We start from the raw sequence: 461,373 nt of genomic DNA, 5'->3' as shown, positions 1-461,373 counted from the left end.
ATTGTGTAAAGAATTATCAGTGATGCACCGTAAATTGCCGAACTGACAACTGCCAATGCATTTCCGTATATAACCGAAAATACAAGCAAAACAACTGTACCTGCTATGGACAAACAAGCTCCCACACCATGGCTGACAGAAGAAAAAATTTCTTCCCCTAATGTGTATTTCCTTTTGATTTTTCCCATTAATTAATCATCTCTATTCTTTATTTTTGTAGCCAAGATGTTTTACTGTGTTGCTATATTATTCTTTCGCTAAATTGTATTTTTCTAAGTTGTGTTATTATATTTGTTTCTTATAAGCTATATTACTATGTTATTTAGCTAAGTTATAATATTCTGTTTCCTAAATATTATTATCCATTATCTTCTCAGTTTTATCAATATGTATCCCTATGCAATTTATCCCTTTTAGCTATATTGTTATGCATATTTAGCATTATAAACTCTTTATCTTTATCTATGTAACTAAACCGATAATATGTTTTTATATTTTATGGTAAAGGGTTATAAATAATAATACAATTTAGTTTTTCAATTTCAATTGTGGGTTATAATAATTTATCTCTGCGAATTAGGGCTTTCAATTTTGTTTCTGTATTACGATAAATTAGTTTTGCAAATTTGGGTTTGTCTTTTAATTTTTATTGAGTGTAAAGTAAAATTTCTTTTAAATTCAATCGGCTATAAAGAAAAATTTATAGTAAGAATATGCACCTAAAATAATATAAAAACTATGTCTCACAGTTGTAGGGGACATCATTGATGTCCCGTTACAAACTAGCCTCTATATTGGCATTTTGTCCTTTGTAAATAATTGTAATTTTAAATTTCATCATAGGACAAAAATCCCATAGGTATCACACTTTTTTAACGGGCGAACGATGTTCGCCCCTACGACTGTGAGCCATAATATGATATAAAAATTGATACTGCTTATACTACAAAATATCGTTATAATATAAATTGTGTAACCACATAATTTACAGTTCATACAATGACATAGTTTACATTTTTTACAATACTACATCCCCACAAACCCTAATTTATCATTCTCAACTTTACCAACAGACAAAATTGAAAAACCCAAATTTATAAAACCGGTTTTTATTTACAAGAATTAAAAAAACTAATTCAATAGGGTATACAGGCACAATATTCTTTTACAAATAAAACAACATCATAAAAATGAAAGAATTTTCCGTAATTTTTGTATGTGATGTAAAAAAGAAGTGACCTAATTCTTTAAATTTTGCTAAATTACCACTTTACAAGTTTAGCGAAATAAAGTAAAATAGGTAGGTAAGTTTGAAATGAATTTGTAAAGGAAGTATTATTATGAAAAAGTTATTTGCATTTTTAGTTTTAGGCTTAGGTACTTTGTTGGCAATTAATAATAGAAGATATAAGAAAATGGTTTCCAACAATAAAAAATAAAAAAGTAAAAGAGGGTACAACAATGAAAAAAGTATTAGCATTAGTATTATGTGCAGTTATGGCTGTGCTTGTTACTGCTTGTGGCAGTTCAAGCTCTGACTATGAATACATCAAGGATAAGGGTGAATTGGTTGTAGGTATTACAGACTATGCTCCAATGAACTATAAAGACGATAAGGGCAACTGGACAGGTTTTGATACAGAATTTGCTCAGGCTGTCGGTAAGAAAATGGGCGTTAAGGTTAAGTTTATTGAAATCGACTGGGATAACAAGTTTATGGAACTTAACACAAAGTCAATTGACTGTGCTTGGAACGGTATGACAATCACAAATGAAGTTAAGAAGAACACAAGTGTTACTGATGCTTATGCTAAGAATGAACAGGTTGTTGTTATGAAGAAGGATGAACTTAACAAGTACAAGGATGTTAAGTCACTTTCAAAGCTAAAGTTTGCAGTTGAATCAGGTTCTGCAGGTGAAGCTGCTGCTAAGGATAACAACCTAAAGTATACTCCTGTATCAGCACAGAGTGATACACTTCTAGAAGTTAAGTCAGGTTCTGTTGATGCTTGTATTATTGACAGCACAATGGCTGACGCTATGACAGGTAAGGGTACAAGCTATGAAACACTTGGTCACAGCCTATCTCTAACTAAGGAAGAATACGGTGTTGGTTTCCGTAAGAAATCTGATATGACAGAAAAGTTCAATCAGTACATTAAGGACTTAACTAAGGATGGCACACTTGAAAAGCTATCTAAGAAATATAATGTTGCACTTTGTAAGTAATACATAAGGAATGATAAATAAATGAGCGATTTTCTATCTATCACTCTTGACCTATTAAACGGATTTTTGTCTACACTTCAGCTATTTGGATTGACACTTTTATTTTCACTACCACTTGGCTTAATAATCTGTTTTGGCTCAATGAGTAAGTTCAAACCACTAAGGTGGTTGGTTCGTACCTTCGTTTGGATTATCAGAGGTACACCACTACTACTTCAATTAATAATTGTATATTACGGTCCCGGTCTTATCCTAAATACAGGACTGCTACCAAGATTTTCAGCAGCACTACTTGCATTTGTAATTAACTATTCTTGCTACTTCTCAGAAATTTACAGAGGTGGTATTGAGTCAATTTCAAAGGGTCAGTATGAGGCAGGTCAAGTTCTTGGTATGACAAAAACACAAATTTTCTTTAAGATTGTGTTACTACAGGTTATCAAGAGAATTGTGCCACCAATGAGTAACGAAATCATTACTCTTGTAAAGGATACTTCTCTTGCAAGAATTATTGCAGTATATGAAATTATTTGGACTGCACAGGTATATATCAAAACTGATGGTCTAATTTGGCCACTATTCTATACAGGTGCTTTCTACTTGATTTTCTCAGGACTACTTACAATTCTCTTTAACTTTATTGAGAAAAAACTAAGTTACTTCAGGAGTTAACTATGGCTATATTAGAAGTAAAAAATTTAAGAAAAAGTTTTGGTAAAACAGAGGTTCTAAAAGGTATTGACTTTTCACTTGAAAAGGGTGAAGTACTTTCTATTATCGGTTCATCAGGTAGTGGTAAGACAACTTTACTAAGATGCCTTAACTTCCTAGAAACTGCTGAGAATGGTACTATTTCTGTAAATGGTAAAGAAATTTTTGACGGTTCAAAGAACAAAAAATATAAGGAAGATGAAATCAGAAAGAACAGACTGCACTTTGGTCTTGTATTCCAAAACTTTAACCTATTTCCACAGTACAATGTTCTAAAGAATGTTACTCTTGCACCATCACTAATGAAGATTGACACTCCGGAAAACATTGAAAAGCATGGTAGAGAATTAATTGAAACAGTTGGACTAACAGATAGAATAGAGCATTATCCTTGTCAGCTTTCCGGTGGACAACAACAGAGAGTTGCAATTGCCAGAGCATTGGCAATGAATCCTGATATTCTTTGTTTTGATGAACCAACATCAGCACTTGACCCTGAACTTACCGGTGAAGTGCTAAAGGTTATTCAAGGTCTTAAAAGTACAGACAACACAATGATTGTTGTTACTCACGAAATGAGCTTTGCAAAGAATATTTCCGATAAGGTTATCTTTATGGCTGACGGTGTTATTGAAGAATTCGGTACACCTGAAGAAGTATTTGATAATCCTAAGTCAGAGAAAACTAAAGCATTCCTTAATAAATCCCTTGAGGGCATTTAAATCTTAGTTTTTTAATGAAACATAAAATTACACCCACCGTTTTGGTGGGTGTTTTTGCGTTTGTTTTTTTAATTCTTATTGTGCGTAAAGGTTAGTTAAATAAATTTAGTTTTTTCAATTTTGATTATGCTAATCTAAAAACAATTCAACAAATTTGGGTTTGTGGGGATGATTATGTAATATAGGTTAATTACATAGTAATCGAATAATTCATCTAATTTATAGTTTTTTCCCTCCTTCAGTCGATTTATAAAAGGTAAATTGCCGTACCGTCAATTTACAATCGACAGCTTCCTCGTCTGAGGAAGCCAAACATAATATGTACAAATTTAAAAAATGTACATACCTTGTAGCCTCCCTCGCTGAGGGAGGTGGCTTTGCGTATGCAAAGACGGAAGGAGTGATTGATATTTTAAACTTGTTTAAAATATCATCATAGCTGAAACTTTCCTCTATTTCTAACTATAAAATATAAGAAAAATTATGAGTTACAGGTGTAGGGGACATCATTGATGTCCCGTTACAAACTAACCTTTATATAGGTACTTTGCCCTATATGGTAAGTTATAATTTTTAGTTTCTACATAGGACTAAGTTACATAAAACATTTTACTATTAAACGGGCGAACACTGTTCGCCCCTACAACTGTGAGCCATAATATGATATAAAAATCGGTACTGTTTATGCTACAAAATATTGTTATATTATTAATTGTGCAATCACATAATTTACAGTTTATACAAGCACATAGTTTACATTTTTTATAATACAACATCTCCACAAACCCTAATTTACAGATTAGCACAATTTTATTTGAAAATAGAAAATCAAAAATCTCAAACTGCTTTTTTACGATTAATATTCCAGATTGATAGGGCAGAGAATAGGACTAATGACACAACAAGAACAAGGACACTTACTAAGGTTGTACATTCTGTATCACCGAATTTAAAGATAACACCTAGGATGTTTTTCACTTCCTTTAGGGCAACTGCCTTTGCCTCGGTAGGCATTTTTGATACACCTTTATTAAGTGCATCTTCCATTAAAACTTGACGGAATAAAACTGCACCGTGTGAAGTAGGGAAACACTTAACAATGTACTGTACATATTCAGGTAACTGACCTACAGGCAGATAAATACCGGTTATAAAACCGATTAATGCTGAGGTAATACCGGAAACTGCACTAAAAGTTTTTTCTGTACTTATTAGTGAAACAATGAAAAGTGCCATTGCAGTATTTGAACAAGTGTTAAGTAGGAAAACTCCTATTAACTTTAAAATCATTGTAAATGAAATAACTATAATGTTGTTAACTGCAAGATAAATAATAGCAATAACAAATACAAGTAATGTCATCAGTAAACCGATTATTACTGAGCTGATTATGTAACCAAGAGATAAAGCACTTCTGCTGATTGGTGCACAGTAAAAATCTTTGAAAATCTTTTTCTCTTTGTCTTGTATCATTGTAGAGAATGCACCCATTGTTGTGGTTAGTGATGTAATAGCAAGTAACCCAGCCATTATCCAGCCACTCATTATGTTTTCAGCTTTGTAAAATTCTTTTAGACCATCTGTAAATGTATCTCCTAAGAAAAGAATGTACAATCCTATAACAATCAGTACACCAAGTAAAGAGAAAAATACTGCACCTTTGTCTTTGAAATATAACTTTAAATTTCTAATTACTAAACCTTTCATTTTCTAATCTCCTTACCTGTAATTCCAATAAAGGCATCATCCATTGTACCTTTGATAACTTCAAAACTTTCTATGTTATCCCTAACCAAATCAATAATAGGCAAAGCATCTTCTGTTTTATCTATATCAACAGTATATACATCAGCAATTACCGTAAAGTCAATGTTGTTGTATTTTAAAGTTTTAACTATTTTTTCTTTGTCTTTAGGTGTAATGTGCAAGTAGTTCTTTGCATATTTTTCTTTTAATGTAGCCGGTGTGCCTTTTGCTACAATTTCACCACTGTCAATTACTATAACATAGTCTGCATCAGTAACTTCTTCCATATAGTGGGTAGTTAAGAAAACTGTCATATTGTTTTCTTTCTGTAACTTGGTAATCATCTGCCAAACATTTTGCCTAGATTGTGGGTCAAGACCTGTTGTAGGTTCATCAAGAAATAGAATTTTTGGAGTGTTAACCAATGCCCTTGCAATGTCAGCTCTTCTTCTTTGACCACCTGAAAGTTTACCGTAAGGTCGTTTCATTAAGTCGGTAATACCAACAGTTTCACAAACTTTCTTTACTGCATTTTTCAGTTCATTTCCCTTTAGTCCGTAAAAACTGCCTCTGATTGAAATGTTCTCACCAACTGTTAGTATAGGGTCAAGGAAATTATCTTGAAACACAATGCCGATTTCTTTACGAATAGCATTGTCACCTTTGCCGACTTCTTTACCGTCAACAGTAATACTGCCACTGTCAGGTTTTAGTGCAGTACAAATCATATCAATAGTTGTGCTTTTACCTGCACCGTTAGGTCCAAGTAATGCAAAGAGTTTTCCTTCTTCAACATAAAAGTCAATGCCTTTAACTGCCTTAACATCTTTGTAGGATTTCTTCAGATTTTTAATTTCAATAATATTACTCATTGTTTTTCTCCTGCATTTTCTTTAGCTTTTCATTGATTTTGTTACTGTCTTCAACATTTTTGTGAAACATTGTGAAAAACACAATTGTGTATACAATTACAATTACTATGAAAGTATATAGTGACCAAATCGAAAAAATCGGAAACCAGTCAAATACTCCACCACCAAGTCCATATACACAAGAAAGTACAATTGCCATTGATATTAGATGACCTATATATCCATTTTCGTTTATATGCTTTTCCAAAATCATAAACAGAAATGCCATAACAGTTGTAACTGTAAAGTAGCTGAATACCATTGTTCCAAAAGTTTTGAAAAGTCCCTCTACTGTAATTGTTTTTACTGTACTGTCCCAAGTTGCAAAATAATAAACAATGGACAAAACTACAGTCATAATAGTGAAAATTACACAGTCAAGTGTAAAATAATGTTTGATTCTATTTAACATAAGTAACCTCCTAAATATTAAACTTTTTCTTAAAAGCAGAAACATAGTGACGGTTGATTATTATTTTTTCATCACTAAGCATAGTAGCCTCAAACTTACCGTTAATAAAGGGTCTGACACTTTTTAGCTTTGTTATATTGAGAATACAACTTTTACTTACCCTTACAATGGAAGTGTTTTTGAAAGTTTCTTCTATTGTGTATAGCTTTTCTTTACATTCATACACATTGTCTTTTGTATATACATATGACCTTTCGTCAACACTTTCAAAGTAATAAATATCATTTAGCTTTATATTAAAATTACTGTTGTTTTTGAAACATTGAATTGTATTATTAAGTGAATTCAGTGTTTCAATCAGTTTGTTTACTTCTTCGGTTTCTTCGGAATAATTCAGTATAACTTCCGGTTCAGAAAATTTTGGATTTTTAAAAATACTTAACTTCATTTTTTATCTCCTTTCTGTGATTTTACTGTACCATTAATTCTTTTATAATTCAATAAAATCTAGGTAAATTGCATTTTAAGTAGGGTAAAATGCAAAAATGATAATAAAAAAGTAGTGCCATAAAAAATAGCACTACTTAAAATTAATAGTTATTAGCAATTTGTAAAATTCTCCAGTACTGATGTACCGTTAATTTTATAAGTATTGTTGTTGTACTGTAGTAACTTGTCAGAAACAAAAACTAAGTGTACATCAGTATCGTTGTTAGTCTCAATGTCAACTGCATAATTCCAACCACTTAAGTCTTCATTATCAACTTTAGTTAAAGAAATATTTTTCAAATCATTGTAGATTTTATTGATGTTACTTTCTTCAACTGTTGTTGTGTTACCATTAGTACCATTTGTTACTGTAACAGTATAAATCTCGCTTTTCTCAGGAAGTATAATATTCTTTGTGTTGTTAGCATAGTAGAATTCAGCACAAAATGCCACTACACAAAGCAGAATAAACAGACCTGAGGTTTTGATAATTCTTTTCTTCTCCATAAAATCACCTTTTATAAAATTTTCTCTTTCCGTAAATAATTATAAAATAATAATATAAAATGTCAAGTATTTACAATTAAGTAAAAGTTAAATGGAAGTTAAATGAAAATAAAAAAGGAACTGCAAAACAGTTCCCAAAAATACTACACTCTTATTTGATACAATTCCTCGTGACTGTGTTTTCCCGAAACAAAACGGAAACCACATTTCTCATAAAATTTTTCCTTCCCCTTTGAAGAAAAAACACATACCTTAGAATGTTTATCCTTTGAATTGTGTTCCTTAATATAATTCAAAATAAAGTTCATCAAAAAGTTACCGTAACCCTCATGTTGATATTCCGGCTTAATGATAAAATCCTTTAGATAACATACTGTATGAGTATTGCCAACAATCCTTGCCATACCAACAAGCCTGTTGCCCTCATATATAGTAAAGGTGTGGTTTGTGTTAGCAAGTTTTTGCTGAATTTGTGACTTGTAAAGTCCTGACCAATCTACCGATAAATACAGTTCATAAACATTATCTGCTGTTAACTTATCAACAACTACATTCTTCATTTTCCTACCCCATTGTACGAAATTATTTTCTTTTCTCATTTTTAGCAGAACACATTATATACCCCATTTTCTCAATTTTCAAGTGATACTGTATAATGCTATTTTTTAGTTGTAATTGTGTTAATTTTAATATTTTGTTTTTTGGTTTTTTATTATGGTTTTATTTTTTAAATTTTGTCTGTGGGTAAAGGTTGGTTAGATGAATTGGGGTTTGTGGTGATGTTTAAATACTAAAAAGTGTATACTATGTCCTTTCTCTCTTGTATACCAAATTATTGCACAATTCATAATACAACATTATTTTGTAGCATAAACTGTACCGATTTTTATATCATATTATGGCTTACAGATGTAGGGGCGAACAGTGTTCGCCCGTAAAAAAGTGTGATACCTATGGGATTATTGTCCTGTTTACAGACTAAATATTTATAATATCTACATAGGGCATAATACATTTATTTAGGAAAATTTGTTACGGGACATCAATGATGTCCCCTACACCTGTAACTCATAATTTTTCTTATATTTTATAGTTAGAAATAGAGGAAAGTTTCAGCTATGATGATATTTTAAACAAGTTTAAAATATCAATCACTCCTTCCGTCTTTGCATACGCAAAGCCACCTCCCTCAGCGAGGGAGGCTACAAGGTATGTACATTTTTTAAATTTGTACATATTATGTTTGGCTTCCTCAGACGAGGAAGCTGTCGATTGTAAATTGACGGTACGGCAATTTACCTTTTATAAATCGACTGAAGGAGGGAAAAACTATAAATTAGATGAATTATTCGATTACTATGTAATTAACCTATATTACATAATCATCCCCACAAACCCTAATTTATTATTCTAGCCTTTACCCACAATCAAAATTGAAAAACTAAAAATAAAAATTGAAAATTTTGCAACCTTTTGTTGAGTTGAAAAGTATTATATATAGAAGACCTAATAGAAGGTCAGCACAAAGCATAGAATAAGTAAGATAATTTTATTGAAATATTTATGTGAAATAATTAAATAAAAATACTTATAGATATGCAAATAAATTAGCGTACAAGAGATAATAATCGTTCTCATACCCTTTCTTGAAATCCTCTCCGTAATGGGGAGGATTTCTTATAACCATAGAGAAATAATCTTAAATTTTATAATTAATGGGATAAAATAAAGTATAATGCTTTTATTGACTAATGCAGAAATATGTTATATATTGTAAACAGAATTATGGAAGTAGGTTTAGGTATGGAAGAAAATAAAACTGAAAAGGACTTTTTCACATTTGATGAAGAAAATGTGGAAAAAGTTCCTAAGAAAAAGAAAACTAAAAAGCCTTTCTTTAAGAGACCGGCAGGTATTATTTTAATTGTTGTTTTGGTGCTGATTATTGGTGGTGGTGTTACTTGCTACGCGTTAAGAAACCAAATTCTAAAAGCAATTTTAGGTCCGGTAAATTATTATGTTTACAAAGAAGGTATGAATATTTCTGCTATTGCAAGTGAAGACTTTTCTGTAAAAGGCAACCTTGCTTTAGGTCAGGATTATAAATCTATTCTTTCTTTTACAGGTGCTGATTCTTCCGACATTGCAGTTGATGTTGAAAGGTCAGTTGAAAAGGATAAGCTAAAGGCAGAGTTTAATGTTTTCAACATTATGGATTATGAGTTGCTTATTGACGGTAACTACCTTTCTTCTTCAATTAATGAGGGTGAACCTTATGTTATAAATCTTAAGGAAAAAGCCCCTAAAAAGAAAAGTTCATCAAGTAACAAAAATAATAAAAAGAAAACTACTGCTACAACTACAACCACAATTGCTACTTCAACAACAGTACCTGCTACTGTAAATAAAGAGGATTATGAAGTAGGTAAAATCGAACTTGCAAAGTGGGCATATACATTCTCAAAGGAATGTATCTCAGGTAAAATCGAAGATGGTTTTATTAAGGAAAGTACAGAAGAATTTAAGGGTATGGAATGTGATGTAACTACCTTTACTTTTAACAACAAACTGTTTGCTAATATTCTTTCAAGTGTTGCAGATAAAATAAAAACCGATGAGGAAACTCAGAAGGTTACTAAGTATATTTACTACAATGTGCTAGGTGGTAAAAGTGATAAGTTTGACCCTAAAGCTATTGCTGAAACTTTAGAGAATAACGCAAAGAATCTTGCTAATAAAAAGGACAAGGACATTGTGTATAAGGTTTATTACTATGACAATGAAATTGTAAACAGAGTAAATGACAACACAAATATCGGTACATTTACAAAGGGTGACAAGAAATACCTTTCAATCGGTAACAAAAGCACTCTTTACGGTGAACTGCTCATTAGCGATACTCCTAATGTAAGTGACATTAAGGTGGATAAATCAAAGGCACAGTCAAATGGTGCAGAGTTTAAGGACTCTATAAACGGTATCTTCAAAACCTCAGTTTCATTTGTTCTTCGTTCAGTTTTAGGCGATGATGTAGGTAAGGCAGTTGCTGATTATATAATGTAAACAGTAAATATTTCAATTGAGCAGTTTCTACAAAAAAGGAACTGCTTTTTTGTGTTTTAGTGGGTAGGTTGCAATTTTGTTGTTGATGTGTTATAATGTTGTAAAACAATAGGGATTTTGCGGTGATTATATGGAAAATAAGCATTACAGAATTAAATATCACGCAATGAGTACAACAGGAAATGTTCGTAAAAATAATGAAGATAATTTGCTTTGTGACGGACATTCAAGAGATATAAATGATGAAGAAGATTTCTCTTATTATGGAGAAATCCTCAGTGACGATAGTAAAATCCTAGCTGTCTTTGACGGTATGGGTGGTGGAGAGCAAGGTGAGGTTGCTTCTTCAATGGCTACTGATGTTGCAAGGAATTATAACTTTGGGGACGAAAGCAAAAGCCTTTCAGACCATATCCTTGAATGTGCAAAGGAAATGAACAACAAGGTTCATACTTATGCTGAAGAAAATCAGCTTGAGCATATGGGTACAACATTTGCCGGAATTGTCTTTGGAAAGAATGAAATTTCTATAGGCAATGTTGGTGACTCAAGAATTTATAAAGTGCGAAACGGAAAGATAGAACAGTTGTCTGTTGACCATGTGTTGCCGGAAGAACTTAAGTCTTTCAAGAATATTATTACTCAGTATGTTGGTATGGGTGAAGAAGAAAAGGAATTTTCACCGGCACTTTCAACAGAGGAGTATTGTAACGGTGACAGATATATTATTTGTTCCGATGGCTTAACGGAAAAACTTAATGATGAAGAAGTAGGGGTTCTTTGTCATGTAGCACAGTCGGTAACTGATGCATCGGATATTTTGGTTTCCCAAGCATTAGGACAAGGAAGTAACGACAACATTACAGTTATTGTGTGTGAATTAGAGGAGTTAACAAGTTAGTACAACTTATGTATTTTCTTGTTAACTTTTTTATTATTACAAAATAGTCATAATCATTGATGAAATAAACTAGTTTTTGTATAATGAATTTATATGCAAAATATGTTTGATATTGTAGATATATAGAAAATAAGATTGTATTTTAGGGCAGAGGTATTTATGGAGAATTATAAGGATGTAAAAATGGGCATTAGAAAATTAAACATTGCCCTAGCTGTTACAGGTCGTGGCAGTGAAGGCAGAGATGAAGACAGCTATAGCTATTGCTTTAACGACAATGGTGGTTTTATCGGTGTATTTGATGGCTTTGGAGAAATGGACTCAACTACATATTCAAAGTTAGGCACAAGAACCGGTGGCTATATTGCCAGTAGATTGGCAGCAGAAAGCACAATAAAAATGTTCCAAAACGGTAACTTTACTTTTAGTGAGATGGATAGCATTAAGCTGACTTCCGACTTAAAGAAATATATTGATAAGGTAAAGAAGAACTTTGCCGATAATCAGGATACTGCTTTAGTACCAACAACTGCAAGTATTATTGCTTGTGATTATAGCAAGAAAGACAGCATTATGTTTGAGTATCTTTGGGCAGGTAACAGCAGAGGTTATTTCCTAGACAAAAACGGTCTTTGTCAGATTACAGAGGATGATGTTGTTGAACAGATTAGTCCTATTGATGAAACCAAGAAACCAAGAGTTATTAACCTTGTAAATGCTGAAACTGACTTTAAGATTAATATAAAAACAGTCAGAACAGATGCACCTACTATTTTAGTTACTGCAACAGACGGTGCTTATGGTAGCTTTGCAACACCAATGGAATTTGAGTATGCTTTGCTTTATACACTTAACAGAGCTAAGAATGTTGCTCAGTGGGAAAGTTTACTAAGAAGACTTGTTGGTGAATTTGCAAAAGACGACTTTGCTATTATGATTGTTGCATTTGGCTTTGATGATTTTAAGGACTTAAAGCACTACTTCTTTGAAAGAACAAAGAAGATGTTTAATGAATACATTGAGCCAATCTCTAAGGCAAAGGAAGAAAATTCCACTTCTAAAGTAGAAGAATTGTGGAATAATTATAAGGCAGATTATTATAGATAAGGAGAAGGTGATTTTCTTTGTGGATTTGTCCGAAATGTTCTCGTGAAAACGGCAATTCTTTTAATAGTTGTAAAGGTTGTGGCTATGTTATATCTGAAGATGAAAAGATTATAGCTATTAATAATACCAAAAAACAACTTGCAGACTATAGCAGTAAACATTCTGCTTACAAAAATACATATGGTCACTCTTCTTATACAGGACCTAAGCTGGAGTATGATGAAGATGATAGTTATCTTGAAAACTACTACAGTGACGATATGTTTGATGATGACGAATATCATGAAAATAAAAAGTGGAAAGTATTTAAGCCTGTTTTGATTATTATTTTAATAATCTGTATCTTAGGTGGTGGTGTAATGTTCCTTGATAAAGAGGGCATTATCCATGTATTTTCCGATACAAATTATAAATATTCAAGTGTTGATGGTGGTGTTGAAATCACCGGTACAAAGAGCAGTGATGCTACAATTGAAATTCCCGACACAATAAACGGTAAGTCCGTTGTAAGTATTGCAGATATGGCTTTTGCCGAAAGTGACATTAAGTCTGTTACTTTGCCAAGTACACTTAAACGAATAGGCGAAAGAGCTTTCTTTAATTGTAAGTCACTTCATTATATTAAGTTGCAAGACGGTATAACAGAAATCGGTGACAAGGCTTTTGCTTCTTGTAATAAACTTTCTGATATTTTTATTCCTGAAACAGTTACTGCTATCGGTGAAGATATAATGAAAGATAGCAACAATAGCTATATTCAAGGTGTACCCGGTTCTCAGTCAATGGTTTATGCTACAGAAAATGACATTAATTTTACACCGACTAACAAAAAAGGTGAAGCACTTAATGTTACACCTGTAAGAGTAAATGATGAAGAAACTTATACAACATCAAAGGCAGGTTACGGTGCAGGTTATTTATTTAGCTTTGTTCCTTATGAAAGTGCAAAATATACAATTACTGTTGAGGCATCAATTGACGGTTATCTAAAGATTAATGACTTTAGTACAATGGGAAATGCCCAGACAGATGAAAACAGTAGTGGTAAGAACCATACAACAACATTAACTGCTGACTTAAAGAAAGAAAAGAAATATTACTTTGGTATTGAGAATGAGGGTTCTGAACAAAACAAAAATATTGAATTCTATATCAGTATAGAGCTTTATAACGATGAGCGTTCTAAGGCTGAATCAGTAGCAAAGAAATTCTTAGATAAGAACTATACTTTCACAGCATATACAGATTTGTTCTATGACCAACACAGTCAGTCAGGTTCCAGTCATTATCTGGAATGGAACACTAATGTTCAGAAGGTTGTTGACTATTATGTTGAAGACAGTGGTGCAATTTGGTTAGCTATTAAAGTTCCGGAAGGTTACAACACAACATCTTATGATGAATACGGAAATGTAGTTGAACCGGCAACTAACTGGTGGCATAAGCTAGAGGAATAAGGAGGATTTTATGTTTTGTAAAAAATGTGGTAAGGATATTGATATAAACAGCAAGGTTTGCCCTAACTGTGGTGAAGAGACTAACTTCCTAAAGGGTATTGATGGCAGTGAAATGCCTGACCATCTAAAAACTTTTGAAAAAGAGATTAACGCAGCTTTTAACGGTTCACCTGTAGAGAAAGTTCATGAAGATGAATATGAAGATATTTCTTCTTATACAACTTCAAATACAGGTTTTATCCCTAAGGTTTCTACAAAAGAACCTCCTGTTGAAGATAAGAACATTACAAGTTCATTTGAAAAGCCAAAGAAAAAGTCAAAGCCTAAGAAAAAGAAAAAAGAAGATTATAGTGATACATATGTAGATGATAAACCAAGCAACACTTGGAAGTTTGTTGCCGGTGGTTGTGTGGTAGTAATTGTCATTTGCTTGATTATTATTTTTGTTGCATCATGTAATAGCAACTCAAAACCAAGTGGAAACACAACAACTACTTCAACTGTTCCTTCTACAGTAGCTACAACTACTGCACCAAGTACAAAAGAAACAACTACTGTTCCTACTACAACAGTTCCAACAACTGCACAAAGTGTTGATTCTTATATTCAGTCATCAACTGCTAACGATACTACAGCAGTACAGACAGCTCAGAACTTCTATGCTGATATTGAAGATGCTTGTGCTAAGGGTGATTTAGCTAAGTTCAAGACTTACTTCTCATCAGCTTATACAGATGCTGAAATTGAAGAAATTTATAATCAGTACAAAGATACTTGTGCAGGTTACGAATCATTTATTGTAGGTTACACACAGACAGTTTCTTGTGACCAATATATCTATGTTTATATTGCATCAACAACTAATGCAACTACAGGTGATTATGTAGAAAACACATTTGTACTTTCTAAGGAAGACGGTGCATTTAAGGTTGATGGCAAAACAGATGGTGCAAAGGCTTACTTACAACAAGCACCAACTAAAATGGCACAGTAATTTTACTGTTTAAGGAAAGTGATTTAGTGATAGTTTCAACTAAAGGAAGATATGCACTTAGAGTTATTATTGACCTTGCTATTAACGGCAATGATGAATATATTTCCCTAAAAGATATTTCAGAACGGTCATTGATTTCAATGAAATATTTGGAAAGCATCGTGTCAAATTTAAATAAGCATGGTTTGCTTGACTCTTTGCGTGGCAAAAAAGGTGGTTATAAACTTAACCGACCAACCGGTGAATATACAGTTGGTATGATTTTAAAAGCCAGTGAAGGTTCTCTTGCACCGGTAGCTTGTGTAAATTGTGGTGATGTTCAGTGTAACGAAGCTCACGACTGCATTACTCTTCCAATGTGGAAAAAACTTGATAGTGTAATTGATAGTTACCTTGAAAGTGTAACTATTGAAGATTTAATTAATGGTAAAGTAGAGTAAAGTAATGGTCGGCTTAGTCCGACCATTCTTTGTATAGAGGTGTAAAATGATAAATCAGTATTCCCGTACAGAACTTTTGATTGGTTCTGATGGATTAGAAAAGTTAAAGAATTCAAGAGTAGCAGTTTTTGGTGTTGGTGGTGTTGGTGGTTTTACCGTTGAAGCACTTGCAAGAAGTGGTGTGGGTACAATTGATATTATTGATAACGATACTGTATCTTTGACTAATATTAACAGACAGATTATTGCAACTCATTCAACAGTAGGTAAGCTGAAAGTTGATGTTATGGAAGAAAGAATTAAGGATATTTCCCCATCAACAGTTGTCAATAAGTATGATTGCTTTTTCTTGCCTGAAAATGCTGAGAATTTCGATTTCAGACGATTTGACTATGTAGTTGATGCAATAGACACAGTATCAGGAAAAATCGGTCTGGCAGAAAAATGCAAGGAGTATAATGTAAAATTAATTTCATCAATGGGTGCAGGTAACAAACTTGACCCAACTGCATTTGAAGTTACGGATATTTTCAAAACAAGTATGGACCCATTAGCAAGAGTAATGCGTGGTGCATTAAAGAAAAGAGGCATCAAAAAGCTAAAGGTTGTCTATTCTAAGGAACAACCACTAAAGCCTTTGGAAAGTGAAGAAGTTACAAATAAAAGAACTGTCCCGGGTTCAATAGCTTTCGTTCCAAGTGTGGTGGGACTTATTATTGCCGGTGAAGTTATTAAGGATATTACAGGTTTTAACGGATAAAAAACAACAAATGAATATTTTATAAAGAATATACGCATAATTCCTATTGACATGTTAGGAATTATGTGTTATTTTATTCCTATAAAGTTTATAGGAAATAGGAGAGTGAAACCAATGTTAGTTTATGCTGATAATGCAGCAACAACAAAGATTAGTGATACTGCCTTAAATGCTATGATGCCAATGTTTGCAGATGTTTACGGTAATCCAAGCTCACTTCACTCTATTGGCCAAAAGGCTAAAGAATATCTTGAAGATGCTAGAGCAAAGGTGGCTAAGTGTATTAATGCCGAACCATCAACAATTTACTTTACATCCGGTGGTAGTGAAGCAGATAACCAAGCATTACGCTCAGCTGCTTATATGGGTAAGCGTAAAGGTAAAAATCATATTATTTCCAGTAAGTTTGAACACCATGCAATTCTTCATACTTTAAAGGCTCTTGAAAAAGAAGGCTTTGAAGTAACTTTACTTGATGTTTATTCTGATGGTATTGTAAAACCTGAGGATGTTAAAAACGCAATTACAGACAAAACTTGTCTTGTTACTATAATGACTGCAAATAACGAAATCGGTACAATTCAGCCAATTAAAGAAATTGGTGCAATTTGTCACGAAAAAGGTGTGCTATTCCACACAGATGCAGTACAAGCCGTTGGACATATTCCGGTTGATGTAAAAGAAATGAATATTGATATGCTTTCTATGAGTGGTCATAAGTTCCATGGACCTAAGGGTGTTGGTGCTTTGTATGCTCGAAAGGGTATCTTGCTAACCAACATTATTGAGGGTGGTGCTCAGGAAAGAAAGAAGAGAGCCGGTACAGAAAATATGCCCGGTATTGTTGGTATGGCAGCAGCTTTAGTTGAAGCAACTGAAAATCTTGATAAGAATATGAAGTATGTAACTTCACTTCGTAACAAGTTAGTTGATGGACTAAAGGGTATTGAAAAGTCAAGATTCAATGGTAATATGGAACATCATCTTCCAGGTACACTTAATATGTGCTTTGAAGGTATCGAAGGTGAAGGTATCTTGCTATGGCTAGACCAAAAGGGTGTTGAGGCATCTTCAGGTTCAGCTTGTACAAGTGGTAGCCTTGACCCAAGCCATGTTCTACTTGCTATTGGTGTACCTGTAGAAATTGCTCATGGTAGCTTAAGACTTTCTATTAGTGAATTTAATACTGAAGAAGAGATTGACCATATTATTAAGGTTGTTCCTGAAGTAGTAACATATCTAAGAGGTATGTCACCTGTTTGGGAAAGAATGATGAAGGAGGAAAAATAATGGCTCTTTATAGCGAAAAGGTTATGGACCATTTTACTAACCCAAGAAATGTTGGTAAGATTGAAGACGCTGACGGTATCGGTGAAGTAGGTAACGCTCAGTGTGGCGATATTATGAAAATCTATATTAAAGTTAAGGATGATATTATTACAGATGTAAAGTTCAACACATTTGGTTGTGCATCTGCAATTGCATCATCTTCTATGGCAACAGAAATGATTAAGGGTCAGCCTATCAGCAAGGCTCTTGAACTTTCTAATAAAGCAGTTGTTGAAGCTCTTGATGGACTACCACCTGTAAAGGTTCACTGCTCAGTTCTAGCTGAAGAAGCAGTTAAAGCAGCAGTTAAGGATTACTATGACAAGAACGGTATCTTCTATGAACCTGAACTATTAGCACCAAAGGGTTGCGTAGATTGTCACGGTGAACATCACTAATATATAATTAGTATTATTAAGGAGAGCGTTATGCTCTCCTTTTTTATATTTAAAAATATTTTTTCATCTTTTTTATTTAATTTTAGGTTAAATACAGTGTTATATAAAGAAAAATCAAAAAAGAATGAAAAAAGAGAAGACTGAGAAACGGCATAGGAATGGGCTTTTTAAAGGATTGTAAAATAAAAATTAAAAATTTTTAAAAAAAGTTGAAAAAAAGTGTTGACAAAGAGGCGAAATAGCCGTATAATAAAACACGTTCCGCTGAGGGAACGGAAAAACTTAAGAGAAATCGAGAGTAAGAAGTTCAGTCAGAAGGAACAACGGACCTTGAAAATTAAACAACGAACAAGAAACCCGAAAATGACTTTGAGTTAAATGACTCAAGTTGAGGATAGTGAATGTGAACACTAAAAAAACACAAACACGCAAGTATTCAGAAATGAGCTTGACGATTTAATAAGATGTTAAACCGAAAGGTCTAATATACAAATTATTAGAGAGTTTGATCCTGGCTCAGGATGAACGCTGGCGGCGTGCCTAACACATGCAAGTCGAACGGAACTTCTTTGACAGAATTCTTCGGAAGGAAGTTGATTAAGTTTAGTGGCGGACGGGTGAGTAACGCGTGAGTAACCTGCCTTTGAGAGGGGAATAACTTCCCGAAAGGGATGCTAATACCGCATGATGCATAGAAGTCGCATGGCTTTTATGCCAAAGATTTATCGCTCAAAGATGGACTCGCGTCCGATTAGCCAGTTGGCGGGGTAACGGCCCACCAAAGCGACGATCGGTAGCCGGACTGAGAGGTTGAACGGCCACATTGGGACTGAGACACGGCCCAGACTCCTACGGGAGGCAGCAGTGGGGGATATTGCGCAATGGGGGCAACCCTGACGCAGCAACGCCGCGTGAAGGATGAAGGTTTTCGGATTGTAAACTTCTTTTATTTAGGACGAACAATGACGGTACTAAATGAATAAGCTCCGGCTAACTACGTGCCAGCAGCCGCGGTAATACGTAGGGAGCAAGCGTTATCGGATTTACTGGGTGTAAAGGGTGCGTAGGCGGCTTGGTAAGTCAGATGTGAAATGTATGGGCTCAACCCATGAACTGCATTTGAAACTATTGAGCTTGAGTGAAGTAGAGGTAGGCGGAATTCCTGTGTAGCGGTGAAATGCGTAGAGATAGGGAGGAACACCAGTGGCGAAGGCGGCCTACTGGGCTTTAACTGACGCTGAGGCACGAAAGCGTGGGTAGCAAACAGGATTAGATACCCTGGTAGTCCACGCTGTAAACGATGATTACTAGGTGTGGGGGGTCTGACCCCTTCCGTGCCGGAGTTAACACAATAAGTAATCCACCTGGGGAGTACGACCGCAAGGTTGAAACTCAAAGGAATTGACGGGGGCCCGCACAAGCAGTGGAGTATGTGGTTTAATTCGAAGCAACGCGAAGAACCTTACCAGGTCTTGACATCGAGTGACGAATCTAGAGAGGGACACGAAGACAGGTGGTGCATGGTTGTCGTCAGCTCGTGTCGTGAGATGTTGGGTTAAGTCCCGCAACGAGCGCAACCCTTGCTATTAGTTGCTACGCAAGAGCACTCTAATAGGACTGCCGTTGACAAAACGGAGGAAGGTGGGGACGACGTCAAATCATCATGCCCCTTATGACCTGGGCTACACACGTACTACAATGGATGTTAACAGAGGGAAGCAAAATAGCGATATGGAGCAAACCCTAAAAGCATTCCCAGTTCAGATTGCAGGCTGCAACTCGCCTGTATGAAGTTGGAATTGCTAGTAATCGCGGATCAGCATGCCGCGGTGAATACGTTCCCGGGCCTTGTACACACCGCCCGTCACACCATGGGAGCCGGTAATACCCGAAGCCAGTAGTTTAACCTTAGGAGAGCGCTGTCGAAGGTAGGATTGGCGACTGGGGTGAAGTCGTAACAAGGTAGCCGTATCGGAAGGTGCGGCTGGATCACCTCCTTTCTATGGAGAAATGAGTGAAAGTAAGTAACTCATATCCAAGGTCAGAATGGATTTCAAGTTTGTTGTTTAATTTTCAGGGTCCGACCCTAAAGAGATATGGGGGTATAGCTCAGCTGGGAGAGCACCTGCTTTGCAAGCAGGGGGTCAGCGGTTCGATCCCGCTTATCTCCACCAAAGGCTTGAGTAATAGAAGCACCAAGCCAGAGAATATGGGCTTATAGCTCAGCTGGTTAGAGCGTCCGCCTGATAAGCGGGAGGTCGGTGGTTCGAGTCCACTTAAGCCCACCAAAGAGGAAAAGCCGACTAAAAGTCAGTGATCCTCTAAAAATGCACCTTGAAAACTGAATAAAGAAAAGATAGCGAGATAGTTTATTACAAACAGGAAAATAAAACTCAAGTATTTATTTAAACTAACAGGTAATAAAACTACAATTAAGCTGAAAAAGGGTAAATAGGAAATAAAGCCTATTTATCTGCGAGTAGAGTAAATTAATTTACTTAAACGAAAGAACCAAAAAGATATCTCAATGGTCAAGCTATAAAGAGCACAAGGGGAATGCCTTGGCACTAGGAGCCGAAGAAGGACGTGACTAACTGCGATAAGCTACGGGGAGTTGTAAGTAAACATTGATCCGTAGATATCCGAATGGAGCAATCCGGCTGTGGTCATGCACAGTCATCATATACTGAATACATAGGTATATGAGGGGAACCGCCTGAACTGAAACATCTAAGTAGGGCGAGGAAGAGAAATCAACCGAGATTCCGCTAGTAGTGGCGAGCGAACGCGGAAGAGGCCAAACCAGAGGTAGAAATACCTTTGGGGTTCGGACAACATACGATATTGATAATTTCTAGCTGAATAGTGTGGGAAAGCTAACCGAAGAAGGTGAGAGTCCTGTAAGCGAAAGGAAGAGTCAGTCAGTTGAATCCAGAGTACCGCCGGACACGTGAAACCCGGTGGGAATACGGGGGGACCATCCTCCAAGCCTAAATACTACCTAGTGACCGATAGAGAAGAAGTACTGTGAAGGAAAGGTGAAAAGCACCCCGGGAGTGAAAGAGAACCTGAAACCTTGTGTTTACAAGCACCGAAAGTCCATCAAAGGACGATCGGGTACCTTTTGTAGAATGGTCCGGCGAGTGTATGTATCTAGCAAGGTTAAGCACTTAAGGTGTGAAGCCAAAGCGAAAGCAAGTCTGAACAGGGCGACAAGTTAGATGTATACGACCCGAAACCGGGTGACCTACCCATGGCCAGGCTGAAGTGAAGGTAAAACTTCATGGAGGGCCGAACCGACTCCCGTTGAAATGGTAGCGGATGAGTTGTGGGTAGCGGAGAAATTCCAATCGAACCCGGAGATAGCTGGTTCTCTCCGAAATAGCTTTAGGGCTAGCCTTGAAATAGATTACTGGAGGTAAAGCACTGAATTGGCTAGGGGCCGAAAGGTTACTGAACCTTATCAAACTCAGAATGCCAGATAATCGTTTTTCAGGAGTCAGACGGTGGGAGATAAGTTTCATCGTCAAAAGGGAAACAGCCCAGACCCACAGCTAAGGTCCCAAATTATAGTTAAGTGGAGAAGGATGTGGGATTGCATAGACAACCAGGATGTTGGCTTAGAAGCAGCCACTCATTAAAAGAGTGCGTAATAGCTCACTGGTCGAGTGATCCCGCGCCGAAAATTTAACGGGGCTAAACTATAAACCGAAGCTTGGGATACCGAAAGGTATGGTAGGAGAGCGTCATGTAAGGGGTGAAGTCATAGCGAAAGCGGTGGTGGACTTTACATGAGTGAGAATGCCGGAATGAGTAGCGAGAATTAAGTGAGAATCTTAATGGCCGAAAGTCTAAGGTTTTTGGAGGAAGGTTCGTCCGCTCCAAGTAAGTCGGGAGCTAAGGCGAGGCCGAAAGGCGTAGTCGATGCACATACGGTTGATATTCCGTAACCACTGACAACTTAAACAAAATGACACTTTAGAAGGGCTTGACCCGGGTGCTGGTAATCCCGGGCGTAAGGGACCGAAAAATAGTAGGGAAGCAAGCTTAGATAGAGGCGAGAAAAGTTTTGTGAATGTAATGTTGGTGCCCGTACCGCAAACCGACACAGGTGGACAGGAAGAGAATTCTAAGGCCAGCGGGAGAAGGGTAGTTAAGGAACTCGGCAAATTGACTCCGTAACTTCGGGAAAAGGAGTGCTCTCGAGAGAGAGCCGCAGTGAATAGGCCCAGGCGACTGTTTAGCAAAAACACAGGTCTCTGCCAAATCGAAAGATGAAGTATAGGGGCTGACACCTGCCCGGTGCTGGAAGGTTAAGAGGAGGAGTGAGAGCTCCGAATTGAAGCCCCAGTAAACGGCGGCCGTAACTATAACGGTCCTAAGGTAGCGAAATTCCTTGTCGGGTAAGTTCCGACCCGCACGAATGGTGTAACGATCTGGGCACTGTCTCAACTACCCGCCCGGCGAAATTGTAGTACCGGTGAAGATGCCGGTTACCTGCGACAAGACGGAAAGACCCCATGGAGCTTTACTGTAGCTTGATATTGGGTTTCGGTAATTTATGTACAGGATATGTGGGAGACTGGGAAGTTATGGCGCCAGCCATAATGGAGTCGATGTTGGGATACCACACTTAGATTGCTGGAATTCTAACCTGTGGCCATGAAACTGGTCAGGGGACATTGTCAGGTGGGCAGTTTGACTGGGGCGGTCGCCTCCGAAAGAGTAACGGAGGCGCTCAAAGGTTGGCTCAGCACGGACGGAAACCGTGCATAAGAGTGTAAACGCGTAAGCCAGCCTAACTGCGAGGGTGACGGCCCGAGCAGTAACGAAAGTTGAGTTAGTGATCCGGCGGTATGTGAATGGAAATGCCGTCGCTCAACGGATAAAAGCTACCCTGGGGATAACAGGCTGATCTCCCCCAAGAGTCCACATCGACGGGGAGGTTTGGCACCTCGATGTCGGCTCATCACATCCTGGGGCTGTATTCGGTCCCAAGGGTTCGGCTGTTCGCCGATTAAAGTGGTACGCGAGCTGGGTTCAGAACGTCGCGAGACAGTTCGGTCCCTATCTGTCGTGGGCGCAGGATATTTGAGGAGCTCTGTCCTTAGTACGAGAGGACGGGATGGACGTACCTCTGGTGCACCAGTTGTCACGCCAGTGGCACAGCTGGGCAGCTATGTACGGAACGGATAAACGCTGAAAGCATCTAAGCGTGAAGCCGACTCCAAGATTAGATATCCCATCAGTTTACTGAGTAAGACCCCTTGTAGACTACGAGGTTGATAGGCTGCGTGTGTAAGCATGGTGACATGTTCAGCTTGGCAGTACTAATAGGTCGAGGGCTTGACCACAAGAGTCTTTTTTGGTCAGCAAATTTAGCTAGAAATTCTTTATTCAGTTTTGAAGGTGCAGAGCACAATATGCGCCATTAGCTCAGTTGGTAGAGCACCTGACTCTTAATCAGGGTGTCCCGGGTTCGAACCCCTGATGGCGCACCAAAGAGAAGGTTGGAGCTGGGCAACCGCTCTAGCCGAAGAGAATTGGCCCGTTGGTCAAGCGGTTAAGACTCCGCCCTCTCACGGCGGCAACGCGAGTTCGATTCTCGCACGGGTCACCAAGACCCAAGCAATTAAATAGAGGTAAATAAATAGTTGGTGTCGATGACGCTGAGGGTCCACCTGTTCCCATCCCGAACACAGAAGTTAAGCTCAGTAGTGCCGAAGATAGTTGGCTGGAAGCGGCCTGTGAAAATAGGAAGACGCCAACATTTATATATTCCTCCATAGCTCAGTCGGTAGAGCGCATGACTGTTAATCATGATGTCACTGGTTCGAGCCCAGTTGGGGGAGCCAAAGAAAATGAGTAACCATTTGGTTGCTCGTTTTTTTCGTTTGTTTCCTTTATATATCAATGGGCTCGAAGGCGAGCGTTAAGAAAACAGTCCGGTGGACTGTTTTTAGCGAGGGGATTTCATCATATACTTTAATTCTGATGTGTAATTTTCAAGTGTGGTAGGTAACTTCCTCTAAGCTATAGTAAGTTGGGGGAGTTAATATTATTTAGTTTTATTAGTTTAATAGTCTTATGTATTAGAGTAGCAATAGCTACTCTGTTTTTGTTTATCCCATAGAATCCAACTGGGCGAGAAGGCGAGTTTTTTAATTTGCATAGTTTTGTTTCCTATCAATAATATATCTAATTTAATGTTATTCTTTCCTATTATTGGACTGTTTTTAGCCAGGGGATTTCATCAGATACTTTAATTTAGATGTGTAATTCTCAAGCGTGGTAGATAACTTCCTCTAAGTTAGAGTAAGTTGGGGAGTTAATATTGACTCATTTTTTTAATCATATTTATCTTTTTGTGGGTAGCCTTTTGGTTGCTCATTTTTTCGTTTGTATTTCTTATTTATTTTTAAATGTGAATAGGGCAATATGCCAATATAGAGGATGATTTGCTCGGTCCAACGATGTTGGACCCTACAACTGTGAGCCATAGTTTTATTGTAATTTATTTTGTTGCTCGTTTTTTGTTTCTTTATTTTTTACCTATGGGCTGGTCGGCTGAGTTTTTCAATTTGCATATTATTGTTTTCTATCAATAATTTATCTAATTTAATGTTATTCTTTCCTATTATTGAACCTTTTTTAGCGAGTGGATTTCATCAGTTACTTTAATTCTGATGTGCAACTTTCAAGCGTGGTAGGTAACTTCCTCTAAGCTAAAGTAAGTTGGGGGAGTTCTATATGTTAGTGGCTATATTAATCAGGCTTTTTAATCATATTTATCCTTGCTTTGAGTAACCATTTGGTTGCTCTTTTTTCGTTTGTTTTTCTTATTTATTTTTATAAGTGAACATCAAAGAAAACGAGCTATGGCGAAGTTTGATTTGATAATATGAACTTTGCAAAAGTTTCATATAATAAATTATGCTGAAAAAATCTACACCTTTGAACCTTAATTTTATAAAACTTAAATTATTTTTTACTAAAAATTTTGATTTTTTGAGGTAAGTCCCATTTTTGGCATTGCGTTATTTTTTTAGAATGATAAAATATAGGTAAGATAATATTTATTTACTTTTCATAAATGTTTACATAAGCTGATTTTACATTATTTTCAACAGTAATTAAGGTGTTAGTATGTACGGTGAAATATTTAGAAAAATTGATGATTTGATTTTTAGTACTGATTTAGGAAAATATATTGAACTTGGTGCTATAGAAGACAATGAAAATGGACAAATACTCATTGATAAAATGGCTACTATTTATTTTGATTGGAGAAAACATTTAAATGAACAAGAAAAAGCACTGGCTAAGGAAATAAAGAAATTACTAGGGAATATAGACTATAGAAAGTACTTAATGTATTTAGAGTCAACTAATGTTGATAAACTTGAATTTATGATTTCTCATGATATATTGATTGATATAGATGATTTACTTTAGATATGTTTTATTGCTACATTAGGTATTAATAGAAATTTTGAATACTGAATTTGAGGATCGATGATTATATGAAAGTAAAATATATTGGTGAAATTAGCCACCCATTAGAACTTATTAACGGCAAGGTGTATGAGTGCCTAGGTAATGAAGATGGTATGTACAGAGTAATTGACGAAACTGACGAAGATTACTTATATCCTGAAGAGGAGTTTATTGTTGTTGAAGATTAAGTATTTAGGAGAAACCAACTTTTTAATGCTTACTCACAATAAAATATATGATGTAATATCTATTGAAAAAGATTGGTATAGAATTATTGATGACAGTGGTGAAGCCACCTGAGTTATTTGAAATTGTGAATCATAAAGGGTGAATAGTAATATGACAGGAAAATTTGATAAATTTGATAAGTGGTCATATCTTGACCGTAATTGTAATCGAAGAATAGAGCCTAATGCACCGGAAGAAATAAAGATTGAGGCTAAGAAGGCTGATGAAGAGTATTATAAGTTAACAGGTAGGCATATGCTGAAGATTGATTATTAAATAATTGCGACTATTGATTACATATAATTTGCAATTATTAATGTTTTGAATGAGGTATTATTATGACAGGAAAATTTAATAAGTTTTTAAAATGGACATATCGTGACTACGAATCTTGTTTTTTAGCAATTCGTGATGATGCACCGGAAGAAATAAAGATTGAGGCTAAAAAAGCTGATGAAGAGTATTATAAGTTAACCGGTAGGCATATGCTGAAGATTGATTATTAACTTTTTAATAATATTGATTGGTTTGAAGAAACCTAACAATTATATTTTTAATTTTTGGAAAATGCAACCAAAGAAGAAAAGTAGCAGAATGTGGGTTGCTTATAAAAGACAAAAGTTGAATGAAGTTAAAGGTGTATATCTATGGATAACAAAAGAAAAATTATTGATGATTTTCAAGTGTTTGAATATAGGGTAATTAGAGTTGAGTCAATTCCTGATATTATTTTTAATAAGGTGAAGATTAAGGGACAAATATATGAACTAGTCCCAACTTACGATATAGAAAATTGTGTTGCATTTGAATATGATGGCGATGATACTTTCCAAAATTGTGAAGTAGAATTTATACGATAAAAGTAGGCAATTTTATGACAACAAATAAAGAACTTTTTTATTGGATGAAGAATCCTAATTGGTACACTTGTGATGAAGACGGAGAAAATGTAAAGCTAAAAGATAATGTACCGAAAAAAGTAAGAAAAAGCTATGAAATGTGGAAAACTACAGAAGAATATTACATAGCTATGGATGAATTTTGTGAGGCTAAAGAAAAATTTTATAAAGCCAGAGATGAATTTTATAAGACTACTGAAAAATCATATAAAGTTAGAGAAAAATTTTATAAAATAAAAAAAGATTTTTATAAAGCTAGGGAAAATTTTTATAAAGCAAGAGAAAAATCTAATAAAGCCACAGAAGAATATTATTCTGATGAAAGAAACCTAATGAATGATGAGTCTGATAAATAATGTACTTTTAGTGATGTTAACCATCTTAAAAAAACAAAATCCTCTACTAACTATTAACTTAGTTTGGTAGGGGAAATTTTTTTGAAAAAAATTCAAATTAATGCAACTTTTTTGCAACTTGAATCGTTTTATATATGTATAGAGAAACTTTGTACTGTATAGATTTTATTCAATATTTCAGTACAATTGATGGTGATAAATTTATAATATTCTATGTTTTATAACAATATTGTAAGATAAGGTTATTTTTCAACCAATTTTATTGACATATTTTGTTTTTTAAAATAAAATAAGTTAAGGTAACGAGAGGTTTATAAGTGGAATGTTGTAAATTTTATGGAGGAACATAATGAAAAATGTGTTAGAATTTTTTGAACATACAGTTGAAAAATTTCCTAATAAAGTGGGCTTTACTGATGAAAACAGATGTTCTACTTTTTCAGAAGCTATGGAAAAGTCAAAGAAAATCGGTACTTCACTTTTGCAGTATGGCAACAGAAAAGCAGTAGCTATTTTAATTGATAAAAACTGCAACTGTATCCACAGTATGCTGGGTACACTTTATGCCGGAGATTTTTATATTGTTGTGGATGTTCATTCACCAAAGGATAGAATTATAAACATTCTTTCTTCACTTGATGAACCTATTATTTTAACCGATAATTCTTCTTTACAGTTGGCTAAAGAGGTTAGCAGTAATGAAACAATAGTTGTCTATGAAGAGGCTATTGAAACTACTGTTGATATTGATGGTCTTGATAGTGTTAGAAGTGATATGATTGATATGGATATTGCTTATATCCTATTTACAAGTGGTTCAACAGGTATGCCTAAAGGCACTGTAATCAGCCACAGAGCCTTGATTAGCTATATCAATTGGGTAACTGAAGAATTTAAGTTTGATGAAAATACTTCATTTGGTAGCCAAACACCACTATATTTTAGTATGTCAGTTACCGACTTTTATTCTACAGTTAAGTGTGGTTGTACTTACAACATTATTCCAAAGAAATATTTTTCTTTCCCACTAAATCTTGTGAATTACTTAAATGAAAAGAAAGTCAATACAATTTATTGGGTACCTACTGCAATTTCAATTCTTTCTAACTGGAAGGTATTTGATGTTGCAAAGCCTGAATATCTTAAAACTGTACTTTTTGCCGGTGAGGTTATGCCAACAAAACAACTTAACTACTGGATAAAAAGTCTTGATGATGATATTACATATGCAAACCTATTTGGCCCAACAGAAACAACAGATATTTGTACTTTCTACAGAGTAAATAGGGAATTTGCAGATGATGAAAGTTTGCCAATCGGTATTCATTGTGATAACTGTCAGGTGTTTATTGTTAAAGAAGATGGCACAGAGGCCGGTGTTGATGAAGAAGGTGAGCTTTATGCTCGTACAACCTTTATGGCTGAGGGTTACTACGGTAATCCTGAAAAAACTGCTGAGGCTTTTGTACAAAATCCACTTAACAAGTATTACCCTGAAAGAGTATACAAAACCGGTGACATTGTTAAGATGAACGTTAAAGGTGAGATTATATACATTTCTCGTAAAGATTTTCAGATTAAGAGAAGTGGTTACAGAATCGAACTTGGAGAAATTGAAGCCGGTGCAAACAGTGTTGACGGTGTTAAGGGTTGTGCTTGTATTTTTAACAAAGAGGACAACTGCTTGGCACTTGTTTATGAAGGAAAATCAAAAGATAGTGACAAGGTTATGGATGCAGTAAGGAACAAAGTTCCATCATATATGTATCCTGACAAAATAATCAGAGTCAAGGAACTTCCTAAAAATGCTAACGGAAAAATTGACAGAAACTATCTTACTAAAAATTATAAAGAACTTTAAGGAGAATTATTATGGAAACAGTACTAGAAATTTTAGCAAAAGTAAAACCAAATGTAGATTTTAAGAATGCAACTGCTATTGTTGATGACGGACTGCTTGACTCAATGGATATTGTTATGCTTGTTGGTGAGCTTAACGATGAATTTGACATTGAAATTCAGGTAACAGACCTTGTACCTGAAAACTTCAATACAGTTGATGCTATTGTAAAAATGGTAGAAAGACTAGAGGATGAAGACTAATATATGGAAATTACATCACTTGTCTTTTTAGCATTTGTTGGTGTAACTTTTATTGTATATTACTTAATTCCTAAAAAGTATCAATGGGTAGTGTTGCTTAGTGCATCACTACTTTTCTTTGTTACTTCAAGTGCATTGCTAACCTTATATATGCTATTCACTACGGCAGTAATATTTTTTGGTGCAAAGGGAATACAAAAGTACAAAGATGAATTTGCTAAAAAGAAAAAAGAACTTCCAAAACCTGAACGAAAAGTACTGAAAGAACAACTAAAGAAAAAGCAGAAGAAAATTCTGATTCTTTGTGTTGCAGTTGTAATTGCAGTTTTGGTTTTGACAAAGTACTGCAACTTCCTTGGTGGTATTGTCAACGGAATTGCAAGTATCTTTACTTCAACAGATTTATTACCTAAGTTTAATATTCTGTTGCCACTTGGTATTTCTTACTACACACTAATGTCTGTCAGTTACATTACCGATGTATATAGAGGTACTATTAAGGCAGAAGTTAACCCACTAAGGGTGCTACTGTTTGTTTGTTATTTTCCACATATTGTAGAAGGTCCTTTCGACAGATACGGAGACCTTGACAGACAGTTTAGAACACCTCATAAGTTTGATTATGACAAGATAAGACATGGTGCTATTCTTGTAATGTACGGTTGTTTTAAGAAACTTGTAATTGCCGACAGAATAGGATTTTTCTTACCTAAAACATTTGCAAAGATAGATAACTATTCCGGTACAGCAGTATTTATCGGTATGGTACTATATACATTTCAGCTATATGCAGACTTTTCAGGTTGTATTGATATTATCAGTGGTGTATCTGAAATGTTTGGCATTAAGGTTGCAGAGAACTTTAAGCAACCATTCTTCTCAAAGTCTATTGATGAATTCTGGAGAAGATGGCATATTTCATTAGGTGCATGGCTAAAGGAATATGTGTTCTATCCTGTCAGCCTTTCAGGTCACTTTAAGAAGGTAAATACCTTTACAAAGAAACACATCAAAAGTCAGCATATTGTTGGATTTATCACAATAGCCTATACTTTATTCTTTGTATGGTTCTGTAACGGTTTGTGGCATGGTGCAAGTTGGTTATATATTGTTTATGGACTTTACTATTATGTACTGATGATGCTAGGTAAATTTACCGAACCTTATACAGATAAATTGGCTAAGAAGCTACATATTAATAAAGAAAGCAAAGGCTATTCGGTATTTCAGGTTGCAAGAACAGTTGTTATTGTAAATGTTGGTATGCTACTGTTTAGAAGTAGCACACTTGTTGAATTTGGCAAACTATTTGGCAAAATGTTTACTTCAATCAACTTTATGGATTTTTGTTCAATTATAAAATTCCAAGATGGTGTTGTACTAGCCGTTGGGTTTGTGGTTATGTTACTGGTTGGCATTATTAAGGAAAAGGGCATTGATATTCGTATGTGGCTGATTGAACATAACTTTGTTATTAGATGGCTTGTTTATTACTTCTTGTTGTTCTCAACTATTATCCTTGGTGCTTATGGTGTCGGATATGGTGGAGCTGCAGCAATTTATGCACAGTTTTAGGAGATAGGTTATGAAGAAAAATTGTTGTATAATTATTAGAAGTATTTGCTTTATGCTAATATTTGTTGGATTGCTTTATTATTTTTCTTATGTATTAACAGTAAGAAATGTAGAGAGGTATCCTGTTAGAAATGCATTTTGGCAGACTTATGATGCTGAAGAGGACAACTCTATTGACGCTTTGTTTGTTGGTGACTCATCAATCTTTCATTCAATAAATCCTATGCAGATTTGGAGAGATAAGAAGATTACTACATACAACCTAAGCTATGCAGTTATGAAACCACAAGAGGCTTATTTTGACCTAAAGAGAGCTTTCAAAACACAGTCACCTAAGACAGTATTTGTTGAAAGTCAGTTTATGGTTGAAACCGAAAGTGATGGCTTTGACTATTTTACAGATAATACAAAGGAAATTGCAGGTTTTATAAATGACCAAATCGGTGGTACTTTGGATAATCTTTTCCCAATTATGAAGTACAAAAAGTCTTGGAAAAATTTAACCTTTAGTGACTTTGTTACAAATCATCCAAACAAAATTCGCAGTATTTATAAAGGCTATAACCTTACTATGAAAACTGTTTCATACAACGGTACACATGGCAAGAAAAGCAAAGACAGAGCTTGTTTTGCTGATGAAGGTGAGATTTACTTTAAGAAAATTTATAACCTTTGTAAGAGAAATAATTGCAATGTTGTTCTTCTGAATATGCCTCAGGGTAATGCTTGGAACAAAAATATGCACAACCTTGTTGCTAAATTAGCAAAGGAATATAACATAAAGTATTATGACTTTGATATGAATTTAAATAAATGGTTGCCTAACTTTTCTTGGAAAACCGATACAAGAGATGCAGGTCATCATTTAAACTATAGTGGTGCTAAAAAAGTAACCGGTTTGATGGAAAAATATATGGTAGAAGATTTAGGCTTTAAACCATCAAAAGTTTCCGAAAGTGTCAGAAAACAATGGAATAGAGATGTAAATGACTTTTATCAGGTTGCAGATTTCTTGAAAGCAAGGGAAATGACTAAGGATAATCCCGAATTCCCCGAACCGTTGAAACCTGACTTTTTACCACCAAAGTTTTAATTTGTGCAAGTGGCAGTATGTACTGTCACTTGTTTTTTTATATTTAGGGGAGTATTATGTAGGTGTGATTTTTATATTGCATAACTTTTGGTGTAATATAGAAATTAGTCTGATTTATATTAAAATCATTATATGGTGATGTAGAGAATACTATTTCCCATAAAATGTAAAATAATTTACAGCAGTACTATTGTGATAGTTGAAATGGAGATGTTATTATGAAGAATGACTGGAATTCTAATCAATATATGAAGTTTGGGAAAGAGAGAACACAACCTTCCCTTGACCTTATAAGCAGAGTTAAAGACTTAGAGCCAAGTAATATTCTTGATATTGGTTGTGGTCCGGGAAACAGTACCTTTGCTTTGTATGAGAACTTTCCTAATGCAAAAATTGTGGGTGTGGATTCTTCCGAAAATATGCTGGAAAAAGCTAAGGAAAAGTATCCTAATTTAAGTTTCAAGAAGTGCAATGTACCTGACGGTTTAGGTGAAGAAAGCTATGACCTTATCTTTTCTAATGCTTGTTTTCAATGGATTCCCAATCATAAAAATTTGATTACAAAAGTATTTGAAAAGCTAAATAAGGGTGGTGTTCTGGCAGTACAAATTCCATTAACACAAGAAGCACCATTCTACAAAACCCTATATAAAATGGTGGAGGAAGAAAGGTGGAATAAACTTTCTTCAATTAAAAATTTCCACAACCTAATGCCTAATGAGTATTACGATTTGTTTACAACTCTTGATTGTGACTTTCAAATTTGGCAAACTACTTACTATCATATTGTAAATTCGCAGGAAGGTGTAATTGAATGGTACAAGGGTAGTGGACTGAGACCATACCTTGAAATGTTAGAAAATGATGAAAAAGCAGAATTTTTATCTGTGTTGCAGACAAAATTAGAAAAGCTATTCCCAACACAAAAAGACGGCAAAGTAATATTAAAGATGCCTAGACTGTTCTTTACTTTGCAAAAAAGATGATTGATTTTGAAAAGTCCGACTATATAGTTGGGCTTTTTTAGTAGGAAATGTGATATTATTGTCAATTTGACTAATATAATATTTAATTGTGTTTATATAAAATGACTAATTAACACCTTGATAAATAGTTAACATTGTTAATAAATTATTTCTAAGTGTAAAACTGTAGTGAAAATGACTAATGTTTTGTGCAATATGCTAAATGAAATACAACATTATAGTGAATAATGATGAAAACCTTTTGTGCAATATGCTTAATTATGAACAGAATATTAATATAATATTCATAAGTTATTAAAAAAAATTGTATAAAAAGTAATAATTGAAGGAAAAAAGCCTTGCATTATCTGTGCAATAATGATAGAATATAAACATCTTAAGAGAGCAAAAACTCTCATAAAACTTCAAAAAGCTTTTTCCAATCTTTTGTATTGTTTTGTTATATTTCATAATGTTCTTTTTTCTGGGAAGACCCTCTCATCTTATGAGAGGGCTTTTTCCTTTTGTCCAAAATCTGCAAAATCAAAATTTCCTATATTATCTGAAATTATTAATTAATATTAATAATTTTGTTACACTTTTGTTATTATATGTGGTATAATTGTATGTAAGAGTGAATTTTTATTTATAGGGAGGATTTTGATGAAAAAATTATTATGCGTTATTATGACAGTAGTTTTGTTTGCTACTACTATTGCTACAGTTTGTGGTGCAACACTAGGTCAGCAAAGTGATGAATTTGCCGAACCACTAAACTCTTGGCGTTACAAGAACGGTTTGCCACTTAGAGGTATTGAAAGTGTTGGTGCATCAAACAGTAGAAATGCTTGGAAGAGAACTTCCAAAGGCTTTGTAAATAACTACGGTCAGGTTATTCAGGGAGCTACTATGAAAGGTATTGATGTGTCACAATGGAACGGTAACATTAATTGGGCAAAGGTAGCTAAAAGTGATGTTGACTATGCTATTATTCGTGTTGGTTATGGTGATAATGTTAAAGATGAAAATGGTGTTTATTACCAAGACGATACATACTTTAAAAAGAATGTTCAGGGTTGTATTGACAACAAAATTCCTTTTGGTGTGTATATTTATTCCTATGCAGTAAATACAACAATGGCTAAATCTGAGGCTAACCATGTACTTCGTTTAATAAATGGTCTAAAGCTTGATTTTCCTGTTTATTTTGATATGGAAGACAATAGCCAGTTAAACGGTACTAACAGTGCTACAAGAGGTGCAATTGCCAAAACTTTCTGTAATGCAATTACTGCTAAGGGCTACAAGGTAGGTATCTATGCCAACCTTAACTGGTGGAATAACTACCTAACAGATAAAGCGTTTAATAATTCAAAGTGGTATAAGTGGGTTGCACAGTATAACTCACAATGTGACTACAAAGGTACTTATCAGATGTGGCAGTCAACAAGTAGTGGTGTTATTGACGGTGTAAGCAGTGCTTGTGGTACTTTTGACTTTAACTTTTGGTTTGGCAAAACTATCACTTCATCATACAGTCAGCCGGTAAAACTAAGCAACACTAACTATACATTTAAGTATTACGGTGAAGACCTTAGCAAAAAGCTAACTGCTACTGTATACACAACAGATAAAGAAAAAGGTGTTAACTGGAGTAGCAGTAATAAAGATGTAGCTACTGTTGATTCTAACGGTAAGGTAGTGGCAAAGGGTCAAGGTACTTGTTATATTACTGCCAGAGCAAAATTTGACACTACAAAACTTGCAAGATGTAAGGTAAAGGTTCAGCAGATGGTTACTGATGTTAAGTCAAGTAAAAATATTGTCAGCCTTGAAAAACCCGGTTCAAGTTATACTCTAAAGGCTACCTGTACACCTACTAATGCTGATGATAAAAGTGTTAAGTGGGAAAGCTCAAATACTTTGGTAGCAACAGTAAATGCAGTTGGTAAAATCTTAGCAAAGAAAAAGGGTTCTTGTACTGTTACTGCTACAACAAATGACGGTACTAAGCTAACAACTGCTTGTAAGGTAACTGTTAAGAAACAGACTGTTACTAAAGTTGCACTAAGCAAAAAGTCAGTTGCACTTAATAGAGGTAAAAAGCTAACTCTAAAGGCTACTTGTACACCAACAAATGCATATAATAAAAAGGTAACTTGGAGTACAAATAACAAGAATGTTGCAGTTGTAAACTCTAAGGGTAAAGTAACTGCTAAGAGAAAGGGTACTTGTTATATTACTGCTACTGCAAAGGATGGTAGCAAAAAATATGCAAGATGTAGAGTAGTTGTAAAATAAAAAGGTGGCAAAATTACTTTGACGGTATATTATGTACTAGGGATTATTCCCTATCAACACCATCAATAGTAATAAAAGAAAAGAAGATTACCAACTAAAACTACCATTTATTATACCTCCAAAATCAACGGCTCTTGCTTATTATTTTTTAATAGGCAAGAGCTTTTTCTACATTTATCTTGTTGCAAATATGTTAAAAATATGTTATTGTTTAGGTCAGAGGAGATGGCATTTATGAAGAAAAATAAAGTTATAGCAATTATCGGTGTATTCTTTTCAGCAGTAGCACTGGTTGCTTCTATAGTTGAACTTTGGTACTGTGTTGTACATAATATTAATTTTTTGATTATGCCAATTCTTCTGGTTGCAGTTATGGTAGTTGTACTGGTTGCTAATATTGTAAACTTAGTGAGAATTAATAAATACAACAAGAAGTTTTCTAAAAAATAATTAAAGTAAGGGATAGTATGGACTTTTATCTACAGTATGGTAATTATTTATCAAGCATCTTACAATCACTTATAAAGAACAAAAAACCTGCCCAACCTAATTTTCAGATTGATTGGAGCAAGTTTTTTCACTTTTGTATGCATCATAAGGTTGCCAATATGGTGTATCTATCAATTAAAGATTTTAATGTGCCAAAAGAAGTTTTAAGTAAATTTAAGGATGTTTACAGCAAACTTACCTTTATTGAGGCTAAGCAAGAAATTTATTCCGATATGGTTTATTCTGCTTTTGAGGATAATGAAGTTTCTTTCTTACCGGTTAAGGGAATTTTGATTAAAAAGCTATATCCTGTAGAAAATTACCGTAGTAGTGGGGACATTGATATTCTTATTAAAAACAGTGACTTTGAAAAGTCCTGTAAAGTCCTTGAAAGCCTAGGCTACAAAACTTTTGAAAAGCCTAATAAGGGCAATGACTATCATATAAGCTATGAGAAAAATTCAGTACATATTGAGCTACATTCTTCTTTAGCTCCTAAGGACTCTAATTTTTATGACTATTTTAACAAGTCATTTCATAGGGCATATTTAAAGGAAAATTCAAAGTTTCATTATCTTTTAAATAATGAAGATTTCTATATTTATACTCTTTACCATCTGTATAAACACTTTGTTAAGGGTGGGGTAGGTGTTAGATATTTTCTTGATATGTACCTTTTAAATAAGAAAATGACCTTTGATAATACCTACCTAAACAGTGAACTGAAAAAGTTAGGACTGTTTGACTTTAACAAAACGGTAAAAGAACTTTCTCAGGTGTTTTTTGAAGATAAAAGTCAAGATAATAGGCTTATGGAACTTTCAAGATTTGTGTATATCAGTGGTGCTCACGGTGAACAAACATTCTTTGCAATGTCAATGATTTCACCTAAAGACACCAAGAAAAAAGGTTTTTACTTTACCAACAAAATCAAGTTTTTTTGTGATGCATGGTTTATCGGTTATGATGCAATGAAAGAAAGATATAAGGTGCTTGTTAATCACAAATGGCTACTTCCGTTTTGCTACATTCACAAAGGCTTTTATACTTTAATCAAAAAGCCCAAGGCAATTGTTCGTGAAAAAAATCAGATTGCCAATATGAACAAAGATGTTAAGAACTACATTGACTCAATAAATAAGATGGCAGGAATTTAAGAAAATTTTCTGCCTAAAAGTAAACACATTTTTCTGCTTTCCTAATAATATATAATGTAAACGGAAAGGAGGAAACCCAAATGTGTAACTGTTTTGGCAATGGAAATTGTTGCTGGATTATTCTTTTAATCATCATCTGCTGTGGCTTCTGTGGTGGTAACGGCAATTGTGGCAACTCAAATGATTGTGGCTGTGGTTGTAACGGTGGCTGTGGTTGCTAAAACCATAAATCGTAACCCTGTAACAATATAGATTTTTTTAATTTTTAATTTTTAAATTTATAATTCGTAGATTTATAGCCCAAAGATAATTTATAAATTGTAATTCGTAGTTGATTTATAAATTTCAATTCGTAGATTTTTAATTTAAAGATAATCCCTGATTGTCTTCTAAAAAAGCCTCACCGTAATAATGGTGAGTCTTTTGCCTTTTATTCCTATGTGTTTTTTCACTTTTGCTTGTAAAATAATGTGAGTTAGGTGAATTTGGGTTTGTGGGGATGTTTATGTAGTGTGGGTTAATTAGATAGTAACAGATTAATTCATCTAATTAATAGCTTTTTCCCTCCTTCAGTCATTCTTTAAAAGGTGAATTGCTCTGCAATTCACGAATGACAGCTTCCTCGTCTGAGGAAGCCAAACACAATATGTACAAATTTGTAAGTTTGTACACAAAAAAAGAAATTATACAGACCTTGTTGCCTCTTAGATTGTCAAACCAAGTGCAACACTTTGATTAAAATAGTCAATAGGTGAAAGAAGGTCTAAACATTTTCTAGGTCTATTATTGATTTTATCAAGGACTGCATCAAGTTGTGCTCTTGTGACTTTTCTGAAATCAGTACCTCTTGGAAAGAAAAATCTTAATAGTCCATTGATATTTTCATTTGAACCTCGTTGCCAAGGAGCATGAACATCTGCAAAATATATTTCTAAATCTAAATCTTTTTCAATATCAGCATATCCGTTAAATTCAGAACCATTATCTAAAGTTAATGTAAGTGGCTTGATTTTTAAAGAAGCTTTTCAAAAGCTTCTCTAAAAGCTGAATTAATTGATGAAATAGATTTATCTTTACAGGTAGCAGCTACAAGAAATCTTGATTTTCTATCAATAGCAGTAACAAGATAGCCTTTTCCAACTGAACCGTAAATTGTATCTCCCTCATAATCACCAAATCTTCCTCTCTCATCAATTACAGAATCACGATTATGAATTGATTTTTCAGAATGTTTAGTGTAGGTCTTACGCTCAGTTCTGTAAGGTTTTCCTCTTCTTCTAAGATGTGATGCAGGTGAAATACCCGGGAATAATTTGGAACGAATTGCACGATAAATAGAAGAAAAAGAAATCTTTATATTATGATTTAAATTCCATTTATCGGCTATTATTTCGGTTACCAAAAGGAATGTAATTTATTAAATACATAATTATATATATCTGTGTATATGAGTAAATTATTTTTTCTATGACAATCCTTTCTTCTTACTAAATATTTTACATGTGCGCCCCAAGAATGATAGTGTTTGCGTTTTTTACTAAAATTCCGTTTTAATTCTCTGCTGATTGTAGAAGGACTTCGTTCAAGTATTTTTGCAATTTTTCTTATGCTATATCCTTTTTCGTAAAATTCTTGTAGACATTCTCTTTCAATTAGTGTAAGATGTGTATATGACAATATGATTACCTCCGTATTATGTTTGGTGTTGCAACTACATTTTACACGTTGGTTTTCATATTGTCTATTTTTTTAGTGTTGCACTTGTTATTATAATCTACCCCTCCCTCGCTGAGGGAGGTGGCTTTGCGTATGCAAAGACGGAAGGAGTGGTTGGAATTGTAAATTCATTTACAATTCCATATTATCTGAAACTTTCCTTTATTTCTAACTATTAAATATAACAAGAATTATGAGTTACACTGTAGGGGCGAACATTGTTCGCCCGTTACAAACTATCCTAAATAAAGGTATTATGCCCTATGCTGATATTATAAATTTATTGTCTGCAAACAGGACAAAAATCCCATAGGTATCACACTTTTTAACGGGCGAACGGTGTTCGCCCCTACGACCGTAAGCCAAAAGTTTGTTGTTATTTTGTCCTATGTAGTTACCTTGAATTTGTACATATTCGCCAGTCGCCCTTGTGTAAAGGGAGATGTTTTGCGTATGCAAAACAGAGGGATTGTCACGGTAGATTGTGTTCTCTATATAAAATTTGTACGATTAGATAAAAGTCATCTATCGAATAAAATTGATATAGCAAAAAGTATGTACCATAACAATCCCTCAGTCGCTCTTTAAAAGTAAATTGTCATTCTTCCAATTTACGAGCGACAGCTCCCTTTACACAAGGGAGCCTTATTTGCTAAAATTTAACACTTTATATCTAGCCCCACAAACCCAAATTTATAATACTAAGATAGCTACAATTTTTATTACAACTATACAAACCAAAGGATATACAACAAATAAAAATGGGAGTGCAACAATGCACTCCCATATGGATAGAAAAACTTTTAATACAAATTATTTAAAAATCTGAATATCGCCGATTAGAGGAAGACCTTTCATCTTACCCTGACAAGCATTAACAATACCCAAAATCATAAATACAAATGCAACGATTGAAACAGCAGAGTTAAGCACTGTACCAACATAAGGGATAAAAGAAAGGAAACCACCGATTACTGATGCGATAAATAGGATTAAACCTTGACCTAGGTGGAAACGAACAAACTTGTTCTTGTTTGCTGCAATTGCAGGAATAATAAGTAGAAAACCAAGGTAAGCAAGAACTGCCATAACCTTGCCGTCATTGATTTCCTGTTCACTAACACCATCAGCATTTACATTCTGCTGATTTGGGTTATAGTTGTTTTGGTTAGCATACTGTACATTCTGCTGATTTGGTGTGTAATTGTTCTGCTGAACATTCTGCTGATTTTCTACAGGTGCACCACATTCGCCACAGAAAGTAGCGTTGTCCTGAAGATTAGCACCACAGTTTTTACATTTCATAATGTGTCCTCCATATTCTTTTTTCTAAGAAAATAATTACTTGTAAATAATTACTGATTAAGTATATCACAGAATTCGACATATTACAAGGGAAATGTTAATAAATTCACAAATGCACAAAATATGTACTAATGTTTATTTTATAATTACCAAAAGTACTAACAAAAAAGAGAGCCGATAAAGACTCTCTAAATTGAAACTTGTTATGTTACATTAAGTTTGATAAACCACTAAACATACTTAAAATGCTTGATGCAGTAGTGATTGAGTACATAATAGCAGTTACTGCTTTATATACTAAGTAAGGGCATAGAATTGCAAGTGCATCAAACCAGAATGAATTTTGGTACTTGCTACCTTCAACAACCTTGTTGATTAGTTTTAGGAATAGTACAAAGAACATAATGTTTGAAGCAAGTTCAACATTGTAAGCAAGACCACTGTTAACAAATGTAACCAAACAGTTAGCTACAGTAGCCAGGATAACCGGTAGAAAAGCACCGGCAGTACCGTTAAGTGCATTTATGTAAGTAACCTTATCATTCTTTGCCATCTTAGCATAGATAAACAGTGCAGTAGCAAAAGCAAAGAACATTGCACCGATTGTTACGAAGCCACTTAGTGTATAAGCAAACTTGCCTGAATAATAATCAAGGGATGAGAATAGTCCCTTTAAAGCACCGAAAACAACTGCTACAACTGCAAACACTAACCACATATGGTTCTTTTCTGTTAGTAGTGTTGTTGGCTTTTCAATGTAACCTTTCTTGAAGAAATCTAGGAATACATCCTTAGCACTGTTAAACCAAGTTAGAATAGGTGATGGTTCAGCCATTACATTCTGTTGTGGCATTGGGTTGCCATAAGGAACATTCTGATTAGGCATACCGTTGAACTGAGGGTTACGGTTAGGTGCTTGATTGAACTGTGGGTTTTGGTTAAACTGTGGTTGCTGGTTTGGCATACCGTTATTAACCTGTGGATTTTGGTTAACCTGTGGGTTCTGATTTGGAACTTGGTTAGCCTGTTGAACATTTGGGTTAGGGTTCTGCTGTGGCTGTTCAATTTTGTTACCACAATTTGTGCAGAAAGTTGCGTTATCAGGAATATCCTGACCACATTTGTTACATTTCATAATCTTCCTCCATAATGTCTTGTGTCATAATTTGACGAATTATTAACAATTAATATTATACCATACAAAACTCTACAAAACAATTATTATATTGTACAAACTAAGAAAACTTTGCATATTATATATTATTGAAAAAGTTACTGATTTATAATATAATTTTTATGAGGTAATAATATGAAATATAACAGAATTTTTAAAGGAACTTTCCTTAAACGACCTAATAGGTTTATTGCATATGTAAACATAAATGGCAATGAAGAAGTTGTCCATGTTAAGAATACCGGCAGATGTAGGGAACTTTTAACTAATAATGCAACTGTACTTTGTGAGAAAAGCGACAACCCTAACCGTAAAACTCAGTATGACCTTGTGGCAGTTTATAAGGGTGACAGACTTATTAATATGGACAGTCAAGCCCCTAACAAGGTGTTTTATGAGTATTTGCAAAGTGGCAAATTTAGGGATAATCTAACTTACATAAAACCTGAATATAAATATGGTTCATCAAGGATTGACTTCTATTGTGAAAGTAATGAAGAAAAATTTTTAATAGAGGTTAAGGGTGTTACCCTTGAGAATGATGGTGTTGTATCTTTTCCCGATGCACCTACAGAAAGAGGAATTAAGCACATTGAAGAACTGATTAAAGCTAAAGAACAAGGCTATAATACAGTAATAGCATTTGTTATTCAGATGGATAATGTAAAGTACTTTACACCTAATAATGTGACACATAAGGCTTTTGGTGATGCACTTATTAAAGCCTATAACTGTGGTGTTGAGATTTTATGTTTAGATTGTAATGTAACAGAAGAGTCACTTAAAATAAAAGACAAAGTTGATTATAAATTATAAGGAGAAAATTATGCTAAATATAGGAGCACATTTATCAATATCAAAAGGAATTTTAGCTTGTGGCAAAGAGGCTACTTCAATCGGTGCAAATACATTTCAATTTTTCACCAGAAACCCAAGAGGTGGCAAGGCTAAAGAAATTGATTCTAAAGATACAAACGCTTTGCTTGAATATATGAAAGAAAATAACTTTTCAAAAATTTTAGCCCATGCACCATATACCCTTAATCCTTGTTCAAAAACCGAAAAGACTAGGGAATTCGCCCTTGAGACAATGAAAGATGATTTAAGAAGAATGGAGTATCTGCCAAACAACTTATATAACTTTCATCCCGGCAGTCATGTAGGACAAGGCATAGAAAAGGGAATAGAGCTTATTGTAAATCAACTGAATGAAGTTTTGTTTGAAGATATGACTACAACAGTGTTATTAGAAACTATGGCAGGTAAAGGTACAGAGGTAGGCTCAAAATTTCAGGAATTAAAAGAAATACTTGATGGTGTTACCCTTAATGAAAAGATGGGTGTTTGCTTAGACACTTGCCATGTATTTGACGGTGGCTATGATATTAAAGACAATTTGGAAGATGTGCTGGAAGAATTTGATAAGATTATCGGTATTCATAAGCTAAAGGCCATCCACCTAAACGACAGTAAAAATTTCTTAGGTTGCCACAAAGACCGTCACGAAAAAATCGGTGAAGGTGGTATCGGCTTAGATGCCCTAGTTGGTGTTATCAATCACCCTAAGCTAAAGGACTTGCCTTTCTTCCTAGAAACACCAAATGATTTAGACGGCTATAAATCAGAAATCACCTTGCTAAGAGAAAATTATAAATTTTAGTTTTTCATTTTCTATTTTGTCTGTGGGTAAAGGTTAGTTCGATAAATTAGGGTTTGTGGTGCTATTTGATAGTTTCAGTTAATATGGAATTGTAAATGAATTTACAATTCCAATCACTCCTTCCGTCACCATTCGGTGACACCTCCCTCAGCGAGGGAGGCAGACACAGTTTGTACAAATCTAAAAAACTAGTACACAAATTTTTTAAATAGTACAGACTAATAAATAATTAAAAATTATAGTAAAGACAAAGGCTCCCTCGCTGAGGGAGCTGTCGATTGTAAATTGACGGTACGGCAATTTACCTTTTATAAATCGACTGAAGGAGTGATTGATATTTTAAACTTGTTTAAAATATCATCATAGCTGAAACTTTCCTCTATTTCTAACTATAAAATATAAGAAAAATTATGAGTTACAGGTGTAGGGGACATCATTGATGTCCCGTTACAAACTAGCCTTTATATAGGTACTTTGCCCTATATGGTAAGTTATAATTTTTAGTTTCTGCATAGGACTAAGTTACATAAAACATTTTACTATTAAACGGGCGAACAATGTTCGCCCCTACGACTGTGAGCCATAATATGATATAAAAATCGGTACTGTTTATGCTACATAATATTGTTATATTATTAATTGTGCAATACCTTGGTATACAAGAGAGAAATGACATAGTATACACTTTTTAGTATTTAAACATCACCACAAACCCAAATTTGTAGAACTGATTAACCTTAGCCTACAATCAAAATAAAAAAACTAATTTATGAAACTTATCTTGACCTAAAATCAAAATTAAAAACCTTAAAGCAAAATAGCTTAGAATTTATCTAGGCTATTTTTTTATTTTATATAAAATGTCGAAAGGTGTAGAATTGTGAAATTTTATGGGGAAAGATTTAACATAACTTAACAAAAATAAATTTACATTTAACTTTTCCTAGATTTTTGATTTAACAAAGTAATAGTAAGATAAAGTTGTACTTGAGAGGTACAGAAAAAATAAAATCTAAATTAAAAAAAGAGGTAAAAGAAAAGATGAAAAAGTTAATATGTTCAGTTATGGTAATTGCTTTAGTTGCAATTTCACTAGTTGGTTGTGGTAGTTCAAACAACAGTAGCAGTGACAGTAGTAATGGTAACAAAGTAACAGGTGACATTACTGTTGTATCAAGAGAAGACGGTTCAGGTACTCGTGGTGCTTTCACAGAACTACTTGGTATTGTAGATGACAAGGAAAATGACGCAACAACAGAAAGTGCTGAAATCACAAACAGTACATCAGTTATGATGACAACAGTTCAGGGTAACGACAATGCAATCGGTTATGTTTCTCTAGGTTCACTTTCTGACTCAGTTAAGGAAGTAACAGTTGACGGTATTGAAGGTACTGCTGAAAATGTAAAGAGTGGTAAGTACAAGATCTCTCGTCCATTTAACCTATGTTATTATGACGGTAAACTTTCAAAACTTGCTGAAGACCTAATCAACTTCATTATGAGTGACGAAGGTCAGAAGACAGTTGATAAAGAAGGTTACATCTCAGTAGAAAGTGGTAAATCTTATAAGGCTAGTGGCCTAAAGGGTAAAATCACAGTTGCAGGTTCAACATCAGTTGCTCCTCTAATGAATGTAATTGCTGATGAATACAAGAAGCTAAACCCTGGTGTAACAATCGAAATTCAGGAATCAGGTTCAACAGCAGGTATCCAGTCAGCTACAGAAAAAGCAGTTGATATTGGTATGTCATCTCGTGAACTAAAGGATGATGAAGCAAAAACTCTAGCAACAAAGAAAATTGCTATGGACGGTATTGCAGTAATCGTAAACAAAAACAATTCAATTGATAATCTAACATCTGACCAAATTAAGTCAATTTATCTTGGCGAAACAACTTCTTGGGACCACATCAAGTAAAATCGAAAGAAACATTTAGGCAGAGTTAACCCTCTGCCTATAACTTTAGAACGGAGAATTAGTTTGAGTAATGTAAAAGAAGTCCTAATGAAAATTCTGTTTCTATTGTGTGCTTGTATTTCAATTTTAGCAGTTGCAGTAATTTGTATTTTTATCTTTGCAAACGGTGTTCCTGCAATAGGCAAAATTGGTTTTACGGACTTTATATTCGGTACACATTGGAGACCTAATTCAGGGGAGTTTGGCATCTTCCCAATGATTGTAGCAAGTATTTATGTTACTGCCGGTGCAATTGTAATCGGTGTTCCTATCGGTATTTTGACTGCAGTATTCTTAGCTTGTTATTGTCCAAAGAAAATTTATAAAGTGATAAAGCCACTTATTAACCTACTGGCAAGTATTCCGTCAGTTGTTTATGGTTTCTTCTGCTTGGTAGTTGTAGTTCCAATTATTCAGGAGCTAACTCATACAAGTGGTAAAGGTATCTTAACTGCATCAATTCTACTTGGTATTATGATTTTGCCAACAATTATTAACACAACAGAATCTTCCATCAGAGCAGTACCAAATATGTACTTTGAGGGTTCTTTGGCACTAGGTGCAACTAAAGAAAGAAGTATCTTTAAGACAGTTATTCCGGCAGCTAAAAGTGGTATTATGTCAGGTATTATCCTAAGTATCGGTAGAGCTATCGGTGAAACAATGGCAGTTGTAATGGTAGCAGGTAACCAGGCAATTATGCCAAATAGCATTACAAGTGGTGTCAGAACACTTACAAGTAACATCGTTATGGAAATGGCATATGCAACAGGCCTCCACAGAGAAGCACTTATTGCAACAGCAGTTGTACTGTTTGTGTTTATCTTAATAATCAACATATGTTTCTCAATAGTAATAAGAAAGAAGGATAAATAATGGATAAGCTAAAGACATATTTAAAACACCCTCTTTCATTTGTACTACTGATATTAATAGGTTTGGCAGCAGTAGTAACTGTAGCAAGTATTATATTTATTATTATTTACATACTTGTAAACGGTATTCCTAACTTAACATCTGATTTGTTTAGTCTACACTATAACTCCAAGAATCAGTCAATGTTACCATCAATCTTTAACACAGTGTTTATTACATTTTTAACACTGCTAATTGCAGTACCTATCGGTATTTTCTCAGCAGTTTATCTTGTTGAATATGCTAAGAAAGGCAGTAAGCTGGTTAAAGTTATTAGAGTTACAACAGAAACCCTAGCCGGTATTCCTTCAATTGTATTTGGTCTATTTGGTTTCCTAGCATTTGTTATTGCTTTAGGTTGGGGTTACTCAATGATAGCCGGTGTACTTACACTTGTAATGATGGTTCTTCCAACAATTATCAGAACAACGGAAGAGGCACTACTTGCAGTACCTAATTCATACAGAGAGGGTTCTTTCGGTTTAGGTGCAGGTAAAATCAGAACAATCTTTAAGATTATTGTACCAACTGCAATTCCGGGTATTCTTTCCGGTGTTATCCTGGCAATCGGTAGAATTGTTGGTGAAACAGCAGCACTTATCTATACATCAGGTACAGTAGCAGAAACTGCAACAAGCCTTACAGACTCAGCAAGAACACTTTCAGTTCACCTATATTGCTTGTTGTCAGAGGGTTTATTTACCAACCAAGCCTATGCAACTGCAGTTATACTTCTACTACTTGTTGTTGGTATCAACGCACTATCAAACTTTATTGCAAAGAAACTTGCAAAGAAATAAGGAGAAATAATGAACAAATTTGATATAAATGACCTTGTACTTCATTATGGAGATTTCAAGGCTATCAAGGGTATTAACCTTGGTATTGAACAAAACAAAATCACCTCTTTTATTGGACCATCCGGTTGTGGTAAATCAACTGTACTAAAGACACTTAACAGAATGAATGACCTTGTTGAGGGTTGTAAGATTGAGGGTCAGGTGCTTTTAGATGGTCAAGATATTTTCAAGGATATTGATGTTAACACTCTTAGAAAAAGAGTAGGTATGGTATTCCAGCATCCAAACCCATTTCCAATGAGTATTTACGATAACCTAACTTATGGTCCTATTACTCATGGTATCAGAAAGAAAAGTGAACTTAACGAAATTGTAGAAACAACTCTTCGTCAAGCTGCTTTGTGGGATGAAGTTAAGGATAAACTAAAGAAGTCAGCCTTAGCACTTTCAGGTGGTCAGCAACAAAGACTATGTATTGCCAGAGCCTTAACAGTTAATCCGGAAGTAATCCTGATGGATGAACCAACATCAGCCCTTGACCCAATCTCTACATCAAAGATTGAGGACTTAACACTTGAACTAAAGGACAAATACACAATTGTTATTGTTACTCACTCAATGCAACAGGCAGCCAGAATTTCTGACAAAACTGCATTTTTCCTACTTGGTGAGGTTATTGAATATGGTGACACACATCAGATTTTCTCAACACCAAAGAATAAGAAAACAGAAGATTATATTTCAGGAAGGTTCGGATAATTATGAGAGATAACTTTAACAGACAACTTGAAGACCTATATTCAAGCGTAAAGTATATGGGTAGCCTATGTGAAAAGGCAATCGAAAATGCATCTCAAACTGTTGTTGGAGATAATGCTGACAAAATCAAGGAATATGCAAAGAATGTAAATTTCTATGAAAAAGAAATTAACCATAGTGAAGACTATATCGAAAAGCTATGTATGGGACTTTTACTACATCAGCAACCTGTAGCAAGTGACTTAAGAACAGTTTCTTCTGCACTAAAGCTGATTTCCGATATGGAGAGAATCGGTGACCAGGCTTCTGATATTACTGAACTTTCAGGATATATCAATAACTGTGAATTTAACGGAAAAATTCACCTAAAGGATATGTTTAAGGCAACTATTGACCTTGTAAAGAAAGCAGTAACATCTTTCTCAGAAAAAAATCTTGAAATGGCACAAAGTGCTATTCTTGATGATGATATTATTGACAACTACTTTGATAAAGTTAAGATTGAGCTTATTCAGATGATTCAAAGTAATACAGATGCTGAACTTTGTGTTGACCTACTAATGGTTGCAAAGTATCTTGAAAGAATAGGTGACCACTCAGTAAATATTGCTGAATGGGTTGTTTATTCAATTACAGGTGTTCACAAGGATATGAATTAACTTTTTCATTAATTTTCCCTTACTCATTTAGAGAGGCAATCCATATTTTGGGTTGCCTTTTCTTTCTTTTTAAATAAAATTCAGAAATTCTAAAATAAATTTAACATTTAACATAGATTTAACATTCACCAAAACTTATATTTTACATTGTACTGTTAGAATGAAGATAATATGAAAATAGGAGAAATGAGTATGGGTATTCTAAACATATTAAATCTAGTTGGTGGACTGGCACTGTTTCTTTTTGGTATGCAGTTTATGGGAGATGCACTTGAGAAAAGAGCAGGTGGTAAGCTGGAATCTATCTTAGCAAGAATGACATCTAACAAGTGGAAAGGTCTTTTGCTAGGTCTTGCAGTTACAGCAGTAATCCAGTCCAGTTCAGCAACTACAGTTATGGTTGTTGGCTTTGTAAACTCAGGTATTATGGTACTAAGACAAGCCATCAGCGTTATTATGGGTGCTAACATCGGTACTACAGTAACTTCATGGATACTTAGTTTAACAGGTATTCAGAGTGACAATATCTTTGTCAGCCTATTAAAGCCAAGTTCATTTACACCAATCCTTGCCCTTATCGGTATTATCCTTTATATGTTCCTAAAGAGTAATAAGAGTAAAGATGTTGGTCAAATTCTTCTTGGCTTTGCAGTCCTAATGTTCGGTATGGAATCTATGAGTGATGCAGTTGCTCCACTTAAGGATGTACCGGAATTTCAGGACATTCTTTTAATGTTCACTAATCCTGTTCTTGGTGTATTAGCCGGTGCAATTCTTACAGCAGTTATTCAGAGTTCATCAGCATCAGTAGGTATTCTACAGGCACTAAGCTCAACAGGTCAAATTACATTCGGTTCTGCTATTCCAATTATTATGGGTCAGAACATCGGTACTTGTGTAACTGCTTTGATTTCTTCAATCGGTGCAAACAAAGGTGCTAAAAGAGCAGCAGTAGTTCACCTATGCTTTAACATTGGTGGTACAATTATTTGGCTAACTGTTTTTGAAGTTCTGAATATGTTTATTCACTTTGACTTCTTAGCCAACCAAATCGGTGTAATGGGTATTGCTATTGTTCACTCAGTATTTAATGTGCTATGTACTTTAACATTCATCCCACTAACTAAACAGTTAGAAAAGTTAGCTTGTATTATTGTCAGAGATAATCACAAGGAACAGAAAATTCAAACTCTTGATACAAGACTATATGCAACACCTGCAGTAGCTATTGAAAACTGTTCAAAGGTTGTTATTCAGATGGCAACTGAAGCATTTACATCTATCAAAAGTGCTTTTTCACTAATTCTAAAGTATGACCAAAACATTGCTGAAGAAATTAGAAATTCCGAAAAGAAAGTTGATAAGCTGGAAGATAATATCGGTAACTATCTACTTGGTTTATCTGCTCAAAGTTTAACTGATAAGGATAACTTAACAGTATCGAAGTATCTTCACCTAATCGGTGACTTAGAGAGAATTTCCGACCATGCAGTAGGTCTAATGAGTTCAGCTAAGGAAATTGATGAGAAAAGCTTGACTTTCTCAGATACTGCAAAGAAAGAAATTAAGCAAATGTACTGTGCAGTTGAAGAAATCCTTAACTACACTCTAAAGACTTTAACTGATGATGACTTAAGGTCAGCAGCAGAAATCGGACCTCTTGAAGAAGTTATTGATGAACTAAAGAATCAACTTCAAAAGAACCATATTAAGAGATTACAGAACAAAGGTTGTACTATTGAAATGGGCTTTGTCCTATCAGATATTACAACAATTCTTGAAAGAGTGTCTGACCATTGCAACAACATTGCCCTTTGCATTATTGAAGCAAATAGAGAAAGTATGGGTATTCATGAACAAAGTAAGTACCTAAAGAAGTCAAACCCTCTGTTCCAAGAAAAATATGAAAAGTATTACGATAAATATGCTATTGCTTAATCTTTAAATTTTAAATTCAAAATTCTAAATTATATATGCAATTTGATATTTATTAAAAACTCCCTTGTGCTAAAAGGGAATAGATATTTAGTTGGTTTTAAATTGATTGTCATTCTATATTGATGTCAGTTTAAATAGATTTAAAATTTATTCAGTTAATTAAGAAAATGATTAAGTCAATTAAAAAATGATTTAGTTAATTGAAGAATTGATTTGGTTAATTGAAGAATTGATTTAGATAATTGAAAATTGATTTAGATAATTGAAAATTGATTTAGATAATTGAAAAATTGATTTAGATAATTGAAAAATTGATTTAGATAATTGAAAAATTGATTTAGATAATTGAAAAATTGATTTAGTTAATCGGAAAATTGATTTAGATAATTGAAAAATTGATTTAGTTAATTGGAAAATTAATATAAATAATTAATAAGAGATTTGAAAAAGTCTATTTATACCACTCCCGTAACCACCCTAGTTCCTTTCTAGGGTGGTTATCTTTTGTTTTTTAATTTTGATTGTGGAGTAAGGTGGATTTGATAAATTAGGATTTTCAATTTTGTTTGTGCGTTGCGTAAAGATTAATTTGATAAATTAGGGTTTGTCTTTATAATTTTAGTTGTGGGTTAAGGTGAATTTGTTATAAATTTAGTTGAGTATAAAGGAAAATTTGCAAAATTATCATACCTTATATTATCACAAAAGTATGGCTAACAGGTGTAGGGTCTTTCAACAAAAGTTTTTTACAAAAACTTTTGCATAAGTTCACATTAGCAAATCAAACTTCGCCTATGCTCGTTTTCTTTGATGTTCACTTAATTGATGTCCCGTTACAAACTAGCCTTTATATAGGTACTTTGCCCTATATGGTAAGTTATAATTTTTAGTTTCTACATAGGACTAAGTTACATAAAACATTTTACTATTAAACGGGCGAACACTGTTCGCCCCTACACCTGAACTCATAATGCTTGTTACATTTAATAGTTAGAAATAAAGGAAAGTTTCAGATAATATGGAATTGTAAATGAATTTACAATTCCAACCACTCCTTCCGTCTTTGCATACGCAAAGCCACCTCCCTCAGCGAGGGAGGCAACAAGGTCTGTATAATTTCTTTTTTGTGTACAAACTTACAAATTTGTACATATTGTGTTTGGCTTCCTCAGACGAGGAAGCTGTCATTCGTGAATTGCAGAGCAATTCACCTTTTAAAGAATGACTGAAGGAGGGAAAAACTATAAATAAGATGTATTAATCGGTTACTATCTAATTAACCTACACTACATAAACATCCCCACAAACCCAAATTTACAGAACCGATTTTCCGTTACCCACAAACAAAATTAAAAAAACTCTGGCAAAAGAAAAACCACCGGCAAGGCCGGTGGTTAAAAATGCAAAATAAAAGCAAATATTAATTACTGAATATTGTCATTGTTTTTCTTCTTAAATTCGGTTAAAGGTCTAACCTTACCGTCAGGAGTTTCAACATCAATATTTTCAAGTCTTTGCTTAAAGCCTTCTCTGAATTTGTCAAGGTACTGTTGTCTAAGCTCAATCTGTTCTTCTGCTTCTTCCTTAGTTAAACCGGCAGATTTTTTCTTCTTAGCAAGTTCATTTATTCTCTTAATTAGTTCGTCCATAATTTACCTCCTAATTGTTTTTTAAGATTAATTGTGCTAATATTATACTATAGTTTAAAGGAGAATTCAAATGGCTGATATAAGTTTACTTTACCCAAAAGGTAAGGAAGTTTCTACAATGACTTTAACCGAGGAATCTATAAACGACCTTTCTGTTGATTACATTGTTGAAAGCCTTACCAAAGATATATACGAAAAAAACAGTATCAAAAAAATTTTAACAAACCTAACTTGTGATATTGATGTTATCAACTATAGAGCAGATGTTTTTGAGGATATTCTTAATTTCCCTGAACTGAGAGATGGTTTAGTGGAACTTTTGAAAAAGTTAGAGGATTTACGAGAACTTGAAAAGTTCAACAAAGACGGTGATGCATCATCCTTGTGGCAACTTATTAACAGACTTAGAGAAATTGACGGTTATGTGCTATGTATCACAATGCTAAAGAATATTCTAAACACTATTCCTATTAAGTCACAAGGTCTACTTGACCTTAAACAGACTATTGAGGATATTTACAACAACGGTGGTTTTGATATTCTGAAAAAGGATATTGATGAAACAATGGCAAAAGCTCAGAACCTCAAGTCGGTTACTATTGGTGTTAACCTTGACAGTGTGTTAAAGCCTAAGAATGCCGGTGTTATCTCTCTAAATAATTTTGAGATTACTAACAGTGGTATCCTAAAGAACTTTATGGGTTTTACCGGTTCAAAGGAAGAATTGAACAGTGATGAAAAAGTACTTTCAAGTCACAAACTTCATCCGGCAAATCCCAGCTTAACTAGGATGAAATTCGGTTCTGCTCAACAAGGTGCAAATACTAATGTACATATTGATACATCAGGTTCTGCTACAGGTGATGACCCATTATCTCAAAGTCTAAAGAAGGTTGTTACCGATATTCTTAAGAGAATGGTAAAAAGTATCAAGGCAACACTTCAAAAGTATGTTAATATTTCAGGTTACTCATTAGTGGGCTTAATGCCTGAGATTATCTTTTACATTCGTTTTGCCGAACTTGTTGACAAGATGAAAGAAAAGAATTTACCTGTGTGTAAACCACTTGCAGTTCCTGATGACAGAGTGGCTTACGGTGAAGATATTTATAATATAAAACTTGCAATTAAGCGAACTAAGGGTGAAGAATTTGACATTATCGGTAATGACATTACCTTTGATGATGAGCAAAGAATTTATGTTATGACAGGCCCAAACAGAGGTGGCAAAACTACATTTACCCAAGCAGTAGGTCATTGTTTCTTACTGGCACAAGCCGGTATTTATGTACCTGCAACAAAGTTCAACTACAGTCCTGTTGACAACATTTACACTCATTTTCCTGCTGATGAAAACGATACTGTTGACCTAGGCAGATTAGGAGAAGAAAGCAAAAGGCTTTCTGATATTTTTAAGGTTGCAACCGATAAGTCATTACTTCTGCTTAACGAAAGTTTGGCTACAACAAATGTTGCTGAGGGTGTGTTTATTGCTAAGGATGTTATTAAGGCAATGGCTTACCTAGGTGTTCGTTCAGTATTTAACACACATATGCATGAACTTGCCCATCACCTTGATGAATACAACAGTGATGATAGTTATAGGAGTAAAGTCCAAAGCCTTGTTACCGGTATGAAAGACGGTCACAGAAGTTTTAAGTGTGAGATTGCACCACCACAGGGTGTTTCTTATGCTAAAGATATTGCAGAGAAATACGGCGTAACCTACGACCAAATTAAAAAGAATATAGACAATAGATAAAAATAATGGATTGATAGTTTTAGTTCTATCAATCCATTTTCTTATGCTTTTATTCTGTTTTGGTTTTCAAGCAATGCAACAATTACAATAAACAGGGGAGTGGTGATAGGCTGGTCAATATTGACAATTGCTTGGATACTGTAAGAAATAACACTTGCCACAAGGACAACACAATATTTATTGCTTAAACTTCTCTTAATTCCTCGTATAAGGGCAGAAACCACAAAAGTAATGTAAGACAACACACCCATTATTCCAACTGTTACAAGGTAATTTAGGTAGATATTATGGGCAGCATTGGTTGTTTCATTCTTGAAAGCCATCAGCTCATCATTGTACCCCATATCAGTCATAATCTGACCAAAGGTATCACAACCTGTACCGAATAGCTTTTGAATAATATTTACATTTAGGAAAATGTAAATGCCTCTTATCCACATAAAGCCTCTGTGAGTACCCCAACTGTCGTTAAATCTAAAGTACTTCATAGCACCTCTTAAGGATGTTTTTGTGTCAATAAAGGTAAAGTAGCAAAATGCAAATACCCCTAAAGCAAACAGTAATATTGTTAGGAAAATAAGTGATAGGGTAATGACCTTTGGTGTCTTTGTAATGCCTTTTTCTTCACTAAAAATATTTAAGAAAATTCCTAAAACAAGGGTAATTCCTATTACAACATAGGTGTTGCCATAGACTAAAGTACTTTCTATTGCACTAAATCCCATACTGTAGTCATCCATAATATAAGAGAAATATCTGATAACTTTACACCCTATAAGCATTAGTGAAGTGATAATCAGTAGGTTTGAAAAGTCCTTTAAATTTCTAATAAAGAATATATAGCAAAATACAAACAGTCCCAATGTACCTAAGATACTGCCATCACTGTTGCAACAAACTATACCACCAAAGGTGATTACAGTAGATACACCGTAAATTATCTTTTGATAATATTTCTTTGAAAGAATAAATAGTACCATACAAAGTGGCATTACAATAGTTAAATAAGCTGAAAAAATATTTCTGTTGCCTATTGTAGAAATGAACTTTGTGTATTGACTTGAACTCATACCGTTGTATAAATTCAGTGGGTCCCAGTAGAACTGTTGCAAAATTCCTATAAATGCTACGACTGATGAAACAACTGCCATAACTATAGGAACAACTTTGTTTTCTCTGTATGTTCTGGAAATTATAAAATAAATAACAAAGTAAGCAAAGATAAGTATAAGCCCATTGTTCCTACCTAATGCACCGGTAAGACTGTCAAATTTATAGTCAGAAATAAGTGTGCTTATAATAGCAGAAATGAAAAATCCTATCATTCCGTAATCGGTAAAGGAAAATTTATTTTTCTTGTTTTCTATTTTATTTTCTTTTTCTCTTTTATTGTAATGAACAAGAAAAACATTACCCATTACAATAACAAGTAAACCGGCTAAAACATAAAAGGCATATAGCTTGTCATGTCTTATGAAATAATATCTATCTGACAAATATAAGGGGAAAATTGAAAACATCAATGTGACAAAGATTATAGCAACATTCCCCATAGAGTGAGATAGAGTTTTTTTATTCTCTTTATCCATATTTTATACCAAAAAAGAGGTTATCACTTAGGTGAGAACCTCTTTGCTTTTATCAGTCTTCTAATTTGTTTAGTACCTTTAGAATTGAACAAGCCTCATCATCTGTTAGACGATTACACTCATATCTTTCATCTCTAAGCATAATCAGCAGTTCTTGAATTAAGTAACGGAAGCCTGTACCTTCAAAGTTAAATGACCTTCTGTCAACCTTTTTGCAACCATTCTTAATAACCTTAAAGTAACCTGTGTTCCACCAGTCATCCTCAAGAACAATTCTGCCCTTAGTACCGATAACAGTTAGGTGGTTGTGTAAATCAATGTTCTTACCTATTTCAATTCTTGCAACTGCATCTTCATATCTAAAGAACATTGAACAGTATTCTTCACCATCTTCGTTACCCGGAATTAGATTCTTTGAAATGTACTTAGCCTCAGTACCAAGTAGCTTTGTTACAGCAGTAATAGCAAGTACAGACATATCTTCAAGAGTCTTTTCGTATTCAAAGAAATCGTTACTCATACCAATATCAATGCTTAACACCTTGCCAACTTCGTTACTGTCGGCAATCCATAGAAATTGAGAGAAAGCTCTTAGGTAAACCATAACAATGTTTTCCATAAGGATAACATTCTTTTCTCTTGCAAGTTTGTTTAGTTCCTGACACTTTTCATTATCAAGTGAGAAAGGAAATTCACAAATAACATGAACACCTTTTTCAATACATTGCTTAATGTAGTTGTATCGCTTTTCTAAGTCGCACTTAATATATACAATACTAAGGTCCTGACAGAACTTTTCAAAGCAGTTGCCATAAGAATTTAGTTCATACTTATTACAGAATTCCTCAGCTACATCAATATCTTCACTAAATACTCTTTCAATGTGAATACCGGAAACATACTTAGTTTCGCTAACAACACCTAGGTCATCAGCATTGTCGGTAATAACACCAAAGTTTCTGATTGCACTGCTTTTTTCTCTAATCTGAGTGGAAGAAATATTCTTTGTTCTTTCTAGGTAAACAACATTGCAGTACTGCTTTAGGTGGTCGAACTTGCCAATCCAGTCACTACCAACAACAAGTGTATCAATATCATACTGAATAATATCTCTAGTCTTTTGACCTAAATATTCTTCAACAATAATTTCATCAACTAAACCTGTTTTCTTAACATTTTCAATTCTTGTAAGAAGTGAATCGTGAACAGAAAGTTTACCTCTCTCAATATCATAACTTTCGGAGGTTACACCAACAATCAGATAATCTCCGTATGCCTTTGCTCTTTTAATAATATTATAATGACCTTGATGGAACAAATCGAATGTTCCGTAAGTAATAACCTTTTTCATATTTTCTCCTAATCTATTGACTTAATAAGCCAAAATCTCCTCCATAAGTTCTTTATCAATATATGGTTTTTGGTTGTACATTTCTTCACCAAAATAAGTCTTTGGATAAGCCTTTGACTTAATGTCAAGGTGTACTTCAATTAAGTTTGGCTTTGTTTTGTCAATAGTTTTTAGTGTATCTTCAAGTTCCTCAATACTGTTAACGCTATAGGAATTGATACCATAAGCCTCACCGATATTCTTGAATACAGGTGCATCATAGCCACCCTCAGCAGTAGAACCAAAGTGGTTTCCATCAAAGAAATCATCTTGTTGTTGCTGAATAAGACCAAGACTTTCATTGTTTAGCACAATAGAAGTAACAGGCAAGTTCTCTCTCTTAACCCATTGTAGTTCTTGAATATTCATCTGGAAAGCACCGTCACCACAAACTGCAACAGTAGGCTTTTTGTTTAGGTAATAAGCACCGATAGCAGCAGGAAGTGCAAATCCCATTGCACCATGGCCACCTGAGAACAGTAACCTTTGGTTATCTGTAATCTTAAAGGATTGTCCCATCCAAACCTGATGTTGTCCAACATCACAACAAACAACAGTATCATCTGTTGCATAGTTTGAAATAAGGTCAATAAACTTATTAGGTTCTCTTTCTTTACTGTGATTGTCAAAGTCAACAAGTGGTTCTTTAACTTTCTTACAGGTTTCTACCCAAGAAGTTTTGTCAACCTTCTTGTCCTTAAGAACCTTTAGCATAGCTTTTACTAATTTTTCACAGTCACAACAGTAGTGAGTTTCATCACTGTGAACTTTTCTTAGCAATTCGTTTCTGTCTATATCAACTCTGATAATTTTTGCATTCTTAGCAAAGTTCTCACTTTTGCCACCGGTCTGTCTTTTACAGAAAGAACAAGCTAAGGAAACAATAAGGTCTGACTTTTTATATGCAAGAATGTTTGCATATCTGTGACCGTAAGCAGCACCGATATAACCAAAGTTAAGTTCATCATCAACTTTAAGAAGGTGTCTGCCAAGTAGGGAAGTGATAACAGGAATGTTAAGTTCTTTAACTAATTTAAGAACATCCTTGTGGAAGTCACTTCCTTTTACAATACCGTTGCCAAGTAGTAGCATTGGCTTTTCAGCCTTGATAATTTCATCAATAATTTGAGTTGCCACCATTTCGTAATTAATAATTACTTTGTCCTTTGGTGGGGTAAATGACTTTGCCTTTTCTAAGTCCAAATCTTCTCTCTGTACATTCATAGGAATGTCCAGAACAACAGGACCTTTTCTGCCTTCGTTAGCAATGTAAAAAGCCTTTTCAAGTTCATACTTTAGGTCCTCAACCTTGCTAATATGAGTTGCATACTTTGTAATTGGCTTAACCATATTTACAACATCAGTTTCTTGGAAACCTTGTTGTCTTAGCTCTGAGATACCGGTATATTCATACTCATTTAGCTGACCGGTAAAGAACACCACCGGTGCACTGTCATAGTAAGCATCGGCAATACCGTTCATTAGGTTAATTGCTCCCGGTCCTGATGTTGAATAAGCTACAGCAGTTTTGCCACTAGCCTTTGCAAGTCCGACTGCTGCAAAAGCAGCACCTTGTTCGTTGTAACACATATGGTTTTCTATTCCATCAGCTTTACAAACAGAATCAACAAAGTGAGCAATCATTGTACCTTGATAACCGAATATATCTTTAATACCTTGTTCCTTTAAGTAAGAAACAATAAAATCACTTGCTTTCATAATTCACCTTTAAAATAAAATTATTTATAAGATTATTTAAACATATATAAATTTAGTATATCATCATTATATAATTAAGTCAATTGTTAACATATGTATAAATATAGATAAAATCTATATTAAACAAGAAAAAAGCGACTATTCATAAGAATAATCGCTTTTGTAATGGTTTTATTAGGTTTTAATTATGCCCAAGTACCTGAGAATAGGTTACCTGAACCCCAACCTGTAGCCTTGTAAGTTGTGCCACCACTAACCTTTAGGTTTTCTGACTGATTCCAACGGTTATCCCAGTTGTTTTCAGTTGTTGCACCGTTCATTCTGCAAATGATTAGGTTTTCGTAACCTGAAGGAACTGATAGAGTATTGTCTTTAATATCTACCCAAACACTACCTGTGTCGTTCCATAGGTAAGCAGCCCATCTTTCTGTGCCGGTAGCAATTGCAGACATATCAATCTTGATTGTGTTGCCACTTGGAGCAGTTGTTGCAGTTGTAGCTGTAGTTGGCTTTGTAGTTGTTGTTACTGTAGTTGGCTTTGTTGTAGCTGTTGTAGGAGCAGTAGGGTCACTGTAAGAGAATGTTTTACCTGCAGGGAATGTATCAAGCATCTTGATACCATACTTCTGAATAAGTGTTGCATCCTTAACATCAATATTGCCGTCACCGTTTACATCAGCAGCCTTCTTCTGAATGTCTGTGAATGTAACCTTGCTAACAATATATTTTGTTACTTCAACTGCATCCTTAACATTGATTTGCTTATCAAAGTTTAGGTCACCGTATAGGTAAGTTGCACTTGGAACAGTTGTTGCAGTTGTAGGATTTGTCTTTGAAGTAGTTGTAGTTGGTTTTGTTGTAGTAGTTGTCTGCTGATTATATTCTTCCCACTTGTGGTTAGCAGAGAACTTCATTGAAGAACCTGAAAGTTCAAGACCCGGTTCCATATCTGCCGGATAACGGTTTGTTGTAGCAGTTGAGTTTTCTGCAAAGATAACTGAACCGTTAGCAAATTCATCAGGAACTTCTACTACATAGTAGCCTGTGCTACTGTCCTTAGTCATCTGTTTACCAGGCCATTTTGCAACTGAATCTGTATCGTTGTAAATGTAAGCATATACACTTGACCAGTTGTATGATGAGTTATCGAAGTAAATCTTCTGAATCTGGTCTGGGTCTACTTTCTTAAATGTATAAGAAGCGTTAGATGTATCTGTACCGTCTGTAGCAGTTAGCTTAACTGTGATTGTTGAACCAAAATCAACACCCTTACCGATTGTGATTGTCTTTGTACCTGTATATGTTTCTACTGTACCGTTATCAATCTGATATGTACCGGAAGTAGCATCCTTTAGACCAAGTGTTAGGTCTAGTGTATTAGCCTTAAATGAACCACCGGCCTGAGAAATTGTATTTAGTGGGCCTGTTTTAGCATCATATACTACAGCAACACCTGATGAACCGATAGTACCTGAGATTTTACCGTTAGCAACCTGGAAATCGTTACCTGTAATAACATCTTTATATGTACCGTTTGCCATCTTGTGAGCAGTTACATTAACATTGTTACTACCACAGCTTACAAGAACAACACCCTTTGTGCCTCTTTCGTTGTAAGCAATGCCTTTTTCTGCTGATAGATATTCTGACTGACCAATCATATCATTTTTAAACTTGTTAATAGCCTTAACAGTTTCATCAGCCCAGTTAGTTACATCAGCCTGACCCATCATTGCAGAACCCCAGTTGTTAGGTCTTGCAAGATACATACCACAAGCCTGTTGTCTTGTACCAACTAAAGCCCATGTTTTGTCCATATTTGCATTACCAACATTGCTTGAAGTACCTGCCTGATATGTATCGTGAGATTCGTTCCAAAGAACAGACTTGTTACCTGCAGCCTTTGAACCGTCATCTAGGTTAAAGTCACTTCTGATAGCACCCTGAGCATTGTTGCTGTTAACTGCGTTTCTGATACTGTTAGAAACTGAAGATAGTGTAATGCTCATTAGAGATGTATAAGAATTAACGATTGACTGACCGTTACTTTGGTCATCGTTACCTGTTGTTTTATCAAGAACTTCACCATAATAGAAAGGTGTAACGCCTCTTGTTGACTTAGCATAGCTTGTAGTTGCATTTAGAACTGTTGGCCAGAAGTCACTGCCAAAGCCTGAGTCATCAGGTGTTTCAATGTGCTTAGCACCGTCAAAACGGAAACCGTCAGCACCGTTATCAACACATTCCTTTAGGAACTTTGTTGCATAGTCCTGAACTGTTTTGTTACCTGTGTTAAGGTCAGGAATACCGTCCATACAGTACTGTGTAATATCGTAACGAGAAGCATACCAGCTGTTCTTAGAAATATCATGCCATAGAGAACTGTTGTTTCTGATTTCGTCAGGAATACATGGTGAAAGGTCGTTCTTAGACTTGTTACCCATATGGTTAAGAACTGCATCAACTACAACCTTAACGCCGTACTTATGAGCTTCATCACACATTGCCTTGAACTGAGAAGTTGTACCTAAAGCACTTGTGCCGTGAGCATTAGTTTCAATTGCAAAGTCAACAGGCTGATAAAGTACCCACCAGCTACCCTTTGCAGTTTTACCTGCAGTAGATTCCTTTGCTACCTGAATAGGTGATGTCTGAACAGCAGTAAAGCCTTGTTCAGCAATTGTTTTCATATTTTTCTTGATGTTGTCAAATGACCAGTTAAAGCACTGAAGAATCTGACCATCCTGAATGTTGTCAGCAAGACCATAAGCATTAGCACTTGTTGACACAGTTGTTGTGCTAGCTTTTGATGCACTCTTGTCTACTGATACAGCTGATACAACAGGGATAGATGTTGCAGTTACTGCCATACATAGTGAAAGTACAAAGCTAACAAATTTCTTTTTGCATTTCATAAAGTGTCCTCCTTTAAAATAAAAAATCCCATATATATTCTATCAAAATTACAAAAATTTTACTACTGTAAAAAAGTACAATAAACAAGGTTATTTTTGTAAAAATTTTATAAGGAAATTAATAATATATGAATAAATTATGAACAAGGAAAATACTGATATATTTTATAAGAGTATAACCTTTAAATAGTAAATAGTTTATGCTATATTTTTACAGAAAAGTAAATAATATATATAATACTTGCAACAAATAAAACTCTATGATACAATAAAGAAAAGAATGGGGTTTAATTATGTCCAGAAAAATAGGTTATGCTTTCCTTTGTAAAAAGGGAAAAGTTAGAAAGAAAAATCAAGATAACTACTGGTGTATGGGTGACTTTTTACCTGAAGAAAATGAGGGACAACAGAGAACCATCACCGGACAAATTAATTTAAAAGATTTAACCGGTGCATTCTGTGTTTTTGACGGAATGGGTGGTGAGGCCTGTGGTGAGATTGCATCTTCAATTTCTGCTACAACCTTTAACAATATATATAAGTCAATTGTTGACCTTGATGTACAGAGTATTGTTGATATTTGTTACATAATGAACAGAAATGTTTGTCGCTTTGCAAAAAGACACAAGATTCAGTATATGGGTACAACTGCTGCTATGCTTTTCTTCGGCAAAAAGGAAGTATATGCTTGTAACCTTGGTGACAGTAGAATTTTTCTTTTGCGTGGCAACAAGTTGCAGAAAATTTCTGTTGACCATGTAGCTGAGGGTACTATCTTTAAGAAACCACCTTTAACTCAGCACATTGGTATTCCTACTGATGAATTTAGGATTGACCCTTATATTGTGTCCCTAAAGATTAGAAAAGGTGACAGATTCTTAATTTGTTCAGACGGTCTTACCGATATGTTGTCCTTTGAGGATATTGAGGCTTTCTTGGTGGAAACCCACAGCATCTCCGATTGCGTAAATGATATGATGAAAATGGTTTATGCAAAAGGTGCTATTGATAATACAACAATCGTGTTGTGTGAGGTTAGATGATTTTAATTTAGTTGTTTATTAATTTTAGTTGTTTATATTTATAAAGTAATAATGTAGGCAAATAAATTTTAGTAGATTATAAATAGAACAAGGTTCTCCTTGATACAGGTCAAAGTATTATAAGTTATAATAGTGTATTATAATTTGAATAGTGTATTATAAGTAAAGGCATAGTATGTTTTTTGCATACTATGCCTTTCTCAGTTTCAGTTATGATGTTAGATGAATTAGGTTTTTCAATTCTGTCTGTGGGTAAAGGAAAATTAGTACAATAAATTGGGGTTTGTGGTGCTATTTGATAGTTTCAGTTAATATGGAATTGTAAATGAATTTACAATTCCAATCACTCCTTCCGTCACCATTCGGTGACACCTCCCTCAGCGAGGGAGGCAGACACAGTTTGTACAAATCTAAAAAACTAGTACACAAATTTTTTAAATAGTACAGACTAATAAATAATTAAAAATTATAGTAAAGACAAAGGCTCCCTCGCTGAGGGAGCTGTCGATTGTAAATTGACGGTACGGCAATTTACCTTTTATAAATCGACTGAAGGAGTGATTGATATTTTAAACTTGTTTAAAATATCATCATAGCTGAAACTTTCCTCTATTTCTAACTATAAAATATAAGAAAAATTATGAGTTACAGGTGTAGGGGACATCATTGATGTCCCGTTACAAACTATCCTAAATAAAGGTATTATGCCATATGTAGATATTATAAATTTATAGCCTGTAAACAGGACAATAATCCCATAGGTATCACACTTTCTAACGGGCGAACACTGTTCGCCCCTACAACTGTGAGCCATAATATGATATAAAAATCGGTACTGTTTATGCTACAAAATATTGTTATATTATTAATTGTGCAATCACGTAATTTACAGTTTATACAAGCACATAGTTTACATTTTTTATAATACAACATCTCCACAAACCCTAATTTGTTATAGTGATTGAGGTTATCTTAGACAAAATTAAAAAGACAAAATTAAAAAAACAAAAATTAAAAAACTAAAATTCAAAAGAAAAAGTGGGCATTTAAATGCCCACTTATAAGTTATTTTATCTTATCTGTAATACAATACTATCTTGCCTATAATACAATACTATCTTGCCTGTAATACAATATTATCTTGTCTATAATACAATACCATCTTGCTTATAATACAATAATACAATAATACAATAATACAATAATACTATAATAAAATAAGACTATTACTTCATAACACCGTTTTCGTATTTAGTGTTGATAATTTCGGCAACTGCAACATCAAGGTCTTCTTCCTTAATTTTGCCGTTTTTAACTGCACTTGTAATTGTCTTTACTGCAGTTTCTAAGTCCTTTGGCATTAGGATAATCTGGTTGCCGTCATTAAAAGCAGTCAGAACATCTTTCTTAATGTTTTTGCTTTTTGCCAGACTGTCAGAAACCTGTAGCTGGTCTTTGTAAGTAAATGTTGTTTTTGAGCCATCCTTCATAATGAATAGAGGTGTTTTTGAGTAAGACTGAGTAGTGTCTATCATTTCGTTAAATGCCTTTTCACTTTCAACATTTTGAGGATAATAAACAATACCACCGACAGGGTATTTCTCTAGCTGAGATTTTGTTGTTTCACCTGCCATTGTAGCTACATCAACACCGGTTAACTGTTCAGGAGTTACAACAAATAACTGACAAACCTTTTCGTTTAGTGACATTTTCTCAGTATATTCTTCAGCTTTAATTACATTCTGACTAATAGGAGAAGTTGTTGTAGGCTCAGTAGTTGAAACAGTAGTAGTTGTGGTAGTTGTTGTACCGATAATAGTATCCTTAGCACTGTTAAATGCCTTTGACAGTTCACTTCTAAATACAAAACCACCAACTGCAAGAATTGCTACAATAAGGACAACTACAATTAAGATTACAAGTCCTTTGTGACCGTTATTTCCATGTTTTCCATTTGACATAAAATATCACCTCAAAAATATTTAATGCTTATCTGTGTAATAAGCAATCATTCCGTTTGTTATACCGTCAACCATTTTTTTCTGGAATTCTTTGTCTGACATTTTCTTGTCTTCTTCAGGATTTGTCATAAAACCAAGTTCAAGAAGAACACAAGGAACAGTAGTAAAGTTAAAACCTACTAAATCATTTCTTTCAACAGTACCTCTGTCGGCAAGTCCTGTAGACTTAATGTATTCCTTTTGAATAATTGACGCAATGTTCTTACTTTTTTCTGCTATTTTATTATTAATATGTTCTGCTGATGGATATAGGGTAGATGCACCGTTAACTGATTGGTCATCAAGTCCATCGGCGTGAATTCTAAACGCTAAGTCAACTTTGTGCTTGTTGCCGTATTCTGCCCTTTGTACAAGGCTCATTGGTGTAGTTTTCTTAGTTCTAATCATAAGCACATCAGCACCGAGATTTTGTAACTTTTTCTGCAACTTCAAAGCAATTTCAAGAGTTAAGTCACCCTCACGCTTTTTTGTTACAACACCGGTAGTACCTGTTGAACTGTTTTCGTAAGTTACCTCACTGTCACTTGCACCTTTATACTTTGGTTCAACATAATTGCCACTACATCCGTGACCTGCATCAAGTAGAACCTTAAAACCGGAAAGTTTACCTTTCTTTTCAGTTGGTTTGGTAGTTGAACTTTCGGTAGTTTTTTTCTCAGTAGTTTTTTCAGTATTATGGGTAGTGGCAGTAACTGATTGTGAAGTAGCTTTTGACTGTTCTGTACTTTCGGTTTTTTCAGAACTTTTTCCACATCCTGCAAAAGAAATGAGGAAAACTATCAGTAAAGAAAAGCTAATAATTCTTTTCATAAGATTACCTTACTTTGAGTCAAGAGAGATAATAGAGTTCATATAATACTCAGGAGTGATTTCTTCCAGTTTATCGGCAATTTCATCATTACCTTCAAATCTAAACAACATCATCTGAATATCAAAAAGCTCTTTGTTAACTGCAAAGCCTTTGCCTTGTTTAAAAGCAATAAGTGTTGCAATTCTGTTTGGTCTCATAATCTGTGACAGTCTGTAGTAGTCCTTGTTTTTCTCAAGGTTACGAATAACACCCATCTTTGGCATATAGTAAAAGTGTAGTCTGGCTCTTGTGCCGGTTCTTTTTGCTAAGCTCCAAATGTGTTTCTTCTGTCTGTCATATTTATTAGAAAATTTGTAAATAAACATATGTCGTGACTTCCTTCTAAAATATCTTTTCCATATATTTTTGTTTCGAGTTAGTGTTCTTGAAAACTGTTTGCAGGAAGTGTCTAGGAGAACAATGTTGTCCTTTTCTTCCTTTGGAATTTCATTTCGCCAATCATAGCTAAACAGTTTATCCAAGATAGAGTCCATCCTAGTAGAGATTGAAAAGCTTTTACCGTCAATCTCTACATTTTTTGTTTTTGCAAGTGGGTCATAAGAGAAAGTTTCCAGTGTTTCGTTAAAGCCCTTAATAGAACAACGGGAAGTGATTTTCCCTGAATAGGCTAATGAAAGTTTCTCAAAAATCTTTTTGGATGTTTTGTTTTTGCCGGTAAGTTTCATTATATTAATAATAGGTACAGGCAAAAGGTACTTAAAACTTTCAACATTTACAAAACTGCAAAAGTGCTTTTCCCATCCATGTTCAAAAAATCTCAACTTGAAATGTTGAAACTTGGTAGTTTCTTCATTTCTAATAGGCAAAATCTCAACATATATACCGGACATAAAGGTGTTTGACTTTTGGTCTAGGGAAATATTTGTTGTTTCACTGTTGCAGTATCTTGCTGAATAATCCATATATTCAGGATTGTTGTACATAGAATCAAAGGTTCTTGTGTAGAGTCTTTCCTTGCTCATCGCTTTACATAGCTTTGTAAAGTCATCATTATGCATTATTATTCTGGCACAATCATCTTCAATAGTGTGTTTTGTAATTGCACTTACTGCAGTTTTGCCGTATAGGGAATAGGAAATATTGTTTTTCTTGCAAATATCATCAAGTTCTTCAAGTAACTTTACTACATAAATACTTGCAGATTTATCATACATTACTATCACCGGGAGCAACTAGGTTGTGGTCTGTGTGCTGAGGTCCATCAACAGTATTTCTAAATCTTTTGCCTAAAACAATAGGAGTTGTCTTAACCTCAGGGTCAGCATATGCACCTACTTCTTCAATAATGTCAATCATTGTTGTAAGGTCAATTTCTTCACCAACAAACATTTTGTCTATTAGAGAAACCTTGCTGTAGATTTTGCTGATTGTCTTACTGTCTTTGTATGGAGCTTTCCACTGTTCAAACATATTCTTACGCATAATTGCCTTTCTTTCTTCAGAGGCTTCTTCTTCTTTTCTTGTTTCAATATTCAGTTTGCGTAAGAAGTTAACTTGTTCTAAGTAGCTATCCAGCTTTTCAAGGTCACTAAAGAATCTGTACTTTAAGATGCAAAGTGTCTTGTCATTATCTGTGTTTTCTGTTGCCTTAATGTAAGACTCAATAGCCTTTTTACTTTCACCTTTTTTGTAAAGAATATCACCAAGGATAAGGTCCTTAACACTTGAGTCCTGTAGCTTGTTAACCTTTTCTTCCAGCTTTAGAAGTTCATCATAATCTTCACAAAGCAGTGAGTTTAGGAATAGCTTGTTTTCCTTTTCAACTGCAATAAAGAAAGAAGTAACCTTGTTAACTGTGCTTTCGTATTTATCAGAGAGAAAACGGATTTTATCTTTAAGAAATGCAAACAGTGAATATACCTTGTCGTTTTTGCCTTCCTTAATTACCAGGTCAACATATTTGTTGATTAGCTCTGTGTTTTCAGGTAGAACAGAAAGTGCTTTTTCTGCATCAAAAATTGTATTAATATTAGGAAGGTTCTCTGTAACAATATCCTGAATATCAAGCTGAGTAAATCCATTTAGAGTGTTGTGGAATGCATCAATATATGAGTTTACCAGCTTTTCGGTTTTTCCACCACATTCAAGGTCAAGCTGATACTTTAGAAGATCACCGTCATCAGGATAAATCTTTAGACCTTGGTTAACAAGCTTGTTAATGTCGTGGAAATATTTGTTCATTCCAAGTTTCATTAGAATGTAAATTCTTAGCTTAATAACACCGATTGAGTAAGGATATTTCTTGTATAAATACTCACTTTGTTCTTCAGCGTCAACTAACTTGCCAATACTTGTGTTGTGTACAGTTTCTCTAAAGAAAAGAATATCTCTCTTTAGCTTTAGCATATATGGTGTTACTGCTTTCTTCTGTTCGGTAACTGTAATGTATCTCATTGCCTTTGAGATGTTGTTTCTGTTAAACAGAGTAAGTACAACCTTGTCGGCAATTTCATCCGGTAACTTTAGCAGTACAGGATGACGGTACTTATAAACATCATTGTAGTTGTCACGACCAAAGTAGTCCTTACGGAACTGTAGTGCAATATAGTCTGAGAAAATTTCTTCAAGAGTAGCAAAGTCGTTGTTTTCATATGCTCTGTTAATATCAGCCTTGCAATTGTTATATTCATCTCTAAAGCCCTTTGCCTTTGACTTTAGAGAAACTAAAATGTTAAAGTTCTTAACAACAAGCCATAGTGACATAAAAGGCATAACAAAAGCTTTCTTGCGAAGAAAAGTTTTCATCTGCTTTTCAGGGTCAACAAAATGCTTAATTTCGTTTCTGATAACTTTGTAGTCAGTATCAAGTGAGAAGATAGCGTTGTGACCTGCCTGTTCGGTAGCAGGAGGTACAAACATCCATTCATCCTCATAGTGTTCTACAAGGTAGTCGCTGATATAGTCAGGTGCTTGACCCATAGTATCTTCAAACAATACCCAGTTCTTACTGTCACCAAATATTTCTTTTCTAAATAATAGTGGTGTACCACCCCAACGAAGAACTACATAAGGACAATCCTCTTCTTTGTAGCTAAACATCTTTTTCTGTAGATTATCAAGAACCTTGTCTTTGCCCTGAAATCTCATTTTTAAACGGTAGAAACCGTATCTTAGGTGGTTGTAACCGAAACGATAGGAATAAACAATACAAGGGTTAATAAGGTCACTGTATAGTGTAATATCCTTTGTATACTGTTTCCATGATTTGTTGTTGTCAGGTAGATAGTCATAACAGATAATGTCAATCATATCACCTGCTACATCATCAAAAAGTACCTGTGTTGAGTGTACAGCAGATGATGTTCTGTCTGTATATCTTGCAATAACATTGTGGAAGTTGTGGTTAAGTTCCTGACACTCCAGAATTCTGTCATCAGGTAGTTCAGTCTTACAAACTTCAACAAACTTTTCCCAGTTGTTTCTTGTCATTGTAATATCCATATCGTCATCCCATGGGATAAAACCTCTGTGACGAATAGCACCGATTAGAGTACCACCGGCAAGCTGGTAGTCAATATTGTGCTTTCTACATAATTCATCTACTTCTTTATATAGAACATACAAATGTTTTTGTTTATCAGTCATCATAGCTTTTTATTTCCTTACATTAAATTTGAATTTGACTAGTTAAGTTATAGAGAGTTTCTGCAGTTTCTTTATTAAAGGTACTGCTTTCATCAATAGAAAGGTCTTTTACAAAGTCATTTCTTTGCTGAACAGTTATCAGTCCAACCTTAGTGATTATCTCTAAGAAATTCAGAACACTTGGGTAGATACCCTTGATTCTGTCTGTATAAAAATCATAAACAGTTTTTTCATCACTTTTTTCTTTTTCATTAATTTTTTTAGCACTGATTTTGCTATCAAAACTACTGTCATAAATATGTTCGGTTGAACTTGTAAGTTCTCTATAAATACAGTTTATTTCACCTAAAAAATCCTTTTTGATTACAATTGTTAAGTAAGGGTCTTTGTTCTCCTTAGCAACCTGAATCAGAATTTTGCTAGACTTTTGAAATTCTCCAATTTTTCTTAGCACATGGGATTTTAATATTAAACAGTATAGATAATTAATGTCACCAATATCTAGGTTCACCATATGACTGTCTATGTTGTCAAGTATCATAGACAGCTTGTTAAAGTCAGTACAGTTGATTATCTCTGCTGAAACACAGGTGATAAACTCATTGTTGCAAATTCCTTTAACAATGTTGTGATACCACTGTGATATTGTTGTTTCTGTTTTTGAAAAAATATTTTGAGCAAATTTTTCTTTGTATTTATATCTTAGGTTAACAAGATAATACACAAAGTCATATTGCTTTTTAGCTTTTCTTTCTCTGCCTTCTGTTTGTTCTATTTCATTATTCATTAGCTGAAACTTTTTGTTGTATAACCTAAAGTCATCGTTAAGAATAAGCAGAAGTCTGTCAAGAAAATCTATGTTATGGGTATCCTTAATAAGTGTATCAAGGTGCTTATCAAGGGTATACCTGATTTCTCTCTTTGTAATAATATTGTCTGTCTTAAAGTAAGCATCAATGTATCCCAGAATAGCTTTTTCTAGGTCATCATTTATCAAAAGCTCATTTTGATACTTTAGCAAATCACCGTCATTAGGGAACATCTCAAGTCCTAAGTTAATAAGACCTTTGATTTCTACTGTGTGGTCATCAGCAAAGAAACTTTTTAACAAACAATATATTTTCAGTTTAATAAAAGAAATATTCTTAGGATATTTCTTTAGCAGTTTATCAAGTAGGGTAATAGCTCTGTCAAATTTATTTTCATCAATGAGAACAAGGGCTTTTTTGTAGTGGAAAATATTTTCTTCAACTACCTTCATTACAATTGTTTTCTTGAAATGATATGAGTAAACTTGAATGAACCTTTTTGCTTTGTCAATTCTGCTGGTATGAAAAAGTGTAAGTACAACTGCCTCATAATATTCAGGGTCAATCTTAATCAGTAGTGGGTGATGGTAGCGATATATGTTGTCCAAATCCTTGCTACCGATTAATTTTTTACTGCTTTGATTTTTTATGTACTCAGAAAAAATCTCAGAAAGCTTGTTGTAGTTTTCTTCTTCAATAGATTTTTCTATTTCATCATTTTTGCTACGCAAAAAGTTGTGGTCCTCAAGGCTTTTGCCTATAAGTTCAATTTTACTTCTAAAGTCCTGAACCTTTAGTCCTTGCTTTTCTGTTAAAAAGTCAAAGTTCTTTTTGCTATTATACTTTTTATCAAGGTCATCTTTGTCAATAAAGTTATATAGCTCTGACTTAATATTTTCATAGGTAGTTTTCTTATTAAGTATAAGTGTATCATCTGTATTTTTAGGACTGTTCTGATACATCCATTCCTCACCATATATAATAGAAAGGTAAGAATAAGGATTTTCAAAAGTTCTGAACTTTCTACCTGCAATGGTTACTATAGAATTAAATGAACCTACAATTTTCTTTGGAATACATACAGGCAATGAAGGTTCTCTAACCATATAAAAGTTGCAGTTGTAATTATTAAATTTTTCCAGGTTAGATTCTAAAGACTGAAGAATAGACTCTTTAGAAACTACTTTGCCTTTTGCTTTATTAAATAGATAAGAAAATTTGTTGTCTTCATACGGTATACTGTAGTTTTTGCTATTGTTAAGAAAGTCACAGTAAAGCCTTAACTTTTTGTAATAATGCTCAGCATCATTTTTGTGATTTCTAACATTATCCAAGCAGTAAATGTCAACACCGATACCTGCTTTGTCACCGGTAATTAGGTTGTGCTTGTCAATTAAAGTTGTTTTTGTGTTTACATATCTGGCAAAAGAATTTGTGCAAAACTCATTGGTTTCTCTGCAATCTAAGAAACGATGGTTTGTCCTTTCACATTTTTTACTGCAAATTTCAATAAACTTGTAGTAGTCATTGCTTTTCATATAAACAGAGATAGTGTGGCTTTCCGGAAGCATAGAGTTAATGCTGATTGCTCCCAAAAGTGTGTCGCTACCAATACCGTAAGAAATATTGTGTTCTGTGCAAATATCAGCAATCTCAATAAGTAACTGATACAAAATTTCTTGATGTTGTGTTAGCATTTTTTATATACTCCAAATAAGTGAATTTTAAAGTATTAATTAGAAATATTCGTAACCACCACTAATTTCCAGTAATGTACCGTTGATAAAGTCATTGGTCATTGTGTCATATACAAGTTTTGCAACTTCATCAGGTTGTGCAAAACGGTGAAGGTTAATCTTTCTGTTGATTCTGTCGTAGCTTTCCTGTGAACGACCCTTCTGCCAAGGTGTTTCAACAAATGATGGTGCAATAGCGTTGATAGAAACATTCTGACCATCAAATTCCTTAAGTAAACACTTTGCTAGGTGATGAACACCTGCCTTTGAAACAGAATATACTAGGGAAGAGCTGTATGAAAGTTTACCACATAGTGAACCCATAAAGATAATCTTGCCACCATCATTAAAGTGTGGCTTAAACTTCTGTACCATAAATGTAGGAACAGAAAGGTTAGTTCTTAGAATTGTGTCCCATAGTTCATAGTCGTATTCTTCAAACTTCTTGTATGTGCCGATAGCTGTGTTACATACAAGCCAGTCGATTTTGTCAGATACCTTTAGTACATCATTAACGAAACCTTCCATACCTTCATATGTTGACATATCGGCATAAATGAAAGTAACCTTTTCTTTATCAGTATCGGAAAGTTCATTTGACATTTCTTCCATCTGATTTTTGTCGAAATAATTTATAATTAGCTTGTCGTTTTTATCTGTTGATTCTTTTAGTAATTTCTTTGCAATAGCCTTGCCAATGCCTGAAGTAGCACTGGTAACAATCATTGTTTTTGCCATAATTATACCTCAAATATAAATTTAGTTATTTTTATAAAAACTGTGTAATAATCAGCTGATTACTAGGCTAAAAATACACATACTCTAACTAATTCATTTTATCATTTGGTATATTATAAGTCAACAATATTTAGGGTTACAAATTACTTACAATCTGTGTTGTAAATAGATATGACCCGTTTTAGGGTAAAAATAAAATATGATTTAATATTTCGCTTGTTTTACTGACTTTTTGATTATGAATTATCAGTTAATGGATTTCAATTCTAACTTTTCACTCAATAACTGCATTGGACTTTTGTATTCAAGTGTTCTCATTGTCTTGTTATTACTCCATTCTAAATGTCCTTTTAACTTTGTATTTAATTCTTCAATATTTTTGAATGTTTCCCAATCATAGAAATATCTTTGGTCGTTTCTATGACTTCTTTCTACCTTCCCATTGTGCCAAGGTGTTCGTGGTGGTATTAATTTATGATTTATACCTAATTTGTTCAATTCTATTTCAAAAGGACTTTTCACTTCACTGCTTTGATATTTATATGTGAACTCTCTTCCGTTATCTGTTTGAACCGTTTTATTTTAAACGGAAATTCTTTTAATAACATTTTCAAGAATTTAGTTGAGTTTTCCGTGTATGTTCTTCAAACCCATATACAAATCTCATCCTTGTACATTCATCTATTGCAGTCCATTGATAAAAATGCTTTCCGTCCCTTAAAGCCTTACCTCTTAAGCAATTATATGGCACTTCTTTTACATCTATCTGCACCTTTTCTCCAGGTATTAACAGCTCCGGATATCTTCTATGATTACGGCTCTTTTTCTTGGTCTTTTTATATTTTACTAAGCCCATTCTTTTTGCAGCATATATCATTCCTGAATAGCTTCTTGTATATCCTTTTCTCTTTAAATCACTGTATACTCCATCCCATCCATATCTTTCATAGCACTTTTTAAAAGAATTTCTAATTTGTCTTTCTTCTCTTTTGTGTGTCTGTTGGGATGACTATGTGGTCTGCGTGATTTAGGCAATAGCGATTGCCAGGTACCGTCATATTGTTTACACCATCTCTTTACGCTTGAAAGACTTACACCGTACACTCTACTTGCTTCGCTTTTTCCTTTTCTTAGTGCGTATTTTACTATGGCTTGCTTTTTCTTTGCTTCTTGTGTTATTATATTCATGAGGAGTACTTCTTTCTTAGGTTAATGTTTTTGAGCGATTCCATTATACCATATTTTGAAGTTACTCCTCTTTTTTATTGGGTCATATCATTTTAGCACATACAATTTAGGGTTACAAATTACTTACAATATAAAAAAATAGCTGCCACTTTCGTGACAGCTATATTGAAGGAAAATACTACTAGTTATTTTATTAGTTATGTGTATCGGAATAAGCTAGGTGGTTAAGGTTGTTCTGAATTTTGTCAACAATTTCAAGGAACTTCTTGAAATCTTCTTCAGAAACATCTTCAGTAACCTTATCAGTTAGAACATCAAGTGTTTCCATTTCTTTCTGTACCAGAGGGATTGTTGAGTCAACAAGCTTTAGTCTTACCATTCTTCTGTCATTTTCATCAGAGATAGTCTGTAGGTAACCGTCTTTACGAAGCTTTTCAACTTCTCTTGAAACAAGGCCCTTAGAAACATAGATGTTGGTTGCAATGTTGCTGATTGTGTCATCACTAGGGTTTACATAAAGACTAGTAAGGATAGCCATACCTGTAGGTGAGATAACCTCATCATTAACTAGGCTTGTCTGTGCACAGTTACGGTAGTTGTATGTGATAGCCTTACATAGCTTGTTTAGGATGATTGTGTTGTTGTATAGTTCGTTACCCATAGTAAAAACTCCTTTTAATTTTAAATTTATATTTTTTATATCTTTGCATTTATTCATTTTAAAAATGGAATAATTTAATTTGCAAAATTATATTTTACATATATTTTCTGTAATGTCAACACTTTTTGCACATTTTTTATATTTTTTGAAGAAAAACATTGTGAAAACTTTGTCAATTCACTTGTTATTGATTGTTTTTGATTGAATTTATTAATAAATTATGAACTATGAATGAAAAATGCAAAAACAATTTGGTTTTTCCACTTTATTTATTCATATTTTGGTGGTATAATGTTAACAGTTTATTTACAGCAAGGAGTGTTTTATTGTGATTTTTGATTATAATAATATGGAAACAACAGTTATCAAAAATTTTAAAGGTGGCGAAAAAGAAATCTCTGCTCAGATGTTTGACGATGAGCATGGCAAGATTATGAAAGCTGTCCTAAAGCCGGGTGCATCTATCGGTTATCATAAGCATGAGGGTAACGGTGAAATTGTTTATGCTATCAGTGGCAATGCTAAAGTCCTTTATAATGACGGTGAAGAATCTTTTTCTGCCGGTCAGTGTCATTATTGCCCTATGGGCAATAGCCACAGTATCATCAATACAGGTGATGAGGACTTTGTTATGTTCTGTGTTGTTTTAGATTAATATAGTTATTTAGTTGTATAATTTTAGTTGTATAATTTTAGTTGTATAATTTTAGTTGTATAATTTTAGTTGTATAATTTTAGTTGTATAATTTAGTTTTTAATTCTTATTGTGCGTAAAGGTTAGTTAGATAAATTTGGTTTGTGGGGTTAGAACACACCTTGTTTTGTGGTAGATATTTAGAATTAGCTTAGACTAACTGTCCTCCCTTGTGTAAAGGGAGCCTTATTTGCTAAAATTTAACACTTTACATTTAGCACTACAAACCCTAATTTATAAAACTGAATTTTCAAATCACACAATAAAATTTAAAATAAACCTTACTCCAAAATACTTTCAGGTACTGTTTCTGCCATAACTTTATAGGCAATTTCTGATGGGTGTAGGTGGTCACCACTATCATAACCAATCTTAAAGGCAGAATGATTATTTTCGTCACGAAGTGCCTTATCAAAGTCAACAACACCGTCAAATTTATCTGTGGTTCTTATCCACTCGTTAACTTCATTTCTTAGCTTTTCTCTAAAGTCTGCATAGGTTCTCCAACCTTCAATTGGTAGAAGCGTGCCACCATAAACCTTTAAGCCAAGGTTTCTTGCAATTTTAATGTATTCTTCAATACCGGCAATCATTTCCTCAGCAGTAGGTAGGTCACTCCAAGGTCTGAACACATTGTTCTCAACACCGACAGGATGAATAATATCGTTAATGCCATGCTGAATAATAACAGTATCAGCACCTGAAACGGAAGAGATTTCCCTCTCAAAACGGTTACTGCCTTTTAGTCCGTAACTGTCGTATTGAATACACTCATATTGTCTTAAAATTCTTGTGCCACATACTGCTCTTCTAACAATTGCAGTATCTTTGTAATTTTCAAAGCATTTTTCTGCTAGGTAATCAGGCCATGATTGTGCAGTAATTGAGTCACCGTAGCAAATAACAGTTTTGTTCTTTTCTTCTGTTAAAACTTCAACATTGTTTAAGAAGTAGAACCAGTTTGTACTTTTCATTTTTTCAACCGGTAATACCTTTTCATTAACATTGTTTCCAAGTGCATAATAACCCTTAGATAATGGTCCTGTAACAAGTACTGCAGATCTTGTTTCTGTAAAGTCCTTTAAGTAGAAACTAACAGAAATATATTCATCACTGTTAATATTGAAAGGAATTTCATCACTTTTAATTTCAATACCCTTTTCAATAGTAACACTTTCTTTGCCGTCAAAAGTAATAGCAGTTGTGTCACTTAGTAAGTTACCTTTATCATCACTTTTTGCAACAGTAGCACAAGTGATTGTGATGCTTTCTGTACCACAAAAGTTAGAAAAACCAAATCTAAGTTTGCTACTCTTAAAAGCAGATTTAATAGGATAACGAAGTGTTATATCCTTTGTGTAGTTCTCTACCTGACGAGTGATAATAGAAGTGGCATTAGCCCAAGTTGATACCCATTTTGTATTTTCCATTTTTCTTTCTCCTCAAAAATTCTATATATTAGGATATAACAAAAAAGTAGATATGTCAAAATTAATTGCACTTTTTAGAATAATATTGTAAAATAAAGGTTAAAGAAATGGAGAGGTGACAAAATGTCTGTATTATCAGCTTATGATTTAAGTATGTCTTTTATAGAGAGGAAGCTGTTTGACAGTATTACTTTTACAGTAGAAGAAAAAGACAAAATAGGCTTTATCGGTGCAAACGGTAGTGGCAAGACCACATTGTTTAAAATTTTAACAGGACAACTTTCACCGGATACCGGCACAGTTACTGTTAGCAAAAATACAACTGTAGGTTATATGGAACAACACGCTTGTACCAGCTTAAACAGAACAGTTTATGAGGAGTTGCTTTCTGTCTTTCAACCATTAATAGATATGGAAAAGGAGCTTGAAGAACTTCCTAAACAAATAGAAAATGCAACTGATGATATACATTCTTTAATAGAAAAGCAGGATTTGTTACTTCAAAAGTTTCAGGATAAGGGTGGCTTAACTTATAAAAGCAGAACAAGAAGTTCACTTATCGGGTTAGGTTTTACTGAGGAAGATTTCGATATGGAAGTTTCTAAACTTTCAGGTGGACAAAAAAGTAAACTTAGCCTTGCAAAGCTATTGCTTTCAGGTGCTAATATTCTTCTCCTTGATGAACCTACCAACCACCTTGACATTAATGCAGTATCTTGGCTTGAAAACTTTTTGAAAGATTTTGACGGCAGTGTTATTATTATCAGCCATGACAGATATTTCCTTGATGCAGTTACAAACAGAACAATGGAACTTTATTGTAATCACTTAATTATGTATAAGGGTAACTACTCAGCCTTTATGGATAAGAAAGAAAAAGACCAAGAAAGTATCCGTAATAAATACGAAAACGATTTAAAAGAAATTAAGCGACTTGAGGGTATTATTCAACAACAGATTGAATGGTCACAAGAGCGTAACTATATTACTGCTGCCAGCAAGCAGAAAGAAATTGACAGAATAAAAGCACAACTAGTGCCACCGGAAGAAGAAAATCACGACTTAAGATTTAAGTTCCATGTAAATGAAGAAAGTGGCAATGATGTTGTAATGTGCAAAGACCTTGAAAAGTCTTTTGGCAATAATCATCTTTTCAGTAACCTTTCATTCCATATCAGAAAAGGTGAAAAGGTTGTTATTATGGGTGGCAACGGTATTGGCAAAACCACTTTATTTAAAATGTTATTGGGTAGGGAAATGCCTGATAGTGGTTATATTGACTATGGTACAGGTGTAAAGATTGGTTATTTTGACCAAATGCAAGGCAACTTAAACCTAGAGAATGATGCCTATACAGAAGTTTACGATACTTTCCCTAATATGACAGAAACTGAAGTTAGAACTGCTTTAGGCAGATTTCGCTTTAGAGGTGATGAAGTATTTAAAAAGTTAAAGCTAATGTCCGGTGGTGAAAGGGCAAGAGTTAACTTGCTAAAACTTATGTTAAGTGGAGATAACTTCCTGTTACTTGACGAACCTACCAACCACCTAGATACTTTTTCAAGAGAAAGTCTTGAAAAAACTTTAAATGAATATGAAGGCACTTTGCTTGTAATCAGCCACGATAGATACTTTGTAAATAAAATTGCCGATAGAATTTTGTATATGACAGACAAAGGCTTTGTTGAGTATCTTGGAAACTACGATTACTTTATAGAAAGAACAAAGGACAATCCTGTTGATACACCTGAACTAAAGGTTAGAAACGATAAACCAAAGGTTAATGATTATAAAAAGGAAAAAGAAGAAAGAGCTAAGATTCGTAAAAAGCAAAATGACATTAAGAAAATTCAAGCCTTAATTGAAAAGCTTGATGAAGAAATTGCCCAAACAGAAAGTATGTTAGCTGATGAAAGTATCACTTCGGATTATGAGAAACTTATGGAATATACGGAAAAGCTAAACGAACTTCAAACTTCCCAAGAAGAAGCATTTATGAAGTGGGAAGAACTTGAGAATAGCTAATCTTTTTATTTAATAGGGGGTGTGGAGATGAACTTACTCCACTTAAAATACGCAATAGAAATTGAGAAAACTCAGTCTATTAACAAGGCTGCCGAGAATTTATATATGGGTCAACCTAACCTTTCCAGAGCAATTAAAGAACTTGAAAGGTCAATGGGTGTAAAGATTTTCCAAAGAACTTCCAAGGGTATGATTCCTACTCCTGAGGGTATTGAATTCCTAGGTTATGCAAAGAAAATTCTTGCACAGGTTGATCAGGTGGAAAATCTTTTTTCTAAGAATAAGAGAAACACTCAAAAGTTTTCAATTTCTGTTCCAAGGTCAAGCTACATTTCATCAGCATTTGTAAATTTCTGTAGCAAAATTGATGAAGATAAAAGAGCAGAAATTTATTATCAAGAAACCAACAACCAACAAGCAATTCGCAATATATTGGAAAATGACTTTAAAATGGGTATTGTACGATATGATGTGAATTATGAAGAAACATTTAAAAAGTACCTTGAAGAAAAGAAACTAGAGGCTAAGGATATTTTTCAATTTAAGTACAATATTGTTGTGTCAAAGAATGACCCATTAGCTTTAAAAAATAGTGTCACAACAGAAGATTTAAGCAATTATATTATTATAAGCCATGCCGATCCATATGTACCCTCATTACCGGCACATGATTTACAGAAAGAAGATATGGGTTATAATAATGAAAGACATATCTTTGTTTATGAAAGAGCAAGTCAGCTTGAATTGTTAAGTAAAGTGAAAAACACTTGTATGTTTGTATCCCCAATGCCAAAGCATTTGCTTAATATTTATGGCTTAAAAGAAATAAAATGCAGTGACAAGGTGGGAATGTACAAGGATGTGCTGATTTATCGAAAAAAACAAAAGTTAGATTCTTTCGATGAATTATTTATAAATGAGCTTGAAAATTCTATTAAGGAACATTAAAACTAAATAATAACCAAGAAATTGCCTATATTTTTCACGAAATATAGGCAATTATTTAGTTATATCATTTTTGATATATTGTTATGCATATTTTAGATTTTACTTGTATGATTAAATGTGTTAAAATTTTAACAAACCGTAGGAAAGCTACGGATTTATTTAAGAATTTAAGGAGATTCAGTTATGGCTAAGAATAGCAAGAACAATGCTAAAGCAACAGAAGAAAAAGCTGTTGTAACAGAAGTAAAAGATAGCAATATTGTAGATTCAGTAGAAGCACTAGAAGCAAAACTAGCACAGGTTAGAGAAGCACAGAAGAAATTCTCAGCATACACACAGGAACAGGTTGACAAGATCTTCAAGGCAGCAGCAATTGCAGCAAACCAGGCAAGAATTCCTCTGGCTAAACTGGCAGTAGAAGAAACAGGTATGGGCGTAGTAGAAGATAAGGTAATCAAGAACAACTACGCAGCAGAATATATTTACAACGCATACAAGAACACAAAGACTTGTGACATTATCGAAAGAGACGAAAGTTTCGGTACAATCAAGGTTGCAGAACCAATCGGTGTTGTAGGTGCAGTTATCCCAACAACAAACCCAACATCAACAGCAATCTTTAAGACACTTATCTCTCTAAAGACAAGAAATGGTATCATCATTTCCCCTCACCCAAGAGCAAAGAAAAGCACAATCGCAGCAGCAAAGGTTGTTCTAGATGCAGCTGTTAAGGCAGGTGCTCCAGAAAACATCATCGGTTGGATTGATATTCCTTCTCTTGATATGACAAACCTACTAATGAAAGAATCAGACATTATCCTAGCAACAGGTGGTCCTGGTATGGTTAAGGCTGCTTATTCAAGTGGTAAGCCTGCTCTAGGTGTTGGTGCAGGTAATACTCCTGCTATCATTGATAGCTCAGCAGACATCCTACTAGCTGTATCTTCAATCATCCACTCAAAGACATTTGATAACGGTATGATTTGTGCATCAGAACAGTCAGTAATCGTTGTTAAGGATATTTATGAAAAGGTTAAGAAGGAATTCCAGTACAGAGGCTGTTACTTCCTAAACCCTGAAGAAACAGAAAAGGTAAGAAAGACAATCATCATCAACGGTGCTCTAAATGCTAAGATTGTTGGTCAGTCAGCTCACACAATCGCTGCTCTAGCAGGTGTTGATGTTCCTGTTGATACAAAGGTTATCATCGGTGAAGTTGAAAGCGTTGACATTGCAGAAGAATTCGCTCACGAAAAGCTTTCTCCTGTTCTAGCTTTCTATAAGGCAGAAGATTTTGAAGATGCTCTAAATAAGGCAGAACACCTAATCGCTGATGGTGGTTACGGTCATACATCTTCTCTATACTGTAACGCAGTAACAGAAAAGGATAAGATTGATACATTCGCAAACAGAATGAAGACATGTAGAATCCTTGTAAATACACCATCATCACACGGTGGTATCGGTGACCTATATAACTTCCAGCTAAAGCCTTCACTAACACTAGGTTGTGGCTCATGGGGTGGCAACTCAGTATCAGAAAATGTTGGCGTAAAGCACTTAATTAATATTAAGACAGTAGCAGAGAGAAGGGAAAATATGCTTTGGTTCAGAGCACCTGAAAAGGTATATATGAAGAAGGGCTGCCTACCAGTAGCACTACAGGAACTAAAAGATGTTATGGGTAAGAAGAGAGTATTTATCGTAACAGACCAGTTCCTATACAAGAATGGTTACACAAAGATTGTAACAGATAAGCTAGACGAAATGGGCATTGTTCATACAACATTCTTTGATGTTGCTCCAGACCCAACACTTGCTTGTGCTAAGGAAGGTGCAAAGCAGATGACAGCATTCGAACCTGATTGCATTATCGCAATCGGTGGTGGTTCAGCAATGGATGCCGGTAAGATTATGTGGGTAATGTATGAACATCCTGAAGTAGACTTTATGGATATGGCTATGAGATATATCGACATCCGTAAGAGAGTTTACACATTCCCTGAAATGGGTAAGAAGGCTTACTTCATTGCAGTTCCAACATCAGCAGGTACAGGTTCAGAAGTAACTCCATTCGCAGTTATCACAGACGAAAAGAGTGGTATTAAGTACCCTCTAGCTGACTATCAGCTACTACCAAAGATGGCTATTGTTGATACAGATATGCATATGACAGCTCCTAAGGGTCTAACAGCTGCATCAGGTGTTGACGCACTAACACATGCTCTAGAAGCTTATGCATCAATTATGGCAACAGATTATTCAGACGGTCTAGCTCTAAAGGCTGCAAAGACAATCTTTGAATACCTACCAACATGTTACGATAACGGTCCTAACGAACCGGTAGCAAGAGAAAAGATGGCTAACGCAGCTACAATGGCAGGTATGGCATTCGCAAATGCATTCCTAGGTGTATGTCACTCAATGGCTCATAAGCTAGGTGCTTACCATCACCTACCACACGGTATTGCAAATGCTCTACTAATCGACCTAGTAATCAGATTCAATGCTGCAGAATGCCCAAGAAAGATGGGTACATTCAGCCAGTATGCTTACCCACACACAATGAGAAGATATGCTGAATTCGGTGAATACCTAGGCGTAAAGGGTAAGACAGATGAAGAAAAGGTAGAAAACCTAATCAAGATGATTGACGAGCTAAAGGAAAGAGTTGGCATTAAGAAGACAATCAAGGATTACGGCATTGAAGAAGATAAGTTCCTAGAAACACTAGACAGTATGTGTGAAGATGCATTTGATGACCAGTGTACAGGTGCTAACCCAAGATACCCATTAATCTCAGAAATTAAGGAAATGTATCTAAAGGCTTACTATGGTGAATAATTAACAATAGTTAATTAACATAGTGAAATAAAATTAATGTGCAAACTAAAGTGAAACTGATAATAAGTTCTGTTTTGTGTGTCTTTAATAGAATAACATTGTTGTCAGTTCGCTTTAGTGTTGTACTTGAATATGATGCAAGTTTAAATGTATTTGTCCCTAGATTATATTAGTCCTAGAAAATATATTTTAAATTTTGCAAAATAAAAATATTGGTTTCCGTAAACCAATAAATAAAAGTCTAAAAGAAGAACAATCTCAGTAAAAAGTTTCTATTAGATTTGTAAATTTCAATTGATTATGAAATACAAAACCCCTCACAATCGTGAGGGGTTATTTTTGTGTGAACTATTCAGTAATAATTCAACAAATAAGGTTTTTTCAATTTTGTCTGTGGGTAAAGGTTAGTTTAATAAACTTATCTTTTCAATTTTGATTGTGGGTTAAGATAAATCAGCAATATAAATTAGGATTTGTGGGGATGTTTATGTAATATAGGTTAATTAGATATTAACCGATTAATTCAACTAATTTATAGTTTTTTCCCTCCTTCAGTCGATTTATAAAAGGTAAATTGCCGTACCGTCAATTTACAATCGACAGCTTCCTCGTCTGAGGAAGCCAAACATAATATGTACAAATTTAAAAAATGTACATACCTTGTAGCCTCCCTCGCTGAGGGAGGTGGCTTTGCGTATGCAAAGACGGAAGGAGTGATTGATATTTTAAACTTGTTTAAAATATCATCATAGCTGAAACTTTCCTCTATTTCTAACTATAAAATATAAGAAAAATTATGAGTTACAGGTGTAGGGGACATCATTGATGTCCCGTTACAAACTAGCCTTTATATAGGTACTTTGCCCTATATGGTAAGTTATAATTTTTAGTTTCTACATAGGACTAAGTTACATAAAACATTTTACTATTAAACGGGCGAACAATGTTCGCCCCTACGACTGTGAGCCAAAATTTTGTTATAATTCACACCCACAAACCCTAATTTATCATTCTCACCTTTACCAACAGACAAAATTGAATAAACCTAATTTGTTTGTGTAATAATTATATCTTGTTAGTTGCATTGCCGGTATATAAAAAAGTGAAAGTACATATGTACTTCCACTTCTTATGGTGCACCTAACAATGATACATCTTAAAAGGGTGCGTACCTCGCTTATTAAGCACAAATACGAAAGGAAAGAGGCATCTACGCCCTCCCTAAAAATAATCTACAGAATTATTTTCTTAACTCCAAGTACAACATGGTCGTTTATCGTTGTGCATAAATGCACTTCCTCAAACTCCCTGTTGTAGCTCTTCCTCGAACTCCTTTCATCTGCCACCGGCAGCAGTCGTTCTCGTCACCTTCAAGTCTTGTTAGTTGCATTGCTTGTATAATAAAAAAAGACAATACTAATGTATTGCCTTTTTTAATGGTGCACCTAACAAGACTTGAACTTGCACGAATTTTCATTCATATGGACCTGATGCTCGCGCCCCGTCGGTGAAACGCCGCAAGTCCCATTCCTATGCGGTTTGTTGTTGGCAGTATAACATAGGAGAAGCGATTAGTCAACTAATTTACAATCCTTTTCCGCAGTTTTTGTTACGATTGCTTTCAGAAACAGAGAGATTAGATTATAGATTGACTTATAGTGAAGCAGGACGATGAAAATCGTCCTGTTTCTATATAGACAAAGCTTGTATTATCTGGTATCATGATAACAGATTCGAATATCGGAGTAATAATGTTTGCTGTCGGATTTACGGTAATGATGACTCTGGATGTCTCCTTGGGATAAGATTAAATGCTTATTGTAATAATTGTATTTTATAGTTCTTCGCAAGAAAAATAATCATATATCAAATCTTTTAACGGAGGCGGGCGACCGTCTCCGTTTCTTTCGGCGTTGGTCGGGCTTTATCCGAAAACGAATCCGTATCCGATATAATATAATAAATCCCATACAGGCGATTTGTCGCGAAGTGTGGGCAAAATAAAACGCAGGCGTGGAATCTGTTTGAAAGGATTTCGCGCTTGCGCTTTTGTATGTGTTGCAGCAGAAGTTTTTGAAGATAGCTTATTAAAATCTGCTACGGTGAAAACAATGAATACGACCTGTGACTATTTAATAGTCGCGGGTCTTTTTTATTTATCTTTATACAATTGTCATTTTGAATAAAACTAAACAGTCTCAGTTGGTGAAAACGCCGAAAAATGATTACAGTTTCTGAGAATGACCCCTCAAATACCCTTTTTGAGTGCAGTAGGTGAAAGGGGTTATTTTTGAATAGCAATTTATACAAAGCCAGCACTTAGTTTTTGGAGGTTTTGCTGAAAAAAGTTACATTTTCTGAAAATGACTTCTCAACCCCCTTGTTTTATGGCGGTAGGTGAAGGGTGTTATTTTCGAATAGCAATTTACACAAAATCAGCATTTAGTTTTTGGATGTTTCGCTGAAATATAGTTACAGCTTCTAAAATTGACCCCTCAAACCCCTTGTTTTATGGCGGTAGGTGAAGGGAGTTATTTTCGAATAGCAATTTCTACAAAACCAGCATTTAGTTTTTGGACGATTTGCTGAAAAAGTTATGGTCCCCAAAAACAGGATCGGGTTTATACGTTTTGAGTGTAGTAAGTGAAACTCCCTTCAATGAACCTTGACAATTGAATACAGCAAACAGGAAACATTCTCTCTGCCAGCGAGCTACAGAAGCGGACGCTCAAATGAGCCTTCAAGACTTCGACCGCAGGAGGCAAACCTAAGGAAAGCCACGACCTGCAGAGAGGACAATGATACTTCCGTCCAGTCACAGTCCGAGCGTTAGAAGCGTCGCAGGCAATGAGGGCGGCTGCGGGAAATCCCCGCGGTGGTGAGATTCCAATGGAGCTTTTGCAAAAGCCTTTCTGTTTGAAATTAGAAAAGAATTTTTAAAAGGAGGAGTTTAAAATAGACGATATTGATTATGAATTATTATACTTTAAGCCGTATAAGGTAATAGACGGTAATCTCTGTATGGAGATTAACTCAAAGCAGGGCTATTACGACAAAAAGCTCTGTAACTTCACGCCACGCCTATTAAGCGAAATTACCGTCGTTGACGGCGTGGAAACAACTAAAAGATTACGCCTCGGTGGAAAGCTCGCGGGCGGCAGAGTACTACCCGAAATTGAGATTAACGGCTCGGAGCTCGGCTCGTTTAACTGGCTACTCGACAAATGGGGAGTTGAATGCGTTTTGGAGGTTGGCAAAAACGTTAAAGATAATGTCCGCCACGCTATTCAGCTTACAGCGCCTGCGGCGGATAAGAAATGTATTTATACCGTTACGGGCTGGAAGAAAATCGATAACCACTGGCATTATCTTCTGCCGAATGACAGCCGCTTTGATGTAGATCTTTCGGGTAAATTGAAGCACTACTCAACCGAGCAGAATTTTTCTGAGCAGGATATCGCAAACGTTTTTATGATGCACGAGATCCCACCTGTCAAAAAGGAGATTCTCTATTCACTTATTGCCTTTACGTTCCTTACTCCGCTTAATGAATTCCTCAAAAGAACGGGCTGTGAACCAAAATTTGTTCTGTTCTTAGTCGGTCATACAGGAACCAGGAAAAGCACATTAGCAGCGTTATTTCTTTCGTTCTTCGGTCAATTTACTGCGAGCGATTTGCCGTTGAGCTTCCGAGATACAGCGAATTCTATTCTTCATAACGCCTTTACGCTCAAGGATGTGCTGACCTGTATCGACGACTTTCATCCGAGCGGTCGTGATGAGGAAAAGAAGCTAACATCTACAGCACAGTCGGTCATGAGAGCCTATGGCGACCGAATGTATGTGCTAAAATGATATGACCCAATAAAAAAGAGGAGTAACTTCAAAATATGGTATAATGGAATCGCTAAAAAACATTAACCTAAGAAAGAAGTACTCCTCATGAATATGATAACACAAGAAGCAAAGAAAAAGCAAGCGGTAGTAAAATACGCAATAAGAAAAGGAAAAAGCAAAGCAAGTAGAATGTACGGTGTAAGTCTTTCAAGCGTAAAGAGATGGTGTAAACAATATGACGGTACCTGGCAATCGCTATTGCCTAAATCACACAGACCACATAGTCATCCTAACAGGCACACAAAAAGAGAAGAAAGACAAATTAGAAATTCTTTCAAAAAGTGCTATGAAAGATATGGATGGGATGGAGTATACAGTGATTTAAAGAGAAAAGGATATACAAGAAGCTACTCAGGAATGATATATGCAGCTAAAAGAATGGGCTTAGTAAAATATAAAAAGACCAAGAAAAAGAGCCGTAAGCATAGAAGATATCCGGAACTGTTAATACCTGGAGAAAAGGTGCAGATAGATGTAAAAGAAGTGCCATATAATTGCTTAAGAGGTAAGGCTTTAAGGGACGGAAAGCATTTTTATCAATGGACTGCAATAGATGAATGTACAAGGATGAGATTTGTATATGGGTTTGAAGAACATACACCTGAAAACTCAACCAAATTCTTGAAAATGTTATTGAAAGAATTTCCGTTTAAAATACAGACTATTCAAACAGATAACGGAATAGAGTTCACATATAAATATCAGAGCAGTGAAGTGAAAAGTCCTTTTGAAATAGAATTAAACAAACTAGGTATAAATCATAAATTAATACCACCACGAACACCTTGGCACAACGGAAAGGTAGAAAGAAGTCATAGAAACGACCAAAGATATTTCTATGAATGGGAAACATTCAGAAATATTGAAGAATTAAACACAAAATTAAAAGGACATTTGGAATGGAGTAATAACAAAACAATGAGAACACTTGATTACAAGAGTCCAATGCAGTTATTGAGTGAAAAGTTAGAATTGAAATCCATTCATTAATTAATATTCATAATCAAAAGTCAGTAAAACAAGCGAAATATTAAATCGTATTTTATTTTTACCCTAAAATGGGTCATATCTATTTACAACACAGAGTCATGAGAGCCTATGGCGACCGAACGGGTAGGGGAAGACTCCGCGCGGATTCTACGCTTATGGAAAATCGTCCGCCGCAGGGTAACGCTATCATCACAGCTGAGTTCGCTCCCGATGTCGGAGAAAGCGGTACGGCTCGTTATTTCTCGCTCGAATTAAAGGACGGCGACGTGGATCTTATCAATCTTTCCGCCTACCAGAGTGAAGCTGAGCGCGGCGGTTTCAGGCGTTGTATGTACGCCTATATCGAGTATCTGAAAGCCTTTCATCTCAGCACTCAGGCTGATGAAAAAGAGTTTATCTCCGATTTAAAAAGCAGGTTCACATCCGCGCGTGACGAGTTTATTAAGAAGTATCCAAACTGCCACGGACGTATTCCCGAGGCGGTCGCGTGCCTGAGAATCGGGTTTGATTTCTACATCGATTTTATGGAAGAAAATTTTATGCTTAACCCGATTTCATCGGATAAGCTAAGACAGGAATTTTTGGAGTATCTTTATTCCCAAGCCGCCGAACAATGTAACAGCATAACGAATGATAAGCCGACGCATATATTTATTAAAAAGCTCTACTCTTTGATTGAGAGCGGACAGGTTTATGTGATGAAGCGCGGAGAGCTGTACGAGCCCACAGGCGGAGCGTTTATAGGCTGGGAGGACGAGGATTATTACCTGCTCAACTGCGACTCAGCACTGAAAGCGGTCAAGCGCCTTTGCGACGAGGAAGGAACACGCTTCACAATTACGCTGCGCGGACTAATGCGCGCGCTCGCGGAGGAGGACTTGATTGATACATTTGGTAATCAAAATACTTTCCCAATTAGAATCGGCGACAAAAGCAAAAGGGTGATGTGGCTCAGAAAATCAAAGTCGGATAAGATATGTTATTAAAATTTCCCGTAACCACGGAGCCCGTGGAGCCTAAGCCGCCTTTGGAAAGGATTTGTATAAAGGAAAATTCATCAACGGCGGGGCTGAAAATGATAGGACGGTAATTATTTACAGATATGATATGTACTTGAAATTTTCCCGTAACTCCCGTAACCGTATACGCTGAACCCGCTCTGTAATTGACGTTCAGCCGTTACGCGAATAAAAAATATCGCGTAACTTTTCCGTAACACATTTCGGCTTTCCCGTAACTTTGATCACGGGTGTTACGTTAAAGTTACGGGAACATAATTCCTGTCAAGCTTAGAGTTTATGGGGAATTCTTAACGTCGTTACGTCAGTTACGCCAAATTTATACAAGGGTTTAGTTCAGATAATTACTCGTGTTTATTTGGGATAGTTTTAGCTATCTTGGTTATTGCGAGTTTCGCCTTTGTCTTACGACCGCCTTCTTCGGCGGCCGAGACTTCGGCAGTCGGGCTAAGCCCATACCCATATATTTCACAATGAAAGGAAATGATAGTTTTGAGTAAAGATTTGATTTTATCAACACGTGTTTCAGCAGAAGAAAAGGAAATAATTGAGCGAAAAGCGCTCGAAAGTTACCGTACGGTTAGCAATTATCTTCGTGACTGTGCTCTCGAAAAGAGAATAGTTTCCGTCAAGGGCTTGGACGAAATCGCCGCGGAGCTTCGGCGGATTGGTAACAACATTAATCAGCTCACGCGGGCGGTTAACGCGGGACAAGCCTATGAAATCGATCTGCGCAGAACACAGGGAAGGCTGGGTGATATATGGCAATCGTTAAATTCGTTAACGCGGGCAGTCCGATGAATAATATTTTTAATTACGTTACCCGGAGCGACGCGACAAACAGAAAATTGATTGACGGCGTGAACTGTTCTCCGGAATCCGCACTCGAAGAGTTCAGGTTTGTCAAGAAACAATTCGGAAAAGAGGACGGCAGAATGTACTATCATATCATCCAGTCCTTCGCACTTGACGACAGACTTTCTCCCAAGAAAGCTCATGAAATCGGGATGAAATTAGCCGAGTATTTTCCTGATTATCAGGTGTTAGTCGCGACACATACGAATACAAAATGTCTGCACAATCATTTGATTCTGAACTCCGTCAGCTTCAAAAACGGAAAGAAGTTTCACCAAAGCCGCGACGAAATGCTCCGCTTCAAAGAGTATTCCAACAGGCTTTGTCAGGCTGAAGGACTGAGTGTTACGGAGGTAAAAACAAGGAATCCCCGCCACTTAAAGTGGAAGGACGAGCTCAGACGTTACGCTTACTACGCGCTGTGTGAGACGGATACTAAGGAAGGTTTTATCGGGTGCATGGAGGATTACGGCTACAAAGTTCGTTGGGATGATAACCATAAATACATTACCTTTACAACTCCCGACGGTCATAAGTGCCGTGATATCAAACTCTTTGATGAGATGTTCTTGAAGAAAAATCTTGAAATATATTATGCTATGGGTGGATGCGAAAGCGGAATCGCGGAAATATATCAAAACTACGCAACGCCGATTCATAACGACAGCTTTAAGATGACGTACTCAAATGATTTGATATCGCAAATCGGCGACCTGCTTGCGTCAATTCCGAGCGATTTCCACCATTATTTTACACCCGACTACATCAACGAAATCAATCCCAATAAAAAGCGTGAACTCGAAAAACTCCTCGGCAGAAAAATCACTAATGAGGCATTTGTTTATTACTGTACGCAGGAGGATTACGAGCAGCAGATGGGATTGAGTTTATAAAATTGAAAAAGATTGAAAAAAGTCTGGATATTCAAAAAGCTTTGTGATATGTTGTGTTTGCAACAAAACGACGCGGTCAGAGCTGACGCGCGTATCAACTAAATGAAAGGAGAATAAAATGAAAAATACTGAGAAGAAAACAAAAATCAACAGCGTATGCTTTAAATACGTCGGGACAGATGAGCAGTTCGAAACCTTCGTTAAAAGTGTGGTTAAAGACTACATTACCGACAATAGTTTGCTCCCCGACAAGCCTCAGAAATTAATAATTCCTGATAAAAAATCCGCGTAACGAAAGGAGAAAAAGAGATGAAAGTTTGGTTATATTACCGCCTCTCACGTGATGAAGACGAGGAACTTAACTCGCTGTCAAACCAGAGAAGTATTCTTGTGGAGTACGCTGAGAAAAACGGATATGACATTGTTGGTGAGTCTTTTGACGACAATGTCAGCGGAATGCACTTCAACCGCGAGGGTATTAATAAAATATATGAGCAGGTAGAAAACGACGCCATCGAGGCGATTATCGTTAAGGATATGTCTCGACTCGGCAGACATAAAACACAGACCGCACTCTTCATTGACTATCTCAGGGAACACGAGGTGCGGGTGCTTTCGGTTACCGAAAATCTCGATACGAGTAACGAGGACGACGATTTGATTATTGGATTCAAAGGATTATTCAATGATATGTACGCCCGTGATATCTCTAAGAAGGTCCGCGCGGGAATGGTTCAAAAACAGAAAAAGGGCTTTGTTATGATACCGCCGCTCGGTTATTTTAAAGATAAGAATACGGGTGAGATCAAGGTAGTTGAAAAGCACGCGGAGATTGTCAGAAGAATATTTAATATGTATCTCGAGGGCTATGGCTTTAGTGCCATAGCCCGAATTCTTAACGAGGAAGGCGTAAAATCGCCCGCTTATTATCAGAAGAAACTGTTGGGGAAGAATCTCGGCTACAATAAACCGAAAATCGGATTTAAATACCTGTGGGATAATACAGGCGTGAAGCGAATTCTGGTAAATGACTTCTACATCGGTACACTGACCTGCCACAAAACATACAATAACAAAATCACCCATGTCCGAAAAGACCTGCCAAAAGAGGAACAGTTCGTTCACGAAAACTTTGTTACACCGATTATATCAAAGGAGAAATTCAATCAGGTTCAGAAGCTGATTGAACAGAAGCGTGAGGGCAAAGTCAGGGCGAGCTCAGGTAAGCCATGTCACCGATACTCAGGACTGCTTAAGTGCGGCGACTGCGGTTCAACCTTCGTCGCGATAAGGCGCAGGTGGCGTAATAAGCCGGAGCGAATAGAGTATAGCTGCAACGGTTATCACCGCTACGGCAAAGAAAACTGCACACCTCACAGGATAAACGAGAGCGAGCTTGATGAGCTGGTCTATAGTGAAATCCTCAGAATCAGCGAGCAGGCAAAGGATAATTACAATAAAGTTGATGAGGAAGTAAGTAAATGGCGCAAGCAGAAAAACAGCGTGACGAGCAAAATTAAGAGCTTAAAGGGTGAGCTTGCCCAAAGGAAAACTGACCAGAAAGAAATACTGCTTGAAAGAATCAGGGACAGGGAACACGCCGAAGTATATGACGAAATGCTCGAAAGCTGTGAGAGTGATATAAAGAAAATTAAAACCGAAATATATGAAATCGAAAACTACGATGACACTATCAAAAAACGAAAGGCTGAGCTGAAAAACACTCTGGAAATAATGGAGGAAATCGTTGCGGAGGGAGCAGTAAGCAATTCAAATCTGAGACAGCTGATTGATAAAATAGTGATTCACGAAACAGCTGACGGGCTGGATATAAGAATAGGAATCCAGGCGGACTTCACAACTCATATGAAAATATATGACGGTGAGGGAGAGCAGCAAGCGGACTTGGAAGTAATCGATCAAATAATCCCAGCCGCTATGAAACGCAGAATGAAGCCCGAATAGCTTGGCAGACGCGTAAGGTTTAGCAAATCTGATTTAGCGATTATCACTAAAAACAGATTGATGAATTTGTAGAGAATAGCCAACAAATTCACGAGCCTACCTTACGCGTCTGCCAAGGATTTTTTGTGTCATAAAATGCAAAAAAGTCAGATAAAATCTGACTTTTTGCTGGGTTTTCCGTACAGCTTTGATACAAAGATTTATCAATTTCAATATGCGGTCAACTTATATGGTGTCACATACGTTTTTAAAAGGCGAAATACGTTTTCAAAAGTCAATATACGTTTTTTGATGATGAAATATGTTTTTTACATATGCGGTCAACTAATAGTTTATAACCCCATTATTTCTCTCTTTTTGGCATCAAATTCGTCTTGTGTTAAAACACCTGCATCTAAAAGTGATTTTAATTTCTGGAGAGCTTCTATTTGCTCATCGAAAGACATTTGTGGTTTAGGCTGAGCATTCGCACCCGTGTTTTGTGCCATACCCTGTGCCATATTCATACCAAAGACCATACCACCCATATCGCCAAAGCCATGGGTTTGGACTCCCTCGGCCATCTTTTGTTGAGCAGCTATATTTGAGGCTTTTTGTGAAACGTCTTCGTATGCACTAAGATTCATCTTATTAGCTGAGTATTTGTTAACCAATTCTCTTGACTGTTCTGAGAACTCGATGTTTTCAATTCCAACTTTTACTAGTTTAAATCCAAAACGCTCGGGCCATGTTCCGGCATTAAATGAATCTTGAGCGATCTGTTCTGATATAGCATTTGCTTGTGAAGGTAACTGAGAAACTCTGTATGTGCTAGACAATGAGTTTAACGCGACTGAAAATGATTGCAAAAACTCGGATAATAACTGAGCACGCACTTTTGAATCGTCAAATGAATAATAGTTGACATTTGCTGGTACGAAATTTCTTACAAAAACAACAGGGTCAACAATCTGTACTGTAAATGAGCCATAAGAATAGATTTCGAGGTCAACCCCGTAGAAAAGGTCATTATACACTTGGGGACCGTGTGTTCCAAAGTAAATGTTTCTTATCTCACGTAGATTAACAAAAGCAATTTGTTTATAATCTGCTGAAATACCACCATATCCGATTCTATCTTTAGCTTGCTTAAAGATGGATTTTTTTACTCCATCACCATTAAATATACTTTCTTGACCGTTTTGATATTCATATCCGCCTGGCTCAGTAATAATATCTTCGATACCTGATTGACTGAAAATGAAAGCAGCTGTATTTTCAGGAATATAGATTTTTGATCCGTTGGATATAATACCATCTGAACCGCTAGTGTTTGTACCTCGTCCATTATTTGTGCTTTTTAATACACCAGGAGAAACTGCAGTATGTTCATCAAAGCTTCCTGCGGTAATTATATCTTTCCATTGGTCCGCAAATGTTCCGCCAATTGCACCGGTAAATGCTTTTATAATACCCATATTATAGCCTCCTAAATAGTCTGTTCAGTATCGCAATATTTGCATTTAACTATTTGTCCTTTTATTCCTGCCAATGGAGCCCTACAAGACATACACCTTGTGGTTGTTCTTTCGGGTTCCTTTTCGTTAATACCGAGTCCTTTTTTGAATGAACCAAAAGTGTTCTTTAGTGTATCTGCTACTGCGCCTACACCAGCTATATAACTTTTTTCATCATCAGTTAAATCTGCCTCATGACCTGTCAATGCCTTTGAAACGGCGTTAGCCCATTTTACTGAATCGCGTTTTCCAAAAGAACTAAAGCTAAAACTTTGCTGTCCGTTCATAAAATATATTTCTAAATTATTGTCATTGCTTACTCTTAATTGAGCTTTTCCATCTATTACTTTAACTTGATTTAATGGGAATTTCTGAACCTCTTGTTTATTACCAAAAAAACCTTTTTGGACAATAAAAAATAGGTTCATATTTGTGAGAACTAATTCACCAGAATTTCCAAAGGACTTACCTTCGTAACGTGAAACACTATCATTTTTAAGTATTACGGCTTCGTTTGGCATAAGGTTTAAATTGTTCATAGTTGTTACCTCCTCATTTAGATACTATTTAAATAAATTATAATATATAATTTTTAATAAATCAATAATATCGAAAGAAAATAACATCCTTTATCGAAAGAAAATAACATCCTTTATCGAAAGAAAATAACATCCTTTATTATGGCGGAGCGTACACCGCTTTGAAATATGCTGAGAAACAGAGTAAAACTGTGATTTGTATATAGTTGACCGCAAAAGCTAATTGGTTGACCGAATAAAGCAATAGGTTGACCGCATATGTCTATTAGTTGACCGCAGTTGAATTTTTACGGTTAAAAATGTATATCGTACAAAAACAAAAAGACCATCCTTAACGTAGTTTAACCCTAAAAAGGCTACGAAAAAGATGGTCATTTGTTTTGTTGTGTTAAAAAAACGTGATAAGAATGGGAAAAATGCACCGCTGACTTTGTATCAACGGTGCATATATTTGCTGGTACGAGTGTTCATAACGGACTTATGAGGAATTCAGGTTTTATCGGCAGTTACACACATTTCTCGCTCGCACATTTGTGATTTATTCAATTTCTTCCTATAATGTGAATGTAAATTTAAGTCAAGGAGGAAATGACTATGAGAAATCCCAAATACCACATTTACCTAACGCCCGATGAGCGGCGCACGGTTATCAACAGCCTGATTGATTTGAGAAATGATCTCATTTCACGAGGCAAGTACACCGATGTCATTGACGAGCTGTTAATCAAGCTCACGAAAGCCAAAGTCAAGAAAATAAAGGTCAAGGAGGTATGAATTATGGCGACAAAGATTACATACACACAGCAGGGAGATTATTTACTGCCTGATTTGAAGCTACCCGAACAGCCGAAGGTTGAAATCGGGATTTGGGGCAAACGGCATTTGAGATACCTTGAAAAACATCATCCTATAATTTATACTAACCTTCTGACGAGCTGTAAGCTCACCGCCTACCTCGCCGATATTGACGAACAGGCAGAGGATATGTTCTTTCGGTTAGTAAATCAACTTGCAAAACAAGAAGGTGTCAACGAAAAGCTCAAAGCAGATAACCAGATGCTGTGGGTAGCTCGAATGAATAACATTCGCAATCGTGCAGAAGAAATAGTTTATCAAGAGATGATTTACAAATTTTGAAATAACGGCTGATGCAGTCACGATGCTGCATCAGCCGTTACATAGTCTAAAGGAACTTTACAAATTAATAAATAAAATGGCATCATAGCTCGATAGCGACTTAGTCAACCTTTTCATTTGATACTATTTCCATAAAGTCATCGTAAGTAATACATTGAATACCTAACTCCTCACAAATATTAGGTAATTGAGCTGAATGTGGTTTGTGTTTCTCTTCGGTAACAACAATTCCGCTTAATGCCTTTGCTTTCGCTGCAATGTAAGGATCTGCGGAAGGTCGGTTATTTATAATGTTCTTTGTATGGATACTTTCCCTCATTTTGGGGTTCTGAAATAAAACTCGTATTATTTGGGATTCTTCATTTGTCGGTGCAAGAAACATTTTTTTATTGGCTTTCAGCCATTGCATATTATCATTTTTATCGTCATAACGAGCACTTAACTCGTTATAGCATTCATCAACTGATTGATATATTCCTTTTTGAATTCCGTTTTCAAATGCTTGCCACACTTGTTTAAAATAGACTCCTTTTTTCGGAAAATGATCAAGGAGTTTCCGGAAAATATTAGTGTCAAGTATGTATACCATCATTTATTCCCCCTAAAATATGCAGCTTCTAATTGGGGAAGATGATCCACCTTGCTGTTTAACATTTCGCTTGCACGGAAACTGTCTATTTTACCGGAATATAGCTGCTTGAATACATCACCGGTGTATGAAGATCCTAAATAAGCGAGTTTGGTAAAATAATAATTACCTCCAGATGAGTTCTCACCGTTTTTCTTTTTTTGATTTCTAATTGCATCACCGTAGAAGGTTTCTTTTAGTGATTCATATTCTTTAGGAGTGATGATTTTCAGTGTCCATAGTTTATACATTATCGCTTCTTTGCTAACAGAATAAAGAGTAGCTAATTCAGCTATTCTGTGATCATCAATTTCCTTTTTAGATAGTTCAAATTTGAAATCGTCGGTGGGAACTAAGAATTCATTAGCAAATGTATCGCAGTTTTTTTCTGTTATGGATTGAGATATATCCAGATACTTATAATAGTCATCTCGGATTATTTCAGCACCACTGGTGTTAGATACCAAATGATAGAACTCGTGGAACAACGTAAAAATCTGTCGTGCAAAAGACATAGAGTTGTTGATGAGGATCACAGGAAATAAATCATCATTGATACATAGCCCCGATACATTGTTATCTTTGAAAGAATCCTTAAAAACATAGATTCCTAATTCGTAGAGTTTTTCTCTATATATTTCAAAAACAACCTTAGTGTTTTTTCTTCCTTTTTGAGCATTGATCGGAAACCCCATAATATTGCGCAAGTAGTTGCACAACTGCTTAGTTTCAGTTGGGATTATTGTTCGATTCGTAAAAATACAATTTGATGTTTCATACAGTTCCAGCAGATTTAGCTGGTACGCTTTTGCTTTTTCAAGTTGTACCATCACATTTTTGCTGAATCCATCAACTACTGTATCCGGTAATGTGCGTAAATCGCCCTTGATAGGAGGAATGTCCGGAGGTTCAGAAAAGAAGAAAACAGCTGATGGTTTGCGAAATACGTCACTGATTTTTTTGAGCCTTGCGTATGTAGGAAATTCAGCTCCGGATTCCCAAGCGGAATACTTTTCACCACTAACTCCGATAGAACGGGCTGCTTCTTCCTCAGACATATTATAAAATTCTCTTGCCCAACGTATTATATTGCCGTTTACGCCGCTTAGTTGTTCAGCCAATTATCTCACCTCATTTCATATTGTTTTAAAGGACATTATTTAGTCGACTTTTATATGATATGTTTTTGCATAGTATATATTCTTTTTCTTTCGGTGAGCCTTTTATGGTGAATTCATAGTACTCTAATAAATCCGTAAAAAGTTTTTCTACATCATCCTCTGGCGCTTCCTGACAAAAAGATTCCAAAGATTTTCCTTTTGAGAGTCCGTACTTTTCGCACAAAGGAACTCCAACGCTTTCTTGTGTGAATCTGTTGAAGCCAGATGTATTGAAATCAAGTACATTTCCGCTTCTATTAAACAAGTGTAAAAAGCCTTCTTTTTGAATATGATTCATTGTTTGCCTCATTTCTGTGTTTCACACAACGGCAGGATTTCTTCGAGTTTTTGGACGATGCGTTTTTGCTCGGCGAGGGGTGGAAGTGGTAATAAGAAATTTGCAAGATTCTCCTGTGAAAAAGTTGGCGTTGCTGCACCAATAACAAATTCTTCATATTGCTTGTGAGCCATATCGCTAATAAGCACAGTATGAAGATAGTTCCTATCACAAAGAACATATTTAAGAATAGCTAACTGAGGATTAATAGTTGCCTTTTCGGGCAAAGACTTAACAATGGCGCATTTCCCATAAGATGAACCTGTTTTTACTAAAATCACATCATCTTTTTCCACCATTATTTCCGGTGATTCATTGTACTTATCCCAAGAAAGAAAAGTGCAGTTTTCATATGTAATTTTGCCGGATTTAGTGATGTTGGATGGAGATAAAGAAATAGCTCCTTGTCCTCGCTCAACAATGTCATTTTTTGTATAACCTCTAAAACCGATACGTCCAAATATTTCAACGACAGAGTTTAAACGTATCCATTTCCAAGAACTTGGAATCTCAAAAGGAAAGTTGACGTTCAGAAGAGGTAATACCTTTTTCTTTTTCCTACCCTTAAGCACACCGGAAGATTCTATCTCCATCTTTTTCTCCTCGATTTCTTTTAGGTCTTCTTCAGCGGTGCCGTCTTCGGGGAGGTGTTCGGTCAGTTTGCCTTGGATTGCGGCGTCGATCAGCTTGCTTTTCAGTACGGTAAGGTTATCGGCATATTGTGCTTGCAGTTCATCTATTGTGTCAAGAATAGAAAAAGCTTGTTCTATCTTTTCGACTATGCGTCTTTGTTCGGCAACAGGAGAAAGAGGTATCCAAATTGCATTCATATTTTCCTGATTCATTTTTGGTTGAGCCATACCTGTAACATAAGGTTGAAGAGAAATTGCATTGATGTAATAACAAATGTATTTTAAATCTACATCACAGCAAACATCAAGCACATGAGCATGGTTGTTTACCCAATACTTTCCCTTTGCTATAAATGCAATAGGGCGAGTTCGAGCCAAAAGGTTAGCCCCATCTTCTCCTATAAGCAGTAATTCTTTATCAAACAAATAATCATCTATGCTATCAATAACGCCAGAAGCCCCATAATAGTCATATATCTTTTCTTTCTTACGTCTGTCAGCTACAGAGACCGGTATCCTTTCAGAATCTCTATTAATCATCAATTCACCAAATCTAACAAATTTCCAATTATCTGGAATGTCAAAAGGATATGGTTCAAATACTGGACTTAATGAAAATGGCTTTTCTTTTTTGATTTTGCCCTCTTTGAACAGTTTTTGTTTTTCTTCCAGTATCTGCTGATATAGTTCTTCGGCGGTGCCGTCCTCGGGGAGTTGCTCTGTCAACTGTCCGCGCATAGCGAGGTCGAGGATTTTGCTCCTGATAGCCTGAGTATCAATCACAGCTCTATCCCTCCCAGCAACTCTTTGAGCTGAGCGACAGCGGTGGCGATGCCGTCGGATTCTTCCTGCATTTCGTCGAGGATTTCCGCAACAGTGCGTTCATCTTCCTCGGTGAAGTCGATCCACTTGAAGTTCAAATCTTCTCGCTTCGATACTTCTTCTGCTGTGAATCTGCGCCATCTTCCGTTGGGGTTGGTTTCCGCATCATAGGTTTCTTTGCGGTCATCCATATGACCGACGCAATAGCAATCCACAAAGTCCTGCAAGTGTTCTCTGGTCATTGGCTTTGTTGCCAATGTATGCTTTACGCCTGTGCGGTAATCATATACCCAAATATCCTTTGTCGGTTCGCCCTTGTCGAAAAACAGCACGTTTGTCTTGACGCCGTTCGCATAAAAGATACCTGTGGGCAGACGAAGGATCGTATGCAGGTTATAATCTTTGAGCAGTTTTTCACGGACTTTAGCCGTAGAGCCGCCATCGGTCAGAACGCTGTCGGGCATAACAACGCCGACGCGACCGCCTGTTTTGACGATAGACATAATATGCTGTAAAAAGTTGACCTGATTATCCGATGTTTTAATAAATTCCGGTCTGTTGGAGGATACGTCTACGCTGCCCTGCGGACGGGTGCCGAAAGGCGGGTTTGTCAGGACTACCTGATACATTTTGTCCGAGGTATCGATCAGCGAATCCTGATAGACGATCGGGCTTTTCTTAACGCCGATATCGTGCAGATACAAATTCATAGAAGCAAGGGTGACAACCAAATCGGTGTTGTCCGCTCCGTACAGCGCATTGTTTTTCAGAAATTTTTGCTTTTCAACATCCTTGCTCTGGGGCTTCATATGCTCATAAGCCGCAAGGAGAAAGCCTGCCGTTCCGCAGCAGGGATCGGCAACCGTTTCGGTGATCTTGGGATCGACAACATCCACAATAGCGGAAATCAATGCTCTCGGTGTAAAGTACTGACCTGCGCCGCTCTTTTTATCCTGTCCGTTCTTTTCAAGGATCTTTTCATAGATTGCGCCTTTAAGGTCGCCTTCCATCATATACCAGTTGTCCTCATCAACCATATCAATGACCTTTTTGAGCATAACGGGACGGTACAGCTTGTTGGTAGCCTTTGTAAAGATCGTACCGATCAAGCCGTCGCATTTGGAAAGCTCCTTTAAGATCTCCTCATATTTTTCAACAAGGTCGTCGCCGCTTAACGAGCTTAAATCCTTCCACTTGCAGCCTTCTGGAAGATAACTATTTAGTCCCATCGACTCCTTTTCGTCGTCCATTTTCAAGAACAGGATATAGGTCAGCTGCGTGATATAATCTGTGAAGCCAACGCCTGCCGCTGACAGTACATTCGCTATATTCCATACCTTTGATAGCAAGGCGGATTCGGTCTTTTGTGTGGTTGCCATTCTTTACACCTCTTATGCTGCTCTCAGTAAAAATCTTGACATCTTTTGTATCTCGTCGTTGAAAACAGGAGCAGTAAAACTTGTTATTCCTCTGCGCCAGAGGTCTGTGTCGATTTCATTTAGTTCCATTGCGGTGATTGCGCCGTCGTTGATCACGAACTCCGCAATTTGCCGCATAATTTCTATTTGGTCGTTTGATAAGGTACGCTGTGCCTGACCGCAGTACAGGTTGAAACGCTGCGTGTAGCCCTTGATCAATGCGGTGAGCTTTTGATTTTTATGATAAGCAAAACGCACGATCTGAATGAGATTTGTCAGCGCATTAAAGTTAGCCTTCATATCCAATTCATCTACATTACCAAATTCGTCGATCACCTTGTAATTGCGCCATATTTGATAGGGACTGTACTGACGGCTTTCCGAAAGTAAACTGTCACGCAATTCAACAAGCATACTGTGAGTGATCACAACATCCTCGGAATTGTAGATAATGCGCAAAGCCTCAATGCTGTCTTTGTTGTCATTAAGATACTGTTCAAAATTATCAATGAAGGACTGTGCGGTTTCCTTGGAAAATCCTGCGTAAATAAGCTTATCGGGATCATCTTCGGTTGTTACAAAATAACCGCGCTGCATTTCCAACAGCTTGCGCCGCGCAGGAATGTTGCCGATCAAATCAATAATCAAATCCATTCGCTCGGTATTGTCGTTTGACGGGCTTGTGTACTGAGGAAGGAGCTCCTTGTCATAAGCTTCCTGAATGCGAAACGCGATCGTTTTGGGAGAAAAACCGAAGGTGTTATTAAAATAGTCAAGATGCTTGCCGAAAAGGACGTTGTTCTCGTAGCGGCGATTGATCGTTGAGCAGTAGTCCCGCAGCAGCCAAAGGTTTTCGTCGCTGACTTCGTTGTGTGCAAGGCGCTCCAACAGCTTGTCCAGCGGAAGAACCTTTTTGCCTTTGCCGGGACCGATTACGGGCTGAGGGATCACCTTATCTGACTCTGTTACGCCCACTGCGTCAACAATGTAGTAGCATTCCTTTGTGACTGCATTCGGAGTGACTTCTTTCAGCTTATCGTCGTCGATTACACGGCATCCGCGTCCTTTCATCTGTGTATAAAGAGTGTCCGAACGGACGTCTTTCATAAACAGGACAACTTCAAGCGGTTTTACGTCTGTGCCGGTCGCTACCAGTGTAACAGTAACGGCGATTCGGAAGTCCTTTTCTGTTCTTAGGTCACGAATCAGACCGTTAGAATCTTCTGCGGTATATGTAATTTTCTGCACGAAATGTTCAGGAACTTTGCCGTTCTCAAATTCTTCCGCAAATACTTCTTCTGCGATTTCTACGATCTGAGTAGCGTGATAATCATCCTTTGCAAAAATCAAGGTCTTGGGAATATACTCCCATTTCTTTTCCCGCTCAGGGTATAAGTCTTCATATATCGCTTTTTTGTATGCTGTCAAAACTTCCCTGATTTGGTCGGGATTAACTACCGATCTGTCCAGTGCGGAAGAATCGTAATCTATTCTGTGATGCGCTTCGTATTCGGTTTCATTGCCTGTTCTGCGGGAAGTTTCAACTACGCTCGTTCCTTCATCAATTACGCCGCCGTGCTCCGTTTTTTCTGTTTTGATCCTATAGATTCTGGACGGAACATTAACGCCGTCTACAACAGAATCTTCGTATGAATATTCTTCAACCTTATTGTAATTGAAGAACGCATACGCCTCCGGAGTCGGTGTTGCGGTCAATCCTAGAACGTGAGCATCCGAGAAGTAATCAAGAACCGCTCTCCACTTACCATAAATCGAGCGGTGACATTCATCTACAATGATGAGTTGAAAATAATCGGACGGCAGGAAAAGGCTATCGCCAAGCTGGATTGTTTTGGATTCCTCTGCTTCTTCTTTTACAGCATTTTTCTCATCTTCGGCATCTTCGCTGTCGTCGTCGGTGAGCTGTTTACCGGTGAGAACCGCAAAAAGCTTTTGAATCGTGGAAATTACGATATCTGCTTTTATATCAGAATCTTTTCTCAACCTTTCGATCGTATATAATGAGCTCATTTCTTCTTGATTTTCAGTACGATTGAAGGTGCAGAATTCTGTTTTAGCCTGCTTTGCAAGATTGTTTCTATCCGCCAAGAAGAGTACTCTTTTGGCGTTAGTATAGTTTAAAAGACGATATGTCGCTAAACAAGCAAGATACGTTTTACCGGAACCGGTTGCAAGAATCGCAAGGCTTTTCTTATCACCGTTTTTGATGGATTCTTCAAACTTCATCTCTGCACGATACTGGCAATCACGCAACCCGCGCTTATCCAAGCGTGGCAGAGCACCATATTCCGATACCTGACCGATTAGCTTCAACATCTTTTTCGGAGAATGCATTTCATTCAGCTCAATGTATTCACTGTCCGGTTGCAGCATATTCTTGAAGTATATCTTATTGCCGTTTGCAAGGTATACCAAGGGGATTTGATTTGGGAACCAAACACCGTACCAATCCTGTGGGTTACAGGCATAATCCTCCGCCTGAATTTGCACGTCACCGCCGAGATGGTTTTCTTCACGCTTTGCTTCAACAACAGCAATCGCCTTATCGTCAACAAACAGCAGATAATCACTTTCGGTATTGCCTTGCATCAATGCTTCTTTTACAGCGGACGCGCTCCTCGGAACATACTCATCCCGAGATACAATATCCCATCCGGCGTTAGTTAATTGCCTATCTATTTTCACCCTTGCTTTTTCTTCGGGTAACAAATTGCTTTGTGCCACAGGAGCACCTCCCTAAATTCAATTAATCCAATTTATATTATAACACATCCAATATTTTGATACAATATGTTAATAATGATTATTAAATAAGAAATATAGCTTGTTATTATTTTAAGAACGAAATTAAGCAATAAGATTTCATAAAACTCTTGTCTGAATGAAATTTTGGACATCGATAGGTTTTCTGCTATCATACTAAACGTAATCGAGCAGAAGAATTTGTCTACAATGAATTAATATATAAATTCTACGGGCGAAGGTGATTGGTTTCACCTTCGCCCATTTTTTTATAGTGACTGTATATATTCAACTAAAGAATCAGCAATTTTCATCGGCGCAGTATTTGGTGAAGTTTGGAATACTTCTCCGTTAGATGATTGCCAAATAATGATCCCATCAATGTTAAGCTGTTCTATTACATATGAGTTTTCCGGTATGTTTTTATTATAGTTCCTTTGAGCTTTAGTTGTTGATACAACATTATAATTTTCTTGAGAACTTATTCCCGTAATCTCACGGCTTCCGATTACCATACACCCGAATTGCTTAATATAGTTACGATAATCATCGGCAAATCTCAAACCGAGTTCCAATTCAGCTTGTTTGATTTCATTTTCATTGGTTTCTTTTCCGTGTATAACACCATCTTTAGAGTTTATAACTTTGATTATATCAGTCATATATTATAAACTTCCTTCCTGAAGCAGTTTTCCTGCTGCCTTCCAAAATTCTTCTCTTGTTTTGGCAAACGCTGCTCTATCTATTTCAGAGGATTTACCTGCTATATTCAATATTTGTGAATTGCCTTGATGTTGTGACTCGGTTAAAACCGCCAATGTTCCATCAGCTTTTTGCCCGATATGATGTAATTGAAGGGCTTTGTTGGTTGCCGGGTCAATCGGTGCATTTCCATTAAGCATCCTTTGGAGGTTTGTAATCTCGGTGCCATCAGGCTGTTTGCTCTTAAAATTCAAGAAACCTTTTGAATTCAATGTGTCTTTCGGTAATAAAGCTGTCCTTCCGTTAATCATCCCGGTTGTCAGCTTTGCTTCATTAAAGTATATATTAAATTCTTCCATTGACTTAAATTGTTTAATTAAGTCAAGCGGATATTTCGATTCCTTTTGTATTTGAGCGACTTGATTCATAGTCAAACCGCCAGATGTTGCTCCTTTAAGCGCAATGGCTTCACTTGCTCCACCGGTAAGTGCGCCTGTTATAGCTCCCCACTTTAAACCTTCGCTTCCCGAAAGCATAGCTGCTTTCATAGATTCATCAAAATCTTCCGTTTCTAGTCCGGTTATTACGCCTGCAGCAGTTCCGCCGATAAGAGCAGAAGAAGCAGCGGCAATCGCTCCTGATTTTGCTGACGCTGCAAAAATCGCAGCGGCTGCGGGAGCGCCTGCTCCTTCTGTAGCAACTGTTAATACAACACAAACAAGTATTACTCCTGTTCCGATTGCTACATTCAAAAGAATCTTATCATAAGTATCATCATATGGTTCAAATTTTTCTACCGTTGTTTTACCATCGTCGCCAAGCGTGAAAACATATTTTGTACCTGAAAACTGTTTATCAAGTTCATCCTTGGTATATCCAAAGTAAATATTTGACTTGTTGTTGTATGCAGCTTCTTCTAAATATTCTTTAGATATATATACTGCTTCGACGTTTTCCACAACATATTTTTTTGTATCTATATGGTCAATTACTTCAGCATATACTGCATCTTCCATATATTTTGTAAGTCGCGGATCGCTTAAACCTTCAAACTCTGGAACACTATTGGTTTGGTTATTCTTCAAATTGGCAATAGTTGTTTCTGCTGTAGTTTCGCTTTCCTTTGATTCAACGTGCTCATTCTTTTGCACAGAACAACCTTGCAATACCGAAAGCATAATAAGCAGAGAAAGAATCAGCGCAATAGATTTTTTCATATAACGCATCATATTATTCTACCTCCTGATCTTCTGTGAATGCTTCGATATTGACAAACTTAGGCTTTTTCTTCTTTTTTACTGCAATGATAATAATGACAATTAGAATAATTACAACCAGCGCTGCACCGCCAATGATAAACCACAGAAGATTGTCTATAAAGATATTGCCCTTTGCGGAATCTTCAGTAGCCGCAGTGGGTTGGATGTTTGCCTTATCCACAGGTATGGTTTCTTGGGTTTTTAATAAAATAGCTCCGTTACTTTCAACCTTTGCACCACTTGCAATGTAATCATTGACTTCCTTAACTGACAACCCTGTTGCTGCAACAGCCTTTAATACATCGTTATTGCCAACGTAAATCCTTTTTGTTGTGAGCTGCCCTGTATAGCGGTTGCTTGAAGTAATTGTATAAATACCTTCTTCTGTATATTCTTCACCGTCTTTAGCCGGACGATTAAAGCGTACGTCTTCCGCAAGCCCGTTTGCGCCTTCATTTAGAACTTCTTTTTTTATATTTATATCCAAATAGCGTGAGTTGGCGAAATCGAGATAAAAACCGTTTTCTGTTACCGATGTGTTGCTTAATTCCCCTTTGGTTTTTATATCAAATGGATAAACCATACTGTTGCCGTTTCGGACAGAGAATTTGAAGAATATTTTGTAGTTTGAATATGTAGGGATAATTGATACATCAAAAATCTTGCGTGGATCGTTCTTGATTTCATAGTCAAGCGCTACTTCATAATCGCCTTCCTCGCATAATTCTACTTCTGTATCTGCGTCGGGAGATGCTTTTGCAGCAAGATAATCTTTGTATATAATCGGATCGTTCTTTGCATTGGTATAGTCTGTCTTTCGAATAATCAAAACTCCACGCCCGAAATTTGTTTTTGGAACGCTGAAATATTCATCAGAGCCATTGCTATCCTCTGATATTGATAAGTTTTCATCGTTATTAAGTTTATCAATATTCTGCTTAAGACTGAACCACAGCTGAACCTTATCGCCAACGTTTTTCAAGAAAATAGGAGTATCATCATCACCCTTAACTGTAGAGGTAAAACCATCAACATAGAATTCACCGATCTTCCAGTTGAAATGGACATCTCCTTCTGTGATTTTTTCTTCGCCTTTATAGCCGTTATCCCATCCGGTTTTTACAGATTCACCTAAATAATAGCGATTACCTGAATGATTATCATTTTCTTCTGCCATAGCGCTAATTGTTGTCATAAGTAACACTACTGTAAGAAAAGCAGCAGATAAAAGCTTTATTACCTTTCCTTTACACATAAAACATTCCCCGTTTTTTGCAATAATATAACTAAACTAATATTGATAACCAATTTTACCAACGCCGATTACTCCACGACGTATAATAGTAATGCCGAATTTGTCATATTCAAACGCATCCGGAGTAAAGGAATCGAGCTGAAAGCTATCATACTGAAAACTTTCATAATCGAATTTTTCGTATTCGAAAACATCTATTCCGATTTCATCTAATATTTCCTGAGGTAACTCGTAATTTTGATCCACCAAGCCAAAGAAAGTACAGCCGGAATCAACGCAAAACGACATAAACAGACTGTGCCCTATATTGTAGGCGAATCCGCCAATTACACCGCCGATAAAGCTGCCGAGCATATATGCCGCCATTGCAAGTGGAGGTATTTCGACAAACCACACACTTGCTGCGATTCCTCCGCCCACTGAAAAGGCTGTTGTTATGTACAATCGAGACATTTCCTCAGCCATTTGTGCTTTATTGATTCTGCCCGTAGCAAGTCTGATTCCGCTTTCCAAGGTTCCAATCATCAACACAACAGCCGTAGAAATCATTGACGCATTTGCTCCCATCAACGTAGTTCCCAGCTTGCCGCTTTGACAACAAGCTACAAGTGCAGCTGTAATTGAACCGTTAATAAATCCCCTTGCAGCAGAGCTCAAGCCCTTATATCCCATCTCCGCAAATAGCTTCGGATCTATTTCGCCTTCGGAAACAAGCATTGATATTCCGTCAATAATTGTGGGAGCTATGCCTATAACGAAAGAGATTACTGCTGCGCTTAAGCCGGCAGAAAAGGCTTCGCTCATAATGTCTTTAGCTGTTACTAACTGATTAATATCTAAACCGCATTCGCTTAATAATTCTTGATCAAGATTTCCTTCTTTTGCTGCCCTTGTTAATCTTTGAGCGTCTTCTCTGCTGAGCGGAATTGATTTATTTCCTTTTTTATCAGACAGAATATCGGTTAATGTTGCTTGTACCTCTTTGTATCGAGCTACTTGATCCAGCTTTCCGTTTGCCTGCGCTACCGCTATTTTTTTATCTATCAGATTTTGAGCATCTAACAATTGATTGGTGGGAATAAGCTTTGCTTGACCTTGATACATAGACTTATGCATATCTTCTTTCTTGATTTTCCTTTTTCCAAGAAATTCGTCAAGCGATTCATAGCTCTTTCCGGCTTTCTCTGCTTTTGCTTTAAGATGCATATATCGTTCATATGGTGTTTCTGATTGAGCAGCATATGAGCTTTTAGCATCCTTATAATATTTTAAACTGGCTCTGCTTCCGCCAAATTCTACGTCAGCGGAAGCGTATGTGTTTACATCGGGCGCTTTGGCTGTTGCGACAAAATGATGAACGGCGGAATCAGCGTTAAAAGTTCCCGAATGCCATATCTCAGCTACAAATCCTTGAAGCTTATCAGCTGGCAAATCAGTAGATTGAACTTTTGCCATAATATCATTTGAAATAGATTCAATCTGACTGTTTATTGTATCAATCCAAAGCTGTGACATTTGTCCGCCCAAAGCCGCACCCATATTATCGGAAACAAACTTTAGCCCTTGTTCAAAAGCAATACTCATTACTTAATCTCCATAAATCCAGCAAGTCCGTCTAAATAAAAGCTTAAGACGGCATATCTTAACATCTGGTCGGAAATCAATTTGTTTGATTCAATTTTAGTGCTGATTTTGAAGAAATCTGTCCCTTCATTTTTTTCTTTTCCTGCAGGCGCACCCTTGATTTTTCCAAACAATCCTTTAACGGCTTTAGTTCCCTTTTCAAATGCTTCTCCAATACCATCGGTGTGAGTAGCTTTTTTGATAGATTCAGTATCTGCTACGCTATCATCAAAGCGTTTTGTTAATTCGATGTATTTCTCATAAAAACCATCATACAAATCTTTATTGCTAAAAAGTGTATTTGATTCAATATATAATACTGCCTTATTTCCTAATGAGCCAACATTTATACCGTATTTAGCCATATCCTTGTCAAACCTAATACTCGGAATAACAGTTTCGGAAGATTTGTTCTTCCCTATGAAGATAAGCTTTGTGTTTGAGCCAAGTTGAGCCTTATTATCATTATATATATCTTCGTTCCAGACGACTGCTTCTACACTTCCGTCTTTAATTCCTACAACAGTATTGTTTTCTACGTCGTCATCCTTAAGTGTAATAAGCGACGATAACAATTCAGCATATACAGATTCCTTTTCACCTGTAACGATTATCAGTTTTTTTACCATTCCGCCAATCATAATAATCCCTCCTGTGTGTTAAATATCGGAAATATCTATTTCCTATATTATAACATACACGGGAAAAATATCAATTAAATTGACACAAAAAAACGAGTGCTTTAGCAGCAAAGTCCCATATATAGGACAGCTGATTTGTTAAAATTATAATAGGAGAAATTTTTGAAAAAATTATTTAAGAATTTGGAACAATTCAAGGGTAGAAGCGTCTATATAATATAGAGGCACCTTAGATTGTCAAACCAAGTGCAACACTTTGATTAAAATAGTCAATAGGTGAAAGAAGGTCTAAACATTTTCTAGGTCTATTATTGATTTTATCAAGGACTGCATCAAGTTGTGCTCTTGTGACTTTTCTGAAATCAGTACCTCTTGGAAAGAAAAATCTTAATAGTCCATTGATATTTTCATTTGAACCTCGTTGCCAAGGAGCATGAACATCTGCAAAATATATTTCTAAATCTAAATCTTTTTCAATATCAGCATATCCGTTAAATTCAGAACCATTATCTAAAGTTAATGTAAGTGGCTTGATTTTTAAAGAAGCTTTTCAAAAGCTTCTCTAAAAGCTGAATTAATTGATGAAATAGATTTATCTTTACAGGTAGCAGCTACAAGAAATCTTGATTTTCTATCAATAGCAGTAACAAGATAGCCTTTTCCAACTGAACCGTAAATTGTATCTCCCTCATAATCACCAAATCTTCCTCTCTCATCAATTACAGAATCACGATTATGAATTGATTTTTCAGAATGTTTAGTGTAGGTCTTACGCTCAGTTCTGTAAGGTTTTCCTCTTCTTCTAAGATGTGATGCAGGTGAAATACCCGGGAATAATTTGGAACGAATTGCACGATAAATAGAAGAAAAAGAAATCTTTATATTATGATTTAAATTCCATTTATCGGCTATTATTTCCGGTGACCAAAAGGAATGTAATTTATCAAATACATAATTATATATATCTGTGTATATGAGTAAATTATTTTTTCTATGACAATCCTTTCTTCTTACTAAATATTTTACATGTGCGCCCCAAGAATGATAGTGTTTGCGTTTTTTACTAAAATTCCGTTTTAATTCTCTGCTGATTGTAGAAGGACTTCGTTCAAGTATTTTTGCAATTTTTCTTATGCTATATCCTTTTTCGTAAAATTCTTGTAGACATTCTCTTTCAATTAGTGTAAGATGTGTATATGACAATATGATTACCTCCGTATTATGTTTGGTGTTGCAACTACATTTTACACGTTGGTTTTCATATTGTCTATTTTTTTAGTGTTGCACTTGTTATTATAATCTACCCACCTAACCTCGGAAAGGAGATGAATACAAATGCCAATCAAAATCAAGCGCAAAAACGGCAAGGTCACACGGTACAAAAACGCTGAATATATCCCGCTGTTTTACTTCCTGCCAAAGTCGTTGCTCGACAAATGCGGCGAGCTTCCTTTTCAGATTTCACGCTATCCCTATGAGCTGTTCACGGACTGGACGCAGATAGAACTGATAGAGAGCGACCAATTTGCTCTTTTGATGTATGACGCATTTCACTATCTTGTGTGGGACTATATGGGATTGAATGTAGGTCGGGAGATATATTCAGGCGATCACCCGGCTTGGAAGTTTTCTCACGCACCGTCTTTCTGGATAAAGACTATGCAGGACGAGGGCGTACTGCCGCCGATTGAGAGTCTTGTGAATGACATTGAGCCGACTACGTTTTTCAGCTTTGTCAGTGACGAATATGTTGACGCTGTTTTGAAGGATATCGTTCCGAAAACAATGGAGCGTTTCGGAATGAATGAGATCCTCGCCGTTGTCAAGGAATATCAGTGCTTTGAAGATTTCGATTATAGATATAGTCAACAAAAGAATGACTTTAAGAACAGCTATTATCATAAGAAAACCAAGCACCCGATGATCTCACTCGAGGCGTTTCAGGAGGATTACAAGAAAAATCACGACGGCGCAGAGTGGGATAAGGCGGACGACAGTATCGACTTGGAAGGCGATACAGCAGCTAAAGTTGATGTTGAGCGGTTTATGGCAACGCTGTCCGAAAAGGACAGACAGATATTGGAGCTTCGTGTTGAAGGCTATACCTATCAGGAAATTGCGGATAAGGTCGGCTATAAAACGCATAGTGCCGTTAAGAAACGCATTGACAAAATCGGAAGAGAATTTCAAGAACAAACAAACACAGACATTGGCTTTGAATAGCACCTATCGATTGTTTTCGGTAGGTGTTATTTTTATGCCAAAAACACACAATTCATTATTTGAAAACTGCCCCCACTTTTCAGGGCAGTTTTACTATTTTCAGGAGGTATTTTTATTATGAAAAGTTACAAAGACAAAACCATTATCGGTATCGACCACGGTTACGGCAATATCAAAACCGCTAACCATTGCTTTAAGACCGGAATAACCACCCACGACAGTGAACCGCTGTTTACAAAGGATATGCTTACCTACAACGGCAAATATTATCTGATCGGCGAAGGTCACAAGGAGTTTCTGCCCGAAAAGCAGAACGACGAGGATTATTATGTTCTAACTCTCGCCGCAATCGCAACCGAGCTTGCAGACGAAGGAATGACCGAAGCGGACGTGATTATCGCCGCAGGCTTGCCTTTGACTTGGACAAGCGGTCAGAAAGCAGATTTTGCAGCATATCTGTCAAAAAACAAAGAGGTAGCGTTCACTTTTCGGAATGTAGATTATCATATCCGAATCTGTGATGTAAAAATCTATCCGCAAGGCTACTCCGCGGTTGTGCCTATCAAGTCCACGCTCAAAGGCTTGAGTATGGTTGCTGACATCGGCAACGGCACGATGAACACGCTCTATCTTGTCAACGGCAAACCGCAAAGCGGTAAGATGTTCACCGAGAAGTTCGGCACTTATCAATGCACCCTTGCCATTCGTGAGGGCTTTATGCGTAAGACGCGCCGAGAGCTGAATGATTTTATTATTGACGAGGTGTTGCGGACAGGCACGGCGGATATTCCCGTTTCAGATTTAGAGATCATCACCGCTATTACGGAGGAATATGTTGCTGAAATCTTTTGCCGCCTGCGTGAACACGGCTATGATGAAAGCACGATGAAGCTCTACGTCTGCGGCGGTGGCGGTTGCCTGATCAAGAATTTCTATCACGGCAATCTTGACCGTGTAAAGTTTATTGACGATATCTGCGCTGCCGCAAAAGGCTATGAATATCTCGCAGACGTTTATCTGAGAGCCGAGGCAAAGAATGAAGGACGTGTATAAAATGACAGTGCGCTTTGATTTGACCGACGCTCGAGAGCGTGCTCTCGCAGAATATATGCAGACGCTTGACGTTAAGAGATTCCATTCACGCAACAACTTTATCATCGAAGCACTTGCCGAATATGTGGATTTGCAGTCGATCACCCGAGAGCAGCACGAGGAAGATATCCGAAATATCATTCGTGAGGAAATGCGGGCTTGCTTTGCAGAAGCAAACTTCGCTTCGCAGGCTGTAAATCCTGCTTTAAGTGCAGACCAACAGGCGGAAGCCGAGCAGGATATTCTGGACGACCTCAAACTATTTGATTGACGGCACGATGACGGCAAATTTCAAGACCGATATTAAAATTGACGGCAAAATGCCGTCATATCAAGATAGTATTTTAATCAACAGCATAAGGCACAGCAGAACGGATGAAATTAACACTCCGTGGCTGTGTCTTATACTGTAGCAAGCAGGGAATTTGTACGGCAAATTCCAAATACAACAGCCCCGCTGTTGTAAATCTTTAGGGAAACCCTAACACCCGATGAAAGAAGGTATATTATTGAACGATAAAAAAGCAAGAATCGAGCTGCGTGTTACACAGTCCGAGAAAAACAGGATAGCCAATCTCGCCGAGAGCTGCGGCTTATCACAATCCGAATATGTCAGACAAAGGACATTGGGTTATGCGCCAAGAACGGAGCAACCTGATGTCTTTTTTGATTTCTACCAAACGCTCTGCCGCTTATGTGACGAGGTTGCCGATAAGGTATCACCTGAAACCGAGCGAAAGCTGCTTGAAGTCGTAGACGAAATTCAACAGCGCCTACTTTTGCCGGAGAAATCCTCTGCCAAGCAAATCTGTAAGGAGGTAGCGACGTGGCAACCACAGGCTTCTGGCCCGTCAAAGGACGGCTAAAGGATGTTATCAATTACGCTCAGAATCCCGATAAAACAATCGAGCGCAAATATCTTGATAATGACTTAGCCGCCACCCTCAATTACGTTGAGAACAGCGACAAGACAGATCAGACAATGTATGTCAGCGGAATCAACTGCCCGAAGAAACGAGCCTACGAACAGATGATAGCTACCAAGCGACGTTTCGGCAAGCTCGGCGGCAATGTTGCGTATCACGGTTATCAAAGCTTTCAGGCTGGAGAAGTCACACCGGAGGAAGCGCACCGTATTGGCATTGAAACCGCCAAGCAAATGTGGGGCGATGACTATGAGATTGTTGTAACGACGCATCTAAATACGGCAAACCTACACAATCATATCGTCGTAAATAGTGTATCATTCCGCACCGGACGAAAGTTTGAAAACCATATTGCCGACCATTACAAGCTGCGAGAGATTTCCGACGAGGTCTGCCGTGAGCACGGAAAATCCGTGATTGAAAACGCTCCGTTCTACGGTGGTGACAAGGCGTATTGGGTACGCAAGAGCGGACGAATACCACACAAGGATATGCTGCGGCACGATGTTGATGAAGCCTTAGCCTGTACGATCAAGCCGTTTGATTTTGAATTATATCTGCGGTCGCTTGGATATCAGTTTGTACGAAATTTCAAGTATCAGCATCCTTCCGTGATCGCTCCCGACTGGCGAAAGCCTGTCAGGTTAAGCAGTCTTGGCAAGGATTACTCCAGAGAAGCGATTCTCAGACGGCTGCAATCTCAGCGTGAGGATAAATACTTCGTGGATTTCTATACGCCGAAATCGTATTATCAGCGTCAACCGCTGATAGTGAGAATCAGAGATTTTGAGAAAAGAACAGAACCCGATGTTATCACGGCGCTGTTTGAGCTTATCATCACTATCGCCAAGCTCATCACGGGCAACAATGTCCAAAAGCGTGATTATCGTCCTGTTTCTCCGGAGTTGAGATTGGAAATACAGAATCTCGACCGAACGTTGGCGGAATATCATTTTCTCCGTGACCACAACGTAGAATGCGCAGAGGATTTTCTATCTTGCCGAAAGGAAATTGCTGAGCAAATCAAAGCGTATGAAGCAGAGCGGCAGCATATCCGAAATCAAATCCGTAGGGCTAAAACGCCCGAGGAAGATAATTCTCTAAAAGAACAATGCAGAGAAATCACAAAGAAGCTAACACCCTTGCGCAAGCAGCTCATCATCTGCGAGCGCATTGAAAACAAAGTGCCTCGACTCCGTGCTTTGATCGAACAGGAAAAGCAGCTGGAGCAAGGCAGATACAAGTACAAATATTATCACCAAAATAAAACGAAACAAAGGAGTTATGAACGATGACCAATATATCAATCAACAAATTACACGAATTCAGAGACCACCCGTATCAGGTGCTCGACAATGATGAAATGAACAATCTTATAACGAGCGTTCAGCAGCAGGGCATTATGACGCCGCTGATTGTACGACCGCTTGAAGGTACAACCGACGAGTACGAAATCATATCAGGACACCGCCGTTTTCGTGCGGCGCAGAAGGCAGGGCTTACAGAAGTCCCTGCCTTTATTCGACCCGTCAGCCGTGACGAGGCGGCGATTATGGTGGTGGACAGTAATCTTCACAGAGAGCATTTGCTGCCGTCGGAAAAGGCGTTTGCTTACAAGCTGAAAGCCGAAGCACTCAAGCATCAAGGACAGCGTACTGATCTCACTTCGGAGCAACTTGCACCGAAGTTATCGACTGAGCTGATTGCCGAACAGGAGGGAACCAGCAAAGATACAGTAAAACGCTATATCCGTCTGACAAAACTCATTCCCGATATTCTCAAATTGGTCGATGAACAGCGTATTGCATTTTCTGTAGGCGTGGAGCTATCCTATCTAACCGAAAATGAGCAACAGGATTTGTTTGAATCTATCGAGTTGGAGGACAAAACGCCCTCGCTCTCACAGGCAATTCAGATGAAGAAGCTCTCTCAGTCAGGTAAACTTGACAGCGAAACCATATCAAGAATCATATCCGAGGAAAAACCGAATCAGCGTGAAAAAATCAGCTTTCAGCTCGATGAACTGAGCAAGTTTTTCCCGAAGAAATACACACCACAGGATATTTACAACCGCCTACTTAAATTAGCGCAGGACGATTACAGACGCAGACAGCGCAACAGGGAGGAACGATAATGAGCATTATACAATCACTTTACAGCGAAGAACAGGAATACAAAGTCAACGGCGCTACCTACATTGTGTCGGCGGCGTTCAAGCACACAGGGCGAAAAGAGGACAACACCTCTTTTCCGACCTGTGTAAAAAGAATCCTCACAAGTGATTTCACACATTTGATAATCACCGAGGAAAATGATACTATGGCAGCAGAAAATGTGTGCTCGGCTGCCGGAAAGGAGGACAACATTGCAGTCGAAAAAGAAACAGGATAAGGCTGGCATTACTGCCTTGTACTGCCGCCTATCCCGTGATGACGGCGTGGAAGGTGACAGCAACTCGGTTGCCAATCAGAAGAAGCTATTAAAACGATTTGCAAAGGAAAATGGACTTAGCAATACCCGCTATTATGTTGACGACGGCTATACCGGTACAAATTTCGAGCGTCCCGGTTTTCAGAAGATGATTGAGGACATTGACCTCGGATATATCTCAACAGTTATCGTCAAAGACCTGTCCCGTCTCGGACGGCGGTACGATATGGTCGGATATTATATGGACACCTATTTTCCCGACAGAGATGTTCGGTTCATTGCCGTTAATGATAATATAGACAGCGATGAAGGCGAAAGCGAAATTGCACCTTTCAAGAATGTACTGAATGAGTTTTACGCAAGGGACATCAGCAAGAAATGCCGTTCGTCCTATCGTATCAGGGGTAGTACAGGCGAGCCTTTAGCTCCGCCGCCCTATGGATATATCAAATCTCCCGATAATCCTAAAAAGTGGGTTATTGATCCCGAAGCGGCGCAGGTCGTTCGTGACATCTTCAAAATGGCGCTTGAAGGTAAGAGCAACGAAACGATTGCCCGTATATTGCAGGAGCGTAAGGTACTGATTCCTATGGCGTATTGGCAAGAAAAGGGTATTCGCAAAGGCGGTAAGGTCACACAGCCTAACAAATATAAATGGTGCAAAACTACCGTTACAAAGATTCTTACCCAGCAGGAGTATTGCGGCGATATCATCAACTTCAAGACTTATTCCAAATCATACAAGAATAAGAAACGCTACGACAACCCAAAAGAAAACTGGGTGATTTTCAAGGACGTTCACGAACCGATTATCAATCGTGATGATTTCGAGTTGGTGCAGACGCTTGTCGTAAAGACAAAGCGCCGTGCTCCTAAACAGGAAAACGGCGAAAAGAATATGTTTTGTGACTTTCTCTACTGTGCCGATTGCGGCAGCAAATTATGGTATCACACGAATACCACCAACAAGGAAATCCATTATTTCAGCTGTTCCAACTACAAAAAGGATACCCGTGGCAACTGTGAAACACGGCACTATATCCGTGCTGATGCCATTGAGCAGGTAGTAATGTTAGAACTTCGGCGTTTAGCAAAATATCTCGAATCTCACGAAGAAGAATTTGCAAAACTTCTTGCTGAGAAAACCAATGCCGATATGTTGGCGGAGCAGAAAACCTTAGAAACCGAGCTGAACCGGGCAACTGCCCGAAACAAAATGCTCACTTCGCTTTTCGCCAAAACCTACGAGGACAATGTATCCGGCAAGCTAAGCGATGAGATGTATATGGAGCTATCACACAAATATGAGGTTGAACGCCTTGAACTGAAAACAAAGATTTTTGAGTACAAGGAACGCCTTGCCAAAAACAGCGAAATGGAGCAAAATAAGGATGATTTCCTAAAAGCTGTCCGCAAATTTATGGATATGGATTCACTGACAGCACCAATGCTCCGAGAGCTTATCGACCACATCGACGTGTATGAAAAGGAAGGCGGCAAAAAGAATTACACTCAACGCATTGTAATCTATTATCGCTTTGTCGGCTACTTAGAACTGCCGACATCAGAGGACGAGAACTACAAAGCCAACACCCGAAAAGGCGTAGATGTGGAGTATATTCCCACAGTAAAGTCCGCATAAACAAAAGTGAGCAGGCGCAATACCTGCTCACTACATACAAATCGGATGAAATTGAATAAAAGAATGAGTGTCCATAACATAAATCCGTTATGAACACTCATACTGGTGCGGATAACAGGACTTGAACCTGCATGAAATCGCTTTCATACGGACCTGAACCGTACGCGTCTGCCAATTCCGCCATATCCGCAAATTTATCTCAACAGGGTAAACACCCTGCCAAAATCTAAATGTGTTAAGTTTTTGTTTTTTACACAGACGTGGCGTGACCTGAACCGTACGCGTCTGCCAATTCCGCCATATCCGCAAATTTATCTCAACAGGGTAAATACCCTGCCAAAATTTATAATATATTAACTTTTGATTTTACACAGACGTGGCGTGACCTGAACCGTACGCGTCTGCCAATTCCGCCATATCCGCAAATTTATCTCAACAGGGTAAATACCCTGCCAAAATTTATAATATATTAACTTTTGATTTTACACAGACGTGGCGTGACCTGAACCATACGCGTCTGCCACTTCCGCCATAGGTGCGTGTTTATTCAATTAATCACTTCAATAAATATTGTAACCAACAAAAGGAAAATAGTCAAGTAATATAAATTGAACTTTAAAAGTAAAAATAAGGAATAAATAGGGGAATATTTATTCCTTAAAGATATTTACTAGGTTTGAAATAAAACCGAAAACAAAAATTTACAGAATAGAATAAAACATACAGATTATATGAAACCAACAGTGATATTACAATCTATAATTAAAAATAAAAAATTAAAATTTAAAATTCTTCATCCTTTGAGAAGATGTCACATTTACCGTTAAGGCAAAGGGTATCTTGAATATCCCCACATTCGCAATATCTTTTATCATGATTAAAGTTATCACAATGAACACAAATCTCATCCATAGCGTTATTCAGGCTTGTTGTGTAGTCCTCTTTGCTCATAACAGAGATGTCAACCTCTTCAATGAACTTAGTTTGTTGTAGGTTTACATAGGTTTTGTTGGTGTATTCCTTAACAAAATAAGGTGGCACAACTCTTGTAGATTCAATCTTTGTCAGCTCTACAAATGAACTGTAGTTGTTCTTTAAATAATCTTTAAGTTCTGCAAAGTTGCTTACACCCTCAGGGTAGTAAAAGTATTCGTCATCAATAAATAATGCTTTCATTACTGTGCCTTCTTTGCCTTTTCTTTCTCTAGTGCTGCTTTTCTGGCAGCCTTTTTAGCCTCTTGTCTTTTCTTCTTTTCCTCAGCATCTTTAGCCTTTTGAGTTTCGTAAATGTTGAGAGTTTCACCTGTTGGACCATCATGAATTAGCTGACCGTTTCTTAGATAAATTGAACGGTCACAAATTTCTTGTACTGATGGGGCAGAGTGACTAACAAAAAGAACTGTAACACCTTGGTTGATAATCTCTTTAATCTTAGCCTTACACTTCTTCTTAAAGGCATTATCACCAACTGCAAGTGCTTCATCAACTACAAGAATATCAGGTTCAATGTTAACATTAATTGCAAAGCCAAGACGCATTTTCATACCGGAACTGTATGTTCTTACAGGCTGGTCAATGTAGTCACCAAGCTGAGCAAAATCAACAATGTTTTCTTCAATACTCTTAATGTAGTCATCCTCAAGACCTAGGATATAGCCCTTTAGGTAAATGTTCTCTCTACCTGTCATTTCAAGTGAGAAACCGGCAGTAAGCTCTAGCAAAGCAGCAACCTTGCCATGAACTGTAACTGTACCATCACTAGGAAATGTTACACCTGTAATCATCTTTAGAAGTGTACTTTTACCTGCACCGTTGTCACCGATAATACCGACAGATTCACCTTTGTTAATAGTAAAGGAAACATCCTTTAATGCACTGTGAATCTTAGGATTTCTAGGCTTAAAGAACAGTGCTTTAAATCTAGCCTTGTCACTTTTATATAGAATATAATCTTTGCTTACATGGTCAAAGGTAATAATAGGATTGTCACTCATTTTAATACTCCTTATAGTACATCAGGAAGTGTTTTTCTAAGTTTGTTATACTTGTGAGCACCATAGAAAAATACAAGTAAAAATTCAGCTACAAATATAATTAACTCCCAGTTTAAGCCTAAACCTGTAGGGTCTGATGTATGGGTAACCCAAAATGCTTCGTGATAGATAAATGCTTTTCTGTATGCATTTACAAAGAAGTTAATAGGGTTGATTAACATAAAGAATTCTAGGAGATGTTGCATATTTGTTGGTGGTAAGTCATATGAACTGTAGATAACACCGGTTAACCAGAAGATACCTGACATAACAGATGTAATCATTGACTCAAGGTCCTTACTGAATGCACACATTGGAGCAGTTGTCCAGGTTAATGCTAAGAAGAACATAAACATTATCGGACATAGAATAAAGAACTGCAATGCATAAAGTGAAAGGAATTGTGTGTTAAATAAACAGTCATAAAGTCCCAAGATACCAACCATTATTGCTGATAACAAGAAATGAATATACACTCTTGAAAGGGAAGTGTATGTAAGAATTGTTGATACAGGGAATTTAACTTTTGTAACAAACTGCCTGTTTACTCTGATAGCCTTAGCACCATGGGTGATACTTTCACTGATAAACCACCATGGAATAAAACCTGTCAGCATAAAAATAAATCTGTCAAAATGCTGAACTGAACCGTTAGGCATCTGAATATCAACAATACCTAAGTTCTTGATACCTACTGTAAAAGCAAACCAGTAAACAAAAAGTGTAAATGCCGGTTTGATAATTGCCCAAAAAGGACCGATAGCAGCACCTTTATATTGCTTAATTAATTCTGTTTTGGAAAGTCTGAAAATCTGTTTTCCAAAGTGTCTGTGTTCTTTAAATATAGTGAAAATAGTAATCACCGAACCTTTATAAAATAATTTCGTTAATTTCCTTCATATACTATCTTTGTTTTTACAAACAAAACCACCATATATTATAAGGTATTAGAGCCTTAAAGTCAATTGAAGTGAACCATTTTTAGTAAATGTACATAACAAATTTGGCACAATAAATAAAGAGCCACAAAGTTTCTTTGTACTTTGTGACTCTTTTTATAGTTATATTTCTTTACTGGAATTTTCCATTCTTTTGGTTAAAGTTCTCAATGTACAGTTTTTCGCAAACTGCCATTTTTCTGATAATATTTTTAACAGTTTTATCAAGACCACTGTTTTCTCTGTAATCGGCAGGATAGATAAAGTCAACTCTATCTCTCAGTAACAAGTCCATAACTTTCTTTGTTACTTCTCCTTGATAAACTGCAATAGAAACACCACCATAGGACTTCATCATCTTCATACAAGGTACATCGGAAAGTCCGTCACCTATATAAATCATATTGCAAAATGGAATTCTCTTACTGTCATCCGGCATTGATTTGTTTAAGTCCTCATCATTGGAAATGTCAAGTACACCTTTGTTTATTCTGTACACAAACTGTGTTTTGTTGGTGTAGTTAACGGCAGTTTTAGGGAAAACTGCAAGTCCCTTTTCATCATAAACAAATTCGCAACCAAAGATTTTCTTAAATTCATTGCTGATTGCAGTACCCTCAATAATCTCCTTAAGCCCTGAGGATATTACATAATGTTCAACTATAACATCATTTTCTTCTGCAAAACTGTTAATGCGTTGAAACCACTGTTTAACTCCCGGGAAAAATTCAATTTTGTTGCCTTTTTCTGTTAGGCTTTCCCTAGTTAGTGGAATGTTTCTCTTTTGACTTTCCGATAGCATTGTGTACATATATGCCAGAACAGAATCCATCTGTAGCTTAGTGCCAACTTCATTTGTTTTGCTCCAAAATTCACTTGGAGTCATTTTTAATGATGGGATAAAAGCATAGTCCTGCATATCCTTTGTGCATAATGTTTTGTCAAAGTCATACATTATTGCAATGATAGGTTTTGTATCCATTATAAAACCTCTTAATTATCTCTTTTTCTTAGACTTTTTCTTCTTGTAGTCAGGGTCAGCTTTCATAGCAGCCTTTGCTTCTGCTTTAGCTTTCTTTTTCTTCTTGTCCTGAATACCGTAAGGAATAGCAAAACAAGCAAAGATAATAACAAGTACACCTACTGTTACAATAATAGGAATAAAGTTAAATGAATCGTCATTGTCCTCAGAATTTGCAGTAGTTGACTCAGTTGATGCAACAGTTGTTTCTTCCGTAGCAGTTGTAGTTGACTTTACACCTTCATATGGGTCAGTAGCTGACTTTAGAGAATTTTCCATATTCTTTGTGTACCTTGTAATTTCAACACTTTCTAGCTTAACTTCATTTACAGGAGAACTGCTTTCACCACTACTGTTTACTGTAACTTCACAATTAGAAATTAAATCAACAACATCCATACCGGCAAATACTTGACCAAATACTGTGTAGTTACCGTTTAGGTTAGTGTTTTCTACTGAGTTAATGAAGAACTGGCTACCGTTAGTGTCAGCACCTGCATTAGCATAAGCAACTGCACCTCTGATGTTCTTTAGTTCATCAACACATTCATTCTCGAATTCTTTACCCCAACATGACTCACCACCGGTGCCATCACCATTGGTGTAGTCACCACCTTGAATCATAAATTTCTTAATAACTCTGTGGAAAATTGTGTTGTCATACTTTTTTTCTTTTGCAAGAGTTTGGAAGTTTTCAACACCCTTTGGTGCATACTTAGGGAAGAATGACATAGCAATGTCACCGTAGTTAGTGTGTAGAACTGCTACTGTGTCACCAACCTTAGGCTTAGCCTCTTGATTGAACTTTGCTGATGCAGTGAATGTAACAGAAAATGCCATTGCACAACATAACAAAGCTGTTAGAAAAATACTAATAGTTTTTTTCATAGAATTTTACCTCTTTCGTTTTTAGTTTAACATTCATATTCTACAATAAAATAGTATGATTTTCAACAATTTTGCAATAAGTTCACAACATTTTCAAATTCACATATATTTTGCATTAAATTTATTCTTCTTCAGGATAGGTCATACCCCAACTTTTTCTAATATCTGTCATAATATCCATAACATCCTTAGTCATTTCTCTGTTCATTAGGTCATCACCCTTAGTTAGAGTTTCTTCCATATCCTCAACTTCATACCACAAAGCATTCTTAGTGTCACCACATTCAATTTCTTCTACTTCACCATCGGTATAAGTGATAACTGCTTTCATACCTCTAGGGTATTCCATAACTTCAATGTAGCCATTTGCACAAGAAATCATTGCTCTTTTTGGTTGTTTTGAATGAAGTGAAAGCATAATGGTTGCCATCTGTTGTTCTTCATTCATTAGTAGGATAGATGCCTGTTCATCAACACCTGTTTCACAATATTTTACCATACTTGAAACTTTGTTAGGCTTGGACTTCATAAACATTCTTGCAAGAGAAATTGCATAAACACCAATGTCAAGCATTGAACCACCTGCAAGGTTACGGTTGAAAAATCTGTTTTTCATATCATAATCCTTGTATGAACCAAAGTTAAGTGTGATTAAGTTAACTTCACCTAGCTTTTCCTCAGCAATTCTCTTTTTTAGTTCCTTATAAATAGGCATATGATATTCTGTCATAGCCTCAGCAAGTACAAGACCCTTTTCTTTAGCAATAGCCATACCCTTATCAAGTTCATCACTGTTTAGAGTAATTGACTTTTCACAGAGAACATTCTTCCCTTTGTTAAGTGCCTTTTCAATATAATTAATATGTGTGTTATGAGGAGTTGTAATGTAGATAATATCAATGTTTTCATCATTAATCATATCTTCAAAACTGTCATAAACATTTTCGATTTCATACTTCTTTGCAAAGTCCTTAGCTTTGCTTAAAGTTCTGTTTGTTACACCATAAAGTTTTTTGTTGTGGTTCTTCATAGCTAAAGCAAGTTCATTTGCAATAACACCACAACCTAGTACACCCCAATTATAAGTTTTCATAGGTAAAACCTCCATAAAATGTATTAGACCTTAGGTCAATTCTATAATAATAAATCCTATTATAACTGTCAATAATAGACTATTTTCAAAATTTTTATTTTTTAAATTTTCAGTTTTGTCTGTGGGTATTTAAATTTTGTCTGTTGGTTAAGATTAATCAGTTATAAAGTTTGGGGTTGTGGGGATGTTGTAAATTATAAAAAGTGTATACTATGTCCTTTCTCTCTTGTATACCAAGTTATTGCACAATTAATAATATAACAATATTTTGTGGTATAAACAATGCTGATTGTTATATCATTTTATGGCTCACAGTCGTAGGGGCGAACATTGTTCGCCCGTCAAAAAGTGTGATACCTATGGGATTATTGTCCTATTTGCAGACTATAAATTTATAATAACTACACAGGGCAATGTACCTCTATAAAGGCTGATTTGCTCGGTCCACCAATGGTGGACCCTACAACTGTAACTCATAATTTATATAATATTTTATAGTTAGAAATATAGGAAAGTTTCATATATGATGATATTTTAAACAAGTTTAAAATATCAACCACTCCTTCAGTCGATTTATAAAAGGTAAATTGCCGTACCGTCAATTTACAATCGACAGCTCCCTCAGCGAGGGAGCCTTTGTCTTTACTATAATTTTTAATTATTTATTAGTCTGTACTATTTAAAAAATTTGTGTACTAGTTTTTAGATTTGTACAAACTGTGTCTGCCTCCCTCGCTGAGGGAGGTGTCACCGAATGGTGACGGAAGGAGTGATTGGAATTGTAAATTCATTTACAATTCCATATTAACTGAAACTATCAAATAGCACTACAAATCCTAATTTATCATTCTCACCTTAACCAACAGACAAAATTGAAAAAAACAAATTTGCAGAACTAACTTACCTTAACCCACAATCAAAATTAAAAATCAAAATTAAAAGTTCAAAGGTCATATATCCAAACTTTATTTCATAGTAATTATGTGTAACAAAACAATCGGAGGAAATAAAATGACAGATTATTTACCTGAAGGACGCAGAATTGATACATACGAAAATTTAGAGCAACTTTCAAGTCTAAAGTCCCTAAATGATGCAATGCGTGACGGAAAAATCCTTGAGGCTAGGGCAACTGTATGTGACCAAAGCCACAACCTAATTGTTGACCAAGGGTTTATGAAAGGAATTATTAGAAGAGAGGAGGGTGCTATCGGTATAAGAGAAGGAAAGGTAAGAGATATTGCAGTTATTTCCAGGGTCAACAGACCTGTTTGCTTTGTGGTAAAAGGCTTTACAAAGGACTCTAAAGGCAACAATATTGCAGTACTTTCAAGAGAAGAGGCTCAGCTTAGATGCCAAAAGAATTATATAAGTAAACTGAAAACCGGTGATATTATTGATGCCAAAATTACTCATTTGGAAAATTTCGGAGCATTTGCTGATATAGGTTGTGGCATTGTAGCACTTATTCCTATTGACTCAATTTCAGTTTCAAGAATAGAACACCCTAGGGAAAGATTTTCTGTAGGTATGAATATTAAGGCAATTGTTAAGTCAATTGATGGTGGCAGAATCAGCCTGTCCCATAAGGAGCTTTTAGGTACATGGGAAGAAAATGCAAGTAAATTCACACCGGGAGAAACTGTAGCAGGTATTGTGAGAAGTGTTGAGTCCTACGGTGCATTTGTGGAGCTTTGCCCTAACCTTGCAGGTTTAGCAGAAAGTAAAGAAGGTGTTAAGGTAGGAGAACAAGCATCTGTATTTATCAAGAGTATTATTCCGGAAAGAATGAAAATTAAGCTGATTATTATAGATACATTTAAATATGAATATAATCCTAAAGAACCTGAATATATGTACCAAGGTAACCATATTGATACTTTCTTATACAGTCCTGAAAATTGTGATAAAACAGTAATATCTACCTTTTAGTTTCAGTTGAATTTTCCTTGTTTCTGTGTTAATATTTCTTTATATATATTAGAAATGAGGATTATCGTGGAAACTGTACTTTTGATTATACTTTCAATAGCTGTTGTCATAATGGCTGTTGTGTTAGTTATAGTTCTTTCAAAGAATAAAAATAATAATATTGATGATGCGTTATATGATGCATCCAAAAAGCTAAATCAAGATACTGTTAATAGTGTAAAATTAATGTCTGATATGATAAATCAAAATCAGGTGAATATGGCTGAAAATCAGAAATATCAGCTACAACAAATGGAAAATAGGTTAAAGACCTTTTCAATGGAAAATGAACAGAAATTAGAGAATATTCGTTCTACTGTTGAGAAAAAGCTAACCTATATGCAAGAGGACAACAATAAGCAACTTGAAAATATCAGAACTACCGTTGATGAAAAATTGCAAAATACTTTAGAGAATAAGCTGAATAAATCCTTTGAAACTGTAAGCAAACAACTTCAACAGGTTTATAAAGGTTTAGGAGAAATGCAAAACCTTGCAGTAGGTGTTGGGGATTTAAAGAAAGTTCTTTCTAATGTAAAGACAAGAGGTATCCTTGGAGAAATTCAGCTTTCTGCAATTCTAAAGGAAATTCTTTCACCTGAACAGTATGAAGAAAATGTTGCCACCAAGAAAGGTAGCAGAAATGTTGTGGAATTTGCAATTAAGCTACCTGCTGATGATGACAGTACAGTATATCTTCCTATTGACAGTAAATTTCCCGGAGATACATATGCAAAGTTAGTTGATGCAATGAATAGTGGCAATAAAGAAGAAATTGAAATTTGTTCAAAAAATCTTTTGAGAACTATCAAAAGTGAGGCTAAGGACATTCACGATAAATATATTTCACCACCAAATACAACAGAATTTGCAATTATGTTCCTACCATTTGAGGGACTGTATGCCGAAGTTGTAAATCGTGGTATGGTGGAAGTTTTACAGAGAGAATATAAGGTAAATGTAGCAGGTCCATCAACAATGGGTGCATTGCTAAATTCTTTGCAACTTGGTTTTAAAACTTTAGCAGTACAAAAGCGTAGTGCAGAGGTATGGCAAATTCTAAATGATGTTAAGAGAGAGTTTGATACTTTTGCAGATGTATTGGAGAAAACTCAAACAAGACTAAATCAAGCTAATACGGAACTTGATAAGCTGGTTGGTGTTCGTACAAGGAAAATCCAAAGTCAGCTTTCTAAGGTTCAAAAGTTAGAAGAGAAGAACTAAGTTTATTAACTATTACTGAACAATCAGTATATTTACTTGAAAAAGAAGTTTATTTGGGGTAGAATTACCCTAGGAGTGATAAAATGAAAAGAATAATATCAATGTCATTAGTCCTAGCATTGGCAATTGTTTTTACAACTATACTTGGTGGTTGTGGCAAGGTTGATGTTGAGGATATTACATTGTCCGATAAAAGTGTAAAACTACAACTTAAAGATAAATTCGAACTTTCTGCAACTGTTACACCTAAGAATGCAGCAGAACCTATGGTGTATTGGGATAGCTCAGACTCTTCTGTTGTAACGGTAAAGTCCGGTGTACTTACAGCAGTAGGTGAGGGCAAAGCAACAGTAAAAGCCTTTACAAGTAACGGTGTAAGTGATGAATGTAAGGTTACTGTTGATAATGTTTTGGCTTCAAAGCTAACACTAAATAAATCTAAGTTTACCTTAATGTTAGGTGCAACAGAAAATCTTGTTTATACTATTACACCTAAGAATGTTACTAACAGTTCTATTGAATGGGAAAGTAGCAATACAAAAGTAGCTACAGTTGAAAACGGCAAAGTTACAGGCAAAGGTGCAGGTGAATGTACAATTACTGCAACAAGTTCAAATGGACTAAAAGCTAAATGTAAGGTTACTGTAAAGGTAAAACCTACAGGTGTTGTTATTAATAAACATTCTGTAAATGTGGGTACTAACAAAAGTATTCAGCTTTCAGCAACAGTTAAACCTGACAATACTGCATATAAAGATGTAATGTGGGAATCTTCAAATGAGTCTATTGCTACAGTTGACAGCAAAGGTAAAGTAACCGGTAAAAAGGCAGGTACTTGCAAAATCTATGCTACAACTAAGAATAATAAGTATGACTACTGCAAAGTGGTTGTAACTCAAGAAGATTTGAAGTTCTCAGGTAACGGCAACAAAACTTTATCTAATGTTACTGTTACAAAAGGTGTTTATGCAATTACAATGACCCATGAGGGCAAAGGTACATTTACTGTAATCGGTTCTGATGGTGATGGCAGAGCTTATACATATGTTGATACTACCGGCAAGTACACAGGTACTAACCTTTATGCTAAAGGTAAAAGTGACGGTGTAGAAGGTGCAACAATCAAGGTTGCTGCCACAGGTAAATGGACTATTAAGATTAAGGCTATAACATATGACGGTACAGACAACATTACAGGTAGTGGTGAATGTGTATCAAAAATGTTTGCAGGTACAGACAATAAGCAAACCGTTAAGCTAAAGAACAAAGGTGATGATGACTTTACTGTATTCCTATTTGATGAAACAGGTAAACAGATAGGTGTCCTTTGTGATGAAATTGATGATTACGAAGGCACAGTAAGTGCAACATTAAATAAGAACAAAAGCTACTTTATAGTAGTTAAGTCAAGTGGTACTTGGTCAGTAGATTTTGGTTCAGGCAGCAAGGTAACAACAGTTAAGAATACAAATTAATGAATGAAAATAATCCCTCCGGGCAATACTTTTATTAAAGATTGTCAGGGGGGATTTTTTTGCAGTATAACAAGGTTGAGATTTGTGGTGTAAATACCGGCAAATTAAAGGTTCTAAAAGAAAAAGAAAAGAAAGAACTTCTGAAAATTATGAGGGAGGGAAATGAAAAAGAAAGAAAAATCGCCAGAGATAAAATGATTAAAGGCAACCTGCGACTTGTACTTTCGGTAATTCAAAGGTTTACCAATCGTGGGGAAAACCTTGATGACCTTTTTCAGGTAGGTGTGATAGGCTTGATAAAGGCAATTGATAACTTTGATACAAGTCTTGATGTTCGTTTTTCAACATACGGTGTACCCATGATTATCGGTGAAGTCAGAAGATTTCTAAGGGACAACAATGCTTTAAGGGTTAGTCGCTCAATGAGAGATACTGCCTATCATGCTATGCAGATAAAAGAAAAGCTAATAAATAAGAACAACAGAGAGCCTACTGTGGAAGAAATAGCAAAAGAGATGAATGTACCTAAGGAAACTGTAGTTCTTGCCTTAGAGGCAATTGTAGAGCCTGTATCGCTATATGAACCGGTGTTCTCAGACGGTGATGATACAATTTATGTTATGGATATGCTAAGTAACAACAATTCCGACAGTAATTGGCTGGAAGAAATTTCTTTTAAAGAATCATTGAAGAACCTTAGCGATAGAGAGAAGAAAATACTTTCACTGAGATTTTTTAAGGGTAAAACCCAAATGGAAGTAGCCAAAGAAATCGGTATCAGCCAAGCCCAAGTATCACGAATTGAGAAAGGTGCTTTAAATCAAATAAAAAAAGATATGTAAAAATATAAAACCTCCTTTACTTTCAAAATTTAGTATGTTAAAATTTTAGTGTGTGAAAGTAACGGAGGTTATTACTTATGAATAATAAAATAAAAGATGAAGCAACTGATTTGCTTTTTAAGGCTATTTTAAGCCTAAAGAATGAAGAGGAATGTTACAACTTTTTTGAAGATTTGTGTACAGTTCCTGAGCTAAAGGCAATGTCACAGAGAATTGTTGTAGCCAAGATGTTAACTGACAAAAAGGTGTATAGTGATATTGTATCAAAGACCGGTGCATCAACTGCCACAATCAGCAGAGTTAACCGTAGCTTAATTTATGGTAGCGACGGTTACGAAATGGTTTTCGGCAGAATTTTTGATGAAAAAGAAGATAAAGCAGAGGACAAGTAAAATGCCATCTTACGAAATGTTTGCCGATTTTTACGATAGCTTAACAGATAATGTTGAGTACGAAAAAAGAGCAGATTATATTGTTAATGTTCTTGAGAAGAATTTTAATCATGATTTAGGACTAACCCTTGACTTAGCTTGTGGCACAGGTACAATGACTATGTTACTGAAAGAAAAGGGAATTGATGTTTATGGTGTTGACGGTAGCTACGATATGCTTACTGTTGCTCAGCAAAAGACTATGGAAAAAGGTCTTAACATTCTTTATTTGTGTCAGAGGATGGAGTCCCTTGACTTGTATGGTACAATAGATACTTGTATTTGTACCTTAGACAGCCTAAATCATATTGTGGATGAAAAGGTTTTCACTAAGGCTATAGAGAGAGTTTCTCTGTTTATGAATAAGGGTGGTTACTTTTTGTTTGACTTAAATACCCTTTATAAGCATAGAGAGGTTCTGGCTAACAATTCATTTGTCTTTGAAACAGATGAAGTTTTCTTAGCATGGCAAAATACTTTGCAAGAAAATGACATTGTGGATATTGACCTTGATTTCTTTATTAAGGAAGAAGATTTGTATGAGAGATATAGCGAAAGCTTTAGCGAAAGAGCCTATTCTCTTGAATTTGTAGAAAAAGTTTTAAACAAATACAACTTTGTTGTTGAGGGTGTCTTTGGAGATTTAACTACAGAACCACCGAAAGATAACGAAGAAAGAATTATTATAATAGCAAGGAAAGTTTGATTATGGATAAGATTACAAGATGTATCACCCATGATGGAGCAGTTATGGCTGCTGCCATTGACTCAACAGAAACAGTTTTTACTGCACAAAAAATACATAACACTTCACCTGTAGCTACAGCAGCACTTGGCAGATTGCTTTCTGCCACTTCAATTATGGGTGCTATGCTAAAGAACCCTAAGGCTACTTTAAATTTACAGGTAGCAGGTGACGGTGAACTTGGACTTGTTACAGCAGTAGCAAATGCTAAAGGCCATGTTAAAGGTTATGTTTCTAACCCTAATTGTCCTACCGAATATTATGAGAACGGTCATATTAATGTTGGTAAAGCAGTAGGTCACGGTACACTTAATGTTATGCGTGATGAGGGTGCAGGTGAACCTTATATTGGCAGAGTACCTTTACTTAGTGGTGAAATTGCTGAGGATATTGCAAGTTATTATGCAACAAGTGAACAGATTCCAACAGTATGCGCCTTAGGTGTGTTAATTGATAAAAAGGGTATGGTACTTGCTTCCGGTGGCGTACTGCTACAGATGTTACCGGGTGCATTTGAAAGTGATATTGACAGAATAGAAGAAAATCTAAAGTCAGTACCTAGTGTTACTCAAATGTTGGCTGATGGATTAACTCCTGTTCAGATGGCAGAAAAATTCCTAAAAGGTTATGAAGTTGATGTTCTTGATGAATATGAAGTTGGCTATTACTGTAATTGTAATAGACAGAAAATCGAGAACATTGTTACCGGTATGTCTAAGGAAGAGCTTGAGGATATAGTTAAGAACCAGGGAGAACTTCAGGCAGAATGCCATTTCTGCAACAAAAAGTATGTGTTTACAAAGGAAGAATTACAGAAGATAATCGACACTAAATAACACCCTTAAAAAATTTTTTAAAAAAATTTAAAAAAAGTGTTGACAAATTGAAAGAAATACTGTAATATAATGCTTGTCGCTGATGAACAACACAAAACACGGCGACAATGTGGGAGCATAGCTCAGCTGGGAGAGCATCTGCCTTACAAGCAGGGGGTCACAGGTTCGAGCCCTGTTGTTCCCACCAAATTTTGGCCCGGTAGTTCAGTTGGTTAGAACGCTAGCCTGTCACGCTAGAGGTCGTCGGTTCGAACCCGATCCGGGTCGCCAAAATTTGCCTCTGTAGCTCAGTCGGTAGAGCAGGGGACTGAAAATCCCCGTGTCGATGGTTCGATTCCGTCCGGAGGCACCATAAATGCGGATGTAGCTCATCTGGTAGAGCGCCACCTTGCCAAGGTGGAGGTAGCGGGTTCGAGCCCCGTCATCCGCTCCACTAAAAAGCACTAAACCGATGGTGCTTTTTGTATTAAAAGTCAATATGGCGTCATAGCCAAGTGGTAAGGCACGAGTCTGCAAAACTCTGATTCCCCAGTTCAAATCTGGGTGACGCCTCCAATTAAGGGCCAACCCAATAGGGTTGGCTTTTTACGTAGGGGCGAACATTGTTCGCCCGTTTAATAGTAAAATGTTTTATGTAACTTAGTCCTATGTAGAAACTAAAAATTATAACTTACTACACAGGGCATAATACCTTTATTTAGGATAGTTTGTAACGGGACATCAATTAAGTGAACATCAAAGAAAACGAGCCATAGGCGAAGTTTGATTTGCTAATGTGAACTTATGCAAAAGTTTTTTGTAAAAAACTTTTGTTGAAAGACCCTACACCTGTTAGCCACACTATTGTTATAATGATAGGTATGATAATTTTGCAAATTTTCATTTATACTCAACTAAATTTATAACAAATTCACCCTAACCCAAAATCAAGATTAAAAAGTCAAACCATAATTTGTAGAAATAATTTACCTTAACCGGCAGACAAAATTGAAAGAACTATCCCATTCCATAAAACATAAAATAAACACTGACAATACGGAGGATATTATGATACAAAAACATTGCTTTAACTGTGGAACAAAACTAATTGAAAAAGAGCTTAAAGGGGAAGGTATTGTTCCTTTTTGTGAAAAATGTAATTCTTTTCAATTTCCAATGTACAACATAGCAGTCAGTATGATTGTGGTAAATGAAGAAACCGGCAAGATTATGCTGATTAAACAGTACGGCAATCCTTTCTATATATTGGTTGCAGGTTATGTAAATCGTGGTGAACCTTTAGAAAATGCAGTTGTAAGGGAAATTAAAGAAGAAACCGGAATGAATGTTTCTCATATAAAATTCAATAGAACCAAATTCTATGAAAAGTCAAATACCCTAATGTGCAATTTTACTGCATTTGTAAAAAACGATACTGAACTTTCCACAAATAATGAAATCGACTCATTTCATTGGTTCACTAAGGATGATGCAAGAAAAAATATTTTGCAGAATAGTTTAGCATCTTATTTCCTAAATGCTTATCTTGATGAATAAACTCAGAATTACTCTAATCAAACATACTGTAATTTTCTAATTCATCAATATTGTAACTTGCCATTTCATTGGTAGAACTACTGTTTTTGGCAACACGAATATTACTTTCATCAATTTCCTTATCTTCTTCAAGCCAACCTAAAAGCACTGCATAATGATTCACATACCTTTTCCTACTGTTAACAAGATACCTAGATAGCCTGTCGATTTTTCCTTGGTATGTTTTGGGGTACTTACTCTCAAGGTCTTGCTTTTCCTTTTCAGTAAGAAAAACATTTTCAAACAGACCTAGTGGGGGCAAAAGCAACTTTTGCCTCTCAGTATTTGATTTATATGACTTATTATATTTATTTAATTTATTATATTGTTGTGTTTTGATTGGGAAATGATTGGGTTCTGATTGGGTTTCCATTGTGTTTTCATTGGGAGCAAAAAAATTATCTTGATTATTTTGCATAATCTCACCTTGATATTTTTCGTAATTGTTGATGGTGATTAAAAGACCTTTTTGTATTCATTCTGTAGTAATTTCGCCTGTCTTTTTTAAATGTCTAATTGCCGTTCTGATTGGTTCAACATTAATGTTGCCATTTTTATAAAACCCTAAATCACCGGCAATATGACCGTAACTTGTAACAAGCTGACCTCTATGTACTGTTATGTTTTGAAAATCATTGTCAAAAACATTGGCTTTCAAAATCAAGTGAACAAATACTCTAAAGGTTGTGGCATCCTGATACCATTTCCAATCTAAGATTTTTCTATTTAACTTTACAAAAGTATCTGTGTGATACATAAAATACCTCCTAATTATTTCTATACATATAATTGTAGGAAGTATTGAATTTTTCATCAATGCAATAATTGCATTTTTTATGAATTTTTTGTTAACAATAAGCCTTTTTCTACTTGATTAATTATTTTAAGTTGCTATTTATAATTTATTTTATAAAGTGTTAATTACGAGAAACCCCATGAAATCTGGCTTTTTAAATGTGCTGAAATTACTTTGAGAAAATTTTCAAAAAATTTGAAAAAAACTATTGACATTAGTCTCATCCTAGTATATAATAGGCTACGTTGTCAAGAGACAACAGATTGTTGTGGGAGCATAGCTCAGCTGGGAGAGCATCTGCCTTACAAGCAGGGGGTCACAGGTTCGAGCCCTGTTGTTCCCACCACTTTTTTTGGCCCGGTAGTTCAGTTGGTTAGAACGCTAGCCTGTCACGCTAGAGGTCGTCGGTTCGAACCCGATCCGGGTCGCCAAAAATTTGCGGATGTAGCTCATCTGGTAGAGCGCCACCTTGCCAAGGTGGAGGTAGCGGGTTCGAGCCCCGTCATCCGCTCCAGTATCCAAAGCACCATATGGGTGCTTTTTCTTTTGTCATTTTTTATTTACAGTTGCATATACTATACCATAAGGCGTTATAGCCAAGTGGTAAGGCAGGAGTCTGCAAAACTCCCATTCCTCAGTTCAAATCTGAGTAACGCCTCCAAAATACTCTCAACCTCTGTTGGGAGTTTTTCTTTTTATTGTATATTTTTCCCACCTCCGTCAATACTACTTTCGGAGGTGTTTTTTATGGATGAATATAATAAGTATAAAAATAGTCAAAATCATAAAAAGCATAATAAGAGAAATAAATTAAGCTTTTATGTTTCTCTGGCAATTTGTATAACTGCCGTTGGACTGGCTGTGTGGTCAACTTTTTCTTCTTATTCAAGTTTTAAAGAAAAGAGAAATCAGGTTGCAACTGCAACGGCTACTGCTACTCAGGCTAATAATCAGGTGACCGGTGTTACTGTTGAAGAAACAACAACCACTACTATGTCAACTACAGAAAGTACAACTATGCCAACAACAGTTACCACAACTACTATTCCTAATACATCAACCACTATGTCAGCAGTTCAAACAATGTTGCAAGTTCCGGGAAATTTGATTTATCCTGTGAAAAACGCAAAAGTCTCAAAACCTTATTCCGAAAATGCAGTTTATAACAAAACTATGGGTGACTATAGAAGTCATTTAGGTATTGACTTTAATTGTAAGAAAGATACAAATGTTCTTTCAATGTCTGATGGTGTGGTAAGTGATATTTATGATGATGAAAGAATGGGCAAGGTGGTTATCCTTGATTGTGGTACATTTATGATTTATTACAGTGGACTTGATAATGTTAAAGTTCAGGTGAATGATACCCTTTCTAAAGGAGATACTATTAGTAATGTATGGGAAATGCCTTGTGAATCTGAGGATGGTATTCACCTTCATGTTGCTATTAGAGTAAACGGTAGCTATGTTGACCCATTATCAGTTATAGGTGCTAATGAATAATGGAAAATTTTTCACATAAAATAAATATAGAGCCTTCGTCTTTCGTTTAGAGGCAAAAATAAAAGGATGAACTTGATACTTTCAAGCTCATCCTTTATTTATTGTTGTAATTCATAGTTGTTACCTTTATCTCTGGCTTTCATGCCACTCAATATCACCGAAAATGAAATCATCAATATCGCCTTGTGAATTTGCCATCATATAGATATATTCTGTCATTGTAACAACACCTCCTTTTCAGATAAAGTAATTTATCCTATTCAGGAGTGAATTTTTTTAAAAATGTTATTTCTCTAACATATCAACATAGTTAGCAATAATGTCAACAACATTTTCTTGAGTCATTCTACTACTATTGATACAAAGATCATAGTTTTGTGGCTGACCCCATTTTAGTCCTGAATAGAAACTATAATAGTTTGCTCTGTTTTTATCAGTTCTATTAATAATTTGTTCTGCTTTTCTCTTATCAACATTGTGATACTTAATAGCTCTTTCTTTTCTGTATTCCATATCAGCATTGATAAATACATTTACAACATTGTCAAAATCTCTTAAAACATAGTCTGCACATCTACCAAGGATAACACAAGGACCTTCTTCTGCTAATCTCTTAATCATTTTGTGCTGAATAATGTATAGCTGGTCATTCATAGGTAGGTCACCCATTGCAGAAAAACCATTACCAAAGTTGTATAAACCCATAGATAGAGAATATAGCAAACTGTTAGTTGCCTGTTCATCAACCTTTTCAAAAACTTCAGGACTCATACCACTTTCTTTAGCAGCAAGAGAAATTAACTCTTTATCGTAATATTTAATACCAAGCTTCTTTGCAAGAGCAGTAGCAATTTCTCTACCACCACTACCAAACTGTCTTGCTACAGTAATAATATGTTTTGTTCCCATTTAATTTACCACCTTAATAATAAATTGTATGGTAATTATATCACATTAATTACGAAAAATCACTACTTCATTGTGCAATTTGAATAAGTTTGTGTATTGTATACAATTACAAGTACCGTAAATTATGCAAAAAAACAATAAACAGTATCAAACTATTATGTATGTGTCAGTATATATTGCATTATATAGTATATATAAAGAATAATTTCTTACTATATAAGCAGATATATATTACATATTATTATAATAAACCTGAATTGTTAATTTTGTCGTATTAGAAAAGTTAAATCTAAGTTATTATAAAATAATTTTCATTGATTTCTGTTATAATATAAGGAAATATAGCCTTTTTAAAAGAAAAATCAAAAAAGAATGAAAAAAGAGAAGACTGAGAAACGGCATAGGAATGGGCTTTTTAAAGGATTGTAAAATAAAAATTAAAAATTTTTAAAAAAAGTTGAAAAAAAGTGTTGACAAAGAGGCGAAATAGCCGTATAATAAAACACGTTCCGCTGAGGGAACGGAAAAACTTAAGAGAAATCGAGAGTAAGAAGTTCAGTAAGTTTGGAACGACGGACCTTGAAAATTAAACAACGAACAAGAAACCCGAAAATGACTTTGAGTTGAATGACTCAAGTTGAGGATAGTGAATGTGAACACTAAAAAATACACAAACACGCAAGTATTCAGAAATGAGCTTGACGATTTAATAAGATGTTAAACCGAAAGGTCTAATATACAAATTATTAGAGAGTTTGATCCTGGCTCAGGATGAACGCTGGCGGCGTGCCTAACACATGCAAGTCGAACGGAACTTCTTTGACAGAATTCTTCGGAAGGAAGTTGATTAAGTTTAGTGGCGGACGGGTGAGTAACGCGTGAGTAACCTGCCTTTGAGAGGGGAATAACTTCCCGAAAGGGATGCTAATACCGCATAAAGCATAGAAGTCGCATGGCTTTTATGCCAAAGATTTATCGCTCAAAGATGGACTCGCGTCCGATTAGCCAGTTGGCGGGGTAACGGCCCACCAAAGCGACGATCGGTAGCCGGACTGAGAGGTTGAACGGCCACATTGGGACTGAGACACGGCCCAGACTCCTACGGGAGGCAGCAGTGGGGGATATTGCGCAATGGGGGCAACCCTGACGCAGCAACGCCGCGTGAAGGATGAAGGTTTTCGGATTGTAAACTTCTTTATTTAGGACGAACAATGACGGTACTAAATGAATAAGCTCCGGCTAACTACGTGCCAGCAGCCGCGGTAATACGTAGGGAGCAAGCGTTATCCGGATTTACTGGGTGTAAAGGGTGCGTAGGCGGCTTGGTAAGTCAGATGTGAAATGTATGGGCTCAACCCATGAACTGCATTTGAAACTATTGAGCTTGAGTGAAGTAGAGGTAGGCGGAATTCCCTGTGTAGCGGTGAAATGCGTAGAGATAGGGAGGAACACCAGTGGCGAAGGCGGCCTACTGGGCTTTAACTGACGCTGAGGCACGAAAGCGTGGGTAGCAAACAGGATTAGATACCCTGGTAGTCCACGCTGTAAACGATGATTACTAGGTGTGGGGGGTCTGACCCCTTCCGTGCCGGAGTTAACACAATAAGTAATCCACCTGGGGAGTACGACCGCAAGGTTGAAACTCAAAGGAATTGACGGGGGCCCGCACAAGCAGTGGAGTATGTGGTTTAATTCGAAGCAACGCGAAGAACCTTACCAGGTCTTGACATCGAGTGACGAATCTAGAGATAGATTTTTCCTTCGGGACACGAAGACAGGTGGTGCATGGTTGTCGTCAGCTCGTGTCGTGAGATGTTGGGTTAAGTCCCGCAACGAGCGCAACCCTTGCTATTAGTTGCTACGCAAGAGCACTCTAATAGGACTGCCGTTGACAAAACGGAGGAAGGTGGGGACGACGTCAAATCATCATGCCCCTTATGACCTGGGCTACACACGTACTACAATGGATGTTAACAGAGGGAAGCAAAATAGCGATATGGAGCAAACCCCTAAAAGCATTCCCAGTTCAGATTGCAGGCTGCAACTCGCCTGTATGAAGTTGGAATTGCTAGTAATCGCGGATCAGCATGCCGCGGTGAATACGTTCCCGGGCCTTGTACACACCGCCCGTCACACCATGGGAGCCGGTAATACCCGAAGCCAGTAGTTTAACCTTAGGGAGAGCGCTGTCGAAGGTAGGATTGGCGACTGGGGTGAAGTCGTAACAAGGTAGCCGTATCGGAAGGTGCGGCTGGATCACCTCCTTTCTATGGAGAAATGAGTGAAAGTAAGTAACTCATATCCAAGGTCAGAATGGATTTCAAGTTTGTTGTTTAATTTTCAGGGTCCGACCCTAAAGAGATATGGGGGTATAGCTCAGCTGGGAGAGCACCTGCTTTGCAAGCAGGGGGTCAGCGGTTCGATCCCGCTTATCTCCACCAAAGGCTTGAGTAATAGAAGCACCAAGCCAGAGAATATGGGCTTATAGCTCAGCTGGTTAGAGCGTCCGCCTGATAAGCGGGAGGTCGGTGGTTCGAGTCCACTTAAGCCCACCAAAGAGGAAAAGCCGACTAAAAGTCAGTGATCCTCTAAAAATGCACCTTGAAAACTGAATAAAGAAAAGATAGCGAGATAGTTTATTACAAACAGGAAAATAAAACTCAAGTATTTATTTAAACTAACAGGTAATAAAACTACAATTAAGCTGAAAAAGGGTAAATAGGAAATAAAGCCTATTTATCTGCGAGTAGAGTAAATTAATTTACTTAAACGAAAGAACCAAAAAGATATCTCAATGGTCAAGCTATAAAGAGCACAAGGGGAATGCCTTGGCACTAGGAGCCGAAGAAGGACGTGACTAACTGCGATAAGCTACGGGGAGTTGTAAGTAAACATTGATCCGTAGATATCCGAATGGAGCAATCCGGCTGTGGTCATGCACAGTCATCATATACTGAATACATAGGTATATGAGGGGAACCGCCTGAACTGAAACATCTAAGTAGGGCGAGGAAGAGAAATCAACCGAGATTCCGCTAGTAGTGGCGAGCGAACGCGGAAGAGGCCAAACCAGAGGTAGAAATACCTTTGGGGTTCGGACAACATACGATATTGATAATTTCTAGCTGAATAGTGTGGGAAAGCTAACCGAAGAAGGTGAGAGTCCTGTAAGCGAAAGGAAGAGTCAGTCAGTTGAATCCAGAGTACCGCCGGACACGTGAAACCCGGTGGGAATACGGGGGGACCATCCTCCAAGCCTAAATACTACCTAGTGACCGATAGAGAAGAAGTACTGTGAAGGAAAGGTGAAAAGCACCCCGAGAGTGAAAGAGAACCTGAAACCTTGTGTTTACAAGCACCGAAAGTCCATCAAAGGACGATCGGGTACCTTTTGTAGAATGGTCCGGCGAGTGTATGTATCTAGCAAGGTTAAGCACTTAAGGTGTGAAGCCAAAGCGAAAGCAAGTCTGAACAGGGCGACAAGTTAGATGTATACGACCCGAAACCGGGTGACCTACCCATGGCCAGGCTGAAGTGAAGGTAAAACTTCATGGAGGGCCGAACCGACTCCCGTTGAAATGGTAGCGGATGAGTTGTGGGTAGCGGAGAAATTCCAATCGAACCCGGAGATAGCTGGTTCTCTCCGAAATAGCTTTAGGGCTAGCCTTGAAATAGATTACTGGAGGTAAAGCACTGAATTGGCTAGGGGCCGAAAGGTTACTGAACCTTATCAAACTCAGAATGCCAGATAATCGTTTTTCAGGAGTCAGACGGTGGGAGATAAGTTTCATCGTCAAAAGGGAAACAGCCCAGACCCACAGCTAAGGTCCCAAATTATAGTTAAGTGGAGAAGGATGTGGGATTGCATAGACAACCAGGATGTTGGCTTAGAAGCAGCCACTCATTAAAAGAGTGCGTAATAGCTCACTGGTCGAGTGATCCCGCGCCGAAAATTTAACGGGGCTAAACTATAAACCGAAGCTTGGGATACCGAAAGGTATGGTAGGAGAGCGTCATGTAAGGGGTGAAGTCATAGCGAAAGCGGTGGTGGACTTTACATGAGTGAGAATGCCGGAATGAGTAGCGAGAATTAAGTGAGAATCTTAATGGCCGAAAGTCTAAGGTTTTTGGAGGAAGGTTCGTCCGCTCCAAGTAAGTCGGGAGCTAAGGCGAGGCCGAAAGGCGTAGTCGATGCACATACGGTTGATATTCCGTAACCACTGACAACTTAAACAAAATGACACTTTAGAAGGGCTTGACCCGGGTGCTGGTAATCCCGGGCGTAAGGGACCGAAAAATAGTAGGGAAGCAAGCTTAGATAGAGGCGAGAAAAGTTTTGTGAATGTAATGTTGGTGCCCGTACCGCAAACCGACACAGGTGGACAGGAAGAGAATTCTAAGGCCAGCGGGAGAAGGGTAGTTAAGGAACTCGGCAAATTGACTCCGTAACTTCGGGAAAAGGAGTGCTCTCGAGAGAGCCGCAGTGAATAGGCCCAGGCGACTGTTTAGCAAAAACACAGGTCTCTGCCAAATCGAAAGATGAAGTATAGGGGCTGACACCTGCCCGGTGCTGGAAGGTTAAGAGGAGGAGTGAGAGCATTGAATTGAAGCCCCAGTAAACGGCGGCCGTAACTATAACGGTCCTAAGGTAGCGAAATTCCTTGTCGGGTAAGTTCCGACCCGCACGAATGGTGTAACGATCTGGGCACTGTCTCAACTACCCGCCGGCGAAATTGTAGTACCGGTGAAGATGTCGGTTACCTGCGACAAGACGGAAAGACCCCATGGAGCTTTACTGTAGCTTGATATTGGGTTTCGGTAATTTATGTACAGGATATGTGGGAGACTGGGAAGTTATGGCGCCAGCCATAATGGAGTCGATGTTGGGATACCACACTTAGATTGCTGGAATTCTAACCTGTGGCCATGAAACTGGTCAGGGGACATTGTCAGGTGGGCAGTTTGACTGGGGCGGTCGCCTCCGAAAGAGTAACGGAGGCGCTCAAAGGTTGGCTCAGCACGGACGGAAACCGTGCATAAGAGTGTAAACGCGTAAGCCAGCCTAACTGCGAGGGTGACGGCCCGAGCAGTAACGAAAGTTGGAGTTAGTGATCCGGCGGTATGTGAATGGAAATGCCGTCGCTCAACGGATAAAAGCTACCCTGGGGATAACAGGCTGATCTCCCCCAAGAGTCCACATCGACGGGGAGGTTTGGCACCTCGATGTCGGCTCATCACATCCTGGGGCTGTATTCGGTCCCAAGGGTTCGGCTGTTCGCCGATTAAAGTGGTACGCGAGCTGGGTTCAGAACGTCGCGAGACAGTTCGGTCCCTATCTGTCGTGGGCGCAGGATATTTGAGGAGCTCTGTCCTTAGTACGAGAGGACCGGATGGACGTACCTCTGGTGCACCAGTTGTCACGCCAGTGGCACAGCTGGGCAGCTATGTACGGAACGGATAAACGCTGAAAGCATCTAAGCGTGAAGCCGACTCCAAGATTAGATATCCCATCAGTTTACTGAGTAAGACCCCTTGTAGACTACGAGGTTGATAGGCTGCGTGTGTAAGCATGGTGACATGTTCAGCTTGGCAGTACTAATAGGTCGAGGGCTTGACCACAAGAGTCTTTTTTGGTCAGCAAATTTAGCTAGAAATTCTTTATTCAGTTTTGAAGGTGCAGAGCACAATATGCGCCATTAGCTCAGTTGGTAGAGCACCTGACTCTTAATCAGGGTGTCCCGGGTTCGAACCCCTGATGGCGCACCAAAGAGAAGGTTGGAGCTGGGCAACCGCTCTAGCCGAAGAGAATTGGCCCGTTGGTCAAGCGGTTAAGACTCCGCCCTCTCACGGCGGCAACGCGAGTTCGATTCTCGCACGGGTCACCAAGACCCAAGCAATTAAATAGAGGTAAATAAATAGTTGGTGTCGATGACGCTGAGGGTCCACCTGTTCCCATCCCGAACACAGAAGTTAAGCTCAGTAGTGCCGAAGATAGTTGGCTGGAAGCGGCCTGTGAAAATAGGAAGACGCCAACATTTATATATTCCTCCATAGCTCAGTCGGTAGAGCGCATGACTGTTAATCATGATGTCACTGGTTCGAGCCCAGTTGGGGGAGCCAAAAGAAACAGTAGGTTATTTTACCTACTGTTTTTCTTTTGTCTTTCTTTAATACATTACTATGGGCGAGAAGGCGAGTTTTTAATTTGCATATTATTGTTTTCTATCAATCATTTATCTAACTTAATATTATTTTTTCCTATTATTGGACTGTTTTTAGCCAGGGGATTTGATGAGTTACTCTAATTCTGATGTGTAATTCTCAAGCGTGGTAGATAACTTCCTCTAAGCTAGAGTAAGTTGGGGAGTTAATATTGACTCATTTTTTTAATCATATTTATCTTTTTGTGGGTAGCCTTTTGGTTGCTCATTTTTTCGTTTGTTTTTCTTATTTATTTTTAAATGTGAATAGGGCAATATGCCAATATAGAGGATGATTTGCTCGGTTCAACGATGTTGGACCCTACAATGGTAACTTTAAATATTTCTTATACTTTCTTGTTAGAAATAATGGAAAGTTTCTTCTATGATGATATTTTAAACAAGTTTAAAATATTAAACACTCCTTTGTTACCATTCGGTGACACTTTTTCTAACGAAAACGGCTAACCCTTTGTCCCTTAGTAAGGGAATACCTTGATAGGAAAGCTTTTTGTTTGTGATAATTTTTAATATCTAAATAGGATAAGGTACGATAATTAGAAAATTTGTTACGGCACATCAATGCGTATAGAGTAATAAGATGGTATACAACAGGAAAAGGACAGGGTATACAGTTTTGTGATAAAATAAAAGGCATAAAAATCACATAAAAAGTAGCGATTTATTATGCCAATGTAGGACAAATCTGTTTAAAAACAAGGATATGTAATAAATTCTTTTGCTGAAAGATTTTACACCTTTTAGCCTTAGTTTTATTATAATAATTTTTGTTCTGATGAACTATAAATAGTAGTGGGCACTAAGGTATGACAAATCATAGTAGTGCTACTTATTTATGAAAGTCATCACAAGTAGCTGATATACAGTTGAATAATTCTTGATGTTCGCTGATTTTTTTCTTACATTCTCTTTTTAATGTTTCAATTAGAGATACTTCAAAACCTTCTATATTTTTTTGGTCAAGAGTAATAATTTTTCCTTTGCCGACTTTATAAATTCCTTTTGTGCCAATCATATAATAGAAACCTTTATACTTTTGGTATATAACACAAGTGTCAATTTCTTTTCCTTTATAAATTAATGAATATGAAATTCCATTGATTTCTATACCTACTAATGGTGAAAAATAAAGTTTGTTTGACTTTTGATATTTCATATAAAAAACACTACGGATTATTGCAACAATCATAAAAATAATCATTACAATGAAAAAAGTTATTAATGCCACAGTTAAAATTGTTTTGCCCATATTTATGTCTCCTTGGATAATTAATTTGATTTATCTATTTAAATAGATACCATAATCCGGTTCAGAATCATCAATTTTAGATTCTTTTGTTGGTTCTAGCTTTTTATTTTGTAAATAAATACACCATACGCCTTCATTCAACTCATTAGTGTCATCTTGGTAACAAACATTAACACCAAAAATGAATGTATCATTTTTATCTTTTAAAGTTGCTAGACAATCAGTATATGCAACTGTACCGTTATCATCAGTACTATCGCTATCACCTGCCCAATCATAATCAACTTTTTCAGATTTTATTGTATAGTACTTAAAAGCCTTATCTAAGTCTTTATCAAAGTTTTTGTACTTTTTCAATACTTCTTTAGCGAACAGTGATTTTATCATTTCTTTATCTCTGTTATCAAAGGCTTTTACTACCTTTTTCATTGTGTCAGTAGCAATTTTTTCTGATGACGCAAAAAAAGAATAAGGCAATGCCTTTAGGTCACCACCAAGAATATTACATCCGGTTAAAGAAAAAGTGACAAACAATAGGGAAAGAACAATACACAATAGTCTTTTCATTTATAATTCTCCTTAAAATAATAGATAATAGTCAGCAACTTAATAAAATATTGTAGGCAATGAGGAATCATATTCTTGCAGATTCCTTTTAAGTACAACTGCCTTTTGTTTACTATCATTTAGAACAAAATTATTTAACCAATATACAAATGCATCACTACAAATGCCAACACCGAGTTTTTTACCGTATTCATCTTTTTCCCAATACTGATGGTTATTATCCTTATTATATAACCACTTGTCGCATTTCTTTTGATATTTTTTGATTTGAGTTTCTATTTCATCAGGAACATTGATAACATCTGTATAATAATCGAACACTAAGTTAACTTGCATAATTACCTCTTTTTACTTAAAAATTGATTTAATACATCCTATAACTATAATTATATCAATTCTTACTATATATTCAACAAAATACTTTTCTTTTCATAAATATTATTTTTAGTATTGCATAATTTTCTTTTAATGTTAAAATATAAATGAGGGGTAATTTATGAAGTTTATGTCAGCCAGATGGTCGGAATTAACAGGAACTATGGATGAATGTGGTTTTGATTTGTAATAATATAGGAATGTGGTTAAATGAAGTGTATATCAAATTATAGAGAGTTTACGGAAAATCCGAATGATATATCTTTTAGTGATGAATTAAATGTTGTATGTGAAGATAAAGATACAGTATTACAATATTTAAAGAAGTTTGATAAAGAATGTATTGTTCTTACTTGTGCATCAACTGATTTTGTTACAGGTCAGTTATTAAGAAGTAGTATATTTGTATATAATGATGGTGTGTATTGTTGGACAAGTGAAGAAATATACCACTTTGAAAAATATGATATGAAACTTAATGATGATTTTATTCAGTATGTTTTAAGTAGAAAAGATTGTTAATAATAAAGGTCAAAATTGGTGATTTTTTATGATTAGAAATACAGAATTGTTGTATTGGAGTATTAATAAGGATTGGTATGAGGAAGATCCCACACATAAGCACATTTTCAGAGTTAAAAAAGACGCACCTGAAAGGGCAAAGAAAAGTTATGAAATGTGGTTTGAATATCAGGAAAAATTGAAGTAAAGATTTAAATATATTTATTGTGAGTTGATTTTATGATAATTGAAAAAGAAATGAAACTTTTTGGTTATTGGGATAATATGCTATATGGTGAACTAACTGATAGTTTTGAAGAATTATCAAAGATACATAACAGTATTGATAAGCAGCAAGTTATTAAGCACATAGAAAATTTGGATTTTGCAGTTACAAGCTTACCAACCTCAGATATGTTCACAGGTGAAAGATTACAAGCAGGACAGTATATAGATGGAGAATTTGCATTTCCTTTAGACTTTTTACACTACTACAAAAATTATGATATTGGTATTCCTTTGGAATATGAGGAATATTTGAAAACAATATTAAAATAAAGAAACTATGAGAAATTTTTGGGGATTTTATAATAACGGAAAGTATAAGGTAGGTTGTAGTGGTTCAGCTATTTATATTTATGACGAAAATAATAATGAATTAGCTAGGTTTAAAGACCTTTCTTGTATTTATAGTGGAGCATTTCAACCTAATAAAAATATATTCCTTGCAAAGTCATCATTGGGTTCTTTTGCAGTATATGACCTAGATAAGTTAAGACTTATTAAAGTTGTAGTTCTTGATGGTGGGGAAGATGGTTTTGCTTTTACTCCTAACGGTAAGTATTTTTATAACATTGAAAAGTACTTAAATTCTTCTTCATCAAAACTTGTGGTTTATGACTCTGTCAACTATAAGGTTGTTGATAGTTACTTTAATGAAGATGATAGCTTAAAATTAGATATTATTGAATTTGATACTTCAAATAATTGTTACATACTTGGATATAAAATGAATTCAAAAGGAATGTTTAAACACGGTTTTATAGGCATTTTTCAAGATGGTAAAATTATTAATCAAAAATTTATGAACGGTAAGCGTTATAAAAATATTCTATATTTCAAAAAGGTCAATGTTAATGAACCTACAAAGAAATATATTGAAAAAAATTATAGTGAAAAATATAATAAAGAAAAATGGACTACATTAAGTGAAGAACATTTAAAATTATAAAAAGCAGATGGTACGACTAACATACCATCTGCTTTTGTTATAAGGGTTTTAATTTATAAAGCTAAAAGTTACAATGCTATTTCTTCTGAACTGAATAAACTTGGAAGGTATTGAAGTCACATTTAGTAACCGTCAAATAAGCCAGCGTCTTGAAGCGGATTTGAAAACATGCGAAAATATCCAAGTAAATAAGTTGTAGACGAACATCTACAATAGACTACAACAAAAAACGATTGGAGAGTTTCGTATGAACAAAGGTATCAGAACATTAAGAAAAGAACAGAACCTGGCTCTTTGGGCAAACCAAGTAGAAATGCAACAACAGTGGGTTAAGTGTTGCGCAGTGGTGCAGAAATAACAATATTCCTGTAAGTACATTTTGGAGCAGACAGAAAAAGGTATACGAAGCCTACACTCAAAAAAACAGACCTCAATTCATAGAAGTGTCAGTAGAACCAGAAGTAAACGCTAACTCACCTATGATTTCTATCAAAGAAATGATTTCACAGTAGAAATCAATAATGGTGCTGACGAAGCTACAATAACAGCTGTGTTGAGGGCAATGAAAAATGCTTAATGATTTTAATTGTAATTGCCCGATATACCTTGCAAGTGGATATACTGATCTACGCAGAGGAATAGACGGACTTGCAACAATAATAGAAAAGCAGTTTAAGCTTGAGTCTTGTACAAATGCTTTGTTTCTCTTCTGTGGACGAAGAACGGATAGAATTAAAGGTTTGTATTGGGAAGGTGACGGATTTCTGCTTCTGTATAAAAGGCTTGAAAAAGGTAAGTTTCAATGGCCTCGAAAATCTGAAGAATGTGTCACAATAACACCTCAGCAATATCGTTGGTTAATGGAGGGACTTAATATAATCCAGCCTAAGTCAACACAAAAAATAAGTGGAATAAAGTTCTCATAAAATGGCTTAAATACTGTACTTTTGCCTTGTTTTGTGGTATAATATAGGCATGATAATCAAGGATAAAAACAGTGAAACAATTACTATTTCACTGGATGAATATAATGAACTAAAATCATTAAAAGAGCACTGTTCAGAACTTGAAACACAGGTGAAGTGGCTGATGGAGCAGCTTAAGATAAATAATAAAAAGACCTATGGCTCAAAAAGTGAACAATCGGAATATATTTACGAACAGCTTAGTCTTCTTCATAACGAAGCAGAGCTCTACTCAGATGTAGAAGCAAAGGAAGAGGTTAAGGTGGCTTCTCATACCCGAAAAGAAAGAAGCTACTCTTGACAAATTACCAGAAAACATCAAGACAGTTGTTGTAGAGCATACTCTTCCCGAAGAAGAAAAGGTATGTCCTAACTGTAATGAACAGCTTGAGGTTATTGGTAAGGAAGTAAAGAAAACATTAAAAATCAAACCTGCTGAGGTGATTATTCAGGAGGATGTATATTACACCTACGCCTGCAAGAATTGTGAGAAAAACGGTATTGAGACCCCAATAGTAAAACACCACAGGAAAAGCCAGTAATCAAAGGCAGCTTTGCTTCACCAGAAGCAGTGGCTCACATTATGACACAGAAGTTTGTGATATACTCACCACTCTATAGACAAGAACAAGACCTGAAAAGGCAAGGTGTTGAATTAACAAGACAGACAATGTCTAACTGGATACTTAAAGCGAGTCAGCTGTGGTTAGAACCAATATATGAGAAGTTAAGAGAGCTTCTCATAAAAGAGGAAGTAATCCATGCAGATGAAACAACACTGCAGGTACTGAAAACCAAAGAGAAGCCTACTCCAAAGAAAGCATATATGTGGCTGTACAGAACGAGTGGATGCTCTGAAAAGAATATCGTACTGTATGATTACAAACCAAACAGAAAGATTGAAAATGCGGAGAACTTTCTTGAAGGTTTTAATGGCTACATACACGCAGATGGTTATCAGGGATATCACAAACTTGGAGATAACTTCACAGTTGTTGGTTGCTGGGCGCATTGCAGAAGAAAATTTGCTGAAGCATTAGAAATGATAAGCAAGGACGAACGAGCAAACTCAACAGCTGGAATTGCTTTAGATTACTGCAATCAGCTATATGCAATAGAAAAGAAATAGCTGATAAAAGCTATGAAGAAATACTAAAGGTGCGACAAGAAAAATCAAAGCCAATTCTTGACGCTTTTTTGTGCTGGGCTGAAAAGCAAAGCATAGCATTTAAAAGCAAACTTGGTGGTGCGTTTACCTATCTTAAGAATAACGAGAAATATCTCAGAAGATATTTAGAGGACGGCAGATTAGAAATTGACAATAACCGAGCCGAAAGAAGCATTAAGCCATTTGTTATGGGCAGAAAGAATTTTTTGTTTGCCAATACTGAGTCAGGAGCTACTGGCAGTGCTGTTATGTACAGCATAATCGAAACAGCCAAAGAGAACAATCTGGATCCGTTTAAGTATCTGACATACATCTTCAAAAAGTTCCCTAATATTAAGGAAAATGAAACGGCTGATATTCTACTGCCTTGGAATGCACCAGAGGAGTGCAAAGTTAAAATTTGATACATATGTGGAAATCCCTGCGAGAACAAACTCGCAGGGGTTTTTTAGGATGATTTGACGGTTACCACATTTAAATGTATCAACCGATTTTAGTTTATAATTCTTTTTCAGATATTTAGGAGTTTTGGTTAAGGTGTTTTTCACAAACCACACTGTATTACTTGAATTTATCTTAGAATTAATCTTCTTTTTATTAATGTACCGGACATTATCAAAAGCAGAAAACCATGACTCATAGTAGGTACAAATGTGAGTATTCTTAGGATAGTAATATGACATAATTCCAAATGCACTATCGGAATAAATGAATGTATCTGATGAAGAAGTGACCTTGTCAAAACGGTTGAAAAAGTTCTTCATTGATGGGTTGTACTCAAATATTCCTGTAACAACAACACAACCTATACTGAGGATAGAAAGGCATATGCAAATAATCTGTTTTGCTTTTACTTTAATATTCCTTGTACCGAAAGCTACTGTTAAAGCGAAAATCCCCAGAATTACATTACAGTACCTTGCTATGTAAAATGGTCGAATAAAGATTGTTATAAAAAGTCCGATTACCTGAATACTTAGCACACAGATTATACCGAAAATTATTGGCAATTTGCGATTTTCTTTCTTAGCTAATATTAGTGCTGAAACAATTATTCCTGATGCAAATACAATTAGTGAAAGTGGTTCTACACCTTTTAGCCAGAAGTTTCCGGCAGCTGATTTGGTTTGATTTAGTAGTGGAATAATCCATGGAATATATCCAACTACCATTGAAATATCAGAAATTATAATTGCTTTTAATAATTTTCTGTCTTTAAAGATTGCATAAATATTGATGAAAGCAAAAATTATTCCCACTGCAAGCATAGCATAAAGATGGTTGTATGCTGAAAATAATGAGGCTGTAACGAATATAACACAATGGTGTGTTTTGTGTTTTTCGATAAATAGCAAAGCCTCTATAAATGAAAGTGTAACGAAAAATATACACCATTGATATGACCTTTGTTGAACACTAAAATACAGTGACATAGGAACTGCACCTACAGTAAGCATATAGATTATTGATGTTGTATTGTCAAAATGCTTTTTCACTATTGTTAAACCAAGTGAAAGTGTTGCAACATAGCCTATTACAGAAAAGACTTTTGTTACAGGTATTGAGTAACCGAAAATCATACAAAATACTTTTAATGACAAAAAGTAAAATGGTGGATGCATATCGGTTTTCAGAATTTCAATTATCTTTGAGAAATTGTGCTGAATTAGTGATAGGGTATATGCCTCATCAAACCATAGATTATTGTTGAAAATAAGACTTACTGAAAATAAAGACAATATTCCAAAAATAATGTATGGCAATTTGTTCCTTTGATTTTTTAATTTTCCATTTCTATATTCCTTTCTAAAAAACAATACTATTTTAACATTTTATTTGTATTAATTCAAGAAGTGTATAAACAGTTGTGTTTTTGGATATTGTTAATGCAAAAAAATCACCTATACTTTATGATTAGTATAGGTGATTAATTTATTTTGTTAATATTTATTTTGCCATGCACTTTCTATATATTCTTCTGATTCATTAATGACAATGTGGTTGTTTTCGTAGAAATATTCTATTCTGGTTTTACATGGATCAAAAAGATCACCACCACCGGATAGAATATGTCCGTTCTTATCTCTAACTTCATGGATATAATAATGATAAACTGTAACCTTATTCCATAAAGGAATGGCAATGTATATACCATAATATTTTTCATCTGTATTAGGCTTATTTTCGCAAAAATGCATTCTATCATAATCATATTCATCTTTTATGTATTTTGAATATTCAGATGATTGAAAAGCCTTGTAACTGCTTGACTGATTAATATTCTTAACTATCTCATATGATAAATAGCAAAAATACAAAGAATAACAAATTAGCAAGGAAAATATAATGGCAAGTGTAATAAGTATATTTCTTTTAGAGAAAATTTTCTTAGTTTTCATTGTGTTACCTCCTTATTAATAAAAAACTTTCTATTGTTAATGACATCTTAATAAAAATCAAAGGTTATATTAACCTGCATAATTATCTCTTTTAAAATTTATATTAACCTTTCCATATTTTTCAACAAAATTATTCTTATTTCTATAAATATTATTTTTAGTATTGCATAATTTTCTTTTAATGTTAAAATATAAATGAGGAGTGGTAAATAAATTTTATTTATGGGAGGTAATTATGAAAAACAAGGAACAAGGCAAAAAGAGGATAGCATTTAAAAAAGGCATAATCTCAATGGTTTTCAGCAGATTTGGAATTGTGCTGGTTCTTCTTGCTTTGCAAATATTAGTTTTACTTGGTCTGTTCTTAAAGTTTAGTCAGTTAGCACCACATTACTACATAATCTCAGCAGTATTTTACATATTTATGATTACGGTAATTGTGAACAGCGACCATGATGCATCAAGCAAAATTACTTGGCTGACTATAATGGCGATTTTGCCTATATTCGGAGCATTGCTATATATCTATACTACAGTTGATATAGGTCACAGAGTTCTGAAGAAAAGAGTTACCCATATTCTAAAAAATACTAATAATAAAATCACACAGGATAAATCTGTTATTGATAAAGCAGAAGAAATTTGTCCTGATGTAGCTGATTTGAATTATTATTTAAACAAATCAGGAAGATTTCCATTGTATGAAAATACTGATGTTACCTATTATCCAATAGGTGAAAAGATGTTTCAGTCAATGCTTGTTGAACTTGAAAAAGCAAAAGACTTTATCTTTATGGAATACTTTATTGTTGATGATGGATATATGTGGGATAACATATTGGAAGTGCTGATTAAAAAGGCAAATGAAGGTGTTGAAGTTAGAGTAATGTATGATGGTACTTGTGAATTTGCATTACTACCCAGAACTTATCCAAGTAGCTTAGAAGAACTAGGAATTCATTGCAAGGTGTTCTCACCTGTATCACCGTTTATCTCAACACATTATAATTACAGAGACCATAGAAAGATTATGGTTATTGACGGCAAGACTGCCTATAACGGTGGAGTTAATATGGCTGATGAGTACATTAACTATACCCATAAGTATGGCCATTTTAAGGATGTTGGTGTTATGCTAAAGGGTGATGCAGTAGATAGCTTTACACTAATGTTCCTACAAATGTGGAGTGTAAATGAAAGACATTGTGACTTTTCAAAGTACCTAAATGTAGGGGATAGTCTTTCTGCCGGTGGTTACTTTAGCAATGGTTTTGTAATGCCATTTGGTGATTGTCCACTAGATGAATATGATGTTGGTAAGTCTGTATATATGGATATTCTTAATCGTGCAAAGGACTATGTTTATATTATGACACCATATATGATTATGGATGGTGAATTGGAAAATTCATTGACATTTTCTGCTCAAAGAGGTGTTGATGTTAGAATTATTTTGCCTCATATTTCAGACAGCTTTGTTGCACAAGCACTTGCAAAAACTCACTACAAAAAATTACTTGATGCCGGTGTAAAGGTGTATGAATATACTCCCGGATTTGTCCATGCAAAAGTATTTGTAAGTGATGATGTTAAGTCAGTTGTGGGTTCAATTAATATGGATTACAGAAGTTTGTACCATCATTTTGAATGTGCAACATATATGTATGGTACAAGGTGTATTGATGACATTAAAAGTGACTATAAGGATACACTTGCTAAGTGTCAGCAAGTTACATATGAAAGTATCAAGAATGATAAATGGTACATTAAGCTAATCGGTAAAGTACTGAAGTTTGTTGCACCGTTAATATAGTTTTTGCTACTTAGAAAATTAAATTATTCCTTTTGGAAACACCCCTAAAGCAGTTGCATTTAGGGGTATTTTGCTTATATAAATTTAATTGTATGACACAGAATCAGCAATTTTTTCTAATGTGTCAGTATCAACATTATCATTCCAACTGTAGAATGTTATTTCTTCATCATCCTTATTAATGGAAACATAGTCTGTTTTATATGTAACATTGTCAGCAGAAATTACTGCATCACCTTGTACTGCACTTAATGAATTAACTTCACCGGTAATTTTTATTATACTCTTAAAGTTATGGCTGATAATGTTCTTTTCAGCTTTTGCATTATTATTTAATGGTTCACCAAAGTCATACATATCCTCAGCTTTACTTTGGAAAAGTATTATCTTGTCCTTATCATTAGAAGTATCTTTAGAAAAATAAATCAATCCATTTTCCTTACTTTCATTCCAATCATTAGGTATTTTTATGGAAATTGTATTGCTTAATTTCACATCTTTCCAACCAAAATAAAAGTGAAAATCAATAAGGTTAAGAAAGAAATAAGCTAAAGTACAAATGATAGCAATAATGACAGTTACAATAATAGCAACAGTTGCTTTGTGATGTTTTTTAAACATAATCACAGTAATCACCTTTATTCCTTGTGAAACACAAGTGTTTTGCCTTTTAGATAACTGTATTTAGAGTCAACAACCTTGTCTATATGTAGGGTAAAGTCAAAGAAACCTTTGTCATAATTATCACCCTCAACTACAGACTCAAGTTCGGAATATTCTTCTCCATCTTCTTTATAGTGGTTTAGAGTGCCGATTTCAAAACTACTACCACCATCAAATTCTAATTCATATTTCTTTCCATCAATAGTAATTTTTTCATGACAAGTTTTATCAGGAAATTTTCTTGCATAACTGTCGATTTGAATGTTGTAGTTATCACATTTCCAAACCTTGTGATATTCTTCACCGTAACCTCCCGGTCGGAAACTTTCACCAAAACAAACTAAACCGATAATTACTACTGCAATTATAGAACCGGTAATTATTACACCTTTCTTCATACAGTTCACCTGCCAATTTTTAATTATTTGGATATTTAAGATATTTTCTAAGATGTATTTACTTTTTGCTATTTGTATTTTATCTTTTAGAACTTTTCAATGTTTTTTAGCCTTGAAAACTTTTTTGTTTTTATTTTTTTATGTTTTCTGTGTTTTCTGTGTTTTCTGTGTTTTCCGTGTTCTCTGTGCTTTCTGTGTTTTTGTACTTGCCATTCATTCCTTTTATAAATAATACTTTCCATAACGCAAAAGTGTTGCAAAAAATTTTAAAATTTTTTAGAATATTTTTGTTTGTAGGGATAGTAAGTTTATAAATTTGTTTTTTCAATTTTGATTGTGCTATTCTAAAAACAATTCAACAAATTAGGGTTTGTGGGGATGTTTATGTAGTGTGGGTTAATTAGATAGTAACCGATTAATTCATCTAGTTTAAAGTTTTTCCCTCCTTCAGTCATTCTTTAAAAGGTGAATTGCTCTGCAATTCACGAATGACAGCTTCCTCGTCTGAGGAAGCCAAACAGAGTTTGTACATATAATCAAGTATGTACAAATTTTAAAAATGTACATACCTTGTTGCCTCCCTCGCTGAGGGAGGTGGCTTTGCGTATGCAAAGACGGAAGGAGTGATTGATATTTTAAACTTGTTTAAAATATCATCATATCTGAATTTTTCCTTTATTTCTAACTATAAAATATAAGAAAAATTACGAGTTACACAGTAGGGGCGAACATTGTTCGCCCGTTTAATAGTAAAATGTTTTATGTAACTTCGTCCTATGCAGAAACTAAAAATTATAACTTACCATATAGGGCAAAGTACCTATATAAAGGCTAGTTTGTAACGGGACATCAATTAAGTGAACATCAAAGAAAACGAGCCATAGGCGAAGTTTGATTTGCTAATGTGAACTTATGCAAAAGTTTTTGTAAAAAACTTTTGTTGAAAGACCCTACACCTGTTAGCCACACTATAAAGATAGTATAAGGTATGATATTTTTGTAAATTTTCCTTTATGTTAAATGAAAAATAAACTTTTCTCTAACCACAATAAGTGGGAAAAAAACAAATTTACCTTAACCCACAATCAAGATTAAAAAGTAAAACCCTAATTTATCTAACTAATCTTTACCCACAGACAAAATTGAAAAATTATTTTTTATTTAAAAAGCTACATAATTTTTGATACAATTCTTTTCTTTTTCTATTTAGCACAACGAAGATAAAGAAAACTAAAGCCAATGAGATAATATAAAATATTACTTTAAATACAAAGTTACTGAAAACAAACCCCAATAAAGCTAAAACAACAGTTAAAAGCAAGGTGCATAAAATTGTTTGTATGAGAGAACACTTGTTCCAATAAGACAAGGAACTTTTTTCTACTTTAACAAAGTCCTTTTCTGTTAAATACAGACTATATTCCGACTTGCCATTGAAATCAAAATTCTTTGAGTAATGTGCAGAGATAGGCAGGTTTTCCATTGAATTTCCAAATTGAAAATCAAATATTGATAACCATACAATCTTTCTTTGTATAGACTCATCTTTGTTCCAAATATCTTCACCGTAAATATTAATTTCACATTTATCTGACTTTGTCACATAATTATATTCTAAAATATCCTTATTCTTTTCCATATTAATAACTTTTCCGTTAATCATTACTGTGTAATTATGGGAAAGGTCAATGTTGTTTTCAATTTCAATGTGTAGTTTGTTTAGCATAGTGAATCAATCCTATAACTGTTATTTAACTTTTAATAAATTTCTATATTGTTTGTTAAGACTATTTCTTGAACAAAAATACATTACTACAAAAAGAATTATAATTATTAAGGAAAATGTAAAGGTTCTATAATTATTTAGAAATGAACCAACCAATCCTATAATAAGGAAAATTAAACTTGCTACTACTGAAAATACAGTAGTAGCCTTTTTTCTTTCATTATAAATTTCTTTTAATGCAGTTTTGTTAATATAATATCCTTTTGTTTCTTTAAAAGAAATATCCTTGCTATCAATAAAGATTTGTGGTTGTTCTGTGGTAGTTGGTTTATATAAACTAATTGATATGCAAGGTTCATTATCTGTAATATTAATTTCTATTTCATCCTTAAATTCATAGGGACATTCTAACTTTTCTGAAATTGAGAAAATACTGACTATAAACAGAACAATATATGAAAATACTTTCTTAATAGGATTTTTAGTTTTTAAGGTGGTAGAACTTTTGTGATATGTGCTTTTCACCTGAACAGTAACTTTGTTATTATCAATTTCAATATTGTTTGAATAATATTTGTTTTCATCACACAAGCTACACAACTTTTCATCATTAACATAAAGTTGTACTACAGAAGATGACTCAGCCATTACATCATTAATTTTTAAGTTAATATTTAAGTTTTTTATCATTAGCCTCATAAAATATAATAAAAATCAATTTTTACTATCGGCTTTATGTACTACCTTATAGGCATATACATATGTAGTATTTTTGTAGTTGAATTTTTCTATTTTTATTGATTTATCATTTTTATTCTTAAATTCATCATATGGCAAAATTGTTGAATATAGCATATCCTTATCACCTAAAGTATCATCTGCTTCAAGTTTAGTTGAATGACAATCAGTTATTTTACTTACAGCATAAGCACCTAATGAACAGTACTGATTATCTTTTACACTCATTTTTGTAGTAATAAATTCATTATGGTCTGTACTTGCAATCCACATTGCATAGTTTTCATTAACATCTATTGTAGCTAAATCTTCCTCAATTTCGCTATAAGGGTAAGTGTTATCATCATTGTATGCATCATAAGCACTATCAAAGTATTTACCTTCATATATTGTGTCACCAACTTGGTAACGAGATGGGTAAAGGAAATATAAGAGTACCACCATTATTATTGCAATTGAGGGTAAAACAATTGGTATCCATTTTTTTGATTTTTTCATAGTAATCTCCTATCCGAATTTTTCTAATAAGTATTTCTTGATTTCTTTAGTGCCGATAAGTAGGTCATTAACAAAAATTGCAAGGATAAAACAAGCAAAGACTAAGCCAAACAGAGTTTCACTGTCAAATTCCAAAAATTCATCAGCTCCAAAAATTGTAATTAATAATAAAGCCAAAATTATAAGAATATGTACTATGTTAAGACAAGCAATGCCTACTATTCTGTAATTTCCTCTGAATTTAATCAATTTTCCGTAGAAAAATGGTTTTGCAGTAGTTTGACAACCAAAACGATCCTTGTTATCATCCTCATAAAATAAGCATAGAAAATCCTTTTTGTTGCTTACCCAGTTGATGCCTTTTCTGTTTTCACTGTACCTTCTGGGATATTTTTCAAGTACCTGATTTGATAATGTGTTTTCGATTTCTTCAATTGTACGGTTTGTCTTTATGTTTATAATCATATTTTTTACCTTGATTATTAATTCTCTTTTGACAACTTGCAAAGCGATATTGTTTCCCTTTAAAGCGATATTGTTTCCTTTATTTATTAATAATACTTTGCAACTTGCCAAATTGTCGCAAAAATTTGATTGTTTGCGTTAATTTCTTATGTTCAGTTCCTATTACATTACCCTTGTTTTTATAAGTGATTTTTGTTTGTCTGTGTAGTGAGATATGTTTATAAATTAGGGATTGTCTTTTTAATTTTGATTGTGGATAAAGGTGAATTTGTTATAAATTTAGTTGAGTATAAAGGAAAATTCACAGTGAGAATATGCACATAAAATCATATGAAACTCTGACTCACAGGTGTAGGGGACATCATTGATGTCCCGTTACAAACTCGACTAAATAAAGGTATTATGCCCTATGTAGATATTATAAATTTATAGTCTGCAAATAGGACAAAAATCCCATAAGTATCACACTTTCATTACGGGCGAACGGTGTTCGCCCCTACAACTGTAAGCCATAATATGATATAAAAATTGGTACAGTTTATGCTACAAAATAATGTTGTATTATGAATTGTGCAACCACATAGTTTACAGTTTATACAAGGACATAGTTTACACTTTTCATATTTAATCATCCCCACAAACCCTAATTTATCATTCTCACCTTAACCCACAGACAAAATTGAAAAAACTAATTTGCAGAAGGGATTTACCGTCACACACAACCAAAACAAAAATCACATTACAAAATAGGGGATTATGCCCACTATTATTGTTAGTAGGGCAATGCAGAATAAATAATCCCTAGCACCACACCATAAATCATCATATGATTTTCTACTTTTTATGTAGCTGACAATTGTATATACAATAATTAACAAAGCTAATGGGATTGATATTACTGTCATTAAAATATTAATGTACAGTGGAACATTTTTGAATATAGATATTTGCACAACAACAAAAATAATATCTATAATTTGAAGAAACAGTAATATTTTATCATACTTATTTATATTACTTTTATTTCCGGGATGTTTCATAAGAATATAATTAACTACATTACAAAGAATACGGCAATAGCCCAACCAATAAGGATAACGGAGAAGATAATTACCTGGAATGGATTGCTATACCATGAGCCTGATGACTTACGATTTTTGATAGCAGAAATACCGGTAAGTACAAGCATAATTACAGCAGTCAGTCCCTCAAGGACAGACATTGCAACATTAAAACCAAATGGTGCAAGTCTGAAGAAACATACCGATACAACAAGGAATACTGTACCTATAATAAATAATGCCATAAAAATTTTGTCTAAGTTTTTCATATTAATACCTCATTTCATATTTATAATAGTAGTTTATACTATTTTTACAATATTGTAAAGTAATTTTTTGTTAATGTTTAACATTTGAAGGATTGCAGAATTTCTCATTATAGCTTTACTGTATACCATTTTATAACTAAAAAATATAAGTTGAAATATAGGGGAGATTGTGGTATACTGTCTTTGTAATTGAATATGAATATAGGCAAGGGAAATACGGTGAGAGTCCGTTGCAACTGCCATTACTGTGAATTAAGCCAGATGACTTGCTATATTCAAGGTTTTAGTACTTTTGGGTAAGAAGAGTAACCATTTTTAAAGCATTACTATGGGTAATGTTTTGTTTTGGTGTCTCTTTGCGTTTTGCAAGGAGTTTTTTTATGCCCATTTTGTGTTATATTTTAGGTGTTTATGAAAAAGTTATTTGCTCTAATCCTTGTTGTTATCACAGTAATCCTATCATTTGGTGTAGTAAATGTTTCTGCTAATAGTGGTTATGTAACTATCAGCTTTCAGGACTATGGTATTCGTGGTAGTGACAAGGGAGATTTTCCTCATCAGCTTGGGAAAATCATTAACAAAACTAAAGTAAAAATTAATAAAAACGATACTATTGCAACTGTCACCTTAAGACTGTTAAAGGAGAAAGGTATCAAACCGGCATATACAGGTAAACCTGAAATGGGTGGTGGTTTCTATCTTGCATCAATTGACAACTTTACTACAGTTAGTGGTAAAAAGGTTAGTGACGGTTATGGTTTAGGTGAATTTTCTGTTGGCAGTGAAAGTGGTTGGATGATTAGCTACAACAATTGGTTTATCAATAAAGGTGCTTCGGAATTTTATGTAAAAAATAATGATGAAATTAAGTGGCAATTTACTGCTACAGGTCTTGGTAAAGATATTGGTTGTGACTTTAATAACCCTAATGCAAAAATTAAGAATTTGCATTTTACAAGTGGTAAGCTGTCTCCTAGCTTTTCTACTAATAATAAAAGCTATACCTTAACTTTGCCTAAAGGTAAAAGTACTGTTGCTATAAGTGCAACTTTGGAAAATTATTATTCCAGAGTAACTTATCATTATAATGGAAAAAGCTATAGCGATAATGAGTATTTTAAGGTAAAGGACAATACTGCAATTACTGTTAAATCGGTTTTTGATAATGGGGAAGGTAAAAAAGACAGTGATACTGTTACTGTTAAGGTGAAAATCCCTACTTCAAAAACCACTAAAAATACTACTGATAAAACCACAAAGAAAAATACTAACGGTAACAGTAGTAAAGCAGTTAATAAAAATTCTGTAAAAAATAATCCGGATAACAATATTAATAGTATAGATAATAATTCTTCTAAGGAAAATAAAATTACCGATAACAAGAAGAATAATACAAAAGAAACTGTTACTGATAACAGTAAAAATATCAGTAAGGAAACAGTAAGCAATACTGAAAATGCTACTGATAATAATGAAGATAATAATTCCGATGTTTCTGATAACTCTGATAATTTAAGTAGTGAAAGCAGTAATAATTCTGTAAAAGAAATTAATACTGTAAATGGATTTTTCATTTTCTTAATAATAATTGCAGGTGTAGTTGTTTTGGCAATTATAGTTTGCATTATGATATTATTAAAAAACAACAAGGAGAGGAAGCAATGAAAAAACTATTATCATTATTTCTAGTACTGGCAGTTGTATTCTCAACAGTTGCAACTTTTAGTGCAGAAGAAAAGGCTTTTGACGGTTATATTTATATGACTGTTGAGAGAAATACTCTTGGTCAAGGTTTCGTTCAAGAACCAATTAAGGTTGGTTACTATGAGGGTGAGTCTTTGGCAGATATTACAGAAAGAATGTTAGGTGACAGAAGTACTTTCACAGGTACTGTAAGTTCAAGTTACTACCTAGCCGGTATCAAAGACGGTGGTGAACCTGAAAATTGGTCAAAGGATAACATTCCGGAAGATATTAAAAAGGCTTTAGGTGACGAAATCGGTGACAGAACCGAAAGTGATAAACTTGGTGAATTTGACTATTCTTCATACAGTGGTTGGATGTTTACTGTAGACAACAAAGGTATTGATGTTGGTGCAGGTGGTGTTAGCTATGCTGACAAGGCAGACACAACTCACTATACAAACGGTAGTGTTGTAAGACTTCAGTACACTGTTTACGGCTATGGTGAAGATGTTGGTATCAGCTGGGGTATGATGAGCTTTGACACTACAAATAAGTTTGTGGACAGAAGTAAGCTGATTTCTTATGTTGCCGATATTAATGAAGAAAATGCTCAGAGTGAATACGGTACTGCTTATACTGATGCAGTAAACCTACTAACTCAGTGGAATGTAACAGAAGAACAGATTGATAATGCTGTTAAAGCCCTTGATGAGGCAAAAGAAGAAAAAGAATTTGACGGTTATGTTTATATGACTGTTGAAAGAAATACTCTTGGTCAAGGCTTTGTTCAAGAACCTATAAAGGTTGGTTACTACAAGGGTGATTCATTAGCAGTAATCACAGAAAGAATGTTAGGTGACAGAAGTACTTATGAAGGTAAGGTTGATTCAAGCTATTATCTACAAGGTATTGTTGATGGTGGTGAACCTGAAAATTGGTCAAAGGATAACATTCCAACAGACATTAAAAATGCTTTAGGTGATGATATTAAGGGCAGAGCTGAAAGCGATAAGCTTAAGGCAAATGACTACTCTACATATGGTGGTTGGATGTGTACTCTTGATAATAAGGGTACTGATGTTGGTTCAGGTGATGTTACTTATGCTGATAAGGCAGACACAACTCACTATACAGACGGTAGTGTAATCAGACTTCAATATAGCCTATACGGTTATGGTGAAGATATTGGCATTAGCTATGGTTACTATAAATTTGATACAACTAATAAGTTTGCAGACAGAAGTGACTTAATCAAATATATTGCTGATATTAATGATAACAATGAACAAGATGAATACGGTACTGCTTATACAGATGCAGTTAAGTTATTAAACACTTGGAATGTAACAGAAGAAGAAATTAACAGTGCTATTAAAGCTCTAGATGCTACTCAGGAAGATACTCATAATGTTGAGTGGGCCGGTGCTATGAACAACTTTAAGGACGGTAATCAGGTAACTGATACTAAGGTTGTAAAGAATAATCCGGAAGAAAAGTGGTCTTATGAACTTAACAGAACTAAGGGTTCTTGGGGTACTTACTATGCCGGTCAGTCAGTAATTGTCGACGATTATCTATATGCTACAGGTGCAGGTAGCCTACATAAAGTTGATACAAAAACAGGTAAAGGCGAAACTGTTGCAGTAGCCGGTTCAACATCATTCTATTATGACTATGTTGCATATGGTGACGGAATGATTTTCGTTTCAACTTCAAATGATATTGAAGCATTTGACATTGATACTCTACAGTCACTTGGTAAAGTTAAGGGTACATTTAGTCAGTATCACCCTATGCAGTACTACAAAGGTTACTTAGTTTGTAACGGTAACATTTATAAGGTAAATAAAAATAGTGACAATGTACTAACTCAGGTTGGTGAAGGTACTATTGGCAGTGACTCATTTAACTGGTCACAAGGTGTATTTGCTAATAATTACTACTATGTAGTAGCAACAAATGATATTTACTGTGTTGACTACAAGACAAACACAATTAAGTATCAGTATAAGTTTGACGAAAACCGTACTACAACTTATAATATTGGTGGTGAACTTGCTTACGATAGCACAACAGACTATCTATATTGGGGTTCATACAAACAGAAAAATCTTCATGCAGTTAAGCTAGATGATAAGGGTGACTTTGATAAGGAAACTTATAAATCTGCTACTATCAGCCAAGAAACTGTATGTGCACCTGTTGTATATAACAACAGAATTTATGTAGCAGGTCAGGGTGGTACTATTGATGTTATCAACGGTAATCCTGATGATAGCAACTTTATGAGCACCATCTACACAACTAACAAAATCGGTATGAAGATTCAGAGTAACCCAATTCTTTCAACAGGTTATGAAGAAGAAACAGGTAATGTTTATATTTATGTTCAGTCATACAATGCACCGGGTAATATCTATTACCTAGAAGATAATGCAAACAGTACTTCCGGTGAACTAAAGCAGTTAAGTAACCTTTCAACAACAAGTACAGCAGCATATGCTTACGAACAGATTGCTATTGATGATGAAGGTCAAATCTACTTCTTTAACGAAGAAGGTTATCTATATTGCTATGGTGAAAAGCATATCCATAACTACACTTATGAAACTCTATTAAACGGTAAACACATTAAGACTTGTGATGGTTGTGGTGAAAGTGAAGAAGAATTCTGTACTTTCGAAAACAACAAGTGTATTTATTGTGGTGTAGAAAGAAGTAAGTATATTTATGGTGACATAAACCAAGACGGTGAAGTAAATGTTCAGGACACAACTTTACTACAGAAGTATGCTACTAAGTTAGCTGAACTAAATGATGTTCAGAAAGAATGTGCTAAGTTTGATGATATGGAAAATATTACTGTAAAATCTGCAACAAAGATTCAGAAGTATATTGCCAATCCGGAACTTGATACATTAATCGGTGCATCATTCTATATGTATTCAAAATAATTTAATTTATAGGGGTAACTGATACTTCCTTAGGGGAGTATCAGTTATTTCCATATTTACAGTGGAGAAATAATGGAAGAAAAACTAACTAAAGAAGATTGTATAATTCTTATAAAGAATAAATTTAATGAAAATAATGAACTGCCTAAGAAAAGTGACTTTACAGATTGGCAAGTTATGATGATAAAGTCCCACCTAGGTCCATGGCCAAGAGCATTGGAAAAGGCAGGAGTAAAGCCTCCTAGAGATGACAAAAAATTATTAGTAAAACAAGAGAAACGAAAAAGAGCAAAGGAAAGAAAAGCTCAGTATAAGAAAAATTGTGAGAAAAATAATGAAGAATAAAAATTCTAATAAAGAAAATAAAACTATGAAAATTAAGAAATTAACTTTGACTGTAATATCAGTAATTTTGCTAATTATTATTAGTTGTACAACTTGTTTTGCAACTGATGGTAGTAGTGGTGTTAGTGATGTTTATATATACATTATGTTTATTATTGTTACTGCAGTTGCAGTAGCTGAGGGTGTGTATATTGCATACCTAAAGATTTTTAAACTAAATAAAAAGGAAAAGAAAAATGCAGAGAAAAAGTAAGTTCCTAGTATTGCCTATTGTTGTTGCAATTTTCCTTTCTATTATAAGTGTAGGTTCGGTTAGTACTTCACTAAAGGGTAGGGAAGAATATAACGCTACAGGAAAGTACCTTGCTAATCAATCCCCAATTGTAGGTTCAATCGGTGGTGAGTGGGAGGTTCTTGGTCTTGCCAGGTCTGATTTAAATATAGACAAATCCTACTTTGAAAAATATCAGAATAATGTAGTAAATACTTTGGTGGAGAAGAATGGAGTTTTATCTACTGCAAAATACACAGAGTATTCAAGGGTTATCCTTTCACTAACTTCAATAGGCAGTGATGTTACTAATGTAGGTGGATATAATCTTTTAACTTATTTATCTGATTTTAATAAGGTGAAAAGGCAAGGTATCAACGGTCCTATATGGGCATTAATTGCACTTGACAGTAACAACTATGAAATTCCAACAAATGAAAATCCTAGTAACCAAACTACTAGGGAAAATCTAATTGAATATATTATAAGTAAAGAACTAAGTAACGGTGGATGGGCTTTAACCGGTAATACACCTGACCCTGACATTACTGCAATGGCTATTACTTCTTTGGCTAAGTATTATAATTCTAATGAAGAAGTAAAAAAGTCAGTTGACAGTGCTATTACTGCTTTGACAAAAATGCAAAATTCTTCAGGAGAATTTTCAAGCTTTGGTACAGTAAATAGCGAAAGTACAAGCCAAGTTATTGTAGCACTTTGCTCTTTAGGCATTAACCCTGACACAGATAAAAGATTTATTAAGAATGGCAAAAGTCCTGTTGATGTTTTGCTTTCTTATTATGTTGGCAATGGTTTTTCCCATACTAAAGGCAGTAACTATAATCAAATGGCTACAGAACAATGTTTTTACGGTTTAGTGGCATATTATAGACTATGCAACAACAAGAATTTCTTGTATAATATGACCGATGTGTATGAAAAGCCCTATGACCCTACTGTAACAGAGGCTACAACAACAAAGCCTGTCATTACAAAGCCAACTACAACACATAAAGCTACAACTACTAATCCTACTAAAACAACAAAAAATACTGAGGTAGTTTATACAACAGGTAGTTATAATTCTGTAACAGAAAATAATACTAACCCTACATATAACAACACAAATAATTATCAGCCTAATGATAATTCAGTTAATAGCATGGTAAATAATAATAGGGATAACAGTAGTGATAGTAGTGAAGAAACAGTAGCAGAAACTACTTCTAATACTGAAAGTACAACAGTAATTGGCACTACAACTTCAACAACAGAAAGTACCACAGTAACTAATAATTCTAATAATGAAAATAAAACTACTAATGTAATTACAAGGTCAAAGGACTATAAGGATGTTTTTATTAACCTTATTATGATTTTTGTGATAGGTGTTCTTGTAGTGGTTTTAGGTACATTAATAATGATGATTAAGAAGAAAAGTGATAAATAATGAAAATGATTAAGAAGATTATACCTTGTGTAATTGTAATGGTGATGATACTTTCTACCGTAACAGTTGCCTATGGTGCAGAAAGCAAAATATATTCTACAAAAGAATTAAAAACTATTTGTGATAATATTGTAAATTGGAAAAAATCTGACCAAAAGGTAAGTAAAGACAGTAATCTTTTTACCGGTGAATACCTAACTTATGCCGGTACTACTAATGGTGACTGGTATCCTATTGCTATGAATAGATTGGGTTATGATGATGACTATAATGCATATTTAACATCTTTAAAGGACTATGTGGAAAAGTCATACAAAACTCCTCAGAAGTTAAGTAAATATAAGTCAACAGAATGGCACAGAATTACACTTTCTGTTTTAGCTTGTGGTGGCAACCCTACAGACTTTGGCAAAGATAAAGATGGCAACAGTATCAACCTAATTGCTGACGGTACATATAACAGAGATGGACTAGGTAGGCAAGGCATTAACGGTTACATTTGGGCATTAATTGCACTTGACAGTAACAACTATTCTGTACCGAGTAATGCACTTAACAGTAAGGAAAGCATTATTAACAGTATAATCTCAGCACAAAACAGTGATGGTGGTTGGGCATTAACAAGTGGTGATTCTGATGTTGACTTAACTGCAATGGCTTTGCAATCCCTTGCTAAAAATCAAGATTATAAAAATGTAAAAGACTCTATTAACAAGGCACTTAACTACCTTTCAAAAAGTCAAAAAAGTAGTGGTGGCTATACAAGTTGGGGTACTGAAAATGTAGAAAGTTCAAGCCAAGTTGTAATTGCACTTTCTGCACTAAATATTAATGCTCAAACCGATAAGAGATTTATCAAAGGTAACAACACTTTACTGTCTGCTATAATGAAGTACAAAACTTCCGATGGTGGTTTTACTCATTCTTATGTAAATGATAAGGACAACCCTACAGCAGTAGCCGGTAAATCAAATTCTATGGCTAGTGAACAAACATTACTTGCACTTTCATCATATATCCGTTATGTAAATGGTGAAAAGTCACTTTATGACTTTACCGATACAATTTCTAAGAAAAGCCCTTTGACTGATAAAGATATTGAAAAGATTAATAATTTACCTAAAGATTTAACAACTGAAAATTATGGTGATGTTTTAGCTTTATTGGAAAAGGCTCAGTACAGTAAAAATGAAAAGTATGTTTCTACTTTGAAAAATGATAAAGCAGAAATAGAAAAAATACAGGAAAAAATTAATTCAATTAACACAACTATCAATTCACTTTATCCTATTGATAATGTGAAAATCAGCGATAAAGATAAAATTGAAAAGGTAATTGCTGACTACAACAGTTTAAGCCATTATGACAAAACAAAAGTTTCAGGCTTTGATGATACAGAAAGAGCCTTAGCAGTAGTTAGTGAAAAAACAAGAAATATTATAGTTTTTGCAGTACTTACAGTTGTGGCAGTACTACTGATACTATTTGTAGTTTTACGACTCAGAAAAAGAATTAAGAAGAAAAAAGAAATAGATTTTGAGGAAGAATAGTGAAGAAAGATATTCTTGCAATTTTTGCCGGTATAATAGTAGTAATAATATTAATAATGGGTACAGACTTTCAGTCTGTAGATGAATATTATCTAACCCATGTTGACGATATTAAACCGGATAGCAAAACAGTAACAATGACAATTGAATGTAAAACTGTCTTTGACAATAAGGATAAGCTAGACCCAAACTTAGAGAAGTATATTCCAAAGGATGGATATATTCTAAAGAAAACTAAGTTTGTACTTAACCCTAAGGATACTGTTTTTGATATTCTTGACAGAGTAACTCGCTACAAGAAAATCCAAATGGAATACCAAGGTGCTGACCTAAATAAATACGGTAGTGCTTATATTGAGGGTATTAACTACCTTTATGAATATTCTTGTGGAGAATTATCAGGCTGGATGTATAAGGTGAACAATAAGTTTCCGAAGTATGGTTGTTCTAATTACAATCTCAAAGACGGTGATGATATTGTCTGGTCCTATACCTGTGATTTAGGCAGAGATGTTGGTTGTGATTTTGTGGAGGAAAACAATGGAAAGTAACAAGTTAAAAAGTTTTGCCACAATTCACCCTGCAGTTTTGATGGTGTATTTTCTAAGTGAAATTGTGATTTCTATGTTTAGCACCAACCCTATAATTTTAGGTGTAGGGTTAGTTGGTGGACTTTTGTTTTTCTTAATGATTCAAGATATAAAGGTGTTCCTAAAGGACTTAACCTTTTACATTCCTATGTTCCTATTGATAACAATTATCAATCCATTATTTTCACACAACGGTGTAACACCACTGTTCTTTATGAACGGCAACCCTGTAACTATGGAGGCAATTATTTACGGTATGGATATTGCCCTAATGTTGATGGCTGTTATCTACTGGTGCAAGTGCTATAGCTTAATTATGACTACCGATAAGTTTCTTTATCTTTTCGGTAAAGCTATTCCTAAACTTTCCCTAGTACTGTCAATGGCACTAAGGTTCATACCTTTGTTTAAAGAAAAGTTACATGAAATCAGAAATGTACAAAGTTCAATAGGTCTGTATGACAGAAAAGGCTTTGTAAACAAGATAACAAGTGAATTAAAGGTGTTTTCTGCACTAATAACTTGGTCACTTGAAAATTCTGTAGAAACTGCCTCCTCAATGAAAGCCAGAGGCTATGGACTAAAGGGAAGAACTCACTTTTCTATGTACAAGTTTAGGTCAAGGGACTTAATGTATCTACTTGCTATTGTAATTTTCTTTGGCATAGTAATTGTGGGTATGGCTATGGGAGTAACTGACTTTAGCTTTTATCCGGAAATATCAAATTTTAATTTTGGCATTAGTCAGATTATTGTATATATTAGTTTTGCTTTATTATCATTTATACCATTTGTATCAGAAGTTTGGGAGGTGATTGTGTGGAAATACTCAGTATCAAAGATTTAACATTTTCTTATCCGAATAAGGAAAACTTTGCACTACAAAATGTGAACCTATCTATTAACAGTGGTGACTTTGTTGTGGTGTGTGGTCAGTCAGGTAGTGGCAAAACTACACTTCTTAGAATGTTAAAGAAAGAGATTGCACCACATGGTGAAAAGCAAGGTGCAGTTTTTTATAAAGGTGAAGATGTAGAAAAGTTAGATGACAAAATTTCTGCACAAAAAATAGGCTTTGTATTCCAAAAGCCTGACCAACAAATTGTTACAGATAAGGTGTGGCATGAACTTGCCTTTGGACTTGAAAGCCTAGGTTATGACTCTGACTATATAAGACTGAGAGTAGGGGAAATGGCAAACTACTTTGGCATTACAAGTCTCTTTAGGAAAAAGACTACCGAACTTTCAGGTGGTCAAAAGCAGTTAATGAACCTTGCCTCAGTTATGGCAATGTCACCTGATGTTATTATTCTTGATGAACCTACCTCTCAGCTTGACCCAATAACTGCAAATGACTTTATTACAACCTTAAAGAAAATCAATGATGAACTTGGACTTACAGTTATTATCATTGAACATAGACTTCAAGAAGTTTTCCCTATTGCCGATAAAGTTGCAGTTATGGAAGATGGCAAGGTGATTTGTTACGACACACCTAGGAATGTGTGTGAAAAGCTAAGTAACCATCCTATGTCACAAGGTTTCCCATCAGCAGTACGAATTTGGCAAAAGTCCGGTGGCAAAGGTGAATGTCCTTTAACAGTAAAGGAAGGTAGAAATTTTATTAACTTAAATTTCTCTGAAAGAAAATTACCTTTGCGAAATACTATTCCAAATACAGAGGATATTATCACCCTAAAGGATGTGTTCTTTAGATATGAAAAAGGTGGAAATGACATTCTTTCCGGTACAAATTTAAGTATCAAAAAAGGTGAACACTTCTGTATTTTAGGTGGTAACGGTTCAGGTAAAACCACAACCCTGAAAATTCTTGCAGGACTTCTAAAGCCATATAGAGGTAAAGTTATTATTGATAACAACAAAATGACTAAAAAAACTACTGCCGATTTTAACCGACTGGGTGTTGCAATGTTGCCACAAAATCCTGAATCGGTTTTCCTAAAATCTAGGGTAATTGATGACTATACTGAACTTTGCAAAATTAAAGGAATTGAAAAGTCAGCTTATGAAGAAAAGATAAATTCAGTAGCTGAAAAGTTAGGAATAAAGGACTTGTTAGAGAACCACCCTTATGACCTTAGTGGTGGTGAAATACAGAAATGTGCTTTAGGAAAAGTCTTAATTTCTGAACCGAAAATTCTATTACTTGATGAGCCTACTAAGGGTGTGGATGCTTACAGTAAACTTTCATTAAGCAAGATTTTGCAAGAGATTAGGTCTGATGGTGTGACAATTATTACAGTAACCCATGATGTAGAATTTGCCTCAATTGTAGCAGACAGATGTGGTCTTTTCTTTGATGGGGAAGTACTGTCCTCACTTGTACCCCAAGAATTTTTCTCAAAAAATAATTTCTATACCACAGCATCAAGCAGAATTTCTCGTGATAAATTTGCAAATGCAGTTACTGTTGATGATGTAGTTTCTCTTATAAAGGAGGAACAAAATGGCTAAGAAAATAATCAAACTTTCATTTCTCATAATATTAGTACCACTTGCCGTTATATTAGGTGTGGTGGTTTTTAAGGATAGGTCATATGCTTGGGTGTCACTTTGTGTGGCATTATTCTCCCTAGTACCACTGTTTTTGACATTTGAAAGAAAGGACACCAACACCACAAAGTTAGTTATCTTAGCAGTAATGATTGCACTTTCGGTAGCCGGTAGATTTCTCTTTTCATTTATCCCACATTTTAAGCCGGTAACTGCAATGGTGGTAATAACCGGTATTTATATGGGTTATGAATATGGCTTTATTTGTGGTGCATTTACTGCACTTATCTCTAACTTTATTTTCGGTCAAGGACCATGGACACCATTCCAAATGTTTGCTTGGGGACTGATTGGATTATTAGCAGGTTTACTTGCTAAAATTCTTCAAAAGAATATTATTATCCTACTAATTTTCGGTGCATTAGCCGGTGTGCTGTTCTCATTCCTTATGGATGTGTGGACAACATTTTGGTATGACGGTACATTAAACTTTTCAAGATTTATAGCAAATATTGTAACTGCAATCCCTGTTACAATCACCTATGCCGTTTCAAATGTGGTGTTCCTCTTTGTACTAATAAAACCAATCGGCAAAAAACTAGAGCGTATAAAAATAAAATACGGTCTGTAATTTTAAAATAATATTTTAATTAAATATAAATACAAATAATCAAGAGTACAGTTTGAATTGATTAAAATTTTTCAGTTCTTTCTGTACTCTTTTTATTTTTTCAATTTTGATTTTGTATAAGATAAATTGGTTTTACAAATTAGGGTTTTTCAATTTTGTCTGTGGGTAAAGGTGAGAATGATAAATTAGGGTTTGTCTTTTTAATTTTAGTTGTGGTGTTAAGGCATATTTCTTTTAAATTCAATCGGCTATAAACATAAATTTATAGTGAGAATATATACCTTAAAATAATATGAAACTATGACTCACAGGTGTAGGGTCCACCATTGGTGGACCGAGCAAATCAGCCTTTATAGAGGTACATTGCCCTATATAGCAAGTGATAATTTCTAGTTTCTACATAGGACAAAGTTACATAATATATTTTACTATTAAACGGGCGAACAATGTTCGCCCCTACATCTGTGAGCCATAATATGATATAAAAATCGGTACTGTTTATGCTACATAATATTGTTATATTATTAATTGTGCAATAACTTGGTATACAAGAGAGAAAGGACATAGTATACACTTTTTAGTATTTAAACATCACTACAAACCCAAATTTATACTACTGATTTATCTTAACGCACAATCAAAATTAAAAAAAACTAATTTATCTAACTAACATTTACACGAAAACAAAAGAAAAGTGGCTATCCTTATGGGTAGCCACTAATTAGATAAAAGGAGAAGATTATAAACAATATTCTCTGTATATTTAATTTTGTTTAAGTTATTTCAAGTTCTTAAAGATGTATCTATAAAAATCTATTAAAACTTAAGCAATTTCTTCAGCTGAGCAACACTTTGTTAGGCTATGCTTAACTCTATCGTTAACTTCAGCTCTTTTAGCATCATTAAATCTGTCAACAGTACCTACTAGGTAACCTGTGATTCTTCTGATTCTTTCAAAAGGAACTTCGTCATATGTGTAGTTAACATCAACATATTCACCGTCAACAGTAATATCAACTGTCTTGAAATATTTATCAGGATTTTTTTCCTTTAACTGCTGTACATATAGATTAGCTTCTTTTTTACTCATATCGCCATTAATTGTTAGTGTCATAACTCTTACCTCCATTATTTGTTATTCTTCTTTTTTGAGTGTACATCTATATTACCACTATATATTGTGGTTTTCAAGTGTTTTTTACAATTTTTGTGCAATATTTTGTTTACAATATAATTTCTGTATAGGCAATAAATTTGTGTATTATCTCTAAAACTCTTACTACAAGGTAGTTATGTAGTAAGTCTGTTGTTTATACCGAATGAGATTGATAGTGCTTCATCAACTTGATTCATAGAGTTAAATTCAACTTCCCCCATCTTTTCTCTAAGTCGCTTTTTGTCTATTGTGCGAATTTGTTCCAGCAAAACTACAGAGTCCTTTGCCAGTCCACTTTTGCTACCGTTTATCTCAATATGTGTTGGAAGTTTAGCCTTTTGGTGTTGACTTGTAATTGCTGCTGCAATAACTGTCGGTGAATATTTGTTGCCAACATCATTTTGTACAATAAGTACCGGTCTGACTCCTCCTTGTTCACTGCCAACAACAGGACTTAGGTCAGCATAATATATATCTCCACGCTTAACTGTCATAATTTCACTCCCAGAATTTTTCTATTAATATTGTTGCCAAAACAATTTCTTTTTATTCTTTGACATTATATATTACGGAAAAATTCACTTGGGGTTAATGTTAACTATTACTAACCTTTTGAGGAATTGCTTTTCCACTAACAAAGGTTATGTGAATATCACTGTTGCTTATACTGTCAACAAAACCATTGTTGTTGACCTTTAGAACATAATCATCAATTTTCATTTGATAAAATTCACCTTTATCTTGTAACAATGACTTTGAATTATCAAACTCATCAAGAACATTTTTCATTATTTTTATAGGTGCTTTGTTGTTAAATTTGCTTATATCATATGTACAGTTTAAACCTTGAAAAGTCATTTTCACAGAATTATTTTTTACTTTATATGTATAGCCCTTTAGATTTTCAGGAGAAGTAATTTTCAGAGAAATATCACCGTCACTGTTCCTACAGAAGTCACCTTTTCCACTAAAGTCACTGTTACTGATAAATACCTTAGCAGAAAAATAATTATTTACTGTTATTTCTTTCTTGCAACCTGAGAATAGAAAAATAATTGCAAAAAGAAAAAACAAACCTTTCTTCAAATTATCACCATCCGAAATTGAAATGTTTGTTTTTTACTTCTTAATTTTTATTTGTTCTTTGCTTTACTATTCTATATTTTTAAACACTTTGTAGATGTTGTCAACAATATCACTTGGCAACATAGATGCTTCACCAAGAACCTTTTTTGCTTCATCACCGGCACTGCCATGGATAAAAACACCACAACATGCACTGTCAGTAGGTGAATATCCTTGTGCAAGTAGGGAAGAGATAATTCCTGCCAAAACATCACCACTGCCACCGGTAGCCATTCCCGGATTTCCTGCATAACTAATATATGTTTCTTCACCGTTAGAAATAACTGTGTCAGCACCTTTTAGAACAGTTACAACACCGTATTCTCTGCTAAAGTCCTCTGCTACCTTTTGTGGATTAGCTGAGATTTCTTTTACCGAAAGTCCTGTCAGCCTACTCATTTCTCCGGGATGTGGTGTAATGATAATATCACAACTTTTTTCCTTTAGTAAATTTATATGATTTGAAATACAGTTTAGACCATCAGCATCAAGCACCATAGGAATTTTACAGTTTTTCACAATATACTGTACAAGGTTTTCTGTATCTTCATTGTGAGAAAGTCCACAACCAATAAGTAGAGCCTTTGACTTTCCTATATTTTCATTTATAGTGTCAATATTCTTCATACTGAAAGAAAGTTTATCACCGTTATCAACCGGTAAGAAAACTGCTTCCGGTACAACTTGTGCAACAATAGGATAAACTGATTTCAATATTAATAGTCTAAGTAGTCCAACACCTGTCCTTAAAGCAGATTTAGCAGATAAAATCTCTGCACCTGCCATACCATAACTGCCACAAATAGATAACAAAGAACCCATACTACCCTTATGGGCATTGTATGGGCGTGGTTTAATAGTATTTTTTAGGAACTGATAATTAATTTCTTTCATAATCTTGCTCCATAATAAACAATTATTTTACATTTCTAAGTAACTTAACAACCTGAATTTGAATACTTGGGTTTAGCTTTGGTCTCATACCCTCAAGAATAGTATTGTTAGGTTTCATAACTACTGCAAGGTTGCCCCTTGCCTCATTATAATATGTAAAGGCATAAACATCATCATCATTAACATCATCAACTGCAATGTAATATTTGTTGATTTTCTTGCCGGTATATTTTTCGTTAAACTTAACCATTTCTTTGATTTCGTCAATACGAAGTCTGACAATCTTTTTTCTTCTTCTCTTTGCAATAATCTTGTCAACATTAAGAGTATTGTCAACTACAGAATATTCATATTCAACCTTTTGATAATTAATAAGCAAAAGTGCAAGTGGCACTAAAGCAAGAAGTAGGAAAAATCCTATGTAAATAAAGTATGCAGTAATAACATATGCTAAGCTGATACATACTGCCGGAATAAGCAAAGCCATAACTATATATACAACTGCTAAAATATTATCCTTAGCTTTTCTTTTTCTCTTAACTACTTGTTCGCAAAATCCGTCCATTTATATCTCTCCTTTACTAATAGAATGATAACATAAATAATAAAAAAATACAACAAAATAATTACAATGTATGTGCTAAAATGATATGACCCAATAAAAAAGAGGAGTAACTTCAAAATATGGTATAATGGAATCGCTAAAAAACATTAACCTAAGAAAGAAGTACTCCTCATGAATATGATAACACAAGAAGCAAAGAAAAAGCAAGCCATAGTAAAATACGCACTAAGAAAAGGAAAAAGCAAAGCAAGTAGAGTGTACGGTGTAAGTCTTTCAAGCGTAAAGAGATGGTGTAACCAATATGACGGTACCTGGCAATCGCTATTGCCTAAATCACACAGACCACATAGTCATCCTAACAGGCACACAAAAAGAGAAGAAAGACAAATTAGAAATTCTTTCAAAAAGTGCTATGAAAGATATGGATGGGATGGAGTATACAGTGATTTAAAGAGAAAAGGATATACAAGAAGCTACTCAGGAATGATATATGCAGCTAAAAGAATGGGCTTAGTAAAATATAAAAAGACCAAGAAAAAGAGCCGTAAGCATAGAAGATATCCGGAACTGTTAATACCTGGAGAAAAGGTGCAGATAGATGTAAAAGAAGTGCCATATAATTGCTTAAGAGGTAAGGCTTTAAGGGACGGAAAGCATTTTTATCAATGGACTGCAATAGATGAATGTACAAGGATGAGATTTGTATATGGGTTTGAAGAACATACACGAAAACTCAACCAAATTTTGAAATTGTTATTGAAAGAATTTCCGTTTAAAATACAGACTATTCAAACAGATAACGGAAGAGAGTTCACATATAAATATCAGAGCAGTGAAGTGAAAAGTCCTTTTGAAATAGAATTAAACAAACTAGGTATAAATCATAAATTAATACCACCACGAACACCTTGGCACAACGGAAAGGTAGAAAGAAGTCATAGAAACGACCAAAGATATTTCTATGAATGGGAAACATTCAGAAATATTGAAGAATTAAACACAAAATTAAAAGGACATTTGGAATGGAGTAATAACAAAACAATGAGAACACTTGATTACAAGAGTCCAATGCAGTTATTGAGTGAAAAGTTAGAATTGAAATCCATTCATTAATTAATATTCATAATCAAAAGTCAGTAAAACAAGCGAAATATTAAATCGTATTTTATTTTTACCCTAAAATGGGTCATATCTATTTACAACACAGAAAAAAAATACAACAAAATAATTACAAATACTTGCATTACACATTGATAAATGTTAATATAATAGAGATATGTAACACTATGACGAAGAAAGTAGTGACTAAAGAAATAATCAAAGAGATTTTTGCCTTGGCTGAAAGCAAGAAATTATTTTTAGTTATGAAGTTCCCTTATGAGTGGCAACGCTGAACAAAATGTTTATTGAATTTGTTTGCCTATTAATAACAATCATTTGTAGGATGAACATTGTTCCACCGTTTATTAACAAACGATTTGTAGGGGCGAACATTGTTCGCCCGTATATTAAAGAAACATTTACAGTAGGTGTTGACGGTAGTCACCGTTATATGACAACAGAGTGTTTGCTCAGTGCAAAAATGTGGGTGGTACCACGGATTTAATTATTCGTCCCAGAGGTTTTCTCTGGGACTTTATTTTTTATGGAGGTAAAAATGGACGAAAAAATCATTAATCTAAAAAAAGAATTAAAAAATGAACTTGAAAAAATCCAAAACCTCGTTGACCTTGACAAAGTAAGAGTTGCTTACCTTGGTAAAAAAGGTAGTGTAACCGGTCTTTTAAAGGGAATGAAGGAACTTTCTAATGAAGAAAGAAAAGAATTTGGTAAGAAAGTAAATGAACTTAAGGCAACTGTTGCAAAGAACATTGAAGAAAAAACTGCTGAGCTAAAGGCTAAGGAAATTGAGAAAGAAATTAACTCAATGCCTAAGATTGATATTACAACTCCTGCTAATTTAGTTAGAGGTTCATATCACCCAATCACTCTTGTACAAAGACAATGCGAAGAAATTTTCCGTTCAATGGGCTTTACTGTTGAGGATTATTCAGAAGTTGTTACTGACTATGAATGTTTTGAGTCCCTAAACATTCCTAAGCATCACCCTGCAAGAGATATGCAGGACACATATTATCTTGAAAACGGTCAGCTACTAAAGTCACAGACTTCAGCAGCACAGAATGCTATTCTTAAGAAATACGGCAAGAATCTAATTGAAAATGATGTACCAATCAGAGCAATTTTCCCGGGCAGATGCTTTAGAAATGAAGCAACCGATGCTTGTCACGAAAACACATTCTTCCAGATGGAAGGTGTTATGGTTGATAAGGACATCAGCATTTCAAACCTAATTTACTTTATGAAAACAATGCTTTCAGAGGTTTTCCAAAAGGATATTAAGGTAAGACTTCGTCCCGGTTTCTTCCCATTTGTTGAACCGGGTTTTGAACTTGACATTAGCTGTCTAATTTGTGGTGGTGAAGGTTGTGCATCTTGTAAGCACAGTGGTTGGTTAGAACTTTGCCCATGTGGTATGATTCACCCTGAAGTTCTAAAAGAAGGTGGCATTGACCCTGAAAAATATACAGGCTTTGCCTTTGGTCTTGGTCTAACAAGACTTGCTATGATGAAGTACGGCGTAAAAGATATTAGAGATTTAAACAGTGGTAACTTAAAGTCATTATCACAGTTTACTGACGATAAATAAGGGAGGTTTTAATTATGTTTTTATCTATGAACTGGATTGAAGATTTTGTTGACCTAAGTGGTCTTAACAAAGTTGATTTAATTCATCAATTCTCCCTTTCTACTGCAGAGGTTGAGAATGATATTTTCTTTAAAGGCTCTGATTTAAGTGGTGTTGTTGTAGCAGAAATTAAGTCTGTTGAAGAACACCCTGAGTCAAAGAAACTTCACCTACTAAAAGTTGATGCCGGTGAAGATGAATTAACTGATGTTGTTTGTGGTGCACCTAATGTAAGAGTAGGTATGAAAACTGCTTTTGCTAAGGTTGGTGCTAAGATTGGTGAAATTGAAATTGCACCTAGACCACTTGCCGGTTATATGTCAAACGGTATGTGTTGTTCTGAGGCTGAAATCGGTATTAGTGACGATAACTCAGGTATTATGGATATTACTGATGATGTAGCTAACGGTACAGATATTAAAGAAGTTTATGCTATTGACGATATTATCTTTGAAGTTGACAACAAGTCACTAACTAACCGTCCTGACCTATGGGGTCACTATGGTATTGCAAGAGAATTTGCAGCTTTAGCAAACAGAGAACTAAAGCCACTTGAAGTTGACGATTTAAAGGCATATGACAATCTACCAAAGATTGATATGAAAATTGAAGACCCTCTATGCCAGAGATATTCTTGCTTACAGGTTGAAAATATTAACAGAAACATCAGCCCTGTAAATATGAGAATCAGACTATTCTACTGTGGTATGAGAGGTATCAACTTCCTTGCTGACTTAACTAACTACTTAATGCTTGAAATGGGTCAGCCAATGCACGCATTTGACTCAAGAAAAGTTGAAAAAATCAGAATTAAGCGTTTTGATAAGCCATTTACTTTCCAGACACTTGATGGTGTTGACAGAAACATTGATGAAAACACATTGATGATTTGTAACGACAACACACCTGTTGCTATTGCAGGTATTATGGGTGGTCTTGACTCTGAAATTGTTGACGATACAACAACACTTACCCTTGAATCAGCTACATTTGACTCAGTATCAGTTAGAAAGTCAACTGTAAGACTTGCTCACAGAACAGATGCATCTATGAGATATGAAAAGTCCCTTGACCCTGAAATGACAGTTACTGCTATCGGTAGATTTGTTAACCTACTAAAGAAGTACGACTCAGACATTAAGGTTGTTTCTTCTCTAACAGATGAATATGCTTATCACTACGATACAGTAGAACTTGACTTTGACAAGAACTTTGTTGACAGATACACAGGTATTGAAATCAGCAATGATACTATTGTAAAGACTCTAGAGTCACTTGGCTTTAAGGTTACTCTTGAAAATGACAACTTTGCAGTTGTAGTTCCTTCATGGAGAGCAACTAAGGATGTTACCATCAAGGCTGACATTATTGAAGAAATCACAAGAATTTACGGTTACGATAACTTTGAAATCAATACAACTCGTTCACCACTTTATCCTGTAAGAATGGATGAAGTTAAATCTGATGAAGAAAAAATTAAGGATATGCTTGTTAAGAAGTATAATCTTCACGAAGTACATTCTTATGTATGGGCATATAGTGATGAACAAAAGGCACTTGGTATTCCTGTAGAAGAAAATATCAAACTTGCCAACGCTACTAACCCTAACATTGAAACAATCAGAAAATCAATTATCCCAACTCAGCTATGTCAGGTTAAGTCAAATGTTGGTTATGCTCCTGAATTCGGTATCTTTGAAATCGGCAGAGTTGTTGAAGGCTTAGATAATGACAATAAGTGCATTGAAAAGAAGAATCTTGCTATTACACTATATAGCAAAACTGCTGATATTAAGGACCTTTACATTGAACTAAGAGATATTCTTGCTACAATTACAGATGACCTAAAGCATAAGGCATTAACATTTGAAGTAATGGAAGCTACTAAGAGCTATGAACATCCTGTTAACCTAAACAAGGTTATCCTTGATGGCAAGACTATCGGCAAGGTTGGCATTGTTCATCCTGTAGTAAACAAGAATATTGATAAGAAAGCAAATATCGTATTTGCCGAGATTGATATTAAGGCATTTGCAGGTGTTGAGAACTCAAGTATTCAGTATGAAGAACCATCAAAGTTCCCGCCAATGACATATGACCTAAGCCTAGAGCTTTCTCCTAATGTTTTCTACTCTCAGTTACAGGAATGTTGGAAAAATGTTGGCACAGAAATTCTTAAAAACACAAAGATTGTTGACACATATGACACAGACACAATCCACAGTATGACAATTCGTTTTGAATTTTCTTCCAACGAAAGGACACTTTCTTCTGCTGAAGTTCAGGAAGTTATGGACAAAATTGTTGAAAATCTAAAGGGAATTAATGTTTCTTTAAGAGGTTAATTTATAGGGCTACTACTAAATATTGTGGTAGTCCTTATTTTTTTGTTCAAAATATGCAATATTCTGTTGACACAAACACCTTTATATGTTAGTATTATATTAATTGATGATAAGGGTGTATAGCCTTTATTACTACTTATAGTTGGAGGTGTTTCCTTATGTTAGATAAGACAATGATTTTCTCAATTAACGGTGACCGTGATCAAGAGATTAAGAATGCAATGATTTCTGTTTATAATTCTCTAAAGCAGAAAGGCTATAACCCAATTAATCAGCTTGTTGGTTACATTCTTTCAGAAGATCCTACCTATATCACAACATATAATAATGCTCGTAACATTATTAGTTCTATTGACAGGGATGAGTTACTGGAAGCACTTGTGAAATCATATTTGAATATTTAACAAGTATTTTTGGAAGAAATTTGAAATTCGCAAGTGCCTACTACACTTGCGTCTTTTTGTGAAAGAAGGTTTACTTTTTATGGCAGATAAAAAAGAATTTATGACATACAAGGGCAAGCCACTTGTAAGATGTGGCAATGAATTATATTACGGCAGTATGGATGAACCTTATGTTATCCATCTTGTTGTTAAGTCAACTAAAGATGTTAACGGTCTAAAGATTGCTGATAAGGTGGCTATTCAGCTAATGGCTACTGACCCTGACCTTTCTCCTAGAAAGCAAATTGTTAAGTCCAGCGAAAAAGCCGGTCTTTTCCTTGCTATGGATATTGCTGAAGCATGGCTACGCAAAGCCCTAAAGACTGCTCAAGCAAATAAAGCTAACTAATTTGTTTTAGTTGTAATTAGACTTTAGTTGCATTTAAATTTTAAGTTGTAATTGAATTTTAGTTACTGTCAAATATAATTTGAAATAAAATTTAAGAAAATTTAAATCGAAAAAACTCCCTTTTTAGGGAGTTTTCTTTTTGCCTTTATTTTCAATTTTATATTTAAATTTTATTATGGTTATTATAATTATTTTCCGTTGCAAATTGCTTTTCTGAGTTTTTGTGTGTAAATATTAGTTAGATAAATTAGGGTTTGTAGGGATGAGTACAAAGTGTTAATTTTCAGCAAATAAGGCTCCCTTGTGTAAAGGGAGCTGTCGCTCGTAAATTGGAAGAATGACAATTTACTCTTAAAGAGCGACTGAGGGATTGTTATGGTACAAACTTATTTACTATATCAATTTTATTCGATAAATATATGATGTAGGGAACGAACAGTGTTCGTTCCGTTATTATAGATGACTTTTATCTAATCGTACACATTTCATCTAAAGGACACTATCTACCGTGACAATCCTCCCGTCAGCTTAACGCTGACACCCTCCTTTACACAAGGCGGGCTTTTGTCTGTGCAAATTTCAAATATCTACATAGGGCATTATACCTTTATTTAGGCTAGTTTGTAACGGGACATCAATGATGTCCCCTACAACTGTATCTCATAATGTTCATTGTATTTTATAGTTAGAAATAAAGGAAAGTTTCTTCTATGAAGATATTTTAAACAAGTTTAAAATATCAACCACTCCTTCAGTCATTCTTTAAAAGGTGAATTGCTTTGCAATTCACGAATGACAGCTCCCTCAGCGAGGGAGCCTTTGTCTTTACCATAATTTATACTAATTTATCAATCTCACCTATAACCATAATCAGATTTTAGAGCCTAAATTTGTTGTACAAATTTACCTCTATGTACAAACGAAATTGAAAAAACTGAAAATTACAAACAACATCAAAAAACAAAAGCTCCCGAAATGGGAGCTTTTTTAGTTATAAAGTAATAGGGAATAGTGAAAAAGTATCAATAACCCTATTTCCATAACAAGCCCGGAATGACAGGAGCAGGCATTTGGGATTACAAACAGCCTCCACCAAAGGGGCATTTCACTTAGCAGGGGAATACCTTATAAATAAGGGGAGCCTTTGTTATTTATGCATAATCTGCATTAACTTATTCAAAATATTATTACATTTGCATTGTATGTCGGATTGTAAAAGTATTATCCCTTTCGTATAATATAATTGTAAAAACGAAAGAGTGATTTCAAAATTTAAAATTTAAGGAGAATGATTATGCAGTTGTTTAATGATTTTTGTAACTATACCTTGGACGAAAATGGAGTGCTGAACAGTTTTCAGCTTGATTATCCCGAAAACTACAACTTTGGCTATGATGTTGTGGATAAAATGGGGGAGCTTGCACCAAACGACATTGCTATGGAGTGGACAAACCCCGACCATCTTCACAAGACATTTACCTTTGCCGATATAAAAAGACTTAGCAATAAGGCGGCAAATGCCTTTAAAAATCAGGGTGTTAAAAAGGGCGACAGAGTGATTGTAATTCTTAAAAGGAATTATGAATACTGGTACATTGTTCCCGCACTTCACAAGCTGGGCGCTATCGTTATCCCTGCAACAAATATGCTCACCCTTGACGACATCACATACAGAGTTGACACAGCGGATATTCGCTTTGCAGTTTCCACACCTGACGGTGACACAGCGGAAACTTTAGTTAAGGCATCAAAGGAAAGAACGATTCTTGAAAAGGTTTTTGTTGTACGCAGAGATGTGGAGGGCGCTGTTAATTTTACAGATGAAATTGAAAAGGCTGACGACAACTTTGAAAGAGTTGAAACCCTTGCTAAGGAGCCAATGCTCATATACTTTACATCAGGTACAACAGGCTACCCAAAGGCTGTTATGCACGACCACACCTACACACTTTCCCACATAATCACAGCAAAGTTTTGGCAGGATGTAAAGGAAAAGGGACTTCACCTCACAGTTGCGGAAACAGGCTGGGGTAAGGCTTCATGGGGCAAAATTTACGGTCAATGGCTTTGCGGTTGCGGTGTTATGGTTTACGACTTCGACCATTTCTCACCTGACAAGCTGTTGAGAGTTATGGAAAAGTACAAGGTTACATCTTTCTGCGCACCGCCAACAGTTTACCGCTATTTCATCAAGCGTGGAATGAATAATTACGACCTTTCTTCATTAAAGCACATCACCACAGCAGGCGAGGCACTTAACCCTGTTGTATTCAAAAAGGTTTTTGAGCAGACAGGACTAAGACTTATGGAGGGCTTTGGTCAGACAGAGTCTGTACTAATGATTGGCAACCTTGTGGGGAGTGAGGAAAAGGTTGGTGCTTTGGGCAAACCAACACCACTTTACAACACAATGATTGTTGACGACAGCGGTAACGAGCTGCCTGCAAACGAGGTTGGCGAAATTGTAGTTGTCCCACAGGAAAATCAGCACGGCATCTTTATGGGCTACTGCGGTGACGAAAAGCTGTACGAAAAGGTTTGGAGAAACGGCGTTTATCACACAGGGGACACAGCCTACAAGGACGAGGACGGATATTACTGGTATGTTGGCAGAATTGACGACCTTATCAAGACAAGAGGCTTTAGAGTAGGACCTTTTGAGATAGAAAATGTACTGATGAAGCACCCTGCTGTTATGGAATGTGCAGTTATCGGTGTACCTGACGAGTCAAGAGGTCAGGCAATCAAGGCAACCGTTCACCTTGCAGAGGGCTACACAGAGAGCAGAGAGCTGAAAAGAGAGCTGAAAACCTTTGTAAACAGCCGAGTAGCCTCCTACAAGCACATTCAGCACCTGGAGTTTATTGACGAAATGCCAAAGACAATCAGCGGAAAAATCAAAAGAACAGACATCAGAGAAATCGACAGAAACAAGATTTGCTAATAAAATGCAGAATTTAGATATAACAAAAGCTCCCATAATGGGAGCTTTTTTGTTTCTTATAGGTAGTAATAAAATTGAAAAATCACTTATCTTTCTTAATCATTCTACCGTTAACAAATACATATTCACTGTCTTTATTTTCATCCATAAGTTTCTTTTCTTTTTCAATATCTCTTTCCTTAGGAAGTACAACATATCTGTCATCTTTCTTAGTGAAAGAACCAACTGCCTCTTGCAATGGCTTTGAGATAATAGAAACAACAATGTAAGTATAGAATAGTGGGTAAATAAGTGAAACCAAAATACCTGCAATCAGTAGCCATACATTACTTGTTAGCATAATTGCAAAGAATGCCACAGCAGTAGGTACTGCAACTGCAAGTAAAGTTAAAACACTTCTTAAAATCTTGCCAAATACAAGTATAAATGAGTTCTTGTACACTTGAAGTAGCTTAATATCATATGTAATGTTCATCATAGGCACATAGAACATTGTAGCCACCAGCATTGCACTAAAGAATAAATATAGTGTAAGCAATGCACTGTAAACTGCACTGACACTTGCCATTGAATAGTAGTAAAGAATTGCGAAAACTGAAAGTGTAATTATAAGGTAAGTTATGATACCGTTAATTAAAAATGTTTTCCAATTTTCTTTTACAGAAGTTTTGAATGTATCAAGTACATTAATATCTTCCTTTTCAATTGCAATTTTCCTAATTACCATTACAAGTCCGGCATAAAGTGGGTAAGCCGGTATAATTCCTAAAAACCAAACTATTACATTTTGAAAACCTGTTAAGTAACCTATCAAACCAAATATAGCAAAGCATATGGTTGAGGGAATAGTATATAAAAGATTTGCAAACATAATTTTTGGGAAATTAGTGAAAAATCTTGCAAAAGCAGAGTTTTTAAAGCTTTTCATTCAATCATTCCTTAAAATTTTTTCTTTTTTATAGTACCACAACAGTAGTTGAATTTGCAACAAATAAATCAAAATTGTTATATTCTTTAAAAGAACAAAATACCTTAAAAACCTAGTGTTTACCACAAAATAACTGAATAAAAATATTAATAAATTTAGAAAAATTTTGAATATATTGCGAACATCTGTAACAGTCTGTAAATTAAATTACACATATTTTATAAAAAATATTAGTCAAAACTATTGTATTTTTATAAAAAGTGTGTTAAACTGCAGTTGTGAGGTTGAGGAGACACTCCTCAAATTCGTCTTCTGATAAGGCGAAAAATTTTTAAGGACAAGGTGAAAAAAATGAAAAAAGAAACAGTGAAGAGAATCGTAGTTGCCGGCGTGGCAGGTATGATGGCAGCTACTTGTTTAGCTGGTTGTGGCACTTCAAGTTCTAACGATAAGGACAGTAGTGGTGCTAAAGGTCAGGTTTATTATCTAAACTTTAAACCTGAACAGGATCAGGCTTGGCAGAAGTTAGCTAAGGAATACACAAAGGAAACAGGTGTTAAGGTTAAAGTTCAGACTGCTGCCGAAGGTAAGTATGAAGAAACTCTTACATCTGCAATGGATAAGGACAATGCTCCTACACTATTCCAGGTTAACGGTCCTGTTGGTCTAAAAAACTGGAAAGACTATTGTCTAGATCTTAAAGATTCTGACATTTACAAGCAGTTAACAAGCGATTCATTTGCACTAAAGGACGGCGACAGTGTATCAGGTATTGCTTATGTTATTGAGTCATACGGTATCATTTACAACAAGACTCTACTTCAAAAGTATTGTGATTCTTCATTTGCTACAGTTAAGAAGATTGAAGACATCAACAGCTTTGATAAGCTAAAGACTGTTGCTGATGAAATTCAGAAGAACAAAGATAAGTTAGGTGTTAAGGGTGCCTTTACTTCAGCAGGTATGGATAGTTCATCTGACTGGAGATTTAAGACTCACCTAGCAAATATGCCTATCTACTATGAATACAAGAAGGACAACATTACTTCTACAGATGCTATCAAGGGTACTTACCTTGATAACTACAAGAAGATTTTCGATCTATACATCACAGATTCAACATGTGCTCCTACTGCTCTTGCTAACAAGACAGCTACTGACTCAGAAACAGAATTCATTAAGGGTCAGGCAGTATTCTTCCAGAACGGTACTTGGGAATATGACGCTATCAAGAAGGGCGGCCTAAAGGACGACGAAATGGGTATGCTACCTATTTACATCGGTGTTGACGGTGAAGAAAATCAGGGTCTATGCACAGGTTCTGAAAACTACTGGTGTGTAAACAGTAACGCTTCTGAAGACGATCAGAAGGCTACTCTAGACTTTATGAAATGGTGTGTAACATCTGACAAGGGTACTTCTGCAATGGCTAACGATATGGGCTTTGTAATCCCATTCAAGGATGCTAAGGAAGCTACAAACGCTCTAGTTAAGGTTGCTGACAAGTATGTATCTGACGGTAAAGAAGCTGTTTCTTGGAACTTTACAACAATGCCTAGTGAAGACTGGAAGAACGGTGTTGGTACAGCTCTAACACAGTATGCTGCCGGTACAGGTAAGTGGGATGATGTTGTTAAGGCTTTCGTTGACGGTTGGAAGACAGAATACGCAAAGGCTAACGGCTAATTAATCCTTTAATTATTGAACTTAGTTAGGGGGCGTATTCGCCCCCTATAATTTTGAAATAAGAAGAAAGGTGAGAAAATGGTAAAGAAACATAAAAAGTATTTTCTGATTTTCGTATTACCAACATTAATTGCCTTTGCTATCGGTTTTATTTATCCCTTCTTTCAGGGTATCTATCTATCATTCTGTAAGTTCCATACAGTAACTGATGCTAAACTGATTGGTTTTGATAACTATGTAAAAGCATTCCAAAATGAAGCCTTTATCCATTCATTCTGGTTTACAGTTTTATTTGTTATTGTTTCAATAGTTCTGATTAACCTTATTGCTTTTGCAGTTGCATATGTTCTAACCCTTGGTATTAGAGGTTCTAATATCTTTAGAACAGTGTTCTTTGTTCCTAACCTAATCGGTGGTATCATCCTTGGTTACATTTGGAAACTTATTTTTGATGGTATCCTACATAACTACGGTACTAACCTAGCACTTAACAGTACTTATGGTTTCTGGGGACTTGTAATTCTGATGTGTTGGCAACAAGCTGGTTATATGATGATTATTTATATTGCCGGTTTCCAAAGTGTTCCTAGTGACCTTTATGAAGCAGCAAAGATTGACGGTGCTAACAGAAGACAACTTCTTACTAAAGTTACTATTCCTATGATGGCACCATCAATTACAATTTGTACATTCCTAACACTAACAAATTCATTTAAGCTATTTGACCAGAACCTAGCTTTAACAGCAGGTGCTCCGGGTGTAGTAACTGACGGTGGTGTAACCATTAAGCAAACGGAAATGATGGCACTTAATATTTACAACACCTTCTACTCAAACGCTAACTCTCGTGGTGTTGGTCAAGCAGAGGCAGTTATCTTCTTTGTAATTGTTGTTGTAATTGCTCTTGCTCAGCTATACTTCACTAGAAAGAGGGAGGTGCAGCAGTAATGGCAAAGGTTAAACCTAAGGAAAAACAACCTAAGAAAAAGCAAACTTTAGGTATGAAAATTTTGACAGTAGTATTTTCTGTTATTTCAATTTTCTATGTGTCACCACTATTTATTGTTTTGATGAACTCCTTTAAGTTTAAGACAGATATTAGTGACAAACCATTTGCTTTCCCAAATGCTGACACTTTCTATGGTTTCCAGAACTATATTAAAGGTATGACATTTGGTAACTTCTCTTTCTGGAAAGTTGTTTTAACAAGTTTATTTATCACTATCGGTGGTGTATTCCTAATCCTACTTTGTACATCAATGACTGCATGGTATGTTACAAGAGTTAACTCAAAGATTTGTAAGATTATTTACTACTTCTGTGTATTCTCAATGGTTGTACCATTCCAGATGGTTATGTACACACTTTCTAAGACTGCTGATAAGCTACACCTAAATTCACCTGTTGGTATTTTGGTTGTTTATCTGGGATTTGGTGCAGGTCTTGCAATCTTTATGTTCTCCGGCTTTGTAAAGGGTATTCCTATTGAAGTTGAAGAAGCTGCAAGTGTTGACGGTGCAGGTCCTCTTAGAACATATTTTGGTGTTGTTGTTCCTATTATGAAGCCAACTATTATTTCTGTTGGTATTCTGGAAACAATGTGGATTTGGAACGACTACCTACTACCATACCTAATCTTTAGTGGTACAAACTATAGAACAATCCCTATTCACATTCAGTACCTAAACGGTAGTTACGGACAAACGGATATGGGTGCTATTATGGCACTTATCATTGTAAGTATCTTGCCAATCATCATCTTCTACTTTGCTTGTCAGAAGTATATTATCGAAGGTGTTGTTGCCGGTGCTGTTAAGGGATAATTCTTTGTTAATGTTCATTTATAATTTAAAATAATTCTATGTAAGAAATTATGTGTTTAATCATAGTTGATTTGCAGTTAATTTATTTGCTGGATTATGGTTATATTTGAATTATAAAATTAAAAGTTACAGACCCTCATTTGAGGGTCTGTTTTCCTTTTGTTCTTTCAGTTTTGATTGTATGTAAAGGAAAATTTGATAAAATCATTTATACACTAGGACAAACAAAATTGAAAAGTTAATTTTACAAAGTACAATTCAAAATATTTAATGTGCAAAAAAATCTCCATCATTGATGGAGATTTTGAAATATGCTAAAATACAAATTAAGTGTTAAAAATTTAAATTTTATGATTATTATATTACTTTTTTTATTTCTGTTACAATGTTTTCTAATATAAGAAGTGTATTTTCTTTATCAGAAAACATATTAGAGAACAGACTTGTTAAATTTTCTTCAAAATTTTTTGGAAGAATTTTACCATAACCTTTAGCATATTCAACCATTCTCTTTTCACCGGGATGAGTCATTTTGTTTAGTGCAAATATTATATCAAAGTACGACTCAACAAATGCTGATATTCTGTGGTTGATACTAGGCAAATCATTTCTGTTAAGTGCTTTTGTAATTTGCTTATCATAGGAAGGCAAAATTCCGGATAACAAATTCATATTTTGACGAGTAATATTTTTTTTTAATTCTTCCGGATAAGGCACAGAAAATCTGTCTTGCATTTTCTTAAATTTATCATTCTTATCATATAGAATTTTACTGTGTAGAACATTGTGCCATATGCAGGTTGTGTAACCATTGTGTGGGTTGTACTTTTCTACAACAGAAGAAAGTTCTTCTGTAATAGTGTCAATATTTCTGTAAAGAATATCAATATCAATGCCATTCTTTAATGTGCAATTGTCCTCTAATTCCCAAAAGTGATTACCGAGTTCAATGTAGTCACAATATTTTTCTAGGATGCTTTTTCTTACTTCATCACTTGGAACAGTATCACAGTAAATGTATAAGTCGTAATCTGATTTTTCATCATACTTTTCACTTGCCCTAGAACCGGCTAAAGCAATAGATTGAACCTCATTAAGGGTAGAAATTTCTTTCCATAGATTTTCAAAAAACATAACATCACCTAACTTAAGTAGTATACAAAAAGCCCACAAATTTTTGAATCAGTAGGCTTAGTAAAAACTTTATTATATTTTATGCCATTTGGAAGTCACGAATGTAACTGTCAATAGACTTTCTGATAACTTCCTTTGCATCATCACAACCGTTGATTTCTGTAACAGTAGTAACCTTGTCATTTTCAAGTGTTTTATAAACCTGGAAGAAATGTCTGATTTCTTCAAAATAATGAGTAGGTAGGTCAGAAATATCACTGTAACCGTTGTAGTTAGGGTCATTAACAGGAACTGCAATGATTTTTTCATCATTGTGGTTATCGTCAATCATAGTCAGTACACCGATTGGTTTACATTCAACTAATGTCATTGGCTGAATTGTCTCACTGCATAGTACAAGTACATCTAGTGGGTCACCGTCATCTGCGTATGTACGAGGAATAAAACCATAGTTAGCCGGATAGTGGGTGGATGTAAAAAGCACTCTGTCCAATTTTAGTAATCCTGTTTCTTTGTCTAATTCGTATTTATTCTTGCCACCCTTAGAAATTTCAATAACTGCATAAAACTTGTCTGTTGTAATTCTTTTTGGGGAAATATCGTGCCAAATATTCATTTATTATCATTCCTTTCCTTATTTGATAACTATATTTTATTTTAAATTTTACCTATTGTCAATACGATTTTACCTATTGATAATACTTTTTCTTACAATTTTGTAATAGAAGTATTTTTGCCTATGTGTTATTATTATTTGGGGTGATTAAATGAATGTTTTTTTACTTGAAGATGATGAGGCTATTGGTATTGGTCTAAAGTATTCTCTTGAAAATGAGGGTTATACTGTGACAATTGCAACCAGTGTAAAGTCAGCCTTTGAAATTATAAATAAAGAGAAGTTTGCATTATATATTCTTGACTTAACATTACCTGATGGTAGTGGTTATGATGTTTGCAAAAAGATAAAGTCAATCGGTGACTTTCCGGTAATTTTCCTAACTGCTTATGATGATGAGGTTAATGTGGTTATGGGTCTTGAACTTGGTGCTGATGACTATATTTCTAAACCATTTAGAGTTAAGGAACTTATTGCAAGAATTAAAAGTGTCCTTAGACGATACAATAGGGAAAGTAAAGGTATCATTAAAATAGGAAATGTCCTTATAAATACAAACAAAGCAACAGTTTTCAAGAATGGTCAGGAAGTTATTTTAACTGCTATGGAGTATAAGCTATTCTTAATTTTGCTAAATAATCGTGGTAATATTCTTTCTCGTAATAAACTGTTGGAATATATTTGGGATGTTGAGGGTGACTTTGTAAATGACAACACTCTTACTGTTTATATTAAAAGATTAAGAGATAAAATTGAGGATGACCCATCAGCCCCTATGATTATCAAGACAATTCGTGGATTAGGATATGTGATTGAAAATGATAAATAAAGATATAAAGATTATTGCTTTAATGGGCTTTTTAGGAACAATAGTTGCAACTGTAGTGACACTATTCTTTAATGTAGTTTGTTCTGTAGTTACCTTTTTGTTAGGTGCAATTTTGACCTTAACATTTTATATTGTTACTAGGAAAAGATACAAGAAAATTGCCGAACTAAATAACTACCTTTCACTTGTGTGTGCAGGTAATTATCTTATTGATATTAAGGAAAATACTGAGGGTGAACTGTCTATCCTAAAGAATAATCTGTACAAGGTTATTGTGTTACTTCGTTCAAAAAATGAACTGCTTGAAAAAGATAAAATCTACCTTGCAGATTCTTTAGCTGATATTTCCCATCAGCTAAAAACACCACTAACCTCACTTATGGTTATGGTTGATTTGTTGAAAGATGAAAAGAATATTGATAAGCAAAGGGAATTTATCTCTATAATAGAAACTCAGATTAGCAAAATAAAATGGTTAGTAGAGAATTTGCTGAAACTTTCTAAGTTAGATGCCGGTACAATTAAGTTTAAGAAAGAAAAAATTGATGTTTTATCGGTAATTACAAAAAGCCTAAGTCCATTCCTAGTGCAAATGGAAATGAAGAATATTTCACTTGAAACTAAGGTTGATGACTTTTCCTTTACAGGTGACTTAAACTGGACAAGTGAGGCTGTGGAAAATATTATAAAAAATTGTATTGAACATACTGCCGATAATGGAAAGCTAAATATAGAAACAGGTGTAACTAATATTTATAGTTACATAAAAATTACTGATAACGGTTGTGGCATCAAGAAAAAGGATTTACCACATATTTTTGAAAGATTTTATCAAGGAGAGAATTCTTCTAAGGAGAGTGTAGGCATTGGGCTGGCACTTGCTAAGACAATTGTTGAAAACCAAGGTGGCACAATTGATGTTACCAGTGAAGAAAATGTAGGAACAGAATTTATTATTAAATTCAACAAAATGGTTGTGTGACGAATTTGTAATATAAAAGTCACCTTAATGTAAGTTTTCTTTGATATGATATAGTCAAAGTTAGGGAGGAAAATTTATGAACATACTTGAAGTTAAAAATTTATCAAAAATTTACGGAAAAGGTGACACACTTGTAAAAGCAGTTGATGATGTTTCTTTTACTGTTGAGCAAGGTGAGTTTGTTGCAATTATCGGACCATCAGGTTCAGGTAAATCAACTTTGCTACATATAATCGGTGGTGTAGATACACCAACAAGTGGTAATGTAATTATTGACGGTACTGATATTACAAAGCTAAAGGAAAGTCCTTTGTCAATTTTCAGAAGAAGACAAATCGGTCTGGTGTATCAGTTCTACAACCTAATACCAATCTTGACAGTTGAAGAAAATCTGACTTTGCCACTACTACTTGATGGCAGAAAACCTAACAAAGAACAGATTGATTACTTAGTAAGTAACCTTGGCTTAGGTGACAGACTAAAGCACTTGCCAAACCAGCTTTCAGGTGGTCAACAACAGAGAGTTTCCATTGGCAGAGCATTGGCTAACAATCCTGCACTATTACTTGCTGATGAACCTACAGGTAACCTTGACAGTGAAAACAGTAAGGAAATTGTTGCTTTACTTCGCAAGTTTAACAGAGAACATAATCAAACAGTAATTATGATTACTCATGACGAAAGAATTGCTCAGTCTGCCGACAGAATTATTGCTATTGAAGATGGTAAGATTGTTAAGGATGAGGTGAGTAAAGGTTGAATATTGTAAGAAAGTTAACTTTGCGTCACCTAAAAGAAAATAAAGGCAGAACAGTTGTCACTATCTTAGGTATCATTGTTGCAGTAGCAATGATTACAGCAGTATTTGTAGGTAGCTCATCATTACTGAATGTTACAGGACAAATGATGAAATATACTACAGGTGACTATGATTTTACTGCTTCTGCTTATAATGATGACTCAACAGAAAGAATTGAAGGCACATCAAAAATTAAAAATGACGGTGAATTGAAGAAAGTAGGTACAACTTACAAGTATAATTATGCAGTTGTACCACAAGGTAAAGAAAATGACCCTGAGGTTATGATGGTAGACCTTAGAGAATATGATTATAACTGTCTAGAGATGGTTATGACTAATGAGTTTACCGGTAAGCTACCTACTAATGAAAATGAAATTCTTGTTCAAAAGTCCTACATTGATGATAATAAATTATCATGGAAAGTAGGGGATAAGGTTACCCTTGAAATCGGTAATTATTACGATAAAACAACCAAAGAAGAAAGACTGTATGATGATGCTCAGTCAGATAATATATTTAAAAAGCATGAAACAAAGGTTGTCACTGTTACCGGTATTATGACAGATGATAGATCAACTGCACTATATAGTGAAAACATAGTATTTGGTCATAGTGGTTCTTTCTCTAAAGAAAACTTTAGTAATATTGATGTTTACTGTAAACTAAATAATGTTGGTTTCTATGCAACAAAACAAATTGATAAGATTTTGGACAGATATAGTCTTGAAGAAAGTTTTGATTATAATACTGACTACTTGTTAAGCCAAGGTGCATTGGCAATTAATGATACTACTGCTGTGATGATTATATCTATTATAATTATGCTGATAATTATTATCACTGCCTCAGTTATGCTGGTGTATAATGCCTTTTCAATGTCACTGACAGGCAGACTTAGATACTTAGGAATGTTGGCAAGTGTTGGTGCTACCAGAAAGCAGAAGAGAAATTCAGTATATTTTGAGGGTGCATTCCTAGGGTTGATTGCAATTCCTTTAGGTATTTTCTTCGGTATTATCGGTATTGATATAACCTTAAATGTAGTTCTAAACAGACTGATAACTTCCGGTGCATTAGGTTACATAAAGGAAGGTATGATAACCTCTATTTTGTCAGTACCTGCTTGGAGTATTATTTCAATAATTGTATTTAGTATTATTACAATCTTTATTTCTGCATATATTCCGGCCAGAAAGTCCTCAAAGATTAGTCCTATTGATGCAATCAGACAGAATGACTCAATTAATCTAAAGGCAAAAAGTCTAAAGTCATCAAAGTTGATTAGAAAAATCTTCGGTTATGAGGGTGAAATTGCCAACAAAAACCTAAAGAGAAATGGTAAAAAATCAAGACTGATTATTGTTTCACTTACAATTTCTATTGTGCTATTCATTACAGTAAACTACTTCTGTAGTATGTTTACAACTCAAGTAGATGGATTGAAAAAAGAATCTTATCAGGTAGAGGCAGCACTGCCATATAATGAAGCTGAAAAGTTTAATGAAGAAATTGCTAAGGATAATAATATTAAAGATAAATTCTTGCTTACATCCTATAGTATTGTACAAATGGCAGAAAACAAGGACAAATATCTTGATTATATGAATTTTCAGTACAAAAGGAAATACAAAGAAAGTATTTGTATGATGGTACACCTTGTTGAGGATGATACCTTTAATAAGATTTGTAAGGATAATAATATTGATAAAAGCAAGTATTATGGCAAAAAATTATTAACACTTGCAGTTAACAGTGTTGGTGATAAGTCATCAGAAGACCCTGTATTTAAAGATAGTATCAAGAACTACGGTTTATATTGTGACCAATCGGATTTATTTGCCGGTGGCTTTATGGATGATTCAATTTATGAAGATAACTATAAACTGGAAGGTCATATTTTATCAAAAGAAAACAATATTTATATAGGTGACTTTATTAAGTATGATGAGAATAATCTGCTGTTTACTATGGATGATAACAGTGAAATCACTATGTTTGCACCAATGAGTGAATACTTAAAGGTTACAAATAATAAGCCAAGTGATATGTCTGTAACCTATGGTTATGTTACTGATAATAGCACTAAGTTATATGATACAATTAATAATTTAAGTAGTGATTATACTGTGCTTAGTGTTTCTAATTATGAACATGACCGACAAGGTTATGAGGCAGTTAGGTTCACTATTCAGGTGTTCCTATATGGCTTCATTACACTAATCACTTTAATTACAATCTTCAATATAATTAACACAATATCAACCGGTACTGCAATGAGAAAAAGAGAATTTGCAATGCTTCGTTCAGTTGGCGTTTCCAAGAAAGGCTTTTACAAGATTGTCTGTCTGGAAAGTTTGTTATATGGCATTAAGGCTTTGATTATCGGTTTACCACTTAGCTTACTAATTAGCTACGGTATGCATATTTCTATAGGTGAAGCAGGTTATCCTTTCAGACCTGATATTATGATTTACCTAATTGTAGTTGTTGCAGTGTTCTTAATTGTAGGACTTACAATGTTCTATGCAGTTAATAAAATCAAGAAAGGCTCAATCATTGATGCTCTAAAGGAAGATATAGATTAATATTGATAAATGAAAATCTAAATTTTTTAATGCTATTGTGCTAATTAAAAATTATTCAGGCATTTAAAATTAAGCCGATATTAATTAAAATTTAATTGGCTTAAGAATTAAATTTGCATAAAAATCAAATTAGCATAAACATAATTAATTAAGCATTAAAAATTAAATTAACTTAAGCAAAATTAACTATGCATAAAAGTTAAACTGCTTAAACAGTATTAAATTGGCATAAAAATAAACTAGCCTAAACAGAATTGAATTAGCGTATAGAAAATTAAATTAACTTAAAAAATTAAATTAGCTTACAACAATTGATTTGTTTCATTATTCCCAAATCCCAAAAACACCCTATGGTATTCTTTTACCATAGGGTGTCGCCTTTTGTGTTTGTTTTTGATTGTGGTTTTAATATTTTAGTGTTATAAATTAGTTTTTTAATTTTGATTGTGCTAATCTAAAAACAATTCAACAAATTAGAGTTTATGGGGCTAGAATTTGCATCGTTATATGGTGAATATTTAGAGTTTGCAGAGACTAACCAGCCTCCCTTGTGTAAAGGGAGGGGGACCACGAAGTGGTGGAAGGATTGTTTTGGTAGGCACTTTAGATTATATAAGATTTATTCGATATATGATGTAGGGAACGAACAATGTTCGTTCCGTTATTTATAGATAATTTTTATCTTATCGTACACATTTTATCTAGAGAACACTATCTACCATAACAATCCCTCAGTCGCTCTTTAAAAGTAAATTGTCATTCTTCCAATTTACGAGCGACAGCTCCCTTTACACAAGGGAGGGTAGATTATAATAACAAGTGCAACACTAAAAAAATAGACAATATGAAAACCAACGTGTAAAATGTAGTTGCAACACCAAACATAATACGGAGGTAATCATATTGTCATATACACATCTTACACTAATTGAAAGAGAATGTCTACAAGAATTTTACGAAAAAGGATATAGCATAAGAAAAATTGCAAAATACTTGAACGAAGTCCTTCTACAATCAGCAGAGAATTAAAACGGAATTTTAGTAAAAAACGCAAACACTATCATTCTTGGGGCGCACATGTAAAATATTTAGTAAGAAGAAAGGATTGTCATAGAAAAATAATTTACTCATATACACAGATATATATAATTATGTATTTGATAAATTACATTCCTTTTGGTCACGAAATAATAGCCGATAAATGGAATTTAAATCATAATATAAAGATTTCTTTTCTTCTATTTATCGTGCAATTCGTTCCAAATTATTCACGGTATTTCACCTGCATCACATCTTAGAAGAAGAGGAAAACCTTACAGAACTGAGCGTAAGACCTACACTAAACATTCTGAAAAATCAATTCATAATCGTGATTCTGTAATTGATGAGAGAGGAAGATTTGGTGATTATGAGGGAGATACAATTTACGGTTCAGTTGGAAAAGGCTATCTTGTTACTGCTATTGATAGAAAATCAAGATTTCTTGTAGCTGCTACCTGTAAAGATAAATCTATTTCATCAATTAATTCAGCTTTTAGAGAAGCTTTTGAAAAGCTTCTTTAAAAATCAAGCCACTTACATTAACTTTAGATAATGGTTCTGAATTTAACGGATATGCTGATATTGAAAAAGATTTAGATTTAGAAATATATTTTGCAGATGTTCATGCTCCTTGGCAACGAGGTTCAAATGAAAATATCAATGGACTATTAAGATTTTTCTTTCCAAGAGGTACTGATTTCAGAAAAGTCACAAGAGCACAACTTGATGCAGTCCTTGATAAAATCAATAATAGACCTAGAAAATGTTTAGACCTTCTTTCACCTATTGACTATTTTAATCAAAGTGTTGCACTTGGTTTGACAATCTAAGGAGGCTGGGAGTCTCAGCTAATTCTAAATAACTACCACATAACAAGGCAAGTTCTATCACTACAAACCCTAATTTGTTGAACTGACTATTCTTAACCCACAAACAAAATTTAAAACCCAAAATAATAAACTGAGCTAATCAAATATAAATTATTTGATATAGAAAAACCGACCCTAAATGGGTCGGTTAATTTATTATAGTTTATAGTTTAATTTTAGCTTACAAATTTAATTTTCAAATACATAGTTCGAATTCACAAACACATAAATTAAATTTTCAAACATTTAAATATATTCATAGTCATATAAATTATAATTTAAAATATATGAATTCAATCAACTAATATATAAGTACAATTTCAAATACACAGAATTTATAAATCTATGAACTATGGTAATGATAAATCAATTTGCGAGAATAAATATAAGTTTTAGTTATAAGTTAATTTAAATTATTTTCTAATCACTTGTTTATATATTCAGTAAAAAAATTGACGAAAGAAAGGGTAACTAAAAATCAATCAGGGATTTTAATAGTCATCATTCCATCTTTATCAATAGCAAGAGTCATTTTCTTAACATATTTATCGTAGAAATTCTTTTTCTCTGCTTCATCAACTTCCATATATAGCTCTCTGAAAATATTATTTACTAGTTCCTTAGTATCAATATTTACAAGTGAACCTACTTTTTCTTCCAAAGTTGAACGGAGAATTGCATTCTTAAAGCCCTTAATATTGCCGGTTGAAAAGTCATCAATATAACAATAATATGTACCGTTATCCTTAAATGCATTTAGAATATCAGGTCCACACTTACTTTGCTCAACCATAACAAGGAACTTTGCATCAGGAATTGAGGAGATAACACCCCAAAAGTCAGAGTCACTTGAAAGCATAATAAATGAATCTACATTGTCACGAAAATAAGCCTTTGAGATACCCACTGACATTTTAATATCAACCAAAGATTTTTCTTCCTTAACTCTTTCAATTACATTATGCTCAACAGGGATACCGGTTAATGCACCAATGTACTTCCATGCTTTTGAAGTATGTTTATCGTCGTATAATTCTATTTTAGAAATTTTGGAAAGTTCATCTGCGTTAAGCTGAGTAAGAGTACCTGCAAGTTTAATAGGGTCACTGTTTTCACAATCAACCACAATCATAACCTTTTCGCCATTCTGAATAAAGTCATAAATATCTGTTTTAATAACATCACTTGCATCTGTAACCTTAGAAATATCAGAAAATTCTTCGTTATGTTGTCTATAGATTATCATTGCAAATTTTTCATCATTAAATAGGATATTACCCTCTTCAACAGGTCTCCAGTAAATATATCTTTGGTAAGGATAGTTATTTCTATTAGCAGAGAATTTCTTTGACTCAGCCATAATTCTATCTTCTTTTTGACCTTTAGGCATTACAAAAAGTTCTCTGATGTATTCCCACTTAAACCATTCAGGGAAAAAGTCCTTAACATTATTTATTCTGTTTGCAATAAGTTCGTTTATGTTTGCAATATAAGTATTTACCTTGCAATTAGCCTTGACAATATCAATGCCTTTACTTCTTAGAATTTTTACATCTTCTTCATAATAGCTTTGTCTGTCTAGGTTTGTAAAATAATAAATACTTTCCTGTGTTGTTTGGTAATGCAACATTAGGTTTGTACGAATATTACATAGTGACCTTAGAATAATTGCATCATCATTTTCCTTTAGTTTCTCAATAATGTCCATACTGTCACCTGAATAGTAACTAAACATATCTTCTTTAGCACCTATTAGGTATGCTACTACTGTAGAAACTTTTGATTGACTTGCCTTATAGATAGGCTCGTTATTTAGTTCCATAAAATACCACCTTTGTATAAAAATTTTCAATACTATTATACAATATATTTTATTTTTTTACAATGTTTTTTCATTTTTATATATAATTTCCATATTTATTTTTTTCTTTATAAGAAAAATGCACCTCTGACTTAACCATAGCTAAATCAGAAGTGCAATAAAATATATTCAGTTTATTTGATTACCTTATAGTTAAAGGCATTACCCTTAGCATATCTATTACCTGCAGTATTTTTATATACATATAAAGTAAAGTCATCTCTTGCAATCAGTCTTGTACTTGACTTTAGGTTAGCTGACTTAATATTTTCTTTACTGTCAACTACACAATTAGCAACATATAGCTGACCTTTGTACCAATACTTTGAAGTATTGTAGTACTTTGTGTTGTCAAAAGCCTTTGCATCAATAAAACTTACAGAACCCTGAATAGTAATATTATTAAGGCTCTTACAGTTTTCAAATGCTTTATAGCCAATATTCTTTACTGTATTAGGAAGAACAACTTTCTTTACTGTAGCACCGGAAAAGGACTGATTTCCAATGTACTTAGTACCCTTAGAAACTTTGTATGATGATGTTCTGCCACCGGGATAAGCAATAAGATTATTCTTTTTCTTATTATAAAGAGAACCGTTTACTGTTGCATATTTCTTATTATTTTTATCCATATTAATGCTCTTTAAACTTGTACAATTGATAAAAACATTTTTTCTGATTTCATTTACATTTTTAGAAATATTAAATGTCTTTATATTCTTACAATCATCAAAGGCAGAGCAAAAAAGTATAATTTTCTTTTCTTTATTCAATAGTGTAGTTGTAGTTGTCATCATAAGAAACAACCAACTTCTGCTTTACAGTATCACCATTTGAAAAATAGATTGTCATATAAATTGTATCATACATACAATTGTAATACTCATCTGCTGTTGACTGAGAAGCCAAACCCTTAAGAGTTGCAATATTTTCTTCTGATGGCATCCAACCTAAGAAATCAATATCGCTATAATCAATATTGCTATAAGAAGTACTAGCCTCAGCATAAGCAGTACCACTGCTATAACTATTTAACACAATATAGTTATTACCTGCTGAATAAACATCAACACTTGTTATGTGTTTACCCTTAAGTTGTAGGTCAAGTGGTTTACTTTCGACCTCTTTCTTGCCTTTTTTGTCTTTAAGTTCAACTACAATAGCCTTTTGTACCGACTTATCCTTGTTGTTACTTAATGAATTCACAAGAGAAAATTCATCCATCTTCTGAGAAGAAAGAAAACCAGGTACTAAGTTTGTTAAGAAAGCAATGGAAATAATAATAACAAACCCGGCAGCAATAGTCAGTAGGTTCTTGTATTTATAAATTTTAGGTTTTTCGGTAGGGAAATCAATAACCTTTAAGTTTTCTCTTTTCTTCTTATCAAGGATATTGCTAATTAAGTCTTGCTTTTGCTTGTCTGTTAAGTCAATCTCATCGGTTTGTTTTTTGTACAAATCAAAATCAAATTTATCCACCTAAAGCTTCCTCCTCTCTAATAATTTTTTCTAACAGTTTTCTTCCTCTTGATAATCTTGTTTTAACTGCTGATTTACCAATCTGTAAAGTATCGGATATTTCTTCAATACTCATTTCTTGATAATAGAAAAGATGAATAACTACACGATACTTTTCCGGTAATTTAAGAACCTTATCTATAGTATTATCTTTCTTATTTTCAGCTATTAACTCATTTTCATTAACATCATCAATAGGAACTGTATTTTTCTTAAATCCTTTCGTACAATAGCTTTTTGCACAATTTACTGCAACTCGGATAAGCCACGCTTTTAGGTGTTCATCGTCCTTAATCTTTTCAAAATTGTTGAACAATCTTAGGAAAGCATCCTGACACACATCATAGGCATCATCCTTGTTGCAAGTAATATGGAAAGCAACCTTATATATTGTACCGGAATATTCATTAACAGCTTTGGTGACAAAGCTCTCAACATCCAATATCTCTTCCAACTTCTTTACCCTCTCTTACTTATAACACTTTTCAAGTACAAAAAAGGTTACATATTTTTTAAAATTTTTTCAGAAAATCTCATCATTGTAACAATAGTCAATATAACTTAAGATTTATGTAAAAAATTTATATATAATTCCGGACCACTTTTATATTTGAACTATTTATAATTCTACTACATTGTTAAATGAAAAAACATAGTTATCTATATTGTATTGCTATTTTTTGTATATGTCAACATTTAGAATATTAAAACATATATTAATGTATATTATTGAATTTTGTAACTTTTCAACATACAGAGGTTTTACTACAAAAAATATAGACAAAGATAGAATATTATTTATAAAAGTCTTGACATTCCTATTCCCCATTAATATAATAGTATTACACAAAAAAATAACCCTTAAAAACTATGAAGGGAAAAAGATATTTGTTTTAGAGCGAAGAGAACTGTTGGTTGGTGTAAAACAGTGTCAAAACTTATATGTATAACTCATCCCGGAGTTTCTTGTCTTATAAGGGCAAGACGGCAGACCTCGTTATTGGTCAGAACTTTGTTGGAAGTTCTTAAGGAGTATATGGTGACATATGCTTAAACTTGGGTGGTACCACGGATAATTTGTTCGTCCCTATTTTTAGGGGCGTTTTTTTATGTATTTTATGTATTATTTTTTACGAAAGACAAGGAGGTTTTTCCTATGAAAGAAGGATACAAAAAGTATATTCCTTTTAAGCAGATTGATTTACCGGACAGAGAATGGCCTACAAAAGTAATTACAAAAGCTCCAACTTGGTGTAGTGTTGACCTAAGAGATGGCAACCAGGCACTGATTGACCCTATGAATCTTGAAGAAAAGTTGGAATTCTTCCATGCACTATGCGATATGGGTTTCAAAGAAATTGAAATCGGTTTCCCATCAGCATCAGAAACAGAATACGAAATCTGTAGAGAACTAATAGAAGGAAATCATATTCCTGATGATGTTACAATTCAGGTTCTTGTACAAGCAAGAGAACACCTAATCAAAAAGACATTTGAGGCTATTAAGGGTGCTAAGAATGTTATTGTTCACTTCTACAATTCAACTTCTACTTTACAGAGAAAAGTTGTATTTAAGAAAGATATAGATGGTATCATTGACATTGCAGTTGAAGGTGCAAAGCTAATTAAAGAACTAACAGACAACTATGACGGTGACACAAACATTAGATTTGAATACAGTCCTGAAAGCTTTAGTGGCACAGAAATGGACAATGCAGTTAAAATCTGTGAAAAGGTTATGGATGTGCTTGAATGTACACCTGAAAACCCTATTATTCTAAATCTACCTAACACAGTAGAAATGTGTACACCTAACACATATGCCGATCAGATTGAATACTTTATCAAGCACCTAAAGAACAGAGAAAGTGCTATTATCTCAGTTCATCCTCACAACGACAGAGGTACAGGTGTTGCTGCAACAGAACTTGCTTTACTTGCAGGTGCTGAGAGAGTTGAAGGTACACTATTCGGTAACGGTGAAAGAACAGGTAACCTAGACATTGTTACTGTTGGCCTAAATATGTACACACAGGGTGTTGACCCTGAACTTGATTTCTCTAACCTACCAAAGCTAAAGGAAATCTTTGAAAGATGCACTAATATGAAGATTGGCGAAAGACAGCCTTATATTGGTGAACTAGTATTTACTGCATTCTCAGGTAGCCATCAGGATGCTATCAACAAGGGTGTTAAGTACTGCAAGGACACTAACTCAGACTACTGGGAAGTTCCATATATTCCAATTGACCCTGCTGATGTTGGCAGACAGTATGAGCCTATCATTCGTATTAACTCACAGAGTGGTAAGGGTGGTGCTGCTTATGTTATGGAACACAACTTTGGCTACGAACTACCAAAGAAAATGCATCCAGAGTTCGGTGCATTAGTTCAGGTTAAGTGTGATGAACTAGGCAGAGAGCTTGTACCAAAGGAACTATTTGAAGTATTTAAGGATAACTACCTAGAACACCCACAGAAGTATGTTATTGAAAACAGCCGTATCTTTGAAGAAAGCGAAAATGGCAAGGAGTATGTTCACTTTAAGGGTACTATCGTTATTGACGGTACTGATAAGAGAAACACAACCGGTGTTGGTAACGGTCCTATTGATGCATTCTTCAACGCTATAAAGAAGATTGGCATTGACCAGTATAAGTTCCGTTCTTATAGTCAACATGCTATTAGCGAAGGTAGTGACTCTCAGGCAGTTTCTTACATTGAACTTGAAACACCTGAAAATAAGAGAATTTTCGGTGTTGGCATTGACCATAATGTTAACTATAGCTCAATCCTAGGTGTGCTAAATGCTATCAACAGAAATGAAGCTGAAGATAAGTAATTTTCTTGTTTTTTAATTTACATTTCTGTTATTTAGTTATGAATGCTATATTGTGATAGATTTGTTATCTTATTGTAGAAATTATATGTTATAAATTTATAATATTGTTATAGAAGAAGTCAAAGCAATTTGTTTTGACTTCTTTCTTTTTCCTTTTTACAGTTAACACTTATTTTTGCATAAGTTTAGATTGACAAATTAGGGTTTGTGGGTGTGAATTATAACAAAATTTTGGCTTACAGTCGTAGGGGCGAACATCGTTCGCCCGTTTAATAGTAAAATGTTTTATACAATTTTGTCCTATGTAGAAACTAGAAATTATAACTTGCTACATAGGGCAAAGTACCTATATAAAGGCTAGTTTGTAACGGGACATCAATGATGTCCCCTACAACTGTATCTCATAATGTTCATTGTATTTTATAGTTAGAAATAAAGGAAAGTTTCTTCTATGATGATATTTTAAACAAGTTTAAAATATCAACCACTCCTTCAGTCATTCTTTAAAAGGTGAATTGATTTGCAATTCACAAATGACAGCTCCCTCAGCGAGGGAGCCAACAAGGTATGTACAATTTCTTTAATTATGTACAAATTTATAAGTTTGTACATATTATGCTTGGCTCCCTCAGACGAGGGAGCTGTCGATTGTAAATTGACGGTACGGCAATTTACCTTTTATAAATCGACTGAAGGAGGGATAAAACTATAAATTAAATGAATTAATCGGTTGATATCTAATTAACCTACATTACATAAACAACTCCACAAACCCAAATTTATCGAACTAATCTTTACCCACAATCAAAATTGAAAAACCCTAATTTATTGAACTAATTTTACTTTTCTAAATTAGTTAATGTGTAAATAATTTTGCACAAGTACTTTTATATATAAACATTTTTCTTGACATTTTTAAATGGAAATAGTATTATTATGACAGGATGTCATATAAGTTGCGGTACTTTTTAAAGGAGATAAGAAATTATGATTAAGCAGACATTTTACAATCTACCTGAAACAAAAAGGGAACGAATTTACCAAGCCATTAAAGCAGAATTTGACAGAGTACCACTTGATAAAATAAGCATCAACAGTATTATTAAAGAGGCAAATATTTCCAGGGGTAGTTTCTATCAATATTTTGATGATAAGGGCGACCTTTACGATATTTTTGCTGACAGAATAATGGACAGTATCAAGGAATGTTTTACAAATACTCTTGTTAAATACAAGGGCGACCTTTTCGCTACAATGGAAGAGGTTATGTCCCAGCATTTCACCAAAGTTAGCCAACCTAAAGCAAAAAGCCAAATGCAGAAGTTTGTACCCGGTGTATCTGTAAACGCAAAGTCTATTCTTGATAGAATTTGTGAAAGGTCTATCACCTACTTTAATGAACTTATACCTAATATAGACACAAGGAAATTTTCTTTTGATAATTCACCGGAAGATATTAGAATTCTATTTGAAATGCTAATGTCTATTTCTAAAAATGCAATTTTTGATGTTTTGTTTATGGATATAGATACCGACGAGGCTATTAAGATTTTAAACAAAAAGCTAAAAATCATCAAAAATGGTTGCCTAAAAAAAGAATATAGAGAAGATTAATTCTTAAATCAGACCTAACGAAAGTTAGGTCTTTTCTTTTGTATTTAATTTTTCTAATTTTATCTGTGTGAAAAAGTTAGTTAGATAAATTTGGGTTTGTGGGGATGAGTATAGAGTAGTAAATTTTAGCAAATAAGGCTCCTTAGATTGTCAAACCAAGTGCAACACTTTGATTAAAATAGTCAATAGGTGAAAGAAGGTCTAAACATTTTCTAGGTCTATTATTGATTTTATCAAGGACTGCATCAAGTTGTGCTCTTGTGACTTTTCTGAAATCAGTACCTCTTGGAAAGAAAAATCTTAATAGTCCATTGATATTTTCATTTGAACCTCGTTGCCAAGGAGCATGAACATCTGCAAAATATATTTCTAAATCTAAATCTTTTTCAATATCAGCATATCCGTTAAATTCAGAACCATTATCTAAAGTTAATGTAAGTGGCTTGATTTTTAAAGAAGCTTTTCAAAAGCTTCTCTAAAAGCTGAATTAATTGATGAAATAGATTTATCTTTACAGGTAGCAGCTACAAGAAATCTTGATTTTCTATCAATAGCAGTAACAAGATAGCCTTTTCCAACTGAACCGTAAATTGTATCTCCCTCATAATCACCAAATCTTCCTCTCTCATCAATTACAGAATCACGATTATGAATTGATTTTTCAGAATGTTTAGTGTAGGTCTTACGCTCAGTTCTGTAAGGTTTTCCTCTTCTTCTAAGATGTGATGCAGGTGAAATACCCGGGAATAATTTGGAACGAATTGCACGATAAATAGAAGAAAAGAAATCTTTATATTATGATTTAAATTCCATTTATCGGCTATTATTTCGTGACCAAAAGGAATGTAATTTATCAAATACATAATTATATATATCTGTGTATATGAGTAAATTATTTTTCTATGACAATCCTTTCTTCTTACTAAATATTTTACATGTGCGCCCCAAGAATGATAGTGTTTGCGTTTTTTACTAAAATTCCGTTTTAATTCTCTGCTGATTGTAGAAGGACTTCGTTCAAGTATTTTTGCAATTTTTCTTATGCTATATCCTTTTTCGTAAAATTCTTGTAGACATTCTCTTTCAATTAGTGTAAGATGTGTATATGACAATATGATTACCTCCGTATTATGTTTGGTGTTGCAACTACATTTTACACGTTGGTTTTCATATTGTCTATTTTTTTAGTGTTGCACTTGTTATTATAATCTACCCTCCCTTGTGTAAAGGAGCTGTCGCTCGTAAATTGGAAGAATGACAATTTACTTTTAAAGAGCGACTGAGGGATTGTTATGGTAGATAGTGTTCTCTAGATAAAATGTGTACGATAAGATAAAAATTATCTATAAATAACGGAACGAACATTGTTCGTTCCCTACATCATATATCGAATAAATCTTATATAATCTAAAGTGCCTACCAAAACAATCCTTCCACCACTTCGTGGTCCCCCTCCCTTTACACAAGGGAGGCTGGTTAGTCTCTGCAAACTCTAAATATTCACCATATAACGATGCAAATTCTAGCCCCATAAACCCTAATTTATCAATCTTACCTTTACGCACAAACAAAATTGAAAAACCCTAATTTATCAAACTAATCTTTACCCACAAACAGAATTGAAAAGGTCAAGAAAATAGGGGGAAAGTCAAAGTTTTTATTAAAGGTCAAAAAAAGTCTAAAATTTTTAAAAATTTAAGAAAATAAGAGTATTAGTGAGCTAATTTAAGATAAACGGCTTTAGTGGTTTTTATTTGACTTTCTTTGACTTTGACTTTATCTGACTTTAGCCCTATAATAAAGTCACAAAGTTAAGAGAGGTTAAGAAAAGAACCTCCAATTGATAGATAGTGAAAAGAGATGAGTAGTATGAAGATGAGTGACTTAGTAGCTCAAACGATTTTGGAAATGCTGGATGACCACAACGGTAACGCAGAAATCCAAAGAAACGAACTTGCTACCACACTTGGGTGTGTGCCAAGTCAGATAAATTATGTTATTACCAGCCGGTTTACACCGGAACAAGGATATATGGTTGAATCAAGGCGAGGAGGTGGCGGTTATATCCGAATTACAAGAGTTCACGCTGATAACGAAACACTTGTAATGCACCTTGTCAATTCTATCGGTGATAAAATTGATAAGGTAACTGCAGAGGTGATGATTAAAAATTTATACCGTCAGCAACTACTTGATAGAAAGTTAGCTAATGTAATGATGGTTGCATTGTCAGACAGAGCTTTGGCAACTGCTCCACAAAACATTAGAGATAGTTTAAGGGCATCAATATTTAAGAATATGTTGATTGCAACAATTAGCTAGGAGGAATGATTTATGAAATGTCAAAAATGTGGTAAGAATAATGCCAATACTCATATTAAAACAATAATTAACGGTGACTACAAAGAATATGATTTGTGTCCTGAATGTGCAAAGGAAATGGGCTATACAACAAACAGCTTTTTCTCTGACTTTGGTTCAGAATTTAACAGTTTGTTAGGTTCATTCTTCGGTAACACATTACCATCAATAAGTCAGTCAACACACTGCAAGACTTGTGGCAGTACCTATTATGATATTGCCGACAGTGGTATGGTAGGTTGTGCAGATTGTTATGATACTTTCTTTGATATGCTTTTACCATCAATCAGAAGAATTCATGGCAACACAACCCATTGTGGCAAGAAGTCAGTAGCCGGTATTGAATATACCGAAACTCCTGACAATGCAGAAGAAAAGTTACAACCAAAGGATAAGTTGTCCGACCTAAAGGCAAGACTTGATGAGGCAGTTAAAATTCAGAACTTTGAAGAGGCTGCTAAGTTAAGAGATGAAATCAAGGCAATGGAGGACAACAATGGATAATAATATTGTAATATCAACCAGAATAAGACTTGCAAGGAACTTGAAGGATTATCCTTTTCCTTGCAGGTTAAGTGACAAAGGCAAAGCTGAAGTTGATGAAAAGGTAAGAAAGGCACTTATTAACGGTAACTCAGCTATAGCAAAGGATTTTCAGTATATTGATTTTGATAATATGTCAGAAACAATGAAAGTTTCTTTAGTTGAGAAACACCTTGTAAGTCCTGAATTTATCAGCAATACTTCAGGCAGAGCAGTTTTGTTACTTAACAATGGTACAGTTTCCATTATGCTAAACGAAGAGGACCATATAAGACTACAGGTTATTGAAAATGGTTTTTGTCTTGATGAGGCTTATGACTTAGCTGACAAGCTAGATACATTGCTTGATGAGCAACTTAATTTTGCTTTTAATGAAAAGCTGGGTTACTTAACTCAGTGTCCTACCAACTTAGGTACAGGTATGAGAGCATCGGTAATGTTACATCTACCGGCACTGAAAAAGTCAGGTGCTATGAATATGTTAGCCAATAACCTTAATAAGTTAGGTCTTACAATTCGAGGTGCACATGGTGAGGGTTCTTCCTCTGAGGGTGCTATTTATCAGCTATCTAACCAAGTCAGCCTTGGTATTTCTGAGAAATCAGCAATAGAAAACCTAAAGAACATTACAAACCAACTTATTAGTCAAGAACTAAAGCAAAGAGAAACTTTGGTAAAGTCAATTGAAACCAAAGACAAGGTTATGCGTTCGCTTGGTATTCTAAAGACAGCATATATTATGAGCCACAAAGAGGCAGTAAACCTACTTTCAAATGTGCGATTTGGCATAAGTACCGGGTTGATTGACAATATTAACATTGAAACAATTAATGATTTATTAGTAGAAATACAACCTGCAACACTAATGACTATTTTAGGTGAACAAATCACAGTAAAAGATAGAGATATTAGCAGAGCAGAATACATTAGAAATAAGTTAAACTGATAAGGAATTTGCTTTCCTTATCGAAAGGAAGGTGTTATTTATGTATAACTTCAAAGGTTTCACACAAAAAGCTAATGATGCACTAAACGGTGCAATTAAGGTAGCATCTGAACTTGGCCACACTTATGTAGGCACAGAACATTTGCTACTTGCACTTACACAGGATAAAGAGGGCTTTGCATCAACTATCCTTTCTCAATCAGGTGTAAAAGAAACTGACCTTAGAAACGCAATTGAACATACAATCGGTGTAGGTTCAAAGAGTGTTCTTTCTATTGAAGACTTTACTCCAAGACTAAAGAGAGTTATGCAAAAGGCTGTATATATTGCTAACAGAATCGGCAACAACTTTGTTGGTACAGAACATTTACTTCTTGCAATTCTATCTGATAACGACAGTTACTCAGTAAGATTTTTAAGTCAGCTAGGTGCTAATACCGATAATATTGTAAGAGAAATCAGCAACTCACTAAACCTAGGCAATGGTGAAGATAACTTCCGATCTATGAATGGTATGGGTGCTGAGGGTCAAGGTGTAAACGGTGACGGTTCTACTAAGGCTCTTGATACTTATGGCAGAGATTTAACAGAGGCTGCAAGAAAGGGCGAGATTGACCCTGTAATCGGCAGAGCTGAAGAAATCCAAAGAGTAGTACAAATCCTTTGCCGTAGAACAAAGAACAACCCTGTTCTAATCGGTGAACCGGGTGTAGGTAAAACAGCAGTTGCCGAAGGACTTGCCCTAAAGATTGCCAACGGTGAAGTACCGGAAATTCTAAAGGATAAGAGAATTATTGCTCTAGACCTTAACTCAATGATTGCCGGTGCAAAGTACAGAGGTGACTTTGAAGAGAGAATTAAGGGTATTATTGAAGAAGTTAAGAGTGCTAACAATATTATCCTATTTATTGATGAACTTCACACAATTATCGGTGCAGGTTCAGCAGAAGGTTCAACAGATGCNTGCCAATATCCTAAAGCCTTCTCTGGCTAGAGGTGACTTTCAGGTACTGGGTGCTACAACTATCAATGAGTACAAGAAGTACATTGAAAAGGATGCAGCCCTTGAAAGAAGATTTCAGCCTGTTAAGGTTGGTGAACCAAGTGAAGATGAGGCTATACAAATCCTTAAAGGTTTAAGAGACAGATATGAGGCTCACCATAAGGTAAAGATTACCGATGAGGCTATTGAGGCAGCTGTAAAGCTATCTTCAAGATATATTGCAGACCGTTTCCTACCTGATAAGGCTATTGACCTTATTGATGAATCAGCTTCAAGAGTAAGACTTGAAGGTATGACAATGCCTACTGATGTTAAGTCTATTGAAGATAAGATTAAAGAACTTGAAAAGGAAAAGGAAGCAGCAGTTGCATCTCAAAACTTTGAAAAAGCTGCAAAGCTAAGAGATGAACAAAAGTCACTTGACGAAAAGCTAAATACTGAAAAAGAAAAGTGGCATAAGGATAATCAGCAAGGTGGAGAAGTTACTGCTGAAGATATTGCGAAGATTGTTTCTGACTGGACAGGTGTACCTGTTGTACAGTTAACTCAAGAAGAGTCTGAAAGACTACTAAAGATGGAAGAAATTCTACACAAGAGAGTTATCGGTCAGGATGAAGCAGTTTCAGCAATCAGCAGAGCAATCCGTCGTGGTAGAGTAGGTCTAAAAGACCCTAAGCGTCCGGTAGGTTCATTTATCTTCTTAGGTCCAACAGGTGTAGGTAAAACAGAACTTTGTAAGTCACTTGCAGAGGTTATGTTTGGTGACGAAAATGCTATGATTAGACTTGATATGTCTGAATATATGGAAAAGCACACAGTCAGCAAACTAATCGGTTCACCTCCAGGATATGTTGGTTACGATGAAGGTGGTTATCTAACAGATAAGGTTCGCCGTAAACCATATTCAGTTATCTTGTTTGATGAAATCGAAAAGGCTCACCCTGATGTATTTAACATCTTGCTACAAATTCTTGAAGATGGTCGTCTAACAGATAGCCAAGGCAGAACAGTTGACTTTAAGAACACTGTTATCATTATGACAAGTAATGTTGGTGCAAGAATTATCACAGATCATCAGAACAATTCCCTAGGCTTCTCATCAGAAAAAGAAAAAGAAAATTCTTTTGAAGAAATTAAGACTAAGGTTGTTGATGAACTAAAGAGTATGTTCAGACCGGAATTCCTAAACCGTGTTGATGACATTATTGTATTCAACAAGTTAAATGAAAAGGATATTGAACAAATTGCCGGTAAGATGCTTGATACTCTAAAGAAAAGACTACATGGTCTTGGTGTTGATATTACTTTCACAGATACAGCAGTTAAGGAAATTGCTAAGGAAGGTTACGACCCGGATTACGGTGCAAGACCTCTAAGAAGAGCAATCACAACTAAGATAGAAGATGCCCTTTCTGAACAAATGCTTGAAGGTAAAGTATCCAAGGATAACAAAATCACTTGTGACTTCAAGGATAATGCCTTTACTTTTGAGTAATTTTAATATAGTGCATAGCTAGTGGTAATTAGATTTTAATTTGCTATCCACCTAAATTGCCACTGGCGTCAGCACAGTAGAATTTACCATTATTCCCTAATCCTTAATATATACTAATAGCCCACTAGGTAACTAGTGGGCTATTTCTTGTGTAATAATACGATAACCTTTTAACATAAAAACCTCCTAATGTATGTTATACATTAAGAGGTTTTTGTTGTCCGTATATTAAGTAATCATATAATATAAGAGCTATTTTATTTGATATTAAAAATAAATTTAAGAAACCGATTATTAATTTTAGAGACGATAATATATACAACAAAGCATATTGCTAAGGTGATTAATAATTTTATAGCAAAATTACCGTTAACTCCTAGTGTTAAATCAAGGAAATAATAAATTATATAGGTGTGTAGAAAATAAATTGTAGAGCTTAACTCTCTGCATTTTAAGGATAACTGTTTACTCATTTTTAATTTTAAATTAATAGAAACTAAAAAGAAGAACACTGTTGTTATTGGAACAAAAAACAAATAAATGTTGCTATGTTCTAATATGTAAATGTTTGTCACCTGTTTTAAGTAATAAACTACTGCACAGATAATTAGGCTTACTGCCATTCCGATTTTATAAAACACTTTCTTATTGTAATTTTCAACTTGAGTATTATAAATAATATAGCCAATGCCCATATAAGGTATTGCTTTCATTATGAAATTATTACTCCAAGAAAATATAACATAAAAGCCTTTGTTAATATAATTATATACTGTACCTTCAAGTAATTCATAAAAGCAATCATAACCAACAAGTAACAGAAAACCTACTATAATTAATGCTATCAAGATTTTATTTAATCTAAATTTATTGATTAAGTATAATACTACTGCTGCTTCTGCCATTGCCAGAATATACCATGTTACACCATTACCACACAGAAAAATTGTTCTGCATAATAAAAATACATATTTAATTACTCCGGCATCGGGATATTTTTCCACATAAATCAATATATTTAAAGGTAAATTGATTATCTGCCAAAAAAGATAAAGCATTATCAATTTCTTTTCGTAGGATAGAAAATACTTTTGTTTGTCATTTGTTTTTTCTAAACCGTTTGCAAAAAAGAAACCGGAAACTATAAAGAAAAAAGGAACAGCAATAGTTGAGATACAACTAGTAATAGTGTTTAAAAGTAAATTTGTGCCGGTTTCGTTTATGTGTATCAAAACAACCAGTACTGCAGAAATAAGTTTACACAAATCCACTCCATTATAAATTCTATTTTTTACAACCAAATTATTATTTCCCATGTGTCACCCCAATATCAATAATGTATCTATCATTTTTAATAATCCAAAAATATCTGATTATTTAAATAACAGTTTAATTCTATGTGGCACAGTACCATCAAACAACTTTCTGAATTGCATCTTACGACTGGCCTTTTTGTACTCTTTATAATTATAATTAATAGGACTGTTTTCTATTATAAAATCAGCAGTGATTTCCTGATAATCAATAAATTTATTTGGAATTGCTATAAACCCATTTTCAATGTTTATAACACAATTTTCCATTCGTCTTTTTTGAAAATGAGCATAGTCGATTTCTTGATACTTAACTTTGTTATCAACAACAAATGCTATGTACAAAATACCGTCTTTCCATACAATTACTGATGGTGGATAATTATAGTTTTTAACGGCAAAACATTTAAATCTGAAAGATGATGAATCTATATCTGCCATATCTTGTGGATGTTTATAAAACCTGAAACCAAGTTCTTTATCACAAGCTACAATACCTGCTTCATCAAAATGACAAACTCTTCTTGTAGTAAAAGCCTCACGATAAGTGTCGAATTTTCCGATTCTATCGCTTTTGAACAAATTATTCATCTTTTCATTGTTGCGAATTATCTGCAGGTGACCTTGTTCATATATTTTATCATAACTATTCAGAATATATGGTGAAATAAAATGATTAAATTTTCCTAAAACAGTATCAATGTCGAAAAAGCCCCAAAACTCATAGTTAGTTAAGAGTTCACTGAATAAATTTGCTTGGACAAATCTAAAATCACATAATTTATATGGTCTTAATAGCTTTATTTTAAAGTCAAAAAATGACTGTATTTTTTCTCGCAATTCAGAAAATGTATAATTAATAATATGAACATTTTTTGGCTTATTAGGAATTTTTAAATCTGTTACAAAATAAAAATCATAATCAGAATTGTATTCTGCACCTTTTAACCATAAATCAAAGTAGTTTGGCCATTTTCCGTAATAGCAACAGATTAAAGCAACTTTATTCATAAAATAACTCCTATCAACAATTATTATACCATTATAATTTTAACACTTGAAAATAATAGGGTCAAGTAAATATATACTTTTTGTACTAATTTTCGAATGAATTATATTAAATTGTAAATCTAATGTGAATTTTAGCTATAAAAATAATGTATATTAACATAACAAACAGTAATATTTAGCTTATTCTAACAATTAATTTCAAAAACAATAAAATTAGTGTTTGAAAACAATAAAATTAGTGTTTGAAATTAAAGAATAATATACACATAAATCGTTATACTGTGTTGATATTAGAGGTATTGTGTGATATAATAACCTCATATTATTATGTGTTATTGTATGTTTTATTGAGATTTTAATGTTTGTGGGTGAATTTATGAAGGGTAGAGAAAATTCATTTTACAATAAGGTTGTAAAGCGTGTAATTGATATAATTTGTTCTTTTATGGCTATTGTATTTTTATCAATTATATACTTGCCAATTTGTGTTGTAATTAAGTGTACAAGTAAAGGACCGATTTTCTTTAAGCAAAAGAGAGTTGGTAAGGATAAAAAGTATTTTAATATTTTAAAATTCCGTACAATGAGGGTTGATACTCCTAAGGATTGTCCAACACACTTATTGAAAAATCCGGATCAATACATAACTAAGGTTGGTAAGTTCTTAAGAAAAACCAGCCTTGATGAACTTCCTCAAATCTTTAATATTTTTAAAGGAGATATGTCTGTTATCGGTCCAAGACCTGCTCTATGGAACCAAGATGACCTTATTGCTGTAAGAGATGAATATAATATTAATTCCCTAAAACCGGGACTTACAGGTTGGGCACAGATTAACGGTAGAGATGAATTGCCTATTCCTGTTAAGGTGCAGATGGATAAGGTTTACTATGACAAATTAAGCTTTTGGTTTGATGTTAAGTGTCTGTTTATGACAGTCGTCAGCGTATTTAAGCATGACGGTGTTGTAGAAGGTGGCACAGGTCAAATGACTCAAAATGAGATTGATGAAAAGGTAGAGGAAACAACAGCTGTATGAAAATTTTAATTCTTGCTAATCATTATTTAACATTGAGAGTTTTTCGTAGAGAACTAATACAGAAGTTGTCTGAGTCTCATGAGGTTGTTATTTCTTTACCGGAAGATAGTAAGGAATATATGGATGAATTGCGTTCTTTTGGTGCAAGACTTGTTTATGTAAAAAATATGGACAGAAGAGCAATCAATCCTATTGAAGACTTGAAACTTATTAGTGAATATAAAAAACTGCTAAAAGAAGAAAAACCCGATAAGGTTATTACATATACAATTAAGTGTAACATTTACGGTGCATGGGCTTGTAAATCTCAGAAAATTCCTTGTTATTGTAATGTAACCGGACTAGGTTCGGCATTTAATAACGGTGGATTACTAAGGTTTGTAACCTCAAAAATGTACAAGTATTCTATGAATAAAGCTGAGAAAGTGTTTTTTGAGAATAAAGGTAATGAACAAACTGTTCTTGATATGAAGTTGTTTAAACCTAGCCAAACCTATGTACTTAATGGTGCAGGTGTAAATCTTGAGAAATTTGCTTTTACACCTTATCCAGAGAATAATAGTAAAATAACTTTTTTATTCTTTGCCAGAATTATGAAAGAAAAAGGTGTAGATGAATTATTTTATGCCCTTGAGAAATTAAAAAAAGAATATAACAATCTTCAGTTTAATTTTATTGGAATTTATGAAGATGAATATGAAGAAAAGGTAAAAGAACTTGAGTCCAAGGGTTTTATAAAGTATTTTGGTTTTCAAAAGAATGTTGTGCCTTTTATCCAAGAGTCAAACTGTGTAGTGTTACCTAGTTATCACGAAGGTATGGCAAATACTTTGTTAGAAAGTGCATCAGTTGGTAGGCCTATTATCACAAGTGATATTCATGGTTGTAAAGAAGCAGTTGTGGATAAGAAAAGTGGTTATCTTGTAAAAGTACAGGATAAAGAAGATTTGTATATGAAAATGAAAGAATTCATAAATCTTCCTTATGAACAAAAAGTTGAAATGGGTATACTTGCCCGTAAGCATATGGAAGATAATTTTGATAAAAATGATGTTGTCAATGAGACAATAAGTGTTATTGGTTTGTAGGTGTGTTAGTATGGTGAGAGTTTTACATGTGGTTACATATATGGGTCGTGGTGGACTTGAAACTATGTTAATGAACTACTATAGAAATATTGATAGAAGTAAAGTTCAGTTTGATTTTTTATGTCATAGAGATTTTGAAGCAGATTATGATGATGAAATATTAGCTTTAGGTGGAAGAATATACAGACTTCCTAATCTAAACCCTTTTAGCAAAACATATCTTAATGCGTTAGATTCTTTTTTTTCAGAACATAAAGAATATAAAATTGTACATTCTCATATTGATTGTATGTCTGCTATTCCCTTAAAATATGCTAAAAAATATGGTGTACCTGTAACGATTGCTCATTCTCATAATAGTAACCAACCAAAAGATAAAAATTATCCACTTAAGTTAATATATAAAAGAAATATTCATAAATACGCAGATTATCTATTTGCTTGTTCTAAAAATTCCGGAATATGGATGTTTGGTAATAAGTTCACTGATGATATATATGTTATGAATAATGCTATAGATACAAAACAATATGTTTATAATGAACAAATAGCTAAGTCTGTAAGAGAAAAGTATAATTTAGGTAATAATTTTGTTGTTGGGCATGTAGGTAGATTCAATGCACAGAAAAATCACAATTATCTAATTGATATTTTTAATGAGTTATTAAAAATAGAGCCTTCAGCTAAACTAGTATTAGTTGGTGACGGTGATTTAAAGAAAAACATAAAGAAAAAAATTTATGATTTGAATATATCAGATTCAGTTGTTTTTACAGGTATTGTTCCTAATGTTAATGAAATTGCACAGTGCTTCGATGTTTTCTGTTTTCCTTCTTTGTTTGAAGGTTTGTCTGTAGCAATGGTGGAAATGCAGGCTACCGGTGTGAAATCTGTTATTTCTAATACTATCTCTAAAGAGTGTATTATCACTGATAATGTAGAAATGTTACCTATTGATGCGAACCCTAAGATTTGGGCAGATAAACTTATTACATTTAAGGGTACTTATAGTAAGAAAAATATGTTGGACAGTGTGGAAAAAGCAAATTTTGATATTGAAAAAAATGCTATGTGGCTTCAGGAGTTTTATTTGAATGAGTACAATAAACATTGATAAACCGTTAATTACGGTTTTTACACCTTTATATAATCGAATAGATACATTAAAAAGAACATATGAAAGTATGTGCAGACAAACAAGCAAAAATTTTGTTTGGATGATTATTGATGATGGTTCTACCGATAGTCCCTATAATACTATCAAAGAGTGGATAAAAAAAGATAATGGGTTTGAAATTCAGTATATTCATAAAGAAAATGGTGGAATGCATACAGCACATAATGTTGCATACGAAAATATAGAAACTGAACTTAATGTTTGTATTGATTCTGATGATTATATGCCTGATGATGCTATTGAATTAATAGAGAAATGTTGGAATGAAAATAGAAATAAAGGTTATGCCGGAATTATTGCGCTTGATTATGCTGATTCAACTAAGAATGTAATTGGTAAAAACTTACCTAATAAAGATAGTACAACCTTAATGGGATACTATAACAATGGTGGATTTGGCGATAAAAAGTTAATTTACAGAACTGATATAATTAAACAAACACCACCGTATCCTGTTTTTGATAATGAAAAGTATGTTGCATTGGCATATAAGTATCATTTAATAGATGAAAAATATGAAATGAAAATACTTAACAAATGTGTTTGTATTGTTGATTATCAAATGGATGGTTCAAGTACAAATATGTATAGACAATATATCAATAATCCAAAAGGTTTTGCTTTTTGGAGAAAAGAACAAATGAAACATAGTATTAATATAAAGCAAAAATTTAAGGCCTGTATTCATTATGTATCAAGTTCTTTAATTGCTAAAAATAAGAATTTCATTAAAGAATCACCAGAAAAATTTTTAACAGTGTTAAGTTTACCTTTTGGTTGGTGCTTAAAATGTATAGTAATTAAGAAATCAAAGAATTCCTATATGAAAGTAGAAGGAATTAAGTAAATGAGTGTTTTTGTTTTAACTACTTTACTTGTATATATGATTTTTGCTTTAGGAAAAAAGAAAATAGTAACTTCTGAAGGTACTATTGTAAGTACTGAATTGGATATAATTAGAGATACACAAACATTTTTCTTTGTTATCGGCATAGTGATTTTTGCGTATGTTACGGGACAAAGATTTGCATATGGCGATACGTATGCTTATATGGAATCGTTTAGTGAATCAACTGTAACAGTGTCTGAAGTGTTATCAAATTTTAAGCTTGGTGAAGAACAATTATTTCTTTTAATAAAAGCTTTTATAAAACAGTACATATCAACTGAACCAAGAGTATTTATTGAAATTGTATCATTTGTAACTATAGTTCCTATACTATATTTTTATTTTAATTATAGTGGTGATTTAAAATTTGCATTTTTGTTATTTGTATTGTCCGGTTGTTGGGAACATTCCATGAATGGTTTAAGACAATACTTGGCTTGCGCAATAATGCTTATGGCTCTCTCTTTGTTATATAAAAGGAAATGGTATTTATATATTCCTATAGTTATTCTTGCAGCCCAGATTCACACTTCGGCATATATCTTTATAGTTGTGTATTTTATAGCGAATAAACCTGCCTGGGGAAAATTTACAAAAATTATGTTGGTTATAGGTTTATTTCTTCTTGTTACATATCCGGTAACCGGTTCATTTATGAATAATCTTTTTGTTGAAAATACTGACTATGGTGAAAAGTATAATACATCGGAGTTTAATTACAGTATTAATATTATTAGGGTAGTAGTTATGTCCGTACCTATTGTGGTCTCGTTTATAAATAGAAAAAATATGATAGGTAAATACAAATATTATGATGTTGTATTTAATATGTCTTTGTTATGTGCAATGTGTACTTTGATAGGTATATTTTCAGCGGTATATGCAAGATTAAATCTGTATTTTGAATTGTTTAACGTAATACTTTTGGCATGGAATATTAATGATATGGTAAAACGGGAAAGGTATAAGTGGATAAAGTACGCTTGCATTGTTTGTTTTGTTGCGTATTTTATTTATCAAATGGTATTTACATATAACTTGAGTTGGTATGGACGATATTTATTTTTCTGTAATAACTGGGGCGATGCTTCATGGATATAAAAAAGATAAAAGTTTTATTTCTGATACCTAATTTAGCACATGGTGGTGCTGAAAAGGTACTTGTGAATTTAGCAAATAACTTAAATAAAAGCAAGTTCGATGTAACAGTTCAAACTTTATTTGATGTTGGTGTGAATAGGCAATATTTAAATAAAGATGTGCATTATATTGGTGGTTTTAAAAGAATGCCTAGAGGTAATTCTCATATAATGAAGTTGTTTTCACCACAAAAATTATATTCGTATTTAATAAAAGATAAATATGATATTATAGTTTCCTACCTAGAAGGCCCTACTGCAAGAATAGTAAGTGGTTGTAATGATAAAGATACTAAACTTGTTAGCTGGATTCATATTGAACAACATAACGAAAAAGTAGCTTCAGGTAGTTTTAAAAATTACAACGAGGCACTAAAATGCTATTCTAGATTTGACAAAACAATTTGTGTGTCAAAAACAGTTAAAGAAGATTTTCAAAGCATATTTGATTTACAGAATCCGGTTGAGGTTTTATACAACACAAATGAATCCGATTTAATTATCAAAAAAGCTAATGATAAAATCAGTGATGTAACTTTTGATAATGACGTATATAATCTTGTTTCTGTCGCAAAAATCGTACCATCTAAGGGTTATGATAGACTTATGAAAATACATAAAAAGCTACTAGATGACGGCATAAAGAATCACGTATATATTCTTGGTATTGGAGAAGAACAAGAAAAATATGAAAAATATTTAAAAGATAATCATTTGGAAGATACATTTATCTTCTTAGGTTTTAGAGATAATCCATACAAGTATGTGAAAAATGCCGATTTGTATGTGTGTTCATCCAGACGAGAGGGTTTCAGTACAGCAGTAACAGAGGCTTTGATTGTTGGAACTCCTGTTGTAAGTACAAATTGTAGTGGTGCATATGAGTTGCTAGGTGACAACAACGAATATGGTATTGTTACTGAAAATGATGAAGAGGCACTTTATGATGGTATTAAGAAAATTCTAACTGAAAAAGGCTTGTTAGAACATTACGCTAAACAAGCTAAAGTCAGAGGACAAAGATTTAGTACAGAAAAAACTGTAAAAGCAGTTGAAGATATGTTAGAAAGTTTGTGATTGCATTATGTCATTAAAAAGTTTTATTAGGGCAAAGGTTATGCGTCTTAGAAGTGAAATTTCAAATGAGGACTTAATAGCATTAGGATTAACTGTAGGCAAAAATTTTAGTCGTCAGGAAAAAACTTTGATTGATCAATCACACTGTTGGCTGATTACTATTGGTGATGATGTTACATTAGCACCTAGGGTCCATATTTTAGCACATGATGCTAGTACAAAAAAGGCATTGGGATATACTAGAATTGGCGTTGTTAATATAGGAAATAATGTTTTTATCGGAGCATCATCAACTATTTTACCAGGTATAAGTATTGGAAATAATGTTGTTATTGGTGCAAATTCTGTAGTTTCAAGAGATATTCCGGATAATTCTGTTGCTATTGGTAATCCGGCAAAAGTAATTTGTACTTATGATGAATTTGTAAATAGAAAACAGGAAGAATTAGAGAATAATCCTTGTTTTGATGAAAGTTATACTTTGAGAAATCCGAATATTTCTGAAGATATGAAAAAAGAAATGAAAGAAAAGTTAGATAAATCTAAAATCGGTTATGTGGTTTGAGTGAATTTATATGGAATCAAATTTAATTAGTATTATTGTTCCTGCTTATAATATTGCAAAATATTTACCAAGATGTTTAGATAGTATATTAAATCAAACATACAGTAATTTGGAAGTAATTGTTGTTAGTGACGGTTCGACTGATGGAACAAATGATGTTATAAAAGAATATGCTGAAAAAGATAGTAGAGTTGTTCCTGTTTTTAAGGAAAATTCAGGAGTATCTGATACAAGAAACAAAGGTCTTGATATAGCTAAAGGTGATTACATAGGTTTTGTTGACGGTGATGATTATATCGAACCTAATATGTATGAAATATTATTAAACAATGCTATTGAAAATGACGCTGATATTTCTCATTGTGGCTATCAAATGATTTTCCCTTCAAGAGTTGACTATTACTATAATACCGGAAAAAAAGTTATTCAAGATAATAAGAAGGGTATTAGAGATATAATTGTTGGTGATTATGTAGAACCTAGTCCTTGTATTAAGATTTATAAAAATAGCATTCTTACAGATATAAGAATGCCCCAAAATATAAAAATTAATGAAGATGTTTTATTTAATTTTTATGCTTTTACAAAGTCTAAAAAGTCTGTATATGAGGATTTGCCATTGTATCACTATATACTTAGAAAAGGTTCAGCAGCTACTTCGAAAGTAAATACAAACAAACTTTATGATCCAATTAAGGTGAGAAAAGAAATTTTTGAATTTTGTTTAAAAAATTATGATAAAGAAATACAGTCTTTAGCTTATACAAGTTATCTTAATGCAGTTATATCTTTGTATAGAACAATAAAAAACAATAAACTTAAAGATGAAAAAAACAATGCTAAAAAATATAAAAATGATATAAAACAGATTAAAGAGAGATTACCTTTATCAAAGAGAACTAAAATAGAGAAAATGTTGTTTTTACATTTTACACCTTTACATATGTTTGTATATAAGGTATATGACAAGTTTATTTCAAAGAATTCAAACAAATACGAGGTAAAGTAAAATGTCTTTAATCAGCGTTATAGTACCGATTTATAATGTAGAAGATTACCTTAATAGGTGTGTTGATAGCATTATAAATCAAACATATAAAAATTTAGAAATCATATTAGTTGATGACGGTTCACCGGATAATTGTCCTAAAATGTGTGATGATTATGCTAAAAAAGATAGCAGAATTAAGGTTGTACATAAAGAAAATGGTGGACTTTCTGATGCAAGAAATGTTGGTATGGAAGTTGCAACCGGTGAGTATGTTAGCTTTATTGATAGTGATGACTATATTTCATTAGATTTTTATGAAACACTTTTTCAAACTATGATTGATAATGACAGTGATATTGTTGAATGTAGTGTTGTGAAGTTCTATGAAGATAATAATTTTGACGAATATAGAGACGATTTAAAAGTAACTAATTATGAAACAGTGGATGCTTTAGATGGGTTAATTAGTGAAAATCCATTTAAACAACATGTGTGGAATAAGTTATATAAGTCTAGTGTTGCACTTGATATTCCATATGCAGTTGGTAAATTAAATGAAGATGAATTTTGGACTTATCAAGTGTTTGGCAAAGCTAAGAAAGTTACTAGAATAAATAAAACTATGTACTACTATTTTCAGAGAAATGGTAGTATAATGGGTAATGGGTATAATATAAGAAGACTTGACGCTTTAGAAGGAAAAATGAATAGACAGGCTTATATTGAAAAGAATTTCCCAACTTTAACTACTAAAGCAAAGGTGGATTTATACGGTTCATGTATGTTTGCTTATCAAAGTGTTCTAAAGTTTATGTCAGGTAATGATAAGAAAAAGGCTTGTAAAATTATTAGAGATTATAAGAACAGATGTAAACTTACTACTGATGAAATCAATAGTGTTACCGATAGTTCAAGAAAGTATTATAAATTAGCTAAGTTTAATTTTTATATATGTTGTAAAATTCGAAGTGTTTTAGGAATAGGTTTTTAGTATGCCTTTAGTTAGTGTTATAGTTCCGGTATATAAGGTGGAATATGTAGTCAAAAATTGCATAGAAAGCATATTAAATCAAACATTTACTGATTTTGAACTTATTTTAGTTGATGATGGTTCACCGGATAATTCCGGTAGGATATGTGATGAATATGCAAAAAAAGATGACAGAGTAATTGTAATACATAAAGAAAATGGTGGTGTATCATCAGCTAGAAATGTTGGTATTGATAGAGCAAAAGGAAAGTATATCTGCTTTGTTGATAGTGATGACTATGTAAGTAAAGATTATCTAAAGACTTTGATTGAGATAAAAGAAAAATATAATGATGTAGATAATATTTGGTGTTATTTTAAAACAGTAGATAAATACAGTGAGAAAATTGATTGTAAAGAAGTTTCATCTGAGACTAATCTTAAAAAATATACAGTTAAGGATATTATGATTTTGCATGAAAAGTGGTTAGATGCCGGTCCTGTATGTAAATTATATATTGCAGATATAATAAAAGGAAATAATTTAAAATTTGATGAAAGTTTATCATTGGGAGAAGACTTAATTTTTAATTTCCTCTATCTTGATTATACTAACAAAAATATCATGGTGATTAATAAAGAATTATATTTTTATTTACAGGATGATGAAAACTCTCTATCAAAAAAATATTATCAAGATATGTTTGAAATTTACAAAAAAATTAACTCTGTTATGTATCAATATTTGAATAAATGGAATTGTGATAAAAGTCAGTTTGGAAAATACTATAATTCCTGTTTCTTTAAATATGAAGTTGTATTGAAAAATACTTTTAGTAATCAAAACAATGTATCAAACAAAGAGAAGATTAAGATTAATAACAAAATATTAAAATCAAAAGAATTTACTATGGCAATCAATAATATGTCTTATAAACCTAATATTTTGTATAAATTAGCATACTTATCTAAAAATTATAGGATTGTTAAGATAATAGAATTTGTTTTTAGATTGTTAGGAAGGAATAGCGTTGATGAAGAATAGAAATATGAATCAGGTAAGACTGGGTGCAATTCTTTCTTATTTAAATATGGCAATAGGTTCGCTTATTCCTATGTTCTATACACCTATTATGTTACAATTAATGGGACAAAGTGAGTTTGGCTTATATAGATTATCAAGTAGTGTAACTAGCTACTTATCACTAATCTCATTTGGTATAGGTTCAGCTGTTGTAAGATATTTTACAAAGTATAGAGCTGAAGGTGATAAAGATGGCGAACAAAATATATTTGGTTTATTTAATATAGTGTTTGCTATAATATCTTTCTTAGCATTGTTAGTGGGAGTTATAATTTCTCTTAATCTAGGAATATTTTATTCAGATTCATTAGACTCAGATAATCAATTACAAAGAATGCAAATTCTTACAATTCTATTATCTGTAAATACAGCTGTTGGCTTTTTAGCATCGCCTTATAATGCTGTAGTAACTTCTCATGAACGATTTTTATTTGTTCAATGTGTAAATATAATAACAACAGTTGTTACACCGATAGCTAATCTAGTAGTTCTATTTATGGGATATAAGTCAATAGGTTTAGTTTGCTCAAGTTTGCTATTAACTATATTGGTGCAAATATGTTATATAATATACGTTAGAAAGAACTTACATTTAAAACCTAAATATAATAATATGCCTAAAAAATTAATCAAAGAAATATTACTATTTTCTTTTTGGGTGTTTTTGGCAAATGTCGTAAATCAACTTTATAATTCAACAGATACATTAATAATAGGATCTGTTCCAGCACTTGCTACAGTGGGGGTTGCTATTTATAACATAGGTGCTACTTTTAGCAGTATGATGACTAATATTTCTTTAGGAATGCTTAATGTTCTAACTCCTAAAGTAAATATGTTAGTGTTTAAAAATGCCTCAAACACAGAATTGACTGATTTAATGATTCGCGTGGGTAGGTTACAGTGTTATATTGTTACCTTAGTTTGTTCGGGATTTATTGCGTTTGGTATGCCTTTTATTTATATTTGGGCAGGTAAGGGATATGAAGATGCCTATTGGGTTGCACTTGTTACAATGATACCAGGTTGTGTTCCGTTAATACAGAACATTGCTATGAATGTTATTGTTGCTCAGAATAAACATAAATTTAGATCTCTTGTTTATTTAGCTATAGCAATTGTAAATGTAGTTGGCACAATATTATGTGTAGAACCATTTGGAATAGTTGGTGCAGCGGTAGTGTCAGGTATTTCTTTTGTTATCGGACAGTTTTTTGTTATGAACTGGTATTATTGGAAAAAAATAAAACTAGATATTCCAAGATTTTGGAAGAGTGTGTTGCCATTATTTATAGGACCTTTTATAATGTGTATAATAACATTGTTAATTTCAAAATTTATTGATTTTTATAATGTTAAGGTGTTGTTTATAGGGATTCTTGCATATGCTGTAATTTATGTATTATATAATTGGATTGTTATAATGAATCAGTATGAAAAAGATATTTTTGTTGTCCCTGTAAAAAAAATATTAAATAAATTTAGAAAGAAAGTATGATTATGAATCCATTAAAATCAATTGTTGCTAGATATCAAGGGTATATATTAACAAATATACAAAAAAGTAAGTATGGAAAAAAGCTAAGAGAAATTAAAAATTCTCACAAAGGAGAGAGATGTTTCGTAGTTGCTAATGGTCCTAGTTTAACTAGTGATGATCTAGAAAAAATATATCAAAATAATGAATATTCTTTTGGTATGAATAGAATTTATAAGATGTTTGATGAGACTAATTGGAGGCCATCCTTTTACGTTTGTGAGGATATCAATATTTTCAATGAAAGCATTGATGAGATAAATAATATTCCATCAAAATTGAAATTTATTCCTTTAAATTTACATTTTTACAATAATATAGACATTGATGGTGCATACTATTTCAAAGCAAACTATGATCGAAATAAGGATTATCCACACAGTTTTTCAACAGAGATCGATGTACAAATGGATTCTCGTGGTACAGTTACATTTACTTGTATTAATATTGCAGCTTATATGGGATTTAAGGATATTTATTTAGTTGGTGTTGATCATAATTATCACATTACTATTAATGAATCCGGTGAAACAATTGTAGATGATAACGCAAAAGATTATTTTTGTGATGACTACGATAATGATATTAAGGATATTGTTTCTCACGATATGGGACAAAACACTAGGGCATATAGAGATGCTAAAGCTGCTTGTGATAGTTTAGGAATAAATGTTTTTAATGCTACTCGTGGTGGAAAATTAGAAGTATTTGTTAGAAAAAATTTAGATGAAGTATTTAAAGAAATAGAGGATAGTAAAAAATGAAAACAGTAGCATTTATTCCGATAAAAATGAATAATGAGAGAACACCGGGTAAAAACACTAAGCGTTTTTATAATGGAAAGTGTATTCTTGAGATTATTCAGGAAACACTTATGGAAGTTAAAGGATTAGATGAAGTCTATGTATTTTGTAGCAATGATGCTATTAAAGAATATATAATTGACGGTGTTAAATTCTTAAAAAGACCTGAATTTTTAGATACAAAAACAGCTACTCCTAATGATATTATCAATGAATTTATGAAGTTGGTAGATGCTGATATATATATGGTTTCTCATGCAACTTCACCATTTGTTTCTGTAGAACATTTTGAAGAATGTATCAATGCAGTTGTGTCCGGTGAATATGACTCATCATTTACAGCAGAAAAAATTCAAAAGTTATTATGGACAAAGAATAATACACCATTTAACTTTGATCCGGAAAATGTACCTAGAACACAAGATCTTGAGCCTATATTTGATGAAGTATCTGCTGCATATGTGTTTGCTAAAGAAACATTTTTAAAGTATAATAGAAGAATAGGCATTAACCCACATCTTACTATTGTTTCAGGTGTGGAATGTGTGGATATAGATTATCCTGAAGATTTACAGATAGCTGAAGCTGTCTATAAAGAAATTATTAACAAGGAACAGTGATATAAATGAGTAATCATCATGCAAAATTATTGGATTGTACATTAAGAGATGGAGCATATTTAATAGACAAGAAATTTGGAAATGATACAATCAACGGTATGATTCATGGATTGTTAGAGGCAAAGATTGATATTATTGAAATGGGCTTTTTACAGAATGAAGGCTTTGGAGAAGGCAAAACTGTTTATTTAAATGGTGCGGATGCTGAGAAATTTGTACCGAAAGATAAGCAGGGTACTTTGTTTACTGTTTTGGCAGATTATAGTAGATATTCTGTAAGCAATCTGGACCAATATACCGGTAAGTCTTTTGATGCTGTTCGTGCATGTTTCTTCAAAAAAGAAAGAAAAGATGTAATTGATTTTTGCAAAACTATTAAGAAAAAAGGCTACAAAGTGTTTGTTCAGCCGGTTGATATTCTAGGTTATACAGATAAAGAAATAATTGACCTTATTGAAGACATCAATGAAGTTGAGCCTTATTGTTTTTCCATTGTAGATACATTTGGTTCAATGTATGTTGAAGATTTGCAAAGAGTGTTTAGTTTAATTGACCATAATCTTGTGGCATCTAGTAGAATTGGATTCCATTCTCATAACAATATGCAAATGTCAAATGCTTTATCACAGGAATTCTTGAGAATGAGTTACGGATTGAGAAAGGTTGTTGTTGATACCACTGTTTCCGGTATGGGCAGAGGTGCCGGTAATACACCTACTGAACTTGTCGCTGAATATATGGTTAAAAAATTAGGCTATTCCTATGATATTGATGCTTTGTTGGATATTATTGATAACTATATGGATAATATTAAGACAAAGTGTTCATGGGGTTATTCAACTTCATTTTTCATTGCCGGATGTTACAGTGCACATGTCAACAATATTGACTATTTAACTAAGAAAAGCAGTATTCGTTCAAAGGATATAAGATACATATTAAACAAAATCGGAGCTGTTCCAAGAAAGCGTTATCATTATGACTTACTTGAGCAAACATATATTGATTATCTTAACTCTGAAGTTGATGATGAAGATACCGTAAAATCTTTAAAGAAAGTTTTCTCAGGTAAAGATGTTGTGATTATAGCTCCCGGTAAATCTGTCGAAGATGAGAGAGAGCGTATTGAAAGTTATATTGATAAATTAAGTAATCCTTTGGTTGTATCTATCAATTTTATTCCTGAGGGTTTAAATGTTGATTATGTTTATTTCGGAAATGTTAGACGATATAGTTATTGGAAACAAAACGAAAAGTTCAATGAAACAAAAAAGATTGTTGTTTCTAATATTACCCAAAAAGTATCCGGTGATGATTATTTAGTTTCTTTTAACAGACTTAATAAGTGTGGTTGGGAATATATGGAGAACTCAACTATAATGCTTATTAGACTTTTGGACCAACTTAATGTTGCTTCAGTAGGAATTGCCGGTATGGATGGATACAGTACAAGTAATTCAAGTCAAGAAAATTATGCAAATGATAAGTTGGAATTATCTAATGTTAAAGAAAACCCTGAGCAATTAAACAAGGATATTTCCTCTATGTTGGAGGATTTCTTATATACAAAAGAAAGCAATATGAAAATTAGCTTTATTACAAAGTCAAAATTTTCATATGTGTTAGAGAAGTAGTTATTATGGATTATAGTAAAATTAAATTTCTTTTTCTTGATGTTGATGGAACATTAACTGACGGAAAGATTTATATGTCTGATTCCGGTGAATTATTTAAGGCTTTTGATGCTAAAGATGGATGTGGAATTAAGGATATTCTTCCTAAATTAGGTATAAAGCCTGTGATTATAACAGCCAGAAGTTCAAATATTTTGCTTAATAGATGTAAAGAATTAAGCATAGATATGATATTTCAAAACACCCGAGATAAAGTAGGCAAAATCAAGGAAATTATGGATAAGTATGGATATTCACTGAATTCAGAAGGTGTTTATGAAGAGGCTGCCTATATGGGTGATGATATTTTGGATATTCCACCTATGATGTTGTGTAAGGTTAGAGCTTGTCCTGCTAATGCAGTAAACAAGGTAAAAGAGTGTTGTAATTTTATTTCTACAAAAAATGGTGGAGATGGTGCAGTACGAGAATTAATTGAGGATATGTTAGGGTATGATTTTGGATAAGGTGTAATGAATAATAAATTAATAATTGATAATTTTCAAAATGATTTTACAAAAATACATACTAAAATGAATAAAGGTATAGCAATATTATTTATGGTATATTATCACTTGTTTGTATTACATAATAATTTAGATGTTACATATTTATCCTTGCCTGATTTAGTTGTTCCTAATATTCATTATTATTTAGCTAATTTTGGGAAAATATGTGTTTGTATATATTGTTTCCTAAGTGGTATAGGAGCATTTTATTCACAACAAAATGCTAAAAATTTTACCAATGTATAAAAAGGTTTTAACCCATTTAGGAAAGTTTTTCTTAAACTATTGGATAATAGCAATGGTAACAATACCATTTGCTATCCATACCGGATTAATAGATTTTAGTATCAAAAGCATATTCTATGCTATGTTAGGATCTGTAAATGAGATTGCTGCTATGGAGTTAGTTAAAAATTCTCTTGATAGTAGGTTTGAAGATATTGTTAAACTTATTTGTGAATGTAAGGGCAAAGTTGTGATAACCGGTATGGGTAAACCGGGACATATAGGAACAAAAATAGCTGCGACTATGGCTAGTTTGGGAACTCCATCGTTTTTCTTGCATCCTGCTGAGGCCCTTCATGGTGATTTAGGTATGATTGACAAAAAAGATGTAGTGATTGCAATATCTTTTTCTGGTGAAAGTGAAGAAGTTACAAGACTTATACCAAGTTTAAAGCTGATAGGTGCTACACTTGTTGGTATTTCAGGAAACCCAACAAGTACACTTATTAGTTGTAGTGATTATTCATTTGTTTTTCCTCCTTTTAAGGAAGCTTGTGCTATGAATTTAGCCCCAACTTCCAGCACAACTGTTGCACTTGCATTTGGTGATGCATTGGCCGTTTGTGCTTCAAAAATCTATGGTTTTAATGAGAAAAATTTTGCTCTATTTCATCCTGCTGGTGCTCTTGGAAAGAAGTTAATAACTAGAGTAAAAGATTTAATGAAAACAGATGAGGAAAATTCAGTAGTTTGTAGTGGTACACTACTAAAGGATGCCATTGTTGTTATGAGTAAGAAAGCATTGGGTGTTGTTAACATTGTTGATGATAAAAAACTTTTAGGTATATTTACTGATGGCGACTTGAGAAGAGCTTTATCAAAAGAAATTGATGTTTATAATATTGTTATTGATGAATTGATGGTTAAAACACCTACAACTGTTTCATCAAATATGATGGCAATCGAAGCATTAAAAATTATGATAGATAAAAGTATATCTGTATTACCTGTTGTAGATGATGATAATTTTGTTGGTACAATTACTATTAATCACATTACAGGTGCAGGCATTGTTCTTTAAGGAATAGAATTATATGAATGAAAAGTTAAATGATATAAAAATGATAGTTATGGATGTTGACGGTACCCTTACAGATGGTAAAATCTATCTTGGAAATAATGGAGAAGAATTTAAAGCCTTTGATGTTCATGATGGTTACATACTTGCTAAATGTCAAGAATATGGATATATAACAGCAATAATTACTGGCAAAAATTCAAAAATTGTAGAGAAAAGGGCTAGTGATTTAAGAATTAATGAGGTTTATCAAGGTGTAACTGATAAAATATCAGTTTTAAAAAGTCTTGCAGATAAATATAATTTATCAAATAGTAACATTGCATATATTGGTGATGATCTAAATGATATGGATTGTATAAACTATGTTGCTTTTTCCGGATGTCCGGCAGATTCTATTGATGAAGTTAAAAAATCTGTTAATTATGTTTGTAAACATAATGGAGGGAAAGGTGCAGTGAGGGAATTTGTTGATTATTTAATTTTCTATTTGATTTAGATATCTAATTTACAAATTTTATAAATAGATAAATACAGATAGGGTGTTTAATAAGAATTATGTTGAGTAGTTTAATTAAATGTGTTTTGGGAGCAATCCCTTATAACAGCTTTTTAAAGATTTATCCAAAGTTATGTAAAACTAAGTTAGTGGATTTTGTTAATGAAGTATATTCTGATAGATTTTTTAATAGTTCCGATTTGTTTTTAGATACTAAGAATTATTTAATAAATAAGAAATATTGTAATAAAGTATGTTTGATTAAAAGTGGCGTTTGGGAATATCAATTAGCTAATTTTTGCTTTCTTAAAGATATGCTGGAAATTTTTGTTTGGTGTGTAGAAAAAGGCTATATTCCTGTTGTGGATATTTATCCTAGAAACAGTGATTATTATAGTGACAATACTAGATTATGGGATATGTTTTTTAAGCAGCCAAAGGAGGATATGTTCAATACAATGAACATATCCAAAAAAGTTATATGTCCAATCAAAAAATCTCCTATTAGAGCAAAATTTAGTGATGTAAAAGATTCAAAGAAAATTGAGTTTTGGCATAGTATGTTGAATGAATTTGTTGTTTATGATGACAAGGTACAGGAGTATTTTGACAAGGAATATAACAATTTGATTCTTGATAAAAGTGTTGTGGCTTGTGTTTTGAGAAGTACAGATTACAAAAAAACAAAACCAAAAGGTCACCCTATTCAACCATCAATTGAAGAAGTCTTTGAAAAGATACACAATGTTATGGATGAATTTAATGTTGAATATATTTATATAGCAACAGAAGATAAGTTAATAGCAGATAGATTTCATGAAGAGTTTCCAAATAAAGTTATTGAGAATAAAAGACATTATTTTAATGAAAAGTTCGATGAAAACAATTTAGAAAGAGTATCCCAAGTACATTTTAATAGAGAAAATGACGATTACTTAAAAATGTTAGAATATATGTCATCTATAAATATAGTAAGTAAATGTGATTATCTTGTAACCGGATTAAGTGGTGGTAGCGAAATGGCTATTTATCGTAATGGTAATCGGTATAAATATAGTTACATATTTGATAAAGGTGTGTATTAATTTAGTGGTATTAAATGAAGAATAATTATAGATATTGAAAATAAGCTCAATGTTAGAAATAACATTGGGCTTTAGTTTTATATATTTGGAATTTAATTATTGATTTATTTGATTATTCATTTGCTCTAATGATATAGTATTACATATAAAAATTAATGAAAAAATTTCATAATTTTTGCAACACTTTTGAGATTTATAAGGTATTATATATGTAAGTACTTATAAAGGTGGAAGTTTAATGTTAATTCAACAACTACAAAGCGGAAAAATAATGTTAAACAATTATTATGTAGTTGAGAAATAAATGTTAATTTAACAGTGCGTAATTGAGGAAGTAACATAAAAAGACGGTATAAAGTAAAAACAATATTAAAGTGACTAATCTTTTTCTAATAAGCATATAGTTAAAATAATATAAACAACAAAAACAAACACACAGTTGGAAAAAAATATTAAACAAAATCTAAAGTTAGGGGGGATAATGTGGACCAAAGATTTGGATATAAACCTAGTGTTGGTAAACACAGTGACAAGGTTTATAAACACAGTGAAAAAGGTTTTATTTTTGATGACAATTTAATAGAAGAAGTTGTCAATACATATTCAGATATGGTTTACAGAATTGCCCTTAATATATTATGTAATAGAGAAGATGCAAACGATGTGATGCAAGATGTTTTCTTGCGATTAGTTAGGAGCAAAAGCAAAATTAAAAGCAAAGAACATATAAAGCATTGGTTGATTAAGGTATCAATTAATTGTAGCAAAAGTAAAGCAACTGAAAGTTATAAGAAAAATACAGTGTCTATCAGCGAAATTTCAGAAAGTTCAATAAGTTGTACTAATGAGATTGATGAAACCATAAGCAGTGTAATGAAGTTACCTGAAAAGTATAAAGTACCTATCCACCTGTATTATTATCAACAACTGACTGTTGATGAAATATCAAAAGCCTTAGGTATTACCAAGTCTGGTGTTAGGTCAAGGTTGTCTCGTGGTAGAAATATGTTGAAAGAAATTTTAGAAAAGGAGGATAATAATGAGTAATTTTGATTTTGATAAATATAAAAATTCTTTTGATAAAGTTACTGTTAGTGATGAGAAAAAAGAAGAGTTAATTGCATTAATGAAAAAAGAGAATAACGCTACTAAACCACAAAGTCAAAATAAAGTTATTACCTTTAAGAGAGCAATTGTGTTGGTAGCATCATTGGTTCTTGTTATTTCAGCAATCTTTTCTCTAAATTTATTTAACCATACTGAAAGTAAGAAAAAGTCAATGCAAAAATTCTCTATTTCTGCATCATTAGCAGATTTAGATTATAAAAATAGTAATTCAAATTCTTTTGTAATTAGCAAAGAAAAGAAAATGTTATTTTTAGATGAAGGTAATCTTGCTATTAATGCAGTAGATAACAGATTGTCTATTAGGCTGATTCAGTTTGAAATAGAGGGTAAAAAAATCAGTAATATTGATGTTAAATCCAAAAACAATAATAGAATTTTTTATACTAGCTACAAATCTGATGATAGCTATCAAACTAATTCTAAATTAGGAGAATACAACAATATTAAGTATACAAAAAATTCTGTTTTGGGCTGGATGCCTTCAAGTGATAAAGTTGATAAAGTCTTACAAACAAATACAGAAAACTGGAGAGTATATAATGAGTATTTGTCAGATGAAATTACAGTGACTGTTTATTATTCTGATGGTGTTTATTATTCAAAGGATATTTCTATTTCATTTGATAAAAATTGTAACTACTTGGTTCATTATATTAATTAAAAAACAGCGTGTATTTTAAAATACACGCTGAAACTTTGTAAATCATTTGTAGTTGTATTAAGCAAGTTTACTGGCAAAATCGAAAAATGCTTTTTTAAAGTCCTGATATTTTCTTTGGCTTATACAAGGTTAAACAGTTAAATACGGTAAAAATGTTTAGGACAGAAAAACAATTGTTTTTACCAAATTTATTTACAAAAGTTGTTTTTATATTATAATGATTAGCAACAAAAGTTATTTAACCTAGTGTGCAACAATGATTTGTTTTTATACCCTTCCATGGCTGTGATACCCTCTATCACAGCCATCTCTCTTTTGTGTAGCAGTAAAATTTTTAAAAAGATTTTTTCATTGCAAAATGTGACTTATTCTGTTATGATTTTATCTAAAGATTTTTTACAGAAAAGGAGTTTATTATGTGGGGCTTAATATTTGGCTGTGTACTGGTTTTTGCAGTAGCCTGTTTTGTGTATTTAATCAGCAGATTTTATAAATTTAGATTTATGAAGAAAATAACAATGAACAAGAAATTTCTCACAATTTTACTTTCTATCATAATTATTCTTGTTATGTTTACTGTTTTAACATTAACTCTTAATATGATGAACAGTATTATTGTGTTGATGCATTTAGTTGTGATTTGGATTATTGTTGACTTCATTTTCTTTATTATTAAGAAGTGTAGGAAAAAGCCTTTTAAATTTTATTTTCAAGGTATAATCGCTATGGTGCTTACAGCAGTATATCTAACATTCGGTTGGTATTTTGCTCATAATGTGGTAGCAACTGATTATAACTTAACTACTGATAAAGATATGAATTCACTTCGTATTGTGCAAATTTCAGACTCTCATATAGGTGCTACATTCCACTATAAAGAATTTTCTCAGTATGTTGATACTATGAATAAAGAAAATCCCGATGTGGTAGTTATTACAGGGGACTTTGTTGATGATGATACTTCTAAGGAAGATATGATACAGTCATGTAAAGCACTAAGTAAATTTAAAACAAAGTATGGTGTGTACTTTGTTTACGGTAATCACGATAAGGGTTACTATGGCAAAGAATACAGAGGTTATGACGGTAATGACCTTGCAAAAGAACTAAAGAAAAACGGTGTTAAGGTTCTGGAAGATGAAAGTGTACTTCTAAATAATAAGTTCTATATTGTAGGCAGACAGGATTATTCAGAGGTTGAAAAAGGTGGCACAAGAGCAAGTGCTAAGGACCTTGTAAAGAACCTTGATTGCAATAAGTATATAATTATGCTGGACCATCAGCCTAACCACTATAAGGAAGAAAAGAATGCCAATGTTGACTTAGTACTTTCAGGTCATACTCATGGTGGACAGTTAATTCCTATTACATATTCAGGTGAATGGTTGGGTATGAACGACAAAACATATGGCTACGAAAGAGAAAAGAACACAGACTTTATTGTCAGTTCGGGAATAGGGGACTGGTCAATTAAGTTTAAGACCGGTTGTGTAGCTGAATATGTTGTTATTGATATTAATAAATAATTCAGTAAGAGAATAATAAATCTGTAATTACCATCCAAAATTATCGGATGGTAATTTTTTTTAATAAATTTTAAAAATACTATTGACAAGTCAGAAATAATATGATATATTCAAATCACACTAAACAGATAGGAAATGTGTAATTAAGAAATGGGGTAAAAATTTATGTCTGAAAAATTTTATTTTTACAACAGAATAAATTATGGCAGTGGACGATGTTGTTGCTGTAATAACTCACAAAACTTAATAGAAACTAACTAATATTAAAATATATTTTTTATTTAAAGGAGAAACAATTATGTCAAACAATAACTATAAATTCGAAACACTTCAGCTACATGTAGGTCAGGAAGCTCCGGACCCAGTTACAGATTCAAGAGCAGTTCCAATCTATCAGACTTCTTCATTCGTATTTAAGAACTGCGACCATGCAGCAGCAAGATTCAGTCTTGCAGATGCAGGTAACATTTACGGCAGACTTACTAACCCAACACAGGAAATCTTCGAAAAGAGAATTGCAGCTCTTGAAGGTGGTGTAGCTGCTCTGGCAGTTGCTTCAGGTGCAGCAGCAGTTTACTACTCAATCGCTAACATTGCTTCTAACGGTGACCATGTTGTTGCTGCTAAGAACATTTACGGTGGTACATACAACCTACTAGAACACACACTTCCTGAATATGGTATCGAAACAACTTTTGTTGATCCATTTGATTTTGAAGAAATCGAAAATGCTATTCAGGACAACACAAAGCTTGTTTTCATTGAAACACTTGGTAATCCAAATTCAGATGTTGTTGATATTGAATCAGTTGCAAAGATTGCTCATAAGCACAACATTCCACTAATCGTTGATAATACATTCGCAACACCTTACCTAGTAAGACCTATTGAATATGGTGCTGATGTTGTTGTTCATTCAGCAACAAAGTTCATCGGTGGTCACGGTACAACAATCGGTGGTGTTATTGTTGACGGTGGTAAGTTCGATTGGAAAGCATCAGGCAAGTTTGAATCTCTAGTTGCTCCAAACCCAAGTTACCATGGTGTTAGCTTCTCAGAAGATGTAGGTGCTGCAGCATTCGTAACAAAGATTAGAGCTTTACTACTTCGTGATACAGGTGCTACACTTTCACCAATCCACGCATTTATCTTCCTACAGGGCCTTGAAACACTTTCACTAAGAGTTGAAAGACATGTTGAAAATGCACTAAAGGTTGTACAGTTCCTAAACAACCACCCACTAGTAGAAAAGGTTCACCATCCATCAGTTTCTAACGACCCATCTCAGCAGGAACTTTATAAGAAGTATTTCCCTAACGGTGGTGGTTCAATCTTTACATTTGAAGTAAAGGGTGACGAACAGAAGACTAAGGACTTTATCGACCACCTAGAACTATTCTCACTACTAGCTAATGTAGCTGACGCTAAGTCACTTGTAATCCATCCGGCAAGTACAACTCACGCTCAGATGAATGATGAAGAACTAGCTAATGCAGGTATCTATAGAAACACAGTAAGACTATCAATCGGTATTGAAAACATTGACGATATTATCGCTGACCTTGAAAAAGGCTTTGCAGCAATTAAGTAATTGGAGGTAACTAACAATGGCAATTAAGAAATCAATTACAGAACTAGTTGGTAACACACCACTACTAGAACTTACACATATTGAAGCAGAAGAAAAAATTGAAGCAACACTACTTGCAAAGCTGGAATCATTTAACCCAGCCGGTAGTGTTAAGGACCGGGTAGCTAAGGCTATTATTGAAGATGCAGAAAAGACAGGCAGACTAAAGGAAGGTTCAGTTATTATTGAACCTACAAGTGGTAACACAGGTATCGGTCTTGCTTCTGTTGCAACTGCTAAAGGCTACAGAACAATTATCGTAATGCCTGAAACAATGTCTAACGAAAGAAAGATGCTTATTAAGGCTTACGGTGCAGAACTTGTACTAACAGAAGGTAGCAAGGGTATGAAGGGTGCATCAGACAAGGCTGAAGAGCTTTCTAAGGAAATTTCTAATAGTATTATTGCCGGTCAGTTTACTAACCCTATTAACCCTAAGATGCACTATGATACAACAGGTCCTGAAATTTGGGCTGATACAGAAGGCAAAGTTGACTACTTCGTAGCCGGTGTAGGTACAGGTGGTACACTTTCAGGTGTAGGTAAGTATCTAAAGGAACAGAACCCTAATGTAAAGGTTATTGCAGTAGAACCTGAAACATCTCCACTACTATCAAAGGGTCAGGCAGGTCCTCATAAGATTCAGGGTATCGGTGCTAACTTTGTACCTGAAACTCTTGATAAAGAAATCTATGATGAAATCATTGCAGTACCTAATGATGAAGCTATCTTAACTGCAAGAAAAGCAGCTAAACAGGAAGGCTTCCTAATCGGTATTTCTTCAGGTGCAGCTCTATGGGCAGGTAAGCAGTTAGCAGCTCGTCCTGAAAACAAGGGCAAGAACATTGTAGTTATCTTCCCTGATGGTGGCGAAAGATACCTATCAACTAACCTATACGATGAATAATCCTAATTAATATAAAAGAACCTTGGTGGAAATTCCATCAAGGTTCTTTTTCTATGTAGAAATTATTATTTTGGCAATGTAACGGTAAATGTGTTTTTGCCGTTTTTACTTTCAACACTTATTTTACCGTTGTGTTTCTTAACAATAGTGCTTGCAATGGAAAGTCCCAAACCATAGTGGTTACCGGTACTTTCTCTTGACTTGCTTTCTCTGTAAAATCTATCAAATATTTCTTCTTTCTTTTCATCACTGATAGGTTCACCGGTGTTAGTAACAGAAAGTGTAACTGCCTTTGAACTTTCATAAGCATCAACATCAACTATGCCACCTTTTGCAGTATAGCTCATTGCATTGTCAATTAAGATTTCTGCCAACTTTTGAATATTAGTTTCATTGCCAAAGTAGTTTGTACTTTCATCAATATTAATGTTAAACTTAATACCTTTTTCATATGCAATACTTTCAAATGGCAGTACAACATCAAACAAAGAATCGCCAAAGTTAAAGTTTTTGAAATTCTCCTTGCTTATTGTGTTGTCAATCCTAGTAAGTGTCAACATTTCATTTACAAGGTGATTTAGCTTTTCTGTTTCTTGCTTAATGTACTTTATGCTTTTTTTGTTCTTTACTTCATTTTCTATTAAATCAGCATTTGCCCTAATAATTGTGATAGGTGTTTTTAGGTCGTGACTAATATTTGCAACAAATATTTTTTGATTTTTAATTGCCTTTTCCGATGGCTTAATCATCCACCTTGATAGGTAGTAAGAAATTATTGTAAATACAATTACTGATAACAAGAAAATAAAGATTGATACAATAAAGAATTGCTTTGAATTTTGCAATGCCTCTTTGTTGTTAACAAAAATATAAACTGTATTGCCACTTTTTAAGATTCTTACAAGATAAATATAATTATCAATTGAACCGAATCTTTTTCCACTTTTCTGAAGTTCCTTAGTCATATTAAGAATATCTTTATCGGTAGTATCTTTAAGACTGTTTGAAAGAACCATTATATTTTTGTTTTTCAATACAACTGAAGTGCTATAGTCATATTCTTGCCTTTTTATTTTCTGATTATCATTACCACAAAAAGCCTCTATACCGTAAAAACCAATGTCATCTCTAATCATTCTTCTTTGTTGTCTAAAGCTGGAATTTACATTAATTATATTAACGGCAACAAGAACACTGACTAATGTGATAGTGAAGATAATCATTAGCACTATGAAAATTCTTTTTTGTTGTTTATTTTTCATTTATCCCTCCAAAGAATATCCAACACCTCGGATGGAATTAATAGTTGCCTTACAGTTAAGTTGCTTTAGTTTTCTTCTGATGAATGATACATACACTTCAACATTGTTGTATTCGGCATTAGACTCATAACCCCAGATTTTCTCTGTAATTTGTTCCTTAGTCAGCACTTGCCTTTGGTTGTACAGTAACATTTCCAACAGTTGGAGTTCTTTGCCGGAAATTCTGATTGACTTTCCTGTATCTGTGTTTATCATTTTGCAACCTTTTAAATCAAGGGACATATTGTTACAAGTTAGGTTTTGACTTTGCAAGTTATAATTTCTCTTAACAATAGCATTTACCCTCATTATCAGTTCCTTAATTTCAAATGGCTTTGTAAGGTAATCATCAGCTCCAACTTCAAAGCCCTTAACCTTGTCATCAAGTTCGGACTTTGCAGATAAAATCAAAATAGGTGTATATACCTTTTCATCCTTTAATTTCTTAATAACCTGATAACCGTCCATCTTAGGTAGCATAAGGTCAAGAATAATAATATCATATATTCCTGTCCTACCGTATTCATAGCCGTCTAAACCATCAAAAACTGCATCAACAATGTAATTTTCATTTTTTAGTGCAGTTTGTAATGTGTCAGCAAGACTGTAGGAATCCTCTACAATTAATATTCGCATAATGTTCTCCTAATGTAGAAATTTGTAATATCTTAAATAAATTATAAAGTATTTTCAATATTATTTCAAGGAATTGATTTTATAATAAATCCCGTTATGGTGCAAAGTGTGCATCAAAATATTGGGATTTAAGGAATATGATTTATGGGAAACAACTTAACAGAGTGTTCTGCTACTATTGCTAAAGAGAAAAATTTAGTGTGGCAGAAAACAGATATTTCAAAAGAAATTAGAGAAAAGTCACTAAATCAAAAAGCAAGAACAATTTGGTTTACAGGACTTTCAGGTTCAGGTAAATCAACCTTGGCAAATGAAATTGAGAAAAGACTTGTTGCTATGGGTAAGCACACAATGCTACTTGATGGTGACAATGTAAGAATGGGTCTTAACAACAACCTAGGCTTTAGTGATGAAGATAGGGTAGAGAACATTAGACGGATTGCTGAAACTGCAAAATTGATGAATGACGCAGGACTTATTGTGCTAACTGCTTTTATCTCACCTTTTAGAAAAGACAGAAGAAATGCTAACAAAATTATCGGTGAAGATTATATCGAAGTTTTTGTCAGTACACCTCTTGAAGAATGTGAAAAGAGAGATATTAAAGGCCTTTATAAAAAGGCAAGAGATGGTGTTATTAAGGAATTTACAGGAATTTCAAGTCCTTATGAAAAACCGGAAAACCCTTCAATTACAGTAGATACTACTAACCGTTCACTTGATGAATCAGTTGATATTGTTATGAAACAACTTGAAAAGTTTTTGTGAGGTGTAGTATGAAAACATTATATATACATATTGGTACTCCCAAAACCGGTACAACATCTATTCAGAACTTTTGTGGATTAAATAGGGAAAAGCTAAAGGAACAAGGTGTTCTGTATCCTATAATGCACTATCATTATGAGAGAAAAAGTGTTAACAGAAACGGTTACTTCTTACATGGAGTAATAAAAGAAAACGGTACTAGAAATAAGGAAAAAGAAAAGCAAGTTTTTGACAGTGAATTGCAGTATATTGTTGATTGCTTTAAGGAAAATGACACTATTTTACTTTCTGATGAAAGTATTTGGTGGGCAACTTCTACAAGAAGAAAAGGCTTGTGGAAGGACCTTAAAAAGCATAGTGAACAGCATAACTATCAGATAAAGGTTATTGTGTATCTAAGACGACAAGATCAGTTTATGATGTCACGATATAACCAAAAGCTAAAGACGGACTTTGTAGCAAGTACACAGAGCTTTGATGAATACTTTGCCCAAATGAACGGTAAGTACAAATGTGTTATGGATTATCGTGACAGAATTGATAACATAGCAAAAAGTATTTCTAAAGAAAATGTAATTGTAAAAAGATTTGACAGAAATTATTTTTACAACGGTGACCTTAATCAGGACTTTCTGCATATCTTAGGTGTAAAGGTTGATGATAGTTTTCAGCAACTAAAGGAAACTGCAAATACAGGTATTTCTGTTCAATCAGGTGAAATCAAGAGAGTACTTAACAGATTAAAGCCAATAACTATGGCTGATAACAATAAACTGATTAAAATATTAAAGGAATGTGAAGAAGTACTTCCTGAAAGCAATACTTCCCTTATGTCAACAGATGAAGTAAAGGACTTTATGGAACAGTTTGTCGACAGTAATGAAAGTATTGTTGATGAATATATCGGTGACGGTAAACCACTTTTTGACTACACATACAAGGAAACAACTGCTTGGGATTATAACGATAAGAATTATCATGAGGAGCTAATTCTATTCTTTGCAAATGCTGTGGGTAGTGTTTATAAAGAAAATCAACAACTGAAAAAAGAACTTAATAAAATAAATAATCAAATAAAGAACATTAATGAAAAATTAAATAAAGAAAAATCCTACTCAAGAGAAACAAGATATTTACTAAAGCATCCTATTAAATCTTTCTACAACAAATTTAAAGGTGCTTTAAGGAAAAAGTAAAATGAAGTTTTCTGCTTTTTTATTAAATATCTTAAAGATAGGTTGCCTTGGCTTTGGTGGTGGAAGTGCATTAATACCCATATTTGAAGATGTTTTTGTTGGAGAAAATAAACTTGATACCAAAGAAAATTTCGATAAAGATATTATTGTAGCAAGTCTAACGCCCGGTGCATTGCCAATAGAAATTGCCTCCTCAATAGGTAAAAGGAACTTTGGTAAAAAGGGTATGATTCTTGGTGGAGTTATGATGGCTTTACCGGGAATCATTGCATCACTTTTGCTAATAACCTTGTTGTCAGCTTTGCAAGAAATGATTGCACCGGTAGTAAAGTGTTTAACTGTTGGTGTGTCGGCATTTATTATTTACTTGTTGATAAATTATGTGAAAAGTGTTTTTGTAGAAAATAAGGTTAAAGGGAAAAGGCGATTTAATCGTTCACTTTTCGTTATGATTGCAGTTTTTGTACTGTCAGGTGGCAAGAATTTATTTAAGCTACTTGGACTTAAGGGTGACTACATAATCTCAGTTTCAACTGTATATATTCTTTTAGCTGCATTTTTCTTAATAATATGCATCAAGGCAACTGATAACAAAATCTTGCAAAGTGTTTCAGTTATAATCTCAGCAGTTTACCTTTTTGAGCATGGTGGCTTTGACCATAAGTACATATCACAAATTACTGCTCTGGTTGATATTATAATGATAGTAATGGTACTTATCTTTGCTTTTAGAAAGTTTAATTTCTTTGAAAGAAATAATATTAAAATCAAGGATACACTTTCTGACCTAGGGTATTGGGTGATTTTTTTATCCTTAGTAATATGCCCTATAATAATGCTTGACCTGCATTCATTTGTATTTGCATTTAGAAGTATTGTTTCTGTACTAATGTCCTTTGGTGGTGGAGATGCCTACCTTGTAATTGCTGATGGACTTTTTGTTGATGATATGGTCAGTGAAGATACTTTCTATAACAACATTGTTTCTGTTGTAAATATTCTTCCCGGTTCAATACTTGGCAAAACCTTGTCCTGTGTTGGTTATTACTTTGGTTTGGATTTCTTTGGTAATTACCTTGGCAGTATCTTTATGGCTATTGCCGGTGGTGGAATTGCAATTGGTGTTTCTTGTGGAGCTTTTCACATTTTCTACTCACTATATGATGAATTTTCAACTTCAAGAGTATGTCAAACACTTGGCAACTATATTCGTGCAATTATTGCCGGTTTGCTTGGAAATGTAATATTGATACTGTTTAGACAAAGTAAGAATACTGCTATATCCTACCAAATACCTATGATTGTTATATTTTTGATTTTAATAGGTTCAGTTATACTGAATCATATTTTGTCGGAAAAGTTTAGGGTTAATAACACAGTTATTGTGATTATTGATATTTTAATTTCGTGTTTATTGTTTTGTTATATATAAAGAGACCTCCCATCTAACAATTGTTAGGTGAGAGGTTCCTTTCTTTTGTTATTTGATTTTGTAAACCAAAGTACCATTTTCTTTTAAAGAATTATCACTGTAACCGTTTTCAAAGAGAATGTTGTCTACATTTTCTACATCAATAGGACTTTCACTACAGTTAAATATAACCTTAATGTCCTCATTGTCACTGTGCTTTATGTACTCAACAACTCTATTGTTAGGGTTATTAATCTGTTCCATATTAGGTGACTTTGTAGCAATATGGTTGTTCCTTAGGCTGATAATTTCTTTAACCTTTTCTGTAATATCCTTGTATGTACCTTTCTCAATGTCATCCCAAGGCATACATCTTCTACAATCAGGGTCAAATCCACCATGTAAGGCAATTTCTGTACCGTAGTAAATACAAGGACTGCCCTGCATTGTAAATAGTATTGTAAGTAGCTGATAGTAAATATCAAGGTTAAAGTCAACTGAATTAATAAGCCTTATTGTATCATGAGAGTCATATAGGTTAAACATAGCCATATTTGTTTGGTCATAATACATATTAAGTCTTCTGTTAATATGCTGAAATAGCTTTTCACTAGGCATATTCTTGTTTAAGAAAAATTCTCTAATACCAAAGGTTAGGGGATAGTTCATAATAGAGTCAAACTCATCACCCATTAACCATTGAAGTGAGTCATGCCAGATTTCACCGATTAAATAAATGTCAGGGTTAATAGCCTTTAGCTCTTTGTGTAGATGCTTTAGGAATGTGTGGCTAACTTCATTTGCTACATCAAATCTTATACCGTCAATTTTCCATTCGGTAATCCACTTCTTGCAAATGTTTGTAAAGTAGTCAATAACTTCCGGATTGTTTGTGTTTAGCTTAGGCATATATTTTGTGAAAGCAAAGGAATAGAACTGATTATCCCTAGTGTCACCTGATTTAGTTACAGGGAATTTGTTTACCATATACCAGTCCTTGTACTTTGACTTTTCACCGTTTTTCTGTACATCTTTCCAGAATGGATGGTCACTGCCACTGTGATTAAACACTGCATCAACCATTACCTTAATGCCATTCTTGTGTGCAAGTTCTACTGTTTCTTTAAAGATTTTGTCATCGCCAAAGTGAGGGTCAATTACTTCATAATCATCGGTGTTGTACTTGTGGTTGGTTGAGGATTTTAGAATAGGGTTAATGTAAATACCGGTAATGCCTAAGTCCTTTAAGTAAGGAATTTTTTCCTTAATACCGTAAATATCACCACCATAAAAGTCCCACAAACCTACCTTGCCTTTCTGCCACTTTTTGCAATGTTCAGGGTTAATGCTAGGATTACCGTTGCAAAATCTGTCAGGAAAAATCTGATACCATACTGTGTCTTGTACCCATTTAGGGGTAACATTTACATCACTGCTGTTAAGCCAAGGCATTACAAAGTAGCTAGGTAGCATAAGATTTTTTAATTCTTCTTTAGAAATAAGACCATCTTCTAAGAAACATAAACTTTCCTTATTGTCCTCTACAATAAAGTAATATCTTAACCTTTTATGTTTAGGTTCAACAACTACATTCCAAATTCTGTTGTGGTCAAGTGTCATATAGGTTTTAATTTCTTCCTTAGTACCTTCCCATACTTCTTGACCACCCATAATACCGGCATCAAATGGATCACCGTAACAAATATAAACTCTCTCAATATCATCACCGGTAGTCAGTGAAATTTTTAGTCTTTTTTCATCAAGTGCATAACACTGATTACCGAAACTTCTGTGAAATATATTTCCTCTATTCATAGTTACCTCCATTATAAATTTCTATTCTTTAGGTCACTTACTAGTTGAACATAAAATTCTCTTACATCAAAGCCCTTAATATTTTCCCTATTAAGGTCAATCATATCACCATGAGAAATACCTCTGTTGCCTTTAACAGTCAGTAGGGTATAGTTCTCACCCCAAGGAAATGACTTTATAGAAACCAAACCGTCATTTTTACCGTCAAAATATTTAACCAAATGGTAAGAAAGGTTAAGTGGAAATTTACCACTTGTAGCCTTGTTAAGTATTGAACCAAAACTTTGACAGTAAATATTATCAAGGTGTTCTTCACCAATATCCTCATTAATAGCCTTAACACCACTTGCAGTTAAGTCATTAACCGATGCCATAAAGTCAGGATTTTTGTCACCAAGTTGTCTTAGTGAAGTGTTATATGTAGTTGCAATTTTGTTTTGAATCGACTTAGGCACTTTAGTCAGTAGGTAGTCGGCAAATTCACAACCTTTATGTGGTGTGTTGATTGTGGTAAGTGAAGCTACCATTTCCCCGATATTTTCTTTAGCAATAGCATATCTAACATCAAGACCACCTTTAGAGTGAGCAATAATATTTACCTTTTTGCAGTTAGTTTCAGCTACAATATTTCTGATTCTTTCTGCCAATTCCTTTGCACTGTCCTTTACAGATAAAGCTGATTGATGGTTGCCGTAGTAGACTTTACAACCGTTTTTCTCTAATTCTTTAGGAATTCTACCCCAATAATTAAAGTTCTTAAAGTCCCTAAAGAACACACCATGTACAAATAAAATAGGGTACTTGGTACGGCAAATTTCTTTATCTTTTCTACTTTCATTTAGTAGATATTTGCTTTCTTCAGTAACAACCTCATCCTTAACAACCTTTACAATTTTGCCCAGTGCAAATAGGTTTGCGATAGGAATAAGACCACACAAAATGCCTATTACTCTGTGCTTAATTCCAAGTTGAACAGAAAATAAATATACATTTATAATTCCGTTCCAGAATAATATTGAAAGTGTAACAACACATACTAAAACACTATACAGAAAATCTGTCCAACTTGCCACATTAGGTATCATCCAAATCATAAATACAATATGATAAATCACCGATACTAAACAAGAATAAGCAAAAGTTGTTAAGCATATCCTACCATGGTCACATAGCTTTAACCTTTTTGTATGTACTGTGCTACCGATTAAAGGCATAATGTTTGAATATAAAAAGGTAACAATAGCTACCATAATAAATGAAAACTGTCCACCCTTTAATAGCAAGTAACAGTTAGCAGTAAATACACTTGCTAAAAAGTAAAAGAATAATTTTAGTTTATCGAATTTCAAAATTTTATTCATTATTTCACATCCTATTAACTCTAATTGTACCAAAAGTTTCTGTAAAATGAAATACTATCATAAAAATTTTGTAGTAATAAATGAGAAAATTTACACATAATAATGATATACATTTTATAGGTAGGGGAAATAAAATGATAAAATTAAAAAATTACATTATCAGCCTTATTATCAGTATAGGTATAGGACAGATTTCAGGATTCTTAACTAAGAATGCATCTAAAAATTTTTCAAGTAATTTTAATCAGTCAGCATTGACACCACCTGATTGGGTGTTTCCTGTTGTGTGGGTAATACTGTTTTTCTTAATGGGTATTTCTGCAACACTTGTTTATGAGTCCCATTGTAAATATAAGAAGTATGGACTGCTGATTTATGGTGTGCAGTTAGCCTTTAACTTTTTGTGGTCAATGCTTTTCTTCTTAGGGGAACAGTTTGTACTTTCATTTGGTTGGCTGACAATTCTTATCCTTATGGTGGTGGGAATGATTTTGCTTTTTTACAAATGTAATAAAATCGCCGGTTATCTCCAAATCCCTTATTTGGTGTGGCTGTGTTTCGCAATGTATCTAAATTATATTGTGGTGATCTTGAATTAAAAGTATAGATAAAATAGTTTTTAATTTGGTTGTGGTTAAGATGATTTTGATAAATTTGGGTTTGTGGGTGTGAATTATAACAAAATTTTGGCTTACAGTCGTAGGGGCGAACATCGTTCGCCCGTTTAATAGTAAAATATTTTATACAATTTTGTCCTATGTAGAAACTAGAAATTATAACTTGCTACATAGGGCAAAGTACCTATATAAAGGCTAGTTTGTAACGGGACATCAATGATGTCCCCTACAACTGTATCTCATAATGTTCATTGTATTTTATAGTTAGAAATAAAGGAAAGTTACTTCTATGATGATATTTTAAACAAGTTTAAAATATCAACCACTCCTTCCGTCTTTGCATACACAAAGCCACCAGCCTCTGCATAAGTTCGCAAAGCCAAATATAAAATTTGGATGCTCACTTATCCCTCAGCGAGGGAGGAGGCAACAAAGTATGTACAATTTTGAAAATATGTACATACTTATTGATTTGTAGAAACTGTATCCGGCTCCCTCAGACGAGGGAGCTGTCATTCGTGAATTGCAAAGCAATTCACCTTTTAAAGAATGACTGAAGGAGGGAAAAACTATAAACTAGATGAATTAATCGGTTACTATCTAATTAATCTACATTACATAATCATCCCCACAAACCCAAATTTATTTAACTAACCTTTACGCATAATGAAAATTGAAAAAACTTATTTGTAGGTATAACTTACTATATTTATTATAAATTACAATAAAAATGAGAATAAGGAAAAAGAAAAGGAGTGGCTGAACCACTCCTTTAAGTTTATATTTTGTTTTTGTAACGGTAAATGAAATCAAAAGCAGTAAATAAAATCAAATATTACCTACTATATTACAATTGAAAATTATTTATTATTCTTAGCTTTTGCTCTTTCTTCTTTCCAAATTGGTTGGAATTCTTTAGTTTCTTTTGCAAGTTTATTGCTTAAGATTAATACTGCAATAACATTAGGAACAATCATAAGTGCATTCGCAATATCTGAGAATGACCATACAATATCAAGAGAAATTACTGCACCGAAGTAAACAACAAGTGAGAATATAATTCTGTATATGTAACATACAAGTGGCTTTTTAGCAAGGAACTCAAGTGCCTTTTCACCGTTATATTCCCAACCAAGAATAGTAGAGAAAGCAAAGAGGATAAGTCCGATAGTTACAAGGTAAGCACCAACATCACCAAGTACACTTCTAAATGCTTCAATAGTTAGCTTAGCACCGGTTGTTAGTGTAAGTGATTCGTACTGTCCATCAGTACTGAACTTTACATTGTTACCACTTTCATCTTGCCATGTACCCTGTAAAGTTGTTTCGGTAGCCTTAGCTTCTACACCATCCATCTTTTTGTCAAAGTCAGTTTCCTGATTTGTAGCAATTTTTTCTTTAGTACAAGGTGTGTAGTTTGTAACATTACCACTATCATCAGTTAATGAGAAACCATCATCAGTTAATGCATACTCGTAAATTGTGTCTTTGTATGAGGAGTCAGAACCAATATTGTGAGATGCAATAGTGATTTTGTTATTATCAATAACATATGTGCCATCCATAGCTGCATTAGTTGTACCAAGCACTCCGGATGATGCAATAGCTAAACCTGTAATTGTACAAACAACAATTGTATCTAGGAATGTACCACACATATTGATATAGCCTTGACGAATGTGGTTGTCAGTATGTGCAGCAGCTGCAGCAATAGCAGCAGAACCCATACCGGCTTCATTACTAAATACACCTCTGCCAACACCGTAACGCATTGAGTTCATCATTGTTGCAGTAAGTGTACCGGCTATACCACCGGCAACTGATTTACCGGAAAAAGCCATAACAAAAATGTTTCTTAGTCCTTCAGGAATACCGGAAATGTTACCGAAGATAACTACAAGACCTGCGATAATGTAAAAGACAGCCATTGCAGGGACTAGTACAGAAGAAACCTTTGAAATACTCTGAATACCACCTAAAACAATAAGCAGTACCATAACAGTAAGGATTAGACCTGTTACCCATGTAGGAATAGTAAAGGTTGAGTTAACTGCATCAGAAATTGAGTTAGCTTGTGTTAAGTTACCGATACCGAATGAAGCAAGTAATGCAAAGATTGCAAATAATACTGCCAAAATTTTACCAGGTAGCTTGTCGTGAAATGCTGCCTTAATTGAGTACATAGGACCACCAAGCATTTCACCTCGGTCATTAACAACTCTGTACTTAATAGATAATGCACATTCAGCAAACTTTGTTGTAATACCAAACGCTGCTGAAATCCACATCCATACCAAAGCACCCGGACCACCGGCTACCATAGCAGTGGCAACACCAACAATGTTACCTGTACCGATTGTAGATGCAAGTGCAGTCATAAGTGCTGCAAAAGGAGAAACATCACCTTTGCCACCGTCTTTTTTAATTCTTGATTCTTTGCTGAAAAGTGCTTTTAGTGATGGAAAAAGGTTTCTCCAAGGTAGAAAACCAAACCTAAAGGTTAGGTAAACACCTGTACCAACAAGCAGTATCAGCATTACAGGACCCCATACTGCATTGTCAATGTCGTTTAGGACATTTTGCAGTGAGTTCATAAAATGTTCCATAATTCTGCTCCTCATTTTTAAATTGTATATTACTACGGAAAAAAGGTAGCACACCGAATATATGCACTACCTTGTACCTGTATATTATACACTATTTATCACTTTAATACAATGAAATGCACCAACGAAATTCGACAAATTCTACAATTTCTATATATTTACCAAAATATATGAATAAACAAATGGACTTATTCATAAAATATGTATGTTAATTTATGTACATTTTTTGTAAAAGGTATATAAAACATAGATTAAATCTTGATTTTGAAATGTGGTTGTGCTAATATGTTTGATATGAAAAAACAGTTAATTCCAAGATATGCGTATTTGCCTATTGTGGTTTGTCTTGTTTGGAACACCCTTGTTTACAATATGACAAGGTTCTTTACCAACAAAATGACCCATTATGATTTTTCAATAAAATTAGATAGTTACATTCCTTATGTATCCTCTTTTGTAGTGATATATGTTCTTTCTTATGCGTTGTGGATTATAGGTTTCTTGGTGTTTGCTAAAGAAAGTAGAAGTCTTTGCAATGAGCTTTTTGCTGCTGAATTTGTGTGCAAAACCATTTGCCTATTTTGTTTTGTTATTATCCCAACCACTATGACAAGAGCAAATGTTCCTTCCGGAGGTGTTCTTAACTGGTTGACTAATGCTGTTTATTCATTGGACCAACCTAATAATCTTTTCCCATCTATCCATTGTATGGAAAGCTGGATTTGCTTTAGAGGTGCTTTAAGGTGTAAGAAGGTTCACCCTATGTATAGCAAGGTGTGGTTTGTTCTTGCTGTACTAATTTGTATGTCAACTGTATTTGTAAAGCAACATGTGTTTGTTGATATTATCGGTGGTATTGTAGTGGCTGAAATCGGATTATTTCTTTCAAAGAAATTTAACCTTGGCAGAGCCTATGATGTTGTAAGGTATAAGTTTATTTCGTTTGTAAGACCTAAGAAAAAGACAAATAAGGTTGTACTGAAAAAGTAATAAATAAGTTAATAAATTCTAAAAGTCATACTGTTTTCGGTGTGACTTTTTTATTGCCTAAAAATATATATTAGAAAAGCTGACTTAACATAAAGTAAAATATTTCAAAATAATTGTAAAATATACTTGACATAATGTAATCTGGGTAGTAATATATAGTCAGGAGATAAAAATAAATTTTATTGGAGGTTTTATTATGATTAATACTGAGAAACTTTTTTATGCATTAGGTATTGTTGCAGGTTTTGTAGTGGTTTTCCTTGTTTGTCTTTTTGCACATTTGTATAGAAAGAAAAAAGGTAAACCTACTAACGATTACGACGAAAGACAAAAGGCTATTCAAGGTGTAGCATATAAGTATTCTTTCTTTACAGTTATTGCTTACTATGTTGCCAACGGTCTATTTTGCAATTTCTTTGGTAATTGGCTTGATACAATGTCAATGAACTTTGTGGGTATTTGCTTAGGCGTTGCCGTATTTGTTATTTATGCAATTGTTAAAGATGCTTATGTTTCATTGTCCGGTAATCTTTCAAAGTATGTTATTATCTTTTTGGCAGTAAGTGTAATTAACCTTGTTTGCTATTTTGGTAATACAGTTAGTGGTGATGGTGATGAAGCATTTATTATGAACCTAGTTTGTGGCATCACATTCTTGATTGTTTCAGTAATTGCAATTATGAAAATCATCATTGACAAAAAAGTAGAAAAGAAAGAGATTGAAGAATGAAAAATTTAAAGTTAAAGTCTGCTAGGGCAGGTATGGATATTTCTCAGGCTAAACTTGCTGAGCTTGTTGGAGTATCACGACAAACTATAAATGCTATTGAAAAGGGTGACTACAACCCTACAATCAAACTTTGCATTGCAATTTGTAAAGCACTTAGCAAAACTTTGGATGAACTGTTTTGGGAGGAATAAATGAATACACTTTATGTTTCTGACCTTGACGGTACACTACTGAACAGTGATGTTAAGATTAGCGAAAATAGTAAAAATATTATTAACACTCTTATTGATAAAGGAATGAACTTTACAGTTGCTACTGCAAGAAGCTTAGTTTCTGCAAGTGATAAAATTGAGGGTTTGAACCTAAAGTTACCTGTAGTTGTATATAACGGTACTTTCACAATGATGAAAGATACAGGAGATATAGTGAATTCCAATTACTTTGATAAGGCTGACAGAGATTTTATTATTGAAAATATTAAGAAATCTTCACTTAACCCTTTGGTGTATTCATTTGTTAATAATGTAGAAAAGGTTAGCTATAACAAGAATTTTGTAAATCAAGGTACAAAATATTACCTTGATGTTAGAGGTAATGACCCTAGAATGAACCCTCTGAACAGTAGTGAAAACCTTTATGAGGGTAATATTTTTTATTTCACTATTATTGGTGAATATGATGAGGTAAAAGAGTTTTATAATTCTATTAAAGAAAATAACAATATTAGAGTAACATTTCAGAAAGAAATTTATAATGAGTCTTATTGGTGTGAGATTATGCCTATAACTGCATCAAAGGCTAATGGGATTTTGCAGTTAAAAGAAACATATAATTTTGATAGGGTAGTGACCTTTGGTGATGCTATCAATGATGTACCTATGTTTCAGATTTCCGATGAATGTTATGCAATGGATAATGCTTGTAAAGAATTAAAATCAATTGCAACTAAGGTCATTTTAAGTAATAATCAAGATGGTGTAGCTTTATTTTTACAAGAAAAATTTAATAGTTAAATAAGGTTGTGGTAAATAACTTATAATGAAAAGTATTTGCCACAACCCTTTTTATTGTAATTTATTAATAAATATAGTATAATTTGAGTATTATAATTTATATGTAACTATGGATAATCCTAGTGAAAGATAATAAGGTGATATATATGAAAAAGACAGATTTAAGAAATTATGCAAAGCTAATTGCCCAAAAGGGTGTTAATGTACAGAAAAATCAAGAGGTGTATATTACTGCACAACTTGACCAACCTGAATTTGTGAAAATGCTGGTTGAAGAATGTTACCGAAGTGGTGCAGGTAAAGTTATTGTTGATTGGAACTATCAGCCACTTACTAAACTTCATGTTCGTTGGCAAAAGGAAAAGGTGCTTTCCAAAGTTGAAGAATGGGAAAAGGCTAGACTACAACACAAGGTTGATGTGCTACCTGCAATTATTTATCTTGAAAGTGAAGACCCTGACGGATTAAAGGGTGTTAATATGGAAAAGCTGGTAAAATCTCAGCAGATTAAGAGAAAAATCACTAAGCCATATCGTGACCAAATGGATAATAAGTATCAGTGGTGTATTGCAGCAGTTCCGGGAGCTGATTGGGCAAAGAAAGTTTTCCCTAATGAGCGTAAAAGTGTTGCTATTGAAAAGCTATGGGAAGCTATCCTATACACTTCAAGAGCTAACGGTGACCCTATCAAAAATTGGGAAGAACATAACAAAGACCTAAAAGAAAGATGTGACTACCTAAATTCACTGGGTATTGAAACATTAGAGTACAAGTCATCTAACGGTACTGACTTTAAGGTAGGTATGATAGAAACTGCTCAGTTCCTAGGTGGTTGTGAAGATACACTAGGTACAAATGTACCATTTAATGCAAATATCCCATCAGAAGAAATTTTCATCACACCAAAGAAAGGTGTTGCTGAGGGTATTGTTTATGCATCAAAGCCACTTTCATACCAAGGTCAGCTAATTGAGAATTTCTCAGTAAGATTTGAAAATGGTAAGGCAGTAGAAGTAAAGGCTGAAAAGAATGAGGACCTACTAAAGTCAATTATTGCAATGGATGAAAATTCAGCTTATCTTGGTGAAGTAGCACTTGTACCATATGATTCACCAATCAGAAACAGTGAAATTCTATTCTACAACACATTGTTTGATGAAAATGCAGCTTGTCACCTAGCTTTTGGTGAGGGTTTTACAAACTGTTTAAAGGACTATGAGGACTTAACTCTTGAACAATGCAGAGAAAGAGGCATTAACGATAGCCTAGTTCATGTTGACTTTATGATTGGTAATGAGGACTTAAACATTACTGCTATTACCGGAGACGGCAAGAGAGTACCTATCTTCAAAGATGGTAACTGGGCATTTTAATTTAAGGTAACTTAATGATAAAGTATATTATTTTTTCAATTCTTTTTATTATCCTAGTTGTAATATTTTTCATTGCAGTTAGTGATATTAGATTTCGCAAAATCAAGAATGTAACCTACACAATTGAAAGTGAGAAAATAAAGAAAAGTATAAAAGCTGTCTTTGTTTCTGACTTTCATAATTGTGGCGATATAGGTGAAATAGTGAAAAGAATAGAAAATATTTCTCCTGATATAGTTTTTTTAGGTGGAGATTTAGTTGATAGAATTAGTGGTTGTCAGCAAGGGTATGAGTTAGCTAATATTCTTGTACAGAAATATAACTGCTATTTTGCACCGGGTAATCACGAATACGGACTGAAAGAACCTGAAGAAGTTTTATCAAATTTACAGAAAATTGGTGTAAAGGTTCTTGAGGATAAAGTAGAAAAGGTCATTATAAATGGCAACAAGATTGACATTTGTGGTGTTTATGACGGTGTGAAATTGTCAGAAAATTCTATGGCAACACAACTGAAAAATGTAAATTATAATTCTGATAAAGAAAATTATAGAATTTTACTTGCACATTTTCCTGTTTATGCAAAAAGCTATTTTAGGTATAAATTTGATTTGATACTTTCAGGTCACGAACATGGTGGAATGATTAGCCTACCTCATAAAGATAAGGGACTGATAGGTCACAAAGGCTTTTTCCCTACTTTTTCAGGTGGAGAATATGTAAAGGAAAATTCAGTTTTGATAGTTAGTAGGGGTATCAGCTACCCTAAGTATAACTATATTTTACCAAGACTTTTTAACAACCCTGAGTTGGTTGTAATTAATATTAAAGGTTTGAATAAAGATAATGGACAGAACAGCAATTAGAAATTTTGCAATTTTTGCAAGAAACAAATTAATTGAAGATATAAAGGAAAGGGCAACTTACTTTGGCGTTACGGAAAACGGTATTTCTCAGTTTTACGGTCACTTAACCGAAGAAGAAAAAGTTGCAAGACATCATTTTATTGAAAAAATAAACAGAAGTAACGAAGAAGATTATGTTACTTCTTTTAATGATGCCATAGAGGATATTGCCTATATTTGGTTTACAAGAATTGTAGCACTAAGATATATGGATGCAAATTCTCTATTGCCTTTTAATAATCAATTGTTCTTGTCCAAAGATGAAAAAGAACCTAAAATCATTTCTACTTTAGGTGATAATGTTCTTGATTTTACACCGGAAGATGAAATGAATATGGGTAAGTATAAAGCAGAAAAAGACAACAAATCTCTGTACATACTTCTGTTTGTAAAGGTCAATGAATATCTAGGTCAAAATATGACAGTATTCCAAAATGACCTTGACGATTATGTAAAACTTCTACTAAACCTTGACTATGACAGTAACGGTGTAATTGCTGAACTTTCTAAGATTAATATTGATAACTTTACCCAAGGTGTAGAGATTATGGGTTGGTTTCATCAGTATTACAATACAGATGTTTTCAACAAACTTTATGACGGTGATATGAGCAAGAAGAAAATTTCTTCAAAATATCTGCCTGTTGCAACTCAGCTATATACACCTGATTGGGTAGTAAAATATATGGTAGAAAATACTCTAGGTAGAGTGTGGGTTGACCATTTAATAGGTAATGGTGAAACTGAAAAGGCAGAGAACTTCATAAACAAATGGCAGTATTATATTAAAGATACTGATGAGGATAATCCTGAGCTTAAAAAAATCAGAGAAAAAAGAAAAGACCTAAAGCCTACTGATATTAAGTTCATTGACCCATGTATGGGTAGTGGTCATATTTTAGTTTATGCCTTTGAACTTTTAGTTGATATTTATTGTAATGAGGGCTATAGCCAAAGTGACTCAGCACTTTTAATTGTAGAAAATAACCTTTATGGTCTTGATATTGATGACAGAGCATCATCACTTTCTTACTTTGCTTTAATGATGAAAGCAAGTTACTACAACAAAAATCTAGTACTTGGTAAGTACAAGGTAAATCTTTGTAGTGTACAAGAAAGTAACAATATTGAAAATGTAGATGAAGTGGCATTATTCTTTAGCAACGATAACGAAAGATTGTTAGAGGAATTTACATATCTAATTACTGTATTTTATGACGGTAAAGAATATGGCAGTATCTTGAATTTAAGGAAAGTGGATTTTAAAAGCCTTTATAACAGAATAGAAGAATTGAGAAATTATAATCCGACAACTAAGGAAGAAAATAATTACTTAAAAGAAATATTCTCAAAGTTACTGCCACTTATTAACCAAGCAAATATTATGTCACATCACTATGATGTGGTAGTTACTAACCCACCATACCTAAGCAATTCAAGAATGAATAAGAAACTTGCAATGTATGTAAATAGGGAATATAACATTGCAAAAAATGATTTAGCAGTAGTGTTTATTCAGAAAGCAGTAGGTGTACTTTCTAAGGAAGATGCACTGATTGCTATGATTACTACAGTTTCTTGGATGTACCTAAAAAGTTTTGAAAAGTTCAGAAAATATTTATTACATAGTTTTCAGCTAAATTCTATTGTGGATTTTGGTACAGAACTTTTTGAGGGTAAAATCGGTCATTTGCCTGTTGTAACATGGGTAAACCGTAAACACCTACCATTCCAAAAGCTATGTGGTATTAGACTTTCTGAATATAACTACAGTAAGCGAAAAGAAAAGCATAATCAGTTCTTTAATAAAGAAAATTACCACTATACCGACCAATATGATTTTGCAAAAATACCGGGAGAACCGGTTGCATATTGGCTGGGGGATAGCTTTATGAAAGCCTTTGAACAAGGCAGAACCTTAGGTGAACTTACTGTATGCAGAAACGGTATGAAAACCGGTGATAATGAAAGGTTCTTAAGATTGTGGTGGGAGGTTAACCTATCTAAAGCAAACTTTACAGCAGAAAATGTAAATGATGCTTATGAAAGTGGTGCAACCTATTTTCCTTATAATAAAGGTGGAGAATATCGTAAGTGGTATGGCAATAATGACTACCTAATTAATTGGTACAAAAACGGTGAAACTGTTATGGGTAAAGCTAAGTTAGACGGTAGGCATACCCAAGACTATAACCAAGAACTAAAGTTTATGCCACTTGCCACATGGTCACTTATTACGGTGAAACCCGCATTTAGATATAAACAAAATGCACTTTCCGATATTGCCGGAATGTCTTTCTACACTAGTCAGGACAAGCTACTTTATTATTTAGGTTTTTGCAATTCTGTTATTGCAACTGAAATGATAAAACTACTTGCACCTACTATGAATTGCCAAGTAGGTGATATTGCCAGACTTCCAATTTTACATTCTTTAAGCAAAGAACAAGAGGTAAATGACCTAGTAACTGAGAATATTAATCTTGCAAAAGAGGACTTTGATTCCTTTGAAAATTCATGGGACTTTACTACTCATCCGTTTATAAAGTACAAGACTTCAACCGGTAAACTCCTTGATGCTTACTTGCAATGGGAGAAGGTAGCTAATGCTAGATTTAATAAGGTTAAGAAAAATGAAGAAAAGCTAAATGATATTTTCCTTGATATTTATAATGTAAAAGATGGCTTTAAAAGTGAAGTTGAAGAAAAAGATGTTACAATTTATAAAGCTGAAAAGGTTAGAGATGTTAAGTCCTTCCTATCATATGTAGTAGGTTGTGTATTAGGTAGATATAACCTTGATGATTTAGGCAATGTATATACAGGTGAAGTGTGGGATATTGATAAGTATAAAACCTTTACACCTGTAACTGATAACTGTGTTGTAATTACCGACAATGAAGATTATGAAGAAGATATTGTTTATTACCTAAAGAAATTCTTAGTAACTGTATTTGGCGAAAATTCTTTAGAAGAAAATTTAGCTTTTATTTCTTCTTCATTAAATGAAAAAGGTAAAACACCAACAGAAAAAATTAGAAACTATTTCTTCAACACCTTCTATAAGGAACATTTGTCTAACTATACAGTAGGTGTATCAGGAAAAAGACCGATTTATTGGATGCTATCTAGTGGCAAGAAAAAGGGCTTTAAAGCACTTGTTTATATGCATAGATGGTATTACGGTACACTTTCAGGTGTTAGAAGTCATCAGCTTTATGATATGATAAATTACTACAAAAAGGCTATTGAAAACTTAGACTGTAATTTTGTAGATGAGGATGATCTAAGCTATAAGGTGATGATGAAGTATAGAGATACTTTACTTTCCAGGTATGATGAAGTACAGAATTTTGAGAAGAAACTTTCTAAACTGGAGGGTGTTGACATTGATACTGATGACGGTATCAAATTTAACCACAATAAAGTACAAACAACAGTAGATGGGGAAGTAATTAATATTCTTGAAAAAATATAATTGCCTTTTCTTTGTAAATAATATATAATCAAATAAAAGGAGAGAATGAAATGGAACTTTGGGATATATATGATAAGAACAAAAACAGAACCGGTCGTACAATGAAGAGAAATGATTGGTGCCTTAAGGATGACGAATATCACCTAACAGTTTTAGGTGTTGTGTGTAGAGAAGACGGAAAATTCCTAATTACCAAGAGAGCTATGGACAAGGCATGGGCCCCAGGTTGGTGGGAAGTTTCAGGTGGTGCAGCAATGGCAGGTGAAGACTCTATTGATGCAGTTCGTAGAGAAGTACTTGAAGAAACAGGTCTTGATGTAACTAAGGGTAAGGAAGAATATCTATTTACTTACCATAGAGAAAATCCCGGTGAAGGCGACAACTACTTTGTAGATGTATACCGTTTTACACTTGATTTTACAGAAAATGATGTTCACAATCAGGAAAGAGAAACTACAGGTTTCAAACTTGCTACTGTTGATGAAATTAAGAAATATGCCGATGAAGGTATTTTCTTACATTATGACAGTATCAAGAAAGCTTTTGAAATCTAAAAATAAATATTTATAAAGGAGGGTGCTTATGAGTAGTAAAGACAATAAAGCCAAAACCTTTAAGAAAGAGTTTATCTTTACAGCTATAGCACTTATTGCAGTAGGTGCAATGTTTGTAATTTTACCTGAGTCCTCAACAAAGATTATTTGTTATGTTACAGCAGGACTGCTTTGTGTTTGGGGTATTATCAAACTGTTTATGTACATTAGTGCAGAAAGACAACAACAGGCCTTTACCTCTTTTTCTTTAGTGGGCTCGGTAGCACTAATAATCGGTGGTGTGGCAATTTTCATTAACCCTGAATTCTTTGCAAGTATTTTAGCAACATTTTTTGGTTGTGTAATGATTGTTGATGGTGTGCTAAAGGTACAGTATGGTGTTGACTTAGCTAAGATTGGTGCAAAAATGTGGTGGACAATCCTAATTCTTGCAGCAGTAATTATTGGTCTTGGATTGGTTGTTGTGTTTAATCCATTTTCAACTGCAATGGTATTTACAATTTTTGCAGGTACTGTTTTAATCTTCAACGGTATCTCTGATATTGTAACAACAATTTATGTTAGCCATATTTATAAAGAGTTAGCTAAGAAGCAAAAGACAATTACTCTTACTGATGAAGATTATAAAGATGTAGATTAATTACGAAACTGCCTTGGGAAACTAGGGCAGTTTTTAACATTATAAGGTGATAATATGGAAAAAGTTATAACAGTAGAAACAATGCGTAAAAGTGACGGTTATACTATTGCAAATTATATTGATAGCAAAAAGCTAATGTACAATGCAGGTGTAGGTGTATTTAACAGCTATGATTATAAAGGCAATATTGCAATAGTTTGTGGTAGTGGTAATAATGCCGGTGACGGTTATGTGCTATCATTACTCCTAAAAGAAAAGAATATTTCTTCAACTTTGTTCTTAATTAAAGAAAAGTTTTCGGAAGACGGTAGGTATTATTTTGACAAATGTATGGAAAAGAATATTCCTTATAAAGTGTGTGATGAAAGTACTGACTTTTCTGATTATGATATTATTGTTGATTGTATTTTCGGCACAGGCTTTAAAGGTGTAGCTAGGGGTATTGCCGGTGATATTATAGATAAAATTAATGACAGTAATAAGACAGTGATTTCAGTTGATATTAATTCAGGACTTAATGGTGATACAGGTTTTGGCGAAAAGGTAGTAAAGTCAGATTTAACAGTATCAATCGGTTATCTAAAGACAGGACTACTTATTAATGATGCTGAAAAGTATATCGGTAACTTGAAGAATTGCGATATTGATATTGAACTTATCGGTGATTACTATACACTTGTTGATAATTTTAGTAATGCTGAAAATGTAGTTGAATTTGATAATTTTAATTCTTTTACAGAAGAATATAATATTATTGAATACACAAACCCATTGGAAGTAGTAACAGAAATTGCAAAGGAAAATGATATTAATATTCTTATAAAGAATTTAGGCAAATATAGTTTCTTAGTTACTGACAAGGTAAAGGAACTTTCCGGGTGTTAATATGGCTTATTCTATTACAATTGATATTCATGGTGAAACAAGACAAAGTGGCAGAAAGTTACTTGAAAATAAGCTAAAGTCACTACCTAAAGACACAAGAGAAATTGTAGTAATTCATGGCTACCATCAAGGAAATACTTTGCAACAAATGGTGAGAAGTTTTAAGCATCCTATGGTGGAAAGAAAAATCTTAGGATTAAACCAAGGTGAAACTATATTTCTAATAAAGAAATAAGGAGAACATATGAAAGGTGTAAAAGTAATACATAAATTATTAGGTGAGGGAAGTGTTGTTTCTTTAAATAATGATATGCTTACAGTGCAGTTTCCGGAAAAAGAAATGACCTTTATTTTTCCTGATTGTTTCCAAAGTGTACTGTCAACTGAAGATAAAGATATGTCAGCCTTTGTAAAAATGGCAATCAATAACCGTGCGTTAGAGAAAAAGTTACTTGAGAAAAAAGGTCTAAAGAGAAGAGTGTATGAAACTCGTAAGGAAGTACCTAGGTGGAATACTGCTACAAAACCTAAACAAAGTGTAGCAAAGAAAGAACCAATATCTAAAGTTAATTCTGTAAAAGAAAATAGAACTTCAATAAACAGAACTATCCCTAAGCCTTCAGAAAGACAAGTCAACAGTATCCCAAGAAAAGTTCCCACAAAATCAGTAGAAAGAAAACCTATTAAGAAAAACGATTTTAATAAGTATTCTAAAAATTTAGTTAGGTATAAAGGTATAAATTGCTTTCTGTATTTAGGTGAAATTAAGAATGATACTATAGTTATAAACCCTATTGAATTAAAGGATAACAAGGAACTTTGCCAATATGTGTATAAAAATGACTTAGTATTTTCTATAAAAGAAAATAAAGTTGATAGTATAGGAATAGTATCCACAACCAAGTTAACCGATGAACAGACATATAAATTTACCCTAAATATTATCCCTATGATAGAAGAGGTTAAGGTAAAGAATGAATATACAAGTGTAATAAACCACTTAACCCCTATGGAATATAGGGATTTGCTATATGGTATCAGAAAATTTTGCCCTTATATATCCAGCATTGAGGGGATAAGAGAGCTAATGTGACCAAAACAGAAAAATGAAACTTTAATTTTTTTTCCTTCAAAAAATTATAAATTTGAATTGTACAAAAATGATATTGCATTATTATACAATATGTACAAATTTAGTGTTTTTATCGTGAAAACAGTTGAAAAATTCTAAATGTATGGTATAATTACAATCAGAGAAGAAAGGAATAAATCACCTTTCTAAACTAATAAATGAAATTATCAATTGCGAAACTTTCATTTTAAGTGTATTTCTCGAAAATATCAAATGAATATTGTTAGTAGATTTATGTTAAATGGATAGGTATAAATCAAAAGATAATTTCTACTCAAGACTTTATTTCAGGAGGAACAAAAAATGTCATATGTTGATGAAGTGTTAGCTCGTGTTAAAGCTAAAAACGCTAGCCAGCCGGAATTTCTACAGGCTGTTGAAGAGGTACTGGAATCTCTAAGACCTGCTGTAGAAGCAAATGAAGAAAAGTTTAAGAAAGAAGCTCTACTAGAAAGAATTACAGAGCCAGAAAGACAGATTATTTTCCGTGTACCTTGGGTTGACGACAATGGTCAGGTTCAGGTAAACACAGGTTACAGAGTTCAGTTTAACTCTGCTATTGGTCCTTACAAGGGTGGTCTAAGACTTCATCCTTCTGTTAATATTGGTATTATCAAGTTCTTAGGTTTTGAACAGATTTTCAAGAACAGCCTAACAGGTCTACCAATCGGTGGTGGTAAAGGTGGTTCTGACTTTGATCCTAAGGGCAAGTCAGATAGAGAAGTTATGGCATTCTGCCAGAGCTTTATGACAGAACTATACCGTCATATCGGTGCAGATACTGATGTACCCGCAGGTGACATCGGTACAGGTGCTAGAGAAATCGGCTTTATGTACGGTCAGTATAAGAGACTAAAGGGCGTTTATGAAGGCGTTCTAACAGGTAAAGGCCTATCATACGGTGGTTCTCTTGCTAGAACAGAAGCAACAGGTTACGGTCTACTTTACCTAACAGAAGAAATGCTAAAGTGCAACGGCAACGATATTGCAGGTAAGACAGTTGCAGTTTCAGGTGCAGGTAATGTTGCTATCTATGCTACTCAGAAGGCTCAGGAACTAGGTGCTAAGGTTGTTACAGTTTCTGACTCAACAGGTTGGATTTATGATTCTGAAGGCATTGATGTTGCTCTTCTAAAGGAAGTTAAGGAAGTTAAGCGTGCAAGACTAACAGAATATGCTGCTAACAGACCATCTGCTGAATATCACGAAGGCAAGGGTGTTTGGACAGTTAAGTGTGATGTTGCTCTTCCATGTGCTACTCAGAACGAACTAAACCTAGAAGATGCTAAGGCTCTTGTAGCTAACGGTGTTATCGCAGTTGCTGAAGGTGCTAATATGCCAACAACTCTAGATGCTACTAAGTATCTACAGGAAAATGGTGTTCTATTTGCTCCCGGTAAGGCTGCAAATGCAGGTGGTGTTGCTACTTCTGCTCTTGAAATGTCACAGAACAGCGAAAGACTATCATGGACATTTGAAGAAGTTGACGCTAAGCTAAAGAACATTATGGTTAACATTTTCCATAACCTAGATAACGCAGCTAAGAAGTATGGCTTTGAAGGTAACTATGTTGTAGGTGCTAACATTGCAGGCTTCGAAAAGGTTGCTGACGCTATGACAGCTCAGGGTATTGTTTAATCTTCTAACCTAACTATTACTTAAGTTTATATAGGCAGTATGTACTTTGCATACTGCCTTTTTTATTAAGTAGTATAGAATTTTACATTTTAATGTTGTGTTTTTTGTGCAAAAAAATTTCAGAAAATCAATTTTTAAATTATTTGTTACATTGTTTTACTGAATTTTTAGTAAAAACAGAGATTTTTATGTTTTACTAATATTTAATATAATTGTTGTTGCATTTTTTATTGAAAACTGATATAATAATTTCGTAATCTTGTTGAGATTGCATAGTGGTTTTTGAAATTATTTATTATGATGTGTGTGTAGAAAAATAGAATTTGTTATTGATTAGGTATATATTGGAAAGTATAAGATATAATAGAGTGATGTATTGTGAAACCCGATAGGGAGGTTTTAGTTATGAAAAAGATTTTATTTGTTTGTACAGGTAACACTTGTCGTTCCCCAATGGCAGAGGGAATTTTTAATAATTTAGCAAAACAATATCATATTGACGCAATTGCAGAAAGTGCCGGTTTTGATACTGAAGATGGTCTACCTGCTTCTGAAAATGCAATTAAGGCTTGTTCAGAAATCGGTGTTGATATTAGCAACCATAAGTCTAAGAAGTTTGATGAATGTAACCTTGATGAGTACATTAGATTCCTTACAATGAGCTTTGACCATGCCAATATCCTTATTGATAAGGGTATTCCTTGGAGCAAGATTGAGGTCCTATGTGGTGCTGACCATGGTGTGCCTGACCCATATGGTTTTGGTCTTGGCATCTATCGTTCTTGCCGTGATGTTATTAAGCGTTGTATCGAAAAGTATTTTATCAAACTTGAAGAGAAAGAAAAGGACTTTAAGGCAGAAAATGAAGATAATCGGAATGAATGAGGATAATATTTATTCTGTAAAAGAAATTGAAGATGAATGTTTCAGCAATCCCTGGTCTTTTGAAAGCTTAGAAATAGAGCTTTCTAAGGTTGGGGCTTGCTTTTATGTTGCCGAAGAAGATGAGGCAATGGGTTACATAGGCTTTAATATGGTGCTTGATGAAGGCTATATTGCTAACTTAGCCGTTAAGGAAAAGTACCGTAGAAAAGGTGTGGCTAATGCTTTACTTCAAAAGGTAGTTGATACTGCTAAGGAAAATAACCTTGCTTTCGTTTCACTGGAGGTAAGGGAAGGGAACATTCCGGCAATAAACTTGTATAATAAATTTGGATTTACTAAGCAAGGTGTAAGGAAGAATTTTTATCGCAATCCCACAGAAAATGGATTGATTTTAACTAAATTTCTATAAAGGAAAAATAATATGAAGATTTTAGGAATAGAAAGTTCATGTGACGAAACTGCAGCATCAGTTGTGGAAGATGGCAGAACAGTACTATCAAATGTAGTTGCAAGTTCAGTAGAAGAACATAAGCTATATGGTGGTGTTGTACCGGAAATCGCATCAAGACGACATGCAGAGTGTATCTCACAAGTTGTGGAACAGGCTCTAAGGGATGCAAATGTTACTCTTGATAATATTGACGGTATCGGTGTTACCCATGCTCCGGGACTTATTGGAGCATTACTTGTAGGTGTGAATTTTGCAAAAGGTTTAGCTTATAGTGCTAAGAAACCTCTTGTGCCAACTCATCACCTAAGAAGTCACATTGCATCAAATTATATTTCAAATAAAGAATTAAAACCACCTTTTATGTGCCTAGTTGTTTCAGGTGGACATAGTCATATTGTTATGGTTGAGTCTTATACCAAGATGAAAATTATCGGCAGAACTAGGGATGATGCAGCAGGTGAAGCATTTGATAAGGCTGCTCGTACAATGGGTATGAGTTATCCCGGTGGTATTTCTATGGATATTGAGGCAGAAAAGGGCGACCCATTTGCCTTTAAACTTCCAAGACCTATTGTTCATGATGCACCATATGATTTTTCATTTAGTGGTCTAAAGACTGCAATTATCAATACAATACATAATGCAAGTCAAAAGGGAGAAACCTTGCCAAAAGCTGATTTATGTGCATCATTTAGATGGGCAGTAGTTGATTGTCTTGTTACTAATTTCCTAAAAGCTGCTAAAGATTATAATGTAAAAACACTTGTAATTGCCGGTGGTGTATCTGCAAATTCACTTTTAAGAAGAAGATTACAAGAAGAATGTAAGAATTTAAGCTATGAACTTTATATGCCTGAAAAGAAGTATTGTGGTGATAACGGTGCTATGGTAGCAAGTCAGGCTTATTATGAACTACTTGACAATAATATTGCTGATTTAGACCTAAATGCAGTAGCAACACTTCCTATCGATTATAGATAATTCTGTATTAGAATTATAAAAATTCTTTAAAAGAAAATAATATATTGTACCAAAACCCGATTGATTTTCAGTCGGGTTATTTGTTATGTAAAAAAATCTTGACATATACCCTATGGGGGTATATAATGCAATTGTAAGTTAAAGAGTTTATTGATAATTTACAAGGGAAATTTGTGAGGTGACTCTATGAATACAGATATCAAAGATAAAAAAGCTAATATAGATTTAGCAGATAATTCATTAACAGAAAATTCTGTTGAAGAAATAAATTCTTCAGAAAAATGTTGTTCAGAAAATAGTGACAATACTAATAATGAAAAAGGTTGTTGTCACAAAACTAAGGAAAGAACAACTGATGAACAGAAAAAACTAATGAATAGACTTAGTAGAATTGAAGGTCAGATTAGAGGAATTAAAGGTATGGTTGAAAAAGATGCTTACTGTACAGATATTCTTGTACAGGTTTCTGCCGTAACCTCAGCACTAAATTCCTTTAGCAGAGAACTTCTTGCGAATCATATTCGTACTTGTGTAGTACATGATATTAAAGCAGATAAGGAAGAAACAGTTGATGACCTAATTTCTACATTAAAGAAAATTTTGAAATAAGGGTGATATTGTGAAACAATATAATGTTACCGGAATGAGTTGTGCTTCTTGTGTTGCAAGAGTAGAAAAAGCTGTTAACAAGGTTGACGGTGTTACTTCTTGCTCAGTAAACCTGCTAACTAATTCAATGTCAGTTGATGGGGATGTAAAGTCAAGTGATGTTATCAGTGCAGTAGAAAAGGCAGGTTACGGTGCATCTCTAAAAGGTAATTCTTATAAAGAAAATAAATCTAACGATGAACCATTGAAAGATACTGAAACTCCTAAATTAAAGAAAAGACTATTTTCTTCTTTAGTATTTCTAATATTACTGATGTATATTTCAATGGGTCATATGATGTGGGGTTTCCCTTTACCTAGCATTTTAGCAAATAACCATATTGCAATGGGTCTTATTCAGCTACTGCTAACAGGTATTATTATGGTGATAAACCAAAAGTTCTTTGTTAGTGGCTTTAAGGCTCTAATCAATAGGTCACCTAATATGGATACACTTGTTGCTTTAGGTGCAGGTGCATCATTTATTTATAGTGTGTATGCTTTGTTTGCAATGACTAATGCTCAAGTTAATAATGATATGTCACTTGTAATGAAGTATATGGATGAATTTTACTTTGAGTCTGCCGGTATGATTTTAACTTTAATTACCTTAGGTAAAATGTTAGAGTCCTACTCAAAAGGCAAAACTACCAATGCCATAAAAGGTCTAATGAATTTAGCACCTAAAAAAGCCACAATATTAGTAGATAATGTTGAAAAGGTAGTGCCTGTTGAAGAAGTAAAAATCGGTGATATTTTTGTTGTAAAGCCTGGGGAAAATATTCCTGTTGACGGTGTTGTAATTGAAGGTGAAAGTGCCGTTAATGAGTCAGCATTAACCGGTGAAAGTATCCCTGTTGATAAATCGGTAGGTGACAATGTATCAGGTGCAACAGTAAATCAATCAGGCTTTATTAAGTGCAAAGCAACTAAAGTTGGGGAAGATACAACTCTTTCTCAGATTATCAAAATGGTTAGTGATGCATCAGCTACTAAAGCACCTATTGCTAAGGTAGCAGATAAAGTTTCAGGTGTGTTTGTACCTGTTGTTATTTCAATTGCAGTAGTTACAATTATTGTGTGGTTACTATGTGGTGCAACCTTTGGTAATGCACTTGTTAGAGGTATTTCTGTACTTGTTATCAGTTGTCCTTGTGCATTGGGTTTGGCAACACCTGTTGCTATAATGGTTGGTAACGGTGTTGGTGCAAAGAACGGTATTTTGTTTAAAAATGCAACTTCTCTTGAAACTACAGGAAAAGTCAGTTATGTGCTACTTGATAAAACAGGTACAATCACTAACGGTACACCGGTAGTAACTGATATAATTCCTAGTGAGAATTATACGGAAGATAATTTACTAAGCTATGCTTCTTCTCTGGAAAGCAAAAGTGAACACCCATTGGCAAAGGCAGTTGTACAAAAAGCTATTGACAGTAGTATTAAAACTCTAGATACAACAGACTTTAAGTCACTAACAGGTAACGGTGTATCAGCTAAAATAAATGGCAAAACAATTGTTGGTGGTAGTGTAAAGCACATTTCTTCTATTGCTAACATTGATGAAAATATTATCAAAAAAGCTGATGACCTTGCAACTAAAGGCAAAACACCTTTACTGTTTGTTATGGATAATCAGTTGCTAGGTATTATTGCCGTAGCTGATGTGGTAAAAAGTGATAGTCCAAAGGCAATTAAAGAACTTCAAAATATGGGCATTAAGGTTGTTATGGTTACAGGTGATAATGAAAAGACTGCTCAAGCTATAGCAAAAGAGTCCGGTGTTGATGAAGTAATTGCCGGTGTATTACCTGACGGTAAAGAAAAGGTTGTTACTCAGTATAAACAGAAAGGTATGGTTGCAATGGTTGGTGACGGTATCAATGATGCTCCTGCATTAACAAGAGCAGATATTGGTATTGCTATTGGTGCAGGTACTGATGTTGCAATTGACTCAGCTGATATTGTATTGATAAAAAGTAAACTAACTGATGTTTCAGGTGCAATCAGACTAAGCAGAGGTACTTTAAGAAATATTCACGAAAATTTATTCTGGGCATTTATCTACAATGTAATCGGTATTCCTTTAGCTGCCGGTGTGTGGATTCCTATTTTCGGTTGGACACTTAGCCCTATGTTTGGTGCAGCAGCAATGAGTCTTTCAAGTTTCTGTGTTGTTACAAATGCCCTTAGACTTAACTTCTTAAATATCAGAAGTAGCAAAAGGGATAGAAAGATAAAAAATAAAACTAATAAAAAGGAGAAAAATACTATGACTACAACTCTAAAAATTAACGGTATGATGTGTCCTCATTGCGAGGCAACAGTAAAAACTGCTTTGGAAAGCATTGATGGTGTTACTTCTGCTGAAGTAAGTCACGAAAGTGGTACAGCAGTAGTTACTCTTTCAAAAGAAGTAAGTGATGATGTACTGAAGAAAGCAGTAGTAGACAAAGGTTATACTGTTGAATAATTAACACTCTAAGTAATATACATTCATTTAAGAATATATATTGTAAAAGTGTGGTAATATGTTATAATGAAGTCATTGATTTAATAGTCAATGACTTTATTTGTTTTGCAAGAAATGGAGGTATATATGCTTCAAATAGAAAATATAAGCAAAAAGTATGTGACAGGTGACTTAGTGCAACAAGCACTAAAGAATGTTAGCCTAACACTTCGTGACAATGAGTTTGTTGCTATTCTTGGACCTAGTGGTTCAGGCAAAACTACATTGCTAAATGTAATAGGTGGACTTGATAGGTACGATAGTGGTGACTTGATTATCAACGGTATTTCTACTCAAAAGTATAAGGATAGGGATTGGGACTCTTATCGTAACCACACAATCGGTTTTGTTTTCCAGAGTTATAACCTTATTCCTCATCAAACTGTACTTTCTAATGTAGAACTTGCCCTAACTATTTCAGGTATATCAAAGTCAGAAAGAAGAAAGAGAGCAAAGAAAGCACTTGAAGAAGTAGGACTTGGCGATCAAATTCATAAGAAGCCTAATCAAATGTCAGGTGGTCAAATGCAGAGAGTTGCTATTGCAAGAGCTTTGGTTAATAACCCTGATATTTTATTAGCTGATGAACCTACCGGTGCTTTGGATACAGAAACCAGTATTCAGGTTATGGAACTGCTAAAGCAAGTTGCAAAGGACAGACTTGTTGTAATGGTTACTCATAACCCTGAACTTGCAGAAGAATATGCCAACAGAATTGTAAGACTAAAGGATGGTGAAATCACAGATGACACTAACCCTTATGTTGTAGAAAAGTCAAAGGTAGAAAAGCCACAACATAAAAATATGGGTAAGTCCTCAATGTCAATTTTTACTTCACTTGCACTTAGCTTTAACAATCTAAAGACAAAGAAAGGCAGAACTTTACTGACTTCCTTTGCAGGTTCTATAGGTATTATCGGTATTGCACTTATCCTTGCTTTATCAAATGGTGTAAATAACTATATTGCTGATGTACAGAAAGATACTATGACTTCATACCCTATAACTATCAATGCCCAAGATATGGACTTAACCAGTGTTATGAATGACGGTCAAAGTGCAGCAGTAGAAAAAGAAAATGTTGACCATAAGAAAGATAAGGTTTATTCCAACACCACAGACCTTGAAATGACTTCAAGTATGACAAGTAGTGTTAGTGAAAACAACCTAACAAAATTCAAGGAATACATTGATGATAAAGACAGTGAAATTAATAAGTACATTGGTGAAAATGGTGTTGTATATTCCTATGATACTTCTTTTGGTGTGTATTCTTATGACCCTAACAAAAAGTTAGTTAATTCTGACGGTAGTTCATTTAAGACAGAAAAAGACAATTCAAACAGTACTTTCAGCCAAATGACTAGTATGAGTAGCCAAATGACAAGTATGATGGGTGGTAGCAAAAACGGTTTTTCTGAACTAATGCCGGGAAAAGGTGACAACCTAGTAAGTGGTGCAGTTAAAGAAAATTATGATTTGCTTTACGGTCACTATCCTGAAAAGTACAACGAAGTTGTTTTAGTATTAGATACCAACAATGAAATTCGTTCAACTGATTTGTATAAGCTGGGACTTCTACCGGCTAATGAATATGAAAAGTATATGGATGAAATCAATAAAGGTAAAAAGGTAAATCCCGATACTTCAAAATGGTCCTATGAAGATGCTTGTAAACATAGCTTCTACTTAATTTCTGCTTGTGATTACTATGAAAAAACAAGTAATGGCACATATAAGAATATTTCTGATGATGACCAGAAAATGAACAAAATTCTAAAGAATAATGCTATAAAGCTAAAAATTTCAGGTGTTATCAGACTTAAGGACTCAGATAATAGAATTATCAGTCAGCCTGTAGGCTATACTCAGGCACTAACAAAATATATCATTGACTATACAAATAAAAGTGATGTTGTAAAGGCTCAGAAAAAGTCTAAGGATATAAATATTCTTAGCAATATGAGATTTGCACCTGACGGTAAAAAAGAAAAAATTGCTGATGCTAAAAAGTATCTTAATGGTTTAGGTGTTAGTGAAAAGGCAAAACTTTGCAAGAATATTATGAATTCGGTTTACGGTAATGATAAGCAGATGCAAAGTCAACTTGCTAACCTAACAGAAGAACAACTAGCCTCATCTTTAGACCAATTTGTAAATAATAATCCTGATGACAAGGTAATGCTGAATATTTATGATACCTATATTTCACCTGGTAGCTATGATGATAATATGAAAGAATTTGGTGTTGTTGACTTAGCTACACCATCCTCAATTAATATTTATGTAGATAGCTTTGAAGATAAAGACGGTATCCGTACAGCAGTAGATAACTATAATAACGGTGCTAGGGAAAAGGATAAAATCAGCTATACTGATTATGTAGCACTTCTTATGTCCTCAGTAACAACAATTATTAATGTTATCTCCTACATTCTAATTGCTTTTGTTGCAGTTTCTCTAATTGTTTCTTCAATTATGATTGGTATTATCACCTACATTTCTGTACTTGAAAGAACTAAGGAAATCGGTATTCTAAGAGCAATCGGTGCATCAAAACGAAATATCAGTCAGGTGTTTAATGCAGAAACATTTATTATAGGCTTGTGTTCCGGTATTATAGGTATAGGCTTAAGTGAACTTATCTTGATACCGTCAAATGCAATTATTCATTCATTAATGGGTACAACTGATGTTAACGCTACAATTCCGATAGTAGCCGGTATTGTGCTGGTTGTAATCAGTGTTCTTCTTACTTTAATAGGTGGCTTAATTCCGGCTAAAAAGGCAGCAAAGAAAGACCCTGTAATTGCATTACGAAGTGAATAAAATTTAAATTTTGTGAAAAAGAAACTGTTTTTCAGTTCCTTTTTTGTTTGTTATAGTATTGTAAAATATTTAATTATCAGTTAAAATAATATTATAATTTGAAATGAGGGCATTTTATGAAAAAATTATTAGGTATTATTCTTGCCACAATTATGGTAGTATCAGTTACTGCTTGTGGTAATGACAGTATTTCAAGTAGTGGAAATTCTGCTAAAGAAACTACAACAGTAGCAGAAACAACTGTATCAACCGATAAGTTAGCTTGGGCAGATTATAAGGTGTATAACCTTGACCAAACTTCTAAAGTAAACAATATTATCCTTATGATTGGTGACGGTATGGGTGAAAACATTATCAAAGCTACTGAAATTGTTAAGGGTGATAAACTTGTAATGAGTGGTATGAAGAACAAAACCCATGTAACAACTTATAGCCAATCTGTAAAAGAAGGTAAAGAAAAATTCACAGACAGTGCAGCCTCAGCAACTGCTCTTAGTACAGGTACTAAAACATATAACGGATGCATCGGTGTTGATAAGGACGGTAATGACCTAGAAACAATTTGTGAGTATGCACAGAAATGTGGTATGAAAACAGGTTTAGTTGACCGTCATTATATTTGTCACGCAACACCTGCCGGTATGGTAGCACATAATAGTTTCCGTGGTGCATACAAAGCTATCTTAGGTGAAATGGTGCAATCGGATGTTAATGTTATGCTTGGTGGTGGCTCACAGTACTACACTCCTTCAGTACAGAAAAAGGCAGAAAGCAGTGGTTATAAGTACATAACTAAAGAAAGTGAACTTATGAACCTTACTAAAAAAGATGATAAGGTACTTGGACTTTTTGCTTATGATAATATGAAAAATCCTGAACTTTCACCATCATTAGTAACCCAAACATCAAAGGCTCTTGACCTGCTTGAAAACGACAATGGTTTCTTCTTAATGGTAGAGGGTAGCAATATTGATGTTAGTGAAGCTGAACTTAATATGGATGATACAATTAAGCAAGTTGAAGCATTTGACCAAAGTGTTGACTATGTTCTTGCTTGGGCAGAAAAACACCCGGGTACACTTGTACTTGTTACTGCCGATCATGAAACAGGTGGTGTAAAGATTCCAAAGAATGCAACAGCAAAAGACATTAATAATGATTGCTTTACATCCGGTGGTGACCACACAAATACAAATGTACTTCTAATGGCTGACGGTGCATCTTCAAAGGAAATTTGCAAAAATAAGCTAATTGACAACACAGATATTGCAAAGTATATGCGTAAAGTGTTATCATATAAATTGAAATGAGATTGAAAGAAGAGAAAGAAATGGCTTTACCAAACGACCCTATGATTTTGTTATCATATGTAAATACTCAGTTAAGAGATAATTATAGTTCTTTATCAGAATTATGTAAATCTTTGTGTGTGGATAAGGATGAAATCACTTCTAAACTTTCCACAATAGATTATGAGTATGATGAAAACTTAAATAAGTTTGTGTGATTTTAAATTTGCCTAGATAAAAGGAGTACATTTGTTGTACTCCTTTTGTTTATGGTGTTAATTCATATCTCAATAAATTAGGGTTTGTGGGGCTATTTGATAGTTTCAACTAATATGGAATTGTAAATGAATTTATAATTCCAATCACTCCTTCCGTCTTTGCATACGCAAAGCCACCTCCCTCAGCGAGGGAGGCAAAATAGTTTGTACAAATCTAAAATAAGTACGCAATTTTTAAATAGTACAGACTTTATAAATTAGTATAAATTATGGTAAAGACAAAGGCTCCCTCGCTGAGGGAGCTGTCATTCGTGAATTGCAAAGCAATTCACCTTTTAAAGAATGACTGAAGGAGTGGTTGATATTTTAAACTTGTTTAAAATATCATCATAGAAGAAACTTTCCTTTATTTCTAGCTATAAAATACAATGAACATTATGAGATACAGTTGTAGGGTCCACCATTGGTGGACCGAGCAAATCAGCCTTTATATTGATATTTTGTCCTATGTAGATATTTGAAATTTGCACAGACAAAAGCCCTCCTTGTGTAAAGGAGGGTGTCAGCGTTAAGCTGACGGGAGGATTGTCACGGTAGATTGTGTTCTCTATATAAAATGTGTACGATGAGATAAAAATTATCTATAAATAACGGAACGAACAATGTTCGTTCCCTACATCATATATCGAATAAAAATGATGTATCAAATAAGTTTGTACCATAACAATCCCTCAGTCGCTCCTTAAGAGTAAATTGTCATTCTTCCAATTTACGAGCGACAGCTCCCTTTACACAAGGGAGCCTTATTTGCTAAAAATTAACACTTTGTACTCATCCACACAAACCCTAATTTGTTGAAGTCATTTACAGATAAAACTATTGACTATTATGATTCTTAATTTTATAATGAAACAAAAAGTAAGAGGTGATTACATTGTGGCTTAAGTTAAATTTAGAGGGTATGAAAATTAATATCCAAATTAGAAATTATGAAAAGTCTGATAAAGATAAATGGGATATGCAATATTGTAAAGTTGATTTTTCTTTTATTTTTAGAAATATAATCAATTATAAAAATTCAAGCGAGATTCTTTTTTCTTGTGAAATAGAAGAATTAAAAGATAAACTTGATGATTTGCTTAATGATAGAATTACCAAAGAATTTGAATTAGAATTTATTGAACCTGATTTTATGTTTCTTTTTAGTCCTGAAACTTCAATAAACAAAGAAGATAAAACAAATTATATTATTTTAGAACCTTATTTAGAATGGAAAGTTAAGTTATGGAATGATGGTCTTACCTCTAATTACTTTTCTACTACATTAGATGTTGATAATATTAAAGTACTTAGGTGTTATCTAAGTCTAATTATGGGTACTGTCACCACAGATGATAAAGAAGTAATAAAATATATGAATAAGGGAATTATAATAGAATAATCTATAACAAAAGTAGGCTACTTCACTATATGTGAAATAACCTACTTTTTTATTTAGTAATTAAATTGTATTAGAAACTATATTTTAAAACTTTCCCCAATAACCGAACTTTTTATTTTTAACTGCAAGGAAAGTTATTGTTACTGCTCCTATACGTTATAGTATGATTTCATACTATTGTCAACAATATTATACAAAAAAGTGAAATGAAAATTTACAAAGTATTTTTAATTTATTGTTTACAAATTCTGCAACTCTTGTTATACTATTCAATATGTTTAAAATCTACAAAGGAGTATATAGATGGGTATAAAATTTAATATATGTTTATGGAACAAAGGAGGTTGCTACAATGAAACGAGAGCGACTTGGTAGCAGATTAGGTTTCATTATGTTGTCAGCCGGTTGTGCAATCGGTTGTGGCAATGTGTGGAAATTTCCTTGGATGTGTGGACAAAACGGTGGGGGTAGCTTTATGCTTGTGTATATCCTTTGCCTTATTGTTCTTGGAATTCCTTGTTTGATTATGGAATTTTCTGTTGGTAGAGCCTCCCAGACCAGCCCTATTAATATGTACAAAAAGTTGGAAAAGCCTAAGCAAAAGTGGGGTGGCTTTGGTTGGGCTTGTCTTGTAGGCAATATTTCAATTATGGCTTTCTATACTGTAGTATGTGGTTGGCTTATAAATTATTTTGTAAAGTTTGTTTCAGGTAATAACCAAAACATTGGCTTTGATAAAATGACTGCTGACCCATCAGTTAATGTACTATTCTTGCTTATTACTGTTGTGATGGCATTCTTTATACTTTCTTTTAACCTACAAGGTGGACTTGAAAGAGTTACAAAGTATATGATGATTGCTTTACTTGTGCTGATGGTGGTACTTGCAGTAAATAGCTTAATGCTTGGTGGTGCAGGTGAGGGTATGTCATTTTACTTAAAACCTGATTTTTCTAAGATTAACGGTTCTGTTGTAGTTGGTGCAATGAATCAAGCATTTTTCACTTTATCAACAGGTATGGGTGGTATGGCTATCTTTGGTAGTTATATTGACAAGAACCGTTCTCTTATGGGTGAAGCAGTAAGTGTTATTTCTCTTGACACATTTGTAGCTATCCTTGCCGGTGTTATTATTTTCCCAGCTTGTTTTACATATAGCCTAGAAGTAAATGCAGGTCCTAGTTTACTATTTGACACAATGGCAACTGTATTTAACAATATGGAAGGTGGCAGAATCTGGGGTTCTCTGTTCTTCTTGTTTATGGTTTTTGCCGGTATGTCAACTGTACTTGGTGTATGTGAAAATATCTTAGCTATGGTTCGTGATTTAACCGGTTGGTCAAGACCTAAGGGTTCTTTGATTTGCGGTATTGTTATCTTTGTGTTAGCACTAACAACTGCACTTGGCTTTAGTGTACTTAATTTTCAGCCTTTTGCTGAGGGTACAACTTGGCTTGATTTTTGGGACTTTATTGTTTCTAATAATATATTGCCACTTGGTTCTCTTGTACTTGCACTGTTCTGTTGTAATAAGTTCGGTTGGGGATGGGATAACTTTATTGGTGAAGCTAATTCCGGTAAAGGTCTTAAAGTTAAACATTGGATGAAACCGATATTTCAGTATGTAGTTCCTATTGCTATTGTCTTTATCTATATTTACGGTATGGTTAATTTTAAATGGACATAATTTAATTTGACTATAGAAAAACACACTTATGATTGTTTTCATAAGTGTGTTTTTCTATGTGTATTATTTTTTTTGCCTTGATAAATTAAGTATATAATTGAACAAACAAAGATAAATATACTTATTATTTGTGAAGTGGATAATCCTAACAAAAATCCTCTGTAAGTATCACCTCGTAGAAATTCATCAAAAAATCTTATTACCGAGTAACTTAAAAGATATGTAGCAAAAAGTTTGCCTTTTAGTAATTCTTTCTTTAGTAAATATGCAAGTATGAAAAATAAAATAAGATTTAGTAGTGATTCCAAAAGTTGTACCGGAAACCTTTGTACATCATTAACAGAAGGTAACAGTTGATTGTTGTGTACCGTAAAGCCAAAGCTACTTTCTATACCATAACAACAACCACCAAGGAAACATCCTATTCTTCCAAAGAAATGGAATAGTGGAATACCGGGAGCTATTATATCGGAATAATCAGATAAGTTATAGTGCTTTTTCTTGCAATAAATAAAGCCAACTATCATACCACCTATAAGCCCACCGTAAAATACTGAACCACCACATATTAATTTTGCACATTCGATAAAGTCCCAAAACGAATGAACATAGGTGTTCCAATTGGAAAATAGTTTAATTATAAGGTCAAACCTTGTAATTGCATACAGTATATGACCACCGAAGAAAACACCTATTGAAGATAAAAGTAAAATAATTATAAAATTATTTTCATCATATCCTTTTTGTTTTGCTTTTTTGCAAATATAAATACCACAAACAAATATGCCTATAAGGGACATTAATGCGTAAGTAGGAATAGTTTTTCCTAATAAATCAAAAGTAGGGAACATAATTTTCTCCAAAAATATAACCTCCTGTACCATAGTACAAGAGGTTAAAATTTCTATAAATTATAATTAGCTAAGCATACCTGCTGTTGCTAATGTACCTGCTGCACAGATAACACATACAAGTAGAATACCTGAAAGTACTACACCGATGATACCTGTTACTAAACCGGCTGTTGCAAAGTTTTTGTTTTCATCGTTTAGCTTACGAACCTTAACACCTAGAACGATACCTACAATACCTGCTGCAAGACCTGCAATAGCACCATAACTAAACCAAGCTAAAACAATTGAAACAATACCGCAAACTAAAGAAACAATAGCTTTACTCTTTGAATTCTGCATAATAAAATCCTCCCCAAATATAAATTAATCAATATTTTTTAATGATTGACTTTATTCTACTATATTTTTATATTTCTGTCAACTAAATTATTGAGTATACTACTATTTAATATATATTATTTTATATATAAATATATTATTGAATGCTTATAAAAATAAAAATAAAAATAATTCCTATTTTCTGTTGCATTTTATTCTAAAAGGAGTATAATAAATGTATATTAATTGTTGAATTATTTTATAAGGAGGTAATTTTATGGATAAAAAGGCTATGTACAAATTAAGTTATGGCTTGTTTGTACTAACGGCTAAAGATGAAGAGAAAGACAATGGTTGCATTATAAATACTGCAATTCAAGCATCTTCAATGCCTAATCAGCTAAGCATTTGCGTAAATAAAGCCAATCTTACCCATGATATGATTGTAAAAACCGGTAAATTCACAGTTTCTGTAATTAGTCAGGATGCCGGTTTTGATTTATTTAAGCACTTTGGTTTTCAGTCAGGCAAAGATGTTGATAAGTTTAAAAACTTTGAAAAATGCAAGCGCGGTGAAAATTCGATTTATTATATAACAGAGGGTACTAATGCATACATTTCTGTTAATGTAAGTAAAACTGAGGATTTAGGTTCACACACAATGTTCATAGGTGAAATTACAGATATGGAAGTTTTAAGTGAAACGCCATCTGTAACCTATGATTATTATTTAAAGAATATTAAGCCACAACCTGAAAATGTAGGTACAACGACTGATGGTAAGACGATTTGGCGTTGTACAATTTGTGGTTATGAATATGTTGGGGAAGAGTTACCAGAGGACTTTATTTGTCCACTGTGTAAACATCCGGCATCTGATTTTGAAAAGATAATTATTAAGGAGGAAAAAACTATGGCAACAAATAAGTATTCAGGTACACAAACAGAAAAGAATTTACAAGAGGCTTTTGCCGGTGAATCTCAGGCAAGAAATAAATACACTTACTTTGCATCAGTAGCAAAGAAAGAGGGATATGAGCAAATGTCAGCATTGTTCCTAAAGACTGCCGATAATGAAAAGGAACATGCAAAATTGTGGTTCAAGGAACTTGCAGGTCTTGGTGACACAAAGTCTAACCTTGCTGATGCAGCTGATGGTGAAAACTATGAATGGACAGATATGTATGATGGCTTTGCAAAAACTGCTGAGGAAGAGGGATTCCCTGAATTAGCAGCAAAGTTTAGAGCAGTTGGTGAAATTGAAAAGCATCATGAAGAAAGATACAGAGCATTGCTAAAGAATATCGAAACTGCTCAGGTTTTTGAAAAGTCAGAAGTTAAGGTTTGGGAATGTCGCAACTGTGGTCATATTGTTGTTGGCACAAAAGCACCGGAAGTTTGCCCTGTATGTAACCACCCACAATCTTTCTTTGAAATCCATCAGGAAAATTATTAATTATAGTTCTGTATTAGAATTATATAAGATGTATCCTAGGAGTAACCTTTCGGTTACTCCTATTTTTGTATAACATAAAAAGGAGTACAATGTACTCCTTTGAATAAATATTCTATTAAAGAATTAAAGTTCTTTACTTTCAGGGATGATTTCAAGCCAATAACCGTCAGGGTCATTGATGAAATAAATACCCATATCAGGGTTTTCAAAGCAGATGCAACCCATTTCTTCATGAAGTGAATGAGCCTTGTTAAAGTCCTGAACTTTAAATGCTAGGTGGAATTCACCTTCACCAAGGTCATACTTTTCAGGGTGGTCATCAAGACAAGTCAGTTCAAGCACAAAGTCAGTTGTATCATTGCCAACATAAACGATAGTAAAACCGTCACCGTCAATTCTGCTTTTTTCTTTTAAGCCTAAAGCCTTTTCATAAAAATCAAGAGAAGTATCTAGGTCAGCTACATTAAAATTCTGATGAACAATTCTAAAATTTAAATCCATAATTATACCTCCAAAATTATTTTAAAGCTACAAGGTCAGATTTTTCATACTTGTTGTGACCTTGTAGTTGTTTTTTATATTTCCAACACTTAATTGCATCATCAAGGTTTTTTTCTTTATTGTTAGCAAAGAAATCTCTAATGTATGTGTTGTATTCAAATTGTCTGTCAATTTTCTTTACTTTGCTATTCTTCTTTTCTTCAAGGATTTTATAGTAGACATCAATAGCATCTCTGTATGTTTTTCCTGCATTTGATTTAAGCCATTTTTGAAAGGCTACATTAAATGAAAAACTACTTCCTATTTGTTCCTTGAAAAATGCTCTGTGAGTTTCTGAACAGACAAAATTATTTTCAATTTCAGTATCTTTAGTTATAACAGTAATATTACTTGCTTTTCTTTTAGTTTTAGTAGGTGGTAGTACTTTTCCTGTGTCAAGAAAGTATGCAATTCTTTCGGTTAATTCAATTTTACCACCGGATGTTGGCAGATTATTTTCTCTACAAAAATTTACTAATTCCTCTTTTAGGTAATAAAATTCCTTAAAAGTTTTGCTATCTAGCTGTGTGTTTAATATAGGTCTTTCCATAATTTCTCCAATAAATCAAATTTCTTGAGAAGAGTATAACACAAAAATGAAAAATTGTAAAACAAAAACCCCACCGAAAAATCGGTGGGGAAGTAATACACTAAATATTAAATTATAGTTCAGCGAAATACTTAATTGTTCTTACCATCTGTGATGTGTAAGAGTTTTCGTTATCATACCAAGAAACAGTCTGAACCTGAGTTGTGTCTGTATCTTCCATGTATGTGCACATTGTCTGTGTTGAATCGAATAGTGAACCGTATGTCATACCAACGATATCAGAAGAAACGATTGGATCTGTGTTGTAGCCATATGATTCAGAAGCAGCAGCCTTCATAGCAGCGTTAACTTCGTCAACTGTAACCTTACCCTTAACAACTGATGTTAGGATTGTTGTTGAACCTGTTGGTACAGGAACTCTCTGTGCAGAACCGATTAGCTTACCGTTTAGTTCAGGGATAACTAGGCCGATAGCCTTAGCAGCACCTGTTGAGTTAGGAACGATATTTACAGCACCAGCTCTAGCTCTTCTTAGGTCACCCTTTCTGTGAGGACCGTCAAGGATCATCTGATCACCTGTGTAAGCGTGAATTGTGCTCATGATACCGCTCTGGATTGGAGCTAGGTCGTTAAGAGCCTTAGCCATAGGAGCTAGACAGTTTGTTGTACAAGAAGCAGCAGAAATAATCTTGTCTTCCTTTGTTAGTACATTTTCGTTTACTGAGTAAACAACTGTTGGTAGATCGTTACCTGCTGGAGCAGAGATAACAACCTTCTTAGCACCGGCATCAATGTGAGCCTGTGCCTTAGCCTTTGATGTATAGAAACCTGTGCATTCTAGAACAACGTCAACACCGATTTCACCCCAAGGTAGTTCAGCAGCGTTTGGCTTAGCATAGATTGTGATTTCCTTACCGTCAACAACGATTGAAGATTCCTTTGCTTCAACCTTGTCAGCAAGAGCATACTTACCCTGTGCAGAATCATACTTTAGTAGGTGTGCAAGCATAGCTGGATCTGTTAGATCGTTGATTGCTACTACTTCATAACCTTCAGCACCAAACATCTGTCTGAATGCTAGACGACCGATACGGCCGAAACCATTAATTGCAACTTTAATTGCCATTTTTTATTCCTCCTAAATTTTAAGGTACTTATATTTTATTACAAGTTCGTAAATTTTTCAATACTTTGTGAGAAATTTAACACGACTTTTATGAAAATTTTATGATATGGAATATTTTTACCAAAAATAAAGTCGTATTTCTGTACAGTTTTTCACATATAAGACAAATTATAATTCCAATAAAGAAATATCTTAAATTTTTTATCTTGACAAACCTCCCTCTATCTATTAATATATTAGTAAGCGTGATTTTATTTTTACGCAATTTAAGTGATTTATTCGCTTAATTCCTTTTAATTGACTCTTATTGAGCCGTTATATATAGATAATCATTTAGTATTATATTTATTTTTTGCTTTTTTATGCACAACATTCTGGTAATACTACCCTTGTGGGTTTTATGATTAATTTATTGGGCAATTGCCTTTTTTATATTTCGTAAAAATTGAATATCTGTCTAACGGCACCCGGTCGATTGTTTTGATGAATTTGAATTTATTAAAAAAACAAAACAAGGAGGTGTCATTTCCTATGCCAATGTGGTTAGCTATTGTGCTGATTGTTGTTGCTATTGTTGCAGGTCTTGCTGTTGGTGTTTATCTTGGTATCCAGCGTAGAAAGCAAGTTGCAGAAAAGGCTATTGGTTCTGCCGAAACAGAAGCAAACCGTATTGTTTCTGAAGCAATTAAGTCAGCTGAGGCTAAGAAGAAGGAATTTTTACTTGAAGGTAAAGATGAACTTCATCGTCTAAGAAATGAGAACGAAAAGGAAATTTCTGATCGCAGAAAAGAAGTTCAGCGTCAGGAACGAAGAATTCAGCAAAAAGAGGAAACTCTTGACAGAAAGATGGACAACCTTGAGAAGAAGGAAAACAACTACCAGAGAAAGCAAAAGGAAGTTGAACAAAAGCTTCAAGAAGTTGAACAGGTTAAGAAAAGTCAGTTTGAAATGCTTGAGAGAATTTCAGGTTATACTGCTGACCAGGCTAAGGATTACTTACTACAACAGCTTGATACAGAACTTGACCATGAAAAATCTGTAAAAATCCTTGAATATGAGGAAAAGCTAAAGGAAGAATCCGACAAGAGAGCAAGAAATATTATCAGTCTTGCTATTCAGCGTTTAGCTGCTGATCAAGTATCGGAAGCTACTGTTTCTGTTGTATCTCTTCCAAATGATGATATGAAAGGTCGTATCATCGGTAGAGAAGGTAGAAACATTCGTACTATTGAAACACTTACAGGTGTTGATCTTATTATTGACGATACTCCTGAAGCAATTACACTTTCTTCTTTCGAACCTGTTAGAAGAGAAATTGCAAGAGTTGCTTTGGAAAAACTTATTTCAGATGGTAGAATCCATCCTGCAAGAATTGAAGAAACTGTTGAAAAGGCAAGAAGAGAAGTTGAAGCTACTATTAAGGCCGAAGGTGAGAGAACAGTTGTTGAACTTGGTGTTAACAACCTTCACCCTGAGCTTGTTAAACTTCTTGGTAGATTAAAGTACAGAACCTCTTATGGTCAGAATGTACTGAGACACTCAATTGAAGTTGCTTATATTTCAGGTATGATTGCTTCAGAACTAGGTCTTAACCCAACAGTTGCTAAGAGAGCCGGTTTACTTCACGATATTGGTAAAGCACTTGACCATGAAATGGAAGGTTCTCACATTCAGCTTGGTGTTGAAGTTGCCAGAAAATATAAAGAAAGTGACGCAGTTATCCATGCTATTCATGCTCACCATGGTGATGTAGAAGCAAAGACAGTTGTAGCTTGTATTGTTCAGGCTGCTGATGCTATTTCTGCTGCAAGACCCGGAGCTAGAAGAGAAAACATTGAAAATTACATTAAGAGACTACAACAGCTTGAAGAAGTTGGTAAGAGCTTCCCTGGTGTTGACAGTTGCTTTGCTATTCAAGCCGGTAGAGAAATCCGTGTTATGGTTAAGCCTGAACAGATTAATGATGACAAGATGGCTCCACTAGCCAGAGAAATCAGTAAGAAGATTGAACAGGAGCTTGAATATCCTGGTCAAATCAAAGTTAATATTATTCGTGAATCAAGAGTTTCTGATTACGCAAAATAATTAATTTATGCAAATTATAGCCTCCCTTTTGGGAGGCTTTTTTGTGTTTGAATTATTTATATAATTCTATATTAGAATAATAAATAAGAACAAAATTTTTAAAGTGTAAAAAAATAAAGGAACTACTTAAAGCTCCTTTATCCCAAGTAATATATAATTTTATTTCTCAAATTAAAAACTCTATATTATTGTATCTACCTTTCCTTTACTGCGAATGTTCCGATTAACTGTAATATGAAAAAATTTATAATACATCCGAATCCCATTCCGGTATGTACTTTTCACTTGCTGATGAAAGTTCCTGACAGTAACCGTTAAGACCACTACTTTCAAAAGCTGACAAAACCTTTTCATATTCTCTTTTTGTAATTTTACGGTTTAACTTTTTATTATTTTTTGCATCTCCATATGGAATGTACTGTCCCATTAGTGAAAATAATATTTTATCTCCATATTTTTCTGCAAGATAATTTATTACTTCAATGGAATTTTTCGTATGACTTGGCAATACTAAATTACGAACCATTGTACCTTTCTCCATAATACCATCTTGGTTTATGACAGGTTTACCGGTTTGTCTTACCATTTCTTCAATAGCTTTTGATGTAATATCAAAGTAGTTCCTTACATTACTATATTTTAAACCTAAGTCGTTGTTGCTATATTTAAGGTCTGGTAGATAAATATCAATATAGCCTTCAAGTTTCTTAAGTGTTTCAATAGAGTCAAAACCACTCGTATTATAGACAACCGGTACTGTTGGGCTTATTATATCAAGCAACTGTATAATCCCATTTGTATAGTGGCTTGGTGTAATAAAACTTAAACTTTCAGCACCTTTGTCTAGCAGTAAGGTAACTTCCTTAGCCAGTTCATCAATGGTAACTTTTCTTCCTAAATTGTTATGAGAAATTTCACGATTTTGACAGTATATGCAGTCAAGAGTACATCCGGTGAAAAACACTGCTACAGTACCTTTCTTACCACTGATAACGGGTTCTTCCCAGTAGTGGTGGGCTACACGGCTAACATAAAGAGATTTTGGCATTTTGCAGTAGCCTTTGCCTACACTATCATTTCTTTCTGCGTTACATTTTCTCGGACATAAATTGCAAATCATATTGTATCACCAAGTAGATTATAACACGATTTTAGAAATCAGTAAAATCTAAAAGGTAATTTTCTAAAATATCATATATATGGACCTCTTCCGGCAGGTGAGTGTTGAAAGCATTGATGATATATTCAATCTAATCCCATTCAGTTGTTATATCTTCAATTGCAAGGTTGCTATCAAAACAATTGCACCGAATACCGTATGACTCAAAATCTCCTTCCTCATTAGATTGTTTTTTAGAAATAAGTGTAAAATTATTCATTTTTCTCCCCTTTGAATAAAGAACCATTCACAGGTAAACCTATTATAACACAACAATTGTCAAGTGTCAATATGAGTAAACGGTTTACAATTGATAAAGTTTAAGTTTAAATAATTTCAAAAGAATTTTACATAATAGAATTATTATGCTATAATCCTAATGAAAGAGGGTATTGTATGAAAAAGTTTATTCCATTTTTAATTTTAACTTTAACAGTTGTACTTACTTTTTGTGGTTGTCAAAATCCATTAAATTATTTTTCAGAAGAACCAACATCCACAACTACACCTACAACTGAGGAAACAACATTTCAGGGTAATTCAGAGGTGGTTACACTTGCAAAGTCATCAACGGAACCATCTTCTTCAAAAGAATATAATTATCATTCAGATTTATTAGGTGCAACATTTGTTTTGCCACAGACTTGGGAAAATAAATATGCCGTTACAGAAGAGTCAAATAATTATGGTGGTTCATCAGTTACTTTTTATGAAAAGGACAACCATAGTCTTGACCAAAGCTTAGGTGAAATTTTTACCTACAATTTATTCCCAACAGATGAATACAAGACCGGTGCTAATTTTACCGAATATGGCACAGTAACAATAGGGGATACTACTTATTACTTAGTGTGTACAACACCGACAGAAAAGAAATATAGCACTAAAAATAAGAATATGAAAAAGGCATATGATGCACTTAATAAAGAAAGTGATATTCAGCTAATTTGTAATAGTGTTGTGTTTGATGGTGGTTATCCAATTGATAAGAATGGCGCATCAACAACAATGGCATCAAGTTCAACAGATACCACAGACCCATCAGCAACTTCTGTCACTAAAGCAAATAGAAGTAGTGATAATGTGGGTTTAGTGTTCCCTGATATTTCAAGCAGAAAGTTAACTTCAGCAGATCTAAAGGGTAAATCAGCTGATGATATTCAAACTGCTATTAATGATATTTGTGCCTTACATGGTTACAACTTTACTACCGACTCAATTAAGAAACATTACCAGCAGTTTAGTTGGTATAAACCATCCGGTAATTATTCAGAATCTACCTTTAATGATATTGAGAAGTATAATTATTCATTCCTACAAAAGGCTAGATAATAATTAAAGGAAATATTATGGGTATTTTAAATCAAGCAAGAGCCTCTGTTATATGGAGAGGTTATGAATATTATAAAGATAAAAAAGTAATCAATTTCCGTAAAGAATCTGACTCTGTTTTTTATGGTAGTGTTAAGGGTACTACTACATATGATGTTAAGATAGATATTAATCATACTGTAAAGAATACATATTGTAACTGTCCATTTGCTAAAGATAATCGAAAAATTTGCAAACATATGGTTGCATTGTATTTTACTGCTTTTCCTAATGAAGCTGAACGGTATATTAAAAATGTTGAAGAAGAAAGAATAGAAGAAAGATTTAACGAAATGTATGGTTATCCTGATGAAGATTTTGAAGACTATGAAGATAATGAAGAAATAAAAGATTCATTTATATATGAGGTTATTTCGGATTATGTTAATCAACTTTCTGTTTCAGAACTTCGTTCTAAATTAATTGATGCACTAATAGAACTTTACGGTAAAGATTTTCCTTAATATACTTTTATCAATATAAGATATTAATAAAGTAATTAAACCACCTAATGCTACAGTTTATTAATTGATGTAGTGTTGGGTGGTTTTTGTTTGGTTATTTTGTTTTACAAATTTGGGCTTTTCAATTTTGTTTCTGCGTGTAGATAGGTTAGTTAAATAAATTAGGGTTTTTCAATTTTGATTGTGGGTAAAGGAAAATAATTGGCTATAAAGAAAAATTCGTAGTGAGATTATTTACCTAAAATTATATAAAACTCTGACTCACAGGTGTAGGGTCCAACACTGTTGGACCGTTACAAACTAACCTTTATATAGGTGCTTTGCCCTATGTAGATATTTGAAATTTGTACAGACAAAAGCCCGCCTTGTGTAAAGGAGGGTGTCAGCGTTAAGCTGACGGGAGGATTGTCACGGTAGTTAGTGTTCTCTATATAAAATGTGTACGATTAGATAAAAGTCATCTATCGAATAAAATTAATATAGTAAATAAGTTTGTACCATAACAATCCCTCAGTCGCTCTTTAAGAGTAAATTGTCATTCTTCCAATTTACGAGCGACTAGCTTTTCTAGCGAAAACGGCAAACCCTTTGTCCCTTCGGGACATTTCCCTTAGCAAGGGAATACCTTTACACAAGGGAGCCTTATTTGCTAAAATTTGACACTTTACATCTAGCACCACAAACCCTAATTTATCAATCCTACCTTTACGCACAGACAAAATTGAAAAAACCTAATTTATCATTCTCACCTTTACCCACAGCAAAATTGAAAAACCTAATTTATATATTGGTGCAATTGGATTAAAAACCACAATCATAATTAAAAAATGATTTGTCTTTTTAATTAACAAAATAAATAGCATATATAAAAAAGAGGGTTACAGATGTAACCCTCAAATAATTATAATTAACTTTTAATTATTTACTATTAATTAATAGCTATGATTAATTAATGAACAACAACAATTGTGCCGTTATGAGCTTTCTTAAAGATTTTTGCAACCTTATCAAGTGGTGTGTTAACACAACCATGAGAACCATCAGTTAGGTAAGTATTGCCACCATATTCATAACTTGCTCTCCATGTTGAGTCGTGAATACCACAACCATCAGCAGTAAACTGCATCCAATATTGTACAACAACATCCCATGTGTCACCAACCAGTCTTGATGGGGACTGATGAACAAAGATTGTATGAACACCCTTTGGTGTATCATGAACACCATCAGCCATACCTGTTACAACCGGTGTATCTACATAAAGCTTTCCGTTAATGTAGAACCACATATGTTGTTGCTTAATGTTGATTTCAATATATGTATTGCCAACATCTTGACCAAAGATTGTACTTGTTGCCTTTTGTGACTTAATCTTAGGGGAAACAGTAGGTTTTAGTTCCTTGCCTTTGTATGTTTTGTAAGGCTGAACCTGGAAATAGTAAGTTTTGTTTCTTGATAGTTTTCCGGTGGTAAAACTTCTGCTTGTAGTCTTTGCAACACACTTAAAGCTTTTTCTGTTGCTATTAGTTGATTGATATACCTTGTAGCCTGTAGCTGCAGGAACTTTTGACCAAGTAACTGTGATTTTGCTTAATTCACTCTTAGTTTTAACAGTTGTTGCATATAAGCCACAAGTACTCATTACAGCATTAGAATAGTTAGAAACAACAGTGCCATAATTGTTATAAGTGCGATATGCCTTTAATTTGTAGTAGTAGATTTTACCGGTGCTAACTTTATTGTCGGTAAAGGTAGTTGTGCTATTCTTTTTGATTGTCTTATAGTAAACATATTTACCGTTACTAACACCACTTGCACGATATACTTTATAACCTGTTACATTCTTATTTCTATTCCACTTAATAGAAATTTTTTTACCGTTATCAGTTACCTTTAAGCCTGTAACCTTGCTTGTAGCAGTAGAAGATTTTACTGTAGCATTTTTGCCATAGTAATTCTTTTTATCCTTAAATATCATAGGTGTTACCTTGATGTAGTAAAGAGTATTTTCTGATAGCTTAGTAACATTAGCAGTATTTGATTTAACAGTATTTACATAGTACCACTTTTGGTTGCTACCAACTTTTCTGTATTCAACCTTATAGTTAGTTGCATTCTTAGATTTGTTCCATTTTACTGTAATGTAATTTGAAGCAATCTTTGAAACCTTTAGGTTTGATATATTACCAACAGAAATTGGCTTTACAACCGGTTTTGTAGTAGTAGGTTTTGTAGTAGTAGGCTTTGTAGTTGTTGTATGATCTGTTGTAGTTGTTGTAGTTGTTGTATGATCTGTTGGTAAAGTGTTGTTTAATGTAGTGGTAGGAGTTGATGAGGTAGTGTCGCCACCGGTATTGTCATCGGCAAATACCGAGAAACTAAAGTTAAATGCGAACATTGAACTTAATATAACTGCAATACAAAGAACAAGACTCAAAACTTTTTCTTTCTTTCTTTTCATAATATAACACTCCTTTATGTGTTTATTTTACTTCATTATATAATGAACTTAAAGAAAAATAAAGGGAAAAATTAGTTAAAGTTTAAACTGTTTATTTGGTTATTTTTACTATATTTTTCCTTCATTTTCAATTTTATCAAGGGCAATTTCTTTTATCTTGTTTTGAAGTCTTTTTAGGTATGGATTGAACTGACATTCTTCATATCCGTAAACAGGATTTAGCTTGTATTCAATATCAATCCAAGTGCTAATTGGAGCTTCATTGTGAGATATAGATGCCTCTAGCTTATCCAGTGCTTTATACACCTTAGCTTCCTCAGTTTCTTGCTTAATCATTTCATCATAAAGACAGAAAAGTTCCTTGTTGTATGGTTCAGGTAAGGTGCTAACCCAGTTAAGTAAAATTTCTTCTTCCTTGTTTTCATCATTTTCAGTTTTGTAAAATGACGGAATATCCCCGGTAAAGGCTTCACCCATATCGTGAAGTAAACACATTTTTATAACCTTATCATTATCCACATTAGGAAATTCATCCTTAGTGAAATAAGCCATAACAGTTAGTCTCCAAGAATGTTCGGCAACACTTTCTTTTTTACCTTTAGGTGACCAGCTGTGTCTTGTGTTGTCTTTTAGTTGGGAAGTTAAATTCATTATATCCATAAAATTTTTGATTTCCATATATTTCACCTCTTTTCTACTATTTTAACATATTTTATTTTGCTTTTAAATAATTATTATTAAGAAATTTGAGTAAAACAAAGATTTTTAATGTTATAATGTATAAAAAGCAAGTTATAAATTTATACATAAATACCATAGTAATTGAGGAATTTTTGTTATATAATCTATATAAGGAAAGAGTAATGTATAATTTTTTGTTTATTAATATAGAATGAGTGGTTTTATGAAAAAGTTGATTTCCTTATTTTTAGTTGCAGTTTTATCATTATCAGTTATGATTTTTGATGCAATAAATAGAGAGCGTGTTTCAGAATCAAGAAGCAAAATTGTAATGGACAAGGAACTTATGGATTACGCAATGTTGCGATGTAAAGAACTTGCTATTAAGTTCTCTCATGACCGTCCAAATGGCGAAAGTTTCTATTCTGCTTTTGACAGAGCTTATGGTGAAGATATTTTTACCGGTTCTTCATCAACCGATTATGTTATTGAACAGTGGCTACAAAACAGTAGTAGTAGAAAAGATATTCTTACAGACTACTATAAAAGTGTAGGTGTAGGTGCTGTAGAAGTTGATGGTTCTTTTTATTGGGTTTTAATCTTTGGTATTGATAAAGAAAACAATCTAATTGTTGATAGAACTAATTATGATGTTGAAGCAAATGATTCAGGTCTTGTATCTTTTAAAAAATCTTTAATCGAAGCAAGAATTCGTTTTGGTAATACTTCACTTTGTAAGAATAACTCTACCAGAGCAACAATATCTTTTTATAATGGTATTTCCTATACACAGATTGACCCTAGTTCAGTAACATTTGATTCATCAAACAAGAATGTTTGTGTAATCAATAAGTTAGGTAAAATTTTAGGACTTGAACAAGGCAAGAGTACAATTTCTGTTACATTAAATGGCGATAATTACCCGTTCCTTGAACAAGATTTTTATGTTAATGGTGAAGTAGAGGATGTTACCCTAAATCGCAGTAGCTATACATATTATAGAACCAACAAGTCCGGTTCACTGAAGCTTTCTGCAAGAGTAACACCATACAATGCAGGTAATACAAGAGTTACTTGGAAATCAGGCAACAATAGAGTTGCAACAGTTGATTCTAACGGTAGAGTTACTATGAAAGGTAAGGGTACTGCGAAAATCACTGCAACTTCTGTTGATAGTCCAAGGGTTAGTGATTCTTGTACTGTTAAGGTTGTACAAAGAGTTACCGGAATAAAGTTAAATAAAAATACTATTTCTTTAAAAAAGAAAAAGTCCTATAGACTTAAGGCTACCTGTTCACCGTCAAATGCAAATCGTAGGTCTGTTACCTGGAAATCTTACAACACTAAGGTTGCCAAAGTTGATAAAAACGGCAAAGTTACCGGTGTGAAAAAGGGCAAAACTACTGTTAGAGCAACAGCCTGTGACGGTAGCAAAAAGTACGCAAATTGTACTGTTAAGGTTAGCTAATAGGGTGTGTGAAATTTATAAATACATAAATCCCCATATCATCTGATATGGGGATTTTACTTTGTATCTTAATATTAGAATGTATGTTGTTCAAGGTGAGTAACATGGTCGATTTTGTCAGCGTAAACATTTACAAAGAAAGCAACAAGTGGAATAGGAAAGCCAAACCAACTTGCATATGTACCGAAAATACTGCTTAGAATTGCACCTATTGCAACACCAATATGAAACCAAAAAAGAGTATTGCCATAGAATTTACCTTTTCTAAGCATATGCTTGTCTTTGGTAATTAAATATTCAGCAAATGAGGTAGTGCATTGTTTTATGTTGTTTGTTGAGAAAATTGTGGAACTGTTAAACTTGCCGACACCATGGAAAACACTCCACTGAGTTGACATCATAAAGAATATTGGAAGTATACCTATTATAGGATTAATATGGGCAGGTATCAAAGGAAGAAGTATCAGTCCTGCACCATCAACCATAATTGAATATGCATTTAGGTTGATACCGGTTTTTAGCCTTAACACAACACATATTATAATGGCTGAAACATATATTCCTAAACCAATTAACCTTAACATTACATCAAAGAAATCTTTACCAACTATTCCGGTAATAATTTCAATTAGGTTGGCTGTCTGTGCGTTACCAAAGTTACTCATTCTGCAAAAGATAGCATAGCCACCCATAAAGCCACCCATAACACACATAATACTATGGAGAACCAGTGATATTTTTTTCTTTTTCAAAGTCATTGTTGTCATCCTCTTTCTGTACCTTCCGACTTCATATTTTATCATAATATGTAGAATTTTTAAAGATTATCACATACCAAATAAAAAGAATAATCTGTGTTGTAAATAGATATGACCCGTTTTAGGGTAAAAATAAAATATGATTTAATATTTCGCTTGTTTTACTGACTTTTTGATTATGAATTATCAGTTAATGGATTTCAATTCTAACTTTTCACTCAATAACTGCATTGGACTTTTGTATTCAAGTGTTCTCATTGTCTTGTTATTACTCCATTCTAAATGTCCTTTTAACTTTGTATTTAATTCTTCAATATTTTTGAATGTTTCCCAATCATAGAAATATCTTTGGTCGTTTCTATGACTTCTTTCTACCTTCCCATTGTGCCAAGGTGTTCGTGGTGGTATTAATTTATGATTTATACCTAATTTGTTCAATTCTATTTCAAAAGGACTTTTCACTTCACTGCTTTGATATTTATATGTGAACTCTCTTCCGTTATCTGTTTGAACCGTTTTATTTTAAACGGAAATTCTTTTAATAACATTTTCAAGAATTTAGTTGAGTTTTCCGGTGTATGTTCTTCAAACCCATATACAAATCTCATTCTTGTACATTCATCTATTGCAGTCCATTGATAAAAATGCTTTCCGTCCCTTAAAGCCTTGCCTCTTAAGCAATTGTATGGCACTTCTTTTACATCTATCTGCACCTTTTCTCCAGGTATTAACAGCTCCGGATATCTTCTATGATTACGGCTCTTTTTCTTGGTCTTTTTATATTTTACTAAGCCCATTCTTTTTGCAGCATATATCATTCCTGAATAGCTTCTTGTATATCCTTTTCTCTTTAAATCACTGTATACTCCATCCCATCCATATCTTTCATAGCACTTTTAAAAGAATTTCTAATTTGTCTTTCTTCTCTTTTGTGTGTCTGTTGGGATGACTATGTGGTCTGCGTGATTTAGGCAATAGCGATTGCCAGGTACCGTCATATTGTTTACACCATCTCTTTACGCTTGAAAGACTTACACCGTACACTCTACTTGCTTCGCTTTTTCCTTTTCTTAGTGCGTATTTTACTATGGCTTGCTTTTTCTTTGCTTCTTGTGTTATTATATTCATGAGGAGTACTTCTTTCTTAGGTTAATGTTTTTTTAGCGATTCCATTATACCATATTTTGAAGTTACTCCTCTTTTTTATTGGGTCATATCATTTTAGCACATACAATCACATACCAAATAAAAAGAATAAATAGAAATTATCTTGTTTAAAATTTACATATATATGAAAAGCAATACTTATATATAGATAGTGAATAGTGAAGTGTTTAATGTGAATTTGTTATTTTTATATTTTCCATTATAAAAACACTCCTATTTCATACAGTTTTCACTTTGGCATTTTATTATAATACCAACACAAGAGATAAACCTCTTGAAACATAATTCAAAAATCAATTAATATAGATGATTTAAGGAGGACCTTAATATGTATGATAATAACAATTACAACAACTTTAACGGTACAAATGGTGGCGAACCACCGGTAAATAATCAAAATGATGATTTGGATTTAACTAACGAATTTACTCAGGAAGATTATCAACAGTCTAACAACCAAAATTATTACAATAATCAAAACAGTAACCAAGGTTTTAACCCTGACTATAGTGTAGGTAACAATCATCAAAGCTATGGCAATGACCCATATAGTGACAGTGAGTCTTATAGAGAAAGACATTCTTTCTTTGAAAACAGTCAGCAAAATGTTGCTCCTAACTATAACGAAACTGTTAACTCATATGAATGGGGAGCTACTCCAAATAATGGACAGAATAACCCTAGAAACTTTAACCACAAAACGGTTAAGAAAGAAAAGAAGCCTGTAACAAGAAGTACAGTAGCTATTGCATTGGTTGCTTGTTTCTTAATTGCATCAGTATTTGGTGTAGGCGGTGGTGTTGGTACTTATTACCTACTGGCAAATAAAAATTCAACAACTACAGGTCTTAATGTAACAAAGAGTAGTTCAACAGGTGGCACAGACTCAACAAACGGTACTGCACTTTCAACAAAGGATATTACAAGCAAAGTTGCTGACTCAGTAGTAGAAATTGTTACAGAATCTGTTTCATATTCGTTCTACGGTCAGGCAGTATCTCAGGGTGCAGGTTCAGGTGTAATTATTGATAAGGATGGTTACATTGTTACTAACCATCATGTTATTGAAAATGAAAGGTCAATTAAAGTTACTCTAAAGAACGGTAACGAATATACTGCAAAGCTAATCGGTTCTGACTCAGACAAGGATGTTGCTTTACTAAAGATTGAACCAAAGAGTGACGATAACCTAACTGCTGCAGTATTTGGCGATAGCGATAAACTTGCAGTAGGTGACAAGGCAGTTGCTATCGGTAACCCTCTAGGTGAACTTGGTGGTACAGTTACAGACGGTATCATCTCAGCACTGGATAGAGAAGTAACAATTGATAACAACAGTATGAACCTGCTACAGACAAATGCAGCTATTAACCCGGGTAACTCAGGTGGTGGCCTATTTGACGGTCAAGGTAACCTAATCGGTATTGTTGTAGCAAAGGCATCAAGCAGTAGCTCTAACGAAAGTGTTGAAGGTTTGGGCTTTGCTATCCCTATTAATGATGTTGAGTCTATCCTAAATGACCTAAAGAAATACGGTTATGTTAAGGGTAAGCCGGGTGCTATCGGTGTAGTAATGCAAGATTATATGGATATGGTTTATGTTTATTCTGTAACAGAAAATAGTCAGGCTGATAAAGCAGGTCTACAGAAGGGTGACAAGATTATGAGCATCAACGGAGAAAAGGTTTCTTCAAGTGCTGATGTTAAGAAAATTGTTACTAACTCAAAGGCTGGAGATAAGCTAAAGTTTGTTGTTGAAAGAAACGGCTCTCAAAAGACTTTAACTGTTACAATTAAAGAAGCATCAAAGAGTGAAACAAATTCAAACAGCAGTAACTCAAGCAACAACAGTTCAGATAATTCAAGCAATATCTACGGCAATGGTGGTAGCGACTCATATAACGATTCATATGGTAGTGACAACTCATCAAACGGTAGTAACGAAGACTCTGTATGGAACTACTTCAATTAATAGTTAATGCTATTAGTTGTTTATATAAATAGTAAATAAACCGGAGCAGTCTTTTGACTGCTCCCTTACTTTTTAGATAAATCATTTTTTCAATTTTGTTTTTTTAATTCTGTTTGTACATAGAGGTAAATTTCATTGTGTGATTTGATAATTATTTCTATAAATTAGGGTTTGTGAGGATAAACTCAAAGTTTTAAATTTTAGCAAATAAGGCTCCCTTGTGTAAAGGGAGCTGTCGCTCGTAAATTGGAAGAATGACAATTTACTCTTAAAGAGCGACTGAGGGATTGTTATGGTACATACTTTTTAATATATCAGTTTTATTCGATAGATATATAATAGGTTTTGTTTTCCTATCTAAATTTTATCTATCTATTACTGCCTACTAGACAATCCTTCCACCACTTCGTGGTCCCCCTCCCTTTACACAAGGGAGGCAAAATAGTTTGCACAAATCTAAAATAAGTACGCAATTTTTAAATAGTACAGACTTTATAAATTAGTATAAATTATGGTAAAGACAAAGGCTCCCTCGCTGAGGGAGCTGTCATTCGTGAATTGCAAAGCAATTCACCTTTTAAAGAATGACTGAAGGAGTGGTTGATATTTTAAACTTGTTTAAAATATCATCATAGATGAAACTTTCCTTTATCTCTAACTATAAAATAGAATGAACATTATGAGATACAGTTGTAGGGGACATCATTGATGTCCCGTTACAAACTAGCCTTTATATAGGTACTTTGCCCTATGTAGTAAGTTATAATTTCTAGTTTCTACATAGGACAAAATTGTATAAAACATTTTACTATTAAACGGGCGAACGATGTTCGCCCCTACGACTGTAAGCCATAAAATTTGTTCTTATTTTGTCTTATGTAGTTACCTTAAATTTGTACATATTCGCCAGTCTCCCTTGTGTAAAGGGAGATGTTTTGCAATGCAAAACAGAGGGATTGTCACGGTAGATTGTGTTCTCTAGATAAAATGTGTACGATTAGATAAGAGTTATCTATAAATATAGGAACGAACAGTGTTCGTTCCCTAAATCATATATCGAATAAATCTTATATAATCTAAAGTGCCTACCAAAACAATCCTTCCACCACTTCGTGGTCCCCCTCCCTTTACACAAGGGAGGCTGGTTAGTCTCAGCTAATTCTAAATAACTATCACAAAACAAGGATTTTTTTATCCCCACAAACCCTAATTTATTAATCTCACCTTTACCCACAGACAAAATTGAAAAACCCTAATTTGTAAAACCAATTTATCTTATCAAAAATCAAAATTGAAAAACCCAAATTTATCAAACTCATTATATTCTACATATAAAACAAAATAATTAACAGAGCAATCTGAAAATTATATAAAAAACATTGCTGAATAATTTATAAAATGATATACTAAATCTATAATAATTTAGGGAAAATAAGATTAAAACTAAGGAGCATATTATGTGTACATCAGCAACATACAAGACAAATGATTTTTATTTTGGCAGAACACTTGATTATGAATTTTCTTATGGTGAAGTAGTAGCAATAACACCTAGAAATTATCCTATTAATTTTCACTTTATGGGTGAAGTGAAGAATCACTATGCTATGATTGGTATGGCTCATATTGCAAATGATTATCCACTGTATTATGATGCAATTAATGAAAAAGGTCTTGGTATGGCAGGTCTTAATTTTGTTGGTAATGCAAAGTATTATGATGTTGATAAGGATAAAGAAAATGTAGCACAGTATGAGTTTATTAACTATATTCTCAGTCAATGTGCAAATGTTACAGAGGTAAAGAAAAAGCTAAAGAATATAAATATTACTGCAACTCAGTTTAATGAAAATTACCCTTTAGCTCAATTACACTATATTGTTGCTGATAAGGAAAGTTGTATTGTTGTAGAAACAATGGAAGATGGTATGCACATTTATGATAATAAAGTAGGTGTCTTAACAAATAACCCTCCATATCCTCAGCAAATGTTTATGCTTAATAACTATATGGGACTTTCTCCTAAACAACCGGAAAATACTTTTTCTCAAAATGAAAAGTTAGATTTCACTCAGTATAGTAGGGGAATGGGTGCTTTAGGTTTACCCGGGGACTTATCATCAGCATCAAGATTTGCCAGAGTTGCATTTGTGAAAATGAACAGTAAATCTTCTCCGGAAGAAAATTCAAGTGTAAGTCAGTTTTTCCATATTCTAAATTCAGTTGACCAACAAAGAGGCTGTTGTGAAGTAACTGAGGGTAAGTATGAGATTACAATTTATACTTCTTGTTGTAATTGTGATAAGGGTATTTACTACTATACAACATATGATAACCACCAGATTACTGCAATAGATATGCATAAGGAAAATTTAGACAGTGATACACTTATCAGTTATCCGATAATCATTAATGAAAATATAAAATATCAAAATTAGGTAAAAAGAAAAGTCCGACAAAATCGGACTTTTTCTTATATAGAATTAAATATTAAAATTAATAAACGAACTTAATAGCAGTTCCATATGCTAAGATTTCAGAGCTTTGTTGTAAAATTGATGATGTTGTGTATCTAATACCAATAACACCGTCAGCACCCATCTGAATTGCCTGATTAACCATTCTGTCTAGAGCAACACCTCTTGCAGTATTCATCATTTCTGTATACTCATTTAGTTCACCACCGACAATGCTCTTAAAACCTTGTTTAAAGTCACTTACAAAGTCCTTTGACTGTACTGTGTTACCCTGTACAACACCAAGAATTTGATAATTCATACCCGGTACTGTTTCTGTTGTTGAAATAAACATAATCTTCCTCCTACATAAATATAATTACATTATAAACTATTTATTATAATTGTCAAACATATGCCAATGTGAAATGGCAAAAAATTGACAAAAATAATATATATGTTGACTTTTAAATGGATATAGTATAAAATTGATATATAAAATGATTTGGAGGAAATTATGGACGAAAACTTTAACAATCAGCAAAATAATCAGCAAAACAATCAGTATAATCAACAGAATGAACAGTACAATCAGCAGTATAATCAGCCACAGTACAATCAACAACAGTATAATCAGCCTCAGTACAATCAGCAACAGTATAATCAGCCTCAGTACAATCAGCCAAATAACTACAACAATTATAACAACTATGCTCCTAACCAGTATCAGCAACCTCAGGACAATAGCAGAGGCCTTGCTATTGCTTCATTAGTTCTAGGTATTGTTTCTTTCTTCTGTTGTGGTTCAGTTTGCTCAATTGTAGGTATTGTCCTTGGTGTTCTTTCTCGTAAGAAAAAGCCAACAGATAACGGTATGGCTACTGCAGGTATTGTACTTTCAATTATTGCACTTGCAATATGGGCAATTTACTTCATTTATGTACTAGTAGTTTATGGTTCATTTAGTGCTGTATATAATACTAGTAGATATTATTAATAGTTAATTATGTTATTCAAAAAGACGGGCTGTTGTCCGTCTTTTTTGTTAGGAAAGTTATGAATAAAAGTATTGTAAAAAAGGTACTGGTGTTTTTAGTACCCTTAGTAGCAGTTTTCTTATTATGTATATTGGCAGTATATGTGGCAAATAATATTTCTTTGCCACCATGTATAACATATACACTTTTCCACATTAATTGTCCCGGATGTGGAATGACTAGGTCGGTTATTGCTTTGTTGCATTTTGATTTTTTACTTTCATTAAGACAAAATGCTTTTATAATTTTTGGCATAGTTCTTGCGTTAATGTACTATTTTGAATTAGTATTAAAGGTGTTTGGAAAGAATTTTCATTTTCCTATACATAGCAATAAGTTTATTTATACTTTAATAATATTGTCAGTAATATATTCAGTAGCCAGAAATTTTATTCCGGCTATTGCACCATATTAAAAAGTATTTAAATTATTAATATTTTAAGACGGATTTATTCCGTCTTTTTTCTGCAAAAATTTGTAGTATAACTTTTTATGCAACAATATATATTTATGCAAAAATATATATTGTGTTAAATCTTGTAGATGATATAATGTAATCGTATGTAGTTAAAGAGGTAAATTTATGAAATTAACTATATTAGGTACAGGTAATGCAATGGTAACTAAGTGCTACAATACTTGTTTTGCAATTGAACAAAATGATGAGTATTTCCTAGTTGATGGTGGTGGAGGAAACCAAATCCTAAGCCAACTTGAAAAGGCAAATATTGATGGGAAGAAAATCAAAAACATCTTTGTAACACATAAGCATATTGACCATATTACAGGTATCATTTGGCTGGTTAGAGTATTTACTCAGAATATGAGTAGAGGCACTTTTGATGGTGAAGTTAACCTATATGCCCATAGTGAATTAATAAAGATAATTACTGACATTGCTACTATGCTACTTCAACCTAAACAGATTGATTATTTAGGAAAAAAGTTTCATCTGATTTCTGTTGAAGATGGTAATGAAGTTACTATATTAGGCAATAAAGTAAAGTTCTTTGATATTCATTCTACTAAGGCAAAGCAGTTCGGTTTTACTATGTATTATGGTGAAGATAAGTTAACTTGTTGTGGTGATGAACCATATAATGAAGTGGAAAAAGAGTATGTACAGAATAGTACATATTTACTCCATGAGGCTTTTTGCCTTTATGAAGATAGGGAAAAGTTTCATCCGTATGAAAAGCACCATTCAACAGTTAAGGATGCTTGTATCTTAGCTGAAGAGCTTAATGTAAAGAACCTTATCCTTTATCATACAGAGGATAAGAACATCACTGACAGAAAAGAACTATATACAAAAGAGGGAAAAGAGTTTTATTCAGGCAACCTTTATGTACCTGATGACTTGGAAGTTTTCAACTTATAATTCTACTATAGAATTATTTACAAAAGAGGAGAACATAAAATGGGAAAATTAAAAGTAAGTTATATTGAAGAAAAGGATCTAGACCTTATTTATCGTCTATATAAGCATTTTGCTACATTTGAAAGAATGGAAGACTACCACACAGCTTCACCTGATGAAATACGCAAAATGGTTTTTGAAGAAAAACTATTGCATATTTTAAAGGCTGAGATTGACGGTGAAATTGTTGGTTTCTGTACATACTTCTTCCAAATTGCAACATTCCCTATGAAAAAGGTAATGTACATTGAAGATATTTATGTAAGAAGTGCTTATAGAGGTCAAGGTATCGGTACAAAGTTCTTTGATGTATGCGAAAAGGTAGCTAAAGTCCATGATTGTGTGAAAATTAAGTGGGAATGTTTAGAATGGAACAAAGATGCCCAACATTTTTATAAGCATACTATTGGTGGTAAAAAGGTTACTAAGTGGAGAACATACACTAAGGACATTATCAACGAAGATGACCTTGGTATGCCTGAAAATGAAGAAGAATTAGAAAAAGACAAAGTTGTTCTTGAAGGATAATTTTTAGAAATTGGTGATTAAATGAAGGCTCTTATTACCGGTGCAAGTTCCGGAATGGGTAGAGAAATGGCTAAGTATCTTTTTAAGAAAGGATATTCACTTATTCTTGTAGCCAGAAGAGAAGAAAACCTTGTTAAGCTAAAGAAAAGTTTAATAGGTAAACCTGAGGTAAAGATAATCACAACAGATTTGTCTGTACCTGAAAATGCAAAGAAACTTTATGAAGAAACTGCTAATGAAAATATAGATTTCCTTATTAATAATGCCGGTTTTGGTATTTACGGAGAATTTGCTAATATTGATTTGGATAGAGAAATTGACCTTATCAATACCAATATTACAGCAGTTCATATTCTAACTAAGCTGTTTTTAAGGGACTTTATTAAGAAAGATAAAGGTCATATCCTTAATGTAGCATCTTCGGCAGGTTTCTTAGCAGGACCTCTTATGAGTTCATATTATGCCTCAAAGAACTATGTTGTAAGACTTAGCGAAGGTATATATGAAGAACTTAGAAGAAAGAAAAGCAATGTTCATATCAGTTGTTTTTGTCCCGGACCTGTTAAAACAGAGTTTAACAAAGTAGCCGGTGTTAACTTTGCAATTAAAGGTATTGACCAAACTTATGCTGCAAAGTATGCCATAGACAATGCACTAAAGAATAAGATGATTATTATGCCATCATTTACAATGAAAAGTGCCAATTTCTTTATGAGATTTTTACCGAATAAACAACTTACAAAAATTTGTTACCACATACAACGAAAGAAAGACAATTAATTAGGAGGGTAAAAGTGGCTAGAAGAGGATATGTAGATAAGAGAGGCAACAAAAGACAGTATTCAATGATTCCTTTTGTGGGTTTAGGAATTTTAGTTGTACTTCTCATTGTAATAATTGTTGGTATTACTTCTTGTGCAAAAGGTTGTAGCAACAAGGGTGATACTAAAGAAACAAAACCACAGACTACAACAACAGCAAAAGCAACAGAAAGTTCATTTAATATGTCTATTGCCGGTGACTATATTATTTACAGTTCAATTTATAAGGGTGCAAATGAAATTGCCGGTGGCAATGGATATAACTTTAAACCAATGGTAAAGAACCTAAAACAGTTTACCTCTAAGTGTGATGTAAACTACTATAATCAAGAAACAATCCTTGGTGGTACAGAAATGGGACTTTCCGATTATCCACTATTTGTCAGTCCACAAGAAGCCGGTGACGCTATGGTTGACCTAGGTTATAACCTAGTTTCAACTGCTACTAACCATTCAATGGATGGTGGTGAAGAGGGTATCCTAAATTCTTGCAAATATTGGGACAAGCAAAGAAAAGAACATAATGTATATATGATGGGTACTTATGACAGCCAAGCAGACAGAGATGCAGTAAATGTACTTGAATGTAACGACATTAAATATACAATGCTTGACTATACATATGGCACAAACGGTATTCCTGTACCTGATGGTAAGGAATATATGGTTAATGTTTGGCCAATTGACCTGGAAATTAATGACCCTGCAAAGGATACTAAGTATCAAGCATATAAAAAGCAAGTTAAGAAAGATATTGAAGCAGTAAGAGATAATGTTGACTTCTTAATTGTTGGTATGCATGCCGGTGTTGAATATATGCCTGATGAATCAGAATATCAGGATGATATGGCACAGTTCCTTGCTGATAATGGTGTTAACCTAGTAATTGGTACTCACCCTCATGTAATTGAACCTGCAAGATATGTTGGCGATACTTTGGTTTATTACTCAATGGGTAATCTATTATGTTCACAGTATCAAGACGAAAATTATAACAAGGTTACAAGTATTCTTGCTACTATGACAGTTAAGAAAACTACTAAAGACGGTAAAACAAAAATCACTTTTGAAAACCTAGAGAATAATCTACTTTACTGTTACTTTAACCAAGCAACATGGAGAGACCATTTGATTATTCCTTTCAGCAGTAGTGAAATTAAGGAGTATCTACCTGAATATAAGGAAGTTTATAATACATATAAAAATATCTTCCTAAAGTATGACAAGACTTTACCTTTCACAGCTTGTGCAAAATAAATTTTAAATTAGACTATAGTTTACAGTTGTAGGGATTTTACTACAGAATTATAGTTTACAGTTGTAGGGGTTCACTACAAAATTATGGCTTACAGTTGTATGGGCGAATATCATTCGCCCGAGCAAATTAACCTATATAATAGATATTTAGCCCTATGTATAAAGTAAGATTTAGTACAAATTATTCATTCTTACTCATATGAGAAAGGGGGAAATTAAATAATGAAAATCAGATACAACGAAAATAAAGAAATAGTAGAGGCAGTAAAACAAGGTCTTAAAGAAAAGGGTGGCTATTGCCCTTGTAGAAGAGAAAAAACAGAGGACTACAAGTGTATGTGCAAGGAGTTTAGAGAACAAATTGCCGACCCTAACTTTGAGGGCTATTGTCACTGTATGCTATACTATAAAGAAAAATAAGGTGAAAAATATGAGTATTATTAACTTAACTAAAGATAGCTACCATAATGAGGTTATGGAAACTGAAAAGGTAGTAGTAATTGACTTTTGGGCAACTTGGTGTGGTCCTTGCAAAATGATGGCACCTGTAGTTGAAGAAGTTGCAAAGGATTATCCTGATGTAAAGGTTTGTAAAGTAAATGTTGATGAAGAACCTGAACTTTCAAATGCTTTTAAGATTGTAAGTATCCCAACTATTGTTGTTATTAAGAATGGTGAAATCATTGATTCTGTAGTTGGCTACAGACCAAAAGAAGATATTGAAAAGATTATTAAATTGGTGAAGTAATGATTTATAAAGTTCTTGATATTATTGAACCTGACTTTGGTTGTGAAGGTTTGCCTGATGGTCAAGTGCCAATGGATGATGTGGTACTTCTTGATGAAGATAACAATAAAAAAGTTATTAAGCAAGGGGATATGTACCTTTATCAAATGGATATAAATGTTGGTGACAAGGTAGTAATTGTTGATAATAAGTTAAAGAAGGCTTGATTTTTTCTTATCTCTCTGTTAAAATATAACTATTCCTATAGAAAAAGTAGGGAAAGGAGAGAAGAAAATGAAAGTTTCCACCAAAGGTAGATATGCTTTACGAATTTTAATTGACCTTGCAATTAATGCAAAGGACGGTTATATTTCAATAAAAAGTATTTCCGAAAGACAGAAAATCTCTATTAAATATATGGAAACCATTGTTGGTATGCTAAATAAAGGTGGTTTCTTAAATAGCCTTAGAGGTCATTCAGGTGGATATAAGCTATCCAGACCGGCAGATAATATTGTTGTTGGTGATGTGCTAAGATTTATTGAGGGTTCTTTAGCTCCAATCCCTTGCCTAGAAACAGAAGAAAATACTTGTGAACTTGCGTCAATGTGCCAGACTTTACCTTTCTGGAAAGGTCTTTATAATGTGGTTACTAATTATGTGGATAAGTTCACTATTGAAGATTTAATAGAAATGAACGATGCTAATAAAGGTGATTTTTATTGTATCTAGTAACAGTTATATTTTCTAATTAAATAAGTATATTTTAAAGTGGTGGAGTATTCTGCCACTTTTTGTTTTATAAATTTCATTGTGTGATTTGATAATTATTTCTATAAATTTGGGTTTGTGGGGATGAGTACAAAGTGTTAATTTTTAGAAAATAAAGCTCCCTTGTGTAAAGGGAGACTGGCGAATATGTACAAATTCAAGGTAACTACATAGGACAAAATAACAACAAACTATAGGCTTACAGTCGTAGGGGCGAACAGTGTTCGCCCGTAATGAAAGTGTGATACCTATGGGATTATTGTCCTGTTTACAGGCTATAAATTTATAATATCTACATAGGGCATAATACCTTTATTTAGGATAGTTTGTAACGGGACATCAATGATGTCCCCTACACCTGTTAGCCACACTATTGTTATAATAACAGGTATGATAATTCTGCAAATTTTCCTTTATACTCAACTAAATTTATAACAAATTTTCCTTTACCCACAATTAAAATTAAAAAGACAAACCCTAATTTATTTAACTAACCTATCTAAACGCAGAAACAGAATTGAAAAAACCTAATTTATCTAACTAACCTTTACCCACAATAAAAATTGAAAAAACTAATTCATCAATTTTTTCTTAACCCACAAAGGCAACTGAAATATAAATTTGAAAAGTTTATATTTTAAAGGAATGTATATTAAAATTTTAGTGATATTATCTATATAATTAGGTGTATAAATGTGCAAATTTACTGTTGACTATTTGGAATTCTTTTGATATAATACCCAAGGTTAAAAAGATTATATAAGTTCGAGATACGGTCGAATGTTTCTACTAACTGCCTCAAACAGTTAACTATAATCCCCATTGGGGCATAGTATTATCTGTTTATGGTGGTTTTTTTATGCCCTATTTTAACAAAGGAGAAATTTGTATGAAAATGTATGATGTTATTATTGTTGGTGCAGGTCCGGGTGGTATTTTTTCTGCTTATGAACTGATAACTAACAATCCTGATATTAAGGTTGCCGTTTTTGAAGAAGGTCACATTCTTAACAAGAGAAAATGCCCTATTGACGGTGACAAGATTAAGAAGTGTATCAACTGTAAAAGTTGTTCCATTATGAGTGGCTTTGGTGGTGCAGGTGCATTTTCTGATGGTAAGTACAACATTACAAATGACTTTGGTGGTACACTTTACGAATATATCGGCAAGAAAAAAGCTATTGAACTAATGGAATATGTTGACAAAATCAATATGGACTTTGGTGGTGAGGGTACAAAGCTATACTCTACTGCCGGTACAGGCTTTAAGAAAATTTGCCTACAAAATAAGCTAAACCTACTTGATGCATCAGTTCGTCACTTAGGTACAGATATAAACTATATTGTGCTAAACAACCTATATCACTTCCTAAAAGAAAAGGTTGACTTTTACTTTGACACACCTGTTACAACAGTTGAACTTCTAAATGATAATGATGAGGGCTATATTGTAGATACAGAGGATGAAACATATCAGTGCAAGAAGTGTATTATTTCTGTTGGTCGTAGTGGTAGTAAGTGGATGGAAAAGGTTTGTCACGAACTAAAGATTCCTACAAAATCCAACAGAGTTGATATTGGTGTAAGAGTTGAACTACCTGCTGCAATTTTCTCTCATCTAACAGATGAACTATATGAAAGTAAAATTGTTTATCGTACAGAACAGTTTGAAGATAATGTAAGAACATTCTGTATGAACCCTAAGGGTAGTGTTGTTACAGAAAATACTAACGGTATCATTACAGTAAACGGTCATAGTTATGAAGATAAAGAAAAGCAGACTAACAACACAAACTTTGCTTTACTTGTCAGCAAGCATTTTTCTGAGCCATTTAAGGATAGTAACGGCTATGGTGAGAGTATCGCAAGACTAAGTAATATGCTTGGTGGTGGCGTTATTGTTCAGCGTTTTGGTGACCTTATCAGAGGTAGAAGAAGTAACCCTAAGAGAATTGAAGAAGGTCTTGTTGAACCTACACTTTCAGCAACACCGGGCGACTTAAGTCTTGTACTACCTAAGAGAATTATGGATGGCATTATCGAAATGATTTATGCACTTGACAAGATTGCTCCCGGTACTGCAAATGATGATACCCTACTTTATGGTGTTGAAGTTAAGTTCTACAATATGGAAGTTGAAGTTGATAAGCACCTAGAGTCACTACATAAAGGTTTGTATATTATCGGTGACGGTAGTGGTGTTACTCATTCATTATCTCATGCAAGTGCAAGTGGTGTATTTGTTGCAAGAGAAATTCTTCAACAGTAATTACATTTATTAAGTTTATAAGAGTATTTTTACTTCTATTATAAAAAACATAGAAAATACAAAAAAGAGCCAAAGTAAAATTTTTACCTTACTTTGGCTTTTGTTTTGCAGTGAATTTATTTTTCTGTATTAGAATTATTAACTAAGTTCTTAACCCTTTCATACTCAACTTTCATCATATTATTAAAGGTTTCTTCATTGATTTCGATAGTATCTTTAGCAGAAGATTTATCGGCAAATTCATTGAAAATGTTTTGCTTTTTGTTTAGCATTTTCATCATTTGCTCATCAATAGAGTCCTCACAAAGCAGTCTATACACAAGAACATTTCTTGTTTGTCCCATTCGATATGCTCTGGAAATAGCTTGATTTTCTATTGATGGTTTAAACTGTGGTTCACAAATAATTACAACACTGGCTGACTGAATATTCAGTCCTGTACCACCGGCTTGAATTTGTGCCGGTAACACTGCACCTGCTTTTGCATTGTTAAATTCATCAATAATTTCTTGCCTACGCTGAGGAGAAACTGCACCGTTAATATGGTCAACACATTTATCCCCAAGAACTAATTTAACCTTTTTAATTGTGTCTAAGAAATATGAGAATACAATAACTTTTCTACCGTCATCAGTAGCTTCATCAACAATTTCTTTTAATCTTTTTGCCTTTGAGGAGTCGGCAATATTGGCAACATTCCATGATACTCTCCTAGGAGCTTGCATATTATCTGACATAACTGCATTGTAATATGCTTCCTTTTCAACAGGATTCATATCAAGCCATTCTTTGTTTTCAATAAGCTGAGGAAGTTCTGTCAGTACTTCTTCTCTTTTTCTTCTGTAATAAACCGGTGCTACCTTTTCACGAAATTCAGGTGCTGAACTTAGATACTCCATACCGTCAACTTCATATGCAATTTGTGGTTGCAAAATAGAGATAAGCTCTATCATTTCATTTACCCTATTTTCAAGGGCAGTACCTGTCATAAACAAAATTCTTTTTGCATGGTCTGCAATATTTCTAACATTTCTTGACCGTCTTGCCTCAGGATTCTTAATATAATGGGCTTCATCAACAATTAAATTTTCAAACCTAAAACTGTCCTCAAGGTCAATATAGCCTGTAGTTTCATATGTAGTAACTGCAACACCACCGTTTTGCATCCAATTTTCTAAGGCAACCGATTTATCTTGACCATGAATTTTCACAACTATTAAGTCACTTTTCTCGGTAATTTCTCTACACCAATTGGCAATAACACTGGCAGGACATACAACCATAAAGCGAGTAGCACCGATATTTCTAAGTGCAACCATTAGTGCAATAGCCTGAATAGTTTTACCTAAACCCATCTCATCACCAAGCAACACTTTCTGTTGCAAGAATGCATACTTAACACCGGTTAACTGATACTTTCTAAGTTCACAAGCAAGACCTGTAAGGTCAACCTCTTGACTTTCAACTTGTTTTGCCAGTTCATCAGGCAAACCTAAGGCTTTGTTATTTCCAAGTGCATTAGGTGTGATTTCTTCTAAAATATTATAGAACTGAATTGAATATTTCTCAAAGTCACTCCAACATTCTTCATCAGTTATTTTCTCAACATCAATTGCAGATTTTGAACTTTCATCAGCAAAAGCACCATATTCACTTTTAGCTAAATAGGTTAGAAATTCATAGGCTTTTTCTGCTTTATCTTTATTTTCTTTAGAAGAAAATAACCACTTAACACCATTCTTTGCAGTTGCAACATTTTCAATTTCTGTGTTAACTTTTTCTGAATATGTATTTAGCAGTTGAGTACATCTACCGGCACAAGGAAAAATCTTTCTGTAAATATCAACACATCTGACTATAGCAGTAGTTTCAGGAGTTTTGTTGTCAACAGATAGTGCAAGTTTCGTAACATCAACAATTTGATTAACCATTTTATCAACAGTTTCACGAATAGCATAAGCACTTTCAAGGCTGATACCGTTAATTTCTTTAAGCTCCAAAACTGTCTTATAGGCAATATCTGAAATATTATTATAACCACTGTCATGAAGTGATTTTACCCTAATTCCTTGTTTGTTGCGATTAAGTTCATCAACAGGAATATTGCTTAATGTTTCATTTATTTTGTTGGAAATGTAGTTATTTACATTATCCTTAATTGCATTTTTATAATTCTCTGAAAGATTTATAACATAATTAAGCTGACTTGAAATTTTTGTATGTGTCTTAATAATTCTCCTAGTATCTTTAGTCTTAAATGACCTTGCCATAAAATGTAGCTCCTTTTACTGTCAGTTGCCTATTAATTATACTTCAAAAATGGTTATATGGCAAATTTTATGCAGATAATTTACCATCTGATTTCTCGGCATTACAGATTATGTTAAAAATACAATTGTAATAAATAGTTAAGATTATTTAAAAATTATTCATAGTTTTATAGCAAATCGTACAAATATAAGGTGTAAACTTTGGGTGTAAGGTTAATTGAGAGGTAACTTCTTATATGTTATAATTATGTTACGAGATATATTATGAAAACTTGAATGGAGGTTTTTCAGTTGAAGAAGTTTTTGTCAGTGGCACTGTCAGCTACTATGATGGCAAGTACAGTTGCTTTAGCACCGACTTTTAGTGCAAAAACTGTTGATAAAGCTGTTACTAAGACCAGTGAAAGTGCTACTTCAAAAGATAATTTTACTTGGGATAATGCTTCAGTTTATTTTCTTTTAACTGACCGTTTCAATAACGGTAACACAAGTAACGACCACAGTTACGGTAGAGGACTTGAAAAGGATGGTACTGTTACTACCAAGATGAATAGTGATGCAGCATCATTTCAGGGTGGTGACTTTGTTGGTATTACTGAGAAAATTAACGAAGGTTACTTTGATAAGCTAGGTGTAAATGCACTTTGGGTTTCTGCTCCATATGAACAAATCCAAGGTTATACTTGTACCGGTTCTAGAGAAAAATCTGCAATGCCACACTATGCATATCATGGTTATTATGCAGGTGACTATACAGACTTTGACCAAAATTTCGGTACAGAAGAAGAATTCAAAACTATGGTTGATACTGCTCATAAGCATGGACTAAGAGTTGTACTTGATATTGTTATGAACCATCCCGGTTACAACACAATGTATGATATGAACAAGTTTGGTTTTGGCAGACTTTTAACCGGTTGGGAAGATGAGTATTATTCATTTAAGGGCTTTAATGATACATATCATAAGTACATTACTTATGAGGATTCCAAAGATGACGGTTCACTTGCAAAAGATTGGTCAACTTGGTGGGGTGCTAGTTGGTTAAGAGGTGGCATCCAAGGTTATCCTGCTTTTGGTTCAGGTGCAGATAATATTCTAAAGGGTTCAGCCGGTGGTCTGTTACCTGACTTTAGAACAGAATCAACTGAAGAAGTTGAACTACCAACATTTTTAGCTAATAAGTGGAAAAAAGAAGGCAACTACGAAACTAAAGTTGCTGAAATGAATAAATGGTTCAAAGATAACAACAAAACTAAGAGAGTCAGAAACTACCTATGCTACTGGCTAAGCAGTTATGTTGAAAAGTACGGTATTGATGGTTTCCGTTGCGATACTGCAAAACATGTTGAACTTGACTCTTGGGCAGAACTAAAGGACGATTGTACTAAGGCTCTTGAAACATGGAGAAAGAATAACCCTGACAAAGCCGGTGCTGATTGGGATGAACCATTCTGGATGACAGGTGAAGTTTATGGCAAGGCACTTTCCGGTCCTAGCGATAATTACTTTACAAAGGGTAAGTTTGACTCAACAATCAACTTTGAATTTTCCGGTGGCAGAGGTATCACAGATGTTTCCGGTGTAAACACAACATATGAAAAGTATGCAAGAAATATTAACTCAAGCTCAACATACAATGTGCTAACATATATTTCTTCTCACGATACTGCTTTATGTGGCAGAGATAGAAGTACTGATTCATATAATAAAGACAAGCTAATTTATCAAGGCTCTGCTTTACAGTTACTTCCCGGTGCAGTACAGATTTACTACGGTGATGAAACAGGTAGAAAATATGTTAAGGCAGTTGGCTCAATAGGTACAACTATTTCTAATGGTAACCATGATGTTCGTTCATTTATGAACTGGGATAGCATTGATAACGATATTCTTTCTCATTGGCAGAAAGTCGGTACATTCCGTAACAACCATGTATCTGTTGGTGCAGGTTCTCATACTTCACTAAAATCAACATCCGGTGCAGCATTTGAAAGAACATATGACAAAGACGGTGTATCTGATAAAGTTATGGCTTGTATCGGTGCTACTGCTAACACTAATGTTACTATTACAGTTGACACAACTAAGTTTGCTAACGGTGCAATTCTAAAAAATACTTATGATGATTCTACTGCTACTGTTACAGATGGCAAGGTAACATTTAACAGTGGTGCTAACGGTACTATCTTAATTGAAGATACAGGTGAAGTTAATCCTATAATCAATGTTAAGAGCATTAAGCTAAACAGAACTTCATATACTTATAACCGTACAACAAAGAATGGTACATTAACATTAAAAGCTACTGTAAATCCAACTAACGCAAATAACAAAAAGGTTACATATAAGTCAAGTAACACAAAGGTAGCTACAGTTAACGGCAACGGTGTTGTTTCTCTAAGATCCAGAGGTACAGCAATTATTACAGCAACATCAAGTGATAATAGCAAAATAAAAGCTACTTGCAAGGTAACAGTAGTTCAAAGAGTAACTTCTGTTAAGCTAAACAGAAGGTCAGCTACTCTAAAGGTAAAGGGCAAAGCTAACCAAAAGACTTGTACTTTAAAGGCTATAGTTAACCCAAGCAATGCCAATGTTAAGACAGTAACATTTAAGTCAAGTAACAGTAAGGTTGCTACAGTAAATAGCAAAGGTAAAGTTATTGCTAAGAAAAAGGGTAGAGCAACTGTTACTGTAACAACAAGAGATGGCAGAAAAACTGCCAGATGTACAATTATTGTTAAATAAATTTCTTTCAAATTAATTTTAAACATATTACTACAATCTCTTAAAAAGATTAAATTGAAGAAATTATATTTTATGCAACTCACCTTATCCTTTCTTTATACACTGTTGCATTAAATAAGCGTCTTACTACTACAATTTAATAAGAAGCATCTTTCTACTACATTTTACTAATTAGCGTCCTACTATTACATCCCACTTTAAAGGCATACTTCGGTATGCCTTTTTACTTTTGTTTTTATTTTTTCAATTTTTCTGTGGGTAAAGATTAGTTTTATAAATTTGGGTTTGTGAGGCTATTTGATAGTTTTAACTAATATGGAATTGTAAATGAATTTACAATTCCAATCACTCCTTCCGTCTTTGCATACGCAAAGCCACCAGCCTATGCATAAGTTCGCAAAGCCAAATATAAAATTTGGATGCTCACTTATCCCTCAGCGAGGGAGGCAAAATAGTTTGTACAAATCTAAAATAAGTACGCAATTTTTAAATAGTACAGACTTTATAAATTAGTATAAATTATGGTAAAGACAAAGGCTCCCTCGCTGAGGGAGCTGTCATTCGTGAATTGCAAAGCAATTCACCTTTTAAAGAATGACTGAAGGAGTGGTTGATATTTTAAACTTGTTTAAAATATCATCATAGAAGAAACTTTCCTTTATTTCTAACTATAAAATACAATGAACATTATGAGATACAGTTGTAGGGGACATCATTGATGTCCCGTTTGAAAATTAACCTTTCTATTTGTATTTTGTCCTTTGTAGATATTATAAATTTATAGTCTGTAAACAGGACAATAATCTCATAAGTATCACACTTTTTAACGGGCGAACAATTAAGTGAACATCAAAGAAAACGAGTCATAGGCGAAGTTTGATTTGCTAATGTGAACTTATGCAAAAGTTTTTGAATAAAAAACTTTTGTAGTGAAGCCCCTACGACTGTGAGCCAAAAGTTTGTTGTAATTTTGTCCTATGTAGTTACCCTAAATTTGTACATATTCGCCAGTCGCCCTTGTGTAAAGGGATAAGTGAGCATCCAAATTTTAATTTGGCTTTGCGAACTTATGCAGTGGCTGATGTTTTGCAAATGCAAAACAGAGGGATTGTCACGGTAGATTGTGTTCTCTAGATAAAATGTGTACGATTAGATAAGAGTTATCTATAAATATAGGAACGAACAGTGTTCGTTCCCTAAATCATATATCGAATAAATCTTATATAATCTAAAGTGCCTACCAAAACAATCCTTCCACCACTTCGTGGTTCCCCTCCCTTTACGCAAGGGAGGCTAGTTAGTATCAGCTAATTCTAAATAACTACCACAAAACAAGGATTTTTTATCCTCACAAACCCTAATTTATCAATCTTAACTTTACGCACAGACAAAATTAAAAACCCTAATTTGAAGAACACACCTATCTTAACCCACAATCAAAATTAAAAAAACAAAAGAAAATAGAGGCGAATTAACGCCTCTATGTGAATCAATTTTTGATTTTAATTATATATTACTTTATAAAATAGGGGATAAGTAAAAACAAAATCAAGTAGTTGGAAGGTTCTTACTGATTGCAGGAACTCTGTTAAGTGCCTTAACAACAACTGCAACTAAGATACCTTCAATAATAGCCCATGGAATAAGTGTTGCAGCTCTTAGACCAAGTAGCTGTAAATATGTTAAACCGTAGAACATATAAATGAAGTATGTGTTAATTGCAAGGCTACCAATTAAAGTGACAAGAACTTCACAGATAATTGTTCTTGGTAGAGAAATCTTTTCCTTGTATAGGATGATACCCAGTAGACAAGCCTCAATAATGTAACCGGCAGTAATACCTGGTGTAAATGATGCTCCTGCAGGTGCAAATACATATGAAAGTACATCACCTAAACAAGCAGTAATCATTGAGCAAACAGGACCAAAATAGTAAGCAACAAGTGCCATAGGTAAGAAAGTGAAACCAATCTTTACATATGGGTTGAATGCAAGTCCAATGTTTGCAAACATACCTAGTACAACTCTTAGTGCAAGTAACATTGCAATAATTGCAATTCCCTGTACTTTACCAAGTTCCTTTGCTGATGAAGCAAATTTATTTGGTATCTTCTTAAAAAAATTCACAAAACTATCCATTATTTAAACCTCCTTATTATAAGTTACAGAGGTGGCAAATAAAAAGACGGAAACTTCAGAAAAGTTCCCGTCCATAGTTTGTCGTCTGTAACAGCGGGATGCGAAACTGTAACCGCAGGTAATCCTTTCGTTTCTTTGACAACTCCCCGTTCAAAGAACACTTCACGAAACAGTTTCTACTCTGTGAACATTTACTATTATATCACTCTCAGTAAGTTTGTCAACTTATTTTTTCATAAACATTTTATCAATGCTACGAATCAAGTTGGAAAGTGGCTTGTAAATGAAGAATACAATCAATGAAATAATAAGTCCCTTTACAATGTTAAACGGACCAACACAGAAGATACAGAAAGTAAATGTATCTGAGATAAATGGTACAATTTCTTTACCTAGGCTGATAATAGCCTCAATAGGCATAAAGTTTGAATATAGAGGAACAAGTACAAATGTGTTAAATAGAATACCTACAACTGCCATTGTAACAGTACCTGTCAGCATACCGATTAAAGCAGTTTTTCTAGACTTTTTGTGCTTATAGATTAAACCGGCAGGTAGGATAAATGAACAACCAATAATGAAGTTTGCCAGTTCACCAACGCCACCGGTTGATGTACCCTTAATTAAGAATTTAACTAGGATTTTTACAAGTTCAATAATTACACCGGCAACAGGTCCCATACTGTATGTGCCAACAAGTACAGGTACTTCTGAAAAGTCAAATTCATAGAAAGATGGTGCGATAAATGGCAGTGGAAATTCAATAAACATTAGTCCTGCTGCCAAAGCTGCAAGCATAGAAGTTACAGCAAGGAAAGTTGTGTGGTTTATGCCACTTTTTTGTTTTACGATTGTCATATATAATGACCTCCCAATAAATAATATTACAGTTAGTCGTCATATAATAAGAAAACCCCACAATAAAAATTGTGGGGCAAAGAGCATATTAACAACACGCACCAGTGGTACGCAAAAAAATCATCCTCTTTCATCCGGACTATAACCGTCGGTATTGGAATTTCACCAATTCAACCATAATGGCTCGTGGACTTTACCACCGGTGGGGAATTACACCCCGCCCCGAAGACAACTATTCTGTTTAACTTTATTATAACACTATGTTACAGTTTGTCAAGACTAACTTTCTTAAATTCCTTAATTTCTTCCTTATCCTTATCAGATACCCTTCTGCTATCTCTGATTTTGGAGCAAGTCATTAAGAAAGTTTCTTTGTCATAATAATTCTTTTTAAGAAAATTAAAAACTTCATCTTTATGAAAAGCAAAAAGCTCAGCAGTAAGCCATGCCTTAGCCATTTTTACATAGTAATGGTCATAATTAATATTCTTTAAACGAACTAAAATATCATCTAAATACTTTTTATCTTCCTTGTATTCAAACATTGTAATAATGCCATAGCGAATTTCCCAAGGGTTATCACTGTTTAAATATTTTTCTATATAAGAAAAATATTCTTCCTTATATTTCTTTAATTCAGTAAATTTACAACTGTCACACAATGCCCAGTTGTTCATTCTTTTCACAAAAGACTCCATCAATGAGGAAAAGTCAGAGAAACTTTCTGTTTTAATACTACAAGTTACAATGCCATAAAGCATACTTTCCTCATAATATTTATTTCCACAAACCTTAAGAAAACTTCTAGGGTTGCCTTTTGCAATAGCTTTACCCAGCTTTCTCATTACAGGTACTCTTATACCAATAAAATATTCTTTGTCACAATTAGGTATAAGCTTACTGTGAAAATCTCTGTATTTTAAGTCAGCCTGACTCTTTAGATAAAGAATCAGGCTGTTATAGTCCTCTTGTGTCCAGTTATCAATTATAAATCTGTCCATAATAAATTTATACTTTCCATTCAAAAACTGTTTTAAAAGGTGTATTTAAGTCAGCAGCAAAGGCTCTGTGCATATCGTCAAAGTTTCTAACAGGTGCATCCTCATAAATAATAGAAGATAGTCTTCTCTTAATTCTCTGAGTTTCCATTAAAGAAATAGCCTTTTCAAAATCCACTCTGCCACTTCTTGAACAACCAACCATAGTAAAGCCTTTTTCAAGTACCATTCTAGTGTTGATAGCCACCATATTTTCCGATACACCCATAAGTAGTAGTGTACCTTGTGGGGAAGTGTAGTCAATCATATCGTTAATAGCATCCAAAGCACCTTCACCACCAACACATTCAAATGCATGGTCAATGTGTAGGTCTTTTGGAATATTGTATGTTAAAAATGTTTTTGTTACGAAGGAAAATCTGCTTAACTTTCTTTGGTTTTTACCGATAACATAAATTTTAGCCTTAGGGTATTCTGCTCTAAGTACTGTTGCAATAACATAAGATAAAGCACCGTCACCCCATACACCAAAGGCATCTTGTCTTTCATGAGCAACCTTTTTCATTCTTGCAACTGCATGACAAGCAACAGAAACAAATTCTGTAATTGCAGCAGTAGAAAGTGGAATATTGTTAAAAGGTATAACTCTGTCAGGGTCAATATCAACAAATTCTCTCATAAAACCATCAGCACCTGAACTTAGAAACTTGCTGTCAGGTCTGTAGTTTTCGTATATAAAGGAATTATCTGCATTGTCAGTATTAGCCGGTTGATTAGGAATCATAACAACCTGCTGACCCGGCTTAAAGTGACCGGTTTTATCTATAATAACTTCACCACAACATTCGTGAATAAGTGCCATAGGAAGTTTCTCATTTAATACTTTAATATCACGATTACCTTGATAATATCTTTGGTCTGCACGACAAATTGACATATATCTAGGTCGGATAATTACTTTCTTGTTTATGTCAATATCTTCATACTTAACAGAAAAGAACTGTGGAGAAGTAAGCTGATAAATATAGTTAATCACCTGTCGTTTTCCTCCAACTCAACAACATTGCCACCAACAAGGAACTGAGCGATTTTGTAGTCGCTGATTGTTGTAATCTTAATGTTAGATGAGTTACCCTTTACTAGCTTAACAGGTGCACCCTTCATAACACAAATCTTACAAGCATCAGTTAGAATGTTCTTTTCAGATGGCTTAAGCTGACTGTATAGTTCCTTAAGAATATTAATCTTAAATGTCTGTGGTGTTTGACCTTGATACATCATTGATCTGTCAGGAATAGAGTCAATCTGCTGAGCATCCTGAGAAACAACAATAGTATCAACTGCAGGAACAACAGTATCACAAGCACCGTAAGTCATAGCATTTTCAATATTTTCATCAAGAATTCTTAGTGTAACGAAAGGTCTTACTGCATCATGAGTAACAATAATGTTGTCCTCACTTTCACCGTAAGTCTTTTCAATATCGTTAATAATGTTAAAAATAGTATCGTTTCTATTTTTACCACCGGGTACTAGCTTGATTTTGTCTTCAAAGTCAAGTTCATATTTTTCTAGTAGGTCAGACATATATCCTAACCAAGCCGGATTTACACCAATATATATAACATCAATTTTGGTACACATTAATAATTTTTCAAGTGTATGAATAATAATTGGCTTTTCGTCTAGTGGCAAAAACTGCTTTGGCATATTGCTAATATGCATTCTTGTACCACTGCCACCGGCGAGAATTGCTCCGAATACCATAGTAAAACCTCTTTCAATAAAAAATCGAATGTGTTATTAACTACGATATTATAACACATCCGATAAAATATTTCAATTATTTAGGCATATTTAGGCAAGATTTATTTAAATCCAGTGCAACTAGGTCATGATGAGGCACTTGCTTATCCTCAGGAGGTAGCTCCATATAGTCGCCAAAAGCTATTTTTAAGTAGGTGTCATATCCAACAGGAATAGGGAAAAGTTCACCTTCAAATGGTTCAAAAATTGCACTTTCAAAACATTCTTTTGGATACTTATTCATCATATAATGTGGACCGGCACAAAGTTCTGTAATATATGTACATTCTTCAATAGGGTAGGCAGTCATCTTTTTCTCACAATGTTTCCAAATTTTTGTGCGAATTTTTCTGCCTCTAAAGATACCAAGAAGAATTTTACTAAAGAATGCAACTGCACCACCATGCTTTTCCGGTACAACTTCACTCATAAATAGGGAGTAGAGTAAGCAGTGGAACAACTGCATATATCTCTTAAACTTACCGTCAGGACAACCATCCAGTGGCATAATATCCATTACCAAACCATGTGGCACATCAATATTTTCTTGATTTTCTTTAACACAAGTATATTTTGTATCAACAAATGTAGCAAAAATATTTCCTGTAAATGTTGAATTTACATCAGTTTTAAGTAGTCTGTATCTACCGGCATTGCCAACTTGCTTTGGCCATTCTTTTAAGAGAATTTCATAATCTTGTCTTGGCATAAATACATCAACATCATCATCCCAAGGGATAAAACCTTGATGCCTAAGTGTTCCGATACAACAACCACCACAAAAATAAAACAGTAGGTTGTTTTTCTGACAAAATTCTTTAAATACTCTCAAGGACTCAAGTTCCTTTAGTTGAAGTTCCCTTATTGTTTCCTTTGAAAGTTTTATTGGCTGTGACATATCCTTATCCACCTATCATCTTTTAGTGTTGCTAATAATCTTTTCTTTTACTTCTTCAATCTGTTTCTTAGAGCTGTCATTTAAACTTTTTTTCCAGAATGGGAGTTTTATAAGTCCCACAACTGTACCTATACCGTAGGTTATGTGAAGTAAAGGAAAAATTAGTGGCAAAAGTACAAACTGAGGATAAAATTTCCTTACAATACAACAGGATACTGTATTTACAAGGTCAAACATACCATAAGCTATACCAAGTAGTATTAGGAAAATATGAATTCCAAAGCAAGAGAAAATTATGCTTCCCAGCAAAGCCATAACAAATACAAACGGTACAAAGTGGAAGTAGCTTAAACATTCCTTGCATACACCAAGTGTTAAGCCAATCCAATAACCGTTACCATACTTTTGCTTAATCATATTAGGCAGGGTGTTTCTTGTCATTTGATAAGAGATAATATCAGGACAACAACATAACTTGTAACCGGCTTTTCTAATGCGATAGTGCATTTCGTTATCCTCAGTTCTGCCTAAGTCCTCGTTAAATCCACCGACTTTGGCGAAAACCTCTCTCTTATAAGCAGCATGAAACATACTGTCAACATATTCTTTTTGAACAGGTCTTCTTCTGTAGGAAGCAATAGATGAACCGAAAAGTGATTCTTCTGCTGCAAGAAGTGTCTGTTTCCAAGGTGACTCACCAAGTACAATGTTAGGTCTGCCACCACCGGTAACATTTTCACCTTCTTCAAGGTGCATAACATTTTTAGTGATAAAGTTTCTTGGAATACTTGCATGAGCATCTACTCTGATAATAATATCACCGGTAGCTACCTTTAAAGCCTCATTCCAACTGGAAGCCTGATTACCTCTATTGTTCTGAACAATCTTAACATCCATAAAGCCATAATCGGAATTCTTAAAATCATTCATCATTTCAAGTGTGTTGTCCTTAGAAAAAGAATCAACAAGTACAACTTCAATTTGATTATGAGGATAATCTTGATTTGATATATCCCTAAAAAGACCATTAAGAACTGCACCTTCGTTAAGTGCAATCATACAAATTGATACAGTCATAATCCTACCCTTTCAATAAACCCTTATTCTTGAATATACAAACTTGCAATCCACTTTCCGTTATTCATAAACGCAACTGTAATATAAGGTACAACGAAAACAAGTGGTACAATAAAAAAGCAAAGTAAAATATATGGTAGAAAAGAAAGTAAAATTTTTCTACAATCATTTAATTTATCAGAAATAAAGTTTAATCCCAATTTTATAATTTCTTCATTGCTTATGCTTTCATCTTCAAAATAAATACAAGGTACTATTGTATATTTAATACACACAAAAATTGTTGCAACAAAAGCCATTACTGTTAAAGTAATAGCAAATGCAAGAAGTGCAACATATGATGTTATAGCAAAAAATACGGAAAAAATCAAGGCTGGAACAGTAAAAATCATAAAATAACCTAAAATTCTTATCATAATGTTTAGGTTTAAGCTAAGACATTTGTTGTACTTTTCTTTGTTAAAGTAGTAAAAAATATCCTTTAATGAGTAGTCTTGATTTTTAGAAATTAGGTAACACATTCTAAAATATCCTGTAAATATAGGTGTGGAAAACAACCACACAACCACAAGTGCAAGAGAAATAAATGACAGTACCCCTTGATAAAACAGAGTGTTTGTATTTACAAATAAGTTTATTATGTTGTAGATAACTTCATCAAGTATCATTAGCAGAACAGTAGGGAGGACAGCTATCAGGAAACCTCCGATAGCATTGCCCCAATTATCCTTGGCAAGTAAGGCAAGTGACTGTTTCTTAATTGTTTGTTCAATGTTCATAATTTCCTCAGTCAAAGTTGCCTGTGTAAAGTCTGTACATAGCCTCTAAGCAAATTTCTGCATGTTTAAAGAACTTTTCTTCATCAAGACTTTCGTTAGCATTGTGCATATTGCTTGTGTCATCCTTAAATACAGGACCAAAGGCAACACCCTTGTTGTCTAACATTCTTGCATATGTTCCACCACCTGTAGAATATAGCTCAGGTTCTTCACCCATAACTTCACTGTAAGCTGACTTTAGCAGTGAGATAATAGGAGCATTTTCGTCCATATTAAGTGGCTTTAGGTGGCTAAGTACCTTAACATGAAGATTGTCTTTACTTGCAATTTTCTTAATTCTATACAGAATAACATTGCCATCCATTGTAACAGGATAACGAACATCAATCTTAGCTTTAGCTGATTTATCATCAATTTGAATTGAACCAACATTTACTGTTAATTCACCGGAAATACTGTCTCTCATTTTGATGCCTAGGGAATTACCGTTAGTTTCAAGACCGATTGATGAATTGATGAATGAACATAGTGAACCTAACTGAACATAGTTAAAGTTAGATGCAAGTAGTTCCACAAGTGCAGTAGCAGCATTTTTACCTTTGTTAGGTACACAAGCATGACTTGCTCTACCGTGAGAAATAATCATAACACCGTCAATTGTGTAGTGGAAGTCAAAGTCACAGTCCATAGCATCTGCAAATCTTACTAGGTTGTGGTCGTCATATTCACTACAGTCAACCATAGCGTAAGCAGTATCAGGAACAATGTTTACTGCCTTACCGGCATGAAATTCATTAAGTGTTGTACCGTCATTAGTTTCAGCAGTAATCTCCAGTTGTAGGATACCCTTTTCACATTGACAAATACCATAGTCACTGTCAGGTGTAAAGCTATATTCAGGCATTTTCTCGTTTTCAAAATATGTTTCCATATCTTTCATACCTTTTTCTTCATCAGTACCGTAAATAGCTCTCAAGGTGTTTTTACCTTCAACACCGGCATCCTTAAGTGCCTTTAAGCAGTAAAGAGTAATAAGTGCAGCACCTTTATCATCAGCAACACCTCTGCCGTATAGTCTGCCGTCTTTTCTTGTTAATTCAAATGGTAGTGAATCCCAGTTGTTACCTGCAGGTACAACATCAAGGTGAGTAAGTACACCACATAAGTCACCACTGTTGCCAAGCTGTGCATGACCGGCAATATTTTCAATATTCTTAGAATCAAGACCAAATTCCTTAGCTTTATCAAGAATAAAGTTAAGTGCCTGTTCACAATCTCCCTGATTTTCACCTGAAATAGATTGGAAAGAAATTAAAGTCTTTAAGTCCTTTAGAATGTCCTCTTTATATTTTAAAATGTTTTTACCAAAATACATACGATTACCTCCAAATTATTTTTTTACTTTTCTCTTTCTATAATATAAGAAACCTATATATCCTATGTAAATAACACCTGAAATTAATGTAATAGCAAAACCGGCTGATAGTCCCGGAGTTTTGTAAGTAAACTTAATTTCACTGGTGGAATTTCCATCAACTTTAACAGCCATAAAGCTAACATTTACCTTTTCAATATTAACTTCTTTACCGTTAACATAAGCACTCCAACCATCTTCATATGGTACAGAGAAAAATACTAAATTGTCTTTGCCTTTATTATCTATTGTAGCAGTAAAACCGTTGTTAATGTACTTAAAGTTTTTACAACTTTGATTTTTTCTGTTTTCACAATCTTTCTTGTATGAACTTTCATTATAAGTAAAACTGTCAGCTTTGCTACTTGTGTAAGAAGAGTCATCATTACTTTCTTTATAACCTGTAATGGATGAATATTTCTTCATTTGTTTTTTGGAAAGCACCATAGCTTTCATAAGTGCTTTATCTCTGTTGTTTGTAGGAATATCCTTAAATTCTTTACTTGAAATAAAGTCATTGTACATAAAGCCCATAGGTACATAATATTGATTTTCATAAATGTTAACACCGTTTCCGGTGTCTAGATATTTAAATCCCGGCATTTTAGTGTTGCCGTCTTCATCAATAAAGTTTTCATCATCACTAGGATTGTCAAATAAATACTTAACAGACAGTAAACCTCTTAAACCATAAAGCTCAGTATCAGGTCTTGATGCAACATCTCTTGCACTGTCAAATGTAGGGTAGAAGTCCATAATTGAACCGGGTACTATGCTTTGAAATGCTTGAATGTTAGGTATCTGCCAGTACATTCCCAGGTTGTCTGTACATTCATAAAAGTCACTTCTAACATTTTTAATGTCATAAATCTTTAGGTCTTTACCACCATTTAGTGAATAGTCAATGATAAAGTCTTTGTTAGATTGTAATACACCTAAATATACTAAGTAGTTGCCATATACTGCAACAACTAATGCTAAAGCTAAGGCTAACATTCTCATCATCTTTTTTCTGTTGTGAGCAAATGCTTTTAGAATAAACACAAATCCACACATAGAAACAATTGCAATGCTACCGTAAATCCATAACCATTCAGAATAATTCTCAAGTCCAAAAGTTGTTTTATTGTCAACTTCACTTGTATTAGGCATTAAACCAACAAGCAGAAGAATTACAACAGTTATACCGGCAGAAATTCTTGTAGCCTTTAGCCAGTCAACTTCAGCATTTTCCATAGAAATTACTGTTGCAAGAACTAGGATAAGGTCGAACATATAGAACCATCTTGCATAGTAATTCATATTAAAACCTTGGAAAGCTGCATTAAAGATTGGTACAAGTGCAACTACAATCAGTAGTGGAATTAACTTATTTAACCAATGCTTTTCTTTAGTTTGTAAGAAACCTATAACACCTGTCATACCAACAAGAGGTAACCAACCTGCAATACTTGCCCAGTTACCACCACTGTCAGGTGTAAAGTTAGGTCTTGCTGCAATATCAGGTGGGAAGAAGAATGACTCAATAATGTGTACATACTTCTGTGGTGTATCATATACAACTGCATTCCAACCGTTAGGCCATTCCGATAATCTGTTGTTCTGAATAACAGATAGAATAGATGGCAGAAGAATTACAGCAGTCATTAAGAAACCTATAATAACTTCAAAAGCTAATATCAGTAATTCTGTAAATTTAATTTTAGGGTAAGTTTTTGTACAAATTCTAAGTACCCAATAAATAATAACAAATACAACCTGACCTACAAAGAAATAGTAGTTCATTGTACAAGCTAAAAATACACTTAAAGCAACAATGCCTTTTCTTTTCTTATACATATATTCATCAATAGAATATAGCAAAAGTGGGAAAATCAGTATTGCCTCATGAAAGTGGTTGAAAAATACATTGTAAACACTAAATCCACTAAATGCATATAGTAAAGCACCAAATACAGCAGTAGATTTGTTCTTTACATATCTTTGTAAGAAAAGATATGATGTAAGTGAGGCACAAGCAATTTTTAAAATTAGCAAAGGCCCCATAAGGTAAGGTACTGCACCTGAAGGGAACAGTAGTGTTATCCAAAAGAAAGGACTGCCAAGTAGATAGAAACTATAACTACCTACAAGGTTAGCACCAAGGTCTGTTGTATTGCTCCACATTGTATCACCATTCAAAATAGAATCGTGAACCATCTGATAAAATGGGATTTGCTGAGCATTAAAGTCACCGTAAAATACAAAGTAACCATTACCGGCTATCATATTTGGAATGAAAAACAAACTTGCAAATAAGATACCCAGCAAAAAGGACATTAGTGCATAGTTCTTTTCTTTTCTATATAAAGATTTTCTTAAATTCATAATTATCCATTATTCTCCTAAATTGTTAAAAATTATTTACTATAAATCTAAAATAGGATATAATATAACAACAGTATAACATATTATAAAGATTTTTGCATTATATATTTATAATTTTTTGGAGATGAAGTAAAAATGAGTAATAGCCACTTTTTCGCTATGATTAGCAGAATGAAATATATTAACCGTTGGGGTTTAATGAACAATACTTTTAATGAAAATATAAGTGAACATTCTTTGCAAGTTGCAATGTTTACTCATTGTTTGATTTTAATGCACAATGATAAATTCGGCGAAAATCTAAATGCCGACAGAGGTGCAGTACTTGGTATGTATCACGATTCCAGTGAGATTATTACAGGTGACTTGCCAACACCAATAAAGTACTTTAATCCTGAAATTTGTGATGCATATAAAAAGGTAGAAAATTTAGCAGAAGAAAGGTTACTTTCTCTTTTGCCACAGTCACTAAGACATTATTATGATGATATTTTACATTATAATGAAAAGGATGAAATTCTTTGGAAATATGTAAAAGCCGGTGATAAGATTTCAGCACTTACAAAATGTATGGAAGAAATTAAGGTAGGTAATAGAGAATTTACAGATGCCTTTGAAACAACTAAGAAGTCATTAGAAAATATGAATATGCCGGTAGTTGACGAATTTATTAAAGAATTTATCCCATCATTTCAGCTAACTTTAGATAAGTTAGAGTAAGTGTATATAGTTCACATATATAGCTAACTAGTATTATATTTCTTTATTAGAATAAAAATCTTTTACTTTTGGTGTATAATGATAAAAATATGGAAGATAAGAGATTTTTACAGAAAGGAATAGTATTATGGCTTATCAGGGAAAAAGAGCAATTACTCCGGAGAAAAAGAAAAAAGAAAAAGTTATTAAGCAACCTACCAATGAACAGTCTATTGTAGTGGATAATGATGTAGTTGATATTTCTTCTAAGTCAACAAAGTCAGTTTATAAGAAGAAAAATACAATTATTCAAGTTGTTGCAATAGTAATGGCAGTAATTTTTGTTGCTTGTGGTGGTGCTTTGGTATATGCATCTTCAATTATCGATTCAATTACCGATGACAGTGCAGATAAAGACACAAAGAATTATACAGTTAAGGACGACAGAGGTAACGGTGTTATCTCTGACAATAAACTTCTTGCTAATAAAGATGTGTTAAATGTTATGCTGTTTGGTCAAGATAATAAAGACTCAAAGTATGACAATGGTCGTTCAGATACAATGATTCTTCTTTCTGTTGATGTGACAAATAAGCAAATTAAGCTCACTTCTTTTTTAAGAGATACTTATGTTTATATTCCATCAGGTGATGATTTTGAAGGTTGGTATAAACTTAATGAGTCATATAACCATGGTGGAGCAAAGCTAACAGTAAAGACTATTGAAAGCAACTTTGGTATTAAGATTGACAGATATGCTATTGTTGACTTTAGTGGATTTAAAGATATTATTGATGCCTTAGGTGGCTTAACAATTCCTATTACAGGTAATGAAGCAAGATATATTAATGCACAGATTGAACATAATAATCAGAAATGCCCTAAGGTAGCAAAGAAGTATTGTAAATCAGTTTACAAGAAAGATAAGAACGGTAAGTATAGTTATGACAGAAACGGTGATAAAGTAGAAATCACCAGAAAAGTTAAGCTAACCGGTAAACAAGCTCTTTGGTATGCTCGTAACAGAGGTAGTACAGAACTTGGTGGAGAAAACTTTAGTGGTAATGACTGGGATAGAACTGATAGACAGAGAAAGGTTATTAAAGCGCTTATTGATGAATTTAAGGGTGCATCCTTTACAAATTTAGTTTCAGCAGTTGAAAAGGTTGGTCCTATGGTTCAAACTAACTTTAAGTCCAACGAAATCACTTCTCTGTTTACATGTGTATTCAAAATTATGAAGTACCCAATGTATCAGTTTAATGTGCCAATCGGTGAAGAAAGTGACCAAAACAAACTTTGGTTCTATAATACATACTATCCAAATGGACAGAAATATGATGTTGTAGAAATTAACGATTGGGAGAAAACAAGAAGTAAAGTTGCCAACTTTGTATTTAATAAAGTAACTGACAAAAAGAGTAAGTTAACATATTAAATAAATACTACTAAAGTAGATAAAATGCCGATTTTACCTGTATTTTACAGTATTCTTCAATACAACTAAAAAATTAGGTGAAAACTATGTGAATATTGTCCAAAATTGCATTATAATTCTTTAAAAGAATTATATAGTAAGAAACCTCTTGTATAATTTATTAGATAAAATATATTGAAAAATATATTTAGAAAGGGGCAATATAGTGGCAGCATATCGTGGTACTCGTGGAGTTGAACCTCCAAAACCTAAAAAAGAAAAAGTAAGTAAAGCTACTAATAGCGACTTTATAGATATTTCTTCAAAATCTACAAAGGCAGTTCATAAGAAAAGAAATACAATTATTCAGATTGTGTCAATTGTAATGGCAGTTCTGTTTGTTGTTTCAGGTGGTGCTTTGGTTTATGCCTCATCAATTATGAATTCCTTAGGTGATGAAGAGGGAACACTAACTAAAAATACAAAGAACTATACAGTTAAAGATGATAGAGGTAACGGTGTTATCTCCGATAATAAACTACTTGCCAACAAAGATGTTCTAAATGTTATGCTTTTTGGTCAAGACAGTAAAGAGTCTAAGGATGACAATGGTCGTTCAGACTCAATGATTCTTGTGTCAGTTGATGTTGTTCATAAGCAGATTAAGATGACTTCATTCTTAAGAGATACTTATGTTTATATTCCTTCCGGTGACAGTAACGAAGGTTGGAACAAACTTAATGCATCATATTCATTTGGTGGTGCTAAGTTAGCAGTTAAAACTATTGAAAGCAACTTTGGTATCAAGGTTGACAGATACGGTATTATTGATTTTAGTGGATTTAAAGATGTTATCAATGCACTTGGTGGTGTAACAATTCCTATTACCGGTGTTGAAGCAAGATACATTAATGCACAGATTGATTATAACCATCAAAAGTGCAAGAAAATCCCTGAAAAGTATTGTAAGTCAGTTTACAAGAAAGATAAAAACGGTAACTACATTTATGATAGCAACGGAAACAAAGTTGAAAAGACCAGAAATGTAAAGCTAAACGGTCAACAGGCACTTTGGTATGCTCGTAACAGAGGTAGTGACGAAATCAGTACAACAGAAGTTTTTGCCGGTAGTGACTGGGATAGAACAGAAAGACAGAGAAAGCTGATTAACACAGTAGTTAAGAAGTTTAAGAATGCTTCATTTACAGAACTACTTGCAGTTGTAAAGGAAGTTGGTCCTATGATTCAGACTAACTTTAAGCAGAACGATATTACTTCTCTAATGTCAAGTGCTTTAACACTTCTAAAGTACCCTATGTATCAGTTCCATATTCCAATCGGTGAAGAAAGTGACCCTAATAAGCTATGGACTTATGATAACCCTATTATCAACGGTTATGAATCATCAGTTGTTAAGATTACCGATTGGGACAAGACAAGAAGTGAACTTGCTAACTATGTATTTAATAAAGCTAGTAAAAAGTATCTATCAAGTGGTAGTTCAAGCAGTTCAAAGAAAAGTAGTTCAAAGTCTAGTACAAAAAGTAGTTCAAACTAATTAAAAAATGTGGGCGAAAATTATCGTCCACATTTATTTTATGAATAAAGGAGTATTGTTTATGGCAAAGAAAAAAAGCACAACCAACAAAATCAGACTTACTGTTTGTGGTTTGTACATAGCACAGATTTTTTTCCTAACAAGTGGTTATATTCGTGACTTTAATAATGCAACTGTTTATCATAGTTGTTTTGCAACAATTTTTTATTCCATTAAGAGTGGGGTTGTAGAGGCTGCAATTCAGAGTATTGTTGTTGCATTAATTCCAATTATCGGATTTTTTATTTTCAGCTTTGATAAGAAAAGAAATATAAAGAATATCTACGGTGTGCTTTCATCAGTAGTTGAAGTTTTCTTAATTATCGGTATGACAAATGGTCTTGCTAACCTTGGTTGGGGTTCAACAATTGCAATTATTCTTTACTTCCCAATAGTATTCCTTTCATCAATGGGCATCTTCTCAAATATAGTTGATGCTAAAAATAAAGCTACTTATTCAAATAGATAAATTTAATGTTATATAACAAAATGGACGACTGTTTAGTCGTCCATTTCGTGTTTTATAAGGAAGCTTTATATGATTGAATTAACCAGTAATCCATCAAATCCATCAATTTTTATTACATCACCTTTTTCGTCAAATATGTGACCGTAAAAGTTTCCGTAAATAATTTTTCTTTTGTCAATTTCTGTATGCAAAGCACCACCGTTTTTATTTGACGGTAAGAATTCAATGTAAATGTTTCTTTCTTCATCCTCAAAGGTCCATGTAGAATGTACATCACTAAATCTACCTTTGCCCTTAACTTTGCTTAGCTTTCTCATTTTACCGTCAATAAATAAGCAGTTCTCAATACCTGCCGAGTCATCAGAAATACCGTCACATAACTGCAAGGTAATCAGCTTTTTGTTGTAGTAACCTTCGGCAATTAACTGATGATAATTTTCTTTATTAGGTGTAGAATACCTTTCCCAAATAAGAGTTGCAGAAGTCTTTTCATTGTCAAGGTCATATTCACTACCACCAAAACGCACCAAACCGGTGGCTTTCATTTGTGGTAAAAATCTTTTTACAAAAAAGCTTGTCTTGTTACTTTCAAATGGAATAGTAACATTCATACTTTCTGCATTATTTTCATCAATTTCAATATTAAAGTAAAGATTTTTGCTATCATAAAAATCCAGAAAATCGCATTTTAAAAATCTCTTAGAACCTGCTTTAGAAAATTTTACACCAATCTGATTGTCATTATATGCCACATCTCCTGAAAGAGAACTTTCAGGCATTCTAAACTTAACAAGTGGTAGCATTTTCTTTACAACCTTTTTGCCCATCTTAAAACCATCAAGGTCAATCAGAAAACCACTAAGAAAACCATATGCTCCTAAATTTGCAAGGGTAACTGTAAGTATAAGGTGGTTGTTGTGAACAATGTAAGTGTCAGATTCTTTTCTTTTAAAAACAGAACCGGAGGAGTTGATTTTGTTGTAGAAAAATATTGGCTCTTTACTCCAACCAAAAGGTTTCACTTCTCCATTAGTTTCAAAAACACTAACTGTATCTAAATATTCTTTGTACATAAATACTCCTCCTTGGCTTTATTATACACATTATTTATCTATATTGCAAGATTTTATTGTGCAAAAGTTATAATTATTTTTTTCTCTCATAAGTAGTACTATGGAGGCTGATGTTTACTTATGAAAATCAAGATTGCTATAGTTTATTTACTGGCTTTTTTAGTGTTATTTTTAACTTCTTGCAGTGAAATTATTGATACAAATGCTAAGGAATTAAAGGCTAATGTGTGGGTAGAAAAGGATAATGATAACTTAAACTGTAAACTACAGTTTATTGATGACAAAGGTAAATTTACTTTGCAAGATAAAAAGGACAATAAAAGTTATATAATCACAGGTGTAACAGTAGTAAACGAAAATGATTTTACCATAAACGATAAAGAAACTTTGTCAAAATATATTTTCAAGTACAAAATAAATAATGACTCAGTAAAAATCACATATGAAAGCAAAAGTATTACACTTAAAAAACTACATAAAAATAAATGAAAAAATCCCTATATTAATTAGAAAAATAGTGTTCTTGCTTGTTGCGTAAGAACTCTCTCTATGATATAATAATCTAAATATGGGTTACTATCACTAGAAAGGAATGTTGTTATGGTTGTTTTGGGTATTGACCCGGGATATGCTATTGTTGGCTATGGTGCAATAAACTACAAAAATAACTCATTTACACCAATTTCTTTCGGCTCAATTATTACTAAGGCTGATACTGATTTTAACCGAAGACTAGAGATTATTTATGACGATTTAGTTGAAGTTATTAAGCGTACAAAGCCTGACGCTATGTCTATTGAAAGGCTGTATTTCCAGACTAATGCCAAGACTGCAATTATGGTTGCTGAGGCAAGAGGTGTTATCCTTTTAGCAGCACAGAAGATGGGAGTTCCTGTGTTTGAGTACACTCCACTTCAAGTGAAAACTGCAGTTACCGGTTACGGTAAAGCCAAGAAACCTCAGGTTATGGAAATGACAAGAAGATTACTTAGACTTAAAGAAACTCCAAAACCGGATGATACTGCCGATGCTTTGGCTATTGCAATAACACATACACAGTCAGCCGGTTCAGGACTTAGACAATATATGATGAAAAGGGGAATATAAAAAGTGATTTATTCTCTAAAGGGTACACTGGTACATACAGAACAGAATTTAGCTGTTGTGGAATGTGGTGGTGTAGGTTATGGTTGCAGAACAACCTTAAACACTCTAAAAGATTTAAAACTAAATACAGAAGTTAAGCTTTATACTTATATGTCAGTTAGGGAAGATGCAGTAGAGCTTTTTGGTTTTTCTACAGTCAGCGAACTTAACACATATAAGTTACTGATAAATGTAAATGGTGTAGGACCAAAGGCAGGTATTTCAATCTTGTCTATTCTTTCACCGGAACAGGTTGCAGTTGCAGTTTCTTCCGGTGACTTTAAGACTATTACCCAAGCTAACGGTATTGGACCTAAGATGGCACAGAGAATTGTCCTTGAATTAAAGGATAAGTTCAAGAGTATTGAGTTTGAGGGTAATGCTGAAACTACTGATGGAATTGCAGTAAAAGCACCTACCGGTAATATTCCGGCAGCAGTTCAAGCACTTGCAGTACTTGGTTTTAGTTCAGCAGAAGTTACACCAATACTCACAAAGCTAGACCCATCACTTTCTGTTGAACAGATGATTGGTGCTACACTTAAGAAGTTAGGAAGATAATATGGATTTTCAAAATGATTTTGAAATGGACTATGAAAATAGAATAGTAGATACTCACGAAATTCCTGAAGACAACCTTACTATGGATAATGATAATCCCCTAAGACCAAAAACTTTAGGTGATTATATTGGACAAGATAAGGTTAAGGAAAATTTAAAGATATATATTGATGCAGCAATGCAGAGAGGAGAGTCCCTTGACCATGTACTTTTATATGGACCTCCGGGACTTGGCAAAACAACACTTTCTCAGATTATTGCAAATGAACTTGGTGTTAACATTAGAATTACATCAGGCCCTGCAATTGAAAAACCGGGGGACTTGGCAGCACTTTTAACTAACCTAAATGAAGGTGATGTACTGTTTATTGACGAAATTCACCGTCTAAACAGAAGTGTTGAAGAAATCCTTTATCCGGCAATGGAGGACTTTGCAATTGATATTATTACAGGTAAAGGTCAGATGGCAGCATCTTACCATTTGCCACTACCAAGGTTCACTTTAGTTGGTGCAACAACAAGAGCCGGTCAGCTTACAGCTCCGTTGAGAGATAGATTCGGTGTTACACTAAGACTTGAACTTTATTCTCCTGAAGAATTATCAACTATTATTACAAGGTCAGCCGGTATTCTTAATGTGGATATTGACCATGACGGTGCATTAGAACTTGCATCTCGTTCAAGAGGTACACCTCGTATTGCCAACAGACTGCTAAAGCGTGTTCGTGACTTTGCTCAAGTGCTAAACAATGGTAAGGTTACTTGCGATATAGCTAGGACAGCCCTTGACAAAATGGAAATTGATGAACTTGGTCTTGACCAAAACGATAGAAGAATGTTAGAGTCAATGATTAAGTTTTACAATGGTGGGCCTGTAGGTTTGGAAACTTTGGCTGCTGCCATTGGTGAAGAGGCAGTTACTATTGAAGATGTTTATGAGCCTTACTTAATGCAAATCGGTTTCTTACAAAGAACCCCAAGAGGCAGATGTGTTACTGCTGAGGGCTATAGACATTTAGGTTATGACTTTGGTAAGTCAAATAACCAACCAACCTTGTTTGGTAATAATTAATTTTTGTGTAGAATAAATCAATAGTTACTATAATGTAGGGGCGAAATATATTTAACCACAAAATTTTAGTTTACAGTTGTAGGGGCGACTACAAAAGTTTTTATGATTAAAAACTTTTGCATAAGTTCACATTAGCAAATCAAGCTACGCCTATGGCTTGCTTTCTTTGATGTTCACTTAAGTGTTCGCCCGTAAGGAAAGTTTATTTTATACGATACTTTGTCTTATGTATAAACTTGCATTTAAAACAAGCTCATCAGCCTCCCTTGTGTAAAGGGATAAGTGAGCATCCAAATTTTATATTTGGCTTTGCGAACTTATGCAGTGGCTGGTGATTACGAAGTAATCGGAGGGATTGTCTTGATACAATCTATAGATTATCTAAAACTAATCCGATAGATAAAACATTGTAGGGGCGAACATAATATTCGCCCGTAAAATAAATAACAAACAACATATAGAAAATATAAAACTAATTAGATTAAAAGGAGTATTTTATGGGAAGAATTTTCGGCACAGATGGTGCTAGAGGTATTGCAAACAAAGAATTAACAGTTGACTTAGCACTATCAATCGGTAGAGCAGCAGCCGTAGTATTAACAAATGAAGATGTAAAGCATCCAACATTCGTTATCGGTAAAGATACAAGAGTTTCCGGTGATATGCTGGAGGGTGCATTAGTAGCAGGTCTAACTTCTGTTGGTGCAAATGTAATTATTCTTGGAGTAGTTCCAACACCTGCAGTTGCTTACTTAGTAAAAGAATTTAATGCTGATGCAGGTATTATGATTTCAGCATCACATAACCCATTTGAATTTAACGGTATTAAGCTATTTAATGAAGAAGGTTTCAAGCTACCTGACGAAATTGAAGAAAAGATTGAAGATATTATTCTAGATAAAGAACACACACCTGACCTTTCTTATGGTGGTGATATTGGTAAGGTTAGCTACAACAAGAATGCAACCGATATGTACATTGAACATATTAAGTCAACAATTGAAGGTGACCTTTCAGGTCTTGAAATTGCTATTGACTGTTCAAACGGTTCTTCTTCAGTTACTGCAGAAAAGCTATTTACTAGCCTAGGTGCAAAGGTACATATCCTTTCAGCAGAACCTGACGGTACAAATATCAACCAGGATTGTGGTTCAACTCATATGGAAAATCTTATGGATTATGTTCGCAAGAATGGACTACAGGCAGGTCTTGCTTTTGACGGTGATGCAGACAGATGTCTTGCAGTTGACGAAAAGGGAAATATGGTTGACGGTGACTTCCTAATTGCTATTTGTGCTGATGATATGCACAGAAGAGGTGTCCTAAAGGGCAATGCAGTTGTTGGTACAGTTATGACAAATATGGGCTTCCAAAAGTTCTGTGAAGAAAAGGGACTTAGATTTGAGGCTACTAAAGTTGGTGACAGATATGTTCTTGAAGAAATGCAGTTAAGTGGCTACAACATTGGTGGCGAACAGAGTGGTCACATTATCTTTAGTGACTATGCTACAACAGGTGACGGTCAGCTAACAGGTGTTCAGCTAATGTCAATTATGAAGAGAAGAAACGAAACTCTATCAGAAATGGCAAAGGTTATGAAGAGATACCCTCAGGTACTTATCAATGTTAAGATTTCTAACGAAATGAAGCCTAAGTTCTATACAGATAAGGCTATTAAGGCAGAAGTTAAGCAGGTAACAGATATTCTGGGTAGCAGAGGCAGAATTCTTGTTAGAGTATCAGGCACAGAACCACTTGTAAGAGTTATGCTTGAAGGCGAAGATTATCAGGAAATTTCTGTTCTTGCAGAAGAAGCAGCCAGTGTTGTAAGGGAAAGATTAAGTTAATGAGAATAGCAGATAATTGGAAAGATTATGAACTGATTGATTGTTCAGATGGAGAAAAGTTAGAGCGTTGGGGAGATGTAATTCTTATCAGACCCGACCCACAAATTATTTGGCATACAAAGAGAACTCACCCACTATGGAGAAAAGCTCATGCAAGATATATCCGTAGTAATAAGGGTGGTGGTGAGTGGCAAATTTTCAGAAAGATACCTAAGCAGTGGTCAGTTAACTATAACGACCTAAAGTTCAATGTAAAGACAATGGGCTTTAAGCATACAGGTATTTTCCCTGAACAAGCCACAAACTGGGACTTTGCCAGAAATAAAATCAAAAATGAAAACAGAGAACTAAACATTCTTAATTTGTTTGGATATACAGGTTGTGCTACTCTTTCTTGTATGAAAGAGGGTGCAAGGGTATGTCATGTTGATGCCTCAAAGGGTATGGTGCTTTGGGCAAAAGAAAATGCAGTAGCAAGTGGTATTGCCGATAAACCGGTAAGATGGCTTGTTGATGATTGCATTAAGTTTGTTGAAAGAGAAATCCGTAGAGGTCATCACTATGACGGTATTATTATGGACCCACCATCATACGGCAGAGGTCCAAATGGAGAAGTTTGGAAGTTAGAAGATAACCTTTATTCTTTAATAGAATTATGCGAAAAGGTTCTTTCTGATGACCCTGTATTCTTCATTCTAAATTCCTATAGCACAGGTCTTTCTGCCGGTGTTATGGAATATATGCTTGGAGCAATTTTAAAGCCTAAGTTTGGTGGCAAGGTTAGTTCTGATGAAATCGGACTAAGAGCATCCGGTTCAGGACTGGTGCTACCATGTGGTTCAACTGCTATTTGGGAGAAGTAGCAAAAGGAAGAAGAGAAATGAGGTAAGAGATGAATTTCATTTCAGTGGAGAATTTGTCCTATCATTATGAAAGTAATGATGAAAATGATTTAACCAAAGTTGATGTTATCAAGAACCTAAATATGGAAGTAAAAAAAGGAGAATTCCTATGTGTTCTTGGTCACAACGGAAGTGGAAAGAGTACACTTGCAAAGCATTTTAACGCAATACTTTTGCCATGTGGTGGCAAAGTGTATGTTGACAAAATGGATACTGCTGATGAAGATAAGTGTTTTGATATTAGAAGCAATGTTGGTCTTGTACTGCAAAATCCCGACAACCAACTTGTAGCTTCAGTAGTTGAAGAGGATGTTGCCTTTGGCCCTGAGAACTTAGGTGTTCCACCAAAGGAAATTCGTGAAAGAGTTGACAATGCCTTAAAAGCTGTTGATATGTATGAATATAGAAAGAATGCACCTTATAAACTTAGTGGTGGTCAAAAGCAGAGAGTAGCCATTGCCGGTATTATAGCAATGGAACCTAGTTGTATTGTACTTGATGAACCTACTGCAATGCTTGACCCAAGAGGTAGGCAAGAGGTTATGGATACTATCACTAAGCTAAATCGTGAAAGAGGTATTACTATTGTCCTTATTACTCACTATATGGATGAAGCAGTAAAGGCTGACAGAGTAATTGTAATGGATGACGGTAAAATCTTAACAGAGGGTACACCAAAGGAAGTTTTCTCTCAAGTTGATTTAATCAAGGAACATTCACTTGATGTACCTCAGGCAACAGAAATTTGTTATGAATTACAAAAAGCCGGTGTTAATATAAAAGAATTGCCACTTGATGAAGAGTCTTGTGTTGATGTTCTTATGGAGGTGCTAAAATGAGTAGTATTATTCGTACAGACCATTTAACAATGACTTACGGTGTCAACACACCATTTGAAAAGGTTGCAGTTAATGACCTTAATATCGAAATTATGGAAGGTGAATTCCTAGGTATTATCGGTCATACAGGCAGTGGCAAGAGTACACTTGTACAAATGCTCAACGGACTTATTACACCAACAGACGGTAAAGTCCTTTTGAGAGATAAAGATATTAACGAAAATAAAAAGAAACTTAGGGAAGTTCGTTTTCAGGTTGGAATGGTTTTTCAATATCCTGAATACCAACTTTTTGAAGAAACTGTATATAGAGATATTGCTTTTGGCCCAACAAATATGGGACTTACAGGTGATGAACTTGATAAGCGAGTTAGAGAGTCAGCAAGATTTACAGGACTAAAGGATAAACTTCTTGATAAGTCACCATTTGATTTATCAGGTGGTGAAAAGCGTAGAGCAGCTATTGCAGGTGTAATTGCAATGGACCCTGATGTACTTATTCTTGATGAACCTACAGCAGGTCTTGACCCTCAAGGCAGAGATAAACTGCTTAATCAAATTCTCTCTTATCATAAGGAAAGAAAGAACACAGTTATCCTTGTATCTCACTCAATGGAAGATATTGCAAGAGTGGCAGACAGAATTTTGGTTATGAACAAAGGTAATGCTGAAATTCTTGCACCAAAGAGAGAAGTCTTTGCCCAAGGCGAAAGACTTGAAAAAATGGGACTTAGAGTTCCACAAATTACAAAGATAACTCAACTGTTACAGAAAAAAGGCATTGACTTGCCGGATGGTATTTTAACTGTAGAAGAAGCATTTAACAGTATTATGACTCTTCTTAAAAAGGAGGGCAAAGTATGAGAGATGTAGTATTCGGTCAGTATATTCCGGGCAAAAGTATTGTTCATAAGCTTGATCCAAGAACAAAGTTAATTTTATTGGTATGCTATATAGTACTGATATTTTGTACATTTAATTTTTATGCTTTAGGTGTTACAATAGCTTTAGCAATTGCCTTTATGTTACTTTCAAGAGTACCTGTTAAGCAGTATTTAAAAAGTATGAAAATGATGATTGTGATTATTATTATCACTTCGGTTTTCAACTTGTTTTATGGTGGAGGCAAAACTTACCTAACTATAGGACCACTTTCTATTACCGAAGGTGGTATAAACAATTCTATATTTATTGTTACAAGAATTGTTTGTTTGCTTATTGCCTCAGCATCACTTACATTTACAACTTCACCAACCGACTTAACAGCCGGTATTGAAATGTTGATGAAACCACTAAAAGTCCTTCATGTAAAGACTCACGAAATTGCTATGATGATGTCAATAGCTTTAAGGTTTGTACCAACATTACTTGAAGAAACTGACAAGATTATGCTTGCTCAAAAGTCCAGAGGTGCAAATATGGATGAGGGTAATATTATCAAAAGGGCAAAGGCTCTTATTCCGGTATTTATCCCACTGTTTGTGTCAGCTTTTAGAAGAGCATTTGACCTTGCAATGGCTATGGAATGTCGTTGTTACAACGGTGGCAATGGCAGAACAAAGCTAAATTCATTGAAGTTAAGTAAGAGAGATTATTTTTCTTACATTACATTTTTACTATTAATCGGTGTAATTGTAGTGTGCAATATTTTCTTAGGTAGTGTAGTAAGATGAGAAATTTTCTAATTACAATTACATATGACGGAAGTTGTTTTCATGGTTGGCAAATTCAAAAGAATGCCTTAACTGTTCAAGAAGTTTTTCAAGATGCACTTTTTAAGGTGATTTCCGAAAGACCTGACATAAAGGCTTGTTCAAGAACAGACAGTGGTGTTCATGCAAATATGTTTTGCCTAAGTATGAAAACAGAACACAAAATTCCACCTGAAAGATTAAAGGGTGCATTAAATAGATTTTTGCCACAGTCAGTTGCAGTTCTTGATTGTAAGGAAGTGCCTCTTGACTTTCACGCAAGGTATGATTGCAAAGGCAAAAGATATGTGTATAAAATCTGGAATAATCCTGTCAGAAACCCATTTTTAAGGGACTATGCACTTCATTATAGGTGGAAGATTGATGAAGAATTACTGAACAAATCTGCTCAAGATTTTGTAGGTAAACACGACTTTACTTCTTTTTGTACAGATGATGGTCGTGAAATGGACAATATGGAAAGAACCATTACTCATTTTAGTGTAAAAAGAGATGGAGATATGGTGATGATGACAGTTGAGGCTGATGGTTTCCTATATAATATGGTTAGAATTATGGTAGGTACTTTGCTGAAAATTCAACAAGGCAAAATTCCTGCTGACGGAATACCTGATTTATTTGCTCAGAAAAGCAGAAACCATAAAGGAATAACTGCACCACCACAGGGACTATATCTTCAACAGGTTAATTATTAAGGAAATTAGTTATGGGAAAACATGGAGAAAAAGTCACTTCTAGTGATGAACAAAATATTATAAAAGAAGATTCAAAGAAAAAGGCAGAAAAAGCCGAAAAAATCGAAGCTAAAGAACTAAAACAAAATAAAAAGAGAAAGAAAAGAAAAATTCTCAGTTACGAGAATGTACCTATTGAGGAGTACAGTGAAGAAACTGTAAAGTTTAACAAGAGAATTCTTAAGAAAACTATTATAGTTTTTGTTATAATAATTGTACTTTTTGCCGGTGTATTCTTAATTGCCAACAGAAGTAAATTTACTTGGGACAACTTTTCAACTTGGGTTAGTGTAAATGTACTTGGCTCAAATAAAGGTGAAGATTTCCCTGTAGATACTTTAGGTACTACTGTCAGTAAAGGTAATTTTACTATGATAGGTGGTCATGTAAGTTATGCAAGTGATACTTCTTATGTTGAACTTAGCGACTCAGCCGGTAGAATTATCAACAGTCAGTTAAGTTACAGCGACCCAATTCTAAGAGGTACAAGAAACTACTCAATTGTTTACGGTGCAGGTGGTAACGGCTTTATGGTTAGTGACGCTAAAGAAACTAAGCATAAAGGCACAACTAAGGAAGGTATCTTTACTGCTGATGTAAACGATAACGGTTACTATTGTGTTGTAACTCAGGGTAGTGGTTATCTTTCTCAGTTAACTGCTTATAATAACGAAAACCAAAAGTTATATGAATATTATTTTTCTGATTATTACATCACTTGTGTTTCTATTAACCCATCAGGTGACGGTGCAGTTTGTACAGGTATCACCTCAAAAGACGGTGGGGAAGAAACCAAGATTTATCAGCTAAACTTTACAGAGAAAAAACCGGTTAGAGAATATACCTTAAACGACTCTATGGTTTACGATACAAGATATATTTCTTCAAACAAGGTTTGTGCAGTAGCTAATAATGCAGTATATACACTTGACTTAACAAGTGATAAACCAAAGGTTACTGATTATAACTCAAGAACTCTTACAACATATGATTTTAATGCAGATACAAATGTTCTTTCAGTAGTATTATCAAAGAGTGGTGACGGCAGAAACTGTGACATTCTGATTTTTAATTCTACAGGAGAAATTGAAAAAACTCTGAAATGGACTGATAGAGTTGACTCTATCAGCACATATAAAGGCAACGTAGGTATTCTTTCATCAGGTACAGCATATATTCTAGATGACCAAAGCAAGGTTCTATCTAAGGCTGATGCCGGTAATGATGCAAAGGCTCTGTTGCTTTACAGTTCTAACGATGCCTATGTTTTAGGTATTAGTGAAATTCGTGATATTAGTATAGACAAGTAGGTGAAATATGAACTTAACAGTATGGTTAGATATTGGGGTATCAATCCTCTTTATCTTAACAGTAATTGTTTGTTACCGTAGAGGTTTTGCAAAGACAATCCTAGGACTTTTAAGTTCTGTAATTTCCTTAGCAGGTGCTTATTTTATCGGTTCTTGGTTATCAAAGCTGATTTACGACAATGCTATTAAGGATAAGATTGTTTCTAATGTAAGTAACTCTATGGAAAGCAGTGTTTCTTCCACAACCTCAAAGGTAGAAACTGCTACCAATGATTTACCTGAGTTTGTTGACAAAATTCTGGGTTACTTTGGATATAACAGTAGTAATATTAATAAGGGTATTGATTCTACTGTACATACCCAAAGTCAAAATGTAGCAAATGGTATTGAAAGTGTAATAGGTCCGATTGTTACTGCACTGATTGCTTTTTTACTTGTATTTTTGTTATTTATTATTTTAAGATTTATTACCGGTAAAATCTCAAGAATGATTTGTCGTGGCTTTAATTTACCGGTTATCTCAACAGTAAATCATATTGTTGGTGGTGTAGTCGGTATATTTAATGCACTAATCTTAATTTACTTTTTAAGTGGTATCGTAACATATGCTATTCCACTATTTTCCGGAGGTAAAATCTCCTATGAAGATTTTAATTTAGCAGTAGAAAGTAGCAAAATCTTTAAGATTTTTTATGAACACAACTTCCTGGCTGATACATTAAAATCAGTTTTATCAGTATTTAATTAAGGAGAATTGCTTAAATGAATAGTGAAGAGAAGAAAGAGATAAACAATGATTCATCTGATGAAATTTTAACTATCCCTAATATACTTTCATTTTTTAGAATTTTACTTATTACACCATTTATGATATTATTCTTAAATGGACAGTATGTTTGGGCAGCAGTAATGATTATTATTTCCGGTCTTACTGACTGTGTTGATGGGTTTGTTGCTCGTCACTTTAATCAAGTGTCTAATTTTGGCAAAATTCTTGATCCTGTAGCTGATAAACTTACACTTTTAGCAGTAGGTATTGGAATTTGTATCTTGACACCGGAGGTAATAACTGTTATGGTTATCCTTATAATAAAAGATTTACTTATGCTAATTGGTGGTATTGCTTTAATAAAAAATGATATTCAACCTCCACAAGCAAGATGGTACGGAAAGGTTGGAACAATTTTGTTCTATATTTCTGTATGTACTATTGTAGTGTTAAAGGTATTTGGTATTGAAGTACCTTACCTTTCAGTAATTCTGCTAAGTATTACTGCTGCTACAATGATATTTGCTTTGGTTAAATATTTTCTATTATTTTTAGATTTAATAACAAATGGTAGTAACCAGAAGAAAGGAGAATAAAATATGCTTTGCTCTAAATGTAATAAGCGTCCTGCAGTTGTCTTTGTATCAAACAGTGCTGATGGACAGTCAAAGGGCTATTGCCTTACTTGTGCCAAAGAACTTGGTATAAAGCCGGTTGAGGACTTAATAAATAAGATGGGCATTACAGATGATGACCTTGAGGCAGTTCAGGATCAGATGACATCTATAATGGACAACCTAGTTGAAAATGGAGATTTACAGTCAATGGTTGAGTCTATGGGTATTGACCCTGAGGCTTTACAAGGTGAACTTGTAAACCTAAATGGCGACAACAATGACGATGACGAAGATGGGGACAAGGACTTTACACCGGGAGGTGCTCCAACATTCCCTGCATTTTTCAACAGTATGTTTAGTGGTAACAACCCTAACAGTAACGGAGATAATTCTGATAATAAGAAAAAGGACAAGAAGGATAAGTCCAAGAAAAACAGAAAGTTTATTAACTTGTACTGTGAGGACTTAACTAAAAAAGCTAAGAATGGTCTTGTTGACAGAGTTATCGGCAGAGATAAAGAAATTGAAAGAATTATTCAGATTCTTTCTCGTAGAACAAAGAACAACCCTTGTTTAATCGGTGAACCGGGTGTAGGTAAAACTGCAATTGCCGAAGGTTTAGCCGGTAGAATTGTTGAGGGCAATGTTCCTCTAAGACTTAGAAATAAGGAAATTCACCTACTAGACCTAACTTCACTTGTAGCCGGTACTCAGTTTAGAGGTCAGTTTGAAAGCCGTATTAAGGGCTTAATCAAGGAAGTAAAAGAAGCCGGTAACATTATCCTATTTATTGATGAAGTACATAGCCTTGTTGGTACAGGTGACAGTGAAGGTACAATGAATGCAGCAAATATCTTGAAACCGGCTCTATCTCGTGGCGAAATTCAAGTTATCGGTGCTACAACATTTACCGAATATAGAAAGTATATTGAAAAGGACTCAGCTTTAGAAAGAAGATTTCAGCCTGTAAAGGTTGGCGAACCTTCTATTGCAGAAACAATTGATGTTTTAACAGGTGTTAAGTCATATTACGAAATTCACCACAGAGTAGCAGTATCCGACGATATAGTAAGAAAGGCAGTTATCTTCTCAGAAAGATACATTACAGACCGTTTCTTACCTGATAAGGCTATTGACCTTCTTGATGAATCTTGTGCTTGTTGTGCTTTAAGAAGTAAGGCTATGGAAGAGTATGATAAGCTATCTGTAGAAAAGAAAGAATTAGCAATTAAGAGAGACAACCTTTCTTCTGCTGATGATGTAAACTTTGAAGAAATTGCAAAAATCAAAACTCAACTTCTTAACATTGATGAAAAGATGAAAGAACTTGAACCTGAAGCAGTTAATGTTCAGGTTACAGAGGAAGATTTAGCTAAGGTAATTGAACTATGGACAGGTATTCCATCATCAAGAATCAGAGAAAATGAATTAGCAAAACTTCACGACCTAGAAGAAAAGCTAAACAAAAAGATTATCGGTCAGGAAGAAGCTGTAAAGGCTCTATCATCAGCTATTAAGCGTTCAAGACTACAGATTTCACCTCGTAGAAGACCTGCATCATTTATCTTTGTTGGACCTACAGGTGTTGGTAAAACTGAACTTGTAAAGGTTCTTTCTAAGGAACTGTTTGACTCACCTGAAACTCTAATCAGACTTGATATGTCTGAATTTATGGAAAAGCATAGTGTGTCAAAGATTATCGGTTCACCTCCGGGATATGTTGGCTATGATGAAGCAGGACAAGTTACAGAAAAGGTTAGAAGAAGACCATATTCTGTACTACTGTTTGATGAAATCGAAAAGGCTCATCCTGATGTTATGAATATCCTTCTACAGATTCTAGATGAAGGTAAAGTAACAGATGCTCACGGTAGAGAAGTTAACTTTGAAAATACAGTTATCGTTATGACAAGTAATGCCGGTTCTGATAAGAGAGAAAATGCATTGGGCTTTGGTAAAACTCAGGCTGATGCTCATAAGGAAAAGGCAATGAAAGCACTTTCAGAGTTCTTAAGACCTGAATTCTTAGCTAGAGTTGACGAAATTCTTGTATTTAGAGATTTAGACGAAAACGACTTTAAGAAGATTTCAGCACTACTACTTGATGAATATGTGCCTACTCTAAAGGAAAAGGGCATTACATTTAAGTATGACGATAAGGCTTGTACTGCATTAGCTGAAAAGGCTAAGGGTGGTAAGTCAGGTGCTAGAGATTTAAGAAATATTATTCGTAAGGAAGTTGAAGATAAAATCGCAGAAGAAATTATTGATGCCGGTAATACTTCACTTTCAGGTATTGCAGTTACTGCTGAGGATAATAAGATTAAACTTGAAGTAATGTAATTGAATATCTAATAGAATTTAATATCCATAAAAATAGGGAGTACCAAATGGTACTCCCTTATGTATAACCGGAAGAAGGTATTTTATGAACGGTATTTTTTATTTTTCATCAACAGGAAATAGCTTGTATTTAGCTAAGAAGATACAAAGTAAATTAAATGGAAATGTAATCTATATACCTAATTATAAAGGCAATGGCAGTGAATATGATAGGATTATAATAGTATCTCCTGTATATTCCTTTGGGTTACCTGTACATACATATGATTTTTTGCTTAATATAAATGAGAAGTCAAAAATCTATGTTGTTCTAAATTATGGTGGTATGGTCGGTGGAGCTGATGTTCTAACTTATAATTTAGCTAAAGAACATAATAAGAATATTTGTGGTGTGTATAAATTGAAAATGCCTGAAAATTATACTTTAACTTTTACACCACCTAGCATATACAGTAAATTAGTTCTCAAAAACTCACATAAGAAAATAAATAAAATTATTGCAGAGTTAAAACAAGACAAAGTGTCAATCCCTAAAAATTCAAAAACTTATGAAAATACATATTATAAAAATAAGTCAAATTGGCATTTAATAGGGAATAGCTTTTCAGTTAGTGATAATTGTGTTAAATGCAAAAAGTGTATAAATATTTGCCCTATTAATAATATCACTATGGTGAATAATAAAATTCAATTCGGTAATAATTGTGTTTCTTGTTTAGGATGTTATCATAGATGCCCTGAAAAAGCTATTAAATATAAAAATAGAAATAAAAAATCCAGATACCTAAACCCTTATGTAAAAGATAATGAAATAGGCTCAGACTTTTAATTTTTCAGTTTTATAATTATAAGGAATTTATTTTTCAGTTTTGATTGTGATTAAGATTAGTTAAATAAATTTGGGTTTTTCAATTTTGTCTGTTGGTAAAGGTGAGAATGATAAATTAGGGTTTGTCTTTTTAATTTTAATTATGGATTAAGGTGTATTTGTCTTTTTATCACTTATTGTGGTTAGAGAAAAGTTTATTTTTCATTTAACATAAAAAAATTTACAAAAATATCATACCTTATACTATCTTTATATTGTGGCTAACAGGTGTAGGGGACATCATTGATGTCCCGTTACAAACTAGCCTTTATATAGGTACTTAGCCCTATATGGTAAGTTATAATTTCTAGTTTCTGCATAGGACTAAGTTACATAAAACATTTTACTATTAAATGGGCGAACACTGTTCGCCCCTACAACCGTAAGCCAAAATATGATATAAAAATCGGTACTGTTTATTCTACAAAATATTGTTATATTATTAATTGTGCAATAACTTGGTATACAAGAGAGAAAGGACATAGTATACACTTTTTAGTATTTAAACATCACTACAAACCCCAATTTGTAGTATAAGCTGATTGAATAATACCATTAAAAACAAAAGAAAAAAGACAGTAACCAAAGTTACTGTCTTAATGGAGCGGATGATGGGAATCGAACCCACACGATCAGCTTGGAAGGCTGAAGTTCTACCACTAAACTACATCCGCATTTCTTAATTGCAAGTAGTATTATATCATAGGGAAGAAAATTTGTCAATGATAAATTTATTAACAACTATAATAATTATACTATAAAAAGTGAATAATTATTCTATATTAGAATATAAAAAATAAATTAAAAAAACTTTAAAAAAATTGAAAAAAAGTGTTGACAAATCTATAATGATTGGATATAATATAGAGGCTGAATGAACGAGGTAAAAGCTTAAAATAGTTCATTCTAAATGATATGCGCCAGTAGCTCAGCTGGATAGAGCAACTGCCTTCTAAGCAGTAGGTCAGGGGTTCGAGTCCCTTCTGGCGCGCCATTCATTTATGGTGGGTATAGCTTAGTTGGTTAAAGCGCCAGTTTGTGGCACTGGAGACCGTCGGTTCGAATCCGACTATCCACCCCATTCGATCCATTAGCTCAGTTGGCAGAGCACTTGACTTTTAATCAAGGTGTCCGGAGTTCGAATCTCCGATGGGTCACCATATAAAAACCGTATTTGAATTACTAAATACGGTTTTTATTTTTTATAATGATAATGAGCTGTCGCCAAGCGGTAAGGCAACGGACTTTGACTCCGTCATCCCGTGGGTTCGAATCCCGCCAGCTCAGCCAAAGCCGTTAAAAGTCGAACCGATAAAGGTTCGACTTTTATTTGTTTCGCTCATCAAAAATTGACCTAGGCAATAGCTTAGGTCTTTTTCTTTTGTAAATTTTTTAATTATTTGAGATAAGTCCCATTTTTGGCATTGCACAAATTTTAATTTAATATTAGAATAATACTAAAGTTACAGAAATTGTACAGTAAGAGTACTTAATCAAAATTGTTGTAATGAAATTGGAGATATTTATGATTAAGAATTCTAATAATATGAACTTGGAAATACAAAAGCTTATTGACCAAATGGTTGATAATAATGTTAGTGCCTTAATGGAAGGTATAAATTCTAATATACCAATCTTAAATCTTAATGCTATTATATTTGGTACAAGATATAAATTCAATAACGATGATTTTATAAATACCATTAAAGAGAGATTTGTCGATTCTAACATCAAATTTTTTGGAACAGAATTAAAGTGCTTTGCTATTGCTTCTTTACACTTATTAAATGTTCAAAAATATGTTGGCACTGATAGGACAATTCTTCGTTTAATTGAGTCCAATTTTTATTTTTAAATAGATAATAGAGGTGATTTTATGAAACTTAAATACATAGGTGAGAGTTTTGGTGTTGACTCACTTACTAATGGAAAAATTTATGATGCCACAGTTGAAGATAATGATTATTATAGAGTCATAGACGATAGTGGTGAAGATTATTTATATCCAAAAAACAACCCTGCACCACTTGACGGAAGTTCGGTAGGTGGCAGATGGGAGATTGTTGAGGAATAAAACAAAGCACTAAACTTATGGTTTAGTGCTTTGCCTTTGTGAAATATTATTTATTCTTGTTTTTTACTCTTAATAATATTCACTATATCTTTAACAAATTTTATTACAATCAAAAATGATTCAATTATTGGTGTTATAAATTTTATAAAAATAATTAGAAATAATAAAACACAAGGAGTAATGATAAATATCCAATCTACTACTGTCATAATAATCACCTATGTATAGATATATTCTAATATGATTTTATCATTTACTTTTATAATGTACAATGCCATAAATGGGACTTACCTCATTAAATTTCAAAACTTGTAAAATAACTGAGAATTATTTTTATTTGTATGTGCTAAAATGATATGACCCAATAAAAAAGAGGAGTAACTTCAAAATATGGTATAATGGAATCGCTCAAAAACATTAACCTAAGAAAGAAGTACTCCTCATGAATATAATAACACAAGAAGCAAAGAAAAAGCAAGCCATAGTAAAATACGCACTAAGAAAAGGAAAAGCGAAGCAAGTAGAGTGTACGGTGTAAGTCTTTCAAGCGTAAAGAGATGGTGTAAACAATATGACGGTACCTGGCAATCGCTATTGCCTAAATCACGCAGACCACATAGTCATCCCAACAGACACACAAAAAGAGAAGAAAGACAAATTAGAAATTCTTTTAAAAGTGCTATGAAAGATATGGATGGGATGGAGTATACAGTGATTTAAAGAGAAAAGGATATACAAGAAGCTATTCAGGAATGATATATGCTGCAAAAAGAATGGGCTTAGTAAAATATAAAAAGACCAAGAAAAAGAGCCGTAATCATAGAAGATATCCGGAGCTGTTAATACCTGGAGAAAAGGTGCAGATAGATGTAAAAGAAGTGCCATACAATTGCTTAAGAGGCAAGGCTTTAAGGGACGGAAAGCATTTTTATCAATGGACTGCAATAGATGAATGTACAAGAATGAGATTTGTATATGGGTTTGAAGAACATACACCGGAAAACTCAACTAAATTCTTGAAAATGTTATTAAAAGAATTTCCGTTTAAAATAAAAACGGTTCAAACAGATAACGGAAGAGAGTTCACATATAAATATCAAAGCAGTGAAGTGAAAAGTCCTTTTGAAATAGAATTGAACAAATTAGGTATAAATCATAAATTAATACCACCACGAACACCTTGGCACAATGGGAAGGTAGAAAGAAGTCATAGAAACGACCAAAGATATTTCTATGATTGGGAAACATTCAAAAATATTGAAGAATTAAATACAAAGTTAAAAGGACATTTAGAATGGAGTAATAACAAGACAATGAGAACACTTGAATACAAAAGTCCAATGCAGTTATTGAGTGAAAAGTTAGAATTGAAATCCATTAACTGATAATTCATAATCAAAAAGTCAGTAAAACAAGCGAAATATTAAATCATATTTTATTTTTACCCTAAAACGGGTCATATCTATTTACAACACAGATAAAATAACTGAGAATTATTTTTATTTCTGTTGAATAATCACCCTATATTTGTTATTATTATATGGTACGCAAATTTTAATGTAATAATGTAGAATTAGATAATAAATTAAAATTCTTATTTTTAAAATAGGGTGTTAAAATGGGTAGGTTAAAATTTTTAAAGTCAAAGAGGAAGATTCTTGCTGAGGGCTTTCGTGACGGTATTCCTATTGGTTTAGGTTACTTGGCAGTTTCTTTTTCTTTAGGTATAGCTGCTAAGAATGCAGGGCTTTCTGCTTTCCAGAGTTTCTTGGCAAGTTTATTTTGCAATGCTTCAGCCGGTGAATATTCAGGCTTTACAGTTATTGCAGCCAATGCAACATATGTTGAAATGTTCATAGTTACTTTGGTAGCAAATGCAAGGTATCTGTTAATGAGTTGTGCTTTAAGTCAAAGAATGGCTGAGGGTACAAAGCTGATACATAGAATTGTGTTAGGGTTCTATATTACAGATGAACTTTTTGGTATAACAATTTCCAGAAAAGGGTTTGTTGACCCATATTATACTTATGGTGCAATTTTATTTGCAGGGCCATGTTGGGCAGTAGGTACTGCTCTTGGTACGATAGCCGGTAATCTGTTGCCGTTAAGGATAGTCAGTGCATTAAGTGTTGCACTTTACGGAATGTTCCTTGCAATTGTTGTACCACCATCAAGACAGAATAAAAAGCTACTTGGCATTGTAGTGTGTAGTTTTGCCCTAAGCCTAGCTTGTGCTTATTTGCCACTTGTTTCAACTTTAACTGAGGGTACAAGAATTATCATTCTTACTGTTGTTATCTCAACAGTAGCAGCAATTCTGTTCCCTGTAAAGGATAAGGAGGTAGCAGAAGATGAGTCATAATGTTTATATTTACCTTATCATAATGGCTACAGTTACCTTAGCAATAAGAATTTTGCCACTAACACTAGTGCAAAAGCAGTTCAAAAGTCAGTTTGTAAAGTCATTCCTATATTATGTGCCATATGTAACACTTTCAGTAATGACTTTTCCGGCAATTTTCCAAGCAACACAAAGTCCAATTGTAGGCATAATAGCTTTCATAATCGGTATAATTGCAGCATGGTTTAATGCAGGACTTTTCAAAGTTTCTGTAATCTGTTGCAGTGTTGTGTATATATTAGAATTATTTTTCTGTTAAAAGTTAAAGTCCTATTCACGGTGAATAGGACTTTTTCAGTATAATGTGTATTATTATTTAGAATTTTATTTTACAGATTTTATGCTACTGTGTAGATTTTTACTTCAGGGTCGGCATCCCATAGTGGCTTTAGTCCAACAAAAACATCATTCTGGAAAAGTTCACTTGATAGGTAAGCCTGTGCATTCTCTGCACTGTCAAAGCCATGAAGTACCTGTACATCTTCGTCACGGATAAGTAAATCCTTAGTTAATGCACCTTTAATAGTGTCTAGAAATGGCTGACGATAGTCAGTATAAACCTTTGCTGCAGCAGGACGATTGTCATTGCTGATTTTCATTGTAATCTGTAAATATGCCTTTACTTTCATTTAAGTAACCTCCAATTTGTTTATTTGCCTTTGGCAACTTTATTATAGGTCTGTTACTCGCTAAATGGAATATATCAATTAATTTATTAGTTACTAATAAATTTCATAGTAACTTGTGATATTGTAGGTAATGGTCTATAATATAGTAAACTGAAATGAGGTAGTAATATGTATCAACATAAATTAGAAAAAGACATAAGATGCCCACTGGAATATGGATTGCAAGTTTTTGGTGGTAAATGGAAGTCAAGAATTATTTGTGTGTTGGCAGAAAAAGAAAATTTAAGATATAGCAACTTGCGAAAAGAAATGACAAATATTACTGATGCAGTGTTGGCAAGTACGCTGAAAGAATTAATGGCTGACAATATTGTTGTGAGAAAATCCTTTGATGAAATTCCACCGAGAGTAGAGTATAGCTTATCAGAAAAAGGAAAGTCAGTTGTACCGATTTTGCAGAGTATTTGCAAGTGGTCAGGGGCATATCATAAAAGTGATAGTGACAATACACTTCGTCAATGTGAAAAATGCGACTTTAATTATGGAGAGTAAAATGAATATTACATATACAGAAGAAAAGAATTTTACACAAGAACAGGTAGTGAACTTATTTAAGTCAGTAGGATGGCAGTCTGCCGATTATCCCACACGACTTTATAAAGCGTTAAATAATTCCTCAACAGTAGTTACTTCTTGGTGTGGGGAAGAATTAGTGGGATTAGTTAGAGTTCTTGACGATAGCGAGATGGTAGCTTTTATTCATTATCTTTTAGTTAATCCTAAGTATCAAGGCAATGGTATTGCTAATCATTTAATGAGCATTGTAAAAGAAAAGTACAAGGATTATTTGTATTTAGAAGTGATGCCTGACCAAAAGAAAAATGTACCGTTCTACATAAAACAAGGCTTTAATGTTATGGAAGATGGTACTGCAATGAATATTGTAAATGAGAATAATAAATATTAAAATTACAAAGAAAAACACCTATAAAATATAACTAATTTTGTAGGTGTATTTTTATATGTTTTTTGTCGAAAAATAGGTTTGACTATTTACATATCATAATATATAATTGTGCTTGGAAAAATCAAAAATGATAAAATTCTTTCAATATTAAGCAAATAATGTTTAAGGAGAGATGTTTATGAGTGGTACAAAGACAGTTGCAGTTAAACTAACTGAAGGTAACATTTTAAAGAAAATGTTGATTTTTGCAGTACCTATTATAATAGGTAACTTGCTACAAGAACTTTACTATATTTTTGATACACTTATTGTTGGCCAAACTTTAGGTGACATAAAGTTGGCAGCAGTTGGAGCTACAAGTTCACTTGTATTTTTGGCTACAGGTTTCATTATCGGTATAACAAGTGTTTGTGCAGTTCTTACTTCTCAATTCTTTGGTGCAGGTGATGACAACAGAATGAAAAAGTCAGTAGCATCACATATTGTTATTGCACTTATTTCAACTGTAGTTTTAACAGTAGGATTTGTACTGTTGGCAAAACCACTTTTAATTTTGCTAAATACTACAAGTGATACTTTTGCTTATTCAAAAACCTACCTAACAATTATATACGGTGGACTTCCTGCTACAATGCTTTACAATGTAACCTCAGCACTTTTAAGGTCAGTAGGGGATAGCAAGACACCTTTAATGTTACTTTTGCTTTCTTCAGTACTTAACATTGGTCTTGACCTATTATTTATTTTAGTATTTGGTTGGGATGTTGCAGGTGCTGCAATTGCAACAGTAATTTCACAAGGTATCTCAGCGTTGCTTTGTGTTGTGTATATTAAGTTTAAAGTGCCTTTCATTATTCCTAACAAAGAAAGTTTCAAGGGAATAAAGTCAATGATTGGTGATGAATTTAAGATTGGTTTCCCTATGGGTTTCCAGTATTCAGTAATTTCAATCGGTATGATGGTACTACAGTTCTTTGTAAACGGTTTTGGTTCAAGTGCAGTTGCTGCTTATACAATAGGTAACAGAGTTCAGCTTTTCCTACAAAACCCTCTAAACTCAATGAGTATTGTAATGGCTACTTTTGCCGGACAAAATGCCGGTGCTAAAAGATATGACAGAATTAAGTCAGGTACAAAGAAAGGACTTTTACTTTGCCTTGCATATTCAGTAGTTATCGGTGTATTAGCCTGGATATTTGCTGAATTCTTAACATCAATTTTCCTATCAAATTCCGACCCTATTACAATGAAGTATTCAATAGAATTTATCAGATGGAACTGTATCTTTGAATGGTCACTTGGTATGCTATTCATTTATCGTGGTGTAATTCAAGGTCTAAAAGACGGTGTTGTACCAATGATAGGTTCAGTACTTGAAGTTTTGATGAGAGTTCTTTCACCATTAATTTTCAGTACAACATTAGGTTTTGCATCAGTTTCATTTGCAGGTCCTGCTGCTTGGAGTGCCAGTGCAATTCTTATGATTATTGTTTATTTTCATAAGTTTAGAAAGCTAAAGCGAACAGGAACTTTATAAAATAAAGATAAAAAGAAAATCGCATTTCCAATAGGAAGTGCGATTTTTTCTGCTTATAATTAAAATATTAAATTAATCTTCGTTTTGAATCACCATTTCGTACCAGTCACGGCCGTTTCTAGGTTCAAGTACAATTCTTTCATTATCGGTTTTTGTAACTTCAAGCATTTTGCCTACATCTTCATTGTTTAGTGAGAATGGAACAATCTCATCAAAATTAGACCTAACAACACCTAGCTTAAAGAATTGTAAATTAAACTGTTCACTAATAAGTACAGAGAATGAAAGACCACATAAGTATTCTTTGGTGTGAGCATAGTCATCTGTACTTAGGTTAATAACCATTTTCTTGTCCTCATTATCAAGACCTTCAAGGTAGATAATTAAGAACCTTGGTGTAATATTAACAAGACCTTCATAGAAAGTAGTTCTCTTTTGAGAAATTTCCAATGAGTCATAGTACTTGTTATAAGCATTAAGGCTGATAAAGTCTTTGCTAAATAGCTTACTTAGCTTTTCGTCAAATAACTGATTGTCGTTTTGAATACCTGTGATAGCAGTAGCCTTTAGTACATTATTTTCTTCGTAAATTTTAATAACTGCACCGTTAACCTTTTTCTTTGATGAGTCACCATAGTAGTATCCGTAATATGTACCAATATATTTTTCATCAAATCCTTTAATATTCTGACTTCTTGCAGAGTCTGTAAGGGATAGGTCTTCTCTTAAAAATTGGAAAGTAGTAACTTCCGGAGTAATGTTGTAGTTATAGAAGTTTACAATCTTGTTTACAATAGTCATACTAGGTACATATTCCGGGTTTCTGCACTTTGATAGGTTTACGTAAGAAAGAAGTTCTTCTTCATTCCTAATGTAAACAGGACATTCACCGGCACCGGAAACATAGTAAGGAGCAGTGTTTAGCTTTTTCCACATATAGTCGTAGTTAATGTGGAAAAACTTATTTTCCTCAGGGGTTAGTTTAGTAACATTTCTTGCCATAAAAAATCCTCTTCTTTTTTATTATTCCTCTCATACCTATAAAATATAGTATATCATAGCTAATAAGATAAATCAAACAAAAAAGTATAAAATAATATAAATAAAAATACTATAAATAAATTAAACTAAGGCTAATTTAGTATTTAGAATTCCTATTAACTTTGATATACTGTAGCCATAGTAAAGAGATAGAAAACACCTAAATTTTTAATTACTTATTAGCAACAGTTTTTCCCCTTTTTATTGTTGCTAAAAGAAAACCAATTCGGTTGTTACTCTCCTTTCTTCAACCGATTTTATATATAATTACAAGACGCTACAGAATTGTAGAATCCTCATATAAATTTCATAATCTCCCTAAAAAGCTAGTCCTTACGGATTAGCTTTTTACTTTTGTCTTTTAAGTCCTACCGAATTCAGATTGAATAATTTTGTGGTGGGGAATAGGTTTATGTTTTGTAAAAAATAAAAAGTAATAAAAAAACAGCTACCCAAATTAATGAGTAGCTGTAATTATAGGTGTTATAGATTAGCCAAGTTTATCAATTTTCTCAGCAGCATATTTTTGGATCATTGTTGTATCCTTAATATTAATCATACCATCTTTGTTAACATCAGCAAGTTTTGTGTTCATTGTTACTGCCATCTTAGATACATACTTCTGAATTAAAGTAGCATCCTTAACATCAACAACGCCATCACCGTTTACATCACCAAGAAGTTCTGTTGGAGTTGTAACTGTTGTAGCTGTAGTTGGTTTTGTAGTAGTTGCTGTTGTTGGTTTTGTTGTAGTTGTTGCTGTAGTTGGCTTTGTTGTAGTAGCAGTTGTAGGAACTACATATGGGCTACTTGACCAACCGTTAGAGTATAGATAACCGTCACCAGGAATATCTAAGTTACCTGTCTGTGAAGCACCATTGTTACTAAAGATACACATATTGTTATCCTTAGGGAATGAAGCATACCAGATGTTATCCTTATACTTTGTCATTGCAACGCCAGGCCACTTAACTGAAGAAGAGTCACTTGACTTGTTCCAATAATAAACATATGGTGTTGCAAAGTTGTTTGTATTTTCATAATAAACTGTAACATTGCTTGATGGGTCAGGAGTTGTTGGTGTAGTAGCAGTTGGCTTTTGACCTGTATATGCCTGCCACTGATTACCTGTAGTAAAGATCATATCAGTTGAGTTGATGCTTAGACCAGGCTGCATTTCAGCAGGATATCTGCTAGAACCACCACTGAAGATTACCTGACCGTCTGTTAGTTCATCAGGAACTTCAATTACATATAGACCTGTTGAAGAATCAAGTGTCATCTGCTGACCAGGCCACTTTGCATTTTCAGTTGCTGTTGAACCACTTTCGCTATAGATGTAAGCGTAAATTGTTGAACCCCAATTTAGTGATGGGTCAAAATATACTCTTGTAACTGCGTCTGGGTCTTTCTTCTTAAATGAGAATGACTTTGAAGCTGTTTCTTCTGAATTTGTAGCTGTCATTTTTACTTTGAATGTTGTGCCTACAGGAATATCTTCACCGATTGTGAACTTCTGACCGTCAACAACCTTGAATTCTTCGCCACCGTTAATTGAAACCATAGCGTAGTCAGCACCCTTTAGAGATACTGTAACTTCTTCTGAACCATAGAATGATGAAGCACCCTTTAGTGACATATTAATTGTAGATACAGGACCTTCAATTAGGATTGTACCGTGAGCACCTGAGTTAAATGTAGCAGTACCGTCTGTAACTGTAGCCTTTGTGCCGTCATAAGCATTTGTAACTACTGTACCGTCAGACCATAGTGAAGATACTTCTACAGGAATATCTGTGTTGTTTGGAGCACCGATTGTTGCAATAATGTTATCTGAAACATTGCCGTCATCATATGTTCTTGCGAATGTATAACCTGTTGAAGCATTGTAAGCAGTAATCTGCTGATGCTGACCTGCACCAACTGCTACGTGGTTCTTACGGAAAGTACCAACCTTCTGCCAGTGAGCTAGTTCGTCCTTATCCATTGAATCCCAGTTCATATCACTTCTTAGTGAGTGACCACTACCACCTTGACCGTCAAATGCCATACCTGGAATAGTCTTACGGTTTGTTTCGTCACCATAGAAAATCTGTACTGCACCAGGAAGTAGCATTAGAGCAGAACCCTGATATGCCATATCTGATGAACGAGCAAGATTTGAGTCGTGAGAAGAAATGTATGTTAGCTGGTTAAACTTATCGTTTGAGTTAATAGAATCTGCATAGTTCTGGTACTTACCATTGATTGAGCTTGCTCCAGGAAGTGGACTACCTGATGAATCAAAGTTAATCATTGAGTCAAATCCACCTTCTGTGTAGTATGAGTCATAACCGTAACCAATGTTGTGGTTCCAACATTCACCTGTCATCCAGAAGTCTTCGTCCCAATCAGCACCTGCCTTGGTTGGGTTGTTCTGTCTCCAAGTCTTTAGTGCAGATACACACTTGTCTTTTAGCTTTTTCCATGAAGCCTTTTCAACATGCTTAGCAGTATCGCAACGGAAACCGTCAACACCATACTGAGAAACCCATTCTGAAAGCCATGTTGTTAGGTAATCGGATACAGAAGCAGAGCTGCCATACTTAGCAACCTTCTGATCATATGTACCTTCCTTAGTCCACTTTGTCTTTAGAATAGGAGGGATAGATACTGCCTTTGTTTGTTCTGTTCTAAAGTCAGGAAGACCTTCTAGACATCTTGTTAGGTCACTACCACCTTCACCGTCTGTATATCCAGGAAGACCTGAACGGATCCAGTCATTGCCCCACCATTTGCCCCAGTCAGAAGCAGATGTCTTAAAGTCGATGTGGCTGTTTACATCACTAATATCGTTTAGTTTGTACTTGTAGTCACTAGCACCTGAAAGAAGTGTACCAAAGCCATATTCTTCCATATCAGCAACTGTGTTATAGCCTGAGTGGTTCATAACAATATCAAGTACAACACGGATACCATGCTTATGAGCTGTATCAACCATTGTTTGGAATTCTTCTTTTGTACCAAAGTTAGCATCTGTTTCTGTGTAGTCAAGAACATAGTAACCATGGTATGAGTAGTGGGCAAAGCCCTTACCTGAGTCAACATAACCGTGAATCTGTTCGTAAGGAGCAGAGATCCAAATTGCGTTAACACCTAGGTCGTCAAAGTAACCGGCTTCGATTTCCTGTGTAACACCGGCAAAGTCACCACCGTGGAATGTACCCGGAGCTGTGTCCCAGCCTGATAGTGGAGAGCCGTTTTTGTCTGTTGCACGACCATATGAGTGGTCATTACTTGTGTTACCGTTTTTAAAACGGTCAGTTAGTAGAAAATAGACATTTGCGTTGTCCCAAGTGAAGTCATTTGCACTTGTGATTTTTGAAACGCCTGATTTTTTGTCTGTTGTACTAGCCTTTGATTCGCTCTTATTGACTGTAGTTGCATTAACTGTTAGGTTAATTGCAAAGATAGACAATAACATTGATAGGCAAAGAACAACAGATAAGATCTGTTTTTTCATAATTTCTTACCTTTCTTTTATTTATATTTGCAGAAAAATCACTACATATTTTCCTACATTAATATACATATATATTGTACCAAAAAATTATATATTTTACTATTATCATTTTTAACAATTTATAGTGTAAGATTATAGTTAATAAACACAATATATATGAATATAATATTAACAATTTTTAATAATTTCAAATATAATTTTATAAAAGAAAAAAGCCTTGTTGCATTTAGTTTAGCAACAAGACTTTTATAAGATTTATATATTTTGTAGAATATTAGCCGATAATTCCGTTACCGAATAATGGAGCAAATACAAGGCTGACAATTGTCATAAGTTTAATAAGAATATTTATTGACGGACCTGATGTATCCTTAAATGGGTCACCAACTGTATCGCCAACTACAGCAGCTTTGTGGCTAGGTGAACCTTTACCACCATGATGACCACCTTCAATATATTTCTTAGCATTATCCCATGCACCACCTGAGTTACTCATAAAGATTGCTAGTAATACACCTGTTGTGAGAGAACCACCAAGCATACCACCAAGAGCCTCAGCACCAAGTAATACACCTATAATAATAGGGGATACAATAGCCAAAATACCCGGTAGAATCATCTGTCTTAGTGCTGCATGAGTTGAGATAGCAACACAGTTCTTGTAGTCAGGTTTACTTTTGCCTTCAAGAATACCCGGAATAGTTCTAAACTGTCTTCTAACTTCTTCAATCATACTTTGAGCAGCCTTACTTACACTGTCCATTGTAAGTGAAGAGAATAGGAACGGTAACATACCACCAACTAATAAACCGATAACTACCTTGTAGTTCATAATGTCAATAGTAGCTAGGTTAACCTTTTGTGCAAATGTAAAGAATAGTGCAAGTGCAGTTAGAGCAGCAGAACCAATAGCAAAACCTTTACCGATAGCAGCTGTTGTATTACCGACAGAATCAAGAGAATCAGTAATTTCTCTAACTTCATCCGGTAGGTTACTCATTTCAGCAATACCACCGGCATTGTCGGCAATAGGACCATAAGCATCAACTGCAACTGTGATACCTGTTGTAGAAAGCATACCTACAGCAGCAAGTGCAATACCATAAATACCTGAAGTACCGTCAGCACCTGTACCGTTAGTTACAAAGTAAGCAACAAAAATACCGACACCAATAAGAATACTAGGAATAAGTGTACTTTGCATACCTACTGCAATACCACTGATAATTGTAGTAGCAGAACCTGTTTCGCTTTGTTTAGCAATTTTCTTTACAAATGGGAATTTATCGGAAGTGTACATTTCTGTTATTGTACCGATTAGTAGTCCAACCAATAAACCGGCAATAATTGCAATGGCAAATCTAAAAGTACCAAGCATAAAGTAGCTTAGTAAAATAGCAGAAATTACTACTAAAATTGAGGCTACATAAGTACCTGTGTTAAGTGCTTTCTGAGGATTTTTACCATCTTTGCCTCTAACAAATAATGTACCGATAATAGAAGAGATAAGACCGATAGCAGAAAGCAAACAAGGGAAAACTGCATATTTCCAAGAAGAACTACCACTAAAAGCAAGTACACCAAGTGAAATAGCAGAGATAAGTGAACCGGCATAACTTTCAAATAGGTCAGCACCCATACCGGCAACATCACCAACATTGTCACCAACATTATCAGCAATAGTAGCAGGGTTTCTTGGGTCATCTTCCGGAATACCGGCTTCAACCTTACCAACAAGGTCAGCACCAACATCGGCAGCTTTTGTATAGATACCACCACCAACTCTGGCAAATAGAGCAATTGATGATGCACCTAATGAAAAACCAAAAAGAATGTTATCGTCCCCGGTAATTGCATAAATTAGGCAAACACCAAGTAGTCCAAGACCACTAACGCACATACCCATAACTGCACCACCACTAAAAGCAGTAGATAATGCACTGTTCATACCTTTTTCTTTAGCAGCATTAGCAGTTCTGACATTAGCCTTAGTAGCAACACTCATACCACAGTAACCGGCTAAAGTAGAAAGTATTGCACCGATTAAAAATGCCAGTGCAGTTCTGTAATTTAGCACATCACTTTTTGTAATAATTCCACAAACAGAGATAACAACAAATACAGTAGCAACGAAAATTACAAGAATTTTATATTCCGAAAACAAAAATGCCTTTGCACCTTCATTAATAGACTGTGCGATTTCTTTCATCCTTTCAGTACCGGACTCCATTTTGTTAATTCTTACAGCCAGTATAATTGCATAAATCAGTGCAACTACACCTCCAATGGCTGATAAATAGGTTAAAGTTGATAACATACTTGAAACAACCTCCTTATTAATATTTTATTCACATATTTTAGCATACACGATAATAAATTTCAAGTATTATAAATATTTATGTTAAAATTATACAAATATCTCTACTTGAATTTGGAAGTATAATCAAATTGTAAATTTTTTTATTTTTTTCATATTATTATTGCCTATAAATAAGAAAAAATGATATAATAAATTGTAATATGTAGGAGGTAACGCTATGAGCAAAAAATTAATTTCAATTTTACTTTCTTTGGCTATGGTAGCCGGTGCTTCTGCAACTGTCTCAGTAAATGCAGATGAAAACAAAACAACCACTGACCAAACAAAAGATACTACATCTACTGTTGATGTAAACAAATTTGGTGATGCTGATGGCAATAATAAAATCAATGTAAAGGATACAACTGCTATTCAGAAGTATCTTAACAAAAGTATTGATTCTATTGACGAAACTTATGCCGATGTAAATGAAGATGGCAAAATAGATGTTAAGGATGCAACAATTATCCAAAAGTACATAACTAAGAAGATTAGTACTTTCGCTGCAAAGGCTGATAACGATTGGAGAACTTCTTCTGTAGGTTATGAACTTTTTGTTCGTTCATTCTATGATAGTGATGGTGATGGTTGTGGTGACTTCCGTGGTGTAGCTGAAAAGGTTGACTACTTAAAGTCACTTGGTGTTAATGTTGTATGGCTAATGCCTTTCAACAAGACAAGTTCATACCATGGTTATGATGTAACAGACTATAATGATGTTTGTGATGATTACGGTACAATGGATGACTTTAACTATATGTTAGATACTCTTCACGATAATGGCATTAAGGTTGTTATGGACCTTGTTATAAACCATACATCTAACCAGCATCAATGGTTTAAGGACTCTATCAAAAAGTCCGGTAAGTATAAGGACTATTATATATGGAATGATGGTTCACAGCCTATTCCTTCAGTACAGACAAGTCTTTGGACTTGGTCAGCTATGAGAGGTGCAAGATATTACTCTTGCTTTAATGGTAATATGCCTGACCTAAACTATCAGAATAAAGATGTTTGGGATGATATAGATTCTGTTGCTGATTATTGGCTAGATAAGGGTATTGACGGTTTCAGACTTGATGCTGCAATGCATATTGATGATACTATTAATGCTGCTAAACAACATGTAGATGAAAAAGAAGGTTCTGTTACTCATGAATGGTGGCAACACTTTGAAAATCATGTAAAAGAAAAGGACCCTAACGCTTTCTGTATTGGTGAAGTTTGGCCAGAAACTACCATGGAAACAACTCAGGCAAAGTTCTTTGCAGACCTAGACTCTGACTTTGATTTTTACAACAGAAGTGAAATTAAGTCAATGGCAATTGGTGGTCAGATAAATATTGCAAAGGATAATCAGACTTACAATAATAAGATTAAAGGATATGCAGACCAAACTCCAAATGTTTCAAAGACTACTATTAACTCTGTAATGCTTAGCAACCATGACATAAACAGAATTGCTTATGATGTTAGTCAGAAAAATTCTGATAAAGAAGTTTCAACTGCAAGAATAAAACTTGCTGCCAGTGTTATGATGACTATTAAGGGTATGCCTTGGATTTATTACGGAGATGAAATCGGTCAGTCCGGTGGTGGTACAAGTGGTACAGCCGACCCTAACAGAAGAGAGGCAATGGACTGGTACACAGCTCGTGACGGTAAGGGTGCAACAAAGATGAATGCAGTTCGTTCATGGAGTTCATCAGAAAAATTCACTAAGGCTAATGACGGTGTTTCAGTAGAAGAACAGGAAAATGTTGATGGCAGTATTCTAGAACATTACAAGAAGTTAATCAGCATTAGAAATAAATATAAGATTTTCTATACAGGTGATTATAGTACAGCAATCATAAAGGATGTTGTAAAGGATAATGTAAAGAATAAGATTTATGGCTATTCAGTAACTGACGATAGCAGAGATTACTCAATGTTTGTTATCCACAATAACCAAAATGCTGATGCAACTTTCAAGGCTAATTATGACTTTACAGATGAACTTTCCGGTAAAACATATAAAGTCGGTGATACAGTAACTGTAAGTAAAATTTCTTCAATGATTGTTAGATATACAGGCGAAACAATCCCACTTTCAGCAGATTAATTAAGACATAAGAAAACTCCTTAACCGTTGGGTTAAGGAGTTTTTTGTTGATTGCTTAGTTTTGTATACATTATATAATGTATATTATTCTGAACCGTATTTAATTTTTAGTTGTTCTTCGTAGATGTTTTTAAAGATTACTTTTCTTGTAACAATACCAACAAAAACATCTCTGTCATCAGTAACAGGAACAAAGTTTTGGTCAAGACACTTAATAAGTAGCTTATCTATGCTTGCAGTAATTTTTACTGCCTCATAAAAGTCCTCTCTAAGTATGTTTCTAACCTTAACTTTCTTTAGGTCTGCATCCGGATTGTCCATTATGTAGTACAAGAAATCACCTTCTGTGATTGTACCTCGGTAAATGCCATCAGAATTGATAACAGGTACAGCAGAGTAAGAATTTCTTCTAAATATATCTAGTGCAAATTCAATAGAGTCCTTTGTTCTTAGATACTCAACATTAGCTTTTGGTATTAAAAGTGATGGAATGTTCATAGCAACCTCCTTCATTCGTACATATTATACCATATACATATTCCAAAATAAATAGATTTTAGTAATTTATTTCCAAATTCTGTTCTTTCATTATTCTGTCATTGATTTTAAGTATTTAAGGTGATATAATTGTGAAGATAGGGTGAATTTTACTTAAAATCTATTTTAGTAAAGTTTATTTGGGCAAATGTTTTTAGTTTAACTATTTTTCAGGAGGAAGTTATGGTAAAATTATATTTAGCAGTTCCTTGCTATAATGAAGAAGAAGTACTTTATGATACAACAGAAAAATTAACTAAGAAATATGACCAGATGATTAACGATGGTCTTATTACAAGTGACAGTAAGATTTATTACATTGATGATGGTAGTAAGGACAAAACTTGGACTATTATTGATGAATTACATAACAAGAATAAATATGTAAACGGTATTAAAATGAGCAGAAACAGAGGTCACCAAAATGCACTTCTAGGTGGTCTTATGACAATTAAGGATGACTGTGATTGTGTAATTTCTATTGATGCCGATTTACAGGACGATATTAACACATTTGATGAAATGATTAAGGACTTTGAAAACGGTTCTGAAATTGTTTATGGTGTTCGTAGCAAGAGAGCAACAGATACTGCTTTCAAGAGAATGACTGCACAAGGTTTCTATAAAGTTCTTTCAATGCTAGGTGCTGAAGTAGTTTATAACCATGCTGACTTTAGATTAATGAGCAAGAGAGCATTAAATGCTTTAGCAGAATTTAAGGAAGTTAACCTATTCCTAAGAGGTCTTGTACCTCTTGTTGGCTTTAAGTCAAGTGTTGTTGAGTATGAGAGAAGTGAAAGACTTGCAGGTGAAAGTAAGTACCCACTTAAGAAAATGTTAGGTCTTGCATGGGATGGTGTTACCAGCCTATCAATGAAACCTATCAGAATGATTACTTCTTTAGGTGCTATTGTATTCTGCATTAGCTTAATTATGCTAATCTATAGCTTTATTATGTGGATTATCGGCAATACTGTTTCAGGTTGGTCATCACTTATTGTTTCAATTTGGGCATTAGGTGGTCTTCAGCTACTTGCAATTGGTGTTGTTGGTGAGTACATAGGAAAAATTTATATGGAAAGTAAACACAGACCAAGATTTATAGTTGAAGAAATCTTAAAATAGTGTTATAATATCCTTACTGATAGTTATTTTATATAATTATTCGGTAAAAGAAAAATAAATACCATTCAAACCGATGATGTGGAAGTAAAACGGCAAAAGACCTTTAGCGAGTAGATGACGGTGAAAGTTCTACGGAAACTATGCTGACAAATGGGCCACAGAGGGAAAGGTGAATTTTTAGTAGCTAATCCGTAAGTCTGCGTTAAAGACTAGAGTGATAATTCTTTTATAGAATTATCTAAACTTGGGTGGTACCACGATAATTCGTCCCATACGCTTTATGCGTATGGGATTTTTTGTTAGGTGATATTATGGAAAATTATAGTATAAACTTGCCTTCATATTCTGTTGGAGATAATGTTTATGAAAAAATTGAAAAGATTTGTAGTCCATATGGTAGCAAAGCAGTCGTTATTGGTGGACACAAAGCAATTAATTCTGCAAAAGAATTATTAATCTCAGCCACAAAAGATACTAAAGTAAGTATCATTGATTTTGTGTGGTATGGTGGAGAGTCTTGTTTTGAAAATGTAGATGAACTTGCTAATAATGAAAGTGTACAGAAAGCCGATTATCTTTTTGCAGTTGGTGGTGGTAAAGCACTTGATACTACAAAGTGTCTTGCAGTAAAGATAAATAAACCGGTTTTCACTTTTCCAACAATTGCAAGTAACTGTTCACCGGTAACTTGTGTTTCAATTATGTATACTAAGGAAGGTGTTTTCAAACAACCATTTTTCTTTGAAAAACCACCTAAACACGCATTTATCAATACAAATTTATTGTGTAAGTCACCATCAAAATATTTATGGGCAGGTATGGGTGACACATATGCAAAGTATTTTGAAAGTTCTGTTTCTTCCAGAGGAGAAGATACCTTAGTTCATTATCACAGACTTGGTGTTGTAATTAGTCAAATGTGTCTTGAACCAATTTTAAAGTATGGTAAGAAGGCTTTGGAAGATAATAAGAATAAGGTTAATTCTTATGAGTTTGAACAAACTGTACTTTCAATTGCTATTACAACAGGTATTGCATCAATTTTATTAACAGCAGAACATATTATAGATTATAATACCGGCCTTGCACATGGTATTTTCTACGGCTTAACTTCATTTCCACATATTGAAGAAAATCATATTCATGGTGAAGTTGTTGGTTTTGGTGTGCTGATTCTTCTGTTAGTAGATAAACAGTACGATATGTTTAAGAAAATGTATGATTTCAATGAGAGTGTGGGACTTCCGACTTCTATTGCCGATGTGGAAATTGAAGAAAAAGATTTACCGGCAGTAATAGCTAAAACTCTAGAAATGCCTGATGCTGACCACAACCCATATGTGGTAACAGAAGAAATGCTAGTGGATGCTTTTGACAAGTTGTCAAATTATAATAAAACAAAAACTTTATTGGAGGGTTAAACAATGAAAAAGATTTTTGCAGTAATCTTAACTGTAGTGATGATGGCTACACTATTTGTTGGTTGTAACGGTAGTGACAGTTCATCAAGCAAAACAAAGAAAGTTGCTATTATTCAGCAAGTAGAAAACGGTGCTTTTAATGATATGCGTGCAGGTATCATTAAAGGTCTAAAGGCTAAGGGCTATATCTCTAGCGACAAGGATGTTGATTATCAGTGTGCCGATGGTGATGAAACAAACCTAAACACAATTACTCAGTCAGTAGCTAACGGTGATTATGACGCAGTATTTACTGTTGCAACACCTGCAACTCAGAGTATGGTAAACCAAGAATCAGACATTCCTGTATTCTTCTGTGCAGTTTCTGCTCCTGTAGCAGCCGGTGTTATTAAGGATATGGATAAACCTGATATGAATGCAACAGGTACATCAAATGCAATTCCTGTAGAAGAAATCTTTGGTCTTGCAAAACAGATGACACCAAAAGCAAAGAACTTCGGTCTACTATATTCTTCAAAGACAGATTCAGCCGTTAACACAGTTGAACAAGCAAAAACTTACCTAGAAAGTAAGAACATTAAATATACAGAAGGTGCAGTTGTAGAAGATAGCGAAATTGCTACAACAGTTGAAAGCCTATGTAAAAAGTGTGATGCAATCTTTATCCCTAATGATGCAGTTATGCAGGGTGCTATGAGTACAATTACAGAAATTGCAAGAGAAAACAAAGTAGCAGTTTACGGTTCTTCAGCAACAATGGTTGATTCAGGTTGCCTAGGTACAAAGGCTATTGATGATATTGGTATTGGTGAAAAAACTGCTGACCTTGCATCAAAGTATTTTGAAGGTAAAAAGGTAGAAGAAATTCCATCAATCGTTGTACCTTATGACTACATTACAGTTAATAAGGATGACGCAAAAGCTATCGGCATTAACCTAGATAGTATTGACTTTGGTAAAGATACAGTTAAGCAGGTTAATGACGCAAAGAACTAATTTAATTAGTATAGAATTATAGTTTAGAATTTAGTACAGACTTATAGTTTTAGAATGTAGGGGCGAACACTGTTCGCCCGTAAGAAAACAGACTATTAATCTATTACAATCTTTCCTTTGTTAGTAAAACTTAAATTAAGTACAAACTAACAAAGCCTCCCTTGTGTAAAGGGAGGTGATTACGAAGTAATCGGAGGGATTGTCTTGGTACAATCTTTAGTTTATCTAAGACTAATCCGATAGATAAAACAATGTAGGTGCGAATTTATATTCGCACTAAAAATAAAAACATAAAAGAAATTTAGAAGTACAAGGGGTTATTTATGAGCCTTAATGTTATTTTAGGAGGACTTGAGCTGGGTTTCATTTACGGAATTATGGCTCTTGGACTTTACATATCCTTTAGAATAATGAATGTTCCTGACCTTACAACAGAGGGTAGCTTTACCTTAGGTTTAGCAGTATCAGCTGTTGTTGCAAATGAGAACCACTCTTGGCTAGGCATTTTACTTGCTTTCCTAGCCGGTTGTTGTGCAGGTTTTGTAACAGGATTTTTACAGACAAAGATGAGAATACACCCTATCTTAGCCGGTATTATTTCAATGTGTGGACTATATAGTGTTAACCTTATGATACTTGGTTCACCTAATGTAAATATTCCAAAGGACTCAAGAGTATTCACATTAGTTGATAATTTATTTGATAATATTGGTCTTGATATTTTTGGCAGACATAATGCAAAGATGATTCTTTCATTTGTTGCAGTAGTTGTTTGTGTACTGGCTATGATTTGGTTCTTTAGAACACACTTTGGTCTATGCCTAAGAGCAACAGGTAATAATGAAGATATGGTTAGAGCATCTTCTATTAATGTAGATGTTAGCAAGATTGTTGCACTAATGTTAGCTAACGGACTAATTGCACTTAGTGGTAGCTTTATTGCTCAGTACCAAGGCTATGCAGATATTTCTTCCGGTAACGGTATCCTTGTTGTTGGTTTGGCATCAGTTATTATCGGTGAAGCTATTATGGGTAAGCGTGGCGTTACTCTTGGTCTTATCTCAGCAATTGTAGGTTCAGTTATTTACAGATTTATCATTACTTGGGTAATTAATTCCGGTATCTTTACTGCTCAGGTTATCAGACTAATCACTGCTATTATTGTTGCAGTAGCACTTTCTATTCCGGCATTTAAGTATTATATTGCCAGATTTAAGATTAAACACGGAGGTGGAAGAAATGCTTGATGTAAATAATGTTACTAAAGTCTTTTCTAAGGGTACAGTAAATGAACATACTGCTCTTAATAACCTTTCACTTCATTTGGATAACGGTGACTTTGTTACAATCGTAGGTAGTAACGGTGCAGGTAAAAGTACACTTTTCAATGCTATTTGTGGTTCTTTTCTATGTGACAGTGGCAAGATTATTCTTGACAATGAAGATATTACTTATAAGAAAGAACATAAGAGAGCAAGAGTAATCGGCAGAGTATTTCAGGATACTATGAAAGGTACTGCACCTGATATGACTATTGAAGAGAACTTGGCACTTGCATATAGCAAAGGCAGAAGAAGAATTTTTCAGTCAGCAGTAAATGACAAAATGAGAAAATTCTTTAAAGAACAACTTGCAAGATACAATATGGGTCTTGAAGATAGACTAAAGAATAAAGTAGGACTTCTTTCAGGTGGTCAAAGACAAGTTGTAACACTTCTAATGTGTACACTTGCAGTTCCGAAACTTCTGTTACTTGATGAACATACTGCTGCTTTAGATCCGGCAACTGCTGAGAAAGTTATGGAAATCACTAAGCAAATTGTTGCAGAAAATAATATTACAACAATGATGATTACCCATAATCTAAATCAAGCACTTACCACAGGTAATCGTACAATTATGATGGATAGTGGTGAGATTATTCTTGATATTCCATATAACGAAAGAAAGAATATGAATAGGGATGACCTTCTTCAAATGTATAGTATGAAGAAAAGAGAAGCCCTTGATAACGATAGAATTCTGTTCTCATAACTTTCAATTTTTAAATAAATAACTAAAAGCTCTGTCTAACTTTAATAGTTAGTACAGAGCTTTTTTACTATGATAAATATTTAAAATAAGATAAAGATTATGGGTTATTGGTGTAGAAACATCAGCCTTTATATAGGTGCTTTGCCCTGTGTAGTTAATTATAAGTTTCATAATAGGACAAAGGTATATAAAACTTTTTACTATTAAACGGGCGAACAATTAAGTGACCATCAAAGAAAACAAGCCATAAATTTGTTGTTATTTTGTCTTATGTAGTTACATTAAATATGCACATATTCGCCAGTCTCCCTTGTGTAAAGGGAGATGTTTTGCGTATGCAAAACAGAGGGATTGTTACGGTAGATAGTGTTCTTTAGATAAAATGTGTACGATAAGATAAAAGTTATCATAAATCATAGGCAAACACAATTGTTATTATGCTTAAACATCCTCAACATTAACCTTACTTGCCTCTTTAAGAAACAACTTAGTACCGGGATTACGCATAGCTTTGTTCCAAGTCATAATGTAGGAAATTGTAGTGTCAATACCCTTAATTCTATGAATTTCAAATTGACTGTTGAACATTGCTCTACATAGCGAAGTAGGCAAAATAGAAATACCGATACCTGAAGATACTGCAGTAACTACTGAACGAACATCATCATATCGGTTTACAATGTTAGGGATAATGTTGTATGTTCTGAATAGGTCCAAAATTTCCATATAAAGAATAGGACTGATGGCCTCAGAAAGTAAAACAACATTTTGTTGATGAAGTTGGTCAAAGTCAATTCCACCACCGGCTAGTAATCCTTTTTTGCTAATAACAGAAAGAGTGTCATCATAAGCCTCAAGATGGTCAATGTCAGGAGAATCAGGCATCATATCTCTAAGCATAAATACAATGTCATATTCGTTGTTGTCAAGTGCCAAGATTTCCTCACTAACTTGTATTTTCTTAATGTCAACTGTTATGTCCGGATATTTAGCAACAAACCCTTGTAGGTATTTACTAATATATGGACCACTGGTTTCGTCATAACCAACAGTAAGTTTACCGTCAATACCTTTCTGTAACTTATCTATTATAAATGTAGCAGAATTAAGGTTTTCGATAATTTCCATTGCATAGGGAAGAAGTGCCTTTCCCTCAGGAGTAAGTACAACATTTCTCTTTGTTCGTGAAAAGAGTGATGCACCAAGTTCCTTTTCCATTTCTTTAATGCCTCTTGAAACTGTACTTTGAGATACAAAGTTCTGTCTTGCAGCTTCTGAGAAGTTTAAATTCTGTGCAACAGAAACAAAATATTTTATTAAATTTATATCCATAAAGTTCACCACCAATTGTTTATTAAAGAATATCATTAAGATTGAATATTATAATTCTATAATAGAAATATAATTATTATTTATGCAATATATGCATAAACTGATGTTGATTATAGATATTTAGCATTATATATGTTATTGCTAAATTTTTCTGACTTTGATATAATTCTTATTGTAAGTTAAAAGAACATTTATAGTTTTATTTATTCTTGCTTTAGTGTGGACGCACACTAAAATATATACGCGTATTGAAAGGACTTTCACAAAATGAAGAAAATTGTAATTACAGGTATGGGTGCAGTTACACCAATAGGCATTGGTGTAGATGAATATTGGAAAAATCTGCTAGATGGCAAAAGTGGTATTGACAAAATCACTTCTTTTGACCCATCAGAACTAGCAGTTCAGTTTGCCGGAGAAATTAAGAATCTTAATCCATCAGATTATATTCCTAAGCAAATTCTAAGACAAACAGACCCATTTATGCAGTATGCTTATATTGCAGCAGAAGAAGCTCTAAAAATGAGTGAAGTAGAGATTGACCCAACAAGAACAGGTATTGTTATGGGTACTGCTCTAAACGGTATTGCAACAACTGCTTATACTCAGGAAGCACTAACAGGTGCTGCTCATAAGAAGGTAGGACCTAGATTTATTCCAAAAATTCTAGGTAATATTGCTGCTACACATATTGCTATTATGCACAATATTCAAGGCCCATCATTTACTATTAATACTGCTTGTTCATCAGGCGGTGATTCAATTTATACTGCTGCAATGTTAATGCAAGCCGGTAAGGCTGATACAATGATAGCAGTAGGTGCAGAAAGTGCACTATGTCCAATCGTTATCTACTCATTAGCTAACGCAAAGGCACTTTCTAAGAATAACGAAAATCCACAAACTGCTTCTCGTCCATTTGATGTTACCAGAGATGGTTTCGTAATTGGCGAAGGTGGTGGTGCACTTGTGCTGGAAACAGAAGAACATGCTCTTGCTCGTGGTGCAAATATTATCTGCGAACTAAAAGGCTGTGGCAACACAAGTGACGCTTATCATATTACTGCTCCTCATCCGGAAGGTGACGGTGCAATTAGAGCAATGAAACTGGCTATAGAAGAAGCCGGTATTAATTCTGACCAAATCGGTTACATTAACGCACATGGTACTGCAACACACAAAGGTGATGTTGTTGAAGGTATAGCAATTAACTCAGTATTCGGTGACTATAAGCCTTATGTTTCTTCAACAAAGGGTGCAACAGGTCATATGATGGGTGCAGGTGGTATTACTGAATGTATCACTTGTATCAAGGCAGTGACTGAGGGTGTTATTCCTCATACTCTTAACCTACATGAAGTTGATGAAGAAATCGACCTTAACCTTGTTAAGGATGAACCACTAAAGAAAGATATTGATTTTGCAATGAGCAACTCTCTTGGTTTTGGTGGTCAGAATAGTAGTGTAATTGTTGGTAAATATAATAAATAAAGTGGACTAGCCCTAAAGGTTTGTTCCATAATAAAAAGATAGAGGTTATTTTATGAGTTATACTTATGATATTACAATGTTTAAGGACACATTTGAACATGAATTTACATGGCTAAATGGCTTTATGCGAAATGTTCGCCGATTTGGTTACAAAACTGCAATGGTAGATCCTCAAAAGGAACAAACCTGGACTTATGAAGAACTTAACAAAGATGCAAACCGTCTTGCAAATGCACTAAAAGCAAGTGGTGTGAAGAAGAACGATACTATACTTTATCTACTTCCAAATTCACCACAGTTTGCACTTTCATATATTGCACCACAGAAGATTGGTGCTATTAACTGTCCTGCTAACTTTAACTTAGCAGCAGGTGAAACTTCATTGCTTATTAATCACAATAAGCCTAAGGTGTTTATTTATGATTATGAGTATATGCACGAAATGAAACAAGCATTGGCACTTTGCGTTGAAAAGCCTGAAATTGTGCTAATGGTTGACTATGATAATAAGTGCGAAACTTTACCAAAGGGACATATCCGTTTTGAAGACTTTATGAAGGATGCACCTGATACTGACCCTGAAGTTGACTTTCAGCCTCATATTTATGATGAAGTTACAAGACTGTTTACTTCCGGTACAACTTCACTGCCAAAGGGTGTACCACTAAATAACATTAACGAAGTACTTTCTGCTCATGATGTTATTATGCATTTCCCACTAAATCCAACAGATGTTACTATGAATATGACACCTTGGTTCCATAGAGGTGGATTACATTCAGGTGGACTTACACCAACATTTTATGCCGGTGGTTCAGTTGTAATTTTGCGTAATTATAACCCTAGAGTTTGTCTAACTTATGCTGAAAAGTATGGTGTAACTTTCCTTATTGGTGTACCGGCAGTTCTAACTTCTCTTGCAACTCGTCAAGAAAAGCACCCTGTAGATTTATCAAAAATCAAGGGTATTGTTACAATGGGCTCACCACTTGAAAAGGCTCAGTGTATCCGTTTCCAAGAAACTTTAACACCAAATATTTTCAACGGTTACGGTACAACAGAAACATTCTGGAATACATTCCTTAGACCATATGATTTACCTGAAATGTCAGGTTCAGCAGGTCGTTCATGTACTGATGATGATGTTAGAGTTGTTAAGGCTTATGAAGACAAAAAAGCTGAACCTAATGATTTTGTAGCTAAAGACGGTAAAGAGGTTGGTGAAGTTATCATCAAGTCACCATCAAAGTCAACTATGTGCTACTTTGATAACCCTAAAGTTACAAAAGAAAAGTACTATAAGGGCTATCTATATACAGGTGACCTTGCTACTTGGGATGACAAAGAATTTGTAACTATTGCAGGTCGTAAGGATGATATGATTATCTGTAGTGGTGAAAATATTTATCCACCACAGATTGAAGAAGTGCTAAATATGCACCCTAAGGTTCAGGAAAGTATTGTTACTTCTGTACCTGACAAAACAAGAGGCGAAGTGCTTGTTGCTTATATTATCCCTGAGGATAAGTCAATTACAGTCAAGGAAATGATTGATTATTGTGATAAACACCCAAATCTATCAAAGTACAAATGTCCAAGATATTATCGCTTTGTTGATGAACTACCACATACTGCTACAGGTAAGAAACAACATTATAAGGTTAAAGAACAAGCTAAGAAAGACTTTGAAGCAGGATTATTATTAAGGAAGTGATTTTGTGAAATTTAAACCATATATTCGCAAAGTTAATTATTATGAAACTGACAGAATGTCTATTGTCCATCATTCTAATTATATTCGCTATTTTGAAGAAGCCAGAATATATGCAATGGAGCAACTCGGTTGTGATTTAATTGAAATGGAACGACAAAATATGATTATTCCTGTTGTTGATGTTTATGCTAAGTACCATAAGTCACTGGGTTGTTCAGATGAATTTGCAGTTTATATTAAGATGACTTATTTTAATGGTGTAAAGCAGAAGTTTGATTATGAAATTCGTTTTACTTCAGACAATTCATTGGCTTGTACAGGTCACTCAACCCACTGTTTTGTAAACGAAAATCATAAACCGATTTCTATTAAGAGAATTAACCCGGAAATTTATAACAAATTTATGAGTGCAGTTGAAGAATAATAATTCATTTCTTTAAATAAAATTTCATATGAATATATAAAAGGAAGATATTTACTAAAGCGTTTACAAATATCTTCCTTTATTGTATTATAGAGAGCAGAGTTCAAAGAAAAGAGAATTATTATGAGTTTAGTTGAAGTTATCTTATTGGCAGTAGGGCTTTCAATGGACGCATTTGCAGTTTCTGTATGTAAGGGCTTGGCAATCCCTAAGATTAATTTTAAGACAATGGCAGTATGTGGTCTGTGGTTTGGGGGCTTTCAGTTTTTGATGCCTATGATTGGTTACCTTTTAGGTGCCGGTTTTACAGGCTACATTACAAGTATCACACCTTGGATAGCGTTTGTTTTGCTTTCTTTAATCGGTGGTAATATGATTAAGGAGTCACTTTCTAAGGAAGAAGAAAAGGCTAACGATAGCTTAGGTGTAAAGATTATGTTTACAATGGCTATTGCTACCAGCATTGATGCTTTAGCAGTAGGTGTTACCTTTGCTTGCGTTGATGTTAACATTTCTTCAATGATTGGTGACTTTTTAAATACAACCTTAGCATCAATTATTATCGGTATTACAACATTTATAATTTCATGTATTGGTGTGAAAATTGGCAATATCTTCGGTCTAAAGTATAAGAACAAAGCAGAACTCGCCGGTGGTATTATCCTTATTTGTCTTGGTATCAAGATTTTACTAGAACATTTTAATATTATTTAAAAGAATTAAAATAAGCCTTTCATAGGGCTTATTTTTCTTTTGCAGAAATATATTGATTACAAAATTCTATATCATTTTATGGCTTACAGTCGTAGGGGCGAACAGTGTTCGCCCGTTAAAAAGTGTGATATCTATGAGATTTTGTTTTGTTTATAAATTTGTAAAATAATTATTTTAATATGTGTTGTAATTGTCGTTTATATAGATATAATACTTTACAAAATAAACTGCAAAAATCCCCATAATTCTCTTATGTAAAATTAAAAGAAACAGTATGTAAAATAATAGGAAAAATAGGGAGCATAATATCTAACTTTAGACTTTTAAAAACAATTTCTATTGTGTAAAATAGGGAAAATAAAATATAGTATTTACAACCGACAAAATATTTGTTAAAATTTTAACAGAACTTAAAAAAGGAGTTATAATCTATGGCTAACAATATTGTAGATTCAGTAGAAGCACTAGAAGCAAAACTAGCACAGGTTAGAGAAGCACAGAAGAAATTCTCAACATACACACAGGAACAGGTTGACAAGATCTTCAAGGCAGCAGCAATTGCAGCAAACCAGGCAAGAATTCCTCTGGCTAAACTGGCAGTAGAAGAAACAGGTATGGGCGTAGTAGAAGATAAGGTAATCAAGAACAACTACGCAGCAGAATATATTTACAACGCATACAAGAACACAAAGACTTGTGACATTATCGAAAGAGACGAAAGTTTCGGTACAATCAAGGTTGCAGAACCAATCGGTGTTGTAGGTGCAGTTATCCCAACAACAAACCCAACATCAACAGCAATCTTTAAGACACTTATCTCTCTAAAGACAAGAAATGGTATCATCATTTCCCCTCACCCAAGAGCAAAGAAAAGCACAATCGCAGCAGCAAAGGTTGTTCTAGATGCAGCTGTTAAGGCAGGTGCTCCAGAAAACATCATCGGTTGGATTGATATTCCTTCTCTTGATATGACAAACCTACTAATGAAAGAATCAGACATTATCCTAGCAACAGGTGGTCCAGGTATGGTTAAGGCTGCTTATTCAAGTGGTAAGCCTGCTCTAGGTGTTGGTGCAGGTAATACTCCAGCTATCATTGATAGCTCAGCAGACATCCTACTAGCTGTATCTTCAATCATCCACTCAAAGACATTTGATAACGGTATGATTTGTGCATCAGAACAGTCAGTAATCGTTGTTAAGGATATTTACGAAAAGGTTAAGAAGGAATTCCAGTACAGAGGTTGTTACTTCCTAAACCCTGAAGAAACAGAAAAGGTAAGAAAGACAATCATCATCAACGGTGCTCTAAATGCTAAGATTGTTGGTCAGTCAGCTCACACAATCGCAGCTTTAGCAGGTGTTGATGTTCCTGTTGATACAAAGGTTATCATCGGTGAAGTTGAAAGCGTTGACATTGCAGAAGAATTCGCTCACGAAAAGCTTTCTCCGGTTCTAGCTTTCTATAAGGCAGAAGATTTTGAAGATGCTCTAAATAAGGCAGAACACCTAATCGCTGATGGTGGTTACGGTCATACATCTTCTCTATACTGTAACGCAGTAACAGAAAAGGATAAGATTGATACATTCGCAAACAGAATGAAGACATGTAGAATCCTTGTAAATACACCATCATCACACGGTGGTATCGGTGACCTATATAACTTCCAGCTAAAGCCTTCACTAACACTAGGTTGTGGCTCATGGGGTGGCAACTCAGTATCAGAAAATGTTGGCGTAAAGCACTTAATTAATATTAAGACAGTAGCAGAGAGAAGGGAAAATATGCTTTGGTTCAGAGCACCTGAAAAGGTATATATGAAGAAGGGCTGCCTACCAGTAGCACTACAGGAACTAAAAGATGTTATGGGTAAGAAGAGAGTATTTATCGTAACAGACCAGTTCCTATACAAGAATGGTTACACAAAGATTGTAACAGATAAGCTAGACGAAATGGGCATTGTTCATACAACATTCTTTGATGTTGCTCCAGACCCAACACTTGCTTGTGCTAAGGAAGGTGCAAAGCAGATGACAGCATTCGAACCTGATTGCATTATCGCAATCGGTGGTGGTTCAGCAATGGATGCCGGTAAGATTATGTGGGTAATGTATGAACATCCTGAAGTAGACTTTATGGATATGGCTATGAGATATATCGACATCCGTAAGAGAGTTTACACATTCCCTGAAATGGGTAAGAAGGCTTACTTCATCGCAGTTCCAACATCAGCAGGTACAGGTTCAGAAGTAACTCCATTCGCAGTTATCACAGACGAAAAGAGTGGTATTAAGTACCCTCTAGCTGACTATCAGCTACTACCAAAGATGGCTATTGTTGATACAGATATGCATATGACAGCTCCTAAGGGTCTAACAGCTGCATCAGGTGTTGACGCACTAACACATGCTCTAGAAGCTTATGCATCAATTATGGCAACAGATTATTCAGACGGTCTAGCTCTAAAGGCTGCTAAGACAATCTTTGAATACCTACCAACATGTTACGATAACGGTCCTAACGAACCGGTAGCAAGAGAAAAGATGGCTAACGCAGCTACAATGGCAGGTATGGCATTCGCAAATGCATTCCTAGGTGTATGTCACTCAATGGCTCATAAGCTAGGTGCTTACCATCACCTACCACACGGTATTGCAAATGCTCTACTAATCGACCTAGTAATCAGATTCAATGCTGCAGAATGCCCAAGAAAGATGGGTACATTCAGCCAGTATGCTTACCCACACACAATGAGAAGATATGCTGAATTCGGTGAATACCTAGGCGTAAAGGGTAAGACAGATGAAGAAAAGGTAGAAAACCTAATCAAGATGATTGACGAGCTAAAGGAAAGAGTTGGCATTAAGAAGACAATCAAGGATTACGGCATTGAAGAAGATAAATTCCTAGAAACACTAGACAGTATGTGCGAAGACGCATTTGATGACCAGTGTACAGGTGCTAACCCAAGATACCCATTAATCTCAGAAATTAAGGAAATGTATCTAAAGGCTTACTATGGTGAATAATTAACAATAGTTAATTAACATAGTGAATTAAAATTAATGTGCAAACTAAAGTGAAACTGATAATAAGTTCTGTTTTGTGTGTCTTTAATAGAATAACATTGTTGTCAGTTCGCTTTAGTGTTGTACTTGAATATGATGCAAGTTTAAATGTATTGTCCCTAGAATATGTAATTGTAGATTGATTTTCAGATAATTTTTTCGGATGCCTGTGTTAATCTTATTAAAATTATATTAGTGATAGAAAATATATTTTAAATTTTGCAAAAATATTGGTTTCCGTAAACCAATAAATAAAAATCTAAAAGAAGAACAATCTCAGTAAAAAGTTTCTATTAGATTTGTAAATTTCAATTGATTATGAAATACAAAACCCCTCACAATCGTGAGGGGTTATTTCTATATATAATCATTTTCTGTTTTTCTTTAAGCAGTTTTTGTCAAATTCAGGATTAAAGGCATAAAAATTCTTGCTGTCAAGTCGGTCAGTCAGTATTCGTAGGTTTTCACCAAATCGTTGATAATGTACAACCTCTCTTGCTCGTAAGAACCTAATCGGGTCAATAACATCCGGGTCATCACAAAATCTCAGTATGTTGTCATATGTTGACCTAGCTTTTTGTTCTGCTGCCATATCTTCGTGTAAGTCGGTTATTGCGTCACCTTTTACTTGCATAGAACCGGCTGAGAATGGTGTACCACTTGCATCACAAGGATAAACACCGGTGGTATGGTCAACAAAATAAGCATCAAACCCTGCATCTTTTAATTGGTCTTCTGTTAAGTCTTTAGTTAGTTGATAAACAATAGTGCCTATCATTTCAAGGTGGCCAAGTTCTTCTGTACCTATGTCGGTAAGTGTTGCCTGAAGTTCCGGAAATGGCATTGTGTACCTCTGACTTAAATATCTAAGTGATGCACCAAGCTCTCCATCAGGTCCACCATATTGTGTAATAATAATTTTGGCAAGTTTTGGGTTAGTTTGTTTTATTCTAATAGGGTACTGGAGTCTTTTTTCATACACGAACATTTACTGCACCTCCCAAGGCCAAGGTCCTTTTATCCATTGAACGGGACTATCAGCATCTTTACTCAGTAGTGGACCGTATTCATCTTCGAATTTTTCTTTCAGTTTTACATATTTATCATTTAAGTCATCAAATTTAGCCATAGCATCTGTTGAGTCAGGGTGAGTGTCTAGAAAAAGTCTGATTTCAAACATTGCAAATGCTACCGAACTTAGTTTCTTAAGCAGAATATCTCTTTCAGTCATCATTTTTGCCACCTGTACATTTAGAACCGAAAAATGGTTTGTGTAGGGTAGGGAACATTGTCCCTGCCTCAAAACCATGTGCTACTGAATAAAATTTTGGGTTATTGCATTGATATGGCACATAAGCCATAGCTTCTGTATAATCAGAAGGTATTGGTGATATACCATAACTCTTAAAAATTTCTTCTACCAATGTAATTCTCCTTTTTCTAAAGTAAGTTCTTTAAACCTCATTTATATAATATGATTAATATATTGGTATTGTGAATTTGAAAATTGATAAATTCTAAAAAATATGTATTATTTTGTAGAAAAGTATTTATTTTTTGTAGAATATACTGTATAATACTTATGTAAGTTGTAAACATTTATGTAATATATTATTTTAAAATTAAAAGGAGATTAATTATGGGTCTTATAAAAGCTATTGCCGGTTCAGCAAATGGTGTTATGGCTGACCAGTGGAAAGAGTTTTTCTACTGCGAATCAATGCCAAAAGATGTTCTGGTAACAAAGGGTGTTCACCGTACAGGTAAGCGTTCATCAAATACAAAGGGTACTGACAATGTTATTACTAACGGTTCAGTGTTAGCAGTTGCTGACGGTCAGTGTATGTTAATTGTTGAACAGGGTAAGGTAGTAGATATTTGTGCAGAACCGGGTGAATATATTTTTGATAGTATGACTGCTCCTAGTGTCTTTACAGGTGGTTTAGGTGCAGGTATCTTAGATACTTTTAGAGATATTGGTAAGCGTTTTACTTTTGGTGGCGATAAGCCTTCTGATCAGAGAATTTACTATATCAACACTAAGGAAATTCTTGAAAATAAGTTTGGTACACCAAACCCAATTCCATTTAGAGTAGTTGATAAAAATATTGGTCTTGATGTTGATGTATCAGTTAGATGTAGTGGTGTTTACTCATACAAGATTGTAAACCCAATTCTATTCTATACAAATGTTTGTGGTAATGTTCAGGGTGACTATACCCGTGGTGAGATTGACTCTCAGCTAAAAACTGAGTTTATCTCAGCTTTACAACCGGCATTTGCAAAGATTTCCGATATGCAGGTTCGTCCATCAGCACTACCGGCTCATGCTGAAGAACTTTCAGAAGCAATGAATACTGCCCTAACTGCAAAGTGGGCACAGTTAAGAGGTATTCAGGTAATTTCAATTGCTATGAATCCTATTACACTTCCACCTGAAGATGCTGAAATGATTAAACAGGCTCAGCGTACTGCAGTTATGCGTGACCCTTCAATGGCAGCAGCAACACTGGTTGGTGCTCAAGCAGATGCTATGAAAGCAGCAGCAGAAAATGAAGCCGGTGCATTTACAGGCTTTTTGGGTATGGGTATGGCTCAACAGGCAGGTAATGCCGGTAATGTAAACGGTTTGTTCCAAATGGGTCAGCAACAACAGGCTCAGCAGTATGCTCAACAACAAGCACAAATGCAACAGCCTCAGCAACCACAACCAACTACTGCACCACAACAAAGTGCCGGTGAAGACAGTTGGGTATGTTCTTGTGGTGCTACAAATACAAGCAAATTCTGTACAAATTGTGGTAATAAGAAACCTGAAAATGATGGTTCTTGGATTTGCTCTTGTGGTGCAAAGAATTTCGGTAAATTCTGTACTGAATGTGGTTCTAAGAAACCTGAAGAAAAGAAAACTTTCCGTTGTGATAAGTGTGGTTGGACACCTGAAGATCCAACATCACATCCAAAGTTCTGCCCTGAATGTGGGGATATTTTTGATGACAACGATATTGTAAAGTAATTTAATTAGGTAATATAGGAGAATAGAATATATGGCAGATATGCTTGAGTATAAATGTCCCTGTTGTGGTGGTGCAATTAACTTTGACAGTAAATTGCAAAGAATGAAATGCCCTTATTGTGACACAGAGTTTGATATGGAAACTCTAAAGTCATATGATGAGGATCTTAAGAAAAATGCACAGGACAATATGAATTGGGATAATTCCAACGAACAAACATTTACTGATGAAGAAACAGAAGGTATGTCAGTTTATGTATGTAATTCTTGTGGTGGTGAAATTGTTGCCGATGAAAATACCGGTGCAACAAGTTGTCCATATTGTGGCAACCCTGTTGTGTTAAAGGGTAGATTTTCCGGTGACTTAAAGCCTGATTATGTTATCCCATTTAGACTATCTAAGGAAGATGCTATCAAGGCACTTTCTAATCATGTTAATAAGAAACTTGTTCCAAAAATCTTTAAAGACAAAAATCACATTGACCAAATTCGTGGTATGTATGTGCCATTTTGGTTATTCGATGCTGATACTGAGGCTCATATTCAGTACAAAGGTACTAAGGTAAGACATTGGAGTGACAGTAGATACGACTATACAGAAACCAAATATTACCTAGTTGGTAGAGGTGGTAATGTTGGCTTTACTAATGTACCGGTAGATGGTTCAAGTCAAATGCCTGATGACCTTATGGAAAGTATCGAACCTTTCAACTTTGATGAAGCAGTAGATTTCCAAACTGCTTATTTAGCAGGTTATCTTGCTGATAAGTATGATGTTACCAAAGAAAACAGTATCAACAGAGCTAATCAGAGAATTAAGAACACTACCGAACAGTTGTTTAGACAAACTGCAAGTGAGTATTCTTCTCTAACAACTCAAAATTCAAGTGTGCAGTTCCAAAACGGTACTTCTAAATATGCACTATATCCTGTTTGGATACTTAATACCTCTTGGAATGGTCAAAATTTCCTATTTGCAATGAATGGTCAAACCGGTAAAATGGTTGGTGACCTACCTGTTGACTGGGGTGCATTTTGGAGATATTTTGCCATTATTGCAGGTTCTATAGCAGCAGTTATTATTATAATTGGCTTGTTATATAATTTTCTGTAAGGAGGTACTAAAATGAAAAAAAGAGTTGTTTCAATTATTTTTGCAATTTTTCTGGTGTCATTGTCTGTACTTCCTGTATTTGCAGAAAGTCAGGGTGCTAATAAATACGGTAGACTTGTTGATAATGCACAGTTGCTTTCAGATATAGAGTATGCCCAACTAAAGGAACACATTGATACTGTATCAGAAAAATATACATTTGATGTTGTTATTGTTACTGAAAAGTCTATTGGTGATAAAACACCTACAGAATATGCTGATGATTTCTTTGACTATAAGGGTTATGGTGAGGGAGATAATCACGATGGTATTCTTTTCTTGCTGGATATGGAAAATAGAAAATGGGCTATCAGTACAACAGGTGCCGGTATTCCATATTTCACAGACTATGGTCAAGAAAAAATTATGGATGATGTTAAGCCATACTTAAGTGACGGTGAATACTACGATGCTTTTGATACATTTGTTACAATGTGTGATGACTATATTGATAAGGCTATAAATGATGAACCATATGATGTAGGCAATCAGCCTAAGACTATAATTCCAATATACTATATTATATTCGGTGGTGTAGGTATAGGTGTCTTAGTTGGTTTCATTGTTGTACTTGTTATGAAGTCAAAGCTAAAGTCTGTTCGTATGCAACCATTAGCAAATAGTTATGTTAAGAGTGGTTCATTTAATGTTATAGAACGCAGTGACCTTTACTTATATCGTCATGTAAGCAAAACTGCTAAGCCAAAGGACAATGGTGGTAGCAGTGGTGGTGGATCCAGTACACATACCAGCTCATCAGGTACTTCTCACGGTGGTTCAAGTGGTAGCTTCTAATTAAATAATTACTATGGAAAGGCAGTTTATACTGTCTTTCTTTTTTATAATTTATGGCATAAAAATACCGACCTAAGTGGATTAACTCTACCTTAGGTCGGTTATTTTAATTTATATTTGTTTTACATGGGGAGTGACTTTAAAATCACTTATTAAAAATTATACATTCTCTGCATCAATAGCTTTGTTCTCAGCTAAACTCTTTTTAACATCAAGTAGTCGCTGATTTTTGCTACCTCTAAAGTGTAGCATTAAGCTTTTTTCAGCAAGAATAAAGGGACCATCAACCAGATAGTCAACTTCCTCTAAAAGTTCTTTCCATTCAGGATGAGTGTCAAAGGAAGAAACCAGCTTTTCAAATGTATAACCTGTGTAACAGAAAACATTATATCCGTTTTCGTGACACATTTTAGCTAGTTTTGCAAGTGGCTTAGCTTGTGCAAATGGTTCACCACCGGAAAAGGTAAGTCCTTGAAGTAGTGGGTCTTTCTTAGCAGTATTGATTAACTTCTCAATCTCACAATCAAAACCACCCTCAAAGTCCCAAGTTTCAGGATTATGGCAACCCTCACAGTGGTGAGGGCAACCTTGTGTGAAAACTGTCATTCTAATTCCCGGACCATCAACGATAGATTCCTTAATTACACCGGCAAGTCTGACTATATTGTCAGCCATTAAATAGCCTCCTCACAGTCAAGACAACCACAATCAGTTGTTAGTGTGTGCTTTACTCTGTCTTCAACTTCAGCTCTCTTAGCATCATTGAAACGGTCAACAGTACCTACAAGATAACCGGTAATTCTTCTGATTCTTTCAAAGCCCTTACCTGATTCTCCTTCTTTTCTGCCACACTTAGGACAAACATCACCGATAATACCTGTGTGACCACATACAGGGTCTCTGTCAACAGGGTGGTTAATTGAGCCGTAACCAATGCCTTGTTCTTTCATATATCTGATAACTGATTCAAAAGCATCTAGGTTTTCTGTTGGGTCACCGTCAAGTTCAATGTAACTGATGTGACCACCGTTAGTTAGGTTATGATAAGGAGCTTCAATTCTAATCTTATCAAATGCTGAAATATTGTAGTAAACAGGTACATGGAAAGAGTTAGTGTAGTAATCTCTGTCTGTAACACCCGGGATAATACCGAATTTTTCTTTATCAATACGAACAAATCTACCTGATAGACCTTCTGCAGGAGTAGCAATAACTGAGAAGTTTAGGTGATACTTTTCTGTAGCTTCGTTCATCTTTTTACGAATGTAACCAACAATTTCAAGACCAAGTCTTTGGCTTTCTTCACTTTCACCGTGGTGCTTACCTGTAAGAGCCTTTAGACATTCAGCAAGACCGATGAAACCACAAGTTAGTGTACCATGCTTTAGAACTTCTCTAACTTCATCATTAGGGTTTAGCTTATCTGAGTCTAGCCAAATACCTTGTCCCATTAGGAATGGGTAGTTAAGAACCTTTTTCTGACACTGAATTTCAAATCTTTCAAGTAGCTGTTCAGTAACTAGGTCAACCATTCTGTCTAGCTGTTCAAAGAAGAAGTCAATGTTCTTATTAGCAAGAATTGCAAGTCTAGGTAGGTTGATAGAAGTAAATGATAGGTTACCTCTGCCGTATGTAATTTCTCTTGTTGGGTCATAAACATTGCTCATAACTCTTGTACGGCAACCCATATATGCAATTTCTGTTTCAGGATGACCAGGCTTGTAGTAAGGTAGGTTAAATGGAGCGTCAATAAAGCTAAAGTTAGGGAATAGACGCTTTGCAGAAACCTTCATAGCTAACTTGAATAAATCATAGTTAGGGTCACCGGGATTATAGTTAACACCTTCCTTAACCTTGAAAATATGGATAGGGAAGATAGGAGTTTCATTGTTACCAAGACCTGCATCTTCAGCAAGAAGAATATTCTTAATAACAAGTCTGCCTTCAGGAGTTGTGTCAGTACCATAGTTTAGAGATGAGAATGGAATCTGAGCACCTGCTCTTGAGTGCATTGTGTTTAGGTTGTGGATAAGTGCTTCCATAGCCTGATATGTTGAACGGTCGATTTCTTTTTCAGCATGTTTTTTAGCAAATCTCTGAATTTTACCACCGATTTGTTCACCATACATTTCTACAAGAATTGGAAGTTCAGCCTTAGCATATTCTTCACCTGCCTGTAGAGAAGGCTGGTCACCACTAAGTTCCTTTGCCTTTTCAATAATTTCACTTGCAGTAGCAACTGTTTCGTCAATGTCATCAACCTCTGCAAGTAGTTCAATAGCTCTTGCTAGGTTCTGACGATATAGCTTAACATATGTTTTCTTAACACCGGGTGCCATACCGTAATCAAAGTTAGGAACTGACTGACCACCGTGCTGGTCGTTTTGGTTACTCTGAATAGCAATACAAGCAAGTGCTGAGTAAGAAGCAATATCATTAGGTTCTCTTAGATAACCGTGACCTGTAGAGAAACCACCCTTAAATAGCTTTACAAGGTCAATCTGACAACAAGTAGTTGTTAGTGTTAAGAAGTCAAGGTCATGAATATGAATGTCACCATCTTCGTGAGCCTTAGCGTGTTTAGGGTTAAGAATGTACATTTTGTAGAACTGCTTAGCACCTTCACTACCATATTTAAGCATAGTACCCATTGCAGTATCACCGTCAATGTTAGCATTTTCTCTCTTAACATCATTATCTTTAGCTGATTTAAAAGTTAGATCCTCATAAATCTTCATTAGCTTTGTGTTCATTTCTCTATGTCTTGTTCTTTCAGCTCTGTAAAGAATGAACTCCTTAGCTGTTCTTGCATGACCGTTTTCAATCATCATCTTTTCAACAGTATCCTGTACATGTTCAACTGTTGGTGCAGGAATTTTCTCAACATTTTCAATATAGTCGCATACCTTGTTGGCTAAATCCTCAGCTTCTTCATAGTTTGAGCCACCAATTGCCTGTGCTGCCTTAAAAATCGCATTAGTTATTTTTTCAATTTCAAATGGTTCTTTTCTACCATCTCTCTTGGTGATTTCAGTAATCATTTCGTTCCTCCCATGTAAAATATCATATATTGTTAAACAAAATCATCAAATTACCTTATGTAAATTAAAAATAAATAAAATGTTTGTTTTTTTCGTGCCTTATTAGTATATGCCATATATTGTGTTAAGTCAACCGTTATTATTACCAATTTAACGAATAAATTTTATGTAATTTTATAAATCCTAGATTTTATGGGATTTACAATAGATTGTGTTACAAAACTGTAAACACACAATATATAGTATAAGTGTAGTAAAATGTTCAATAGTTAAAGTATAATATTCTTATTAGGAAATAAACACCTTACCTTTGTGGCAATATATAACATATACCACAATATATAGTTTCACAAAAACTTTAATCATTCTTGAAACATTTGTGTTTCTATATTATAATGTAAGTTAGAACTTTTGAAAGGAAGTATATATGAAACTTTTAGTTGTTGACGGAAATTCAATTCTAAACAGAGCTTTCTATGGAATAAGATTATTGACTACAAAAGATGGTCAGTTTACTAATGCAATATATGGCTTTTTAACAATGCTACTTAAAATACAGGAAGATGTTACCCCTGATGCAGTGGCTATTGCTTTTGACTTAAAAGCACCAACCTTTAGACACAAAGCATATGAGGGTTACAAATCTAACAGAAAAGGTATGCCTGAAGAACTACATCAGCAGTTGCAACCTTTAAAGGACTTATTAACTTTACTTGGCTATACTATTATAACTAAGGAAGGTTATGAGGCTGATGATATTCTTGGTACACTTTCTCATACTTGTAAAGTTAAGGGTGATGAATGTGTACTTGCTACAGGGGATAGAGATTCACTTCAACTTATTAATGATAAAGTAACTGTAAGACTTGCATCCACTAAAGGTGGCAAGGCTAATGCTATTCTTTATGATGAAAAGAAGATTATGGAGGACTATGGTGTAACACCAAGACAGCTTATTGAGATTAAAGCTATTCAAGGTGATTCATCAGACTGTATTCCCGGTATTCCCGGTATTGGACCTAAGGGTGCAGGTGACTTAATCCAAAGATTTGACAACCTTGACTATATATATGAAAACCTAGATACTATTGATATTAAAGATGGTATGAGGAAGAAACTTCGTGAAAACAAGGATAGTGCCTATATGTCACGAATGTTAGGTGAAATTAAGCTTGATATTCCTATTGATACCGATATTAACCATTATCTTGTAAATTGTACTCAGCCTGATGAGGCATCAAGAATGATGGCAAAATTGGAACTTTTCTCTTTAATAGACAAGTTTAAGTTAAAAGAAGTTGAGTCAGCAGAGGAAACTCCTAAAGAAAAGAAAAAATATTCTTTAAATGAAAAAAATACCATTGATTTATCAGGTAAAGAATTGTATATTTATAGTAATAGCAAAAGCAAAGGTGACATTGACTATCTATATATAATAGAAGAAAATGAAATCATCAAAACTACTGATGTTGATACTGTTCTAAAAAGTGAAAATAAAAAGTATGTTTATTCTTCAAAAGAATTATTTGCTTATGCTGATAAAAATGATTTTGAAATCAAGAACCTTGTTTTTGATGTAACTTTAGCATCATATTTGTTAAATCCAAATTCAAGTTCATATGACATTGATAAGTTAAACGGTGAATATGAAGTTGAAATTTATGATGGTGAAGATGAATTTCTATGTAATATTGCACCAATGGTAGATTTGTGTAATATTCTAGAAAAGAAAATAGAACAATGTAACCAAAAGAAGTTGCTTAATGAAATTGAAATTCCACTTTCAAATGTACTTGCAAGAATGGAAAACCTAGGTTTTGCAGTTGACAAACAAGGAATTGAAGATTTTGGCAAAATGTTGAAAGAAAATATTGAAAATCTTAAGTCAGAGATATATAATTCTGTAGGGAGAGAATTTAATATTAATTCTCCTAAGCAACTTGGTGTAGCATTATTTGAAGATTTAGCTTTGCCTTGTAAGAAAAAGACTAAGTCAGGTTATTCTACAAGTGCTGATGTATTGGAAAGTCTAAAGAATCAGCATCCTGTAGTCAGTATGGTGCTACAGTACAGAACATTAAGTAAGCTAAATTCTACTTATTGTGAGGGACTGCTAAAGGTTATCGGTGATGACGGCAGAATTCACTCATCATTTAATCAAACAGAAACCAGAACCGGTAGAATTAGTTCAACAGAACCTAATCTACAGAACATTCCTGTAAGAACCGAACTTGGTAGAGAAATGAGAAAGTTCTTTACTGCAAGAGATGGTTGGGTACTTGTTGATGCTGACTATAGCCAAATTGAACTTAGAGTATTAGCAGATATTTCCGGTGACAAGAATATGATTGATGCTTTTAAGAATAATCAAGATATTCACGCAATTACTGCAAGTCAGGTTTTTAATATGCCACTTGACTTTGTTACCGGTGAAATGAGAAGTAGGGCAAAGGCAGTTAACTTCGGTATTGTTTACGGTATCGGTGCCTATTCTTTGGCTAAAGATATTGGTGTAACCAATAAAGAGGCTAAGAATTATATTGAGTCCTACCTAAAGCATTATAGTGGTATTGATAAGTATATGCACGATGTTGTAGAAAAGGCAAAAGATACAGGTTATGTTGAAACTGTATTTGGCAGAAGAAGATATTTGCCTGAGCTTTCTGCAAGTAACGGAATGACAAGAGCTTTTGGCGAAAGAGTAGCAAGAAATGCTCCTATCCAAGGTACAGCAGCAGACATTATCAAAATTGCAATGATTAAGGTTGATAAGCGTTTAACCGAAGAAAACCTTGAAGCAAGACTTGTACTGCAAGTACACGATGAACTTATTGTTGAGTGTCCAAGTCATGAGTCAATGAGAGTAGCAATGATTCTTCAAGAAGAAATGGAAAAGGCAGTGTCACTTTCTGTGCCACTTGTTGCTGACTCAGCAGTAGGCAAGACTTGGTATGACGCCAAAGGTTAATGATATAGTTATTAAATAGTTTAGATATTATAGAGAATAGAGAAAAGTTTTTAAGCAGGAGGATATTTTATGAACTGCGTTAAATGTGGTAAGAAAATAAACGGTAGTGAAATGTTTTGTAAAGTGTGTGGCACTAACAACAAGGTTACTACCGATATAGTTAATAGTGCCATTGATGGCAACAAGGAGTCTTTATCATTCCTTTATAAACTAACATATAAGGATATGTACAAGACAGTTAAATTTGCAGGTTGTCCTAAGGATAGCATTAATGAAGTAATGAAAGACAGCTATGTTCTGGGTTTTAGTAACCTATCAGGACTTAGCCATCCCGATAGATTTTCTTCTTGGATTGACAAGATTGCAATTTACCGTACAATCAATCAGCTAAAGGATACTGTTGTAGATTCTTTCCCTGTATCAGACGGTGAAGATGAAGAAGTTGAGTTTATTCCTGAAATGCTAAAGGAATTGCCTAACAAACTTGTAGGTGAGAAAAAGGCTAAGGAATATATCGACAAAATCCTAGGTGCTTTATCTGTTGAACAGAGAATGACAATTGTTATTTTCTACTACAACAAGCTAAGTATTAAAGAAATTTCTCATGGTACAGGCTGTTCCGAAAATACAGTTAAGGATAGACTTAACACAGGTAAAATGGCAGTTGAAAAGCAAGTAGAGGCATTACAGAAAAAGGGTACAAATACTTATGGTCTTGCACCTATTTCTTATTTACTTCTATTATTTGAAAGTTTCAACAACATTAAGGGTGAATTTGATGATAAGTCACTTCTTAATTCTATATTAGAAAATAGCACTGCTACAGAAGAAGATAATGTACCGGTTGTTAATTCTAAGAAAGAAGAAAAGGAAGAACCTAAGGAAGAACCTAAGGAAGAACCTAAGGAAGAACCTAAGGAAGAACCTAAGGAAGAACCAAAGGAAAATTCCGATGAAGCAGTAGCACCTATTAATGTAAAGGACATTAGTTCTTTAGCACCAGTAGATGTTGATGATGAACCTACCGAAGAAGAAAACAAAGAAGATACAGATACTAAAGAAAACATTGAAGATGTAAAGGTAGAAGAATTATCTGATAAGGAAGATAATTCTACTGAAGAAAATAAAACTGAAAATGTAGAGGCAACTAAGGTAATTCCTACAGAAGAAATTAAGGAATCAACACTTACTCTTGATGTACCACTTGATACTTATGAACTTGGTGGTAGTACTGATAGTGATAATCTTGATGTTGAAAGCAACTATGATGTACCATCTCACGCTATGGATATTGATGATGATGACTTTGAAAGGGAAGGCAAAAGCCTTGGTTTCAAAATCGGTATCGGTGTTGTAGTATTTATTGTTGTAATTGCGTTAACAGTAGCAGGTTACTTATTCTATGATTACAATTATAGTGATGACCCAATTATTAAGCATGAAACAACTACTCAGAGTACTACAGTTAACACATCAACAACTACTCCAACTTCAACAGTACCAACAACAGTTGACCCTGATAAGGCAAAGCTAACTAATGCTGAAACAGTAAAGATGATTAGCTTACTACTTCCAACAGATAGCCACCATACACCTAACTTTGTATCAGCATCAGCAAGTGACCTAATTGATATGTGTATCAACTCAGCTACTAACTCAGCAAATGACGAAAATGCAAAGAGCCTTGTAGGTGACTTTAAGAAAGACAGCAACGGTTTCTATATTAAGAAAGATGATGTTGTTACAGCAGTAAAGAGTGTATTCGGTAAAGATGTAAGCAGTAGTAAATATGATGGTGCTTATAAGTTAAAGGATAATAAGTTCTATACTGATAATCCTGCATCAGGTGATGCTTATAACCATAGTTATAAGATTGAAAAGATTATTACTGATGATGGTAATGCACTAAATGTTTACTATACTTATTATGACAATACTGCAAAGAAACTAAGATACAACCATGCCGGTGTTGTAAGAAATAACGGTGATACTGATTATCCATTTACTCTATACGGTAGTGAAGAACTAACAAAGAGTGAATATAAGGATGCAATCGGTAAGTAAAAGTAAAAATTCCAAAAAATTAGGGTGGACAAATTGTCCACCCTTTTACTTTATAAATTTTAAACTATTAGATAAAGTGTGTGAAAATTCTTTCTTCATACTTTGGAAGTCCAAATTCCTTCTTGCCAAGTTCAATGCTTTTCATAAGGAATGTCATATTCTGAGCAAGAACCCTCATAGTCTGTTTACCCTCATGGTCAAGGTCTGCTTGACCTTTTTCTCTGCCATGAATACTGTTCCAGTATTGACTTGGAGCAACAGGCATATTTGAAATTGTAAAGTACTTGTTTAGTTCATCAAAGGTAGAAGAACAACCACCTCGTCTTGCACATACAACACTAGCACCGACTTTCATACTTTTATCAAAGTGAGTGCTATAAAACAGTCTGTCTAAAAATGCAATTAATGTTGCATTAGCTGATGCGTAATAAACAGGACTTGCAACAACAAGGCCATCTGCCTTTTCAAACATAGGTGCAATTTTGTTTACTTCATCATCAAAGATACATTTGCCTTTTTCGTAACAATAACCACAAGCAGTACAACCTCTAATATCCATATTGCCGATTTGTACTGTGTTAACTTCAATACCGTTTTTCTTAAAAACAGTTTCCATTTCGTTAAGTGCAATAGTTGTGTTGCCGTTAACTCTTGGACTGCCATTAATCATCAAAACTTGCATACTTTTCTCCTTGAAATGAAAATTAGTCTATATAATAAACATAGTCATCTTTTCTTTTAGCCGGTGTAGGTTCTTCACTATCAGCATAACCTAATACACAATGACCGATACCCTCATAGTCACCACTAATGCCAAGTGACTTTAACAGTTCCTTGCCTTCTTCACTTTCAAATTCTTCCTTTGCTCTGTGAATCCAACATGAACCAATACCTAAGTCATGTGCAGCTAACATAAGGTTCTCCATAACCAAAGTACCGTCATAGATATAAGTAGGTTTTTCCTTGTTAGCAAGTACAATTAAGCATACAGGTGCATTGTAGAATGGGTCAAAGTTTTCATCTTTACCCATAATAATGCTGTTCATTTTGGATAGCTTATCTCTAACTTCCTTGTTAGTAACTGCAATAATAATAGGTGACTGAGCACCTCTTCCGGTAGGGGCATATGTTCCGGCTTCAATAATCTTATCCAAAATATCCTTTGGAATCATATCTGACTTAAATTTTCTGATACTTCTTCTTGATTTTATAGCTTGTAATGTTTCCATTATAAATACCTCCTTAGTTTCTATTATTATTTTAGCATTTTACTTTGTTAGTTACAAGGTGCTTATAAGTGCTTTTCACATAATTTTCAGGTTGAAAATGAAAAAATTTGTAAAAAACTAGTGACAAATGCAAAATAAAGGTGTACAATATAGACAATAAATATTTTGATATGATATATTTTTTATAAGGAGTGTTTAATATGGCAAATAGATTTGTCTTAAATGAAACAAGTTATCACGGTAAGGGTGCAATTCAAGAGATTGCAACAGAAGTAAAGGGCAGAGGCTTTAAGAAGTGCTTTGTTTGTTCTGACCCTGACCTTATTAAGTTTAATGTAACTAAGAAAGTTACTGATGTTTTGGATGCAAATTCAATTGATTATGAAATTTATTCCAAGATTAAGGCTAACCCAACTGTTGAAAATGTAAAGACAGGTGTTGAAACTTTCAAGGCTTCAGGTGCTGATTGTATTATCGCTATTGGTGGTGGTTCATCAATGGATACTGCAAAGGCTATTGGTATTATTATCAAGAACCCTGAATTTGCCGATGTTGTTTCTCTGGAGGGTGTAGCTCCAACAAAGAACAAATGTGTTCCTATTATTGCAGTTCCTACAACTGCCGGTACTGCTGCCGAAGTAACTATTAACTATGTTATTACTGATACTGAGAAGAACAGAAAGATGGTTTGTGTCGATGTACATGACATTCCTGTTGTTGCAGTTGTTGACCCTGATATGATGAGTTCAATGCCTAAGGGACTAACTGCTGCAACCGGTATGGATGCTCTAACTCATGCAATTGAAGGTTATATTACTGCCGGTGCTTGGGAACTTAGTGATATGTTCCACCTAAAGGCAATTGAGATTATCTCCAAGAACCTTCGTGGTGCAGTAGAAAATACACCTGAGGGCAGAGAAGGTATGGCTCTTGGTCAGTATATTGCCGGTATGGGTTTCTCAAATGTTGGTCTTGGTATTGTACACTCAATGGCTCACCCACTAGGTGCAGTTTATGATACACCTCATGGTGTAGCTAATGCTATTATCCTACCAACAGTTATGGAATATAACGCACCTGCTACAGGTGAAAAGTATAGAAATATTGCAAAAGCAATGGGTGTTACAGGTGTTGACGATATGTCACTTGAAGAAGCAAGAAAAGCAGCAGTTGATGCAGTAAAACAGCTTTCTAAAGATGTTGGTATCCCTGAAAATCTAAAGGATATTGTAAAGCCTGAGGATGTTGACTTCTTAGCACAAAGTGCATATGATGATGCTTGTCGTCCCGGTAACCCAAGAGAAACTTCTGTTGAAGAAATTAAGGAACTATATTTATCCCTAATCTAATTATATTCCTCCAAAGAATTAAAATGAATAAATGTTAAAAAGATAAAGAAAACTTTCTTTTGTTCCTACCTATTATAGAAAAGGCCTCTAACTTTAGTAGTTAGAGGCTTTTTCATATAGCTTATTAAATTATATGTTAAATCAGAACCACTTTTTCTTTTTAAAGAAAATTATACTGCCAACCACAATAACAATGCAAAGTGCAATTACAATAGGATAACTGTATTGGTAGTGGAACTCAGGCATTTGCAAGTTCATACCGTACCAACCGGCAATTAATGTCAAAGGTGAAACAATAACAGTGATGATTGTTAGAATTTTCATAGTTTTGTTAAGTTCAAGGTCAACCTGAGATTGATATGTACTCCAAACTTCTGATGCATAACTAAGTAGGTTATTTGTCTTAGAATATAGTCTGTCCAACTTACTGTCAATTAGTGAAAACTTTTTTAAAGTTGATTTGCTATAAAAACCATTTCTGTTTTCTGAAAGGTCAGCTACTAGGTTAAGCAGTAATTCATAGTACATTTCAATTTTCATAAGGTGCTTTTTGATAATAAGCATTTTCTTTGCCATATGCTCATCAATATTATCGTCAAAAATTTCAGACTCAAACTGTCTAAGTTCTGCACCAATATCTTCAAGGTGAATTAAGTCACCACGAATAATTCTCATCATAAAGTGAAACAGTACTGTGTTAATGTTGAAACCGTTAGGGAAGGACTTCATTTCATCCATAACAGAAATAACATAGTTGTAGTCAGTTGAATAAAAGTCAAGGTGACCGTTAGTAATAATTATATATACAGGATTGATTTCATCTTGTAGATTTTCAATGTGAATGTGGTTAATGCATATAAGGTCAAAACCATCATAGCTTTCAAACCTACTGTATGTTCTTGATGCCATATAGTCATCAGATAACTGTTCGCTATGTGCAACAAATGGATTCACACCTTCTTTAAGTTGTGAAACTGTAATCAAACTTTCTTCCTTATGTTCAGTTCTTATAACTTTTCCATCTAATATTGTGTAGTACATTTTCAATCACCACCTTATCCATTATATGTTTTTTCAACATTATTTTCAAGGTGGTTTACTTTATTTTACTTTTATTTAATAATGAAAAACAGATAAATTTATATTCATTGTTGCAAAGAATAAAGGAGCAGTATGAACTGCTCCTTAGGGGGTAATATGAACTATAATTCAAATAAAGAATTATAACTTGTTATTTTATTAATCCTTTGGCTTTAGTAGTCGCATTGCATAAAGAATACAAATCATTGATAAACCTGTATCACTTAGTACACCTAGCCACATTGGTGCAATACCAAAGATAGCAAGTACAATAACAAGTGCCTTAACAACAAGTGCAAAAGTAATAACGGCTCTTATTGTATTCATAATTCTTCGTGATGTTTTTACCATTGTAGGTAGTGACTTTAGTGTACCGTCAGAAAGAACTGCATCACTGGCTTCAATAGCTGCATTACTGCCAAGTCCCATTGCAACACCACAATCAGCAAGTGCAATTACCGGTGCATCATTGATACCGTCACCAACAAATACAGTAGCCTTGTGACTTTTCTTTAATTCTTCCATATGCTTAACTTTTTCGTTTGGAAGTAGGTTGCTAAATAGCTTTGTGATACCTGTTAACTTTGCAACACTTTCAGCTTTCTTTTTGTTGTCACCTGTTAGCATTACAAGGTCCTTTGCACCAAGTTCTTTTAGACTTTTTAGTACCTTGGGTGTTTCAGTTCTGATTGTATCATTAACTGTAATACCACCAACTAACTTGCCGTCAATTAGTAAGAATACTGATGTGTCATCAGTAACTTTCTTTTTATCTTCATCACTTAATAGTCCAATATGACCTACTGTGTAGTTTTTGCCGTCAATAATAGCAGTAACACCATTACCGGCTTTTTCTTGATAATCGTCAGCTTTTAATGTTTCAACATTTTCTAACTTAGCCTTTTGATTAATAGCTTGTGCAATAGGGTGAGCGCTGTATTCTTCAGCAGTAGCACAGTATTTTAGAATATCATTTTCAGATATTTCGCCATAGCTTGTTACCTTAGTAACCTTGATTTTACCGTTAGTTAGTGTCCCTGTTTTATCAAACACAAAGCAATCTGCCTTTGCAACAGACTCAATGTATTTGCCACCCTTAATCATAATACCTCTTTTACTTGCACCACCAATACCGGCAAAGAATGCAAGTGGTACTGAAATAACAATAGCACATGGGCAAGAGGCAACTAAGCAAACTAATGCTCTATATAGCCATACTGAGAACTGCCCACAAAATATAGTTGGAATAACTGCAACAAGAATAGCGATAACAACTACAATAGGTGTATATACTATTGCAAATCTTGTAATAAATTTTTCAGAGTCACCTTTGTTTTGCTGACTGTCTTGTACCATCTTAAGAATACGAGATGCAGCAGAGTTATCAGCAGTTTTAGTAGTTGTAATTTTGATTACACTTTCACCGTTTTGCATACTACTCATAACATCAGTACCAACAACACCATCAAGAGGAATACTCTCACCGGTAATTGTTGATGTATCAATAGCAGAAGAACCTTCACAAATTACACCGTCAAGAGGAATTCTCTCATAAGGCTTAACTAGAATTGTACTACCGATAGGAACTTTTTCGGCCGGTACTTCCTTTTCACCCTCAGGTGTAACAAGGATAGCAGTATCAGGTCTGATTTCTGCCAAAGACTCAATACTCCTTTGACTTTTCTTAACTGCAAAGTCCTCAAGAAATTCACCTAGCTGGAATAGTAATGTAACGAATGCTGCTTCAGTAAACTCACCCAAACAGAAAGCTGCAACTACTGCAATTGCAAGTAAGGTTGTTTCATCAAGTTTTAGTTTGAATAATGACTTAATACCCTCAATAAATGTTTCATAACCACAAGCAAGTGTTGCTATGCCACACATAATACCAAGTGCAATAGGGTTTAAATCAATTGTTAAATGAAGAATAAATGCCACTAAAGTCAGTACAGCAGAACCGATTAATAAACCAAGTTCAAGACCTTTGCTTTCTTCTTTTTCTTCATGTTCATCTTCATCATCGTGGCAATGTCCACAACCACAATGTATATCAGCATGTAGTTCATTATGGTGATGTTCGTGTTCACAACAATCTTCATGGTGGTGATGATGGTGCTTTTCTTCCTTTTCGTCATGACAATGTCCACAAGTACAGTGAACATCAGGTGCTTTGAATTTATCCATTAGTCATCCTCCATAATATGTTCAAGTCCCATTTGATATAAAAGTTCAACATGTAAGTCATCAAGACTATAAAAACTTTGTTTACCCTTTTTCTCAACTTTAACAATATGATTATTTCTAAGTACCTTTAGCTGGTGGCTAATTGCACTTTGTTCCATTCCTAAACAATCAGCAATACAACATACCGATAGGGAAGTGTGTCTTAATATGCCGATAATCTTTAACCTTGTGCTATCTCCAAAAACTTTGAAGAAGTCAGCCAGTGGCATAACCTTCTCTTCCGGTGGTAAGTTCTTTACTGCCTGTTCCATAAGGACTTTATGCTCACTATGTGTAGAAGTAGTTCCCATTATATTCACCTTCTTAATTGATTATATGAACATATGAATATATGAGTATATGTTCATATGATGATTATATTATATTCTTAGTTTTTTAAGATGTCAATACTTTCTTTTTATTTTATGCAATATTTTATGAGAATTTCTATTTTGCATAATTGTAGGGAATAGGTGTTGTACAAATTTCCAATACAATAAATATAAGCTGAAATATTTTGCAGAAATTTGGAATTATTTGATTATATGTATAGAAAAATATAATATGCTATGATATAATGGACTCAATTTGTATGTGAGGGATTTTTGTATGGAAAATAAAAAGGAATTAAAATTATTTAACTTAGCTTGGCCTATATTTATAGAAACAGCTTTGTTTATGTTACTGGGATTTATTGATGTTTTTGTACTTAGTAAGTATGATGATCTGGCAGCATCTTCTGTAAATACTGCTAATCAGGCAGTTTCTATTGTTACAATAGTTTTTACAGTTATTTCAGGTGCAAGTGCAGTTCTGATTTCTCAGTCACTTGGTGCAGGTAATAAGAAAGGTGCATCACGAATTGCAGCACTTTCTATTACATTTAGCTTTGTATTTGGTATAATAATAAGTGCAATTCTTATGTTCTTTAACAAACCTATTCTTAGCTTTATCGGTGCTACAGGTCAAATTCTTGAATTTGGTTCACAGTACCTTTCTATTGTAGGTGGATTTTTATTCCTACAAGCACTACTGAATATTATGGCTGTTATTATCAGAAACCATGGTATGACTCAGATTTCTATGTATGTAACTGTTGGTATGAATATTATCAATACTGTTCTTGATGTTGTATTTGTTTTAGGTTTGTTTGGTATGCCTAGACTAGGTGTTATGGGTGTTGCAATTGCAACAACATTCAGTAGATTTGTTGGTACTATTGTACTTGCTATTGTTCTTTTTAAGAAAATAGAAAAGCCTAGTATCTTTAAATTACTAAAGCCTTTCCCTAAGGATGATACTAAAAATATTGTAAAAATCGGTGTACCTTCAGCTTTGGAAAGTTTCTTATATAACCTTTCACAGCTTGTTATTACTTCAATGGTGCTAAAGTGTTTGACAGATACCGACCTAATTACCAAAACATATGTGCAGAATATTACAATGTTTTTCTACATATTCGCAGTATCAATAGGTCAAGCATCACAGATTATTGTAGGTCACTTAGTAGGTGCTAAGAAGTTTGATGATGCCTATAAACAAGGATTTAGAGGTTATAGGAACTGCTTGTTTATTACAATAATTGTTTCAATTATAGGTATGCTATTAGGTAAAATTCTAATGGGTATCTTTACTGATAACCAAGAAATTATTACACTAGGCTCTAATATACTGATGATGAATATTTTCCTTGAACTTGGCAGAACAACAAATATTATTTTGATTGCTTGTCTGAGGGGTGCAGGTGATGTATTCTATCCTACAGGTTGTGCAATTTTCTCAATGTGGTTTATTAGTGTACTGGGTTCATATGTATTTGCAGTAGTCCTAGGTCTTGGTATTTATGGACTTTGGATTGCTTTTGCAGCTGATGAATTATTCAGAGGCATAATGATGATTATTAGATGGAAAGGTGGCAAATGGAGAAGTAAGCGTATTGCTGTTTCCCAGTAAAAATGGAGATTGTATTAAAGAAATTTGATGAAAGACATATTGACGGTATGGTAAAAATTTGGAATGATGTAGTAATTGACGGTATTGCATTTCCACAGGAAGAAACTTTGGATTATAATTCTGGTAAAGAATTTTTCAACAGTCAGTCCTATTGTGGTGTAGCCGTTAATAAAGAAACTGATGAAGTTATGGGAATGTATATTCTTCATCCTAATAATATTGGCAGATGTGGTCACATTGCTAATGCAAGTTATTGTGTAGGGAAGAATAGCCGTAACCTTCATATTGGCGAAAAGCTGGTAACCGATTGTTTGGTACAAGCTAAAAAACTTGGTTTCAAAATTATGCAGTTTAATGCAGTTGTAAAGACAAATGCAAATGCCAGACATTTATATGAAAAGCTAGGTTTCATTCAGCTAGGTACAATCAAAGGTGGCTTTAAGATGAAAGACGGTCACTATGAAGACATTTGTCCATATTATAAGGAGTTGTAATTATGGTTAGAGAAATTGTAAGAGATGTTATTTTCTTAGGTCAAAAGTCTACTGATGCAACAGTAGCAGATATAAAAACTGCTATGGACTTGGTGGATACATTGGAGGCAAACAGAAACGCTTGTGTTGGTATGGCAGCTAATATGATTGGTGTTAAGAAAAGAATTATTGCAATTAACGATAATGGTTTCACTAAGCTAATGATTAACCCAACTATTACTGCAAAAAGCAGTAAGTTTGAAACTGAAGAAGGTTGCCTTTCTTTATCCGGTGTAAGACCTACTACAAGATATAAGAATATTACAGTAAAGTACCTTGATATGAATTTTAAGGAACATACCGAAAAGTTCACAGGTTGGACTGCCCAAATAATCCAACATGAAGTTGACCATTGTGACGGTATCGTAATCTAAAGTCTGTATCATAGTGTATATTTTTAAATTGTATTTTTAAATTATAATAGTTTATGTTTTTAAAATTACTTCTAAATTTAGGTGAATGTATCTTGGATATGTTCACCTTTTTTATTTGCAAATTAGTTTTTTATATTAAGATAAGTTCGATAAATTTGGGTTTGTGGGGTTAGAACACACCTTGTTTTGTGGTAGATATTTAGAATTAGCTGAGACTAACTAGCCTCCCTTGTGTAAAGGGAGGGGGACCACGAAGTGGTGGAAGGATTGTCTAGTAGGCAGTAATAGATAGATAAAATTTAGATAGGAAAACAAAACCTATTATATATCTATCGAATAAAATTGATATAACAAAAAGTATGTACCATAACAATCCCTCAGTCGCTCTTTAAGAGTAAATTGTCATTCTTCCAATTTACGAGCGACAGCTCCCTTTACACAAGGGAGCCTTATTTGCTAAAATTTAACACTTTGCATTTAGCACCACAAACCCAAATTTATAAAATTAACCTTTACTCACGAAAAATCGAAAAATTTAATTATCCAACAAAAATAAAAATTTTACACGCAAGAGGTAAGTCCCATTTTTGGTACAGGTAATATGTTATTATAATAATGCAAATAAAACATATGGAGGTATGACTTATGTTTGAGTCTTTAGACAATCTTTTTGATATAAACGGTGACGGTAATCTTGATTTAGGTGAACAAGCACTTGAATACGAGGTGATATTTAATGATGATTTTTTAAATGATGACTTAGATAGTGACTTTGATTTTATTGATGATTTTGAAGATACAGATGACTTATTAGACAATGATATTGACTTATAATTGTACATAATAACGAAATAAATTCTTTTCCTTGACTTGCTTACTTTTAGTTGAGTATAATACATAGGTGATTAAATTTTTAGGAGTAGGTATAATGGAAAGAGAAAGTTTCAAATCCCGTACAGGTTTCCTACTTGTTAGTGCAGGTTGTGCTATAGGTATAGGTAATGTATGGAGATTTCCTTATGTTGTTGGTCAAAACGGTGGAGAACTGTTTGTACTGTTCTATTTAATATTTTTAGTGCTAATGGGTATTCCTGTTTTGACAATGGAACTTGCAGTTGGTAGAGCAAGTGGCAAAAGTGCAGTCCTAAGTTACAAAACACTTGAAAAGCCAAAGAGCAAATGGCATATTCACGGTTGGTTCTGTATGTTAGGTTGCTATATGCTGATGATGTATTATACAACAGTTTCCGGTTGGATGACATCATATTTTTATAAATTTGCCACAGGTGAATTTAAATCCGGTATGGACTCTAAGTCGGTTAGCAGTGTATTTAGTAATTTGACTTCATCACCTATAGAAATGTTAATTTGGATTTTCATAATTACTGCTTTAGGTTTCTTTGTGTGTAGCAAAGGTGTTCAAAAAGGACTTGAAAAAGTAAGTAAGTTTATGATGGTAGCCTTGTTGGTGCTAATTGTAGTTTTAGCAATTCATAGTGTTACTTTATCCGGAGCAAAAGAAGGTCTTAGCTTTTATCTGATTCCTGACTTTGAAAGAGTTAGCAAAATCGGTTTAGGCAATGTTATTACTTCAGCAATGAGCCAAGCATTCTTTACTTTAAGTTTAGGTATTGCAGCTATGGAAATTTTTGGTAGTTATATGAAGAAAGACCATACTCTAACCGGTGAAGCTGTGAGAATTTGTTGTCTAGATACATTTGTTGCAATTATGGCTGGTCTAATTATTTTCCCGGCTTGTTTCTCTTATAATGTAGAAGCAGGTCAAGGTCCTGCACTTATTTTTGATGCATTGCCAAATGTATTTGTAAATATGGCAGGTGGCAGAATTTGGGGAACATTATTCTTCTTGTTTATGACATTTGCAAGTTTCTCAACAGTTATTGCAGTGTTTGAGAACCTTGTTTCTTTCGTATCAGATACATTTAAAATCAGCAGAAAGAAATCATCAGTTATTAACTTTATAATTGTATTCATCACAAGTTTACCTTGTATGTTCGGTTTCAATTTACTAAGTGGCGTCAATGTACTTGGTATGGGTATCCTAGATATGGAGGACTTTGTTGTAAGTAATATTCTACTTCCACTAGGTTCTTTAGTTTACTTACTATTCTGTGTTACTAAGTTTGGTTGGGGCTTTGACAACTACTACAATGAGTGTAATACAGGTAAAGGTATGAAACTTCCTAGAATTGTAAAACCATATTTGCAGTATGTTCTGCCAATATTAATCTTAATAGTTTTCGCACAAAAGTTTATAGGCTAAAAAATAGGGTTGATACTTTAATTAGTATCAACCCTTTACTTATGAAAATTTATATGTATGCAAAAAGCATATACTTTTTTCTTGATTTTTTGATGGGTAAAAATTTATATGCATTTCTTATATAGATTTGTTAATTCTTAAGTGCTATACTGAGTTTAAAGAAAAAAGGTAGGTAATAGCTATGAATAATGTTAAGAATAATCAACAAATCGGTAAATATTTAGAAAAACTAATATCCGAGAATTTTGAGTCAAGGAGAAAGTTTTGCATTAAGGTTCTAGATGTTCAATTTAATGCAAAGCCAAGTGAAGAACAAATTGCAAATTATAGCAATAAAATATCTCAAATAATTAAGGGTAGAAAAGGTATACAAATTGCTGATTTGCCTATCTATGCTAATCTGCTTAATGTGTCTTGTGATGAAATACTAAGTTGTGGTGAAAAATATATTCCAATAAAAAATCATATGACAAATTATCAACTTGCTTTTTCAACTGATAAAAAAGTATGGGAAAAGTATATTAATGTAGAAGATAGTATTTCATTAAATTATGATGAATACGGTAAATCATTAATTGACTATGCCTTTCAATTCAAAAACTATGACCTTGTTAAGTATTTAATCAGTATTGATTATATTAACATTACACCTGAAAAATATTTTTCGGATAATGTTAATAAAGGTGCTTTATGGGTTGCAGAAACATCTGTTAAACAGAATAATAAAAATTATGTTTATAACCCTTATGTATATGAAAGGCAAACTGAAAGAAATTTACGCACTAATTTAATTATTTTAGCTATTAAGAATAAGGATTATAAAATGATCGAGAGACTCCATGCAAGGGAAATTCCGGAACTTTACGGTATGGATTATACTTGCCCAATACCATATGGAGACATTATTAAGAATTATCAATCATATCAAACAGAAACCTCATGTATTGATGAATTAATAGAAACTATTGCAAATTCTGATGAAAATATGATTGATTATTTCTCATCGGAGTTTAATGTTCAGTCTAAACATAATAGGACTAATACTGTTATGTGTCCTTATTTAGATAAGATTGTTGAAAAAATGCTTTTGCTGAATATTAGAGAGGTTGAACTGCCTATTAGAAGGATAACTCAGCATAATAAAAAGATGTATGAAAAATTAGTTAAATTACTTGATGAGGCTCATATTAGTATGTGTAAATTTGGGGGCGTTGAACCAACCCAAAAAGAGTATAGAAAAATATGTAAGGATATTGTAATTGATAAAAATTACAATTTAATAGCTTTTATAATGAAAAGAAAAAAGGAATTTTAACTGATATTTTTAGAATTAATGAAAATTCTTCAAGTCCTCTCCTAAGAGAATTAATAAAAGACTCTAATGAATGGTATGATAAAATTATAAATTTAGCAGGAAAGGAGGATTAATATGGGCTTTTTTGATTTTGATGATGGTGATTTTTGTATAACCACTTCCGAAAATACGGCAATGGATTCTGATGGAAATTTAATGATAAAAACATCGGATAATACTGCTATGGATTTAGATAGTGGAGAAATTCACTTTATTTCATCTTGGGATGATGATTAAAAAATTAGGGTTGATACTTTAATTAGTATCAACCCTTTACTTATGTATAAAATTTTATTTATTTACACCACCACAATGAGGACAAGTAGATGCATTAATATCTATCTTTGAGCCACACCACTCACAAATAATATATTTTGATTTATCATAATAACGGTTATTTGCATTTTCTTTACCTTGCAAAATTGCCTGACACATTTTTTCTGCATAGTGTTCATATGTTTTGTATTCAGGAGAATTTTTAACATCTTCAGAGTTATTGATTTTTCCCGGATACATTCTTTCCATCTTGAAAAAGTCCTTAATTTTGTTAGTAAATTTTTCTTCACTTACTTGAATTAATGTAGGATTATCTTTGCCTATCATATATTCATTAATCTTAAATTCCATACTTCTCATAAAAGGAAGATTAGTTTCAATATTAATAACAAAGTCATAGGTGTAGCTAAATGCTCTAGGAGTAAATCTTCCTGTACGACCAAGAGAATCTCTAAAGAAAATTTCATTCTTACTTTCAACAACTCTATGCCTACAACTTGTAACGGAAGATAAAGGTATTAAGTCGGAATTTTTCTCCTTATAATCATAATTATCACCGGCAATAACAAATTTCTTCATTCTTTCATCAATAAGAATTTTTAGTTCATTGCCAATTTCAATAGTAGGACTAAAGTCAAAAAGTTCTGTAAAGTTTTTATCTCTGTATGTTAAGTGATTTTTCAAGTCCATTACACTTGTGAATTGTAATTCTTTATCAAACCAAGGAGAGACTTTGTTACTGCAATTTGGGCAACAGATACCATCAGAAAGTTCTATTCTGTCAGTATAGCAGAACATATCTCCACAAACATTGCAAGGTATTCTTCTGTCCTTTTCATTTTGTTCCGTAATTTTTCTATCTATTTTTTGTAAATCTTCAAATAACTCATAGAGCCCCATTGTTCTAAAACCTCTTATGTAAATCTTATACTACAAAAATTATACCATTTATTTATTATTACTGCAATATTTTCTATTATTATAATTATTATAAAGAAATTTTGCAGATTTTTTTTTCTAATGACAATATTATTTTTTTTATATTATAATGTTTGTAAAATAAATTGAAAAATTTAAATTTTTTTGCAACAATTCCCCTGTTTATAAAGTATTATAAGTAGGAAGGTTGATTTTTATGTTATCAAAAGTTATTTTAACTTTATTAGCTGTAATGTGTTTTGTATTTTTTCCTACAAGTAGTAATGATACTGTAGTTGACAGTGATTATATGAACATAAGTTATAATAATCACACTTATACACTAATGGATAACTGTATAGGTATGCCTGATGATGCAGAATGTATTACTGCTAATGTTGAAGGTCAAAGTTTTATTGATAAGCTTGATCCACTTACTTATGATGAGGTTTATGTTTCAGACTCAAGTAGCAAGTACATTTGGCTAAAAACTACTACCGATTGTACAGATAATCCTAAATTTGAAGAAGTTTCAAAAACAAATACTATTCTTTCATATAGAATTAATGATTAGAATAAGTAGTTTTCTTAGTCTTAGTGACGAATAATTAAATTGTTTAAGAATAGGGGAAATAAAAATGAAAAAGTTTAAATCAATTATTAGAATTGTATTAGCCGTTATTAGTGCAGGACTTTTCTTATGGTTCTTGCTACCTATGGCTAAGAGAATAATTTGTGTTGGAAATGTTGTAGGTGTACTGTTTACTGCTTTTGTATTTTGCAGATGTGTATTTTACAAGTATTTTCAAAAGCTAAAAGAAAAGTGGTTAATGGGTGGTTTTAAGATGGTGCTATATAGAATAATACAGGTTTGTATTGCACTTTTTCTTGTGTATGGTGTAGTAATAAGTGGTCTTATGGCATTCTTTACTTTACAAAAACCTGAACCAAATTCTACAATTATTACTTTAGGTGCTATGGTTAGACCTGATGGTTCTCCTAGTGGTAGCTTAAATCGTAGAGTACAGGCTTGTTATGAATATCTTGTTGAAAATGAAAATTCAAAGGCTGTTTTGTCAGGTGGTCAAGGTAGCAATGAACCTATGAGTGAAGCACAATGTATGTACGATATTTTAGTTAAGAAAGGTATTAGTAAAGATAGATTGTTTATTGAAGATAAGTCAACTAATACTGATTCTAACTTAATCAATTCTTATAAAATAATTGAAAAGAATAATTTGTCAGAAAATATTGCTATTGCAACAGATGGCTACCATCAGTTAAGAGCAAGAATTATTGCCAACAGACAAGGAAAATCCGGCAAGGTTGGTGCAGTAAATGCCAAGCCAATTAAGTCAGTAATAGTAACCTATTGGGTTAGAGAATGGTTTGCAATACCTGTTGAGTTACTAAAATAATATTTTTATGGCATAATAAAATAAAGGAATGTGTATAGTGAAGAAGATAATTTGTGTATTTATTTCAGCATTAATGGTGGTAACATCCACAATGACAATGTTTGCAGAAACTAAAAAGGACTACTTAGCAGTTATAGGCGACTCAATTGCTTATGGTTTAGGTATCGAAAATAAAGATGATATTTATGGCAATATTGTTGCAAATGAAAGGGACTACACCCTTACTAATGATGCAGTAAATGGTTACACAACTACTGATGTACTTAATTTAGTTGAGAAAAACGAAAAGGCAAAAACTCACCTAAAACAAGCAGAAACAATTGTCATTTCTGTTGGTGGTAATGACTTTTTGCAACTTAGAAATAATCTTGACCTTTCAGAAATTCTTGAAGTAATCGAAAAAGGTAAAGACAGCAAAATGATTAAGAATATGCTGAAAACAGTTAAGCAAAATCTTCGTTCTATTCACGAAAATATTAGAGAGCTTAACCCTAAAGCAAAGATAGTTTTGCAGACTGTTTATAACCCATTCTTAGGTCAAAGTGATAAATTTACCGAACTACTTTGTCAGCTTGTAGAAATGTTTAGAGAAGATTATACTCAGATTTACTATGATGAAGCAAAGACAGATAGCAATATGGCAATTGCTGATGTTGAGGAAACTTTCAGAACATATAGTAATAGCACCGGTAATACTTCCTTAGTGCAAAACGACTATATTCACCCATCAGTAAAGGGTCATAGAATTATTGCAGATTTAGTAGAAGAAGCAATGGATGATGTCCATAAAGCAAGTTGGTCAAGTGTACAGAAATCTGCCAATGCCCTTGTTAGATTAGGTTGCAGAATGTTTGAATAATTTATGTTTTGTGTTTATTTTATTTAAGTATTCTATACAAATTAGTAATTCTTCATAAATAAATTAATAAATTAATAATTATATATTCCTTGAGCTACCTTACGGTAGCTCTTTTTATGTTTAATTATAAACATAATTTGAATTTTCAATTTATGAGAGTATAATAGTTTTTGGAAAATTTTTATATGGTAGGGAAGAAAAATGAAAGAGAATAATGAACAAGATGTTCAGCAAAATTCAGTTAAAAGCAAAAGCCTATTGTTTCACGGAGAATTAGCACTACTGATTGCAGTACTTGTCAATAGCTTTGGTGTTGTGCTAATGCTATATTCCGGTGCAGGTATCTCGGCAATTTCAAGTGCGCCATTTGCTTTTTCGGAGGTTTTGCCAAAGCTATCACTAGGTACATGGACATACATATTCCAAGGAATTTTAGTATTTAGCCTAATGGTAATGAGAAAAAGATTTGTACCGTCATATCTTTTTAGCTTTGTGGTAGGCTTTGCATTTAGTGAAATGCTTGATGTAAATGAACTTTGGATAAAGGTTTTACCTTATACAATTCCAATGAGAGTGGTTTATTTTATCATTAGCTATATGCTGATTTGCTTTGGTATTGCACTTTCTAACAGATGTGGTCTGCCGATTATCCCAACAGATTTGTTCCCAAGAGAATTATCAGCAATTACAACAGTAAAATATTCTAAGATAAAAATAGGCTTTGATGTAACTTGCCTTGCAGTTACAGGACTGTTAACATTCCTATGTTTAGGTTATCTTGATGGTCTGGGTATCGGTACAATCCTTGCAGCATTTACAATGGGTAAAGTTGTAGGAATGATAGGTGATAAGCTAGACAGTCACTTTAATTTTGATGTGTTTAGACCACTAAAGAAGTTAGCAGTAATATAGGAGAAATTTATGTCAGAACTGAAAATACTAGTTGAATATTCTGTAAAAGAAAATAAACTTAATGACTTTCTTACAGAAATCAAGAATAATAAAATCAGAGAAAAGGTACTTGAAGAAAAAGGTTGTATAGCCTATGACTACTTTTTACCGGAAGATACAACACAAAATAAACTTGTACTATTAGAAAAATGGCAGTCAAAGGATTTGCAACAACTTCACCTAACAACTCCTCATATGCAAACCTTTTCCACAATTAAGGAAAAGTATGTTGAAGATACTCAGGTAAATTATTTATAATTTTTGATTTTGCTGACAAAATATGACAAATTTCTTTATACTTGTGATGTATAATTACATTAACAAATTTAAAGAAAGAAGGAAAGTCCTATGAAAAAGGCAATCAAAAAATCATTGGCAATCACAATGACAGCAGCAACAATGCTATCAACCTCAGCAGTATCAATGTCTGCTTTTGCAACAGGCAACAACAAAGAGCCTACCGGCATTGCATTAACTTCCGGTATCACTCTTATTGAGGACCATTCAGTTGTTGACTGTACCCACTATTACAAGTCCAACGGTAATTATTATTACCAAATCAAATGCCCTAAAGGTCAGCTTGAGAAGGTTACTGTTGGTTTGTCCGGTTCAAAGGGTGGAGCTGATACAGTGTCATTTAAGCACTCAGATTTTACCCATCTTTATAGCAAAGAACTTGCTTATTCTGACGACAACTTTGACTATACTTGGTTAGAGATTAAGTGTAGTGAATACCCTGATGCTTATGAGTCAAAGTGGGGTGGAATGAACGCAAAGATTTTTTACTTTGATGGTGAAAATAGCAAAATGGCTACAAATACCTCAAACTACAGTACAACTCAGGGCAACGGTTACTTCTTGAGTTAATTACATATTTTGATTTATAAGAATTTATCTTATATCTATTCATAAAATTATACACAATAATGTTCTTTATTCTGTTATAGAATTATGGTAAAAACATATTTACATCTTAATTAAATCTCCTTTTATAAAAGCCGGTTACTTTCGTAATCGGCTTTTGTGTTATCATGTACAAATATGTAAAAGATTATTTGTATATTATTTTTGTAGAAAATATAGGAATAATATGGTAAAATATTATTATATTATGTAGGAGGATAATTATGAAAAGGGTAGTATCTATATTATTATCAGTAATGATGATTATGTCTGTGGTTGTTGGTACATCAGCATTTGCCGAAAGTGCAAATAATGCAAATAAAAAAATGTGTAAGGTTCATTGTGTTTATGCTTTTTCTCCAGCTCTTGACGGTGAAGACGGTTATAAATTTCTAACTAATCCTGTGAAAGAAACAGAAAAAGGCAAACCATATACAACTAATATTAAGTTCAATACTGATGTTAATTTAGCTGAATTTAATGTAGCCGTTATTATGGGCGATGGTACAATAATAAAGCCTGTTTTAGTAGATAAGGGCAATTTTTCTATTTCAATCCCTAAGGTTGAGGATGATATTTATATTTGTATCAATGGTATTTATGATACAAATGATGATTTTCCTATTGTAGGTGGTTGTACAAAGTTATTTGTTTGGAATTTAAACAATGTAACTTCAAGTTATGAATATCAAAATGCAAACCCAAATAGTGGTGATTACCACTACAATTTAGGAACAGTAACTTATGCCCCAAAAGAAGGATACAAAATCACTTCTATAAAAATATTAGAAGTAGTACCATGCTATGATATATTGAAAAATGAATATACATATGAAATTAAAGATTGTGTAAATTCTGATAGAAACATAGTTAAAGATAATGGTGACGGTACATATACTGCCAGTGATTATATGGGTGAAAGTTATTACATTGAAGTAATTGCAGAGCCTATTGTAAAACCAACAGTAAATAAGATTACAAAAGTAACCTTAAACCAAAAGTCAGTTACATTAAATAAAGGTAAAAGTACAACTGTAAAGGCAACAGTAACACCTACTAATGCAACTAACAAAAAGCTAAAGTGGACTACTTCTAATTCTAAGGTAGCTACAGTTTCCCAAAGTGGTAAGGTTATTGCAAAGGGTAGAGGTGTAGCAACTATTAAAGCTATGGCAACTGACGGTAGCAATAAATATGCAACCCTAAAGGTAACAGTAAAGCAACCTGTAACAAGTGTTAAGCTGAATAAAAAGACTGCAACTCTAAAAGTTAAAGGTAATGCAAAGCAGAAAACAGTTACACTAAAAGCAACAGTTTACCCAAATAATGCAAATAACAAAACTGTTAAGTGGTCAACTTCAAAATCAAAGATTGCAACAGTTAATAGCAAAGGCAAAGTAATTGCAAAGAAAAAAGGTACTTGCTATATTATCGCTACTGCAAAAGATGGCAGTAAAAAATCTGCCAAGTGCAAAATTACTGTAAAGTAATTTCAACCTATTAAAATAATACCCTACCTAATTTTAAATTTAGGTAGGGTATTTTTATATAATAAAAAAGTCAACTGCATAACGCAATTGACTAAAAAGTTGTAATTATAAAGTTAAAAGACATATTTAACAATTCCCATAATACTTAGGACTAGAAAAGTAATAAGTCCTAGACTTTTGAGAATGGTGAACAATAATTTTCCGTAAAGTTTCATCATAATAAGTCTACCTTTCATTTTTATAAGTAGTCATTTTCTATGTATCAATTGTATCATATCAAATTGAATATATCAATAGTCTAATAAAAGAAAAACTGCACTTGAAACTAAGTGCAGTTAATTGGTGGAGCAGGCGACGTCATAGTCGAACACTTCTCCGTGCAGGTTTTATCGGAGTTAAAGGCTTCTTCTATTTCCTCTAACGGTATGTTATCAACGCTCATAGGCTTCTTGCTGGCGTTGATAATCAAGGTGAAGTGATCGTCATAGAGATAGACAGAGTGTACGAGGATATTGATGATGGCTCTGCGCTTGTTGACATCATCCAGCGGCATTTCACAAACAAAATCAAGGAAGGCGAGTATCTGCGCTTCCGAAAGGCAGATACTTTTGTTTTGTTCAATGGCGAGCTGTTCTTCCAACGCTTCTCTTTCAGCCTGACGTTTATTAAGACGTTCCGTCAGCATTGGAACAGATTGTCCTTGCTCAATACCTCGCCATAGATTTTCTATGGCAGTATCCGCTTCTCGGATAGCTTTCTTTAACTGCTTGACTGTCAAGTTATCAGGACTTTTGTTGCATTCCTCGGCTACCTTTTTGGCTATGAATTTGATGTTCTCATCTGTAAGCAACTTCAAACATTCTGCAATCACTCTGTCCTCAATTTTCTTTTTTCTAACGATTGTTTTATCACAGCGTTTCTTTCGGGCTTCCTTGCAGATATAATAGTGATATTGCTTGCCGGTTTTGCTTGTACCGCCGTAACCTACCATCATATTTTTACAGTGACCGCAAAACAGCTTTGTTGTCAACAGATACTCACCCTCACCGTGTGTTCTGGCAGGAGCCTTTTTGTTTTTGGCCAGTATATCCTGAACCTTGTAGAATAAATCATCATCTAATATTCTCGGCATACCGCCCGGCGTTTCCTGTCCCTTGTACATATAAACTCCTATATATCGTTTGTTGCTCAGCATACGGCTGAGACTGTTGTAAGTAAAATCGTTGCCTAAAGATGTTTTTACTTTTCTGCGTTTCAAATCCTTTACAATTTCTGCCTTTGTTTCGCCGCTTGCATATCGCTCAAATATTTCACGCACGATTTCGGCTTCTTCCTCGTCAACATAAAATCGCCTGTCTTTATCCACCTTGAAGCCAAGACCGGGATTGCTGCCGTTGGACAAACACTTTTGTGCGTTGATCTCCATTCCTCGGTGGATCTTCTGCGAAAGCTCAGCGGAATAATACTCCGCCATACTTTCCAACACACCTTCAACAAGAATACCCGATGCGTCGTCGGTAATATTCTCTTTTGCCGATAACACCCTAACGCCGTTCTTTTTTAGCTTTGCTTTGTAGATTGCGCTGTCGTAGCGGTTACGGGCAAAGCGGTCAAGCTGATACACCAACACCCCCTCAAAGGTGTGCTTATCGCTGTCGGAAATCATACGCTGAAACTCGGCACGATTATCATATTTACCGCTCATAGCTCTGTCTATGTACTCACCGACAACTGTATAATGATTTTGCTCCGCGTATTCATAGCAAACCTTTAACTGACCTTCGATGGATTGCTCGGTCTGACTGTGGCTCGAAAAGCGGGCATAGATTACTACATTCATAATTGACCTCCTTTGCTCTCCGCCGAGATGACGGAGAGCTTTATTGATTATATTTTACAGAATTTGCTGAAAACAGTCGATTGTGTCAAATTTACGCAATCTGTTTCCCATCCTGATATTCGGGGTGAGCCTTTAGCCATTCTTTAAAGTATCGTTTGCCGAACTCGCTGTTATAAAACTCAATAACGTCGGGAACAATCGCTTTGGCGAGGAGCGTTAACGCTTCTTCCGAGTATTCCGCCGTTTGCAGTTCATTGTTCAATAGGCTCACCTCATCTTTCACGGTCACGCTGTCGCTTGAGATAGCGTTGGTAATAATCGCAGGCTTTGAGTACAAAATCCTCAAGCTGATTGTCGGTGGCTCTCGGAGCGTATTTTCTTACCTTGTCCATTGGGATTTTCAGCGTTTCCCGTTGGTTTGCTTTTTCCTCCGACATCACGAGCTCCAAACCTTCTTTCGTCATAGAACAGCTATTAAAGGCTTTGTGCAAACGATAAGCCTGTGAGTAAGACGGTGTATGATCATCCCGCTCGATAATCGCATATAAATCACGCTGGATTTCGGGTGAGAGATATGACAGCTCCACGCCGACAGAGAAAGCGATCTTGCCCTCATCCATCATGTTTAGCAATTCGGGGATAAGATTTGTTAAGCGAATATAACGCTGTACGGTTTTGTAGCTTTCACCTGATTGTTCACCGATAAACGCAGTCGCTCGGTTATCGTCAGACTTCGGGACAAATTGTCCCGAAGTGAGATCAGTTCGCTGTCCCTGATGCTTTAGTGCTTCGGCTTTCAGCTTATAGGCAAAAGCTTTCTCCGACGGCAGCAGATGCTCCCTGTGGAGGTTGCTGTCCACCACCATAATCGCCGCCTCGTCACGACTGACAGGACGAATAAAGGCAGGGACTTCTGTGAGCCCTGCCTTCTGCGCCGCACGGAAGCGGCGGTGTCCGGATATTATTTCGTATTCGTCGATCGTGCCTTCAAGCGGTCGTACAATCAGCGGCGTCATAATGCCCTGCTGCTGAACGCTCGTTATAAGATTGTTCATTTCATCATTGTCGAGCACCTGATACGGGTGGTCTCTGAATTCGTGTAATTTGTTGATTGATATATTGGTCATCGTTCATAACTCCTTTGTTTTGTTTTATTTTGGTGATAATATTTGTACTTGTATCTGCCTTGCTCCAGCTGCTTTTCCTGTTCTATCAAAGCACGGAGTCGAGGCACTTTGTTTTCAATGCGCTCGCAGATAATGAGCTGCTTGCGCAAGGGTGTCAGCTTTTTTGTGATTTCTCTGCATTGTTCTTTAAGAGAATTATCTTCTTCGGGTGATTTCGCTCTGCGGATTCGGTTGCGGATGTGCTGACGCTCGGATTCATAGGCTTTGATTTGATCAGCGATTTCTTTTCTGCAAGATACAAAATCCTCTGCGCATTCCACATTGTGGTCACGGAGGAAATGGTATTCCGCCAGCGTTCGGTCGAGATTCTGTATTTCCAATCTCAATTCGGGAGATACGGGACGATAATCTCGCTTTTGCACGTTGTTGCCCGTGATGAGCTTGGCGATAGTGATAATAAGCTCAAACAGCGCCGTGATAACATCGGGCTCTGTTCTTTTCTCAAAATCTCTGATTCTCACTATCAGCGGTTGGCGCTGATAAAACGATCTCGGCGTATAAAAATCCACAAAGTATTTATCCTCACGCTGAAATTGTAGCCGCCTGAGTATCGCTTCTCTGGAATAGTCCTTTCCGAGACTGCTTAACCTGACAGGTTTTAGCCAGTCGGGAGCGATCACCGACGGATGCTGATATTTAAAAGTCCGCACAAACTGATAGCCGAGCGATCGCAGATATAATTCAAAATCAAACGGTTTGATCGTACAGGCTAAGGCTTCATCAACATCGTGCCGCAGCATATCCTTGTGTGGTATTCGTCCGCTCTTGCGTACCCAATACGCCTTGTCACCGCCGTAGAATGGAGCGTTTTCAATCACGGATTTTCCATACTCACGGCATACCTCGTCGGAAATCTCACGCAGCTTGTAGTGGTCGGAAATGTGATTTTCAAATTTTCGTCCGGTGCGGAACGATACACTATTTACGACGATATGATTGTGTAGGTTTGCCGTATTCAGATGTGTCGTCACAACTATCTCATATTCATCGCCCCACATTCGCTTGGCGGTTTCAATGCCGATACGGTGCGCTTCCTCAGGTGTGACTTCTCCAGTTTGAAAGCTCTGATAACCGTGATACGCAACATTGCCGCCGAGTTTACCGTAACGCCGCTTTGTGGTCATCATCTGCTCATAGGCTCGCTTCTTCGTACAGTTGATTCCGCTGACATACATTGTTTGGTCGGTTTTGTCGCTGTTCTCAACATAATTGAGGGTAGCGGCTAAGTCATCATCAAGATATTTGCGCTCGATAGTTTTGTCGGGATTCTGAGCGTAATTGATAACATCCTTTAACCGTCCTTTGACGGGCCAGAAGCCTGTGGTTGCCACGTCGTTACCTCCTTACATATTTGCTTGGCGGTAGATTTTTCAGGCAAAAGTAACTGTCGTTGAATTTCGTCTACGACTTCAAGAAGCTTTCGTTCGGTATTCGGAGATACCTTATCGGCAACCTCGTCACACAAGCGGCAGAGCATTTGGTAGAATTGAAAAAAGACATCAGGCAGCACCGTCCTCGGTGCATAACCCAATGTCCTTTGTCTGACATATTCGGATTGAGATAAGCCGCAGCTCTCGGCAAGCCGAGCTATCTTGTCTTTCTCGAACTGCGTAACTCGCAGCTCGATTCTTGCATTTTTATCGTTCAATAATATACCTTCTTTCTTCGGGTGTTAGGGTTTCCCTAAAGATTTTCAACAGCTATGGGGCTGTTGTATTTGGAATTTGCCGTACAAATTCCCTGCTTGCTACAGTATAAGACACAGCCACGGAGTGCGATTTTACCCATTCTGCTGTGCCTTATGCTGTTGATTATAATACTGTCTTGATATGACGGCATTTTGCCGTCAATTTTAATATCGGTCTTGAAATTTGCCGTCATCGTGCCGTCAATCAAACAGCTTGAGGTCGTCCAGAATATCTTGCTCGGCTTCTTCCTGTTGTTCTGCGCTTAAAGCAGGATTTAACGGCTGCGGAGCGAAGTTTGCTTCGGCAAAGCAAGCCCGCATTTCCTCACGAATGATATTACGGATATCCTCCTCGTGTTGTTCACGGGTAATTGATTGTAAATCTACATAATCCGCAAGCGCATCTATCATAAACTGATTACGGGATTGATACTTCTTTACGTCAAGCGTCTGCATATATTCTGCGAGAGCACGCTCTCGGGCGTCGGTCAAATCAAAGCGCACGGTCATTTTATACACGTCCTTCATTCTTCGCCTCGGCTCTCAGATAAACGTCTGCGAGATATTCATAGCCTTTTGCGGCGGCACAGATGTCATCAATGAACTTTACACGGTCAAGATTGCCGTGATAGAAATTCTTGATCAGGCAACCGCCACCGCCGCAGACGTAGAGTTTCATCGTGCTTTCGTCATAGCCGTGCTCACGCAGGCGGCGGAAAATCTCGGCGACATATTCCTCCGCAATAGCTGTGATGATTTCCAAATCCGAATCAGGAATATCTGCCGTGCCTGTCTGCAACACCTCGTCGATGATATAGTCGTTTAGCTCTCGGCGTGTATTGCGCATAAAGCCTTCACGAATAGCGAGGGTGCATTGATAAGTGCCGAACTTCTCGGTGAACATCTTACCGCTTTGCGGCTTGCCGTTGACAAGATAAAGTGTGTTCATCGTACCGTTACCGATATCGGCTACCATACTCAGACCTTTGAGCGTGGATTTGATAGGCACAACCGCAGAATAACCCTGCGGATAGATTTTCACATCACAGATTCGGATATGATAATCTACATTCCGAAAAGTGAACGCTACCTCTTTGCTCTTTGACAGATATGCGGCAAAATCCGCTTTCTGTCCGCTTGTCCAAGTTAAAGGCAAGCCTGCGGCGATAATCACATCCGCTTCGGTAAGCCCTTCATCCGCAAGCTCGGTTGCGATAGCTGCGAGCGTGAGAATATAATAATCCTCATCATTCTGCTTTTCGGGCAGAAACTCCTTGTGACCTTCGCCGATCAGATAATACTTGTCGTTGTAGGTAAGCATATCCTTTGTAAATAGCGGTTCGCTGTCGTGGGTGGTTATACCGGTCTTGAAACAATGGCTAGCGGTTTTGATATTGCCGTAACCGTGGTCGATACCGATAATCTTAAAATTGTTTAGTGTTTTCATAAAATCATCCTTTCAGTTTTTCGTTGTAGGCGAGTATGTCGCCGTAGAGTTTTGGGAAAGCAGGCAATACGCATTTCAAAAGATAGTTGCAGTAAATGCCATACTTACTGATCAGCTGCACGCAGCTGTGTTCTTCGCCGTCGTCGAGCAACAGGCAGTTGTCGTCAATGCAGTTGCAGCACGAATGACGAACAATGCGGTTTACTCTTTCGGACAGCTCTTCGGTAATTTTCAGTACCATAGCTTGTACCTCCCTTCGTGTATTTTGGAGGGCTTTTCGTCCCCCTACTGTATTAAATACACGAAAATCCGAAAACTTAGGGTTTTAAGAAAACATAGTGAAAACGAAAAAGAAAACACTAAAAAACGGCTTGAATACTGAACAATCAGAATTCAAGCCGATAATTTTATATTACGGAAAACAATAATTCAAAATTTTTTCAAAAATTTCTTCTAAAACGGAGCAAAGGGAGTTTTATGGGACACCTGTTTTGGTAGACTTGATAGTGAGGAGGTGTTGGTTTTGGAAAAAATCAGCTTTTTCAGCGCCGATTTTCGTGACGGAAGAATACGGATTGGCAAGAAAACTTATCCTGCGGGAACGTTCGCTACACACCTTTTGAATCAATATTATAAGGATGAAACGGCGGCTCGGTTGGCTGTATACAAACAATACAGCTGGCATCTATACGATACGATCTCTGCCGGTTATCTTGATAACAATGATGTTTTACGATCCGGGTGGGAGATCCAACAAATCTTAAAAACCTTACCCAAGCTGCAACCGTTCACTAAGCTGGATGTTGAAGCAGAGCGTATTAGAATATCTGAACTTTTTACAGAGGATAACGCAAACTTTATCCGAGAGTATTTCAATGCAAAGGCTCAGATTTTAGCTATGGGAATCAATGAATCCGCGTTGGATTTACTGCCGATCGAAATAGATGAAGTTCAGCAAAAAACAGCGGACAACCTACTTAATGATATGATGACAACTCTGGCTTTCTATGATCGTATCAGCAACGATATGAGAGAAGCGTTTGAGGGATTAACCGAGTTCTGCGACAGACTTGACGAAGCTGAGCGCTTTGATGAGGCGCACTTGCTCCCGATAGCTCTGGATATATTCGGCAACGAAGAACTTGGTATGACTTCCGAGTATATCGCTATGCGCAAGACATCTAAGAGCAAAAGTTTAGTTACGGCGAGAAGAATGTATTTTGATAATTACTACAGCTTTGTTCTGACGGATTTCTTCGAGGGCTTGCACTACGGTCATTATCCGAGAAGGTGTCCTATCTGCATGCGATATTTCCTGATGACTTCGGCAAGGCGGCAAGTATATTGCAATGGAACCGCACCTTATACGCTGAAAGGAAAATCAATCACCTGCCGAAAATATGCGGCGAGGATGAAGGAAAAGGAACTTTCCGAAGGCAATCCTATCAATCCAGTTTACAAAAGCCGCTGCTCTGCGATTCGTGTGGAACAAAAAAGAAGCACCATCACAGCAGAGTTTGCTGCGATGGCGCTGAAGGTTGCAAAAGAGTATTGGCAAAAAGCGAAGTATGACGACAACTATGCTAAAGGTCAATACAAAGCAGATATGAAGCGCGAGAATTTGTACAGAGAAACGGACAGGAGAATCAAGCAAAAGTGAGCCATATAGAGAAAAAAGAATTTGAAATTTACCGCATTTCGCCGCCACCGCCCAAATGGGATTTTCAGGAATATATGCGTCAGTATGTACAGACCGGTGACGATAAATATTTCTACTGGTTCCTACACTATTACGAGCCGACGCTAAACGAAAAGGCGAAGTCCTTTAGGAATAAATACTCAATGGAAGAGCACTTTGCCGATATAAAGCAAAGCCTTGTAACAGGCTTGTGTAAGGCTCTGATCAACTACGATATTTCCATAGCTCCTTTTCTGCCGTATGCTCAGAGGTATATGGAGCGTGAGGCGCATAACTATATCCGCACAATGCGGACGGGCTATTCCGTGCAGAGCGAATTTGAATATGCCCGACTCCGTAAAGTGATGGATATTTTCAATCATTCAGGCGGTGAGTTTACGGAGGAAACCATTTCACAGGTTGCAACGCAAATCGGTGAAAGCGATGAGAAAACAAAGTCTATCATCGAGGGCGGCATCCTTACCGAAAACTATACGGATGTTCAGAGTAATGATGAGGACGATACAGGAACAACCGACTTCCTTCTACCGGATTCCTCTCTCAATCCCGAAAATATCTATTTCAAGCAGAAGTTATATGACAAGCTGTATGAAGCCTATGACGGCTTAGAATATACAGAAAAGATGATGCTCGCCCAGCACCTCGGCTTTTGCCCAGAGTGTTTCAGTACTCGCTACGCTGACAAGACCGATTTAGACGAAAACGGCAAGCCAAAAGAAAAGCCAATCAAGCCGCTGCCATATACCGACATTGCCACCGATCACGGATTCAGCGATGCCAATACGGCAAAGCGGGTATGTGAAAGAGCTATGAGTATTATAAAAGCTGTAATCAAATAATCTTTATGCTTTTATGAATGCGCTCTGCATATCGTTTTGCCTCATACGCTCCGCCGTAGTTGCGGACGGTGTAAATCAGAACTATATCGCTGTTGTCTATCATCCAGCAATTGCGGGCTTTGATGGCAGCTTTCCTTTAGTCTGCCGACGCAGATTATATTAAGCATAAGCATAACGACCTCAAAAGATGACGCACTTTCCGTTTGTGGCGACGGGAGCGGAAAGCGGGGCGCTTTTGCGTGAAGGCTGTGCTTGACAAGAAAACTTTGCAAAAACTCTTGACAAGTAAACTTGGCAGTGTTATAATATTGACAATAAAACTTGGCACACGCGAGCGTGTTTATACTTAAAAAAACCGACGCGGGCAATAAAGGAGTTGTTATTATGAACAGGGAAGATGTTTTGAAGATGGCTCAGGAGGAGAACGGGGGCAGGGACGTCGCCGACCTTGACGCTCAGAAGAGAGGCGCGTATTTTGCCTATCTGATCGGTATCTGCCTGATAATATGCGTCGATATCGTTGAGGGGATAGTCCTGCACCGCATCAGTTACGGCTGCAATATGGCAATGTTCGTCATGGCGTTCGTTGCCTTTTGGACTAAATATCGCGTCCTCGGTAAAAAGCACGAACTGTTAGTTGCGCTGATATACGGGGTCGGCGCGGCCGTATGGACAGTACTGTGGATCCTCCAGCTATGCGGGGTGATCGCATGACGGAAAACGGACTTGTGCTGAAAAACAACCTTGCCGCGATCCGAAGGGAGAAAAAGCTCTCTCAAGCTGAGCTTGCAAAAATAGTGGGTGTGTCACGCAATACTATAAGCTCGATCGAGACTGGGCAGTTCAACCCAACAGCCAAGCTTGCGCTGATCCTCTGTATCGCGCTGGATAAAAAGTTTGAGGAATTATTCTATTTTTAAGGGGCGATACTATGAAAACAGCAATCGTATACTATTCCATGAGCGGAAATACCGCGCAGACCGCCGAAAAAATCACCGCTGAGCTTGACTCCGACCTTATCCGGATCGAGCCGGTAAAGGAATTTCCGTCAGAGGGCGCGCGAAAATTCATCTGGGGCGGGATGAAAGCGGTCATGGGCAACAAACCGCGGCTGCAGCCGTATGTATTTAACGGCGGTTATGACAGGGTGATCATCTGTACGCCGGTATGGGCGAGCAATATCGCGCCGCCCATCAGGAGCTTTATCCATGAGAACAGAGAATCGCTGAATGGCAGGAGCATAGCGGCGGTTGTGTGTTTTGCCGGCGGCGGAGCGGACAAGGCTCTGCTGAAGCTCAAACAGCTCCTCGGCATCGAGAGCCTTGAAGCCGAGCTCGTTTTGGTTGATCCGAAGGATAAGCCTACTGAGGATAACGAAAAGAAGATTAAAGAGTTTTGTGAAAAGCTGAAGTGAAAAGAGAGCTTTTTATCTTTCTATCATGCTCTTGCCGTTTCCGATGTCTTCTTTGACGTGCTTATACTAATCCTTGATAAAAAGATTAAAACAGATATTAGAGATAGATTTCGCAGAGCGAGGCGGACGGCTGACGAGAACAAGCTGTCAAATTCACCCATAGCACCCGTATAGAAAATCTCACATCCCCGCTCGGCGGCGCTCATTACCGACGTATACAACTTATCCTCTATATTCTCAAATACATTCCTATGCCCGAACCCGCAGCAAGCCTTTTTCATAATCGCCTCGTAGATACACTTTAGATATATTATGTGCCTATATCAAACATCATAACACATAATAGGCATAAAATAAAGTCATAATAAATATGAAACGAGGTTTATTTCTGTGTTGTAAATAGATATGACCCATTTTAGGGTAAAAATAAAATACGATTTAATATTTCGCTTGTTTTACTGACTTTTGATTATGAATATTAATTAATGAATGGATTTCAATTCTAACTTTTCACTCAATAACTGCATTGGACTTTTGTATTCAAGTGTTCTCATTGTCTTGTTATTACTCCATTCTAAATGTCCTTTTAACTTTGTATTTAATTCTTCAATATTTTTGAATGTTTCCCAATCATAGAAATATCTTTGGTCGTTTCTATGACTTCTTTCTACCTTCCCATTGTGCCAAGGTGTTCGTGGTGGTATTAATTTATGATTTATACCTAATTTGTTCAATTCTATTTCAAAAGGACTTTTCACTTCACTGCTTTGATATTTATATGTGAACTCTCTTCCGTTATCTGTTTGAACCGTTTTTATTTTAAACGGAAATTCTTTTAATAACATTTTCAAGAATTTAGTTGAGTTTTCCGTGTATGTTCTTCAAACCCATATACAAATCTCATTCTTGTACATTCATCTATTGCAGTCCATTGATAAAAATGCTTTCCGTCCCTTAAAGCCTTGCCTCTTAAGCAATTGTATGGCACTTCTTTTACATCTATCTGCACCTTTTCTCCAGGTATTAACAGCTCCGGATATCTTCTATGATTACGGCTCTTTTTCTTGGTCTTTTTATATTTTACTAAGCCCATTCTTTTTGCAGCATATATCATTCCTGAATAGCTTCTTGTATATCCTTTTCTCTTTAAATCACTGTATACTCCATCCCATCCATATCTTTCATAGCACTTTTAAAAGAATTTCTAATTTGTCTTTCTTCTCTTTTGTGTGTCTGTTGGGATGACTATGTGGTCTGCGTGATTTAGGCAATAGCGATTGCCAGGTACCGTCATATTGTTTACACCATCTCTTTACGCTTGAAAGACTTACACCGTACACTCTACTTGCTTCGCTTTTTCCTTTTCTTAGTGCGTATTTTACTATGGCTTGCTTTTTCTTTGCTTCTTGTGTTATTATATTCATGAGGAGTACTTCTTTCTTAGGTTAATGTTTTTGAGCGATTCCATTATACCATATTTTGAAGTTACTCCTCTTTTTTATTGGGTCATATCATTTTAGCACATACATAATAAATATGAAACGAGGTTTATTTATGGCTGTTAAGATTTTATCTATACGAATTGACGAGGAAATGTTGAACAAGCTGCACGTTGTAGCCGACTATGAAGGTCGCTCGGCGAACAGTCAGATATTGATTCTGATTCGTGACGCGATTGAAAAGTACGAGGAAAAACACGGAAAAATAGAATTATAAATAGTACTGCATCGGAAAGCCGAATTTCATAGGGGCATATTGCAGCCAAATATATAAAACAATCAGAGCAGGATAATTCAATCTCCTGCTCTGATATTTTATTGATAGATTATTCCATCATTGACGATTTCTTCTGCACGGTTGCGGATATTGTTCATTTTTCGCACCCACAGCATTTGATTCTCGGATTTGAGCTGTTCGGTAACACCTTCTTGCTTTGCAAGTTGATTTACTAACCGAAAGAACATATCCTCTGCCTGTTTATCAATATCAGCGAGGTAGGCGGTGAGCTTACAGCTCGTCAGAAGGTTAGTATAAATGATGGGATGATGTTTTTCGAGGTATCGTAAATGTCGCTTGCCCCAAATCCCGATTTCAACCTTTGGCTGTTCGGGCAATTTCAAATCTGGCAGCAAGTAATCTCCCTGCAGCGTGTATGTAATCTTTGTAGTCATAGCTTATACCTCCTCGACCTTGATTTTCTTGATTTTTGCTTTAGTGAACTTGATCAATAGCTCATCAATGATGTCGGTGTATCGTCCCTGTGATATTAGGTCATTTCTCAAATCAATCAGGCTGTTGATGACCGTGCGCCGTTCATCAGGCATTAAGTAAATGTGATACTTTGGATTTCTCATTTTGTTACCTCCGTTATGTTTGATGATTCCATTATAAACGGAGAAGTGTGATAAATCGAATGTGTGGGTTCAAAATTCTTTAAAACAGAAAAACGCCGTTCCGGCTTTTACACTGAAACGGCGTTCTGTTGTTGTATCAGAGAACACATTTTACGGCAAATCCGCCGCTGAAAAAGTAGGTGTTCGTCCAATACTTGTTTGGTGGAGGTGAGGGGAATCGAACCCCTGTCCGAAAATCTATTCCCAAAGCTTTCTACGAGTGTAGTTTGTATATTAACATTCCCTTACATAGTCGCCTACAAACAGGCTACTATGCTTAGTAGTTCCTAATGTGTGACAATGGTCGGAACACTCCAATGTTCACATTTACCACTAAATGATGCCCTAATTAAGTCGTGGTAATCTTAAAGAGGACAAGCTGCATTAAGCAGCTAGAGCAACTTTATTGTTGTCGTTTAATTTAAAAAGTTGTAGGTTATAAGTGGTCCTACGCCACTACTCGCTTACTAAGGTTCAAAACCCCCGTCGAAACCTTTACACCCCCATATATAAGGCAGTTTCCTGCCTATAATGTGGATTAATATTGCCTTTCTTTCAAAGCTCTGTCTATGTTTCTTTTAGCATCTCTTTCAGCCATAGTAGCTCTCTTGTCATAGAGCTTTTTACCTTTGCAAAGACCAACTTGCATCTTAACCTTACTGCCTTTAAAGTAAAGACTAATAGGGATAAGTGAAAGTCCTTGTTGCTGAAGTGTGCCAAAGAGTTTTAAAATCTCTTTTTTGTGCATTAACAGTCTTCTTACTCTCATAGGGTCTTTGTTAAAAACATTACCATGGTCATAAGGAGAAATGTGCATACCGTTTACGAAGATTTCTCCGTCAACAATATTGCACCAACTATCTTTTAGATTTACTCTACCTGCCCTTAGTGACTTAACTTCTGTGCCACAAAGCTCAATACCTGCCTCATAGCTTTCAAGTACAAAGTAGTCATGATGGGCTTTTTTGTTTTGTGCAATTGTTTTTGTACTTTCTTTCATAACTACACCTAAAATTTATCAAAGGTCTGTTCTGCCTTCCAAAGCTCTTGCAAGTGTAACTTCATCAGCATATTCCAAATCTCCACCTACAGGAATACCATATGCCAGTCTTGTAACTTTTATACCAAGTGGCTTTAGTAATCTTGTTAAGTACATAGCAGTTGCCTCACCCTCAACAGTAGGATTAGTTGCCATAATAACTTCCTTAACCTCTTGATTATTCAGCCTTGCTAAAAGTTCTTTAATTTTTAACTGGTCAGGACCAACTCCATTTAGGGGAGAGATTGCTCCGTGAAGTACATGATAAGTACCTCTGTATTCATTAGTGCTTTCCATAGCCATTGCGTCTCTAGGTGTTTCAACAACACAAATAACAGAATGGTCACGACTTGCACTTGTACAAACAGGACATTTGTCTTTATCGGTAAAATTGCAACAAATGCTACAGTACTTTATCTTTTCATGTGCATCAATAATAGCTTTAGAAAACTCCTCTGCTTCTGTTTTTGGCATATTTAGAACAAAATATGCAAGTCTTTGGGCAGTTTTTGCACCAATACCCGGAAGTTTCTCAAATTGCTCAATGAGTTTTTGCAAAGGAGCAACGCTATAACTTGCCATTAGAACATACCCGGAATGCTAAGACCACCGGAAATAGCAGATAGTGCATCTTCCTTTTCTTTTGCAGCATTTCTAAGTGCTTCATTAACTGCACCGATAACAATGTCACTTAACATTTCAACATCTTCTGGGTCAACAACTTCAGGGTCAATTTCAAGTGACTTAACTTCCATCTTACCTGTAACAGTAGCCTTAACTGCACCACCACCGGCAGTAGCTGAATATTCCTTTTCTTCCAGCTCAGTAGTTGTTTCTTCCATCTTCTGTTGCATTTTCTGTGCTTGCATAGCTAGTTGCTGCATATTTCCAATGCCGCCACCACCATAGTTCTTTGGTAATCTTGCTTTCATATTAATAATTCCTTTCGCTTTATAAAATTATTATACTTTATTCTTCAGTAATTTCAATACCTTTTTCCTTTAAATTGTCAGTAAATTCATCCAGAGGGTCATTTTTTTCAACTTTTTTAACCGGTGGCTTGTATGGACCAAGGTTATATCTCTTACCGGTTAATTCTTGAACTGCATCTCGGATTCTGTCCTTTTGCTCAGGATCTCTCTTTAGTAGTTTAAAAGGTATATCTGTTTTTGCATCAATCAGTAGATAATTTCCACTAACATAAGCAGTAGTATCTAAGAAAGACATAGCAATAGTTTTGCTATATTCTTTTAGGTTCTCAACAACTTCTTGCCATTGCATAAATGGTTTTGCATTAGCATAAATTTCTTCAAGGTTAAGTTGCTTTTTAGGAGCAGGTTTGTGTTCCTCAACCTTTTTAGGTTCATTGTGATTAATAATTTCAGGGAATGGTACAGGACTGCTTGGAACAGTTGGAGCAAATGAACTTTCAGCTTTAGCTCTTTCTTCCTTTTTTAGAAGACCTTTTTTAACTTCCTCAATCTTGTTTCTTAAGCTATCTGCACCGGCATATTTATCTTGCTTAGGTGTACCATCATCAACAAATGGATTAACAGGTGGCTTTTCTGTAGGAACAACCTTTTCTTCCTTTTGAATTGGCTCTGTAGAAATAGGGGAAGGAGTAGTAACTTCTTCCTTTGCAATAGGTGAAGTTTCTGTATTAGTAACCTCTTTAGTTTCGGTAGTTTTAGCTGAACCGAAGTTACCCATATTTACTGCTCTTTCAAGTTTAACCAATCTTGAAAGTAAAGCCTCTTGACTACCGTCAAGTTCAGGAGCAGTTAGTTTAATTAAAGCAGTTTCCATTTCTGTACGGTTAGATGAGCTTTTACCCATTCTTTCTGCACTTCTTTGAAGTACATCCATAAAGTAAATTATATCTGCCAAAGAAACATAATCACATTGACTTACTGCCTCATCAAATTCCTCATCACTCATAACAATCATTTGTCTTGGGTTATTAATTGTTTTGATAAGCATATAATTTCTAAAGTGGTCAATAAGTTCAGCACAAAGCCTTGCCATATCTTTACTTTCGGAATGTAGCTTATCAACAATCTTTAAGGCTCTTTGAGGGTTCTTGTTTATACAAGCAGAAGATAGAGAGAAAAGGTAGTCTTTTTGAGCAAGACCTGCAGCTTGTCTAACAACTTCTGCATCAATATTTTTGCAAATACCAATACATCTATCCATTATAGACAGAGAGTCACGCATTGCACCATCTGCAATAACTGCAGTTAGGTGACAAGCATCATCGGTAATAGTTACATTTTCTTGTTCTGCAACATACTTTAGTCTTTTTGTAATATCCTCAGGAGAAATTCTGTGAAAGTCAAAACGCTGACATCTTGAAAGAATTGTCTGAGGTAACATATGAACTTCTGTTGTAGCAAGAATAAATATAACATGAGCAGGTGGTTCTTCAAGTGTTTTTAGCAAAGCATTAAAGGCTGCATCGGTAAGCATATGAACTTCATCTATAATGTAAACTCTGTACTTACCTTTTGATGGGGAAAAGGAAGATTCTTCAATCAGTTCCCTAATATCATCAATACCTCTGTTACTGGCTGCATCCATTTCTACAACATCAAGTAAGTTGCCTTCTTGAAAATCGATACAGTTTTCACATTTACCACAAGGGTTGCCGTCTTGTAAATCAAGACAGTTTACTGCTTTTGCAAGAATTTTAGCACAAGTTGTTTTACCTGTACCTCTAGAACCGGTGAATAAGTAAGCGTGATTAATTCTGCCACTTTTAAGTTCATTCTTAAGAGTAGTAGTAACCTGAGGTTGACCTACTACATCAGCAAATGTTTCCGGTCTCCATTTACGGTACAAAACTTGATACATAAAATTCACCTGCTTTTCTGTAAAATAAAAAATTGCAAACCGTTATGCCGTCATAACGGCAATGATTTACATAAGTGAACGGCAGACTTACTATATCGCATCGAGAACACTGCTTAATGCTGCTCAGTTCCCTGCCTGACATGATTCACAGGCCTCAATCGTATAGGGCCTGTCGTTCGCTTATATAAACCAAAAGTATAACTGGTTTGCAACGCATAATGTATTATAACATATAGATTTAGAAAAATCAAGGAGTTTTTTTTGCTTTCACTACTTGAAATAAATTAGGGAATATTGTATAATCAAGAGAGTAAAAAATAGTAAAAATTTAGCATAGGAGTATAATAGGCTTATGATTAGTGGTGCAGACATTATGATTAAGTGCTTGGAGGCCGAAGGTATTGATACAGTTTTCGGTTATCCGGGTGCAGCTATATGTCCATTTTATGATTCACTATATAAATCTAATATAAAGCATGTTCTTGTAAGAATGGAACAGTCAGCAGTACACGCAGCTAACGGTTATAGCCGTTGTAGTAACAAGGTTGGTGTATGTGTTGCAACATCCGGTCCCGGTGCTACAAATATGATTACCGGTATAGCTACTGCTTACTCAGACAGTATTCCGGTTATTTGTATTACAGGACAGGTAAAGAGAGAACTTCTTGGCAGAGATGTTTTCCAAGAAGCTGACATTACAGGTGCTTGTGAACCATTTGTAAAGCATAGCTACCTAGTAAATGATACAAAGGACTTGCCAAGAGTATTTAAAGAGGCTTTCCATATTGCCACAACAGGCAGAATGGGACCTGTTCTTATAGATATACCTCAGGATGTTCAGGAAGAAGAGATTGAGTCTTTTGAATATCCGGATAGTGTTGATATTGTTGGATACAAACCAAATGTTCGTGGTCACAAAATGCAGATTAAAAAGGCAATTGACCTTATTAAAGAAGCAGAAAGACCGCTTATTGTTGCCGGTGGTGGTGTACTTTCTTCAGGAAGTAAGCTAAAGCTACAACAGTTTGCAGAAATGACAGGTATTCCGGTAATTTCTACATTAATGGGTATCGGTGTAATGCCTAGTGAACATATGCGTTACCTTGGTATGTTAGGCACACATGGTAAGAAATATGCAAATATGGCATTGCATGAAAGTGACTTGCTTATTGTTTGTGGTGCTAGACTTGGTGACAGAGCTGTTGCAAAGCCTGACCAAGTTAGTCGTACAAGCAAGATTATACATATAGATATTGACCCTGCTGAAATCGGTAAGAATGTTAGAACAACAGTACCGATTGTAGGGGATATGAAGAATGTAATTGAAAAGTTAATTGATGAAATCGGTGACTACCACATTCCTCATGAATGGTGTGAAACCTATAGAGAATGGAAAGAAAAACTTTATAGAGTACCACCTGTTAAGGAAGGTTATGTTGAACCAAGATCATTGATTGCAAAACTTTCATTTATGATGAAGAGCAAGGGTATCCTTGTAGCCGATGTTGGTCAGAACCAAATTTGGTGTGCCAACAACTTCCGTATTCGTGAGGGTAGATTCCTTACAACCGGTGGTATGGGTACAATGGGATATAGTGTTCCTGCAGCAATCGGTGCTAAAATGGCAAGACCATCAAGAGATGTTGTTGCAGTTTGTGGTGACGGTTCTTTCCAAATGAACCTAACTGAACTTGGCACAATTATGCAGAATAATGTAGATATTAAGATTATTGTTATGCGTAACAATCGTCTTGGTATGGTTAGAGAACTTCAGTCAAACCATTACGGTAGCAGATACAGTGCTACAATCCTTGGTGATCCTGACTTTACAAAGATTGCTGAGGCTTATGGTATTAAGACTGCTGAAGTTAACTCAAACGAAGAGGCTGAAAAAGTTGCAGAAGAAATGTTTAAGCTAAAAGAACCTTTCATTCTTATCTGTAATGTTCATCCTGATACACCATCAATTTAAGTAGGGGGATTAAGATGAAATATACTTTATCAGTTATTGTTGAGAACTGTTCCGGTGTATTGTCAAAGATTTCCGGTCTTTTCTCAAGAAGAGCATTTAACATTGACAGTCTAGCCGTTGGTGTAACAAGTAATCCTAAAATCTCTAGAATTACAATTGTTACTGATGGTGACGAATATGTAGTTGAACAGATTGAAAAACAACTAAACAAGCTTATCCCTGTTATCAAGGTTAAACGCCTTGAAGAGGGTGAATATATAGGTCGTGAATTACTCTTAATTAAAGTTTCTTGTACAAGTAAAAAACGAGAAGAAATTATGGGTATTGCACAACTTGTTCAAGCTAAAATTGTAGATGTTTCATCATCTGCAGTAACCCTTGAATATAGCGAAGAAGCTGACAAAATCGACATTTTGCTTGAATTACTGAGACCTTTTGGTATCAAGGAAATTGTTCGTACAGGTAAAGTAGCTATTGAAAAGGGACATGGTGAAGCCTATCACAGTGGCTTCAATGATTAAGCGATTAACTAGCATTAAATTTTTCATGCTATTTAACCTTATATTATGCCAATTTTAAGGGAGGAATATAAAATGGCAGCAAGAATTTTTTATCAACAGGATTGTGATCTTAACTTATTAAAGGACAAGACTGTAGCAATTATCGGTTACGGTTCACAGGGTCACGCACATGCACTTAACCTAAAGGATAGTGGCGTTAAGGTTATTGTTGGTCTTTACAACGGTTCTAAGAGCTGGGCTAAAGCAGAAGCTCAGGGTTTTGAAGTATTTACAGCAGCAGAAGCAGCTAAGCAGGCTGACATCATTATGATTCTAATCAATGATGAAAAGCAGGCAGCTATGTATAAGAAGGACATCGAACCAAACCTAGAAGAAGGCAACATGCTAATGTTCGCTCATGGTTTTGCAATTCACTTTGGTCAGATCGTACCTCCAGCTAACGTTGATGTTACAATGATCGCTCCTAAGGGACCTGGTCATACAGTACGTTCAGAATATCAGGCTGGTAAGGGCGTTCCTTGTCTAGTAGCTGTTGAACAGGATTACACAGGTATGGCTCAGCAGTTAGCTCTAGCATATTCAGCAGGTATCGGTGGTAGCCGTGCAGGTGTTCTAGAAACAACATTCAAGACAGAAACAGAAACTGACCTATTCGGTGAACAGGCTGTTCTATGTGGTGGTGTTTGTGCTCTAATGCAGGCTGGTTTTGAAACACTATGCGAAGCAGGTTATGACCCAAGAAATGCTTACTTTGAATGTATCCACGAAATGAAGCTAATCGTTGACCTAATTTATCAGTCAGGTTTCGAAGGTATGAGATATTCAATCTCTAACACAGCTGAATACGGTGACTACATCACAGGTCCAAAGATTGTTACAGAAGACACTAAGAAGGCTATGAAGCAGATTCTAGCAGACATCCAGAGTGGTGCTTTTGCTAAGGACTTCCTACTAGATATGTCACCAGCAGGTGGTCAGGCTCACTTCAGAGCTATGCGTAAGAATGCTGCTCAGCATCCATCAGAAATCGTTGGTAAGGAAATCCGTAAGCTATATAGCTGGGATGATGGCGATAAGCTAATCAACAACTAATTTTTAATTAGTTAATCATATTATCTATTCTGACTTATAAGGCTGTTCCGTTATGGGACAGCCTTTTTTCTGACTAATTTTGACTTATTTTAAGTAAATTTGATTTTTATTTTAAATAGAAAAAATTGTATAGTAAAGTTTTACAATAATAATGCTTATGTGTGTAATAAATTCTAGCATTTATTGAATAGTAAAGGATAAGAAAAAATGATAAAATACTAACAGGATAAAAGGAGGAATATTATGAAAAAATTATTATCCATTGTTTTGGCAGTTTTAATGTGTATGACTGCTATGACAACAGCAATTTCTGTTTCTGCTAAAGAAACAAATACTGTAGAAACTTCTGCAACAGTAGGCAACATCTCTTGGGGTGTTAGTGGTGGTTACCTTTATATTGTAGGTTCAGGTGATTTACCTAACTTTAATGCTTACAGTGCACCATGGAGTTCTAAGTATCAGGAAATTAAGAGAGTAGTTATTGATGGCAATATCACTTCTATCGGTTCATATGCTTTTTATAATCTATCAAATCTTGTTTCTGTACAGTTTGATGGTGTTTCAAAGCTAACTAAGATTGGCGATAATGCTTTTAGTTATTGTACTTCTTTAACTGATATTACTTTACCTTCAACAGTTAAAAGTGTAGGCAAGAATGTTTTTTATAATTGTAAGGCTATGACTAATTTTACAACAAATTGTAGTGCTTCTTACGGTGACTATGCTTTTGAATATTGTACAAATCTAAAGACAGTTAATGCTCCAAAGTCTAAGTCATTTGGTAGCAATGCTTTTTATGGTTGTGATAATCTTACAAAGGCAAACCTAGGTAATGCAACACTAGGTGAGTATTGTATGTACAATAACGATAAACTGGTTAGCCTTACTGCAGGTTCACTAAACAAAAGAGCAGTTTATAGTGCTGATAATCTAACTTCACTTAATATTAGAAATGCAAAGTTTATTAAGGGCTTTGCTTTATACAACCTACCTAAGTTAACTTCTGTTAGTACAAATGCAACTTCTATTGATGCTGATGCATTCTTTGGTTCAGAAAATATTAAGACAATTAACCTACCAAAGGTAAAAGTAATTCAGGATTATACTTTCAAAAATGCTAAGAAACTACAAACAGTAAAACTTGGTTCAGCACAGAAAATCGGTAAATATGCGTTTTATGGTTGTACTAACCTAACAACAATTACCGGTACATATAATGTTAAGAGAGTTGATAACTTTGCATTCGATAGTTGTAAAAAGTTAAAGAAGTTTACTTCTTCTAATAAGCTAACTTACATTGGTTATCAGTCATTCTTTAATTGCCAGAATATGACAGGTTCAATCAATTTCTCAAATGTAACATATGTTGATGATACTGCTTTTGCTAATTGTAAAAAGTTAGCATCAACACTTAACTTCAGAAAAGTTACTTATATTGGTACAGATGCTTTCTTTAACTGTCAAAAGCTAAAGGGTAATACACTAGGTACTAAACTTAAGAAACTAGGCTCAAAAGCATTTATCGGTTGCAGTAGCATCAGTTCACTGTATGTACCTTCAACTTGTAAGAATACAGGTTATGATATTTTTGTAAAGAAGGTAACTTCTGTTAAAGACTCTAACGGTTATCTAACATATAAGTACTATCCAAACAGTAAGAAGATTACAATTTACGGTAACAAAGGTTCAGGTATTCAATCTTATGCAAAGCTATATAAGAACCCATTTAAGTATGCTGTTAAATCAGTTTCTGTAAATAGCACAAAGGTAGTAATTAAGAAAGGTAAGACTTTCAAATTAAAAACATATGTTAGCCCAACAAACTGTGGTAATAAAAAGGTTACTGTTAGAAGTAGCAACACTAAAATTGCAACAATTAACTCTAAGGGTGTAATCAAAGGCATCAAAAAGGGTAAATGCAAAATTACAGTTACTTCTCGTGATGGTTCACTAAAATCAAAAACAGTTACAGTAACAGTAAAATAAATTAATATTCTACTAACAAAAAAGCTCTATGAAACCAAGTTTCATAGAGCTTTAATTTATGCTTTTTTAAAAAATTTTTTACAGGTATTTATATCTTCTTCAACTTCTGAAATATCCATTGTGTAATAGGGAAAACCCATTTCACAATAAATTTCTATTAATTGTTCTTTAGGAATACCAAGTATCTCAGCAACTCTGCCGTGAGAGTACTCCAAATTATCAATTTTTGGGCGTAACTGTAAGGCTTTTTCCTTTAGTTTATCCATATCTTTATTAGAAAGTGCTGTCATAAAAATCACATCATTTCATATTACAAAATCTTCTACAATAGTAGAAATTACAGATTATTTATTTTCCAATGCCTTTACAATTTGGTTAGCACACATATATACATTACCACCACCCATTGTAAGTACAAGGTCGCCTTCCTTAGCATTCTTAACAATGTAGTCGGTAATTTCATCAAATGTATCAAGACATACTGAACCTGGAACTTTCTTGCCTAAATCAGTGTTGTAAACATTGTATGTGTTAGTTTCTCTAACCGGTAAAATAGCAGAGATAATTGCAGTATCAGGAATCTTTAGTGCCTTAGCAAAGTCATCCATTAATAGTGCAGTACGGCTGAATGTATGTGGCTGGAAAACTGCCCATACATGGTTGAAACCAAGCTCCATAGCAGTTTCTAGTGTAGAAGTTAATTCTGTTGGATGGTGAGCAAAGTCATCAACAACAGTAATGCCATTTGGTTTGCCCAGTAACTCAAATCTTCTGTGTACACCTGTGAACTTTGCAATGTTTTCTGCAATATCCTTAATTGGTACACCAAGATAATCTGCAACTGTAATTGCTGCAAGAGAATTATAAACATTGTGAATACCCGGTACTGATAGGTTAATCTTTGTTAAGAATTCACCTTGATACATTAAATCATAACTCTGAGTAACACCATGTCTTTGCATATTTGTTGCATAATAGTCATTTTCCATTGAAAGACCGAATGTAATCTTCTTAATGTTAACATCTTCAAGTGCATCTTCAGCATTTGCATTGTCACCGTTATAAACAACAAGGTTGCTTGTCTGATGAGCAAACTTATTAAATGACTTTTTGATGTTGTCAAGGTTCTTAAAGTAGTCAAGATGGTCAGCATCAATATTTAGGATAACTGAGATAAATGGGTGTAGCTGTAGGAAAGAGTCAACATATTCACAAGCCTCACAAACCATAATATCACTTTTACCAACATGACTGTTGCCACCAATGTATGGTAGCTTACCACCAATAATAGCTGATGGGTCTTTCTTTGAACCAACAAGAATTTGAGTTAACATACCTGTTGTAGAAGTCTTACCGTGAGTACCACTGATAGCAACACTCTTTTTGTAGTGACTTACTACAATACCTAACATTTCTGAACGCTCAAGTGTTGGAATACCCATTTCTCTTGCTGCAACAAGTTCAGGGTTGTCATCTTTGATTGCTGCTGTGTAGCAAAGAACATCAGGCTTTGCATCCTTAATATTCTCTGCATTTTGTCCCATATATACCTTAATGCCATAGTTACGGATTCTCTCCAGAGTGTCACCCTCTGCAATGTCAGAACCTGTAATTTCATAACCCTTTGCTAAAAGAATTTCTGCTAGTGGACACATACCACTACCACCAATTCCCATAAAATGAATTCTTTTTTTATCGTCTAAAAAATGCTTTTTATCCACAATAATTACCTCTTTAATTTATTTATAGTTCCATTATATAATTTTATAAGATAAATTGCAATTACTATAACAGATATTTTATAAAATTGTTGATTTGACTATGTATAAATGTTAAAATTAAGATATGAAAAAAATTATGACTATTAAGAAAAATGACAGATTAATAATTGATATAACCGGCACAACAAGTGAGGGTTATGGTGTAGGCAAAAGTGATGAGGGTATTGCAATTTTTGTACCTAATTCAGCAGTAGGTGACAGGGTAGATGTACTGATTGTTAAGGTGCTAAAGCGTTATTGCTTTGGTAAAGTGATGGAAATTATTAAGCCATCAGAATATAGACAAGAAGTAGATTGTAAAGTTTTCCTAAAATGTGGTGGATGTTGTTACCGTCATATTACCTATGATGCTGAATTAAAAATTAAGGAGCAAAAAGTAAAGGATGCTATTGCAAGAATTGCAGGTCTTAATGTAAAAATCAATCCTATTGTAGGTGCAGATTTACCGGATAATTATAGAAACAAAGCACAGTTTCCTTTAGCCAAAAATAAAGACGGTAATGTTGAAATGGGTTTCTATGGTTTTCATAGCCATAGGGTGGTTGATACCGATACTTGTTTATTGCAACCTATAATTTTTGATAAGGTAATGGCAGTGGTTAAGGATTATTTGCAAACCACTAATGAAACTATCTATGATGAAACAACCCACAAAGGTTTAGTTAGACATTTGTATGTTAGATATGGGGAAAAAACAGGTGAAGTGATGGTTTGTCTTGTTATTAACGGTGACAAACTAAAGGATGAAACTTTGCTTGTTAATTCTCTAAAAGAAAATATACCTAACCTAAAAAGTGTTGTAGTTAATTCTAATAAAGAAAAAACAAATGTAATTACAGGTACAAAAAATAGAGCAATCTATGGTGACACTTATATTATTGACAACTTATGTGGACTTAATTTCAGAATTTCTCCAAATAGTTTTTATCAAGTTAACCATAGCCAAGCAGAGAAACTTTATAACAAAGCTAAAGAATATGCTAACCTTACTGGTGAAGAAAATCTAATTGACCTTTATTGTGGTACAGGTACAATCGGTCTTACAATGGCTAATGAATGTAAAAGTTTAATTGGTGTTGAAATTGTACCTCAGGCTATTAAAGATGCTAAACTTAACGCAAAGTTAAATAATATTAAGAACGCACAGTTTATTTGTGGTGATGCAACAAAGTGTGGAGAAAAGCTAAAGAATGACAATATTTCTCCTGATGTTGTAGTTGTTGACCCACCAAGAAAAGGGTTAACTGAGGACTTGATACTTTCTATTAAAGCAATGTCACCAAAGAGAGTTGTTTATGTTTCTTGCGACCCGGGAACTTTAGCTCGTGATTTAAAGTTCTTTGCAGATAATGATTATTCTCCTGTAGAATTAACCCCATTTGACCTTTTCCCTCGTACCAGCCATGTGGAAAATGTAGTTTTGCTGACTAAAGTACACAAGTGATATTTGAAAGGAAAGAAAAATGAACCTTCAACTTTGTACTGACCATTCAAGAATATATGAAGATTTTGTGAGAGATATAAGACAAGATGATAGTTATCCGTTTATAAGACACATTGAAGATTATAATGGTGAATCAGTTATAAAATTATGTCCATCACAACATCAATTTGTAACATCATATCAGCAAAAGAAGATTACAGAAAGTTTCGTTGATTTTTTACTGAAAGACTCATATCCTATTGTTGAGATGCAGGTTTGTACAATTATAAATCAAAAGGTTTTTGATGCAATATGTAATCAAAGAAATTTGGAATCTTTAAGAATAAAGTGCTTTAGAGGTAAAGATATTTCAAGTATTACAAATCTAACTAAGTTGAAAAAATTGTTTATTGAAAGTGGTTCAGGTATAGAAGATATTTCTTGTTTGGCTGATATGACACAACTTGAAGTATTGATATTAGGAGAAACTAAGAAAATATATGATTATTCTTGCCTTGGTAAATTGAAAAATTTGAAAGTATTTGGAGTTTGCCACTACCAAACAAATATTAGTAGAACAAAATTAAAGATGAAGTCAAACGATTTTATAAATGAAATGCCAAATTTGGAATGGGTAGATTTGGATGATTGCAAAATCGGATAATTGGGATTTTTCCTATGTGTAAAGATAAACTAGGGTTTGTCTTTTTAATTTTGATTGTGGGTAAAGGAAAATTTGCAAAATTATCATACCTATTATTAAAAGAAAAGTGTGGCTAACAGGTGTAGGGGACATCATTGATGTCCCGTTACAAATTAGCCTTTATATTGGTATTTTGTTCTATGTAGATATTTTTAATTTATAGTCCGTAAATAGGACAAAAATCCCATAGGTATCACACTTTTTAACGGGCGAACATTGTTCGCCCCTACAACTGTAACCAATAATTTGATATAAATTACACCAGCAACCACAAATTTGCAGAACTGATTTATCTTATTAAAAAATATAATATTAATTTAAAATAACAAAGAACATTTATGAAACAATTTATCAAAAACGCAATACCCTACATATCCACATTATTACTAGTTGGGTTAATGGTAGGGATAGCTGAATTACTTAATGAAAAAGAAATAATTTTCCCGGAGATAACTGCACTTGCAGTTGGCTATATGGTAGCACAAAAGAGAAGTTGGAAAGTCAACGGAAAAAGAATGTTACTGTTGATAACAATATGTGCAACTGTTGGTGTGCTGATAGTTAGATACAGTGGACTAACACTTTTCCCACAAATGATAATTGCCTTTTCTTTTGCACAAATATTATTTATGTTTTCCGGTACAACCTTTGCACCATTTGTGTCTGCAATAGTGTTGCCGGTTATGATGCAAACCAAAAGTTTCATTTATCCAATTTCAGCAGTTGTACTGACTATATTGGTAATAGGTTTTCATCAGTTATTTTTAAAAATGGAAATTAGACAAGATGAAGAATATATACCTGTAATGTTAAACAGTAAAGATGATATTATTGATACTGCACTAAGGATAGTTTGTGTTGCTATTGTTGGTTTTGTGGCAATTTATTTTGATTTTAAATTTGTAATTGCACCACCACTTTTAGTAGCATTTACGGAATTTTCTCGACCAAGAAATAAAGTGAGAAACAAACCTATAAAAACTGTTTTGGTTATAACAGGTTGTGCCTTAGTAGGCTCATTGTCTAGATATTTATTTACTATTAAACTGGATTTACCACTAACAGTTTCAGCTTTAATTGCTACATTAATAATGCTTTTAATTTTAACCTACACAAAAATGTATATGCCACCTGTTGGAGCAATTACAATATTAAGTATGATAATCCCACAAAGTAGTGTAATAACATATCCACTACAGATATTTGTAGGTAGTGTTGTGATTATCCTATTATCAAGAGTATTCTTTATGTGGAGACAAGATAAAAAGATATACGAAAATGATTATGAACTAACTGCACATTAAGTTGTGCAGTTTTTTAATTGATTACAATAGTGAAACCATATAATTAAAAGTATCTATTTCCACATTATTATGTTATAATGATAAAAAATAGAGAAAAGAGTTTTTAAGATGGAAAAAGAATTAATTTGTCCTGTATATAAAAAGTGCAATGGCTGTCAGCTAATGAATATGCCATATGAACAACAACTAAGTTGGAAACAAAATAAGGTAGAAAGATGCCTTTCGCAATTCTGTAATGTAAAGAAAATTATAGGTATGGATTCACCCTATAATTATAGAAATAAGGTTCAAACTGTATACCGTACAACAAAAGGTGGCAGAATTATCAGTGGTGTTTTTCAGTCATCAAATAACGGTATTGTTGGTGTTGAGCATTGTCTGTTAAACAGTAAGCGTAGTGACAAGATTGCTATTGCAGTAAAAACAGTTCTAAAGAACCTAAATATTCCTATCTATAACCCTAAAACAGACAAAGGCTTTTTCAAAAATATTTTAGTCCGTACTGCTCAGAATACAGGTGAAATTCTCCTAACAGTTGTTACGGCTAAAGGTAAATTCCCTAAAGAAAAAGAATTTGTCAAAGGTGTTCTTAAACTATTCCCAAAGATTACAACTATTGTACATAACATAAACCCTAACCCTACAAAAATGAAACTGGGTTCATATGAAAAGGTGCTTTATGGTAAAGGTACAATTATGGATGTACTATGTGGTTGTAAGTTTGAAATTTCTCCAAAGTCTTTTTATCAAGTGAATTCACTTCAAACAGAAGTCCTTTACAAAACTGCAATTAAATTTGCTCAGCTAAATAAGGATGATGTTGTGCTGGATGCTTATTGTGGTATAGGTACAATCGGACTTGTAGCATCAAAATATGTTAAAAGTGTAGTTGGTGTAGAGGTTAACCCTCAAGCAGTAGAAGATGCTAAGAAAAATAAAGAACTTAATAAGAAGAGTAACATAAATTTCTATTGTAAAGATGCCGGTGAATTTATGACTGAAATGGCAGATGAAGAAGTAACTTCACCAAATGTTGTTTTTGTTGACCCACCAAGAGCAGGTTGTAGTAGAGAATTCCTAGATTCTCTCTGTGAGCTTTCACCGGATAAAATTGTTTATGTAAGTTGTAACCCCGAAACCTTGGAAAGAGACTTGCATTATCTAACTACAAAAGATTATTCCGTTACCAAAATCCAACCTGTGGATATGTTCCCTCATACAAACCACATTGAGACGGTGTGTTTGCTTAGTAGATGATTTGAAAAATTAATTATATTTTCTAATATTGAGGTAATTAGTTATGGCAGAGTGGATATTTTTTGAAAAGTCAAGTCAATTTGATCTTGAAAAATCGTTTATCATTAAAAATAGAATTAATTGGGAACAAAATGTAAACGTAAATATAAATGATATAGTTTATATTTATCTATCAGAACCAATTAATTCAATAAAATATAAGTGCAAAGTTAATAAAATTAACCTTTCTTTTGCAGAAATTGATGATAATGAGTATTTTATTTCTGAAAACAATAATGATAAGAAATACATAGAATTAGAGCTAATTAGCACTCTTAAGGGTACATTATTTGAAAGAAAATTTTTGGAACTTCATAATTTTAACACATCTAATGAACCGATTATTGCTAATTTTAAATTAATAAATTATTTTAATCTTATTGAAAAATTACAAAAAGCTGATGAGCTGGATCCGGATATTCACGACGGTTCATATGAATTGGTAAGAAAAACTATTGATGAATATGCAAAGATGAAAGACTTAAGTGATATTGACTATAAAGATTTAGATCTTGTATATTTAATGACTATCGGTACATGGAAACAGTCTGTTAATAACAAAAAGAAAAAAATAACAGATAGCAATTTACCGAATAAAAGCAAAGATATAATCTGTGATTTATTAGATGAAATTTGGGCTAAAGCAAATAATGACGAATATAGCAATAAAGATGACAATGGAAATCCCAGTATAGGAATGTTTGGTACAGGATTCTTTACATTTAAGAGAAATAATAATGATAATAATGAATCTTCTAGAGCATTTATTCAAATGTTAATAGATATTAGTAGTATGACTAATGAAAATAATATTTTAAAAAGATGTTCTGAGACTCTTTCTGATAAAATTAAGGGGATGAAATCGGCATCAGCATCAGTTATACTTCATTGTTTAAAGCCTACTGTATTTCCTATTTTTAATTCTAATATGGGTAATGAAAATATCTTTAAATATCTTGGTGTGAAGATGAGAAAAGAAGAAAAACTTAGTACCTATATTGATAATGTTAGGCAAGTTAAGTCTATGCGTGACGATAATTTTAAAATTAAAAATTATCGCATTTTTGATTTAGCAGCACGATTAATAGGTGAGGAAAATGACGAAACTCAACCAACATTAAAGGAGGTTACAATAAAAGTGAATCAAGATAGTCAACCAAATATAAATCATCCTAAAATTGAATATGACAAGAATATGATTCTTTATGGACCTCCGGGAACAGGTAAAACTTACAGTACAGCAATTTATGCTGTAGCTATTTGTGAGAACAAACCATTAGATGAAGTTAAAAATATGGATTACAATGATGTTATAGGTTGTTATAATAAACTTAAAAGTCATGGAAGAATAGCATTTACAACATTTCATCAATCATATGGATATGAGGAGTTTATTGAAGGTATTAGACCGGCATTAGAAAAAAGTGAATCAGAAAACTTGGAATATAAGATTGAATCCGGTGTATTCAAAAAATTCTGTGAGTCTGCCAGAAAAACTAATAGAGATAATGAATTTACAGGCAAAATTTGGGCTATTCGTAGTGGAGCCGGAGATCATGATATAGATTTTGATTATACTGATTATCTATATGCAAATGGTGTAGTGATGGTTGAATCTATTGAAGATGACAAAAGACAATGCAATCTTTTCAACAGAATAGAAAAAGATGATATTGTAATATTGGGAAGAGAAAATAAACTTTATGCTTTTGGTGTTGTAACCGATTCTAAACCAACTAAGATTGACTGTGGTCCTTTTCATTGGCAGAGAAAAGTTAAATGGAATAAAATCAATATAGATAAAGATTTTACTGATATTGGTAGTCCGGAAATATGTGTATCAAATTTTGCAGTTGCACAATCAAAAATTAATGTTAAAAATCTTTATCAATTATTAGATATTGATGAACCATATGTATTTATAATTGATGAAATTAATAGAGGTAATATATCCAAAATTTTCGGAGAATTAATTACCTTAATTGAAGACACAAAACGTGAAGGTACGAATGAACAAATGTCATCCATTCTTCCTTATTCAGGAAAACCGTTTAGCGTTCCATCAAATGTATATATTATCGGAACAATGAATACAGCAGATCGTTCCATAGCATTGATGGATACTGCTCTTAGAAGAAGATTTCAGTTTGTTGAGATGATGCCAAATACGGATATACTTAGAAACATAGGTGCAGATCATATTGATGATTTAGATGTTGCAAAAATGTTGGATGTAATCAACGAGAGAATAACTTTTCTTTATGATAGGGAGCATACTATTGGTCATGCTTTATTTACTAAACTTAAAGATAATCCAAATATAGAAACACTTGCATCTATATTTCGAAAGTCTGTTATGCCACTTTTACAGGAGTATTTTTATGAAGATTATCAAAAAATACAACTTGTACTTGGGGATAATGGTAAGACTGAATCTAGTCATAAATTTATAATTGATGAAAAGGTTAAAGTGAAATCTATCTTTAAAGGCTATGTGGATGATGTAGTAGATTTACCGGAATATAAATATACTATTAATGAAAGTGCTTTTATGAATTTAGAGGCTTATAAAGAAATAATCTAAAGTGTGGTGATTGAATGAATAAATTATTAGAGGTAGTTGAGTATGATACAATTACATGTAATAGTGATTATATTGATGACAGCGATTATAAATATCTTGATGAGAAGATATTTCAAAATCTAATTAATTTTATTCATGAATTTACCACCGATAGTGAAGATTCAGATGTATTGAACTATATGCGAATATCCTATAAGCGTAATGTAGGAGAAATTGTAGTTGCTAAGAATTATGTTGGTCTAATTCAAATGGAAAATGGATTTCAAATTCAAATACTTCCCAAAATAAGTTTTTCTGATAACGAAGATCCACAAAATAGAGAAACAAAGAAAATTTTTTTAAAAATGTTGCGTAGTATAAAGGATTTACCTTTTAAATCATTTAGTAATTCAAATCTAAAATAGATAATATGAATTTATATGAGATTTTTATTAATATGTATTTGCAAGAAACAAGAAAACTGATTAAAAAAGGCCTTAAATCTTCCTATGTTCAGCAAGAAGATAGTTTACATTATTACAAAGGTAAACTACAAGTATCTAAGCATATAAAAAGTAATGTTATACATAAAGAAAAATTCTTTGTTTCATATGATGAATTTTATCCTAATTGTCCAGAAAATAAATTAATAAAATCTACTTTATTAAAATTAAAAAATATTACTAATAGTGCTGAAAATTCAAAAGAAATTAGACAGTTATTGTATGCATTTGAAATGGTTGAACCATCTATAAATTATCAAAAAGACTTTTCCAATGTTGTAATAAACAGAAACAATAAGGATTATGAGATTCTGATAGTGTGGTCAAAAGTATTCTTATTGAACAAGAGTTTTACTACATTTTCAGGTAAAAACACCTCAAAAGCATTGTTGTTTCCTATGGAAAAAGTATTCGAAAGTTATGTTGCACAACAAATTAAGAAGATACTACAACAGGATGAATGGAAAGTTTCTATACAAGATAGAGGTTATTATTTGTTTGATGAACCTAGGAAAAAATTCGCAATAAAGCCTGATATTGTATGTAGAAAGAATAATCGTACTGTAATTATGGATACCAAATGGAAAAGGTTAATTAATGATGAATCTAAGAATTATGGTATTTCTCAAAGTGATATGTACCAAATGTATGCTTATTCAAAAAAATATAATTCATCAGAAATATGGTTGCTATATCCTTTAAATGATAAAATGATAGAGAAATCAAAAATTAAATTTTCTTCTGATGATGGCACAATTGTGAATATATATTTTGTTGATGTTGCAAATATAGAAAACAGTTTATTTGATTTAAAAAATAGGTTGGAAGAAAATAATCAATTACAATAATTATTTATATATTGATGTTTAATTCTACTGATAAACATATCATATATGGATAATGGATCTTCAGTGTATTTTATTTAGGAATATTAGTGTATTAAAGTGAATTTATAAGTATTATTTGTGAGGTGTATATAATGAAAATTAAGCAACAAAAGCAGATTAGAGCATATTTAGTTAGAGAGTTTGGTGAAGAAAATGGAACGGAGCTTTTTAGCAATCAAGAAAAAATACTGAATACAATCATAGCAAACACTCATAATAAAACAGAAAACCAGATGAATACCCTTATCACTACAATACTTCCTCGTATTGCTTTGTACAAGGCTCTGTTAAAAGCTGATTTATCCAATGAAGATGTACATAACTATATGCAAAAGTATATGATTAATGAAGTAGCAGAGAAAAAACATTTTTCAACTGCGAAAATGGAGCTTGTACCGTTTTTCTATAAGATTTACAGCAGTGTATTTCTTAATGTTGTTCGTAATAGTGATTTATGGGTAAGTGAACAAAATTGTGGAAAAGATTACTTTGATGTTACTATGAAAAAGTGTCTATGGCATACTGCTTGTGTAGAAAATGGTTGTGAAGAACTTTGTCCTTTATTTTGTGATGTTGATGATATTACATACGGTGGACTTAAGAAAATCGGCTTTAAAAGAACAAAAACTCTAGGTTATGGTGGAGATTGTTGTGATTTTCATTTTTATAAAAAGTAGTTTACTTTGAATTTTTAATAAGAAATATTGCGTATAATTTTAAATTTAATAATCAAAAAATCCTCTTATTGTTTAGTCAATGAGGGGATTTTTCTTTTGAAGAATATTATATTAATAAATTATTTAAGGAAATGTTTATTTACTATTTACTTTATACTTACCGTTCGGTAAAATAATAATATACATTACAAGGTTGTGATATTATGGCTAATGAACAAACACGGCTGAAAATATTACAAGTATCAATAGAATTATTTTATGAAAAAGGCTATGATGCAGTAGGTGTTCAGGAAATTGCTGACAAATGCGAATTAACCAAACCGGCACTTTATTATCATTTTAAGAACAAGTCCGGTATTCTTGAGGGCATAATGCAACAGTACATTGACCCTGTAGTTGTAAAACTTAGGGAAGTAGTTAACAGTAGCAATACATTTGAAGACAGTCTTCATAATTTTGCTTATTGCTATGTGTCAGAAGGTTGTGAAAATTTACACCTTTACCTAATGTTAATGACTATGCAGTATAGCCCACCAATGAGTGAATTTAACAATGTTTTTATTCGTCATTGTACAGAGATTAATAACATTGTAAAGTCAATTTTCATAAATGCTAGAGGATTACTTGGTAATATGAACGGTAGGGAAAACCAATTTGCAACAACTTTCCTTGGTATGATTGGTTTCCATATGTATGAATATCATTCAGAAAAAGAACCTAAGATGAATAAATCAGCAGTTGATATGATTATTCATCAGTTTCTTCATGGTATTTATTCTTGAAGGGAATATTAATTTTGAAAAATATTGCTAATTGTGGAATTTGCACAAAATATGTCGCAAAATTTATATGTGAGTTTTTCAAAATGTATTGAATTATAATAAAAAAATTGATAAAATATACTTATTAAATGTAAGTTGTACACATTGAAGGAGTGTTAATATAAATGGATTACAAATTTAATGATTCTCGTACACCCCTCGAACTATTCCATGCAGGTGATTCTGTTAGAGCCTATGAGTTTATGGGTGCTCATAGAGTTAATTGGGATAATCGTGATGGTGTAGTTTTCAGAGTATGGGCACCAAATGCTCTCTCTGTTTCTGTTGTTGGTAACTTCAACGGTTGGAATAACGATGCTAACTATATGTACAAAATCAGTGAAGCCGGTGTTTGGGAACTTTTCATCGAGGGTATTCAGCAGTACGATATTTATAAATACTGTGTTGAAACACCTTGGAACGAAAGACAACTAAAGTCCGACCCATATGCTTTCCATTCTCAGACAAGACCTGATAATGCATCTATGTTCTATGATTTAAGTGGTTTTGAATGGGAAGATGACCAGTGGATTAAGGATAAGGAGTCATCAAACCACCTAGAAAAGCCAATGAATATTTACGAAATTCATGCAGGTTCTTGGAGAAAATATATGGACGGTAGTGTGTTTAACTATCGCAAACTTGCTGAAGAACTTGTTCCTTATGTAAAAGAAATGGGTTATACTCATGTAGAACTAATGCCTATTACAGAATACCCATTTGACGGTAGCTGGGGTTATCAGGTAACAGGTTACTATGCTCCAACTTCTCGTTATGGTACACCACATGACTTTATGGCATTTGTTGATGAATGTCACAAGGCAGGTATTGGTGTTATCCTTGACTGGGTTCCTGCTCATTTCCCTAAGGATGCTCATGGCTTAGGTCGTTTTGACGGCACAGCTTGTTATGAATATATTGATAGCCGTAAGGGTGAACATAAAGAATGGGGTACATATGTATTCGATTACTCAAGATATGAAGTAATTTCATTCCTAATTTCATCAGCTATGTATTGGGTAGATACTTACCACATTGATGGTATCCGTGTTGATGCAGTTGCTTCAATGCTATATCTTGACTATAACCGTCAAGATGGTGAGTGGGTTCCTAACCAGTATGGTGGCAGAGAACACCTAGAGGCTGTTGCATTTTTACAAAGACTAAATACAGTTATCCATATGTATCACCCTCATACAATGATGATTGCCGAAGAAAGCACATCTTGGCCAAAGGTTACAGGTCCTGTTGATGATGGTGGTTTAGGATTTGACTATAAGTGGAATATGGGTTGGATGAACGATATGCTTCATTATATGTCACTTGACCCATTATGGAGACCATTTAACCACGATAACCTTACATTCTCATTTATGTATTGCTTTAGTGAAAACTTTATCCTACCGATTTCTCATGATGAAGTTGTTTATGGTAAGGGCTCTCTAATCAATAAAATGCCGGGTGATTATGACCAGAAGTTTGCCGGTGTAAGACTATTCTTAGCTTATATGGCTGCTCATCCGGGTAAAATGCTAACATTTATGGGTTCAGAAATTGGACAGTTTGATGAATGGAATGCTGAAGAAAGTATTCAGTGGAATCTTCTTGAATATGAAAAGCATTGGAGATTAAAGGACTTTGTGTCTAAGCTAAATCATTTCTATATTACAGAAAGACCAATGCACGAAATTGATACTAACTGGGATGGCTTCCAGTGGATTCACCACAACGACTATACTCAGTCAATTATTGCATTCCGTAGAATTGATAAAGACGGCAATAACATTATTTGTGTATTTAACTTCCAGCCAATGCACAGAGTTGATTACAGAATCGGTGTACCATTCTATGGTGTATATGAAGAAGTATTCAATACTGATGATGAAGAATATGGTGGTTATGGTATTACAAATGGTAAGAGAATTATGTGTGAAGAAAAGCCAAGACATGATTCTAACTGGAGTATTGATTTATCAATTCCACCAATGAGTGCTATGTTCTTTAAGTGTGTTGAAAAGTTACCTGAACCTAAGAAAAAAGAAGAAAAGAAGGAAGAAAAGGTAACTAAGAAAGCACCTGCTAAGAAGACTACAACAAAGAAAACAACTAAGACAGCTACAAAAACAACTGCAAAGAAAACTACTGCTAAAAAGACAACAAAGAAAACTGTAAAAGCTACAGAAGAAAAGGTTGAGAAGAAAGCAGTAAAAACAGAACCTAAGGCTGAAGAAAAGCCAAAGATAGTTGCTAAAGCTGAACCAAAGGCTGAGGCTAAAACTGAAAAAGTAGCTGAAAAGAAAACAACAAAAACAACTGACAAATAAAGATAAAAAATTATTTGTTTTATATCTCCTCCAAGGGCAGTTTCTCGTAACAGAAACTGCCCTTTAAAATTATGGTGAAATATAATAAAAATTATTGACAATACCAAAATAAGGTGATATATTGAAGGTGGGTTAAATATATGATACTAAAGGGTTAATTAAAATCCCGGAGGTATTATTATGAAGAAAAGTGTGTTATTATGTATATCACTTGTATTGGTTGTTTTTATGGTAGGTTGTTCAAATACAAAGAATGAAAGTAAGATGACAACTACTAATAACACAACAACTACTGCAACTGACAGTAGCAAATCTATCGCAATTGTTACAACCGAAAAGTCGCAGTATCCTGTAAATGTTAGTGAGATAAAACTGACAGTTAAGAATAATTCTAAAAATAAATTATATTTTGGTGAGGACTTTTCTCTTGAGAAAAAAGTAAATAATAATTGGTCTGATGTACCAAAGACAACTAAGATTTCACCTGATACTATTTGCAAAGTGGATAAGGATAAAAGCTTTGATGTTTCTTTCGATATAGCTAACCAGTACAGTAACCTTGACAAGGGTGAGTATAGGGCAGTTGTAGAATTATCTAAAGATAAAAATGACTTATCAAATACTACAAAAGTCTATGCTGAGTTTACTTTAATGTAGGTGGTATGATGAGTAGTTGTAAATTAAAATTCATATTATTGCTTATTCCATTGATAGTTGTTACTTTCTTAGTAGGGTGTAATAATTCAAAAGGTGGAGAAGATGCATTAACTGTTTTTGATGTTAACAGTAGTAAGGTGCTGATTACCTACAACAACAAAACCACTGCTTTATCAGATGATAAGCAAAAAGAATTTGTAAGTCTAATTAAAAGTATTTATAAAGATACTGATGTTAAAGACGACAGTACTACAAAGTATGATATGAAAATCGACTTTAATAATGGAAATGTAGGAGAAGTTTCCACTGATAAAAAGGTCTTTAAATTCCAAAATAATGTTAAGAAAATCAGTGATGAAGATTTAAATTCATTGTTAGAATATGTAAAGTAAAGATTTCAAGCAACCTAGAAATAGGTTGCTTTTTCTTTTGCAACAAATAGTTGCTTGACATTAATACAATTTAATGGTTAAATAGATGTGTGGGTAATAAGTCTAATATTTTGCAAAAGTATTTCAAATTTTGATACATTTTGTTATGTGTAGCCCAATGACACATAGAGAGGTATCAGCTTTGCATATTAGATAATAGGAGGGATATTTTTGATACATATTGAAAATCTAAAAAAAGAGTTTAAAAAAACCATAAAAGAGCCTGGTCTAAAAGGCAGTATCAAGTCCCTATTTAACCCAAAGGTAGAAGTTGTCACAGCTGTTAACGATATTTCTTTCCATGTACCAAAGGGTGAAATCCTTGGATTTATCGGACCTAACGGTGCAGGTAAAAGTACAGTTATCAAAATGTTAACCGGTATCTTAACACCAACAAGTGGCAGATGCGAAATCAATGGTCAAGTACCATATGAAAATCGCAAAAAGTATGTAAAAGAAATTGGTGTTGTATTCGGTCAGAGAACCCAGCTATGGTGGGACTTAGCACTTAGAGAAACTTATGCCGTGTTAAAAGAGATTTATCAAGTGCCTGACAAAGAATACAAAGAGAGAATGGCTTTCTTAAATGAAGTTCTTGACCTTGATTCATTTATTACAAGTCCTGTTCGTACACTAAGTCTTGGACAGAGAATGAGAGCTGATATTGCAGCGTCTATGCTACATAACCCAAAAGTTCTTTTTCTTGATGAACCTACCATTGGTCTTGATGTTGTTGTAAAAGATAACATAAGAAAAGCAATTCAAAAGATTAATGCAGAAGAGGGAACAACAGTAATTTTAACTACCCACGATTTATCTGATATTGAACTTCTCTGCAACAGAATTGTTATGATTGACAAGGGTAATCTTGTTTATGACGGACAAATTAATGAACTAAAACATAAGTATGGACAAATGAGAGAACTATGCTTTGAACTAAAGGATAGTTCTCATATGTCTAAGTTAAATTATGCCGAAAAATTTTCCTTATACGGTGATGATTTGTCTATTGAAAATGATGGTGTTCTTGCAAAAATTCGTTTCAATAGTCAAAAGGTATCAGTACAGGATATGCTAAAATATACCTTAGGTAATGTTAATGTTTCTGATATTAATGTTAAGGATGCCGACATTGAGGAGATTATTAGGCGACTTTATAAGGAAGGTGTGTAATGAAACGATTTTTTAGAACATATCTTCCATTCTCAAGAGCAGGACTACAGTCTGCAATGGCATATAGAGCAAACTTTGTTTTCTTCTTAATAGGAGAAATTTTTAAATGCTTTGTAATGTTCTTTCTGTGGAAAGCAGTTTTTGTAAGTTCAGGTAGTGAAACCTTTATGGGTTTTACTATGGAAAATATGATAGTATATGTGTTTATTTCTTTCCTAACAGGATATTTGTCATTTAGTGATGGTGCATTTGCCTTAGGTGAAGAAATAGTTGATGGTTCAGTAAGTATGCGACTGATTAAGCCTTGTTCTTTTGATATGTGCTTTTTGTTCCAAGAACTTGGCAACAAGGTTATCAATTATTCTATTATGTTTGTGCCTATTGTAGTAGGTGTTGAAATTTATAGATATGTTGCTACAGGTGCTGTTTGCTTTAATATAGTGAACTTCTTGCTGTTCTTTGTGTCACTGCAACTTGCATATTTCATCAACTTTTACTTTAATGTAATATATGGTTTCTTAGCATTCTTTCTAAAAAACTTATGGGGTACGGGACTAATCAAAGATGTAATAGTCGGTTTCCTATCAGGTGCTACAATTCCATTGGCATTTATGCCAAATGCACTTAGAATTGTGCTAACATATTTGCCTTTCTCAAGCATTTCATATACTCCTGTAATGCTTTATATGGGAATGTATGATGTAAAGCAGATTGTATCTTCAATGCTTTTACAAGTTGTTTGGCTTATAATTTTTGTATTAATTTCAAAGTTAATATGGAAAAGTGCCACAAAACACCTATGTGTACAAGGAGGCTGATAATATGAGAAGAATTTTTAGACTTCATAAAATATTTATTATTCAGCATCTAAAAAAGCTAATGGAATACAAGGTGGATTTTGTTATCGGTGCAGTAGGTTTCTTGCTTTCTCAAGCAGTTGAAATCTTGTTTATCGGGATTATCTTTAGCCAAATTCCGAATTTAGCAGGTTGGTCATTTAATGAAATACTTTTCATTTATGGTTTCAGCCTAATTCCAAAGTCTATTGACCATCTGTTCTTTGATAATCTATGGACGGTAGGGTATGGTATTGTGAGAAAAGGTGATTTCGATAAATACCTAACACGACCAATCAACAGTTTATTCTATATAACAGTTGAAAAGTTCCAGGTTGATGCTTTTGGTGAAATGCTAATGGGAATTATCTTAATTGTGTATAGCTTAGTTAACATCGGTGCAAGTATAGTGTGGGGAAGAATGATTGTGTTACTTTTATTAGTACCGTTCTGCGTACTTATCTTTACAAGTGTAAAGATTTTAACATCAGCTATATCTTTTTGGACAAAACAAAGTGGTCACATTACTCATATGTTCTATATGACAAGTGACTTTGCAAAGTATCCGGTAACAATCTATAATAACTTTGTCAAGATTATTATTACTTACATTATTCCATTTGCATTTACTGCTTATTATCCGGCAAGTTTCTTCTTGCATGGAGATAATGCTTTGTTCTGTATTTTAGGAACAATTTTAATTTCTACTGCTTTATTCTTAGTTTCAATCTTTGTGTGGAACAAAGGTATTAGTAATTACGAATCAGCAGGTTCATAAATGGTTTTTAGGGAATGGGCAACCATTCCCTTTTTCTTTAGTTGTTTTATATAAATATTTCACACGAAATTTGTGCAAATAAAATAAAGAGAATGTATGTGCTAAAATGATATGACCCAATAAAAAAGAGGAGTAACTTCAAAATATGGTATAATGGAATCGCTCAAAAACATTAACCTAAGAAAGAAGTACTCCTCATGAATATGATAACACAAGAAGCAAAGAAAAGCAAGCCATAGTAAAATACGCACTAAAAAAGGAAAAGCAAAGCAAGTAGAATGTACGGTGTAAGTCTTTCAAGCGTAAAGAGATGGTGTAAACAATATGACGGTACCTGGCAATCGCTATTGCCTAAATCACACAGACCACATAGTCATCCTAACAGGCACACAAAAAGAGAAGAAAGACAAATTAGAAATTCTTTCAAAAAGTGCTATGAAAGATATGGATGGGATGGAGTATACAGTGATTTAAAGAGAAAAGGATATACAAGAAGCTACTCAGGAATGATATATGCAGCTAAAAGAATGGGCTTAGTAAAATATAAAAAGACCAAGAAAAAGAGCCGTAAGCATAGAAGATATCCGAACTGTTAATACCTGGAGAAAAGGTGCAGATAGATGTAAAAGAAGTGCCATATAATTGCTTAAGAGGTAAGGCTTTAAGGGACGGAAAGCATTTTTATCAATGGACTGCAATAGATGAATGTACAAGGATGAGATTTGTATATGGGTTTGAAGAACATACACCTGAAAACTCAACCAAATTCTTGAAAATGTTATTGAAAGAATTTCCGTTTAAAATACAGACTATTCAAACAGATAACGGAATAGAGTTCACATATAAATATCAGAGCAGTGAAGTGAAAAGTCCTTTTGAAATAGAATTAAACAAACTAGGTATAAATCATAAATTAATACCACCACGAACACCTTGGCACAACGGAAAGGTAGAAAGAAGTCATAGAAACGACCAAAGATATTTCTATGAATGGGAAACATTCAGAAATATTGAAGAATTAAACACAAAATTAAAAGGACATTTGGAATGGAGTAATAACAAAACAATGAGAACACTTGATTACAAGAGTCCAATGCAGTTATTGAGTGAAAAGTTAGAATTGAAATCCATTCATTAATTAATATTCATAATCAAAAGTCAGTAAAACAAGCGAAATATTAAATCGTATTTTATTTTTACCCTAAAATGGGTCATATCTATTTACAACACAGAATTTGTGCAAATAAAATAAAGAGAAAATATAGAATTGTTCACAATTTTGTGTTATTATAATAGGAAAGAACATTTATTTAGAAAGGAAAACAAAATGAAATTTATGAAAAAGATTTTGGCACTATCACTTTGTTTAGTTGCCTTTACAACTATGATGTTGTTTGCAGGTTGTAATGATGAGGATAACTCAAGTAGCACTCAAGGTACTTATGTATCTGAGGGTGATACAGTTCAGCAGAATACTGATAATGTAGAGAATGCTACAGTATCTCAGCCACAGGTTGATACTGATAAGTTCCCAACAAATTATGAAACTATTGAGCAGAAAGTTTACTTTGTTATTGCCTCTCCAAAGACAACTAAGGACGGCAAAACAACAGGTAGTGATGCACTTAAGATTATGTCAACTGCTAACGGTAAAGTTACTGACCAGCTAAATGCTAAGCTAAAGAAAGAAATCACAACTGCAGTTAACAATCAGGTTGATTCAGTAAAATGTACAGATGCTCATATTGAGGAAGACCCTAATAACTCAAAGATGGGACTTTTAACAGTTACTTTTACTTATAAGTCAACAGGTGGGGAAGATAAGAAAATCTTCAGTATGTCACTTAACTAAAATTAAATAATAATTAAGGACTATTGCTTCTTGCAATAGTCCTTTTTTGTACCCAAAAAAATGTGCATAATAAAAATGGAGGTTGCCCTTACGGACAACCCCCTAAAATACTTTTACAAGTAGTGATTAGTTCTTTTCGGCAATAGCAGCCTGAGCAGCAGCAAGTCTTGCGATTGGAACTCTGAATGGTGAGCAAGATACATAATCTAGACCAATCTTATGACAGAACTCAACAGATGTTGGGTCACCACCATGTTCACCACAGATACCGCAGTGCATATCTGGTCTAACTTTTTTACCTAGTTCAACAGCCATTTCCATTAGTTTGCCAACACCGGTCTGGTCTAGCTTAGCAAATGGATCGTTTTCATAAATCTTGTTGTCATAGTAAGAATCTAGGAACTTACCTGCATCGTCTCTTGAGAAACCAAATGTCATCTGTGTTAGGTCGTTAGTACCGAAGCAGAAGAATTCAGCTTCCTTAGCGATTTCGTCAGCTGTTAGAGCAGCTCTTGGGATTTCGATCATTGTACCAACTTCGTATTTTAGATCTGCACCTGCAGCAGCAATTTCAGCGTCAGCTGTTTCAACAACAACTTTCTTTACGAACTTAAGTTCCTTAACATCACCAACTAGTGGGATCATAATTTCAGGAACTAAGTTCCAATCAGGATGAGCCTTAGATACGTTTAGAGCAGCTCTGATAACTGCCTTTGTCTGCATCTTAGCAATTTCAGGATATGTAACTGCTAGACGACAACCACGGTGACCCATCATTGGGTTGAATTCGTGTAGGCTGTTGATAATAGCCTTAATCTGATCAACTGTCTTACCCTGAGCCTTAGCTAGAGCTTCGATGTCAGCTTCTTCAGTTGGTACGAATTCGTGTAGAGGAGGATCTAGGAAACGAATAGTAACTGGGTTACCTTCTAGAGCTTCATATAGAGCTTCAAAGTCGCCCTGCTGATATGGCATAATCTTATCTAGAGCCTTTTCTCTTTCTTCAACTGTATCTGCACAGATCATTTCTCTGAATGCAGCAATTCTTGATTCTTCGAAGAACATGTGTTCTGTACGGCATAGACCAATACCTTCAGCACCTAGTTCCTTAGCTCTCTTAGCATCTTCTGGTGTATCAGCATTTGTTCTAACCTTTAGAGTTCTGTACTTGTCAGCCCAAGTCATAATTCTACCAAATTCACCGGCGATTGAAGCAGGAACTGTTGGGATGATACCATCATAAATGTTACCTGTTGAACCGTCAATTGAAATTGGATCGCCTTCGTGGAATTCCTTACCTGCTAGTGTGAATACCTTGTTGTCTTCATCCATGTTGATGTCTGAACAACCGGATACACAGCAAGTACCCATACCACGAGCAACAACAGCAGCGTGAGATGTCATACCACCACGAACTGTTAGGATACCTTCAGCAGCCTTCATACCTGTGATGTCTTCAGGAGATGTTTCTAGTCTAACTAGAACAACCTTTTCGCCTTTTTCTGCCCAAGCAGTAGCGTCATCAGCTGTGAATACGATCTTACCACAAGCAGCACCTGGAGAAGCGCCAAGACCCTTACCCATTGGTGTAGCAGCCTTTAGAGCTGTAGCATCAAACTGTGGGTGAAGTAGTGTGTCTAGGTTACGAGGGTCGATCATTGCAACAGCTTCTTCTTCTGTTCTCATGCCTTCGTCAACTAGGTCACAAGCAATCTTTAGAGCAGCCTGAGCTGTTCTCTTACCGTTTCTTGTCTGTAGCATATATAGCTTACCGTGTTCAACAGTAAATTCCATATCCTGCATATCTCTGTAGTGATCTTCTAGAGTCTTACAAACTGTCTTGAACTGTGCGAATGCTTCTGGGAACTTCTGTTCCATTTCAGAAATGTGCATTGGTGTACGAACACCTGCAACAACGTCTTCGCCCTGTGCGTTTGTTAGGAATTCACCGAATAGACCCTTAGCACCTGTTGATGGGTCTCTTGTAAATGCAACACCTGTACCACAATCGTCACCCATGTTACCGAATGCCATTGCCTGTACGTTAACTGCAGTACCCCATGAATAAGGAATATCGTTATCTCTTCTATAAACGTTAGCTCTAGGGTTATCCCATGAACGGAATACAGCTTCAATAGCGCCCATTAGCTGTTCCTTAGGATCAGTAGGGAAGTCAACGCCAATCTGCTTCTTGTATTCAGCCTTGAACTGTTCTGCTAGTTCCTGTAGATCTTCAGCAGTTAGTTCAACGTCCTGAGTAACACCCTTCTTATCTTTCATTTCGTCGATAAGAACTTCAAAGTACTTCTTACCAACTTCCATAACTACGTCAGAATACATCTGAATGAATCTTCTGTAGCAGTCCCATGCCCAACGAGGGTTGTTTGACTTTTCAGCCATAACAGCAACAACATCTTCGTTTAGACCTAGGTTAAGGATTGTATCCATCATACCTGGCATAGAAGCTCTAGCACCTGAACGAACAGAAACTAGTAGTGGGTTTTCCTTATCACCAAACTTCTTACCTGTGATTTCTTCCATCTTGATGATGTATTCCATGATTTCAGCCTGGATTTCATCATTGATCTTTCTGCCATCTTCATAGTACTTTGTACAAGCTTCTGTTGTAATTGTGAAGCCCTGTGGTACTGGTAGGCCTAGACCTGTCATTTCAGCTAGGTTAGCACCCTTACCGCCTAGAAGATTACGCATGTCCTTGTTACCTTCTTTAAAAAGGTACACATACTTGTGACTCATAGTTTGAATCCTCCTGTAAAAGTATAAAATTAACCACTAAGTAATTCACCTGCAGTTTTATTGCAGACTTTCTTAGTCTAGGAATAATTATAACAAAAAAATAAAAAAATAGCCACATTTTTGGAAAAATATTTCTTATAAAAAGTGGAGATTTTTTGTAATATATATTGTGTAATATGTTAAAAATTTAAGAATTTTTTCAGTTTTTTTGGATTTGTACTTGAAAATTTGAGGAATTGTGGGATAATAGTAGTGTCTTATTATGTGTATAGCATAGAAAGAGAGAGTAATATTATGAGTAACTGTGCAATTATTTTGGCAGGTGGCGAAGGTAAAAGAATGAAAAGTAACCTTCCTAAACCAATGTCAGAAGTTTTGGGAAAGCCAATGTTAAGATGGGTTATCGACTCAGTAAAGTCAGCCGGTGTTGATGACATATGTGTAGTAAAAGGCTACAAGAAGGAATGTATTGATGAATTTGTAAGTACGCTTCCTTTTGAAGTAGAAACTGTTTATCAGGCTGAGCGTCTTGGTACAGGTCATGCAGTTATGATGGCTAAGGACTTTTTGGAAAAGCACAGTGGCAATGTTGTTATTCTTAATGGTGATGCTCCTTTTATGGATGCAAAGACTATTTCCGATGCACTTGCTCTTCATACAGAGAAGGGTAGTGTTGCAACAGTAATTTCAGCTAAAGTTTCTGACCCTACAGGTTACGGCAGAATTGTCAGAGATGAAAATGACAATTTCCTAAAGATTGTTGAGCAGAAAGATTGTAATGAAGAAGAAAAGAAAATTAATGAAATCAACTCAGGTGGTTTCTGGTTTAACTGCGAAAAGTTACTTTCAGTTTTAGGTGAAATTAAAAGTGATAACAATGCTAAGGAATATTACCTTCCTGATGCACTAAAACTTCTATTAGATAAGAATGAAGTTGTTTCAGCATTTGTTTCCGACAATCCGGATACTGTTTTAGGTGCTAATGACCCTGAACAGTTAAAGGAACTTAACGAAATCGCTAAGAGCAAAGGTTATAAATAAGGTATTAAATTTACTTGTTAAATTTTATATATAAACTAAAAACAAACATAGGTAAGGGGATTAAAAAATGAATTTCAATGGTAAAGACATTAAGATTTTCTCCGGCTCATCTAACAAAGATGTAGCACAGGGAATCGCAGGTTGTCTTGGACTTCCACTTGGAAAAAGCAATTGCTGTACATTCTCTGATGGTGAAATTGCAGTTTCACTTAACGAGTCTGTAAGAGGTTCTGATTGCTTTATTGTACAGTCAACATGTACACCTGTAAATGATAATCTTATGGAAATGCTAATTATGATTGATGCTATGAAGAGAGCTTCTGCCGGTAGAATTACTGCAGTTATGCCTTACTTCGGTTATGCTCGTCAGGACAGAAAAGCAAAGGCTAGAGATCCAATCTCAGCTAAACTTTGTGCAGATATTATTACTGCTGCCGGTGCTGACAGAATCCTAACAATGGATCTTCATGCAAATCAGATTCAGGGCTTCTTCAACATTCCTGTTGACCACCTAATCGGTGCTCCAATCCTTGCAGCACATATGAGAGAAAAGATGGGTACAAACGCAGATGATTATGTTGTTGTTTCCCCAGACCTTGGTTCAGTTACAAGAGCAAGAAACTTTGCAGCTAAAATCGGTTGTGGTCTTGCTATTATTGATAAGAGACGCCAGAAAGCTAATGTTTCTGAAGTTATGAACATTATTGGTGATGCTAAGGGTAAGAGAGTTATCCTAGTTGATGATATGATTGATACAGCCGGTACACTATGTAACGCTGCTGAAGCTATCATCGAAAAGGGTGGTGCTGTTGATGTTACTGCTTGTGCTACACACGCAGTTCTATCAGGTCCTGCTATTGACAGAATTAAGAAGAGTCCTATTAAGGAAGTTGTTCTTCTTGATACAGTGCCTATCCCAGAAGACAAGATGCTTGATAAGTTCACTATTCTTCCTGTTGCTCCTGTATTTGCAGAAGCTATTGAAAGAATTTATTCTGACAAGCCGGTTTCTCCAATTAACTCATAATTGATAATTATTTTAACTTTTTAAGGGGTACGCTTTAGTGCCCCTTTATTTTTTAGGTGATAAAATGTTTGGTAAAAAGAAATTTAGTTCTTCTATTGAATATATGGTTGTTGGTCTTGGTAATCCGGACAAAAAGTACGAGAATACCCGTCACAACACAGGTTTTATTTGTCTTGACAAAATCGCAGAAAAGTTTTCTTGTGATGTAAACCGTATTAAGTATAAGTCACTTGTAGGTGAATGTACTATTGACGGTAAAAAAGTTTTATTGATGAAACCACAGACATATATGAACAATAGTGGTCAAGCTGTTGTAGAGGCTATGAATTTCTACAAAATCCCCCCTGAGAATGTGATATTAATATTTGATGATATATCCCTTGATGTTGGAAAGATGAGAATACGCCGAAAAGGTAGCCATGGTGGACAAAATGGTGTGAAGAACATTATTTATCTAAGTGGTAAAGATACTTTTCCTCGCATAAAGGTAGGTATAGGAAAGAAACCTCATCCTGACTATGATTTGGCTGCATGGGTTCTTTCAAAATTTACAGGTGATGAAATTAAACTTATTGATAAGATGGCCGATAATTGTTGTGAGGCTATTAAGTATATTATTGACGGTAATGTTGATAAGGCAATGAATTTGTTTAATTCCTAACCTAATAATATGCAGGTGAATAATGGAATTTTTATTTGATTGTGTTGCACAGTTAAAGAATTTTCAAAAACTAAATTCTTATGCAAAGTTAAAAGGTGCAGTTGCAGTAACTGCACTTAATTCAGGTTTTAAATCAAATATCATAGGAACGCTCTGTCATTATAACGATGCCAGAGCTTTTTGTGTTGCCGGTGATGAAAAGGAAGCACAAGTTATTTGTAATGACCTATGTATGATGGGCTTCAAGGCTTGTGTTTATCCTCAAAGGGACTTTAATTTTAGAGAAGTTAGTGGTATTTCCAGGGAATACGAACACCAAAGATTAAAGGTGCTTACAAAACTTTTAACAGGTGAATGTGATATTGTGGTAGGTACGATTGATGCATTACTTCAATATACTATTCCACCGGAAGTATTGAAAAAAGCTACACTTCACCTAAAGCAAGGTCAGCAAATCTCTACAGAACAATGTGTAGAGGCTCTTAATTTGCTTGGTTACGAAAGAACTGATATGGTTGAGGGTACAGGTCAATTTGCACTGAGAGGTGGTATTCTTGATTTATTTGTACCGGATAGTGAAAACCCTGTTCGTGTAGAGTTTTGGGGTGATGAAATTGACTCTATCAACCATTTCGATATTCTTACTCAAAGAAGATTTGACAAGGTAGATAGTATTTTACTTTCCCCATCAAATGAAATTCTTGTGGAAAACAAAGCAGAACTTTCTGAAAAAATAGTTAAGAAAGCTAATTTATTAAGAAGTGAAAAAACCGAAAAAGCAAAGGAAACTCTCTATAGAGAGGCTGAAAACATTGCTAATGGTGTAAACCTAACTATCCTTGATAAGTACATTTCTTTAATATACAAGAAACCTGCTACTGTCCTTGATTATGTTGATGAAGAAGATTTTATCTTTATAAGTGAACACACCAATATTTCCGATAGAGTAAAGTCTATGGAATTTCAGTATAAAGAGGATATGAAAGAATACTTTGAAGATGGTATTCTTTGCAGAGGTCTTGATAAGTTCTCAATGGACTATAAGGAATTCCTGGAAATTGTAAACACCAGACATACAATTTTTATGGATAACTTTACAAGTGGTCATTTTGATTTACCTTTAAGTGATATTGTTTCATTTAATGTAAAGCAAGTAGCACCTTGGAATGGTTCATTAACTGTACTTTGTGAAGATTTAAGTGAATTCTTTAAGGAAAGAACTACTGTTGCAATTCTTGCAGGTACGGAAAAGTCCGGTAGAAATCTTACAGAAGAATTAAAAGAAAAAGGTTTTAAAGCACAGTTTGTAACAGATTTGAAGAAAGCAGAACAAGGCAATATTTATGTTATGGAAGGTGCTTTGTCAACAGGTTTTGAATTATTACAAACAGACTTCCACCTAATAACATATGGTCAGTCAGTACAAAAGCCTAAGAGAAAAGTACAGAGAAAAAAGCAAGGTCAAGAAATTTATTCTTTATCAGAATTAAACAATGGTGACTATGTAGTACATTCAACCCATGGTATAGGTATATTTAGTGGTATTCATAACCTAGAAGTACAAGGTGTAAAGAAAGACTATATCAAAATCACTTATGCAAAAGGTGATGTACTTTATGTACCGGTAACTCAGCTTGATTTGGTAGCAAAATACATTGGACCTAGAGATAATGAACATGTAAAGTTATCTAAACTAGGTGGCAGTGAATGGCAGAAAGCAAAGACCAGAGTTCGTTCAGCAGTAAAGGATATGGCTAAGGAACTTTCTAAGCTATATACAGAGCGAATGAAAGCAAAAGGTTATGCTTTTTCACCTGACGGTGAGTGGCAAAGAGACTTTGAAGCTAAGTTTATGTATGATGAAACACCTGACCAATTGCGATGTACTGATGAAATCAAAGGTGATATGGAGCGACTTGCTCCAATGGATAGATTACTTTGTGGTGATGTTGGTTTTGGTAAAACCGAAGTTGCATTAAGAGCAGCCTTTAAGTGTGTATGTGACAGTAAACAATGTGCAATTCTTTGTCCAACAACAATTCTTGCATGGCAACATTATCAGACTATTATTAATAGATTTGACGGTTATCCAATTAGAATTGAGCTTCTAAGTAGATTTAGAACTGCAAAACAACAGAAAGAAATTGTTGAAAAGCTAAAGCGTGGTGAAGTTGATATTGTAGTTGGTACTCATAGACTGGTACAAAAGGATGTTACTTTCCACGACTTAGGACTTGCAATTATTGATGAAGAGCAGAGATTTGGTGTTGCTCATAAAGAGAGATTTAAGGAAATCTGTAAAAATGTTGATGTTCTTACTTTGTCAGCTACACCTATTCCACGAACACTTAATATGGCTATGAGTGGTATTCGTGATATGTCTGTATTGGAGGAAGCTCCAACCAACAGACAACCGGTACAAACCTATGTGTTGGAACATGAACCTGCAATTCTCCACGAAGCAATTAGAAGAGAACTAAGGCGTGGGGGACAGGTTTTCTATCTTCATAACAATACAGAAAGTATCAACGCAAAGGCAGTTGCAATTTCAGAGGCTATTCCTGAAGCAAAAATTGCAGTTGCTCATGGTAAAATGTCTGAACATGAATTGTCTGACATTTGGGCAAGAATGTTGAACCAAGAAATCAATGTGCTTGTATGTACCACAATTATTGAAACAGGTATTGACTTACCAAATGCGAATACCTTAATAATTGAAAATGCTGATAATATGGGACTTTCTCAACTTCATCAGTTAAGAGGTAGAGTAGGTAGAAGTAGCCGTAGAGCCTATGCTTACTTTACATTTAACCCTCACAAGGTGCTTTCTGATATTAGCCAAAGAAGACTTAATGCAATTAGAGAGTTTACTGAGTTTGGCAGTGGTTACAAGATAGCAATGCGTGACCTTGAACTTAGAGGTGCAGGTAATATCCTAAGTGGTCAACAACATGGTCATATGGAGGATGTTGGTTATGATATGTATCTAAAACTACTTAATGAAGCAGTTAAGGAAGAAAAGGGAGAGATTAAACCAACCGATACAAATGAATGTACTGTTGATATTCAGATGGATGCCCATATTCCTGAAAGCTATATTGAAAGTCTATCTCTAAGACTTGATGCTTATAAACGAATAGCAGATATAAAAACTCCCGATGACTATGATGATGTAGTTGATGAACTTTGTGACAGATATGGTGATATGCCACAATCGGTAATAGGTCTTTGTGATATTGCATTAACAAGAAACAAAGCAAAAGAATGTGGTATCTATGATATTAAGCAAAGTGAAAACAATATTATATTGAAAGTAAACGATTTGAAAAATCCGGAACTTTATAAATTAATAGGCAATGCTAACGGCAAAGCTATATTAACACCATCAGAAAACCCATATATTACACTTAAAGTTGACAAGAATAAAAACGGTCTTAGTGCTTTAACAGAATTATTCTGGGAGAAATAATAGACAAATTCCTACAGAAAAGTACAAAAATAAAGAAAAAATCGTTGATTTTATGAATTTTTAGTGTTTTTTATGGACTTTTTGATTGAATTATTGTATAATACATCTTATGTTATATTATTATGTTATATTATCCTAAAGGCAGGTATAATCAAATGAATTTTAAGAATATTAAAAAAGTAATGGCTGGTACAGTTGCAGGTGCAATTATGGTATCAGCAGCAGCTTGTACTCCAATCAGTACAAAGGCTCAGTGGTCTTACAAAGAAGGCAAAAATGAAAAGGCAATCGGTGTTTATATTTTTGCTCTTTACAATGCTTATAACCAGGCTAAGACTTATGCTGAAAAAGCAGATGGTTACAAGAAAGACGAAAGTTTCCTTGATTTAAAGATTAAGGATGATGACGGCAAGGAAGCAGTAGCTTCTGATTGGATTAAGGATAAGGCTGATTTAACTCTTAGAGAAGCTCTTTATCTTGACAGTAAGCTTGATAGCCTAAAGGCTACAGTTGATGAAGCATCTTATGCTGAACAGGCTGAAAAGGACTGGACACTGGGCTATATGGCTGAGTATTACTCACAGATGGGTTACTCAACAACACCGGAACAGGATATTCTAGAACCTTACGGCATTTCTAAGGAAAGCTATCAGGAACTACAGTACAATATGTCCGGTAAACAACAGAAGTTATTTGATTTAATGTATGGTAAGGGTGGTTCAGAAGAAGTTTCTGACACAGACCTACAGAAGTTCTTTGATGACAACTACACATACTACACATACTTTACAGTACCTCTATCAGAAACAACAACTGATACTTCAGGTCAGCAGACATCAAAGGCTTATGATTCTAAGAAGCAGAAGCAGTTAACATCTGATGCAGAATCTTATGCTAAGGCTATTAACAACGGTTCAACAATGGAAGATCAGTGTACAAAGTATCTAAAGGCTACAAAGAGTTCTTCAAAGGCAAGTGATACAGTTCAAAAGGGTTGTGAACTACTTGATAAGGACAACCTAAGTTCTTCTTCAATTGGTGAAGATGTAGCTAAGAAGCTTGTTGATATGAAGGTTAACGAAGCTAAGGCTGTTACAATCGGTAAGGATGATTCCAAGACTATTTATGTTATCCAGAAGCTAAACACTAAGGATGGCGAAAAAGAATATCTAACTAAGGATGATTCTACTAAGAAGAATGTTCTTCAGAAAATGAAGAATGATGATTATAACAAATTCCTACAGAAAGAAGCTAAGGCACTTAAGTGTGAAGTTAACGACTCTGTAGTTAATAAGTATGACCCGGATATGTTCTGGGAAAAGCCAGAAGAAACAAGCACAACAACAACTTCTTCTAAGTAAGATTTGTTAAACAATTTTCTAACAGTACGGAGCTACTTTTTATGATTAATAGATTAAAGAAATTTATCTGTATATGTGGAGTTTGCGTGTTGTCAATTACAACTCTTTCATTTGCAACAGTAGCAAATGCTGAGGAATATGTTGACAATAGCCAAGAAGCAGTCTATACAACTGCACCGGCAGTTGTAAATACAGAACCTGTTTATACTCAGTCACAAGAACCGGCTAATAATAATGTTGATGCATATACATATGCTCAGGATTATACTCAAGCACCGGTAGTTGATAATTACAGTAACGATACTAACACAAATGATGATGTTAATACTGCTAGTTACAATTTCTATGATGATAACGGTGAAGTGTCAGATGGCAGTGGTGATACAAATACCGATACTAATACTGACACAGATACCAACAATGATAATAATACAAATGATAATGCCGGAGAAACAACAACTCCAACATACAAAAATGTTAAAGACATTGATGATACTGAGTTAAAAGATAGCGACTGGGATAAAATCTCAAAAGAATTATCTAAAAGTAAATCAAAAGGTAATAGCTCAAGCCCATTTGACTATATTAAAAATAGTGAAAAGGCTACAGGTTGGGATGCTTTCATTAATAATCTAAATTGGGCTTCAACTCTTGCATTAGTTTCATTTGCATTAGCTTTAATCTGTATCATAATTTTCGTAATCTTTACAATTAAGAAAATAAGAAACAAGAGAAAAGGTTTACCAAATGTAAAAGTTAAATCTAATAAATCTGATGTAAGTGGTTCTCATGCAATTATTGAAGATGATGAAGAAGATAACTTTGACGAAATTTCTTCCGATACAAATGCAGAACCTGAAGAAACACAGAATATTTCTTCTCATGCAAAATCAGCTCATGGTGGTGCTGAGGACTACGGTGATGATTATGATGAAGAAGATTTTAAAGATGTTCATTATGTAAAACCTGCTGATAAGCCAAAGAAGAAAAAGCTAAAGCAGGATACATCAGAAATCATTATCCCAAATAAATATAAGAGATAAAATTAAGGCACTGTTTTCAGTGCCTTTTTTGTAATAATTTTGTGCATAAAAATAAGCTGAGTTTGATTTTACAAACTCAGCTTTTGTTATTAATAGTAATTAACCTTCTAGATATTCTACAATTGTTGTGTCTAGGTTGTCAACATTTTTACCTGTGTTGCATAGTGGGATTTTCTTGCCTTTTCGTACAAATAGAGGTACTTCATTTAGTGCAACATTTACAAAGTGTACACCTTTTTCAAGTTTCTCTTTATGTACAACTTTGTTGCCTGAAAGCTTGTAGAATGTCATTTCTTCCGGTAGATATACTGTTCTGCCTGATTTATTCTGTTGGTAAACAGGTGCAATCATAGCTTCATTACCAAGAAGAACTTGGTCATCAGTTTCCTTAGATAGTGCATCCTTATATTCAAATGCAAGTGGCTTGAACATCATTTCGTTGTTTTCAGCACACTTTTTAGCTAGGTCATATAGGTAAGGAATAAGTCTGTATCTAACTTCAATAACATCCTTAAATTCTTTGTTGTTGCTAAATGCATATGCTTCCTGATTTCTTGTACCAATAGCAGAGTGGTTTCTAAATAGTGGAGTAAATACAGATAACTGCATCCATCTGATTACAAGCTCTCTACTTGCATTACCGTTAAAACCACCACAGTCAGCACCTGTATAAATATAACCACACATATTTAGTGATGGTAACATTCTTAGGTTAAGTAGGATATGACTCCACCAAGATGTGTTGTCACCTGTCCAAATACCACCGTATCTATGTGAGCCAATGCATGATGCTCTGGAGAATAGGAGAGTGTCCTTTGGTAAACATTCACCAACACCTCTTGTCATCATATAACCATATAGGTTGTGAACATCATAGTGGCTGTATTTGCCATCTAGGTGGTGCATATTCTTGTAGTCATCAATGCTATTAGATAGCTTAGAGAACTGATCTCTGTATTCAAAGAAGTCCCAACAATCTAGGTCCTCACCGTTATACTGCTTAACAAAGTCAACTGCTTTCTTAAAGCCTTCCATTGAGAAGAATAGGGCAGGTTCATTCATATCAATCCAGAAACCCTCAATACCCTTGTCAGTTAGTGTGTGGAATTTGTCACCAAACCACTTTCTAGTGTCAGCTTTTAGATAGTCAGGGAAACAACAAATGCCCGGCCATACTGCTGCCTTAAAGTCATCACCGTTTCTATCCTTACAGAAGTAGTTGTTCTTTACACCTTCTTCATAAACATCAAAGCCATCTTCACATCTAACACCTGCATCAATAATAGGAATTAGTCTAATGCCTTTTTTCTTTAGTTCTGCAACATAGCTTTCAAAGTTAGGGAATGCTTTATCATCAATTGTAAAGTCCTTGTAGTGGTCCATATAGTCAATGTCAAGAATAACAGAATCAAGTGGAATATCAGCCTTTTCATAACCATCTACAACTGCATCAACCTGTTCTTTGTTAGCATAGCTCCATCTGCTTTGTTGATAACCAAAAGCCCACATTGGAGGCATATAACTTTGACCGATTAGTTCTCTAAAGTTTTTAACAACTTCAAGTTCGTTTTCACCGTTAATTACATAAAAGTCAGCATCTTTGCCTTCCAGCGAAATTGTAATTTCATCTTCAACAGTAAAGCCCATATCGTAGTGAACAGTACCCGGAAAATCAATAAAGTAACCAACTGTTGTTTCACCACTGATTATAAAGAAATTGTGTGCACCGTATAGTGCTTCCTTTTCTTCTGTGTGACATGGGTCATCTGAACAGAATGAACGATACTTTCTGCCTCTTTTGTTGATACCACCCATTTGTTCACCAAGACCATAAATGGCATCACTATCCTTTAGTGACATAGAGATAAACAGGTTATCTTCTTTTAAAGAAATATAGTCAGGGCTTTCCTTCTCAATTGGCAAATCAATTACAGTTGAGTCTGTACAGAATGGTTCACCAAATCTGTATTTTTTAATATTCATATAAAATCTCCTAATTCTTTCTAATTATCATAAAGATTATAACATAAAGATTTCATTTTTCAAGGTATTTAAACAAAAAATATTAACAAATTATGAACCCTATTTTTGTAAGTGCTTTACAAATTATTTCACCATGGTCAAATGCCAGTCCATCATTGCTAATAATTTTAAAGTCAGAATTATTTTTTGTAACACCTTTAGTTATATTTTTCTCAAGTTCTATGTTAATAATTTCGTTTTCATCCTTGTTGCTTAAAACTAATTTAACTTTATTATCACTATCATTAATCTCAATATCAAACCACTTTGCATCTTTTGCATCATCACCGGCAATAGGCTTAATCTTATCTTTCTCAACAATAGCAAGGAATGAATCTGTCATTGTCCAACTTCTAGGGTCACGGTTTGGGGAAGAGAACACACCAATTTCTTCGATAGGTATATCTTTAATAGAAGTTTCCTCATAAAGTTCCCGTTTTGCAGTATCAAAGATTGTTTCATCACTTTCAGCAAATCCACCGGGTAATGCCCAATGGTCAAGAAATGGATGACCACCTCTTTTTATCAGTAATACTTCAACATTATTTTCTTTTATAGAAAATAAAATAATATCAGCAGTTACAGATGGCTTAGGGTAGTCCTTTGCTTTATAATTTTGTAAAAATTCTTCAAGTGTAAATCCTTTATCATCAACAGTTCTTTTCATAACAATTACCTTCCTTTCAAGAAAAAAGGCTATTACTATTGTAATAGCCTTTTATAGTATGTGTTATAAAATTAGAAATCTACTTCTGTATCATAATAACAGCACTTGAGAAGTTTTTCCATTTCTTCCTGAGTAGGAATACGAGGATTAGAACCTGTACAAGCATCAGCAATAGCATTCTTTGCAATTTCAGGTAGTCTTTCTAGGAATACATCTTCAGGTACAAAGCCCTGTTCTGTTGGATATGAGTCAGGACCATAGTTCTTAATGCAATGAGGAATGTTTAGTTCATCATTCATACCTCTTAGATGGTCAATAAGTAGAGAAATCTTTTCGTCAAGTGAGTCACCACCAAGGTGCATAAAGTCAGCAATCTGACCGTATCTTTCAGCAGCAGTTTCATTCTTTGCATTAAATGCAATAACCTTTGGTAGATACATAGCATTAGCTGCACCATGAATAATATGTGCACCATAGTCAGCAAAAGCAGCACCTGTCTTATGTGCCATTGAGTGAACAATACCTAGTAGAGCATTGGAGAATGCCATACCTGCAAGACACTGAGCATTGTGCATATTGTCTCTCTTTTCCATATCCCCATTGTAAGAACCGATTAGGTCGCTCTGAATCATCTTAATTGCGTGTAGAGCAAGAGGGTCTGTGTAGTCACAGTTAGCAGTAGAAACATATGCTTCAATAGCATGTGTCATAGCGTCCATACCTGTATGAGCAACTAACTTCTTAGGCATTGTTTCTGCTAGGTCAGGGTCAACAATAGCTACATCAGGTGTAATTTCAAAGTCAGCAATAGGATACTTAATACCCTTTGAGTAGTCTGTAATAATTGAGAATGCTGTAACTTCTGTAGCAGTACCTGATGTTGAAGAAATAGCACAGAAATGTGCTTTCTTTCTTAGGCTAGGAATACCGAATACCTTGCACATATCTTCAAATGAAATGTCAGGATATTCATACTTAATCCACATTGCCTTTGCAGCATCAATTGGTGAGCCACCACCCATTGCAACAATCCAGTCAGGTTCAAAGTCAAGCATAACCTGAGCACCCTTCATAACAGTTTCAACTGATGGGTCAGGTTCGATACCTTCAAATAGCTTAACTTCCATACCTGCTTCTTCTAGGTAAGAAACTGCCTTGTCTAAGAAACCAAAGCGTTTCATACTACCGCCACCTACGCATACGATAGCTTTCTTACCTTTAAAATCTTTTAGTGCTTCAAGAGCTCCTTTGCCGTGATAAAGATCTCTTGGAAGAGTAAATCTTGCCATTTTAATTACCTCCATTTATATTAAATATAATTTCTTGCTTTGTCATAATTGATATTCTTAACAATTATTTATTAACATTATAGAACCTTTTGTTTAAAATATCAAGACCTATATACAAATTTTATAAAATTTTTTCTTACACTTTACAATTCTATGTAATAAATATCAATTATATGATAATGCTATATCTTTAATTAAATAAGGTATAATCTATATTTAACAAAAGAAAAACTGCCTACCGTTACGGTAGACAGCTATGTGAATAGAGATTAATTATTATAGTTCAGCAATAACTTCAACTTCAACCAAAACATCCTTAGGTAGCTGTTTTGCAGCAACACAAGAACGAGCAGGTTTTTCAGTAAAGTATTCACCGTAAATACCGTTGAAAGCACCGAAGTCTTCCATATTCTTTAGGAAACATACAGTCTTAACAACCTTGTCTAGGGAAGTACCTGCTTCTTCAAGAACAGCCTTTAGGTTCTTACAAACTTGATGAGTCTGTTCTTCAATAGTAGTAGCTTCTACATTACCACTAGAAGGATTAATAGCAATCTGACCGGAAGTAAATACTAGGTTGCCTGTCTTTACTGCTTGAGAATATGGACCAATAGCATCCGGTGCATTTTTTGTGTAAACTTTTTCACTCATTTTGATTACTCCTTTATATGTAAATTATACTAGCTTAAAGCCATTATCTTTTAATGATTTTTCAATCATAGCAATATGGTCGAAGTTCTTTGTTTCAAGAACAAGTCTTAGGTAACAACCGTTAATGTCAGCAA

414 protein-coding genes, 25 tRNA genes, 6 rRNA genes, 2 other RNA genes, 8 pseudogenes, 3 riboswitches and 3 other annotated features (2 of these 461 running past the window's edge) are annotated in these 461,373 nt (G+C 34.4%); of the genes and pseudogenes, 301 read left to right on the top strand and 154 right to left on the bottom strand.

Going from position 1 to position 461,373, the window contains the following annotated elements; translation table 11 throughout:
• Nucleotides 1-188, bottom strand: partial view of a PAQR family membrane homeostasis protein TrhA gene (gene trhA, locus E5Z56_RS02795; RefSeq protein ID WP_138156423.1) — the 5' end (the start) only. It extends 460 nt beyond the left edge of the window; only the first 188 of its 648 coding nucleotides appear in the window; its start codon is at nucleotides 186-188; its stop codon lies beyond the left edge, outside the window.
• 1,273 nt (nucleotides 189-1,461) lie between these two features.
• On the opposite strand from trhA, the gene E5Z56_RS02790 reads away from it, so the two are divergent.
• From E5Z56_RS02790 to E5Z56_RS02780, 3 genes are read left to right on the top strand one after another with little or no spacing between them, the layout of a single operon-like run.
• A complete protein-coding gene (locus E5Z56_RS02790) occupies nucleotides 1,462-2,229 on the top strand; it encodes a transporter substrate-binding domain-containing protein (RefSeq protein WP_138156422.1) in 768 nt (255 codons plus the stop codon).
• Between the two features lie 21 nt (nucleotides 2,230-2,250).
• Nucleotides 2,251-2,901, top strand: coding sequence for an amino acid ABC transporter permease (locus tag E5Z56_RS02785; RefSeq protein WP_022505840.1), 651 nt, complete (start codon nucleotides 2,251-2,253; stop codon nucleotides 2,899-2,901).
• Nucleotides 2,902-2,903: 2 nt separating this feature from the next.
• The gene (locus E5Z56_RS02780; protein ID WP_138156421.1) at nucleotides 2,904-3,662 is read left to right on the top strand and encodes an amino acid ABC transporter ATP-binding protein; all 759 of its coding nucleotides are present in this window, start codon (nucleotides 2,904-2,906) and stop codon (nucleotides 3,660-3,662) included.
• A gap of 837 nt (nucleotides 3,663-4,499) precedes the next feature.
• On the opposite strand, the gene E5Z56_RS02775 is transcribed toward E5Z56_RS02780, so the two are convergent.
• From E5Z56_RS02775 to E5Z56_RS02750, 6 genes are all read right to left on the bottom strand, one after another.
• Complete coding sequence (locus E5Z56_RS02775) at nucleotides 4,500-5,369, bottom strand: ABC transporter permease (RefSeq protein ID WP_138156420.1); 870 nt, start codon at nucleotides 5,367-5,369, stop codon at nucleotides 4,500-4,502.
• Nucleotides 5,366-6,280, bottom strand: a complete 915-nt coding sequence (locus E5Z56_RS02770; RefSeq protein ID WP_138156419.1) for an ABC transporter ATP-binding protein — start codon at nucleotides 6,278-6,280, stop codon at nucleotides 5,366-5,368. The genes E5Z56_RS02775 and E5Z56_RS02770 overlap by 4 nt, the downstream gene beginning before the upstream one ends.
• Nucleotides 6,273-6,731, bottom strand: coding sequence for a DUF3021 family protein (locus E5Z56_RS02765; protein ID WP_175405357.1), 459 nt, complete (start codon nucleotides 6,729-6,731; stop codon nucleotides 6,273-6,275). Before E5Z56_RS02765 ends, E5Z56_RS02770 begins: the two co-directional genes overlap by 8 nt.
• A 10-nt stretch (nucleotides 6,732-6,741) precedes the next feature.
• Nucleotides 6,742-7,179, bottom strand: a complete 438-nt coding sequence (locus tag E5Z56_RS02760) for a LytTR family DNA-binding domain-containing protein (protein WP_138156417.1) — start codon at nucleotides 7,177-7,179, stop codon at nucleotides 6,742-6,744.
• A gap of 152 nt (nucleotides 7,180-7,331) precedes the next feature.
• Nucleotides 7,332-7,727, bottom strand: a complete 396-nt coding sequence (locus tag E5Z56_RS02755; protein ID WP_138156416.1) for a hypothetical protein — start codon at nucleotides 7,725-7,727, stop codon at nucleotides 7,332-7,334.
• Between the two features lie 143 nt (nucleotides 7,728-7,870).
• Nucleotides 7,871-8,287: a GNAT family N-acetyltransferase gene (locus tag E5Z56_RS02750; RefSeq protein ID WP_175405356.1), complete on the bottom strand. Its 417-nt coding sequence runs from the start codon at nucleotides 8,285-8,287 to the stop codon at nucleotides 7,871-7,873.
• 1,201 nt (nucleotides 8,288-9,488) lie between these two features.
• On the opposite strand from E5Z56_RS02750, the gene E5Z56_RS02745 reads away from it, so the two are divergent.
• The 32 genes from E5Z56_RS02745 to E5Z56_RS11630 all read left to right on the top strand — a co-directional run bounded on the left by E5Z56_RS02745 (nucleotide 9,489) and on the right by E5Z56_RS11630 (nucleotide 37,060).
• Nucleotides 9,489-10,790: a hypothetical protein gene (locus E5Z56_RS02745; RefSeq protein ID WP_138156414.1), complete on the top strand. Its 1,302-nt coding sequence runs from the start codon at nucleotides 9,489-9,491 to the stop codon at nucleotides 10,788-10,790.
• A 130-nt stretch (nucleotides 10,791-10,920) separates the two neighbouring features.
• Nucleotides 10,921-11,691, top strand: a complete 771-nt coding sequence (locus E5Z56_RS02740; RefSeq protein WP_138156413.1) for a PP2C family protein-serine/threonine phosphatase — start codon at nucleotides 10,921-10,923, stop codon at nucleotides 11,689-11,691.
• Between the two features lie 159 nt (nucleotides 11,692-11,850).
• Nucleotides 11,851-12,798 carry a hypothetical protein gene (locus E5Z56_RS02735; protein WP_138156412.1) on the top strand — a complete coding sequence of 316 codons (948 nt, stop codon included), beginning with the start codon at nucleotides 11,851-11,853 and terminating at the stop codon, nucleotides 12,796-12,798.
• Between the two features lie 17 nt (nucleotides 12,799-12,815).
• A complete protein-coding gene (locus tag E5Z56_RS02730) occupies nucleotides 12,816-14,255 on the top strand; it encodes a leucine-rich repeat domain-containing protein (RefSeq protein WP_138156411.1) in 1,440 nt (479 codons plus the stop codon).
• A 10-nt stretch (nucleotides 14,256-14,265) separates the two neighbouring features.
• Nucleotides 14,266-15,249 carry a zinc ribbon domain-containing protein gene (locus E5Z56_RS02725; RefSeq protein ID WP_138156410.1) on the top strand — a complete coding sequence of 328 codons (984 nt, stop codon included), beginning with the start codon at nucleotides 14,266-14,268 and terminating at the stop codon, nucleotides 15,247-15,249.
• A 26-nt stretch (nucleotides 15,250-15,275) separates the two neighbouring features.
• Nucleotides 15,276-15,689, top strand: coding sequence for an RrF2 family transcriptional regulator (locus E5Z56_RS02720; RefSeq protein ID WP_022505361.1), 414 nt, complete (start codon nucleotides 15,276-15,278; stop codon nucleotides 15,687-15,689).
• Between the two features lie 46 nt (nucleotides 15,690-15,735).
• Nucleotides 15,736-16,449 (top strand): tRNA threonylcarbamoyladenosine dehydratase, encoded by a 714-nt coding sequence (locus tag E5Z56_RS02715; RefSeq protein ID WP_138156409.1) that lies wholly within the window; start codon nucleotides 15,736-15,738, stop codon nucleotides 16,447-16,449.
• A 114-nt stretch (nucleotides 16,450-16,563) separates the two neighbouring features.
• The gene (gene nifS / locus E5Z56_RS02710; RefSeq protein ID WP_138156408.1) at nucleotides 16,564-17,739 is read left to right on the top strand and encodes a cysteine desulfurase NifS; all 1,176 of its coding nucleotides are present in this window, start codon (nucleotides 16,564-16,566) and stop codon (nucleotides 17,737-17,739) included.
• The gene (nifU, locus tag E5Z56_RS02705) at nucleotides 17,739-18,176 is read left to right on the top strand and encodes a Fe-S cluster assembly scaffold protein NifU (protein ID WP_138156407.1); all 438 of its coding nucleotides are present in this window, start codon (nucleotides 17,739-17,741) and stop codon (nucleotides 18,174-18,176) included. Before nifS ends, nifU begins: the two co-directional genes overlap by 1 nt.
• A gap of 493 nt (nucleotides 18,177-18,669) precedes the next feature.
• Nucleotides 18,670-20,176, top strand: a 16S ribosomal RNA gene (locus tag E5Z56_RS02700).
• Between the two features lie 98 nt (nucleotides 20,177-20,274).
• A tRNA-Ala gene (locus tag E5Z56_RS02695) sits at nucleotides 20,275-20,350 on the top strand.
• Nucleotides 20,351-20,387: 37 nt separating this feature from the next.
• Nucleotides 20,388-20,464 (top strand) — tRNA-Ile (locus E5Z56_RS02690).
• Between the two features lie 241 nt (nucleotides 20,465-20,705).
• Nucleotides 20,706-23,530 (top strand): 23S ribosomal RNA (locus E5Z56_RS02685).
• A 71-nt stretch (nucleotides 23,531-23,601) separates the two neighbouring features.
• Nucleotides 23,602-23,677, top strand: a tRNA-Lys gene (locus E5Z56_RS02680).
• Between the two features lie 44 nt (nucleotides 23,678-23,721).
• Nucleotides 23,722-23,796: transfer RNA gene (locus E5Z56_RS02675), tRNA-Glu, on the top strand.
• A 33-nt stretch (nucleotides 23,797-23,829) separates the two neighbouring features.
• Nucleotides 23,830-23,946: ribosomal RNA gene (gene rrf / locus E5Z56_RS02670) — 5S ribosomal RNA — on the top strand.
• The 16S, 23S and 5S rRNA genes sit together here with 5 tRNA genes alongside, the layout of an rRNA operon.
• 9 nt (nucleotides 23,947-23,955) lie before the next feature.
• Nucleotides 23,956-24,031, top strand: a tRNA-Asn gene (locus E5Z56_RS02665).
• Nucleotides 24,032-25,322: 1,291 nt separating this feature from the next.
• Complete coding sequence (locus tag E5Z56_RS02660; RefSeq protein WP_138156406.1) at nucleotides 25,323-25,631, top strand: hypothetical protein; 309 nt, start codon at nucleotides 25,323-25,325, stop codon at nucleotides 25,629-25,631.
• A 68-nt stretch (nucleotides 25,632-25,699) separates the two neighbouring features.
• Complete coding sequence (locus E5Z56_RS11645; RefSeq protein WP_175405355.1) at nucleotides 25,700-25,861, top strand: hypothetical protein; 162 nt, start codon at nucleotides 25,700-25,702, stop codon at nucleotides 25,859-25,861.
• A 151-nt stretch (nucleotides 25,862-26,012) separates the two neighbouring features.
• Complete coding sequence (locus E5Z56_RS11640) at nucleotides 26,013-26,177, top strand: hypothetical protein (RefSeq protein WP_175405354.1); 165 nt, start codon at nucleotides 26,013-26,015, stop codon at nucleotides 26,175-26,177.
• A 62-nt stretch (nucleotides 26,178-26,239) separates the two neighbouring features.
• Nucleotides 26,240-26,407 carry a hypothetical protein gene (locus E5Z56_RS11635; protein WP_175405353.1) on the top strand — a complete coding sequence of 56 codons (168 nt, stop codon included), beginning with the start codon at nucleotides 26,240-26,242 and terminating at the stop codon, nucleotides 26,405-26,407.
• A gap of 141 nt (nucleotides 26,408-26,548) precedes the next feature.
• The gene (locus E5Z56_RS02655; RefSeq protein ID WP_138156405.1) at nucleotides 26,549-26,761 is read left to right on the top strand and encodes a hypothetical protein; all 213 of its coding nucleotides are present in this window, start codon (nucleotides 26,549-26,551) and stop codon (nucleotides 26,759-26,761) included.
• Between the two features lie 14 nt (nucleotides 26,762-26,775).
• Nucleotides 26,776-27,156: a hypothetical protein gene (locus tag E5Z56_RS02650; protein ID WP_138156404.1), complete on the top strand. Its 381-nt coding sequence runs from the start codon at nucleotides 26,776-26,778 to the stop codon at nucleotides 27,154-27,156.
• A 349-nt stretch (nucleotides 27,157-27,505) separates the two neighbouring features.
• A complete protein-coding gene (locus E5Z56_RS02645) occupies nucleotides 27,506-29,017 on the top strand; it encodes an AMP-binding protein (protein WP_138156403.1) in 1,512 nt (503 codons plus the stop codon).
• A gap of 11 nt (nucleotides 29,018-29,028) precedes the next feature.
• The gene (locus E5Z56_RS02640; protein WP_022505992.1) at nucleotides 29,029-29,259 is read left to right on the top strand and encodes a phosphopantetheine-binding protein; all 231 of its coding nucleotides are present in this window, start codon (nucleotides 29,029-29,031) and stop codon (nucleotides 29,257-29,259) included.
• A 3-nt stretch (nucleotides 29,260-29,262) separates the two neighbouring features.
• Nucleotides 29,263-30,834 carry an MBOAT family O-acyltransferase gene (locus E5Z56_RS02635; protein WP_138156401.1) on the top strand — a complete coding sequence of 524 codons (1,572 nt, stop codon included), beginning with the start codon at nucleotides 29,263-29,265 and terminating at the stop codon, nucleotides 30,832-30,834.
• A gap of 10 nt (nucleotides 30,835-30,844) precedes the next feature.
• On the top strand, nucleotides 30,845-31,927 hold the full coding sequence (locus tag E5Z56_RS02630; RefSeq protein ID WP_138156400.1) for a hypothetical protein: 1,083 nt from the start codon (nucleotides 30,845-30,847) through the stop codon (nucleotides 31,925-31,927).
• Nucleotides 31,928-32,145: 218 nt separating this feature from the next.
• Nucleotides 32,146-32,913, top strand: a complete 768-nt coding sequence (locus tag E5Z56_RS02625) for a methyltransferase domain-containing protein (RefSeq protein ID WP_138156399.1) — start codon at nucleotides 32,146-32,148, stop codon at nucleotides 32,911-32,913.
• A gap of 642 nt (nucleotides 32,914-33,555) precedes the next feature.
• Nucleotides 33,556-35,193 carry an Ig-like domain-containing protein gene (locus E5Z56_RS02620; protein ID WP_138156398.1) on the top strand — a complete coding sequence of 546 codons (1,638 nt, stop codon included), beginning with the start codon at nucleotides 33,556-33,558 and terminating at the stop codon, nucleotides 35,191-35,193.
• 234 nt (nucleotides 35,194-35,427) lie between these two features.
• Nucleotides 35,428-35,643: a hypothetical protein gene (locus E5Z56_RS02615; protein WP_138156397.1), complete on the top strand. Its 216-nt coding sequence runs from the start codon at nucleotides 35,428-35,430 to the stop codon at nucleotides 35,641-35,643.
• Between the two features lie 17 nt (nucleotides 35,644-35,660).
• The gene (locus E5Z56_RS02610; protein ID WP_138156396.1) at nucleotides 35,661-36,839 is read left to right on the top strand and encodes a nucleotidyltransferase domain-containing protein; all 1,179 of its coding nucleotides are present in this window, start codon (nucleotides 35,661-35,663) and stop codon (nucleotides 36,837-36,839) included.
• Between the two features lie 80 nt (nucleotides 36,840-36,919).
• Entirely contained in the window at nucleotides 36,920-37,060 is a 141-nt protein-coding gene (locus tag E5Z56_RS11630; RefSeq protein WP_022505372.1) for a hypothetical protein, read from the top strand.
• A gap of 483 nt (nucleotides 37,061-37,543) precedes the next feature.
• Here E5Z56_RS11630 and E5Z56_RS12300 read toward each other — a convergent pair.
• The 3 genes and pseudogenes from E5Z56_RS12300 to E5Z56_RS02585 all read right to left on the bottom strand — a co-directional run bounded on the left by E5Z56_RS12300 (nucleotide 37,544) and on the right by E5Z56_RS02585 (nucleotide 40,995).
• Nucleotides 37,544-38,516, bottom strand: a pseudogene (locus E5Z56_RS12300) (IS30 family transposase).
• A gap of 852 nt (nucleotides 38,517-39,368) precedes the next feature.
• Nucleotides 39,369-39,860 (bottom strand): zinc-ribbon domain-containing protein, encoded by a 492-nt coding sequence (locus E5Z56_RS02590; RefSeq protein ID WP_138156394.1) that lies wholly within the window; start codon nucleotides 39,858-39,860, stop codon nucleotides 39,369-39,371.
• Nucleotides 39,861-40,068: 208 nt separating this feature from the next.
• A complete protein-coding gene (locus tag E5Z56_RS02585) occupies nucleotides 40,069-40,995 on the bottom strand; it encodes a zinc ribbon domain-containing protein (protein WP_138156393.1) in 927 nt (308 codons plus the stop codon).
• Between the two features lie 174 nt (nucleotides 40,996-41,169).
• On the opposite strand from E5Z56_RS02585, the gene sfsA reads away from it, so the two are divergent.
• The 8 genes from sfsA to E5Z56_RS02545 all read left to right on the top strand — a co-directional run bounded on the left by sfsA (nucleotide 41,170) and on the right by E5Z56_RS02545 (nucleotide 49,724).
• Complete coding sequence (gene sfsA, locus E5Z56_RS02580; RefSeq protein ID WP_138156392.1) at nucleotides 41,170-41,850, top strand: DNA/RNA nuclease SfsA; 681 nt, start codon at nucleotides 41,170-41,172, stop codon at nucleotides 41,848-41,850.
• A gap of 10 nt (nucleotides 41,851-41,860) precedes the next feature.
• On the top strand, nucleotides 41,861-42,694 hold the full coding sequence (locus tag E5Z56_RS02575) for a deoxyribonuclease IV (RefSeq protein WP_138156391.1): 834 nt from the start codon (nucleotides 41,861-41,863) through the stop codon (nucleotides 42,692-42,694).
• A 1,041-nt stretch (nucleotides 42,695-43,735) separates the two neighbouring features.
• Complete coding sequence (locus E5Z56_RS02570; protein WP_138156390.1) at nucleotides 43,736-44,614, top strand: substrate-binding domain-containing protein; 879 nt, start codon at nucleotides 43,736-43,738, stop codon at nucleotides 44,612-44,614.
• Between the two features lie 63 nt (nucleotides 44,615-44,677).
• Complete coding sequence (gene pstC / locus E5Z56_RS02565; protein WP_138156389.1) at nucleotides 44,678-45,529, top strand: phosphate ABC transporter permease subunit PstC; 852 nt, start codon at nucleotides 44,678-44,680, stop codon at nucleotides 45,527-45,529.
• Nucleotides 45,529-46,368 carry a phosphate ABC transporter permease PstA gene (gene pstA, locus E5Z56_RS02560; protein ID WP_138156388.1) on the top strand — a complete coding sequence of 280 codons (840 nt, stop codon included), beginning with the start codon at nucleotides 45,529-45,531 and terminating at the stop codon, nucleotides 46,366-46,368. The genes pstC and pstA overlap by 1 nt, the downstream gene beginning before the upstream one ends.
• Nucleotides 46,369-46,377: 9 nt before the next feature.
• Nucleotides 46,378-47,127 carry a phosphate ABC transporter ATP-binding protein PstB gene (gene pstB, locus E5Z56_RS02555; RefSeq protein ID WP_138156387.1) on the top strand — a complete coding sequence of 250 codons (750 nt, stop codon included), beginning with the start codon at nucleotides 46,378-46,380 and terminating at the stop codon, nucleotides 47,125-47,127.
• 2 nt (nucleotides 47,128-47,129) lie between these two features.
• Nucleotides 47,130-47,786, top strand: a complete 657-nt coding sequence (gene phoU, locus E5Z56_RS02550; RefSeq protein WP_138156386.1) for a phosphate signaling complex protein PhoU — start codon at nucleotides 47,130-47,132, stop codon at nucleotides 47,784-47,786.
• A 192-nt stretch (nucleotides 47,787-47,978) separates the two neighbouring features.
• On the top strand, nucleotides 47,979-49,724 hold the full coding sequence (locus tag E5Z56_RS02545) for a Na/Pi cotransporter family protein (protein WP_138156385.1): 1,746 nt from the start codon (nucleotides 47,979-47,981) through the stop codon (nucleotides 49,722-49,724).
• Nucleotides 49,725-51,148: 1,424 nt separating this feature from the next.
• On the opposite strand, the gene E5Z56_RS02540 is transcribed toward E5Z56_RS02545, so the two are convergent.
• Nucleotides 51,149-51,373 carry a DUF896 domain-containing protein gene (locus E5Z56_RS02540; protein WP_138156384.1) on the bottom strand — a complete coding sequence of 75 codons (225 nt, stop codon included), beginning with the start codon at nucleotides 51,371-51,373 and terminating at the stop codon, nucleotides 51,149-51,151.
• Nucleotides 51,374-51,443: 70 nt separating this feature from the next.
• On the opposite strand from E5Z56_RS02540, the gene E5Z56_RS02535 reads away from it, so the two are divergent.
• On the top strand, nucleotides 51,444-53,135 hold the full coding sequence (locus E5Z56_RS02535) for a MutS-related protein (RefSeq protein WP_138156383.1): 1,692 nt from the start codon (nucleotides 51,444-51,446) through the stop codon (nucleotides 53,133-53,135).
• Nucleotides 53,136-53,176: 41 nt separating this feature from the next.
• On the opposite strand, the gene E5Z56_RS02530 is transcribed toward E5Z56_RS02535, so the two are convergent.
• The 4 genes from E5Z56_RS02530 to E5Z56_RS02515 all read right to left on the bottom strand — a co-directional run bounded on the left by E5Z56_RS02530 (nucleotide 53,177) and on the right by E5Z56_RS02515 (nucleotide 60,748).
• Entirely contained in the window at nucleotides 53,177-54,724 is a 1,548-nt protein-coding gene (locus E5Z56_RS02530; protein ID WP_138156382.1) for an O-antigen ligase family protein, read from the bottom strand.
• A gap of 52 nt (nucleotides 54,725-54,776) precedes the next feature.
• Nucleotides 54,777-56,075, bottom strand: coding sequence for a Gfo/Idh/MocA family oxidoreductase (locus E5Z56_RS02525; protein ID WP_138156381.1), 1,299 nt, complete (start codon nucleotides 56,073-56,075; stop codon nucleotides 54,777-54,779).
• Between the two features lie 21 nt (nucleotides 56,076-56,096).
• Nucleotides 56,097-57,833, bottom strand: coding sequence for a thiamine pyrophosphate-binding protein (locus tag E5Z56_RS02520; protein WP_138156380.1), 1,737 nt, complete (start codon nucleotides 57,831-57,833; stop codon nucleotides 56,097-56,099).
• A 185-nt stretch (nucleotides 57,834-58,018) separates the two neighbouring features.
• Nucleotides 58,019-60,748 carry a starch-binding protein gene (locus E5Z56_RS02515; RefSeq protein WP_138156379.1) on the bottom strand — a complete coding sequence of 910 codons (2,730 nt, stop codon included), beginning with the start codon at nucleotides 60,746-60,748 and terminating at the stop codon, nucleotides 58,019-58,021.
• A gap of 293 nt (nucleotides 60,749-61,041) precedes the next feature.
• On the opposite strand from E5Z56_RS02515, the gene E5Z56_RS02510 reads away from it, so the two are divergent.
• Nucleotides 61,042-61,791 carry a PP2C family protein-serine/threonine phosphatase gene (locus tag E5Z56_RS02510; protein WP_138156378.1) on the top strand — a complete coding sequence of 250 codons (750 nt, stop codon included), beginning with the start codon at nucleotides 61,042-61,044 and terminating at the stop codon, nucleotides 61,789-61,791.
• Between the two features lie 1,226 nt (nucleotides 61,792-63,017).
• Here the strand turns inward: E5Z56_RS02510 and E5Z56_RS02505 are convergent.
• From E5Z56_RS02505 to E5Z56_RS02460, 10 genes are all read right to left on the bottom strand, one after another.
• Complete coding sequence (locus E5Z56_RS02505) at nucleotides 63,018-63,752, bottom strand: hypothetical protein (protein WP_138156377.1); 735 nt, start codon at nucleotides 63,750-63,752, stop codon at nucleotides 63,018-63,020.
• Between the two features lie 21 nt (nucleotides 63,753-63,773).
• On the bottom strand, nucleotides 63,774-64,622 hold the full coding sequence (locus E5Z56_RS02500; protein ID WP_138156376.1) for an N-acetylmuramoyl-L-alanine amidase family protein: 849 nt from the start codon (nucleotides 64,620-64,622) through the stop codon (nucleotides 63,774-63,776).
• A 9-nt stretch (nucleotides 64,623-64,631) separates the two neighbouring features.
• On the bottom strand, nucleotides 64,632-65,837 hold the full coding sequence (locus E5Z56_RS02495; RefSeq protein WP_138156375.1) for a LicD family protein: 1,206 nt from the start codon (nucleotides 65,835-65,837) through the stop codon (nucleotides 64,632-64,634).
• A complete protein-coding gene (locus tag E5Z56_RS02490) occupies nucleotides 65,830-68,271 on the bottom strand; it encodes a LicD family protein (protein ID WP_138156374.1) in 2,442 nt (813 codons plus the stop codon). The genes E5Z56_RS02495 and E5Z56_RS02490 overlap by 8 nt, the downstream gene beginning before the upstream one ends.
• Before the next feature lie 19 nt (nucleotides 68,272-68,290).
• Nucleotides 68,291-70,774: a LicD family protein gene (locus E5Z56_RS02485; RefSeq protein WP_138156373.1), complete on the bottom strand. Its 2,484-nt coding sequence runs from the start codon at nucleotides 70,772-70,774 to the stop codon at nucleotides 68,291-68,293.
• A gap of 39 nt (nucleotides 70,775-70,813) precedes the next feature.
• Nucleotides 70,814-71,551 (bottom strand): SDR family NAD(P)-dependent oxidoreductase, encoded by a 738-nt coding sequence (locus E5Z56_RS02480; RefSeq protein ID WP_138156372.1) that lies wholly within the window; start codon nucleotides 71,549-71,551, stop codon nucleotides 70,814-70,816.
• A 246-nt stretch (nucleotides 71,552-71,797) separates the two neighbouring features.
• Nucleotides 71,798-72,073 carry an integrase core domain-containing protein gene (locus E5Z56_RS02475; RefSeq protein ID WP_138156198.1) on the bottom strand — a complete coding sequence of 92 codons (276 nt, stop codon included), beginning with the start codon at nucleotides 72,071-72,073 and terminating at the stop codon, nucleotides 71,798-71,800.
• A gap of 88 nt (nucleotides 72,074-72,161) precedes the next feature.
• A complete protein-coding gene (locus E5Z56_RS02470; RefSeq protein ID WP_138156085.1) occupies nucleotides 72,162-72,428 on the bottom strand; it encodes a hypothetical protein in 267 nt (88 codons plus the stop codon).
• 32 nt (nucleotides 72,429-72,460) lie between these two features.
• Nucleotides 72,461-72,739, bottom strand: a complete 279-nt coding sequence (locus E5Z56_RS02465) for a helix-turn-helix domain-containing protein (RefSeq protein WP_138156371.1) — start codon at nucleotides 72,737-72,739, stop codon at nucleotides 72,461-72,463.
• Nucleotides 72,740-72,932: 193 nt separating this feature from the next.
• A complete protein-coding gene (locus tag E5Z56_RS02460) occupies nucleotides 72,933-73,400 on the bottom strand; it encodes a MarR family winged helix-turn-helix transcriptional regulator (protein WP_175405350.1) in 468 nt (155 codons plus the stop codon).
• Between the two features lie 328 nt (nucleotides 73,401-73,728).
• On the opposite strand from E5Z56_RS02460, the gene E5Z56_RS02455 reads away from it, so the two are divergent.
• Nucleotides 73,729-74,055, top strand: a complete 327-nt coding sequence (locus E5Z56_RS02455) for a cupin domain-containing protein (RefSeq protein WP_138156369.1) — start codon at nucleotides 73,729-73,731, stop codon at nucleotides 74,053-74,055.
• 320 nt (nucleotides 74,056-74,375) lie between these two features.
• Here E5Z56_RS02455 and E5Z56_RS02450 read toward each other — a convergent pair whose 3' ends face one another.
• Nucleotides 74,376-75,524, bottom strand: coding sequence for a GDSL-type esterase/lipase family protein (locus E5Z56_RS02450; RefSeq protein ID WP_138156368.1), 1,149 nt, complete (start codon nucleotides 75,522-75,524; stop codon nucleotides 74,376-74,378).
• A gap of 123 nt (nucleotides 75,525-75,647) precedes the next feature.
• On the opposite strand from E5Z56_RS02450, the gene E5Z56_RS02445 reads away from it, so the two are divergent.
• From E5Z56_RS02445 to E5Z56_RS02405, 10 genes are all read left to right on the top strand, one after another.
• Nucleotides 75,648-77,549, top strand: coding sequence for an ABC-F family ATP-binding cassette domain-containing protein (locus E5Z56_RS02445; RefSeq protein WP_138156367.1), 1,902 nt, complete (start codon nucleotides 75,648-75,650; stop codon nucleotides 77,547-77,549).
• A 27-nt stretch (nucleotides 77,550-77,576) separates the two neighbouring features.
• Complete coding sequence (locus E5Z56_RS02440; protein ID WP_138156366.1) at nucleotides 77,577-78,497, top strand: LysR family transcriptional regulator; 921 nt, start codon at nucleotides 77,577-77,579, stop codon at nucleotides 78,495-78,497.
• A gap of 183 nt (nucleotides 78,498-78,680) precedes the next feature.
• On the top strand, nucleotides 78,681-81,341 hold the full coding sequence (adhE, locus tag E5Z56_RS02435; RefSeq protein ID WP_138156365.1) for a bifunctional acetaldehyde-CoA/alcohol dehydrogenase: 2,661 nt from the start codon (nucleotides 78,681-78,683) through the stop codon (nucleotides 81,339-81,341).
• A 3,021-nt stretch (nucleotides 81,342-84,362) separates the two neighbouring features.
• Nucleotides 84,363-85,196: a hypothetical protein gene (locus E5Z56_RS02430; protein ID WP_138156364.1), complete on the top strand. Its 834-nt coding sequence runs from the start codon at nucleotides 84,363-84,365 to the stop codon at nucleotides 85,194-85,196.
• Between the two features lie 93 nt (nucleotides 85,197-85,289).
• Nucleotides 85,290-86,228 carry a DDE-type integrase/transposase/recombinase gene (locus E5Z56_RS02425; RefSeq protein ID WP_175405349.1) on the top strand — a complete coding sequence of 313 codons (939 nt, stop codon included), beginning with the start codon at nucleotides 85,290-85,292 and terminating at the stop codon, nucleotides 86,226-86,228.
• Nucleotides 86,229-86,383: 155 nt separating this feature from the next.
• Entirely contained in the window at nucleotides 86,384-87,214 is an 831-nt protein-coding gene (locus E5Z56_RS02420; protein WP_138156362.1) for a hypothetical protein, read from the top strand.
• Nucleotides 87,215-87,739: 525 nt separating this feature from the next.
• Nucleotides 87,740-88,048, top strand: coding sequence for a MobC family plasmid mobilization relaxosome protein (locus E5Z56_RS02415; protein ID WP_175405348.1), 309 nt, complete (start codon nucleotides 87,740-87,742; stop codon nucleotides 88,046-88,048).
• Complete coding sequence (locus E5Z56_RS02410; protein ID WP_138156360.1) at nucleotides 88,009-88,995, top strand: relaxase/mobilization nuclease domain-containing protein; 987 nt, start codon at nucleotides 88,009-88,011, stop codon at nucleotides 88,993-88,995. The genes E5Z56_RS02415 and E5Z56_RS02410 overlap by 40 nt, the downstream gene beginning before the upstream one ends.
• A gap of 118 nt (nucleotides 88,996-89,113) precedes the next feature.
• The gene (locus E5Z56_RS11625; protein WP_175405347.1) at nucleotides 89,114-89,287 is read left to right on the top strand and encodes a hypothetical protein; all 174 of its coding nucleotides are present in this window, start codon (nucleotides 89,114-89,116) and stop codon (nucleotides 89,285-89,287) included.
• Between the two features lie 17 nt (nucleotides 89,288-89,304).
• Entirely contained in the window at nucleotides 89,305-90,960 is a 1,656-nt protein-coding gene (locus tag E5Z56_RS02405; RefSeq protein WP_138156359.1) for a recombinase family protein, read from the top strand.
• Between the two features lie 332 nt (nucleotides 90,961-91,292).
• Here the strand turns inward: E5Z56_RS02405 and E5Z56_RS02400 are convergent, their stop codons facing one another.
• On the bottom strand, nucleotides 91,293-92,417 hold the full coding sequence (locus tag E5Z56_RS02400; RefSeq protein WP_138156358.1) for an SPFH domain-containing protein: 1,125 nt from the start codon (nucleotides 92,415-92,417) through the stop codon (nucleotides 91,293-91,295).
• A gap of 11 nt (nucleotides 92,418-92,428) precedes the next feature.
• A complete protein-coding gene (locus E5Z56_RS02395; RefSeq protein WP_138156357.1) occupies nucleotides 92,429-92,995 on the bottom strand; it encodes a hypothetical protein in 567 nt (188 codons plus the stop codon).
• A gap of 594 nt (nucleotides 92,996-93,589) precedes the next feature.
• On the opposite strand from E5Z56_RS02395, the gene E5Z56_RS02390 reads away from it, so the two are divergent.
• Both E5Z56_RS02390 and E5Z56_RS02385 read left to right on the top strand, forming a co-directional pair.
• Entirely contained in the window at nucleotides 93,590-93,769 is a 180-nt protein-coding gene (locus E5Z56_RS02390) for a hypothetical protein (protein ID WP_138156356.1), read from the top strand.
• 3 nt (nucleotides 93,770-93,772) lie between these two features.
• Nucleotides 93,773-94,132 (top strand): TnpV protein, encoded by a 360-nt coding sequence (locus E5Z56_RS02385; RefSeq protein WP_138156355.1) that lies wholly within the window; start codon nucleotides 93,773-93,775, stop codon nucleotides 94,130-94,132.
• A 100-nt stretch (nucleotides 94,133-94,232) separates the two neighbouring features.
• Here the strand turns inward: E5Z56_RS02385 and E5Z56_RS02380 are convergent, their stop codons facing one another.
• From E5Z56_RS02380 to E5Z56_RS02320, 12 genes and pseudogenes are all read right to left on the bottom strand, one after another.
• Nucleotides 94,233-94,724, bottom strand: a complete 492-nt coding sequence (locus E5Z56_RS02380) for a DUF4411 family protein (RefSeq protein ID WP_138156354.1) — start codon at nucleotides 94,722-94,724, stop codon at nucleotides 94,233-94,235.
• Nucleotides 94,721-95,881: an XRE family transcriptional regulator gene (locus tag E5Z56_RS02375; protein WP_138156353.1), complete on the bottom strand. Its 1,161-nt coding sequence runs from the start codon at nucleotides 95,879-95,881 to the stop codon at nucleotides 94,721-94,723. Before E5Z56_RS02375 ends, E5Z56_RS02380 begins: the two co-directional genes overlap by 4 nt.
• A 25-nt stretch (nucleotides 95,882-95,906) precedes the next feature.
• The gene (locus tag E5Z56_RS02370) at nucleotides 95,907-96,218 is read right to left on the bottom strand and encodes a hypothetical protein (RefSeq protein ID WP_138156352.1); all 312 of its coding nucleotides are present in this window, start codon (nucleotides 96,216-96,218) and stop codon (nucleotides 95,907-95,909) included.
• An 8-nt stretch (nucleotides 96,219-96,226) separates the two neighbouring features.
• The gene (locus tag E5Z56_RS02365) at nucleotides 96,227-97,672 is read right to left on the bottom strand and encodes a restriction endonuclease subunit S (RefSeq protein WP_138156351.1); all 1,446 of its coding nucleotides are present in this window, start codon (nucleotides 97,670-97,672) and stop codon (nucleotides 96,227-96,229) included.
• Nucleotides 97,669-99,090: a type I restriction-modification system subunit M gene (locus tag E5Z56_RS02360; protein WP_138156350.1), complete on the bottom strand. Its 1,422-nt coding sequence runs from the start codon at nucleotides 99,088-99,090 to the stop codon at nucleotides 97,669-97,671. The genes E5Z56_RS02365 and E5Z56_RS02360 overlap by 4 nt, the downstream gene beginning before the upstream one ends.
• A 12-nt stretch (nucleotides 99,091-99,102) precedes the next feature.
• Entirely contained in the window at nucleotides 99,103-101,874 is a 2,772-nt protein-coding gene (locus E5Z56_RS02355; RefSeq protein WP_232842473.1) for a DEAD/DEAH box helicase family protein, read from the bottom strand.
• 287 nt (nucleotides 101,875-102,161) lie between these two features.
• Nucleotides 102,162-102,554 carry an SMI1/KNR4 family protein gene (locus tag E5Z56_RS02350; protein ID WP_138156349.1) on the bottom strand — a complete coding sequence of 131 codons (393 nt, stop codon included), beginning with the start codon at nucleotides 102,552-102,554 and terminating at the stop codon, nucleotides 102,162-102,164.
• A 3-nt stretch (nucleotides 102,555-102,557) separates the two neighbouring features.
• Entirely contained in the window at nucleotides 102,558-103,823 is a 1,266-nt protein-coding gene (locus E5Z56_RS02345) for an HNH/ENDO VII family nuclease (protein ID WP_138156348.1), read from the bottom strand.
• A gap of 1 nt (nucleotide 103,824) precedes the next feature.
• Nucleotides 103,825-105,108 carry a hypothetical protein gene (locus E5Z56_RS02340; RefSeq protein WP_138156347.1) on the bottom strand — a complete coding sequence of 428 codons (1,284 nt, stop codon included), beginning with the start codon at nucleotides 105,106-105,108 and terminating at the stop codon, nucleotides 103,825-103,827.
• A 36-nt stretch (nucleotides 105,109-105,144) separates the two neighbouring features.
• Nucleotides 105,145-106,692: a hypothetical protein gene (locus E5Z56_RS02335; RefSeq protein ID WP_138156346.1), complete on the bottom strand. Its 1,548-nt coding sequence runs from the start codon at nucleotides 106,690-106,692 to the stop codon at nucleotides 105,145-105,147.
• Nucleotides 106,692-107,372, bottom strand: a complete 681-nt coding sequence (locus E5Z56_RS02330) for a hypothetical protein (protein WP_138156345.1) — start codon at nucleotides 107,370-107,372, stop codon at nucleotides 106,692-106,694. Before E5Z56_RS02330 ends, E5Z56_RS02335 begins: the two co-directional genes overlap by 1 nt.
• 229 nt (nucleotides 107,373-107,601) lie before the next feature.
• Nucleotides 107,602-108,575 (bottom strand): annotated as a pseudogene (locus E5Z56_RS02320) (IS30 family transposase).
• A gap of 132 nt (nucleotides 108,576-108,707) precedes the next feature.
• Between E5Z56_RS02320 and E5Z56_RS02315 the strand changes: the two are divergent.
• The 8 genes from E5Z56_RS02315 to E5Z56_RS02285 all read left to right on the top strand — a co-directional run bounded on the left by E5Z56_RS02315 (nucleotide 108,708) and on the right by E5Z56_RS02285 (nucleotide 115,685).
• Complete coding sequence (locus E5Z56_RS02315) at nucleotides 108,708-109,595, top strand: sigma factor-like helix-turn-helix DNA-binding protein (RefSeq protein WP_138156343.1); 888 nt, start codon at nucleotides 108,708-108,710, stop codon at nucleotides 109,593-109,595.
• A gap of 117 nt (nucleotides 109,596-109,712) precedes the next feature.
• Complete coding sequence (locus E5Z56_RS02310) at nucleotides 109,713-110,648, top strand: ParM/StbA family protein (protein ID WP_138156342.1); 936 nt, start codon at nucleotides 109,713-109,715, stop codon at nucleotides 110,646-110,648.
• A 1-nt stretch (nucleotide 110,649) separates the two neighbouring features.
• A complete protein-coding gene (locus E5Z56_RS02305) occupies nucleotides 110,650-110,958 on the top strand; it encodes a hypothetical protein (protein WP_138156341.1) in 309 nt (102 codons plus the stop codon).
• A 238-nt stretch (nucleotides 110,959-111,196) separates the two neighbouring features.
• Nucleotides 111,197-111,553 carry a plasmid mobilization protein gene (locus tag E5Z56_RS02300; RefSeq protein WP_138156340.1) on the top strand — a complete coding sequence of 119 codons (357 nt, stop codon included), beginning with the start codon at nucleotides 111,197-111,199 and terminating at the stop codon, nucleotides 111,551-111,553.
• Complete coding sequence (locus E5Z56_RS02295; protein ID WP_138156339.1) at nucleotides 111,514-112,908, top strand: relaxase/mobilization nuclease domain-containing protein; 1,395 nt, start codon at nucleotides 111,514-111,516, stop codon at nucleotides 112,906-112,908. The genes E5Z56_RS02300 and E5Z56_RS02295 overlap by 40 nt, the downstream gene beginning before the upstream one ends.
• A complete protein-coding gene (locus E5Z56_RS02290) occupies nucleotides 112,905-113,747 on the top strand; it encodes a ParB/RepB/Spo0J family partition protein (protein WP_138156338.1) in 843 nt (280 codons plus the stop codon). Before E5Z56_RS02295 ends, E5Z56_RS02290 begins: the two co-directional genes overlap by 4 nt.
• Nucleotides 113,747-114,004 (top strand): hypothetical protein, encoded by a 258-nt coding sequence (locus E5Z56_RS11620; protein WP_175405345.1) that lies wholly within the window; start codon nucleotides 113,747-113,749, stop codon nucleotides 114,002-114,004. The genes E5Z56_RS02290 and E5Z56_RS11620 overlap by 1 nt, the downstream gene beginning before the upstream one ends.
• A complete protein-coding gene (locus E5Z56_RS02285) occupies nucleotides 113,979-115,685 on the top strand; it encodes a recombinase family protein (RefSeq protein WP_175405344.1) in 1,707 nt (568 codons plus the stop codon). The genes E5Z56_RS11620 and E5Z56_RS02285 overlap by 26 nt, the downstream gene beginning before the upstream one ends.
• Nucleotides 115,686-115,788: 103 nt before the next feature.
• Here E5Z56_RS02285 and E5Z56_RS02280 read toward each other — a convergent pair.
• The 7 genes from E5Z56_RS02280 to E5Z56_RS02250 all read right to left on the bottom strand — a co-directional run bounded on the left by E5Z56_RS02280 (nucleotide 115,789) and on the right by E5Z56_RS02250 (nucleotide 121,658).
• Nucleotides 115,789-115,875 (bottom strand) — tRNA-Leu (locus E5Z56_RS02280).
• A 593-nt stretch (nucleotides 115,876-116,468) separates the two neighbouring features.
• Nucleotides 116,469-116,861: a hypothetical protein gene (locus E5Z56_RS02275; RefSeq protein WP_138156336.1), complete on the bottom strand. Its 393-nt coding sequence runs from the start codon at nucleotides 116,859-116,861 to the stop codon at nucleotides 116,469-116,471.
• The gene (locus tag E5Z56_RS02270; RefSeq protein ID WP_232842472.1) at nucleotides 116,861-117,679 is read right to left on the bottom strand and encodes an ABC transporter ATP-binding protein; all 819 of its coding nucleotides are present in this window, start codon (nucleotides 117,677-117,679) and stop codon (nucleotides 116,861-116,863) included. The genes E5Z56_RS02275 and E5Z56_RS02270 overlap by 1 nt, the downstream gene beginning before the upstream one ends.
• Nucleotides 117,680-117,690: 11 nt before the next feature.
• Entirely contained in the window at nucleotides 117,691-118,581 is an 891-nt protein-coding gene (locus tag E5Z56_RS02265; protein WP_138156334.1) for an ABC transporter permease, read from the bottom strand.
• A 208-nt stretch (nucleotides 118,582-118,789) separates the two neighbouring features.
• Nucleotides 118,790-119,638, bottom strand: a complete 849-nt coding sequence (locus E5Z56_RS02260) for an HAD family hydrolase (protein WP_138156333.1) — start codon at nucleotides 119,636-119,638, stop codon at nucleotides 118,790-118,792.
• 15 nt (nucleotides 119,639-119,653) lie between these two features.
• Nucleotides 119,654-120,565, bottom strand: coding sequence for a peptidylprolyl isomerase (locus tag E5Z56_RS02255; RefSeq protein ID WP_138156332.1), 912 nt, complete (start codon nucleotides 120,563-120,565; stop codon nucleotides 119,654-119,656).
• A gap of 121 nt (nucleotides 120,566-120,686) precedes the next feature.
• Nucleotides 120,687-121,658: a Gfo/Idh/MocA family protein gene (locus E5Z56_RS02250; protein ID WP_138156331.1), complete on the bottom strand. Its 972-nt coding sequence runs from the start codon at nucleotides 121,656-121,658 to the stop codon at nucleotides 120,687-120,689.
• Between the two features lie 1,011 nt (nucleotides 121,659-122,669).
• On the opposite strand from E5Z56_RS02250, the gene E5Z56_RS02245 reads away from it, so the two are divergent.
• The 13 genes from E5Z56_RS02245 to E5Z56_RS02185 all read left to right on the top strand — a co-directional run bounded on the left by E5Z56_RS02245 (nucleotide 122,670) and on the right by E5Z56_RS02185 (nucleotide 130,718).
• The gene (locus E5Z56_RS02245) at nucleotides 122,670-123,590 is read left to right on the top strand and encodes a S1 RNA-binding domain-containing protein (protein WP_138156330.1); all 921 of its coding nucleotides are present in this window, start codon (nucleotides 122,670-122,672) and stop codon (nucleotides 123,588-123,590) included.
• A gap of 66 nt (nucleotides 123,591-123,656) precedes the next feature.
• Entirely contained in the window at nucleotides 123,657-124,853 is a 1,197-nt protein-coding gene (locus tag E5Z56_RS02240; protein ID WP_408638810.1) for a DNA recombination protein RmuC, read from the top strand.
• A gap of 83 nt (nucleotides 124,854-124,936) precedes the next feature.
• Nucleotides 124,937-126,328: an Ig-like domain-containing protein gene (locus E5Z56_RS02235; protein ID WP_138156328.1), complete on the top strand. Its 1,392-nt coding sequence runs from the start codon at nucleotides 124,937-124,939 to the stop codon at nucleotides 126,326-126,328.
• Between the two features lie 59 nt (nucleotides 126,329-126,387).
• A complete protein-coding gene (gene sigG, locus E5Z56_RS02230; protein ID WP_138156327.1) occupies nucleotides 126,388-127,170 on the top strand; it encodes an RNA polymerase sporulation sigma factor SigG in 783 nt (260 codons plus the stop codon).
• Between the two features lie 77 nt (nucleotides 127,171-127,247).
• On the top strand, nucleotides 127,248-127,562 hold the full coding sequence (locus E5Z56_RS02225; protein WP_138156326.1) for a YerC/YecD family TrpR-related protein: 315 nt from the start codon (nucleotides 127,248-127,250) through the stop codon (nucleotides 127,560-127,562).
• Complete coding sequence (locus tag E5Z56_RS02220) at nucleotides 127,531-128,307, top strand: class I SAM-dependent DNA methyltransferase (protein WP_232842471.1); 777 nt, start codon at nucleotides 127,531-127,533, stop codon at nucleotides 128,305-128,307. The genes E5Z56_RS02225 and E5Z56_RS02220 overlap by 32 nt, the downstream gene beginning before the upstream one ends.
• 2 nt (nucleotides 128,308-128,309) lie before the next feature.
• Nucleotides 128,310-129,182 carry an Hsp33 family molecular chaperone HslO gene (gene hslO, locus E5Z56_RS02215; protein ID WP_138156325.1) on the top strand — a complete coding sequence of 291 codons (873 nt, stop codon included), beginning with the start codon at nucleotides 128,310-128,312 and terminating at the stop codon, nucleotides 129,180-129,182.
• Between the two features lie 111 nt (nucleotides 129,183-129,293).
• Nucleotides 129,294-129,369 (top strand) — tRNA-Val (locus E5Z56_RS02210).
• A gap of 6 nt (nucleotides 129,370-129,375) precedes the next feature.
• Nucleotides 129,376-129,452: transfer RNA gene (locus E5Z56_RS02205), tRNA-Asp, on the top strand.
• A 6-nt stretch (nucleotides 129,453-129,458) separates the two neighbouring features.
• Nucleotides 129,459-129,534, top strand: a tRNA-Phe gene (locus E5Z56_RS02200).
• 5 nt (nucleotides 129,535-129,539) lie between these two features.
• Nucleotides 129,540-129,615: transfer RNA gene (locus tag E5Z56_RS02195), tRNA-Gly, on the top strand.
• 47 nt (nucleotides 129,616-129,662) lie between these two features.
• Nucleotides 129,663-129,737 (top strand) — tRNA-Cys (locus E5Z56_RS02190).
• 492 nt (nucleotides 129,738-130,229) lie between these two features.
• Nucleotides 130,230-130,718 (top strand): NAD(+) diphosphatase, encoded by a 489-nt coding sequence (locus E5Z56_RS02185; RefSeq protein WP_138156324.1) that lies wholly within the window; start codon nucleotides 130,230-130,232, stop codon nucleotides 130,716-130,718.
• A gap of 13 nt (nucleotides 130,719-130,731) precedes the next feature.
• Here E5Z56_RS02185 and E5Z56_RS02180 read toward each other — a convergent pair whose 3' ends face one another.
• A complete protein-coding gene (locus E5Z56_RS02180) occupies nucleotides 130,732-131,175 on the bottom strand; it encodes a hypothetical protein (RefSeq protein ID WP_138156323.1) in 444 nt (147 codons plus the stop codon).
• A 57-nt stretch (nucleotides 131,176-131,232) separates the two neighbouring features.
• A complete protein-coding gene (locus E5Z56_RS02175; RefSeq protein WP_138156322.1) occupies nucleotides 131,233-131,514 on the bottom strand; it encodes a hypothetical protein in 282 nt (93 codons plus the stop codon).
• 309 nt (nucleotides 131,515-131,823) lie between these two features.
• Between E5Z56_RS02175 and E5Z56_RS02170 the strand changes: the two genes are divergently transcribed.
• From E5Z56_RS02170 to E5Z56_RS02150, 5 genes are all read left to right on the top strand, one after another.
• Nucleotides 131,824-131,899, top strand: a tRNA-Val gene (locus E5Z56_RS02170).
• Nucleotides 131,900-131,907: 8 nt separating this feature from the next.
• Nucleotides 131,908-131,984 (top strand) — tRNA-Asp (locus E5Z56_RS02165).
• A 7-nt stretch (nucleotides 131,985-131,991) separates the two neighbouring features.
• Nucleotides 131,992-132,067, top strand: a tRNA-Gly gene (locus E5Z56_RS02160).
• A gap of 72 nt (nucleotides 132,068-132,139) precedes the next feature.
• Nucleotides 132,140-132,214 (top strand) — tRNA-Cys (locus E5Z56_RS02155).
• Nucleotides 132,215-132,300: 86 nt separating this feature from the next.
• Nucleotides 132,301-133,056 (top strand): M23 family metallopeptidase, encoded by a 756-nt coding sequence (locus E5Z56_RS02150; RefSeq protein ID WP_138156321.1) that lies wholly within the window; start codon nucleotides 132,301-132,303, stop codon nucleotides 133,054-133,056.
• A 285-nt stretch (nucleotides 133,057-133,341) separates the two neighbouring features.
• On the opposite strand, the gene E5Z56_RS02145 is transcribed toward E5Z56_RS02150, so the two are convergent.
• A complete protein-coding gene (locus tag E5Z56_RS02145) occupies nucleotides 133,342-133,965 on the bottom strand; it encodes a cytidylate kinase-like family protein (protein ID WP_138156320.1) in 624 nt (207 codons plus the stop codon).
• A gap of 743 nt (nucleotides 133,966-134,708) precedes the next feature.
• Between E5Z56_RS02145 and E5Z56_RS02140 the strand changes: the two genes are divergently transcribed.
• From E5Z56_RS02140 to E5Z56_RS11615, 9 genes are all read left to right on the top strand, one after another.
• Nucleotides 134,709-136,232: ribosomal RNA gene (locus E5Z56_RS02140) — 16S ribosomal RNA — on the top strand.
• Between the two features lie 98 nt (nucleotides 136,233-136,330).
• Nucleotides 136,331-136,406: transfer RNA gene (locus tag E5Z56_RS02135), tRNA-Ala, on the top strand.
• Between the two features lie 37 nt (nucleotides 136,407-136,443).
• A tRNA-Ile gene (locus tag E5Z56_RS02130) sits at nucleotides 136,444-136,520 on the top strand.
• A 241-nt stretch (nucleotides 136,521-136,761) separates the two neighbouring features.
• Nucleotides 136,762-139,584 (top strand): 23S ribosomal RNA (locus E5Z56_RS02125).
• 71 nt (nucleotides 139,585-139,655) lie between these two features.
• Nucleotides 139,656-139,731: transfer RNA gene (locus tag E5Z56_RS02120), tRNA-Lys, on the top strand.
• Between the two features lie 44 nt (nucleotides 139,732-139,775).
• A tRNA-Glu gene (locus tag E5Z56_RS02115) sits at nucleotides 139,776-139,850 on the top strand.
• Between the two features lie 33 nt (nucleotides 139,851-139,883).
• Nucleotides 139,884-140,000 (top strand): 5S ribosomal RNA (rrf, locus tag E5Z56_RS02110).
• 9 nt (nucleotides 140,001-140,009) lie between these two features.
• Nucleotides 140,010-140,085, top strand: a tRNA-Asn gene (locus E5Z56_RS02105).
• 377 nt (nucleotides 140,086-140,462) lie between these two features.
• On the top strand, nucleotides 140,463-140,633 hold the full coding sequence (locus tag E5Z56_RS11615; RefSeq protein ID WP_175405343.1) for a hypothetical protein: 171 nt from the start codon (nucleotides 140,463-140,465) through the stop codon (nucleotides 140,631-140,633).
• Nucleotides 140,634-141,015: 382 nt separating this feature from the next.
• Here E5Z56_RS11615 and E5Z56_RS02100 read toward each other — a convergent pair whose 3' ends face one another.
• From E5Z56_RS02100 to E5Z56_RS02090, 3 genes are read right to left on the bottom strand one after another with little or no spacing between them, the layout of a single operon-like run.
• Nucleotides 141,016-141,435, bottom strand: coding sequence for a hypothetical protein (locus tag E5Z56_RS02100; protein ID WP_138156319.1), 420 nt, complete (start codon nucleotides 141,433-141,435; stop codon nucleotides 141,016-141,018).
• A gap of 30 nt (nucleotides 141,436-141,465) precedes the next feature.
• Nucleotides 141,466-142,002: a DUF5104 domain-containing protein gene (locus E5Z56_RS02095; RefSeq protein ID WP_138156318.1), complete on the bottom strand. Its 537-nt coding sequence runs from the start codon at nucleotides 142,000-142,002 to the stop codon at nucleotides 141,466-141,468.
• 39 nt (nucleotides 142,003-142,041) lie between these two features.
• Complete coding sequence (locus E5Z56_RS02090) at nucleotides 142,042-142,338, bottom strand: hypothetical protein (protein ID WP_138156317.1); 297 nt, start codon at nucleotides 142,336-142,338, stop codon at nucleotides 142,042-142,044.
• Between the two features lie 249 nt (nucleotides 142,339-142,587).
• Between E5Z56_RS02090 and E5Z56_RS02085 the strand changes: the two genes are divergently transcribed.
• The 10 genes and pseudogenes from E5Z56_RS02085 to E5Z56_RS12125 all read left to right on the top strand — a co-directional run bounded on the left by E5Z56_RS02085 (nucleotide 142,588) and on the right by E5Z56_RS12125 (nucleotide 146,646).
• Entirely contained in the window at nucleotides 142,588-142,899 is a 312-nt protein-coding gene (locus E5Z56_RS02085) for a hypothetical protein (protein ID WP_138156316.1), read from the top strand.
• A gap of 28 nt (nucleotides 142,900-142,927) precedes the next feature.
• Nucleotides 142,928-143,086 (top strand): hypothetical protein, encoded by a 159-nt coding sequence (locus E5Z56_RS11610; protein WP_175405342.1) that lies wholly within the window; start codon nucleotides 142,928-142,930, stop codon nucleotides 143,084-143,086.
• Between the two features lie 32 nt (nucleotides 143,087-143,118).
• Complete coding sequence (locus E5Z56_RS02080; RefSeq protein ID WP_138156315.1) at nucleotides 143,119-143,436, top strand: hypothetical protein; 318 nt, start codon at nucleotides 143,119-143,121, stop codon at nucleotides 143,434-143,436.
• Between the two features lie 7 nt (nucleotides 143,437-143,443).
• A complete protein-coding gene (locus E5Z56_RS02075; protein WP_138156314.1) occupies nucleotides 143,444-144,109 on the top strand; it encodes a YncE family protein in 666 nt (221 codons plus the stop codon).
• A gap of 362 nt (nucleotides 144,110-144,471) precedes the next feature.
• On the top strand, nucleotides 144,472-144,621 hold the full coding sequence (locus E5Z56_RS12130) for a hypothetical protein (RefSeq protein WP_408638880.1): 150 nt from the start codon (nucleotides 144,472-144,474) through the stop codon (nucleotides 144,619-144,621).
• A gap of 57 nt (nucleotides 144,622-144,678) precedes the next feature.
• On the top strand, nucleotides 144,679-145,035 hold the full coding sequence (gene tnpB / locus E5Z56_RS02070) for an IS66 family insertion sequence element accessory protein TnpB (RefSeq protein ID WP_138156313.1): 357 nt from the start codon (nucleotides 144,679-144,681) through the stop codon (nucleotides 145,033-145,035).
• Nucleotides 145,036-145,084: 49 nt separating this feature from the next.
• Nucleotides 145,085-145,375, top strand: a complete 291-nt coding sequence (locus E5Z56_RS02065) for an IS66 family transposase (protein ID WP_138156312.1) — start codon at nucleotides 145,085-145,087, stop codon at nucleotides 145,373-145,375.
• The gene (locus tag E5Z56_RS12060; RefSeq protein ID WP_138157932.1) at nucleotides 145,347-145,616 is read left to right on the top strand and encodes an IS66 family transposase zinc-finger binding domain-containing protein; all 270 of its coding nucleotides are present in this window, start codon (nucleotides 145,347-145,349) and stop codon (nucleotides 145,614-145,616) included. The genes E5Z56_RS02065 and E5Z56_RS12060 overlap by 29 nt, the downstream gene beginning before the upstream one ends.
• A gap of 41 nt (nucleotides 145,617-145,657) precedes the next feature.
• Nucleotides 145,658-146,418, top strand: a pseudogene (gene tnpC / locus E5Z56_RS02055) (IS66 family transposase); the annotation flags it as partial.
• 12 nt (nucleotides 146,419-146,430) lie between these two features.
• A complete protein-coding gene (locus E5Z56_RS12125) occupies nucleotides 146,431-146,646 on the top strand; it encodes a transposase domain-containing protein (protein WP_408638879.1) in 216 nt (71 codons plus the stop codon).
• Here the strand turns inward: E5Z56_RS12125 and E5Z56_RS02045 are convergent.
• Together E5Z56_RS02045 and E5Z56_RS02040 are read right to left on the bottom strand one after the other, a co-directional pair.
• On the bottom strand, nucleotides 146,602-148,005 hold the full coding sequence (locus E5Z56_RS02045; protein ID WP_138156309.1) for a glycosyltransferase family 39 protein: 1,404 nt from the start codon (nucleotides 148,003-148,005) through the stop codon (nucleotides 146,602-146,604). The two genes, E5Z56_RS12125 and E5Z56_RS02045, sit on opposite strands and share 45 nt — an antisense overlap.
• Before the next feature lie 177 nt (nucleotides 148,006-148,182).
• The gene (locus tag E5Z56_RS02040) at nucleotides 148,183-148,641 is read right to left on the bottom strand and encodes a hypothetical protein (RefSeq protein WP_138156308.1); all 459 of its coding nucleotides are present in this window, start codon (nucleotides 148,639-148,641) and stop codon (nucleotides 148,183-148,185) included.
• A gap of 235 nt (nucleotides 148,642-148,876) precedes the next feature.
• Here E5Z56_RS02040 and cls point away from each other — a divergent pair, with 235 nt between their 5' ends.
• On the top strand, nucleotides 148,877-150,454 hold the full coding sequence (gene cls / locus E5Z56_RS02035) for a cardiolipin synthase (RefSeq protein WP_138156307.1): 1,578 nt from the start codon (nucleotides 148,877-148,879) through the stop codon (nucleotides 150,452-150,454).
• Nucleotides 150,455-150,538: 84 nt separating this feature from the next.
• Here the strand turns inward: cls and E5Z56_RS02030 are convergent, their stop codons facing one another.
• The 7 genes from E5Z56_RS02030 to E5Z56_RS02000 form a co-directional block, all read right to left on the bottom strand.
• A complete protein-coding gene (locus tag E5Z56_RS02030) occupies nucleotides 150,539-151,081 on the bottom strand; it encodes a hypothetical protein (RefSeq protein ID WP_138156306.1) in 543 nt (180 codons plus the stop codon).
• An 11-nt stretch (nucleotides 151,082-151,092) separates the two neighbouring features.
• Complete coding sequence (locus E5Z56_RS02025; protein WP_138156305.1) at nucleotides 151,093-151,515, bottom strand: hypothetical protein; 423 nt, start codon at nucleotides 151,513-151,515, stop codon at nucleotides 151,093-151,095.
• Nucleotides 151,516-152,665: 1,150 nt separating this feature from the next.
• Nucleotides 152,666-153,241 (bottom strand): hypothetical protein, encoded by a 576-nt coding sequence (locus tag E5Z56_RS02020; RefSeq protein ID WP_138156304.1) that lies wholly within the window; start codon nucleotides 153,239-153,241, stop codon nucleotides 152,666-152,668.
• A gap of 21 nt (nucleotides 153,242-153,262) precedes the next feature.
• Nucleotides 153,263-153,931 carry a hypothetical protein gene (locus tag E5Z56_RS02015; RefSeq protein ID WP_138156303.1) on the bottom strand — a complete coding sequence of 223 codons (669 nt, stop codon included), beginning with the start codon at nucleotides 153,929-153,931 and terminating at the stop codon, nucleotides 153,263-153,265.
• A gap of 24 nt (nucleotides 153,932-153,955) precedes the next feature.
• The gene (locus tag E5Z56_RS02010; protein ID WP_138156302.1) at nucleotides 153,956-154,477 is read right to left on the bottom strand and encodes a hypothetical protein; all 522 of its coding nucleotides are present in this window, start codon (nucleotides 154,475-154,477) and stop codon (nucleotides 153,956-153,958) included.
• A gap of 9 nt (nucleotides 154,478-154,486) precedes the next feature.
• Nucleotides 154,487-154,942: a hypothetical protein gene (locus E5Z56_RS02005; protein ID WP_138156301.1), complete on the bottom strand. Its 456-nt coding sequence runs from the start codon at nucleotides 154,940-154,942 to the stop codon at nucleotides 154,487-154,489.
• 1,054 nt (nucleotides 154,943-155,996) lie between these two features.
• Nucleotides 155,997-156,272 carry a hypothetical protein gene (locus E5Z56_RS02000; RefSeq protein WP_138156300.1) on the bottom strand — a complete coding sequence of 92 codons (276 nt, stop codon included), beginning with the start codon at nucleotides 156,270-156,272 and terminating at the stop codon, nucleotides 155,997-155,999.
• Between the two features lie 411 nt (nucleotides 156,273-156,683).
• Between E5Z56_RS02000 and E5Z56_RS01995 the strand changes: the two genes are divergently transcribed.
• The 10 genes from E5Z56_RS01995 (at nucleotide 156,684) to E5Z56_RS01950 (ending at nucleotide 168,263) form a co-directional block, all read left to right on the top strand.
• Nucleotides 156,684-157,937 carry a DUF4430 domain-containing protein gene (locus E5Z56_RS01995; RefSeq protein WP_138156299.1) on the top strand — a complete coding sequence of 418 codons (1,254 nt, stop codon included), beginning with the start codon at nucleotides 156,684-156,686 and terminating at the stop codon, nucleotides 157,935-157,937.
• Nucleotides 157,934-160,912 (top strand): hypothetical protein, encoded by a 2,979-nt coding sequence (locus E5Z56_RS01990; protein ID WP_138156298.1) that lies wholly within the window; start codon nucleotides 157,934-157,936, stop codon nucleotides 160,910-160,912. Before E5Z56_RS01995 ends, E5Z56_RS01990 begins: the two co-directional genes overlap by 4 nt.
• Before the next feature lie 72 nt (nucleotides 160,913-160,984).
• The gene (locus tag E5Z56_RS01985) at nucleotides 160,985-161,257 is read left to right on the top strand and encodes a homing endonuclease associated repeat-containing protein (RefSeq protein ID WP_138156297.1); all 273 of its coding nucleotides are present in this window, start codon (nucleotides 160,985-160,987) and stop codon (nucleotides 161,255-161,257) included.
• Complete coding sequence (locus E5Z56_RS01980; protein WP_022505465.1) at nucleotides 161,247-161,510, top strand: hypothetical protein; 264 nt, start codon at nucleotides 161,247-161,249, stop codon at nucleotides 161,508-161,510. Before E5Z56_RS01985 ends, E5Z56_RS01980 begins: the two co-directional genes overlap by 11 nt.
• Nucleotides 161,494-162,978: a prenyltransferase/squalene oxidase repeat-containing protein gene (locus tag E5Z56_RS01975; RefSeq protein WP_138156296.1), complete on the top strand. Its 1,485-nt coding sequence runs from the start codon at nucleotides 161,494-161,496 to the stop codon at nucleotides 162,976-162,978. The genes E5Z56_RS01980 and E5Z56_RS01975 overlap by 17 nt, the downstream gene beginning before the upstream one ends.
• Nucleotides 162,978-164,528, top strand: a complete 1,551-nt coding sequence (locus E5Z56_RS01970; RefSeq protein WP_138156295.1) for a prenyltransferase/squalene oxidase repeat-containing protein — start codon at nucleotides 162,978-162,980, stop codon at nucleotides 164,526-164,528. The genes E5Z56_RS01975 and E5Z56_RS01970 overlap by 1 nt, the downstream gene beginning before the upstream one ends.
• A complete protein-coding gene (locus tag E5Z56_RS01965) occupies nucleotides 164,528-165,079 on the top strand; it encodes a DUF4430 domain-containing protein (protein ID WP_138156294.1) in 552 nt (183 codons plus the stop codon). The genes E5Z56_RS01970 and E5Z56_RS01965 overlap by 1 nt, the downstream gene beginning before the upstream one ends.
• The gene (locus E5Z56_RS01960; RefSeq protein WP_175405341.1) at nucleotides 165,069-165,965 is read left to right on the top strand and encodes an energy-coupling factor transporter transmembrane component T; all 897 of its coding nucleotides are present in this window, start codon (nucleotides 165,069-165,071) and stop codon (nucleotides 165,963-165,965) included. The genes E5Z56_RS01965 and E5Z56_RS01960 overlap by 11 nt, the downstream gene beginning before the upstream one ends.
• Nucleotides 165,938-167,593, top strand: a complete 1,656-nt coding sequence (locus tag E5Z56_RS01955) for an ABC transporter ATP-binding protein (protein ID WP_138156292.1) — start codon at nucleotides 165,938-165,940, stop codon at nucleotides 167,591-167,593. The genes E5Z56_RS01960 and E5Z56_RS01955 overlap by 28 nt, the downstream gene beginning before the upstream one ends.
• Nucleotides 167,586-168,263 (top strand): ECF transporter S component, encoded by a 678-nt coding sequence (locus E5Z56_RS01950; RefSeq protein ID WP_138156291.1) that lies wholly within the window; start codon nucleotides 167,586-167,588, stop codon nucleotides 168,261-168,263. Before E5Z56_RS01955 ends, E5Z56_RS01950 begins: the two co-directional genes overlap by 8 nt.
• Before the next feature lie 823 nt (nucleotides 168,264-169,086).
• On the opposite strand, the gene nrdD is transcribed toward E5Z56_RS01950, so the two are convergent.
• The 5 genes from nrdD to E5Z56_RS01925 form a co-directional block, all read right to left on the bottom strand.
• Nucleotides 169,087-169,377 carry an anaerobic ribonucleoside-triphosphate reductase gene (nrdD, locus tag E5Z56_RS01945; RefSeq protein WP_022505458.1) on the bottom strand — a complete coding sequence of 97 codons (291 nt, stop codon included), beginning with the start codon at nucleotides 169,375-169,377 and terminating at the stop codon, nucleotides 169,087-169,089.
• A gap of 176 nt (nucleotides 169,378-169,553) precedes the next feature.
• Nucleotides 169,554-169,913, bottom strand: a complete 360-nt coding sequence (locus E5Z56_RS01940; RefSeq protein ID WP_022505457.1) for a type II toxin-antitoxin system PemK/MazF family toxin — start codon at nucleotides 169,911-169,913, stop codon at nucleotides 169,554-169,556.
• A 100-nt stretch (nucleotides 169,914-170,013) separates the two neighbouring features.
• Nucleotides 170,014-170,505 (bottom strand): hypothetical protein, encoded by a 492-nt coding sequence (locus E5Z56_RS01935; RefSeq protein ID WP_138156289.1) that lies wholly within the window; start codon nucleotides 170,503-170,505, stop codon nucleotides 170,014-170,016.
• 66 nt (nucleotides 170,506-170,571) lie between these two features.
• Complete coding sequence (locus tag E5Z56_RS01930) at nucleotides 170,572-171,438, bottom strand: NAD(P)H-hydrate dehydratase (RefSeq protein WP_138156288.1); 867 nt, start codon at nucleotides 171,436-171,438, stop codon at nucleotides 170,572-170,574.
• Nucleotides 171,439-171,460: 22 nt separating this feature from the next.
• On the bottom strand, nucleotides 171,461-172,003 hold the full coding sequence (locus E5Z56_RS01925; RefSeq protein ID WP_138156287.1) for a DUF6106 family protein: 543 nt from the start codon (nucleotides 172,001-172,003) through the stop codon (nucleotides 171,461-171,463).
• Between the two features lie 177 nt (nucleotides 172,004-172,180).
• Here E5Z56_RS01925 and E5Z56_RS01920 point away from each other — a divergent pair, with 177 nt between their 5' ends.
• The 6 genes from E5Z56_RS01920 (at nucleotide 172,181) to E5Z56_RS01895 (ending at nucleotide 180,833) form a co-directional block, all read left to right on the top strand.
• On the top strand, nucleotides 172,181-173,116 hold the full coding sequence (locus E5Z56_RS01920; protein WP_175405340.1) for a DDE-type integrase/transposase/recombinase: 936 nt from the start codon (nucleotides 172,181-172,183) through the stop codon (nucleotides 173,114-173,116).
• Between the two features lie 164 nt (nucleotides 173,117-173,280).
• Nucleotides 173,281-173,624: a binding site (T-box leader), on the top strand.
• A gap of 36 nt (nucleotides 173,625-173,660) precedes the next feature.
• The gene (gene pheS, locus E5Z56_RS01915; RefSeq protein WP_138156285.1) at nucleotides 173,661-174,713 is read left to right on the top strand and encodes a phenylalanine--tRNA ligase subunit alpha; all 1,053 of its coding nucleotides are present in this window, start codon (nucleotides 173,661-173,663) and stop codon (nucleotides 174,711-174,713) included.
• A gap of 14 nt (nucleotides 174,714-174,727) precedes the next feature.
• The gene (gene pheT / locus E5Z56_RS01910) at nucleotides 174,728-177,097 is read left to right on the top strand and encodes a phenylalanine--tRNA ligase subunit beta (protein WP_138156284.1); all 2,370 of its coding nucleotides are present in this window, start codon (nucleotides 174,728-174,730) and stop codon (nucleotides 177,095-177,097) included.
• Nucleotides 177,098-177,255: 158 nt separating this feature from the next.
• Nucleotides 177,256-177,501, top strand: a complete 246-nt coding sequence (locus E5Z56_RS01905) for an IreB family regulatory phosphoprotein (RefSeq protein WP_022505451.1) — start codon at nucleotides 177,256-177,258, stop codon at nucleotides 177,499-177,501.
• A gap of 79 nt (nucleotides 177,502-177,580) precedes the next feature.
• Nucleotides 177,581-177,889 (top strand): hypothetical protein, encoded by a 309-nt coding sequence (locus E5Z56_RS01900; protein WP_138156283.1) that lies wholly within the window; start codon nucleotides 177,581-177,583, stop codon nucleotides 177,887-177,889.
• Nucleotides 177,890-179,183: 1,294 nt separating this feature from the next.
• Nucleotides 179,184-180,833, top strand: a complete 1,650-nt coding sequence (locus E5Z56_RS01895) for an AMP-binding protein (protein ID WP_138156282.1) — start codon at nucleotides 179,184-179,186, stop codon at nucleotides 180,831-180,833.
• A gap of 82 nt (nucleotides 180,834-180,915) precedes the next feature.
• Here E5Z56_RS01895 and E5Z56_RS01890 read toward each other — a convergent pair whose 3' ends face one another.
• On the bottom strand, nucleotides 180,916-181,761 hold the full coding sequence (locus tag E5Z56_RS01890) for a DUF624 domain-containing protein (protein WP_138156281.1): 846 nt from the start codon (nucleotides 181,759-181,761) through the stop codon (nucleotides 180,916-180,918).
• A gap of 351 nt (nucleotides 181,762-182,112) precedes the next feature.
• On the opposite strand from E5Z56_RS01890, the gene E5Z56_RS01885 reads away from it, so the two are divergent.
• The 3 genes from E5Z56_RS01885 to E5Z56_RS01875 all read left to right on the top strand — a co-directional run bounded on the left by E5Z56_RS01885 (nucleotide 182,113) and on the right by E5Z56_RS01875 (nucleotide 185,270).
• On the top strand, nucleotides 182,113-183,447 hold the full coding sequence (locus E5Z56_RS01885; RefSeq protein WP_138156280.1) for an ABC transporter substrate-binding protein: 1,335 nt from the start codon (nucleotides 182,113-182,115) through the stop codon (nucleotides 183,445-183,447).
• A 78-nt stretch (nucleotides 183,448-183,525) separates the two neighbouring features.
• Entirely contained in the window at nucleotides 183,526-184,395 is an 870-nt protein-coding gene (locus E5Z56_RS01880) for a carbohydrate ABC transporter permease (protein ID WP_138156279.1), read from the top strand.
• A complete protein-coding gene (locus tag E5Z56_RS01875; RefSeq protein ID WP_138156278.1) occupies nucleotides 184,395-185,270 on the top strand; it encodes a carbohydrate ABC transporter permease in 876 nt (291 codons plus the stop codon). The genes E5Z56_RS01880 and E5Z56_RS01875 overlap by 1 nt, the downstream gene beginning before the upstream one ends.
• 357 nt (nucleotides 185,271-185,627) lie before the next feature.
• On the opposite strand, the gene E5Z56_RS01870 is transcribed toward E5Z56_RS01875, so the two are convergent.
• Together E5Z56_RS01870 and E5Z56_RS01865 are read right to left on the bottom strand one after the other, a co-directional pair.
• Complete coding sequence (locus E5Z56_RS01870; protein WP_138156277.1) at nucleotides 185,628-186,404, bottom strand: DUF4037 domain-containing protein; 777 nt, start codon at nucleotides 186,402-186,404, stop codon at nucleotides 185,628-185,630.
• 79 nt (nucleotides 186,405-186,483) lie between these two features.
• Entirely contained in the window at nucleotides 186,484-187,020 is a 537-nt protein-coding gene (locus E5Z56_RS01865) for an inorganic diphosphatase (RefSeq protein WP_138156276.1), read from the bottom strand.
• A gap of 151 nt (nucleotides 187,021-187,171) precedes the next feature.
• Between E5Z56_RS01865 and E5Z56_RS01860 the strand changes: the two genes are divergently transcribed.
• The 5 genes and pseudogenes from E5Z56_RS01860 to E5Z56_RS12295 all read left to right on the top strand — a co-directional run bounded on the left by E5Z56_RS01860 (nucleotide 187,172) and on the right by E5Z56_RS12295 (nucleotide 194,089).
• Nucleotides 187,172-187,849: a response regulator transcription factor gene (locus tag E5Z56_RS01860; protein ID WP_022505666.1), complete on the top strand. Its 678-nt coding sequence runs from the start codon at nucleotides 187,172-187,174 to the stop codon at nucleotides 187,847-187,849.
• The gene (locus tag E5Z56_RS01855) at nucleotides 187,839-188,831 is read left to right on the top strand and encodes a sensor histidine kinase (protein WP_138156275.1); all 993 of its coding nucleotides are present in this window, start codon (nucleotides 187,839-187,841) and stop codon (nucleotides 188,829-188,831) included. The genes E5Z56_RS01860 and E5Z56_RS01855 overlap by 11 nt, the downstream gene beginning before the upstream one ends.
• Nucleotides 188,832-188,907: 76 nt before the next feature.
• Nucleotides 188,908-189,591, top strand: a complete 684-nt coding sequence (locus E5Z56_RS01850; protein ID WP_138156274.1) for an ABC transporter ATP-binding protein — start codon at nucleotides 188,908-188,910, stop codon at nucleotides 189,589-189,591.
• Entirely contained in the window at nucleotides 189,588-192,218 is a 2,631-nt protein-coding gene (locus tag E5Z56_RS01845; RefSeq protein WP_138156273.1) for an ABC transporter permease, read from the top strand. Before E5Z56_RS01850 ends, E5Z56_RS01845 begins: the two co-directional genes overlap by 4 nt.
• 903 nt (nucleotides 192,219-193,121) lie before the next feature.
• Nucleotides 193,122-194,089 (top strand): annotated as a pseudogene (locus tag E5Z56_RS12295) (IS30 family transposase).
• Between the two features lie 517 nt (nucleotides 194,090-194,606).
• Here E5Z56_RS12295 and E5Z56_RS01830 read toward each other — a convergent pair.
• The 4 genes from E5Z56_RS01830 to E5Z56_RS01815 all read right to left on the bottom strand — a co-directional run bounded on the left by E5Z56_RS01830 (nucleotide 194,607) and on the right by E5Z56_RS01815 (nucleotide 197,961).
• The gene (locus tag E5Z56_RS01830; protein ID WP_138156272.1) at nucleotides 194,607-195,950 is read right to left on the bottom strand and encodes an NYN domain-containing protein; all 1,344 of its coding nucleotides are present in this window, start codon (nucleotides 195,948-195,950) and stop codon (nucleotides 194,607-194,609) included.
• Nucleotides 195,951-196,123: 173 nt separating this feature from the next.
• Nucleotides 196,124-196,786, bottom strand: a complete 663-nt coding sequence (locus E5Z56_RS01825; protein WP_138156271.1) for a leucine-rich repeat protein — start codon at nucleotides 196,784-196,786, stop codon at nucleotides 196,124-196,126.
• Nucleotides 196,755-197,468, bottom strand: a complete 714-nt coding sequence (locus tag E5Z56_RS01820) for a hypothetical protein (protein ID WP_138156270.1) — start codon at nucleotides 197,466-197,468, stop codon at nucleotides 196,755-196,757. Before E5Z56_RS01820 ends, E5Z56_RS01825 begins: the two co-directional genes overlap by 32 nt.
• Nucleotides 197,461-197,961 (bottom strand): RNA polymerase sigma factor, encoded by a 501-nt coding sequence (locus tag E5Z56_RS01815; protein ID WP_138156269.1) that lies wholly within the window; start codon nucleotides 197,959-197,961, stop codon nucleotides 197,461-197,463. Before E5Z56_RS01815 ends, E5Z56_RS01820 begins: the two co-directional genes overlap by 8 nt.
• 407 nt (nucleotides 197,962-198,368) lie before the next feature.
• Nucleotides 198,369-198,599, top strand: a binding site (T-box leader).
• Between the two features lie 64 nt (nucleotides 198,600-198,663).
• On the opposite strand from E5Z56_RS01815, the gene leuA reads away from it, so the two are divergent.
• Nucleotides 198,664-200,349 (top strand): 2-isopropylmalate synthase, encoded by a 1,686-nt coding sequence (leuA, locus tag E5Z56_RS01810; RefSeq protein ID WP_138156268.1) that lies wholly within the window; start codon nucleotides 198,664-198,666, stop codon nucleotides 200,347-200,349.
• 987 nt (nucleotides 200,350-201,336) lie between these two features.
• Nucleotides 201,337-201,963: a TetR/AcrR family transcriptional regulator gene (locus E5Z56_RS01805; protein WP_138156267.1), complete on the top strand. Its 627-nt coding sequence runs from the start codon at nucleotides 201,337-201,339 to the stop codon at nucleotides 201,961-201,963.
• Between the two features lie 142 nt (nucleotides 201,964-202,105).
• Here the strand turns inward: E5Z56_RS01805 and E5Z56_RS12290 are convergent.
• Nucleotides 202,106-203,075 (bottom strand): annotated as a pseudogene (locus E5Z56_RS12290) (IS30 family transposase).
• A 748-nt stretch (nucleotides 203,076-203,823) separates the two neighbouring features.
• On the opposite strand from E5Z56_RS12290, the gene E5Z56_RS01785 reads away from it, so the two are divergent.
• The 4 genes and pseudogenes from E5Z56_RS01785 to E5Z56_RS01770 all read left to right on the top strand — a co-directional run bounded on the left by E5Z56_RS01785 (nucleotide 203,824) and on the right by E5Z56_RS01770 (nucleotide 208,311).
• Complete coding sequence (locus E5Z56_RS01785) at nucleotides 203,824-204,285, top strand: CtsR family transcriptional regulator (RefSeq protein WP_232842469.1); 462 nt, start codon at nucleotides 203,824-203,826, stop codon at nucleotides 204,283-204,285.
• 12 nt (nucleotides 204,286-204,297) lie between these two features.
• Nucleotides 204,298-204,828 carry a UvrB/UvrC motif-containing protein gene (locus tag E5Z56_RS01780; protein ID WP_138156266.1) on the top strand — a complete coding sequence of 177 codons (531 nt, stop codon included), beginning with the start codon at nucleotides 204,298-204,300 and terminating at the stop codon, nucleotides 204,826-204,828.
• Entirely contained in the window at nucleotides 204,821-205,813 is a 993-nt protein-coding gene (locus E5Z56_RS01775) for a protein arginine kinase (RefSeq protein ID WP_232842468.1), read from the top strand. The genes E5Z56_RS01780 and E5Z56_RS01775 overlap by 8 nt, the downstream gene beginning before the upstream one ends.
• Before the next feature lie 40 nt (nucleotides 205,814-205,853).
• Nucleotides 205,854-208,311: pseudogene (locus E5Z56_RS01770) on the top strand (ATP-dependent Clp protease ATP-binding subunit).
• Nucleotides 208,312-208,568: 257 nt separating this feature from the next.
• Here the strand turns inward: E5Z56_RS01770 and E5Z56_RS01765 are convergent.
• Nucleotides 208,569-209,627 carry an acyltransferase family protein gene (locus E5Z56_RS01765; RefSeq protein WP_138156264.1) on the bottom strand — a complete coding sequence of 353 codons (1,059 nt, stop codon included), beginning with the start codon at nucleotides 209,625-209,627 and terminating at the stop codon, nucleotides 208,569-208,571.
• Between the two features lie 57 nt (nucleotides 209,628-209,684).
• Complete coding sequence (locus E5Z56_RS01760; protein ID WP_138156263.1) at nucleotides 209,685-210,635, bottom strand: DUF6625 family protein; 951 nt, start codon at nucleotides 210,633-210,635, stop codon at nucleotides 209,685-209,687.
• Between the two features lie 376 nt (nucleotides 210,636-211,011).
• Here E5Z56_RS01760 and E5Z56_RS01755 point away from each other — a divergent pair, with 376 nt between their 5' ends.
• From E5Z56_RS01755 to cysK, 24 genes are all read left to right on the top strand, one after another.
• Nucleotides 211,012-211,674 carry a sugar transferase gene (locus tag E5Z56_RS01755; protein WP_138156262.1) on the top strand — a complete coding sequence of 221 codons (663 nt, stop codon included), beginning with the start codon at nucleotides 211,012-211,014 and terminating at the stop codon, nucleotides 211,672-211,674.
• The gene (locus E5Z56_RS01750) at nucleotides 211,671-212,762 is read left to right on the top strand and encodes a glycosyltransferase family 4 protein (protein WP_138156261.1); all 1,092 of its coding nucleotides are present in this window, start codon (nucleotides 211,671-211,673) and stop codon (nucleotides 212,760-212,762) included. Before E5Z56_RS01755 ends, E5Z56_RS01750 begins: the two co-directional genes overlap by 4 nt.
• Nucleotides 212,763-212,802: 40 nt before the next feature.
• On the top strand, nucleotides 212,803-213,876 hold the full coding sequence (locus tag E5Z56_RS01745) for a glycosyltransferase family 1 protein (protein WP_232842467.1): 1,074 nt from the start codon (nucleotides 212,803-212,805) through the stop codon (nucleotides 213,874-213,876).
• Nucleotides 213,857-214,786, top strand: coding sequence for a glycosyltransferase family 2 protein (locus tag E5Z56_RS01740; protein ID WP_138156259.1), 930 nt, complete (start codon nucleotides 213,857-213,859; stop codon nucleotides 214,784-214,786). Before E5Z56_RS01745 ends, E5Z56_RS01740 begins: the two co-directional genes overlap by 20 nt.
• A complete protein-coding gene (locus tag E5Z56_RS01735; protein ID WP_138156258.1) occupies nucleotides 214,787-215,929 on the top strand; it encodes an EpsG family protein in 1,143 nt (380 codons plus the stop codon).
• Nucleotides 215,920-217,044, top strand: a complete 1,125-nt coding sequence (locus E5Z56_RS01730; RefSeq protein WP_175405337.1) for a glycosyltransferase — start codon at nucleotides 215,920-215,922, stop codon at nucleotides 217,042-217,044. Before E5Z56_RS01735 ends, E5Z56_RS01730 begins: the two co-directional genes overlap by 10 nt.
• A 7-nt stretch (nucleotides 217,045-217,051) precedes the next feature.
• Entirely contained in the window at nucleotides 217,052-217,609 is a 558-nt protein-coding gene (locus E5Z56_RS11995; protein WP_138156257.1) for an acyltransferase, read from the top strand.
• A gap of 10 nt (nucleotides 217,610-217,619) precedes the next feature.
• Nucleotides 217,620-218,618, top strand: coding sequence for a glycosyltransferase family 2 protein (locus tag E5Z56_RS01720; protein ID WP_138156256.1), 999 nt, complete (start codon nucleotides 217,620-217,622; stop codon nucleotides 218,616-218,618).
• Between the two features lies 1 nt (nucleotide 218,619).
• The gene (locus E5Z56_RS01715; RefSeq protein ID WP_138156255.1) at nucleotides 218,620-219,591 is read left to right on the top strand and encodes a glycosyltransferase; all 972 of its coding nucleotides are present in this window, start codon (nucleotides 218,620-218,622) and stop codon (nucleotides 219,589-219,591) included.
• 1 nt (nucleotide 219,592) lies between these two features.
• On the top strand, nucleotides 219,593-220,615 hold the full coding sequence (locus E5Z56_RS01710) for a glycosyltransferase (RefSeq protein WP_138156254.1): 1,023 nt from the start codon (nucleotides 219,593-219,595) through the stop codon (nucleotides 220,613-220,615).
• A complete protein-coding gene (locus E5Z56_RS01705; RefSeq protein ID WP_138156253.1) occupies nucleotides 220,605-222,152 on the top strand; it encodes an oligosaccharide flippase family protein in 1,548 nt (515 codons plus the stop codon). Before E5Z56_RS01710 ends, E5Z56_RS01705 begins: the two co-directional genes overlap by 11 nt.
• Nucleotides 222,153-222,154: 2 nt before the next feature.
• The gene (locus E5Z56_RS01700) at nucleotides 222,155-222,955 is read left to right on the top strand and encodes a 6-hydroxymethylpterin diphosphokinase MptE-like protein (protein WP_175405336.1); all 801 of its coding nucleotides are present in this window, start codon (nucleotides 222,155-222,157) and stop codon (nucleotides 222,953-222,955) included.
• Complete coding sequence (locus tag E5Z56_RS01695; protein ID WP_138156251.1) at nucleotides 222,952-223,614, top strand: acylneuraminate cytidylyltransferase family protein; 663 nt, start codon at nucleotides 222,952-222,954, stop codon at nucleotides 223,612-223,614. The genes E5Z56_RS01700 and E5Z56_RS01695 overlap by 4 nt, the downstream gene beginning before the upstream one ends.
• Before the next feature lie 5 nt (nucleotides 223,615-223,619).
• Nucleotides 223,620-225,248 (top strand): aldolase catalytic domain-containing protein, encoded by a 1,629-nt coding sequence (locus E5Z56_RS01690; protein ID WP_138156250.1) that lies wholly within the window; start codon nucleotides 223,620-223,622, stop codon nucleotides 225,246-225,248.
• Nucleotides 225,249-225,253: 5 nt separating this feature from the next.
• Nucleotides 225,254-225,754 carry a KdsC family phosphatase gene (locus E5Z56_RS01685; protein WP_138156249.1) on the top strand — a complete coding sequence of 167 codons (501 nt, stop codon included), beginning with the start codon at nucleotides 225,254-225,256 and terminating at the stop codon, nucleotides 225,752-225,754.
• A 6-nt stretch (nucleotides 225,755-225,760) separates the two neighbouring features.
• Nucleotides 225,761-226,042, top strand: coding sequence for a hypothetical protein (locus E5Z56_RS01680; RefSeq protein WP_138156248.1), 282 nt, complete (start codon nucleotides 225,761-225,763; stop codon nucleotides 226,040-226,042).
• 52 nt (nucleotides 226,043-226,094) lie between these two features.
• Nucleotides 226,095-227,102, top strand: a complete 1,008-nt coding sequence (locus E5Z56_RS01675) for a KpsF/GutQ family sugar-phosphate isomerase (RefSeq protein ID WP_232842466.1) — start codon at nucleotides 226,095-226,097, stop codon at nucleotides 227,100-227,102.
• Between the two features lie 13 nt (nucleotides 227,103-227,115).
• On the top strand, nucleotides 227,116-227,598 hold the full coding sequence (locus E5Z56_RS01670; protein ID WP_138156247.1) for a KdsC family phosphatase: 483 nt from the start codon (nucleotides 227,116-227,118) through the stop codon (nucleotides 227,596-227,598).
• A 59-nt stretch (nucleotides 227,599-227,657) separates the two neighbouring features.
• Nucleotides 227,658-228,683: an O-fucosyltransferase family protein gene (locus tag E5Z56_RS01665; RefSeq protein ID WP_138156246.1), complete on the top strand. Its 1,026-nt coding sequence runs from the start codon at nucleotides 227,658-227,660 to the stop codon at nucleotides 228,681-228,683.
• Nucleotides 228,684-229,166: 483 nt separating this feature from the next.
• Nucleotides 229,167-229,730, top strand: coding sequence for an RNA polymerase sigma factor (locus E5Z56_RS01660; RefSeq protein ID WP_138156245.1), 564 nt, complete (start codon nucleotides 229,167-229,169; stop codon nucleotides 229,728-229,730).
• On the top strand, nucleotides 229,723-230,472 hold the full coding sequence (locus tag E5Z56_RS01655) for a hypothetical protein (protein ID WP_138156244.1): 750 nt from the start codon (nucleotides 229,723-229,725) through the stop codon (nucleotides 230,470-230,472). The genes E5Z56_RS01660 and E5Z56_RS01655 overlap by 8 nt, the downstream gene beginning before the upstream one ends.
• 518 nt (nucleotides 230,473-230,990) lie before the next feature.
• On the top strand, nucleotides 230,991-231,998 hold the full coding sequence (locus tag E5Z56_RS01650) for a metallophosphoesterase (protein ID WP_175405335.1): 1,008 nt from the start codon (nucleotides 230,991-230,993) through the stop codon (nucleotides 231,996-231,998).
• Nucleotides 231,999-232,296: 298 nt separating this feature from the next.
• Nucleotides 232,297-233,589 (top strand): O-acetylhomoserine aminocarboxypropyltransferase/cysteine synthase family protein, encoded by a 1,293-nt coding sequence (locus E5Z56_RS01645; RefSeq protein ID WP_138156242.1) that lies wholly within the window; start codon nucleotides 232,297-232,299, stop codon nucleotides 233,587-233,589.
• Nucleotides 233,590-233,605: 16 nt separating this feature from the next.
• Entirely contained in the window at nucleotides 233,606-234,535 is a 930-nt protein-coding gene (gene cysK, locus E5Z56_RS01640; RefSeq protein WP_138156241.1) for a cysteine synthase A, read from the top strand.
• Between the two features lie 65 nt (nucleotides 234,536-234,600).
• Here cysK and E5Z56_RS01635 read toward each other — a convergent pair whose 3' ends face one another.
• Together E5Z56_RS01635 and E5Z56_RS01630 are read right to left on the bottom strand one after the other, a co-directional pair.
• Nucleotides 234,601-235,797 carry a sensor histidine kinase gene (locus E5Z56_RS01635; protein WP_138156240.1) on the bottom strand — a complete coding sequence of 399 codons (1,197 nt, stop codon included), beginning with the start codon at nucleotides 235,795-235,797 and terminating at the stop codon, nucleotides 234,601-234,603.
• Nucleotides 235,798-236,472 carry a response regulator transcription factor gene (locus E5Z56_RS01630; RefSeq protein ID WP_138156239.1) on the bottom strand — a complete coding sequence of 225 codons (675 nt, stop codon included), beginning with the start codon at nucleotides 236,470-236,472 and terminating at the stop codon, nucleotides 235,798-235,800. It lies immediately after the preceding gene.
• A 144-nt stretch (nucleotides 236,473-236,616) separates the two neighbouring features.
• On the opposite strand from E5Z56_RS01630, the gene cysC reads away from it, so the two are divergent.
• Genes cysC through E5Z56_RS01615 form a run of 3 tightly spaced genes read left to right on the top strand, consistent with a single transcriptional unit; the run spans nucleotide 236,617 to nucleotide 239,868 of the window.
• Entirely contained in the window at nucleotides 236,617-237,240 is a 624-nt protein-coding gene (cysC, locus tag E5Z56_RS01625; RefSeq protein ID WP_138156238.1) for an adenylyl-sulfate kinase, read from the top strand.
• Nucleotides 237,241-237,248: 8 nt separating this feature from the next.
• A complete protein-coding gene (locus E5Z56_RS01620) occupies nucleotides 237,249-238,436 on the top strand; it encodes a hypothetical protein (protein ID WP_138156237.1) in 1,188 nt (395 codons plus the stop codon).
• Nucleotide 238,437: 1 nt separating this feature from the next.
• On the top strand, nucleotides 238,438-239,868 hold the full coding sequence (locus E5Z56_RS01615; protein ID WP_138156236.1) for a chromate transporter: 1,431 nt from the start codon (nucleotides 238,438-238,440) through the stop codon (nucleotides 239,866-239,868).
• Nucleotides 239,869-239,916: 48 nt separating this feature from the next.
• On the opposite strand, the gene E5Z56_RS01610 is transcribed toward E5Z56_RS01615, so the two are convergent.
• Nucleotides 239,917-241,662 carry a glycoside hydrolase family 13 protein gene (locus E5Z56_RS01610; protein ID WP_138156235.1) on the bottom strand — a complete coding sequence of 582 codons (1,746 nt, stop codon included), beginning with the start codon at nucleotides 241,660-241,662 and terminating at the stop codon, nucleotides 239,917-239,919.
• Between the two features lie 11 nt (nucleotides 241,663-241,673).
• A complete protein-coding gene (locus E5Z56_RS01605; protein ID WP_232842465.1) occupies nucleotides 241,674-243,023 on the bottom strand; it encodes an esterase/lipase family protein in 1,350 nt (449 codons plus the stop codon).
• Between the two features lie 134 nt (nucleotides 243,024-243,157).
• Between E5Z56_RS01605 and E5Z56_RS01600 the strand changes: the two genes are divergently transcribed.
• Nucleotides 243,158-243,622: a TspO/MBR family protein gene (locus E5Z56_RS01600; RefSeq protein ID WP_175405334.1), complete on the top strand. Its 465-nt coding sequence runs from the start codon at nucleotides 243,158-243,160 to the stop codon at nucleotides 243,620-243,622.
• An 878-nt stretch (nucleotides 243,623-244,500) separates the two neighbouring features.
• Here the strand turns inward: E5Z56_RS01600 and E5Z56_RS01595 are convergent.
• Nucleotides 244,501-246,234 (bottom strand): alanine/glycine:cation symporter family protein, encoded by a 1,734-nt coding sequence (locus tag E5Z56_RS01595; protein WP_138157924.1) that lies wholly within the window; start codon nucleotides 246,232-246,234, stop codon nucleotides 244,501-244,503.
• A gap of 297 nt (nucleotides 246,235-246,531) precedes the next feature.
• Between E5Z56_RS01595 and E5Z56_RS01590 the strand changes: the two genes are divergently transcribed.
• The 23 genes from E5Z56_RS01590 to E5Z56_RS01480 all read left to right on the top strand — a co-directional run bounded on the left by E5Z56_RS01590 (nucleotide 246,532) and on the right by E5Z56_RS01480 (nucleotide 272,525).
• Nucleotides 246,532-247,236: a phosphatase PAP2 family protein gene (locus tag E5Z56_RS01590; protein WP_138156233.1), complete on the top strand. Its 705-nt coding sequence runs from the start codon at nucleotides 246,532-246,534 to the stop codon at nucleotides 247,234-247,236.
• Nucleotides 247,237-247,432: 196 nt separating this feature from the next.
• Nucleotides 247,433-247,966 (top strand): hypothetical protein, encoded by a 534-nt coding sequence (locus E5Z56_RS01585; protein WP_138156232.1) that lies wholly within the window; start codon nucleotides 247,433-247,435, stop codon nucleotides 247,964-247,966.
• The gene (locus E5Z56_RS01580) at nucleotides 247,963-248,157 is read left to right on the top strand and encodes a helix-turn-helix transcriptional regulator (protein WP_138156231.1); all 195 of its coding nucleotides are present in this window, start codon (nucleotides 247,963-247,965) and stop codon (nucleotides 248,155-248,157) included. The genes E5Z56_RS01585 and E5Z56_RS01580 overlap by 4 nt, the downstream gene beginning before the upstream one ends.
• Nucleotides 248,158-248,979, top strand: a complete 822-nt coding sequence (locus tag E5Z56_RS01575; RefSeq protein ID WP_138156230.1) for an HAD family hydrolase — start codon at nucleotides 248,158-248,160, stop codon at nucleotides 248,977-248,979. It begins immediately after the preceding gene.
• Nucleotides 248,980-249,125: 146 nt separating this feature from the next.
• Entirely contained in the window at nucleotides 249,126-250,352 is a 1,227-nt protein-coding gene (locus E5Z56_RS01570) for an aminopeptidase (RefSeq protein ID WP_138156229.1), read from the top strand.
• Between the two features lie 14 nt (nucleotides 250,353-250,366).
• The gene (locus E5Z56_RS01565; protein WP_138156228.1) at nucleotides 250,367-251,218 is read left to right on the top strand and encodes a metallophosphoesterase; all 852 of its coding nucleotides are present in this window, start codon (nucleotides 250,367-250,369) and stop codon (nucleotides 251,216-251,218) included.
• Complete coding sequence (gene pglX, locus E5Z56_RS01560; RefSeq protein ID WP_138156227.1) at nucleotides 251,199-254,735, top strand: BREX-1 system adenine-specific DNA-methyltransferase PglX; 3,537 nt, start codon at nucleotides 251,199-251,201, stop codon at nucleotides 254,733-254,735. The genes E5Z56_RS01565 and pglX overlap by 20 nt, the downstream gene beginning before the upstream one ends.
• A gap of 50 nt (nucleotides 254,736-254,785) precedes the next feature.
• Nucleotides 254,786-255,289: an NUDIX hydrolase gene (locus tag E5Z56_RS01555; RefSeq protein WP_138156226.1), complete on the top strand. Its 504-nt coding sequence runs from the start codon at nucleotides 254,786-254,788 to the stop codon at nucleotides 255,287-255,289.
• Nucleotides 255,290-255,317: 28 nt separating this feature from the next.
• Nucleotides 255,318-255,929, top strand: coding sequence for an HdeD family acid-resistance protein (locus tag E5Z56_RS01550; protein ID WP_138156225.1), 612 nt, complete (start codon nucleotides 255,318-255,320; stop codon nucleotides 255,927-255,929).
• Nucleotides 255,930-255,983: 54 nt separating this feature from the next.
• Entirely contained in the window at nucleotides 255,984-256,814 is an 831-nt protein-coding gene (locus E5Z56_RS01545; RefSeq protein WP_138156224.1) for an NAD(P)H-hydrate epimerase, read from the top strand.
• A 1-nt stretch (nucleotide 256,815) separates the two neighbouring features.
• Complete coding sequence (locus tag E5Z56_RS01540) at nucleotides 256,816-257,049, top strand: Smr/MutS family protein (RefSeq protein ID WP_138156223.1); 234 nt, start codon at nucleotides 256,816-256,818, stop codon at nucleotides 257,047-257,049.
• Nucleotides 257,050-257,058: 9 nt separating this feature from the next.
• The gene (locus tag E5Z56_RS01535; RefSeq protein ID WP_138156222.1) at nucleotides 257,059-257,907 is read left to right on the top strand and encodes a hypothetical protein; all 849 of its coding nucleotides are present in this window, start codon (nucleotides 257,059-257,061) and stop codon (nucleotides 257,905-257,907) included.
• Between the two features lie 342 nt (nucleotides 257,908-258,249).
• Nucleotides 258,250-259,584, top strand: a complete 1,335-nt coding sequence (gene gdhA, locus E5Z56_RS01530) for an NADP-specific glutamate dehydrogenase (RefSeq protein ID WP_138156221.1) — start codon at nucleotides 258,250-258,252, stop codon at nucleotides 259,582-259,584.
• A gap of 405 nt (nucleotides 259,585-259,989) precedes the next feature.
• A complete protein-coding gene (locus tag E5Z56_RS01525; RefSeq protein ID WP_138156220.1) occupies nucleotides 259,990-260,469 on the top strand; it encodes an arsenate reductase/protein-tyrosine-phosphatase family protein in 480 nt (159 codons plus the stop codon).
• The gene (gene rimI, locus E5Z56_RS01520; protein WP_138156219.1) at nucleotides 260,447-260,878 is read left to right on the top strand and encodes a ribosomal protein S18-alanine N-acetyltransferase; all 432 of its coding nucleotides are present in this window, start codon (nucleotides 260,447-260,449) and stop codon (nucleotides 260,876-260,878) included. The genes E5Z56_RS01525 and rimI overlap by 23 nt, the downstream gene beginning before the upstream one ends.
• A 12-nt stretch (nucleotides 260,879-260,890) precedes the next feature.
• Entirely contained in the window at nucleotides 260,891-261,901 is a 1,011-nt protein-coding gene (gene tsaD, locus E5Z56_RS01515) for a tRNA (adenosine(37)-N6)-threonylcarbamoyltransferase complex transferase subunit TsaD (protein ID WP_138156218.1), read from the top strand.
• Nucleotides 261,902-262,087: 186 nt separating this feature from the next.
• Nucleotides 262,088-262,510 carry a metal-sensing transcriptional repressor gene (locus E5Z56_RS01510; protein ID WP_138156217.1) on the top strand — a complete coding sequence of 141 codons (423 nt, stop codon included), beginning with the start codon at nucleotides 262,088-262,090 and terminating at the stop codon, nucleotides 262,508-262,510.
• A gap of 10 nt (nucleotides 262,511-262,520) precedes the next feature.
• A complete protein-coding gene (locus tag E5Z56_RS01505; RefSeq protein WP_138156216.1) occupies nucleotides 262,521-265,022 on the top strand; it encodes a heavy metal translocating P-type ATPase in 2,502 nt (833 codons plus the stop codon).
• A 126-nt stretch (nucleotides 265,023-265,148) separates the two neighbouring features.
• The gene (locus E5Z56_RS01500) at nucleotides 265,149-267,890 is read left to right on the top strand and encodes an ABC transporter ATP-binding protein/permease (RefSeq protein ID WP_138156215.1); all 2,742 of its coding nucleotides are present in this window, start codon (nucleotides 265,149-265,151) and stop codon (nucleotides 267,888-267,890) included.
• Between the two features lie 116 nt (nucleotides 267,891-268,006).
• A complete protein-coding gene (locus E5Z56_RS01495) occupies nucleotides 268,007-269,200 on the top strand; it encodes an alkaline phosphatase (RefSeq protein ID WP_138156214.1) in 1,194 nt (397 codons plus the stop codon).
• Nucleotides 269,201-269,220: 20 nt separating this feature from the next.
• Nucleotides 269,221-269,397, top strand: a complete 177-nt coding sequence (locus E5Z56_RS01490; protein WP_022505776.1) for a DUF4250 domain-containing protein — start codon at nucleotides 269,221-269,223, stop codon at nucleotides 269,395-269,397.
• A gap of 934 nt (nucleotides 269,398-270,331) precedes the next feature.
• The gene (locus E5Z56_RS01485; RefSeq protein WP_138156213.1) at nucleotides 270,332-270,838 is read left to right on the top strand and encodes a WapI family immunity protein; all 507 of its coding nucleotides are present in this window, start codon (nucleotides 270,332-270,334) and stop codon (nucleotides 270,836-270,838) included.
• Nucleotides 270,839-271,190: 352 nt separating this feature from the next.
• On the top strand, nucleotides 271,191-272,525 hold the full coding sequence (locus E5Z56_RS01480; RefSeq protein ID WP_138156212.1) for a sodium-dependent transporter: 1,335 nt from the start codon (nucleotides 271,191-271,193) through the stop codon (nucleotides 272,523-272,525).
• A 38-nt stretch (nucleotides 272,526-272,563) separates the two neighbouring features.
• Here E5Z56_RS01480 and E5Z56_RS01475 read toward each other — a convergent pair whose 3' ends face one another.
• Both E5Z56_RS01475 and E5Z56_RS01470 read right to left on the bottom strand, forming a co-directional pair.
• Nucleotides 272,564-273,388 (bottom strand): prolipoprotein diacylglyceryl transferase, encoded by an 825-nt coding sequence (locus E5Z56_RS01475; protein WP_175405333.1) that lies wholly within the window; start codon nucleotides 273,386-273,388, stop codon nucleotides 272,564-272,566.
• Between the two features lie 54 nt (nucleotides 273,389-273,442).
• On the bottom strand, nucleotides 273,443-273,718 hold the full coding sequence (locus E5Z56_RS01470; RefSeq protein ID WP_138156210.1) for a DUF4190 domain-containing protein: 276 nt from the start codon (nucleotides 273,716-273,718) through the stop codon (nucleotides 273,443-273,445).
• A gap of 256 nt (nucleotides 273,719-273,974) precedes the next feature.
• On the opposite strand from E5Z56_RS01470, the pseudogene E5Z56_RS12285 reads away from it, so the two are divergent.
• Nucleotides 273,975-274,394 (top strand): annotated as a pseudogene (locus tag E5Z56_RS12285) (flavin reductase family protein); the annotation flags it as partial.
• Nucleotides 274,395-274,484: 90 nt separating this feature from the next.
• Nucleotides 274,485-275,153, top strand: coding sequence for a rubrerythrin (gene rbr / locus E5Z56_RS12280; protein ID WP_442223200.1), 669 nt, complete (start codon nucleotides 274,485-274,487; stop codon nucleotides 275,151-275,153).
• 123 nt (nucleotides 275,154-275,276) lie between these two features.
• Here the strand turns inward: rbr and E5Z56_RS01460 are convergent, their stop codons facing one another.
• From E5Z56_RS01460 to gap, 3 genes are all read right to left on the bottom strand, one after another.
• Nucleotides 275,277-275,654 (bottom strand): VOC family protein, encoded by a 378-nt coding sequence (locus E5Z56_RS01460; RefSeq protein ID WP_138156208.1) that lies wholly within the window; start codon nucleotides 275,652-275,654, stop codon nucleotides 275,277-275,279.
• 16 nt (nucleotides 275,655-275,670) lie between these two features.
• Complete coding sequence (locus E5Z56_RS01455) at nucleotides 275,671-276,243, bottom strand: DUF6434 domain-containing protein (protein ID WP_408638807.1); 573 nt, start codon at nucleotides 276,241-276,243, stop codon at nucleotides 275,671-275,673.
• A gap of 112 nt (nucleotides 276,244-276,355) precedes the next feature.
• Nucleotides 276,356-277,369 (bottom strand): type I glyceraldehyde-3-phosphate dehydrogenase, encoded by a 1,014-nt coding sequence (gene gap / locus E5Z56_RS01450; RefSeq protein WP_138156206.1) that lies wholly within the window; start codon nucleotides 277,367-277,369, stop codon nucleotides 276,356-276,358.
• 531 nt (nucleotides 277,370-277,900) lie between these two features.
• Here gap and rny point away from each other — a divergent pair.
• Complete coding sequence (gene rny, locus E5Z56_RS01445) at nucleotides 277,901-279,454, top strand: ribonuclease Y (protein WP_138156205.1); 1,554 nt, start codon at nucleotides 277,901-277,903, stop codon at nucleotides 279,452-279,454.
• A 244-nt stretch (nucleotides 279,455-279,698) separates the two neighbouring features.
• On the opposite strand, the gene E5Z56_RS01440 is transcribed toward rny, so the two are convergent.
• Nucleotides 279,699-280,574: a radical SAM protein gene (locus E5Z56_RS01440; RefSeq protein WP_232842463.1), complete on the bottom strand. Its 876-nt coding sequence runs from the start codon at nucleotides 280,572-280,574 to the stop codon at nucleotides 279,699-279,701.
• 130 nt (nucleotides 280,575-280,704) lie between these two features.
• Nucleotides 280,705-280,833 carry a hypothetical protein gene (locus E5Z56_RS11985; RefSeq protein ID WP_269801950.1) on the bottom strand — a complete coding sequence of 43 codons (129 nt, stop codon included), beginning with the start codon at nucleotides 280,831-280,833 and terminating at the stop codon, nucleotides 280,705-280,707.
• Between the two features lie 176 nt (nucleotides 280,834-281,009).
• Between E5Z56_RS11985 and E5Z56_RS01435 the strand changes: the two genes are divergently transcribed.
• Nucleotides 281,010-281,945 carry a YARHG domain-containing protein gene (locus tag E5Z56_RS01435; RefSeq protein WP_138156204.1) on the top strand — a complete coding sequence of 312 codons (936 nt, stop codon included), beginning with the start codon at nucleotides 281,010-281,012 and terminating at the stop codon, nucleotides 281,943-281,945.
• Nucleotides 281,946-281,962: 17 nt separating this feature from the next.
• On the top strand, nucleotides 281,963-282,448 hold the full coding sequence (locus E5Z56_RS01430) for an SWIM zinc finger family protein (RefSeq protein WP_138156203.1): 486 nt from the start codon (nucleotides 281,963-281,965) through the stop codon (nucleotides 282,446-282,448).
• Nucleotides 282,449-283,397: 949 nt separating this feature from the next.
• Here the strand turns inward: E5Z56_RS01430 and E5Z56_RS01425 are convergent.
• Entirely contained in the window at nucleotides 283,398-284,909 is a 1,512-nt protein-coding gene (locus tag E5Z56_RS01425) for a L,D-transpeptidase family protein (RefSeq protein WP_138156202.1), read from the bottom strand.
• A 108-nt stretch (nucleotides 284,910-285,017) separates the two neighbouring features.
• Nucleotides 285,018-285,587, bottom strand: coding sequence for an HD domain-containing protein (locus E5Z56_RS01420; RefSeq protein ID WP_138156201.1), 570 nt, complete (start codon nucleotides 285,585-285,587; stop codon nucleotides 285,018-285,020).
• A gap of 226 nt (nucleotides 285,588-285,813) precedes the next feature.
• Here E5Z56_RS01420 and E5Z56_RS01415 point away from each other — a divergent pair, with 226 nt between their 5' ends.
• The gene (locus E5Z56_RS01415; protein WP_175405332.1) at nucleotides 285,814-287,058 is read left to right on the top strand and encodes an Ig-like domain-containing protein; all 1,245 of its coding nucleotides are present in this window, start codon (nucleotides 285,814-285,816) and stop codon (nucleotides 287,056-287,058) included.
• A 74-nt stretch (nucleotides 287,059-287,132) separates the two neighbouring features.
• Here E5Z56_RS01415 and E5Z56_RS01410 read toward each other — a convergent pair whose 3' ends face one another.
• From E5Z56_RS01410 to E5Z56_RS01395, 4 genes are all read right to left on the bottom strand, one after another.
• Nucleotides 287,133-287,816: a YoaK family protein gene (locus E5Z56_RS01410; protein ID WP_175405331.1), complete on the bottom strand. Its 684-nt coding sequence runs from the start codon at nucleotides 287,814-287,816 to the stop codon at nucleotides 287,133-287,135.
• Between the two features lie 186 nt (nucleotides 287,817-288,002).
• Nucleotides 288,003-288,278 (bottom strand): integrase core domain-containing protein, encoded by a 276-nt coding sequence (locus E5Z56_RS01405; RefSeq protein WP_138156198.1) that lies wholly within the window; start codon nucleotides 288,276-288,278, stop codon nucleotides 288,003-288,005.
• Entirely contained in the window at nucleotides 288,275-288,634 is a 360-nt protein-coding gene (locus tag E5Z56_RS01400) for a transposase family protein (protein WP_138156197.1), read from the bottom strand. Before E5Z56_RS01400 ends, E5Z56_RS01405 begins: the two co-directional genes overlap by 4 nt.
• A 67-nt stretch (nucleotides 288,635-288,701) precedes the next feature.
• On the bottom strand, nucleotides 288,702-288,944 hold the full coding sequence (locus tag E5Z56_RS01395; RefSeq protein ID WP_138156084.1) for a helix-turn-helix domain-containing protein: 243 nt from the start codon (nucleotides 288,942-288,944) through the stop codon (nucleotides 288,702-288,704).
• Nucleotides 288,945-289,311: 367 nt separating this feature from the next.
• On the opposite strand from E5Z56_RS01395, the gene E5Z56_RS01390 reads away from it, so the two are divergent.
• Together E5Z56_RS01390 and bsh are read left to right on the top strand one after the other, a co-directional pair.
• The gene (locus E5Z56_RS01390) at nucleotides 289,312-290,955 is read left to right on the top strand and encodes a S1C family serine protease (protein ID WP_138156196.1); all 1,644 of its coding nucleotides are present in this window, start codon (nucleotides 289,312-289,314) and stop codon (nucleotides 290,953-290,955) included.
• A 1,457-nt stretch (nucleotides 290,956-292,412) separates the two neighbouring features.
• On the top strand, nucleotides 292,413-293,393 hold the full coding sequence (gene bsh / locus E5Z56_RS01385) for a choloylglycine hydrolase (RefSeq protein ID WP_138156195.1): 981 nt from the start codon (nucleotides 292,413-292,415) through the stop codon (nucleotides 293,391-293,393).
• Nucleotides 293,394-293,451: 58 nt separating this feature from the next.
• On the opposite strand, the gene E5Z56_RS01380 is transcribed toward bsh, so the two are convergent.
• Nucleotides 293,452-293,766, bottom strand: coding sequence for a heavy metal-binding domain-containing protein (locus E5Z56_RS01380; RefSeq protein WP_138156194.1), 315 nt, complete (start codon nucleotides 293,764-293,766; stop codon nucleotides 293,452-293,454).
• Between the two features lie 162 nt (nucleotides 293,767-293,928).
• Between E5Z56_RS01380 and E5Z56_RS01375 the strand changes: the two genes are divergently transcribed.
• The 11 genes from E5Z56_RS01375 to E5Z56_RS01325 all read left to right on the top strand — a co-directional run bounded on the left by E5Z56_RS01375 (nucleotide 293,929) and on the right by E5Z56_RS01325 (nucleotide 302,241).
• The gene (locus tag E5Z56_RS01375; protein WP_138156193.1) at nucleotides 293,929-294,408 is read left to right on the top strand and encodes a DUF4190 domain-containing protein; all 480 of its coding nucleotides are present in this window, start codon (nucleotides 293,929-293,931) and stop codon (nucleotides 294,406-294,408) included.
• A gap of 59 nt (nucleotides 294,409-294,467) precedes the next feature.
• Entirely contained in the window at nucleotides 294,468-294,863 is a 396-nt protein-coding gene (locus E5Z56_RS12095; RefSeq protein WP_138156192.1) for a DUF2752 domain-containing protein, read from the top strand.
• A gap of 168 nt (nucleotides 294,864-295,031) precedes the next feature.
• Nucleotides 295,032-295,829: an MBL fold metallo-hydrolase gene (locus E5Z56_RS01365; RefSeq protein ID WP_138156191.1), complete on the top strand. Its 798-nt coding sequence runs from the start codon at nucleotides 295,032-295,034 to the stop codon at nucleotides 295,827-295,829.
• A gap of 39 nt (nucleotides 295,830-295,868) precedes the next feature.
• Nucleotides 295,869-296,396 carry a GNAT family N-acetyltransferase gene (locus E5Z56_RS01360; RefSeq protein ID WP_138156190.1) on the top strand — a complete coding sequence of 176 codons (528 nt, stop codon included), beginning with the start codon at nucleotides 295,869-295,871 and terminating at the stop codon, nucleotides 296,394-296,396.
• 21 nt (nucleotides 296,397-296,417) lie between these two features.
• Nucleotides 296,418-297,176, top strand: a complete 759-nt coding sequence (locus E5Z56_RS01355; protein WP_138156189.1) for an SDR family NAD(P)-dependent oxidoreductase — start codon at nucleotides 296,418-296,420, stop codon at nucleotides 297,174-297,176.
• 14 nt (nucleotides 297,177-297,190) lie between these two features.
• Nucleotides 297,191-298,474 carry a CapA family protein gene (locus E5Z56_RS01350; RefSeq protein WP_138156188.1) on the top strand — a complete coding sequence of 428 codons (1,284 nt, stop codon included), beginning with the start codon at nucleotides 297,191-297,193 and terminating at the stop codon, nucleotides 298,472-298,474.
• A gap of 222 nt (nucleotides 298,475-298,696) precedes the next feature.
• Nucleotides 298,697-298,894, top strand: coding sequence for a ferredoxin-thioredoxin reductase catalytic domain-containing protein (locus E5Z56_RS01345; RefSeq protein WP_022505338.1), 198 nt, complete (start codon nucleotides 298,697-298,699; stop codon nucleotides 298,892-298,894).
• Nucleotides 298,895-298,904: 10 nt separating this feature from the next.
• The gene (trxA, locus tag E5Z56_RS01340; protein WP_022505339.1) at nucleotides 298,905-299,222 is read left to right on the top strand and encodes a thioredoxin; all 318 of its coding nucleotides are present in this window, start codon (nucleotides 298,905-298,907) and stop codon (nucleotides 299,220-299,222) included.
• Nucleotides 299,222-299,428 (top strand): hypothetical protein, encoded by a 207-nt coding sequence (locus E5Z56_RS01335; RefSeq protein ID WP_138156187.1) that lies wholly within the window; start codon nucleotides 299,222-299,224, stop codon nucleotides 299,426-299,428. The genes trxA and E5Z56_RS01335 overlap by 1 nt, the downstream gene beginning before the upstream one ends.
• Before the next feature lie 67 nt (nucleotides 299,429-299,495).
• A complete protein-coding gene (locus E5Z56_RS01330; RefSeq protein WP_138156186.1) occupies nucleotides 299,496-299,933 on the top strand; it encodes an RrF2 family transcriptional regulator in 438 nt (145 codons plus the stop codon).
• A gap of 774 nt (nucleotides 299,934-300,707) precedes the next feature.
• Nucleotides 300,708-300,805: riboswitch (purine riboswitch) on the top strand.
• A gap of 56 nt (nucleotides 300,806-300,861) precedes the next feature.
• On the top strand, nucleotides 300,862-302,241 hold the full coding sequence (locus E5Z56_RS01325) for an NAD(P)/FAD-dependent oxidoreductase (protein ID WP_138156185.1): 1,380 nt from the start codon (nucleotides 300,862-300,864) through the stop codon (nucleotides 302,239-302,241).
• A gap of 116 nt (nucleotides 302,242-302,357) precedes the next feature.
• On the opposite strand, the gene E5Z56_RS01320 is transcribed toward E5Z56_RS01325, so the two are convergent.
• A complete protein-coding gene (locus tag E5Z56_RS01320) occupies nucleotides 302,358-304,511 on the bottom strand; it encodes a DEAD/DEAH box helicase (RefSeq protein ID WP_138156184.1) in 2,154 nt (717 codons plus the stop codon).
• Nucleotides 304,512-304,802: 291 nt separating this feature from the next.
• Here E5Z56_RS01320 and E5Z56_RS01315 point away from each other — a divergent pair, with 291 nt between their 5' ends.
• On the top strand, nucleotides 304,803-307,262 hold the full coding sequence (locus tag E5Z56_RS01315; RefSeq protein ID WP_175405330.1) for an alpha-amylase family glycosyl hydrolase: 2,460 nt from the start codon (nucleotides 304,803-304,805) through the stop codon (nucleotides 307,260-307,262).
• 1,548 nt (nucleotides 307,263-308,810) lie between these two features.
• Here E5Z56_RS01315 and E5Z56_RS01310 read toward each other — a convergent pair.
• The 10 genes from E5Z56_RS01310 to E5Z56_RS01265 form a co-directional block, all read right to left on the bottom strand.
• Nucleotides 308,811-309,401 (bottom strand): folate family ECF transporter S component, encoded by a 591-nt coding sequence (locus tag E5Z56_RS01310; protein ID WP_138156182.1) that lies wholly within the window; start codon nucleotides 309,399-309,401, stop codon nucleotides 308,811-308,813.
• 89 nt (nucleotides 309,402-309,490) lie between these two features.
• A riboswitch (THF riboswitch) is annotated at nucleotides 309,491-309,587 on the bottom strand.
• 39 nt (nucleotides 309,588-309,626) lie between these two features.
• Nucleotides 309,627-310,259: an ECF transporter S component gene (locus tag E5Z56_RS01305; RefSeq protein ID WP_138156181.1), complete on the bottom strand. Its 633-nt coding sequence runs from the start codon at nucleotides 310,257-310,259 to the stop codon at nucleotides 309,627-309,629.
• A gap of 118 nt (nucleotides 310,260-310,377) precedes the next feature.
• Nucleotides 310,378-310,493, bottom strand: a riboswitch (FMN riboswitch).
• Between the two features lie 29 nt (nucleotides 310,494-310,522).
• Entirely contained in the window at nucleotides 310,523-311,260 is a 738-nt protein-coding gene (locus tag E5Z56_RS01300) for a DNA alkylation repair protein (protein WP_138156180.1), read from the bottom strand.
• A 7-nt stretch (nucleotides 311,261-311,267) separates the two neighbouring features.
• Entirely contained in the window at nucleotides 311,268-312,293 is a 1,026-nt protein-coding gene (locus E5Z56_RS01295) for an alcohol dehydrogenase catalytic domain-containing protein (RefSeq protein WP_022506084.1), read from the bottom strand.
• Nucleotides 312,290-313,024: an IspD/TarI family cytidylyltransferase gene (locus E5Z56_RS01290; RefSeq protein ID WP_138156179.1), complete on the bottom strand. Its 735-nt coding sequence runs from the start codon at nucleotides 313,022-313,024 to the stop codon at nucleotides 312,290-312,292. The genes E5Z56_RS01295 and E5Z56_RS01290 overlap by 4 nt, the downstream gene beginning before the upstream one ends.
• A gap of 76 nt (nucleotides 313,025-313,100) precedes the next feature.
• On the bottom strand, nucleotides 313,101-313,961 hold the full coding sequence (locus tag E5Z56_RS01285; RefSeq protein WP_138156178.1) for a LicD family protein: 861 nt from the start codon (nucleotides 313,959-313,961) through the stop codon (nucleotides 313,101-313,103).
• A gap of 15 nt (nucleotides 313,962-313,976) precedes the next feature.
• A complete protein-coding gene (locus E5Z56_RS01280) occupies nucleotides 313,977-315,038 on the bottom strand; it encodes a glycosyltransferase family 2 protein (RefSeq protein WP_138156177.1) in 1,062 nt (353 codons plus the stop codon).
• A gap of 23 nt (nucleotides 315,039-315,061) precedes the next feature.
• Nucleotides 315,062-315,817 carry a hypothetical protein gene (locus E5Z56_RS01275; RefSeq protein ID WP_138156176.1) on the bottom strand — a complete coding sequence of 252 codons (756 nt, stop codon included), beginning with the start codon at nucleotides 315,815-315,817 and terminating at the stop codon, nucleotides 315,062-315,064.
• A 7-nt stretch (nucleotides 315,818-315,824) separates the two neighbouring features.
• Nucleotides 315,825-317,192, bottom strand: coding sequence for a Sapep family Mn(2+)-dependent dipeptidase (locus tag E5Z56_RS01270; RefSeq protein WP_138156175.1), 1,368 nt, complete (start codon nucleotides 317,190-317,192; stop codon nucleotides 315,825-315,827).
• A gap of 15 nt (nucleotides 317,193-317,207) precedes the next feature.
• Nucleotides 317,208-319,598, bottom strand: a complete 2,391-nt coding sequence (locus E5Z56_RS01265) for a YfhO family protein (protein WP_138156174.1) — start codon at nucleotides 319,596-319,598, stop codon at nucleotides 317,208-317,210.
• 135 nt (nucleotides 319,599-319,733) lie between these two features.
• Here E5Z56_RS01265 and yfbR point away from each other — a divergent pair, with 135 nt between their 5' ends.
• The 4 genes from yfbR (at nucleotide 319,734) to E5Z56_RS01245 (ending at nucleotide 323,780) form a co-directional block, all read left to right on the top strand.
• The gene (gene yfbR / locus E5Z56_RS01260; protein WP_138156173.1) at nucleotides 319,734-320,318 is read left to right on the top strand and encodes a 5'-deoxynucleotidase; all 585 of its coding nucleotides are present in this window, start codon (nucleotides 319,734-319,736) and stop codon (nucleotides 320,316-320,318) included.
• A gap of 127 nt (nucleotides 320,319-320,445) precedes the next feature.
• On the top strand, nucleotides 320,446-321,735 hold the full coding sequence (locus E5Z56_RS01255) for an LCP family protein (protein WP_138156172.1): 1,290 nt from the start codon (nucleotides 320,446-320,448) through the stop codon (nucleotides 321,733-321,735).
• A 205-nt stretch (nucleotides 321,736-321,940) separates the two neighbouring features.
• Nucleotides 321,941-323,272: an LCP family protein gene (locus E5Z56_RS01250; protein WP_138156171.1), complete on the top strand. Its 1,332-nt coding sequence runs from the start codon at nucleotides 321,941-321,943 to the stop codon at nucleotides 323,270-323,272.
• A 61-nt stretch (nucleotides 323,273-323,333) separates the two neighbouring features.
• A complete protein-coding gene (locus E5Z56_RS01245) occupies nucleotides 323,334-323,780 on the top strand; it encodes a hypothetical protein (RefSeq protein WP_138156170.1) in 447 nt (148 codons plus the stop codon).
• A 65-nt stretch (nucleotides 323,781-323,845) separates the two neighbouring features.
• Here the strand turns inward: E5Z56_RS01245 and E5Z56_RS01240 are convergent, their stop codons facing one another.
• On the bottom strand, nucleotides 323,846-324,853 hold the full coding sequence (locus E5Z56_RS01240) for a DUF2804 domain-containing protein (RefSeq protein ID WP_138156169.1): 1,008 nt from the start codon (nucleotides 324,851-324,853) through the stop codon (nucleotides 323,846-323,848).
• Nucleotides 324,854-324,973: 120 nt separating this feature from the next.
• Here E5Z56_RS01240 and E5Z56_RS01235 point away from each other — a divergent pair, with 120 nt between their 5' ends.
• The 15 genes from E5Z56_RS01235 (at nucleotide 324,974) to E5Z56_RS01165 (ending at nucleotide 339,533) form a co-directional block, all read left to right on the top strand.
• Nucleotides 324,974-325,342 carry a hypothetical protein gene (locus tag E5Z56_RS01235; protein WP_138156168.1) on the top strand — a complete coding sequence of 123 codons (369 nt, stop codon included), beginning with the start codon at nucleotides 324,974-324,976 and terminating at the stop codon, nucleotides 325,340-325,342.
• Between the two features lie 111 nt (nucleotides 325,343-325,453).
• Nucleotides 325,454-325,960, top strand: coding sequence for a crossover junction endodeoxyribonuclease RuvC (ruvC, locus tag E5Z56_RS01230; RefSeq protein WP_138156167.1), 507 nt, complete (start codon nucleotides 325,454-325,456; stop codon nucleotides 325,958-325,960).
• A gap of 3 nt (nucleotides 325,961-325,963) precedes the next feature.
• Nucleotides 325,964-326,560 carry a Holliday junction branch migration protein RuvA gene (ruvA, locus tag E5Z56_RS01225; protein WP_138156166.1) on the top strand — a complete coding sequence of 199 codons (597 nt, stop codon included), beginning with the start codon at nucleotides 325,964-325,966 and terminating at the stop codon, nucleotides 326,558-326,560.
• 1 nt (nucleotide 326,561) lies between these two features.
• The gene (ruvB, locus tag E5Z56_RS01220) at nucleotides 326,562-327,632 is read left to right on the top strand and encodes a Holliday junction branch migration DNA helicase RuvB (RefSeq protein WP_138156165.1); all 1,071 of its coding nucleotides are present in this window, start codon (nucleotides 326,562-326,564) and stop codon (nucleotides 327,630-327,632) included.
• Nucleotides 327,633-328,129: 497 nt separating this feature from the next.
• The gene (glmM, locus tag E5Z56_RS01215; protein WP_138156164.1) at nucleotides 328,130-329,479 is read left to right on the top strand and encodes a phosphoglucosamine mutase; all 1,350 of its coding nucleotides are present in this window, start codon (nucleotides 328,130-328,132) and stop codon (nucleotides 329,477-329,479) included.
• Nucleotides 329,479-330,342 (top strand): class I SAM-dependent methyltransferase, encoded by an 864-nt coding sequence (locus tag E5Z56_RS01210; RefSeq protein WP_022505428.1) that lies wholly within the window; start codon nucleotides 329,479-329,481, stop codon nucleotides 330,340-330,342. Before glmM ends, E5Z56_RS01210 begins: the two co-directional genes overlap by 1 nt.
• Nucleotides 330,343-330,371: 29 nt before the next feature.
• The gene (locus E5Z56_RS01205) at nucleotides 330,372-331,220 is read left to right on the top strand and encodes an energy-coupling factor transporter ATPase (RefSeq protein ID WP_138156163.1); all 849 of its coding nucleotides are present in this window, start codon (nucleotides 330,372-330,374) and stop codon (nucleotides 331,218-331,220) included.
• On the top strand, nucleotides 331,217-332,083 hold the full coding sequence (locus tag E5Z56_RS01200) for an energy-coupling factor transporter ATPase (RefSeq protein WP_138156162.1): 867 nt from the start codon (nucleotides 331,217-331,219) through the stop codon (nucleotides 332,081-332,083). The genes E5Z56_RS01205 and E5Z56_RS01200 overlap by 4 nt, the downstream gene beginning before the upstream one ends.
• A complete protein-coding gene (locus E5Z56_RS01195; protein WP_138156161.1) occupies nucleotides 332,080-332,892 on the top strand; it encodes an energy-coupling factor transporter transmembrane component T family protein in 813 nt (270 codons plus the stop codon). Before E5Z56_RS01200 ends, E5Z56_RS01195 begins: the two co-directional genes overlap by 4 nt.
• On the top strand, nucleotides 332,889-333,626 hold the full coding sequence (gene truA, locus E5Z56_RS01190; RefSeq protein ID WP_138156160.1) for a tRNA pseudouridine(38-40) synthase TruA: 738 nt from the start codon (nucleotides 332,889-332,891) through the stop codon (nucleotides 333,624-333,626). The genes E5Z56_RS01195 and truA overlap by 4 nt, the downstream gene beginning before the upstream one ends.
• 11 nt (nucleotides 333,627-333,637) lie before the next feature.
• On the top strand, nucleotides 333,638-334,975 hold the full coding sequence (locus E5Z56_RS01185; RefSeq protein ID WP_138156159.1) for a DUF5711 family protein: 1,338 nt from the start codon (nucleotides 333,638-333,640) through the stop codon (nucleotides 334,973-334,975).
• A 7-nt stretch (nucleotides 334,976-334,982) separates the two neighbouring features.
• Nucleotides 334,983-335,723 (top strand): CvpA family protein, encoded by a 741-nt coding sequence (locus E5Z56_RS01180; protein ID WP_138156158.1) that lies wholly within the window; start codon nucleotides 334,983-334,985, stop codon nucleotides 335,721-335,723.
• A gap of 14 nt (nucleotides 335,724-335,737) precedes the next feature.
• Nucleotides 335,738-336,340, top strand: coding sequence for a CDP-alcohol phosphatidyltransferase family protein (locus E5Z56_RS01175; protein WP_138156157.1), 603 nt, complete (start codon nucleotides 335,738-335,740; stop codon nucleotides 336,338-336,340).
• A 3-nt stretch (nucleotides 336,341-336,343) separates the two neighbouring features.
• Nucleotides 336,344-338,704 (top strand): ATP-dependent Clp protease ATP-binding subunit, encoded by a 2,361-nt coding sequence (locus tag E5Z56_RS01170; protein WP_138156156.1) that lies wholly within the window; start codon nucleotides 336,344-336,346, stop codon nucleotides 338,702-338,704.
• A gap of 85 nt (nucleotides 338,705-338,789) precedes the next feature.
• Nucleotides 338,790-339,533 carry an EFR1 family ferrodoxin gene (locus E5Z56_RS01165; protein WP_138156155.1) on the top strand — a complete coding sequence of 248 codons (744 nt, stop codon included), beginning with the start codon at nucleotides 338,790-338,792 and terminating at the stop codon, nucleotides 339,531-339,533.
• A 639-nt stretch (nucleotides 339,534-340,172) separates the two neighbouring features.
• Here the strand turns inward: E5Z56_RS01165 and E5Z56_RS01160 are convergent.
• Nucleotides 340,173-340,246 (bottom strand) — tRNA-Gly (locus E5Z56_RS01160).
• A gap of 243 nt (nucleotides 340,247-340,489) precedes the next feature.
• Here E5Z56_RS01160 and E5Z56_RS01155 point away from each other — a divergent pair.
• From E5Z56_RS01155 to E5Z56_RS01130, 6 genes are all read left to right on the top strand, one after another.
• Nucleotides 340,490-340,566 (top strand) — tRNA-Arg (locus tag E5Z56_RS01155).
• Between the two features lie 10 nt (nucleotides 340,567-340,576).
• Nucleotides 340,577-340,653: transfer RNA gene (locus tag E5Z56_RS01150), tRNA-His, on the top strand.
• 3 nt (nucleotides 340,654-340,656) lie between these two features.
• Nucleotides 340,657-340,732: transfer RNA gene (locus tag E5Z56_RS01145), tRNA-Lys, on the top strand.
• Between the two features lie 54 nt (nucleotides 340,733-340,786).
• Nucleotides 340,787-340,862: transfer RNA gene (locus E5Z56_RS01140), tRNA-Gln, on the top strand.
• Nucleotides 340,863-341,097: 235 nt separating this feature from the next.
• Nucleotides 341,098-341,427, top strand: coding sequence for a hypothetical protein (locus E5Z56_RS01135; protein WP_138156154.1), 330 nt, complete (start codon nucleotides 341,098-341,100; stop codon nucleotides 341,425-341,427).
• A 21-nt stretch (nucleotides 341,428-341,448) separates the two neighbouring features.
• Nucleotides 341,449-341,646: a hypothetical protein gene (locus E5Z56_RS01130; RefSeq protein WP_138156153.1), complete on the top strand. Its 198-nt coding sequence runs from the start codon at nucleotides 341,449-341,451 to the stop codon at nucleotides 341,644-341,646.
• A 50-nt stretch (nucleotides 341,647-341,696) separates the two neighbouring features.
• On the opposite strand, the gene E5Z56_RS11600 is transcribed toward E5Z56_RS01130, so the two are convergent.
• Nucleotides 341,697-341,855, bottom strand: coding sequence for a hypothetical protein (locus E5Z56_RS11600; protein WP_175405329.1), 159 nt, complete (start codon nucleotides 341,853-341,855; stop codon nucleotides 341,697-341,699).
• Between the two features lie 280 nt (nucleotides 341,856-342,135).
• Between E5Z56_RS11600 and E5Z56_RS01125 the strand changes: the two genes are divergently transcribed.
• From E5Z56_RS01125 to E5Z56_RS01110, 4 genes are all read left to right on the top strand, one after another.
• Nucleotides 342,136-342,366 (top strand): helix-turn-helix domain-containing protein, encoded by a 231-nt coding sequence (locus tag E5Z56_RS01125; protein ID WP_138156152.1) that lies wholly within the window; start codon nucleotides 342,136-342,138, stop codon nucleotides 342,364-342,366.
• 32 nt (nucleotides 342,367-342,398) lie between these two features.
• The gene (locus E5Z56_RS01120) at nucleotides 342,399-343,031 is read left to right on the top strand and encodes a DDE-type integrase/transposase/recombinase (RefSeq protein ID WP_138156151.1); all 633 of its coding nucleotides are present in this window, start codon (nucleotides 342,399-342,401) and stop codon (nucleotides 343,029-343,031) included.
• A 233-nt stretch (nucleotides 343,032-343,264) separates the two neighbouring features.
• A complete protein-coding gene (locus E5Z56_RS01115) occupies nucleotides 343,265-344,008 on the top strand; it encodes an AzlC family ABC transporter permease (protein WP_138156150.1) in 744 nt (247 codons plus the stop codon).
• A complete protein-coding gene (locus E5Z56_RS01110; protein WP_138156149.1) occupies nucleotides 343,998-344,306 on the top strand; it encodes an AzlD domain-containing protein in 309 nt (102 codons plus the stop codon). Before E5Z56_RS01115 ends, E5Z56_RS01110 begins: the two co-directional genes overlap by 11 nt.
• A gap of 79 nt (nucleotides 344,307-344,385) precedes the next feature.
• Here the strand turns inward: E5Z56_RS01110 and E5Z56_RS01105 are convergent, their stop codons facing one another.
• The gene (locus E5Z56_RS01105; RefSeq protein WP_138156148.1) at nucleotides 344,386-344,676 is read right to left on the bottom strand and encodes a hypothetical protein; all 291 of its coding nucleotides are present in this window, start codon (nucleotides 344,674-344,676) and stop codon (nucleotides 344,386-344,388) included.
• Between the two features lie 168 nt (nucleotides 344,677-344,844).
• Here E5Z56_RS01105 and E5Z56_RS01100 point away from each other — a divergent pair, with 168 nt between their 5' ends.
• From E5Z56_RS01100 to E5Z56_RS01090, 3 genes are all read left to right on the top strand, one after another.
• Nucleotides 344,845-345,228: a winged helix-turn-helix transcriptional regulator gene (locus tag E5Z56_RS01100; RefSeq protein WP_138156147.1), complete on the top strand. Its 384-nt coding sequence runs from the start codon at nucleotides 344,845-344,847 to the stop codon at nucleotides 345,226-345,228.
• Between the two features lies 1 nt (nucleotide 345,229).
• Nucleotides 345,230-345,643: a GNAT family N-acetyltransferase gene (locus tag E5Z56_RS01095; RefSeq protein ID WP_138156146.1), complete on the top strand. Its 414-nt coding sequence runs from the start codon at nucleotides 345,230-345,232 to the stop codon at nucleotides 345,641-345,643.
• A gap of 178 nt (nucleotides 345,644-345,821) precedes the next feature.
• Nucleotides 345,822-347,180 (top strand): MATE family efflux transporter, encoded by a 1,359-nt coding sequence (locus tag E5Z56_RS01090; protein WP_175405327.1) that lies wholly within the window; start codon nucleotides 345,822-345,824, stop codon nucleotides 347,178-347,180.
• Between the two features lie 72 nt (nucleotides 347,181-347,252).
• Here the strand turns inward: E5Z56_RS01090 and E5Z56_RS01085 are convergent, their stop codons facing one another.
• From E5Z56_RS01085 to E5Z56_RS01075, 3 genes are all read right to left on the bottom strand, one after another.
• Nucleotides 347,253-348,182, bottom strand: a complete 930-nt coding sequence (locus E5Z56_RS01085) for a hypothetical protein (protein ID WP_138156144.1) — start codon at nucleotides 348,180-348,182, stop codon at nucleotides 347,253-347,255.
• A gap of 529 nt (nucleotides 348,183-348,711) precedes the next feature.
• On the bottom strand, nucleotides 348,712-351,723 hold the full coding sequence (locus E5Z56_RS01080) for a starch-binding protein (protein WP_138156143.1): 3,012 nt from the start codon (nucleotides 351,721-351,723) through the stop codon (nucleotides 348,712-348,714).
• 274 nt (nucleotides 351,724-351,997) lie between these two features.
• Entirely contained in the window at nucleotides 351,998-354,040 is a 2,043-nt protein-coding gene (locus E5Z56_RS01075; protein ID WP_138156142.1) for a sodium-translocating pyrophosphatase, read from the bottom strand.
• A gap of 220 nt (nucleotides 354,041-354,260) precedes the next feature.
• On the opposite strand from E5Z56_RS01075, the gene E5Z56_RS01070 reads away from it, so the two are divergent.
• Nucleotides 354,261-356,189 carry an alpha-amylase family glycosyl hydrolase gene (locus E5Z56_RS01070; RefSeq protein ID WP_138156141.1) on the top strand — a complete coding sequence of 643 codons (1,929 nt, stop codon included), beginning with the start codon at nucleotides 354,261-354,263 and terminating at the stop codon, nucleotides 356,187-356,189.
• 84 nt (nucleotides 356,190-356,273) lie between these two features.
• On the opposite strand, the gene E5Z56_RS01065 is transcribed toward E5Z56_RS01070, so the two are convergent.
• Nucleotides 356,274-356,687, bottom strand: a complete 414-nt coding sequence (locus E5Z56_RS01065) for a CBS domain-containing protein (RefSeq protein WP_022506047.1) — start codon at nucleotides 356,685-356,687, stop codon at nucleotides 356,274-356,276.
• A 222-nt stretch (nucleotides 356,688-356,909) separates the two neighbouring features.
• Here E5Z56_RS01065 and E5Z56_RS01060 point away from each other — a divergent pair, with 222 nt between their 5' ends.
• From E5Z56_RS01060 to E5Z56_RS01040, 5 genes are all read left to right on the top strand, one after another.
• Nucleotides 356,910-357,851 carry a glycosyltransferase family 2 protein gene (locus E5Z56_RS01060; protein WP_138156139.1) on the top strand — a complete coding sequence of 314 codons (942 nt, stop codon included), beginning with the start codon at nucleotides 356,910-356,912 and terminating at the stop codon, nucleotides 357,849-357,851.
• Nucleotides 357,852-357,915: 64 nt separating this feature from the next.
• Nucleotides 357,916-358,126: a binding site (T-box leader), on the top strand.
• Nucleotides 358,127-358,162: 36 nt separating this feature from the next.
• The gene (locus tag E5Z56_RS01055) at nucleotides 358,163-359,272 is read left to right on the top strand and encodes an iron-containing alcohol dehydrogenase family protein (RefSeq protein ID WP_138156138.1); all 1,110 of its coding nucleotides are present in this window, start codon (nucleotides 358,163-358,165) and stop codon (nucleotides 359,270-359,272) included.
• A 3-nt stretch (nucleotides 359,273-359,275) separates the two neighbouring features.
• Nucleotides 359,276-360,268, top strand: a complete 993-nt coding sequence (locus E5Z56_RS01050) for an ABC transporter substrate-binding protein (protein WP_138156137.1) — start codon at nucleotides 359,276-359,278, stop codon at nucleotides 360,266-360,268.
• Between the two features lie 323 nt (nucleotides 360,269-360,591).
• Nucleotides 360,592-361,515, top strand: coding sequence for an ABC transporter permease (locus E5Z56_RS01045; protein WP_138156136.1), 924 nt, complete (start codon nucleotides 360,592-360,594; stop codon nucleotides 361,513-361,515).
• Entirely contained in the window at nucleotides 361,508-362,302 is a 795-nt protein-coding gene (locus E5Z56_RS01040; protein WP_138156135.1) for an ABC transporter ATP-binding protein, read from the top strand. The genes E5Z56_RS01045 and E5Z56_RS01040 overlap by 8 nt, the downstream gene beginning before the upstream one ends.
• A gap of 441 nt (nucleotides 362,303-362,743) precedes the next feature.
• Here E5Z56_RS01040 and E5Z56_RS01035 read toward each other — a convergent pair whose 3' ends face one another.
• Entirely contained in the window at nucleotides 362,744-363,634 is an 891-nt protein-coding gene (locus tag E5Z56_RS01035) for a LysR family transcriptional regulator (protein ID WP_175405326.1), read from the bottom strand.
• Nucleotides 363,635-363,901: 267 nt separating this feature from the next.
• Between E5Z56_RS01035 and fabF the strand changes: the two genes are divergently transcribed.
• The 5 genes from fabF to adhE (E5Z56_RS01010) all read left to right on the top strand — a co-directional run bounded on the left by fabF (nucleotide 363,902) and on the right by adhE (E5Z56_RS01010) (nucleotide 371,006).
• On the top strand, nucleotides 363,902-365,125 hold the full coding sequence (gene fabF, locus E5Z56_RS01030; protein ID WP_138156133.1) for a beta-ketoacyl-ACP synthase II: 1,224 nt from the start codon (nucleotides 363,902-363,904) through the stop codon (nucleotides 365,123-365,125).
• 52 nt (nucleotides 365,126-365,177) lie between these two features.
• Nucleotides 365,178-366,839: a class I adenylate-forming enzyme family protein gene (locus tag E5Z56_RS01025; protein ID WP_138156132.1), complete on the top strand. Its 1,662-nt coding sequence runs from the start codon at nucleotides 365,178-365,180 to the stop codon at nucleotides 366,837-366,839.
• 4 nt (nucleotides 366,840-366,843) lie between these two features.
• Nucleotides 366,844-367,263 carry an acyl-CoA thioesterase gene (locus tag E5Z56_RS01020; RefSeq protein WP_138156131.1) on the top strand — a complete coding sequence of 140 codons (420 nt, stop codon included), beginning with the start codon at nucleotides 366,844-366,846 and terminating at the stop codon, nucleotides 367,261-367,263.
• A gap of 123 nt (nucleotides 367,264-367,386) precedes the next feature.
• Nucleotides 367,387-367,977 (top strand): manganese efflux pump MntP, encoded by a 591-nt coding sequence (locus E5Z56_RS01015; RefSeq protein ID WP_138156130.1) that lies wholly within the window; start codon nucleotides 367,387-367,389, stop codon nucleotides 367,975-367,977.
• A gap of 431 nt (nucleotides 367,978-368,408) precedes the next feature.
• Nucleotides 368,409-371,006: a bifunctional acetaldehyde-CoA/alcohol dehydrogenase gene (gene adhE / locus E5Z56_RS01010; protein WP_138156129.1), complete on the top strand. Its 2,598-nt coding sequence runs from the start codon at nucleotides 368,409-368,411 to the stop codon at nucleotides 371,004-371,006.
• 406 nt (nucleotides 371,007-371,412) lie between these two features.
• Here adhE (E5Z56_RS01010) and E5Z56_RS01005 read toward each other — a convergent pair whose 3' ends face one another.
• The 3 genes from E5Z56_RS01005 to E5Z56_RS00995 are packed head-to-tail and all read right to left on the bottom strand — an operon-like array spanning nucleotide 371,413 to nucleotide 372,469.
• A complete protein-coding gene (locus E5Z56_RS01005) occupies nucleotides 371,413-372,033 on the bottom strand; it encodes a manganese catalase family protein (RefSeq protein WP_138156128.1) in 621 nt (206 codons plus the stop codon).
• Nucleotides 372,034-372,279, bottom strand: a complete 246-nt coding sequence (locus E5Z56_RS01000; protein ID WP_175405325.1) for a spore coat protein CotJB — start codon at nucleotides 372,277-372,279, stop codon at nucleotides 372,034-372,036. It lies immediately after the preceding gene.
• Nucleotides 372,269-372,469 carry a spore coat associated protein CotJA gene (locus tag E5Z56_RS00995; protein ID WP_232842462.1) on the bottom strand — a complete coding sequence of 67 codons (201 nt, stop codon included), beginning with the start codon at nucleotides 372,467-372,469 and terminating at the stop codon, nucleotides 372,269-372,271. The genes E5Z56_RS01000 and E5Z56_RS00995 overlap by 11 nt, the downstream gene beginning before the upstream one ends.
• A 215-nt stretch (nucleotides 372,470-372,684) precedes the next feature.
• Here E5Z56_RS00995 and E5Z56_RS00990 point away from each other — a divergent pair, with 215 nt between their 5' ends.
• The 3 genes from E5Z56_RS00990 to E5Z56_RS00980 are packed head-to-tail and all read left to right on the top strand — an operon-like array spanning nucleotide 372,685 to nucleotide 376,009.
• Nucleotides 372,685-374,061 carry an SPFH domain-containing protein gene (locus E5Z56_RS00990; RefSeq protein ID WP_138156126.1) on the top strand — a complete coding sequence of 459 codons (1,377 nt, stop codon included), beginning with the start codon at nucleotides 372,685-372,687 and terminating at the stop codon, nucleotides 374,059-374,061.
• A 31-nt stretch (nucleotides 374,062-374,092) separates the two neighbouring features.
• The gene (locus tag E5Z56_RS00985) at nucleotides 374,093-375,175 is read left to right on the top strand and encodes a hypothetical protein (protein ID WP_138156125.1); all 1,083 of its coding nucleotides are present in this window, start codon (nucleotides 374,093-374,095) and stop codon (nucleotides 375,173-375,175) included.
• A gap of 12 nt (nucleotides 375,176-375,187) precedes the next feature.
• Nucleotides 375,188-376,009: a TPM domain-containing protein gene (locus tag E5Z56_RS00980; protein ID WP_138156124.1), complete on the top strand. Its 822-nt coding sequence runs from the start codon at nucleotides 375,188-375,190 to the stop codon at nucleotides 376,007-376,009.
• A gap of 159 nt (nucleotides 376,010-376,168) precedes the next feature.
• On the opposite strand, the gene nrdG is transcribed toward E5Z56_RS00980, so the two are convergent.
• Together nrdG and E5Z56_RS00970 are read right to left on the bottom strand one after the other, a co-directional pair.
• On the bottom strand, nucleotides 376,169-376,684 hold the full coding sequence (gene nrdG, locus E5Z56_RS00975; RefSeq protein ID WP_138156123.1) for an anaerobic ribonucleoside-triphosphate reductase activating protein: 516 nt from the start codon (nucleotides 376,682-376,684) through the stop codon (nucleotides 376,169-376,171).
• On the bottom strand, nucleotides 376,684-379,050 hold the full coding sequence (locus tag E5Z56_RS00970) for an anaerobic ribonucleoside triphosphate reductase (RefSeq protein WP_138156122.1): 2,367 nt from the start codon (nucleotides 379,048-379,050) through the stop codon (nucleotides 376,684-376,686). The genes nrdG and E5Z56_RS00970 overlap by 1 nt, the downstream gene beginning before the upstream one ends.
• 427 nt (nucleotides 379,051-379,477) lie before the next feature.
• Here E5Z56_RS00970 and polA point away from each other — a divergent pair, with 427 nt between their 5' ends.
• Both polA and E5Z56_RS00960 read left to right on the top strand, forming a co-directional pair.
• Nucleotides 379,478-382,018: a DNA polymerase I gene (gene polA, locus E5Z56_RS00965; protein WP_138156121.1), complete on the top strand. Its 2,541-nt coding sequence runs from the start codon at nucleotides 379,478-379,480 to the stop codon at nucleotides 382,016-382,018.
• Between the two features lie 69 nt (nucleotides 382,019-382,087).
• Nucleotides 382,088-384,082: a sigma factor-like helix-turn-helix DNA-binding protein gene (locus tag E5Z56_RS00960; RefSeq protein WP_138156120.1), complete on the top strand. Its 1,995-nt coding sequence runs from the start codon at nucleotides 382,088-382,090 to the stop codon at nucleotides 384,080-384,082.
• A 67-nt stretch (nucleotides 384,083-384,149) separates the two neighbouring features.
• Here the strand turns inward: E5Z56_RS00960 and E5Z56_RS00955 are convergent, their stop codons facing one another.
• Nucleotides 384,150-384,764 (bottom strand): flavodoxin family protein, encoded by a 615-nt coding sequence (locus E5Z56_RS00955; RefSeq protein WP_138156119.1) that lies wholly within the window; start codon nucleotides 384,762-384,764, stop codon nucleotides 384,150-384,152.
• A gap of 22 nt (nucleotides 384,765-384,786) precedes the next feature.
• Nucleotides 384,787-385,311 (bottom strand): nitroreductase, encoded by a 525-nt coding sequence (locus tag E5Z56_RS00950; RefSeq protein ID WP_138156118.1) that lies wholly within the window; start codon nucleotides 385,309-385,311, stop codon nucleotides 384,787-384,789.
• A 200-nt stretch (nucleotides 385,312-385,511) separates the two neighbouring features.
• On the opposite strand from E5Z56_RS00950, the gene fucO reads away from it, so the two are divergent.
• Nucleotides 385,512-386,660 carry a lactaldehyde reductase gene (fucO, locus tag E5Z56_RS00945; protein WP_138156117.1) on the top strand — a complete coding sequence of 383 codons (1,149 nt, stop codon included), beginning with the start codon at nucleotides 385,512-385,514 and terminating at the stop codon, nucleotides 386,658-386,660.
• Nucleotides 386,661-386,801: 141 nt separating this feature from the next.
• Here fucO and E5Z56_RS00940 read toward each other — a convergent pair whose 3' ends face one another.
• From E5Z56_RS00940 to E5Z56_RS00930, 3 genes are all read right to left on the bottom strand, one after another.
• Complete coding sequence (locus tag E5Z56_RS00940) at nucleotides 386,802-387,701, bottom strand: CorA family divalent cation transporter (RefSeq protein ID WP_138156116.1); 900 nt, start codon at nucleotides 387,699-387,701, stop codon at nucleotides 386,802-386,804.
• A 198-nt stretch (nucleotides 387,702-387,899) separates the two neighbouring features.
• Complete coding sequence (locus E5Z56_RS00935) at nucleotides 387,900-389,924, bottom strand: heavy metal translocating P-type ATPase (RefSeq protein WP_138156115.1); 2,025 nt, start codon at nucleotides 389,922-389,924, stop codon at nucleotides 387,900-387,902.
• Entirely contained in the window at nucleotides 389,924-390,274 is a 351-nt protein-coding gene (locus E5Z56_RS00930; RefSeq protein ID WP_138156114.1) for an ArsR/SmtB family transcription factor, read from the bottom strand. The genes E5Z56_RS00935 and E5Z56_RS00930 overlap by 1 nt, the downstream gene beginning before the upstream one ends.
• A 298-nt stretch (nucleotides 390,275-390,572) precedes the next feature.
• Between E5Z56_RS00930 and E5Z56_RS00925 the strand changes: the two genes are divergently transcribed.
• The 7 genes from E5Z56_RS00925 to E5Z56_RS11595 all read left to right on the top strand — a co-directional run bounded on the left by E5Z56_RS00925 (nucleotide 390,573) and on the right by E5Z56_RS11595 (nucleotide 396,698).
• The gene (locus tag E5Z56_RS00925; RefSeq protein WP_138156113.1) at nucleotides 390,573-391,916 is read left to right on the top strand and encodes an MATE family efflux transporter; all 1,344 of its coding nucleotides are present in this window, start codon (nucleotides 390,573-390,575) and stop codon (nucleotides 391,914-391,916) included.
• A gap of 2 nt (nucleotides 391,917-391,918) precedes the next feature.
• A complete protein-coding gene (locus E5Z56_RS00920) occupies nucleotides 391,919-392,410 on the top strand; it encodes a GNAT family N-acetyltransferase (RefSeq protein ID WP_138156112.1) in 492 nt (163 codons plus the stop codon).
• A gap of 2 nt (nucleotides 392,411-392,412) precedes the next feature.
• The gene (locus E5Z56_RS00915; protein ID WP_138156111.1) at nucleotides 392,413-392,823 is read left to right on the top strand and encodes a peptide deformylase; all 411 of its coding nucleotides are present in this window, start codon (nucleotides 392,413-392,415) and stop codon (nucleotides 392,821-392,823) included.
• 645 nt (nucleotides 392,824-393,468) lie between these two features.
• Entirely contained in the window at nucleotides 393,469-393,657 is a 189-nt protein-coding gene (locus E5Z56_RS00910; protein WP_138156110.1) for a hypothetical protein, read from the top strand.
• Between the two features lie 94 nt (nucleotides 393,658-393,751).
• Nucleotides 393,752-395,107: a sodium-dependent transporter gene (locus tag E5Z56_RS00905; protein ID WP_138156109.1), complete on the top strand. Its 1,356-nt coding sequence runs from the start codon at nucleotides 393,752-393,754 to the stop codon at nucleotides 395,105-395,107.
• Nucleotides 395,108-395,288: 181 nt separating this feature from the next.
• Nucleotides 395,289-396,422 (top strand): hypothetical protein, encoded by a 1,134-nt coding sequence (locus E5Z56_RS00900; protein WP_138156108.1) that lies wholly within the window; start codon nucleotides 395,289-395,291, stop codon nucleotides 396,420-396,422.
• A gap of 114 nt (nucleotides 396,423-396,536) precedes the next feature.
• Nucleotides 396,537-396,698, top strand: a complete 162-nt coding sequence (locus E5Z56_RS11595; RefSeq protein WP_175405324.1) for a hypothetical protein — start codon at nucleotides 396,537-396,539, stop codon at nucleotides 396,696-396,698.
• Between the two features lie 54 nt (nucleotides 396,699-396,752).
• Here E5Z56_RS11595 and E5Z56_RS00895 read toward each other — a convergent pair whose 3' ends face one another.
• A complete protein-coding gene (locus tag E5Z56_RS00895; protein ID WP_138156107.1) occupies nucleotides 396,753-397,637 on the bottom strand; it encodes a hypothetical protein in 885 nt (294 codons plus the stop codon).
• Between the two features lie 235 nt (nucleotides 397,638-397,872).
• On the opposite strand from E5Z56_RS00895, the gene E5Z56_RS00890 reads away from it, so the two are divergent.
• The 7 genes from E5Z56_RS00890 (at nucleotide 397,873) to E5Z56_RS00860 (ending at nucleotide 403,276) form a co-directional block, all read left to right on the top strand.
• The gene (locus E5Z56_RS00890) at nucleotides 397,873-398,229 is read left to right on the top strand and encodes a hypothetical protein (RefSeq protein ID WP_138156106.1); all 357 of its coding nucleotides are present in this window, start codon (nucleotides 397,873-397,875) and stop codon (nucleotides 398,227-398,229) included.
• A 64-nt stretch (nucleotides 398,230-398,293) separates the two neighbouring features.
• Complete coding sequence (locus tag E5Z56_RS00885; RefSeq protein ID WP_138156105.1) at nucleotides 398,294-399,073, top strand: YdcF family protein; 780 nt, start codon at nucleotides 398,294-398,296, stop codon at nucleotides 399,071-399,073.
• Nucleotides 399,074-399,110: 37 nt separating this feature from the next.
• Nucleotides 399,111-399,932 carry an SGNH/GDSL hydrolase family protein gene (locus E5Z56_RS00880; protein WP_175405323.1) on the top strand — a complete coding sequence of 274 codons (822 nt, stop codon included), beginning with the start codon at nucleotides 399,111-399,113 and terminating at the stop codon, nucleotides 399,930-399,932.
• A gap of 201 nt (nucleotides 399,933-400,133) precedes the next feature.
• Nucleotides 400,134-400,844 carry a DUF6198 family protein gene (locus E5Z56_RS00875; protein WP_138156103.1) on the top strand — a complete coding sequence of 237 codons (711 nt, stop codon included), beginning with the start codon at nucleotides 400,134-400,136 and terminating at the stop codon, nucleotides 400,842-400,844.
• A gap of 9 nt (nucleotides 400,845-400,853) precedes the next feature.
• Entirely contained in the window at nucleotides 400,854-401,141 is a 288-nt protein-coding gene (locus E5Z56_RS00870) for a putative quinol monooxygenase (protein WP_138156102.1), read from the top strand.
• A 90-nt stretch (nucleotides 401,142-401,231) separates the two neighbouring features.
• A complete protein-coding gene (locus E5Z56_RS00865; protein WP_138156101.1) occupies nucleotides 401,232-401,750 on the top strand; it encodes a hypothetical protein in 519 nt (172 codons plus the stop codon).
• 260 nt (nucleotides 401,751-402,010) lie between these two features.
• A complete protein-coding gene (locus tag E5Z56_RS00860; protein ID WP_138156100.1) occupies nucleotides 402,011-403,276 on the top strand; it encodes an Ig-like domain-containing protein in 1,266 nt (421 codons plus the stop codon).
• A gap of 325 nt (nucleotides 403,277-403,601) precedes the next feature.
• On the opposite strand, the gene E5Z56_RS00855 is transcribed toward E5Z56_RS00860, so the two are convergent.
• The 8 genes from E5Z56_RS00855 to E5Z56_RS00820 form a co-directional block, all read right to left on the bottom strand.
• Nucleotides 403,602-405,116 carry a recombinase family protein gene (locus tag E5Z56_RS00855; RefSeq protein WP_138156099.1) on the bottom strand — a complete coding sequence of 505 codons (1,515 nt, stop codon included), beginning with the start codon at nucleotides 405,114-405,116 and terminating at the stop codon, nucleotides 403,602-403,604.
• A 91-nt stretch (nucleotides 405,117-405,207) separates the two neighbouring features.
• Nucleotides 405,208-405,378 carry a hypothetical protein gene (locus E5Z56_RS00850; protein ID WP_232842461.1) on the bottom strand — a complete coding sequence of 57 codons (171 nt, stop codon included), beginning with the start codon at nucleotides 405,376-405,378 and terminating at the stop codon, nucleotides 405,208-405,210.
• A 10-nt stretch (nucleotides 405,379-405,388) separates the two neighbouring features.
• Nucleotides 405,389-406,243, bottom strand: coding sequence for a ParB/RepB/Spo0J family partition protein (locus tag E5Z56_RS00845; RefSeq protein ID WP_138156097.1), 855 nt, complete (start codon nucleotides 406,241-406,243; stop codon nucleotides 405,389-405,391).
• On the bottom strand, nucleotides 406,240-407,634 hold the full coding sequence (locus E5Z56_RS00840; protein WP_138156096.1) for a relaxase/mobilization nuclease domain-containing protein: 1,395 nt from the start codon (nucleotides 407,632-407,634) through the stop codon (nucleotides 406,240-406,242). The genes E5Z56_RS00845 and E5Z56_RS00840 overlap by 4 nt, the downstream gene beginning before the upstream one ends.
• Nucleotides 407,595-407,951: a plasmid mobilization protein gene (locus tag E5Z56_RS00835; RefSeq protein WP_138156095.1), complete on the bottom strand. Its 357-nt coding sequence runs from the start codon at nucleotides 407,949-407,951 to the stop codon at nucleotides 407,595-407,597. The genes E5Z56_RS00840 and E5Z56_RS00835 overlap by 40 nt, the downstream gene beginning before the upstream one ends.
• A 240-nt stretch (nucleotides 407,952-408,191) precedes the next feature.
• Nucleotides 408,192-408,500 carry a hypothetical protein gene (locus tag E5Z56_RS00830; RefSeq protein WP_138156094.1) on the bottom strand — a complete coding sequence of 103 codons (309 nt, stop codon included), beginning with the start codon at nucleotides 408,498-408,500 and terminating at the stop codon, nucleotides 408,192-408,194.
• A gap of 1 nt (nucleotide 408,501) precedes the next feature.
• Nucleotides 408,502-409,437 carry a ParM/StbA family protein gene (locus tag E5Z56_RS00825; protein ID WP_138156093.1) on the bottom strand — a complete coding sequence of 312 codons (936 nt, stop codon included), beginning with the start codon at nucleotides 409,435-409,437 and terminating at the stop codon, nucleotides 408,502-408,504.
• Between the two features lie 4 nt (nucleotides 409,438-409,441).
• On the bottom strand, nucleotides 409,442-409,678 hold the full coding sequence (locus E5Z56_RS00820; RefSeq protein WP_138156092.1) for a cysteine-rich VLP protein: 237 nt from the start codon (nucleotides 409,676-409,678) through the stop codon (nucleotides 409,442-409,444).
• 282 nt (nucleotides 409,679-409,960) lie between these two features.
• Between E5Z56_RS00820 and E5Z56_RS00815 the strand changes: the two genes are divergently transcribed.
• The 5 genes from E5Z56_RS00815 (at nucleotide 409,961) to E5Z56_RS00795 (ending at nucleotide 413,389) form a co-directional block, all read left to right on the top strand.
• On the top strand, nucleotides 409,961-411,097 hold the full coding sequence (locus E5Z56_RS00815; protein ID WP_138156091.1) for a DUF6076 domain-containing protein: 1,137 nt from the start codon (nucleotides 409,961-409,963) through the stop codon (nucleotides 411,095-411,097).
• Entirely contained in the window at nucleotides 411,094-411,975 is an 882-nt protein-coding gene (locus E5Z56_RS00810) for a hypothetical protein (RefSeq protein WP_138156090.1), read from the top strand. The genes E5Z56_RS00815 and E5Z56_RS00810 overlap by 4 nt, the downstream gene beginning before the upstream one ends.
• A 384-nt stretch (nucleotides 411,976-412,359) precedes the next feature.
• Nucleotides 412,360-412,689, top strand: coding sequence for a DUF6442 family protein (locus E5Z56_RS00805; RefSeq protein ID WP_138156089.1), 330 nt, complete (start codon nucleotides 412,360-412,362; stop codon nucleotides 412,687-412,689).
• On the top strand, nucleotides 412,686-412,895 hold the full coding sequence (locus E5Z56_RS00800; RefSeq protein WP_138156088.1) for a helix-turn-helix transcriptional regulator: 210 nt from the start codon (nucleotides 412,686-412,688) through the stop codon (nucleotides 412,893-412,895). Before E5Z56_RS00805 ends, E5Z56_RS00800 begins: the two co-directional genes overlap by 4 nt.
• 11 nt (nucleotides 412,896-412,906) lie before the next feature.
• Nucleotides 412,907-413,389, top strand: coding sequence for a flavodoxin family protein (locus tag E5Z56_RS00795; RefSeq protein ID WP_138156087.1), 483 nt, complete (start codon nucleotides 412,907-412,909; stop codon nucleotides 413,387-413,389).
• A 482-nt stretch (nucleotides 413,390-413,871) separates the two neighbouring features.
• Here the strand turns inward: E5Z56_RS00795 and E5Z56_RS00790 are convergent, their stop codons facing one another.
• From E5Z56_RS00790 to E5Z56_RS00780, 3 genes are all read right to left on the bottom strand, one after another.
• Nucleotides 413,872-414,234, bottom strand: coding sequence for an integrase core domain-containing protein (locus E5Z56_RS00790; RefSeq protein WP_232842488.1), 363 nt, complete (start codon nucleotides 414,232-414,234; stop codon nucleotides 413,872-413,874).
• 2 nt (nucleotides 414,235-414,236) lie between these two features.
• Entirely contained in the window at nucleotides 414,237-414,503 is a 267-nt protein-coding gene (locus tag E5Z56_RS00785; RefSeq protein ID WP_138156085.1) for a hypothetical protein, read from the bottom strand.
• 67 nt (nucleotides 414,504-414,570) lie between these two features.
• On the bottom strand, nucleotides 414,571-414,813 hold the full coding sequence (locus E5Z56_RS00780) for a helix-turn-helix domain-containing protein (protein WP_138156084.1): 243 nt from the start codon (nucleotides 414,811-414,813) through the stop codon (nucleotides 414,571-414,573).
• 130 nt (nucleotides 414,814-414,943) lie between these two features.
• Here E5Z56_RS00780 and E5Z56_RS00775 point away from each other — a divergent pair, with 130 nt between their 5' ends.
• Nucleotides 414,944-415,105 (top strand): Arc family DNA-binding protein, encoded by a 162-nt coding sequence (locus E5Z56_RS00775; RefSeq protein ID WP_138156083.1) that lies wholly within the window; start codon nucleotides 414,944-414,946, stop codon nucleotides 415,103-415,105.
• A gap of 98 nt (nucleotides 415,106-415,203) precedes the next feature.
• Here the strand turns inward: E5Z56_RS00775 and E5Z56_RS00770 are convergent, their stop codons facing one another.
• From E5Z56_RS00770 to ffs, 8 genes are all read right to left on the bottom strand, one after another.
• The gene (locus E5Z56_RS00770) at nucleotides 415,204-415,560 is read right to left on the bottom strand and encodes a TnpV protein (protein WP_138156082.1); all 357 of its coding nucleotides are present in this window, start codon (nucleotides 415,558-415,560) and stop codon (nucleotides 415,204-415,206) included.
• 3 nt (nucleotides 415,561-415,563) lie between these two features.
• On the bottom strand, nucleotides 415,564-415,743 hold the full coding sequence (locus E5Z56_RS00765; protein ID WP_138156081.1) for a hypothetical protein: 180 nt from the start codon (nucleotides 415,741-415,743) through the stop codon (nucleotides 415,564-415,566).
• A gap of 199 nt (nucleotides 415,744-415,942) precedes the next feature.
• Nucleotides 415,943-416,287: a transfer-messenger RNA gene (ssrA, locus tag E5Z56_RS00760) on the bottom strand.
• A 33-nt stretch (nucleotides 416,288-416,320) separates the two neighbouring features.
• Complete coding sequence (smpB, locus tag E5Z56_RS00755) at nucleotides 416,321-416,782, bottom strand: SsrA-binding protein SmpB (protein ID WP_138156080.1); 462 nt, start codon at nucleotides 416,780-416,782, stop codon at nucleotides 416,321-416,323.
• A gap of 18 nt (nucleotides 416,783-416,800) precedes the next feature.
• Complete coding sequence (gene recR, locus E5Z56_RS00750; protein ID WP_138156079.1) at nucleotides 416,801-417,403, bottom strand: recombination mediator RecR; 603 nt, start codon at nucleotides 417,401-417,403, stop codon at nucleotides 416,801-416,803.
• Nucleotides 417,403-417,753 carry a YbaB/EbfC family nucleoid-associated protein gene (locus tag E5Z56_RS00745; RefSeq protein WP_022505016.1) on the bottom strand — a complete coding sequence of 117 codons (351 nt, stop codon included), beginning with the start codon at nucleotides 417,751-417,753 and terminating at the stop codon, nucleotides 417,403-417,405. The genes recR and E5Z56_RS00745 overlap by 1 nt, the downstream gene beginning before the upstream one ends.
• A 37-nt stretch (nucleotides 417,754-417,790) precedes the next feature.
• Nucleotides 417,791-419,671 (bottom strand): DNA polymerase III subunit gamma/tau, encoded by a 1,881-nt coding sequence (dnaX, locus tag E5Z56_RS00740; protein WP_232842460.1) that lies wholly within the window; start codon nucleotides 419,669-419,671, stop codon nucleotides 417,791-417,793.
• 76 nt (nucleotides 419,672-419,747) lie between these two features.
• Nucleotides 419,748-419,846, bottom strand: an RNA gene (ffs, locus tag E5Z56_RS00735) — signal recognition particle sRNA small type.
• 177 nt (nucleotides 419,847-420,023) lie between these two features.
• Between ffs and ilvB the strand changes: the two genes are divergently transcribed.
• The 4 genes from ilvB to E5Z56_RS00715 all read left to right on the top strand — a co-directional run bounded on the left by ilvB (nucleotide 420,024) and on the right by E5Z56_RS00715 (nucleotide 425,242).
• The gene (gene ilvB / locus E5Z56_RS00730) at nucleotides 420,024-421,643 is read left to right on the top strand and encodes a biosynthetic-type acetolactate synthase large subunit (RefSeq protein WP_138156077.1); all 1,620 of its coding nucleotides are present in this window, start codon (nucleotides 420,024-420,026) and stop codon (nucleotides 421,641-421,643) included.
• Nucleotides 421,644-421,657: 14 nt separating this feature from the next.
• Nucleotides 421,658-422,164 carry an acetolactate synthase small subunit gene (gene ilvN / locus E5Z56_RS00725; protein ID WP_022505013.1) on the top strand — a complete coding sequence of 169 codons (507 nt, stop codon included), beginning with the start codon at nucleotides 421,658-421,660 and terminating at the stop codon, nucleotides 422,162-422,164.
• A 72-nt stretch (nucleotides 422,165-422,236) separates the two neighbouring features.
• Complete coding sequence (gene ilvC / locus E5Z56_RS00720; RefSeq protein WP_138156076.1) at nucleotides 422,237-423,256, top strand: ketol-acid reductoisomerase; 1,020 nt, start codon at nucleotides 422,237-422,239, stop codon at nucleotides 423,254-423,256.
• Nucleotides 423,257-423,499: 243 nt separating this feature from the next.
• The gene (locus E5Z56_RS00715; RefSeq protein WP_138156075.1) at nucleotides 423,500-425,242 is read left to right on the top strand and encodes a leucine-rich repeat protein; all 1,743 of its coding nucleotides are present in this window, start codon (nucleotides 423,500-423,502) and stop codon (nucleotides 425,240-425,242) included.
• A gap of 56 nt (nucleotides 425,243-425,298) precedes the next feature.
• On the opposite strand, the gene E5Z56_RS00710 is transcribed toward E5Z56_RS00715, so the two are convergent.
• Nucleotides 425,299-425,532, bottom strand: a complete 234-nt coding sequence (locus tag E5Z56_RS00710) for a hypothetical protein (RefSeq protein ID WP_138156074.1) — start codon at nucleotides 425,530-425,532, stop codon at nucleotides 425,299-425,301.
• 54 nt (nucleotides 425,533-425,586) lie between these two features.
• Complete coding sequence (murC, locus tag E5Z56_RS00705; protein WP_330225103.1) at nucleotides 425,587-426,963, bottom strand: UDP-N-acetylmuramate--L-alanine ligase; 1,377 nt, start codon at nucleotides 426,961-426,963, stop codon at nucleotides 425,587-425,589.
• Nucleotides 426,964-427,099: 136 nt separating this feature from the next.
• Here murC and rlmD (E5Z56_RS00700) point away from each other — a divergent pair, with 136 nt between their 5' ends.
• The 17 genes and pseudogenes from rlmD (E5Z56_RS00700) (at nucleotide 427,100) to E5Z56_RS00620 (ending at nucleotide 445,251) form a co-directional block, all read left to right on the top strand.
• Nucleotides 427,100-428,467, top strand: coding sequence for a 23S rRNA (uracil(1939)-C(5))-methyltransferase RlmD (gene rlmD / locus E5Z56_RS00700; RefSeq protein WP_138156073.1), 1,368 nt, complete (start codon nucleotides 427,100-427,102; stop codon nucleotides 428,465-428,467).
• A gap of 19 nt (nucleotides 428,468-428,486) precedes the next feature.
• A complete protein-coding gene (locus E5Z56_RS00695; protein WP_138156072.1) occupies nucleotides 428,487-429,110 on the top strand; it encodes a leucine-rich repeat domain-containing protein in 624 nt (207 codons plus the stop codon).
• 437 nt (nucleotides 429,111-429,547) lie between these two features.
• The gene (locus E5Z56_RS00690; protein ID WP_175405322.1) at nucleotides 429,548-430,453 is read left to right on the top strand and encodes a hypothetical protein; all 906 of its coding nucleotides are present in this window, start codon (nucleotides 429,548-429,550) and stop codon (nucleotides 430,451-430,453) included.
• 108 nt (nucleotides 430,454-430,561) lie between these two features.
• Nucleotides 430,562-431,710: a 23S rRNA (uracil(1939)-C(5))-methyltransferase RlmD gene (gene rlmD / locus E5Z56_RS00685; protein WP_138156070.1), complete on the top strand. Its 1,149-nt coding sequence runs from the start codon at nucleotides 430,562-430,564 to the stop codon at nucleotides 431,708-431,710.
• Nucleotides 431,711-431,753: 43 nt separating this feature from the next.
• A complete protein-coding gene (locus E5Z56_RS00680) occupies nucleotides 431,754-434,333 on the top strand; it encodes an McrB family protein (protein ID WP_138156069.1) in 2,580 nt (859 codons plus the stop codon).
• Nucleotides 434,334-434,347: 14 nt separating this feature from the next.
• A pseudogene (locus E5Z56_RS00675) lies at nucleotides 434,348-435,663 on the top strand (McrC family protein).
• A 131-nt stretch (nucleotides 435,664-435,794) separates the two neighbouring features.
• Nucleotides 435,795-436,379 carry an L-2-amino-thiazoline-4-carboxylic acid hydrolase gene (locus E5Z56_RS00670; protein ID WP_138156068.1) on the top strand — a complete coding sequence of 195 codons (585 nt, stop codon included), beginning with the start codon at nucleotides 435,795-435,797 and terminating at the stop codon, nucleotides 436,377-436,379.
• A 203-nt stretch (nucleotides 436,380-436,582) separates the two neighbouring features.
• Nucleotides 436,583-437,161: a TetR/AcrR family transcriptional regulator gene (locus tag E5Z56_RS00665; protein ID WP_138156067.1), complete on the top strand. Its 579-nt coding sequence runs from the start codon at nucleotides 436,583-436,585 to the stop codon at nucleotides 437,159-437,161.
• 164 nt (nucleotides 437,162-437,325) lie between these two features.
• Nucleotides 437,326-439,524: a 1,4-alpha-glucan branching protein GlgB gene (glgB, locus tag E5Z56_RS00660; protein WP_138156066.1), complete on the top strand. Its 2,199-nt coding sequence runs from the start codon at nucleotides 437,326-437,328 to the stop codon at nucleotides 439,522-439,524.
• A 180-nt stretch (nucleotides 439,525-439,704) separates the two neighbouring features.
• Nucleotides 439,705-440,181 (top strand): immunoglobulin-like domain-containing protein, encoded by a 477-nt coding sequence (locus E5Z56_RS00655; protein WP_138156065.1) that lies wholly within the window; start codon nucleotides 439,705-439,707, stop codon nucleotides 440,179-440,181.
• Between the two features lie 8 nt (nucleotides 440,182-440,189).
• A complete protein-coding gene (locus E5Z56_RS00650; protein ID WP_138156064.1) occupies nucleotides 440,190-440,573 on the top strand; it encodes a hypothetical protein in 384 nt (127 codons plus the stop codon).
• Nucleotides 440,574-440,783: 210 nt separating this feature from the next.
• On the top strand, nucleotides 440,784-441,785 hold the full coding sequence (locus E5Z56_RS00645; protein WP_207668586.1) for an ABC transporter ATP-binding protein: 1,002 nt from the start codon (nucleotides 440,784-440,786) through the stop codon (nucleotides 441,783-441,785).
• Nucleotides 441,785-442,603 (top strand): ABC transporter permease, encoded by an 819-nt coding sequence (locus tag E5Z56_RS00640; protein WP_138156062.1) that lies wholly within the window; start codon nucleotides 441,785-441,787, stop codon nucleotides 442,601-442,603. Before E5Z56_RS00645 ends, E5Z56_RS00640 begins: the two co-directional genes overlap by 1 nt.
• Before the next feature lie 4 nt (nucleotides 442,604-442,607).
• On the top strand, nucleotides 442,608-443,399 hold the full coding sequence (locus E5Z56_RS00635; RefSeq protein WP_138156061.1) for an ABC transporter permease: 792 nt from the start codon (nucleotides 442,608-442,610) through the stop codon (nucleotides 443,397-443,399).
• 278 nt (nucleotides 443,400-443,677) lie between these two features.
• A complete protein-coding gene (locus E5Z56_RS00630) occupies nucleotides 443,678-443,995 on the top strand; it encodes a hypothetical protein (RefSeq protein ID WP_138156060.1) in 318 nt (105 codons plus the stop codon).
• Between the two features lie 14 nt (nucleotides 443,996-444,009).
• Nucleotides 444,010-444,537, top strand: coding sequence for a DDE-type integrase/transposase/recombinase (locus E5Z56_RS00625; RefSeq protein ID WP_175405321.1), 528 nt, complete (start codon nucleotides 444,010-444,012; stop codon nucleotides 444,535-444,537).
• 189 nt (nucleotides 444,538-444,726) lie between these two features.
• Complete coding sequence (locus E5Z56_RS00620) at nucleotides 444,727-445,251, top strand: hypothetical protein (protein WP_138156058.1); 525 nt, start codon at nucleotides 444,727-444,729, stop codon at nucleotides 445,249-445,251.
• A 126-nt stretch (nucleotides 445,252-445,377) separates the two neighbouring features.
• Here the strand turns inward: E5Z56_RS00620 and ppdK are convergent, their stop codons facing one another.
• On the bottom strand, nucleotides 445,378-448,008 hold the full coding sequence (ppdK, locus tag E5Z56_RS00615; protein ID WP_138156057.1) for a pyruvate, phosphate dikinase: 2,631 nt from the start codon (nucleotides 448,006-448,008) through the stop codon (nucleotides 445,378-445,380).
• Between the two features lie 294 nt (nucleotides 448,009-448,302).
• On the opposite strand from ppdK, the gene E5Z56_RS00610 reads away from it, so the two are divergent.
• From E5Z56_RS00610 to E5Z56_RS00585, 6 genes are all read left to right on the top strand, one after another.
• Nucleotides 448,303-449,049, top strand: coding sequence for a sugar phosphate nucleotidyltransferase (locus tag E5Z56_RS00610; RefSeq protein WP_138156056.1), 747 nt, complete (start codon nucleotides 448,303-448,305; stop codon nucleotides 449,047-449,049).
• A gap of 67 nt (nucleotides 449,050-449,116) precedes the next feature.
• Nucleotides 449,117-450,076: a ribose-phosphate diphosphokinase gene (locus E5Z56_RS00605; protein WP_022505985.1), complete on the top strand. Its 960-nt coding sequence runs from the start codon at nucleotides 449,117-449,119 to the stop codon at nucleotides 450,074-450,076.
• A 64-nt stretch (nucleotides 450,077-450,140) separates the two neighbouring features.
• Nucleotides 450,141-450,737 carry an aminoacyl-tRNA hydrolase gene (gene pth, locus E5Z56_RS00600; RefSeq protein WP_138156055.1) on the top strand — a complete coding sequence of 199 codons (597 nt, stop codon included), beginning with the start codon at nucleotides 450,141-450,143 and terminating at the stop codon, nucleotides 450,735-450,737.
• 22 nt (nucleotides 450,738-450,759) lie between these two features.
• Entirely contained in the window at nucleotides 450,760-454,206 is a 3,447-nt protein-coding gene (mfd, locus tag E5Z56_RS00595) for a transcription-repair coupling factor (RefSeq protein ID WP_138156054.1), read from the top strand.
• Between the two features lie 155 nt (nucleotides 454,207-454,361).
• The gene (locus E5Z56_RS00590; protein WP_138156053.1) at nucleotides 454,362-455,567 is read left to right on the top strand and encodes a hypothetical protein; all 1,206 of its coding nucleotides are present in this window, start codon (nucleotides 454,362-454,364) and stop codon (nucleotides 455,565-455,567) included.
• A gap of 41 nt (nucleotides 455,568-455,608) precedes the next feature.
• Nucleotides 455,609-456,610 (top strand): hypothetical protein, encoded by a 1,002-nt coding sequence (locus tag E5Z56_RS00585; protein ID WP_138156052.1) that lies wholly within the window; start codon nucleotides 455,609-455,611, stop codon nucleotides 456,608-456,610.
• Nucleotides 456,611-456,709: 99 nt separating this feature from the next.
• Here the strand turns inward: E5Z56_RS00585 and E5Z56_RS00580 are convergent, their stop codons facing one another.
• From E5Z56_RS00580 to ilvA, 5 genes are all read right to left on the bottom strand, one after another.
• A complete protein-coding gene (locus tag E5Z56_RS00580) occupies nucleotides 456,710-458,593 on the bottom strand; it encodes a glycoside hydrolase family 31 protein (protein ID WP_138156051.1) in 1,884 nt (627 codons plus the stop codon).
• 82 nt (nucleotides 458,594-458,675) lie between these two features.
• Nucleotides 458,676-459,299, bottom strand: coding sequence for an NUDIX domain-containing protein (locus E5Z56_RS00575; protein ID WP_138156050.1), 624 nt, complete (start codon nucleotides 459,297-459,299; stop codon nucleotides 458,676-458,678).
• A gap of 71 nt (nucleotides 459,300-459,370) precedes the next feature.
• Nucleotides 459,371-460,588 carry an iron-containing alcohol dehydrogenase gene (locus tag E5Z56_RS00570; RefSeq protein ID WP_138156049.1) on the bottom strand — a complete coding sequence of 406 codons (1,218 nt, stop codon included), beginning with the start codon at nucleotides 460,586-460,588 and terminating at the stop codon, nucleotides 459,371-459,373.
• Between the two features lie 276 nt (nucleotides 460,589-460,864).
• Nucleotides 460,865-461,239, bottom strand: coding sequence for a RidA family protein (locus E5Z56_RS00565; RefSeq protein WP_022505977.1), 375 nt, complete (start codon nucleotides 461,237-461,239; stop codon nucleotides 460,865-460,867).
• 24 nt (nucleotides 461,240-461,263) lie between these two features.
• Nucleotides 461,264-461,373, bottom strand: partial view of a threonine ammonia-lyase gene (gene ilvA, locus E5Z56_RS00560; protein WP_138156048.1) — the end only. Its footprint extends 1,084 nt past the window's final position; 110 of the gene's 1,194 nt are visible here — the last part of the coding sequence; the start codon falls outside the window, past its right edge; its stop codon occupies nucleotides 461,264-461,266.

Origin of the sequence: Ruminococcus bovis, from assembly GCF_005601135.1 — a bacterium.
GTDB lineage: Bacteria > Bacillota > Clostridia > Oscillospirales > Acutalibacteraceae > Ruminococcoides > Ruminococcoides bovis.
This window is presented reverse-complemented; position numbering and strand designations above follow the sequence as displayed.

Coding starts and splice junctions, on each gene's coding strand:
- E5Z56_RS01495 (WP_138156214.1), top strand. CDS start 268,007: ATGAAAAAATTATTAGGTATTATTCTTGCCACAATTATGGTAGTATCA.
- E5Z56_RS01345 (WP_022505338.1), top strand. CDS start 298,697: ATGAAAATCAGATACAACGAAAATAAAGAAATAGTAGAGGCAGTAAAA.
- E5Z56_RS00665 (WP_138156067.1), top strand. CDS start 436,583: ATGGCTAATGAACAAACACGGCTGAAAATATTACAAGTATCAATAGAA.
- E5Z56_RS01460 (WP_138156208.1), bottom strand. CDS start 275,654: ATGGATTTAAATTTTAGAATTGTTCATCAGAATTTTAATGTAGCTGAC.
- E5Z56_RS01870 (WP_138156277.1), bottom strand. CDS start 186,404: ATGTTTTTTGAAAATCTATGGAAAGAAATTTCTACCCTTAATGAGGTT.
- nifS (WP_138156408.1), top strand. CDS start 16,564: ATGTTAGTTTATGCTGATAATGCAGCAACAACAAAGATTAGTGATACT.
- E5Z56_RS02570 (WP_138156390.1), top strand. CDS start 43,736: ATGAAAAAGTTAATATGTTCAGTTATGGTAATTGCTTTAGTTGCAATT.
- E5Z56_RS02500 (WP_138156376.1), bottom strand. CDS start 64,622: ATGAAAAGAATTATTAGCTTTTCTTTACTGATAGTTTTCCTCATTTCT.
- E5Z56_RS00655 (WP_138156065.1), top strand. CDS start 439,705: ATGAAGAAAAGTGTGTTATTATGTATATCACTTGTATTGGTTGTTTTT.
- E5Z56_RS02495 (WP_138156375.1), bottom strand. CDS start 65,837: ATGTATGATAAATCTGCAAGTATTTATGTAGTAAAGTTACTTGAAGAA.
- pheT (WP_138156284.1), top strand. CDS start 174,728: ATGTTTTTATCTATGAACTGGATTGAAGATTTTGTTGACCTAAGTGGT.
- E5Z56_RS01940 (WP_022505457.1), bottom strand. CDS start 169,913: ATGACAGTTAAGCGTGGAGATATATATTATGCTGACCTAAGTCCTGTT.
- E5Z56_RS02075 (WP_138156314.1), top strand. CDS start 143,444: ATGAGAAATTTTTGGGGATTTTATAATAACGGAAAGTATAAGGTAGGT.
- E5Z56_RS02765 (WP_175405357.1), bottom strand. CDS start 6,731: ATGTTAAATAGAATCAAACATTATTTTACACTTGACTGTGTAATTTTC.
- E5Z56_RS01930 (WP_138156288.1), bottom strand. CDS start 171,438: ATGAAAGAAATTAATTATCAGTTCCTAAAAAATACTATTAAACCACGC.
- E5Z56_RS02370 (WP_138156352.1), bottom strand. CDS start 96,218: ATGAATCATATTCAAAAAGAAGGCTTTTTACACTTGTTTAATAGAAGC.
- E5Z56_RS01000 (WP_175405325.1), bottom strand. CDS start 372,279: ATGATGACTGAAAGAGATATTCTGCTTAAGAAACTAAGTTCGGTAGCA.
- E5Z56_RS02470 (WP_138156085.1), bottom strand. CDS start 72,428: ATGATATATGCTGCAAAAAGAATGGGCTTAGTAAAATATAAAAAGACC.
- E5Z56_RS01755 (WP_138156262.1), top strand. CDS start 211,012: ATGAAGGGTAGAGAAAATTCATTTTACAATAAGGTTGTAAAGCGTGTA.
- E5Z56_RS01105 (WP_138156148.1), bottom strand. CDS start 344,676: ATGAAAGTAAAGGCATATTTACAGATTACAATGAAAATCAGCAATGAC.
- E5Z56_RS00905 (WP_138156109.1), top strand. CDS start 393,752: ATGGAAAGAGAAAGTTTCAAATCCCGTACAGGTTTCCTACTTGTTAGT.
- E5Z56_RS02485 (WP_138156373.1), bottom strand. CDS start 70,774: ATGCTAACACAACATCAAGAAATTTTGTATCAGTTACTTATTGAGATT.
- E5Z56_RS00925 (WP_138156113.1), top strand. CDS start 390,573: ATGGAAAATAAAAAGGAATTAAAATTATTTAACTTAGCTTGGCCTATA.
- E5Z56_RS01310 (WP_138156182.1), bottom strand. CDS start 309,401: ATGGATAGTTTTGTGAATTTTTTTAAGAAGATACCAAATAAATTTGCT.
- E5Z56_RS11610 (WP_175405342.1), top strand. CDS start 142,928: ATGATTAGAAATACAGAATTGTTGTATTGGAGTATTAATAAGGATTGG.
- E5Z56_RS01990 (WP_138156298.1), top strand. CDS start 157,934: ATGAAAAAACTATTATCATTATTTCTAGTACTGGCAGTTGTATTCTCA.
- E5Z56_RS01595 (WP_138157924.1), bottom strand. CDS start 246,234: ATGAACTCACTGCAAAATGTCCTAAACGACATTGACAATGCAGTATGG.
- E5Z56_RS01205 (WP_138156163.1), top strand. CDS start 330,372: ATGAATTTCATTTCAGTGGAGAATTTGTCCTATCATTATGAAAGTAAT.
- E5Z56_RS00680 (WP_138156069.1), top strand. CDS start 431,754: ATGGCAGAGTGGATATTTTTTGAAAAGTCAAGTCAATTTGATCTTGAA.
- E5Z56_RS01555 (WP_138156226.1), top strand. CDS start 254,786: ATGGAACTTTGGGATATATATGATAAGAACAAAAACAGAACCGGTCGT.
- E5Z56_RS02630 (WP_138156400.1), top strand. CDS start 30,845: ATGAAGAAAAATTGTTGTATAATTATTAGAAGTATTTGCTTTATGCTA.
- E5Z56_RS01120 (WP_138156151.1), top strand. CDS start 342,399: ATGATATATGCTGCAAAAAGAATGGGCTTAGTAAAATATAAAAAGACC.
- tsaD (WP_138156218.1), top strand. CDS start 260,891: ATGAAGATTTTAGGAATAGAAAGTTCATGTGACGAAACTGCAGCATCA.
- nrdG (WP_138156123.1), bottom strand. CDS start 376,684: ATGGCTGACAATATAGTCAGACTTGCCGGTGTAATTAAGGAATCTATC.
- E5Z56_RS02250 (WP_138156331.1), bottom strand. CDS start 121,658: ATGAAAACTTATAATTGGGGTGTACTAGGTTGTGGTGTTATTGCAAAT.
- E5Z56_RS02625 (WP_138156399.1), top strand. CDS start 32,146: ATGAAGAATGACTGGAATTCTAATCAATATATGAAGTTTGGGAAAGAG.
- E5Z56_RS11620 (WP_175405345.1), top strand. CDS start 113,747: ATGAGCATTATACAATCACTTTACAGCGAAGAACAGGAATACAAAGTC.
- E5Z56_RS00875 (WP_138156103.1), top strand. CDS start 400,134: ATGAAAGAGAATAATGAACAAGATGTTCAGCAAAATTCAGTTAAAAGC.
- E5Z56_RS01535 (WP_138156222.1), top strand. CDS start 257,059: ATGAAAGGTGTAAAAGTAATACATAAATTATTAGGTGAGGGAAGTGTT.
- E5Z56_RS00585 (WP_138156052.1), top strand. CDS start 455,609: ATGATTAATAGATTAAAGAAATTTATCTGTATATGTGGAGTTTGCGTG.
- E5Z56_RS01765 (WP_138156264.1), bottom strand. CDS start 209,627: ATGGGAAATAATAATTTGGTTGTAAAAAATAGAATTTATAATGGAGTG.
- E5Z56_RS01775 (WP_232842468.1), top strand. CDS start 204,821: ATGGATAATAATATTGTAATATCAACCAGAATAAGACTTGCAAGGAAC.
- E5Z56_RS00900 (WP_138156108.1), top strand. CDS start 395,289: ATGAATAATGTTAAGAATAATCAACAAATCGGTAAATATTTAGAAAAA.
- gap (WP_138156206.1), bottom strand. CDS start 277,369: ATGGCAATTAAAGTTGCAATTAATGGTTTCGGCCGTATCGGTCGTCTA.
- E5Z56_RS01270 (WP_138156175.1), bottom strand. CDS start 317,192: ATGTATTTTGGTAAAAACATTTTAAAATATAAAGAGGACATTCTAAAG.
- E5Z56_RS00640 (WP_138156062.1), top strand. CDS start 441,785: ATGAAACGATTTTTTAGAACATATCTTCCATTCTCAAGAGCAGGACTA.
- E5Z56_RS00830 (WP_138156094.1), bottom strand. CDS start 408,500: ATGACCGTGCGCTTTGATTTGACCGACGCCCGAGAGCGTGCTCTCGCA.
- ruvB (WP_138156165.1), top strand. CDS start 326,562: ATGGATTTTCAAAATGATTTTGAAATGGACTATGAAAATAGAATAGTA.
- E5Z56_RS01210 (WP_022505428.1), top strand. CDS start 329,479: ATGAGAATAGCAGATAATTGGAAAGATTATGAACTGATTGATTGTTCA.
- E5Z56_RS01365 (WP_138156191.1), top strand. CDS start 295,032: ATGAAATTAACTATATTAGGTACAGGTAATGCAATGGTAACTAAGTGC.
- E5Z56_RS02620 (WP_138156398.1), top strand. CDS start 33,556: ATGAAAAAATTATTATGCGTTATTATGACAGTAGTTTTGTTTGCTACT.
- E5Z56_RS11630 (WP_022505372.1), top strand. CDS start 36,920: ATGTGTAACTGTTTTGGCAATGGAAATTGTTGCTGGATTATTCTTTTA.
- E5Z56_RS00635 (WP_138156061.1), top strand. CDS start 442,608: ATGAGAAGAATTTTTAGACTTCATAAAATATTTATTATTCAGCATCTA.
- E5Z56_RS02000 (WP_138156300.1), bottom strand. CDS start 156,272: ATGAAAAACTTAGACAAAATTTTTATGGCATTATTTATTATAGGTACA.
- phoU (WP_138156386.1), top strand. CDS start 47,130: ATGAGAGATAACTTTAACAGACAACTTGAAGACCTATATTCAAGCGTA.
- E5Z56_RS02635 (WP_138156401.1), top strand. CDS start 29,263: ATGGAAATTACATCACTTGTCTTTTTAGCATTTGTTGGTGTAACTTTT.
- E5Z56_RS02615 (WP_138156397.1), top strand. CDS start 35,428: ATGAAGAAAAATAAAGTTATAGCAATTATCGGTGTATTCTTTTCAGCA.
- E5Z56_RS01830 (WP_138156272.1), bottom strand. CDS start 195,950: ATGGAACTAAATAACGAGCCTATCTATAAGGCAAGTCAATCAAAAGTT.
- E5Z56_RS01540 (WP_138156223.1), top strand. CDS start 256,816: ATGGCTTATTCTATTACAATTGATATTCATGGTGAAACAAGACAAAGT.
- E5Z56_RS00805 (WP_138156089.1), top strand. CDS start 412,360: ATGAACAGGGAAGATGTTTTGAAGATGGCTCAGGAGGAGAACGGGGGC.
- E5Z56_RS02760 (WP_138156417.1), bottom strand. CDS start 7,179: ATGAAGTTAAGTATTTTTAAAAATCCAAAATTTTCTGAACCGGAAGTT.
- E5Z56_RS01545 (WP_138156224.1), top strand. CDS start 255,984: ATGGAAAAAGTTATAACAGTAGAAACAATGCGTAAAAGTGACGGTTAT.
- E5Z56_RS02020 (WP_138156304.1), bottom strand. CDS start 153,241: ATGCTAAACAAACTACACATTGAAATTGAAAACAACATTGACCTTTCC.
- glgB (WP_138156066.1), top strand. CDS start 437,326: ATGGATTACAAATTTAATGATTCTCGTACACCCCTCGAACTATTCCAT.
- E5Z56_RS11625 (WP_175405347.1), top strand. CDS start 89,114: ATGAAAAATACTGAGAAGAAAACAAAAATCAACAGCGTATGCTTTAAA.
- ilvC (WP_138156076.1), top strand. CDS start 422,237: ATGGCAGCAAGAATTTTTTATCAACAGGATTGTGATCTTAACTTATTA.
- E5Z56_RS01675 (WP_232842466.1), top strand. CDS start 226,095: ATGGTAACAATACCATTTGCTATCCATACCGGATTAATAGATTTTAGT.
- E5Z56_RS01850 (WP_138156274.1), top strand. CDS start 188,908: ATGAACATACTTGAAGTTAAAAATTTATCAAAAATTTACGGAAAAGGT.
- E5Z56_RS02425 (WP_175405349.1), top strand. CDS start 85,290: ATGATAACACAAGAAGCAAAGAAAAAGCAAGCGGTAGTAAAATACGCA.
- E5Z56_RS01275 (WP_138156176.1), bottom strand. CDS start 315,817: ATGAACATTGAACAAACAATTAAGAAACAGTCACTTGCCTTACTTGCC.
- E5Z56_RS02185 (WP_138156324.1), top strand. CDS start 130,230: ATGATACAAAAACATTGCTTTAACTGTGGAACAAAACTAATTGAAAAA.
- dnaX (WP_232842460.1), bottom strand. CDS start 419,671: ATGTATCAAGTTTTGTACCGTAAATGGAGACCGGAAACATTTGCTGAT.
- E5Z56_RS02460 (WP_175405350.1), bottom strand. CDS start 73,400: ATGGGTAACGAACTATACAACAACACAATCATCCTAAACAAGCTATGT.
- E5Z56_RS01070 (WP_138156141.1), top strand. CDS start 354,261: ATGAGCAAAAAATTAATTTCAATTTTACTTTCTTTGGCTATGGTAGCC.
- E5Z56_RS02480 (WP_138156372.1), bottom strand. CDS start 71,551: ATGGCAAAAACAATGATTGTTACCAGTGCTACTTCAGGCATTGGCAAG.
- E5Z56_RS02290 (WP_138156338.1), top strand. CDS start 112,905: ATGACCAATATATCAATCAACAAATTACACGAATTCAGAGACCACCCG.
- E5Z56_RS02065 (WP_138156312.1), top strand. CDS start 145,085: ATGATAATCAAGGATAAAAACAGTGAAACAATTACTATTTCACTGGAT.
- E5Z56_RS01635 (WP_138156240.1), bottom strand. CDS start 235,797: ATGAAAAATAAACAACAAAAAAGAATTTTCATAGTGCTAATGATTATC.
- E5Z56_RS01760 (WP_138156263.1), bottom strand. CDS start 210,635: ATGAATAAAGTTGCTTTAATCTGTTGCTATTACGGAAAATGGCCAAAC.
- E5Z56_RS01165 (WP_138156155.1), top strand. CDS start 338,790: ATGAACGGTATTTTTTATTTTTCATCAACAGGAAATAGCTTGTATTTA.
- E5Z56_RS01960 (WP_175405341.1), top strand. CDS start 165,069: ATGGAAAGTAACAAGTTAAAAAGTTTTGCCACAATTCACCCTGCAGTT.
- E5Z56_RS01670 (WP_138156247.1), top strand. CDS start 227,116: ATGAATGAAAAGTTAAATGATATAAAAATGATAGTTATGGATGTTGAC.
- E5Z56_RS02095 (WP_138156318.1), bottom strand. CDS start 142,002: ATGAAAAGACTATTGTGTATTGTTCTTTCCCTATTGTTTGTCACTTTT.
- E5Z56_RS00605 (WP_022505985.1), top strand. CDS start 449,117: ATGAATTTCAATGGTAAAGACATTAAGATTTTCTCCGGCTCATCTAAC.
- E5Z56_RS01100 (WP_138156147.1), top strand. CDS start 344,845: ATGTATCAACATAAATTAGAAAAAGACATAAGATGCCCACTGGAATAT.
- fucO (WP_138156117.1), top strand. CDS start 385,512: ATGGCAAATAGATTTGTCTTAAATGAAACAAGTTATCACGGTAAGGGT.
- E5Z56_RS00825 (WP_138156093.1), bottom strand. CDS start 409,437: ATGAAAACACTAAACAATTTTAAGATTATCGGTATCGACCACGGTTAC.
- E5Z56_RS01185 (WP_138156159.1), top strand. CDS start 333,638: ATGGGAAAACATGGAGAAAAAGTCACTTCTAGTGATGAACAAAATATT.
- rlmD (WP_138156070.1), top strand. CDS start 430,562: ATGGAAAAAGAATTAATTTGTCCTGTATATAAAAAGTGCAATGGCTGT.
- E5Z56_RS00690 (WP_175405322.1), top strand. CDS start 429,548: ATGGTAGGGATAGCTGAATTACTTAATGAAAAAGAAATAATTTTCCCG.
- E5Z56_RS02740 (WP_138156413.1), top strand. CDS start 10,921: ATGGAAAATAAGCATTACAGAATTAAATATCACGCAATGAGTACAACA.
- tnpB (WP_138156313.1), top strand. CDS start 144,679: ATGCTTAATGATTTTAATTGTAATTGCCCGATATACCTTGCAAGTGGA.
- E5Z56_RS01290 (WP_138156179.1), bottom strand. CDS start 313,024: ATGGTATTCGGAGCAATTCTCGCCGGTGGCAGTGGTACAAGAATGCAT.
- E5Z56_RS01875 (WP_138156278.1), top strand. CDS start 184,395: ATGGCAAAGGTTAAACCTAAGGAAAAACAACCTAAGAAAAAGCAAACT.
- E5Z56_RS01255 (WP_138156172.1), top strand. CDS start 320,446: ATGGCTTATCAGGGAAAAAGAGCAATTACTCCGGAGAAAAAGAAAAAA.
- E5Z56_RS00985 (WP_138156125.1), top strand. CDS start 374,093: ATGGCAGATATGCTTGAGTATAAATGTCCCTGTTGTGGTGGTGCAATT.
- E5Z56_RS02785 (WP_022505840.1), top strand. CDS start 2,251: ATGAGCGATTTTCTATCTATCACTCTTGACCTATTAAACGGATTTTTG.
- E5Z56_RS12095 (WP_138156192.1), top strand. CDS start 294,468: ATGAATAAAAGTATTGTAAAAAAGGTACTGGTGTTTTTAGTACCCTTA.
- E5Z56_RS02025 (WP_138156305.1), bottom strand. CDS start 151,515: ATGAAGAAAGGTGTAATAATTACCGGTTCTATAATTGCAGTAGTAATT.
- E5Z56_RS01705 (WP_138156253.1), top strand. CDS start 220,605: ATGAAGAATAGAAATATGAATCAGGTAAGACTGGGTGCAATTCTTTCT.
- E5Z56_RS01055 (WP_138156138.1), top strand. CDS start 358,163: ATGGAAAATTATAGTATAAACTTGCCTTCATATTCTGTTGGAGATAAT.
- E5Z56_RS02750 (WP_175405356.1), bottom strand. CDS start 8,287: ATGAAGAATGTAGTTGTTGATAAGTTAACAGCAGATAATGTTTATGAA.
- fabF (WP_138156133.1), top strand. CDS start 363,902: ATGAAGAAAATTGTAATTACAGGTATGGGTGCAGTTACACCAATAGGC.
- E5Z56_RS01200 (WP_138156162.1), top strand. CDS start 331,217: ATGAGTAGTATTATTCGTACAGACCATTTAACAATGACTTACGGTGTC.
- pth (WP_138156055.1), top strand. CDS start 450,141: ATGTTTGGTAAAAAGAAATTTAGTTCTTCTATTGAATATATGGTTGTT.
- pstA (WP_138156388.1), top strand. CDS start 45,529: ATGGATAAGCTAAAGACATATTTAAAACACCCTCTTTCATTTGTACTA.
- E5Z56_RS02305 (WP_138156341.1), top strand. CDS start 110,650: ATGACAGTGCGCTTTGATTTGACCGACGCTCGAGAGCGTGCTCTCGCA.
- E5Z56_RS01375 (WP_138156193.1), top strand. CDS start 293,929: ATGGACGAAAACTTTAACAATCAGCAAAATAATCAGCAAAACAATCAG.
- E5Z56_RS01305 (WP_138156181.1), bottom strand. CDS start 310,259: ATGACAATCGTAAAACAAAAAAGTGGCATAAACCACACAACTTTCCTT.
- E5Z56_RS02270 (WP_232842472.1), bottom strand. CDS start 117,679: ATGAGTGACAATCCTATTATTACCTTTGACCATGTAAGCAAAGATTAT.
- E5Z56_RS01355 (WP_138156189.1), top strand. CDS start 296,418: ATGAAGGCTCTTATTACCGGTGCAAGTTCCGGAATGGGTAGAGAAATG.
- E5Z56_RS01645 (WP_138156242.1), top strand. CDS start 232,297: ATGTCAAACAATAACTATAAATTCGAAACACTTCAGCTACATGTAGGT.
- E5Z56_RS02420 (WP_138156362.1), top strand. CDS start 86,384: ATGGAAAATCGTCCGCCGCAGGGTAACGCTATCATCACAGCTGAGTTC.
- E5Z56_RS01855 (WP_138156275.1), top strand. CDS start 187,839: ATGATAAATAAAGATATAAAGATTATTGCTTTAATGGGCTTTTTAGGA.
- E5Z56_RS00885 (WP_138156105.1), top strand. CDS start 398,294: ATGAAAAAGTTTAAATCAATTATTAGAATTGTATTAGCCGTTATTAGT.
- E5Z56_RS01115 (WP_138156150.1), top strand. CDS start 343,265: ATGGGTAGGTTAAAATTTTTAAAGTCAAAGAGGAAGATTCTTGCTGAG.
- E5Z56_RS01015 (WP_138156130.1), top strand. CDS start 367,387: ATGAGTTTAGTTGAAGTTATCTTATTGGCAGTAGGGCTTTCAATGGAC.
- truA (WP_138156160.1), top strand. CDS start 332,889: ATGAGAAATTTTCTAATTACAATTACATATGACGGAAGTTGTTTTCAT.
- E5Z56_RS01650 (WP_175405335.1), top strand. CDS start 230,991: ATGAACAAGAAATTTCTCACAATTTTACTTTCTATCATAATTATTCTT.
- E5Z56_RS02330 (WP_138156345.1), bottom strand. CDS start 107,372: ATGATTGGCGGAATGGTAAAAAAACTGATAATCGTTACAGGTGAAAAG.
- E5Z56_RS01950 (WP_138156291.1), top strand. CDS start 167,586: ATGGCTAAGAAAATAATCAAACTTTCATTTCTCATAATATTAGTACCA.
- E5Z56_RS01995 (WP_138156299.1), top strand. CDS start 156,684: ATGAAAAAGTTATTTGCTCTAATCCTTGTTGTTATCACAGTAATCCTA.
- E5Z56_RS02410 (WP_138156360.1), top strand. CDS start 88,009: ATGGCAATCGTTAAATTCGTTAACGCGGGCAGTCCGATGAATAATATT.
- cls (WP_138156307.1), top strand. CDS start 148,877: ATGAAAAACAAGGAACAAGGCAAAAAGAGGATAGCATTTAAAAAAGGC.
- E5Z56_RS01040 (WP_138156135.1), top strand. CDS start 361,508: ATGCTTGATGTAAATAATGTTACTAAAGTCTTTTCTAAGGGTACAGTA.
- E5Z56_RS02440 (WP_138156366.1), top strand. CDS start 77,577: ATGAACTTACTCCACTTAAAATACGCAATAGAAATTGAGAAAACTCAG.
- E5Z56_RS02225 (WP_138156326.1), top strand. CDS start 127,248: ATGAATAATAAAATAAAAGATGAAGCAACTGATTTGCTTTTTAAGGCT.
- E5Z56_RS02345 (WP_138156348.1), bottom strand. CDS start 103,823: ATGATGCGTTATATGAAAAAATCTATTGCGCTGATTCTTTCTCTGCTT.
- E5Z56_RS01280 (WP_138156177.1), bottom strand. CDS start 315,038: ATGACTGTATCAATTTGTATGATTGCACTTAACGAAGGTGCAGTTCTT.
- E5Z56_RS00895 (WP_138156107.1), bottom strand. CDS start 397,637: ATGGGGCTCTATGAGTTATTTGAAGATTTACAAAAAATAGATAGAAAA.
- E5Z56_RS01300 (WP_138156180.1), bottom strand. CDS start 311,260: ATGGACAGATTTATAATTGATAACTGGACACAAGAGGACTATAACAGC.
- E5Z56_RS01410 (WP_175405331.1), bottom strand. CDS start 287,816: ATGACTTTGAAAAAGAAAAAAATATCACTGGTTCTCCATAGTATTATG.
- E5Z56_RS01570 (WP_138156229.1), top strand. CDS start 249,126: ATGAAAAAGACAGATTTAAGAAATTATGCAAAGCTAATTGCCCAAAAG.
- E5Z56_RS02640 (WP_022505992.1), top strand. CDS start 29,029: ATGGAAACAGTACTAGAAATTTTAGCAAAAGTAAAACCAAATGTAGAT.
- E5Z56_RS00950 (WP_138156118.1), bottom strand. CDS start 385,311: ATGGAAACATTACAAGCTATAAAATCAAGAAGAAGTATCAGAAAATTT.
- E5Z56_RS01510 (WP_138156217.1), top strand. CDS start 262,088: ATGAATACAGATATCAAAGATAAAAAAGCTAATATAGATTTAGCAGAT.
- E5Z56_RS01390 (WP_138156196.1), top strand. CDS start 289,312: ATGTATGATAATAACAATTACAACAACTTTAACGGTACAAATGGTGGC.
- E5Z56_RS12125 (WP_408638879.1), top strand. CDS start 146,431: ATGGGCAGAAAGAATTTTTTGTTTGCCAATACTGAGTCAGGAGCTACT.
- E5Z56_RS01745 (WP_232842467.1), top strand. CDS start 212,803: ATGGGTCGTGGTGGACTTGAAACTATGTTAATGAACTACTATAGAAAT.
- E5Z56_RS11995 (WP_138156257.1), top strand. CDS start 217,052: ATGTCATTAAAAAGTTTTATTAGGGCAAAGGTTATGCGTCTTAGAAGT.
- E5Z56_RS11635 (WP_175405353.1), top strand. CDS start 26,240: ATGACAGGAAAATTTAATAAGTTTTTAAAATGGACATATCGTGACTAC.
- E5Z56_RS02340 (WP_138156347.1), bottom strand. CDS start 105,108: ATGTGTAAAGGAAAGGTAATAAAGCTTTTATCTGCTGCTTTTCTTACA.
- E5Z56_RS01500 (WP_138156215.1), top strand. CDS start 265,149: ATGCTTCAAATAGAAAATATAAGCAAAAAGTATGTGACAGGTGACTTA.
- E5Z56_RS02245 (WP_138156330.1), top strand. CDS start 122,670: ATGACAGATTATTTACCTGAAGGACGCAGAATTGATACATACGAAAAT.
- E5Z56_RS00940 (WP_138156116.1), bottom strand. CDS start 387,701: ATGTACTACACAATATTAGATGGAAAAGTTATAAGAACTGAACATAAG.
- E5Z56_RS00715 (WP_138156075.1), top strand. CDS start 423,500: ATGAAAAAATTATTATCCATTGTTTTGGCAGTTTTAATGTGTATGACT.
- sfsA (WP_138156392.1), top strand. CDS start 41,170: ATGAAATATAACAGAATTTTTAAAGGAACTTTCCTTAAACGACCTAAT.
- E5Z56_RS02310 (WP_138156342.1), top strand. CDS start 109,713: ATGAAAAGTTACAAAGACAAAACCATTATCGGTATCGACCACGGTTAC.
- E5Z56_RS02655 (WP_138156405.1), top strand. CDS start 26,549: ATGGATAACAAAAGAAAAATTATTGATGATTTTCAAGTGTTTGAATAT.
- E5Z56_RS01905 (WP_022505451.1), top strand. CDS start 177,256: ATGTTAGATAAGACAATGATTTTCTCAATTAACGGTGACCGTGATCAA.
- E5Z56_RS01980 (WP_022505465.1), top strand. CDS start 161,247: ATGAAGAATAAAAATTCTAATAAAGAAAATAAAACTATGAAAATTAAG.
- E5Z56_RS01420 (WP_138156201.1), bottom strand. CDS start 285,587: ATGGAAATCAAAAATTTTATGGATATAATGAATTTAACTTCCCAACTA.
- E5Z56_RS02520 (WP_138156380.1), bottom strand. CDS start 57,833: ATGAAAGCAAGTGATTTTATTGTTTCTTACTTAAAGGAACAAGGTATT.
- E5Z56_RS01035 (WP_175405326.1), bottom strand. CDS start 363,634: ATGGATATAAATTTAATAAAATATTTTGTTTCTGTTGCACAGAATTTA.
- E5Z56_RS01380 (WP_138156194.1), bottom strand. CDS start 293,766: ATGTTTATTTCAACAACAGAAACAGTACCGGGTATGAATTATCAAATT.
- E5Z56_RS00695 (WP_138156072.1), top strand. CDS start 428,487: ATGAACCTTCAACTTTGTACTGACCATTCAAGAATATATGAAGATTTT.
- E5Z56_RS01060 (WP_138156139.1), top strand. CDS start 356,910: ATGGTAAAATTATATTTAGCAGTTCCTTGCTATAATGAAGAAGAAGTA.
- E5Z56_RS02745 (WP_138156414.1), top strand. CDS start 9,489: ATGTTATATATTGTAAACAGAATTATGGAAGTAGGTTTAGGTATGGAA.
- E5Z56_RS11600 (WP_175405329.1), bottom strand. CDS start 341,855: ATGACAGTAGTAGATTGGATATTTATCATTACTCCTTGTGTTTTATTA.
- bsh (WP_138156195.1), top strand. CDS start 292,413: ATGTGTACATCAGCAACATACAAGACAAATGATTTTTATTTTGGCAGA.
- E5Z56_RS00890 (WP_138156106.1), top strand. CDS start 397,873: ATGTTATCAAAAGTTATTTTAACTTTATTAGCTGTAATGTGTTTTGTA.
- E5Z56_RS00990 (WP_138156126.1), top strand. CDS start 372,685: ATGGGTCTTATAAAAGCTATTGCCGGTTCAGCAAATGGTGTTATGGCT.
- E5Z56_RS01605 (WP_232842465.1), bottom strand. CDS start 243,023: ATGAATAAAATTTTGAAATTCGATAAACTAAAATTATTCTTTTACTTT.
- E5Z56_RS02390 (WP_138156356.1), top strand. CDS start 93,590: ATGAGAAATCCCAAATACCACATTTACCTAACGCCCGATGAGCGGCGC.
- E5Z56_RS01710 (WP_138156254.1), top strand. CDS start 219,593: ATGCCTTTAGTTAGTGTTATAGTTCCGGTATATAAGGTGGAATATGTA.
- E5Z56_RS00860 (WP_138156100.1), top strand. CDS start 402,011: ATGAAAAGGGTAGTATCTATATTATTATCAGTAATGATGATTATGTCT.
- E5Z56_RS02775 (WP_138156420.1), bottom strand. CDS start 5,369: ATGAAAGGTTTAGTAATTAGAAATTTAAAGTTATATTTCAAAGACAAA.
- E5Z56_RS02535 (WP_138156383.1), top strand. CDS start 51,444: ATGGCTGATATAAGTTTACTTTACCCAAAAGGTAAGGAAGTTTCTACA.
- E5Z56_RS01265 (WP_138156174.1), bottom strand. CDS start 319,598: ATGAATTTAAGAAAATCTTTATATAGAAAAGAAAAGAACTATGCACTA.
- E5Z56_RS01620 (WP_138156237.1), top strand. CDS start 237,249: ATGAAAACATTATATATACATATTGGTACTCCCAAAACCGGTACAACA.
- E5Z56_RS00610 (WP_138156056.1), top strand. CDS start 448,303: ATGAGTAACTGTGCAATTATTTTGGCAGGTGGCGAAGGTAAAAGAATG.
- E5Z56_RS00670 (WP_138156068.1), top strand. CDS start 435,795: ATGAAAATTAAGCAACAAAAGCAGATTAGAGCATATTTAGTTAGAGAG.
- E5Z56_RS02100 (WP_138156319.1), bottom strand. CDS start 141,435: ATGGGCAAAACAATTTTAACTGTGGCATTAATAACTTTTTTCATTGTA.
- cysK (WP_138156241.1), top strand. CDS start 233,606: ATGGCAATTAAGAAATCAATTACAGAACTAGTTGGTAACACACCACTA.
- E5Z56_RS02405 (WP_138156359.1), top strand. CDS start 89,305: ATGAAAGTTTGGTTATATTACCGCCTCTCACGTGATGAAGACGAGGAA.
- E5Z56_RS02220 (WP_232842471.1), top strand. CDS start 127,531: ATGAAAAAGAAGATAAAGCAGAGGACAAGTAAAATGCCATCTTACGAA.
- pglX (WP_138156227.1), top strand. CDS start 251,199: ATGGACAGAACAGCAATTAGAAATTTTGCAATTTTTGCAAGAAACAAA.
- E5Z56_RS01395 (WP_138156084.1), bottom strand. CDS start 288,944: ATGAATATAATAACACAAGAAGCAAAGAAAAAGCAAGCCATAGTAAAA.
- E5Z56_RS02315 (WP_138156343.1), top strand. CDS start 108,708: ATGCCAATCAAAATCAAGCGCAAAAACGGCAAGGTCACACGGTACAAA.
- E5Z56_RS02530 (WP_138156382.1), bottom strand. CDS start 54,724: ATGGATAAAGAGAATAAAAAAACTCTATCTCACTCTATGGGGAATGTT.
- E5Z56_RS00650 (WP_138156064.1), top strand. CDS start 440,190: ATGAGTAGTTGTAAATTAAAATTCATATTATTGCTTATTCCATTGATA.
- E5Z56_RS02350 (WP_138156349.1), bottom strand. CDS start 102,554: ATGACTGATATAATCAAAGTTATAAACTCTAAAGATGGTGTTATACAC.
- E5Z56_RS02585 (WP_138156393.1), bottom strand. CDS start 40,995: ATGAAATGTAACAAATGTGGTCAGGATATTCCTGATAACGCAACTTTC.
- E5Z56_RS02145 (WP_138156320.1), bottom strand. CDS start 133,965: ATGGGAACAAAACATATTATTACTGTAGCAAGACAGTTTGGTAGTGGT.
- E5Z56_RS01080 (WP_138156143.1), bottom strand. CDS start 351,723: ATGAAAAAACAGATCTTATCTGTTGTTCTTTGCCTATCAATGTTATTG.
- E5Z56_RS00910 (WP_138156110.1), top strand. CDS start 393,469: ATGTTTGAGTCTTTAGACAATCTTTTTGATATAAACGGTGACGGTAAT.
- E5Z56_RS02335 (WP_138156346.1), bottom strand. CDS start 106,692: ATGAGTATTGCTTTTGAACAAGGGCTAAAGTTTGTTTCCGATAATATG.
- E5Z56_RS00765 (WP_138156081.1), bottom strand. CDS start 415,743: ATGAGAAATCCAAAGTATCACATTTACTTAATGCCTGATGAACGGCGC.
- gdhA (WP_138156221.1), top strand. CDS start 258,250: ATGTCATATGTTGATGAAGTGTTAGCTCGTGTTAAAGCTAAAAACGCT.
- E5Z56_RS01680 (WP_138156248.1), top strand. CDS start 225,761: ATGAATAATAAATTAATAATTGATAATTTTCAAAATGATTTTACAAAA.
- E5Z56_RS01095 (WP_138156146.1), top strand. CDS start 345,230: ATGAATATTACATATACAGAAGAAAAGAATTTTACACAAGAACAGGTA.
- E5Z56_RS00915 (WP_138156111.1), top strand. CDS start 392,413: ATGGTTAGAGAAATTGTAAGAGATGTTATTTTCTTAGGTCAAAAGTCT.
- E5Z56_RS01565 (WP_138156228.1), top strand. CDS start 250,367: ATGATAAAGTATATTATTTTTTCAATTCTTTTTATTATCCTAGTTGTA.
- E5Z56_RS01695 (WP_138156251.1), top strand. CDS start 222,952: ATGAAAACAGTAGCATTTATTCCGATAAAAATGAATAATGAGAGAACA.
- E5Z56_RS00785 (WP_138156085.1), bottom strand. CDS start 414,503: ATGATATATGCTGCAAAAAGAATGGGCTTAGTAAAATATAAAAAGACC.
- adhE (WP_138156365.1), top strand. CDS start 78,681: ATGGCTAAGAATAGCAAGAACAATGCTAAAGCAACAGAAGAAAAAGCT.
- E5Z56_RS02180 (WP_138156323.1), bottom strand. CDS start 131,175: ATGCAAAATAATCAAGATAATTTTTTTGCTCCCAATGAAAACACAATG.
- E5Z56_RS01590 (WP_138156233.1), top strand. CDS start 246,532: ATGTTTGATATGAAAAAACAGTTAATTCCAAGATATGCGTATTTGCCT.
- E5Z56_RS01400 (WP_138156197.1), bottom strand. CDS start 288,634: ATGATATATGCTGCAAAAAGAATGGGCTTAGTAAAATATAAAAAGACC.
- E5Z56_RS02275 (WP_138156336.1), bottom strand. CDS start 116,861: ATGAAAGCATTATTTATTGATGACGAATACTTTTACTACCCTGAGGGT.
- E5Z56_RS00960 (WP_138156120.1), top strand. CDS start 382,088: ATGAACTGCGTTAAATGTGGTAAGAAAATAAACGGTAGTGAAATGTTT.
- pheS (WP_138156285.1), top strand. CDS start 173,661: ATGGACGAAAAAATCATTAATCTAAAAAAAGAATTAAAAAATGAACTT.
- E5Z56_RS00870 (WP_138156102.1), top strand. CDS start 400,854: ATGTCAGAACTGAAAATACTAGTTGAATATTCTGTAAAAGAAAATAAA.
- E5Z56_RS01025 (WP_138156132.1), top strand. CDS start 365,178: ATGAGTTATACTTATGATATTACAATGTTTAAGGACACATTTGAACAT.
- E5Z56_RS01730 (WP_175405337.1), top strand. CDS start 215,920: ATGGATATAAAAAAGATAAAAGTTTTATTTCTGATACCTAATTTAGCA.
- E5Z56_RS02735 (WP_138156412.1), top strand. CDS start 11,851: ATGGAGAATTATAAGGATGTAAAAATGGGCATTAGAAAATTAAACATT.
- E5Z56_RS01615 (WP_138156236.1), top strand. CDS start 238,438: ATGAAGTTTTCTGCTTTTTTATTAAATATCTTAAAGATAGGTTGCCTT.
- E5Z56_RS00955 (WP_138156119.1), bottom strand. CDS start 384,764: ATGCAAGTTTTGATGATTAATGGCAGTCCAAGAGTTAACGGCAACACA.
- E5Z56_RS02715 (WP_138156409.1), top strand. CDS start 15,736: ATGATAAATCAGTATTCCCGTACAGAACTTTTGATTGGTTCTGATGGA.
- E5Z56_RS02400 (WP_138156358.1), bottom strand. CDS start 92,417: ATGGGTATTATAAAAGCATTTACCGGTGCAATTGGCGGAACATTTGCG.
- hslO (WP_138156325.1), top strand. CDS start 128,310: ATGGATAAGATTACAAGATGTATCACCCATGATGGAGCAGTTATGGCT.
- E5Z56_RS00930 (WP_138156114.1), bottom strand. CDS start 390,274: ATGGGAACTACTTCTACACATAGTGAGCATAAAGTCCTTATGGAACAG.
- ilvB (WP_138156077.1), top strand. CDS start 420,024: ATGATTAGTGGTGCAGACATTATGATTAAGTGCTTGGAGGCCGAAGGT.
- E5Z56_RS01235 (WP_138156168.1), top strand. CDS start 324,974: ATGAAAATCAAGATTGCTATAGTTTATTTACTGGCTTTTTTAGTGTTA.
- E5Z56_RS00920 (WP_138156112.1), top strand. CDS start 391,919: ATGGAGATTGTATTAAAGAAATTTGATGAAAGACATATTGACGGTATG.
- E5Z56_RS00795 (WP_138156087.1), top strand. CDS start 412,907: ATGAAAACAGCAATCGTATACTATTCCATGAGCGGAAATACCGCGCAG.
- E5Z56_RS01320 (WP_138156184.1), bottom strand. CDS start 304,511: ATGGCAAGGTCATTTAAGACTAAAGATACTAGGAGAATTATTAAGACA.
- E5Z56_RS00980 (WP_138156124.1), top strand. CDS start 375,188: ATGAAAAAAAGAGTTGTTTCAATTATTTTTGCAATTTTTCTGGTGTCA.
- E5Z56_RS00620 (WP_138156058.1), top strand. CDS start 444,727: ATGAAATTTATGAAAAAGATTTTGGCACTATCACTTTGTTTAGTTGCC.
- E5Z56_RS02660 (WP_138156406.1), top strand. CDS start 25,323: ATGTACGGTGAAATATTTAGAAAAATTGATGATTTGATTTTTAGTACT.
- E5Z56_RS02540 (WP_138156384.1), bottom strand. CDS start 51,373: ATGGACGAACTAATTAAGAGAATAAATGAACTTGCTAAGAAGAAAAAA.
- E5Z56_RS02575 (WP_138156391.1), top strand. CDS start 41,861: ATGCTAAATATAGGAGCACATTTATCAATATCAAAAGGAATTTTAGCT.
- E5Z56_RS00775 (WP_138156083.1), top strand. CDS start 414,944: ATGGCTGTTAAGATTTTATCTATACGAATTGACGAGGAAATGTTGAAC.
- E5Z56_RS02790 (WP_138156422.1), top strand. CDS start 1,462: ATGAAAAAAGTATTAGCATTAGTATTATGTGCAGTTATGGCTGTGCTT.
- E5Z56_RS00630 (WP_138156060.1), top strand. CDS start 443,678: ATGTACGGTGTAAGTCTTTCAAGCGTAAAGAGATGGTGTAAACAATAT.
- E5Z56_RS02590 (WP_138156394.1), bottom strand. CDS start 39,860: ATGAAATGTAAAAACTGTGGTGCTAATCTTCAGGACAACGCTACTTTC.
- E5Z56_RS02525 (WP_138156381.1), bottom strand. CDS start 56,075: ATGAAAAAGGTTATTACTTACGGAACATTCGATTTGTTCCATCAAGGT.
- E5Z56_RS01480 (WP_138156212.1), top strand. CDS start 271,191: ATGAAACGAGAGCGACTTGGTAGCAGATTAGGTTTCATTATGTTGTCA.
- E5Z56_RS01360 (WP_138156190.1), top strand. CDS start 295,869: ATGGGAAAATTAAAAGTAAGTTATATTGAAGAAAAGGATCTAGACCTT.
- E5Z56_RS01180 (WP_138156158.1), top strand. CDS start 334,983: ATGAACTTAACAGTATGGTTAGATATTGGGGTATCAATCCTCTTTATC.
- E5Z56_RS00845 (WP_138156097.1), bottom strand. CDS start 406,243: ATGACCAATATATCAATCAACAAATTACACGAATTCAGAGACCACCCG.
- E5Z56_RS01720 (WP_138156256.1), top strand. CDS start 217,620: ATGGAATCAAATTTAATTAGTATTATTGTTCCTGCTTATAATATTGCA.
- E5Z56_RS00710 (WP_138156074.1), bottom strand. CDS start 425,532: ATGACAGCACTTTCTAATAAAGATATGGATAAACTAAAGGAAAAAGCC.
- cysC (WP_138156238.1), top strand. CDS start 236,617: ATGGGAAACAACTTAACAGAGTGTTCTGCTACTATTGCTAAAGAGAAA.
- ruvC (WP_138156167.1), top strand. CDS start 325,454: ATGGTTGTTTTGGGTATTGACCCGGGATATGCTATTGTTGGCTATGGT.
- E5Z56_RS01525 (WP_138156220.1), top strand. CDS start 259,990: ATGAAAAAGATTTTATTTGTTTGTACAGGTAACACTTGTCGTTCCCCA.
- E5Z56_RS01435 (WP_138156204.1), top strand. CDS start 281,010: ATGAAAAAGTTTATTCCATTTTTAATTTTAACTTTAACAGTTGTACTT.
- E5Z56_RS02755 (WP_138156416.1), bottom strand. CDS start 7,727: ATGGAGAAGAAAAGAATTATCAAAACCTCAGGTCTGTTTATTCTGCTT.
- E5Z56_RS02010 (WP_138156302.1), bottom strand. CDS start 154,477: ATGAAAAAATCAAAAAAATGGATACCAATTGTTTTACCCTCAATTGCA.
- E5Z56_RS01580 (WP_138156231.1), top strand. CDS start 247,963: ATGAAAAATTTAAAGTTAAAGTCTGCTAGGGCAGGTATGGATATTTCT.
- E5Z56_RS02770 (WP_138156419.1), bottom strand. CDS start 6,280: ATGAGTAATATTATTGAAATTAAAAATCTGAAGAAATCCTACAAAGAT.
- E5Z56_RS11645 (WP_175405355.1), top strand. CDS start 25,700: ATGAAAGTAAAATATATTGGTGAAATTAGCCACCCATTAGAACTTATT.
- E5Z56_RS01890 (WP_138156281.1), bottom strand. CDS start 181,761: ATGAAAAGCTTTAAAAACTCTGCTTTTGCAAGATTTTTCACTAATTTC.
- E5Z56_RS01600 (WP_175405334.1), top strand. CDS start 243,158: ATGATAAAATTAAAAAATTACATTATCAGCCTTATTATCAGTATAGGT.
- E5Z56_RS01175 (WP_138156157.1), top strand. CDS start 335,738: ATGAATAGTGAAGAGAAGAAAGAGATAAACAATGATTCATCTGATGAA.
- E5Z56_RS02490 (WP_138156374.1), bottom strand. CDS start 68,271: ATGATGACTGATAAACAAAAACATTTGTATGTTCTATATAAAGAAGTA.
- pstB (WP_138156387.1), top strand. CDS start 46,378: ATGAACAAATTTGATATAAATGACCTTGTACTTCATTATGGAGATTTC.
- E5Z56_RS01860 (WP_022505666.1), top strand. CDS start 187,172: ATGAATGTTTTTTTACTTGAAGATGATGAGGCTATTGGTATTGGTCTA.
- E5Z56_RS02445 (WP_138156367.1), top strand. CDS start 75,648: ATGTCTGTATTATCAGCTTATGATTTAAGTATGTCTTTTATAGAGAGG.
- E5Z56_RS01880 (WP_138156279.1), top strand. CDS start 183,526: ATGGTAAAGAAACATAAAAAGTATTTTCTGATTTTCGTATTACCAACA.
- E5Z56_RS02780 (WP_138156421.1), top strand. CDS start 2,904: ATGGCTATATTAGAAGTAAAAAATTTAAGAAAAAGTTTTGGTAAAACA.
- E5Z56_RS01285 (WP_138156178.1), bottom strand. CDS start 313,961: ATGTCACAGCCAATAAAACTTTCAAAGGAAACAATAAGGGAACTTCAA.
- E5Z56_RS00575 (WP_138156050.1), bottom strand. CDS start 459,299: ATGAAAAGAACTGTTGATGATAAAGGATTTACACTTGAAGAATTTTTA.
- E5Z56_RS02085 (WP_138156316.1), top strand. CDS start 142,588: ATGAAGTGTATATCAAATTATAGAGAGTTTACGGAAAATCCGAATGAT.
- E5Z56_RS01455 (WP_408638807.1), bottom strand. CDS start 276,243: ATGGAAAGACCTATATTAAACACACAGCTAGATAGCAAAACTTTTAAG.
- yfbR (WP_138156173.1), top strand. CDS start 319,734: ATGAGTAATAGCCACTTTTTCGCTATGATTAGCAGAATGAAATATATT.
- E5Z56_RS01090 (WP_175405327.1), top strand. CDS start 345,822: ATGAGTGGTACAAAGACAGTTGCAGTTAAACTAACTGAAGGTAACATT.
- E5Z56_RS01805 (WP_138156267.1), top strand. CDS start 201,337: ATGATTAAGCAGACATTTTACAATCTACCTGAAACAAAAAGGGAACGA.
- E5Z56_RS01740 (WP_138156259.1), top strand. CDS start 213,857: ATGAGTACAATAAACATTGATAAACCGTTAATTACGGTTTTTACACCT.
- E5Z56_RS01690 (WP_138156250.1), top strand. CDS start 223,620: ATGAGTAATCATCATGCAAAATTATTGGATTGTACATTAAGAGATGGA.
- E5Z56_RS00590 (WP_138156053.1), top strand. CDS start 454,362: ATGAATTTTAAGAATATTAAAAAAGTAATGGCTGGTACAGTTGCAGGT.
- E5Z56_RS00855 (WP_138156099.1), bottom strand. CDS start 405,116: ATGAATGTAGTAATCTATGCCCGCTTTTCGAGCCACAGTCAGACCGAG.
- E5Z56_RS02515 (WP_138156379.1), bottom strand. CDS start 60,748: ATGAAATGCAAAAAGAAATTTGTTAGCTTTGTACTTTCACTATGTATG.
- mfd (WP_138156054.1), top strand. CDS start 450,760: ATGGAATTTTTATTTGATTGTGTTGCACAGTTAAAGAATTTTCAAAAA.
- E5Z56_RS02040 (WP_138156308.1), bottom strand. CDS start 148,641: ATGAAAACTAAGAAAATTTTCTCTAAAAGAAATATACTTATTACACTT.
- E5Z56_RS01610 (WP_138156235.1), bottom strand. CDS start 241,662: ATGAATAGAGGAAATATATTTCACAGAAGTTTCGGTAATCAGTGTTAT.
- E5Z56_RS01735 (WP_138156258.1), top strand. CDS start 214,787: ATGAGTGTTTTTGTTTTAACTACTTTACTTGTATATATGATTTTTGCT.
- E5Z56_RS01780 (WP_138156266.1), top strand. CDS start 204,298: ATGAAATGTCAAAAATGTGGTAAGAATAATGCCAATACTCATATTAAA.
- E5Z56_RS02175 (WP_138156322.1), bottom strand. CDS start 131,514: ATGTATCACACAGATACTTTTGTAAAGTTAAATAGAAAAATCTTAGAT.
- E5Z56_RS01785 (WP_232842469.1), top strand. CDS start 203,824: ATGAGTAGTATGAAGATGAGTGACTTAGTAGCTCAAACGATTTTGGAA.
- ppdK (WP_138156057.1), bottom strand. CDS start 448,008: ATGAGTCACAAGTATGTGTACCTTTTTAAAGAAGGTAACAAGGACATG.
- E5Z56_RS01050 (WP_138156137.1), top strand. CDS start 359,276: ATGAAAAAGATTTTTGCAGTAATCTTAACTGTAGTGATGATGGCTACA.
- E5Z56_RS02080 (WP_138156315.1), top strand. CDS start 143,119: ATGATAATTGAAAAAGAAATGAAACTTTTTGGTTATTGGGATAATATG.
- E5Z56_RS02465 (WP_138156371.1), bottom strand. CDS start 72,739: ATGAATATAATAACACAAGAAGCAAAGAAAAAGCAAGCCATAGTAAAA.
- adhE (WP_138156129.1), top strand. CDS start 368,409: ATGGCTAACAATATTGTAGATTCAGTAGAAGCACTAGAAGCAAAACTA.
- E5Z56_RS01415 (WP_175405332.1), top strand. CDS start 285,814: ATGAAAAAGTTGATTTCCTTATTTTTAGTTGCAGTTTTATCATTATCA.
- E5Z56_RS01425 (WP_138156202.1), bottom strand. CDS start 284,909: ATGAAAAGAAAGAAAGAAAAAGTTTTGAGTCTTGTTCTTTGTATTGCA.
- E5Z56_RS01005 (WP_138156128.1), bottom strand. CDS start 372,033: ATGTTCGTGTATGAAAAAAGACTCCAGTACCCTATTAGAATAAAACAA.
- E5Z56_RS01550 (WP_138156225.1), top strand. CDS start 255,318: ATGAGTAGTAAAGACAATAAAGCCAAAACCTTTAAGAAAGAGTTTATC.
- E5Z56_RS02610 (WP_138156396.1), top strand. CDS start 35,661: ATGGACTTTTATCTACAGTATGGTAATTATTTATCAAGCATCTTACAA.
- E5Z56_RS01135 (WP_138156154.1), top strand. CDS start 341,098: ATGATTAAGAATTCTAATAATATGAACTTGGAAATACAAAAGCTTATT.
- E5Z56_RS02395 (WP_138156357.1), bottom strand. CDS start 92,995: ATGAACAATTTAAACCTTATGCCAAACGAAGCCGTAATACTTAAAAAT.
- E5Z56_RS02235 (WP_138156328.1), top strand. CDS start 124,937: ATGAAAAGAATAATATCAATGTCATTAGTCCTAGCATTGGCAATTGTT.
- E5Z56_RS02090 (WP_138156317.1), bottom strand. CDS start 142,338: ATGCAAGTTAACTTAGTGTTCGATTATTATACAGATGTTATCAATGTT.
- E5Z56_RS02505 (WP_138156377.1), bottom strand. CDS start 63,752: ATGTCAAATGGAAAACATGGAAATAACGGTCACAAAGGACTTGTAATC.
- E5Z56_RS11595 (WP_175405324.1), top strand. CDS start 396,537: ATGGGCTTTTTTGATTTTGATGATGGTGATTTTTGTATAACCACTTCC.
- E5Z56_RS01490 (WP_022505776.1), top strand. CDS start 269,221: ATGGCTTTACCAAACGACCCTATGATTTTGTTATCATATGTAAATACT.
- E5Z56_RS01110 (WP_138156149.1), top strand. CDS start 343,998: ATGAGTCATAATGTTTATATTTACCTTATCATAATGGCTACAGTTACC.
- E5Z56_RS01925 (WP_138156287.1), bottom strand. CDS start 172,003: ATGGACGGATTTTGCGAACAAGTAGTTAAGAGAAAAAGAAAAGCTAAG.
- E5Z56_RS01330 (WP_138156186.1), top strand. CDS start 299,496: ATGAAAGTTTCCACCAAAGGTAGATATGCTTTACGAATTTTAATTGAC.
- E5Z56_RS02005 (WP_138156301.1), bottom strand. CDS start 154,942: ATGATTATAAACATAAAGACAAACCGTACAATTGAAGAAATCGAAAAC.
- E5Z56_RS01985 (WP_138156297.1), top strand. CDS start 160,985: ATGGAAGAAAAACTAACTAAAGAAGATTGTATAATTCTTATAAAGAAT.
- E5Z56_RS02260 (WP_138156333.1), bottom strand. CDS start 119,638: ATGGATACAAAACCTATCATTGCAATAATGTATGACTTTGACAAAACA.
- rlmD (WP_138156073.1), top strand. CDS start 427,100: ATGACTATTAAGAAAAATGACAGATTAATAATTGATATAACCGGCACA.
- recR (WP_138156079.1), bottom strand. CDS start 417,403: ATGGCAAGTTATAGCGTTGCTCCTTTGCAAAAACTCATTGAGCAATTT.
- E5Z56_RS00745 (WP_022505016.1), bottom strand. CDS start 417,753: ATGAAAGCAAGATTACCAAAGAACTATGGTGGTGGCGGCATTGGAAAT.
- rimI (WP_138156219.1), top strand. CDS start 260,447: ATGAAGATAATCGGAATGAATGAGGATAATATTTATTCTGTAAAAGAA.
- E5Z56_RS01130 (WP_138156153.1), top strand. CDS start 341,449: ATGAAACTTAAATACATAGGTGAGAGTTTTGGTGTTGACTCACTTACT.
- E5Z56_RS01655 (WP_138156244.1), top strand. CDS start 229,723: ATGAGTAATTTTGATTTTGATAAATATAAAAATTCTTTTGATAAAGTT.
- E5Z56_RS01075 (WP_138156142.1), bottom strand. CDS start 354,040: ATGTTATCAACTTTAACCTATTTATCAGCCATTGGAGGTGTAGTTGCA.
- leuA (WP_138156268.1), top strand. CDS start 198,664: ATGAAAGAAGGATACAAAAAGTATATTCCTTTTAAGCAGATTGATTTA.
- E5Z56_RS01085 (WP_138156144.1), bottom strand. CDS start 348,182: ATGGCAAGAAATGTTACTAAACTAACCCCTGAGGAAAATAAGTTTTTC.
- E5Z56_RS11640 (WP_175405354.1), top strand. CDS start 26,013: ATGACAGGAAAATTTGATAAATTTGATAAGTGGTCATATCTTGACCGT.
- E5Z56_RS02650 (WP_138156404.1), top strand. CDS start 26,776: ATGACAACAAATAAAGAACTTTTTTATTGGATGAAGAATCCTAATTGG.
- trxA (WP_022505339.1), top strand. CDS start 298,905: ATGAGTATTATTAACTTAACTAAAGATAGCTACCATAATGAGGTTATG.
- E5Z56_RS00970 (WP_138156122.1), bottom strand. CDS start 379,050: ATGATTACTGAAATCACCAAGAGAGATGGTAGAAAAGAACCATTTGAA.
- nrdD (WP_022505458.1), bottom strand. CDS start 169,377: ATGACACTAACAATTAATGGCGATATGAGTAAAAAAGAAGCTAATCTA.
- E5Z56_RS02545 (WP_138156385.1), top strand. CDS start 47,979: ATGGGTATTCTAAACATATTAAATCTAGTTGGTGGACTGGCACTGTTT.
- rny (WP_138156205.1), top strand. CDS start 277,901: ATGCCAATGTGGTTAGCTATTGTGCTGATTGTTGTTGCTATTGTTGCA.
- E5Z56_RS00780 (WP_138156084.1), bottom strand. CDS start 414,813: ATGAATATAATAACACAAGAAGCAAAGAAAAAGCAAGCCATAGTAAAA.
- E5Z56_RS01065 (WP_022506047.1), bottom strand. CDS start 356,687: ATGAACATTCCATCACTTTTAATACCAAAAGCTAATGTTGAGTATCTA.
- E5Z56_RS01920 (WP_175405340.1), top strand. CDS start 172,181: ATGATAACACAAGAAGCAAAGAAAAAGCAAGCCATAGTAAAATACGCA.
- E5Z56_RS01335 (WP_138156187.1), top strand. CDS start 299,222: ATGATTTATAAAGTTCTTGATATTATTGAACCTGACTTTGGTTGTGAA.
- ilvN (WP_022505013.1), top strand. CDS start 421,658: ATGAAATATACTTTATCAGTTATTGTTGAGAACTGTTCCGGTGTATTG.
- E5Z56_RS02255 (WP_138156332.1), bottom strand. CDS start 120,565: ATGAAAAAAACTATTAGTATTTTTCTAACAGCTTTGTTATGTTGTGCA.
- E5Z56_RS02015 (WP_138156303.1), bottom strand. CDS start 153,931: ATGATAAAAAACTTAAATATTAACTTAAAAATTAATGATGTAATGGCT.
- E5Z56_RS01885 (WP_138156280.1), top strand. CDS start 182,113: ATGAAAAAAGAAACAGTGAAGAGAATCGTAGTTGCCGGCGTGGCAGGT.
- E5Z56_RS00800 (WP_138156088.1), top strand. CDS start 412,686: ATGACGGAAAACGGACTTGTGCTGAAAAACAACCTTGCCGCGATCCGA.
- E5Z56_RS01045 (WP_138156136.1), top strand. CDS start 360,592: ATGAGCCTTAATGTTATTTTAGGAGGACTTGAGCTGGGTTTCATTTAC.
- E5Z56_RS01630 (WP_138156239.1), bottom strand. CDS start 236,472: ATGCGAATATTAATTGTAGAGGATTCCTACAGTCTTGCTGACACATTA.
- E5Z56_RS02450 (WP_138156368.1), bottom strand. CDS start 75,524: ATGGAAAATACAAAATGGGTATCAACTTGGGCTAATGCCACTTCTATT.
- E5Z56_RS01195 (WP_138156161.1), top strand. CDS start 332,080: ATGAGAGATGTAGTATTCGGTCAGTATATTCCGGGCAAAAGTATTGTT.
- E5Z56_RS01825 (WP_138156271.1), bottom strand. CDS start 196,786: ATGATGACAACTACAACTACACTATTGAATAAAGAAAAGAAAATTATA.
- E5Z56_RS02360 (WP_138156350.1), bottom strand. CDS start 99,090: ATGGCAACCACACAAAAGACCGAATCCGCCTTGCTATCAAAGGTATGG.
- E5Z56_RS02645 (WP_138156403.1), top strand. CDS start 27,506: ATGAAAAATGTGTTAGAATTTTTTGAACATACAGTTGAAAAATTTCCT.
- E5Z56_RS01430 (WP_138156203.1), top strand. CDS start 281,963: ATGGGTATTTTAAATCAAGCAAGAGCCTCTGTTATATGGAGAGGTTAT.
- E5Z56_RS01895 (WP_138156282.1), top strand. CDS start 179,184: ATGCAGTTGTTTAATGATTTTTGTAACTATACCTTGGACGAAAATGGA.
- E5Z56_RS01440 (WP_232842463.1), bottom strand. CDS start 280,574: ATGATTTGCAATTTATGTCCGAGAAAATGTAACGCAGAAAGAAATGAT.
- E5Z56_RS00790 (WP_232842488.1), bottom strand. CDS start 414,234: ATGTTATTAAAAGAATTTCCGTTTAAAATAAAAACGGTTCAAACAGAT.
- E5Z56_RS02430 (WP_138156364.1), top strand. CDS start 84,363: ATGGAGATTAACTCAAAGCAGGGCTATTACGACAAAAAGCTCTGTAAC.
- E5Z56_RS01685 (WP_138156249.1), top strand. CDS start 225,254: ATGGATTATAGTAAAATTAAATTTCTTTTTCTTGATGTTGATGGAACA.
- E5Z56_RS01900 (WP_138156283.1), top strand. CDS start 177,581: ATGGCAGATAAAAAAGAATTTATGACATACAAGGGCAAGCCACTTGTA.
- E5Z56_RS01585 (WP_138156232.1), top strand. CDS start 247,433: ATGATTAATACTGAGAAACTTTTTTATGCATTAGGTATTGTTGCAGGT.
- E5Z56_RS02150 (WP_138156321.1), top strand. CDS start 132,301: ATGGATGAATATAATAAGTATAAAAATAGTCAAAATCATAAAAAGCAT.
- E5Z56_RS01665 (WP_138156246.1), top strand. CDS start 227,658: ATGTTGAGTAGTTTAATTAAATGTGTTTTGGGAGCAATCCCTTATAAC.
- E5Z56_RS00580 (WP_138156051.1), bottom strand. CDS start 458,593: ATGAATATTAAAAAATACAGATTTGGTGAACCATTCTGTACAGACTCA.
- E5Z56_RS01715 (WP_138156255.1), top strand. CDS start 218,620: ATGTCTTTAATCAGCGTTATAGTACCGATTTATAATGTAGAAGATTAC.
- E5Z56_RS01245 (WP_138156170.1), top strand. CDS start 323,334: ATGGCAAAGAAAAAAAGCACAACCAACAAAATCAGACTTACTGTTTGT.
- glmM (WP_138156164.1), top strand. CDS start 328,130: ATGGGAAGAATTTTCGGCACAGATGGTGCTAGAGGTATTGCAAACAAA.
- nifU (WP_138156407.1), top strand. CDS start 17,739: ATGGCTCTTTATAGCGAAAAGGTTATGGACCATTTTACTAACCCAAGA.
- E5Z56_RS01750 (WP_138156261.1), top strand. CDS start 211,671: ATGAAAATTTTAATTCTTGCTAATCATTATTTAACATTGAGAGTTTTT.
- E5Z56_RS00570 (WP_138156049.1), bottom strand. CDS start 460,588: ATGGCAAGATTTACTCTTCCAAGAGATCTTTATCACGGCAAAGGAGCT.
- E5Z56_RS00820 (WP_138156092.1), bottom strand. CDS start 409,678: ATGGTACTGAAAATTACCGAAGAGCTGTCCGAAAGAGTAAACCGCATT.
- E5Z56_RS11985 (WP_269801950.1), bottom strand. CDS start 280,833: ATGAATAATTTTACACTTATTTCTAAAAAACAATCTAATGAGGAAGGA.
- E5Z56_RS01970 (WP_138156295.1), top strand. CDS start 162,978: ATGAAAATGATTAAGAAGATTATACCTTGTGTAATTGTAATGGTGATG.
- E5Z56_RS02510 (WP_138156378.1), top strand. CDS start 61,042: ATGTCCAGAAAAATAGGTTATGCTTTCCTTTGTAAAAAGGGAAAAGTT.
- E5Z56_RS01240 (WP_138156169.1), bottom strand. CDS start 324,853: ATGTACAAAGAATATTTAGATACAGTTAGTGTTTTTGAAACTAATGGA.
- E5Z56_RS00865 (WP_138156101.1), top strand. CDS start 401,232: ATGAAAAAGGCAATCAAAAAATCATTGGCAATCACAATGACAGCAGCA.
- E5Z56_RS02385 (WP_138156355.1), top strand. CDS start 93,773: ATGGCGACAAAGATTACATACACACAGCAGGGAGATTATTTACTGCCT.
- E5Z56_RS00770 (WP_138156082.1), bottom strand. CDS start 415,560: ATGACTACAAAGATTACATACACGCTGCAGGGAGATTACTTGCTGCCA.
- E5Z56_RS01975 (WP_138156296.1), top strand. CDS start 161,494: ATGCAGAGAAAAAGTAAGTTCCTAGTATTGCCTATTGTTGTTGCAATT.
- smpB (WP_138156080.1), bottom strand. CDS start 416,782: ATGAAAGAAAGTACAAAAACAATTGCACAAAACAAAAAAGCCCATCAT.
- E5Z56_RS01865 (WP_138156276.1), bottom strand. CDS start 187,020: ATGAATATTTGGCACGATATTTCCCCAAAAAGAATTACAACAGACAAG.
- E5Z56_RS01170 (WP_138156156.1), top strand. CDS start 336,344: ATGCTTTGCTCTAAATGTAATAAGCGTCCTGCAGTTGTCTTTGTATCA.
- E5Z56_RS01575 (WP_138156230.1), top strand. CDS start 248,158: ATGAATACACTTTATGTTTCTGACCTTGACGGTACACTACTGAACAGT.
- E5Z56_RS02380 (WP_138156354.1), bottom strand. CDS start 94,724: ATGATGGTATACATACTTGACACTAATATTTTCCGGAAACTCCTTGAT.
- E5Z56_RS00935 (WP_138156115.1), bottom strand. CDS start 389,924: ATGGATAAATTCAAAGCACCTGATGTTCACTGTACTTGTGGACATTGT.
- E5Z56_RS01325 (WP_138156185.1), top strand. CDS start 300,862: ATGAAAATGTATGATGTTATTATTGTTGGTGCAGGTCCGGGTGGTATT.
- E5Z56_RS02725 (WP_138156410.1), top strand. CDS start 14,266: ATGTTTTGTAAAAAATGTGGTAAGGATATTGATATAAACAGCAAGGTT.
- polA (WP_138156121.1), top strand. CDS start 379,478: ATGAAACTTTTAGTTGTTGACGGAAATTCAATTCTAAACAGAGCTTTC.
- E5Z56_RS01470 (WP_138156210.1), bottom strand. CDS start 273,718: ATGCAGAATTCAAAGAGTAAAGCTATTGTTTCTTTAGTTTGCGGTATT.
- E5Z56_RS00565 (WP_022505977.1), bottom strand. CDS start 461,239: ATGAGTGAAAAAGTTTACACAAAAAATGCACCGGATGCTATTGGTCCA.
- E5Z56_RS01700 (WP_175405336.1), top strand. CDS start 222,155: ATGAATCCATTAAAATCAATTGTTGCTAGATATCAAGGGTATATATTA.